General features: G+C 59.8%; 389 protein-coding genes, 9 tRNA genes, 7 pseudogenes, 1 riboswitch and 2 other annotated features (1 of these 408 cut by a window edge). Of the genes and pseudogenes, 176 read left to right on the top strand and 229 right to left on the bottom strand.

Annotated elements, in window-relative coordinates; genetic code table 11:
* Positions 1-161: 161 nt before the first annotated feature.
* From clpB to rluD, 3 genes are all read right to left on the bottom strand, one after another.
* Positions 162-2735: an ATP-dependent chaperone ClpB gene (gene clpB / locus ACUTQY_RS15655; RefSeq protein WP_025301647.1), complete on the bottom strand. Its 2574-nt coding sequence runs from the start codon at positions 2733-2735 to the stop codon at positions 162-164.
* A gap of 130 nt (positions 2736-2865) precedes the next feature.
* Positions 2866-3597, bottom strand: coding sequence for a purine nucleoside phosphorylase YfiH (gene yfiH / locus ACUTQY_RS15650; protein ID WP_033641938.1), 732 nt, complete (start codon positions 3595-3597; stop codon positions 2866-2868).
* The gene (gene rluD / locus ACUTQY_RS15645; RefSeq protein ID WP_004932452.1) at positions 3597-4574 is read right to left on the bottom strand and encodes a 23S rRNA pseudouridine(1911/1915/1917) synthase RluD; all 978 of its coding nucleotides are present in this window, start codon (positions 4572-4574) and stop codon (positions 3597-3599) included. Before rluD ends, yfiH begins: the two co-directional genes overlap by 1 nt.
* Positions 4575-4705: 131 nt before the next feature.
* Between rluD and bamD the strand changes: the two genes are divergently transcribed.
* The 4 genes from bamD (at position 4706) to pheA (ending at position 7540) form a co-directional block, all read left to right on the top strand.
* Positions 4706-5437 carry an outer membrane protein assembly factor BamD gene (gene bamD, locus ACUTQY_RS15640; RefSeq protein ID WP_004932456.1) on the top strand — a complete coding sequence of 244 codons (732 nt, stop codon included), beginning with the start codon at positions 4706-4708 and terminating at the stop codon, positions 5435-5437.
* 312 nt (positions 5438-5749) lie between these two features.
* Positions 5750-6091 carry a ribosome-associated translation inhibitor RaiA gene (gene raiA / locus ACUTQY_RS15635; RefSeq protein WP_004932457.1) on the top strand — a complete coding sequence of 114 codons (342 nt, stop codon included), beginning with the start codon at positions 5750-5752 and terminating at the stop codon, positions 6089-6091.
* A gap of 122 nt (positions 6092-6213) precedes the next feature.
* Positions 6214-6340, top strand: a sequence feature (Phe leader region).
* A complete protein-coding gene (locus ACUTQY_RS15630; RefSeq protein WP_101428074.1) occupies positions 6215-6262 on the top strand; it encodes a hypothetical protein in 48 nt (15 codons plus the stop codon). Its footprint overlaps the feature before it by 48 nt.
* A 42-nt stretch (positions 6341-6382) precedes the next feature.
* Positions 6383-7540 carry a bifunctional chorismate mutase/prephenate dehydratase gene (pheA, locus tag ACUTQY_RS15625; RefSeq protein WP_046688266.1) on the top strand — a complete coding sequence of 386 codons (1158 nt, stop codon included), beginning with the start codon at positions 6383-6385 and terminating at the stop codon, positions 7538-7540.
* Positions 7541-7595: 55 nt separating this feature from the next.
* On the opposite strand, the gene tyrA is transcribed toward pheA, so the two are convergent.
* Positions 7596-8717 carry a bifunctional chorismate mutase/prephenate dehydrogenase gene (gene tyrA, locus ACUTQY_RS15620; RefSeq protein WP_033641935.1) on the bottom strand — a complete coding sequence of 374 codons (1122 nt, stop codon included), beginning with the start codon at positions 8715-8717 and terminating at the stop codon, positions 7596-7598.
* A gap of 3 nt (positions 8718-8720) precedes the next feature.
* On the bottom strand, positions 8721-9797 hold the full coding sequence (locus ACUTQY_RS15615; RefSeq protein WP_046688265.1) for a 3-deoxy-7-phosphoheptulonate synthase: 1077 nt from the start codon (positions 9795-9797) through the stop codon (positions 8721-8723).
* Between the two features lie 494 nt (positions 9798-10291).
* Between ACUTQY_RS15615 and ACUTQY_RS15610 the strand changes: the two genes are divergently transcribed.
* Positions 10292-11056 (top strand): DUF481 domain-containing protein, encoded by a 765-nt coding sequence (locus ACUTQY_RS15610; RefSeq protein ID WP_033641933.1) that lies wholly within the window; start codon positions 10292-10294, stop codon positions 11054-11056.
* Between the two features lie 47 nt (positions 11057-11103).
* On the opposite strand, the gene ACUTQY_RS15605 is transcribed toward ACUTQY_RS15610, so the two are convergent.
* Complete coding sequence (locus tag ACUTQY_RS15605; protein WP_071991632.1) at positions 11104-11970, bottom strand: helix-turn-helix domain-containing protein; 867 nt, start codon at positions 11968-11970, stop codon at positions 11104-11106.
* Between the two features lie 272 nt (positions 11971-12242).
* Between ACUTQY_RS15605 and ACUTQY_RS15600 the strand changes: the two genes are divergently transcribed.
* The 22 genes and pseudogenes from ACUTQY_RS15600 to ACUTQY_RS15495 all read left to right on the top strand — a co-directional run bounded on the left by ACUTQY_RS15600 (position 12243) and on the right by ACUTQY_RS15495 (position 30843).
* Positions 12243-12548, top strand: coding sequence for a hypothetical protein (locus tag ACUTQY_RS15600; RefSeq protein ID WP_033641932.1), 306 nt, complete (start codon positions 12243-12245; stop codon positions 12546-12548).
* A gap of 78 nt (positions 12549-12626) precedes the next feature.
* Positions 12627-12848: a TraR/DksA C4-type zinc finger protein gene (locus ACUTQY_RS15595; protein WP_033641931.1), complete on the top strand. Its 222-nt coding sequence runs from the start codon at positions 12627-12629 to the stop codon at positions 12846-12848.
* Positions 12832-14928, top strand: a complete 2097-nt coding sequence (locus ACUTQY_RS15590; RefSeq protein WP_080273365.1) for a replication endonuclease — start codon at positions 12832-12834, stop codon at positions 14926-14928. Before ACUTQY_RS15595 ends, ACUTQY_RS15590 begins: the two co-directional genes overlap by 17 nt.
* A gap of 63 nt (positions 14929-14991) precedes the next feature.
* Entirely contained in the window at positions 14992-15186 is a 195-nt protein-coding gene (locus ACUTQY_RS15585; protein ID WP_033641930.1) for a hypothetical protein, read from the top strand.
* Positions 15187-15377: 191 nt separating this feature from the next.
* Positions 15378-15581: a tail protein X gene (locus ACUTQY_RS15580; protein ID WP_033641929.1), complete on the top strand. Its 204-nt coding sequence runs from the start codon at positions 15378-15380 to the stop codon at positions 15579-15581.
* A gap of 3 nt (positions 15582-15584) precedes the next feature.
* Positions 15585-15802: pseudogene (locus ACUTQY_RS15575) on the top strand (HP1 family phage holin).
* Positions 15786-16298 carry a lysozyme gene (locus tag ACUTQY_RS15570; RefSeq protein WP_046688264.1) on the top strand — a complete coding sequence of 171 codons (513 nt, stop codon included), beginning with the start codon at positions 15786-15788 and terminating at the stop codon, positions 16296-16298. Before ACUTQY_RS15575 ends, ACUTQY_RS15570 begins: the two are co-directional and overlap by 17 nt.
* 53 nt (positions 16299-16351) lie before the next feature.
* Positions 16352-16816, top strand: coding sequence for a phage tail protein (locus ACUTQY_RS15565; protein WP_046688263.1), 465 nt, complete (start codon positions 16352-16354; stop codon positions 16814-16816).
* Between the two features lie 85 nt (positions 16817-16901).
* Positions 16902-17537, top strand: a complete 636-nt coding sequence (locus ACUTQY_RS15560; protein ID WP_033641925.1) for a phage baseplate assembly protein V — start codon at positions 16902-16904, stop codon at positions 17535-17537.
* Entirely contained in the window at positions 17534-17884 is a 351-nt protein-coding gene (locus tag ACUTQY_RS15555) for a GPW/gp25 family protein (protein WP_033641924.1), read from the top strand. The genes ACUTQY_RS15560 and ACUTQY_RS15555 overlap by 4 nt, the downstream gene beginning before the upstream one ends.
* 4 nt (positions 17885-17888) lie before the next feature.
* Entirely contained in the window at positions 17889-18797 is a 909-nt protein-coding gene (locus tag ACUTQY_RS15550; RefSeq protein WP_033641923.1) for a baseplate assembly protein, read from the top strand.
* Positions 18790-19311, top strand: a pseudogene (locus ACUTQY_RS15545) (phage tail protein I); the annotation flags it as partial. The gene ACUTQY_RS15550 and the pseudogene ACUTQY_RS15545, both read left to right, overlap by 8 nt.
* A gap of 2768 nt (positions 19312-22079) precedes the next feature.
* A complete protein-coding gene (locus ACUTQY_RS15540) occupies positions 22080-23957 on the top strand; it encodes a phage tail protein (protein ID WP_033641921.1) in 1878 nt (625 codons plus the stop codon).
* On the top strand, positions 23957-24514 hold the full coding sequence (locus ACUTQY_RS15535; protein ID WP_050594401.1) for a tail fiber assembly protein: 558 nt from the start codon (positions 23957-23959) through the stop codon (positions 24512-24514). The genes ACUTQY_RS15540 and ACUTQY_RS15535 overlap by 1 nt, the downstream gene beginning before the upstream one ends.
* 140 nt (positions 24515-24654) lie before the next feature.
* The gene (locus tag ACUTQY_RS15530; RefSeq protein ID WP_033641920.1) at positions 24655-25824 is read left to right on the top strand and encodes a phage tail sheath protein; all 1170 of its coding nucleotides are present in this window, start codon (positions 24655-24657) and stop codon (positions 25822-25824) included.
* A 12-nt stretch (positions 25825-25836) separates the two neighbouring features.
* The gene (locus ACUTQY_RS15525) at positions 25837-26346 is read left to right on the top strand and encodes a phage major tail tube protein (protein ID WP_033641919.1); all 510 of its coding nucleotides are present in this window, start codon (positions 25837-25839) and stop codon (positions 26344-26346) included.
* 64 nt (positions 26347-26410) lie between these two features.
* Positions 26411-26698, top strand: coding sequence for a phage tail assembly protein (locus tag ACUTQY_RS15520; protein ID WP_033641917.1), 288 nt, complete (start codon positions 26411-26413; stop codon positions 26696-26698).
* A 32-nt stretch (positions 26699-26730) separates the two neighbouring features.
* Complete coding sequence (locus tag ACUTQY_RS15515; RefSeq protein ID WP_033641916.1) at positions 26731-26853, top strand: GpE family phage tail protein; 123 nt, start codon at positions 26731-26733, stop codon at positions 26851-26853.
* Positions 26846-28939 (top strand): phage tail tape measure protein, encoded by a 2094-nt coding sequence (locus ACUTQY_RS15510; RefSeq protein WP_046688261.1) that lies wholly within the window; start codon positions 26846-26848, stop codon positions 28937-28939. The genes ACUTQY_RS15515 and ACUTQY_RS15510 overlap by 8 nt, the downstream gene beginning before the upstream one ends.
* A 22-nt stretch (positions 28940-28961) precedes the next feature.
* Positions 28962-29435, top strand: a complete 474-nt coding sequence (locus ACUTQY_RS15505) for a phage tail protein (RefSeq protein WP_046688260.1) — start codon at positions 28962-28964, stop codon at positions 29433-29435.
* Positions 29432-30526 carry a phage late control D family protein gene (locus ACUTQY_RS15500; protein ID WP_046688259.1) on the top strand — a complete coding sequence of 365 codons (1095 nt, stop codon included), beginning with the start codon at positions 29432-29434 and terminating at the stop codon, positions 30524-30526. Before ACUTQY_RS15505 ends, ACUTQY_RS15500 begins: the two co-directional genes overlap by 4 nt.
* 89 nt (positions 30527-30615) lie before the next feature.
* Positions 30616-30843: an ogr/Delta-like zinc finger family protein gene (locus ACUTQY_RS15495; RefSeq protein ID WP_033641912.1), complete on the top strand. Its 228-nt coding sequence runs from the start codon at positions 30616-30618 to the stop codon at positions 30841-30843.
* Between the two features lie 143 nt (positions 30844-30986).
* Here ACUTQY_RS15495 and rplS read toward each other — a convergent pair whose 3' ends face one another.
* The 5 genes from rplS to ffh form a co-directional block, all read right to left on the bottom strand.
* A complete protein-coding gene (gene rplS / locus ACUTQY_RS15490; protein ID WP_015376707.1) occupies positions 30987-31343 on the bottom strand; it encodes a 50S ribosomal protein L19 in 357 nt (118 codons plus the stop codon).
* A 48-nt stretch (positions 31344-31391) separates the two neighbouring features.
* Positions 31392-32159: a tRNA (guanosine(37)-N1)-methyltransferase TrmD gene (gene trmD / locus ACUTQY_RS15485; RefSeq protein WP_046688258.1), complete on the bottom strand. Its 768-nt coding sequence runs from the start codon at positions 32157-32159 to the stop codon at positions 31392-31394.
* Positions 32160-32211: 52 nt separating this feature from the next.
* A complete protein-coding gene (gene rimM, locus ACUTQY_RS15480) occupies positions 32212-32760 on the bottom strand; it encodes a ribosome maturation factor RimM (RefSeq protein ID WP_019455135.1) in 549 nt (182 codons plus the stop codon).
* Positions 32761-32778: 18 nt separating this feature from the next.
* Positions 32779-33027, bottom strand: a complete 249-nt coding sequence (gene rpsP, locus ACUTQY_RS15475; protein WP_004932501.1) for a 30S ribosomal protein S16 — start codon at positions 33025-33027, stop codon at positions 32779-32781.
* Positions 33028-33241: 214 nt separating this feature from the next.
* Positions 33242-34603 (bottom strand): signal recognition particle protein, encoded by a 1362-nt coding sequence (ffh, locus tag ACUTQY_RS15470; protein ID WP_004932504.1) that lies wholly within the window; start codon positions 34601-34603, stop codon positions 33242-33244.
* Between the two features lie 169 nt (positions 34604-34772).
* On the opposite strand from ffh, the gene ACUTQY_RS15465 reads away from it, so the two are divergent.
* Together ACUTQY_RS15465 and ACUTQY_RS15460 are read left to right on the top strand one after the other, a co-directional pair.
* Complete coding sequence (locus tag ACUTQY_RS15465; RefSeq protein WP_004932506.1) at positions 34773-35564, top strand: cytochrome C assembly family protein; 792 nt, start codon at positions 34773-34775, stop codon at positions 35562-35564.
* Between the two features lie 42 nt (positions 35565-35606).
* On the top strand, positions 35607-36896 hold the full coding sequence (locus tag ACUTQY_RS15460; protein WP_016929024.1) for an HlyC/CorC family transporter: 1290 nt from the start codon (positions 35607-35609) through the stop codon (positions 36894-36896).
* A 65-nt stretch (positions 36897-36961) separates the two neighbouring features.
* Here ACUTQY_RS15460 and luxS read toward each other — a convergent pair whose 3' ends face one another.
* The 11 genes from luxS to alaS all read right to left on the bottom strand — a co-directional run bounded on the left by luxS (position 36962) and on the right by alaS (position 44701).
* Positions 36962-37477, bottom strand: coding sequence for an S-ribosylhomocysteine lyase (gene luxS, locus ACUTQY_RS15455; protein ID WP_033641910.1), 516 nt, complete (start codon positions 37475-37477; stop codon positions 36962-36964).
* Positions 37478-37643: 166 nt separating this feature from the next.
* The gene (gshA, locus tag ACUTQY_RS15450) at positions 37644-39206 is read right to left on the bottom strand and encodes a glutamate--cysteine ligase (protein ID WP_046688257.1); all 1563 of its coding nucleotides are present in this window, start codon (positions 39204-39206) and stop codon (positions 37644-37646) included.
* Between the two features lie 82 nt (positions 39207-39288).
* Complete coding sequence (locus tag ACUTQY_RS15445) at positions 39289-39717, bottom strand: YqaA family protein (RefSeq protein WP_004932520.1); 429 nt, start codon at positions 39715-39717, stop codon at positions 39289-39291.
* The gene (yqaB, locus tag ACUTQY_RS15440; protein ID WP_033641908.1) at positions 39714-40280 is read right to left on the bottom strand and encodes a fructose-1-phosphate/6-phosphogluconate phosphatase; all 567 of its coding nucleotides are present in this window, start codon (positions 40278-40280) and stop codon (positions 39714-39716) included. Before yqaB ends, ACUTQY_RS15445 begins: the two co-directional genes overlap by 4 nt.
* A gap of 315 nt (positions 40281-40595) precedes the next feature.
* Positions 40596-40672: transfer RNA gene (locus ACUTQY_RS15435), tRNA-Arg, on the bottom strand.
* A gap of 75 nt (positions 40673-40747) precedes the next feature.
* A tRNA-Arg gene (locus tag ACUTQY_RS15430) sits at positions 40748-40824 on the bottom strand.
* Positions 40825-41014: 190 nt separating this feature from the next.
* Positions 41015-41091, bottom strand: a tRNA-Arg gene (locus tag ACUTQY_RS15425).
* A 61-nt stretch (positions 41092-41152) separates the two neighbouring features.
* Positions 41153-41229 (bottom strand) — tRNA-Arg (locus ACUTQY_RS15420).
* A 3-nt stretch (positions 41230-41232) separates the two neighbouring features.
* Positions 41233-41325: transfer RNA gene (locus ACUTQY_RS15415), tRNA-Ser, on the bottom strand.
* A 310-nt stretch (positions 41326-41635) separates the two neighbouring features.
* Complete coding sequence (csrA, locus tag ACUTQY_RS15410) at positions 41636-41821, bottom strand: carbon storage regulator CsrA (protein WP_004091602.1); 186 nt, start codon at positions 41819-41821, stop codon at positions 41636-41638.
* Between the two features lie 252 nt (positions 41822-42073).
* Positions 42074-44701, bottom strand: coding sequence for an alanine--tRNA ligase (gene alaS / locus ACUTQY_RS15405; RefSeq protein ID WP_033641907.1), 2628 nt, complete (start codon positions 44699-44701; stop codon positions 42074-42076).
* On the opposite strand from alaS, the gene ACUTQY_RS15400 reads away from it, so the two are divergent.
* Positions 44651-44794, top strand: coding sequence for a hypothetical protein (locus ACUTQY_RS15400; RefSeq protein ID WP_162180460.1), 144 nt, complete (start codon positions 44651-44653; stop codon positions 44792-44794). The genes alaS and ACUTQY_RS15400 overlap by 51 nt on opposite strands.
* 40 nt (positions 44795-44834) lie before the next feature.
* Here the strand turns inward: ACUTQY_RS15400 and recX are convergent, their stop codons facing one another.
* The 3 genes from recX to pncC form a co-directional block, all read right to left on the bottom strand.
* On the bottom strand, positions 44835-45350 hold the full coding sequence (recX, locus tag ACUTQY_RS15395) for a recombination regulator RecX (RefSeq protein WP_033641906.1): 516 nt from the start codon (positions 45348-45350) through the stop codon (positions 44835-44837).
* 60 nt (positions 45351-45410) lie between these two features.
* Positions 45411-46475 (bottom strand): recombinase RecA, encoded by a 1065-nt coding sequence (gene recA, locus ACUTQY_RS15390; protein WP_004932541.1) that lies wholly within the window; start codon positions 46473-46475, stop codon positions 45411-45413.
* 111 nt (positions 46476-46586) lie between these two features.
* Entirely contained in the window at positions 46587-47075 is a 489-nt protein-coding gene (gene pncC, locus ACUTQY_RS15385; RefSeq protein WP_033641905.1) for a nicotinamide-nucleotide amidase, read from the bottom strand.
* Positions 47076-47318: 243 nt separating this feature from the next.
* On the opposite strand from pncC, the gene ACUTQY_RS15380 reads away from it, so the two are divergent.
* Positions 47319-48698 carry an MFS transporter gene (locus ACUTQY_RS15380; protein ID WP_033641904.1) on the top strand — a complete coding sequence of 460 codons (1380 nt, stop codon included), beginning with the start codon at positions 47319-47321 and terminating at the stop codon, positions 48696-48698.
* A gap of 9 nt (positions 48699-48707) precedes the next feature.
* Here ACUTQY_RS15380 and chbG read toward each other — a convergent pair whose 3' ends face one another.
* The 6 genes from chbG to ACUTQY_RS15350 all read right to left on the bottom strand — a co-directional run bounded on the left by chbG (position 48708) and on the right by ACUTQY_RS15350 (position 54913).
* Positions 48708-49469 (bottom strand): chitin disaccharide deacetylase, encoded by a 762-nt coding sequence (chbG, locus tag ACUTQY_RS15375; RefSeq protein ID WP_046688256.1) that lies wholly within the window; start codon positions 49467-49469, stop codon positions 48708-48710.
* Between the two features lie 148 nt (positions 49470-49617).
* Positions 49618-50466 carry a transcriptional regulator ChbR gene (gene chbR, locus ACUTQY_RS15370; RefSeq protein WP_004932550.1) on the bottom strand — a complete coding sequence of 283 codons (849 nt, stop codon included), beginning with the start codon at positions 50464-50466 and terminating at the stop codon, positions 49618-49620.
* Positions 50467-50481: 15 nt separating this feature from the next.
* Positions 50482-51867, bottom strand: coding sequence for a glycoside hydrolase family 1 protein (locus ACUTQY_RS15365; protein WP_033641901.1), 1386 nt, complete (start codon positions 51865-51867; stop codon positions 50482-50484).
* 43 nt (positions 51868-51910) lie between these two features.
* Positions 51911-53272: a PTS N,N'-diacetylchitobiose transporter subunit IIC gene (chbC, locus tag ACUTQY_RS15360; RefSeq protein WP_033641899.1), complete on the bottom strand. Its 1362-nt coding sequence runs from the start codon at positions 53270-53272 to the stop codon at positions 51911-51913.
* A gap of 12 nt (positions 53273-53284) precedes the next feature.
* On the bottom strand, positions 53285-53602 hold the full coding sequence (locus ACUTQY_RS15355) for a PTS sugar transporter subunit IIB (RefSeq protein WP_004932561.1): 318 nt from the start codon (positions 53600-53602) through the stop codon (positions 53285-53287).
* 417 nt (positions 53603-54019) lie between these two features.
* Positions 54020-54913 carry a LysR family transcriptional regulator gene (locus tag ACUTQY_RS15350; protein WP_042783708.1) on the bottom strand — a complete coding sequence of 298 codons (894 nt, stop codon included), beginning with the start codon at positions 54911-54913 and terminating at the stop codon, positions 54020-54022.
* A 106-nt stretch (positions 54914-55019) separates the two neighbouring features.
* On the opposite strand from ACUTQY_RS15350, the gene ACUTQY_RS15345 reads away from it, so the two are divergent.
* The 4 genes and pseudogenes from ACUTQY_RS15345 (at position 55020) to ACUTQY_RS15330 (ending at position 58638) form a co-directional block, all read left to right on the top strand.
* Positions 55020-55820 (top strand): SDR family NAD(P)-dependent oxidoreductase, encoded by an 801-nt coding sequence (locus ACUTQY_RS15345; RefSeq protein WP_046688255.1) that lies wholly within the window; start codon positions 55020-55022, stop codon positions 55818-55820.
* Between the two features lie 12 nt (positions 55821-55832).
* Positions 55833-56804 (top strand): aldo/keto reductase, encoded by a 972-nt coding sequence (locus ACUTQY_RS15340; RefSeq protein WP_046688254.1) that lies wholly within the window; start codon positions 55833-55835, stop codon positions 56802-56804.
* 29 nt (positions 56805-56833) lie between these two features.
* Positions 56834-57826, top strand: coding sequence for a Vgb family protein (locus ACUTQY_RS15335; protein WP_226886047.1), 993 nt, complete (start codon positions 56834-56836; stop codon positions 57824-57826).
* A 194-nt stretch (positions 57827-58020) separates the two neighbouring features.
* Positions 58021-58638: pseudogene (locus tag ACUTQY_RS15330) on the top strand (Fic/DOC family protein).
* Here ACUTQY_RS15330 and ACUTQY_RS15325 read toward each other — a convergent pair.
* Positions 58635-58802, bottom strand: a complete 168-nt coding sequence (locus tag ACUTQY_RS15325; RefSeq protein ID WP_162882342.1) for a hypothetical protein — start codon at positions 58800-58802, stop codon at positions 58635-58637. The pseudogene ACUTQY_RS15330 and the gene ACUTQY_RS15325 overlap by 4 nt on opposite strands.
* 394 nt (positions 58803-59196) lie before the next feature.
* On the opposite strand from ACUTQY_RS15325, the gene mutS reads away from it, so the two are divergent.
* Complete coding sequence (mutS, locus tag ACUTQY_RS15320; RefSeq protein ID WP_128868749.1) at positions 59197-61752, top strand: DNA mismatch repair protein MutS; 2556 nt, start codon at positions 59197-59199, stop codon at positions 61750-61752.
* A 79-nt stretch (positions 61753-61831) separates the two neighbouring features.
* Here the strand turns inward: mutS and rpoS are convergent, their stop codons facing one another.
* The 8 genes from rpoS to ftsB all read right to left on the bottom strand — a co-directional run bounded on the left by rpoS (position 61832) and on the right by ftsB (position 68137).
* A complete protein-coding gene (gene rpoS, locus ACUTQY_RS15315; protein ID WP_019455119.1) occupies positions 61832-62830 on the bottom strand; it encodes an RNA polymerase sigma factor RpoS in 999 nt (332 codons plus the stop codon).
* A 54-nt stretch (positions 62831-62884) separates the two neighbouring features.
* Entirely contained in the window at positions 62885-63883 is a 999-nt protein-coding gene (gene nlpD, locus ACUTQY_RS15310; protein WP_033641891.1) for a murein hydrolase activator NlpD, read from the bottom strand.
* A 325-nt stretch (positions 63884-64208) separates the two neighbouring features.
* Positions 64209-64835, bottom strand: coding sequence for a protein-L-isoaspartate(D-aspartate) O-methyltransferase (locus tag ACUTQY_RS15305; protein ID WP_004932585.1), 627 nt, complete (start codon positions 64833-64835; stop codon positions 64209-64211).
* Positions 64829-65590: a 5'/3'-nucleotidase SurE gene (gene surE / locus ACUTQY_RS15300; RefSeq protein WP_033641889.1), complete on the bottom strand. Its 762-nt coding sequence runs from the start codon at positions 65588-65590 to the stop codon at positions 64829-64831. Before surE ends, ACUTQY_RS15305 begins: the two co-directional genes overlap by 7 nt.
* On the bottom strand, positions 65571-66617 hold the full coding sequence (gene truD, locus ACUTQY_RS15295) for a tRNA pseudouridine(13) synthase TruD (protein WP_033641888.1): 1047 nt from the start codon (positions 66615-66617) through the stop codon (positions 65571-65573). The genes surE and truD overlap by 20 nt, the downstream gene beginning before the upstream one ends.
* 4 nt (positions 66618-66621) lie before the next feature.
* Positions 66622-67095, bottom strand: a complete 474-nt coding sequence (ispF, locus tag ACUTQY_RS15290) for a 2-C-methyl-D-erythritol 2,4-cyclodiphosphate synthase (protein WP_004932594.1) — start codon at positions 67093-67095, stop codon at positions 66622-66624.
* Positions 67096-67105: 10 nt separating this feature from the next.
* Entirely contained in the window at positions 67106-67813 is a 708-nt protein-coding gene (gene ispD / locus ACUTQY_RS15285; protein ID WP_004932598.1) for a 2-C-methyl-D-erythritol 4-phosphate cytidylyltransferase, read from the bottom strand.
* Between the two features lie 3 nt (positions 67814-67816).
* Entirely contained in the window at positions 67817-68137 is a 321-nt protein-coding gene (ftsB, locus tag ACUTQY_RS15280; protein WP_016929043.1) for a cell division protein FtsB, read from the bottom strand.
* Positions 68138-68540: 403 nt separating this feature from the next.
* Here ftsB and ACUTQY_RS15275 point away from each other — a divergent pair, with 403 nt between their 5' ends.
* From ACUTQY_RS15275 to ACUTQY_RS15265, 3 genes are all read left to right on the top strand, one after another.
* A complete protein-coding gene (locus ACUTQY_RS15275; RefSeq protein WP_033651644.1) occupies positions 68541-69311 on the top strand; it encodes a basic amino acid ABC transporter substrate-binding protein in 771 nt (256 codons plus the stop codon).
* A 114-nt stretch (positions 69312-69425) separates the two neighbouring features.
* Complete coding sequence (locus tag ACUTQY_RS15270; RefSeq protein ID WP_042706788.1) at positions 69426-70145, top strand: amino acid ABC transporter permease; 720 nt, start codon at positions 69426-69428, stop codon at positions 70143-70145.
* Positions 70129-70851: an amino acid ABC transporter ATP-binding protein gene (locus ACUTQY_RS15265; protein WP_046688247.1), complete on the top strand. Its 723-nt coding sequence runs from the start codon at positions 70129-70131 to the stop codon at positions 70849-70851. Before ACUTQY_RS15270 ends, ACUTQY_RS15265 begins: the two co-directional genes overlap by 17 nt.
* A gap of 52 nt (positions 70852-70903) precedes the next feature.
* On the opposite strand, the gene ACUTQY_RS15260 is transcribed toward ACUTQY_RS15265, so the two are convergent.
* The 5 genes from ACUTQY_RS15260 to cysG form a co-directional block, all read right to left on the bottom strand.
* Entirely contained in the window at positions 70904-71230 is a 327-nt protein-coding gene (locus ACUTQY_RS15260) for a DUF3561 family protein (protein ID WP_033641885.1), read from the bottom strand.
* A gap of 84 nt (positions 71231-71314) precedes the next feature.
* Positions 71315-72004 carry an adenylyl-sulfate kinase gene (gene cysC / locus ACUTQY_RS15255; RefSeq protein WP_084710317.1) on the bottom strand — a complete coding sequence of 230 codons (690 nt, stop codon included), beginning with the start codon at positions 72002-72004 and terminating at the stop codon, positions 71315-71317.
* Positions 71943-73370: a sulfate adenylyltransferase subunit CysN gene (cysN, locus tag ACUTQY_RS15250; RefSeq protein WP_046688245.1), complete on the bottom strand. Its 1428-nt coding sequence runs from the start codon at positions 73368-73370 to the stop codon at positions 71943-71945. The genes cysC and cysN overlap by 62 nt, the downstream gene beginning before the upstream one ends.
* A gap of 11 nt (positions 73371-73381) precedes the next feature.
* Positions 73382-74290: a sulfate adenylyltransferase subunit CysD gene (cysD, locus tag ACUTQY_RS15245; RefSeq protein WP_033641883.1), complete on the bottom strand. Its 909-nt coding sequence runs from the start codon at positions 74288-74290 to the stop codon at positions 73382-73384.
* A 22-nt stretch (positions 74291-74312) separates the two neighbouring features.
* Entirely contained in the window at positions 74313-75743 is a 1431-nt protein-coding gene (gene cysG / locus ACUTQY_RS15240) for a siroheme synthase CysG (RefSeq protein ID WP_046688244.1), read from the bottom strand.
* A 261-nt stretch (positions 75744-76004) separates the two neighbouring features.
* Between cysG and ACUTQY_RS15235 the strand changes: the two genes are divergently transcribed.
* Positions 76005-77075 (top strand): aminopeptidase, encoded by a 1071-nt coding sequence (locus ACUTQY_RS15235; protein ID WP_046688580.1) that lies wholly within the window; start codon positions 76005-76007, stop codon positions 77073-77075.
* Positions 77076-77130: 55 nt separating this feature from the next.
* Here the strand turns inward: ACUTQY_RS15235 and ACUTQY_RS15230 are convergent, their stop codons facing one another.
* From ACUTQY_RS15230 to cysJ, 3 genes are all read right to left on the bottom strand, one after another.
* Complete coding sequence (locus ACUTQY_RS15230) at positions 77131-77865, bottom strand: phosphoadenylyl-sulfate reductase (protein WP_033641881.1); 735 nt, start codon at positions 77863-77865, stop codon at positions 77131-77133.
* A 61-nt stretch (positions 77866-77926) separates the two neighbouring features.
* Positions 77927-79642 (bottom strand): assimilatory sulfite reductase (NADPH) hemoprotein subunit, encoded by a 1716-nt coding sequence (gene cysI, locus ACUTQY_RS15225; protein ID WP_033641880.1) that lies wholly within the window; start codon positions 79640-79642, stop codon positions 77927-77929.
* A complete protein-coding gene (cysJ, locus tag ACUTQY_RS15220) occupies positions 79642-81441 on the bottom strand; it encodes an NADPH-dependent assimilatory sulfite reductase flavoprotein subunit (protein ID WP_033651649.1) in 1800 nt (599 codons plus the stop codon). The genes cysI and cysJ overlap by 1 nt, the downstream gene beginning before the upstream one ends.
* Positions 81442-81877: 436 nt before the next feature.
* On the opposite strand from cysJ, the gene queD reads away from it, so the two are divergent.
* A complete protein-coding gene (queD, locus tag ACUTQY_RS15215) occupies positions 81878-82237 on the top strand; it encodes a 6-carboxytetrahydropterin synthase QueD (protein ID WP_004932638.1) in 360 nt (119 codons plus the stop codon).
* A gap of 26 nt (positions 82238-82263) precedes the next feature.
* On the opposite strand, the gene ACUTQY_RS15210 is transcribed toward queD, so the two are convergent.
* Both ACUTQY_RS15210 and queE read right to left on the bottom strand, forming a co-directional pair.
* The gene (locus tag ACUTQY_RS15210; RefSeq protein ID WP_049866645.1) at positions 82264-82773 is read right to left on the bottom strand and encodes a GNAT family N-acetyltransferase; all 510 of its coding nucleotides are present in this window, start codon (positions 82771-82773) and stop codon (positions 82264-82266) included.
* A gap of 43 nt (positions 82774-82816) precedes the next feature.
* On the bottom strand, positions 82817-83488 hold the full coding sequence (gene queE / locus ACUTQY_RS15205; protein WP_033641878.1) for a 7-carboxy-7-deazaguanine synthase QueE: 672 nt from the start codon (positions 83486-83488) through the stop codon (positions 82817-82819).
* A 327-nt stretch (positions 83489-83815) separates the two neighbouring features.
* Here queE and ACUTQY_RS15200 point away from each other — a divergent pair, with 327 nt between their 5' ends.
* The 4 genes from ACUTQY_RS15200 (at position 83816) to ACUTQY_RS15185 (ending at position 90252) form a co-directional block, all read left to right on the top strand.
* Entirely contained in the window at positions 83816-85156 is a 1341-nt protein-coding gene (locus tag ACUTQY_RS15200) for an MFS transporter (RefSeq protein ID WP_033641877.1), read from the top strand.
* 375 nt (positions 85157-85531) lie between these two features.
* The gene (hutU, locus tag ACUTQY_RS15195; protein ID WP_025159649.1) at positions 85532-87223 is read left to right on the top strand and encodes a urocanate hydratase; all 1692 of its coding nucleotides are present in this window, start codon (positions 85532-85534) and stop codon (positions 87221-87223) included.
* Positions 87220-88755, top strand: coding sequence for a histidine ammonia-lyase (gene hutH, locus ACUTQY_RS15190; protein ID WP_025301604.1), 1536 nt, complete (start codon positions 87220-87222; stop codon positions 88753-88755). Before hutU ends, hutH begins: the two co-directional genes overlap by 4 nt.
* Positions 88756-88857: 102 nt before the next feature.
* Complete coding sequence (locus ACUTQY_RS15185; protein ID WP_046688240.1) at positions 88858-90252, top strand: amino acid permease; 1395 nt, start codon at positions 88858-88860, stop codon at positions 90250-90252.
* Positions 90253-90288: 36 nt separating this feature from the next.
* Here ACUTQY_RS15185 and ACUTQY_RS15180 read toward each other — a convergent pair whose 3' ends face one another.
* The 9 genes from ACUTQY_RS15180 to rlmD form a co-directional block, all read right to left on the bottom strand.
* Positions 90289-91485, bottom strand: a complete 1197-nt coding sequence (locus ACUTQY_RS15180) for a methionine gamma-lyase (protein WP_046688239.1) — start codon at positions 91483-91485, stop codon at positions 90289-90291.
* A gap of 30 nt (positions 91486-91515) precedes the next feature.
* Entirely contained in the window at positions 91516-91920 is a 405-nt protein-coding gene (locus ACUTQY_RS15175; protein WP_080376448.1) for a hypothetical protein, read from the bottom strand.
* On the bottom strand, positions 91917-93107 hold the full coding sequence (locus ACUTQY_RS15170; protein ID WP_042783697.1) for an NAD(P)/FAD-dependent oxidoreductase: 1191 nt from the start codon (positions 93105-93107) through the stop codon (positions 91917-91919). The genes ACUTQY_RS15175 and ACUTQY_RS15170 overlap by 4 nt, the downstream gene beginning before the upstream one ends.
* 284 nt (positions 93108-93391) lie before the next feature.
* Entirely contained in the window at positions 93392-94687 is a 1296-nt protein-coding gene (eno, locus tag ACUTQY_RS15165; RefSeq protein WP_004932670.1) for a phosphopyruvate hydratase, read from the bottom strand.
* An 81-nt stretch (positions 94688-94768) separates the two neighbouring features.
* Positions 94769-96406: a glutamine hydrolyzing CTP synthase gene (gene pyrG / locus ACUTQY_RS15160; protein WP_004932674.1), complete on the bottom strand. Its 1638-nt coding sequence runs from the start codon at positions 96404-96406 to the stop codon at positions 94769-94771.
* A 393-nt stretch (positions 96407-96799) separates the two neighbouring features.
* On the bottom strand, positions 96800-97663 hold the full coding sequence (locus ACUTQY_RS15155) for a hypothetical protein (RefSeq protein WP_046688237.1): 864 nt from the start codon (positions 97661-97663) through the stop codon (positions 96800-96802).
* Positions 97664-97734: 71 nt separating this feature from the next.
* On the bottom strand, positions 97735-98529 hold the full coding sequence (gene mazG, locus ACUTQY_RS15150; protein WP_033651657.1) for a nucleoside triphosphate pyrophosphohydrolase: 795 nt from the start codon (positions 98527-98529) through the stop codon (positions 97735-97737).
* Between the two features lie 99 nt (positions 98530-98628).
* Complete coding sequence (relA, locus tag ACUTQY_RS15145) at positions 98629-100860, bottom strand: GTP diphosphokinase (protein WP_033641872.1); 2232 nt, start codon at positions 100858-100860, stop codon at positions 98629-98631.
* 9 nt (positions 100861-100869) lie between these two features.
* Entirely contained in the window at positions 100870-102219 is a 1350-nt protein-coding gene (gene rlmD / locus ACUTQY_RS15140; protein WP_046688236.1) for a 23S rRNA (uracil(1939)-C(5))-methyltransferase RlmD, read from the bottom strand.
* A 66-nt stretch (positions 102220-102285) separates the two neighbouring features.
* On the opposite strand from rlmD, the gene barA reads away from it, so the two are divergent.
* The gene (gene barA / locus ACUTQY_RS15135) at positions 102286-105012 is read left to right on the top strand and encodes a two-component sensor histidine kinase BarA (RefSeq protein WP_033641870.1); all 2727 of its coding nucleotides are present in this window, start codon (positions 102286-102288) and stop codon (positions 105010-105012) included.
* Positions 105013-105080: 68 nt separating this feature from the next.
* Here the strand turns inward: barA and degP are convergent, their stop codons facing one another.
* Together degP and dgt are read right to left on the bottom strand one after the other, a co-directional pair.
* A complete protein-coding gene (degP, locus tag ACUTQY_RS15130) occupies positions 105081-106523 on the bottom strand; it encodes a serine endoprotease DegP (protein ID WP_033641869.1) in 1443 nt (480 codons plus the stop codon).
* 181 nt (positions 106524-106704) lie between these two features.
* Positions 106705-108222, bottom strand: coding sequence for a dGTPase (gene dgt, locus ACUTQY_RS15125; protein WP_033641868.1), 1518 nt, complete (start codon positions 108220-108222; stop codon positions 106705-106707).
* A gap of 129 nt (positions 108223-108351) precedes the next feature.
* Here dgt and mtnN point away from each other — a divergent pair, with 129 nt between their 5' ends.
* Genes mtnN through ACUTQY_RS15110 form a run of 3 tightly spaced genes read left to right on the top strand, consistent with a single transcriptional unit; the run spans position 108352 to position 110475 of the window.
* Positions 108352-109053, top strand: coding sequence for a 5'-methylthioadenosine/S-adenosylhomocysteine nucleosidase (mtnN, locus tag ACUTQY_RS15120; RefSeq protein WP_019455094.1), 702 nt, complete (start codon positions 108352-108354; stop codon positions 109051-109053).
* Between the two features lies 1 nt (position 109054).
* The gene (btuF, locus tag ACUTQY_RS15115) at positions 109055-109861 is read left to right on the top strand and encodes a vitamin B12 ABC transporter substrate-binding protein BtuF (RefSeq protein ID WP_046688235.1); all 807 of its coding nucleotides are present in this window, start codon (positions 109055-109057) and stop codon (positions 109859-109861) included.
* On the top strand, positions 109861-110475 hold the full coding sequence (locus ACUTQY_RS15110) for a TRIC cation channel family protein (RefSeq protein ID WP_033641866.1): 615 nt from the start codon (positions 109861-109863) through the stop codon (positions 110473-110475). Before btuF ends, ACUTQY_RS15110 begins: the two co-directional genes overlap by 1 nt.
* Before the next feature lie 164 nt (positions 110476-110639).
* On the opposite strand, the gene erpA is transcribed toward ACUTQY_RS15110, so the two are convergent.
* On the bottom strand, positions 110640-110984 hold the full coding sequence (erpA, locus tag ACUTQY_RS15105; protein ID WP_033641865.1) for an iron-sulfur cluster insertion protein ErpA: 345 nt from the start codon (positions 110982-110984) through the stop codon (positions 110640-110642).
* A gap of 89 nt (positions 110985-111073) precedes the next feature.
* Positions 111074-112513 (bottom strand): H(+)/Cl(-) exchange transporter ClcA, encoded by a 1440-nt coding sequence (gene clcA / locus ACUTQY_RS15100; RefSeq protein WP_033641864.1) that lies wholly within the window; start codon positions 112511-112513, stop codon positions 111074-111076.
* A gap of 174 nt (positions 112514-112687) precedes the next feature.
* On the opposite strand from clcA, the gene hemL reads away from it, so the two are divergent.
* Positions 112688-113977, top strand: coding sequence for a glutamate-1-semialdehyde 2,1-aminomutase (hemL, locus tag ACUTQY_RS15095; RefSeq protein WP_015376661.1), 1290 nt, complete (start codon positions 112688-112690; stop codon positions 113975-113977).
* A gap of 62 nt (positions 113978-114039) precedes the next feature.
* Here the strand turns inward: hemL and ampE are convergent, their stop codons facing one another.
* Positions 114040-114894, bottom strand: coding sequence for a beta-lactamase regulator AmpE (gene ampE / locus ACUTQY_RS15090; protein ID WP_033631795.1), 855 nt, complete (start codon positions 114892-114894; stop codon positions 114040-114042).
* Positions 114894-115490 (bottom strand): 1,6-anhydro-N-acetylmuramyl-L-alanine amidase AmpD, encoded by a 597-nt coding sequence (gene ampD, locus ACUTQY_RS15085; protein ID WP_025301585.1) that lies wholly within the window; start codon positions 115488-115490, stop codon positions 114894-114896. Before ampD ends, ampE begins: the two co-directional genes overlap by 1 nt.
* Before the next feature lie 84 nt (positions 115491-115574).
* On the opposite strand from ampD, the gene nadC reads away from it, so the two are divergent.
* From nadC to hofC, 4 genes are all read left to right on the top strand, one after another.
* Positions 115575-116465, top strand: a complete 891-nt coding sequence (gene nadC, locus ACUTQY_RS15080; RefSeq protein WP_025301584.1) for a carboxylating nicotinate-nucleotide diphosphorylase — start codon at positions 115575-115577, stop codon at positions 116463-116465.
* Positions 116466-116654: 189 nt separating this feature from the next.
* Positions 116655-117092, top strand: coding sequence for a prepilin peptidase-dependent pilin (gene ppdD, locus ACUTQY_RS15075; protein WP_046688234.1), 438 nt, complete (start codon positions 116655-116657; stop codon positions 117090-117092).
* A 5-nt stretch (positions 117093-117097) separates the two neighbouring features.
* Positions 117098-118540 carry a type II secretion system protein GspE gene (gene gspE, locus ACUTQY_RS15070; RefSeq protein WP_089196586.1) on the top strand — a complete coding sequence of 481 codons (1443 nt, stop codon included), beginning with the start codon at positions 117098-117100 and terminating at the stop codon, positions 118538-118540.
* Complete coding sequence (gene hofC, locus ACUTQY_RS15065; RefSeq protein WP_033641860.1) at positions 118537-119736, top strand: protein transport protein HofC; 1200 nt, start codon at positions 118537-118539, stop codon at positions 119734-119736. The genes gspE and hofC overlap by 4 nt, the downstream gene beginning before the upstream one ends.
* 54 nt (positions 119737-119790) lie before the next feature.
* On the opposite strand, the gene ACUTQY_RS15060 is transcribed toward hofC, so the two are convergent.
* Positions 119791-120834 carry a GMP reductase gene (locus ACUTQY_RS15060; RefSeq protein ID WP_015376656.1) on the bottom strand — a complete coding sequence of 348 codons (1044 nt, stop codon included), beginning with the start codon at positions 120832-120834 and terminating at the stop codon, positions 119791-119793.
* Positions 120835-121196: 362 nt separating this feature from the next.
* Here ACUTQY_RS15060 and coaE point away from each other — a divergent pair, with 362 nt between their 5' ends.
* Genes coaE through yacG form a run of 3 tightly spaced genes read left to right on the top strand, consistent with a single transcriptional unit; the run spans position 121197 to position 122812 of the window.
* A complete protein-coding gene (gene coaE, locus ACUTQY_RS15055) occupies positions 121197-121811 on the top strand; it encodes a dephospho-CoA kinase (protein WP_025301580.1) in 615 nt (204 codons plus the stop codon).
* 5 nt (positions 121812-121816) lie between these two features.
* Complete coding sequence (gene zapD, locus ACUTQY_RS15050; RefSeq protein ID WP_342188230.1) at positions 121817-122569, top strand: cell division protein ZapD; 753 nt, start codon at positions 121817-121819, stop codon at positions 122567-122569.
* A gap of 51 nt (positions 122570-122620) precedes the next feature.
* Positions 122621-122812, top strand: a complete 192-nt coding sequence (gene yacG, locus ACUTQY_RS15045; protein ID WP_025301578.1) for a DNA gyrase inhibitor YacG — start codon at positions 122621-122623, stop codon at positions 122810-122812.
* Between the two features lie 39 nt (positions 122813-122851).
* Here the strand turns inward: yacG and mutT are convergent, their stop codons facing one another.
* The 3 genes from mutT to secM all read right to left on the bottom strand — a co-directional run bounded on the left by mutT (position 122852) and on the right by secM (position 126658).
* The gene (mutT, locus tag ACUTQY_RS15040; RefSeq protein WP_033651668.1) at positions 122852-123256 is read right to left on the bottom strand and encodes an 8-oxo-dGTP diphosphatase MutT; all 405 of its coding nucleotides are present in this window, start codon (positions 123254-123256) and stop codon (positions 122852-122854) included.
* An 80-nt stretch (positions 123257-123336) separates the two neighbouring features.
* A complete protein-coding gene (gene secA / locus ACUTQY_RS15035) occupies positions 123337-126045 on the bottom strand; it encodes a preprotein translocase subunit SecA (RefSeq protein WP_042783690.1) in 2709 nt (902 codons plus the stop codon).
* An 82-nt stretch (positions 126046-126127) separates the two neighbouring features.
* Positions 126128-126658, bottom strand: coding sequence for a secA translation cis-regulator SecM (secM, locus tag ACUTQY_RS15030; RefSeq protein ID WP_033641856.1), 531 nt, complete (start codon positions 126656-126658; stop codon positions 126128-126130).
* 26 nt (positions 126659-126684) lie between these two features.
* On the opposite strand from secM, the gene ACUTQY_RS15025 reads away from it, so the two are divergent.
* On the top strand, positions 126685-127200 hold the full coding sequence (locus ACUTQY_RS15025) for a DUF721 domain-containing protein (RefSeq protein ID WP_004932751.1): 516 nt from the start codon (positions 126685-126687) through the stop codon (positions 127198-127200).
* Positions 127201-127314: 114 nt separating this feature from the next.
* On the opposite strand, the gene lpxC is transcribed toward ACUTQY_RS15025, so the two are convergent.
* The 16 genes from lpxC to mraZ form a co-directional block, all read right to left on the bottom strand.
* On the bottom strand, positions 127315-128232 hold the full coding sequence (gene lpxC, locus ACUTQY_RS15020) for a UDP-3-O-acyl-N-acetylglucosamine deacetylase (RefSeq protein WP_004932754.1): 918 nt from the start codon (positions 128230-128232) through the stop codon (positions 127315-127317).
* Between the two features lie 103 nt (positions 128233-128335).
* Entirely contained in the window at positions 128336-129490 is a 1155-nt protein-coding gene (gene ftsZ / locus ACUTQY_RS15015) for a cell division protein FtsZ (protein ID WP_004932757.1), read from the bottom strand.
* Positions 129491-129564: 74 nt separating this feature from the next.
* Positions 129565-130821, bottom strand: a complete 1257-nt coding sequence (gene ftsA / locus ACUTQY_RS15010; protein ID WP_004932758.1) for a cell division protein FtsA — start codon at positions 130819-130821, stop codon at positions 129565-129567.
* Positions 130818-131669: a cell division protein FtsQ gene (gene ftsQ, locus ACUTQY_RS15005; RefSeq protein WP_004932761.1), complete on the bottom strand. Its 852-nt coding sequence runs from the start codon at positions 131667-131669 to the stop codon at positions 130818-130820. Before ftsQ ends, ftsA begins: the two co-directional genes overlap by 4 nt.
* Position 131670: 1 nt before the next feature.
* Entirely contained in the window at positions 131671-132591 is a 921-nt protein-coding gene (locus ACUTQY_RS15000) for a D-alanine--D-alanine ligase (protein ID WP_033651670.1), read from the bottom strand.
* The gene (gene murC / locus ACUTQY_RS14995; RefSeq protein ID WP_025301571.1) at positions 132584-134059 is read right to left on the bottom strand and encodes a UDP-N-acetylmuramate--L-alanine ligase; all 1476 of its coding nucleotides are present in this window, start codon (positions 134057-134059) and stop codon (positions 132584-132586) included. The genes ACUTQY_RS15000 and murC overlap by 8 nt, the downstream gene beginning before the upstream one ends.
* A gap of 83 nt (positions 134060-134142) precedes the next feature.
* Positions 134143-135207: an undecaprenyldiphospho-muramoylpentapeptide beta-N-acetylglucosaminyltransferase gene (murG, locus tag ACUTQY_RS14990; protein WP_004932773.1), complete on the bottom strand. Its 1065-nt coding sequence runs from the start codon at positions 135205-135207 to the stop codon at positions 134143-134145.
* Between the two features lie 3 nt (positions 135208-135210).
* Complete coding sequence (ftsW, locus tag ACUTQY_RS14985) at positions 135211-136413, bottom strand: cell division protein FtsW (RefSeq protein WP_015376649.1); 1203 nt, start codon at positions 136411-136413, stop codon at positions 135211-135213.
* Positions 136410-137729 (bottom strand): UDP-N-acetylmuramoyl-L-alanine--D-glutamate ligase, encoded by a 1320-nt coding sequence (gene murD / locus ACUTQY_RS14980; RefSeq protein ID WP_046688231.1) that lies wholly within the window; start codon positions 137727-137729, stop codon positions 136410-136412. Before murD ends, ftsW begins: the two co-directional genes overlap by 4 nt.
* A gap of 2 nt (positions 137730-137731) precedes the next feature.
* The gene (gene mraY, locus ACUTQY_RS14975; RefSeq protein ID WP_004932782.1) at positions 137732-138814 is read right to left on the bottom strand and encodes a phospho-N-acetylmuramoyl-pentapeptide-transferase; all 1083 of its coding nucleotides are present in this window, start codon (positions 138812-138814) and stop codon (positions 137732-137734) included.
* The gene (gene murF, locus ACUTQY_RS14970; protein ID WP_033641854.1) at positions 138808-140169 is read right to left on the bottom strand and encodes a UDP-N-acetylmuramoyl-tripeptide--D-alanyl-D-alanine ligase; all 1362 of its coding nucleotides are present in this window, start codon (positions 140167-140169) and stop codon (positions 138808-138810) included. The genes mraY and murF overlap by 7 nt, the downstream gene beginning before the upstream one ends.
* On the bottom strand, positions 140166-141653 hold the full coding sequence (gene murE, locus ACUTQY_RS14965; protein ID WP_033641853.1) for a UDP-N-acetylmuramoyl-L-alanyl-D-glutamate--2,6-diaminopimelate ligase: 1488 nt from the start codon (positions 141651-141653) through the stop codon (positions 140166-140168). Before murE ends, murF begins: the two co-directional genes overlap by 4 nt.
* Positions 141640-143403, bottom strand: coding sequence for a peptidoglycan glycosyltransferase FtsI (locus ACUTQY_RS14960; RefSeq protein WP_004932790.1), 1764 nt, complete (start codon positions 143401-143403; stop codon positions 141640-141642). Before ACUTQY_RS14960 ends, murE begins: the two co-directional genes overlap by 14 nt.
* Positions 143404-143445: 42 nt before the next feature.
* Entirely contained in the window at positions 143446-143766 is a 321-nt protein-coding gene (ftsL, locus tag ACUTQY_RS14955; RefSeq protein ID WP_033651674.1) for a cell division protein FtsL, read from the bottom strand.
* Positions 143763-144704 (bottom strand): 16S rRNA (cytosine(1402)-N(4))-methyltransferase RsmH, encoded by a 942-nt coding sequence (gene rsmH, locus ACUTQY_RS14950; RefSeq protein ID WP_004932794.1) that lies wholly within the window; start codon positions 144702-144704, stop codon positions 143763-143765. The genes ftsL and rsmH overlap by 4 nt, the downstream gene beginning before the upstream one ends.
* Before the next feature lie 2 nt (positions 144705-144706).
* A complete protein-coding gene (gene mraZ, locus ACUTQY_RS14945) occupies positions 144707-145165 on the bottom strand; it encodes a division/cell wall cluster transcriptional repressor MraZ (protein WP_004932796.1) in 459 nt (152 codons plus the stop codon).
* An 862-nt stretch (positions 145166-146027) separates the two neighbouring features.
* Between mraZ and ACUTQY_RS14940 the strand changes: the two genes are divergently transcribed.
* The gene (locus tag ACUTQY_RS14940; protein ID WP_046688230.1) at positions 146028-146468 is read left to right on the top strand and encodes an L-alanine exporter AlaE; all 441 of its coding nucleotides are present in this window, start codon (positions 146028-146030) and stop codon (positions 146466-146468) included.
* 34 nt (positions 146469-146502) lie between these two features.
* Here the strand turns inward: ACUTQY_RS14940 and cra are convergent, their stop codons facing one another.
* The 5 genes from cra to leuO form a co-directional block, all read right to left on the bottom strand.
* The gene (gene cra / locus ACUTQY_RS14935; RefSeq protein ID WP_033641851.1) at positions 146503-147507 is read right to left on the bottom strand and encodes a catabolite repressor/activator; all 1005 of its coding nucleotides are present in this window, start codon (positions 147505-147507) and stop codon (positions 146503-146505) included.
* A gap of 218 nt (positions 147508-147725) precedes the next feature.
* Positions 147726-148217, bottom strand: coding sequence for an acetolactate synthase small subunit (ilvN, locus tag ACUTQY_RS14930; protein WP_004932806.1), 492 nt, complete (start codon positions 148215-148217; stop codon positions 147726-147728).
* Positions 148218-148219: 2 nt separating this feature from the next.
* Positions 148220-149938: an acetolactate synthase 3 large subunit gene (ilvI, locus tag ACUTQY_RS14925; RefSeq protein WP_028127857.1), complete on the bottom strand. Its 1719-nt coding sequence runs from the start codon at positions 149936-149938 to the stop codon at positions 148220-148222.
* A gap of 315 nt (positions 149939-150253) precedes the next feature.
* A complete protein-coding gene (locus tag ACUTQY_RS14920; protein ID WP_046688229.1) occupies positions 150254-152062 on the bottom strand; it encodes an AMP-dependent synthetase/ligase in 1809 nt (602 codons plus the stop codon).
* A gap of 465 nt (positions 152063-152527) precedes the next feature.
* Entirely contained in the window at positions 152528-153475 is a 948-nt protein-coding gene (gene leuO, locus ACUTQY_RS14915; RefSeq protein ID WP_033641849.1) for a transcriptional regulator LeuO, read from the bottom strand.
* A gap of 872 nt (positions 153476-154347) precedes the next feature.
* On the opposite strand from leuO, the gene leuA reads away from it, so the two are divergent.
* The 4 genes from leuA to leuD are packed head-to-tail and all read left to right on the top strand — an operon-like array spanning position 154348 to position 159030.
* Positions 154348-155922 carry a 2-isopropylmalate synthase gene (leuA, locus tag ACUTQY_RS14910; protein ID WP_033641848.1) on the top strand — a complete coding sequence of 525 codons (1575 nt, stop codon included), beginning with the start codon at positions 154348-154350 and terminating at the stop codon, positions 155920-155922.
* Between the two features lie 2 nt (positions 155923-155924).
* A complete protein-coding gene (gene leuB / locus ACUTQY_RS14905; RefSeq protein ID WP_025159635.1) occupies positions 155925-157016 on the top strand; it encodes a 3-isopropylmalate dehydrogenase in 1092 nt (363 codons plus the stop codon).
* A gap of 1 nt (position 157017) precedes the next feature.
* Entirely contained in the window at positions 157018-158418 is a 1401-nt protein-coding gene (gene leuC, locus ACUTQY_RS14900) for a 3-isopropylmalate dehydratase large subunit (protein WP_033651676.1), read from the top strand.
* Between the two features lie 9 nt (positions 158419-158427).
* Complete coding sequence (gene leuD, locus ACUTQY_RS14895; protein WP_025159634.1) at positions 158428-159030, top strand: 3-isopropylmalate dehydratase small subunit; 603 nt, start codon at positions 158428-158430, stop codon at positions 159028-159030.
* A gap of 37 nt (positions 159031-159067) precedes the next feature.
* On the opposite strand, the gene ACUTQY_RS14890 is transcribed toward leuD, so the two are convergent.
* The 3 genes from ACUTQY_RS14890 to sgrT all read right to left on the bottom strand — a co-directional run bounded on the left by ACUTQY_RS14890 (position 159068) and on the right by sgrT (position 162211).
* Complete coding sequence (locus ACUTQY_RS14890) at positions 159068-160540, bottom strand: DASS family sodium-coupled anion symporter (RefSeq protein WP_047572680.1); 1473 nt, start codon at positions 160538-160540, stop codon at positions 159068-159070.
* A 144-nt stretch (positions 160541-160684) separates the two neighbouring features.
* The gene (locus ACUTQY_RS14885; RefSeq protein WP_033641845.1) at positions 160685-161881 is read right to left on the bottom strand and encodes a sugar efflux transporter; all 1197 of its coding nucleotides are present in this window, start codon (positions 161879-161881) and stop codon (positions 160685-160687) included.
* Between the two features lie 156 nt (positions 161882-162037).
* Complete coding sequence (sgrT, locus tag ACUTQY_RS14880) at positions 162038-162211, bottom strand: glucose uptake inhibitor SgrT (protein WP_071883530.1); 174 nt, start codon at positions 162209-162211, stop codon at positions 162038-162040.
* A gap of 90 nt (positions 162212-162301) precedes the next feature.
* On the opposite strand from sgrT, the gene sgrR reads away from it, so the two are divergent.
* The 7 genes from sgrR (at position 162302) to ilvN (ACUTQY_RS14845) (ending at position 169742) form a co-directional block, all read left to right on the top strand.
* Positions 162302-163963 carry an HTH-type transcriptional regulator SgrR gene (sgrR, locus tag ACUTQY_RS14875; RefSeq protein WP_033641844.1) on the top strand — a complete coding sequence of 554 codons (1662 nt, stop codon included), beginning with the start codon at positions 162302-162304 and terminating at the stop codon, positions 163961-163963.
* Between the two features lie 37 nt (positions 163964-164000).
* Positions 164001-164119, top strand: a riboswitch (TPP riboswitch).
* A 57-nt stretch (positions 164120-164176) separates the two neighbouring features.
* Positions 164177-165163, top strand: a complete 987-nt coding sequence (gene thiB / locus ACUTQY_RS14870; protein WP_042783680.1) for a thiamine ABC transporter substrate binding subunit — start codon at positions 164177-164179, stop codon at positions 165161-165163.
* Positions 165139-166746, top strand: coding sequence for a thiamine/thiamine pyrophosphate ABC transporter permease ThiP (gene thiP / locus ACUTQY_RS14865; RefSeq protein ID WP_089196583.1), 1608 nt, complete (start codon positions 165139-165141; stop codon positions 166744-166746). The genes thiB and thiP overlap by 25 nt, the downstream gene beginning before the upstream one ends.
* Positions 166733-167437 carry a thiamine ABC transporter ATP-binding protein ThiQ gene (gene thiQ, locus ACUTQY_RS14860; protein ID WP_046688226.1) on the top strand — a complete coding sequence of 235 codons (705 nt, stop codon included), beginning with the start codon at positions 166733-166735 and terminating at the stop codon, positions 167435-167437. The genes thiP and thiQ overlap by 14 nt, the downstream gene beginning before the upstream one ends.
* An 88-nt stretch (positions 167438-167525) precedes the next feature.
* Positions 167526-167639 carry an ilvB operon leader peptide IvbL gene (gene ivbL / locus ACUTQY_RS14855; protein ID WP_154747116.1) on the top strand — a complete coding sequence of 38 codons (114 nt, stop codon included), beginning with the start codon at positions 167526-167528 and terminating at the stop codon, positions 167637-167639.
* Between the two features lie 111 nt (positions 167640-167750).
* Positions 167751-169445, top strand: a complete 1695-nt coding sequence (ilvB, locus tag ACUTQY_RS14850; protein ID WP_046688225.1) for an acetolactate synthase large subunit — start codon at positions 167751-167753, stop codon at positions 169443-169445.
* Positions 169446-169448: 3 nt separating this feature from the next.
* Positions 169449-169742: an acetolactate synthase small subunit gene (gene ilvN, locus ACUTQY_RS14845; protein WP_033641839.1), complete on the top strand. Its 294-nt coding sequence runs from the start codon at positions 169449-169451 to the stop codon at positions 169740-169742.
* Positions 169743-169769: 27 nt separating this feature from the next.
* Here the strand turns inward: ilvN (ACUTQY_RS14845) and ACUTQY_RS14840 are convergent, their stop codons facing one another.
* Positions 169770-170540 (bottom strand): DedA family protein, encoded by a 771-nt coding sequence (locus ACUTQY_RS14840; RefSeq protein WP_046688224.1) that lies wholly within the window; start codon positions 170538-170540, stop codon positions 169770-169772.
* 215 nt (positions 170541-170755) lie between these two features.
* Between ACUTQY_RS14840 and ACUTQY_RS14835 the strand changes: the two genes are divergently transcribed.
* The 3 genes from ACUTQY_RS14835 (at position 170756) to rluA (ending at position 176984) form a co-directional block, all read left to right on the top strand.
* Positions 170756-173122 carry a DNA polymerase II gene (locus ACUTQY_RS14835; protein ID WP_046688223.1) on the top strand — a complete coding sequence of 789 codons (2367 nt, stop codon included), beginning with the start codon at positions 170756-170758 and terminating at the stop codon, positions 173120-173122.
* A gap of 247 nt (positions 173123-173369) precedes the next feature.
* Positions 173370-176276, top strand: coding sequence for an RNA polymerase-associated protein RapA (gene rapA, locus ACUTQY_RS14830; protein WP_128868741.1), 2907 nt, complete (start codon positions 173370-173372; stop codon positions 176274-176276).
* Between the two features lie 57 nt (positions 176277-176333).
* On the top strand, positions 176334-176984 hold the full coding sequence (gene rluA, locus ACUTQY_RS14825) for a bifunctional tRNA pseudouridine(32) synthase/23S rRNA pseudouridine(746) synthase RluA (protein WP_342188232.1): 651 nt from the start codon (positions 176334-176336) through the stop codon (positions 176982-176984).
* A gap of 143 nt (positions 176985-177127) precedes the next feature.
* On the opposite strand, the gene djlA is transcribed toward rluA, so the two are convergent.
* The gene (djlA, locus tag ACUTQY_RS14820; protein ID WP_025301546.1) at positions 177128-177949 is read right to left on the bottom strand and encodes a co-chaperone DjlA; all 822 of its coding nucleotides are present in this window, start codon (positions 177947-177949) and stop codon (positions 177128-177130) included.
* Positions 177950-178177: 228 nt separating this feature from the next.
* On the opposite strand from djlA, the gene lptD reads away from it, so the two are divergent.
* The 6 genes from lptD to apaH all read left to right on the top strand — a co-directional run bounded on the left by lptD (position 178178) and on the right by apaH (position 184939).
* Positions 178178-180538 (top strand): LPS assembly protein LptD, encoded by a 2361-nt coding sequence (lptD, locus tag ACUTQY_RS14815; RefSeq protein ID WP_021505352.1) that lies wholly within the window; start codon positions 178178-178180, stop codon positions 180536-180538.
* Positions 180539-180603: 65 nt separating this feature from the next.
* Entirely contained in the window at positions 180604-181905 is a 1302-nt protein-coding gene (surA, locus tag ACUTQY_RS14810) for a peptidylprolyl isomerase SurA (RefSeq protein WP_033641834.1), read from the top strand.
* Positions 181892-182884, top strand: a complete 993-nt coding sequence (gene pdxA / locus ACUTQY_RS14805) for a 4-hydroxythreonine-4-phosphate dehydrogenase PdxA (RefSeq protein WP_046688577.1) — start codon at positions 181892-181894, stop codon at positions 182882-182884. The genes surA and pdxA overlap by 14 nt, the downstream gene beginning before the upstream one ends.
* On the top strand, positions 182877-183695 hold the full coding sequence (gene rsmA, locus ACUTQY_RS14800) for a 16S rRNA (adenine(1518)-N(6)/adenine(1519)-N(6))-dimethyltransferase RsmA (protein ID WP_033641833.1): 819 nt from the start codon (positions 182877-182879) through the stop codon (positions 183693-183695). The genes pdxA and rsmA overlap by 8 nt, the downstream gene beginning before the upstream one ends.
* Positions 183696-183707: 12 nt before the next feature.
* Positions 183708-184085, top strand: a complete 378-nt coding sequence (apaG, locus tag ACUTQY_RS14795) for a Co2+/Mg2+ efflux protein ApaG (protein WP_015376624.1) — start codon at positions 183708-183710, stop codon at positions 184083-184085.
* 2 nt (positions 184086-184087) lie between these two features.
* A complete protein-coding gene (apaH, locus tag ACUTQY_RS14790; RefSeq protein ID WP_033641832.1) occupies positions 184088-184939 on the top strand; it encodes a bis(5'-nucleosyl)-tetraphosphatase (symmetrical) ApaH in 852 nt (283 codons plus the stop codon).
* A gap of 46 nt (positions 184940-184985) precedes the next feature.
* Here the strand turns inward: apaH and ACUTQY_RS14785 are convergent, their stop codons facing one another.
* The 4 genes from ACUTQY_RS14785 to ACUTQY_RS14770 form a co-directional block, all read right to left on the bottom strand.
* Positions 184986-186875: a PhoX family protein gene (locus tag ACUTQY_RS14785; RefSeq protein ID WP_046688220.1), complete on the bottom strand. Its 1890-nt coding sequence runs from the start codon at positions 186873-186875 to the stop codon at positions 184986-184988.
* 180 nt (positions 186876-187055) lie between these two features.
* Entirely contained in the window at positions 187056-187538 is a 483-nt protein-coding gene (folA, locus tag ACUTQY_RS14780) for a type 3 dihydrofolate reductase (protein WP_033637073.1), read from the bottom strand.
* 143 nt (positions 187539-187681) lie between these two features.
* On the bottom strand, positions 187682-188146 hold the full coding sequence (locus ACUTQY_RS14775; protein WP_033651687.1) for a threonine/serine exporter: 465 nt from the start codon (positions 188144-188146) through the stop codon (positions 187682-187684).
* The gene (locus tag ACUTQY_RS14770) at positions 188143-188943 is read right to left on the bottom strand and encodes a threonine/serine exporter family protein (RefSeq protein ID WP_033641829.1); all 801 of its coding nucleotides are present in this window, start codon (positions 188941-188943) and stop codon (positions 188143-188145) included. Before ACUTQY_RS14770 ends, ACUTQY_RS14775 begins: the two co-directional genes overlap by 4 nt.
* 128 nt (positions 188944-189071) lie before the next feature.
* On the opposite strand from ACUTQY_RS14770, the gene ACUTQY_RS14765 reads away from it, so the two are divergent.
* Entirely contained in the window at positions 189072-189686 is a 615-nt protein-coding gene (locus tag ACUTQY_RS14765; protein WP_033641828.1) for a LysE family translocator, read from the top strand.
* A 36-nt stretch (positions 189687-189722) separates the two neighbouring features.
* Here ACUTQY_RS14765 and kefC read toward each other — a convergent pair whose 3' ends face one another.
* The 8 genes and pseudogenes from kefC to pvcA form a co-directional block, all read right to left on the bottom strand.
* Positions 189723-191576, bottom strand: coding sequence for a glutathione-regulated potassium-efflux system protein KefC (gene kefC, locus ACUTQY_RS14760; RefSeq protein WP_033651689.1), 1854 nt, complete (start codon positions 191574-191576; stop codon positions 189723-189725).
* Entirely contained in the window at positions 191569-192126 is a 558-nt protein-coding gene (gene kefF / locus ACUTQY_RS14755; protein WP_033641826.1) for a glutathione-regulated potassium-efflux system oxidoreductase KefF, read from the bottom strand. The genes kefC and kefF overlap by 8 nt, the downstream gene beginning before the upstream one ends.
* A gap of 170 nt (positions 192127-192296) precedes the next feature.
* Complete coding sequence (gene carB, locus ACUTQY_RS14750) at positions 192297-195521, bottom strand: carbamoyl-phosphate synthase large subunit (protein ID WP_025301533.1); 3225 nt, start codon at positions 195519-195521, stop codon at positions 192297-192299.
* Positions 195522-195537: 16 nt separating this feature from the next.
* Positions 195538-196686 carry a glutamine-hydrolyzing carbamoyl-phosphate synthase small subunit gene (gene carA / locus ACUTQY_RS14745; protein ID WP_071883584.1) on the bottom strand — a complete coding sequence of 383 codons (1149 nt, stop codon included), beginning with the start codon at positions 196684-196686 and terminating at the stop codon, positions 195538-195540.
* 470 nt (positions 196687-197156) lie between these two features.
* Positions 197157-197978, bottom strand: a complete 822-nt coding sequence (gene dapB, locus ACUTQY_RS14740; RefSeq protein ID WP_046688219.1) for a 4-hydroxy-tetrahydrodipicolinate reductase — start codon at positions 197976-197978, stop codon at positions 197157-197159.
* A gap of 263 nt (positions 197979-198241) precedes the next feature.
* A complete protein-coding gene (locus ACUTQY_RS14735; RefSeq protein WP_342188256.1) occupies positions 198242-199501 on the bottom strand; it encodes a glycosyltransferase in 1260 nt (419 codons plus the stop codon).
* A 25-nt stretch (positions 199502-199526) separates the two neighbouring features.
* Positions 199527-200391, bottom strand: a pseudogene (locus ACUTQY_RS14730) (TauD/TfdA dioxygenase family protein).
* Positions 200392-200486: 95 nt separating this feature from the next.
* On the bottom strand, positions 200487-201455 hold the full coding sequence (gene pvcA / locus ACUTQY_RS14725) for an L-tyrosine isonitrile synthase (RefSeq protein WP_004932937.1): 969 nt from the start codon (positions 201453-201455) through the stop codon (positions 200487-200489).
* 191 nt (positions 201456-201646) lie between these two features.
* On the opposite strand from pvcA, the gene ACUTQY_RS14720 reads away from it, so the two are divergent.
* The gene (locus ACUTQY_RS14720; protein WP_033641820.1) at positions 201647-202573 is read left to right on the top strand and encodes a LysR family transcriptional regulator; all 927 of its coding nucleotides are present in this window, start codon (positions 201647-201649) and stop codon (positions 202571-202573) included.
* Between the two features lie 272 nt (positions 202574-202845).
* Here ACUTQY_RS14720 and ispH read toward each other — a convergent pair whose 3' ends face one another.
* The 5 genes from ispH to ribF all read right to left on the bottom strand — a co-directional run bounded on the left by ispH (position 202846) and on the right by ribF (position 208686).
* On the bottom strand, positions 202846-203799 hold the full coding sequence (gene ispH / locus ACUTQY_RS14715; protein WP_033641819.1) for a 4-hydroxy-3-methylbut-2-enyl diphosphate reductase: 954 nt from the start codon (positions 203797-203799) through the stop codon (positions 202846-202848).
* Positions 203780-204250: an FKBP-type peptidyl-prolyl cis-trans isomerase gene (gene fkpB / locus ACUTQY_RS14710; RefSeq protein WP_016929135.1), complete on the bottom strand. Its 471-nt coding sequence runs from the start codon at positions 204248-204250 to the stop codon at positions 203780-203782. Before fkpB ends, ispH begins: the two co-directional genes overlap by 20 nt.
* Position 204251: 1 nt before the next feature.
* A complete protein-coding gene (lspA, locus tag ACUTQY_RS14705; protein ID WP_025301524.1) occupies positions 204252-204761 on the bottom strand; it encodes a signal peptidase II in 510 nt (169 codons plus the stop codon).
* 13 nt (positions 204762-204774) lie between these two features.
* A complete protein-coding gene (ileS, locus tag ACUTQY_RS14700) occupies positions 204775-207591 on the bottom strand; it encodes an isoleucine--tRNA ligase (protein ID WP_033641818.1) in 2817 nt (938 codons plus the stop codon).
* Positions 207592-207747: 156 nt separating this feature from the next.
* Positions 207748-208686: a bifunctional riboflavin kinase/FAD synthetase gene (gene ribF / locus ACUTQY_RS14695; protein ID WP_033641228.1), complete on the bottom strand. Its 939-nt coding sequence runs from the start codon at positions 208684-208686 to the stop codon at positions 207748-207750.
* 390 nt (positions 208687-209076) lie between these two features.
* On the opposite strand from ribF, the gene rpsT reads away from it, so the two are divergent.
* A complete protein-coding gene (gene rpsT, locus ACUTQY_RS14690; RefSeq protein WP_004932960.1) occupies positions 209077-209340 on the top strand; it encodes a 30S ribosomal protein S20 in 264 nt (87 codons plus the stop codon).
* A 71-nt stretch (positions 209341-209411) separates the two neighbouring features.
* On the opposite strand, the gene nhaR is transcribed toward rpsT, so the two are convergent.
* From nhaR to dnaK, 4 genes are all read right to left on the bottom strand, one after another.
* Complete coding sequence (nhaR, locus tag ACUTQY_RS14685) at positions 209412-210311, bottom strand: transcriptional activator NhaR (protein ID WP_004932962.1); 900 nt, start codon at positions 210309-210311, stop codon at positions 209412-209414.
* Between the two features lie 192 nt (positions 210312-210503).
* Complete coding sequence (nhaA, locus tag ACUTQY_RS14680) at positions 210504-211670, bottom strand: Na+/H+ antiporter NhaA (protein WP_033641816.1); 1167 nt, start codon at positions 211668-211670, stop codon at positions 210504-210506.
* Between the two features lie 235 nt (positions 211671-211905).
* The gene (gene dnaJ / locus ACUTQY_RS14675) at positions 211906-213030 is read right to left on the bottom strand and encodes a molecular chaperone DnaJ (protein ID WP_004932969.1); all 1125 of its coding nucleotides are present in this window, start codon (positions 213028-213030) and stop codon (positions 211906-211908) included.
* A gap of 106 nt (positions 213031-213136) precedes the next feature.
* A complete protein-coding gene (gene dnaK / locus ACUTQY_RS14670) occupies positions 213137-215050 on the bottom strand; it encodes a molecular chaperone DnaK (RefSeq protein ID WP_033641815.1) in 1914 nt (637 codons plus the stop codon).
* Positions 215051-215375: 325 nt separating this feature from the next.
* On the opposite strand from dnaK, the gene satP reads away from it, so the two are divergent.
* Entirely contained in the window at positions 215376-215975 is a 600-nt protein-coding gene (gene satP / locus ACUTQY_RS14665; RefSeq protein ID WP_033644189.1) for an acetate uptake transporter, read from the top strand.
* A 44-nt stretch (positions 215976-216019) separates the two neighbouring features.
* Here satP and ACUTQY_RS14660 read toward each other — a convergent pair whose 3' ends face one another.
* The 3 genes from ACUTQY_RS14660 to tal all read right to left on the bottom strand — a co-directional run bounded on the left by ACUTQY_RS14660 (position 216020) and on the right by tal (position 219144).
* Positions 216020-217327 (bottom strand): MFS transporter, encoded by a 1308-nt coding sequence (locus tag ACUTQY_RS14660; RefSeq protein WP_033641814.1) that lies wholly within the window; start codon positions 217325-217327, stop codon positions 216020-216022.
* A gap of 124 nt (positions 217328-217451) precedes the next feature.
* Positions 217452-218039 (bottom strand): molybdopterin adenylyltransferase, encoded by a 588-nt coding sequence (gene mog / locus ACUTQY_RS14655; protein ID WP_015376607.1) that lies wholly within the window; start codon positions 218037-218039, stop codon positions 217452-217454.
* 151 nt (positions 218040-218190) lie between these two features.
* On the bottom strand, positions 218191-219144 hold the full coding sequence (gene tal / locus ACUTQY_RS14650) for a transaldolase (protein ID WP_004932982.1): 954 nt from the start codon (positions 219142-219144) through the stop codon (positions 218191-218193).
* Positions 219145-219528: 384 nt separating this feature from the next.
* Here tal and ACUTQY_RS14645 point away from each other — a divergent pair, with 384 nt between their 5' ends.
* Both ACUTQY_RS14645 and yaaA read left to right on the top strand, forming a co-directional pair.
* Entirely contained in the window at positions 219529-220965 is a 1437-nt protein-coding gene (locus tag ACUTQY_RS14645) for an alanine/glycine:cation symporter family protein (RefSeq protein ID WP_004932985.1), read from the top strand.
* 105 nt (positions 220966-221070) lie between these two features.
* Positions 221071-221847, top strand: coding sequence for a peroxide stress protein YaaA (yaaA, locus tag ACUTQY_RS14640; protein ID WP_033641813.1), 777 nt, complete (start codon positions 221071-221073; stop codon positions 221845-221847).
* A gap of 46 nt (positions 221848-221893) precedes the next feature.
* Here yaaA and thrC read toward each other — a convergent pair whose 3' ends face one another.
* From thrC to ACUTQY_RS14615, 5 genes are all read right to left on the bottom strand, one after another.
* Complete coding sequence (gene thrC / locus ACUTQY_RS14635; protein ID WP_046688216.1) at positions 221894-223183, bottom strand: threonine synthase; 1290 nt, start codon at positions 223181-223183, stop codon at positions 221894-221896.
* 3 nt (positions 223184-223186) lie between these two features.
* On the bottom strand, positions 223187-224116 hold the full coding sequence (gene thrB / locus ACUTQY_RS14630; RefSeq protein ID WP_004932993.1) for a homoserine kinase: 930 nt from the start codon (positions 224114-224116) through the stop codon (positions 223187-223189).
* 1 nt (position 224117) lies between these two features.
* Positions 224118-226577: a bifunctional aspartate kinase/homoserine dehydrogenase I gene (gene thrA / locus ACUTQY_RS14625; RefSeq protein ID WP_033641811.1), complete on the bottom strand. Its 2460-nt coding sequence runs from the start codon at positions 226575-226577 to the stop codon at positions 224118-224120.
* Between the two features lie 24 nt (positions 226578-226601).
* Positions 226602-226719 (bottom strand) — a sequence feature (Thr leader region).
* Positions 226658-226726 (bottom strand): thr operon leader peptide, encoded by a 69-nt coding sequence (gene thrL, locus ACUTQY_RS14620; RefSeq protein WP_099785730.1) that lies wholly within the window; start codon positions 226724-226726, stop codon positions 226658-226660. (Overlaps the previous feature by 62 nt.)
* 212 nt (positions 226727-226938) lie before the next feature.
* Positions 226939-227628, bottom strand: a complete 690-nt coding sequence (locus ACUTQY_RS14615; protein ID WP_046688215.1) for a tRNA/rRNA methyltransferase — start codon at positions 227626-227628, stop codon at positions 226939-226941.
* A 629-nt stretch (positions 227629-228257) separates the two neighbouring features.
* Here ACUTQY_RS14615 and arcA point away from each other — a divergent pair.
* Entirely contained in the window at positions 228258-228974 is a 717-nt protein-coding gene (gene arcA, locus ACUTQY_RS14610) for a two-component system response regulator ArcA (protein WP_004933003.1), read from the top strand.
* Between the two features lie 51 nt (positions 228975-229025).
* On the opposite strand, the gene creA is transcribed toward arcA, so the two are convergent.
* Complete coding sequence (gene creA / locus ACUTQY_RS14605) at positions 229026-229505, bottom strand: protein CreA (RefSeq protein ID WP_033641809.1); 480 nt, start codon at positions 229503-229505, stop codon at positions 229026-229028.
* 342 nt (positions 229506-229847) lie between these two features.
* On the opposite strand from creA, the gene robA reads away from it, so the two are divergent.
* Complete coding sequence (gene robA, locus ACUTQY_RS14600) at positions 229848-230717, top strand: MDR efflux pump AcrAB transcriptional activator RobA (protein WP_033641808.1); 870 nt, start codon at positions 229848-229850, stop codon at positions 230715-230717.
* Here robA and gpmB read toward each other — a convergent pair.
* Positions 230714-231361, bottom strand: a complete 648-nt coding sequence (gene gpmB, locus ACUTQY_RS14595) for a 2,3-diphosphoglycerate-dependent phosphoglycerate mutase GpmB (protein ID WP_025305227.1) — start codon at positions 231359-231361, stop codon at positions 230714-230716. The two genes, robA and gpmB, sit on opposite strands and share 4 nt — an antisense overlap.
* 101 nt (positions 231362-231462) lie before the next feature.
* On the opposite strand from gpmB, the gene yjjX reads away from it, so the two are divergent.
* On the top strand, positions 231463-231981 hold the full coding sequence (gene yjjX, locus ACUTQY_RS14590; protein WP_033641807.1) for an inosine/xanthosine triphosphatase: 519 nt from the start codon (positions 231463-231465) through the stop codon (positions 231979-231981).
* A gap of 11 nt (positions 231982-231992) precedes the next feature.
* On the opposite strand, the gene trpR is transcribed toward yjjX, so the two are convergent.
* Together trpR and sltY are read right to left on the bottom strand one after the other, a co-directional pair.
* The gene (trpR, locus tag ACUTQY_RS14585; protein ID WP_016929152.1) at positions 231993-232322 is read right to left on the bottom strand and encodes a trp operon repressor; all 330 of its coding nucleotides are present in this window, start codon (positions 232320-232322) and stop codon (positions 231993-231995) included.
* Between the two features lie 54 nt (positions 232323-232376).
* Entirely contained in the window at positions 232377-234305 is a 1929-nt protein-coding gene (gene sltY, locus ACUTQY_RS14580; RefSeq protein ID WP_046688214.1) for a murein transglycosylase, read from the bottom strand.
* Between the two features lie 632 nt (positions 234306-234937).
* Here sltY and ACUTQY_RS14575 point away from each other — a divergent pair.
* The 4 genes from ACUTQY_RS14575 to ettA all read left to right on the top strand — a co-directional run bounded on the left by ACUTQY_RS14575 (position 234938) and on the right by ettA (position 239139).
* Positions 234938-235549 (top strand): YfiR family protein, encoded by a 612-nt coding sequence (locus tag ACUTQY_RS14575; RefSeq protein WP_033651698.1) that lies wholly within the window; start codon positions 234938-234940, stop codon positions 235547-235549.
* The gene (locus ACUTQY_RS14570) at positions 235546-236793 is read left to right on the top strand and encodes a diguanylate cyclase domain-containing protein (protein WP_033641804.1); all 1248 of its coding nucleotides are present in this window, start codon (positions 235546-235548) and stop codon (positions 236791-236793) included. Before ACUTQY_RS14575 ends, ACUTQY_RS14570 begins: the two co-directional genes overlap by 4 nt.
* Positions 236794-236831: 38 nt before the next feature.
* Entirely contained in the window at positions 236832-237329 is a 498-nt protein-coding gene (locus ACUTQY_RS14565) for an OmpA family protein (protein ID WP_033641803.1), read from the top strand.
* Positions 237330-237471: 142 nt separating this feature from the next.
* On the top strand, positions 237472-239139 hold the full coding sequence (gene ettA / locus ACUTQY_RS14560; RefSeq protein WP_025159620.1) for an energy-dependent translational throttle protein EttA: 1668 nt from the start codon (positions 237472-237474) through the stop codon (positions 239137-239139).
* A 30-nt stretch (positions 239140-239169) separates the two neighbouring features.
* On the opposite strand, the gene ACUTQY_RS14555 is transcribed toward ettA, so the two are convergent.
* Both ACUTQY_RS14555 and ACUTQY_RS14550 read right to left on the bottom strand, forming a co-directional pair.
* The gene (locus ACUTQY_RS14555) at positions 239170-240075 is read right to left on the bottom strand and encodes an AraC family transcriptional regulator (RefSeq protein WP_033651700.1); all 906 of its coding nucleotides are present in this window, start codon (positions 240073-240075) and stop codon (positions 239170-239172) included.
* Between the two features lie 107 nt (positions 240076-240182).
* Positions 240183-241094, bottom strand: a complete 912-nt coding sequence (locus tag ACUTQY_RS14550; protein WP_046688212.1) for a LysR family transcriptional regulator — start codon at positions 241092-241094, stop codon at positions 240183-240185.
* 97 nt (positions 241095-241191) lie between these two features.
* Here ACUTQY_RS14550 and ACUTQY_RS14545 point away from each other — a divergent pair, with 97 nt between their 5' ends.
* A complete protein-coding gene (locus ACUTQY_RS14545) occupies positions 241192-242193 on the top strand; it encodes a zinc-binding alcohol dehydrogenase family protein (protein ID WP_033641800.1) in 1002 nt (333 codons plus the stop codon).
* Positions 242194-242224: 31 nt separating this feature from the next.
* On the opposite strand, the gene ACUTQY_RS14540 is transcribed toward ACUTQY_RS14545, so the two are convergent.
* The 4 genes from ACUTQY_RS14540 to serB all read right to left on the bottom strand — a co-directional run bounded on the left by ACUTQY_RS14540 (position 242225) and on the right by serB (position 247507).
* Positions 242225-243658, bottom strand: a complete 1434-nt coding sequence (locus tag ACUTQY_RS14540) for a glycosyltransferase family 39 protein (protein ID WP_033651702.1) — start codon at positions 243656-243658, stop codon at positions 242225-242227.
* Positions 243659-243791: 133 nt separating this feature from the next.
* A complete protein-coding gene (gene nadR, locus ACUTQY_RS14535) occupies positions 243792-245066 on the bottom strand; it encodes a multifunctional transcriptional regulator/nicotinamide-nucleotide adenylyltransferase/ribosylnicotinamide kinase NadR (RefSeq protein ID WP_033641798.1) in 1275 nt (424 codons plus the stop codon).
* A gap of 58 nt (positions 245067-245124) precedes the next feature.
* Positions 245125-246510, bottom strand: a complete 1386-nt coding sequence (gene radA / locus ACUTQY_RS14530) for a DNA repair protein RadA (RefSeq protein ID WP_004933048.1) — start codon at positions 246508-246510, stop codon at positions 245125-245127.
* Between the two features lie 19 nt (positions 246511-246529).
* On the bottom strand, positions 246530-247507 hold the full coding sequence (gene serB, locus ACUTQY_RS14525) for a phosphoserine phosphatase (RefSeq protein WP_042783658.1): 978 nt from the start codon (positions 247505-247507) through the stop codon (positions 246530-246532).
* 110 nt (positions 247508-247617) lie between these two features.
* Between serB and ACUTQY_RS14520 the strand changes: the two genes are divergently transcribed.
* A complete protein-coding gene (locus tag ACUTQY_RS14520) occupies positions 247618-248301 on the top strand; it encodes a YtjB family periplasmic protein (protein WP_033641796.1) in 684 nt (227 codons plus the stop codon).
* 169 nt (positions 248302-248470) lie between these two features.
* Here the strand turns inward: ACUTQY_RS14520 and deoD are convergent, their stop codons facing one another.
* From deoD to ACUTQY_RS14455, 13 genes are all read right to left on the bottom strand, one after another.
* Entirely contained in the window at positions 248471-249202 is a 732-nt protein-coding gene (gene deoD / locus ACUTQY_RS14515) for a purine-nucleoside phosphorylase (RefSeq protein WP_004933059.1), read from the bottom strand.
* A 166-nt stretch (positions 249203-249368) separates the two neighbouring features.
* Positions 249369-250592, bottom strand: a complete 1224-nt coding sequence (deoB, locus tag ACUTQY_RS14510) for a phosphopentomutase (RefSeq protein WP_046688211.1) — start codon at positions 250590-250592, stop codon at positions 249369-249371.
* Positions 250593-250785: 193 nt separating this feature from the next.
* Positions 250786-252111, bottom strand: a complete 1326-nt coding sequence (gene deoA / locus ACUTQY_RS14505; RefSeq protein WP_046688210.1) for a thymidine phosphorylase — start codon at positions 252109-252111, stop codon at positions 250786-250788.
* A 66-nt stretch (positions 252112-252177) separates the two neighbouring features.
* Positions 252178-252957, bottom strand: coding sequence for a deoxyribose-phosphate aldolase (deoC, locus tag ACUTQY_RS14500; protein WP_033641793.1), 780 nt, complete (start codon positions 252955-252957; stop codon positions 252178-252180).
* Between the two features lie 370 nt (positions 252958-253327).
* Positions 253328-254605 carry a NupC/NupG family nucleoside CNT transporter gene (locus ACUTQY_RS14495; RefSeq protein ID WP_004933076.1) on the bottom strand — a complete coding sequence of 426 codons (1278 nt, stop codon included), beginning with the start codon at positions 254603-254605 and terminating at the stop codon, positions 253328-253330.
* A 184-nt stretch (positions 254606-254789) separates the two neighbouring features.
* Positions 254790-255572: a TatD family hydrolase gene (locus tag ACUTQY_RS14490; protein WP_046688209.1), complete on the bottom strand. Its 783-nt coding sequence runs from the start codon at positions 255570-255572 to the stop codon at positions 254790-254792.
* A complete protein-coding gene (locus tag ACUTQY_RS14485) occupies positions 255569-256687 on the bottom strand; it encodes a patatin-like phospholipase family protein (protein WP_033651706.1) in 1119 nt (372 codons plus the stop codon). Before ACUTQY_RS14485 ends, ACUTQY_RS14490 begins: the two co-directional genes overlap by 4 nt.
* Before the next feature lie 10 nt (positions 256688-256697).
* A complete protein-coding gene (locus tag ACUTQY_RS14480) occupies positions 256698-256883 on the bottom strand; it encodes a CsbD family protein (RefSeq protein WP_004933086.1) in 186 nt (61 codons plus the stop codon).
* A 68-nt stretch (positions 256884-256951) separates the two neighbouring features.
* Positions 256952-257113, bottom strand: coding sequence for a DUF1328 domain-containing protein (locus ACUTQY_RS14475; RefSeq protein WP_004933089.1), 162 nt, complete (start codon positions 257111-257113; stop codon positions 256952-256954).
* A 161-nt stretch (positions 257114-257274) separates the two neighbouring features.
* Entirely contained in the window at positions 257275-257889 is a 615-nt protein-coding gene (gene osmY, locus ACUTQY_RS14470; protein ID WP_033641790.1) for a molecular chaperone OsmY, read from the bottom strand.
* A gap of 516 nt (positions 257890-258405) precedes the next feature.
* Positions 258406-259995: a peptide chain release factor 3 gene (gene prfC, locus ACUTQY_RS14465; protein ID WP_033641789.1), complete on the bottom strand. Its 1590-nt coding sequence runs from the start codon at positions 259993-259995 to the stop codon at positions 258406-258408.
* Between the two features lie 151 nt (positions 259996-260146).
* Positions 260147-260590, bottom strand: a complete 444-nt coding sequence (gene rimI, locus ACUTQY_RS14460) for a ribosomal protein S18-alanine N-acetyltransferase (protein ID WP_046688208.1) — start codon at positions 260588-260590, stop codon at positions 260147-260149.
* The gene (locus ACUTQY_RS14455) at positions 260535-260972 is read right to left on the bottom strand and encodes a DNA polymerase III subunit psi (protein ID WP_046688207.1); all 438 of its coding nucleotides are present in this window, start codon (positions 260970-260972) and stop codon (positions 260535-260537) included. Before ACUTQY_RS14455 ends, rimI begins: the two co-directional genes overlap by 56 nt.
* Positions 260973-261118: 146 nt before the next feature.
* On the opposite strand from ACUTQY_RS14455, the gene rsmC reads away from it, so the two are divergent.
* Positions 261119-262159, top strand: a complete 1041-nt coding sequence (gene rsmC, locus ACUTQY_RS14450; RefSeq protein WP_046688206.1) for a 16S rRNA (guanine(1207)-N(2))-methyltransferase RsmC — start codon at positions 261119-261121, stop codon at positions 262157-262159.
* 51 nt (positions 262160-262210) lie between these two features.
* On the opposite strand, the gene ACUTQY_RS14445 is transcribed toward rsmC, so the two are convergent.
* The gene (locus ACUTQY_RS14445; protein WP_046688205.1) at positions 262211-263203 is read right to left on the bottom strand and encodes an aldo/keto reductase; all 993 of its coding nucleotides are present in this window, start codon (positions 263201-263203) and stop codon (positions 262211-262213) included.
* Positions 263204-263321: 118 nt separating this feature from the next.
* Here ACUTQY_RS14445 and ACUTQY_RS14440 point away from each other — a divergent pair, with 118 nt between their 5' ends.
* The 4 genes from ACUTQY_RS14440 (at position 263322) to ACUTQY_RS14425 (ending at position 264677) form a co-directional block, all read left to right on the top strand.
* On the top strand, positions 263322-264266 hold the full coding sequence (locus tag ACUTQY_RS14440) for a LysR substrate-binding domain-containing protein (protein ID WP_445583304.1): 945 nt from the start codon (positions 263322-263324) through the stop codon (positions 264264-264266).
* 72 nt (positions 264267-264338) lie between these two features.
* Positions 264339-264425, top strand: a tRNA-Leu gene (locus ACUTQY_RS14435).
* A 36-nt stretch (positions 264426-264461) separates the two neighbouring features.
* A tRNA-Leu gene (locus ACUTQY_RS14430) sits at positions 264462-264548 on the top strand.
* A gap of 42 nt (positions 264549-264590) precedes the next feature.
* A tRNA-Leu gene (locus ACUTQY_RS14425) sits at positions 264591-264677 on the top strand.
* Between the two features lie 89 nt (positions 264678-264766).
* Here the strand turns inward: ACUTQY_RS14425 and ACUTQY_RS14420 are convergent.
* Positions 264767-265051: a DUF1435 domain-containing protein gene (locus tag ACUTQY_RS14420; protein ID WP_033641783.1), complete on the bottom strand. Its 285-nt coding sequence runs from the start codon at positions 265049-265051 to the stop codon at positions 264767-264769.
* A 260-nt stretch (positions 265052-265311) separates the two neighbouring features.
* On the opposite strand from ACUTQY_RS14420, the gene ACUTQY_RS14415 reads away from it, so the two are divergent.
* Positions 265312-266406: a GGDEF domain-containing protein gene (locus ACUTQY_RS14415; RefSeq protein WP_046688204.1), complete on the top strand. Its 1095-nt coding sequence runs from the start codon at positions 265312-265314 to the stop codon at positions 266404-266406.
* Here ACUTQY_RS14415 and ACUTQY_RS14410 read toward each other — a convergent pair.
* The gene (locus ACUTQY_RS14410; protein ID WP_101453549.1) at positions 266403-267314 is read right to left on the bottom strand and encodes a LysR family transcriptional regulator; all 912 of its coding nucleotides are present in this window, start codon (positions 267312-267314) and stop codon (positions 266403-266405) included. The two genes, ACUTQY_RS14415 and ACUTQY_RS14410, sit on opposite strands and share 4 nt — an antisense overlap.
* 108 nt (positions 267315-267422) lie before the next feature.
* On the opposite strand from ACUTQY_RS14410, the gene ACUTQY_RS14405 reads away from it, so the two are divergent.
* On the top strand, positions 267423-268625 hold the full coding sequence (locus ACUTQY_RS14405; protein WP_046688202.1) for an MFS transporter: 1203 nt from the start codon (positions 267423-267425) through the stop codon (positions 268623-268625).
* Position 268626: 1 nt separating this feature from the next.
* Here ACUTQY_RS14405 and fucP read toward each other — a convergent pair whose 3' ends face one another.
* From fucP to ACUTQY_RS14370, 7 genes are read right to left on the bottom strand one after another with little or no spacing between them, the layout of a single operon-like run.
* On the bottom strand, positions 268627-269856 hold the full coding sequence (gene fucP / locus ACUTQY_RS14400) for an L-fucose:H+ symporter permease (protein ID WP_046688201.1): 1230 nt from the start codon (positions 269854-269856) through the stop codon (positions 268627-268629).
* Between the two features lie 40 nt (positions 269857-269896).
* Positions 269897-270256 carry an L-rhamnose mutarotase gene (locus tag ACUTQY_RS14395; RefSeq protein WP_015376547.1) on the bottom strand — a complete coding sequence of 120 codons (360 nt, stop codon included), beginning with the start codon at positions 270254-270256 and terminating at the stop codon, positions 269897-269899.
* Positions 270253-271029 (bottom strand): SDR family oxidoreductase, encoded by a 777-nt coding sequence (locus tag ACUTQY_RS14390; RefSeq protein WP_046688200.1) that lies wholly within the window; start codon positions 271027-271029, stop codon positions 270253-270255. The genes ACUTQY_RS14395 and ACUTQY_RS14390 overlap by 4 nt, the downstream gene beginning before the upstream one ends.
* Positions 271007-271870, bottom strand: a complete 864-nt coding sequence (locus tag ACUTQY_RS14385) for an amidohydrolase family protein (RefSeq protein WP_046688199.1) — start codon at positions 271868-271870, stop codon at positions 271007-271009. Before ACUTQY_RS14385 ends, ACUTQY_RS14390 begins: the two co-directional genes overlap by 23 nt.
* 14 nt (positions 271871-271884) lie before the next feature.
* Positions 271885-273162: an L-fuconate dehydratase gene (locus tag ACUTQY_RS14380; protein WP_025305193.1), complete on the bottom strand. Its 1278-nt coding sequence runs from the start codon at positions 273160-273162 to the stop codon at positions 271885-271887.
* Positions 273163-273176: 14 nt separating this feature from the next.
* On the bottom strand, positions 273177-274022 hold the full coding sequence (locus ACUTQY_RS14375; RefSeq protein WP_046688198.1) for a fumarylacetoacetate hydrolase family protein: 846 nt from the start codon (positions 274020-274022) through the stop codon (positions 273177-273179).
* Positions 274023-274047: 25 nt separating this feature from the next.
* Positions 274048-274788: an SDR family oxidoreductase gene (locus tag ACUTQY_RS14370; RefSeq protein WP_128868734.1), complete on the bottom strand. Its 741-nt coding sequence runs from the start codon at positions 274786-274788 to the stop codon at positions 274048-274050.
* A 235-nt stretch (positions 274789-275023) separates the two neighbouring features.
* On the opposite strand from ACUTQY_RS14370, the gene ACUTQY_RS14365 reads away from it, so the two are divergent.
* Entirely contained in the window at positions 275024-275782 is a 759-nt protein-coding gene (locus ACUTQY_RS14365) for a FadR/GntR family transcriptional regulator (protein WP_046688196.1), read from the top strand.
* Between the two features lie 126 nt (positions 275783-275908).
* Complete coding sequence (gene ampH, locus ACUTQY_RS14360; protein ID WP_060659979.1) at positions 275909-277051, top strand: D-alanyl-D-alanine-carboxypeptidase/endopeptidase AmpH; 1143 nt, start codon at positions 275909-275911, stop codon at positions 277049-277051.
* Positions 277052-277085: 34 nt separating this feature from the next.
* On the opposite strand, the gene hpaC is transcribed toward ampH, so the two are convergent.
* The 11 genes from hpaC to ACUTQY_RS14305 form a co-directional block, all read right to left on the bottom strand.
* The gene (gene hpaC, locus ACUTQY_RS14355; protein ID WP_016929186.1) at positions 277086-277601 is read right to left on the bottom strand and encodes a 4-hydroxyphenylacetate 3-monooxygenase, reductase component; all 516 of its coding nucleotides are present in this window, start codon (positions 277599-277601) and stop codon (positions 277086-277088) included.
* 16 nt (positions 277602-277617) lie between these two features.
* A complete protein-coding gene (gene hpaB / locus ACUTQY_RS14350; protein WP_004933158.1) occupies positions 277618-279180 on the bottom strand; it encodes a 4-hydroxyphenylacetate 3-monooxygenase, oxygenase component in 1563 nt (520 codons plus the stop codon).
* 178 nt (positions 279181-279358) lie between these two features.
* Positions 279359-280255 (bottom strand): 4-hydroxyphenylacetate catabolism regulatory protein HpaA, encoded by an 897-nt coding sequence (gene hpaA / locus ACUTQY_RS14345; protein ID WP_004933161.1) that lies wholly within the window; start codon positions 280253-280255, stop codon positions 279359-279361.
* A gap of 34 nt (positions 280256-280289) precedes the next feature.
* Positions 280290-281660, bottom strand: a complete 1371-nt coding sequence (hpaX, locus tag ACUTQY_RS14340) for a 4-hydroxyphenylacetate permease (RefSeq protein ID WP_046688194.1) — start codon at positions 281658-281660, stop codon at positions 280290-280292.
* A 3-nt stretch (positions 281661-281663) separates the two neighbouring features.
* Positions 281664-282458 (bottom strand): 4-hydroxy-2-oxoheptanedioate aldolase, encoded by a 795-nt coding sequence (hpaI, locus tag ACUTQY_RS14335; RefSeq protein WP_033641769.1) that lies wholly within the window; start codon positions 282456-282458, stop codon positions 281664-281666.
* Positions 282459-282534: 76 nt separating this feature from the next.
* Positions 282535-283338 (bottom strand): 2-oxo-hept-4-ene-1,7-dioate hydratase, encoded by an 804-nt coding sequence (gene hpaH, locus ACUTQY_RS14330; protein WP_033641768.1) that lies wholly within the window; start codon positions 283336-283338, stop codon positions 282535-282537.
* Between the two features lie 14 nt (positions 283339-283352).
* Positions 283353-283739 carry a 5-carboxymethyl-2-hydroxymuconate Delta-isomerase gene (locus ACUTQY_RS14325; RefSeq protein ID WP_004933172.1) on the bottom strand — a complete coding sequence of 129 codons (387 nt, stop codon included), beginning with the start codon at positions 283737-283739 and terminating at the stop codon, positions 283353-283355.
* Between the two features lie 50 nt (positions 283740-283789).
* The gene (gene hpaD, locus ACUTQY_RS14320; protein WP_087762955.1) at positions 283790-284863 is read right to left on the bottom strand and encodes a 3,4-dihydroxyphenylacetate 2,3-dioxygenase; all 1074 of its coding nucleotides are present in this window, start codon (positions 284861-284863) and stop codon (positions 283790-283792) included.
* A gap of 37 nt (positions 284864-284900) precedes the next feature.
* Positions 284901-286355 (bottom strand): 5-carboxymethyl-2-hydroxymuconate semialdehyde dehydrogenase, encoded by a 1455-nt coding sequence (gene hpaE / locus ACUTQY_RS14315; RefSeq protein WP_046688192.1) that lies wholly within the window; start codon positions 286353-286355, stop codon positions 284901-284903.
* Entirely contained in the window at positions 286352-287116 is a 765-nt protein-coding gene (locus ACUTQY_RS14310; RefSeq protein WP_046688191.1) for a fumarylacetoacetate hydrolase family protein, read from the bottom strand. The genes hpaE and ACUTQY_RS14310 overlap by 4 nt, the downstream gene beginning before the upstream one ends.
* Positions 287113-287745, bottom strand: a complete 633-nt coding sequence (locus ACUTQY_RS14305) for a fumarylacetoacetate hydrolase family protein (protein ID WP_046688190.1) — start codon at positions 287743-287745, stop codon at positions 287113-287115. Before ACUTQY_RS14305 ends, ACUTQY_RS14310 begins: the two co-directional genes overlap by 4 nt.
* Before the next feature lie 326 nt (positions 287746-288071).
* On the opposite strand from ACUTQY_RS14305, the gene hpaR reads away from it, so the two are divergent.
* Positions 288072-288524 carry a homoprotocatechuate degradation operon regulator HpaR gene (hpaR, locus tag ACUTQY_RS14300; RefSeq protein WP_004933183.1) on the top strand — a complete coding sequence of 151 codons (453 nt, stop codon included), beginning with the start codon at positions 288072-288074 and terminating at the stop codon, positions 288522-288524.
* Between the two features lie 56 nt (positions 288525-288580).
* On the opposite strand, the gene ACUTQY_RS14295 is transcribed toward hpaR, so the two are convergent.
* Genes ACUTQY_RS14295 through ACUTQY_RS14275 form a run of 5 tightly spaced genes read right to left on the bottom strand, consistent with a single transcriptional unit; the run spans position 288581 to position 293018 of the window.
* Positions 288581-289372, bottom strand: a complete 792-nt coding sequence (locus ACUTQY_RS14295) for an SDR family oxidoreductase (RefSeq protein WP_046688189.1) — start codon at positions 289370-289372, stop codon at positions 288581-288583.
* 4 nt (positions 289373-289376) lie between these two features.
* Positions 289377-290174, bottom strand: a complete 798-nt coding sequence (locus ACUTQY_RS14290) for a molybdenum cofactor biosynthesis F family protein (RefSeq protein WP_004933186.1) — start codon at positions 290172-290174, stop codon at positions 289377-289379.
* Between the two features lie 10 nt (positions 290175-290184).
* On the bottom strand, positions 290185-290967 hold the full coding sequence (locus ACUTQY_RS14285; protein WP_046688188.1) for an SDR family NAD(P)-dependent oxidoreductase: 783 nt from the start codon (positions 290965-290967) through the stop codon (positions 290185-290187).
* Positions 290960-291550: a DUF3156 family protein gene (locus ACUTQY_RS14280; protein WP_046688187.1), complete on the bottom strand. Its 591-nt coding sequence runs from the start codon at positions 291548-291550 to the stop codon at positions 290960-290962. Before ACUTQY_RS14280 ends, ACUTQY_RS14285 begins: the two co-directional genes overlap by 8 nt.
* Positions 291525-293018 (bottom strand): APC family permease, encoded by a 1494-nt coding sequence (locus ACUTQY_RS14275; RefSeq protein WP_046688186.1) that lies wholly within the window; start codon positions 293016-293018, stop codon positions 291525-291527. Before ACUTQY_RS14275 ends, ACUTQY_RS14280 begins: the two co-directional genes overlap by 26 nt.
* Before the next feature lie 96 nt (positions 293019-293114).
* Between ACUTQY_RS14275 and ACUTQY_RS14270 the strand changes: the two genes are divergently transcribed.
* The 5 genes from ACUTQY_RS14270 (at position 293115) to ACUTQY_RS14250 (ending at position 297618) form a co-directional block, all read left to right on the top strand.
* Entirely contained in the window at positions 293115-293312 is a 198-nt protein-coding gene (locus ACUTQY_RS14270) for a hypothetical protein (protein ID WP_033651374.1), read from the top strand.
* 319 nt (positions 293313-293631) lie between these two features.
* The gene (locus ACUTQY_RS14265) at positions 293632-294279 is read left to right on the top strand and encodes a helix-turn-helix transcriptional regulator (RefSeq protein WP_046688185.1); all 648 of its coding nucleotides are present in this window, start codon (positions 293632-293634) and stop codon (positions 294277-294279) included.
* Positions 294280-294419: 140 nt separating this feature from the next.
* Positions 294420-295607 carry an MFS transporter gene (locus ACUTQY_RS14260; protein WP_046688184.1) on the top strand — a complete coding sequence of 396 codons (1188 nt, stop codon included), beginning with the start codon at positions 294420-294422 and terminating at the stop codon, positions 295605-295607.
* The gene (locus ACUTQY_RS14255) at positions 295604-296716 is read left to right on the top strand and encodes a class II histone deacetylase (protein ID WP_089195437.1); all 1113 of its coding nucleotides are present in this window, start codon (positions 295604-295606) and stop codon (positions 296714-296716) included. The genes ACUTQY_RS14260 and ACUTQY_RS14255 overlap by 4 nt, the downstream gene beginning before the upstream one ends.
* 95 nt (positions 296717-296811) lie before the next feature.
* A complete protein-coding gene (locus tag ACUTQY_RS14250; protein WP_046688182.1) occupies positions 296812-297618 on the top strand; it encodes an alpha/beta fold hydrolase in 807 nt (268 codons plus the stop codon).
* A gap of 38 nt (positions 297619-297656) precedes the next feature.
* On the opposite strand, the gene ACUTQY_RS14245 is transcribed toward ACUTQY_RS14250, so the two are convergent.
* From ACUTQY_RS14245 to ACUTQY_RS14235, 3 genes are all read right to left on the bottom strand, one after another.
* Positions 297657-298022 (bottom strand): cupin domain-containing protein, encoded by a 366-nt coding sequence (locus ACUTQY_RS14245; protein WP_015376517.1) that lies wholly within the window; start codon positions 298020-298022, stop codon positions 297657-297659.
* A gap of 18 nt (positions 298023-298040) precedes the next feature.
* Positions 298041-299342 carry an NAD(P)/FAD-dependent oxidoreductase gene (locus tag ACUTQY_RS14240; RefSeq protein ID WP_033641752.1) on the bottom strand — a complete coding sequence of 434 codons (1302 nt, stop codon included), beginning with the start codon at positions 299340-299342 and terminating at the stop codon, positions 298041-298043.
* 220 nt (positions 299343-299562) lie between these two features.
* On the bottom strand, positions 299563-300321 hold the full coding sequence (locus ACUTQY_RS14235) for a helix-turn-helix transcriptional regulator (protein WP_046688181.1): 759 nt from the start codon (positions 300319-300321) through the stop codon (positions 299563-299565).
* A 229-nt stretch (positions 300322-300550) separates the two neighbouring features.
* Here ACUTQY_RS14235 and ACUTQY_RS14230 point away from each other — a divergent pair, with 229 nt between their 5' ends.
* Positions 300551-301678 (top strand): iron-containing alcohol dehydrogenase, encoded by a 1128-nt coding sequence (locus ACUTQY_RS14230; protein WP_046688180.1) that lies wholly within the window; start codon positions 300551-300553, stop codon positions 301676-301678.
* 135 nt (positions 301679-301813) lie between these two features.
* Here ACUTQY_RS14230 and ACUTQY_RS14225 read toward each other — a convergent pair whose 3' ends face one another.
* On the bottom strand, positions 301814-302743 hold the full coding sequence (locus tag ACUTQY_RS14225; protein WP_033651382.1) for a LysR family transcriptional regulator: 930 nt from the start codon (positions 302741-302743) through the stop codon (positions 301814-301816).
* Positions 302744-302878: 135 nt separating this feature from the next.
* Here ACUTQY_RS14225 and ACUTQY_RS14220 point away from each other — a divergent pair, with 135 nt between their 5' ends.
* From ACUTQY_RS14220 to ACUTQY_RS14205, 4 genes are all read left to right on the top strand, one after another.
* Positions 302879-304219, top strand: coding sequence for an aspartate aminotransferase family protein (locus tag ACUTQY_RS14220; protein WP_046688179.1), 1341 nt, complete (start codon positions 302879-302881; stop codon positions 304217-304219).
* A 10-nt stretch (positions 304220-304229) separates the two neighbouring features.
* Entirely contained in the window at positions 304230-305738 is a 1509-nt protein-coding gene (locus tag ACUTQY_RS14215; RefSeq protein ID WP_046688178.1) for a CoA-acylating methylmalonate-semialdehyde dehydrogenase, read from the top strand.
* A 125-nt stretch (positions 305739-305863) separates the two neighbouring features.
* Complete coding sequence (locus tag ACUTQY_RS14210; RefSeq protein WP_033641746.1) at positions 305864-307240, top strand: APC family permease; 1377 nt, start codon at positions 305864-305866, stop codon at positions 307238-307240.
* A 2-nt stretch (positions 307241-307242) separates the two neighbouring features.
* On the top strand, positions 307243-308352 hold the full coding sequence (locus ACUTQY_RS14205; protein ID WP_033651384.1) for a DmpA family aminopeptidase: 1110 nt from the start codon (positions 307243-307245) through the stop codon (positions 308350-308352).
* Positions 308353-308386: 34 nt separating this feature from the next.
* Here ACUTQY_RS14205 and ACUTQY_RS14200 read toward each other — a convergent pair whose 3' ends face one another.
* The 5 genes from ACUTQY_RS14200 to ACUTQY_RS14180 are packed head-to-tail and all read right to left on the bottom strand — an operon-like array spanning position 308387 to position 313765.
* Positions 308387-309637 (bottom strand): phospholipase D-like domain-containing protein, encoded by a 1251-nt coding sequence (locus ACUTQY_RS14200; protein ID WP_046688176.1) that lies wholly within the window; start codon positions 309635-309637, stop codon positions 308387-308389.
* Positions 309630-310280, bottom strand: a complete 651-nt coding sequence (locus ACUTQY_RS14195) for a MotA/TolQ/ExbB proton channel family protein (protein WP_016929215.1) — start codon at positions 310278-310280, stop codon at positions 309630-309632. Before ACUTQY_RS14195 ends, ACUTQY_RS14200 begins: the two co-directional genes overlap by 8 nt.
* Before the next feature lie 46 nt (positions 310281-310326).
* Entirely contained in the window at positions 310327-312570 is a 2244-nt protein-coding gene (locus ACUTQY_RS14190) for a TonB-dependent receptor family protein (RefSeq protein WP_033641742.1), read from the bottom strand.
* 39 nt (positions 312571-312609) lie between these two features.
* A complete protein-coding gene (locus tag ACUTQY_RS14185) occupies positions 312610-313356 on the bottom strand; it encodes an energy transducer TonB (RefSeq protein ID WP_046688175.1) in 747 nt (248 codons plus the stop codon).
* A gap of 1 nt (position 313357) precedes the next feature.
* The gene (locus ACUTQY_RS14180) at positions 313358-313765 is read right to left on the bottom strand and encodes an ExbD/TolR family protein (protein ID WP_021504179.1); all 408 of its coding nucleotides are present in this window, start codon (positions 313763-313765) and stop codon (positions 313358-313360) included.
* 542 nt (positions 313766-314307) lie between these two features.
* Between ACUTQY_RS14180 and ACUTQY_RS14175 the strand changes: the two genes are divergently transcribed.
* The gene (locus ACUTQY_RS14175; protein WP_004933246.1) at positions 314308-314610 is read left to right on the top strand and encodes a DUF5862 family protein; all 303 of its coding nucleotides are present in this window, start codon (positions 314308-314310) and stop codon (positions 314608-314610) included.
* Positions 314611-314784: 174 nt separating this feature from the next.
* Here ACUTQY_RS14175 and ACUTQY_RS14170 read toward each other — a convergent pair.
* The 3 genes and pseudogenes from ACUTQY_RS14170 to ACUTQY_RS14160 all read right to left on the bottom strand — a co-directional run.
* Positions 314785-315702 (bottom strand): annotated as a pseudogene (locus ACUTQY_RS14170) (L,D-transpeptidase family protein); the annotation flags it as partial.
* Positions 315703-315935: 233 nt separating this feature from the next.
* Complete coding sequence (locus ACUTQY_RS14165) at positions 315936-316811, bottom strand: helix-turn-helix domain-containing protein (RefSeq protein WP_047025153.1); 876 nt, start codon at positions 316809-316811, stop codon at positions 315936-315938.
* A 10-nt stretch (positions 316812-316821) separates the two neighbouring features.
* On the bottom strand, positions 316822-317199 hold the full coding sequence (locus ACUTQY_RS14160; RefSeq protein ID WP_046688173.1) for a hypothetical protein: 378 nt from the start codon (positions 317197-317199) through the stop codon (positions 316822-316824).
* A gap of 120 nt (positions 317200-317319) precedes the next feature.
* Between ACUTQY_RS14160 and ACUTQY_RS14155 the strand changes: the two genes are divergently transcribed.
* On the top strand, positions 317320-318141 hold the full coding sequence (locus tag ACUTQY_RS14155) for an AraC family transcriptional regulator (RefSeq protein WP_046688172.1): 822 nt from the start codon (positions 317320-317322) through the stop codon (positions 318139-318141).
* A 36-nt stretch (positions 318142-318177) separates the two neighbouring features.
* Here the strand turns inward: ACUTQY_RS14155 and ACUTQY_RS14150 are convergent, their stop codons facing one another.
* From ACUTQY_RS14150 to ACUTQY_RS14120, 7 genes are all read right to left on the bottom strand, one after another.
* Positions 318178-319314, bottom strand: coding sequence for a porin (locus ACUTQY_RS14150; RefSeq protein WP_046688171.1), 1137 nt, complete (start codon positions 319312-319314; stop codon positions 318178-318180).
* A gap of 371 nt (positions 319315-319685) precedes the next feature.
* Entirely contained in the window at positions 319686-320456 is a 771-nt protein-coding gene (locus ACUTQY_RS14145) for a 3-hydroxybutyrate dehydrogenase (protein WP_128868733.1), read from the bottom strand.
* Positions 320457-320468: 12 nt separating this feature from the next.
* Entirely contained in the window at positions 320469-321863 is a 1395-nt protein-coding gene (locus tag ACUTQY_RS14140) for a GntP family permease (protein ID WP_197775783.1), read from the bottom strand.
* Between the two features lie 42 nt (positions 321864-321905).
* Complete coding sequence (locus ACUTQY_RS14135) at positions 321906-322829, bottom strand: 3-hydroxyacyl-CoA dehydrogenase family protein (protein WP_046688168.1); 924 nt, start codon at positions 322827-322829, stop codon at positions 321906-321908.
* A gap of 18 nt (positions 322830-322847) precedes the next feature.
* Complete coding sequence (locus tag ACUTQY_RS14130; RefSeq protein ID WP_046688167.1) at positions 322848-324032, bottom strand: acetyl-CoA C-acetyltransferase; 1185 nt, start codon at positions 324030-324032, stop codon at positions 322848-322850.
* Between the two features lie 14 nt (positions 324033-324046).
* Positions 324047-324700, bottom strand: coding sequence for a CoA transferase subunit B (locus tag ACUTQY_RS14125; RefSeq protein WP_046688166.1), 654 nt, complete (start codon positions 324698-324700; stop codon positions 324047-324049).
* An 11-nt stretch (positions 324701-324711) separates the two neighbouring features.
* A complete protein-coding gene (locus ACUTQY_RS14120; RefSeq protein ID WP_004933280.1) occupies positions 324712-325410 on the bottom strand; it encodes a CoA transferase subunit A in 699 nt (232 codons plus the stop codon).
* A 168-nt stretch (positions 325411-325578) separates the two neighbouring features.
* Here ACUTQY_RS14120 and ACUTQY_RS14115 point away from each other — a divergent pair, with 168 nt between their 5' ends.
* Entirely contained in the window at positions 325579-326496 is a 918-nt protein-coding gene (locus tag ACUTQY_RS14115; RefSeq protein ID WP_047572821.1) for a LysR family transcriptional regulator, read from the top strand.
* 151 nt (positions 326497-326647) lie between these two features.
* Positions 326648-327049, top strand: a complete 402-nt coding sequence (locus ACUTQY_RS14110; RefSeq protein WP_046688163.1) for a putative T6SS immunity periplasmic lipoprotein — start codon at positions 326648-326650, stop codon at positions 327047-327049.
* A gap of 15 nt (positions 327050-327064) precedes the next feature.
* Here the strand turns inward: ACUTQY_RS14110 and ACUTQY_RS14105 are convergent, their stop codons facing one another.
* A complete protein-coding gene (locus tag ACUTQY_RS14105) occupies positions 327065-327364 on the bottom strand; it encodes a hypothetical protein (RefSeq protein WP_046688162.1) in 300 nt (99 codons plus the stop codon).
* A gap of 236 nt (positions 327365-327600) precedes the next feature.
* On the opposite strand from ACUTQY_RS14105, the gene ACUTQY_RS14100 reads away from it, so the two are divergent.
* The 9 genes from ACUTQY_RS14100 (at position 327601) to ACUTQY_RS14060 (ending at position 337324) form a co-directional block, all read left to right on the top strand.
* A complete protein-coding gene (locus ACUTQY_RS14100) occupies positions 327601-328971 on the top strand; it encodes a glutamine synthetase family protein (protein ID WP_033641727.1) in 1371 nt (456 codons plus the stop codon).
* Between the two features lie 32 nt (positions 328972-329003).
* Positions 329004-329414 carry a GNAT family N-acetyltransferase gene (locus ACUTQY_RS14095; protein ID WP_042783609.1) on the top strand — a complete coding sequence of 137 codons (411 nt, stop codon included), beginning with the start codon at positions 329004-329006 and terminating at the stop codon, positions 329412-329414.
* Positions 329415-329427: 13 nt separating this feature from the next.
* Positions 329428-330117 (top strand): trehalose-6-phosphate synthase, encoded by a 690-nt coding sequence (locus tag ACUTQY_RS14090; protein ID WP_046688161.1) that lies wholly within the window; start codon positions 329428-329430, stop codon positions 330115-330117.
* Positions 330118-330794: 677 nt separating this feature from the next.
* Complete coding sequence (locus tag ACUTQY_RS14085; protein WP_089192526.1) at positions 330795-332321, top strand: ABC transporter permease subunit; 1527 nt, start codon at positions 330795-330797, stop codon at positions 332319-332321.
* Between the two features lie 16 nt (positions 332322-332337).
* A complete protein-coding gene (locus ACUTQY_RS14080) occupies positions 332338-333129 on the top strand; it encodes an ABC transporter ATP-binding protein (protein ID WP_046688160.1) in 792 nt (263 codons plus the stop codon).
* A 31-nt stretch (positions 333130-333160) separates the two neighbouring features.
* Positions 333161-334243: a porin gene (locus tag ACUTQY_RS14075; RefSeq protein WP_033641722.1), complete on the top strand. Its 1083-nt coding sequence runs from the start codon at positions 333161-333163 to the stop codon at positions 334241-334243.
* A gap of 585 nt (positions 334244-334828) precedes the next feature.
* Entirely contained in the window at positions 334829-335608 is a 780-nt protein-coding gene (locus ACUTQY_RS14070; protein ID WP_033641721.1) for an ABC transporter ATP-binding protein, read from the top strand.
* A gap of 111 nt (positions 335609-335719) precedes the next feature.
* A complete protein-coding gene (locus tag ACUTQY_RS14065; protein WP_019453282.1) occupies positions 335720-336412 on the top strand; it encodes an MgtC/SapB family protein in 693 nt (230 codons plus the stop codon).
* 27 nt (positions 336413-336439) lie between these two features.
* Positions 336440-337324: a LysR family transcriptional regulator gene (locus ACUTQY_RS14060; protein ID WP_033641720.1), complete on the top strand. Its 885-nt coding sequence runs from the start codon at positions 336440-336442 to the stop codon at positions 337322-337324.
* Between the two features lie 3 nt (positions 337325-337327).
* On the opposite strand, the gene sfnG is transcribed toward ACUTQY_RS14060, so the two are convergent.
* Positions 337328-338422 (bottom strand): dimethylsulfone monooxygenase SfnG, encoded by a 1095-nt coding sequence (gene sfnG / locus ACUTQY_RS14055; RefSeq protein ID WP_025305137.1) that lies wholly within the window; start codon positions 338420-338422, stop codon positions 337328-337330.
* 436 nt (positions 338423-338858) lie between these two features.
* Here sfnG and ACUTQY_RS14050 point away from each other — a divergent pair, with 436 nt between their 5' ends.
* From ACUTQY_RS14050 to ACUTQY_RS14030, 5 genes are all read left to right on the top strand, one after another.
* Positions 338859-341039 carry a carbon starvation CstA family protein gene (locus ACUTQY_RS14050; protein WP_046688159.1) on the top strand — a complete coding sequence of 727 codons (2181 nt, stop codon included), beginning with the start codon at positions 338859-338861 and terminating at the stop codon, positions 341037-341039.
* 218 nt (positions 341040-341257) lie between these two features.
* The gene (locus tag ACUTQY_RS14045) at positions 341258-341461 is read left to right on the top strand and encodes a YbdD/YjiX family protein (RefSeq protein WP_004953088.1); all 204 of its coding nucleotides are present in this window, start codon (positions 341258-341260) and stop codon (positions 341459-341461) included.
* A gap of 21 nt (positions 341462-341482) precedes the next feature.
* A complete protein-coding gene (gene yjiA, locus ACUTQY_RS14040) occupies positions 341483-342445 on the top strand; it encodes a GTPase (RefSeq protein WP_342188237.1) in 963 nt (320 codons plus the stop codon).
* Between the two features lie 109 nt (positions 342446-342554).
* Positions 342555-342818: a hypothetical protein gene (locus tag ACUTQY_RS14035; RefSeq protein WP_047025142.1), complete on the top strand. Its 264-nt coding sequence runs from the start codon at positions 342555-342557 to the stop codon at positions 342816-342818.
* The gene (locus ACUTQY_RS14030) at positions 342815-343546 is read left to right on the top strand and encodes a Fic/DOC family protein (protein ID WP_046688156.1); all 732 of its coding nucleotides are present in this window, start codon (positions 342815-342817) and stop codon (positions 343544-343546) included. Before ACUTQY_RS14035 ends, ACUTQY_RS14030 begins: the two co-directional genes overlap by 4 nt.
* A 15-nt stretch (positions 343547-343561) precedes the next feature.
* Here the strand turns inward: ACUTQY_RS14030 and ACUTQY_RS14025 are convergent, their stop codons facing one another.
* Positions 343562-344584, bottom strand: a complete 1023-nt coding sequence (locus tag ACUTQY_RS14025; protein ID WP_128868731.1) for a LacI family DNA-binding transcriptional regulator — start codon at positions 344582-344584, stop codon at positions 343562-343564.
* A 284-nt stretch (positions 344585-344868) separates the two neighbouring features.
* On the opposite strand from ACUTQY_RS14025, the gene ascF reads away from it, so the two are divergent.
* Both ascF and ACUTQY_RS14015 read left to right on the top strand, forming a co-directional pair.
* Positions 344869-346311: a PTS cellobiose/arbutin/salicin transporter subunit IIBC gene (gene ascF, locus ACUTQY_RS14020; protein ID WP_046688154.1), complete on the top strand. Its 1443-nt coding sequence runs from the start codon at positions 344869-344871 to the stop codon at positions 346309-346311.
* 16 nt (positions 346312-346327) lie between these two features.
* Entirely contained in the window at positions 346328-347758 is a 1431-nt protein-coding gene (locus tag ACUTQY_RS14015; protein WP_046688153.1) for a 6-phospho-beta-glucosidase, read from the top strand.
* A gap of 153 nt (positions 347759-347911) precedes the next feature.
* Here ACUTQY_RS14015 and ACUTQY_RS14010 read toward each other — a convergent pair whose 3' ends face one another.
* From ACUTQY_RS14010 to ACUTQY_RS14000, 3 genes are read right to left on the bottom strand one after another with little or no spacing between them, the layout of a single operon-like run.
* Positions 347912-348115 (bottom strand): contact-dependent growth inhibition system immunity protein, encoded by a 204-nt coding sequence (locus ACUTQY_RS14010; RefSeq protein ID WP_046688152.1) that lies wholly within the window; start codon positions 348113-348115, stop codon positions 347912-347914.
* On the bottom strand, positions 348112-348399 hold the full coding sequence (locus tag ACUTQY_RS14005; protein ID WP_072055874.1) for a contact-dependent growth inhibition system immunity protein: 288 nt from the start codon (positions 348397-348399) through the stop codon (positions 348112-348114). The genes ACUTQY_RS14010 and ACUTQY_RS14005 overlap by 4 nt, the downstream gene beginning before the upstream one ends.
* A gap of 4 nt (positions 348400-348403) precedes the next feature.
* On the bottom strand, positions 348404-349231 hold the full coding sequence (locus ACUTQY_RS14000; protein WP_046688150.1) for an RNase A-like domain-containing protein: 828 nt from the start codon (positions 349229-349231) through the stop codon (positions 348404-348406).
* Between the two features lie 515 nt (positions 349232-349746).
* On the opposite strand from ACUTQY_RS14000, the gene ACUTQY_RS13995 reads away from it, so the two are divergent.
* Both ACUTQY_RS13995 and ACUTQY_RS13990 read left to right on the top strand, forming a co-directional pair.
* The gene (locus ACUTQY_RS13995; RefSeq protein WP_046688149.1) at positions 349747-350058 is read left to right on the top strand and encodes a hypothetical protein; all 312 of its coding nucleotides are present in this window, start codon (positions 349747-349749) and stop codon (positions 350056-350058) included.
* A gap of 229 nt (positions 350059-350287) precedes the next feature.
* Positions 350288-350980 (top strand): HNH endonuclease, encoded by a 693-nt coding sequence (locus tag ACUTQY_RS13990; RefSeq protein WP_084710316.1) that lies wholly within the window; start codon positions 350288-350290, stop codon positions 350978-350980.
* A 1-nt stretch (position 350981) separates the two neighbouring features.
* On the opposite strand, the gene ACUTQY_RS13985 is transcribed toward ACUTQY_RS13990, so the two are convergent.
* Entirely contained in the window at positions 350982-351443 is a 462-nt protein-coding gene (locus ACUTQY_RS13985) for a very short patch repair endonuclease (RefSeq protein WP_084710315.1), read from the bottom strand.
* A gap of 53 nt (positions 351444-351496) precedes the next feature.
* The gene (locus ACUTQY_RS13980) at positions 351497-352405 is read right to left on the bottom strand and encodes a NaeI family type II restriction endonuclease (protein ID WP_167337857.1); all 909 of its coding nucleotides are present in this window, start codon (positions 352403-352405) and stop codon (positions 351497-351499) included.
* Positions 352406-352648: 243 nt separating this feature from the next.
* Here ACUTQY_RS13980 and ACUTQY_RS13975 point away from each other — a divergent pair, with 243 nt between their 5' ends.
* On the top strand, positions 352649-353731 hold the full coding sequence (locus ACUTQY_RS13975) for a DNA cytosine methyltransferase (RefSeq protein ID WP_072055896.1): 1083 nt from the start codon (positions 352649-352651) through the stop codon (positions 353729-353731).
* A 135-nt stretch (positions 353732-353866) separates the two neighbouring features.
* Here ACUTQY_RS13975 and ACUTQY_RS13970 read toward each other — a convergent pair whose 3' ends face one another.
* From ACUTQY_RS13970 to cspF, 4 genes and pseudogenes are all read right to left on the bottom strand, one after another.
* On the bottom strand, positions 353867-354247 hold the full coding sequence (locus ACUTQY_RS13970; protein WP_046688147.1) for a putative T6SS immunity periplasmic lipoprotein: 381 nt from the start codon (positions 354245-354247) through the stop codon (positions 353867-353869).
* A complete protein-coding gene (locus tag ACUTQY_RS13965; RefSeq protein WP_046688146.1) occupies positions 354244-354765 on the bottom strand; it encodes a hypothetical protein in 522 nt (173 codons plus the stop codon). The genes ACUTQY_RS13970 and ACUTQY_RS13965 overlap by 4 nt, the downstream gene beginning before the upstream one ends.
* An 828-nt stretch (positions 354766-355593) precedes the next feature.
* Positions 355594-356410: pseudogene (locus tag ACUTQY_RS13960) on the bottom strand (primase-like DNA-binding domain-containing protein); the annotation flags it as partial.
* Positions 356411-356967: 557 nt separating this feature from the next.
* The gene (cspF, locus tag ACUTQY_RS13955) at positions 356968-357180 is read right to left on the bottom strand and encodes a cold shock-like protein CspF (protein WP_072022372.1); all 213 of its coding nucleotides are present in this window, start codon (positions 357178-357180) and stop codon (positions 356968-356970) included.
* 396 nt (positions 357181-357576) lie between these two features.
* Here cspF and ACUTQY_RS13950 point away from each other — a divergent pair, with 396 nt between their 5' ends.
* The 3 genes from ACUTQY_RS13950 (at position 357577) to ACUTQY_RS13940 (ending at position 366909) form a co-directional block, all read left to right on the top strand.
* On the top strand, positions 357577-357804 hold the full coding sequence (locus ACUTQY_RS13950; protein WP_071525954.1) for a hypothetical protein: 228 nt from the start codon (positions 357577-357579) through the stop codon (positions 357802-357804).
* A gap of 202 nt (positions 357805-358006) precedes the next feature.
* Positions 358007-358171: a YnfU family zinc-binding protein gene (locus tag ACUTQY_RS13945; protein ID WP_216606217.1), complete on the top strand. Its 165-nt coding sequence runs from the start codon at positions 358007-358009 to the stop codon at positions 358169-358171.
* Positions 358172-358326: 155 nt separating this feature from the next.
* Positions 358327-366909: a glycoside hydrolase family 94 protein gene (locus ACUTQY_RS13940; protein WP_206359009.1), complete on the top strand. Its 8583-nt coding sequence runs from the start codon at positions 358327-358329 to the stop codon at positions 366907-366909.
* A 19-nt stretch (positions 366910-366928) separates the two neighbouring features.
* On the opposite strand, the gene ACUTQY_RS13935 is transcribed toward ACUTQY_RS13940, so the two are convergent.
* Positions 366929-367162, bottom strand: a complete 234-nt coding sequence (locus ACUTQY_RS13935; RefSeq protein ID WP_016929262.1) for a hypothetical protein — start codon at positions 367160-367162, stop codon at positions 366929-366931.
* A gap of 357 nt (positions 367163-367519) precedes the next feature.
* Here ACUTQY_RS13935 and lpxP point away from each other — a divergent pair, with 357 nt between their 5' ends.
* Positions 367520-368428, top strand: coding sequence for a kdo(2)-lipid IV(A) palmitoleoyltransferase (gene lpxP, locus ACUTQY_RS13930; protein ID WP_206359010.1), 909 nt, complete (start codon positions 367520-367522; stop codon positions 368426-368428).
* A gap of 481 nt (positions 368429-368909) precedes the next feature.
* Here lpxP and ACUTQY_RS13925 read toward each other — a convergent pair whose 3' ends face one another.
* From ACUTQY_RS13925 to ACUTQY_RS13900, 6 genes are read right to left on the bottom strand one after another with little or no spacing between them, the layout of a single operon-like run.
* A complete protein-coding gene (locus tag ACUTQY_RS13925; protein ID WP_206359011.1) occupies positions 368910-371243 on the bottom strand; it encodes a primase-helicase zinc-binding domain-containing protein in 2334 nt (777 codons plus the stop codon).
* A gap of 11 nt (positions 371244-371254) precedes the next feature.
* Complete coding sequence (locus ACUTQY_RS13920) at positions 371255-371590, bottom strand: DUF5375 family protein (protein WP_206359012.1); 336 nt, start codon at positions 371588-371590, stop codon at positions 371255-371257.
* Entirely contained in the window at positions 371587-371850 is a 264-nt protein-coding gene (locus ACUTQY_RS13915) for a hypothetical protein (RefSeq protein WP_206359013.1), read from the bottom strand. Before ACUTQY_RS13915 ends, ACUTQY_RS13920 begins: the two co-directional genes overlap by 4 nt.
* Positions 371847-372392, bottom strand: coding sequence for a host cell division inhibitor Icd-like protein (locus tag ACUTQY_RS13910; protein ID WP_405053365.1), 546 nt, complete (start codon positions 372390-372392; stop codon positions 371847-371849). The genes ACUTQY_RS13915 and ACUTQY_RS13910 overlap by 4 nt, the downstream gene beginning before the upstream one ends.
* A 2-nt stretch (positions 372393-372394) precedes the next feature.
* Positions 372395-372640: a hypothetical protein gene (locus ACUTQY_RS13905; protein ID WP_135638557.1), complete on the bottom strand. Its 246-nt coding sequence runs from the start codon at positions 372638-372640 to the stop codon at positions 372395-372397.
* The gene (locus ACUTQY_RS13900; RefSeq protein ID WP_147095602.1) at positions 372637-372900 is read right to left on the bottom strand and encodes a helix-turn-helix transcriptional regulator; all 264 of its coding nucleotides are present in this window, start codon (positions 372898-372900) and stop codon (positions 372637-372639) included. Before ACUTQY_RS13900 ends, ACUTQY_RS13905 begins: the two co-directional genes overlap by 4 nt.
* A gap of 530 nt (positions 372901-373430) precedes the next feature.
* Here ACUTQY_RS13900 and ACUTQY_RS13895 point away from each other — a divergent pair.
* The 3 genes from ACUTQY_RS13895 to ACUTQY_RS13885 all read left to right on the top strand — a co-directional run bounded on the left by ACUTQY_RS13895 (position 373431) and on the right by ACUTQY_RS13885 (position 377727).
* Positions 373431-374156 carry an NAD-dependent aldehyde dehydrogenase gene (locus ACUTQY_RS13895; protein WP_206359015.1) on the top strand — a complete coding sequence of 242 codons (726 nt, stop codon included), beginning with the start codon at positions 373431-373433 and terminating at the stop codon, positions 374154-374156.
* Positions 374153-374407, top strand: a complete 255-nt coding sequence (locus tag ACUTQY_RS13890; protein WP_206359016.1) for an ogr/Delta-like zinc finger family protein — start codon at positions 374153-374155, stop codon at positions 374405-374407. The genes ACUTQY_RS13895 and ACUTQY_RS13890 overlap by 4 nt, the downstream gene beginning before the upstream one ends.
* 560 nt (positions 374408-374967) lie before the next feature.
* Positions 374968-377727: a restriction endonuclease gene (locus ACUTQY_RS13885; RefSeq protein WP_135637740.1), complete on the top strand. Its 2760-nt coding sequence runs from the start codon at positions 374968-374970 to the stop codon at positions 377725-377727.
* Positions 377728-377790: 63 nt separating this feature from the next.
* Here the strand turns inward: ACUTQY_RS13885 and ACUTQY_RS13880 are convergent, their stop codons facing one another.
* The 5 genes from ACUTQY_RS13880 to lptF all read right to left on the bottom strand — a co-directional run bounded on the left by ACUTQY_RS13880 (position 377791) and on the right by lptF (position 383340).
* A complete protein-coding gene (locus ACUTQY_RS13880; RefSeq protein ID WP_135637739.1) occupies positions 377791-379053 on the bottom strand; it encodes a tyrosine-type recombinase/integrase in 1263 nt (420 codons plus the stop codon).
* 164 nt (positions 379054-379217) lie between these two features.
* A tRNA-Leu gene (locus tag ACUTQY_RS13875) sits at positions 379218-379302 on the bottom strand.
* A gap of 1002 nt (positions 379303-380304) precedes the next feature.
* The gene (locus ACUTQY_RS13870; RefSeq protein WP_046688133.1) at positions 380305-381024 is read right to left on the bottom strand and encodes a LuxR family transcriptional regulator; all 720 of its coding nucleotides are present in this window, start codon (positions 381022-381024) and stop codon (positions 380305-380307) included.
* A gap of 151 nt (positions 381025-381175) precedes the next feature.
* Positions 381176-382246, bottom strand: coding sequence for an LPS export ABC transporter permease LptG (lptG, locus tag ACUTQY_RS13865; RefSeq protein WP_046688132.1), 1071 nt, complete (start codon positions 382244-382246; stop codon positions 381176-381178).
* A complete protein-coding gene (lptF, locus tag ACUTQY_RS13860; protein WP_046688131.1) occupies positions 382246-383340 on the bottom strand; it encodes an LPS export ABC transporter permease LptF in 1095 nt (364 codons plus the stop codon). The genes lptG and lptF overlap by 1 nt, the downstream gene beginning before the upstream one ends.
* Positions 383341-383622: 282 nt before the next feature.
* Here lptF and pepA point away from each other — a divergent pair, with 282 nt between their 5' ends.
* The 5 genes from pepA (at position 383623) to ACUTQY_RS13835 (ending at position 391094) form a co-directional block, all read left to right on the top strand.
* Complete coding sequence (pepA, locus tag ACUTQY_RS13855; RefSeq protein ID WP_004933352.1) at positions 383623-385134, top strand: leucyl aminopeptidase; 1512 nt, start codon at positions 383623-383625, stop codon at positions 385132-385134.
* An 84-nt stretch (positions 385135-385218) separates the two neighbouring features.
* On the top strand, positions 385219-385668 hold the full coding sequence (locus ACUTQY_RS13850) for a DNA polymerase III subunit chi (RefSeq protein WP_042783579.1): 450 nt from the start codon (positions 385219-385221) through the stop codon (positions 385666-385668).
* A gap of 12 nt (positions 385669-385680) precedes the next feature.
* Positions 385681-388557: a valine--tRNA ligase gene (locus tag ACUTQY_RS13845; protein ID WP_046688130.1), complete on the top strand. Its 2877-nt coding sequence runs from the start codon at positions 385681-385683 to the stop codon at positions 388555-388557.
* 200 nt (positions 388558-388757) lie between these two features.
* On the top strand, positions 388758-389261 hold the full coding sequence (locus ACUTQY_RS13840) for a GNAT family N-acetyltransferase (protein WP_046688129.1): 504 nt from the start codon (positions 388758-388760) through the stop codon (positions 389259-389261).
* Between the two features lie 225 nt (positions 389262-389486).
* Positions 389487-391094, top strand: coding sequence for a GMC family oxidoreductase (locus ACUTQY_RS13835; protein ID WP_046688128.1), 1608 nt, complete (start codon positions 389487-389489; stop codon positions 391092-391094).
* Between the two features lie 15 nt (positions 391095-391109).
* Here ACUTQY_RS13835 and miaE read toward each other — a convergent pair whose 3' ends face one another.
* Positions 391110-391874 (bottom strand): tRNA isopentenyl-2-thiomethyl-A-37 hydroxylase MiaE, encoded by a 765-nt coding sequence (gene miaE / locus ACUTQY_RS13830; protein WP_046688127.1) that lies wholly within the window; start codon positions 391872-391874, stop codon positions 391110-391112.
* A gap of 177 nt (positions 391875-392051) precedes the next feature.
* On the bottom strand, positions 392052-392477 hold the full coding sequence (gene rraB, locus ACUTQY_RS13825) for a ribonuclease E inhibitor RraB (protein ID WP_025305115.1): 426 nt from the start codon (positions 392475-392477) through the stop codon (positions 392052-392054).
* 162 nt (positions 392478-392639) lie between these two features.
* Between rraB and argF the strand changes: the two genes are divergently transcribed.
* The 5 genes from argF to ridA all read left to right on the top strand — a co-directional run bounded on the left by argF (position 392640) and on the right by ridA (position 397672).
* Complete coding sequence (gene argF / locus ACUTQY_RS13820; protein ID WP_046688126.1) at positions 392640-393659, top strand: ornithine carbamoyltransferase; 1020 nt, start codon at positions 392640-392642, stop codon at positions 393657-393659.
* Between the two features lie 196 nt (positions 393660-393855).
* A complete protein-coding gene (locus ACUTQY_RS13815; protein ID WP_033641692.1) occupies positions 393856-395424 on the top strand; it encodes an ABC transporter substrate-binding protein in 1569 nt (522 codons plus the stop codon).
* Between the two features lie 289 nt (positions 395425-395713).
* The gene (pyrB, locus tag ACUTQY_RS13810) at positions 395714-396649 is read left to right on the top strand and encodes an aspartate carbamoyltransferase (protein ID WP_033641691.1); all 936 of its coding nucleotides are present in this window, start codon (positions 395714-395716) and stop codon (positions 396647-396649) included.
* 12 nt (positions 396650-396661) lie between these two features.
* Positions 396662-397126 carry an aspartate carbamoyltransferase regulatory subunit gene (pyrI, locus tag ACUTQY_RS13805; protein ID WP_033641690.1) on the top strand — a complete coding sequence of 155 codons (465 nt, stop codon included), beginning with the start codon at positions 396662-396664 and terminating at the stop codon, positions 397124-397126.
* Positions 397127-397285: 159 nt separating this feature from the next.
* A complete protein-coding gene (ridA, locus tag ACUTQY_RS13800) occupies positions 397286-397672 on the top strand; it encodes a 2-iminobutanoate/2-iminopropanoate deaminase (RefSeq protein WP_033651447.1) in 387 nt (128 codons plus the stop codon).
* Positions 397673-397719: 47 nt separating this feature from the next.
* Here the strand turns inward: ridA and ACUTQY_RS13795 are convergent, their stop codons facing one another.
* The 4 genes from ACUTQY_RS13795 to mgtA form a co-directional block, all read right to left on the bottom strand.
* Complete coding sequence (locus ACUTQY_RS13795) at positions 397720-397986, bottom strand: hypothetical protein (protein WP_046688125.1); 267 nt, start codon at positions 397984-397986, stop codon at positions 397720-397722.
* A gap of 62 nt (positions 397987-398048) precedes the next feature.
* Positions 398049-398627 (bottom strand): hypothetical protein, encoded by a 579-nt coding sequence (locus tag ACUTQY_RS13790; protein WP_033651448.1) that lies wholly within the window; start codon positions 398625-398627, stop codon positions 398049-398051.
* 141 nt (positions 398628-398768) lie between these two features.
* Complete coding sequence (locus ACUTQY_RS13785; protein ID WP_046688124.1) at positions 398769-401162, bottom strand: beta-N-acetylhexosaminidase; 2394 nt, start codon at positions 401160-401162, stop codon at positions 398769-398771.
* A 267-nt stretch (positions 401163-401429) separates the two neighbouring features.
* Positions 401430-404138, bottom strand: a complete 2709-nt coding sequence (mgtA, locus tag ACUTQY_RS13780; RefSeq protein WP_046688123.1) for a magnesium-translocating P-type ATPase — start codon at positions 404136-404138, stop codon at positions 401430-401432.
* Positions 404139-404562: 424 nt separating this feature from the next.
* Between mgtA and treR the strand changes: the two genes are divergently transcribed.
* From treR to treC, 3 genes are all read left to right on the top strand, one after another.
* A complete protein-coding gene (gene treR, locus ACUTQY_RS13775; protein WP_042783558.1) occupies positions 404563-405510 on the top strand; it encodes a trehalose operon repressor TreR in 948 nt (315 codons plus the stop codon).
* Between the two features lie 129 nt (positions 405511-405639).
* Complete coding sequence (gene treB, locus ACUTQY_RS13770) at positions 405640-407055, top strand: PTS trehalose transporter subunit IIBC (protein ID WP_033631654.1); 1416 nt, start codon at positions 405640-405642, stop codon at positions 407053-407055.
* Positions 407056-407252: 197 nt separating this feature from the next.
* Positions 407253-408917 carry an alpha,alpha-phosphotrehalase gene (treC, locus tag ACUTQY_RS13765; RefSeq protein WP_046688122.1) on the top strand — a complete coding sequence of 555 codons (1665 nt, stop codon included), beginning with the start codon at positions 407253-407255 and terminating at the stop codon, positions 408915-408917.
* 28 nt (positions 408918-408945) lie between these two features.
* Here the strand turns inward: treC and ACUTQY_RS13760 are convergent, their stop codons facing one another.
* Positions 408946-409470, bottom strand: a complete 525-nt coding sequence (locus ACUTQY_RS13760; RefSeq protein WP_042783555.1) for an NAD(P)H-dependent oxidoreductase — start codon at positions 409468-409470, stop codon at positions 408946-408948.
* Between the two features lie 105 nt (positions 409471-409575).
* On the opposite strand from ACUTQY_RS13760, the gene ACUTQY_RS13755 reads away from it, so the two are divergent.
* The 4 genes from ACUTQY_RS13755 to ACUTQY_RS13740 all read left to right on the top strand — a co-directional run bounded on the left by ACUTQY_RS13755 (position 409576) and on the right by ACUTQY_RS13740 (position 414343).
* On the top strand, positions 409576-410490 hold the full coding sequence (locus ACUTQY_RS13755) for a LysR family transcriptional regulator (RefSeq protein ID WP_046688121.1): 915 nt from the start codon (positions 409576-409578) through the stop codon (positions 410488-410490).
* A gap of 244 nt (positions 410491-410734) precedes the next feature.
* Complete coding sequence (gene nrdD, locus ACUTQY_RS13750) at positions 410735-412873, top strand: anaerobic ribonucleoside-triphosphate reductase (protein ID WP_046688120.1); 2139 nt, start codon at positions 410735-410737, stop codon at positions 412871-412873.
* Between the two features lie 168 nt (positions 412874-413041).
* A complete protein-coding gene (gene nrdG / locus ACUTQY_RS13745; protein ID WP_046688119.1) occupies positions 413042-413506 on the top strand; it encodes an anaerobic ribonucleoside-triphosphate reductase-activating protein in 465 nt (154 codons plus the stop codon).
* Between the two features lie 252 nt (positions 413507-413758).
* The gene (locus tag ACUTQY_RS13740; protein ID WP_025305101.1) at positions 413759-414343 is read left to right on the top strand and encodes a helix-turn-helix domain-containing protein; all 585 of its coding nucleotides are present in this window, start codon (positions 413759-413761) and stop codon (positions 414341-414343) included.
* A gap of 19 nt (positions 414344-414362) precedes the next feature.
* Here ACUTQY_RS13740 and ACUTQY_RS13735 read toward each other — a convergent pair.
* Both ACUTQY_RS13735 and ACUTQY_RS13730 read right to left on the bottom strand, forming a co-directional pair.
* A pseudogene (locus tag ACUTQY_RS13735) lies at positions 414363-414807 on the bottom strand (acetyltransferase).
* 213 nt (positions 414808-415020) lie between these two features.
* On the bottom strand, positions 415021-416076 hold the full coding sequence (locus ACUTQY_RS13730; RefSeq protein WP_046688118.1) for a permease: 1056 nt from the start codon (positions 416074-416076) through the stop codon (positions 415021-415023).
* Positions 416077-416303: 227 nt separating this feature from the next.
* On the opposite strand from ACUTQY_RS13730, the gene phnF reads away from it, so the two are divergent.
* The 11 genes from phnF to phnP are packed head-to-tail and all read left to right on the top strand — an operon-like array spanning position 416304 to position 424607.
* Positions 416304-417032, top strand: a complete 729-nt coding sequence (gene phnF / locus ACUTQY_RS13725; protein ID WP_015376439.1) for a phosphonate metabolism transcriptional regulator PhnF — start codon at positions 416304-416306, stop codon at positions 417030-417032.
* Complete coding sequence (phnG, locus tag ACUTQY_RS13720) at positions 417033-417476, top strand: phosphonate C-P lyase system protein PhnG (RefSeq protein WP_019453314.1); 444 nt, start codon at positions 417033-417035, stop codon at positions 417474-417476. It abuts the gene before it with no gap.
* 3 nt (positions 417477-417479) lie between these two features.
* On the top strand, positions 417480-418061 hold the full coding sequence (gene phnH, locus ACUTQY_RS13715) for a phosphonate C-P lyase system protein PhnH (RefSeq protein ID WP_033641676.1): 582 nt from the start codon (positions 417480-417482) through the stop codon (positions 418059-418061).
* Positions 418061-419146, top strand: a complete 1086-nt coding sequence (locus tag ACUTQY_RS13710; RefSeq protein WP_033641675.1) for a carbon-phosphorus lyase complex subunit PhnI — start codon at positions 418061-418063, stop codon at positions 419144-419146. Before phnH ends, ACUTQY_RS13710 begins: the two co-directional genes overlap by 1 nt.
* Positions 419139-419999, top strand: coding sequence for an alpha-D-ribose 1-methylphosphonate 5-phosphate C-P-lyase PhnJ (locus tag ACUTQY_RS13705; RefSeq protein WP_004933420.1), 861 nt, complete (start codon positions 419139-419141; stop codon positions 419997-419999). The genes ACUTQY_RS13710 and ACUTQY_RS13705 overlap by 8 nt, the downstream gene beginning before the upstream one ends.
* A complete protein-coding gene (gene phnK / locus ACUTQY_RS13700; RefSeq protein WP_016929302.1) occupies positions 419999-420787 on the top strand; it encodes a phosphonate C-P lyase system protein PhnK in 789 nt (262 codons plus the stop codon). The genes ACUTQY_RS13705 and phnK overlap by 1 nt, the downstream gene beginning before the upstream one ends.
* 16 nt (positions 420788-420803) lie before the next feature.
* A complete protein-coding gene (gene phnL / locus ACUTQY_RS13695) occupies positions 420804-421508 on the top strand; it encodes a phosphonate C-P lyase system protein PhnL (RefSeq protein ID WP_046688116.1) in 705 nt (234 codons plus the stop codon).
* Complete coding sequence (gene phnM / locus ACUTQY_RS13690) at positions 421508-422644, top strand: alpha-D-ribose 1-methylphosphonate 5-triphosphate diphosphatase (protein ID WP_046688115.1); 1137 nt, start codon at positions 421508-421510, stop codon at positions 422642-422644. The genes phnL and phnM overlap by 1 nt, the downstream gene beginning before the upstream one ends.
* Complete coding sequence (phnN, locus tag ACUTQY_RS13685; protein ID WP_033641672.1) at positions 422644-423213, top strand: ribose 1,5-bisphosphokinase; 570 nt, start codon at positions 422644-422646, stop codon at positions 423211-423213. Before phnM ends, phnN begins: the two co-directional genes overlap by 1 nt.
* Positions 423210-423812 carry a DapH/DapD/GlmU-related protein gene (locus tag ACUTQY_RS13680; protein WP_015376431.1) on the top strand — a complete coding sequence of 201 codons (603 nt, stop codon included), beginning with the start codon at positions 423210-423212 and terminating at the stop codon, positions 423810-423812. Before phnN ends, ACUTQY_RS13680 begins: the two co-directional genes overlap by 4 nt.
* A 12-nt stretch (positions 423813-423824) precedes the next feature.
* Entirely contained in the window at positions 423825-424607 is a 783-nt protein-coding gene (gene phnP / locus ACUTQY_RS13675; RefSeq protein ID WP_033641671.1) for a phosphonate metabolism protein PhnP, read from the top strand.
* On the opposite strand, the gene ACUTQY_RS13670 is transcribed toward phnP, so the two are convergent.
* Positions 424564-425196 carry an NAD(P)H-binding protein gene (locus tag ACUTQY_RS13670; RefSeq protein ID WP_033641670.1) on the bottom strand — a complete coding sequence of 211 codons (633 nt, stop codon included), beginning with the start codon at positions 425194-425196 and terminating at the stop codon, positions 424564-424566. The two genes, phnP and ACUTQY_RS13670, sit on opposite strands and share 44 nt — an antisense overlap.
* A 30-nt stretch (positions 425197-425226) precedes the next feature.
* Entirely contained in the window at positions 425227-425667 is a 441-nt protein-coding gene (locus tag ACUTQY_RS13665) for a YhbP family protein (protein ID WP_015376428.1), read from the bottom strand.
* A 433-nt stretch (positions 425668-426100) separates the two neighbouring features.
* Between ACUTQY_RS13665 and speFL the strand changes: the two genes are divergently transcribed.
* From speFL to ACUTQY_RS13645, 4 genes are all read left to right on the top strand, one after another.
* Complete coding sequence (speFL, locus tag ACUTQY_RS13660) at positions 426101-426205, top strand: leader peptide SpeFL (RefSeq protein ID WP_004933443.1); 105 nt, start codon at positions 426101-426103, stop codon at positions 426203-426205.
* A 275-nt stretch (positions 426206-426480) separates the two neighbouring features.
* The gene (gene speF, locus ACUTQY_RS13655; RefSeq protein WP_046688113.1) at positions 426481-428643 is read left to right on the top strand and encodes an ornithine decarboxylase SpeF; all 2163 of its coding nucleotides are present in this window, start codon (positions 426481-426483) and stop codon (positions 428641-428643) included.
* A gap of 62 nt (positions 428644-428705) precedes the next feature.
* Positions 428706-430022, top strand: a complete 1317-nt coding sequence (gene potE, locus ACUTQY_RS13650) for a putrescine-ornithine antiporter (protein WP_033648789.1) — start codon at positions 428706-428708, stop codon at positions 430020-430022.
* 86 nt (positions 430023-430108) lie between these two features.
* On the top strand, positions 430109-430414 hold the full coding sequence (locus ACUTQY_RS13645; RefSeq protein WP_144414677.1) for a GIY-YIG nuclease family protein: 306 nt from the start codon (positions 430109-430111) through the stop codon (positions 430412-430414).
* Here ACUTQY_RS13645 and ACUTQY_RS13640 read toward each other — a convergent pair.
* Both ACUTQY_RS13640 and ubiT read right to left on the bottom strand, forming a co-directional pair.
* Positions 430401-430904 (bottom strand): GNAT family N-acetyltransferase, encoded by a 504-nt coding sequence (locus ACUTQY_RS13640; protein WP_046688111.1) that lies wholly within the window; start codon positions 430902-430904, stop codon positions 430401-430403. The genes ACUTQY_RS13645 and ACUTQY_RS13640 overlap by 14 nt on opposite strands.
* Positions 430898-431369, bottom strand: partial view of a ubiquinone anaerobic biosynthesis accessory factor UbiT gene (gene ubiT, locus ACUTQY_RS13635; RefSeq protein WP_033644181.1) — the 3' portion only. It continues 50 nt past the right edge of the window; only the last 472 of its 522 coding nucleotides appear in the window; its start codon lies off the right edge, out of view; it ends in the stop codon at positions 430898-430900. The genes ACUTQY_RS13640 and ubiT overlap by 7 nt, the downstream gene beginning before the upstream one ends.

Raw genomic sequence — 431369 nt, 5'->3', positions numbered from 1 at the left:
TTCAAATAATCACCAAAAACGCCTTTTTAGGATGTTTATTAGTCAGAAAATACCGGTTTTAGCACAGTAATAGCGGCAAACCCTGTAAACAGGGACAAACGAAGGTAAAGAAAAGGGAGCGGTCACCCGCTCCCTTTCATCTTTATTATCCTTAATTGCCGTTATTGTCGGGCAACGATATGGTCGTTTTCCACATCCAGCGTTACCAGCTTGCCGGGGATCAGCTTGCCGGACAGGATTTGCTGCGCCAGCGGGTTCTCGATTTCCTGCTGAATAGCGCGTTTCAACGGGCGTGCGCCATATACAGGGTCGTAGCCGGTTTTGCTTAACAGCGCCAGGGCCGGTTCGGTCATGGTCACTTCGTAACCGCGCTCTTCCAAACGCTTGTACAGACGCGACAACTGAATCTTGGCGATCGCGGCGATGTGTTTCTCGCCCAGCGGGTGGAACACCACCACTTCGTCGATACGGTTGATGAACTCTGGACGGAAGTGGTGACTCACCATCTCCATCACCGACTCTTTCATCTGCGCGTAGTTCATCTGACCGAAATGCTCCTGGATCAGATCGGAACCCAGGTTGGACGTCATGATCACCACGGTATTGCGGAAATCGACGGTGCGGCCTTGACCATCGGTCAGGCGGCCGTCATCCAACACCTGCAACAGAATATTGAACACGTCCGGGTGCGCTTTCTCGACTTCATCCAGCAGAATCACCGAATAAGGCCGGCGACGTACGGCTTCCGTCAGGTAGCCGCCCTCTTCATAACCGACATAGCCCGGAGGCGCGCCGACCAGACGCGAAACGGAGTGTTTCTCCATAAACTCGGACATATCGATACGCACCATGGCGTCGTCGCTGTCGAACAGGAACGAAGCCAGCGCCTTGCAGAGCTCGGTTTTCCCCACCCCGGTCGGGCCGAGGAACAGGAACGAACCGATCGGTCGGTTAGGATCGGACAGCCCCGCACGGCTGCGGCGAATCGCATTGGAGACTGCGCTGACCGCTTCGTCCTGGCCAATCACTCGCGAATGCAGTTCTTGTTCCAGGCGCAGCAGCTTGTCGCGCTCGCCTTCCAGCATTCTTGCGACCGGGATCCCGGTGGCACGCGCCAGCACTTCGGCAATCTCCGCATCGGTCACCCGGTTGCGCAGCAGCTTCATGCTCTTGCCTTCGGCCTGCGTGGCGGCGGCGAGCTGTTTTTCCAGCTCAGGGATTTTGCCGTACTGCAGTTCCGACATCCGCCCCAGATCGCCGACGCGACGCGCCTGCTCCAGGGTGATTTTGGCCTGCTCGAGTTCAGCCTTGATATTCTGGGTGCCGGAGAGCGACGCTTTTTCCGCTTTCCACTCTTCTTCCAGCTCCGAGTATTCGCGCTCTTTCTGCCCCAGCTCATCGCTCAGCATGTCCAGGCGTTTCTTGCTGGCGTCATCAGACTCTTTATTCAGCGCCTGCTGTTCCAGTTTCAATTGGATGATGCGGCGCTCAAGCCTGTCGAGCGACTCCGGCTTGGAGTCCATCTGCATGCGAATGCTGGACGCCGCTTCGTCGATAAGGTCAATAGCCTTGTCCGGCAATTGACGATCGGCGATATAGCGGTGCGAAAGCGTTGCCGCCGCCACAATGGCCGGGTCGGTGATCTGCACGTGGTGGTGCAGTTCGTAACGCTCTTTCAGGCCGCGCAGAATAGCAATGGTGTCTTCCACGCTCGGCTCAGCCACATACACTTTCTGGAAACGACGTTCGAGCGCCGCATCCTTCTCTATATATTGACGGTATTCATCCAGCGTGGTGGCACCGACGCAGTGCAGCTCGCCGCGCGCCAGCGCCGGCTTCAGCATATTGCCTGCGTCCATCGCGCCATCCGCCTTACCGGCACCGACCATGGTATGCAGTTCGTCGATAAACAGGATAACGCTGCCTTCCTGCTTGGCCAGATCGTTGAGCACGCCTTTCAGACGCTCTTCAAACTCGCCGCGATATTTGGCGCCGGCGATCAAGGCGCCCATATCGAGGGACAATACGCGCTTGTGCTTCAGTCCTTCCGGCACTTCGCCGTTAATGATGCGCTGCGCCAGACCTTCGACGATGGCGGTTTTACCCACGCCAGGCTCGCCGATCAACACCGGGTTGTTTTTGGTACGGCGTTGCAGCACCTGAATGGTGCGACGGATCTCTTCGTCACGGCCGATCACCGGGTCAAGCTTGCCCTGCTCAGCACGTTCGGTCAGATCGATAGTGTATTTCTTCAATGCCTGCCGTTGGTCTTCGGCGCCTTGGTCTTCCACGCTGTCACCGCCTCTCATTTGTTCAATGGCTTTGCTGATTTTATCGGCCGTCGCGCCGGCCGCTTTCAACAAGTCGGTCAACGAGCCGCGGTCTTCCAGCACCGCAAGCACAAACAGCTCGGAAGAAATGAATTTGTCCGCACGCTTTTGCGCCAGCTTGTCGCACAGGTTCAAAACGCGCACCAACTCGTGGGACGGTTGAACGTCGCCACCGGTGCCTTCTACCTGCGGTAAACGGGACAGCGCCTGTTCGATCTCGGTGCGTACACGCCCGGCATCGATACCTGCGGAAGTTAATAGTGGACGAACCGTGCCCCCTTCCTGATTGAGCAGGGCGCTCATCAGATGTAGCGGTTCAATAAACTGGTTGTCGTGCCCAAGGGCTAGTGACTGGGCATCGGCGAGGGCAAGCTGGAATTTGTTGGTAAGACGATCCAGACGCATAACACCTCCAAGATGGGTCGAAATTGCTACTGGAGATTAAATGAGGTCATCCCTCAAATTTTCAAGGTTATCTCGACGCTAAATTTTCGGTACAACGCCATGCGTCGTTGGATCGTCCTAATTCAATAGGTTATATCAGCCAGATTAAACTTGCCAGACGTCCGGTTATTCCATCGCGTCGATAGGAGAAAAAATGGCTCATTTCGTTAACCGTACAGCGGTCGCCGCCATAAATGGCCTGAACGCCCGCACGCAACAAGCGTTGGCGAGCCAGCAAGTAGATATTAGCCAAAAACTTATCGCCATGCGGGGTAAATGCCGCTGCGGCCTCAGCGTCTTCCGCCATGAAAGCGGCGCGCACCTCCGGCCCGACCTCGAACTGCTGCGGGCCGATCGCCGGCCCCAGCCAGGCGCTGATTTGGCCCGGTGCGGCGCTGAACGCCGCCACGGTTTGCTCCAGCACGCCGTGGCATAGCCCACGCCAACCGGCGTGAGCGGCGGCCACTTCGTCGCCTTGCTGCGAGCAGAACAGCACCGGCAGACAATCCGCCGTCATCACTGCGCACACCTGACCCGGCACGTTGCTGTACACCGCATCCGCCCGCAGATCGGCGGGCGCTTGTCCCGTCAACGTCACCACGCGAGTGCCGTGCACCTGCTCGAGCCATACCGGCATCTGCGGCAAGCCGGCGGCGGTAACCAACCTTTCCCGATTGCGCTTCACCGCTTGCGCCTCGTCACCCACGTGAGCGCCGAGGTTCAGCGAGTCATAAGGTGGCAGGCTGACGCCACCATCGCGCGTGGTGCTGCAAGCTTTAACGCCGGGAGGCAACGGCCAGTCGGGCAGAATGAGCGAGCGCATTACCAGTCCATCTGATCTTTGAATTCTTCGGTGTCCGCCTTCAGCGCGTTGATCAGATCAACCATGTCCTGCGGCAGCGGCGCATGCCACTCCATCTGGATGCCGCTGATCGGGTGATACAAACGCAGCATGGTAGCGTGCAGCGCCTGGCGGTCAAAGCCGCGCAGCGTGTTGATGAAGGCCTCCGAAGCGCCTTTCGGCGGACGCGGACGGCCGCCGTACAGCGGATCGCCCACCAGCGGATGGCTAATGTAAGCCATGTGCACGCGGATCTGGTGAGTACGGCCGGTTTCCAGGCGCAGGCGCAGACGAGTGTGCGCGCGGAAGTGCTCCATAATGCGATAGTGCGTCACCGCCGGCTTACCCATCGGGTGCACCGCCATGTGAGTGCGCTTGGTGGAATGGCGCGCGATGGGTTCTTCTACCGTACCGCCTGCCGTCATGGTGCCGATCGCCACCGCTTCGTATTCACGGGTGATTTCGCGTGCCTGCAGCGCCTCCACCAGCCGGGTTTGCGCCGGCACGGTTTTCGCCACCACCATCAGGCCGGTGGTGTCTTTATCCAGACGGTGCACGATGCCGGCACGCGGCACGTCGGCGATTTCCGGGTAGTGATGCAGCAGCGCATTGAGCACCGTGCCGTCCGGGTTACCGGCGCCAGGGTGCACCACCAAATCGCGCGGCTTGTTGATCACCAGGATATCGCTGTCTTCATAGACGATATCCAGCGCGATATCCTGCGGCTCCCAACGCGCTTCTTCTTCTATCTGTGCATCGATGGCGACTGTCTCTCCGCCCAGCACCTTCTCTTTCGGTTTGTTTGACGTTTTGCCATTGACCTTCACCCGATCGCCCAGGATCCACTCTTTTATGCGAGATCGTGAATAATCAGGGAACAATTCGGCCAAAGCCTGATCTAAACGTTGTCCGAGTTGAGATTCGGCCACCGTTGCGGTGAGTTGTACTTGTTGTGCCATATGCAGCTTCTTCGTTAACGTTGGGTTTTCACGGCGATGCCGTTTAATATAATGTGCTATTGTACCTGGTCTTTGTCGGGAGCTTAACGGACAGTCTCCCGGAATAACACCCTGAGGATAATCAAAACGTCATGACGCGTATGAAATATCTGGTGGCGGCAGCCACGTTGAGCCTGGCGCTGGCAGGTTGCTCCACATCCAAGGATGCGGTTCCCGACAACCCGCCTTCGGAAATCTATGCTACCGCGCAGCAAAAACTGCAGGACGGTAACTTCAAGGGCGCGATTACGCAACTCGAAGCGTTAGATAACCGCTATCCTTTCGGGCCGTATTCCCAGCAGGTCCAGCTGGATTTGATTTACGCCTATTATAAGGCTGCCGACTTGCCAATGGCTCAGGCATCCATCGATCGCTTCATGCGCCTGAATCCGACGCACCCGAACATCGATTACGTGATGTACATGCGCGGCCTGACCGACATGGCGCTTGATGACAGCGCGCTGCAGGGCTTCTTCGGGGTTGACCGTTCGGACCGCGATCCTCAGCACGCTCGCGCTGCGTTCCGCGACTTCAGCCAGTTGATTCAGCAATACCCGAACAGCCAATACGCGACCGACGCCAACAAGCGTTTGGTGTATCTGAAAGATCGTTTGGCCAAGTATGAGCTTTCGGTGGCGGAATACTACACTAAACGCGGTGCTTACGTCGCGGTCGTTAATCGCGCCGAGCAGATGTTGCGTGAATTCCCGGATACCAAAGCGACGCATGACGTGTTGCCGCTGATGGAAAATGCCTACAAGCAGCTGCAGCTGAACGGCCAGGCTGACAAAGTGGCCAAAGTGATCGCCGCCAACCCACAATAAGCGCGCGTCGGCACCGGCAGAAAAACCAAACGGCAGCCAAGGCTGCCGTTTTCATTGGCGTCGACCGGGTTTTTACTGGAAAAATACACAAGTAAAAACACGGTGTTAGCTAGCGCTCCTCACCGGTCAACTCATCGATAATGCGCCATCCGGCGGCAACTCTCAAGCATTAGATAGCCAATTCAAATGCTGAATCACAGATTGAACTAACTTTGCAAAAAGTGACAAAAAATCGTGATTTACATCACGCATTTAAACAAAAAGCGGGGTATGCTGGATTCACCAAGACGGAAAGACAGAGAGGTAAGTTATATGACATTGAACATTACCAGCAAACAAATGGATATCACTCCCGCAATCCGCAATCACGTCGAAGACCGTCTCACCAAACTGGAAAAATGGCAGACCCAGCTGATTAACCCGCATATCGTCTTATCCAAAGAGCCGCAAGGGTTTGTCGCCGACGCTACCATTACTACGCCTAACGGCCCGCTGGTCGCCAGCGCCAAACATGATGACATGTATACCGCCGTTAACGAGCTGATCGCCAAACTGGAGCGCCAGTTGAACAAAGTGCAGCACAAAGGCGAAGCGCGCCGCTGCAATGCCAGCGTGAAAGACATTGTGCCGGAAGTCACGCAAGAGCAGGAATAACCGTCCGACAGCGATTGCCGCATCAAACGCGCCCGAGGGCGCGTTTTTTGTCGGGTATTTTTGTTGACGGGGTAAAGGCCAGCGGTTACTTTAAAACCTGATCACATTAACCTTAGGTAGACCATGCCACGCACACCGTTTTTCTTCGCATTCTTTTTTACCTTCCCCTGACTGGGAGGCGTTTCGTCGTGTGAGAAAGAATGCGAAGACGAACAACAAGGCCTCCTGGAAACAGGGGGCTTTTTTTATGGCTGTTTTACAACGAATAAGAACTGAAGGCGGAAGCTGATTATGACTGACAACCCGTTATTGGTGCTGCGCGAGCGCATCAGCGCACTGGACTTGAAACTGTTGGCCCTGCTGGCGGAACGCCGTGAGCTGGCGATCGAAGTCGGCAAGACCAAGCTGCACTCTCATCGCCCGATCCGCGATAAAGAGCGCGAGCGCGATCTGCTGGATGCGCTGATCGCCGCCGCCAAGCCTTACGACCTGGACGGCTTTTACGTCACCCGCCTGTTTCAACTGATCATCGAAGATTCCGTCCTGACCCAGCAGGCGTTGCTACAGCACCAGCTCAACCCCGTCAGCCAGCACTCCGCCCGCATCGCCTTCCTCGGTCCGAAAGGCTCTTACTCGCATCTGGCTGCGCGCCAATACGCTGCCCGCCACTTCGATCAGCTGATCGAATGTGGCTGCCAGAAGTTTCAGGATATCTTCGCCCAGGTGGAAACCGGCCAAGCGGACTACGCGATTCTGCCGATCGAGAATACCAGCTCAGGCTCGATTAACGAGGTGTACGATCTGCTGCAACACACCAGTCTGTCGATCGTCGGCGAGCTGACCAACCCGATCAACCACTGCGTTCTGATCGCCGGCGACAGCGATCTGAGCCAGATAGAAACCGTCTACAGCCATCCGCAGCCGTTCCAACAGTGCAGCCAGTTCCTTAACCGCTTCCCGCACTGGAAAATCGAATACACCGAAAGCACGGCGGCCGCGATGGAGAAAGTCGCCAAGCTGAATTCGCCGAAGGTGGCTGCACTGGGCAGCGAGGCCGGCGGCGCGCTGTACGGGCTGCAGGTGCTGGAACACAATCTCGCCAACCAGCAGCAAAACATCACCCGCTTTATCGTCCTGGCGCGCAAAGCGATTGATGTCTCCGAACAGGTGCCGGCAAAAACCACGCTGATCATGGCGACCGGCCAACAATCCGGCGCGCTGGTCGAAGCGCTGCTGGTATTGCGCGATAACGGCATCATCATGACCAAGCTGGAATCACGTCCGATCAACGGCAATCCGTGGGAGGAGATGTTCTATATCGATGTGCAGGCCAACCTGCGCGCCGAGGCGATGCAAAAAGCGCTGCGCGATCTGGCGCCGATCACCCGCTCGCTGAAGGTGCTGGGCTGTTACCCAAGCGACACCGTGGTGCCGGTCAACCCATCCTGAAACCGTAAAAAAGGGTTCGGCTTGGCCGAACCCTTTATGTTTACTGCCCGCTGTTTTACTGCCGGCTGTCGTTAGCCTGCCGCAACAGCGTGCGGCTCTCCACCAGGAAGCGCTGGGCGTAATCGCCGAACCAATGCTCTACCTTGCGGAAGCTCTCGATAAACGCCTGTTTGTCGCCATGCTCCAACAGCTTTATCGCCTCGCCGAAGCGCTGGTAGTAACGCTTAATCAGCGCCACGTTTTCTTCCGACGACATAATGATATCGGCGTACAGCTGCGGATCCTGCGCGAACAGGCGGCCAACCATCGCCAGCTCCAGCCGGTAGATTGGCGAAGAGAGCGCCAGCAGTTGCTCCAGTTGCACGTTCTCTTCCGCCAGGTGCAGCCCGTAGGCGAAGGTAGCGAAGTGCCGCAGCGCCTGAATAAACGCCATATTCTGATCGTGCTCGGCCGCGCTGATGCGATGCAGCCGCGCGCCCCACACCTGCAACTGTTCAAGCAGCCACTGATACGCCTCCGGCTGGCGGCCGTCGCAATAGACCACCACCTGCTTGGCCACGCTGCCCACGTCCGGGCCGAACATCGGATGCAGACCGACCACCGGGCCGCTGTGCGCCGCCAACATCGCGTGTAAAGGCCGGTTCTTCACCGACGCCAGATCCACCAGAATACAATCGGCAGGCAGCGTCGGCAGGCGGCTTATCACCTGCTCGGTCACGTGGATCGGCACGCTGACGATCACCATGCCGGCATCCGCCAACAGCTGCTCCGCCTGCGGCCAATCTTCCTGATCCAACACCCTGACCTGATAACCCGACAACGTCAGCAAGCGATTGAACAGCCTGCCCATTTGGCCGTTGCCGCCGATAATGACGATCGGCCGCAGCTGCGGGCACAGGGTTTTAAAGCCCTTATCGTTCTCGCTGACGTAAGACTCGCGCATCACGCGGCGCAACACATCTTCGATCAGATCCGGCGGCACGCCGAGATTTTCCGCCTCCCGGCGGCGCGAGGCCAGCATCGCGGCTTCGCGCTCCGGCACATAAACCGGCAAACCGTGGCGGCTTTTGACTTCGCCCACTTCCGCTACCAGATGCAGGCGTTTCGCCAGCAGATCCAGCAGCGCTTTATCCACCTCATCGATTTGATCGCGCAGCGCGGTCAGTTCTGCCACCATAACTTACTTTTCTCCCGTGCGGGCCGTCAGCGCAGCGCCGAGTTCCTGATGCATATGGCGCAACAGGGTTTCCGTACTCTCCCAGTTGATGCAGGCGTCGGTGACGGACACACCGTAACGCATGTCTGCACGCGGCTGTTCGGAAGACTGATTGCCCTCATGCAGATGGCTCTCCAGCATAATGCCGGTGATTGAGCGGTTACCCGCCTTGATCTGCTCCACCACGGACTCGGCAACCGCCGGCTGACGGCGATAGTCTTTATTCGAGTTGCCATGGCTGCAATCTATCATCAAGGACGGGTGGAGTCCCGCCTCAAGCATCTGTTTTTCACAGGCCGCAACGTGCTCAGCGCTGTAGTTCGGAGTTTTGCCGCCGCGCAGGATCACGTGCCCATCCGGGTTGCCCTGAGTCTGCAGCAGGCAAACCTGGCCTGCCTGGTTAATGCCGACGAAGCGATGCGGCATGGCAGCGGCGCACATGGCGTTGATGGCGGTACCCAGGCTGCCGTCGGTGCCGTTTTTGAACCCGACCGGCATCGACAGGCCGGATGCCATTTCTCGGTGGGTCTGAGATTCGGTGGTACGCGCGCCGATCGCCGACCAGCTGAACAAATCGCCCAGGTACTGCGGGCTGTTCGGATCCAACGCTTCGGTAGCCAACGGCAAGCCCATGCCCACCAGATCCAGCAACAGGCGACGCGCGATATGCAAGCCTGCTTCAACATCAAACGAACCGTCCATGTACGGATCGTTGATCAAACCTTTCCAGCCGACAGTGGTTCTGGGTTTTTCAAAGTAGACGCGCATAACGATATACAGCTGATCGCTCAAGTCAGCCGCCAGGGTTTTCAAACGACGGGCGTAGTCCAGCGCCGCATCCGGATCGTGGATCGAACAAGGCCCACACACCACCAACAGGCGATGATCGCGCCCCTGCAAAATGTTGGCGATGGTGTTACGCGCAGTGGCGATTTCATTTTCGTCGTCGGCGCTGAGCGGGAACTGGTTCTTCAGCTCCTCCGGCGTGATGAGAACCTGTTCTGCACTGATGTGTACGTTATTGAGCGCGTCTTTTTGCATGATGCTATTCCTGTCGTTTGGCGTTATGCGTTGAAATGGAACATTGAGCGTTTCAGGGGTCTACCCTATCACGATATGTAAAGTTTTCAATCCATTTTCCGTAAATAAAAGATTACCGTCATTATCTTGCTTAAACTACCTTTGAACCAGGGTTGATAAAATAGATTTAAAATAAACAAATACAATATATTAAACAATTAAACAGCCCATCATCACGCTGTAGCCCCTCCTGCCAATAAAGCCACTTACCGTAAACATATTTGTACATTAAATTTTACAGCGAGGATGCACGGCCCATCTCGGTACCGACGGTCGGGCGAAGCAGGATCAGCACGAAATGCCGTCGAAAGCGATGAATTTAAGTAGAAGAAAAGCGAATAAATGAGGGATAAAAATTAAAAACTTAAGCTAATGGCGGCTATTTTTGTCGCCGAAATGAACCGATATAATGTGACCGTCATCAACAATAATCACCCTTAACAACTGGATCCAAGATGCTCTCTTCCCGCGCTCGTCGCGCTTTTCCGCTGTATATTTGCTGCTTAACGACTTTCACCAGTGTTTCAGCCCTTGCCGACAATACGCTTTTCACCGCGATGGACGATCCGGCCACCGCCAAGAAACCGTTCGAAGGCAACGTGCAGGCGGGCTACAACGCCCAGTCCGGCAACTCGCAGAGTTCCACTCTGTTGGCCAACACCAACATGACCTGGTTCAACACCGACGCGGCGTACAGCCTGTGGGGGGCGGCCAACAACACCACCTCTTCCAACGTGCGCTCGTCCGAAAAGTATCAGGCCGGCGGCCGTACGCGCTATAACCTGACCGATCGCAACTACCTGTTCGGCCAGGCCAGCTGGCTGAGCGACCGTTTCAACGGTTACGACTCACGCTCCACGCTGACCAGCGGCTATGGCCGTCAAATCCTCAACGGGCCGCTCAGCGACCTGCGGGTGGAATTCGGTCCCGGCGTGCGCCATGACGAATACCATGGCGGCGGCCGCTCGACCAAAGGGCTGGCCTATGGCGCGGCCAACTATTCCTATCAGCTGACCGACAACACCAAGTTCATTCAGGGCGTCTCCGCACTGGCGAACGAAGAAACCACGCTGAACTCGGAAAGCGCGTTGAACGTGGCGATCAACGATCGCTTTTCACTGCGCGTAGCTTACACCGTGACCTACAACAGCAAGCCACCGGCCTCTGCGCCGAAGAACACCGACACGACAACCTCGGTCACGCTGGTCTACGGCCTGTAACCTGCCCGCCCATTATTTCTCGAAGCCCATCATCGATGGGCTTTTTTTTATGCCTGCGGCGTCAACGTTAACCAGACCATGCCAAGCGCTTTCAATGCATCCGGAGAACATTGAAAGTCGACGTTGCCGCCGCTGACCCGCACCTGGTTACCCGGTAAACGCGCTATATCGTATACGTCCAGGTTACCGTCGATGTCCACCAGCCAGCGGCCATTGGCGATATGCGTAACGGCCAGATCCACCAGCCAGGATACGCGCCCGCCATCAACATAAGCCGGCTGAGCCACGCCGTCAGGAATCAAAGAACAGTCTGCCGACCACTGCCCCCCCTCTTTCAACTGCCCGGCGAGCAGGCGATATTTCGGTATCGTGCGAACTCCGGATACCGGAACCGCCGATGCGGCATCACCCCACATCTCCCCCTGGCCCGTCGCCAGCCACAGCAGCGAGACGCCTGTATCCAGAGCACAGGTCACCACGATATCGCCGGGGAAGTAGTTGCGGCGGACCCAGGTGCTCATCGTGCCTGAAGAGATACCCAGCAGGTCGCCCAATTCTTTTTGCAGATTGAAACCGTAAGCATCCAAAATGCGGCGCAATACCCCTTTCCCGCCGGAAGCCAAAACGCGATCGTAAAGCGCTTTACCTTGCGCAGATGACGCAGGCTTGCGATTTACTTTTGAATTTGCAAGTTCACCAGTCATCAGCCAGGCCAGGTCTGCTCCCGTAGTTAACGCGCAGTTGATAATGACATATCCGGGAACACTACCCCGCTGTTGCCAACTACTGATGTTATTCGGCGCTATCCCAAGGATTTCACTCAATTCCTTCTGCGTGCCAACGCCATAAGATGAAAGAACTCTCTCAATTACCGCTCCCACGGAGGTGTTGTTGTTTGTTGCATCTTCACGCATATCATCACCGATTAAAAATTAAATTCGCATTTACAAGTCGCATTTTGCGATTTAAAGTACCATCAATTCGCCGTCACTCGGCATGTCGATCGCTTTAGTTAAGATGATGCGACATGGGTAATGAAAATGCAAATACCGCAAGGCGACAAAAATCTTGCGTAATCACTTTGTTTACAGCGTGTTTACTCAAGTTTTCGCCTTTAAACGACGGATAACCAAACCTTGCTTTTGCGAGTATTCATCCATCATCAAATTCAGATAAGGAGGCTGTCATGCTACTGGCCAGCGAGGAGCAACGGGCTATCGGCCTGCGGCGTATTGCTGAAATCCGCCGCACACTGTTTGCCCGGCAACCCAACCATGCCGAAGAGATTTACGACACGGCGCCGCTGCACCTGCGCCATACGTTTTGCTTCCACGCCGGGCTGACTGAACGCTATGTGTGGTTAAAGTTTCACGAAATGGGTTATGCCGAACGGCGGAAAATCGTCGCGGCACTCAATGAACTCATCTCGCTCAGTCAATCGTTGCCGCGCTATATCAGCGAAACAGACTGTCTGTTAACCCCAAAAAAATAACCTTTCGAATCAAGCTGGCGTGCAACCCGCCGGGCACCGCTCGGCCCAAATTCACCCTATTAAATACTGGAAAATATTATGGCTGATACTATTGATATGGCGCAGGAGCGCCAGGCATTGATGCTCGAGAAACAAATTGCGTATGCCAGGCCGGTTGCCACAGCGCCCTCGGCGTTCTGCTGTGCCGATTGTGACGCGGCGATTCCTGTGGCGAGACGCATCGCGATTCCCGGCGTCAGCCGCTGCGTGACCTGCCAGCAGCTATCAGAAGCCAAGCAACGTCATGTCGCTCGCCGTTAAAAATAGGCCGGCGGAGCATCTGCCGGTCAACGTCTCTGCCATACAACACGCAGCGTACGGTGATTACGCCTATCCATGGAATGCCCCACGACGTGCGATAGGACGCGAAGCGGCGCTGAATCGCGACCAACTGCGCCAATGGCAAGCGATACTGCAGTGCATTCATGACCTGCCTTATTATTTGCGCACGCCGTTCCTTGAGCGCCACCGCCAACTGCTCAGCCAGAAGGGAGCCTACGCCGCCTGGCATTATCTGGTGCGAGTTTTCCATCGGCGGATATGGCCACGCATTCAGCAGGTAAATAATAATTTCGGTTTGGATCAACGCAAATCACTGCACTTTGGCAGCGAAGCGGACAGCTATAGCGCACTGCCCGCGCTGGGCGATAAAGCGCTGGAGCAGTTGGCGCGGCGTATCGGGGGCCAACTTTCTGCGCTCTACCAGAGTGAATGTGACGCCTTGCTGGCGAAGCATGGCAATAATGCAGAGATCCTGCTACACGCGGATATACAGCGCCGCCTCTATCGCCAAATCGCCACGATGGCCCGCGCCTTCAATATCCAGCCCATGCACTGGCGCTGTTATCGTAAAGGTAAGTTGGACAGCGAGCGGGCGATTGCGGCGCTGTCGCGCCTGACCGACGATCGCTGGTGGCTGCGGCGTCTCAAAATGCAGCGCATGCAGTGGCGCGAGGCGCTGCAAATCGCGATAGGCAACGTCCGCAACAACACGTCACCTTATGCCAGCAGACAGGCCCTTCACGATGTCAAGGCTCGGCGTCAATCGAACCTCGATTATCTTCACCGTTGCGAGCTGGAAAACGTCGCCACGGGCGAGCGCGCCGATCTTATGGATAAAGTGCTCGGCAGCATCGCCAATCCCGCCATTCGTCGTATGGAGTTGATGAATACCCTCGCCGGTATAGAAACCTACGCCACTCGCAACGGCCACTGCGGGTTGTTTATCACGTTGACGACGCCGGCACGCTTTCACCCTATCCAGCATGTCGGCACACGAGGCAAAATGCGCTTCAATACACGCTGGCAAGGACAAGCCCTAACACCGAAGGATGGCCAACGTTATCTGGTTGCCCAGTGGGGGAAAATGCGAACCGCCTTCAAGGATCGCCGTCTGCAGGTCTACGGTATGCGAGTGGTTGAGCCTCATCATGACGGCACGCCGCACTGGCATCTGATGATGTTCACTCCACAAATGCAACGTCAGGCAGTGCTTGACATCATGCAGCGTTATGCGCTGCAACAGGATGCAGCAGAACCTGGCGCCCAACAACATCGTTTCCAGAGCAAACACCTCAACCGGGGTGGCGCAACCGCCTATCTGGCCAAATATGTCGCAAAAAACCTCGATGGATATGCATTGGAGGAAGAGCTCGATCGCGAAACCGGCGCCCCGCTGAGCGATACCGCCCGCGCGGTCAGCGCCTGGGCCGCCACCTGGCGCATCCCCCAGTTTCATCCCTTCGGCCTGCCCGGTCTCGGGGTCTACCGCGAATGTCGACGTATTCGCGGCCAAAACCTGACGCCGCAGTTTGACGCCGGCACCGAAGCCGTGCGCGCCGCTGCCGACGCCGGCGACTTTGCCGGTTACATACAGGCGCAAGGCGGCGCCAATGTGCCACGCAGCCACCAGTGGGTGCGTGTCGCGCGCGAAGCCTCAGAAACCCGGAACGCTTATGACGAGCCCGTCACAAAAGTTGTCGGCATTTATGCACCGCATTTGGGAATTGAGCGGGTATACCGAACGCGCACCGTGCAATGGCGGATCGTCGCTAAAACACTCGCCGCCGCGACGCCTTGGAGTTCTGGCAATAACTGTGGAACGCGCGCTCTTTACTTGCCGCCGGCACCCGCGCCGTCGGCTCGTTTGACGCCGCCACAGCGGCAGCATTGTCTGAATATTGCCCGCAAACTTCGAGGTATTGGCATAGAACCGCAACGCTGGCAGTTGGAGGTTCTCGCACGCGGCGGCAAAATTCATTTTGACGGCCTCCTTGTACAATTTCCGCTAATCAATGATTGGCCGTATTTTTACTGCACAAATGATAAGTCCAACCATTGACGCCTTTAGCGTTTTGCTTAATACTGTATAAATACACAGTATAATCAAGAGAGGGCAAAAACAGTGGAAATTATGGATAAACAACAAGTAACACTGTCCCGCATCCAATTCATCGCCGATGTTTCACAGGCTGCGCAATGCAGTGCCTCCGAGTTTCTGATCGCCATGTCGCTGATCTCCGATTTGGCCAGTCAGGTGCTGCCGAACAATGATTATCAAGAAATATTTTATCCCGCTGACGAACACCCCCCCTGCTAATCCCTCCAGCCAAACGTTTTTCATCCCCCCGCCGCCGGCGGGGTTTTTATTTCTGCCGGCGGCACTTTTGCGCCTCAGTTGTGCCATCTCATCCACAACCCCCTCGCGTTGCCCCTCCCTCCCACGCGCGCGAAACTGAAGATATCCGGGGCCACAGCCCTCTCTCCCAACGCTATCGCAGGATGGTAATGATGAAAATTTATGCACAACAAGGTGACACCATTGATGCGATTTGCTGGCGCTACTACGGCAGCACGCAACGCCAGGTGGAACAAGTCTATCTGGCTAACCGTGGCCTCGCCGATCTGGGGCCCCTGCTGCCGCACGGTCAACCGGTGGAATTGCCGGACCTGCCTGCGGCGGCCCAACGAGAAACCGTCAAATTGTGGGATTAAGCGATGGAGAAACTCACTTCAACCCTTGCCTATTTCGTCGCGGCTTGCCTGGCCTGGTTAGGGAGCCACTCTGCACAGGACATTGCCATCCTGGTCGGCGCCGCAGTCGGCGTCGGTACCTTTGCAGTGAATTGGTACTACCGGCGTAAAAGCTACCAGTTGCTGAAATCGCTAAAAAAAACGGCCTGAAACGCGGAGTCTACGATGAGCTCACTCGCTAAACGCTGCAGCGTGGCGGCTATTTTAACCCTCGCTGCCCTGCTGCCTCAGTTCAATACGCTGAAAACCTCTGAGGAAGGTTTGCGCCTGATCGCCGATTTCGAAGGCTGCCGGCTTTCACCCTACCAATGCAGTGCCGGCGTCTGGACCAACGGCATCGGCCACACCGCCGGCGTGAAGCCGGGCGCCGTCATCAACGAACGCCAGGCGGCCGCCCATTTGATCGACGATGTACGCGCCGTAGAGCGCGGTCTCGCGCGCTGTATGGATGTCAAGATGCCGCAGCCGGTTTACGACGCCGTCAGCGCTTTCGCTTTCAACGTCGGCGTCAACGCCGCCTGCAATTCAACGCTGGCCACCTTTGTCAAACGTCGTCAGTGGCAGGCGGCTTGCGATCAACTGCCTCGTTGGATTTATGTCAACGGCGTCAAAAACAAAGGACTGGAGCGCCGCCGCACGGCCGAACGTGCGCTATGTCTGAGCGGCATCTCACGCTGATCGTTTTTCAACAAACGCCCACTCAAACCGCTCCCTTTTTCAGGAGATACATCATGTTAAAACCCGAACAGCTCCGTGCAGCACTGTTCAATGCCATTCCCGTGTTGCAGCAAAACCCCGAACGATTGCGCCTTGGCATTGCTAACGGCCGCGTGATCTCAACGCTCGCCCCCTCGCTGTCCTTCGAATATCGCTATCAGCTCAATCTGGCGCTGGATGGGCCGTCAGCTGACGACGACCGGGTCATGGTCGCCGTGCTGGCCTGGCTGCGCAGCCACCAACCAGACCTTCTTGCCAATCCGGACAAGCGTAAAAATGATTTTTCGTTTCAGAGGGATATAGACACGCCGAACCAGTTGATATTGCAGCTGCAACTCACCGAACGCATCCGGGTGGAACTGCGCGATGGCGCATTGCATATCACCCCGCTGGCTGAACCTCCCGAACCGGAGAACGTCGTTCGCTTCACCCAGGTTTATTTGCACGGAGAGTTACTCAGCGAATTTGGTCAGCCGTAGCGCCCTACAGGCAGCTTCGGTTGTGCCGGCGGCAGCCAAACGCCGTCGCGTTGTCCCCCTTTTCATCCAGCGGCATTCTTGAGACATGAACACAGACAACTTCGATATTCAGCGCCTGGTGCGCAACCTGATACGGATCGGGACCGTCAGCGAGCTCGACCTGGAACGCGGGCGCTGCCGCGTCGCCACCGGCGGCAATCTTACCGACTGGCTCAACTGGCTGACCGGACGGGCCGGCGACGCACGCAGCTGGTGGGCGCCCAGCATTGGTGAACAGGTCTTGGTGCTGTCACTTGGCGGGGAACTTGAAACCGCTTTCGTGTTGCCCGGCGTATTTTCCGATGCTCACCCCGCACCGTCGGCCTCAGCACAGGCGGCGCATATCGCTTTTCCTGACGGTGCAGTGCTCGAATACGAGCCGGCTACCGGGGCGCTTAAGGCCGTCGGCATAAAAAGCGCCACCATTGAAGCCGCCGAGCGGATCACTCTGACGGCGCCAAACATCACCTGTATCGCCAGCGGAAAAATTACGCTGGACGCTCCCGAAGTGGAGTGTACCCAGCAACTCACTACCGGCACCATCGCCATCCATCAGGGCGGCTCGATGACCGGCGATCTCAATCACACCGGTGGCAGCATCAGCTCTAACGGCATTGTGGTGCATACCCACACCCACGGTGGAGTGCAAAACGGCGGAGGCCAAACGGACAAACCAGCATGAACAACGCGAAATTTCTTGGCATGAATCGCGGCAACGGCCGCGCAATCGCCGATCTCGAGCACATTCGCCAGTCGGTGAGCGACATCCTGATTACGCCTATCGGCTCACGCGTCATGCGCCGCAGCTACGGTTCGTTGCTGTCCGAGTTGCTGGATCAGCCGCAAAACGACGTTCTGCGATTGCAAATGATGGCGGCCTGCTACAGCGCACTGCTGCAGTGGGAACCACGCATTCGGTTGACGGGCATCAGTTGCAACACCACCTTTGACGGAAAAATGGTGGTCGACATTACCGGCAACCGCACAGATACGCCGGATGCCTTTTCTCTTTCTATTTCAGTGAGCTGACACCATGGCAACCATTGACCTGAGTTTATTACCCGCCCCGACGGTGGTGGATCCTCTCGATTACGAATCGCTGCTGGCCGATCGCAAGGCCACGCTGATTTCCCTTTACCCGGAAGAGCAGCGCGAAGCCATCGCCCGCACATTGGCGCTGGAATCGGAGCCGATCGTCAAACTGTTGCAAGAAAATGCTTACCGCGAACTGCTGTTACGCCAGCGCGTGAATGAAGCCGCAAAGGCCGTGATGCTGGGTTATGCCAGCGGCAGCGACCTCGACCAACTGGGCGCAAACTTCCAGGTGCGACGCCTGGTGGTGCAACAGCCGGATGACAGCGTCATCCCGCCCTTGCCGGCGGTCATGGAATCGGATAGCGATTTCCGCGTGCGCATCCAACAGGCATTCGAAGGCTTAAGCGTGGCTGGATCCAGTGGCTCTTACGAGTATCACGGTCGTTCCGCCGATGGCCGGGTCGCCGACGTTTCCGCAATAAGTCCGAGTCCGGCCAACGTGCTGATTTCCGTACTGTCACGCGAAGGAGACGGTACCGCCAGCGCCGAACTGGTGGCGATCGTCGATAAAGCGTTGAACGATGAAGATGTGCGCCCGGTGGCCGATCGCGTCACCGTCCGCTCTGCCAACATCATCAGCTACAACATCGATGCCGTACTGTACCTCTACCCTGGCCCTGAAGCAGAACCGGTACGTCGCGCTGCCGAAGCCAAACTGAAAAATTACATCAGCGCCCAGCACCGTTTAGGCCGTGACATTCGCTTGTCGGCAATCTACGCCGCACTGCATGCCGAAGGGGTGCAACGCGTTGAATTGAAGACCCCGCAGGCCGACATCGTATTGGACAAAACCCAGGCGTCACATTGCGCTTCTTATCGTCTGACGGTGGGAGGCTCCGATGAGTAACCGTCTGCTGCCGGTCGGCTCTTCCCCGCTGGAGGTCGCGGCTGCGGCCGCCTGTGCCGAACTGGCCGCCATGCCGGTGCCGCTGCGCGATCTGTGGGATCCAGCCACCTGTCCGGTCAATCTGCTGCCGTACCTGGCCTGGGCCTTCTCGGTCGATCATTGGGATGAAACCTGGACGGAAGATGCCAAACGCAGCGTCGTAGCCGCCGCTTTCTTCATCCACCGTCACAAGGGCACCATCGGCGCTATTCGCCGTGTGGTGGAACCGTTGGGTTACCTGATCAAACTGCGCGAGTGGTGGGAAACCAACGGTGAGCCCGGCACCTTCACGCTGGATATCGGCGTGTTGGAGAACGGTATCACCGAAGAGATGTATCTGGAAATGGAGCGGATGATCGCCGATGCCAAGCCGGTCAGCCGCCATCTGACAGGCCTGGCGCTGAACCTCGAAGCCGCTGGCGCAATCGACGTCGCCGGCGGTCAATATGATGGAGAGCTTACTACCGTGTACCCCGACTATGCCAGTCTCGCCCTGCAAATGCTGGAGGGACATTACCAATTCTTGCAACGCAATACCGGCACCACGCTGGACTCGACTCAGCAACACTTCGTGTTCAACGACGAACATGTTTTGGCCGATTCCCGTCATGAACGCGAGCTGTCGCGCATGGCGGGGCTGCCGAACGACGCCACCACCGAAGGACAGGCTCTGCAGATCCTTGGCTATGCCCATGCGTATCTGGCGACCGGAGAACAAAAATATTTGGATCAGGCCATCGCCTGTTTTGACGCCTATGTGACCTACTTTTACGACGGTGCGCCGATCCCTGACAGCCCTCAACGCTGGATCGCCAACTGGATCGTTAACGCCAAAGAGCCAGTGCCCGCCAATTGGCCGGTCGATACGAGGGATCCGACGCATAGCGGTTTCAAAGGTATTCCGCTAACGTTCAACAAGGGCCGTACGCAGATCCCTCACGGCGCGCCCTACTGGGGTGAATATCTCGACATCGCTACTTTCGCCTTCGACGGCGCGCTGGCCTGGGATGCCGTCAACGCCCAGGTGCGCGCGCTCAATGCCGCCGGTGAAATCGACTGGAATAACGACGGTACACGCTATGACGTGGACTGGATCATCAATTGGCAGGGTTACCAGATCGGCGCCGACGGCGAGATCCTGGCCAAAGGGCTGCCCGCTGAACAAATCGGTACGGTGCAATTAAAAGACGCCACGCTCGGCGGCAATCACAAGCTGAATTTCGCCAATCGCCAACCGGTCGAACACGGCGGCGTGTTAATCGAACGCAATCAGGTACAGCATAACCGTCCGCTGCATGTGCCGGTCCCGCACAACGCCATGGGCAACGCGGCCGATGCCGAGCTGTGGTTTGCCGACGCCTGCTATCTGCTACACAGCATCACCGGCGAGCAGCGCTATTTCAACGCCTGGAAAAGCGTTGAATTCACCGCGATGGAATATACCGATATTGATGCGCAGGATAAGTTCTTTCGCCAGAGCCGCAGCGCCAATACGCCGTTTACCGACGGCATCTCCTACGATTGGTCATACCCTTCCGGTGCGCCGGTAAGCTACGGCCGCAGCGCCGAAGGCATGATCACCATTCGCAAAGAGATAGCATCGCAACAATCGCTGGAACAACAGGCAATCTGGTTCCGCATTAATCGCCAGTCAAAAATCCGCACCTGCTTTGGCGGCGTCGACGATCAGAATCAGCCGATCTCCTGCAAAATACAGCTGTCTATAGCACCGGAAAAAAACGCGGCGAGCACCACGGAATGGGGCATCGGCCTGCCGCAGTCGCTCCAACCTCAGGTAAAAACTTACGACATCGCGCTCAGCAGCCTGGCGGCGCTGACGAAAGAAGACGGCAGCGACTATCTGCTGGCCGATCTGCGCGCAGTGACCGACTACGGCGGTTGCGCGATCGCCAGCCAATTTGAGGAACAGGTTTACGACAGCCGCAGCGCGACAGTGATCCAAGCCCGTTTCCCCAATGACGACGCAGGTATGGTGATCGGCGCCTGGTTGACCGCAGAGGAAAGTTTCCCCGTTACGCAGTTGGTCTATCGCGCGGACGCCGACTTCAACCTGCGGCTCGAAGATGATGACAAATGGCGCTGGTATTGGATGCTGCCCGCCACCGCCGGCAAATGGCAAATCGCAAATTTCGCCCCGCAAGCGGCTACGCTGAGCGGCTATCAGCCGGACCATCAGGATGTCGAGCCCAAACCGGCTGCACCTCGCTTCAGCCGCGTCAAGCAAGTAACCATTCTGCAAGACGGAAATGTACCGGACGCCACGTTCAGCTACTACGTACTGAACGACATTCCACCGACGCTCAACGCCGATGACGGCTACACGATCCGCTATCGCATCACGTTCCAGGCGGCACACCCCTACACCGCGCTGTTGGGAGACTGCACCCTCCTGAATCACCGCCGCGACGGCCTGTTCTGTACGCCGGGCGTCATGCCGTTCTCCAACATTTATCAGGCGGACAGCCAACAGTTCGATGGTTGGCACGGCATGCCTTATCCGGGCTACCAGTACCCGTTCATTTTCGTGCACGCCGCCGCCGATCCCGACGGGGTGATGCTCAACAACATGGTCGAGTTTCTGTGGCAGTCGCAGCAGTGGTATCAGCAGCAATTCGGCGTGCTGGGCCCCAGCGCATCGGCCTATATCTGGAACCGTTGGGACAATCTGAGTTACGGTCCGGCGGATACCTGGACCATGTATCACTGGGGTGACGGCACGGCCTGGTCCGGCTATCAGCCACGCGCCTTCTTCGGTGCCGCGCGCGCCTGGCTCGAGTTACAGCAGGCGAGCAAAACGCCACCGCTCAAGCTGGTGGAATATGTCGAAAACTGGCTGCGCTGGCTGATTGATTTTACCAATGACGCCGGCGGTGTCACGCCGACCGATTTCCCGATGGCCAGCCTGCCGCAGCCCGATGCACAGGATTTTACCGGCCACATGTGCGGCCTGTGGCTGGCTGGCGCGGTGCTGGCAAGAATGGCCGGCAGTGAAATTGAGGGCCTCGAACACTTTATCGAACAATGCGTTACGGAATTACAAAGACATTACCTCTCCACCGGTGACGTGATGGACGGCGGCTGGTCGCCCGCGCCGCGTCTCGGCACCGATAACGGCATGTTCTTCGGCTTTTGGTCAGGCGAGATCCTGCGCGGATTGAGTCTGTATGTGATGTATAAAAACGGCCTTACCTACCCGGCCGGCAAACAGAAGAGAACCACACCATGACAGCAAAATACCGCGCCCTGCTCACCGAACAGGGCAAAGCGCTGCTGGCTAACGCTGCAGCAACCGGCCAAAAGCTGGAAATTACGCATATGGCGGTCGGCGACGGCGGCGGTTCGCCAACGCAGCCCGATGAAAGCCAGACCAAGCTGGTGAACGAAAAACGGCGCGCCGAGCTGAATTCACTGCAGATAGATACCGGCAACAGCAACCAAGTGATCGCTGAACAAGTGATCCCGGAGGACGTTGGCGGTTGGTGGATCCGCGAGCTGGGGCTGTATGACAAAAACGGCGTGCTGGTGGCGATCGCCAATACGCCCGACACCTACAAGCCGCAGTTGACCGAAGGTGCCGGCCGCACCCAGGTCGTGCGCATGGTGCTTCTGGTAAAAGGCGACGCCAATGCGGCGATCGTCGCAGACAAGACCGCCTTACTGGTCTCGCGCGATACGCTGAGTGCAGCCATTGCCGAACATGCCCGCTCGCGCAATCATCCTGACGCCACCTTGCTGGCAAAGGGTTTCACTCAATTGAGCAACGACAGCAATAGCGGTAGCGAAACGCTGGCCGCTACCCCGAAAGCCGTCAAAGCGGTTAACGATGCCTCGCTGAAAATCGCGGCGAACCTGAAAGACCTGCCAAACAAGTCCGTCGCGCGCGGCAACCTGGAGCTGGGTACTGCCGCCACACGCAACGTCGGCGCGCAAAAAACCAACCTGATGGAGGTGGGCGCGTTCGGTTTGGGGGGGGGCCCGATACATCGCGAAGACGCTCTGAGCAACCGTGGCGAAATCTATCGGGTTACGGGTGCATCGAAAAATGCGCCGGGCGGCGGTGTTTATGGCGTCTTGAACCTGCCGTGTGACGGCGGCCCTTCCAGCGGCTATCTGGCGATCCAGCCTAATGGATCATCTTACATCGGCACGTCCACGACCCCTGACAAACCGCTGAACTGGTACCGAATTTACACTACCGGCTTTAAACCGACGGCCACAGACGTCGACGCCTACAGCAAGGCGGAAGCCGACGGGAAGTTCGTCAAACAGAGCGGCGATACCATTACCGGCGCTTTAACGGTCAATGGAGCGATTGAGAGTAAATCCGGCCTCACTACACCCTCTTTAGCCGTAAATGGCAGCGTAACCATCGCCGGAGCGTTGACCACAAAAGCCGGTGTCGAGCTGTTCGGTACCACCCCCTATCTGGATTTTCATTACGGCAATAGCAACGGTGACTTCGATGTCAGACTCATCAATGACAACAAAGGCACCTTAGCCTTTCACGGCAATGAATATTACGTCAATGGCAAGCTGAGCGCGACGGGTGATGCCTGGATAGGCGGAAAGGCCAATATCAACGGTATGGCCGCTTTTTATAGTTCTGATTTTATTACTAAACAAGGAAATCTTACTCATCCCGACGGCAATCGCCAAACAAACGGTATGCGTCTACAGGGGCAAGGTAATCTGCTCGTCGATCTTTACCACTATGAGAAGGTCGGGAGCCACCATGAGTTCGGTATCCATGTTGCCAACGGCGGGGCCGATGGCTGGTTCAGCTTCCGTAATAACGGTGAACTCCGCGCGAACGGCACCTTATTTGCTGCAGGTGCCGCTTATCAAACAGACGGCAATATTAACGGCGGCATTTGGGGAGGCTATTTAAGCAACTATCTCAATCACAACTTTGTGCGGGATGTTCGCCTGGGTAATGTGGAAAGTATCGCTACCTGGCGAGGCCCCGGCTATTCGGATAGCGCGGGTTATGTCCTGACCGGCGCAGCAAACAACAACGTGGATGAATACATCGACGTAATTTTCCGTCGTCCGCTGCAAAAACACATTGGTGGCAATTGGGTTACCGTCTGGAGCGTATAATGATGAATAACATGAAAAACTTTACCCTCGCCGCGCCGGAAACGGTAGAACAGAAACAGCTGGCCGCCTCGCACGGTGTTTTGTTTTTAAAATCCGATGCCGGGGAAGACTGGTATGAATGTCAAAAAAGCTTCCGTCCTGAGACGGTAAAACTGATGTATGACAAGGACGGGATCATTCGTTCAATCACCGCGAAACCGAATGCCGAAGGCCATTATGACGTTTCCGGATTTTTCCCAGAAAATATGAGTGTGGCGGAGGTCGAAAACTTGCCGGAAGGCGCTGATATCAACGGCCGCTGGATTTTTGATGGAGAAAACATCATACCAAGATCGTATTCAACTCAGGAGCTACGGCAACAGGCCGCCAATAAAAAACAAGAGTTGATTAAGCAAAGTTCGCTGCAGATAGAAACGCTTAACGACGCTACTGACCTGGGAATGGCGAGCGAAGAGGAACTGCGGCTGCTGACCCGCTGGAAAACCTACCGCGTATTGCTTAATCGGGTCGATCCCGAAGCGGCCCCGGATATCGACTGGCCGCAACCACCGCAATAACGTCGTTCAACGCCCCGCCCGGGGCGTTTTTTTTCTTTATTTTTCCTGCTGTTGTACCAGTTATCCCACACCCCGAATGAGATGCGGCACCACCTCCCAACAGGCATGCTGTCATCACCAACCACAAACGGAGTAATGCTATGGGTGACTATCACCACGGCGTGCGTGTCCTCGAAATCAACGAAGGCACCCGCGTAATTTCCACCGTCTCGACGGCCATTGTCGGCATGGTTTGTACCGCAGAAGATGCCGATGCAACCCTGTTTCCTCTCAACACCCCGGTGCTGATTACCGACGTCCTGGCCGCCAGCGGCAAAGCAGGTAAAAAAGGGACGCTGGCGCGTTCGCTGCTGGCGATCGCCGAGCAGACTAAGCCGGTAACCGTCGTGGTACGCGTGGCGGAAGGGAAAGACGAGGCCGAAACCACGTCCAATATCATCGGTGGCGCCGATGAAAACGGTAAGTACACCGGCATGAAAGCGCTGCTGGCCGCTCAGGCCGAGCTGGGCGTGAAACCGCGCATTCTGGGCGTACCGGGCCATGATAATCAGGAAGTGGCGACCGCGTTGGCCGGCATCTGCCAGCAGCTGCGCGCTTTCGGCTATATCAGCGCTTACGGCTGTAAAACCGTGTCCGACGCCATCAAATATCGCGCCAACTTCAGCCAGCGCGAACTGATGCTGATTTGGCCGGACTTCATCAACTGGAATACCACCACCAACAGCAGCGACATCGCCTTCGCCACCGCTCGTGCACTGGGGCTGCGTGCCAAGATCGACCAGGAGACCGGCTGGCATAAAACCTTATCCAACGTCGGCGTCAACGGTGTGAGCGGTATCTCGGCCAGCGTATTTTGGGATCTGCAAACCGCAGGCACCGACGCCGATCTGCTGAATGAAGGTTGCGTCACCACCCTGATCCGCAAAGATGGCTTCAAGTTCTGGGGATCTCGCACCTGCTCCGACGAGCCGCTGTTCCAGTTTGAAAACTATACCCGCACCGCGCAGGTATTGGCCGACACCTTGGCCGAAGCTCATCTGTGGGCGGTTGACCGTCCGCTTACCCCGACGCTGATCCGCGACATGATCGACGGCATCAAGGCCAAGTTCCGCGAACTGAAATCCGCCGGTCTGATCATCGACGGTGACTGCTGGTATGACGAAAGCGCCAACGACAAAGAGACCCTGAAGGCCGGCAAGCTGTTTATCGATTACGACTACACCCCGGTACCGCCGCTGGAGGATCTGACTCTGCGTCAGCGCATTACCGATCGCTACCTGGCGAACTTCGCCGCATCCGTGAACAGCTAAGGAGACTGAAGCATGGCACTGCCAAAAAAACTGAAATACCTGAACCTGTTTAACGACGGCTTCAACTACATGGGCGTGGTTTCCTCAATGACGCTGCCGAAACTGACACGCAAGCTGGAAAAATTCCGCGGCGGCGGCATGAGCGGCGCAGCCTCGGTGGACTTCGGCCTGGACGACGATGCGCTGGTGGTGGAATGGACCATGGGCGGCATTGACGAACTGGTGCTCAAGCAATGGGGCCGCGTCGATGCGGTACCGCTGCGCTTTACCGGCTCTTTCCAACGCGACGATACCGGCGACGTCTCTGCGCTCGAAGTGGTGATGCGCGGCCGTCATAAAGAGATCGACAGCGGCGACTTCAAGCAGGGTGAAGATACCGAAACCAAAGTTTCCACCGACTGCACTTACTTCAAGTTGAGCATCGACGGCAAAGAGCTGATCGAGATCGATACCGTCAACATGATCGAAAAAGTCGACGGCGTAGATCTGCTGGCAGCGCACCGCCGCGCCATCGGCCTGTAATTTTTCACCTCAAACGGCCAGCCCCGCGCTGGCCCCCTTTTTCCGACTGAAAACTGGATACCCCATGGAACTGAATGCATCCCAGGAAAACACCGTCGTCCTGAATACTCCGATTAAACGTGGCGATAGCGAAATCACTCGCGTGCAAGTGACCAAGCCGAATGCCGGCAGCCTGCGCGGCATCGGTCTGGCCGCGCTGGCCAACGCCGATGTCGATGCGTTGATCACTATTCTGCCTCGGGTCACCTACCCGAACCTGACCAAGGAAGAGTGTGCCCGTTTGGAACTGCCTGACCTGATTGCGCTGGCCGGCCAGGTGATCGGTTTTTTGTCGCCGACATCGGCCGAGTAACGGTCGATCCTACTCTGACAGTAGATGACCTGATGGCGGATATCGCGGTGATTTTCCACTGGCCGCCGTCAGAAATGAACGGCATGACGCTGGCGGAGCTGATCGGCTGGCGCCACAGAGCGCTGCAACGTAGTGGAGTAAAAACAGATGAGTAACAGCAGACAGGAGCTGGAGTCACAAAACGAGATTGTCATCGGGCTTCAAGCGATAGCCAAGCAGAGCAAAGAACTGATGAGGCAGTTGCGCAGGCCCACCGGGGATAAAAACCTGTACAACAGTCTGGGACAGGATATCCAACGAGCAGAGAAAAAAGTCAAACATCTGCGCCGGCAGGAAAATGACATCGACGCTTTCCAAAAGACGAACCAGTCGCTGGCTGAGACCAATAAGTTGCTGGCAGCGTCGCGCAAAAAATCCACCGCGCTGGCAATGCTGACGAAAGATCGCGAGCCAAGCCAGCGTTCCCGATTTATGAACAAAGAGATTGCGCAGGTCGCGGAGACGATAAATGCCCTGGAAAAGAAACGTGATCTCCTCGCCGCAATCGATAAAAGCCAGCGCCATCATCTTACCCAGCAAGGGATTAATCTACAATCGCTCGGCAATGAGCGCAAAAATCTGCGTGACGGCAGAATTAATGCCGGCGCCGCTATCGTTACCCTAAAAGAACAACGGCAATCGATAGCGCAGGAGCGCTATCGATCCGCACAGGCAGGCAATCAAGCGCGCCTCGACAAGCTGGAAAAATTACGCAACACCAGCAGCGCAGGCTTTTCTGTCGCCAAAAGTGCCGCCATAGGGGGAGCTAACCTGCTGGCGCCGGGAATCGAATTTGAAAAACAGCTTTCTCAACTGCGGGCACAGCTGAATCTGGGCAAGTCCGATCCGCAGCTCACGGCTCTCGAGCAGCAGGCTCGCGGTATGAGCCAATCCGGTTATACCCCGGATCAAGCCCTACAAGCGCAAACAGCGCTGGCAAAACAAGGGTTGAATGCCAAGGAAATTTTAACGGCTTCGCCCGCCGCACTGACACTCTCCGCCGCGACGGGCAGCAGCGTCAACGAAACCGCCGCAACGATGACGGAAATGCAGCGCAGCTTCAATCTGGGCCCCGAGCAATTCGATCGTATTGCCGATGTATTGGCGCTGGCCAGCAATCAATATGGCATGGATGTTCGGGCCGTTGGTGCAGCCATGAAAAGTAAAGCCACAACAGGTGCCGATATCTTCAGTGCGGCGCAACAGATTGCGCCTTTGGGCAGAGAAAAACTCCAGGCCAACCAGGTTGCCGGCTCAGCGCAGCACTTGGTCACCGTCAAAGGCGACAATATAGAGGGTGATATCCAAAAGCTTTTTGCCTCATGGGATAGCCTGAGAATCAACTTGTTTACCGGCCAAAACGCAGCCCTGCGGGAACTGACCCAAACGGCGACAGAGTGGCTGGTAAAACTGAATACCTGGATAACCAATAATCCGGCGTTAGCCGGCACCTTGCTGCAGGTCGCCGGTGGGCTCACGTTATTGCTCGGCGGCCTCAGCGGCGTCAGCCTGGTCGCCACCCAGGTACTCTCAGGGTTCTCTATTATCAGCGGCGCGATCCTAAAGGCCGGGCAAGCCATGATGTGGCTGGGGCGTATAGCGATGGCCAACCCGCTGCTGGCCATTGTCGGCCTGGTTGCGCTTGCCGCTTTCACCCTGATTGAAAACTGGGACAAGGTCGGCCCCTTCTTTAGCCACCTTTGGGAACAGATATCGGCAGGGTGTGAGGCGCTGAAGAATTACATTTCAGACACCATTGATGGCTGGATAAAACAACTGACTTCATTGACCGAATATCTTCCCGACTGGATGCAATTTGGCGATAAGAGCGGCACCTCTGGCAATGCCGAAAACGGCAGCGCCTGGTTTGCCGGCAAGTTCGATCGCGGGGGAGACATTCCTGCCGGACAATTCGGCATTGTAGGCGAAAACGGTCCTGAGTTGGTCAGCGGCCCCGTTCAAGTGACCGGCCGCCGCCATACGGCCGCCATGTCGGCGGCTTTACTGTCGCTCAGCGCGCCTGTAATGCCGGCCTCACCGGTAGCAGGTTCGCCGGTAACCCAAATCCAGGTTCCGTCGGTCACTATCAACATCACTGCCGGCGCCGGTCAGAATGAACAAGACATCGGCCGCGAAGTCGCGCGGCAATTTGAATTGCTTGCTCATCGCCAAGCGGCAAACGCCCGCAGTCGGATGAGTTAATCTCGCGAATAGGAGAAATATGATGATGCTGACCCTCGGCATGTTCGTTTTTATGTTGCAAACCGTGCCTTATCAAAGCATGCAACGCAGCGCCAATTACCGCTGGCCGACCCTGCCGCGCATCGGCCAGCGCCCTGCCGCGCAGTTTCTGGGAGTAGACAATGAGAAAATAACGCTGACGGGAGTCTTGGTACCGGAAGTAACCGGAGGGACATTATCATTGATGGCGCTTCAGCTCATGGCTGCCCAAGGCAGAGCCTGGCCGCTGATCGAGGGCAATGGAACTATTCATGGGATGTATGTCATTGAAAGCATAGTCGACACGAAAACCCAGCTTTTCTCGAACGGCAGCGCGCGACAGATAGAGTTTACGATCAATCTGATGCGCGTTGATGAATCGCTGATCGCCATGTTCGGCGATCTGCGCCAACAAGCCTCTGACCTTGCCGATAAAGCAGGTCAGGCTGCGGCGCGGCTCGGGGAGATGCTGCCGTGATCACGCAAACCCCCGTCCCTATTGGCGCGCTCATTGCGCCAGACTATGCCCTGTTTTTACAGCAAGCGGACATCACGGAGGCTTTCCGCCACCGTCTGCTCTCATTGACGTTAACCGATAATCGCGGTTTTACCGCGGATCGATTGGATCTTGAGCTCGACGATGCGGATGGGCAAATCGCCATGCCCAAACGCGGCCAAACGCTCACTGTGAAGCTCGGCTGGAAAGGACAAGCCTTGATCGACAAAGGCAAGTTTATCGTTGATGAAATCGAACATCGTGGCGCACCGGATAAACTCGTCATTCGGGCCCGCAGCGTCGACTTTCGAAACTCGATGAACGTGGCGCGAGATCATTCCTATCACGATCGCACCCTTGGTGACATCGTCAACGAAGTGGCCAACCGTAACCGGATGGGGCATACGCTGGCGGCAGGACTGGCAGAGATCAAAATCACGCACATCGATCAGTCTCAGGAAACGGATGTCGCCTTTCTTACCCGGCTGGCGACCATGAATGGTGCCGTCGCCGCCATTAAAAATGAACGCCTGCTGTTTCTGGTCCCAGGTTCCGGTCTAAGCATCTCGGGCAAACCTCTGCCGTCACTGACTTTGGAACGCAGCGATGGCGACCAGCACTACTTCAATGTGGCCGATCGAAACGCTTACACCGGCGTTATTGCCAAATGGCAAGATATTCAGCATGCCAGGCAACAACAGATGACAATACAACGTGAGGAAGGGAATACCACAGATGAAAATGCGGCTTCAAGCTATCTGGCAGGTGAAAGCAATAACGTTTTTACCCTGCCGACGCTCTACGCGAACAAAGAAAGCGCAATGCGTGCGGCAAAAGCGAGGTGGGCAAACATTCAACAAGGGAATGTGCAATTTTCCATAAACCTCGCCGTCGGCCGGCCTGATCTCAGTCCAGAAACGCCGATCCACCTAAGTGGATTCAAAGAGGTTATCGACAGACAACCTTGGATCATTAGTCAAGTCGTTCACACGCTTAATGATCGAGGTTTCTCCACCAGCCTCGCATTAGATGTACTGACTCAACGCATGGAGTTTGCAATCACGGAGGGGTGATAATTCATTTGCATCTTAATCTTGCTTTTGCGAGTTAATGAGCTATTATAAGTCATATAACCTGATGTAGCAGAACGAGGGATTCAACTATGATGCACTGTCCATTATGCGGTCACGTGGCCCACACTCGCTCCAGCCGCTATCTGAGCGAGTCGACCAAAGAGCGTTACCATCAATGCCGCAACATCAATTGCAGCTGCACGTTCGCCACGCACGAGTCCGTCGCGCGGGTGATCGTCAAACCTGGCGATGACATTATCCCGGCGCAGCCTCACCCGCCGGAGAGTCAGCAGAAACAAAGCGCCGCGGCGCTGTAATGCAAAAAGCCTGCTTATGCAGGCTTTATTATGTTGGCGGTGCGCAGACGAAATCTCGCAAATGCAACCTGCCGAGGTTTTAAGATAAAAAAAGGGGTTGGCATAGGCCAACCCCTGATAACTATTAACTTTTGGATGCAGCGTTAGTTAACGCGGTTCAGACGCTCTTTGATACGAGCAGCCTTACCAGTACGTTCACGCAGGTAGTACAGTTTAGCTTTACGAACGGCACCACGACGTTTAACAGTAATGCTGTCGATTACTGGGGAGTGAGTCTGGAATACACGCTCAACACCTTCGCCGTTGGAAATCTTACGAACAGTGAATGCAGAGTGCAGACCGCGGTTACGGATAGCGATAACCACGCCCTCGAATGCCTGCAGACGTTTTTTGCTACCTTCAACGACCCATACCTTCACTTCCACGGAATCACCCGGACGGAATGCAGGTACGTCTTGTTTCATCTGCTCTTGTTCAAGTTGCTTAATAATGTTGCTCATAATATGTCTCTTACCCTAGGTAAACTGATATATCGGTCCCGTCTGATGTCAGACGTTTCCTTCATAGTCCTGTTGCCTGGTCTGATGTTCCCGTTGGAACTCAGCCAGCAACACCGCTTGCTCGTCAGTCAGAGCTAGGCTTTCTAGAAGTTCAGGTCTTCTAAGCCAGGTTCGGCCCAGCGACTGCTTTAAGCGCCAGCGACGTATCTCGGCATGGTTGCCCGACAGCAGAACCGACGGTACTTCCATTCCTTCCAACACCTCGGGGCGGGTATAGTGCGGGCAGTCCAGCAATCCGTCGGCGAAGGAGTCTTCCTCCGCTGAGGCCTGATGGCCCAGCACACCCGGTATGAAACGGGCGACTGAATCAATCAGGGTCATCGCCGGCAGTTCCCCGCCGCTGAGAACGTAATCGCCGATTGACCATTCTTCGTCAATTTCGGTTTGGATTACGCGCTCGTCTATCCCTTCGTAACGGCCGCACACCAGAATCATCTTCTGATTGGCCGCCAGTTCGCACACGCCGGTTTGATCCAGCTTGCGCCCCTGAGGTGACAGATAAATCACCTTTGCTCCCTCGCCTGCCGCTGCTTTCGCCGCATGAATGGCTTCCCGTAAAGGTTGCACCATCATCAGCATTCCCGGGCCGCCGCCGTAAGGGCGATCGTCCACGGTACGATGCCGGTCGTAGGTGAAGTCGCGAGGACTCCAACACTGCACGCTCAGCAGGCCATTTTTTACTGCCCGGCCAGTCACCCCGTAATCGGTGATAGCGCGGAACATCTCAGGAAACAGGCTTACAATACCGATGAACACAAGCCAATCCCCTTACCGTTATTCCACTTGCTTCGACCGTTTGATCCGGGGGTCAAAAACCAGGATCCCAATCTGCCTCAATCACGCGGGCAGTGAGATCGACTTTCTTGATAACCTGCCCATGAAGAAACGGAATCAACCGCTCCTTCATGCCGAACGCATCTTTCAGGTTCGCTTTCACAACCATCACATCGTTCGAGCCGGTTTCCATCATATCGATGACTTTACCCAGCTCGTAGCCGGCGGTGGTGACTACCTGGCAGCCCATCAGGTCTTTCCAGTAGTAATCGTCACCCTCCAGCGGAGGAAGTTGCTCAGAATCCACCATAATCTCGCGATTAGTCAGCAGATTCGCCGCGTCCCGATCGTCAATGCCTTTGACTTTGATGATCAGATCCTGACTGTGGCGCTTCCAGTCTTCCAACTCGATATGCTGCCACTGACCCGCCTGCTGGATAAACCACGGCTGATAGTCAAAAATGCTTTCGGCGTTCTCGGTGGATGAAAACACTCTGAGCCAACCACGAATGCCGTAAGCGGACCCCATTTTACCGAGTACAATCGGCTGCTTAGGCGCTACCGGTTTGAGTTGCTTGCTCATTGCCACCACCGCGACAGATTAAGCTGCTTTCTTAGCGTCTTTGATCAGCGCGTGAACGCGATCAGAAACGGTTGCACCCAGACCAACCCAGTGCTCGATGCGGTCCAGGTCCAGACGCAGTGCTTCAGCCTGACCGGAAGCGATCGGGTTGAAGAAGCCTACGCGCTCGATGAAACGACCATCACGAGCGTTGCGGCTGTCGGTCACTACTACTTGATAGAACGGACGCTTTTTAGCGCCGCCACGTGCCAAACGAATTGTTACCATAACATCCTCTTTAGTTAATAAAACAGCCGGGCCCCATTGAGGGACGGGGCCCGGTTGCAATATAAAAAGCCCGAAAATTTTACTCATTTTGGCGCAAAAAGCAATCTAAAGCGTCGATCGCAGGGGACAACTTTTGCAGCCTGTCAAATTTCGGGCGGTTTTCACCGCGAACGGCGAATGCTGAAAGCGCCCGCACTCGGCGTGCGGAGGCCCGTCAGCGGCCAGGGAAGCCCGGCGGCATCATACCTTTCATGCCGCGCATCATCTTCGCCATACCGCCTTTCTTCATCTTCTTCATCATACGCTGCATTTCGTCGAACTGCTTCAGCAAGCGGTTGACGTCCTGCACCTGCATGCCGGCCCCCATCGCGATGCGGCGCTTGCGCGAGCCCTTGATGATTTCCGGTTTGGCACGCTCTTTCAGCGTCATCGAGTTGATGATCGCCTCCATGCGCACCAACACTTTGTCGTCCATCTGCGACTTGACGTTATCCGGCAGCTGGCCCGCGCCCGGCAGCTTGCTCAGCATATTGGCCATGCCGCCCATGTTGCGCATCTGCTTGAGCTGCTCCAGGAAGTCGGTCAGATCGAAACCGTCGCCCTTCTTCAGCTTGTTGGCCAGTTTCTCCGCCTGCTCGCGGTCGACCTTGCTTTCGATATCTTCGATCAGCGACAGCACGTCGCCCATGCCCAGGATGCGTGACGCCACGCGATCCGGATAGAACGGCTCCAGCGCTTCGGTCTTCTCGCCGACGCCGAGGAACTTGATCGGCTTGCCGGTGATGTGGCGGATGGACAACGCCGCACCGCCGCGCGCATCGCCGTCGACCTTGGTCAGCACCACGCCGGTCAGCGGCAGCGCTTCGTTAAACGCCTTGGCGGTATTGGCGGCGTCCTGGCCGGTCATGGCGTCGACCACGAACAGGGTTTCCACCGGCTTGATGGCCGCGTGCACTTGTTTGATCTCGTCCATCATCGCTTCGTCAACGTGCAGACGGCCGGCGGTATCGACGATCAGTACGTCATAGAACTTCAGCTTGGCCTGCTGCAACGCGCGGTTGACGATGTCGATCGGTTTTTCTTTGACGTCGGACGGGAAGAAATCGATGCCGACACCTTCCGCCAGCGTTTCCAGCTGTTTGATCGCCGCCGGGCGATAAACGTCCGCGGAAACCACCAACACTTTCTTCTTCTGTTTTTCTTTCAGGAACTTGCCGAGCTTACCGACGCTGGTGGTTTTACCGGCGCCCTGCAGGCCCGCCATCAGCACCACGGCCGGCGGCTGAGCCGCCAGATTCAGCTCGGTGTTGACTTCGCCCATCGCGGCGATCAGCTCACCCTTGACGATCTTGACGAACTCCTGCCCCGGCGTCAGGCTCTTGTTGACTTCATGGCCAACCGCGCTCTCTTTTACGCGGTTGATGAAGTCGCGCACCACCGGCAGCGCAACGTCCGCTTCCAGCAATGCCATACGCACTTCACGCAGGGTTTCCTTGATATTTTCTTCGGTCAGCCGCCCGCGGCCGCTGATATTGCGCAACGTGCGCGACAATCGATCGGTTAAATTTTCAAACATCGTCTCATGCTCAACGTGTAATGACAGGCCGCTCCGGCGACACAATTGCGCCGATGATAACACGAAGCGAGCAGGATCTCTGCCTCAGCGTTGGAGATAGGTTGGAGTGAAACGCGCGCAACGTTATACTGACACTCCAATTAACCACGCCGAAGCAAAATTAAACGCTATGCCAGTTTTCTCCATTGTGGCTTTGATGGCCTACCTGCTCAGCCTTGGACTGATCATTCCCAGTTTGTTGCGGAAGAACAGCGCATACCGTCGGCTTGCCCTCGTCTCGGCGGTGGTGGCGCTGATTTGCCACGCCATCGCGCTGCAGCAGCGCATCTTTGACGTCAGCGCCGGGCAGAATCTCAGCCTGCTGAACATTGGTTCCATCGTCAGCCTGATCATCTGCTCGGTGATGACCTTCGTCGCTTCGCGCGATCGCGGCTGGTTCCTGCTGCCAATCGTCTACAGCTTTGCGATGATCAACCTGGCCTTCGCCAGCTTTATGCCCGGCGAGTTCATCACTCACCTGGAGGCCAGCCCGGAACTGATGGTGCATATCGGCCTGGCGCTGTTCTCTTACGCCACCCTGATCATCGCCGCGCTCTATGCCTTGCAGCTCGCCTGGCTCGACTACCTGTTGAAAAACAAGAAGCTGACCTTCAGCGCCGACATGCCGCCGCTGATGAGCATTGAGCGCAAGATGTTCCATATCACCCAGATCGGCGTGGTGCTGCTGACGCTCACCCTGTGCACCGGCCTGCTGTACATGGATAATCTGTTCAGCAAAGAGAACGTGCATAAAGCCGTGCTGTCGATCATGGCCTGGTTCGTGTATATCGTGCTGTTGTGGGGCCACTACCATGAGGGCTGGCGCGGCCGCCGCGTCGTCTGGTTCAGCTTCGCCGGCGCCTTCCTGCTGACGCTCGCCTACTTCGGCAGCCGTCTGATTCAGCAGGTGATGGTGCGCTAGGCCAGCCTGGCTCAATTCTCCCTCTCTATAAGGAATACTGCATTGGAGCATGTGTCGACGGGGACCCTCATCATTATCCTGGTGATCATGATCGTGGTCTCCGCTTACTTCTCCGCCTCCGAAACCGGCATGATGACGCTCAACCGTTATCGCCTGCGTCACCTGTCCAAACAGGGCAACCGCTCGGCGCGTCGGGTCGAGAAGCTGCTGCAAAAACCGGATCGGCTGATCGGCCTGGTGCTGATCGGCAACAACCTGGTCAACATCCTCGCTTCGGCGCTGGCGACCATCGTCGGCATGCGGCTGTATGGCGATCTCGGCGTGGCGATTGCGACCGGCATACTGACTTTCGCCGTGCTGCTGTTCGCCGAAGTGCTGCCGAAGACCTTCGCCGCACTCTATCCGGAACGCATCGCCTTCCCCAGCAGCGTCCTGCTGGCCCCGTTGCAAAAGGTGATGTTCCCGCTGGTCTGGCTGCTCAACGGCATCACCAGCCTGACCTTGCGCCTGTTCGGCATTCGCACCAACGTGCGCATCAGCGACGCCGTCAGCAAGGATGAGCTGCGTACCATCGTGCGCGAATCCCAGTCGCAGATCTCCCGCCGCAATCAGGACATGCTGATCTCGGTGCTGGATCTGGAAAAGGTGACGGTCAACGACATCATGGTGCCGCGCACCGAGATCGTCGGCATCGACGTCAACGACGACTGGAAGTCGATCATGCGCCAGCTGACCCACTCGCCGCACGGCCGCATCGTGCTGTATCGCAGCTCGCTGGACGATGCGATCGGCATGCTGCGCGTGCGCGAAGCCTACCGCCTGATGACCGAGAAAAAAGAGTTCAACAAAGAGAACCTGCTGCGCGCCGCCGATGAGATCTATTTCGTTCCGGAAGGCACGCCGCTCAACGTGCAGCTGGTGAAATTCCAGCGCAACAAAGAGAAGGTCGGCATCGTGGTCGACGAGTACGGCGACATTCAGGGCCTGGTCACGGTGGAAGACATCCTCGAGGAGATCGTGGGCGATTTCACCACCTCGATGTCACCCACGCTGGCGGAAGAAGTCACGCCGCAGAGCGACGGTTCGGTCTTGATCGACGGCACCGCCAACGTGCGCGAGCTGAACAAGGCCTTCAACTGGACCTTGCCGGCCAACGAGGCTCGCACCGTCAACGGCATGCTGCTGGAAGAGCTGGAAGAGATCCCCGAAATCGGCACCCGGGTGCGCATCGGTCATTACGATATCGACATCCTCGACGTGCAGGGCAACATGATTAAACAGGTGCGGGTCACGCCGATCACCTCGCTGCAGTCCAGCGTCGGCCATCATTAGTCCTCGGCCAGAACGTAAAAAAGACGCGAAATCGCGTCTTTTTTTATTTTGCGGGCCACGCACGACTAGATATGCAGTTCCTGCAGCTTCTCTTTCGGCAGCGCCAGCTCGTCGTTGTGGTTCACCACCACGCCGTGATCCAGAATGTGCTTGGCGATTTCCTGCGCTTCTTCCAGCGAGTGCATATGGTAGGTGCCGCACTGGTACTCGTTAAGCTCAGGGATCTTGCGCTGGTCGGTCACTTTCAGCACGTCGGCCATCGCCGCTTTCCAGGCATCGGCAACGCGCTGCTCTTCCGGCACGCCGATCAGGCTCATGTAGAAACCGGTGCGACAGCCCATCGGGGAGATGTCGATAATTTCCACGCCCTGGCCGTTCAGGTGGTCACGCATAAAGCCGGCGAACAGGTGCTCCAGCGTGTGAATGCCGCGCTCGGGCATCACTTCCAGGTTCGGGCGGCAAAAGCGCAGATCAAACACCGTGATGGTATCGCCATGAGGCGTTTTCATGGTTTTTGCAACGCGGACAGCCGGAGCTGCCATACGGGTATGATCGACGGTAAAGCTATCCAGCAATGGCATTTCGCTACCTCCTCGTAAAAGAGCATTTATTTCGAAACTTTTTTTCCTAACCGGGAAACCTTTTCCAACCCTGCGAGTCTGAGTATGTGAAAGACGCGCATTTGTTATCATCATCCCTGTCATCAGAGATGCATATTTGGCCACATTGATGTGGCCTTTTTCTTTTTCAGCTTCCGCCGTTTTGCTTCAGGAACGCTTCAAAGCTTAGCGTATCATTGGCTTCTATGTCGCGTTGACGCTGCCACGAGGCTTCTCGCTCTTTATCCAGCTCGGCTTCGTTCAGGATTTCCAACGGTTCTTCCAGCAATGTCTGGCGATACTGCTCCGCCAGCTGCAAACCGACGCGCCCGGTGCCTTCCGCCTTCATGGCCTTGAGAATGCGCGCGGAGAAGGTCAGCTCAGGATCGTCAAACGCGGCGACCAGCTCATCGCACACCTGCTGGTATTGACGATCGCCGGCTTCGCCGTCCAGCACTTCCGCCACCCGACGCAGATCGGCGAACAGCGCCTTGCCGACTTTCTCCAGCGGCTCATGGCTGGCGCCACAGCCGATACCGATGGTCTGGCCCGGCTTGCGCCCTTCGAGGATCACCCGGTTCCAGTTCTTGCGCGTGCACAGCAGCTCATCGCTGCTCATCTCCGGCGCATCCGCCAGCGCGCACCACACCAGGAACAGATCCAGGAAACGCGCCTGCACCGCATCCACGCCGATCGGCGAGAATGGGTTGATGTCCAGCGAACGCACTTCAATGTATTCGATACCGCCGCGCAGCAGCGCGTCCGACGGCGTCTCGCCGCTTTGGGTCACGCGCTTTGGCCGGATCGGCGCATACAGCTCGTTCTCGATTTGCAGAACGTTGCTGTTCAGCTGCAGGTAGCGATCGCCCTCTTTCACGCCCAGCTTGGCGAACTCTTCGGAAGGCGTGGCGATCGCCCGCTTCAAACCGGCCACATAGGTGTGCAGATCGTTGAAGGTGATGCCCAGATTACTCTGCGATTTATTGGTATAACCCAAGTCGCTCAGGCGCAGCGAAGTGGCGTACGGCAGGTAGCACATCCCCTGCTCGGTGCGCTCGAACGGCAGATTGGTCTCGCGCCCTTTGAGGAACGAAGAACAAATGGCCGGCGATGCGCCGAACAGATACGGGATCACCCAGCCGAAACGGTAATAGTTGCGGATCAGGCGGAAATAACCGGCCGAGATCTGCTCTTTACCGCTTTCTGCGTCCTGCACGCCGGCCCAGGCCTGCCAAAATTCCAGCGGCAGCGAGAAGTTGTAGTGCACGCCGGAAATGGTCTGCATCAGCGCGCCATAGCGATTCTTCAGCCCTTCACGGTACAGCGTCTTCATGCGGCCGATGTTCGACGAACCGAACTGCGCCAGCTCGATGTCCTGCTCGGCTTCGATAAAGCACGGCATGCTGAGCGGCCACATGCGCTCATCGCCAATGTTGCGCGCCACGTAGCGATGAATATCGCGCAGGAACGTCAGCAAGTGATCGATATTGTCATCAACCGGCGTAATGAACTCTAACAGCGCCTCGGCGAAATCCGTGGTGATCCAGTGGTGCGTCAATGCCGCCCCCAGCTTTTCCGGATGCCCGGTGGTCGCCAAGGTGCCGTTCGGCGTGACTCGCAGCGTTTCACGCTCGATGCCGCGACGAATGCCTTTTAATGCCTGGGGATGGGCTTCCAACCAAGAAAGCGCCTGTGATACGTCCGGGATCAAATTGACCTCCCGCTTCTAAAAACAATAACTCGTAAGCATACTGAATCCGCATCCGAGAGAATATTGAGTTATATTCACTTGGTTACTGCCACCAGGCGATGCCCTGTACCGTTATCATAGCCAAAACGATGTAACGCAGCGCCTTTCCGATACACAGAAACAGCGCGACAGAGCCCCAGGGCATGCGCAGCCAACCTGCCAACACGCACAACAAATCGCCCACCACCGGCACCCAGCTGAGCAACAGCGCAGCCGGGCCAAAGCGTTGCAGCCACCCGAGCGCCGTTGCCAGCCCCCGCTGTGGTTTCAACGCCGGTAACAGGCGCCCGATAATGACATTGGTCAACCCGCCAAGAGTGTTGCCCAGGGTCGCGGCCAGCACCAGCAACTCCGGCGAGACGCGACTCTGGGTCAGCAAGGCGACCAGAACGATTTCTGAATTTCCCGGCAGCAGCGTCGCACTGAGGAAGCTGCTGCCAAATAACGATATTACGGCTAGCGTACTACTCACAGCGTACGAACGTCTACCACAGCCATGCCGGCATTTTTCGCCGCCTGAATGCCAAACTCGGCGTCTTCAAACACCACGCATTTTTCCGGCGGCACGCCGATCAGTTCGGCACAGCGCAGGAAGGTATCCGGCTCCGGTTTATGGCGCTGTACATCGTCCGCACCGACGATCGCGTCGAAGCAGTTGAACAGGCCGAGATGACGCAGCAGCATTTCCGCCATGCGGTGCTCGCTGCCGGTGCCGACCGCCATCGGACGGCGGCCGTGATAGGACTTCACCACCTCGATCAATGGCAATGGACGCACGCTATCCAGCAGCATCGCTTCCACCGCGCGCGTTTTCTCCGCCGCCAAGTGATGGGGATCGAGATCGGCCTGATGGCTGGCGATAATCGCCTGAGCGATGCGCCAGGTCGGTGAACCGCTCAGCGCCACCATGGCCGCTTCATCAAACGTCATGCCATAACGGGACAGCACTTCGCGCCACGCTTTACGGTGCGTTGGCTCAGTGTCCAGAATCGTGCCGTCCATGTCGAAAATAAGACCCTGGTAGCGGTCGTACATCGTTACTCCATGATCGTTGAGGAAAGAAAACTACTTTAGCGTAAAGCCGTTGGGTTGTCGCTGACTGCGTCATAGCGGAATGTGCTGTGATCGATCGGATGCAAAGAAGGAAAGGGGTGAAGAGAGAATGGCTAAATGCTGAAAAGCGAAAAACCCGCCAAAGCGGGTTTCTCTTAGATGGTGCATCCGGGAGGATGATTCGGCGCCAACGCCTCACCCTGCGGGCCGTTGCTAAAGCAACGTTATCCTCCCCAAGGACACTTTCTTTTTACCACCCGCATGACGATTTCTCTTCGCGATACGGGAGGTTAAACATGGTGCATCCGGGAGGATTCGAACCTCCGACCGCTCGGTTCGTAGCCGAGTACTCTATCCAGCTGAGCTACGGATGCATGACTGTTTTTGCCGCTTGCCTGTTTCACGAATAACAGAAAAGCAAAAACCCGCTAAGGCGGGCTTCTCTTAGATGGTGCATCCGGGAGGATTCGAACCTCCGACCGCTCGGTTCGTAGCCGAGTACTCTATCCAGCTGAGCTACGGATGCATTACTATTTTTACCGCGTGCCGGCTTTGCTAATAAAGCCAGACTTGAAGAATGGTGCATCCGGGAGGATGATTCGGCGCTAGCGCCTTACCCTGCGGGCCGTTGCTTAAGCAACGTTATCCTCCCTGGTAACACTTTCTTTTCTTCCACCCGCTTGAAGATTGCTCTTCGCAACGAGTGAGATTAAGAATGGTGCATCCGGGAGGATTCGAACCTCCGACCGCTCGGTTCGTAGCCGAGTACTCTATCCAGCTGAGCTACGGATGCACAGGAATTCTTTTTTGATACCGTATGGTACGTTGTTACTACCCCACCATACTGCAAAATATGGTGCATCCGGGAGGATTCGAACCTCCGACCGCTCGGTTCGTAGCCGAGTACTCTATCCAGCTGAGCTACGGATGCAAATGGCGGTGAGGCGGGGATTCGAACCCCGGATGCAGCTTTTGACCGCATACTCCCTTAGCAGGGGAGCGCCTTCAGCCTCTCGGCCACCTCACCATACGCTTCTTTCGAATTGTGCCTAACTTGCTTTGGAGAAGCTCATCGGCACTGCGTGGCGCACATATTACTTTCTCCGACTTTTAAGTCAAACAATTTTTCCCAACTCATGCGCGTTTGCACAATTCGCACCCAACATGGGCGATTTCACGGCAAAAAGGGCGTTTTATCAACAGGCAACCGCAACGTCTGCAGCAATAAAGCAGGAAACTAACCGGGAAAATAATCACGAAAAAGAGAGGGGAGAACGAAAGAAGTGGGTAAAACGATGCAGTAGCGTCTCGTCTGGCAACGAGACGCTGCTTCGGAATCAGTAAGTCGTCTGCTGAGACTTCTCGGCCTGAATGCGCTGATAGATTTCTTCACGGTGAACTGAAACCTCTTTGGGGGCGTTCACACCAATACGCACCTGGTTGCCTTTTACCCCTAGCACAGTGACCGTAACCTCATCGCCAATCATGAGGGTTTCACCAACTCGACGAGTCAGAATTAACATTCTTTGCTCCTTGAAAGATTAAAAGAGTCGGGTCTCTCAGTTTCCCCGTCATTATCCATCATATGTGGTGAAAACGTAAGCCGCGCAATCCACAATAAGTGTAAGCAGACTTGGTCCCACCTCAGATAATGGTAAGTTTAGCCGACCAGAAAAACTTTGTTCCCGCAATTGTAACTAAATTGTGTTAGCACAGTATGAAAACGCCATAATCAACAAAGTATTATGGCGTTTGTCCGTGCTATTTATTTATGTTCACAGCTTTGAGGCCACCCAGGCTTCTACGCTGTTTAACGCCGCTGGCAGGGCGTTGATATCCGTCCCCCCCGCCATCGCCATATCAGGGCGACCACCGCCCTTGCCGCCGACCTGCTGCGCCACGTTGCCGATCAACTCGCCGGCTTTCACGCGGTCAGTCAGATCCTTGGTCACGCCTGCGACCAGGCTGACTTTGTCATCAGCCGTCGTCGCCAACACGATAATGGCCGAACCCAATTGATTTTTCAGGTCATCCACCATGGTGCGCAGCATTTTGGCTTCGACATTGTCCAACTGGCTGACCAACAGCTTCACGCCGTTAACCACTTTCGCCTGGCTGGACAGCGACGCGCTTTCCTGCGCCGCCTGCTGATCTTTCAGTTGCTGCAGTTCTTTTTCCAGCACGCGCGTGCGATCGAGCACCGAGCGCACTTTATCGGTCAGGTTGTTGCTGTCGCCCTTCACCAATTGAGCAACGTCTTGCAACAAATCGCTTTGCTGATGCAGCGTAGCGATAGCGCCAGCGCCGGTCACCGCTTCAATACGGCGGATGCCCGCCGCGGTGCCCGATTCGCTCAGAATGCGGAACAGGCCGATATCGCCGGTGCGGCTGGCGTGGGTGCCGCCGCACAGCTCGGTGGAGAAGTCGCCCATGGTCAGCACGCGCACGTTGTCGTCGTACTTCTCACCGAACAGCGCCATTGCGCCCTTCTCTTTCGCGTCTTCCAACGCCATCAGCTCGGTCTGCACCGGCAGGTTACGACGCACCTGCTGGTTAACCAGATCTTCCACCGCACGAATTTGTTCCGGCTTCATCGCTTCAAAATGCGAGAAGTCGAAGCGCAGGTATTTGTCGTTAACCAGAGAGCCTTTCTGCGCAACGTGCTCGCCCAACGTTTGGCGCAGCGCGGCGTGTAGCAGGTGGGTCGCGGAGTGGTTCAGACGGATGCTGTTGCGGCGCTCAGTGTCGATCTGCGCGTCCACGCGATCGTTCAGCTTCAGCGAACCTTGCGCCAGCTTGCCTTGATGGCCGATAGCCTGACCGTATTTCTGGGTGTCGTTGACCACAAACTCGGCGCCGGCGGCTTTCAGCACGCCTTTATCGCCGACCTGGCCGCCGGATTCACCGTAGAACGGCGTCTCGTCCAGCACCACCACCGCCTCTTCGCCGGCGTTGATCTGCTCGACCGGCTGGCCGTCACGGAACAGCGCGATCACCGTCGCCTGCTGCTCGTCATGATCATAGCCGCTGAACTGGCTGCTGCCGTCCACACGGATCAGGCTGTTGTAGTCGGCGCCGAAACCGCTGGATTCGCGCGCGCGGCGGCGCTGCGCTTCCATCGCTTCTTCAAAGCCCGCTTCGTCGACTTTCAGACCGCGCTCGCGGCAGACGTCTGCGGTCAGATCCACCGGGAAGCCGTAGGTGTCGTACAGACGAAAAGCGGTCTCGCCGTCCAGGGTATCGCCCTGCAGCTTGGCCAGCTCTTCGTCCAACAGCGCCAGGCCACGCTCCAGCGTGCGGGCAAACTGTTCTTCTTCGGTTTTCAGCACCTGCTCCACCAGCGATTGCTGGCGTTTCAGCTCGTCGGCCGCCGGGCCCATCACTTCGATCAGCGGCGCCACCAGCTTGTAGAAGAAGGTGTCTTTCGCGCCCAGCATGTTGCCATGACGGATCGCGCGACGAATGATGCGGCGCAGCACGTAGCCGCGGTTTTCGTTAGACGGGATCACACCGTCCGACACCAGGAAGGCGCAGGAACGAATGTGGTCGGCGATAACGCGCAGGGATTTGTTATCCAGATCGGTCGCGCCGGTCACTTTCGCCACGGCGGCGATCAGGGTGCGGAACAGATCGATCTCATAGTTGGAGTTCACATGCTGCAACACCGCCGCGATACGCTCCAGACCCATACCGGTATCCACCGAAGGCTTCGGCAGCGGCAGCATGGTGCCGTCGGACTGACGGTTGAACTGCATGAAAACGATGTTCCAGATCTCGATGTAGCGGTCGCCGTCTTCTTCCGGGCTGCCCGGAGGGCCGCCCCAGATGTGATCGCCGTGATCGTAGAAAATCTCGGTGCACGGGCCGCATGGGCCGGTATCACCCATCTGCCAGAAGTTATCTGAAGCGAAAGGCGCGCCCTTGTTATCGCCGATGCGGATAATGCGCTCGGCCGGTACGCCGATTTGCTTCTGCCAGATGTCGAATGCTTCGTCATCGGTTTCATACACGGTGACCCACAGTCTCTCTTTCGGCAGGTTGAACCAGTTTTCACCGGTCAGCAGTTCCCACGCGTAGCTGATAGCATCGTGCTTGAAGTAATCGCCGAAGCTGAAGTTGCCCAGCATTTCAAAGAAGGTGTGGTGACGAGCGGTATAACCGACGTTTTCCAGGTCGTTATGCTTGCCGCCTGCGCGCACGCAGCGCTGCGAGGTGGTGGCGCGGGAATAGGCGCGTTTGTCGAGCCCCAGGAAAACATCCTTAAATTGGTTCATGCCGGCATTGGTAAACAGCAATGTCGGATCATTGTTAGGCACCAGGGAGCTGCTTGCTACAACCTGATGACCCTTACTATGAAAGAAATCGAGAAACGCTTGACGGATCTCAGCGGTGCTCTTGCTCATAATTTTCCTGGAAAGGCTAGAATAACGACACGTGAGCCGGTGGCGCGTCATCCCGACGATGACAACCAGCTCACGAACAAAAAGTGGGGATAAGATAAATTTTCTTCAGAGGGAAGTAAAACCCCGTGTGCGCTCATTGCGCAAAATCACGGTAAATTGACTGAATTTCTTCTTGGAAGAAGCCGCGATAGAGCAGATAACGCTGCACTTTGGCTTTCTCTTTCCAGTCGGTTGGCAACGCATCGCCAAATTTTCGCTGCGCCACCTGTTTCGCCTGTTCGCACCAGTCGATATCGCATTCCGCCAACGCGTCCTGCACCAGCGCTTTATCCACGCCTTTTTGCATCAGTTCGCTGCGGATGCGCTGCGCGCCATAACCTTTGCGGCTGCGGCTGCCGATGTAGCTGTGGGCGAAACGCTTATCGTCCAGCCAGTTGTGCTGGTAACAGTAGACGATAACCTGATCGATCAGCGCGGGATCTACCGGCTCTTCGGCTACCGGCGGCGACGATGTCGGCGCATGCGGCCCCTTGCCGCCAAACCGGGCTTTCGCCACAAACGGCTGCGCCGCAAGTTTGCGGCGCAGTTCAGCTTCACTATGATCGCGTTGCGACAGCAGGCGCATGGCGCGGCTTAGCAAGTCATTCATCATTCAAGCCTGAATTCAGGGGATGTGCACCACATAAACGGCGGCGCACATCTTCAGCGATTAAAACTGCTCGCTGGTTTCCGCTTCGTCATCTTCGAAGTCGTCACCGGAGGCAGCCACCAGCTCACCGCCGCTGTGCAGCAGCAGGTCGCGCAGTTTCTTATCCAGCTCGGCGGCGATAGCCGGGTTTTCTTTCAGGAAGTTACAGGCGTTCGCCTTGCCCTGACCGATCTTCTCGCCGTTATAGCTGTACCAGGCGCCGGCTTTTTCGATCATCTTGTGCTTCACGCCCAGATCGACCAGCTCGCCACGGCTGTTGATGCCTTCGCCGTACATGATTTGGAACTCAGCCTGTTTGAACGGCGCAGCGATTTTGTTTTTCACCACTTTCACGCGGGTTTCGCTGCCCACCACTTCGTCGCCCTCTTTGATGGCGCCGATACGACGGATATCCAGACGCACCGAAGCATAGAACTTCAGAGCGTTACCACCGGTAGTGGTTTCCGGGTTGCCGAACATCACACCAATTTTCATACGGATCTGGTTGATGAAGATCAGCAGGGTATTGGCATTTTTCAGGTTGCCGGCCAGCTTACGCATCGCCTGGCTCATCATGCGCGCCGCCAACCCCATGTGCGAATCGCCGATTTCACCTTCGATTTCCGCCTTCGGCGTCAACGCCGCCACGGAATCGACGATGATGACGTCAACCGCGCCGGAACGGGTCAGCGCATCACAGATTTCCAGAGCCTGCTCGCCGGTGTCCGGCTGGGAGCACAGCAGGTTGTCGATATCGACGCCCAGCTTCTTCGCATAGATAGGATCCAGCGCGTGCTCGGCATCGATGAACGCACAGGTTTTGCCTTCGCGCTGCGCGGCGGCGATCACCTGCAGCGTCAGGGTGGTTTTACCGGACGATTCCGGGCCGTAGATTTCGACGATGCGGCCCATCGGCAGGCCGCCGGCGCCCAGAGCGATATCGAGTGACAGTGAGCCGGTGGAGATGGTTTCCACGTCCATGGAGCGGTCTTCACCCAGGCGCATGATGGAGCCTTTGCCGAACTGTTTCTCAATCTGGCCCAGTGCCGCAGCTAACGCCTTTTGCTTGTTCTCATCAATAGCCATTTTTGCTCCTTCGTTTCGCAATGCCGGTGTTACCCCACACTGCCACTGAATGTATGTTGTGCAGGAAATGTCACTAATTATACTGTATGGTCATACAGTATCAAGCCTAATTTACAAAAATTCGTCGATGGCGGTTTGCAGCGCGAAAATCGTCGCCTGCAGCCGTACCGCATCGCGGTCGCCCTCGAATTGCATCTTGCGCGACAGCCCCCGGCCATCGCTGCTGGCGAAGCCGAACCACACGGTGCCGACCGGCTTTTCCGCGCTGCCGCCGTCCGGGCCGGCGATGCCGCTCACCGACAGCGCCAGATCGGCCTGCGCCGCCCGCAGCGCCCCTATGGCCATCTCGCGCACCACCTCTTCGCTGACCGCGCCATGCGCCGCCAACGTCGCTTCACTCACTCCCAGCAGGTCATGCTTCGCCGCATTGCTGTAGGTCACGAATCCGCGATCGAAATAGGCGGAGCTGCCCGCGACATCGGTAATGGCCTTGGCGATGCCGCCGCCGGTGCAGGATTCCGCGCAGGTGATCCAGCGGCCCTGCGCCTTCAGTTTTTCCCCTGCCAGCACGCTGAGCCGGCGCAGTTGGTTTTGACTCATAACCCCTCCCTCGCGAATTCAGGTATATGCGCCCGATAGTAACATTTATCAAGGCGGCGCGGCGGCTGGCGCGCAGAAATGCGCAGCGCCTCGCAGGAGGTGCGGTTTTAAGCGCCCGGCCAAGCTGCTAGTATCAAAAGAAGCGCCCCATCGAGCGGCGGCGCACCAGCACAAGGAACATCACGGAGGCGGCATGCTGCGGCAGCGGCCTCAGGGCGCACCAGAAGAGATTAGGATGATAGAGTGAAAAAAACGTTGGGCGTATTTTTGCCGTTGTACACCACCACCCTGCTGCTGCTGTTGGGCTCAGGCCTGCTCACTACCTACGTCTCGCTGCGGCTGACCTCCATTCACGTCAGCAGCGCGCTGATCGGCGCCATCATCGCCGCCAACTACATCGGGCTGGTGATCGGCGGCAAGGTCGGCCACTTTCTCATCGCCCGCGTCGGGCATATCCGCGCCTACGTGGCCTGCGCCGGCATCATCACCGCCGCGGTGCTGGGCCACGGCCTGACGGAGTTCATTCCCGCCTGGGTCGCGCTGCGCCTGGTGATCGGCCTATGCATGATGTGTCAGTACATGGTGCTGGAGAGCTGGTTGAACGACCAGGCGGAATCCAACCAGCGCGGCATGGTGTTCGGCTTCTATATGGCGGCGACCTATCTCGGCATGTCGCTGGGCCAGATCGTGCTGATGCTGCAAAGCAATCTGGGCATCGCCACGCTGCTGGTGATCGCGCTGTGCTTCGCGCTCTGTCTGGTGCCGATCGCTCTGACTACCCGCACCAATGCGCGCCACATGTCGCCGGCGCCGATGGAACTGCGTTATTTTGTCGGCGCCATTCCCAAGGTGCTGGCCACCACGCTGGTGATCGGCATGGTCGTGGGCTCGTTTTACGGGCTGGCGCCGGTCTACGCCAGCCTGCAGTCCTTAACCACTCAGCAAACCGGCCTGTTCATGGCGCTCTCCATCTTCGCCGGGCTGGTGGCGCAATTCCCGCTCAGTTGGCTGTCGGATCGCTATAACCGCCCCTTGCTGATGCGCCTCAACGCCATTCTGCTGATCGTGGCGGCGCTGCCGCTGGCGCTGCTGCCGCACATCGATTTTCCGCTGCTGCTGGCGGTAGGATTCGTCGTCAGCATGCTGCAGTTTACGCTCTACCCGCTGGCGGTGGCGCTGGCCAACGATCTGATCGAGCCGGAGCGCCGCGTCTCGCTGGCCGCCTGTCTGCTGATGGCGTTCGGCGTCGGTGCCAGCATCGGGCCGTTGGCGGTCGGCGCGCTGATCGAGCCGCTTGGCGGCAATATTCTGTACGCCTTCTTCGCCCTGTGCGGCGTGCTGCTGGCAGCCCTGAGCCGGACGGCCAAAGCAGAGGAACCGCAGCTGGCGCAGGACGCGCCGGTGCCGCATATTGCGCTGCCGGACAGCCTCGCCAGCTCGCCGCTGTCACCGGCGCTCAATCCAACCTTCGATGAGCAGATCATTCACGACACCATGCCGCCGCCGGAAGCGGCGCCCGATGTCGAGGAGCCGCAGCCCGAAGAACAGGAAGCGGAACCCTCAGCTCAGGGGGCGGATCCGGAAGAAGACACCGGTCTGAAAAAGGCGCACGCCATGCTGTAAATGGCTGCGTTACAGATCCCGGAAAGAGCCCAGCAGAAAACCGCGTTCGGCGATCGCCGCTTTCAGCGTCGGCGCGGTCAACACATCCAGCTCGGCGAGGCGCGGATGGCAATATTGGCTCTGCAGGATCGTCGCGTCGAGGAAGGCCGGGTGGCACATCATTTCCAATGACTCGGCGCCCTGCTCGTCGGCGCGCGCCAACCGCTGCAAGAACAAGGCTTCGGAAATCATTTCACCGTAGAATCCCGCGTCAAACGCGTCGGTGCTGCAGGGAGTCTGCAACGCAATGTCGCGCCGTTTCGCCTCTTCGCGATCGATGCGCAGCGGCAGATCATGCGCCAGCGCGAACGCCTCCACCAGCGGATAAATCTGCGGCTGCATATGCACATGGTGGTGGCTGTCAATGTGCGTCGGCGGCCTGCCGAACAGCGTCACGAACCGCGCGAACTGGCGCTGCAGCTCTTCCTGAATCTCGTCCAACTGCAACTCGCCGGCCTCGGCGCGGCGCCACAGCCATTTGCCCAATTCGCCGCGCTCGTTGACCAGCGAAGGCATGGCGCCCAGCGGCCTGCCATGGGTCAAAACGAAGTGCAGCCCGATCGGCAATCCGGGATATTGTCGGCTGAGCGCTGCAGCATGCTCCGCGCCGCCGCCGTTCACCATTGCCGTGGTGGAGGAAACGACGCCATGCTGATACGCCTCGATAACGCCATAGTTCTGTCCTTTGCTCAGACCGAAATCGTCGGCATTCACGATCAGTAGTTTTTCCATAGTGGCTCCCGCGGGATGAATTTTTGGCAAGGGAGGGCCGACCGACCGGTGCGGCATTCCCCTTCGCTAAGATAAAAATCAAATGATTAACCGACCGGCGCCCTGAAGCTCATCGGCATATCGACGTTGATACTGATCGGGAGCGGCCCTAAAGAGGGCCGTAACACTTTTTTCGGTAGTTGCCCGGGGTCACGTCGGTGAGCCGCTTGAAGTTTTTAATGAACAGGCTGACATCGCCATAGCCGGAATCAAAGGCGATGTCGGAGACCGAATAGTTGGTGACCTCCAGCTGCGTCTTGGCGAAGTTGATGCGGATCTCATTGATCACCTGCATCGGCGTCTTCTGGTAGTAGCGCCGCATCGCCCGGGTCAGGTACTCCTGAGTTTTCCCCGACAGCGCCACCATGTTCGCCAACGCCCGCTCGCCGAACATCGCCTTGTCATGCATGCCGGCGAGGGTGTTCTTCAGCCACTGCGGGATATCATCGCCGCCGTCGGTGTCTTCTTTATAGTGACGAATACGGCTGATCACGTAGAAGGTCAGCGTTTCGAGAAATTCGGCGAAATCGTCCTCGCGAAACTGCGGCGAACTCACCACCGATTCGATATAGGCCAAAAACTCGCTTCTCAGGCTGTAGGCCTGCGAGGCGACAAAGCAGCGCGGCAGTTGCTGCAAATAGTGCTCTTCAAAGAACGCTTTGCTGACCGCCACGTTGAAGATTTTCGTCGCGCCGAACTCGTAAAAGCTCTGGTGGTAGGAGCCGATAGGGATAAAGACGAAATCCCCGCGTTCCAGCAGCACCCGCTTGCCGTTGATCTCCTGATAGCATTTGCCGCTCAGCACGATGGTGAATTCGTAATAGTCGTGCTGATGCAGCCCGGTGGCGCTTTCCACCTTGTTATAGATAAACAGGTGAAAGTCTTTGCAGTTAAAGAAATCCTGCTCGCGAATCAGCTTCACGTCGTTCGCACTCAGCGAAATTCGGTTATCGGACACGGCCCCGGCCTCCCGTTAGTCAAATCCGTTGCGTCTGGCCGCCTCGGCAAACCAGTAGCCGCTTTTTTTGATGGTGCGCCGCTGCTCCGCCCGATCCAGCCGCACCAGCCCATAACGATTCTTGTAGGCGTTCAGCCAGGACCAGCAGTCGATAAAGGTCCACAGATGATAGCCCTTGCACTGCGAGCCTTCCGCCAGCGCGCGGTGCAGCCACTTCAGGTGATCGCGAATAAACTCGATGCGGTAATCGTCCTCCACCCGCCCATCGGCGCCGATAAACGCCTCTTCGCCCTCAACGCCCATGCCGTTTTCGGAAATATAACAAGGCAGATTGCCGTAGTTCTCTTTTAGATCCATCAGAATGTCGTACAACCCCTTCTCATAGATCTCCCAGCCGCGATGCGGATTGATTTTGCGGCCCGGCATTGCATAGTAACTGAACAAGTCCTCCGGCAGCGCGATCGGCTCCCCGGCGCGGCGCCCCGCTTTCGCCTGCACCCTGCGCGGCTGGTAGTAGTTGACGCCGAGGATATCCACCACGCCGCCTTCGAGCAGTTGCGCGTCCTGCGGTTCGCAGTAAGGCATCAGCCCATGCTGCGCCAACAGATGCAGCAACGCCGCCGGATAACGCCCTTTGGCGACCGGGTCGAGAAAGCTGCGATTGAGCAGCAGATCGGCATCGTGTGCGGCCTGCAGATCCTCCGGCGCGTCGGAGCGCGGATAGGTTGGGCTCAGGTTCAAAATGATGCCGATGCTCCCCGGCTGCCCCCGCGCTCTGAAACGCTGCACCGCCATGGCGTGCGCCAGCACGCTGTGATACGCCACGGTGACCGCCCGTTTGAAGTCCACCACGCAAGGGTAGTGCAAGTCATTCAGGTAACCGGCCTCTACCGGCACGATCGGCTCGTTGAAGGTGAACCAGTGGGTAACCCGATCGCCAAACAGGCCGAAGCAGATGTCGGCGTAACGCGCATAGGCGTCGATCACCGCCCGGCTTTCCCAGCCGCCGCGCTGCTGCATGCACAGCGGCATATCGAAGTGGTAGAGATTGATAAACGGGGTGATGCCCTGCGCCAACAGCTCGTCGATCATCGCGTTGTAGAATGCCGCCGCCAGCGGGTTCACCTCGCCGTCCCCGTCCGGGATCAGCCGTGACCACGAGATCGAGGTTCTGAAGGTATTGTGGCCCAGCGTTTTGAGCAGCCCGATATCGGTGCGGAAATGGTCGTAAAAGGTCGAGGCCTCGGCCGGCCCCACCCGATCGTGAAAGCGCTCGGGCGCGATCTCGTACCAATAATCGAAGATATTGCGGCTCTTGCCGTCCCGCGCTGCCGCACCTTCAGACTGCGGCGCGGAGGTGGCGCTGCCCCACCAAAACCCGTCGGCAAATTGATATTCCATATTTGCGTCCCTCGCGGGGCGACCGCGCCGCCCCGTTCCACAGTTAGAATTTCAGCGCCTTGGCGATGTCTTCTTCGCTTTCCGTCGCCGCATCGATCTGGCTTTGCGCCTTGTTGGAAATCGCCACGAACGGCAGATAAATCACGGTGGCGACCGCCAGGTTGAACAAGCTCAGCAACAGGGCCATGATGCTGCCGTTGGTGTTGAAGAACGCTCCCAGGCCGACCGGCATGGTCCAGGGCGCGATGTTAGTGATCGGCGGGATCAGCCCGGAGTAGTAAGCCAGCGAGGTGATGAGGGTCAGCACCGGCTGCACCAGGATGAACGGAATAAACATCACCGGGTTCATGATCACCGGCAAACCGAACAGGATAGGTTCGTTGATCTGGAAAATGCCGGATGGCGTCGCCAGTTTGGCGACCTGGCGGTAATCTTCGCGGCGCGAGGCGATGAAGATGGCGATGATCAGGCCCAGCGTCGAACCGGTGCCGCCGAGGTAAATATAAGAGTCGACGAACGGTTTCGCCCACATGTGGAACTCTTTGCCGGCGGCCACCGCCGCCTCGACCGAACCGTATTTATTGTACAGCTCCACATTTTCCAGCGCGAAAGGCGTCATGATGCCGCTGTCCAGCGCCGCCAGCGCCATGGAACCGTGTACCCCAAAGAACCACAGCAGCGAAGAGAAAAGCACGTATACCCAGCCCACTACGCTGCCCATCTTGGCCAGCGGCGCCGAAATGCCGTCCATGATGATCTGGTGGAAGTTGGTGCCCCAGTGCGCCAGCGCGAACGCCACCAGCCCCATGATGGAGAGGATGATGAAGCCGGGGATCAGCGCCGAGAAGGAGCGCGACACCGAAGCCGGCACGCTGTCCGGCAGGCTGATCACCCAGTTGCGCCGCACGATGAAGGCAAACATCTCAGCCACCGCCAGCCCGATCACCATACCGGAAATGATGTTGGCGCCGCCCAGCCAATTGGCGCCCACCGCATAGGCCTCGCCGACGTTGAACGGCGTGACGGTCATGAAGGCCGCCACCGCCAGCAACGCCGAGGCCAGGGGATCGACCTTGCGCTCTTCGGCCAGCGCCATGCTGATAAAGAACGGCGTCATCAGGGACATGATCCCCAACGTACCGTTGTAAACGCTGCCGCCAATACTCTTCAGGCTATTGAGCGTCTCGATGGTGGAGGCGTCCAATCGCACGCCCAGCGAATAGAAGAACGATCCCTCGCCAAAGCTCAGGAACACGTTGTTGATCAACACGAACATCGCCCCGGTCAAGGTCAGCGGCATCAGGCGGATAAAGCCGTTTTTGATGGCGTTGACGTGGGGCTGCTTACCGATTTTTACGGCGAAAGGCAGGATAACCTTCTCGAGCGAGGCAATGAGGGTATTCACGGCGGCCTCCTGTTATTGGTTGGCTTTCTTGATGGCGGCCACCGCGGCCTTCAGCACGCCCAGCCCATCGACCTTGCCGTACAGCAGCGGATCGATGACTTCAACAGGTTTATTGGGCAACTGTTTCTGCACTTCCGGCAGGGTGTAGGCGATCTGCGGCCCCAGCAGGATCAGATCCGCTTCAACCCCCTTCTCCGCGGCCAGCGCTTCCGGATAGGCGGCGATGATCACCGGTACTTCATATTTTTCGGCCTGTGCCTTCATTTTTGATACCAACAGGGAAGTGGACATACCGGCAGAACAAAACAGATAGATTTTTTTCTTTTCCATACCAAGCACCTCAGATAATCAAAAAAACCCGGTGTTATTTGTATGCCAGATGCAATCACGATTGCTTCACGCACATTCCTTATGAAAATTTCCGTCACGTTGCCCTGGTTACAGACAGTATACGGAGCATGAAAAAAGGATCGGTAAGCCAGAAGGAGACAGAACCGTCTCTCATTGACCTGATGGATTGACCCTCTTCACATTTCGCACAAAAAAATAGTGTGACCGGGCTCTCAAATAACCGATAAAAACTCAGAATATTCGTAATAAATAATCAAATAACAATTATAAACAGCAAGTTATAAACTCGCTGAGAATTTAAGGGTTTATTTGCGTCTGAACAAACGGCGAGGGAATAAAAATAGTTCAAGCTTGATTCGCCTGCTGCCATCCGAACGCGATGGCAGGTGAAGAGGATTACGTGGGCAGACGCAGCAACTCAATCACCGTGGCCAGCGCCACGGAATGGTTTCTGCGGTTGGGGTAATAGAGGTAAAAACCGGGAAACGGCGCGCACCAATCGGCCAGCACCCGCCGCAGCCGCCCGCTCGCCAGATATTCTTCCACCTCCTGCTCGATGGCAAAAGCGATGCCGACGTTCGCCAGCGCCGCCTGCACCATCATCCTGCCGTCATCGAGTATCAACGGGCTGTTGACCGCCACGGAAAACCGCTGCTCCCCCTGCTGAAAGGCCCATTTGTAGCGCTCGCCTGAAGAAGCTTTGCGCCAACCGATGCAGCGATGCTGCAGTAAATCCTGCGGGTGCGTCGGTTCACCGTGCCGTTGAAAGTAATCCGGCGTGGCGACGATGGCAAAACGCAGATCCGGCGTCAGGCGCACCGCGCGCATATCGTTGTGCAGATCCTCGCCGAGCCGGATGCCAGCGTCAAAGCCTTGCTCGACGATGTTGGCGAACCCCTCGTCCGCCACCACTTCCAGCGTAATGCCGGGGTATTCGCTGGCCAGCCGTCCCAGATGCGGCACGATGGCGAGATCGATCGCCGAACGCGGCGCGTTGATACGTACCAGGCCGCGTGGACCTTCGCGAAACGCATTCAGGCTCTCCAGCGCGGCGTCGATGTCGGTAAAAGCCGGCACCAGCTGCGCCAGCAGATGCTCTCCGGCCTCTGTCGGCGAGACGTTGCGGGTGGTGCGGTTCAGCAGGCGAATGCCCACCTGCGCTTCAAGTTCGCGCAGGGTGTGGGTCAGCGTCGGCGGCGTCACGCCCAATCGGGCGGCGGCGCGGCGGAAGCTGCGTTCACTGGCGATAGCCACGAAGGCCGCCAGGCCGGACAGTTCGGGTTTCTTCATGCTATTGATATAAATTATCTAATAGTGAGATGAATTTTTAGCGGATAGTTATCCGTCATCTAACAACATAGCATTGCGATCGAACCCATTACCAGGTATCGATGCGATGATTAATGCTACAGCTCCAACCCATGAAACGCCGCGCCGTCTGGCGGGCAAAGTCGTACTGGTGAGCGGCGGCGGCACCGGCATCGGCCGCGCCGCCGCGCTGGCCTATGCCCGCGAAGGCGCCAACGTGGCGCTGGCCGGCCGGCGCGCGGCGGAAATCGAAGCCACGGCGCGCGATATCGCGCTGGCTGGCGGCGATGCCCTGCCCATCGTGACCGACGTCTCCCAGGAAGACGATATCCGCCGGCTGCTCGCCGCGGTGACCGCCCACTACGGCCGGCTCGACGTCGCTTTCAACAACGCCGGCATCATCGGCAACTTCGCCCCCATCACCGAACAGAGCAGCGAGGATTTTGACCGGGTGATCGCCATTAACCTCAGAGGCGTCTGGCTGGCGATGAAATACGAGATTGAAACCTTCCTGGCTCAGAGCTCGGGCGGCGTGATCATCAACACCTCCTCATGGCTGACCCACGGCGCGCTGGCCGGCTCATCCAGCTACTCCGCCAGCAAAGGGGCGCTCGATGCGATGATCCGCGCGGTGGCGCTCGAATACAGCGGCCAGGGCATCCGCGTCAACAACATCAACCCCGGCATCATCGACACGCCGATGGCGCGCGGCAGCGTGGCCGACAGCGCGGCGTTCGCGCCCTTTATCGCCCATACGCCCGCCGGCCGCCTGGGCGAATCGGAAGACATCGGCGATGTGGCGCTGTGGTTGGCGACGGACGAGGCCCGCTTCATCACCGGCCAAAGCCTGCTGGTGGACGGCGGTTACACCATCGCCGGCATGCGCTGAGGGGATGATGCCATGAACTACGTTCGGCTTGGCGACAGCGGCCTGAAAGTGTCTCGTCTCTGCCTGGGCTGCATGACCTATGGCGATCCGGCCTGGCGCCCCTGGGTGCTGAAGGAAGATGAAGCGCGCCCCTTTATCCGCGAAGCGCTGGAAGCGGGCATCAATTTTTTCGATACCGCCAACATTTACTCCGGCGGAGAAAGCGAGCGCATTCTCGGCCGCGCCCTGAAGGCGTTCGCCCGCCGCGAAGACGTGGTGATCGCCACCAAGGCCTACTTTCCGATGGACGCGCAGCCGAACAGCCGAGGGCTGTCGCGCAAGCACCTGCTGCACAGCGTCGACGCATCTTTGCAGCGGTTGGGGACGGATTACCTCGATCTGTTTGTGCTGCACCGCTTCGACACCGAAACGCCGATCGAAGAAACCGCCGACACCCTCGACGGCCTGGTACGGGCGGGCAAGATCCGCTATCTCGGCGCCTCCTCGCTGCACGCCTGGCGCCTGATGAAAATGCTGGCCTTTCAGCGTCAGCACCGCCTGGCGCCGTTTATTTCGCTGCAAAGCCAATACAACCTGGTGACGCGTGAAGATGAAGAGGAGCTGATCCCCCTGTGTCTGGAGGAGGGGCTCAGCCTGACGCCCTGGTCGCCGCTGGCCCGCGGCGTGCTGGCCGGTTCCGGCAACGCCGGCACGCTGCGCGCCGCCACCGACGAACAGGCGCCCCGTTGGTACGGCGGCAGAAACGAAGTAGAACGCACCGTCGCAGCGGTAGCGGAGGTGGCGGCCACGCGCGGCGTTCCACCGGCGCAGATCGCGCTGGCCTGGCTGCTGGCCAAACCCGGCGTGGCGTCACCGCTGGTGGGCATGTCCAAGCCGCACCATCTACAGGATGCGCTAGCGGCGCTTAATCTCAGCTTATCGCCGCAAGACGTGGCCGCGCTGGAGGCGCCGATGGCGCACGCTGCCCGCCCCGATCGCTGGTAGCCCCTTTTCCGTCATTCCCGGAGAGAAACATGTCATATGTGCTTACCGCGCGAGCAGCGTTGTTCACCCTCGCCGCCGCACTCCCCCTGACCACTCCGGCGCAGGCCGCCGCCAATACCCACTGCGCCGAAAGCAGCATGACGCTGCCGCCCGGCGCGCTTTATCCCAACGGCATCGCCCGCGCGGCGGACGGCACGCTGTATGTCGGGCTGATCACCAGCGGCAACGTGCTGCGCAAGCGGCCGGGTAAAGCGTGGGAAACCTTTTTCCCTGGCGCTGACACGGTGTTCGCCTCAAACGCGCTGCGGCTGGACGAACGGCGCGGGTTGCTATGGGGCAATTCGCCGGACTTCCTTTCCGGCGGCAAATCGCGCGCCAACCGCATCTATGCGCTGAACGTCGCCGATGGCACGCTCAACCGCAGCCTGGCGCTGCCGACGGGGGAAATGGGCAACGATATCGTGCTCGGCACAGACGGTACGGTGTACGTGACAGAAACCCGAGGCGGCGGCATCCTGCGCCTGCGGCCGGGCGAAGCGGCATTCAGTACGCTGTTTCAGGATGCGCGGTTGGCGGCTCCGAGCGGGCTGGGCGCGGCCGGGATCGTGCTGCTCGACGATCGGCTGATGGCTGTCGCCAATTTCGGCACCGGTAAGCTTTACACTCTCAGCTATCACGATCCAAAGCCGCAGCTGACGGAAATGCAGCTGCCGCGCCTGATTGAAAACCCGGACGGAATGGGATTGGCGCCGGACGGCGCATTGATCGTGCTGGAGAACGGGATCCAGAGCGGCCAAGGGCGGATCCTGCGGATCGCGTTGCCAAAAGCGACCGGCATGCATCGGATTGAGGTTTTGCGCGAAGGCATGGAGTCGCCGGTCAACCTGACTATCACCCCACAAGGCTGCGCCTTCGTCAGCGAGTCGCGCATCCGCCACCGCCTGCTGCCCGGCCATGAAACCGAAGTGCCCGACAGCTTCCGCATCTATCAACTGCCCTTGCCTCTCACCGCCGCGCAATAACCTCTACGCCGCCTCAGCGGGCGGCCACTCGCGTTGTATCGTTAACATCCAATAAATTGAAACTATTTACTTCGATGTCATTAATCATACTTATGATTAATCCTAACTTAACAACCTGATTTTAATTAAATTGTTCCGCCGCGTATCGCTGATTATACTTGCCTTATCTCCCGCCTCATTTACCGAGCGTAAGCATGAGCCGATACCATGTTTCCAGCAGCGAAGGCCAATATGAGAAAGAATCCGGCGAGCAAGTTCTAGCCAACAAGCTGGGTATTGCCGATAGCAATGAACTCGACGATGCCGAATTGGTATTGCTGGAACAGCTCTACCATTCCGTTTTCGAACAGCATTTTCCCTAACGGAAAATCACAGTCGAGATGATCAAGGGCTGGCATCGCCGCTGGTTAGGCAATATCTATGCATGGGCTGGACAAGCAAGAACTGTCAATATCAGCAAAGGGGGCTTTATGTTTGCCCCTTCGACGCGATTGCCCAAACTACTGGACGATTTCGAGGTGGAATACCTGGCTCGTTACACACCTTGCTCAGCCATGAGCGAAGAACAGCTGATAGAAGCGATTGCAATAATCCATGTTGAACTGATACTCATACATCCCTTCAGAGAAGGGAATGGCCGTTTGTCACGGCTGTTGGCCGATGTGATGGCGGTTCAGGGCGGGCATAAATCGTTGGATTATCAAAGCTGGGAACAAAACAGAGCCCAATATATCTCAGCGATTCACTCAGGTATGAACATGAACTACGAACCGATGAAACACTGGGTCAGTCAAGCACTAAGAAGGTATTAGGCAAGGCGTAAATGAGCAAATTTTTTACGCGCTTCTTCTAAAGAAGCTTCAACTCTGGCTGAGGGTTGACCTGTTTCAACCGCCGTTGATGTCGCCACGGAACGCGCAATGTCCGTACGGGACGGCTTAGCATAACCCACCTGCACTTTTTTGCTGTTACTCATGACAACCTCTGTTCGCAAATTTGCTGAAGACATTATATCAAGGAATGTACAGGACTTCATTCCCTTGCCTCTCACTCCCGAGCAATAGCTTCACCACCACTCCGGGCGGCCACTTGCGTTGTTGCCCGCAGGCGAACAACAATCTCACCGCGTTACAAACCCGCCTTGCGCAGCGCTTCCCATTTTTACCTGTGACAGCCGATTGCCCGCTGGGCTAGTATAAGCGTCTGTGCAAACCTCAGGTTTGAGTGCGCCGTTTGGCGTTTTGATGATTTGATTTGCGCCGCCCGCCAAGCGCTGAGTGGGGCGACGCCTGCTGAAACAATGTGATAGCGAATGACGACAATGAAAATCACAGTTCCCTTTACATTCAATGGATTGGAAAAATAATCGCATGAATAGCACCGATAAACTCGATTCGCACACGCCGATGATGCAGCAGTACCTGCGCCTCAAGGCCCAGCATCCTGAAATCCTGCTGTTCTACCGCATGGGTGACTTCTACGAGCTGTTTTACGACGACGCCAAGCGCGCTTCCCAACTGCTGGATATCTCGCTGACCAAACGCGGCGCCTCGGCGGGCGAGCCGATCCCGATGGCCGGCGTGCCGCACCACGCGGTGGAGAACTACCTGGCCAAGCTGGTTCAACTCGGCGAATCCGTCGCCATCTGTGAACAGATCGGCGATCCGGCCACCAGTAAAGGGCCGGTCGAGCGCAAAGTGGTACGCATCGTCACCCCCGGCACCATCACCGACGAAGCGCTGCTGCAAGAGCGCCAGGACAACCTGCTGGCGGCGATCTGGCAGGATGCGCGCGGCTTCGGTTACGCCACGCTGGACGTGAGCTCCGGCCGCTTCCGCGTCGCCGAGCCGCAGGATCTAGAGACCATGGCCGCCGAGCTGCAGCGCACCAATCCGGCCGAGCTGCTCTACCCGGAAACCTTCGAACAAATGGCGCTGATCGAACAACGCCACGGCCTGCGCCGCCGTCCGCTGTGGGAATTCGAACTGGAGACCGCACGCCAACAACTCAACCTGCAGTTCGGCACCCGCGATTTGACCGGCTTCGGCGTCGAGCAGGCGCATCAGGCGCTGCGCGCCGCCGGCTGTCTGTTGCAGTACGTGAAAGATACCCAGCGCACTTCGCTGCCGCACATTCGCGGCATCACCATGGAGCGTCAGCAGGACGGCATCATCATGGACGCCGCCACCCGCCGCAACCTGGAGCTGACGCAGAGCCTGTCCGGCGGCAGCGACAACACGCTGGCGGCGATCCTCGATCGCACAGTCACGCCGATGGGCAGCCGCATGCTGAAACGCTGGCTGCACATGCCGACCCGAGACATCAAGGTGCTGACCGCCCGCCAGCAGGCGATCGGCGCATTGCAGGAACGGTTCGCCGATCTGCAGCCTTCGCTGCGCCAGGTGGGCGATCAGGAGCGAATTTTGGCGCGCCTGGCGCTGCGCACTGCGCGTCCGCGCGATCTGGCCCGCATGCGTCATGCTTTCCAGCAACTGCCGGACATCCGCGCGCTGCTGCAAGATGTGGATACGCCGCATGTGCAGCAACTGCTATCTCAGGTAGGCCAGTTCGACGAGCTGCGCGAACTGCTGGAACGCGCGATCGTTGAATCGCCGCCGGTGCTGGTGCGCGACGGCGGCGTGATCGCCCCCGGTTACAACAGCGAGCTGGACGAGTGGCGCGCGTTGGCCGACGGCGCCAGCGACTACCTCGATCGGCTGGAGATCCGCGAGCGTGAAAAGCTGGGGCTGGATACGCTCAAAGTCGGCTTCAACGGCGTACACGGCTACTACATCCAGGTGAGCCGCGGCCAGAGCCACCTGGTGCCGATCCACTATGTACGTCGCCAGACGCTGAAAAACGCCGAGCGCTACATCATCCCGGAATTGAAAGAGTACGAAGACAAGGTACTCACCTCCAAGGGCAAAGCGCTGGCGATCGAGAAAAACCTGTACGACGAGCTGTTCGATCTGCTGCTGCCGCACCTGGCGGAACTGCAGCAAAGCGCCGCCGCGCTGGCCGAGCTGGACGTGCTGGCCAACCTGGCCGAGCGCGCCGACACCCTGAACTACGCCTGCCCGGTCATGAGCGACCAGCCGGGGATCCGCATTACCGAAGGCCGCCACCCGGTGGTGGAACAGGTGCTGAGCGAACCGTTTATCTCCAACCCGCTCTCCCTGTCGCCACAGCGCCGCATGCTGATCATCACCGGTCCGAACATGGGCGGTAAAAGTACCTATATGCGGCAAACGGCGCTGATTGTGCTGATGGCGCACATCGGCAGCTACGTTCCGGCTGCCAAAGCCACCATCGGCCCGGTGGATCGCATCTTCACCCGCGTCGGCGCGGCGGACGATCTGGCTTCCGGCCGTTCCACCTTCATGGTGGAGATGACCGAAACCGCCAATATTCTTCACAACGCCACCGAGCACAGCCTGGTGTTGATGGATGAAATCGGCCGTGGCACCTCCACCTACGACGGCTTGTCGCTGGCCTGGGCCTGCGCCGAGAACCTGGCCAACCGCATCAAAGCGATGACGCTGTTCGCCACCCACTACTTCGAGCTGACGACGCTGCCGGAAAAAATGGAAGGCGTGGTCAATGTGCATCTGGACGCGCTTGAGCACGGCGACACCATCGCTTTTATGCACAGCGTGCAGGACGGTGCCGCCAGCAAAAGCTATGGCCTGGCGGTCGCCGCGCTGGCCGGCGTGCCGCGCGACGTCATCAAGCGCGCCCGCCAAAAGCTGCGCGAGCTGGAATCCATCTCCAGCCACACCGCGTCGGGCAGCGTTGATGCCACCCAGATGACGCTGTTGCAGGAAGAGACTTCGCCGGCGGTAGAAGCCCTGGAGGCGCTGGATCCGGATTCCCTGTCGCCGCGCCAGGCGCTGGAATGGATCTACCGGCTGAAAAATATGGTGTAGTCAGACGCCAAACGCGGGCATAAAAAAACGGTGAGCATCATGCTCACCGTTTTTATTTGATGCGGTTCAACAACCGGCGTTATTCGCGGAACAGCGCCTCAATGCTCAGGCCCTGCATCTGCAGAATCTCACGCAGGCGACGCAGACCTTCAACCTGAATCTGACGGACGCGTTCACGCGTCAGGCCAATCTCCCGGCCCACGTCTTCCAGCGTCGCCGCTTCATAGCCCAGCAGGCCGAAACGACGCGCCAACACTTCACGCTGTTTGGCGTTCAGTTCGAACAGCCATTTGACGATGCTTTGCTTCATATCGTCGTCTTGCGTGGTGTCTTCAGGCCCGTTGTCCTTCTCGTCGGCCAGAATGTCCAGCAGCGCTTTCTCCGAATCCCCGCCCAACGGCGTATCCACCGAGGTGATGCGCTCATTCAGGCGCAGCATGCGGCTGACGTCATCCACCGGCTTGTCGAGTTGCTCGGCAATCTCTTCAGCGCTCGGTTCATGATCCAGTTTATGGGAAAGCTCGCGCGCGGTGCGCAGATAAACATTCAGTTCTTTGACGATATGGATAGGCAAACGAATGGTGCGGGTTTGGTTCATGATCGCCCGTTCAATCGTCTGACGGATCCACCAGGTTGCGTAAGTGGAAAAACGGAAACCGCGTTCCGGGTCGAATTTTTCCACCGCGCGGATCAGACCGAGGTTACCCTCTTCGATCAGATCCAGCAGCGCCAGACCGCGGTTGCTGTAGCGGCGGGCGATTTTCACCACCAGCCGCAGGTTGCTTTCAATCATGCGACGGCGGGACGGCACGTCACCGCGCAGAGCACGCCGCGCAAAATAGACCTCTTCCTCTGCGGTCAACAGAGGTGAATAACCGATCTCACCCAGATAGAGCTGCGTCGCATCCAATACGCGTTGCGTAACGCCTTGAGACAACAGCTCTTCTTCCGCTAAATCGTTCTCGCTGGCCTCTTCTTCTACCAGCGCTTTTTCATCAAACGACTCAGCCTCAGCTCCATTCTCGTCGAAATCCGCATCATCATGTAACTCGTTAACTTTCAGCGTATTTTGGCTCATATGCTGCTCCTACCCGTGATACCGCGAGCAGAATCTCAGCGTATTCTGCCCAATCTATCGCTGCGGAAGATAACGCAGCGGGTTTACGGATTTCCCCTTGTAACGAATTTCAAAATGCAAACGTACTGAACTGGTACCGGAGCTACCCATGGTGGCTATTTTTTGACCCGCCTTCACTTCTTGTTGTTCCCGGACCAGCATTGTGTCGTTATGAGCGTAGGCGCTCAGGTAATCATCATTATGTTTGATGATGATTAGATTACCGTAACCCCGTAAAGCGTTGCCTGCATACACTACGCGACCATCGGCGGTAGCGAAGATAGGCTGCCCACGGGAACCGGCGATATCGACGCCCTTATTCCCACCTTCTGATGAGGAAAAGTTATCAATAATCTTGCCGTCAGTCGGCCATCTCCAGGTACTGACCGGAGCGCTGTTGCTGACGGTGCTGCTCACTGGTGGAGCGGCTTCCGGTGCGGTAACAGGCGCAGTCGCGGTCCCAACCGCTGCGGCGCCCGCTGCAGGTAACATCTTACCTACATTCTGTTTACCCGAGTTTTCAGAATACGCGTTAGTTGATTGAGAATCAACCGTTGCCGTCTGGATCTGGGTGCTGGAAGGTGGCTTCGGAACACCGCCTTTGGTCGCGTCAGTCGTCGCCAGCATACCGCCGCCGCCATTGGCAGAACCATTACCAAGTTGAATGGTTTGGCCAACATTCAGGCTGTAAGGCTCGGGAATATTGTTGCGCTGCGCCAGGTCGCGGAAATCGTTGCCGGTGATCCAGGCGATGTAAAACAGCGTATCACCGCGCTTGACCGTATAGGTGTCGCCGCCGCTGTAGCTCCCTTTAGGGATAGCGTTATAACTGCGGTTATAGACAATGCGGCCCTCTGGGCTGGCCTGCTGCGCTCCGCCATTATTATTGCCGGATGGAACGGCGCCGCCGCCGCCCACGCTGCTGATAGGGGCTGACGTCGAGGCCGTGTTTGTACAACCCGCCAACCACAAACTTACCATCGTACACACCGCAACCCGGCGTAACGTAATCATTGGGCTTCCCGTGCTCATGCTTCCCCCATGACAGCAATATCAGTGATATATCCAAAATACCCTTTACATCGTAGCCGAGCTTTTGCCACTTCCCAGTTTCTGCGATGTAAAGGCGCCGCCGGCCGATCCCTGAACGCCAGGTCATCTCCCGCCGGAGCATCAAAACGCGCGCCAATGCTAACCACATTGGCGTCACCGCACCATAAGACAACTACGTAGAAAGGCCAATTCTAGTGAAAATTAGCCTGATTGGAACGAGAAAACCTTATCCGCACGTGATGAAAGTGCAACAGATTTTTCAGACGGTCGAAAAATCAGACAATCGCTAGGCCAATTCGCCTTTCACCAGCGGCACAAAGCGCACCGCCTCTACCGCGTCGACCACGAAATCGTTGCCATGGCGCTGAATGCGTTTGAGGGTTTGGGCCTGCTCGCCCACCGGCAACACCAAAATGCCGCCGTCGTCCAACTGCTCAACCAGCGCCTGCGGGATCTCCGGCGGCGCGGCAGTGACGATGATCGCATCGAACGGGCCGCGCGACGCCCAGCCCTGCCAGCCGTCGCCGTGGCGAGTGGAAACATTATGAAGGTCGAGCTGCTTCAGGCGGCGCTTGGCCTGCCACTGCAGCCCCTTGATGCGCTCGACGGAACAAACGTGTTGCACCAGATGCGCCAGAATGGCGGTTTGATAACCGGAACCGGTGCCGATCTCAAGCACCCGTGAAGTAGGCTTCAGATTCAGCAGCTCGGTCATCCGCGCCACCATATAGGGCTGAGAAATGGTCTGACCGGAACCGATCGGTAATGCAGTGTTTTCGTAGGCTTTGTGATCCAGCGCTTCGTCGACAAAACGCTCGCGCGGCACCGCTTCGATCGCTCGCAGCAGCTTTTCGTCCCGGATCCCTTGCTGACGCAGCTGCGTCAGCAATGTTTGCATACGCTTGTTCACCATTCCCCGCTAACCTCTGCCTTGGTTAACCATGTTTTCACGACTTCCTGCGCCGCGTAGGCGGTCAGATCCACCTGTAGCGGCGTGATCGCCACATAGCCTTGTTCCACCGCCGCAAAGTCGGTATCCGGCCCGACATCAAATTTATCACCAGGCGGCCCGATCCAGTAGAGATTTTGTCCACGCGGATCCTGCTGGCAGAAGACCTTATCGGCGGGATGGCGGCTGCCACAGCGAGTGACGCGCAGGCCTTTGATCTCCGCCAGCGGCAAATCCGGCACGTTAATATTCAGGATTTTTCCGGTGCGTAACGGTTCACGCTGCAGCGCACGCAAGATGCGGCAGGTAATGGCCGCAGCAGTCGCGTAGTGTTGGTGACCGTTCAGCGACACCGCCAGCGCGGGCAGCCCCAGGTGCCGGCCCTCCATCGCCGCCGCGACGGTGCCGGAATAGATGACGTCATCGCCTAAATTCGGTCCGGCGTTAATGCCGGAGACCACGATATCCGGCGCAGGGCGCATCAATGCGTTGACGCCAAGATAAACGCAGTCGGTCGGCGTCCCCTGCAGCACCGCGATATCGCCGTTGGCCAGCGTCTGCGTGCGCAGCGGCGACTCCAGCGTCAGGGCATTGGAAGAACCGCTGCGGTTACGATCAGGCGCCACGACCTGCACCTCGGCAAACTCCCGCAGCGCCGCTGCCAGCACCTGAATGCCTGGGGCGCTGACGCCGTCATCGTTACTCAGCAATATCCGCATCACTGTTATCCTGCTGCATGATTTCGCGAACCACGCTGGTAGCAAAGCTGCCTGCCGGCAACCAGAAGCGCAGTTCCACGGTAACGTCATCCCACCAGTTCCACTGCAAATTTTGCGGCTGCAACAGCAGGGCCCGGCGAGCGGGTTCGACACGCTCGCGCTTTAAAAGCGTAAGCAATTCCGGTTGTTCCGCCAAGCATTGTTGTTCAAAAGCCAAGGCTTGGCCGGCGGTGCCTGGCTCTCCGTCGCCCGGCAAGGAAGCCGTGATCGCCAGCTCGCCGGCATCCAGCCGCTGTTGCAACGTCTCCAGCTCATCGGCTTTGGCGACGAACCAGCTACCGCGGCCGCTCAACTGCAGGGCATCCCCCTCCAGCACGGTGCGCTGCAGGCCGTCGGCCAGGCGCCGGCCGGCTATCAGATTGAACAGCGCACTGCGGCTGGCGGAAAGGTAGAAGCTGCGCTTGCTGCGCTCTTTAACGCGGATTTCGTCGTTCGCCCAGCGGCGCGCCATCACCAGATTGTTGCCGCCGCGGCCGAAGCGTTGGCTGCCGAAATAGTTTGGCACGCCCTGCGCGGCGATAGCCTGCAGGCGGCGCTCAACGTCCTGACGATCGGAAATCTGGCGCAGCACCAGCGTAAAGTGGTTGCCCTTCAGATTGCCGATGCGCATTTTGCGCAGGTGGCGGGCGAACGAGAGCACCTCGCAGCCTTCCAGCGCAAACTGTGAGAAATCCGGCGTGTCTTTGCCCGGCATATGCAGGCAGAACCACTGTTCGGTCACCGCGTGGCGATCCTTCAAGCCCGCATAGCTGACGGAACGGGCGTGAATACCGGCGAAGCGCGCCAGATAGTCGGCCACGAACTGGGTATTGCAGCCGTTTTTACGGATGTTCACCAGCACATGCTCGCCTTCACCGTCCGGCGCAAAGCCCAGGTCTTCCACCACCACGAAGTCTTCCGGATTGGCTTTCAACACCCCGGTGCTCTGCGGCTGGCCATGCAGCCAGGTCAGATTCGCCATATCCATGCGGTTATTCCTTGATCAGCAAGGCGACCGCTTCGCAGGCGATGCCCTCGCCGCGCCCGGTGAAGCCGAGCTGCTCGGTGGTCGTGGCCTTCACGTTGACGTCATCCATATGGCACTGCAGATCTTCCGCCAGGAAGACGCGCATCTGCGGGATGTGCGGCGCCATTTTCGGCGCCTGGGCAATAATCGTGATGTCGAGGTTGCCGAGGCGGTACCCTTTGGCGCGGATGCGCTTCCAGGCTTCGCGCAGCAGCTCGCGGCTGTCCGCGCCCTTGAAGGCCGGATCGGTATCGGGGAACAGCTTGCCGATATCGCCCAGCGCCGCCGCGCCCAGCAAGGCGTCGGTCGCGGCGTGCAGCGCAACGTCGCCGTCGGAGTGGGCCAACAAGCCTTTGTCGTAAGGGATGCGAACACCGCCGATCACCAACGGGCCTTCGCCGCCGAATTTATGTACGTCAAAACCGTGACCGATACGCATGGTGCGCTCCTTAATTGTCCAACTGAGTCAAATAGAACGCCGCCAGCGCCAAATCCTCCGGCCGCGTTACTTTAATGTTATCCGCCCGGCCGGCGATCAGCAGCGGATGATAACCGCAATGCTCCAGCGCCGAGGCTTCGTCGGTGACGTTCGCGCCTTCATCCAGCGCGCGCTGCAGGCACTGCTTGAGCAGCGGCAGCGGAAACAGCTGCGGCGTCAGCGCATGCCACAGATCCTGCCGTTCAACGGTGTGGGCGATGGTGTCGCGGCCGGGTTCGGCGCGCTTCATGGTGTCGCGCACCGGCGCGGCGAGAATGCCGCCCACCTTGCTGTGTGCGGTGATCGCCAACAGGCGCTCGAGATCGTCGGCGTGCAGACAGGGGCGCGCAGCGTCGTGTACCAGCACCCAGTCCGCATCACCCGCGAGCTTCAGCCCGGCCATCACCGAATCGGCGCGCTGTTTGCCGCCCTCGGTGACGGTCACCCGCGGATCCTGAGCGATGGGCAGCCGTTCGAACTGACGATCTTCCGGGCCGATCGCCACGATCACCCGTTCAATGCGCGGGTGACGCAACAGGGCATGGATAGCGTGTTCGACGATGCTGTGCCGGCCGATGGTTAAATATTGCTTCGGGCATTCCGCCTGCATGCGGCTGCCGATACCGGCAGCGGGCAGGACGGCAATCACCGAGGGAAAGGTGCCTGCGGAGTGATTCATGCGTTATTTTTGTGCGTTATTTTGCGAGGAAGACGCCGCGTTGCGTCTGGATTGGTCAGGAACCAGACGATAGAAAGTCTCACCGGGCTTGATCATGCCCAGCTCATTACGCGCTCGCTCTTCGATCGCTTCCTGACCGCCGTTCAAATCATCGATTTCGGCAAACAGCTGATCGTTACGCGCTTTCAACTTCGCGTTGTTGCCCTGTTGGACCGCAACGTCTTCATTGACCCGCACGTAATCGTGAATACCATTTTTGCCCAGCCACAGTGAATACTGTAACCAACCGAGCAATGCCAGCAATAGCAGCGTAAGTTTTCCCATCTCCGCCCCCTGAAAAACCGACCAATCATCCCACAACTTCTCGTTGGACTCCACACTGAGAGCGGCATTTCAACGCCAAATTCAGAATACGGATGAAGGATTCCCATGTTCAGCGCCTAATTCCGCTGCGAAAGCGGCAAAAAAAGCCGCTTTAGTCCGGCGCGCGCGCCGCGTTTTCCGCTGATACACACACTGCCCTTCCCCCATTATGCAGCAAGAATCACTGCACCATCGCATCCTGACCCGTCGCTTACGCCAAGGCAAAGCAAGAAGTGAATATTTAACACCATAGAAAGAATAATCCTCATGCAGTGGTTGCACTTTCATTCATTGAAGCTTATTTTTATGCACTCATAGTGCATAAATAATTCCAATATATAACCATTCATTATCGGGGATCGCGATGTTAAAACGTTTAGTTCTGATCGGCGCCTGCCTGGCCGCCACCTTCTCCACCGCCGCGTTGGCGGCTGAACCTACCTACGTCGTTGGCTCCGGCGGCACCTATCGGCCGTTCGAATTTGAAAACAGCCAAAAGCAGCTGGAAGGTTTCGACATCGACATAATCAAAGCCGTAGCCAAGGCCGAAGGTTTTCAAATAAAACTGATCAATACGCCGTGGGAAGGGATCTTCGCCACGCTGAATTCCGGCGATCGCGATATCATCATCTCCGGCATCACCATCACCGATAAACGCAAACAAATGGTTGATTTTTCTGCGCCTTACTTCCCGGCAGAGCAGGCCATCGTGGTGCCGCAAGACTCGAAGGTAGACTCCATTGCCGCGTTGAAAGCGCTGAAGGTCGGCGTGGTGAACTCCAGCACCGGCGACATCGTGGTGTCCGACGCACTGGGCAAAAACAGCACCGCCATCAAACGCTTCGACAATACCCCGCTGATGCTGCAAGAGCTGTATGAAGACGGCATCGGCGCGGCGGTCGGCGACGTCGGCGTGGCCAAGTTCTACATCAAAACCCACCCTGAGAAAGCCTTCAAGCTGGTGCCCGACGCCAAGTTCGAACGTCAGTATTTCGGCATCGCCGTCGCCAAAGGCAACGATGAGCTGCGCAACAAAATCAACGCCGGCCTGAAGAAAATCATCGCCGACGGCACCTACGCCAAGATCTACCAAGCCTGGTTCGACAGCAACGTACCGACGCTGCCGGCGGAATAATGCCCTGCCGCCGGCGCCCGCAAGGCCGTCGGCGCGCCACCGTTTCAGCATACCAAGAAGGAATACCCTTTGAACTTCCGCTGGGAGATCATCCAGGAATACGCGCCGCTGTTTATGGAAGGCGCCTGGATGACCATCAAATGCACCATTATCTGCGTGCTGCTGGGCACCACCTGGGGATTGATCCTCGGTCTGGGGCGCTTGGCGCAGGCGCCGCACGGCATCTGGAAACCCATCCTGCATTACGGCGTTCAGTGGCCGGTACGCATCTACATCAGCGCCTTTCGCGGCACCCCGCTGTTCGTGCAGATCATGGTGGTCCACTTTGCGCTGGTGCCGCTGTTCATCAACCCGCGCGACGGCCTGCTGGTCACCAGCGGCCTGATGAGCGTCGACTTCGCCCGCGCGCTGCGCGCCGACTACGGCGCCTTTCTCTCCTGCGTGGTGGCGATCACGCTCAACGCCGGCGCCTATGTGTCGGAGATCTTCCGCGCCGGGATCCAATCGATCGACCGCGGCCAGATGGAAGCATCGCGCTCGTTGGGCATGAGCTACGGCAAGACCATGCGCCAGGTTATCTTGCCGCAAGCCTTCCGGCGCATGCTGCCGCCGCTGGGCAACAACGCCATCGCCATCGTCAAGGATTCGTCGCTGGCCTCCGCCATCGGCCTGGCGGATCTGGCCTATGCCGCCCGCACCGTCTCCGGCGCCTACGCCACCTATTGGGAGCCCTACCTGACCATTTCGCTGGTCTATTGGGTCATCACCTTCCTGCTTTCGCTGCTGGTGCAACACATGGAAAAGAGGTTCGGTAAAAGTGATTCGCGTACATAACCTGCAAAAACAGTTCGGCGAGAGCCACGTGCTGCGCGGTATTTCCTGCCAGATCGCCGCCAACGAAGTGGTGTGCGTCATCGGCCCTTCCGGCTCGGGCAAAAGCACCTTCCTGCGCTGCATCAACGCGCTGGAAACGCTCTCCGGCGGCGAGATCGAGGTGAATGGCTTCGCCGTCCACGATCAGAAAACCGATCTGAACAAAATGCGTGAAAGCGTGGGCATGGTATTTCAGCGCTTCAACCTGTTCCCGCACATGACGGTGTTGGAAAACATCATCATGGCGCCGGTAAGCGTGAAGAAACTGCCGCGCGCCGAAGCCATTACGCAAGCTGAACAGCTGCTGCGCAAGGTCGGCCTGCTCGACAAGATTGACGCCTATCCCAACAGCCTGTCCGGCGGCCAGCAGCAGCGGGTAGCGATCGCCCGCGCGCTGGCGATGGAGCCCAAAATCATGCTGTTCGACGAACCGACCTCCGCGCTCGATCCGGAGCTGGTGGGCGAAGTGTTGACGGTGATGAAATCGCTGGCCCATGAGGGCATGACCATGGTGGTCGTCACGCATGAGATGGGCTTTGCCCGCGAGGTAGCCGACCGGGTACTGTTTATCGATCAGGGGATCATTCAGGAAGAGGGGCAGCCGCAGCAGATCTTCAGTCACCCGTCCAATCCGCGCACTCAGGCATTTTTGAGCAAAGTTTTGTAACCTTCGGCACGGCTTTGCAATCCTGCGGGCGCCGGCCTCGGCGCCCACTCTCTCACCACCCGGTCAGGAAGCTGAACACCAGCCAGAACAGGCACAGCACAACGGCGCCGGTCAGCAGCAGCGTCAAGATCAGACGGCCGCGCAGCAGCATGCTGAGGGTGATGCCGATCAGCACCGACAGCGGCATTAGCGCCAGGAAGAATGGCCAGGTATAAAGCAGGAAAAACAGCGTGTTGGAACCGTAAACCAAAAACGGCAACGCGAACGCCAGCCAGTAGAAAACAAAGCCGCTGACGCCGCCCAGGAAAGAATAAGAAGGCTCCTCTTTCTCCTGTTTTGACTGCTTGGAGTCGATCAAGATAGGCGTGACATTTTGCATAGTGATCCCTGGTTATTCGGCTCGCTCTGCGGCGGCTTAGAGTAAAAAGCGCATGGCGAAAAACGCCACACGCTTTTTTTGAATTCAGGGTTTGATAATAGCCTGACCACGCAACACGTCTAACAATTGCGCAATCAAATTTGTTACCAATTGTTGGCCATCAAGGTGGATTTCCGGCTGCTGCGGCGCCTCGTAAACCGCGTCGATACCGGTGAAATTGCGCAGCTCGCCGGCGCGCGCTTTCTTATACAATCCCTTCGGATCGCGCGCCTCGCAGATCGCCAACGGCGTATCGACAAACACCTCGATAAAGCGATCGTCGCCGAGCATCTCACGCACCATCTGCCGTTCGGCGCGGTGCGGCGAAATGAATGCGGTCAGCACCACCAGCCCGGCGTCCACCATCAGCTTGGCCACTTCCCCCACCCGGCGAATGTTCTCGCGCCGATCCTCGTCGGAGAAGCCGAGATCGCGACACAGGCCGTGGCGCACATTATCGCCGTCCAGCAGGTAGGTGCTGACGCCGAGCCCATGCAGCGCCTGCTCCAGCGCGCCGGCGACGGTGGATTTGCCCGAGCCGGACAGCCCGGTAAACCACAGCACCGCGCCGCGATGGCCGTTGCGCGCTTCGCGATCCGCGCGCGTCACCGCGTGCGGATGCCAAACCACATTTTCGTCGTCCGGCCCGGTCGCCCTCGGTTCAACGGCCACCTTATCGGCCACCGAGCAGATCGCGCGCGCCCCAGTGCGGGAAGTGCTTGCGCACCAGCGCATTCATCTCCAGCTCGAAGGCGCTGAATTCGCCGCGCGCCGCCGATGCGGCCTGCAGCGTTTCACGCACCAGACCGGCGCCAACCGTCACGTTGCTCATGCGATCGATAAAGATCAGCCCGCCGGTGTCGTGATTGCTCTGGTAGCTGTCCAGCACCAGCGGTTCGTCGAAGGTCAGCTCCACCAATCCGATGCCGTTGAGCGGCAACGTGTCGGCCGGATGCTGCGCCAGCGTATTGATCTCCACCTGATGGCGGATGCTCTCCACGCGCGCGCGGGTCTTTTTACCAGCGATCTTGATGTCGTAGCTCTGGCCCGGCACCAGCGGCTGCTCGGCCATCCATACCACGTCTACCAGCGCGCTCTGCGCCGCCTGCAGACTTTCGCCGGCGTCGACCAGCAGATCCCCCCGGCTGATGTCCACTTCATCCTTCAGCACCAGCGTAATCGCTTCGCCCGGCACCGCCTCTGGCAGATCGCCGTCGAAGGTCACGATGCGCGCCACGCTGGACTCCACGCCGGAAGGCAGCACTTTGATGCGTTGCCCCACCCGCACCACGCCGGCGGACAGCGTGCCGGCATAGCCGCGAAAATCGAGGTTCGGGCGGTTGACATACTGCACCGGGAAGCGCAGCGGCTGGTTTTCTCGCTCGCTGACCACGTCAACGCTCTCCAGCACTTCCAGCAGGGTCGGGCCGCTGTACCACGGCATATGGGCGCTTTCGCTCGCCACGTTGTCGCCGTCCAGCGCCGACAGCGGCACAAACTTGATGTCCAGATCGCCTGGCAGCTGCTGGGCGAAGGTCAGGTAATCCTGTTTGAACTGCTCGAACACCGCTTCCTGATAGTCCACCAGATCCATTTTGTTTACCGCGACCACCAGATGGCGAATGCCCAGCAGGGTCGCGATAAAGCTGTGGCGGCGAGTCTGATCCAGCACCCCTTTACGCGCGTCGATCAACAGGATCGCCAGATCGCAGGTAGAGGCACCGGTGGCCATGTTGCGGGTGTACTGCTCATGCCCCGGGGTATCGGCGATGATAAACTTGCGTTTTTCGGTCGAGAAGTAGCGATAGGCCACATCGATGGTGATGCCCTGCTCGCGCTCGGCCTGCAGACCGTCCACCAACAGCGCCAGATCGAGCTTCTCGCCCTGGGTGCCGATGCGTTTGCTGTCGCTGTGCAGCGTCGACAGCTGATCCTCGTAGATCTGGCGGGTATCGTGCAGCAGGCGGCCGATCAGGGTGCTTTTGCCGTCGTCGACGCTGCCGCAGGTCAGAAAGCGCAGCAGGCTCTTGTGCTGCTGCGCGTGCAGATAAGACTCGACGCCGCCCTGGTCAGCGATTTGTTGTGCGATTGCGTTGTTCATCCGGCGGCTCCTTAGAAATACCCTTGACGCTTTTTCAGCTCCATCGAGCCGGACTGATCGCGATCGATCATCCGCCCCTGGCGTTCGCTGGTGGTGGAGACCAGCATCTCTTCGATGATCTCCGGCAGGGTCTGCGCCTGCGAATCCACCGCACCGGTCAGCGGCCAGCACCCGAGGGTGCGGAAACGCACCATGCGCTGGCTGATCACTTCACCCGGCTGCAGATCGATGCGATCGTCGTCCACCATCATCAGCATGCCGTCGCGCTCCACCACCGGGCGCGGTTTCGCCAGATACAGCGGCACGATGTCGATGTTTTCCAGGAAGATGTACTGCCAGATATCCAGCTCGGTCCAGTTCGACAGCGGGAAGACGCGGATGCTCTCCCCTTTGTTGATCTGGCCGTTGTAGTTGTGCCACAGCTCCGGCCGCTGGTTTTTCGGATCCCAGCGGTGGAAGCGATCGCGGAACGAATAGATGCGCTCTTTGGCGCGCGATTTCTCCTCGTCGCGCCGCGCACCGCCGAAGGCGGCGTCGAAACCGTACTTGTTCAACGCCTGCTTCAGGCCCTCGGTTTTCATGATGTCGGTATGCTTGGCGCTGCCGTGCACGAACGGGTTGATGCCCATCGCCACCCCTTCAGGGTTTTTATGCACCAGCAGCTCGAAGCCGTACTCCTTCGCGGTGCGATCGCGGAATTCGTACATTTCGCGGAATTTCCAGCCGGTATCGACGTGCAGCAGCGGGAATGGCAGCGTGCCGGGGAAGAACGCCTTACGCGCCAAATGCAGCATCACGGAAGAGTCTTTGCCGATGGAATACAGCATCACCGGGTTGGCGAATTCAGCGGCGACTTCACGGATGATATGGATACTCTCCGCCTCCAATTGCCGCAAATGAGTGAGTCGTTTTTCGTCCATAACAGGTCCTTAAAAGCCTTGCCTATGCCAAATTCACGACGGCCGGGCGCGCGGCCCCTTCCGTCTGCGATTGATGCCCGAACCAGGCGATTTGGTGGTGCAGTTCCACCACTTCGCCGATCACCAGCAGCGCCGGCAACGGCGCCCGTTGGGCCAGATATTCCAGTTGTTCCAGCGTGCCGATCTGCACCTGCTGATCGGCGCGCGTACCGCGGCTGATCACCGCCACCGGCGTCGCGGCGTCGCGACCGTGGGCGATCAGGCGCTGGCTGATGTCCGCCGCCTTCATGGTGCCCATGTAGATAGCCAGCGTCTGCCGCGCCCGGGCCAGATCGGCCCAGTCCAGGCCATCGCCGTCGGGGCGGCAGTGGCCGGTGATAAAGGTCACGCTCTGCGCGTGGTCGCGGTGCGTCAGCGGAATGCCTGCGTAGGCAGTCGCCCCCGCGGCGGCCGTGACGCCCGGCACCACCTGGAACGGAATGCCGGCGGCGGCGGCCACCTGCAGCTCTTCACCGCCGCGGCCGAAGATGAACGGATCGCCCCCCTTGAGGCGCACCACGCGCTTGCCCTGCTGCGCCAGTTCCACCAGCAGCCTATTGGTCTCTTCCTGGATCACCGAGTGCGCGCCGGCGCGCTTGCCCACGCAGATGCGCTCGGCGTCGCGGCGCACCAGATCGAGGATTTCGCCGCTGACCAGATGGTCATACAGCACCACGTCCGCCTGCTGCATCACCTGCAGCCCGCGCAGGGTCAACAGCCCCACGTCGCCCGGCCCGGCGCCCACCAGGGCTATCTCGCCCTGGGCGCCCTCATCGCCTGCGGCGAAGCGGTGTAAATCCTGCTCCAGCTGGCGTTCCGCCTGCGCCGTCTGGCCGTTGGCCACCAGCGTGGCGAAACGGCCACCGAAGGTTTTTTCCCAGAAACGGCGACGTTCGCCGATCGAAGCCAACCGCTGTTTGACCTGGCCACGCCAGCGGCCCGCCACCTGCGCCATCAGCCCCAAACTGGCGGGCAGCAACGCCTCCAGCTTTTCGCGCAGCAACCGCGCCAGCACCGGCGCCTGGCCGCTGGACGATACGGCCACCACCAGCGGCGAGCGATCGATGATCGACGGGAAGATGAACGAACAGCGCGGCTGATCGTCCACCACGTTGGCCAGCACCCGGCGTTTATCCGCCTCGGCGAACACCGCGGCGTTCAGCGCATTGTCGTCCGTGGCGGCGATCGCCAGAAACACGTCGTCCAGCTGCTGCGGATCAAAGGTTTTCCCCAGCCAGAGCACCCGCCCTTGCTGACGTTGTTGTTCCAGTTCCGGTGAGAGCGACTGCGCAACTATCCGTATTTCAGCCCCGGCGCGCTGAAGCAGGGAGACTTTGCGCGCCGCCACGTCCCCACCGCCAACGACCAGCACCGGACGTTGTTTCAGGTCGGCGAATATTGGTAGATAGTCCACAACAGCCTTTTCATATAACAGAAAGATAGTGTGACTATACGGGCTGAGATTTAGCCTCTGAAATGACGAAAAGGAATGATTAGTTCCTTTATGGAATATAGGCCGCAGCGCAGGAGGCAAACCATGCTCATCGCGACGGCGATTTGCGCGTTCGCGCGAAAATTAAGAGACAGGGAAATTGTGTAATGCCGCCCGTCGTCTCATACTGGGCGCCGAAGAAAAATGATCGGCAGCGCCGATAGCAAAGAAGGATTTTTCGGTATGTTTTCCCGTTTTTACCTGAAGACCAGCCTGCTGGCCCTCGCACTCGGCGGCGTCTTCAGCGTTTGTGCCGCACAGCCCGTAAAAGACGCGCCAATGGGCCGTTTCGCCGCCGAACAGACCCGCCACATCGCCACTTACTTCCCCGGCCGCATGGCGGGCAGCCCGGCAGAATTGCTCACCGCCGACTATCTCAAGCAGCAGTTCGGCAAGATGGGTTACCAAAGCGATATTCGCAGCGTCAATACGCGCTATCTCTACACCAGCAAAGACGGCAAGAAGAACTGGAATAACGTCACCGCCAGCTCGGTGATCGCCGCCCGCAACGGCAACAGCCCGAAACAGGTCGTGGTCGTCGCCCACTTCGACACCTATACGCCGCAGAGCGACGAGGATCTGGATAACAATCTCGGCGGCCTGACGCTGCAGGGCGTCGACGACAACGCCTCCGGCATCGGCGTAATGCTGGAGCTGGCGGAACGCCTGAAGGATATCCCCACCGCCTACGGCCTGCGCTTCGTCGCCACCAGCGCTGAAGAGATCGGTTCGCTGGGCGCGCAGAACTACCTGCAGCGCATGAGCGCGGAAGAGAAAAGCAACACCGTGCTGGTGATCAACCTCGACAGCCTGATCACCGGCGATCGTCTGTACTTCAACGCCGGGCGCAACACGCTGCCGCAGATAGCGAAGCGCTCCCGCGATCGCGCACTGGATATCGCCCACCGCTACGGCATCGCCGCCGCCACCAACCCAGGCAACGCGCAGCATCCGCAAGGCACCGGCTGCTGTTCCGATCAAGAGGTGTTCGACGCCGCAGGCATCCCGGTATTGTCAGTGGAGGCCACCAACTGGTCGCTGGGCGACAAAGATGGCTACCAGCAGCGCGCCGTCAGCCCGCACTTCCCGCAGGGCATCACCTGGCACCGCCCGCAGTACGACAACCTGCAATATCTGGATCGCTACCTGCCGGGGCGGATCGACAAACGCAGCCGCGACAGCGTGCAGATCCTGCTGCCCTTGATCAAAGAGCTGGCGCAGGCGCACCCGCCGAAAGCGCAAAAGAAAAAGTAGCCCGTAAAAAAGCAGGGCCCAGCATTGCTGAGCCCTGTGATGTCATTCGCGTCGTTTAGCCTTCGTGCAGACCGCACTCGCGCTTCAGGCCAAAGAAGCGCGTCTCTTCCTCGCTCATGCCCGGCTCCCACTTTTGGGTGGTGTGGGTATCGCCGACCGACAGGTAGCCCTGCTCCCACAACGGGTGGTAGCTCAGCCCGTGTTCGGTCAAATACTGGTAAATCTTGCGGTTGTCCCAGTCGATGATCGGCAGGATCTTGAACACCCCACGCTGCACCGCCAGCACCGGCAGATTGGCGCGGCTGCCGGACTGTTCGCGCCGCAGGCCGGCGAACCAGCTCTGCGCGCCCAGCGTCTCCAGCGCGCGGTTCATCGGCTCGACCTTATTGATCTGGTTATACTTTTCAATGCCTTCCACGCCCTGCTCCCACAGTTTGCCATAGCGCGCCTCTTGCCAGGCGGGAGACTGTTCGGCGCGGAACACCTGCAGATTCAGCTTCAGCTGGTCGGTCAGTTGATCGATAAAGCGGTAGGTTTCCGGGAACAGGTAACCGGTGTCGGTCAGGATCACCGGGATATCCGGCCGGATGCGCGTCACCAGGTGCAGACACACCGCCGCCTGAATGCCGAAACTGGACGAGAGTACAAACTCGCCGGGCAGATGCTCCAGCGCCCATTCGACGCGCTGTTCGGCGCTGAGGCTCTCCAGCTGGCCGTTGACCACCGCCAATGCCAGCGCCTGCCCGGATTTGGGCAACGCGTTCAGCGCCGCCAGATCGAATTCAGCCATGTTGTCTCTCCTGATACTTGAAATTACCTGTGCGGCCCCTCTGCCCAGGGGCCGTCCGGCCTCACTCCCAGAAATCTCGCGCCGGATCCAGCACCGGTTTGACGATGCCCGCGCGAACGGTGAAGTCGCCGAAGCCTTCGCCGGCGTTGCGCTCCTTCGCCCAGCGCCCCACCAACAGGTCGATCTCGCTCAGGATCTCGTCTTCGTTGATGTTTTCGCGGTACATGCGCGGAATGCGCGTGCCTTCGCGGTTGCCGCCCAAATGCAGGTTATAGCGGCCGACCGCCTTGCCCACCAGCCCCAGCTCCGCCAGCAGCGCGCGGCCGCAGCCGTTCGGGCAGCCGGTGATGCGCAGCACGATATGCTCGTCGCCCATCCCGTGCCGATGCATGATCTCCTCAACCTTGGTGACGAACTGCGGCAGGAAGCGCTCGGCCTCCGCCATCGCCAGCGGGCAGGTCGGGAACGACACACAGGCCATCGAGTTCTTGCGTTGCTCGCTGATCTGGTCGTCGATCAGGCCATGATCGCGCGCCAAGGCGTCGATCTTGGCCTTCTCGCTTTCCGGCACGCCGGCGATGATCACGTTTTGGTTCGCCGTCAGACGGAAGTCGCCTTTATGGATCTTGGCGATCTCCGCCATGCCGGTCTTCAGCGGGCGCCCCGGATAGTCCAGCAGGCGGCCGTTCTCGATAAACAGCGTCAGATGCCACTGATCGTCGATGCCCTTCACCCAACCGATGCGATCGCCGCGGCCGGTGAATTCATACGGACGGATCGGCGCGAAGGTGATGCCGGCGCGCTTTTCCACTTCGGCGCGGAAAACGTCCACGCCAACGCGCTCCAGCGTGTATTTGGTCTTGGCGTTCTTGCGGTCGGTGCGGTTGCCCCAGTCGCGCTGCGTGGTGACCACCGCTTCCGCCACCGCCAGCGTATGCTCGAGCGGAATGTAGCCGAACTCGCTGGCCTGCCGCGCGTAGGTTTTCTTGTTGCCGTGCTCAATGGACAGCCCGCCGCCCACCAGCAGGTTGAAGCCCACCAGCTTGCCGTTTTCGGCGATCGCCACGAAGTTCATGTCGTTGGCGTGCAGATCGACGTCATTCTGCGGCGGGATCACCACCGTGGTTTTGAATTTGCGCGGCAGGTAGGTCGGCCCCAGAATCGGCTCTTCGTCGGTGGTGGCCACCTTTTCCTGATCCAGCCACACCTCTGCGTAGGCGCGGGTGCGCGGCAGCAGGTGTTCAGAGATCTTCTTCGCCCACTCGTAGGCTTCCTGATGCAGCTCGGACTCCACCGGGTTGGAGGTGCACAGCACGTTGCGGTTCACGTCGTTGGCGGTCGCCAGCGCGTCCAGCCCCAGGCGATTCAGCAACTGGTGCACCGGTTTGACGTTGCCTTTCAGGATGCCGTGAAACTGGAACGTCTGGCGGTTGGTGATGCGAATGCTGCCGTACAGCGTGCTCTCCTGCGCGAACTTGTCGATGCCCAGCCACTGCTGCGGGCTGATGACGCCGCCCGGCAGGCGGCAACGCAGCATCATGGCGTGGCGCGGCTCCAGCTTCTGCTCGGCGCGTTCGGCGCGAATGTCACGATCATCCTGCTGGTACATGCCGTGAAAACGGATCAGCAGGAAGTTGTCGCCGTTGAAGCCGCCGGTCAGGCCGTCGTTCAAATCTTCGGCGATGGTGCCGCGCAGGAAGTTACTCTCCTTCTTCATGCGCTCCGCATCGGCCAGTTTGCCTTCGACTACCAAAGGCCCGGGGTGTTTATCACTCATCAGTAAACATCTCGCTGATAACGGCGCTCAAGGCGCAGCTCACTTAAAAATTCATCCGCCTGCTCGGTATCCATGCCACCGTGCTCGGCCACCAGTTCCAGTAATGTGTGTTCCACGTCTTTCGCCATGCGATTGGCATCGCCGCAGACGTAAATGTGCGCGCCTTCCTGAATCCAGCGCCACACTTCCGCGCCCTGTTCGCGCAGTTTGTCTTGTACGTATATTTTATGTTGCTGGTCGCGGGACCAGGCCAGATCGATGCGGGTGAGCAGGCCGTCTTTCACGTAGCGCTGCCATTCAACCTGGTACAGGAAATCTTCGGTAAAGTGCGGGTTGCCGAAGAACAGCCAGTTTTTGCCACCGGCGCCGTCAGCGTCGCGCTGCTGCATAAAGGCGCGGAACGGCGCGATGCCGGTGCCCGGGCCGATCATGATCACCGGCGTTTCCGGGTTGGCCGGCAGACGGAAGTTGTCGTTGTGCTCGATAAACACCCGCACGTCGCCGTCCTCCTCCAGGCGGTCCGCCAGGAAACCGGAGGCGCCGCCGCTGCGAGCGCGCCCGTCGATGTCGTAACGCACGACGCCCACGGTGATGTGCACTTCGTTCTCATTTTCCGCCTGTGAAGAGGCGATGGAGTACAGGCGCGGCGTCAGCGGACGCAGCAGCCCGACCAGCTGTTCGGCGCTCAGATCCGCCGGCGCCTGGCGCACCATGTCGACGATCGGCGTGTTGTGCGCATACTGCTGCAGCGCGGCTTTATCCGCCAACAGACCGATCAGCTTTTCGTCGCGCGACAGCGCGGCGTATTTATCGACGATCGGCGTGGTGTTCTGCGTCAGTTCGAAATGGCTGCGCAGCGCCTGCGCCAGCGGCAGGGTTTGCCCTTCCACCTCGACCGGTTCGTCGCCTTTCAGCCACAATAGCTGCACCAATTCGTCCACCAGCGCCGGATCGTTGTCGAACCATACGCCGAGCGCATCGCCAGGCTGGTAGCGCAGGCCCGAATCGCCCAAATCGATCTCGATATGGCGCACGTCTTTATCGGACGCGCGGCCGGTAATTTTCTGCTTGACCGCCAGTTGGGCGGTGAGCGGTTGTTCCTTGCTGTACGGGCTGCTGTCGATCAGGTCGACCGCGCCGCTGGCCAACGCGCCCGGCGCGGCGCTTTCCGCCGGCGCGCGCGCCTTCAGCACCGACACCACCTGTTTGCGCCAGGCGGCGGCCAGTTCCTGATACTCCACGTCGGCATCCACGCGCTCCACCAGGCGCTCGGCGCCCAGTTCGGCCAACTTGGCGTCGAAATCTTTACCGGACTGACAGAAATTCTCATAAGAGGTGTCGCCCAGCCCGAACACCGCAAACGCGGTGTCACTCAGCTTCGGCGCCTTTTTCGAGAACAGGTATTTATGCAGCGCCACCGCTTCTTCCGCCGGCTCGCCTTCCCCTTGCGTGGAGGCGACGATCACCAGCAGGCGCTCTTGCGCTATCTGTTTGAATTTGTAGTCGCCGGCGCTGATCAGCGTGGCGTTCAGATTGGCGGCCAGCAAATCGTCGCGCAGCTGCTCCGCCAGGCGGCGCGCATTGCCGGTCTGCGAAGCGGAAATGATGGTGATGCCGGCGGCGGCAGGGGCGGCGGGCGCAATGGCCACGGCTCCTGGCTGTTGATTGACCATGCCCCAAAAATAACCGGACAGCCACGCCAGCTGCGTCGGCGAATAGTCGCCGATCGTCGCCTGCAGGCGTGCCAGCTGTTCGGGCGTCAGCGGGAGCAAAGATGTTGGAGGAGCCTGAGTCGTCATTGCTGTACTTATTTCCTATACTTAGCGCCTTTCCTGCCAGGCGCGCGCCAGTGTCAGTCGCTGTCTCTTCGCTGCGTCGGGTGTGCGGAAAAGATCAGGAGAGTTTGTAAGGTTACCGAGCAGAATAGCAACGATTAAATAAGGGATAGCAATAAATCATAACCAAAATGACTAAGCTGTTTTTCTGGTAAGGGATAACGCTTAAACCGTTAAACAAAGTTTTTTATCCAGATGAAAATAAAGCACTTTTTTTCATCATTTTTTCACCGTTCAACATTTCGGCTCATAACCCCAGCCGATAGGTGCCGCAGACACCAAACAAAAAAAGTGTTAACCGGATGCGTTTGCCGTGGCGGTAGACCATAACGGTATAAATGGCAAGCAGACGCGCTTTCCGGTACTATGCGGCGGTTTTTGAGTCAATGAGGCCGTAATAATGGCAACCACGCTGTTTAAAGATTTTCAGTTTGAAGCCGCACACCGTTTGCCGCATGTGCCGGAGGGCCACAAATGCGGCCGTCTGCATGGGCATTCGTTTATGGTGCGTCTGGAAGTGACCGGTGAAGTGGATCCCCACACCGGTTGGGTGATGGATTTCGCCGAGCTCAAGGCTGTGTTTTCCCCGATCTGGGAGCGGCTGGATCACCATTATCTGAACGATATTCCAGGATTGGAAAATCCCACCAGCGAAGTGCTCGCCGCCTGGATTTGGCAGCAGCTCAAGCCCCAGTTACCGGAACTGACTGCGGTGATGGTGAAAGAGACCTGTACAGCGGGATGCGTATATAAAGGTTGATGCCGTGAGGGTATGTGCAGATACCCTCACACTACCTCGCCTTGCAGATCCAAGCGCCGCGCCGTCCAGGGCCTTTCCGACAGGCTCAGCGCCATTCCCCCGCGATAGACAAACGTTTTGCTCTCGCCATCCTCAATGAACGCCGTCTCGTTTTCCATCGCCCGATAGCCGGCGCCGGTATAGTACTTTTCGCTTACCGCAAACAGTATGGAATACGCGATCCCTTTACTGCGCAAATAGTCATGCGCCTTCACCAGCATGTTTGCGGCCACGCCGCGGCGCCGATGCGTGTGTGCCACGGCCACCAGCCCGATGATGCCGATCACCTCGGCCTCACCGTCAATCAACACCGGCCGCTCATGCACCGCCAGTTGGCCGACGATCGCCTCGCCTTCCGTGGCGGTCACCAGGCAAGCCGGCACCTGCCGCCGATAAAATCCGTCGGTTATCTCGGGGAAAGCGTCGGACAACAGCGAGCGAATCGACCGCAATTCCGCTTCCGTCACCGCCTCGAATGCACGCGATACAATTTTCACCGTAACTCCCGTCCCGTTCGAAGGCCTGCGGCCAATAAAAAACTCAGGCGATATTCAGATATTTGTGGGTCTGCATCGACAGCCGCCAATTGCGCGCAATGCAGGTTTCGATGCACAGGCGGGTCGCCTCTTCTTTCTGGCTGATCGGCTGCAGCGCGATAATGCGCGCCTTATCGTCCTGCAGCGTCGCCAGCAGCGCATCCAGCGCCTCGATATCGCGCTCGCGCGCCACCGGATGCTTCACCTCGTCGGCGCGCCGCAGCGCCTGATCCAGCACCTTCATGCCGCCGCGCATATTCACCTTGGGCGAAACCGTCACCCAGGTGTTGGCGGAGCAGCGAATTTCGTGGGTGCCGCTGGTTTCAATCTGGCAACGGTAGCCGTGCTGTTCGAACAGCTCGGTCAACGGCGCCAGATCGTAGATGCAGGGTTCACCGCCGGTGATCACCACATGGCGCGCGGTGTAACCTTGTTGGCGCATCACCGCCAACAGCTGCTCGGCGCCGGCATTGCCCCAGGCGTCGCTCTCTTCTGTTTTGACCAGGATCCGTTGCAGGTCGACTTCCCGATGGGCTTCCTTTTCCCAGGTATGTTTGGTGTCGCACCAGCTGCACCCTACCGGGCAGCCCTGCAGGCGGATGAAAATGGCCGGAACGCCGGTGAAAAAGCCTTCGCCCTGCAAGGTTTGGAACATCTCGTTGATCGGGTACTGCATCGGTTTCTCAATCTGGAAAAGTAAAAAGCGATTATCGCAGATTCCGGCCCGGCGACCAAACGGCCAAAATTGTATTAAATTTTATCCTCCGCGCCGCCGTCAGCATATCTCACCGCCAAGGGCGTTCATTTAATTTGTGAACCGGTCTTTGGCCTTTCATCGGCGGTGCAACCTGCTCCACAGAAAACAACACACAGTTAACAAATAAGATAATTATATTTGACATAAAGCGCCGACGCGCAGATGTATATACAAGCAAACACAAGCCGAGCGCCAGTTTCGGCCACGTTCCATCCATCACGACTACATCTGCGTTTAGAGGGTGCCATGACTCATTCCACCAGCGAGTTAAACATTCAACAGGCCATCGACGACAGCAAGTTTTCGCTGTTTCACTGGACACTGATCATTCTCGGATTTCTGATCCTCGCCATCGACGGTTTCGATACCGCCGCCATGGGCTATATCGCCCCCTCGGTCGCCAAAGACTGGGGCATCGTGAAGCAGGATCTGGGGCCGGTGCTGAGCGCTGCGCTGCTGGGGCTGTCGCTCGGCGCGCTGATCGCCGGGCCGATCTCCGACCGCATCGGCCGCAAGCGCGTGCTGGTGTTTTCCTGCCTGTTCTTCGGCCTGTCGAGCCTGGCCACCGCCTACGCCGGTTCGCTCAACAGCCTTACGCTGTGGCGGTTCCTCACCGGTCTCGGGCTGGGGGCGGCGATGCCCAACGCCATTACCTTGATCTCCGAATACGCGCCGCAGCGCTGCCGTTCGCTGGCGATCAACACCATGTACTGCGGTTTTCCGCTGGGCGCGGCCGGCGGCGGCGCCATTTCATCGTGGCTGATCCCGAACTACGGCTGGCACAGCGTGCTGCTGCTCGGCGCCATCGCGCCGCTGGTATTGACTGTCCTGCTGATCCTGCTGCTGCCGGAGTCGGTTAAATATATGGTTAACCGCGGCCAGGATGCGGCGAAGATCAAGCGCATCGCGCAGCGCTTCGTCAGCCGGAGCCTCGACGGCGTGACGCGTTTTTATCTGTACGAAGAGAAGCTGGCGCAGACCAAGACCAGCGTCGGCCTGCTGTTCAGCCGCCCTTACCTGCTCGGCACGCTGATGCTGTGGCTGACCTACTTTATGGGGCTGGTGATCTACTACGTGTTGCTGAGCTGGATGCCAATCCTGATGCAGGGATTGGGCTATCAGTTGGAGCAATCGGCGATGCTCACCTCGCTGTTCACCTTCGGCGGCACGCTGGGCATCCTGGTGGCCGGCTGGTTGATGGACCGCTGGAATGCGCACAAAGTAGTCTCGAGCGGCTTTGTCGTCACCGCCCTGCTGATCGTGGCGATGGCCACCGAGGATAAACAGATCGTACTGCTGGGCGCCTTCATCTTCCTGATGGGCGTCACCATGAACGGCGCGCAGTCCGGGCTGCAAACGCTGGCGGCGACCTTCTACCCGACCCACAGCCGCGCCACCGGCATCGCCTGGATGCAGGGCATCGGCCGCTTCGGCGGCGTCGCCGGCACCATGATGGGTGCCCAACTGCTGGCTATGCAGTGGGAAGTGCAGAGCATCCTGATGTTCCTGTGCGTGCCGGCGCTGATCGCCGCCATCGCCACGGTGTGCAAGATGAGCCGCAAACCGACGCTGCAGCCGGCCGCCTGACCTTTGCAAGCCCGCCCACGGCGGGCTTTCTTCCTGCGGTGATAGGGCTTTTTTATCCTCCGCCGTCAACTGTAATCAGACTGTAAAAATATTGTGACTAGCCGCCCAAAAATGAGTCAACTTTAATTCATTTTTGCCGAACAGCTCACTTTTCTCCGGCTTTCCGTACCTGAGACCGGCGATAAAAAATCGCATATCAACCTGATATAAAAAGAAAATAACTTTTTCTTATGCCACTTTTCAGCGGCAACTGGTCAGTGTTGCATATGCTTGTACATACAAGTATATGTTAATAAGCCCTACGCATTGTTATGCCGTGGTACTCATCCCCACCGCGGCATGGAATCTGCACCGATACTGTTTGAGGAAACTGCTGTGACTACAAATAACAAAGTTCGCAATGTCGATGTACGCGCGCCACGCGGCACACAATTAAACGCAAAAAGCTGGCTGACCGAAGCGCCGTTACGCATGCTGATGAACAACCTCGATCCTGAAGTTGCGGAGAACCCACACGAGCTGGTGGTGTACGGCGGCATCGGCCGCGCCGCGCGCGACTGGGATTGCTACGACAAGATCGTCGAAACCCTGAAAACGCTGGAAGAAGACGAAACCCTGCTGGTGCAGTCCGGCAAACCGGTCGGCGTCTTCAAAACCCACAGCAACGCGCCGCGCGTGCTGATCGCCAACTCCAACCTGGTGCCGCACTGGGCAACCTGGGAACACTTCAACGAGCTGGACGCCAAAGGCCTGGCGATGTACGGCCAGATGACCGCCGGCAGCTGGATCTACATCGGCAGCCAGGGCATCGTTCAGGGCACCTATGAAACCTTCGTCGAAGCGGGCCGCCAGCACTACGACGGCAGCCTGCAGGGGCGCTGGGTGCTGACCGCCGGTCTGGGCGGCATGGGCGGCGCGCAGCCGCTGGCCGCGACGCTGGCGGGCGCCTGCTCGCTGAACATCGAATGTCAGCAGAGCCGCATCGATTTCCGTCTGAAAACCCGCTACGTCGATGAGCAGGCCAAAGATCTGGACGACGCGCTGGCCCGCATCAAGAAATACACCTCAGAAGGCAAAGCCATCTCCATCGCTCTGTGCGGCAACGCGGCGGAAATCCTGCCTGAGCTGGTGCGCCGCGGCGTGCGCCCGGACATGGTCACCGACCAGACCAGCGCCCACGATCCGCTGAACGGCTACCTGCCGAAGGGCTGGAGCTGGGAAGAGTATCGCCAGCGCGCGCAAACCGAGCCGGCCAAAGTGGTCGCCGCCGCCAAGCAATCGATGGCCGATCACGTCAAAGCCATGCTGGCGTTCCAGCAGATGGGCGTGCCGACCTTCGACTACGGCAACAACATTCGCCAGATGGCGAAAGAAACCGGCGTCGACAACGCCTTCGACTTCCCGGGCTTCGTGCCAGCCTACATCCGTCCGCTGTTCTGCCGCGGCATCGGGCCGTTCCGCTGGGCGGCGCTGTCCGGCGATCCGCAGGACATCTACAAAACTGACGCCATGGTGAAAGAGCTGATCCCGGATGACGAGCACCTGCACCGCTGGCTGGACATGGCGCGCGAGCGCATCAGCTTCCAGGGCCTGCCGGCGCGCATCTGCTGGGTTGGCCTCGGCCAGCGCGCCAAGCTGGGCCTGGCGTTCAACGAGATGGTGCGCCGCGGCGAACTGTCCGCTCCGATCGTCATCGGCCGCGACCACCTGGATTCCGGCTCCGTTTCCAGCCCGAACCGTGAAACCGAAGCGATGAAAGACGGCTCAGATGCCGTTTCCGACTGGCCGCTGCTGAACGCGCTGCTGAATACCGCCAGCGGCGCCACCTGGGTTTCCCTGCACCACGGCGGCGGCGTCGGCATGGGCTTCTCCCAACACTCCGGCATGGTTATCGTCTGCGACGGCACCGACGAAGCCGCCGAGCGCATCGCCCGCGTCCTGCACAATGACCCGGCTACCGGGGTCATGCGTCACGCCGACGCCGGTTACGATATCGCTATCGACTGCGCCCGCGAGCAAGGCCTGAACCTGCCGATGGTTGCCGCGACCCAAGGAGAAAAAGCATGAAAGCGCTGACTATTCGCCCTGGCAAACTGACGCTGGCCCAGCTACGCGACGTGTATCAACACCCGGTGACGCTGACGCTGGACGACAACGCCTACGGCCCTATCCAGCAGAGCGTGGCCTGCGTGGAACGCATCGTTGAAGAAAACCGCACCACTTACGGCATCAACACCGGGTTTGGCCTGCTGGCTTCGACCCGCATCGCCCGCGACGATTTGGAAAACCTGCAGCGTTCGATCGTGCTGTCACACGCCGCCGGCGTGGGCGAGCCCACCGACGACAATCTGGTGCGCCTGATCATGGTGCTGAAAATCAACAGCCTGTCGCGCGGCTTCTCCGGCATTCGTCTGGAAGTCATCCAGGCGCTGATCGCGCTGGTCAACGCCGAAGTTTATCCGCATATCCCGCTGAAGGGCTCGGTCGGCGCCTCCGGCGACCTGGCGCCGCTGGCGCACATGAGCCTGGTGCTGCTGGGCGAAGGCCAGGCGCGTCATCAGGGCCAATGGCTGCCGGCGACCGAAGCGCTGGCCAAGGCCGGTCTGAAACCGCTGACGCTGGCAGCGAAAGAGGGCCTGGCGCTGCTGAACGGCACCCAGGTCTCCGCCGCCTTCGCGCTGCGCGGCCTGTTCGACGCGGAAGACCTGTTCGCCGCCGCGACCGTGGCGGGCAGCCTGACGGTGGAAGCGGCGCTGGGCTCCCGCAGCCCGTTCGATGCGCGTATCCATGAGGTGCGCGGCCAGCGCGGCCAGATCGACGCCGCCCTCGCCTACCGCCACCTGCTCGGCGCGCGCAGCGAAGTCTCCGACTCGCACCGCAACTGCGAAAAAGTGCAGGATCCTTACTCCCTGCGCTGTCAGCCGCAGGTGATGGGCGCCTGCCTGACGCAGATCCGCCAGGCCGCCGAGGTGCTGGAGATCGAGGCCAACGCCGTCTCCGATAACCCGCTGGTGTTCGCCGAGCAGGGTGACGTGCTGTCCGGCGGCAACTTCCATGCCGAACCGGTAGCGATGGCCGCCGATAACCTGGCGCTGGCGTTTGCCGAAATCGGTTCGCTGTCCGAACGCCGCATCTCGCTGATGATGGACAAGCACATGTCGCAGCTGCCACCGTTCCTGGTGGAGAACGGCGGCGTGAACTCCGGCTTCATGATCGCTCAGGTCACCGCCGCGGCGCTGGCCAGCGAAAACAAAGCGCTGGCGCATCCGTCGAGCGTCGACAGCATCCCAACCTCCGCCAACCAGGAAGACCACGTCTCCATGGCGCCGGCCGCCGGTCGCCGCCTGTGGAGCATGGCGGACAACGTGCGCGGCATTCTGGCGGTCGAATGGCTGGCCGCCTGCCAGGGCCTGGATTTCCGCAACGGCCTGAAGACCTCGGAAGGTCTGGAGCAGGCGCGCCGTCTGCTGCGCGAGCATGTCAGTTTCTACGACAAGGATCGTTTCTTCGCCCCCGACATTGAAGCCGCCAGCCAACTCTTGGCGGCCGGTCACCTGACATCGCTGCTGCCTGCGGCGCTGCTGCCTAGCCAGGCATAATCATCACACACTGAATCACGCAGTTTGTTCTGCCCCGCCGGGTGCGTTCCACCCGGTGCGGGCAGCGCGTGCCTGTTCGGCAAACACTTAACGGGAAACAACATGCGTAACGAAACGACACAACTCAGACGCGGACTAAACGCGCGGCATATCCGTTTCATGGCTCTCGGCTCGGCGATCGGCACCGGCCTGTTCTACGGCTCCGCCGGCGCCATCCAACTGGCCGGCCCGGCGGTGCTGCTGGCCTATCTGGTGGGCGGCGCGGCGGTATTCATGGTGATGCGCGCGCTGGGTGAAATGGCGGTGCATCAGCCGGTTTCCGGCTCGTTCGGCCACTATGCCAGCCACTATCTCGGCCCGCTGGCCGGGTTCCTCACCGGCTGGACCTACACCTTCGAAATGGTGATCGTCGCCCTGGCGGACGTCACCGCCTTCGGCATCTATATGGGGCTATGGTTCCCAGCCGTCGCTCAGTGGGTTTGGGTGCTCAGCATCATCCTGTTTATCGGCGCGCTCAACCTGTGCAGCGTCAAGGTCTTCGGCGAGCTGGAGTTCTGGCTGTCGCTGGTCAAGGTCGCCGCCATCGTGGCGATGATCGTCGGCGGCGCGGCGGTAATGCTGTTCGGTTTCGGGCAAGCCCAGCACGCCACCGGTATCAGCAACCTGTGGCAACACGGCGGCTTTATGCCTAACGGCTTCGGCGGCGTGGTCGCGTCATTAGCGGTGGTGATGTTCGCCTTCGGCGGCATCGAGATCATCGGCATCACCGCCAGCGAGGCGAAAGACCCCGCCAAAGTGCTGCCGAAGGCGATCAACGCCGTGCCGGTGCGCATCCTGCTGTTTTACGTGCTGACGCTGACGGTGCTGATGGCTATCTATCCGTGGAACAGCATCGGCCAGAACGGCAGCCCGTTCGTTGAGATCTTCAGCAACCTCGGCATCAGCTCCGCCGCCAACGTGCTGAACGTGGTAGTGATCACCGCCGCCATTTCGGCCATCAACAGCGATATCTTCGGCGCCGGCCGCATGATGTACGGCATGGCGCAGGACGGCCAGGCGCCGCGCAGCTTCACCAAACTGACCGCCAGCGGCGTGCCATGGATGACGGTGCTGGTGATGTCGGTCGCCCTGCTGTTGGCGGTGGTGCTCAACTACCTGATCCCGGAGAAGGTCTTCATGATCATCGCTTCGATCGCCACCTTCGCCACCGTCTGGGTGTGGCTGATGATCCTGCTGTCGCAGATCGTCATGCGCCGCACGCTGTCGCCGGAAGAAACGCGCCAGTTGAGCTTCCCGGTGCCGTGGTGGCCGGTGGCGCCGGCATTGGCGACCGCCTTTATGGCGTTCGTCATCGGCCTGCTCGGCTATTTCGAAGAGAGCCGCATCGCGCTGTACGTCGGGCTGGTGTGGATCGCTTTACTCACCGTGGCTTACTGGCTGTGGGTGCGCAAGAAAGGCGGCGGTTCGCCGGTGACCGCGGCGACGCAACAGATGTAACGCTCGCTTCTGCTAAAACCCGCTGCGGCGGGTTTTTTATTGCGCCTGCGCCAACGCCTGCAGGATATCCGCCTGCAGATCGTCAAACGCCTCCAGCCCGGCGGACAACCGCACCAGCCCCTCGCTGATGTGGTGCCGTTTCCGCTCTTCCGGCGTGTAGGCCGAGTGCGTCATGCTGGCCGGGTGCTGCGCCAGGCTTTCGCAATCGCCCAGGCTGACCGCGCGCAAGATGAGCTGCAGCGCGTTGAGGAAACGAATGCCCGCACGCAAGCCGCCCCGCAGCTCAAACGCCAGCATGCCGCCGGGGCGCGCCATTTGCCGCTGCGCCAACGCATGCTGCGGGAAGTTCGCCAGGCCGGGGTAATATACCCGCTCGACCGCCGGGTGCTCCGCCAACATCTCTGCCAGGCGCTGCGCGTTATCGCAATGACGATCCATGCGCAGCGGCAGGGTTTTCATCCCGCGCAGCACCAGCGCGGCATCCTGCGCCGACAGTACCGCCCCGGTCATGTCCTTTAGCCCCTCCAGACGGATCACTTCGGCCAACGCCTGACACGTCACCGCTATTCCGGCCAGGAGATCGCCGTGTCCGCCGAGGTACTTGGTCGCCGAGTGCACCACGATATCGGCGCCTAGCGCCAAAGGCCGCTGCAGATAGGGCGTGCAATAGGTGTTGTCCACCAGCAACAGCGCCTGATGCCGATGGGCAATCTCCGCCACGGCGGCGATATCGATCAAACGCATATTGGGATTGGCCGGCGTTTCGCAATACACCAGGCGGGTACGCGGTCCAATGGCCGCCGCCAGCCGCTCCGGCCGGGTCAGATCAACGTGGGTTATCTTGACGCCAAAGTGCGCCAGGCCATGATGAAAGTAGCTGAAGGTGCAACCATACACGGTTTCGTCGACAATCAGCTCATCGCCCGGTCTGAGCAGCGTCCAGCAACAGGCGGTGATCGCCCCCATGCCGGAAGCGAACGCCACTGCCGCCTCCCCCTCCTCCAGGTTGGCGATGCGTTGCTCGAGCAGGTTTAACGTCGGATTGGCGATGCGCGAGTAAAAGTACCCCGGCTCGGTGCCGGCAAAGCAGGCGCCGCCGTATTCCGCAGTGGGAAAAGCAAACGTAGAGCTCATAAACACCGGCGGAGACAGTGCCCCCTGATACCGCTGCGGATCGTAGCCGTAATGAATAGCCCGGGTGGCAAAGTCGTGGCCAACTGCTGTAGCGGACATAACACAACTCCTTACCTGAGTGGGTGAAGCTTAATTTTTTGATTCATCCGAAAGGGCCGGCGGCAATGCGCTGTCTCGCGTGCGCTGGCCGATGATTTGTAAAGTACGCAGCAGCAGCGTCAACCCCAGCAGGGTATCCGGCTGCTTCAGCAAGGCGTACAGCGCGCGAAAACTGGCCGGCGGAGGATTCAATTGCAGCTCGCTGTGCGCCATCTGCAGCGCCGTTCCGCCTTCCCAACCGATGGTCACCAAACCTTCAAAGACGCCGGCCAGTTTCTCCACCAGCGCGTTGTCGGCGATGTCCACCGCGTCCGACAGCAGCGACAACAGATCGATCACGTTATCCAAACGGCCGCCCGCCAGCAGCGGCTGCAGTTTCTCGAGCAACGCCGCCAATGATTGCAGGTCCGCCGCGTGCACCGTGCTTTCCGTCATATCAGCCCCCTTACCGTGGCCCAGTAAAGGCCGCGGTTGAACCCGTTGCGCAGCATGCCGCCCGCCTTGGTGGCGGGCGTCGGCAGCACGTCGTGACGGTAGTCGTACACCAGCGGCATGCCGGCATTCAGTCCCATTTGCGCGACCGCCTGCACCTTGCCGTCATAATGGCTCACGGTTTGGCCCAGCCGCATTTCCGCCACGATGTTGTCGGCAATGACCGGCGCCTGATTATGGCAAGAGCCGCCGGCCTTGCTGACCGGCAAATCCACGGTATCGCCTATGACATACACCCCCTGCTGGCCGTAGACCTGCAGCGTTTGATGATCGGTCGGCAGCCAGCCTTCGCCGTTTTGGCTCTCGCTCAACCCGGTATTGCGCACCGCCTCCACTGCACGGATGGGCGGCGTCGCCATCAGAATGTCGAACGGCTGTTCTTCCCCCTCGGCGGAATAGGCGATGTTGCGCTGAGCGTCCACCCGGCTGAGGGTAAAACCACGCTGGTGGCGAATGTCGCGCGCGGCAAAAATGGCGGGTAGCGCTTCACCGGTCGGGCGCTGTAAAAACAGACAGTTGCGCAGCAGTTGAGAAATGGTTGGGTAGGTATAAACGATCTCCACCGCCTTGCGCACGCCGCGCCGCCGCAGGTAGTCGTCCAGCATCAGGGTGGTTTCAATCGGCGCGATGCCGCACTGATGGGGCACATTAGGCGTTTCAGGGAAGGACACGGTGATGAAAATGCGGCCTTTCTCGATCGTCGCCAGCTTATGCGCCAACCGTCGCGCGGCCTGATACTGGTAGAAATGATCGCCCGCCTGCGCCAACCCTTCGATGCGCTCCGGCCAGGGCACGCAGCCGGTGGCGAAAACCAGGAAGTCATACGGATAATGCTTGCCGCTTTGCGTAATGATATACCGCTGTTTTAAATCAAAAGATTCCGCTTTATCGACGACAAACTGTATTTCCGGCCGCAATAAACTCCGCTGTGAACGCGTGAGCTCCTGCTTGAAAAAATTATTGAATGCAACATACATAAACGCCGGCTTGTAATAATGCAGCGGCGAATCCGAAATCATTAATAACTCAACTTTATTATTGAGAATTTCCCAGTGCAATTTCACGGCCAGCAGATTGGCTAGCATGGTGCCGCCGGTTCCACCGCCGACAATGACGACTCGCTGTCGCATCTGGCCCTCCCCCAGCCGAAACCCGGCAGTATGAAAGAACGCATTACGATGATGGCGATATTTAACGGCAAGAAAAAAATAACGCCGCCTTATTGGCAGTCTAGTAACGAATAATTATAAAGCAAATAAAAACGGAATATAAAAACCGGCAAGAAAACTGCACAATAAATTTATTAGGGTAAACGCAGCGATTATTAATAAATAAAACAGGGTTAACATCGGGACGTCAGCCATAAAAAAACCCGCCGCAGCGGGTTTTTATTTAACAACCGAATCGGTCGAACTTACTGGCCTTTAACTTCTTTCAGGCCGTTGAATGGCGCACGGTCACCCAGCGCTTCTTCGATACGGATCAGTTGGTTGTATTTGGCAACGCGGTCTGAACGGCTCATGGAACCGGTTTTGATCTGGCCAGCCGCAGTCCCTACCGCCAGGTCGGCGATGGTCGCGTCTTCGGTTTCACCGGAACGGTGAGAGATCACCGCAGTGTAGCCGGCGTCTTTCGCCATCTTGATAGCCGCCAGGGTTTCGGTCAGAGAACCGATCTGGTTGAACTTGATCAGGATGGAGTTAGCGATGCCTTTCTCGATGCCTTCTTTCAGGATCTTGGTGTTGGTCACGAACAGGTCGTCGCCCACCAGCTGAATTTTGTCGCCCAGCACTTTGGTCTGGTAAGCGAAGCCCGCCCAGTCAGATTCATCCAGGCCGTCTTCGATAGACACGATTGGGTACTGTTTGGTCAGCTCTTCCAGGAAGTGAGTGAACTCTTCGGAAGTGAAGGCTTTGTTGCCTTCGCCGGCCAGCACGTATTTACCGTCTTTGTAGAATTCGGAAGCCGCGCAGTCCATCGCCAGAGTGACGTCTTTGCCCAGCTCGTAGCCCGCCGCTTTTACCGCTTCAGCGATAACCGCCAGCGCTTCGGCGTTGGAGCCCAGGTTTGGCGCATAGCCGCCTTCGTCGCCCACGGCGGTGTTCATGCCTTTGGCTTTCAGAACTTTCGCCAGGTGGTGGAACACTTCGGAACCGATGCGCACCGCTTCTTTCAGGGTCTTCGCGCCAACCGGCTGAATCATGAATTCCTGAATGTCGACGTTGTTGTCAGCGTGCTCGCCGCCGTTGATGATGTTCATCATCGGCAGTGGCATGGAGAATTTGCCTGGGGTGCCGTTCAGTTCAGCGATGTGCTCGTACAGCGGCATGCCTTTAGAGGCTGCGGCCGCTTTCGCTGCTGCCAGGGAAACCGCCAGAATGGCGTTGGCGCCGAAGTTGGATTTGTTTTCGGTGCCGTCCAGCTCGATCATGATCTTGTCGATGTTCGCCTGGTCTTTGGCATCTTTACCCAGTACTGCCTGAGCAATCGGACCGTTTACTGCAGCAACGGCTTTCAGTACGCCTTTACCCAGGAAACGAGACTTGTCACCGTCACGCAGTTCCAGCGCTTCGCGGGAACCGGTAGAAGCACCTGACGGCGCAGCAGCCAGGCCGACGAAACCGCCTTCCAGATGAACTTCGGCTTCAACAGTCGGGTTACCGCGGGAGTCGATGATTTCACGACCGATGACTTTAACGATTTTGGACATTAGGTTTTCCTCAGTACAAGTTAAACTAAAACTCCAGACAAACAGCGCGCGGTTTTCACCGCGCGCCGCCTACCAAATATTTTATTTCACCTGGCGCTTCTGATGCTCGCCTGCGGCTTTCACGAAGCCGGCGAACAGCGGATGCCCATCACGCGGCGTCGATGTAAATTCCGGGTGGAATTGACAGGCCACAAACCACGGGTGATTCGGCAGTTCAATGATCTCGACCAGCTTGTTGTCGGCGGAACGACCGGCGACACGCAGCCCTGCGGCTTCGATCTGCTTCAACAGCATGTTGTTAACTTCGTAACGGTGACGATGACGCTCGACAATGGTCGGTTCGCCATACAGCTGACGCACCAGGCTGTTGTCGCTCAGGTTGCACTGTTGGCCACCTACGCGCATCGTGCCGCCCAAATCGCTTTCTTCGCTGCGCACTTCGACGTTGCCGTCTTCATCGCGCCATTCGGTGATCAACGCCACCACCGGGTACTTACAGTCTGGCATAAACTCGGTGGAGTTGGCGTTCTCCATCCCCGCCACGTTGCGAGCGAACTCCATCAACGCCACCTGCATGCCCAGGCAAATGCCCAGGTAAGGAATGTTGTTCTCGCGCGCATAGCGTGCGGTCATCACTTTGCCTTCCACGCCGCGGTAGCCGAAGCCGCCCGGGATCAGGATCGCGTCCAGCCCTTTCAGCACTTCCACGCCGCGGGTTTCCACGTCCTGCGAGTCGATCAGCTTGATGTTCACGGTCAGACGGTTTTTCAGCCCGCCGTGCTTCAGCGCTTCGATCACCGACTTGTAGGCGTCCGGCAACTCAACGTATTTGCCGACCATACCGATGGTCACTTCGCCGCCCGGATTGGCTTCTTCGTAGATCACCTGTTCCCATTCGGCCAGGTTGGCTTCCGGCGCGTTCAGGCTGAATCGTTTACAAATATAATCGTCCAGCCCCTGAGATTTCAATAGGCCTGGGATTTTATAAATAGAATCAACGTCTTTCAGAGAGATAACCGCTTTTTCCGGCACGTTGCAGAAAAGCGCGATTTTCGCGCGTTCGTTAGCAGGAACCGCGCGGTCGGAACGGCAAATCAGCACATCAGGCTGAATACCGATGGAAAGCAGCTCTTTTACGGAATGCTGGGTCGGCTTGGTTTTCACTTCGCCCGCCGCCGCCATGTACGGCACCAGCGTCAGGTGCATGTACAGGGTGTGCTCGCGGCCCACTTCCACCGCCATCTGACGGATGGCTTCGAGGAACGGCAGCGATTCGATATCGCCGACGGTGCCGCCGATTTCCACCAGCACCACATCATGGCCTTCGCCGCCTTCGATGATGCGTTCTTTGATCGCGTTGGTGATGTGCGGAATGACCTGCACGGTCGCGCCCAGATAGTCGCCGCGGCGTTCTTTACGCAGCACGTCGGAGTAGATGCGGCCGGTGGTGAAGTTGTTGCGACGCGACATTTTGGTGCGGATGAAGCGCTCGTAGTGACCCAAATCCAGATCGGTTTCTGCGCCGTCTTCGGTGACGAAAACTTCCCCATGCTGAATCGGGCTCATGGTGCCCGGATCCACGTTGATGTACGGGTCCAGTTTCATGATGGTAACGTTGAGGCCACGGGCTTCAAGAATAGCCGCCAGAGAGGCTGCGGCAATGCCTTTACCCAGAGAGGATACGACCCCGCCGGTCACAAAAATATAATTAGTTGTCATGCTGAACCTGAGAGTTTAGGTTTAAAGACGATGGAAGAACCAGGACGGGAAAGTAGTATACCCGAACCTCTCCTGACCTACAAACGATCGTTTTGCTGTCCATCATCTCGGCCGCCCTCCCGTGTTCATCAGGGTTTACTCCGCCGGCGCGCCCAAAACCCTCCTGGAAATACAAAGAGTTAGCGGAGAAAATTTCTTTTTACCGCCCCTCTCGAGCGATAAAACACCTTAGATTTCAGTTTGTTGGCCTTTTGCTGCCGACGGCAGTCCTGCGCCTGTGACCTGACCGTAAGCTTAACCGTTTCAGCTTGAGTGAACCTTGTCGTCGATCAACATTGTAGCGGCAGTTCAGCTTCCCTAAACCCGATTAGCCTGGGATCGAAGCGCATCGGGTTAACGACTGATGTAGAGCCTGCGTTCAGGCATATCAACAATCACACGATGACCCCGCATAAAGCCCATTCCCAGCAGACCATCAAAACCCAGCGCCTCAGACGTTGGGCCTTCGGTAACGATGGCCAAATCGTTGTGATGCCGGCCCCGGCGATCGGTCAAGGTGAATCTGGTCACTCGGCAATCCAGGTTCTCGGCCTCAGGCTCAATGGAACGACAGCCGGAAAACAAGAGGCCAGCCGGCAAGCCTGCGGCAAACAAAAGAGAATGGCTGGCGCCGGTATCAACAATCAGGCGCAACGGTTTATTGCCAACGAAGGCCGTCACGCTCAGCCCCTCATCGGTCTGTTCGAATGGATATGAAGCCCATATTGCAATGTCTGAAGGCAGATGAGTCAACATTTGCAAGCGGTCGTTTTCGAAATCCATCAGCACCTTTCGATCGCGGAACAACCCAAGCCCCATCACTTCACTTACCGGCAGCTCGTTTCCCAGGCTGAGTCCCCAGGGCTTAAAACTCACCGCTTCGACGTCGTTAAACGGGATATTGCCAATGAACAGCCGACTAATCCGCCAGGCAGACACCTGATTTTCACCGCCAGAGAGATCTCTCAACCGCCGAGGCGCCAGCCGCACCGCCTTCAGACTCGGTTGCTCGACCAGACGCTCCAGATCGTGTTGATAAAGGTGTATCCCTTCTGAGCTGCCGGTATCCAGCATGAGCGTGTGTAACCGGTTATCGATCTGCACATCGACTAATGGCAGCCTGCGTTCATCATACCGCAACCGCCCAACATCAGCAGGAGGAGACGCCATGCTGAAACCGGGGAAAAAACAGGCTAAAAGCATTAGCCTCTTGATCATGACGCCACCTTCCTTTGTCTGCGCGGAACGTCCTTCATGTTCACCCCGGCGCCATGAACGCCGGAAGCGCATCAGATTTCAGATTTCTTCACCTGCTGCCAGGCGTCTTCCATCTGCTCCAGCGTGGCGTCTTCAAGCCGCAGCCCGCGTTGCTTGACGATCGCCTCCACCTCGCGGAAGCGGCGTTCGAACTTGCGGTTGGCCGCCTGCAATGCGTTCTCGGCCTTGTGGCCCAAATGGCGCGAGAGGTTCACCGTGGCGAACAGCAGATCGCCGATCTCCTCTTCCAGCTTGCTCTCATCGACCACCGCCTGGCGGGCTTCGTGCATCACTTCGTCGATCTCTTCATACACTTTGTCCAGCACCGGGCCCAGCGTGTTCCAGTCGAAGCCGACCGAGGCGCAGCGTTTTTGGATCTTGTGCGCCTTCATCAACGCCGGCAACGCCTGCGGAATGTCGTCCAGCACTGAGTGCAGCGCTTTTTCGGCGCGCTCGCCGGCCTTGAGCTGCTCCCAGCGCGCCGCCACGGCTTCGCTGTCTCCGCCCTCGGCGTCGCCGAAGATGTGCGGATGACGGCGCTCCAGCTTGTCGCTGATGGCAGTACACACCTCATCAAAATCGAACAGCCCCTGTTCCTGCCCCATCTGAGCGTAGAACACTACCTGAAACAGCAAGTCGCCCAGTTCGTCGCGCAGATCGGCGTAGTCCTGCCGTTCGATGGCGTCCAGCACTTCGTAAGTCTCTTCCAGCGTGTAGGGCGCGATGGTGGCGAAGGTTTGCTTACGGTCCCATGAGCAACCGTTCTGCGGGTCGCGCAGCGTTTTCATGATGTTCAGCAGGCGCTGCAACGAAGTGGATTGGGTCATAAAAAATCTCTGAGAAAATGGGGGCGCACGGACATGTCCGCCGGAACTGATGGAGTTCGGGCCGCATCAACCTCGGATGCGGCCCGAAAGGCGCAGGAGTTAGTTGCCGTGCAGACGCTTGGCGTCTATCACGTCCGGGAGCTGGTTCAGCTTCGCCAGCACCCGGCCCAGCACCTGCTGGTTATAAATTTCAATGTCCATATCGATGGTGGCCAACTGCTTCTTGGTATCGCTGCGGCTGGCGACGCCCAGCACGTTGACCTTTTCGTTGGCCAGAATGGTGGTGATATCGCGCAGCAGCCCGCTGCGATCGTTGGCCATCACGCGCACCACCAGCGAATAACCGCTGGAGTAGCTTTCTCCCCACACCGCATCGACGATGCGCTCCGGCGCATGCGATTGCAAATCGGCCAGCTGATCGCAGTCCGCACGGTGGATCGAGATGCCGCGCCCCTGGGTGATAAAGCCGACGATGTCGTCGCCCGGGATCGGCTGGCAGCAGCGGGCGATGTGGTGCATCAGGTTGCCCACGCCCTCCACCACCACGCGGCCGTTATCCTTGTTGCGGGCCGGCGGCGGCGCTTTCTGCTGCACCAGCTGGCGCAGCGCCTCGCGATCCTGCTCTTCGGCGCTCGGCTTGTTGAACTTGCCCTGCAGGTAATTCACCATCTGGTTCAGGCGAATGTCCCCGCCGCCGATCGCCGCCAGCACCTCGTCCAGCGAGTTCATGTTGTAGCGCGGGATCAGCAGCTTCTCGGCCTCTTTCAGGCTGATGCCGAGGTGTTCCAGCTCGTTGTCCAGCATCTGGCGGCCGGCAAGAATGTTCTTGTCGCGATCCTGCTTGCGGAACCAGTTGTGGATCTTCGAGCGCCCGCGGCTGGTGGTCACGTAGCCCAGGTTCGGGTTCAGCCAGTCGCGGCTCGGGTTCGGCTGTTTCTGGGTGATGATCTCAATCTGATCGCCCATCTTCAGCTGATAGGTAAACGGCACGATGCGGCCGCCGATCTTGGCGCCGATGCAGCGGTGACCAACGTCGCTGTGAATGTGGTAGGCGAAATCGAGCGGCGTGGAGCCGGCCGGCAGATCGACCACGTCGCCTTTCGGGGTAAATACATAGACCCGATCGTCGAACACCTGGCTGCGCACTTCGTCGAGCATCTCGCCGGAGTCCGCCATCTCTTCCTGCCAGGCGATCAGCTTACGCAGCCAGGCGATGCGCTCTTCATAGCCGGAGCGCACGGTAACCCCCGCGCCCTCTTTGTACTTCCAGTGTGCGGCCACGCCCAGCTCGGCGTCTTCATGCATTTGCCGGGTGCGGATCTGAATCTCGACGGTTTTGCCGCGCGGCCCCAGCACCACGGTGTGGATCGACTGGTAGCCGTTGGGTTTCGGGTTGGCGACGTAGTCGTCGAACTCGTCCGGCAGGTGGCGGAAGTGGGTATGCACGATGCCCAACGCCGCGTAGCAATCCTGTAGACGCTCCGCCACGATGCGCACCGCGCGCACGTCGAACAGTTCGTCGAACGCCAGGTGCTTTTTCTGCATCTTGCGCCAGATGCTGTAGATGTGTTTCGGCCGGCCGTAAATCTCCACCCGAATGCCTTCTTTGGCCATCTCGGCGCGCAGCCCGGCGACGAAATCGTCGATGAACTGTTCGCGATCGATGCGGCGCTCATGCAGCAGCTTGGCGATGCGCTTGTATTCTTCCGGGTGCAGGTAGCGGAAGCAGAAATCCTCCAGCTCCCACTTCAGCTGGCCGATGCCGAGCCGGTTAGCCAACGGCGCATAGATGTTGGAACACTCTTTCGCCGCCAGCACGCGTTCGTCTTCCGGCGCGTCTTTCACCTCGCGCAGGTGGGCGATGCGCTCCGCCAGCTTGATGACGACGCAGCGGAAATCCTCCACCATCGCCAGCAGCATGCGGCGCACGTTGTCGACCTGTTCGGAGGCCATCGAGTCGTTTTGGGTGGCTTTCAGTTGGCGAATAGCGTCCATGTCCCGCACGCCATGCACCAGGGCGACGATGCCCTTGCCGAACGTTTCCGTCAGGATCTCTTCCTGCACGATGCCGGCATCCACCAGCGGGAACAGCAGCGCGGCGCGCATGCTGTCGTTGTCCATGCTCAGCGTCGAGAGGATTTCCACCATCTCCAGGCCGCGCCACAACAGCAGCGAGGCGTCGGGATGGTTTTGGGTCTGCTGCTCACAATAACGCCAGGTTGCGGCCAATCGCTCACATGACTGCGGGTTGGGTAGCCCCAAGCCGGCGATCCACTCATCGAGAGCGAACTCACCCGCCGTATTCAGATGTGCACTTCTTACCGCAACCATAACTTCTCCCTACTTTGCAGCGACCTCTGGCGCGCGCTCGTTGATAAACAGCGCCATTGATTCAAGATGCCCCGTGTGCGGAAACATATCCAACATCCGCACGCGCGCAAGACGATAACCGGCGTTCAACAGCACTTTGCTGTCGCGAGCCAGCGTGGTGGGGTTACAGGAAACATACACCACCCGCGCCGGCGCCAGTTTTACAATGTGTGACATCACCCCGGCCGCACCGGCGCGGGCGGGATCCAGCATCACCTTATCAAACCCTTGTGCTGCCCAAGGTTGCCGCTCAACGTCGTCCTCCAGATTCTCATGGAAGAACGACGCATTATTCAGCTTATTCTTATGTGCATTATATTGCCCATTCGCTACCAGCGTGGCAACACCTTCGATGCCCACCACCGCAGCGGCGCGGCGCGCCAGCGGCAGGGTGAAATTCCCCATGCCGCAGAACAGGTCCAGCACCCGATCATTGGGTTGAATGTCGAGCCATTCAAGGGCCTGCGCCACCATTTGTTGGTTTACGGCGTCATTGACCTGAATAAAGTCGCGCGGACTGAAGTCTAAGCGTAGCCCGTCAACCTGATAATACGGCGTTTCACCGCACAGTTTTTCCACCCGATCGCTGTCCGGCGCCAGATAAACGGCGACCTTTTCCCGCTCGCCAAACGCCAACAGCGCCTGGCGATCCGCCTCTTTCAGGGCATCGAGATGGCGCAGCACCAGCAGCGGACCATTATCCGCCAACACCAGCTCCACATGCCCCAGCCGCCGCACCGCCTGCAGCCCGCTCAGGCAGGCGCGCACCGGCGCCAGCAGCTGTTCCAGCTCCGGGCGCAGCACCGGGCAGTGCTCCACCGCCACCAGCTCGCTGGAGGCCGCCTGTCGAAACCCCATCATCAGGCGCTGCAGCTTCGGCTGCCACGCCAGGCTCAGGCGGGCGCGGCGGCGATAGCCGTATTCCGGGCCGGCGATCACCGGTTCCTGTTGCGGGGTTACTCCGGTTTCGCGGGCGATCATGCGCACCAGCGCCGCCGCCTTGCTCTGCTGTTGCAGCGCCTCATCCGCATGTTGCTGCTGGCAGCCGCCGCACACGCCGAAATGCGGGCAGCGCGGCTCCACCCGCTGCGGGCTGCGGCTCAGCAGGCGCTTGAGCTTGCCTTTGGCGAACTGGCGCTTGTCTTCGGTCAGCTGGATTTCCGCCTGCTCGCCCGGCAATACGCCCGGCACGAACACCGCTTTGCCGTCGTGGCGCGCCACGCCCTGGCCGAAAGTATCGAGATCGCTCACCGTCACGGTGAAGATTTGTGAGCTCTGCCGGGTCGTCACGCGGCGTTTGGGAGAGTAGAATTGCGCCATATTTGTCGATTGTGTGCTGGTTCATTAAGCTAGTGTCAGCTGTCAATTCTCCCACATTGGAATCCCATGACCAAATACAGCCTGCGTGCGCGCATGATGATCCTGATTCTGGCCCCGACCTTGCTGATTGGTTTGCTGCTCAGCACCTTCTTCGTGGTGCACCGCTATAACGAGCTGCAGGAGCAATTGGTCGATGCCGGCGCCAGCATCATCGAGCCGCTGGCGGTAGCCAGCGAGTACGGCATGACGTTCCGCAGCCGCGAATCGGTCAGGCAACTGGTCAGCCTGCTGCACCGCCGCCATTCGGACATCGTGCGTTCGATCACCGTGTTCGATGCGCAGAACAACCTGTTCGTCACCTCCAATTATCACCACAACTTCGCTCAGCTGCAGTTGCCGAAAGGCGTGCCGTTGCCCACCGAACTGATGCTCACCCGGCGCGGCGATTCGCTGATCCTGCGCACGCCGATCCTGTCGGAAAATCAGTATCCGGATGAAACCGCCGACGGCGGCAGCCACCCCGACAACAACCTGGGCTATGTGGCGATCGAGCTGGATCTGCAGTCGGTGCGGCTGCAGCAGTATAAAGAGGTGTTCGTCTCCACCCTGCTGCTGCTGCTGTGCATGTGCATCGCCATCCTGTTCGCTTACCGCCTGATGCGCGACGTGACCGGCCCGATCCGCAACATGGTGAACACCGTCGATCGCATCCGCCGCGGCCAGCTCGACAGCCGCGTGGAGGGCTACATGCTCGGCGAGCTGCACATGCTGAAGAACGGCATCAACTCGATGGCGATGTCGCTCACCGCCTATCACGAAGAGATGCAGCAGAACATCGATCAAGCCACGTCTGACCTGCGTGAAACGCTGGAGCAGATGGAGATCCAGAACGTCGAACTGGATCTGGCGAAAAAACGCGCGCAGGAGGCGGCGCGCATCAAGTCCGAATTCCTGGCCAACATGTCGCACGAGCTGCGTACCCCGCTCAACGGCGTGATCGGTTTTACCCGCCAGATGCTGAAAACCGATCTGAGCGCGACCCAAACCGACTATTTGCAGACCATCGAGCGCTCGGCCAACAACCTGCTGACCATCATCAATGACGTGCTGGACTTCTCCAAGCTGGAGGCCGGCAAACTGGTGCTGGAGCATATTCCGTTCGCCCTGCGCGAAACGCTGGACGAAGTGGTGGTGCTGCTGGCCCCCAGCGCCCATGACAAAGGGTTGGAGCTGACGCTGGATGTGCACAACGACGTGCCGGAGCAGGTGATCGGCGACTCGCTGCGCCTGCAGCAAATCATCACCAACCTGCTGGGCAACGCCATCAAGTTCACCGAAACCGGCAATATCGATATTCGCGTCGAGCTGCGCAAACAGCTGGAGCGCCGGGTGGAAGTGGAAGTGCAGATCCACGACACCGGCATCGGCATCTCCGAACGCCAGCAGTCGCAGCTGTTCCAGGCGTTCCGCCAGGCGGACGCCAGCATCTCCCGCCGCCACGGCGGCACCGGGCTGGGGTTGGTGATCACGCAAAAGCTGGTGAAGGAAATGGGCGGCGACATCTGCTTCCACAGCCAGCTGAATCGCGGCTCGACCTTCTGGTTCCACATCACGCTGGATCTGAACGAGGGCATGCTGTCGCTGGCGCCGAACCTGCCGGACCTGAACGGCAAAACGCTCGCCTACATCGAGTCCAACCCGACGGCGGCACAGGCGACGCTCAACATGCTCAGCGTTACGCAGCTGGTGATCACCCACTCGCCGACGCTGGGCCAGCTGCCGTCAGGCCATTACGATTTCCTGCTGGCCGGCGTGCCGATCCCGTTCCGCGACAACATGGCGCAGCATCAGGACAAATTGTTGGCCTCGCTGAAGCTGGCCGATCGGGTCATTCTGGCGCTGCCGTGCCAGGCGCAGATCGACGCCGAGCTGCTTAAGCAACAAGGCGCGCTCGGCTGCCTGATCAAGCCTATCACCAGCACGCGTCTGTTCCCGCTGCTGAGAATGGAAACGCCCGATCGGCTCGCCGCCCCGCCTGAGCGTAAACGTCTGCCGCTGACGGTGATGGCGGTCGACGACAACCCGGCCAACCTGAAGCTGATCGGCACGCTGCTGGGCGAACAGGTGGAAAAAACGCTGCTGTGCGAGAGCGGTGAGGAAGCGCTGGCGCTGGCGCGCAACAACGTGCTGGATCTGATCCTGATGGACATTCAAATGCCGAAGATGGACGGCATTCACGCCAGCGAACTGATCCGCCAACTGCCGCACCACAACTCCACGCCGATCGTCGCCGTCACTGCCCATGCAGCCAGCGGCGAACGCGAGCATCTGCTGCAGGCGGGGATGGACGACTACCTGGCCAAGCCGATCGACGAGAAAATGCTGACCCGCGTGCTGTCGCGCTACCACAGCGGCGACGTGGAAAGCGCCGTCGCCGACGATGCCCCGCTGTCGCTCGACTGGCCGCTGGCGCTGCGCCAGGCGGCCAATAAACCGGATCTGGCGCGCGATCTGCTGCAAATGCTGCTCGATTTCCTGCCGCAGGTACGCGAACGGGTGCAGGCGCTGCTCGAGGGGCAACACGACGACGAGATCCTCGACCTGGTCCATAAGCTACACGGCAGCTGCAGCTACAGCGGCGTGCCGCGCCTCAAGCAGCTGTGTTTCTACCTCGAGCGGCAGCTGCGCCAGGGCATCACCAACGACGAGCTGGAGCCGGAGTGGCTGGAGCTGTTGGATGAGATTGAACTGGTGATCCACGCGGCGCGCGCGCATCTGGCGCAACCGGCCTGAATCCTCAGGCCATAATGCAAAAAGGCACGCCGTAGCGTGCCTTTGTTGCTTTTAGCGCCTGACGTTTATCACTGCGCCAGCAGGTACAGCTGGCTATCGCCGCGCTGAATATTCAACGCCAGCACCGACGGTTTGCTGTCGAGGATTTTACGCAGCTCGCCCAGGTTCTGGATCGGCTGTTGGTTCACGCCCAGGATCACGTCGCCCTTTTTCAGGCCGATGCGTGCGGCGGCGCTGCCGGCTTTCACGCTGTCGACCTTGACGCCTTTCACGTTGCCGACCTGGGTATTGCTCAGCTCGGCGCCTTCAATGCCGGTGTAGATATTGCCCGAGGCCACCTGGGTCTGCGCGCTTTGCTCCAACGTGACGTCAATCGTTATCGGCTTGCCGTCGCGAATAATGCCCAGCGACATCTTGCTGCCGACCGGCAACGTGCCAATCTCTGCCCGGAACGAGGCGAAGCTGGAGATGGCCTTGCCGTTCATGGTGACGATCACGTCACCGGCCTTGATGCCCGCCTTCGCGGCGGAAGATTTCGGCATTACCTGGCTGACGAAGGCGCCGCGCTGCGCGTCGACCTTCATCGCCTTGGCCAGCTCAGAGTTCAGCTCGGTGCCCATGATGCCCAGCTCGCCGCGTTTCACCTGGCCATACTCGACCATTTGCGCCGTCAGGTTTTTCACCATATTGCTCGGAATGGCGAAGCCGATGCCGATGTTGCCGCCGTCCGGCGCCAGGATCGCGGTGTTGATGCCGATCAGCTCGCCGTTCAGGTTAACCAGCGCGCCGCCGGAGTTGCCGCGGTTGATTGCCGCATCGGTCTGGATAAAGTTTTCGTAGTTTTCGATGTTCAGGCCGCTGCGCCCCAGGGCGGACACGATGCCCGAGGTGGCGGTTTCACCCAGCCCGTACGGGTTGCCGATCGCCACGGTGTAATCGCCGACGCGCAGCTGATCGGAGTCCGCCATCTTGATCGCCGTCAGGTTCTTGAAGTCTTTCAGCTGGATCAGGGCGATGTCGGAACGCGGATCCTTGCCGATCACTTTGGCGTCGAAACGGCGGCCGTCGCTCAGCTGCACCTGGATCTTGTTGGCGTTGTCCACCACGTGATTGTTGGTCACCACATAGCCCTTGGCGGCATCGATAACCACCCCGGCGCCCAGCGCCTGGAATTTCTGCTGCGTGCCCTGCGGCTGCTGGCCATCCGGTCCGGGCTGTTCAGCGCCCTGACACATCGGCGAGCCCTGGAACGGTGAACCGTCCTGGCAGAACGGCGAATCTTCACCGAAGAACTGTTGGAACTGTTGCGGCATGCGCGGCGTATTGACCGTGGTGCTGCCCTCAACGTTAATGCTCACGACGGAAGGCATCACCTTCTCCAGCATCGGCGCCAGGCTCGGCAACTGCTGGGTGCTGGAAGACGCGGTTTCAGCGGCGCTGGCCGTAACCGGGCCCATCGCCATACCGATGCTGAATGCCAGTGCGCTCAGAACTAATGCGGTTTTTTTCATCTGTGTGTCTCTTATAAAGTCGTTCAAAAAAGAATGGCTGTCTTGCGTGCTTATTCAGAGTTAATTAATAGCCCGAAGTTCCGGCACAGATGATTGGCAATAGTAAACAAATATTGTTCGTCTTTACAAAACTCGAGACAGCCAACCGGTTGGAATTGCTGATAATTATTCCTCCGCTTAATTATTCCGCCGCCATTAATCGACGATATTCATCATAGGCATAAAGGTCGGTCATTCCGCTGATATAGTCCTGCAATAAACGCGCGCGGAAATAATATTCCCGAATGGTTTGCTGCTCCGGCGATAAATGCTGCAGCCCTTCTACCGCCTCCACATAAGCCAGCCGATGCTTGGTGGACAGCTTGTGGAACAGGCGCGTTTCGATCGGGTAAGCGCGATGGCTGTCCTCGCGCACCAACCGGCTGAAGTCCGCCAGCGACATCGCCAGCAGCGGGCTGTAAATGTCCAGCAGGCCGCTGATCACCCGGTAGCCTTGCAGCTCGAGCTGCTCGACCTCCGGGTGGTTGAACACGTGCTTGAACGCCACATTTTTAAATATTTTCAGCAGCTGATAGGCCGGGCTGGAATCTTCCAGCAGCGCCTGATTGAAACTGCCCTGATAAACCGCGTCAAGATTGTCGATAAAGCGCTGCGCCGCGTGCGGCACCAGCCGCGCCACGGTAAACACCCGCAGATACATGAAGAACTGATCTTCCGCGCTGCGCCGCGCGCCGCCGCGGTCGATCTTGCGAAACGCGCTGGCGACGGTCTTGTCGAACAGATCGCCCGGCGCCACCTCGCCCCACTCCTGAATCAGATGCTGATACAGCTGCTCGACGGTGAAAATGCTCTTCTCCACCGCGTCTTCCAGATCGGCCACGCAGTACGAGATATCGTCGGCGGCCTCCATGATGTAGGTCAGCGGAAAACGATCGAACTCGCCCATGTGCAGCTCGCGCCGCAGCCTATCGACAAAGGCTTCTTCCGCCAGATAATAGCCGGGCTTTTTCATCAAATAGCTGTGGCTGGCGGGGATGTCGCCCGCCCAATAAGCCGGGCGGGTGTATTTCAAAATGCAGCCGACCTGCGCGTAGGTCAGATTGAGTTTCAGCAGGCTGTACACCATGCGGATCGCCTGGGCGTTGCCCTCGAAATGGCTGAGATCCTGACGGATCCGGCTGCGCAGCCGGTTCAGATCGCTCTCCCCTTCATGCAGCCGCAGCGACGCGACCTGGCAGCGATCGTGACTGCCCGGCTCGCTGCCGCAGCTGGCAGGATCGAGCCGCTGGGTGAACCAGTCGTTGATCGCCGACTCGCCGAAGTGACCGAACGGCGGATTGCCGATATCGTGCATCAGACAGGCCATTTCCACGATGCTCTCAAACGGATCGAGCAGCCGGGTCAGGCCGAATTCATCGATCTTACCCGCCTGTTTGAATCGGTTGAGGATCTCTTTGGCGATATGGCGCCCGACCTGCTGCACCTCCATCGAGTGCGTCAGGCGGCTGCGCACCGCCGCGTTGCGCTCCAGCGGAAACACCTGGGTTTTTTGCTGCAAACGGCGAATGGCGGCCGAGTTGACGATGCGCCCGCGATCGCTCTCGAACTGCCGCACGATGTCGTACTCTTCCTCGGCCTCGATCGGTTTGCTGAAAGGCCGTTGGAAGCTGATTTTTTGCTTGAAGTCGATCCCGGACATCTGTTTCTCCGCCGTTGCGCCCTGCCCCCGTGATAACAATTCCCGGCGGCGGATGCAACGCATTATCTCTGATACACAGCCATGATAGACTATGCCGCAATTCTCACGGCCAATCAGCGAGTGTTATTTATGAAAGTAGGCATCATCGGCGCAATGGAGCAGGAAGTCACCCTGCTGCGCGATCAAATCGAAAACCGTCAAACCATCCAGCGCGCGGGCTGCGAAATCTACACCGGCCAGATCGGCGGCGTTGAAGTGGCCCTGCTGAAATCCGGCATCGGCAAAGTCTCCGCAGCCATGGGCACCACCCTGCTGCTGGAGCACTGCAGCCCGGACGTGGTGATCAATACCGGCTCCGCCGGCGGCCTGGCCAGCACGCTGCGCGTGGGCGATATCGTAGTGTCGGAAGAAGTGCGCTACCACGACGCCGACGTCACCGCCTTCGGCTACGAGCCGGGCCAGATGGCCGGCTGCCCGGCGGCGTTCGTCGCCGACGACGCACTGATCGCGCTGGCGGAAAGCTGCATCAAACAGCTGGATCTGCACGCGGTGCGCGGCCTGATCTGCAGCGGTGACGCCTTCATCAACGGCGCCGAGCCGCTGGCGCGCATCCGCGCCACCTTCCCGCGCGTCGCCGCCGTGGAAATGGAAGCCGCGGCGATCGCCCACGTCTGCCATCTGTTCGGCACGCCGTTCGTGGTGGTGCGCGCCATTTCCGACGTCGCCGACAGCGAGTCGCACATGAGCTTTGACGAGTTCCTGGTGGTAGCGGCCAAGCAGTCTACGCTGATGGTCAACGCCATGCTGCAAACCCTGGCCAAGCGCGGTTGATGTGAGGCTGCGCTTCACCTCGGCGCTCTGGCTGCTGGCGTTCTGGCTAGCCCTGCCGGCCGGGGCCGCCCAGCGAGTGATCAGCCTGGCGCCCAATGCGACCGAACTCGCCTATGCCGCCGGCATGGGCGAGGTGCTGGTGGCGGCGAGCGCCTATTCCGATTATCCGCCGCAGGCCGCCAGGCTGGAGCAGGTGGCCTCCTGGCAGGGCATCAATCTGGAGCGGGTGCTGGCGCTCAAGCCGGATCTGATCCTCGCCTGGCGCGGCGGCAATCCGCAGCGCGTGCTGGATCAGCTCGCCGCATTCGGCATCCCGATCTTCTATGCGGACGCCGATAATCTCGAAGGGATCGCCGGCTTGCTGGATAAGCTGGCGCAATACAGCCCGCACCCGGACCAGGCGCATCAGGCCGCCGCCGGCCTTCGCCGTCAGTTCGCTGCTCTCAGACAACAGTACGCCGATAATCCTCCGCGACGCGTGTTGCTGCAGTTCGGCACCCAGCCGCTGTTCACCAGCTCCGGCGCCACGCTGCAGAGCCAGGTGTTGGCGCTGTGCGGCGCGCAGAACGTCTTCGCCGACAGCCGCACGCCTTGGCCGCAGATCAGCCGCGAGCAGGTGCTGGCGCGCCAACCCCAGGCCATCGTCATCACCGGCGGCGCGAAAGAGGCCGCCAATGTGAAAGCCTTCTGGGCGCCGCAGCTGCAGGTGCCGGTGATCGCGCTGAATGAAGACTGGTTCAATCGCGGCGGCCCGCGGCTGCTGTTGGCGGCGCAGCAACTGTGCCGCCAGCTGGCGGAGATCCGCTGATGCTGGTGTTCTGGTTGGATATTCTCGGTACGGCGGTGTTCGCCGTCTCCGGCGTACTGCTGGCCGGCAAACTGCGCATGGATCCGTTCGGCGTGTTGGTGTTGGGCGTGGTTACCGCGGTCGGCGGCGGCACCATCCGCGATATGGCGCTGGCCAACGGCCCGGTGTTCTGGGTCAAGGATCCCACCGATCTGGTGGTGGCGATGATCACCTGCGTATTGACGCTGCTGCTGGTGCGCCAGCCGCGCCGCCTGCCGAAATGGGTGCTGCCGGTGCTCGATGCCGTCGGGCTGGCGGTGTTCGTCGGCATCGGCGTCAACAAGGCTTTCGCGGCCGGTACCGGCCCGCTGGTGGCGATCTGCATGGGGGTGATCACCGGCGTCGGCGGCGGCATTATCCGCGACGTGCTGGCGCGCGAGATCCCGATGATCCTGCGCACCGAAATTTACGCCACCGCCTGTATCATCGGCGGCATCGCGCACGCCACGGCGTTTTACACCTTCAACATGCCGCTGCAACAAGCCATGATGCTGGGCATGGTCATCACGCTGGCCATTCGGCTGGCGGCCATCCGCTGGCACCTCAAGCTGCCCGCCTTTATTCTCGAACGCTGAGCCGCCGCCCTGCGGGGCGAATGCAGCCACGCGACGGCACAGCCGAATATCATCCACAGCCCACCGGCCCAGGAGAACGGCGTGGCAGTGATCCTCGTGGAGTGGTAGGCATAAAAAAACCCGCCGGCCGGAAAGCGAGCGGGTTGATATTCTGACAGGCAAACTCAGATGCTGAACGACGAACCGCAACCGCAGGTGGTTTTGGCATTCGGGTTGGTCACCACGAAGCGCGATCCTTCCAGCCCTTCGGTGTAGTCCACCGAACCGCCAACCAGATACTGCAGGCTCATCGGATCGACCACCAGCGCCACGCCCTGCTTCTCGATGGTCATGTCGCCATCGTTGACCTTGTCGTCAAAAGTGAAACCGTACTGGAATCCGCTGCAGCCGCCGCCGGTAATGTAAACCCGCAACTTCAGGTTCGGATTTTCTTCGTCAGCAATCAGGTACTTGACCTTGTTTGCTGCTGCCTCGGTAAATTGCAGGGGCAGTGCCGTTTCATCACTCATACTCTTTACTCCCAACATTGTTCAGCATCAGATCGCGACCAGGGCTGCCTGATTAATATTAACGATTATCCGATACCTGAGTGTTGCGTTCAAGTATTCACCGCATTTGTTGTATTTTCTTTACTTGTTTTCTCCGCCGCTTCCCGCGCCAACTGCGCCTCCTGCCGTTGCAGGGTGCGCGCCAGGATCGACGAATACAGCGGCTTGCCGCCGAGCAGTTGCGCCACCACCGTAGCGCCGAGGCAGGTGATGATCATCGGTAAAATCAGCTGGTAGTTGTCGGTCATTTCCAGCACCAACACGATACCGGTCAGCGGGGCGCGCACCGTGGCGGCGAACAACGCCCCCATGCCGGCGATGGCGAAAGTGCCCGCCTCGATGCCGTACTGCGGGAACAAATGCGCCCCCGCCAGCCCGAAGGCGGTGCCGAACAGCGTGCCCAGCGCCAGCATCGGCGCAAAGATGCCGCCCGGCGCGCCGGAACCGAAGCACAGCAGCGTGGTGAAGATGCGGGTAATGAAAATGAACATCAACATGCCGACGCTGTAATTGCCCGCCGCGGCGATCGGGATCAGCCCAAAGCCGCCGCCCGCCGCCTCCGGCTGGATCAGCCCCAGAATGCCGCACACGCCGCCGAGCAGCCCGCCCATCAGCAGCACATTGCGCATTCTGCCGCCGTGCAGGCGCGCGAACATGTCCTGAGTGCGAAAGATCAGCGCGTTGAATCCCACACCCACCGCGCCGAATATCGCGCCCAGCACCAGATAGAGCCACAAGGTGTTGATGGGCGCCGAGGCGAGTTTGCCGACCGCGATCACCGAGCCTTGGCCGTTGAACAGCTGGAACACCACGCTCGACATGATAACGCCGATAAACACCGCTTTAATCGAGATCAGGTTGTAGCGAAACTGCGGCCGCATCTCTTCGATGATAAACAGAATGCCGGCCAGCGGCGCGTTGAACGCGGCGGACAGCCCGGCGGCGGCCCCGGTCGCCAGCAGCGAATGGCGCGCCTCGGCGCCGCGAATGCGCAGCACGTCCAATACCATGCGCCCGACGTTGCCGCCCATCTGTACCGTAGGCCCTTCGCGCCCCAGCACCATGCCCGCCCCCAGCGTTCCCATGCCGCCGATGAATTTCACCGGTATCACGCGCCACCAGCGCACCGGCCGCAGCTCCTCCAGCGCGCCTTCGATCTCCGGAATGCCCGAACCGCCAGCCTCAGGCGCAAAGCGCCGCACCAGGTAATAACCCAGCGCCGCCAGCGCGGCGGACAAGATAAACGCCAGCGGCCACACCAGGATCCAGAAGTCGGCGACCTGCGCCAGCGAAGCCAGCCGCTGCTGCTGCACCCACTCCACCGCTTTATCGAAGGCCACGCCGAGCAAACCGGCCAGCGTCCCCACCAGCGCGGCCATCAACAGGATCGCCACCGGCGTTTTATCGCGGCGGATAAACTGGCGCACCGCATCGCTGCGGCTAAGACGCGGGCTCAACGTCCCGACTGGCTGTGATTGTGATTCTGTCATCGCGAGTGATTCGTCAGGTAATTTGTAATACAAATAGGCAGGGCGATAATTCTACCCCAACCCGGCGGCGGGCGCTGCCGTTAATGGTATCTGACTGTGATCGTTTCATAACGCGGCGCTCTCCTCTAGAATAGCGCGGTCAAATCATTCAAAAGAGAATCCAGGAGCCGATTTATGAGCCTACACAGCAAGTCCGAAAGTCTGTACGCCCAGGCGCAACAGTTGATCCCCGGCGGGGTAAACTCTCCGGTGCGTGCATTCACCGGCGTGGGCGGTGTGCCGCTGTTTATCGAGCGCGCAGACGGGGCTTACCTGTTCGATGCCGACGGCAAGGCCTATATCGACTATGTCGGTTCCTGGGGGCCGATGGTGCTGGGGCATAACCACCCGGCGATCCGCGACGCGGTGATTGAAGCGGCGCAGCGCGGCCTGAGCTTCGGCGCGCCGACCGAGATGGAAGTCAAAATGGCGCAGCTGGTCACCGAACTGGTGCCGACGATGGATATGGTGCGCATGGTGAACTCGGGCACCGAAGCCACCATGAGCGCTATCCGCCTGGCGCGCGGCTACACCAACCGCGATAAAATCATCAAGTTCGAAGGCTGCTACCACGGCCACGCCGACTGCCTGCTGGTGAAAGCCGGCTCCGGCGCGCTGACCCTCGGCCAGCCGAACTCACCGGGCGTGCCGGCCGACTTCGCCAAACACACCCTGACCTGCACCTATAACGATCTGGATTCGGTGCGCGCCGCCTTCGAACAGTACCCGTCCGAGATCGCCTGTATCATCGTCGAGCCGGTCGCCGGCAACATGAACTGCGTGCCGCCGCTGCCGGAATTCCTGCCGGGCCTGCGCGCCCTGTGCGACAAGTACGGCGCGCTCTTGATCATCGACGAAGTGATGACCGGCTTCCGCGTCGCGCTGGCCGGCGCGCAATCCTATTACGGCGTCGAGCCGGATCTGACCTGCCTCGGAAAAATCATCGGCGGCGGCATGCCGGTGGGCGCCTTCGGCGGCCGTCGCGAGGTGATGGACGCGCTGGCGCCGACCGGCCCGGTCTACCAGGCGGGCACCCTGTCCGGCAACCCGATCGCCATGGCGGCGGGCTACGCTTGCCTGACCGAAGTGTCGCAGGTTGGCGTGCACCAGACGCTGACCGAACTGACCGAGATGCTGGCCGCTGGCCTGCTGCACGCGGCGCAGGAAGAGAATATTCCATTGGTGGTCAACAACGTCGGCGGCATGTTCGGCCTGTTCTTCACCGACGCGCCGGCGGTCACCTGCTACCAGGACGTGATGCAGTGCGACGTGGAACGCTTCAAGCGCTTCTTCCACCTGATGCTGGAAGAGGGGGTGTATCTCGCGCCGTCCGCCTTCGAAGCGGGTTTCATGTCCGTGGCGCACAGCAAGGAAGACATCCAGCGCACCATCGACGCCGCGCGTCGCTGCTTCGCCAAGCTGTAATCCCGGCCGGATGGCCAAAAAGAAACGGGCGCCGAGGCGCCCGTTTTGTTTTTCACGGCGGTTTACAGCAGCGTGCCGTAAATGGTCAACAGCGCCACCACCACCACGATGATCATCGTCACCTTGCGCGCCAGCGTCACCGCCGCCCGCGGCGTTTGCACCGGGTCCATATGCGGATCGCGCGCCAGCGAGAACTGCGCCAGCCGCGTCAACACCTGATACGACGACGAATGCCGATCGCCGAGTGAGGCGAACCAGGCCGGCAACGCGCGCTCGCCGTGGCCGAACAACGCATAGGCCACCCCGGCCAAACGCACCGGGATCCAGTCCAGCCAGTTCAGCAGATGATCAATGCCCGACTGCGAACGCTCCAGCGGCGTATTGTGGCGCGCCAGCCAGGTTTGATAGGCGCGCAGGAAGGCATATCCCGCCAGCGCGATCGGCCCGTACGGCCCAAAGACCACGAACCAGAACAGCGGCGCCAGGTAATAACGGAAGTTGATCCACAGCAGCGCGTTTTGCAGCTCGCGCAGGCGCAGCTCTTCACTGCAGTCCACCGGCAAACCGTGGATCAACGCCAGCTCTTCCGCCATCTGATCGCTGGCATGGGTATCCCCCTGCCGCGCCGCTTTCAGGTAGGCGCGATAGTGTTTGCGCTTGATGCCGGCGCCGACGCACAGCAGATCGATGACGATCCACAGCAGCAGCGTCACCACGCCGAAGAATAACCCGTGCGACAACCACAGAACGCCCCAGACGATCACCATCCAGGCGGCGGTCATCGCCAGCGTCTGCGCCAGCGAAACCCGATGCAGCCGCTGAAATACCACTTCGAGGCGATGATCCAGCTGCCAGTGTTCCCCCAGCTTGAACAGGCGCTCCCAGGCCAAAACCAGCAACAGCGTAAACAGCGTCATTAGCGATTCCTCTCCCTTTTTCTTGTCTCAAGCATAGCGTCGGCGGGCGCGCCGCGTTGTTCCAGAGATGCCAGATAGCGATCCCAATCGAACGCCGGCCCGGGATCGGTTTTGCGGCCGGGGGCGATATCGCAATGCCCGGCGATATGCGCCGCCAACGGCGGATAGTGTTCGGCCAGCAGCGCGGTGACCGCCTGCAGCGTGCGATATTGCGCCTCGGTGTAGGCTAACTGGTCGGTGCCTTCCAGCTCGATGCCGATGGAGAAATCGTTGCACCGTTCGCGCCCCTGATACAGAGAAACGCCCGCGTGCCACGCGCGCTGGTCGAAGGGCACATACTGCACGATCTCCCCGTCGCGGCGGATCAGACAGTGCGCAGACACTCGCAGCTGATGGATCTCGGCGAAATAAGGGTGCTGCGCGGGATCGAGCGTGCCGGTGAACAGCTGGTCGATATAGGGGCCACCGAATTCGCCGGGCGGCAGGCTGATGTTATGGATGACCAGCAGCGAGGGCGGTTCGTCATCCGGGCGCCGATCGCAGTGCGGCGAAACCACTCGCGTCACCCCGACAATCCAGCCATTTTCCAACTGCATCAGACACCTCTCTGCGGTGGTACTTATTCCTGCAACAGAGTAGCATGTTCCCCTACGAACTAACCGTCCATTTCGGAGTTTTCCATGCCGACACGCCGCTACAGTGCCGACCGTCGCCGCACCGAGCTTCTTGAACGTATTGAAAGTGATATTCCCTATTCCGTCGCCCAGGCGCTGCGCGAAGACCTGGGAGGTGAAGTTGACGCCGGGCGCGATATTACCGCGCAATTGTTACCGGCGGACAAGCAGGCCGAAGCCACCGTCATTACCCGCGAAGCCGGCGTGTTCTGCGGCCGCCGCTGGCTGAACGAAGTCTTTATTCAGTTGGGCAACCAGGTGCAGGTGGAGTGGCTGGTGGCAGACGGCGACCGTCTGATACCGAACCAACCGCTTTGCCGGCTGCGCGGCCCTGCGCGGGTGCTGTTGACCGGCGAGCGCACCGCGCTGAACTTCGTGCAGATGCTCTCCGGCGTGGCGACCGAGGTCAGCCGCTACGTGGCTCTGCTGGAAGGCACCCAGACTCGCCTGCTCGATACCCGCAAGACCTTGCCCGGCCTGCGCACCGCGCTGAAATACGCCGTGCTGTGCGGGGGCGGCAGCAACCACCGGCTGGGGCTGTCCGATGCCTTCCTGATCAAGGAAAACCACATCATCGCCTCCGGCTCGATCAAAAACGCGGTGGAAAAAGCCTTCTGGCTGCACGCCGACGTGCCGGTGGAAGTGGAAGTCGAGTCGCTCGATGAGCTGCAGCAGGCGCTGGACGCCGGCGCCGACATCATCATGCTGGACAACTTCAGCGTCGAGATGATGCGTCAGGCGGTCGCCCAAACCCAGGGCCGCGCCCAGCTGGAGGTGTCCGGCAACGTCACCAGCGAGACGCTGCGCACCTTCGCCGAGACCGGCGTGGATTACATTTCGGTCGGCGCGCTGACCAAACATGTGACCGCGCTCGATCTGTCGATGCGCTTCAAATGATCCCCTCGCCCCCGGCCGCCGCCGGGGGCGTTAACGCAGATTTGCGAAGCCCCTCGCACCGTTTTTTCCTCCGCTGCAAACGACATCAATACTGATGGAAGTACGCCGAGAAACGCGTAAAACCCGCTCGCCGTTCCCCCGCGCAAACCGCTACCGTTGTCTTCCACACCCTTATGGAGGAAACAACGCATGGAAACGCAACGCGGCTTTAGCCTGATCGAACTGATGGTGGTGATCGCCATCATCGCCATCCTCAGCGCCATCGGCATTCCCGCCTACCAGCGCTACATCCAGAAAGCGGCGATGACCGACATGCTGCAAACCATGGCGCCGTATAAGCTGGCGGTCGAGCTGTGCGTACTGGATGAAGGCGCGCCCGCCGGCTGTGAAGCAGGCAGCAAAGGCATTCCCACCGGCGGCGCGGCGCGTTACGTCAGCGGGGTGAAAGTCGTTAAAGGCGTAATCACGCTGACCGGCACCCAAACGCTGCAGGGGCTGGCGGTGGCGTTAACCCCCAAGTCGAACGCCGATGGGCTGACCCGCTGGACCCGGCTGTGCAGCAGCGAAAACGCGACGCTGGTTGAGGTGTGCCGGGAAGTCTTCCGCTTCGACGACGCGGCGGAGTAACGGCGATGAACGCGCAAATCAGCGAAGAGGTTCACACCCTGTGTCGGCGCTATCAGGCGCTGGCGTTGAGCGAGGACCCGACCACCCTGACGGTCGCGCTCAGCGAAGAAGCGCCGCAGGGGCTGCTGGCGGCGCTGCGTTTCGCCACCGGCAAACGCATCCATCTGGAACAATGGCCGGCGGCCAGGTTGGAGCTGGCGCTTAACCAGCGCCACGAACCGCTCTCGGCGCCGCTGGCGGCCGAAGAGGACACAACCGACATCGCCTACCCCGACGACGGCGATGCGCCGGTGGTGCAATTCATCAACCAGACGCTGCGCCTGGCCATCCAGCGCCGCGCCTCGGACATCCACTTCGAGCCTTTTCGGCAGCATTTTCGCATTCGTCTGCGCATCGACGGCGTGCTGCAAACCCTCGCCTCACCGCCGCCGCAGCTGGCCGCGCGCCTCGTCGCCCGGCTGAAGATCCTCGGCCAGTTGGATATCGCCGAGCGCCGTCAGCCTCAGGACGGGCAGCTCAGCCTGACGCTGGACAGCGCGCGCTATGCCATGCGTATCGCCACTCTGCCGACGCTGCACGGCGAAAAGGTGGTGCTGCGCGTTCAGCAGGGCGAGCAACAAGAACTGCCGCTGGATCAGTTAGGCATGAGCCGGGCGGATCTGGCGCGCTACGCGACGGCGCTGGCCTGCCCGCAAGGGTTGATCCTGGTGACCGGCCCGACCGGCAGCGGCAAAACGGTGACGCTGTACAGCGGTCTGCGCCAGTTGAACGATGCGCAGAGCAACCTGTGCAGCGTCGAGGATCCGGTCGAGATCCCGCTGTTCGGCGTTAATCAGACCCAGATCAACGCCAAAACCGAGCTGAGCTTCGCCCGGGTGCTGCGCGCCCTGCTGCGCCAGGATCCAGACGTCATCATGATCGGCGAGATCCGCGATGCGGAAACCGCCGAGATCGCGGTCAAGGCCGCGCAAACCGGCCACCTGGTGCTGTCGACGCTGCATACCAACTCTACCGGCGAAACCCTGACGCGGCTGATGCACATGGGGATCCCCGGCTACCTGCTCGCCGGCTGTCTGAAGCTGATCGTCGCGCAGCGGTTGGTGCGCAGACTGTGCCGCCACTGCCGCTATCCGCACAGCCAGCCGACGCATTTTCCCAGCGCGATCTGGCCGGAACCGCTCACTGTCTGGCGCGCCGATGGCTGCGAGCATTGCTTCGGCGGTTACTATGGGCGCATCGGCGTGTATGAACTGTTGGCCATTACGCCGGAAATACAGGCGGCATTGCTGGCGAACGCCGCTCCCAGTCTGCTGGCGGATATCGCCCGCGAACAGGGGCAGCTTTCGCTGCTGCACGCGGGCCTGGCGCTGGCCGCCGAAGGCACGACCTCGCTGGAAGAACTGTACCGCGTGATCGACGTCGTCCAGCCTGGCATAGCCGCGCCATGAAAGCGCGCCGGCTGTTTCTTTGGCAGGCTTTCGACGCACAGGGCGCCTTACGCCGCGGCGAACTGATGAGCGAGGAAAAACGGCAGGTGAGCCGGTTGCTGATCGAACAAGGCCTGCAACCGTACCGAATCGGGCACGGCAAACGCGTTACGCCCGGCCAATGGCGTGGAGAACCGTTAATCCACTTCACCCGCCAGCTCGCCACTCTGCTGCAGGCGGGGTTGCCGCTGGTCAATGCGCTGCAGTTGCTGGCAGCAGAGCATCCTTCGGCAGCCTGGCGCTGCCTGTTGCGCCAGCTGGCCGACCAGGTGCGCGAAGGGCAACCGCTTTCCGAAACCCTCGCCGAACAACCGGGGATTTTTCCCCTGATCTATCGCCAGCTGATCGCCATCGGTGAACTGACCGGCAACCTCGATCGCTGCTGCCTGCAGCTGGCGCAACAACAGGAGGCCCAGTTGCTGCTGCGCCGCAAGGTGACCAAAGCGCTGCGTTATCCCCTCTTCATCTGCGCGGTGGCGCTGATGGTCAGCGTGTTGATGCTGGTGATGGTGCTGCCGGAATTCGCCAAGGTTTATCAATCGTTCGATGCGCCGCTGCCCTGGTTTACCCAAGGGTTGCTGGCATTGTCTGCGCAGTTGATCGCCACCGGCCCCTATCTGGCGCTGCTGCTGGGCGCGTCGCTGTTCGGCTATGGCCGCTGGCTGCACCCGCGCCCGCCGTGGCGCAGACGTGAACAGGCTCTCTTGCTGCGCCTGCCGCTGATCGCCCGGCTGGTGAGCGGCGGCGCGCTGAGCCAAACATTTCGCATCCTGACCATGACCCAACGCGCCGGGCTGACGCTGGTGGAAGGGTTGAACGCGGCGGCGTTGGCGGCTGACCATCTGCTGTACAAACAGGCGCTGGAGCAGGTGCAACGGCAGATCGCCGAAGGCGAAGCCTTTCATCATGCCCTGGGCCTGCAACCGCTGTTTCCGCCGCTGTGCCGGCAGCTGGTGCGGGTGGGCGAAGAGTCCGGTTCGCTGGACGCCTTGCTGGATAAATTGGCGCAGTGGTATGAACGGCAGACGCACGAGCTGGCCGATACGCTGGCGCAAACGCTGGAGCCGCTGCTGATGCTGGTGGTAGGTGGGATTGTCGGCGCTTTGGTGATCGCCATGTATCTGCCTATCTTTCAACTGGGCAGCGTGTTGGGATAAGGGTAAAAGGATAGCGGGCGCCGCGGTGCGCTGCGCCCGAATGCAAGGTGCGGCTTATTTGCTGCCGAAGACGCGGTTTTCCTGCTCCGCCACGCGGATAAAGGTGGTGCGCTTGGTCAGCTCTTTCAAACGCTCGGCGCCGACGTAGGTGCAGGCGGAACGCAGGCCGCCGAGGATATCACGCACGGTGAACTCCACCTCGCCTCGCAGCGGCAGCTTGACGGTTTTGCCTTCGGCCGCGCGATACTCCGCCACGCCGCCGACGTGGCGCTTCATCGCTGACTCGGAGCTCATGCCGTAGAACAGCATGAATTTCTCGCCGTTCTCTTCCACCACGGTGCCTTCGCACTCGTCGTGGCCGGCCAGCATACCGCCCAGCATCACGAAGTCCGCGCCGCCGCCGAAGGCTTTGGCGACATCGCCCGGCACCGAGCAGCCGCCGTCGCTGACGATTTGGCCGCCCAGCCCGTGGGCCGCATCGGCGCATTCGATCACTGCCGACAGCTGCGGATAGCCCACGCCGGTCTTCACGCGGGTGGTGCATACCGATCCCGGCCCGATGCCGACTTTAACAATGTCGGCGCCGGAGAGGATCAACTCTTCCACCATCTCGCCGGTCACGACGTTGCCGGCGCAGATGACGTGATTCGGGCAGGCTTCGCGCGCTTTCTGCAGGAAGGCGACGAAGTGTTCAGAGTAGCCGTTGGCCACGTCGATACAGATGAATTTCAGCGCCGGAGACAGGGCCAGGATCTGCTGCATTTTGGCGAAGTCGGCTTCTGAGGTGCCGGTGGACACCATCACGTGGCGCAGCACCGATTCCGGCATGCGCTGCACGAAGTCAGCCCATTGCTCGACGCTGTAATGTTTGTGTACGGCGGTGAGAACGTCGAAAGAAGCCAGGGCCTCGGCCATGCGGAAGGTGCCCACCGTGTCCATGTTGGCGGCGATAATCGGCACGCCGGACCAGCTGCAACCTGAATGCTTGAAGGTAAACTGACGTTCCAGTTCAACCTCGGAACGGCTTTTCAACGTGGAACGCTTAGGGCGGATCAACACGTCTTTAAAGCCTAACTTCAAATCTTCTTCAATACGCATGACTTATGATTTCCTGGTTAATGGCGACGGATCGCAAGGAGGATATTCGAACCTCTGCCCGACGGCTTTCCCGTGGCGCGGAAAGATGACGGCGAGATTAATGCCAGTTCCAGTGACGTTATAATACGCGCTAATAATCGCCGAACAAGACTGCGAATTCGCCTTTATTTACGCTACAATCCGACAAATTTACCTGCATAATCGCAGTGTGATTGCCCGCTCATTTCTGCCGTGCCGCTGCGCTTTTTCTCGCCGTCCAAACGGGGCCGAGGCGCAAGCGCCGCCTGCCGACTTGCACTTCTGCGCGATCGCTTTATGATTCGTCTATTATTTTTTTATGAACATCGGATGCACCTAACACCATGGCCTACATTGTTGCGTTGACCGGGGGCATAGGCAGCGGCAAAACGACCGTTGCGAACGCCTTTGCGCGCCACGGCGCAGCCATTGTCGATGCCGACGTGATCGCCCGTCAGGTCGTTGAGCCGGGCACCCCTGCTCTGGCCGCGATCGCCGAGCGATTTGGTAATGAAATGTTGCTGCCGGACGGCGCGCTCAACCGCGCTGCGCTGCGTCAGCGCATCTTCAGCCACCCCGATGATAAAACCTGGCTGAACCAACTGCTGCATCCGCTGATACACCGCGAGACCCAACGCCAACTGGCGCAGGCAGCCAGCCCGTACGCGCTGTGGGTCGTGCCGCTGCTGGTGGAAAACGGCCTGCAGGATCGCGCCGATCGGGTGCTGGTGATCGACGTCGACACCGAAACCCAGTTGGCTCGCACCATCGCGCGCGACGGCATCAGCCGCGAGCAAGCGCAGAGCATTCTCGCCGCCCAGGCCACGCGCCAGCAGCGCCTCGCCGTGGCGGATGACATTATTGACAACAGCGGCGCCGCTCAGGGGATAGAGCCACGGGTCGCCGCACTGCATCGTCGCTACCTTGAACTGGCGGCAACAGCGCCCCAACAGGATTAAACTGCATGAGTGATGTTTCCCCAACCGTTCTCTTTGAACACCCGCTGAACGAAAAAATGCGTACCTGGCTGCGCATCGAGTTTTTACTGCAACATCTGCACGGCCAGCGCGCCCTGAGCGAAACCGCCATCGCCCTTACCTTTTTCCGCACCGTCTCCGATTTGCTGGACGTACTGGAGCGCGGCGAGGTACGCACCGAACTGCTCAAAGAGCTGGAGCGTCAGCAGCAAAAACTGTTGGCCTGGGCCGATGTGCCGGGCGTGGATATGGCGCTGATCGAGCAGTTGCGCGGCCAGTTGAAGTCGCGTTCATCGGCGCTGATGGCGGCACCGCGCCTCGGTCAGGCACTGCGTGAAGACCGGCTGATCGGCCTGGTGCGCCAGCGTCTGAACATTCCCGGCGGCTGCTGCAGCTTCGATTTGCCGACCCTGCACATGTGGATGCATGCGCCGCAGCAGGATCGCGATGCCGACGTCGCCGCCTGGCTGCAGTCGCTGGATCCGCTGAACCAGGCGCTGATCATGGTGCTGGATCTGATCCGTCAGTCGGGGCCGTTCCGCAATCAAATCAGTCTGAACGGCTTTTTCCAGGACAACGCCGAAGGGGCGGACCTGCTGCGCCTGCGCCTTCATCTGGCGCCGCAGCTTTATCCGCAAATTTCCGGCCACAAGACGCGTTATGCCATTCGTTTCCTGCCGTTGGACAGCGAACATGGCATGGTGCCTGAACGCCTGACGTTCGAACTGGCCTGTTGTTGAACTCATGAAAGCAAGCCTTCTCAGCACCGCCAGAAGGCGTAAGGAACCGTTATGACGACCGTAGTGAAATGCCCAACCTGTGGCACCGGCGTGGTTTGGGGCGAAGTCAGCCCGTTCCGGCCGTTTTGCAGCAAGCGCTGCCAACTGATCGATCTTGGCGAGTGGGCCGATGAAGAGAAGCGCATTCCGAGCAACAGCGATCTGTCGGAAAGTGAGGACTGGAGCGAACTCGACGACCGCTAATCGCCGATTGAAGGCCTGGCGCACGCCAGGCCGATAGTGTTATTGGGCGGCGCCAGCCTGCGCCACCAGCAGTTGGATAATGCCGGCGTTGGCTTCCGGGAACTCGTCTTCACGCAGCTCCGCCTGTTTTACCCAGCGCATCGGCTGCCCCTCACGGCCAAACGGCTCGCCCGCCCAATGCTCCACCAGATAAAAATTCAGCGTCACGATGCGATCGCTGAAGCGATGTTCCACCACCTCCAGCAGTTCGGCCCGCTCGGCTTCGATACCGGTCTCTTCACGCAGCTCGCGGTTCAGCGCCTGTTCCGGCGTCTCACCCGGTTCGATCTTGCCGCCGGGAAACTCCCAAAATCCGGCCATGTGCGCGTCAGCGGCGCGGCGGGTAATAAAGATCTCCCGTTGAGCATTGCGGATGATGCCCACGGCGATATTCAGATGTTTCATCTCACCCTCCTGATGGGTGCCAAAAAACAGGGGCTCAGCAAGCTGAACCCCTGGGTATTATCGGTCAACCGCGGCCGGCATTACTGCAGGCGGCCGTGGCACTGCTTGTATTTCTTGCCGGAACCGCATGGGCAAGGATCGTTGCGGCCCACTTTGCGCTCGGCGGTCGCCGGCGCGTTCGGATCTTCGGTCACCAGCGCGTTCTCGTCGTGGTGGCTCAGCTGTTGCTGCTGCGCCAGACGCTCGGCCTCTTCACGGCGCTGCTGTTCCAGCGCTTCCACCTCTTCCGGCATCCGCACCTGTACCTTGCTCAGCACACTGATCACTTCATATTTCAGCGATTCCAGCATGGTGGCGAACATGTTGAAGGATTCGCGCTTGTACTCCTGCTTCGGATCCTTCTGCGCATAGCCGCGCAGGTGGATGCCCTGACGCAGGTAGTCCATCGCCGCCAGGTGCTCTTTCCACAGGGAATCCAGCGTCTGCAGCATCACGCCCTTCTCGAAGTTGCGCATCATTTCGCTGCCGACCACTTCTTCCTTACGCAGGTACTGCTCTTTGGCGTTCTCCAGAATACGTTCGCGCAGCGTCTCTTCGTGCAGCTCCGGCTCTTTGTCCAGCCACTGGGCGATCGGCATCTCCAGATCGAAGTCGTTCTTCAGGCGCTCTTCCAGCCCCTGAATATCCCACTCTTCTTCCAGCGACTGCGGCGTGATGTAGTTGTCGATGGTGCTCTTGAACACGTCCTCGCGGATGCTGGCGATGGTTTCGCTCACGTCGGACACGTCCAGCAACTCGTTGCGCTGGCTGTAGATGGCGCGGCGCTGATCGTTGGCGACGTCGTCGTATTCCAGCAGTTGCTTACGGATATCGAAGTTGCGGCTTTCCACTTTGCGCTGCGCGTTGGCGATCGCCTTGGTCACCCACGGGTGCTCAATGGCTTCGCCTTCTTTCATGCCCAGTTTACGCATCATGCCGGACACGCGATCCGAGGCGAAGATACGCATCAGGGCATCTTCCATCGACAGGTAGAAGCGGGATGAACCGGCGTCGCCCTGACGACCGGAACGGCCGCGCAGCTGGTTATCGATACGGCGCGATTCATGGCGCTCGGTGCCGATGATATGCAGGCCGCCCGCCGCCAGCACCGCGTCGTGGCGCTCTTTCCAGGCGGCTTTGATGGCTTCGATCTGCTCTTCGGTCGGTTCTTCCAGCAGCGCCACTTCGGCCTGCCAGCTGCCGCCCAGCACGATATCGGTACCACGACCCGCCATGTTGGTGGCGATGGTCACCGCACCGCTCTGGCCGGCCTGGGCGACGATGTCCGCTTCCATGGCGTGGAATTTGGCGTTCAACACCTTGTGGTCGATGCCCGCTTTGGTCAGCTCTCGGGACACCACTTCGGATTTCTCAATCGAGATGGTCCCCACCAGCACCGGCTGGCCTTTGGCGGTACGCTCGCGGATGTCTTCAATGATGGCGCCGATCTTCTCTTTCTCGGTCATGTACACCAGATCCGGCATATCCTTACGGATCATCGGACGGTTGGTTGGCACCACGATCGTGTCCAGCTTGTAGATCGAGCTGAATTCGAAGGCTTCGGTATCGGCGGTACCGGTCATCCCGGCCAGCTTCTCATACAGACGGAAGTAGTTCTGGAAGGTGATAGAAGCCAGCGTCTGGTTCTCGTTCTGGATCTCCACGCCTTCTTTGGCTTCCACCGCCTGGTGCAGACCGTCGGACCAGCGGCGGCCCTGCATGGTACGGCCGGTGTGCTCATCGACGATGATCACTTCGCCGTCTTTCACGATGTAGTCCACGTCGCGGGTGAACAGCACGTGAGCGCGCAGCGCGGCGGTAACGTGGTGCATCAGCATGATGTTGGTCGGCGAGTACAGCGATTCGCCTTCATCCATGATGCCGGCTTCCACCAGCATCTCTTCGATCAGGATCAGGCCGCGTTCGGTCAGGTGTACCTGACGCGCCTTCTCGTCCACCGAGAAGTGCCCTTCACCTTTGAAGGTGTCGGAGTCTTCTTTTTCCTGGCGGATCAGTTTAGGGATCAGCTTGTTGACCTTGATGTACATCTCGGAGCTGTCTTCTGCCGGGCCGGAGATGATCAGCGGCGTACGCGCTTCATCGATCAGGATGGAGTCCACCTCATCCACCAGCGCATAGTGAAGTTTGCGCTGCACGCGCTCTTCCGGGCTGAACGCCATGTTGTCGCGCAGGTAGTCGAAGCCGTACTCGTTGTTGGTGCCGTAGGTGATGTCGGCAGCGTAAGCTTCGCGCTTGGCCGGCGCCGGCATGCCCGGCAGGTTGATGCCGATGCTCAGACCGAGGAACTCGAACAGCGGACGGTTGTTTTCGGCGTCGCGCTGCGCCAGATAGTCGTTGACGGTCACGACGTGCACGCCGCGGCCGCTCAGGGCGTTCAGATAAGCCGGCAGCGTCGCGGTCAGGGTTTTACCTTCACCGGTGCGCATCTCGGCGATGCAGCGGTCGTTCAGTACCATGCCGCCCAGCAGCTGCACGTCGAAGTGACGCATGCCGAACACGCGCTTGCTCGCCTCACGCACCACGGCGAAGGCCTCCGGGATCAGGCTTTCCAGCGATTCGCCTTTCTCCAGGCGCGCGCGGAATTCGTTGGTTTTCGCTTTCAACTCGTCATCGGACAGCTTTTCCATGTCCGGTTCCATGCGGTTGATCTGCTCAACCACTTTGCGCATGCGGCGCAGGGTACGATCGTTACGGCTGCCAAAAACTTTGGTTAATAATTTCACTAACATGATGTTTGATATCTCTGTCATGACCGCCGAGCGCGGCAGTCAACTTGCTATTATTTATGGTTTTTGTGCCCAAAGGGCGAGATCAGACGAGGGCGACGGGCCCGGCGCGAATGCCCTGCACCTGCGCCACCCACAGGCCGGTCTGGTGCCGCGCCAGCGTTGGCAGCACCTCAAGGTGGGTGTGGCGAATGATGGTCGGCGGCTTCGGCTCGTGCGTCAGCAGCGCGTTGAGAGTAGAAAGCAGCGCCAGTTGCGCTACCTGCAAAGGGGGTTCCGCTTCGGCTTCGCTCTCCTGCACACGCGCATAAACCGCCTGCGGCGCCAGCGCGAAAGAGAGGTGACGAATGACGGTGCGCAGCGCATGTTGCTGCCAATAATCTACGCTGAAGGTAGGACGGCGATGCGCGTCCTGCAGCAGGGCCAGGCTGTTGAAGGTGCCGTTGGCCGAATTTTGCCGGTTAAGACTGGACGATGTGCTCGGCAATGCGGCCTGATCGGGTGCGCCGGACAAATTGGAAGGCGCGCCAAGCGTGGCCGCAACCATCCCTAACAGGAGATGGGGCCAGAAATAACGTCTGCCAAATTGTCGCCAACGATTTAGAATACCGATCACGAGTTTATAATCCGCCGGAGCCCATTATGCGCGATAGCCGTCCACAATTATTAGATGTCCTGTTCGACGACGCGTCTGCCGGCAGCAAAGGGCCGCTGCATAACGTCCAGCAACGCGCGGTGGCGCTGCTCAAGCTTAACCGTGCAGTGAAGGGCCTGTTGCCCGCTCCCCTGCATCCCTGGTGCCGCGTCGCGAATTTCCGACAGGGTATTTTAGTGCTCGAAACGGCAAATGCCAGTTGGATGATGCGCTTGCGCTACGAACAACCCGCTTTGCTGTCTGCACTACGAGCGCAAATTCTACCATCATTGTCGTCGATCGACATCAGGATTAATCCGGCCTTGATGGCGAAAGGCAGCAACCAGGTGCAAAACGCCGAAAAAGCGCCGGAAAAACCCGTGCCGATGCGGCATTTGAGTCTGGAGAGTGCGGAAGAGCTGAGGGGATTAGCGAGCCGTAGCCCAGAGAAACTGCGCAAGATATTGGAACGGCTGGCTGCATTGGCCGGAGAGGGTACCAACACAACCAGTCGTGATAAGTAATCAGCGACACGGACTGCAAAATACCGGACAGCCGACATCACACCATCGTGAGCCTGAATTCTCAGGCTCTCAGGGGATGCGCCTGCCGTTATTCGCAGGTGAGGAATGCAGACCTTACGCCAATACGGTAGACGGTGCCTTGAATGCCAATGGCATTTCGGCTTCGTCCTGGAAGGTCACGTATTCCCACGCTTCCTGCTTGGCCAGCACGGCCTGCAGCAGTTTGTTGTTCAGCGCGTGGCCAGACTTGAACGCGGTGAACGCGCCAATGATGTTGTGGCCGCACATGAACAGGTCGCCGATGGCGTCCAGCATTTTGTGACGTACGAATTCGTCTTCGAAACGCAGACCGTCTTCGTTCAGCACGCGGTAGTCGTCTACCACGATGGCGCAGTCGAAGCTGCCGCCCAAGGCCAGGCCGCGGGACTGCAGGTATTCGATATCACGCATGAACCCGAAGGTGCGCGCGCGGCTGATTTGACGCACGAACGACTCAGCCGAGAAATCAAGACGATAGCGCTGAGAGCTGGCGTCGATGGCCGGGTGGTTGAAGTCGATGGTGAAGTCCAGGCGGAACCCGTTATGCGGGGACAGCTCGGCCCACTTATCGCCATCTTCAACGCGTACGGTCTCTTTCAGACGCAGGAATTTCTTCGCCGAGTTCAGTTCTTCGATGCCGGCATCCAGCAGCAAGAACACGAACGGACTGGCGCTGCCGTCCATGATTGGGATTTCAGCGGCGTCGACTTCGATGACGATGTTGTCGATGCCCAGCCCAGCCAGCGCGGCGTTAAGATGCTCAACGGTCGAAATACGCACGTCATGCTCATTCACCAGGCAAGTACAGAGCATGGTATCACGCACGGATTTTGCATCAGCCGGAAAATCAACCGGTGGATTCAAGTCAGTGCGACGATAGATGACCCCGGTATTAGCCGGCGCTGGGCGCATTGTCAGCGTGACTTTCTTGCCGGTATGCAAACCGACGCCAGTCGCCTGAACAATACGTTTTAATGTCCTTTGTTTGATCATCGTTTTATCTCGCAATGTTATCCATCCTACCAGCCAAGCATACAGCATGGCTGGCGGGACAGTTTAGCACAAAGAGCGGAGATTCCAAATTCTCAGGATATTCTTAGTCTGCCTGTTTACGCAGGAAGGCTGGAATATCAAGATAGTCGGGCTCTTTATTCGGCTGCGCAGCTTGGTCGTTGACCACCTTCGCGGCAGGTTTCACTTCCTGCGGCAGAGGCGACATGCCGTGCTGCTGATAACGGTGATCCATCACCGGCTGGCTGGCCTGCTTATTGGTCACCAGGGTGATTTCAGGACGCTTGTCCATACCGATACCGGTTGCAACCACGGTTACGCGCAGTTCGTCGTTCATTTCCGGATCCAGCGAGGTACCGATAACCACGGTGGCGTTGTCGGAAGCGAACGCACGGATGGTGTTACCCACGGTTTCGAACTCATCCAGACGCAGGTCGAAGCCGGCGGTGATGTTGACCAGTACGCCGCGCGCGCCGGACAGGTCGATGTCTTCCAGCAGTGGGCTGGAGATCGCCATTTCGGCCGCTTCTTCGGCGCGGTCTTCACCGCAAGCCACGCCGGAACCCATCATCGCGTAGCCCATTTCGGACATCACGGTGCGCACGTCGGCGAAGTCGACGTTCATCAGGCCCGGACGGGTGATCAGCTCGGCGATACCCTGCACCGCGCCTTTCAGCACGTCGTTGGCCGCGCCGAACGCGTCCAGCAGGGAGATGCCGCGCCCCAGAACTTTCAACAGCTTGTCGTTCGGGATGGTGATCAGTGAGTCCACGTGTTTGGACAGTTCAGCGATACCCTGCTCCGCGAATGCCATGCGCTTTTTGCCTTCGAAGTTGAAAGGCTTGGTCACCACGGCCACGGTCAGAATACCCAAATCTTTAGCCACTTCAGCCACCACTGGCGCCGCACCGGTACCGGTGCCGCCGCCCATGCCGGCTGCGATGAAGACCATGTCTGCGCCGTCCAGCGCTGCGCGCAGGGCTTCGCGGTCTTCTTCCGCTGAATTGCGACCCACTTCCGGGTTCGCGCCCGCACCCAGACCTTTGGTAATACCGCTACCAATCTGGATGGTTTGGCCAACCGCCGTTTTGCGGAGCGCCTGGGCGTCCGTGTTCACAGCGAAGAATTCAACACCTTCGATGCGCTCGCGCACCATGTGTTCAACGGCGTTGCCACCGCCGCCGCCGACGCCGATGACTTTAATCACCGCGTCATTGGTTAGTTCCATTGGTTCAAACATAGTTTCTCTCCGTTTTGTGCCTGTCGCTGCGAGATCATAAAAAGATTACTCAGCATGATCTCTTTGTTGAAACATTAAAACTCTTTTCTCAGCCAGCTATTGATGCGTTTAAACCAATTGCCCACCGAGGCGCGTTTTTCTACTTCTGTCTCACCGCTCAGGTGAGACTCTTTTCCATAGTGCAGCAGACCTACCGCCGTCGAGTAGTAAGGCTCCTGCGCATAATCCGTCAGACCCGTGATGTTCAAGGGTTGGCCGATGCGTACCTGGGTGTGGAACACCCGTTGCGCACAGGCTGCCAGGCCATCAATCTGGGCGGCGCCACCGGTCAGCACGATACCGGCCGCCAGATGATGCTTCACCCCTTGCTGACGCAGTTGCTCCTGCAATTGCAAAATTTCATCGTTAACCAGATTCAACAGTTCGGTGTAGCGTGGCTCAATGACTTCAGCCAGCGTCTGTCTTTGCAGACTGCGCGGAGGACGTCCCCCGACGCTAGGCACCTCTACATTCTCATCCTTGCTAACAATCGACCCAAGCGCACAACCGTGTCGAACTTTAATCGCTTCCGCGTCGGTCGGCGGCGTGCCGAAGGCGTAAGCGATATCGCTGGTGACCACGTTCCCGGCGTAAGGGATCACTTTGGTATGGCGCAGCGCACCGCCGGTGTACACCGCCATATCCATGGTGCCGCCGCCGATATCCACCACGCAAACGCCGAGTTCGCGTTCATCTTCGGTCAGCACCGCGTAGCTCGCGGCCAGACCGGCGAAAATAAGTTGGTCAACTTTCAGGCCGCAACGTTCCACGGCCTTGACGATGTTCTTCGCCATATCGTTATGGCAGGTAATCAGATGCACCTTGGCCTGCATGCGCACGCCGGACAGCCCAACCGGGTTTTTGATGCCTTCCTGATAATCGATGGCGTATTCCTGAGGAATCACGTGCAGGATGCGGTGTTCGTCACGCACGCGCACCGATTTGGCGGTGTGCACCACGTTCTCCACGTCGTCCTGCGTCACTTCCTCTTCTGAGATAGGCACCATGCCGATTTCGTTCTGGCAGCTGATGTGTTTGCCCGACAGCGCCAGGTACACCGACGAGATCTGGCAGTCCGCCATCAGCTCGGCCTGATCGATGGCGCGCTGTACGCACTTCACCACCGACTCCAGGTCGTTTACGCCGCCCTTATCCATGCCGCGAGACGGGCAACTGCCCACCCCGATAATGTTGACCATGCCATCGGGCAGAACTTCCCCTACCAACGCGGAGACTTTTGCAGTACCGATCTCCAGTCCAACTACCAGTTTTCTGTCCGTCGACTTGATCATTGTTGTTTTGCCTGTGCCTGATTCTGTTGCTGATTACTGTTTTGCTGACCGCCAAGCGCCTGCGGATCGACCAACACCGGAGCCCACCCTACCGAAGCGCCGGACTCGTAGCGCAGATCGACATAGCTGACACGCTTGCTCTCCGCCTGGCCCTGCTGCTGCAATACCGGGTAAAGCTCGATAAACCGCTGCAAACGCCCGTTGCGGTCATCGCGCCCCAGCTCAAGCCGGACATCGTTGTCCAGCGCCAGCTGCCAGGAATGGCGCGCGGTCATCGCCGCCATTTTCAGCGTATATTTGCTGGCCGCCAACGTGGCGCTCATCGCCCGATAGCCTTCCAGCACATCCTGCTCGCTCCCTTCCGGCCCGTAGAGCAGCGGCAACTTCTGCTTGCCCGCCCGCTCCGCCGGCACGCTGAACGCTTTGCCCTCGGCGTCCACCATGTGCAAATCGTTCCAGCGCGCCACCGGGACATACTCCACCAGATGGATCTTCAGCTCATCCGGCCATTGTTTGCGCACGCTGGCCTGCTTGATCCACGGCAGACGTTCGATCTGCTGCTGGATAACGTCCACATCCTGCGTCATAAAGGTGCCGGGCGCGCCCAGCGCCAGGATCGCCTGACGAATATCATCGTTGGTGGTGTAATGGCGTTCGCCGGTCACCACCAGCCTTGAGAGCGGCAGGCGACTGGCGTCTTTCATCCAGCCAAGCACCGCCCAACCGCTCCACACGACCGTTCCCAACACCATCAGCAGGAAAATCATTCCCGCCAACTGGGTTCCATTGCTGCGGCGCGGGCCGTTATCCACCTCGCGATCGCGCGCATTCAGGGCAGCTTGCGACATATCAGTCGGCCAACTCCAAAATTCTCGCCACTAGCTGCGAGAAGCTTAATCCAAACTGGCGCGCCGCCATCGGCACCAGGCTATGACTGGTCATGCCCGGAGAGGTATTCACCTCAAGCAGATAGAAGCTGCCATCGCTGTCTTGCATCACATCGACGCGGCCCCAGCCGCTGCAGTCCAGACCGCGGTAGGCGCGCAGCGCCAACGCCGCCATCTCGGCTTCCTGCTCGGCGCTCAAACCGCTCGGGCAGAAGTACTGCGTGTCGTCCGAAATGTACTTGGCCTGATAGTCGTAAAACACGCCGGCCGGCTGGATACGAATAGACGGCAGCACCTGGTCGCCCAGCATCGCCACGGTGTATTCCGGGCCGCTCAACCACTTCTCCACCAGCACATCGTCGTCATGGCGGAAGGCTTCTTCCAACGCCGCTGCCAACGCCGCGCTTTCGGTGACCTTGCTCATGCCAACGCTGGAGCCTTCACGGCTCGGCTTGACGATCACCGGCAGACCGAGATCCGCCACGCGCGCCAGCAGCGCCGCTTTTTCGGCGCCGAGATACAGCTGGCGATTCAGCGCCACGTAAGGCGCCACCGGCAAGCCCATCGATTGCCACACCATCTTGGTGCGCCATTTGTCCATGGTCAGCGCCGAGGCCATCACGCCGCTGCCGGTATAAGGCAACTCGAGAAACTCCAGCAGCCCCTGCAGGGTGCCGTCCTCGCCGCCGCGGCCGTGCAGCGCGATAAACACTTTGGTGAACCCCTGCTCTTTCAGCTGGGTCACCGGGAAATCGCGGGTATCGACGCCGTGCGCATCGATACCGGCTTCGCGCAACCCGGCCAGCACCGCGGCGCCGGACTGCAGAGAAACGTCACGTTCAGCGGAGGTGCCGCCCAGCAGAACTGCAACTTTATCAGCCATGGTGCTCCTCCTCTTTCTTCGGCGGCTGCAGTTTCAGCTCGGCCAGTTTACGGGCGATTTTGCCCACGTTGCCGGCGCCTTGCACCAGCACCAGGTCTTCATCCTGCAGCAGCTGCGCCAGGGTTTCCGGCACGGTATCGGCATCGGAAACCAGGATCGGATCCAGCTTGCCGCGGCTGCGGATGGTGCGGCACAGCGAGCGGCTGTCCGCGCCCGGGATCGGCGCTTCGCCGGCGGCGTACACGTCGAGCATCAGCAGCACATCCACCTGCGACAGCACGTTGGCGAAATCGTCGTACAGATCGCGGGTACGCGTGTAGCGGTGCGGCTGGAAGATCATCACCAGACGCTTGTCCGGCCAACCGGCGCGCGCCGCCTTCAGCGTGGCGTCCACTTCGGTCGGATGGTGGCCGTAATCGTCCACCAGCATCGCGCTGCCCGCTTTGCCGTTGACCGGCTCCAGCGGAAACTCGCCGAGGAAATCGAAGCGGCGCCCGGTGCCCTGGAAGCCCGCCAGCGCGCGCAGGATATCTTCGTCGTCGATGCCTTCTTCGGTCGCTACCGCCACCGCCGCCGCTGCGTTCAACGCATTGTGGCGGCCCGGCGCGTTCAGCGTTACCGTCAGCAACGGTTTGTCCTGACGGCTCAGAGTAAAGTGCCCCTGCGGCCCAATCTGCCGGTAGTCTTCGATGCGCACATCGGCATCTTCACTGAAGCCGTAGGTGGTGATATGACGACCCACGCGCGGCAGCAGCTCACGCACCACCGGATCGTCGATGCACATCACCGCGCGACCGTAGAACGGCAAGTTGTGCAAGAAATTGATAAACGTCTGCTTCAGGTTCTCGAAGTCGCCCTGGTAGGTGTCCATGTGGTCGGCTTCGATGTTGGTGACCACGGCCACCATCGGCTGCAGATGCAGGAACGACGCATCGCTCTCATCCGCTTCCGCGATCAGATAACGGCTGGACCCCAATCGTGCGTGGGTGCCCGCCGCCTTCACCAGCCCGCCGTTAACGAAGGTCGGGTCCAGGCGGGCTTCGGCGTAAATGCTCGAGACCATCGCCGTGGTGGTGGTTTTGCCGTGCGTGCCGGCGATAGCGATGCCGTGGCGAAAACGCATCAGCTCCGCCAGCATTTCAGCGCGGCGGATCACCGGGATGCGCGCTTCACGGGCGGCGACGATCTCCGGGTTGTCGGCGGAGATGGCGGTAGACACCACCACCACGCTCGCATCCAGCACGTTTTCCGGACGGTGATTGAAATAAATCGTCGCCCCGAGCGCGCTCAACTGCTGGGTCACCGGATTTGGCGCCAGGTCGGAGCCGCTGATCTGATACCCTTCGTTTGCCAACACTTCGGCGATACCACCCATGCCGGCGCCACCGATGCCGACAAAGTGAATGTGCCGGACGCGACGCATCTCGGGCACGATAGTACGTAGTTTCGCCAGTTGTTGTGTATTCATCACTCTCTCTAATCCGGATCCGGTATCCCGGCCTACATCACATTGCTTTTATTCAGGTTCGGCGCGCCGAACCCCTGCACTCGTTACTTGGCGAGCCGCACCAGCTCCGCCGCCACGCGCTCGGTGGCGTCCGGAATGGCGACCGCGCGCGCTTTCTCGGCCATGGCCAGCAGCGTCTTGCGATCCCAGCTCGCCAGCAGTTCGGCCACCACATCGGCGTTGAACTGCGGCTGTTCGATAATCTTCGCCGCGCCGGCTTCTTCCAGCGGGCGTGCGTTCCAGTACTGTTGACGATCCTTGTGCATGAACGGCACGAAAATCGCCGGCAGCCCCGCCGCCGCGATTTCGCTGACGGTCAACGCGCCGGAGCGGCAGACCACTACGTCGGCCCAGGCATAGGCGGCGGCCATGTCGTCGATGAACTCGGTCACCTTGTGCTGTGTCTGCCCTACCCTCTCGTAGTCGCGCAGCACCGTTTCCAGCGCGCCCTTGCCAACCTGATGCCAGAGCGTAATTCTATCGCCCAAACGCGCCGCGACTTCAGGAACTGTCTGATTCAGCACGCGGGCGCCCTGACTTCCGCCAATCACCAGCACGCGGATCGGGCCTTCGCGCCCTTGCAACCGCTCCGCCGGCAACGGCAGCGCCAACACGTCGGTGCGCACCGGGTTGCCCACCACCTCGGCGTTCGGGAATGCGCCGGGGAAGGCCTGCATCACTTTGGCGGCGATGCGCGCCAGCCAGCGGTTGGTCAAGCCGGCAATGCCGTTCTGCTCGTGCAGCACCACCGGGATGCCGCACTGCCAGGCCGCCAGGCCGCCGGGGCCGGAAACGTAACCGCCCATCCCCAGCACCACATCCGGCTGATAGCTGCGCATGATGGCTTTCGCCTGCCGCACCGCCTGCCAGATCCGCAGCGGCGCCGTCAACTGGGCCTTCAGGCCCTTGCCGCGCAGGCCAGAGATGCGGATAAAATCAATCTCGATCCCGTGCTTCGGCACCAGATCGGCTTCCATTCGGTCTGCGGTTCCGAGCCAGCGCACCTGCCAGCCCTGCGCCATCAGATGATGCGCGACCGCCAGCCCCGGGAACACGTGCCCGCCAGTACCGCCTGCCATCACCATTAAACGCTTAGGTTTCCCGCTCATCCCTTACCTCTTCACAAACGCCTGAGCCTTGGTCAGGCGCGTTTCATAATCAATTCGCAGCAACAGCACGATCGCCGTCGACATAATCAGCAAGCTCGAGCCGCCGTAACTGATCAGCGGCAGCGTCAGACCTTTGGTCGGCAACATGCCCGCGGCGGCGCCGACGTTAACCAGCGCCTGGAAGCTGAACCACACGCCGATCGCGCAGGCCAGGAAGCCGGAGAAGCGTTGGTCGATCTCCAGCGCGCGGCGCCCGATGGACATCGCGCGAAAAGCGACGAAGAATACCATTAACAGGGCTAAAACCACACCGATATAGCCCAGTTCTTCACCCAAAATGGAGAAGATGAAGTCGGTGTGCGCTTCCGGCAAATACTCCAGTTTCTGCACCGAGTTGCCGAGCCCCTGCCCCCAGAACTCGCCGCGGCCGAATGCCATCAGCGACTGGGTCAACTGGTAGCCGCTGCCGAACGGGTCGGCCCACGGGTTCCAGAACGAGGTCACGCGGCGCATACGGTACGGTTCCGCGATAATCAGCAGCACCACGGCGAACACGCCGGAGCCGATGATCGCCAGGAACTGCCACATTTTCGCGCCGGCCAGGAACAGCATCGCCAGCGTGGTGATGAACAGCACCACCACGGTGCCGAGATCCGGCTGCGCCAGCAGCAGCACCGCCAGCACCACCATGACACCCATCGGCTTACAGAAGCCCCAGAAGTTGCTGCGCACCTCTTCCACCTTGCGCACCAGATAGCTCGCCAGGTAGCAGAACAGCGACAGCTTGGACAGCTCCGCCGGCTGAATACGCAGCGGGCCGAGCGCGATCCAGCGCGAGGCCCCGTTCACCGAGCTCCCCACCACCAGGACGATCAGCAGCATCACGATCGACATCAGCAGCATCACGTTGCTGTAGCGCTGCCAAACTTCCATCGGGATGCGCAGCGTCACCAGCGACAGGCCGAACGCCAGGCCGAGGTACAGCGCATCGCGTTTGGCGAACAGGAACGGATCGTCCGCCAGGCGTTGGCCGATCGGCATCGACGCCGAGGTCACCATCACGAAGCCGATGATCGCCAACCCGAAGGTCAGCCACAGCAGGGTGCGATCGTACAGCACCATGTTGACCGCGTCGTTGTCGCGCGCGCCGGTCACCCAGTCTTTCAGCCGTTCTGTCAGCCCGAAGTTCGGCAAGCGTAGTTTCATCCGCCAAGCTCCTGCGCCAGGCGGGCGAACTCATCGCCGCGCACTTCAAAATTACGGAACTGATCGAGACTGGCGCAGGCCGGCGACAACAGCACCATATCGCCGGGCTGTACGCGGCCGGCGATGGTGCGCATCGCCTGCTCCATGGTCTCGGTCAGCGTCGCCACTTCCGGCCGCAGCTGCGCCAGCTGGGCGCCGTCGCGGCCAAAGCAATACAGCCGCACGTTGTCGCCCTGCAGATAGCGCGCCAGCGGCGAGAAATCGGCGGACTTGCCGTCGCCGCCCAGCAGCAGATGCAGCGTGCCGTCCACCTGCAGGCCGTTCAGTGCCGCTTCGGTGCTGCCGACGTTGGTGGCTTTGGAATCGTTGATCCAACGCACGCCGTTGTGCTCCCAGGCCAGCTGGAAGCGGTGCGCCAGGCCGGTGAAGGTGGTCAACGCCTTCAGGCTGGAGGCACGCGGGATATTGACCGCATCCGCCAACGCCAGCGCCGCCAGGGCGTTGGTGTAGTTGTGGCGGCCGGTCAGCTTCATCTCGCGCGTGTTCAGCACCTTCTCACCGCGCACCCGCAGCCAGGTTTCGCCCTGCTGACGGTTCAGGTGATAGTCGCCCACGTCCGCCCCGAAGCTAACGCAGCGTTCGTCGGCGCCGCGCACCGGCATGGTCAGCGCATCGTCCGCGTTCACCACGCACACCGCGGCGTTTTCATACACGCGCAGCTTGGCGCCGCGATACTGCTGCAGGCCGAACGGATAGCGATCCATATGATCTTCGGTCACGTTCAGGATGGTCGCCGCCGCCGCCCGCAGGCTATACGTCGTTTCCAGCTGGAAGCTGGACAGCTCCAGCACGTAAAGCTGACATTCCTGGCGCAACAGGCTCAGCGCCGGCAGGCCGATATTGCCGCCCACGCCCACCGCCCAACCGGCGGCTTTCGCCATCTCGCCCACCAGGGTGGTGACGGTGCTCTTGCCGTTGGAGCCGGTAATCGCCACGATCGGCGCCTGCGCCTCGCGGCAGAACAGTTCGACGTCGCCGACGATTTCCACGCCGGCGTCAGCCGCGGCGCTCAACGCCGGGGTCGCCAGCGCGACGCCCGGGCTGGCGACGATGAGATCCGCCGCCAGCAGCCAGTCCTGGTTCAAATCGCCCAGATGGCGCTCCACGCTTTCAGGCAGTTTGTCCAACCCTGGCGGCGCGATACGGGTATCCATCACGCGCGGCGTCACGCCGCGTGACATGAAGAAATCGACACAGGACAGGCCGGTGAGGCCCAACCCGATGATGACGACTTTTCTACCCTGATAGTCTGCCATGATTAACGCACCTTCAGCGTTGCCAGGCCAATCAGCACCAGCATCAGCGAAATGATCCAGAAGCGCACGATCACGCGCGGCTCCGGCCAGCCTTTCAATTCATAGTGGTGGTGAATCGGCGCCATGCGGAAAATGCGTTGTCCGCGCAGCTTGAACGATCCCACCTGCAGGATCACCGACAGCGTCTCTACCACGAATACGCCGCCCATGATCACCAACAAAAACTCCTGGCGCAGCAGCACCGCGATGGTGCCCAGCGCGCCGCCCAGCGCCAGCGAACCGACGTCGCCCATAAACACCTGCGCCGGGTAGGTGTTGAACCACAGGAAGCCGAGGCCGGCGCCGACGATGGCGGTGCAGACGATCACCAACTCACCGGCATGACGCAGATACGGAATATGCAGGTAGTTGGCGAAGTTCATGTTACCGGTCGCCCAGGCCACCAGCGCGAAACCGGCCGCCACGAATACCGTCGGCATAATCGCCAGGCCGTCCAGACCGTCGGTCAGGTTGACCGCGTTGCTGGTGCCGACGATGACGAAATAGGCCAGCAGGATGTACAGCAAGCCCAACTGCGGCATCACGTCCTTAAAGAACGGCACAACCAGCTCGGTGGCTGGCGTGTCTTTTCCTACGGCGTACATGGCGAATGCGACAATCAGCGCAATCACCGACTGCCAGAAATACTTCCAGCGGGCGATCAGCCCTTTGGTGTCCTTACGCACCACCTTGCGGTAGTCATCGACGAAACCGACGATGCCGTAACCCACCAGCACAAACAGCACACACCAGACATACGGGTTGGACGGGTAGGCCCACATCAGCACCGAAATGGTGATGGAGGTCAGGATCATGATGCCGCCCATGGTCGGCGTGCCGCGCTTGCTGAAGTGCGACTCGGGGCCGTCGTTACGCACCACCTGGCCGAAGGACATTTCTTGCAGACGCTTGATCACCCGCGGGCCCATCCACAGCGACAGGAACAGCGCGGTCAGCAGGCTGACAATGGCTCGGAACGTCAGATAAGAAAAGACGTTGAAGCCTGAGTAATACTTGACCAAATGCTCGGCCAGCCAAACTAACATGGTGCTTTCTCCTGTAACGCGCGTACTACCTGCTCCATTGCGGCACTACGTGAACCTTTGATTAACACGGTGATGACCGCATGTTCCGACAGTAATTCCGCCACGCGCGCGATCACTGCTGTCTTGTCCTGATAATGTTCGCCGTTGCCGGAAGCCTCGCTCAGCACGCGGCTCAACCCGCCGACGCTGATCACTTTATCGACCCCGGCCTGGCGGGCGGCTTCACCCACCTGACGGTGGCACTCTTCCGCTTCTGCGCCCAGCTCGGCCATATCGCCGACCACCATCACGCGGTAGCCCGGCATCTCCGCCAGCACCTGCGCCGCCGCAGTCATCGACCCGACGTTGGCGTTGTAGCTGTCGTCCAGCAGCAGCTTGCCTTCGGCCAGCGCCACCGGGAACAAACGCCCCGGCACCGCCTGCAATTGTTTCAACCCCTGACGCACCGCTTCGAGGGTGGCGCCCACCGACATCGCCAGCGCCGTGGCCGCCAGCGCGTTGGCCACGTTGTGGCGCCCCGGCAGCGGCAGCGCGATCTCGGCGGTGCCGAACGGGCTGTGCAGCGTAAACTGCGTACCTGCGCCGTTCACCCGCACGTCGTGCGCGAAGAAGTCCACGCCTTCGGCCGCCTGCGGCGAGAAGCGCCAGACGGTTTTGCCGCCCAGCATGCTCTGCCAGTGCGGCCAGTCGTTGTTATCGGCGTTGATGATCGCCACGCCGTCGGCCGGCAGGCCGGTAAAGATTTCACCTTTCGCCTGGGCGACGCCGGCCAGCGAGCCGAAGCCTTCCAGGTGCGCCGCCGCCAGGTTGTTCACCAAAGCGGTCTGCGGACGCGTCAATGCGGTGGTGTAAGCAATTTCGCCAATGTGGTTAGCGCCCAGCTCTATCACGGCAAAATCATGCTGCGGCTCCAGACGCAACAGCGTCAACGGCACGCCGATGTCGTTATTGAAGTTGCCGGCGGTATACAGCACTTCGCCGCATTCACGCAGAATGGCGGCGGTCATTTCTTTCACCGATGTCTTGCCCGAGGAGCCGGTCAGCGCCACCACGCGCGCCGGCACCTGCTGACGCACCCAGGCGCCAAGCTGCCCCAGCGCCAGACGGGTGTCTTTCACCACCAGCTGCGGCACGTCCACCAATAAGCGCTTACTGACCAGCAACGCCCCGGCGCCTGCGGCTATGGCATCCGCCGCGAAGTCGTGAGCGTCGAAACGCTCGCCTTTCAGCGCCACAAACAGGCAACCGGCGGTCACCTTGCGGGTGTCTGTCGTCACCTCGACAATTTGGCAATCGGCGCCGATCGGTTCAGCGCTCAATACCTCAGCCAGTGTCTGAAGAGAGACAGGGATCATGCCAGCACCCCCAGCAGTCGGGCGACCGTCGTGCGGTCGGAGTAATCCAGGCGGCGGTTGCCCACCAGCTGATAATCTTCGTGGCCTTTGCCCGCCACCAACACCACATCCTGCTCCTGCGCCTGCATGATGGCGCTGGTCACCGCTTCGGCGCGGCCGTGGATCACCAGCGCCTGCCCGGCATCCAGCAATCCGGTCAGGATATCGTTGATAATCGCGCGCGGCTCTTCGGTACGCGGGTTGTCATCGGTGATCACCACGCGATCGGCGAACTGCTCGGCGATGCCGCCCATCAGCGGACGCTTGCCCTTGTCGCGATCGCCGCCGCAGCCGAAGACGCACCACAGCTGCCCCTGGCAGTGCAGGCGCGCCGCTTCCAGCGCTTTCTCCAGCGCATCCGGCGTGTGGGCGTAATCCACCACGACCGTCGGTTTGCCCGGCGCGTTAAACACTTCCATGCGGCCGCAGACCGGCTGCAGACGGTTGCCGGTTTCCACCAGCGCCTCCAGCGGGTAGCCCAGCGACAGCAGCGTCGCCAATGCCAACAGCAGATTGCTGACGTTGAAAGCGCCCATCAGGCGGCTTTCGATCTCGCCGTCGCCCCAGCTGGAGCTGAACCGAACCGTGGCACCGTTGTCGTGATAATCGACCGCCGTGGTTTTCAGCCAGCGGCCGTGACAGCCCGGCTGCAGGTTGCCCTGCATCGTCACCGCCACCGCATCCGGCAGCTTGCTCAGCCAGCGCTGGCCGACTTCATCGTCGGCGTTGATGATCGCCTGCCCCACATTGTGGGCGGCGAACAGCGACCATTTGGCCGCTTCGTAATTGGCCATGTCACCGTGGTAATCCAGGTGATCGCGGCTCAGGTTGGTGAAGACCGCGGCAGCGAACGGCAGCGCCGCCACCCGGTGTTGCACCAAACCGTGGGATGAGACTTCCATCGCGGCAAAGGTCGCGCCCTGTTCCGCCAAGTCGTTTAATACGTGTTGAACATCCACCGCAGAACCGGTGGTATTCTCGGTCGGGCAGACCTGGCCCAGCAGACCGTTGCCGACGGTGCCCATCACCGCGCTGGTTTCGCCCAGCAGTTGGCTCCACTGCGCCAACAACTGCGTGGTGGTGGTTTTGCCGTTGGTGCCGGTCACGCCGACCAGGCGCAGACGCTCGCCCGGCTGATGGTAAAAACGCCCGGCCAGCGCGGAAAGGCGCTGGTTCAGTTGGCTCAGGTAGATCACCGGCACGCCGTGCATCTCAACGATGGCGCCGTCTTCGGCCTGACCCTCAGCTTCGGCGATCACGGCGGCGACGCCCTGCGCAATGGCCTGCGGAATATAGCGGCGTCCATCCGTTTGATGGCCGACCACGGCGACAAACAGATCCCCGGCAGCCGCCACACGGCTGTCTAATGTCATTTCCCGCAGCGCGCGCCCGGGCGCCGTCGGCACCCACGGGGCGAGTAAGTCGCGCAAATTACGATCTGCCACCTGAACCCTCTTTCTTGTTAATCACTAATTCGCTTTTGTCACCGGTGGGCAACGCGTCAGGCTCGACGTTCATGGTGCGCAATACGCCGCCCATGATGGCGCCGAACACCGGCGCGGAGATTGCGCCACCATAGTATTTCCCACCCTGCGGGTCGTTGATGACGACCACCAGGGCAAAACGGGGGTTACTTGCCGGCGCGACGCCGGCGGTATAAGCGATGTATCGGTTGACGTATTTGCCGTCCGGGCCCACTTTTTTCGCGGTACCGGTTTTGATGGCGATACGGTATCCCTTGATGGCGGCTTTCACGCCGCCGCCGCCCGGCAAGGCCACGCTTTCCATCATGTGCACCACGGTGCGCACCAGAGGTTCAGGGAAAACGCGTTCGCCGGCGACCGGAGGGTCAACCTTGGTGATCGACAATGGGCGATACACGCCCAGACTGCCGATCGTTGCATAGACTCGCGCCAACTGTAACGGAGTTACCATCAGCCCGTAGCCGAAAGAGAAGGTGGCCCTCTCTATGTCAGACCACCGTTGTTTTTTTGGGTATATGCCACTGCTTTCTCCGACCAGCCCCAAATTGGTCGCTTTTCCCAGCCCAAAACGAGAGTAAGTATCTACTAACGCTGAGGACGGCATCGCTAACGCCAGCTTTGAAACACCGACGTTACTCGACTTCTGCAAGATCCCGGTCAATGACAGCTCCGAGTACCGCGCCACGTCTTTGATCTCGTGGCCCTGAATGCGGTACGGGATGGTGTTCAGCACGCTGTTTTCTCTCACCACGCCGTTTTGCAGCGCGGTCATCACCACCATTGGCTTCACGGTTGAACCGGGTTCAAAAATATCGGTGATAGCGCGGTTACGCATGGTTTCTTTCGGCGTACCGGCCATGTTGTTCGGGTTATAAGACGGGCTGTTGGCCATCGCCAGCACTTCGCCAGTGTTCACGTCGATCAGCACCGCAGTGCCCGATTCGGCCTTGTTGAACGCCACGGCGTTGTTCAGCTCGCGATACACCAGCGCCTGCAGGCGCTCATCGACGCTCAGCACCAGGTTATGCGCCGCCTGGCTATCGACGGAGGAGATATCTTCAATCACTCGGCCAAAGCGGTCCTTGCGCACCGTTCTCTCGCCCGGTTGCCCGGTCAGCCAGCGATCGAAGCTCTTCTCGACGCCTTCGATGCCTTGCCCGTCGATGTTGGTCACGCCGATGATGTGCGACGTCACCTGCCCCGCCGGGTAGTAACGGCGCGACTCCTGCCGCAGGTAGATCCCCGGCAGCTTGAGTTTGTGGATGTAGTCGCCGATCGCCGGGTTAACCTGGCGCGCCAGATAAACGAAGCGCCCTTTCGGGTTGGCGTTGATGCGGTTGGAAAGCTGGTCCAGCGGGATGTTGAGCGCATCGGAAAGCGCTTTCCAACGGCTGTCCAGCGTGATGCCGCCGCGTTCGTTCAGCTCTTTCGGATCGGCCCACACCGCATTCACCGGCACGCTGACCGCCAACGGGCGGCCGGCGCGATCGCTGATCATGCCGCGCGCGGTCGGCACTTCCTGCACGCGCAGCGAACGCATGTCGCCTTCTTTCACCAGACGATCGGGGTTGATGACCTGCAGGTACGCGACGCGCAGCATCAGGCCAACCATCGCCAGCAAAATGCAGCCGCACAGCAACGCAAAACGCCAGCTGACAAAGCTGGCCTGATCTTCCTGGCGTCTCAACTTACCGGGGCGCGCTGCTTTCATGCGTTTCCTTTCTACTCCGTGTCATTATTCCGGTTAAACCATTCATTGTTTAACGATGATATTTTCCTGCGATGGATCAACGTGTTGCATCTGCAGTTTTTCTGTCGCGATACGTTCAACCCGGCTGTGATCGCCGAGGGCGTTCTCTTCTAAAATCAGGTTGCGCCACTCGATATCCAGCGCATCGCGCTCCAGAACCAGCTGCTCGCGTTCGGCGGTCAGCAGGCGGGTGCGGTGCGCGGTGGTCACCACGAAAATCGCGGAGACCAGTGACGCAATCAGTAAAATCATGGGGATCTTGGCGTTGCGCAGCAGATCGCCGCCAATCACCCCGACCAGGCCGTGACGTTCGTTGCCAATCACGCGGGCATCCTCTCAGCAATGCGCAGCACCGAGCTGCGCGCACGCGGGTTGTCCGCCACTTCCGCTTCCGACGGCATCATTTTGCCCAGCGCTTTCAGCGTTCGCCCGCCCATGCCGCGCAGTTGCTCCTCGGTCAACGGAATGCCCGCCGGCACCTGGGCGCCGCGGCTGTGGTGTCGCATAAAGCGTTTGACGATGCGGTCTTCCAGCGAATGGAAGCTGATGATCGACAAACGGCCCTGCGGGGCCAGCACTTCCAGCGCGCCGTCGAGCGCACGCTCGATCTCTTCCAGCTCGCTGTTGATATAAATGCGGATCGCCTGGAAGCTGCGCGTCGCCGGATGCTTGTGCTTTTCACGGAACGGGCTGGCATCGGCGATCAGATCCGCCAGCTCTTTGGTGCGCGTCATCGGCTCCACGCGGTTTCTTTCGACGATGGCGCGCGCGATGCGCTTGGCGAAACGCTCTTCGCCGAAGGTTTTCAGCACCCAGGCGATGTCGTCCGCTTCGGCCTTCATCAGCCACTCTGCGGCAGACAGGCCGGTGGACGGATCCATGCGCATGTCCAGCGGACCGTCGCGCATAAAGGAGAACCCGCGCTCCGCGTCGTCAAGCTGCGGCGAGGAAACGCCCAGATCGAGCAGAACGCCGTCGATCTTGCCCACCAGCTCGCGCTCCCGCACATAGTGCGACAACTCGGAAAATGGGCCGTGTACGATGGTAAAACGAGGATCTTCAATAGATTTGGCGGCTGCAATCGCCTGAGGGTCACGGTCAATTGCCAGCAAGCGCCCTTCCGGCCCCAGTTGGGACAGAATCAGACGAGAATGGCCACCGCGACCAAAAGTACCGTCGATATATATGCCGTTGCTGCGGATATTGAGGCCGTTGACGGCTTCGTCCAGCAGGACGGTGGTGTGTTTATAGTTTTCCAACATGCTTATAGCGACAAGTCCTGTAGCCGCTCAGACAACGGTTCCTGAGTCGACTGTTCAGCGTCAATATCATCCTTGACTTGTTGATACCAGGTCTGTTCATCCCACAGTTCAAACTTGTTGAACTGACCGACCAGCATCACTTCTTTCGTGAGCCCGGCGTGTTGCCGCAGCGTACTGGCTAACAGCAAACGACCGGCACTATCCATCTGACACTCACTGGCATGTCCCAACAGCAGGCGCTGAACGCGGCGCTCGGCGGGATTCATGCTCGACAGACGTGATAATTTTTGTTCAATAATTTCCCATTCGGGCAAAGGATAAAGCAGCAGGCAGGGCTGATGAAGGTCAATGGTACAGACCATTTGGCCTTGCGATTCCTCGTTGAGCAATTCCCGATATCGGGTAGGTACGGCGAGCCGCCCTTTGCTGTCGAGGTTGACCATCGTCGCTCCACGGAACATTCCTGAGCTACCCCTTAGTGACCGTTTTCACCACTTTACCCCACAAATTCCCACACAATGGAGTTTACGGAGGGTATGAAAACCTTGTCAAGCCAGAGCGCCAGCGCTTTGGCAATATTTCTCTGGTCATTTTGGGAGCTGACTCGCGAAAGAAACTCTGATTATTCGACGATTAAAAATTAACACCATGATAAACGGAGAGAATTTTCTAGGCGGAAAGAATCTGATTAAAAACCTGACGAACTGGCGATTAATTAACTCATTACTTCCTTCTGCAAGCCATGTCTCATTTTTCAGCTCGGCAATCTCAGGGCTGTAACCGCTGCCGCCCCGCGCGCGCCAAGGCTCGGCGCCTGACGAGTCGACCGCAGAATAAGGCTATAACTCCTTGAGTTAATAACGCTCAATCGTTATTCACCGTGAAACTGCGCGCTATTTTACTTCAATTTGCACCGCCATGATGAGAGCACGGCGAAAATAAATGGCTCGGATATTACGAGCAGAAGTAATTTCGATTTAAATCAATTTGGTAAGATTATTCCCAAAACACCTGTTTACAATTATGGTTTCATTTTCTTACACCTTTATTTCCACAATTTTTGCCGGAAAAATCCCCCCGCGGACACAAAAAATCGCAACAGCATGTTTTTAATAGGTTTATTTAAAAACACCGATTTTAATCTCTCCATCCCTTCCTGCGCCCCGGCCCTGCGGGACAAAAACCGAACAAATGTTAAAAATAAAAATATAAACCTAGTTAAAAAACACAAACCAGATCAGTAAACTATATAAAAAGCAAAAAACCAGAATTAACAACCACAAATTATAAAATTAACAGCACATTAACACAAGGGAGAGATACATGCTTTCGCCCGCCGCACACTGGCGCAGCGCCGCTGCCGATACGTTTGCACTGGTGGTGTACTGCTTTATCGCCGGTATGGCGATTGAAGTGTTGATCTCCGGCATGAGCTTCCAGCAATCCCTCTCTTCACGCCTGTTGTCGATCCCGGTCAACATTCTGATCGCCTGGCCTTATGGCCGCTATCGCGATCTGTTTATCCGCACGGCGCGCCGCTGCCCGCACGGCCAGTTCCTACTGCGCAATCTCGCCGATCTGCTGGCCTATGTCAGCTTCCAGTCGCCGGTTTATGCTGCAATTTTATGGAGCGTGGGCGCCGACAGCCAACAAATGCTGGCGGCGGTAACCAGCAATGCGCTGGTCTCCATGGCGATGGGCGTGGTGTATGGTTACTTCCTGGAGTACTGCCGGCGGCTGTTTCGGGTAGCGGATTACGTCTAAAGGAGCCCGCCAACGCGGGCCCCTGTCAGCCAAACTACTTGCGGCTCAGACTGCCGCGGCGGAACAGATTGCGGCGAATGCGCGTCAGCCCCGGCTTGGGTTTACGCGGCTCGTCCAGGCTGGCCAGCACCAGTTCCAGCACGCGTTCGGCCACGTCGCGATGGCGCTGCGCTACCGCCAATACCGGGCACTCAAGGAAATCCAACAGTTCATGATCGCCGAAGGTGGCGATCGCCAGATCGGTCGGCAAGCGGCCGCGTTGCTTCAGCGTCACGTCCATCACGCCCTGCAATAAAGAGAACGACGTGGTAAACAGCGCCTGCGGCATCGGGTGCGCTTTCAACCATTCGGCAAACAACGCGCCGGCGGCTTCGCGTTCGTAGCTGTTGGCGTACAGGTAATCGACGTGGCGGGGATCCTCTTGCCAGGCCTGGCGGAAGCCCTGCTCACGCAGGAAGCTGACCGAAAGCTCCGGCAAGGCGCCTAGGTACAGCACCGACTCCGCCGGGAAGGTGCGCAGCTCCTGCGCCAACGCAAAAGCGTCTTCCTGATCGGCGCCCACAACGCTGATGAAATGCTCGCGATCCAGCGCGCGGTCCAGCGCGATGATCGGCAGCGGATCGTTGGCCCAGCGTTGATAGAAAGGATGCTCCGGCGGCAAGGCGGTGGAGACGATGATGGCGTCCACCTGACGCTGCAGCAGGTGCTCAATGCAGCGCATTTCGTTGTCCGGCTGATCTTCGGAACAGGCGATCAGCAATTGGTAACCCCGCTGGCGCGCCTGGCGCTCCAGGTAGTTGGCGATGCGGGTATAGCTGGTATTTTCCAGATCCGGGATCACCAGGCCGATAGAACGGGTGCGCCCGGCGCGCAGCCCCGCCGCGACGGCATTCGGGTGATAGTTATGCTCCCTGACCACGGCCATCACTTTCTCGACGGTTTTATCGCTGACACGATACTGCTTCGCCTTGCCGTTGATGACATAACTGGCCGTCGTGCGCGAAACGCCCGCGAGACGCGCGATTTCATCCAGTTTCACATTAACCCCTTAATGACGCTGAAAATAGAAGTGAAGGCTGTGCTCGGATTAACCATGGCATCCCGTGCGGTTATTCAATCCAGCCTCTGCGATCTAACAGCAGAAAACACTACCTAGCAACCGCTTTTGCCGAAAGGTGCCGGCAATCGGGCAAAAAAGGCCGAAAAACAAAGGGCGCAGCCACGCCGCGCCCCCGATTATTCGCCGCCAGACCGCGCTCAGCGCATGATTTTGTCGCCGCGCGACACGCCGACCACGCCGGAACGCGCCACTTCCACAATCTCCGCCACTTCACGCACCGCGCTCAGGAAGGCGTCCAGCTTGTCGCTGGTGCCGGCCAGCTGCACCGTATACAGCGTCGCCGTCACATCGACGATCTGGCCACGGAAAATATCGGCGCAGCGTTTCACCTCTTCACGGCCGTAGCCGCTGGCCTGCAGCTTCACCAGCATGATCTCGCGTTCAACGTGAGCGCCCTGCACCAGCTCGCTGACGCGCAACACGTCCACCAGCTTGTGCAACTGCTTCTCAATCTGCTCCAGCACTTTCTCGTCGCCGACGGTCTGGATAGTCATGCGCGACAGCGTCGGATCGTCGGTCGGCGCCACCGTCAGGCTCTCGATGTTGTAACCGCGCTGGGAGAACAACCCCACCACGCGCGACAGGGCGCCGGATTCGTTTTCCAGCAAGACAGATAAAATACGGCGCATGATCAGGTCCTCTCCGTTTTGCTAAGCCACATTTCGTCCATGCTTCCGCCGCGGATCTGCATCGGGTAGACATGTTCGGTTTCATCGACGGTCACGTCGACGAACACCAGCCGCTCTTTTTCCGCCAGCGCCTGCGCCAGCTTGCTTTCCAGCTCATCCGGCGTGCGGATGGCGATACCGACATGGCCGTAAGCCTCGGCCAGCTTGACGAAGTCCGGCAGTGAATCCATGTAAGACTGCGAATGACGGCCGGAATAAATCATGTCCTGCCATTGCTTGACCATGCCCAGATAGCGGTTGTTGAGGTTCACCACCACCACCGGCAGGTTATATTGCAGCGCGGTGGACAGCTCCTGAATATTCATCTGAATGCTGCCGTCGCCGGTCACGCACACCACGGTTTCCTCCGGCAGTGCCAGCTTGACGCCCAATGCCGCCGGCAGGCCGAAGCCCATGGTGCCGAGGCCGCCGGAGTTGATCCAACGGCGCGGTTTGTCGAACGGATAATAGAGCGCGGCGAACATTTGGTGCTGGCCGACGTCCGAGGTCACATAGGCGTCGCCTTTGGTCAGGCGATGCAGGGTTTCAATCACCGCCTGCGGCTTGATGGTGCCGCTGTTTTTGTCGTAGCCCAGGCAGTCGCGGGCGCGCCACTGCTCGATAGACTGCCACCAATCGCGCAGCGCATCGTGATCCTGCGCTTTCTCGTCCTGCGCCAGCAGCTCCAGCATCTGCACCAGCACCTGCTTGGCATCGCCGACGATCGGGATATCGGCGTCCACCGTTTTGGAGATCGAGGTCGGATCGATATCGATGTGCAGCACGGTGGCATCCGGACAGTATTTGGCCAGATTGTTGGTCGTACGATCGTCGAAACGCACGCCGACGGCGAAGATCACGTCGGCATGGTGCATGGTTTTATTGGCTTCATAGGTGCCGTGCATGCCGAGCATGCCAACGCTCTGGCGGTGGGTACCGGGGAAGGCCCCCAACCCCATCAGGCTGCTGGTCACCGGCAGGTTCAACTGCTCCGCCAACGCCAACAGTTCGGCTTCGCAGCCAGCGTTGATCGCGCCGCCGCCGACGTACATCACCGGCTTTTTGGCCGCCAGAATGGTTTGCAGCGCGCGTTTGATTTGCCCGCGGTGGCCCTGCACCGTCGGGTTGTAAGAACGCATGCTCACGTCCTGCGGATAGGCATAAGGCATCCGCACCGCCGGGCCGACGATGTCTTTCGGCAGATCGATCACCACCGGGCCGGGGCGGCCGCTGGAGGCCAGGTAAAAGGCCTTCTTCAACACCGCCGGGATGTCTTCGGTGCGTTTCACCAGGAAGCTGTGTTTCACCACCGGCCGAGAAATCCCCACCATATCGCACTCCTGGAAGGCGTCGTAGCCGATCAGCGAGCTGGGCACCTGCCCCGACAGGACGACCATCGGGATCGAGTCCATATAAGCGGTAGCGATACCGGTAATGGCGTTGGTGGCGCCGGGGCCGGAGGTCACCAGCACCACGCCCACTTCGCCGGTGGCGCGCGCGTAACCGTCGGCCATGTGCACCGCACCTTGCTCGTGGCGCACCAGAATATGATCGATCCCTCCGACCGTATGCAGGGCGTCGTAGATATCGAGCACCGCCCCGCCGGGGTAGCCGAATACATGTTTAACGCCCTGATCGATCAACGATCGGACGACCATCTCGGCTCCTGACAACATCTCCATGGGTTTGCCTCCAGGCTTGCTTATTCTTCTCTGGCGCCGGAACGTAGCGCCTGCTGCGGGGCAATGCCCCTAAATTTTTATGGGTTGTCGCTATCGAATTAACATAACGTCAGAATATGGGGCAGGCAAACGGCAAAATGGCTTAACGACGGCGGGTTATTGCCAAGCGGCTGGAGATCGCGACTTTATAAAAACAATGCGCTAGCCCCAGGGGCGTCAGGCTAGGCATTGTTTCGAACAGAGGGAAAATTACAGAACTAAATCAGGTGAAGAATATGCCGTTTTTTTCGCCGAACGCGCGGTCCGGCGGCGGCCTCAGCCCTGTTCCTGATACATGGAGTCGATTTCACGCTGATAGCGCTGCAGGATCACTTTGCGGCGCAGCTTCAGCGTTGGCGTCAGCTCCCCCAGCTCCATGGAAAAGGCCGCCGGCAGCAGCGTGAACTTCTTCACCTGCTCGAAGCGCGCCAGCTCCTTTTGCATCTCGCGCAGACGCTTTTCGAACATCTCGAGGATTTCACCGTTGCGCAGCAGCTCCAGGCGATCCTGATACTTCAGGTTGACTGACTTCGCGTACTCTTCCAGCGACTCAAAGCACGGCACGATCAGCGCGGAAACGAACTTGCGCGCATCGGCGATGATCGCCACCTGCTCGATAAAGCGGTCCTGCGCCAGCGTGCCTTCCAGCATCTGCGGCGCGATGTATTTGCCGCCGGAGGTTTTCATCAAATCCTTAAGGCGCTCGGTGATGAACAGATTGCCCTCTTCATCGATCGCCCCGGCATCGCCGGTTTTCAGCCAGCCGTCTGCGGTAAAGGTCGCGGCGGTTTCCAACGGTTTGTTGAAATAGCCGCGCATCACGATCGGCCCGCGCACCTGGATTTCATTTTCTTCACCGATGCGCACCTCGACCTCCGGCAGCGGTTTGCCGATAGAGCCGAAGCGGAAATGCCCTTCTTCCCAGCAGGACACGGTCGCACAGGTTTCGGTCATGCCATAGCCGTACTTGATATTGACGCCCATCGCCTGGAAAAACAGGATCACATTGTCATCCAGCTTGGCGCCCGCCGCCGGCAGGAAGCGCACCCGGCCGCCGAGGATGCCGCGCAGCTTGCTCAATACCAGCTTGTCGGCCCAGCGATGAGAGAGTTCGAACAGTTTACCCAACGGTTTGCCGGCCCGCTCCTGAAGGAACTTGCGCTCCCCGCAGACGATCGCCCAGTGGAACAGCGCGCGGCGCAGCCAAGGCGCGCGCGCCACTTTTTCATGCACCGCGCTGAAAATCTTCTCGTAGAAACGCGGTACCGCACACATCAGCGTCGGGCGAACCTGCCCCATCGCTTCCCGCACCCAGTCGGTGTTCGGCAGGAAGACGTTCTGCGCGCCGGAATGCATGACAAAGAAGCTCCAGGCACGCTCGAACACATGCGACAGCGGCAGGAAACTGAGCGACACATCCTCTTCGCCGACCGTCAGTCTCTCATCATGCAGGTAGAGCTGCGCCGCCAGGTTGCGGTAATCCAGCATCACCCCTTTGGGCTCGCCGGTGGTGCCCGAGGTATAGATCAGGGTGAAGAGGTCCTGCAGGTCGCACTCTTCAATGCGCTGCCGACGTTGAGCGATAAAAGCCGTCGGATCGGCGGCATGCTCGAAGGCGCTCAGGTGTCGCGCTATCTCGCAGCCGCGCAGGTCGGCATCTTGGTCAAACACGATAATATGGCGCAGCTGTGGGCAAACGCCGCGCAGCGCGATGGCCGCGTCCAACTGTGCCTGTTCGCCGACGAACAGTATGCGAATGTCGGCGTCGTTGATGACGAAGGCCGCCTGCGCCGGCGTATTGGTGGAATAGAGCGGCACGCTGACGCCGCGCAGGTGGAGAATCGCGAGATCGGCCAGCGACCAGGCCATGCCGTTATTGGCGAAAATGCCGATGCGCTCTTGCACTTCGGCCCCCAGGGCCAACAGCCCGGCGGCAATGCGATCGATGCGAACGGCGGCCTCTTCCCAGGTCAGTTGAAACTCGCCGTTGGGCGACCATTGGCGAAAAGCTGTGCGATCGGCTCGGTGGATGATTTGATGCTGTATACGATGGATCAAATGGTATTGCAGCAGATTAGTGATCATAGTGCTCTAAGCCTGAAATGAATCATACAGTTAAGCCTGAACGACGCCTTACGGCCCTCATCTCAGCTTACACGTGTTTACTTTTTTCCGCGCAGTCTACCTACTCTCAGGCAGGGGGAAAAGCGATTTCAGCGTAGAAGTGTGAGCCAAAACTCAGGCCGGCTTTCGCGCTTTCATGGGTTGGACAGAACGGGAAGGAAAAGGTTTGCTGGCGGCAATAAAACGCGGCCCATCCGGGCCGCCGCATCGAGTTAGTTAAAAATACCAGTCGTAAAGTAAAAATCAGAATATTAATTTATATTAATTATTTTTGGTAAACGAACCAACTCACCCTGAAAACAAGTTATTTAATCGCCGCAAAACCAAGAAACATCTTAATAAAAACCCAGATAGTTCTTAGTTTTTATCATGAGAAAAAAACGCTCAGTTGAATATTATCTTTATATATCCCCATTTTTTATCGCTTTACTTTGGGTTACCCGCCTCAATCAGGACGGACTTCATCCACTGGTGCCCTTTATCCCGTTCGGAGGATTCATGCCAGGAAAGATAGCAGGTCGCTTTATTGTGATTGGCGCACAAAGGAACCGCCTTTATTTTCAACGCCTCCGTCTGTTGCCGCACCAACCAGGCGGGCGCAATCGCCACCATTTCCGTTTGCGACACCATATTCAACACGCTGTAGAGGTCCGTGCACTGTTGTGTCACGGCGCGCAGCATCGGCTCCTCTAAATAGAAAGGTTTACTGAACGATCCAAAACTTTCCAGGGAAACCGCCGCATGCTGTTCGGCCAACATGTGTTCCGGCGTCACCTCCTCCCCTATTCGCGGGTGCGCCTGCGCAACCGCCAGCACTAATTCGTCGTCGAACATCGCCAGGCTGCGAAACTCCGCCGACTCGAAACGGCTGTAGCCGATGACAAATTCGACGTCCTGATAACGCAATTGATGTTCAATATTATTGTTAATGTATGACTTTATTTGCAGGTTAAGCTGCGGCGCTATCTGTTTGACGTGATTGATTATCCCGGCGCCCAGACGCAAATCGAGCGGGCTGCACAGGGACAGGGAGAACGCTCGCGTGCTGGTCAGCGGCTCAAACTCAGATCCCGGCAACTCATTTTGCACCAGCTGCAGCGCTTGCCGCACCGGCCCGAACAGCTGCCTGGCCCGCATGGTGGGCTGGATCCCGCGCCCGCAGCGCACGAACAGCTCGTCGTTGAACATCACCTTCAGACGCGCTACCGCGTTGCTCACCGCCGGCTGCGACATCCCTAACGAATTAGCAGCTCGCGTAATATTTTGCATTTGCATCACGGCGTCAAACACCGTCAGCAAATTAAGATCGACGCTGCGCAAATGGATGTCCGCCGGCTCTTTGACCATGGCGATTTCTGAATCATATTCAGCCATATTTCACTCCACTAAATCCTGTGTAGATAATCTAATCCTTATGCTCGACAAACAATGAAACGCCGCATTGTCTTATCTTTGCACGACAAATCCTGCCATTACCGTCATCAGCCGATAAAAAACCTCGTGTTATCGACACGATTTAAGTCGTATATGGAATGCATATCAGTCACTTCTACCGTCAGCAGGAAGAATGCCACCTGGGTGGTACTAATAATTAGGTATTAACAATGATTAATACAATTAAACAACGTAACCCCACTGTATGAGACAAACTATAAAAACACATCATAAGCAATCAAACCATCTAAAAACATCAATCGCTTTGTGTAAAATCGCATTATTTTGTTATATTATGACTAAAACAATCAATTAATCATATGAATTCAATTTAAATCATTCGCATTAAAAATGTTATTTTGTTTCCTCCCGTGATTAATCCTCCTTATTTTTTCATCACAAATCTTAACCCAACAAAATCCAGAAGCAATTAGCGCAGTATATATTCGATTCGTTTATGCTAAGCAGCGCGCAAACTGCTCCCATTTTTTCTCTATAGCGCTGCATTTTTACCGAATGATCCTCTGTTTGGACGCATAGCCGGTGCATTGTCCCCGCATTCAATCAGGTGTTGACATCGCCAGGCCAATCACGTATCAAATTAGGCAGACACCCAATTTAAGAGAAGCTGAACCATTATGATCCGTACTCACCGTCTACTAGGCCTACTACTCAACGCATCTTGTTTGCGCGGTATGCCTGTGGACGAAGTTCGGAGCTGACTCAGCCGATCATCCATAAGAAACCCGCGCTACTGCGCGGGTTTTTTTTTGCCCGCTTAGCGTGAAATCAACACGATAAGGAATGCACCGATGAGCCAACAAGTCATTATTTTCGATACCACGCTGCGTGATGGCGAACAGGCATTGCAGGCCAGCCTGAGCGTAAAAGAGAAGATTCAGATTGCGCTGGCGCTGGAAAGAATGGGCGTTGACGTGATGGAAGTCGGCTTCCCGGTCTCTTCGCCGGGCGATTTCGAATCGGTGCAAACCATCGCTCGCCAGATCAAGAACAGTCGTGTCTGCGGCCTGGCCCGCTGCGTGGACAAAGACATCGACGTGGCCGCCGAAGCGTTGCGCGTCGCTGAAGCGTTCCGTATCCACGTGTTCCTGGCCACCTCCACCCTGCACATCGAATCGAAGCTGAAGCGCTCGTTCGACGAAGTGTTGGAGATGGCAGTACGCTCGGTCAAACGCGCCCGCAACTATACCGACGACGTGGAATTCTCCTGCGAAGACGCCGGCCGCACGCCGATCGACAATCTGTGCCGCGTGGTCGAAGCCGCCATCAACGCCGGCGCCACCACCATCAATATTCCGGACACCGTCGGCTACACCACGCCAAACCAGTTCGGCGGCATCATCACCACCTTGTATGACCGCGTGCCGAACATCGACAAAGCCATCATCTCCGTACACTGCCACGACGATTTGGGCATGGCAGTCGGCAACTCCATTGCCGCGGTCCAGGCCGGCGCCCGTCAGGTGGAAGGCACCCTGAACGGCATCGGTGAGCGCGCCGGCAACTGTTCGCTGGAAGAGGTGATCATGGCGATTAAGGTGCGCCAGGACATCATGAACGTGCACACCAACATCAATCATCAGGAAATCTTCCGCACCAGCCAGATCGTCAGCCAGCTGTGCAACATGCCGATCCCGGCCAACAAGGCGATCGTCGGCGCCAACGCCTTCGCCCACTCCTCCGGCATTCACCAGGACGGCGTGCTGAAGAACCGCGAAAACTACGAAATCATGACCCCGCAGTCGATCGGCCTGAAAGACGTGCAGTTGAACCTGACTTCCCGCTCCGGCCGCGCGGCGGTGAAACACCGCATGGAAGAGATGGGCTACCAGGAGCAGGACTACAACCTGGATACCCTGTACGCCGCCTTCCTGAAGCTGGCCGACAAAAAAGGCCAGGTGTTCGACTATGACCTGGAGGCGCTGGCCTTCATCAACAAACAACAGGAAGAACCGGAACACTTCAGCCTGGGTTACTTCAGCGTGCAGTCCGGCAGCAGCATCATGGCCACCGCCTCGGTGAAACTGATCTGCGGCGGCGAAGAGAAAGCCGAAGCCGCCACCGGCAACGGCCCGGTCGATGCGGTCTATCAGGCGATCAATCGCATCACCGATTACCCGATCGAACTGGTGAAGTACCAGTTGACCGCCAAAGGCCATGGGCGCGATGCGCTGGGCCAGGTGGATATCGTCGTCTCTTATAACGGCCGCCGTTTCCATGGCGTGGGTCTGGCGACCGACATCGTCGAATCCTCCGCCAAGGCGATGGTGCACGTGTTGAACAATATTTGGCGCTCACAGCAGGTAGAAAAAGAAAAACAGCGTCTGCAGCAAAACAAACATCAAAATAATCAGGAAACGGTGTGAACATGACGAAGACTTATCACATTGCCGTCTTGCCCGGAGATGGCATCGGCCCGGAAGTAATGGCTCAGGCGCGCAAAGTGTTGGACGCGGTGCGTCAACGCTTTGACATTCGCATCACCACCGCCGAGTACGACGTCGGCGGCATCGCCATCGATCGCCACGGCAGCCCGTTGCCGGCGGCGACCGTCGCCGGCTGCGAGCAGGCCGACGCCATCCTGTTCGGTTCGGTGGGCGGCCCGAAATGGGAACACCTGCCGCCGGCCGAGCAGCCGGAACGCGGCGCGCTGTTGCCACTGCGCAAGCACTTCAAACTGTTCAGCAACCTGCGCCCGGCCCGCCTGTATCAAGGGTTGGAGGCGTTCTGCCCGCTGCGCGCCGATATCGCCGCCCGCGGCTTCGACATTCTGTGCGTGCGCGAACTGACCGGCGGCATCTATTTCGGCCAGCCGAAGGGCCGCGAAGGCCAGGGCATGCAGGAGCGCGCCTTCGACACCGAGGTGTATCACCGTTTCGAGATTGAACGCATCGCGCGCATCGCCTTCGAATCCGCCCGCAAGCGCCGCCACAAGGTGACGTCGATCGACAAGGCCAACGTGCTGCAAAGCTCCATCTTGTGGCGTGAAGTGGTCAATCAGGTCGCCAAGGATTACCCGGACGTGTCGCTGTCGCACATGTATATCGACAATGCCACCATGCAGCTGATCAAGGATCCGTCCCAGTTCGACGTGCTGCTGTGTTCCAACCTGTTCGGCGACATCCTGTCCGACGAGTGCGCGATGATTACCGGCTCGATGGGCATGCTGCCGTCCGCCAGCCTGAACGAGCAAGGCTTCGGCCTGTACGAACCGGCGGGCGGTTCCGCGCCGGATATCGCCGGCAAAGGCATCGCCAACCCGATTGCGCAGATCCTGTCCGCCACCCTGCTGCTGCGTTACAGCCTGGGCGCCGATGAAGCGGCCGACGCCGTGGAGCGCGCCATCAACCAGGCGTTGGAACAGGGCTACCGCACCGCCGATCTGGCCGGTGACGGCAAAGCCGTCAGCACCGATGAAATGGGCGACATCATCGCTCGCTTTGTAGCTCAGGGGGCATAACATGGCCAAGACCTTATACCAGAAATTGTACGACGCCCACGTGGTGCACGAAGCGCCGAACGAGACGCCGTTGCTGTATATCGACCGTCACCTGGTGCACGAAGTCACGTCGCCGCAGGCGTTCGACGGCCTGCGCGCCATGGGCCGCAAGGTGCGCCAGCCCGGCAAAACCTTCGCCACCATGGATCACAACGTGTCGACCCAGACCAAAGACATCAACGCCAGCGGCGAGATGGCGCGCATCCAGATGCAGGAGCTGATCAAGAACTGCGCGGAATTCGGCGTTTCGCTGTATGACCTGAACCACCCGTTCCAGGGCATCGTGCACGTGATCGGGCCGGAGCAAGGCATGACGCTGCCGGGCATGACCATCGTCTGCGGCGATTCACACACCGCGACCCACGGCGCCTTCGGCTCGCTGGCGTTCGGCATCGGCACCTCCGAAGTGGAGCACGTGCTGGCGACCCAGACCCTGAAGCAGGGCCGGGCCAAAACCATGAAGATTGAGGTCACCGGCGATGCCGCCGAGGGCATTACCGCCAAAGACATCGTGCTGGCGGTGATCGGCAAAACCGGCAGCGCCGGCGGCACCGGCCACGTGGTGGAGTTCTGCGGCAAGGCGATCGAGGCATTGAGCATGGAAGGCCGCATGACCCTGTGCAACATGGCGATCGAAATGGGCGCCAAAGCCGGGTTGGTCGCGCCGGACGACACTACCTTCGCCTACCTGAAGGGGCGTCAGTTCGCGCCGACCGGTGAAAACTGGGAGCAGGCGGTCGCTTACTGGCGCACGCTGAAGTCCGACGCTGACGCCCAGTTCGATACCGTGGTGACGCTGCGCGCCGAAGAGATCGCGCCGCAGGTCACCTGGGGCACCAACCCTGGCCAGGTGATCGCCGTCAATCAGGCGATCCCGGCGCCGGAATCGTTTAACGATCCGGTTGAGCGCGCCTCCGCCGAGAAAGCGCTGGCCTACATGGATTTGAAGCCGGGCATCAAATTGACCGAAGTGCCGATCGACAAAGTGTTCATCGGTTCCTGCACCAACTCGCGCATCGAAGATCTGCGCGCGGCGGCGGCGATCGCCAAGGGGCGCAAGGTCGCCAACGGCGTGCAGGCCATCGTGGTGCCGGGCTCCGGCCCGGTGAAGGCCCAGGCGGAAGCCGAAGGGTTGGACAAAATCTTTATTGAAGCCGGTTTCGAATGGCGCTTGCCGGGTTGCTCGATGTGCCTGGCGATGAACAACGACCGTCTGAATCCGGGCGAGCGCTGCGCGTCCACCAGCAACCGTAACTTCGAAGGGCGCCAGGGCCGCGGTGGGCGCACCCACCTGGTCAGCCCGGCAATGGCCGCCGCGGCCGCCGTCGCCGGTCACTTCGCTGACATCCGTGATATTCACTAAGGGGCTAACGTGGCTAAATTTACTCAACATACCGGCTTAGTGGTGCCTTTGGATGCGGCCAACGTCGACACCGACGCCATTATTCCCAAGCAGTTTTTACAGAAGGTGACCCGTACCGGTTTCGGCCAGCACCTGTTCAACGACTGGCGCTTCCTCGACGATGCCGGCCAGCAACCCAACCCGGAGTTCGTGCTGAACAAACCGCGCTATAAAGGCGCCAGCATCCTGTTGGCGCGGGAGAACTTCGGCTGCGGCTCCTCGCGCGAACACGCCCCTTGGGCGCTGACCGACTACGGTTTCAAAGTGGTGATCGCGCCGAGCTTCGCCGATATCTTCTACGGCAACTCGTTTAACAACCAGCTGTTGCCGGTCACGCTGAGCGAGCAGCAGGTGGATGAGCTGTTCAAACTGGTTGACGCCAACGAGGGTACGGAGTTCGTGGTGGATCTGGAGAACCAGACGGTCAACGCCGGTGGCAAAAGCTATCCGTTCGAAATAGACAGCTTCCGCCGCCACTGCATGATCAACGGGCTGGACAGCATCGGCCTGACGCTGCAGCATGAAGCGGACATCTCCCGCTACGAAGCGCAGCAACCGGCGTTTCTGAATTAATCCCCTTCACCCGCCGCCCGGCGGGTGAATTTTTTCCTCACCAGTAGCCCAGCAGCTTCCACCATGCGCCGCCGATCACTATCCAGATCAGTAGGTTAACCACGCTCATCACCCATCCCGCTTTCCACCACTCCCCCAACGTCACATAGCCGGAGCCAAAGATGATCGGCGCGGTGCCGGTCCCGTAATGCGTCAGCGACATCATCAGCGAAGAAGAGAACGCCAGGATCAGGCCCAGCAGCGCCGGCGGCGCGCCGAGCGCGATGCCGGCAGCGAAGAAGGCGGCGAACATCGCCGTTACGTGCGCGGTGGTGCTGGCGAAGAAATAGTGAGAATACAGATAAATGATGGTCAGCAAGATCGTGCCGCCCACCCAACTCATGCCCATATGGTCGATGCCGTTGCCGACGGTCTGCGACAGCCAGCCGATCAGCCCCAGCTTGCCGAGGAAACTGGCCATCATCACCAGCGCCGAGAACCACACGACGGTATCCCAGGCCCCTTTATGCTTCAGCACATCCTCCCAGCTCAGCACCCCGGTAGCCAGCAGCACCGCCAGGCCGATCAGCGCCGCGGTGGTAGGATTGACCGCCAGCGCCGGGCCGAAAATCATCGCCGGAATGCCGGCCCACAGCACCAACAGCAGCGCGAACACCGCGAGAGTAATTTTCTCCGGCAGCGTCACCGGCCCCAGCGCCTGCAGCTTTTCGCAGGCAAAACGCGGCGCGTCCGGGGTGCTTTTCACCTCCGGCGGGTACAGCAGATAAATGACCAGCGGCATCACGATCAGCGAACACAGCCCCGGCACCAGGGCGGCAATCGCCCACATCGACCAGGACAGTTCGAAGCTGCCGTGGGTGCCTTTGGCGATCAGGCTGACAATCAGCGGGTTAGGCGCCGTGGCGGTGATAAACATCGCCGAGGTGACCGGGTTAATGTTGTAGTTCACCAGCGACAGATAGCGGCCGATCTTGCCGGAGGTATTGAGCTCGGGTTTGGAACCAAAGCTGTCGGCGATCGATTTCATGATCGGGTGAATGATGCCGCCGCCGCGCGCGGTGTTGCTCGGCGTCACCGGCGCCAGGGTGGTTTCCGCCAACGTCAATGCATAGGCGATGCCGAGCGTTTTTTTACCGAACAGCGAGATAAAGTAGTAGCCGATGCGCGCGCCCAGCCCGGTTTTGTTCAGGCTGAGGGAGATCATGATAGAAAAGCCGATCAGCCAGATCAGCTGGTTGGAAAAACCGCTGAGCGCGTCGTCCAGCGCGGCGCCCGGCTTGCCGGGGTTGGTGACGCCGGTCACCGCCACCAGGGCGATGGCAATCACCGAGACCGCGCCGATCGGCATCGCCTTGCCGATGATGGCGATGATGGTGCCGATAAACAGCGCCAGCAGCTGCCAGGCGTTGGGCGCAACGCCCTCCGGCACGGGAATGAGGAACCAGATGATCAGCGTGGCGGCAAGGGCGCACAGGGAAGGAAGCGGTTTGAGCGGTGTGAGTTTATCCATAACGTTCCCACTGTTCTAAACAACAAGGCGGCATCTCAATAGCGAGACGGGCGTGGACGCAACGATCGCGCTCCATATGCCTTCAGCTTGGGCGTCCGCTTCAGCCTTCTCAATGACTTGCATCAAGAATGCCGTCGTTTGACCTCACACTTCACGCACTTTGGCGCTCATCCAGAGCGCCGCCAGCGCCAGCAGCGCCGCCATCCAATACACCGAACCATGACCGAGGTTCTCCACCAGCGCGCCCTGCAGCACCCCGGCCAGGATCACCCCGGTCGAGATGCTGTTGGTGAACAGCGTGGTGGCGGCGCCCGGTCGGCCCGGCATCAAATCTTGAAAATAGAGCATGCCGATACCGGCGACGATGCCGATAAACACCGCGTTGAGCAGCTGCAACGCGATCAGGGTCGGCTTGGTCGCCAGCACCGTCAGCCCGAGGTAAAACAGCACGCCCGCCGCCACCGCCAGCAGCATCATGTTGCGCTTGCCGAAACGTTTGACGTAGTAACCGGCCAGCAGCATCGCCGGGATCTCCAGCCCGGCGGCGGTGCCCATCAGCACCCCGGCCAGCCCCTCAGGCAGGCCGAGATCGGCGGTAATATACAGCGGCATGTCGATGATATACATGGTGTTGCAGGTCCACATCAGCATCGAGGCGATAAACAGCAGACGCACGTCGCGATTGCGCCAGGCGCTGGCGGGCGCAATCGGCGCGGAAGCACCGTCCCGCAGCCCGTCGCCGTCCGCCGCGCGCGGCACCGAAGGCAGCATGAACCCGACCAGCAGCACGCAGATAGCGAAGGTGGCGGCGGCGATCAGGAACATCACGGTAAAGCCGTAATTCAGCGCCAGCGCAAACGACAGCGGCGGGCCGATCACCCACGCCAGCGAAAGCTGGGCGCGCATCACCGAACTGAACATCACCACTTCACGCGCCTCGCTGTCGGCGTATTCCCGCGCCAGCGCGAAGATCTGCGGCATGGCGGTGTTGGCAACGGCGGACATCAACACCCCGGCGGTGATCAGCGTCAGGTAGTCGCGGTTGAAAGCGAACAGCAGGCAGTTGCCGACCGCCATCAGGCAGCACAGCAGGATCAGCCTGCGCCGATCGCCGCGGGTGTCGGAACGTTTAGCCAGCAGGAAGCTGACGACGATGCCGGCCACCGCGTTGGCGGTGTAAAACAACCCGACCCACAGCGGCCGCACCTTAACTTCGGTGGTCAGAAACAGGCTGAGCGTCGGCGTCAGCAGCGCGCCGGCGATGCCGGAGAGAAAAGCGATCAGCAGGAAGGCGGCAAAGATGGGGTTGATGCGCAGTGATAACCGTCTCAGGCGTTCCATATCCTCTTCCCTGATCCCAAAGCAGAAGCAAAAACCTTAGGCCACGGCGAGGAAAATGCAAGTCCATCGCCCTAACCGCAAATAAAAAAACCAGTGGGGCGACCCACTGGCTGGTGAAACAGCACCATTACTCAGAAACTTTTATGCCGCAGCGCCTTACAGGTGCTCGCGATACTGCTTGTCGCTCATCTCTTTGATATCCCATTGCGTCAGGTGCGCCAATATTGCCAGCCGCGCCTGCTCGGGCACCACGCTCAGCCAGTCGGCGTGCTGCCGACGCACCGCGCTGAAATAGCGCTGATAGAACGATTTGGATAAGAAAGCTTTCATGATTACGCCCTCCCCTTTCATTGATGAAAATTATCGGCGTAATATAGGGAAAGAAAAATTGACGAGTTGAGACAGGAGTGTTCCTCTTTTATGTCCACGTCCAGATTGCAGCAGCAGTTCATCCGTCTGTGGCAGCGCTGCCACGGTGAAACCACCGACACCACGCTGCAGGCGCTGGCGGAGGCGCTGAGCTGCTCGCGGCGCCACGTACGCTCCCTGTTGAGCGCCATGCAGCGGGAGGGCTGGCTCACCTGGCAGGCGGAGTCGGGACGCGGCAAGCGTTCGCGGCTAACCTTTCATTACACCGGCCTGGCGCTGCAGCAACAGCGGGCCGAGGAGCTGCTGGAGCAGGATCGCATCGATCAGTTGGTGCAGCTGGTGGGCGACAAAAACGTGGTGCGCCAAATGCTGCTGTCGCAGCTGGGGCGCAGCTTCCGTCAGGGGAAACATATCCTGCGGGTGCTCTACTATCGGCAGTTGTACAACCTGCTGCCCGGCTCGGCGCTGCGGCGTTCCGAGACCCATTTGGCGCGTCAGATCTTCAACGGCCTGACGCGCATAAATGAGGAAAACGGGGAACTCGAATCCGATCTGTCCCACCATTGGCAGGCGCTGACGCCGCTGCACTGGCGGTTTTACCTGCGCCCGGCGATCCATTTTCATCATGGCCGCGAGCTGGAGATGGCGGACGTCATCAGCTCGCTTTCGCGTCTGACCTCGCAACCGCTGTTCTCGCATATCGAAAGCGTCACCTCGCCGACGCCGTTCGTTGTCGACGTGCATCTGCGCAGCCCCGACCACTGGTTACCCTGGCTGCTGGGCAGCGTGCACGCCATGATCCTGCCGCGCGAATGGCGCGATCTGCCGGACTTCACCCGCCATCCGATCGGCACCGGCCCCTACCGCGTGGTGCGCAACCTTCCCAGCCAGATGAAGATCCACGCCTTCGATGACTATTTCGGCTACCGGGCGCTGATCGATGAGGTCAACATCTGGGTGCTGCCGGAATTCTCCGAAGAACTGGTGCACTCCGGCGTACAGCTGCAGGGCGATGAAACCGGCAACAGCGAGCTGGAAAGCCGGCTGGAAGAAGGCTGCTACTTCCTGCTGTTCGATCAGCGCTCTCCCTTGGCGGCCGATCCCGCCATGCGCAGCTGGCTGTGCGAATTGATCAACCCCATTTCGCTGCTGAGCCACGCCGGGCCGCTCTACCAGCGCTATTGGTCGCCGGCGTACGGCCTGCTGCCGCGCTGGCACCACAACCGCGCGCTGGCGCAGCAGCCCAAACCGGCGGGGCTGACCGAACTGACGCTGACTCACTTCAATGAGCATTCGGAGTTCCACGCCATCCGCCAGGCGATCGAGCCGCTGCTGGCGCAGCACGGCATCCGCCTGATCGTGCAAAGCGTGGATTACGCGACCTGGCACCAGGGCGACGCGCGCAGCGATCTGTGGCTCGGCAGCGCCAACTTCTATCTGCCGCTGGAGTTTTCGCTGTTCGCCACGCTGTACGAGCTGCCGCTGATGCAGCATTGCATGAGCGAGGACCTGGCGCAGGATGCGGCGCTATGGCGCGCCAACCGTCTGCCGCTGGCGGAGTTCTGCCAGCGCCTGGTCAGCAATCACCAACTGCATCCGCTGTTCCACCACTGGCTGCAGCTGCACGGCCAGCGCAGCATGCGCGGCGTGCGAATGAACACCCTCGGCTGGTTCGACTTCAAGTCAGCCTGGTTTGCCCCGCCGGAGGCATAAGCGCCTTTCGCCCGGGTCGGTTAATCTTTACAATAGCGCCGTCTCAACGGGGTGCGGAGAGTCGGGCCGCGTGATAAGCCCGATTTTCCGCTGAGAGCACACCCGTCGAACCTGATCCGGTCAATACCGGCGGAGGGATTTGAGCCCAGCGAACCGGCGACGCCGCCTCGCCCCCTCAGATGCCCTTGCCCCCTTATTTTTCAGGAGTGCAACGTGGTCAAAAAATATCTGCCCTGCTTATTGCTGCTGTGCGCCGCGCCGGTGTTCGCCAAGCCGACGCTGACGGTTTACACCTACGATTCCTTCGCCGCCGACTGGGGCCCAGGCCCGGCGGTGAAAAAAGCCTTCGAAGCCGAGTGCGACTGTGAGCTGAAGTTCGTGGCGCTGGAAGACGGCGTCTCACTGCTGAACCGCCTGCGCATGGAAGGCAAGAACAGCGCCGCCGACGTGGTGCTGGGGCTGGACAACAACCTGCTGCAGGCGGCGCAGCAAACCGGCCTGTTCGCGCCGAGCGGCGTGGACACCGCCAAACTGACGGTGCCGGGCGGCTGGCAGGACGCGACCTTCGTGCCTTACGACTACGGGTACTTCGCCTTCGTCTACGACAAGGAAAAACTGAAGAACCCGCCGAAAAGCCTGCAGGAGCTGGTCAGCAGCGATCGTGACTGGAAGGTGATCTACGAAGATCCGCGCACCAGCACGCCGGGCCTCGGCCTGCTGCTGTGGATGCAAAAAGTGTATGGCGACAAGGCGCCGGCCGCCTGGCAGCAGTTGGCGAAAAAGACCGTGACCGTCACCAAAGGCTGGAGCGAAGCCTACGGCCTGTTCCTGAAAGGCGAAGGCGATCTGGTGCTCAGCTACACCACCTCCCCCGCCTATCATCTGATCGCCGAGAAAAAAGACCGCTACGCCGCCGCCACGTTCAGCGAAGGCCACTACCTGCAGGTGGAAGTGGCCGGCAAACTGAAGGCCGCCAAACAGCCTGAGCTGGCGGAGCGTTTCATGCAGTTCATGGTGACGCCGGCATTCCAGAACACCATCCCGACCGGCAACTGGATGTACCCGGTGATCAACACCCCGCTGCCCGTCGGCTTTGAACAGATGAACGTGCCGCATACCGCGCTGCAATACAGCGCCGAAGAGGTGGCCACACAACGCGGCGGCTGGATCCGGGCATGGCAAACCGCCGTCAGCCGCTGATCCCCCGCTGGCTCTGGCCGGGGCTGCTGGCCGCCGGCATGATCCTGCTGGTCGCCGCGCTGGCGATGGGCTCGCTGTGGCGTCACTCGCCGGACAGCGGCTGGCGCGGCCTGTGGCAGGACAGCTACCTGTGGCACGTGGTGCGCTTCACTTTCCTGCAGGCGCTGCTGTCGGCGCTGATTTCGGTGCTGCCCGCCATTCTGCTGGCGCGCGCGCTCTACCGGCGTCGTTTCCCCGGCCGGCAGTTGCTGCTGCGACTGTGCGCCATGACGCTGGTGCTGCCGGTGCTGGTGGCGGTGTTCGGCCTGCTCAGCGTCTATGGGCGCCAGGGCTGGCTGGCGACGCTGTGCGGCTGGCTGGGCGTCGAGTATGATTTCTCGCCCTACGGGCTGCAGGGCATTCTGCTGGCGCACCTGTTCTTTAACCTGCCGCTGGCTACCCGCCTGTTGCTGCAGGCGCTGGAGAATATTCCGGTGGAACAGCGCCAGCTGGCCGCCCAGCTGGGCATGAACGGCTGGCAGCAGTTCCGCTTCGTCGAATGGCCGGCGCTGCGCCGCCAAATCCTGCCGAGCGGCGCGCTGATCTTCATGCTGTGCTTCGCCAGCTTCGCCACCGTGCTGTCACTGGGCGGCGGGCCGCAGGCCACCACCATCGAGCTGGCGATCTACCAGGCGTTGAGTTACGACTACGATCTGGGCCGCGCCGCCCTGCTGGCGCTGATCCAACTGGGCTGTTGTCTGGGGCTGGTGCTGATCAGCCAACGCCTGAGCCAGGCATTGCCGGTAGGGCATACCCACGCCCAGCGCTGGCGCAACCCGGAAGACAGCCTGTGGCGGCGCATCAGCGATTTTCTGCTGATCGCCGCCGCGCTGTTGCTGCTGCTGCCGCCTCTGCTGGCGGTGATCGCCGACGGCGCCAATCAGGCTATCATCAGCGTGCTGCGCCAGCCGGTGCTGTGGCAGGCGCTGTTCACGTCGCTGCGCATCGCCCTTGGCGCCGGAGCGCTGTGCGTGGCGCTCACGATGATGCTGCTGTGGAGCAGCCGCGAGCTGAAACTGCGGCAGCAGCTGCGCGGCGGCCAAGCGCTGGAGCTGAGCGGCATGGTGATCCTGGCGATGCCGGGCATCGTGCTGGCCACCGGGTTCTTCCTGCTGCTGAACGATACGATCGGGTTGCCGCAGTCGCCCTATGCGCTGGTGATCCTCACCAATGCGCTGATGGCGGTGCCCTATGCGCTGAAGGTGTTGGAGAACCCGATGCGCGACCTCGCCGAACGTTACAACCCGCTGTGCCTGTCGCTGGATATCCGCGGCTGGCGACGGCTGCGGCTGATTGAACTGCGCGCCCTGCGCCGCCCGCTGGCGCAGGCGCTGGCCTTCGCCTGCGTGCTGTCGATCGGCGATTTCGGCGTGGTCGCCTTGTTTGGCAACGAGCATTTCCGTACCCTGCCTTTTTACCTGTATCAGCAGATTGGCGCCTACCGCAGCCAGGACGGGGCGGTGACCGCGCTGCTGTTGCTGCTGCTGTGCTTCCTGCTGTTTACCCTGATTGAACGCTTACCGGGCCGCCATGCTGACGCTTGAAAAACTGACCTATCTGTATGAACACCTGCCGATGCGCTTTGATCTGCGCATCCAGCCGGGCGAGCGCGTCGCGGTGCTCGGCCCCAGCGGCGCCGGTAAAAGCACCCTGCTGAGCCTGATCGCCGGTTTTCTACCGGCGGCCAGCGGCCGGCTGCTGCTGAACGGCGAAGACCACACCGCCACGCCGCCGGCCAAACGGCCGGTGTCGATGCTGTTTCAGGAAAACAACCTGTTCGCGCACCTGACGGTGGCGCAGAACATCGGGTTGGGGTTGGATCCCGGTCTGCGCTTGACTGCGCAGCAACGTCAACAGCGAGAACACATCGCCCGTCAGGTCGGCCTGGAAGAACACCTGGATCGCCTGCCGGCGCAGCTTTCCGGCGGTCAGCGTCAGCGCGCCGCGCTGGCGCGCTGTTTGATTCGCCGGCGGCCGATCCTGCTGCTCGACGAACCCTTCTCGGCGCTCGATCCGGCGCTGCGCAACGAGATGCTGCAGCTGCTGCAGACGGTGTGCGAACAGCGCGACCTGACGCTGCTGATGGTGTCGCACAACCTCGACGACGCCGCGCGCATCGCGCCGCGCACGCTGCTGGTGGTCGACGGGCGCATCTACTACGACGGCCCGACGCAGGCCCTGCTGGACGGCAGCGCGCCCGAAGCGCGCGTGCTGGGCATTTCGGGTAAAGCGTGATCTGACGCGCGTTTTTTATGCTGCGCCAATAAACCTGTTGTGCGAATTTTGCGCCTGTGTTTTTATAAAAACCTGACTTTTTTTACTGATGATAAGGTTCCCTGTGATCGCATCCTCGCTGACTTCGACCCTACTAGTTACCGCGCTACCAGCCGCGGTGGTCGTCGTGCGTGTGGTGGTGGTCGTCGGCAATGCGCCGTAGGGTCCGAATCAACGCATCGATTCCCAAACCCCGCCGGCGCAAACCGGGCGGGGTTTCTTGTTTTAGCACCCTGCCCAGAAAAGCTCACCGGCCTTGAGAAAGGACAGGAACATGGCAACTTCGGGCACGCCTCAACCGAGTACCCGCTTCACCGGCGCACAATTGATCGTTCATCTGCTGGAGCGTCAGGGCATCACCACCGTCGCCGGCATCCCTGGCGGCGCCGCGCTGCCGCTGTATGACGCGCTGAGCCAAAGCACCCGCATTCACCACGTGCTGGCGCGCCACGAACAGGGCGCGGGCTTTATGGCGCAAGGCATGGCGCGCGCCAACGGCAAAGCGGCGGTGTGCATCGCCTCCAGCGGGCCGGGCGCCACCAACCTGGTCACCGCCATCGCCGACGCCAAGCTCGACTCCATTCCGCTGGTGTGCATCACCGGGCAGGTGCCTTCCTCGATGATCGGCACCGACGCCTTCCAGGAAGTGGACACCTACGGCATTTCCATCCCGATCACCAAGCACAACCATCTGGTGCGCGATATCCTCGAGCTGCCGCAGGTGATTGGCGACGCGTTCCGCATCGCCGAGTCCGGCCGCCCCGGCCCGGTCTGGATCGATGTGCCGAAAGACGTGCAGACCGCCACCATCACCCTGGAAGAGTTGCCGCCAATCGCCGTGCCGGACGCCGCCCCGAGCTTCGATCCGGCGCTGGTTTCGCAGGCCGCCGCGATGATCAATCAGGCGAAACGCCCCATCCTCTACCTGGGCGGCGGCATCATCTGCGCCGACGCTCACCGGCAGGCGCTGGAACTGGCCGAGCGCGCCGGTCTGCCCACCACCATGACGCTGATGGCGCTGGGCGCGATGCCGGTGGAACACCCGCTGTCGCTGGGCATGCTGGGCATGCACGCCGCGCGCAGCACCAACTTCATTCTGCAGGAGGCCGATCTGCTGATCGTGCTGGGCGCGCGCTTCGACGATCGGGCGATCGGCAAAACCGAGCAGTTCTGCCCTAACGCCGCCATCATTCATGTGGATATCGACCGCGCCGAGCTGGGCAAGGTCAAACAGGCCAACGTGGCGATCCATGCCGACGTCGGCCAGGTGCTGCAACAGCTGCTGCCGCAGATCGACACGCAGCCGCGCAGCGCGTGGCTGAACACCGTCAACGATCTGAAGCGCGAATTCCCGTTCAACATGCCGAACGCCGACGATCCGCTGAGCCATTACGGCCTGGTGCTGGCCGCCGCGCGCTGCGTGGACGACAGCGCCATCATCACCACCGACGTGGGTCAGCATCAGATGTGGGTAGCGCAGGCCTATCCGCTGAGCCGGCCGCGCCAGTGGCTGACGTCGGGCGGCCTGGGCACCATGGGCTTCGGTCTGCCGGCGGCGATCGGCGCGGCGTTGGCGGAGCCCGAACGTAAAGTGCTGTGCTTCTCCGGCGACGGCAGCCTGATGATGAACATTCAGGAAATGGCCACCGCGGTCGAGCACGATCTGGACGTGAAAATCATTTTGATGAACAACCAGGCGCTGGGGCTGGTGCACCAACAGCAAACCCTGTTCTACCAACAGCGCATCTTCGCCGCCGCCTATCCGAAGCGTACCGACTTCCTGAAAATCGCCGCCGGATTCGGGCTGGATACCTGCGATCTGAACGCCGCGGAAGATCCTCAGGCGGCACTGGCTGAGGCGATCCAGCGCCCGGGTCCCTGCCTGATCCACGCGCTGATCGATATCAACGAAAAAGTGTTCCCGATGGTGCCGCCGGGCGCCGCCAACATCGACATGATTGGAGAATAAGCCATGCTGCAACCACAAGATAAACCCCAGGTGATCCTGGAGCTGGCGGTGCGCAACCATCCCGGCGTGATGTCGCACGTTTGCGGGCTGTTCGCCCGCCGCGCGTTCAACGTCGAAGGCATTCTGTGTCTGCCGTTGAAAGACGGCCAACAGAGCCGCATTTGGCTATTGGTCGCCGACGATCAGCGGCTGGAACAAATGATAAGCCAGGTGGAAAAGCTGGAAGACGTGCTGCGGGTGAAGCGCCACAGCGAAGACGTGCGGGTATTTGAACAGCTGGAAGCGTTCTTCCAGTAAGGCGAACGGGGGCTAATGCCCCCGCAATCATTGCCCGGACAGCACCTGCCACAACAGATGCCGGTACACCGGCATCAGCGGCTGTTGGCTCAGCAAATAGCCGACCGCCAACGCCGCCAGCCAACTCAATCCGCACACCACGCGCAGCCGCAGCGGCGTCAGCCAACGGCTCAGCCGATCGGCGTTGCGCTTGCCCTCGCGCCACCAGCGCCAGCTCAGCCACACCGCCAGCCAGACCAGCAGCGCCGCCGCGAGCAACAGCCACTTGAACGTCGCGCTGTTGGCGTCGGCGGGGATATCGATCGCCACCCCCGCCAGAATGCCGGGGAAGAAATAGACCGGCGGCCAGGTCAGGCAACCGATGATGTTCGGCAACGCAAACTTGTACGGCGGCAAATCGAGCATGCCGGCCACCATCGGCACCAGCGGGCGCGTCGGGCCAACGAAGCGGCCGATCAAAATGGTCGCCATGCTGTGCTGGTGCAAGGCATGTTCGGTTTTGTCGAGCAGCGCTTTGTTCTTCTTCAGAAACGACCAGCGATGCAAAGGCCCCTTAAAGGCGCGACCGACGAAATAGGAGATCCAATCGCCGAGCAGGCAGCCGACGATGCCCGCCGCCCAGGCGTAGTAAAAATCCACCTTGCCGCTGCCGATCAGCGCGCCGATGCTGGCCATCATCACCGTGCCAGGCAACAGCAGCCCCACCAGCGCCAACGACTCCAGAAAAGCGACCAGCAGAACGACCATCAGAGTGAAAGCCAGTGACTGGGTGATCAAATCTTGTAAATAGGCTTCCATTACACCTCTGTGGATTATTCGGGCCAAACGGGGCCGAGGATTTTCCAGCGCCGCCGCTGGCGAGTCAATCGATGAATTGTATGCGTATTTGGCAACGCCGCGCGGCAATGGACAATCACTGTATAAAAACCCATACTATAATTTATCTATATTAGCGCCAAAACCGACATCACGCTGAACGTCGCACACGCCGCCCGGCGAAAAACGAAGGGGTTATGACAGCACTGCAACAGGGGTTCCTGCTCACTCGCCACTGGCGCGACACGCCCGCCGGCACCGAGGTCGAATTTTGGCTGGCGACCGACGCGGGCCCGCGCCAGCTGCGTCTGCCGCCGCAAACCTCGGTGGCGTTTATCCCCGCCGAACAAAGGCAGCGCGCGGAACTGCTGCTGCGAGAAGAGCGGCAAGTCGAACTGAAACCGCTGGCGCTAACGGATTTTCATCACCGGCCGATGCTGGGGCTGTACTGCCGCCAGCACCGTCAGCTCATCAAGCTGGAAAAACTGCTGCGGGAAGGCGGCGTTGCGGTCTACGAGGCCGACATTCGCCCGCCCGAGCGCTACCTGATGGAACGCTTCATTACCGCGCCGGTATGGTTCAACGGCCTGGGCGACGGCAATGGGCCGTTGCTCAGCGGCCAAATGAAGCCGGCGCCGGAGTACCGCCCAACGCTAAAACTGGTGTCGCTGGATATCGAAACCACCGCCCACGGCGAGCTTTACTCCATCGCGCTGGAAGGCTGCGGCCAGCGGCAGGTCTACATGCTGGGGCCGGCCAACGGCGGCGATGAGCCGCTGGATTTCGATCTGGAATATTGCGCCAGCCGCCCTCAACTGCTGGAACGACTGAACGCGTGGCTGGAGCGTCACGATCCCGACGCCATCATCGGCTGGAACCTGGTGCAGTTCGATCTGCGGGTGCTGCAAAAGCACGCCGAGCGCTACCAAATCCCGCTGCGGCTGGGGCGCGGCGGCAACCTGCTGGAATGGCGCGAGCATGGTTTCAAGCAGAATCACTTTTTCGCCGCCGCCGCCGGCCGCCTGATCATCGACGGCATCGAGGCGCTGAAATCCGCCACCTGGAATTTTCCCTCCTTCAGCCTGGAATACGTTTCGCAGGAACTGCTGGGCGAAGGCAAGGCGATCGACAACCCTTATCAGCGCATGGCGGAGATCGACCGGCGCTTCGCCGAAGACAAGCCGGCGCTGGCCCGCTACAACCTGAAAGACTGCGAGCTGGTGACGCGGATTTTCGCCAAGGCCGACCTGCTCAACTTCCTGCTGGAGCGCGCCACCGTCACCGGGCTGGCGGCCGATCGCAGCGGCGGATCGGTGGCGGCCTTCAGCCACCTCTATATGCCGCGCATGCATCGCCTGGGCTTTGTCGCCCCCAACCTCGGCGAACAGCCGGAGGAACACAGCCCCGGCGGCTTTGTGATGGATTCCCGGCCCGGCCTGTACGACTCGGTGCTGGTGCTGGACTATAAAAGTCTGTACCCGTCGATCATCCGCACCTTCTTGATCGATCCGGTCGGGTTGGTGGAAGGCATGCGCCACCCAAACGACGCCAACTCGGTGCCCGGCTTTCGCAACGCCCGCTTCTCGCGCAGCAAACACTGCCTGCCGGCGATCGTCGAGCAGATCTGGCAAGGGCGCGAGGCCGCCAAACGCCAGCACAACAAGCCCCTGTCACAGGCGCTGAAGATCATCATGAACGCGCTGTATGGCGTGCTGGGATCGAGCGGCTGCCGCTTCTTCGATCCGCGGCTGGCGTCGTCGATCACCCTGCGCGGCCACGAGATCATGCGCCAAACCCGCGAGCTGATCGAAGCCGAAGGCTATCAGGTGATTTACGGCGACACCGACTCCACCTTCGTCTGGCTGAAACAGCCGCATGACGAGCAACAGGCGGCGCAGATCGGCCGGGCGCTGGTGCAACGGGTCAACGCCTGGTGGCAACAGCATCTGCAGCAGCAGTTCGGGCTGGAGAACGCGTTGGAGCTGGAGTTCGAAACCCACTATTCCCGCTTCCTGATGCCGACCATTCGCGGCGCCGAGCAGGGCAGCAAGAAACGCTACGCTGGTCTGATCGCGCGCGCCGACGGCCAGGAAGAGATGGTGTACAAAGGCCTGGAAACGGTGCGCACCGACTGGACGCCGCTGGCGCAGCAGTTCCAGCAGCAGCTCTATCAGCGCATCTTCAAACAACAGCCCTACCAGGACTATGTGCGTGACTACGTCGGCAAGACCCTGAACGGCGACTTCGACGATCAATTGGTGTACCGCAAACGGCTGCGCAGAAAGCTCGACGACTATCAGCGCAACGTGCCGCCGCACGCCCGCGCCGCGCGCATCGCCGACGACTACAACCGCAGCCAGGGGCGGCCGCTGCAGTATCAGAACGGCGGCTGGATCAGCTACGTGATGACCGTCGCCGGGCCGGAACCGCTGGAAACCCGCCATTCGCCCATCGATTATCAGCACTACCTCGAACGTCAGCTGCAACCGGTGGCAGACGCTATACTCCCTTTCTTGCACGACGACTTCACCACGCTGGTCACCGGGCAGATGGGGCTGTTTTGAGATTGCGCCAGGTTTAGAAAAATCATCCGGTTTTGCAGGTGACGAACGCGCCGCCTTCCATTACCATAGCGCCCTTCCCAAAACTGAACCACGCTTAGCCCTGCCGTCTCGCGACGTCTGCATGGCGTGAACGGCTATTGCCCGTCAAATTTAAAACAAACCGGGATTAACCGATGTTCAGTACAGGTGCCGCGGCCCTTCCCGCCCGGTAACAAGACTTACTTACAAAGAATCGAGCCGACAATATATGCCTTTTACTCTTGGTCAACGCTGGATCAGCGACACGGAAAGCGAATTAGGACTGGGCACCGTCGTGGCGCTGGATGCGCGCATGATTACCCTGCTTTTCCCCGCCACCGGTGAAAACCGCCTCTATGCCAGAAACGATTCGCCGATCACCCGCGTGATGTTCAACCCGGGCGATACCGTCAGCAGCCACGAGGGATGGCAGCTGCAGGTGGAAGAGGTGAAAGAGGAAAACGGTCTGTTGACCTATATCGGCACCCGCCTGGACACCCAGGAAAGCGGCGTGGCGATGCGCGAAGTGCTGCTGGACAGCAAACTGACCTTCAGCAAGCCGCAGGATCGCCTGTTCGCCGGCCAAATCGACCGCATGGACCGTTTCGCGCTGCGTTTTCGCGCCCGCAAATACCAGAGCGAGCAGTATCGCCTGCCGTTCGCCGGCCTGCGCGGCATGCGCGCCAGCCTGATCCCGCACCAGCTGCACATCGCTCATGAAGTCGGCCAGCGCCATGCGCCGCGCGTTCTGTTGGCGGACGAAGTCGGCCTCGGCAAAACCATCGAAGCCGGCATGATCATCCACCAGCAACTGCTGGCGGGCCGCGCCGAGCGCGTGCTGATCGTGGTGCCGGAAACGCTGCAGCACCAGTGGCTGGTGGAGATGATGCGCCGCTTCAACCTCTACTTCTCGCTGTTCGACGACAGCCGCTACGCCGAAGCCAAGCTCGACAGCAGCAACCCGTTCGAGACCGAACAGCTGGTGATCTGCTCGCTGGACTTCGTGCGCCGCAACAAGCAGCGCCTGGAAGAGCTGGCGGACGCCCAGTGGGATCTGCTGGTGGTCGATGAAGCGCACCACCTGGCCTGGAGCGAAGAAGCGCCGAGCCGCGAATATCAGGTGATCGAACAGCTGGCCGAGCATATCCCCGGCGTGCTGCTGCTGACCGCCACCCCGGAACAGCTGGGCCAACAGAGCCACTTTGCGCGCCTGCGCCTGCTCGATCCGAACCGTTTCCACGACTACGGCGAGTTCGTCGCCGAACAGCAGAAATACCGTCCGGTGGCCGACGCCGTCACCCTGCTGCTGAGCGGTGAACGCCTGGCCGACGACAAGCTGAACCTGCTGGGCGAGCTGATCGACGAGCAGGACATCGAACCGCTGCTCAAAGCGGCCAACAGCGAAGGCGACAACGCCGAGCAGGCGCGCCAGGAGCTGGTGGCCATGCTGATGGATCGCCACGGCACCAGCCGCGTGCTGTTCCGCAACACCCGCAACGGCGTGAAGGGCTTCCCGCACCGCAACCTGCACCAGATCAAGCTGCCGTTGCCGACCCAGTATCAGACCGCGATCAAAGTGTCCGGCATCATGGGCGCCAAGAAATCCGTCGAAGCGCGCGCGCGCGACATGCTGTATCCGGAGCAGATCTACCAGGAATTCGAAGGCGAGAACGCCACCTGGTGGAACTTCGACCCGCGCGTCGAATGGTTGCTGGATTACCTGCTGGCCAACCGCAACGAAAAAGTGCTGGTGATCTGCGCTAAAGCCGATACCGCGCTGCAGCTGGAGCAGGTGCTGCGCGAGCGTGAAGCGATCCGCGCCGCGGTGTTCCACGAAGGGCTGTCGATCATAGAGCGCGACCGCGCCGCCGCCTACTTCGCCTCCGAAGAGGAAGGCGCGCAGGTGCTGCTGTGTTCCGAGATCGGCTCCGAAGGCCGCAACTTCCAGTTCGCCAGCCAACTGGTGATGTTCGATCTGCCGTTCAATCCGGATCTGCTGGAACAGCGCATCGGCCGTCTGGACCGTATCGGCCAGATGCACGATATCCAAATCATGGTGCCTTACCTGGAGCACACCGCACAGGCGGTGCTGGGCCGCTGGTTCCACGAAGGGCTCGACGCCTTCGAACACACCTGCCCGACCGGCCGCACCATCTACGACAGCTGCTACGAGCAGTTGATCGGCTATCTGGCCGCGCCGACCGAGCAGGAGGGCCTGGACGAATTCATCCACGCCTGCCGCCAACAGCATGACCAGTTGAAAGCGCAGCTGGAACAAGGCCGCGACCGCCTGCTGGAGATGCACTCCAACGGCGGCGACAAAGCCCAGGCGCTGGCCGCCGCCATCGCCGAGCAAGATAACGACGTTAACCTGGTGGGCTTCGCGCTCAACCTGTTCGACATCGTCGGCATCAATCAGGAAGATCGCAGCGACAACCTGATCGTGCTCACGCCGTCCGACCATATGCTGGTGCCGGACTTCCCGGGCCTGCAGCAGGACGGCTGCACCGTCACCTTCGATCGCGATCAGGCGCTGTCGCGCGAAGACGCGCAGTTCGTCAGCTGGGAACACCCGATCATCCGCAACGGTCTGGATCTTATCCTGTCCGGCGATACCGGCAGTTGTGCGGTGTCCCTGTTGAAAAACAAAGCGTTGCCGGTCGGCACCTTGCTGGTTGAGCTGGTGTACGTGGTGGAAGCCCAGGCGCCGAAGCACCTGCAGCTGACCCGCTTCCTGCCGCCGACGCCGATCCGCATGCTGATGGACCGCAAGGGCACCAACCTGGCGGCGCAGGTCGAGTTCGAAAGCTTCAACCGCCAGTTGAACGCGGTCAACCGCCACACCTCCAGCAAGCTGGTCAACGCCGTGCAGCAAGACGTGCACGCCATGCTGCAGCAGGCGGAAAGCCTGGTGGAAGCGCAGGCACGCACGCTTATCGAACAGGCGAAGCAAGAGGCGGACGACAAGCTGAGCGCCGAGCTGGCGCGTCTGGAAGCGCTGAAGGCGGTCAACCCGAACATCCGCGACGACGAAGTCGAGACGCTGGAGTTCAATCGCCGTCAGGTGCTGGCCAACCTCAATGAAGCCGGCTGGCGTCTCGACGCCATTCGTCTGGTGGTGGTCACCCACCAGTAACCGGCGCGACGCGGGGAGGTGGTTGCCTCCCCGTTCGGCCCTTTTCGCGGAGCCAAGATGGAACCCTACAATCCCCCGCAGGACCCGCTGCACATCCTGTATCAGGATGAACACATCATGGTGGTCAACAAGCCCAGCGGCTTGCTGTCGGTGCCCGGCCGCGCGCCGGAAAACAAAGACAGCCTGATGACCCGCATTCAGGCCGATCATCCGGCCGCCGAATCGGTGCACCGGCTGGATATGGCCACCAGCGGGGTGATCGTGGTGGCGCTCAACAAGGCCGCCGAGCGTGAGCTGAAGCGTCAGTTTCGCGAACGCGAACCGAAGAAATCCTATATCGCCCGCGTTTGGGGGCATATGGCGCATGACGAAGGATTGGTGGACTTGCCGCTGATCTGCGACTGGCCGAACCGGCCGCTGCAAAAGTTGTGTTTTGACACCGGCAAAGCGGCGCAGACGGAATATCTGGTGCTGTCGCGCGACGCCGACGGCAGCACCCGCGTGAAGCTGACGCCGATCACCGGCCGCTCGCACCAGCTGCGGGTGCACATGCTGGCGCTGGGACACCCGATCCTCGGTGACGGTTTCTACGCCCCGCCGGAGGCCAAAGCGATGGCGCCGCGGCTGCAGCTGCATGCGCAAGAGCTGCGCATCACCCACCCCGCCTTCCAGACGCCGATGCACTTTCGCGCCGAGCCGGATTTCTGAGCTCATCACCCTGGGATGCCCTAAATAATTCGAGTTGCAGGAAGGCGGCAACTAAGCGCAGCCCCGGGAGCGTACAAAAAGTACGTGACCGGGGTAAGCGCGGGCAGCCAACACACCTGCAGCTCGAAGTATGACGGGTATCGTTATTTAAAACCTTTCTCGCGTTTGATCAGGTCGTACGCCGCCTGGATCTCCTGCGCTTTCTGCTTGGCCATTTCCATCATCTCCGGCGGCAAGCCTTTCGCCACCAGCTTATCCGGATGATGTTCGCTCATCAGCTTGCGGTAGGCGCGTTTGATGGTGGCGGCATCGTCGCTGCTGCGCACGCCGAGCACCTTGCACGCATCGTCGAGCGTCGGGCCGCGCTGAGCCTGCTGATAGCCGCCCTGCGAATACCCGCCCTGCTGACCGCCGCCGAACTGACGCCCGCCCTCCATCATGCTGAGGAACTGATCGAACTGCGCGCGCGAAATGCCCAGCTCTTCGGCGATGACATACAGCACCTGACGTTCGTTCGGGTGCAGCGAGCCGTCGGCGAACGCCGCCTGAATCTGAATTTCCAGAAACATCCGAATCAGATCGAAGCGGCCGAAACAGATGCTGCGGAACTGCTGCAGCGTCTCACGCAGCGGGAACTGGCTCTGTTTGCCCTCGCGGAACGCCTGCTGCGCCGCAGTGCGGGCTTCGCCATGCAGCTGCAGGCGATCCATGAACAGGCTGGCGATCTGGATATCCGCCTCGGTGACACGCCCTTTGGATTTGGTCAGGTGGCCCATAACCTGAAAAGTGGTGCGGAAAAACAGCGTTTGCCGCGTTTGCTGGTCGGTGAAAAACCCCCGGCTGCGCTTGTTGCTGCGCGCCGTATCGATCATATGACCGATAATCAGCCCCAGAACTACACCCCAGAATCCCGCGCCAGACCAGATGGCGACGATGACGCCGAGCAGTTTTCCCCAATACTGCATATACTCCTCAATTATCATGCCGAAAGCCGCCCGCTCTCCTCCGTTTCAGGAAAGGGCGCAGGCGATTTTTCCTAGAATTTGGATTATCATACCTGTCATTTATCTTTGCGCCTAACGACGACGCAAGTAAACGGCTGGATTTAGCACTAGCGCAACGCAGATGAGTAATATAGTCTCTGACCGTTTGCCGGACACGACGCCTCTGATGACGGAACACCAAAACCGCGTATGAAAAAAAGTTTCCCAACACTGCTGGCCACGATGATTTGGACGGCACTCTACAGTCAGCATGCGCTGGCTGATCTGGCCGAGCAATGCATGCTTGGCGTTCCTGTTTACGACAAGCCTTTGGTCAGCGGCGATCCGAACAGCCAGCCGGTGACCATCAATGCCGATGACTCGCGCGCCGACTACCCGAAAAGCGCCCTGTTCAGCGGCAACGTGCATATCGAGCAGGGCAACAGCACCCTGACCGCCAAAGAAGTTGAGCTGAATCAGACGCAAAACCCCGGCCAGACGGAACCGGTGCGTACCGTCACCGCCACCGGCGACGTGCACTACAGCGACAATCAGATCAAACTGAAAGGCCCGAAGGCCTGGTCTAACCTGAATACCAAAGATACCGACGTCTATGAAGGCGACTACCAGATGGTAGGCCGTCAGGGACGCGGCGACGCCGACAAGATGAAAATGCGCGGCGCCAACCGTTACACCATCCTGGAAAACGGCACCTTTACCTCCTGTCTGCCGGGCGACGACAGCTGGAGCGTGGTCGGTTCCGAAGTGATCCACGATCGCGAAGAGCAGGTGGCGGAAATATGGAACGCCCGCTTCCGCATCGGCGGCGTGCCGGTGTTCTACAGCCCGTACTTGCAGCTGCCGGTCGGCGACAAGCGCCGTTCCGGCTTCCTGATCCCGAACGCCAAGTACGGCAGCAACAACGGCTTCGAGTTCATGTTGCCGTATTACTGGAACATCGCGCCGAACTACGACGCCACCATCACCCCGCACTATATGTCCAAGCGCGGCCTGCAGTGGCAGACCGAGTTCCGTTATCTGGTGCAGCCGGGCCTCGGCCTGATGGAGTTCGACTGGTTGCCGGACGACAAGGAATACGGCAAAGATCATGACGACAACAAACGCTGGCTGTTCTACTGGAACCACAACGGCGTTATGGATCAGGTGTGGCGCTTCAACGTCGATTATACCAAGGTCAGCGATTCCAAGTACTTCACCGATCTGGACTCCAAATACGGCTCCACCACCGACGGCTACGCCACGCAGAAATTCAGCCTCGGCTACGCCAACGAGAACTGGAACGCCACGCTGAGCTCCAAGCAGTTCCAGATTTACGACGATACCGATCGCTCACAGTCGGACTCGTATAAAGTCCAGCCGCAGCTGGATCTGAACTACTACAAGAACGACCTCGGTCCGTTCGACTTCCATATTTACGGCCAGGCGGCCAAGTTCACCAGCGTCAACCCATACAGCCCGGACGCCACCCGTCTGCATATGGAACCGACGCTGAGTCTGCCGCTCACCAACGGCTGGGCCAGCCTGAACACCGAAGCCAAGGTGATGGCGACCCATTACCAGCAGGATATTCCTGACGGTTTCGCCGCCAACTACCAGAGCCGCAAAAACGCTGCCGCGCCGGAGCTCGATGATTCGGTCAACCGCGTACTGCCGCAGTTCAAAGTCGACGGCAAGCTGGTGTTCGAGCGGCCGATGATCTGGGCCGAAGGCGCCACCCAGACGCTGGAGCCGCGCGTGCAGTACCTGTACGTGCCGTACCGCGACCAGAGCAACATCTACACCTACGACACCACGCTGCTGCAGACCGACTACTCCGGCCTGTTCCGCGATCGCACCTACAGCGGCCTGGATCGCATCGCTTCGCAGAACCGCGTGTCTACCGGTTTGACCACCCGAATTTATGATGACGCGCTGGTTGAACGTTTTAACGCTTCCGTGGGTCAAATCTACTACTTCAGCCGTTCGCGCACCGGCGATCGGGTAACCGGGTACGACAACAACGACGATACCGGCAGCGTGGCCTGGGCCGGCGATACCTATTGGAAAATCGACGATCGTTGGGGCCTGCGCGGCGGCCTGCAGTACGACACCCGCCTGAACAGCGTCTCGCTGGGCAACGGCGTGGTGGAATACCGCCAGGATGCCGAGCGCGTAGTGCAGCTGAACTACCGTTACGCCACGCCGGAATATATCCAGACGGCGTTGAACACCAAAACGGTTCCGGCCTTCCAGGACGGCATCTCGCAGGTGGGCATCACCGGCAGCTGGCCGATCGCCGATCGTTGGGCGGTGGTCGGGGCGTACTACTACGACACCCGCGCCAAACAATCCGCCGATCAGCTGGTGGGGCTGAAGTACAACACCTGCTGCTGGGCGGTGACGCTGGGCTATGAGCGCAAGATCACCGACTGGAACAACAGCAACAATACCAGCGTTTACGACAACAGAGTTTCGTTCAACGTCGAACTGCGCGGCCTGAGCAGCGATCATAGTCTCGGCTCCGCAGAAATGCTGCGCTCCGGCATTCTGCCGTATCAGCGCGCATTCTGACGCTTTGCAACACTTTGAAAACGAGAACTTTCACCCGCATTTGCGGATTACATAATGGGAAATGTATGAAGAACTGGAGAACGCTTATTCTCGGATTGGTGGTTTGCGCCAATGCCGCGTTCGCAGCACCCCAAGAAGTGGATAAAGTCGCCGCCGTCGTGGATAACGGCGTGGTACTCGAAAGCGACGTCAACGGACTGTTGCAGTCGGTGAAGCTCAACGCCCAGCAGGCTGGTCAGCAACTGCCGGACGACAAGACGCTGCGCCATCAGATCATCGAACGCCTGATCATGGATAACATCCAGCTGCAGATGGCCAAGAAAATGGGCATCACCGTCTCCGACGCCGATCTGGACAAAGCGATCGCCAACATCGCCGCGCAGAACCGCATGAGCGTCGATCAGCTGCGCAGCCGCCTGTCGTACGAAGGGCTGAACTACAACACCTACCGCGCGCAGATCCGCAAAGAGATGCTGATCTCCGAAGTGCGCAACAACGAAGTGCGCCGCCGCGTCACCATCCTGCCGCAGGAAGTGGATGCGCTGGCCAAACAGGTGGGCGCGCAGAACGGCAGCGACACCGAAATGAACATCAGCCACATCCTGATCCCGCTGCCGGAGAACCCGTCGCAGCAGCAGGTCGACAAAGCCGAAGAGCTGGCCAAACGCCTGGTGGGCGAGATCAACAGCGGCGCCGACTTCGGCAAGCTGGCGATCACCTACTCCGCCGACTCTCAGGCGCTGAAAGGCGGCAACATGGGCTGGGGCAAGCTGCAAGAGATCCCGACCCTGTTCGCTGAACGCCTGGTCAGCGCCAAGAAAGGCGACGTCGTCGGCCCAATCCGTTCCGGCGTCGGCTTCCACATCCTGAAAGTCAACGACATCCGCGGTGCCAGCCAGTCGGTGTCGGTCACCGAAGTGCACGCTCGTCACATCCTGCTGAAACCTTCGGTGGTGCTGACCGACGACCAGGCGCGCGCCAAACTGCAATCCGTCGCGGAAGCGATCAAGAGCGGCCGCGCCAAATTCGCCGACGAAGCCAAACAGCTGTCGCAGGATCCGGGTTCCGCCATGCAGGGCGGCGATCTGGGCTGGGCTTCCCCGGACATCTACGATCCCGCCTTCCGCGATGCGTTGCTCAAGCTGAGCAAAGGTGAGATCAGCGCGCCGGTGCACTCTTCCTTCGGTTGGCACCTGATTCAGCTGCTGGATACCCGTCAGGTGGATAAGACCGACGCCGCGCAGAAAGATCGCGCTTACCGCATGCTGTTCAACCGTAAGTTCGCCGAAGAGGCGCAGACCTGGATGCAGGAACAGCGCGCCCAGGCTTACGTGAAGATCCTCGATGGCAGCGATGCGCAGCAATAAACGCGTCGTCATTACCCCCGGCGAACCCGCCGGGGTGGGGCCGGATTTGGTAGCCGCCCTGGCGCAACAGGATTGGCCTGTTGAGCTGGTGGTGTGCGCCGATCCGGCCCTGTTGCTTGAACGCGCCAAGCGTTTGGACCTGCCGCTGACGCTGCGCGACTACCAGCCGCAGCAGCCGGCCGAGGCGCAACGCGCCGGCACGCTGACCGTGCTGCCGGTGCCGCTCGCTCAGCCGGTTACCGCCGGTGAACTGAACGTCGGCAACAGCGCCTACGTGGTGGAAACCCTGGCACGCGCCTGCGACGGTTGCCTGAACGGCGAGTTTGCCGCCTTGATCACCGGCCCGGTGAACAAGGGCGTGATCAACGACGCCGGCGTGCCGTTTATCGGCCATACCGAATTCTTTGCCGATCGCAGCCGCTGCGATCGCGTGGTGATGATGCTCGCGACCGAAGAGCTGCGCGTGGCGCTGGCGACCACCCACCTGCCGCTGCTGGCGGTACCGGGCGCCATCACGCAGCAGAGCCTGTTCGAAGTCATTCGCATCCTCGACCACGATCTGAAAACCAAATTTGGCATCGCCCAGCCGCACATTTACGTCTGCGGTCTGAATCCCCACGCCGGGGAAGGCGGCCATATGGGGCGCGAAGAGATAGACACCATCATCCCGGCGCTCGACGCGCTGCGCGCTGACGGTATCCATCTTGTCGGCCCGCTGCCGGCGGACACCCTGTTCCAGCCCAAATATCTGCAAGATGCCGATGCGGTGCTGGCGATGTATCACGATCAGGGGCTGCCGGTGCTAAAATACCAAGGGTTCGGCCGCGCGGTGAATATCACCCTCGGTTTGCCTTTCATACGCACCTCGGTCGACCACGGTACCGCTCTGGAACTGGCCGGCACCGGCACCGCCGATGTCGGCAGTTTCCAAACGGCCCTGAATCTCGCCATTAAAATGATAATTAATTGTAATGAATAACAGAGTCCACCAAGGGCACTTTGCCCGCAAACGCTTTGGACAAAACTTTTTAACCGATCAGTTTGTCATCGATAGCATTGTCTCCGCCATTCACCCGCAGCCGGGCGAAGCGGTGGTCGAGATCGGCCCCGGCCTCGGCGCCTTGACCGAACCGGTCGGCGCGCGCATGGACCGCATGACGGTGATCGAACTGGACCGCGATCTGGCCACTCGGCTGGAGAATCACCCGCAGCTGAAAGACAAGCTGACCATCCGCCAGCAGGACGCCATGACGGTGAATTTCGCCGAACTGGCCGAGGAGGCTGGCCAACCGCTGCGCGTATTTGGTAACCTGCCGTACAATATTTCGACGCCGCTGATGTTCCACCTTTTCAGCTATACTCAGGCAATCCGCGACATGCACTTTATGTTGCAGAAAGAGGTGGTCAACCGTCTGGTGGCCGGCCCTAACAGCAAGGCCTACGGGCGTTTGACCGTGATGGCGCAGTACTACTGCAACGTCATCCCGGTGCTGGAAGTGCCGCCGACCGCGTTCGCGCCGCCGCCGAAGGTCGATTCCGCCGTGGTGCGCCTGGTCCCGCACACCGAGCTGCCGAACCCGGTGGGCGACGTGCGCATGCTGAGCCGCATCACCACGCAGGCGTTCAACCAGCGGCGGAAAACCATCCGCAATAGCCTGGGCGATCTGTTCACGCCGGAGCAGCTGACGGAGCTGGGCGTCGATCCTTCGCTCAGAGCAGAGAATATTTCTGTGGCGCAGTACTGCAAGCTGGCGAACTGGCTGTCAGCCAATCCGGCGCCGCAGCAATAAGGAGTTGTTGTCATGATTGATTCGCCCCGCGTGTGTATTCAGGTTCAGAGCATCTATGTGGAATCACAGTCGATCCCTGAAGAAGAGCGTTACGTCTTCGCCTATACCATTACCATCCGCAATCTGGGGCGGACCAACGTGCAACTGCTGGGCCGTTACTGGCTGATCACCAACAGCAACGGCCGCCAAACCGAAGTCCAGGGCGAAGGCGTGATCGGCGAACAGCCCGTCATTCCGCCCGGTGGAGAGTTTCAGTACACCAGCGGCGCCATTCTGGAAACGCCGCTGGGCACCATGGAAGGCCATTACGAAATGGTTGACCATCAGGGTCAGCCGTTCCGCACCGCTATTCCCGTGTTCCGCTTAGCCATTCCAACGCTGATCCATTAATTATGTCGACATACCTTATCGGCGACGTTCACGGCTGTTTCGATGAACTGAAGTCGCTGCTGGCTCAGGTTGCGTTCGATCCCGAGCGCGATCAACTGTGGCTGACCGGCGATCTGGTGGCGCGCGGCCCCGCCTCGCTGGACGTGCTGCGCTATGTGCGCTCGCTCGGCCCGGCGGTGCGCATGGTGCTGGGCAACCACGATCTGCACCTGCTGGCGGTTTACGCCGGCATCAGCCGCAACAAACCCAAAGATCGCATCACGCCGCTGCTGGAAGCGCCGGACGCCGACGAGCTGATCAACTGGCTGCGCCGCCAACCGGTGCTGCAGGTGGATGATGAGCAAAAACTGGTGATGGCCCACGCCGGCATCACCCCGCAGTGGGACATCGACACCGCGAAAATGTGCGCGCGCGAAGTGGAGGCGGTATTGAGCAGCGACAGCTATCCGCTGTTCCTCGACGCCATGTACGGCGACATGCCGAACAACTGGGCGCCGGAGCTGAGCGGCCTGGCGCGTCTGCGTTTCAGCACCAATGCGCTGACGCGCATGCGCTACTGCTTCCCCAACGGCCAGCTCGACATGATCTGCAAAGATGCGCCGGGCAGCGCGCCGGCGCCGCTGAAACCGTGGTTCGAGCTGCCGCGCCTGGTGGACCCGGAATACACCATCATCTTCGGCCACTGGGCCTCGCTGGAAGGCAAGGGCACGCCGGAGGGCGTGATCGGGCTGGATACCGGCTGCTGCTGGGGCGGCGATCTGACGATGCTGCGCTGGGAAGACCGCCGTTACTTCACGCAGCCCGCCAATCGCGGCGAAGCGCCTGACCACGCCGGCAGATTAGCCGCATCCTGAAACGATAAAGGCGGCCCGGTGGCCGCCTTTGTTCTGTATTGCCGCCTTACGCCCCAATCACTCCGCCATCTTCACGCGTGATCATCAACACCGATGAACGCGGGCGCGGGCTGTTGTTCGGGAAGTGCGAATCGCCTTCTTCTCCGGGATGCTGTACGTTGACGAACATCGTCTTGTAGTCCGGGGTGAAGGTGATGCCGGTCAGTTCGCAGGACTTCGGCCCCACCATGAAACGGCGGATCTCGCCGCTGACCGGATCGCCCACCAGCATCTGGTTGTTTCCCTGCCCGACGTAATCGCCCTTGTTGCTGTACTTGCCGTCGGTGAGGATCCACAGACGGCCGGCGCGATCGAAACCCAGCCCGTCCGGGCTGTTGAAGGTGTTTTCCGCCGTGATGTTCGGCGTGCCGCGGTTGACGCCTTCGGGGTGGGCAATCGGGTTGCCGCACAGCGCATAGATGTCCCAGGCGAAGACGTCGGCGGTGGCGTCGCCGCCCTCGTCCCAGCGAATGATTTGGCCGTAGATATTGTTCGGTCGCGGGTTGGCGGCGTTCAACGGCATCCCTTCCTCGCCGCGCTTGCTGTTGTTAGTCAGCGTGCAGTACGCGCGCCCGTCATGCGGGTTCACCGCGATCCACTCCGGGCGATCCATTTTGGTGGCGCCGACCTGCTGCGCCGCCTTGCGGGCGAAGATCAGCACTTCGGCCTCATCGCGGAAACCGTTCTCCGGCGTCAGGCCGTTCTTGCCGAACTCAAGCGCAATCCAGCGCCCTTTGCCCTTCAGCGGCGTGCCGGCTTCATCGCCGTCGAACTGCGCCACGTACAGCGTCCCCTCGTCCAGCAGCGTGCGATTGTTGGCCGGATTGGCGGCGTCGACCACGCCTTTGGAGACGTACTTATAGATATGTTCGCCGCGCTCGTCGTCGCCCATATACACCACCAGACGGCCGTCTTTGGCCACGGTCACCGCCGCGTTTTCATGTTTGAAACGGCCGAGCGCGGTGTGCTTGATGGGCGTCGAGGTCGGATTCAACGGATCGATCTCGACAATCCAGCCGTGGCGGTTGAATTCGTTGGGATTCTTCGCCACATCAAAACGCTCGTCATAGTCCGGCCAGTTGCGTTCCGGTTCGCTGACCTTCAGCGTGTAGCGCTTCTGTTCCGGCGTGGTGCGATAATCGGCCTGACGGGTGCCGAAATAGGTGTCGAAGTTTTCCTCGCAGGTCAGGTAGGTGCCCCACGGCGTCTTGCCGTTGGCGCAGTTGCCGAAGGTGCCCAGCACCTTGCGGCCGCTCGGATCGACGGCGGTCTGCAACAGCGGATGTCCGGCGGCCGGGCCGCTGAATTGCATCTCGCTGTTGGCGGTGATGCGGCGGTTATAGCGCGACGGGCGCTCCACCTCCCAGCGCTGGCCGTCGCCGACCCGCTTGACCGCGACAATGGAGACGCCGTGCGCCGCCTGCGATTTGCGCACCTCTTCCAGGCTGGTGGCCTTGGCGCCGCCGTGGGCGAACAGGTACTGCTCGTTAACGTATTCGTTATTGATGGCCATCACGCCGTGATTGTCATCGATAGGGAAAAAGCTCATGCCATCGTTGTTGTCGCCAAACTGTTTTTCCTGATCGGCGGCGCTGTTGTTGCCCTGCGGATCGAAGGCCGGCGCGCCGTCCACCAGCGGCTCGCCCCAGGAGATCAGCACCTCGGCGCGGTAGCCTGGCGCTATCGTCACTTCATCGGCGGTAGACGCGGCGATGCCCCGGAAGCCCAGCAGCGTGTTCGGCGTCAGATCCTCGGCTAACGCCTCGGCGGAGACCGACCAGATGCCGCCGCCGAGAAAACCGGCCAGGCCAACGGCGCCGGCGCTGCCGAGCAGCAGCTTGCGGCGAGTGGGATCGATCAGGCGGTCGGCGTCTAATTGCTCAATTTGCTTGGTCATAACGTGGTTACCTTTTTAGTTATGGCGCCGCGGTCAAGATTCACCAGAGTTGCCGTGGCGCTCGGAGTTGGGCTTCATACTAATCAGGTAATGTGACGGAAAGGTTACGAATGACCGGCGCAAAAAGACCGGGGGCGCAATTGCTTGCGCCCCCGGGGATGACTGGCTAACGCGCTGAGATCAGCGGCGCTGCAGGATTTCGAAGCAGTAGCTGTGCGAGTTCAGATCGTCGGCGTCGTGGAATTCGCTGAACGTGGTTTCCCACTCGTCCGGCTCGTAATCCGGGAAGTGAGTATCGCCGCCGACTTCGGCGTCGATGTGTGTCAGGTACAGGCGATCGGCGCGCGGCAGCAACTGGGTATAGATGCGCCCACCGCCGATCACCATTACTTCTTCCACCTCACCCGCGGCGGCCAGCGCCTCATCCAGCGAGGTCACCCAGGTCACCCCGGCGGCATTGCCCGGGCGGCTGCTCAAAACGATATTGTGACGGCCCGGCAGCGGGCGGCCGATGGACTCGAAGGTCTTGCGGCCCATAATAACCGGCTTATTCAACGTGTTGCGTTTAAACCACGCAAGGTCCGCCGGCAGGTGCCACGGCATGGCGTTTTCCATGCCAATAACGCGATCCGCCGCCAAGGCAGCGATCAGGCTGATAATCATTGTTTAACCCTGTGTAGGCAGCAAAATTGGTGACACTATACGTAAAGGCCTGAGTGCCGTCGATAGGCTAATCAAGCAAGATGAATATATAAGATAGCTCTTATCAGCATATCTAATAACCAACGTTCTTTTGCCGGGGAATTTCACACGCCGGGGCGTTTGCGGTACAACCACAGACCCGGTAACGACAGGCCGATCGACAACGCGCCGACGATGAAACTGGCCTTGAGGAAGTTGGTGATCATGGTCTCCATCAAAGCCTCGCTGTAGCCCAGATGCGAGATCTCCACCACAGTTATCATCGCGGTATAGGCGGAAATGCCGGGGAACATCGGGATCACCGCCGCCACGGTGAACACCTTCGGATGCGCCAACAGCCAGCGCGACCAATAGATACCGATGATGCCGATCAGGATCGCCGCCAGCAGCGACGCCCACTCGATGTTCATGCCCACGTGCATCATCAGCATGCGCGAGCCGCGCCCGATTGCCCCGAGCAACGCGCAATAGCGCAGCGCGCGCAGCGGCACGTTGAACACCATGGCGAAGCCCAGCGCCGGCACCGCCGCCAACAGCATCTCCTGCAACAATGCCCACAGCAGACTCATGACCACCCCCGCAGATCCCACAGCGACATCGCCATCACCACGCCGATACAGGTCGCCAGCGTCAACAGGCTGGCCATCGCCCAGCGCGCCAGCCCGGTGTTGACGTGCCCCTTGAACATGTCGGCCACCGCGTTGATCAGCGGGAAGCCCGGCACCAGCAGCAGCACGCTGGCGGCCATCGCCACGCTCGAGGTCTCTTTAAACACCGGCAGGCGCAGCAGCAGCCCGGATATCGACGTCGCGACAAACGCCGTCAGGCAAAAATTGATCAGCGGATTCATATGGCGGGCGGTGAGGATCTGGCGCACCAGCATCGCCGCGCCGCTGGCGATAAAGGTCACCAGGAAGGCGTCGCCGCCGCCGCCGTTGAGCATGCTGAAACACCCGCAGGACAACCCCACCATCAGCACCACCAGCCAGCGCGGATAGCGCAGCGGCCGGATCTTTTCGAAGCGCCGCGCCACGTCGTGCGTATCCGCCAGGTGATGCTCGGCGAGGATCACGATATGCTGCACTTCCGTCACCACCTGCATATTGATGCCGCGATCGACATTCTTGCGGGTCGTGGTCAGGCAGGCGCCGTGGCTGAGGGTGGTCAACACCACCGCATTGGCGGAGATTGAACTTTCCACGCTGTCCATCCCCAGCGCCAACCCCAGGCGGGTGGACAACTGCTCCACCACCGTGCTCTCGGCGCCGTGCTGCAACAGCAGCAGCGCGCATTGAATGCACAAGCGGGTGATTTCACGCTGTTGCCGGTGCGGTTCCGGCCTGTCTGTGGCGGTAGTCTGCTGCATGTTGCTCCGTCGCTGGCGATAGATGAATTATTATCATAGAGCCTAACAATACCTCATTGGGTTGATGCGCATCAGAGGAAGCGGCGTTATTATCGCCAACATGCTGCCTTTTGCGCGAGACGCCTCCCATGCTTGAAACTTCCCTGTTCGTCGCCGGCATTGCCGCCCTCGGCATGCTTTCCCCCGGCCCGGATTTTTTCCTGGTGATCAAAAACGCCGCCCGCTACCCGCGTCTGGCCGCCATGATGACCGCCTTCGGCGTGATCTGCGGCGTCGCCACCCACATGTCCTACTGCGTCGCCGGGCTGGCGGTGGTGATCACCACCACGCCGTGGCTGTTCAACCTGCTGAAATACGCCGGGGCGGTCTATCTGGTGTGGATCGGCATCCAGGCGCTGCTGTCGCGCGGCGGCGGCAAAATGAACGTCAGCAATCTGCCGCAGCTACAGGTCAGCCTGAAGAGCGCCTTTGCGCAAGGCTACCTGTGCAACCTGCTGAACCCGAAAGCCACCCTGTTCTTCCTGGCGGTCTTCACCCAGGTGTTGCAGATCGATTCCGGTCTGGGTGACAAGCTGTGGTACGCGGGGATTATTCTCGGCCTGTCGGTCATCTGGTGGCCGCTGCTGGTGTTTTTGATCCAGAGCGGGCCGGTGCGCCGCGGGCTGGAAAAGACGCAGAAGATCGTCGACAAGCTGCTGGGCGGTATGCTGATCGCCTTAGGCATCAAGGTCGCGCTGAGCTAAGCAAAAAAACGGGGCGCCAATCTGGCGCCCCTACTCTTATCCTTTGGCTTCCACCACTTCGTCTTCCGGCGCCTTGCCGTCGATACTGCCGCGCCAGCCGGTCTGCTGCACCCGCGCCAGCCGATTCTGATCCTGCTCGATGGCCGCGCTGAGCATCTCCTTGGCCCGCTGCAGGCTGGCGATACGGAATTCAGTATCCTGGTAATTATCCAGCGTATCTTCCAGCATCTTCAGGTTATAGCGGCGGAAAGTGTCCGCTTTCTCGCGCGCCTCATAGGCGTCCAGCCCCAGCAGCTCCAGCGTTTCACGGCCGACGCGCAGCGAGCTTTCGAAGGTTTCGCGCTCCGGTTTTTCCACCCCCAGCTGCCGCAACTGATACCAATGATCGACGTCGCGCGCCCGCGCCACCACTTTCAGATGCGGGAAGTGCTGCCTGGCCAGCTCGGTTAACGCCAGGCTGTCCTCCACATCGTCGATGGCGTTGATCAGCACCTTGGCGTGAGCGGCGCCGGCCGCCTCCAGCAGATCGGCGCGCGTGGCGTCGCCGTAGAACACCTTGGTGTCAAATTTACGCAGCGTTTCGATATGGTCCGGATCGTGATCCAATACCACGGTGTGCACGCCGTTGGCCAACAGTAAACGACCGGCGATCTGGCCGAAACGGCCGAAGCCGGCGATGATCACGCTGGCGTTCTCGTCATCAATGACGTCAGCCGGGCGATCCTCTTTCGGCGCATTTTTTTCCAGCTGCGCGGCGATCACCAACAGCAGCGGGGTGGCCGCCATCGACAGCGCCACCGCCAGCGTCAGCGACTTGGCCCATTCAACCGGCAAGACGCCGGCCAGCTGCGCGGCGCTGAAGATCACGAAGGCGAACTCACTGCCCTGCCCCAGCAGAATGGCGAACAGGCCGCGCTGGCGCTTCGGCACCCCGAGCAGCGGGCCGATCAGCCACAGCAACGCCGCCTTGATCAGCATAAAGCCCAGCAGCAACGAGGCGATCAGCAACGGATGATGGAACAGCGTGCCGAAGTCGATCGACATGCCGACGCCGATGAAAAACAGCCCCAGCAGCAACCCTTTGAACGGCTGAATATCGCTCTCCAGCGCGTGGCGATATTCCGAGCTCGCCAACAGCACCCCGGCGAGGAACGCCCCCATCGCCATCGACAACCCGGCCATCTCCAGCAGGATGCCAAAGCCGAACACCAGGAACAGCGCCACGGCGCTGAACACCTCGCGCATGCCCGAACGGGCGACGAAGTGCAGCAGCGGGCGGGTGACGTAGCGGCCAAGCAGCACCACCATCGTCAACGCGCCCACCACTTTGGCCGCCGACAGTACGAAAGCGCCCAGCGTCGTGGTGGCGCCGCTGCTGGCCAGCAGCGGGATCATCGCCACCAGCGGGATCGCCGCGATATCCTGGAACAGCAACACCGCAAACGCGCTGCGGCCGATCGGCGACGGCGTCAAATTGCGTTCGCTCATCGCCTGCATGGCGATGGCAGTCGATGAGAGCGCCAGCGTCAAACCGATCAGCAGCGCCACCTTCCAGTTGAGGCCGAGGAAGTAGCAGAAGGCGCTCAGCGCCAGGCCGCAGCCCACCATCTGAATGCTGCCGCCGCCGAACACCGAGGCGCGCAGCGTCCACAGCCGTTTGGGATCCAGCTCCAGGCCGATGATAAACAGCATCAGCACCACGCCGATCTCGGCGAAGGTCAGGATAGACTCGGCATCCGACACCAGCTTCAGCCCCCAGGGGCCGATAATGCAGCCGGCGATCAGGTAACCGAGCACCGAACCCAGCCCCAGGCGCACCGCAATCGGCACGAACAGCGCGGCGGAACCGAGATAGATCAGCCCCTCGATCATCATGTGGTGGTTATCCATGGCTGGCCTCCCGGGTTTCCGCTTCGGCATGTTCCATCAGATAGTCGACCAACCGCTGCCGGTAGGCTTCGCCGGCGGCGATCAGCGCCGGTTCGTTGCAGGTAAAGGTGTTGTGCAGGGCGAAGTACGGCTGCCAGTTCATGCCGCAATAAATCGCCGTGGCCTGCAGCGGCTGCGCCAGCGCGGCGAAGTTGGGAAAATCGCCCAGTTCGAAATGGTGCTCGTCACCGCCGCTGGTCACCGCCCACAGGCAGTCTTTGCCCACCAGCGCGTTGCCGTCGTGGCCATAGGCCCAGCCGTGCTCCAGCACTTTGTCGATCCACAGCTTCAACAGCGGCGGGAAGCTGTACCACTGCATCGGATGCTGCAGCACCACCATGTCGGCGCGCTCCAGCGCCTGTTGCTCGGCGTTGATATCGATATTGAAATCGGGGTACAGCTCATACAGCGAGCGCACCTCCACCTCGGGAAGATCCCTCACCGCCTGCAGCAGGCGGTGATTGGCATGCGAATGCCGGGGATACGGGTGAGCATAAATTATCAGAATCATTGTTATCGTCGTTCCTTCGTTCCTTGCCAATACACCAAGCATATACCAATCACACAGAGTGACAGTTTGCCCACTGATTGATAGCGGAAATTTTTAACGCCAGCCTACAAATTCACTGAATAAAAAAGGGCGCTGCATCTGCAGCGCCCTGGCGTAGCGTTCGCGCGCGGTTACTTACCAATACGCGCGTGCATTTCCTGCACCGATGTCACCTGCTCGGTCGGATCCGCTTTCAGCGCCATCGCGGTGGCGAAGCCGCCGTTCAGCGTGGTGTCGTAGTGCACCTTGTACTGCAGGGCGCTGCGGCGAATCAGCTTGGAGTCCTCAATCGCCTGACGGCCTGCCGTGGTGTTGACGATGTAGGTGTACTCGCCGTTCTTGATACGGTCCTGAATGTGCGGACGCCCTTCGTGCACCTTGTTGACCAGGCGCGGGTTGATGCCCGCTTCGCCCAGCACCACCGCGGTGCCGTGGGTCGCGTCCAGCTCAAAGCCCTGCTTCAGCAGGCTGGCGGCCAAATCGACCACGCGAGCCTTGTCGCCTTCGCGCACCGACAGCAGCGCGCGGCCCTGTTTCTTCATGCCCGAGTTGCTGCCCAGCATCGCTTTGGAGAAAGCTTCCGCGAAGGTGCGGCCCACACCCATCACTTCCCCGGTAGAGCGCATTTCCGGCCCCAAAATCGGGTCGACGCCCGGGAATTTGTTGAACGGCAGCACCACTTCTTTCACCGAGTAGTACGGCGGGATGATCTCTTCGGTCACGCCCTGTTCAACCAGCGTTTTGCCCGCCATCACGCGCGCGGCCACTTTGGCCAGCGGCACGCCGGTCGCTTTGGAGACGAACGGCACGGTACGCGCGGCGCGCGGGTTAACTTCAATCAGGTAAACTTCGTTGTCCTTCACCGCGAACTGCACGTTCATCAGGCCGCGCACCTGCAGCTCGAACGCCAGTTTTTCCACCTGGCGACGCATCACGTCCTGAATTTCCTGGCTCAGGGTGTACGCCGGCAGCGAACACGCGGAGTCGCCGGAGTGCACGCCCGCCTGCTCGATGTGCTCCATGATGCCGCCAATCAGCACGCGCTCGCCGTCGCAGATAGCATCGACGTCCACTTCCACCGCATCGTCCAGGAAGCGGTCCAGCAACACCGGCGCATCGTTGGACACGCTGACCGCGGTCTGGAAGTAGCGGCGCAGGTCGGTTTCGTCATAGACGATTTCCATCGCCCGGCCGCCCAGCACGTAGGAAGGACGCACCACCAGCGGATAACCGATGCCCGCCGCCTTCTCGACCGCCTGCTCGATGGCGGTGACAGTGGCGTTGGCCGGCTGCTTCAGGCCCAGGCGGTTGACCGCCTGCTGGAAGCGTTCGCGGTCTTCGGCACGGTCGATGGCGTCCGGGCTGGTGCCGATGATCGGCACGCCTGCGGCTTCCAGCTCGCGCGCCAGCTTCAGCGGGGTCTGGCCGCCGTACTGCACGATAACGCCTTTCGGTTTCTCGATGCGCACGATTTCCAGCACGTCTTCCAGGGTCACCGGCTCAAAGTACAGGCGGTCCGAGGTATCGTAGTCGGTGGAGACGGTTTCCGGGTTGCAGTTGACCATGATGGTCTCGTAGCCGTCTTCACGCAGCGCCAGCGAAGCGTGCACGCAGCAGTAGTCGAACTCGATGCCCTGGCCGATACGGTTCGGCCCGCCGCCCAGCACCATCACTTTCGGCCGGTCGTTGGTCGGGTTGGACTCGCACTCTTCTTCATAGGTGGAGTACATGTAGGCGGTGTCGGTAGCGAATTCCGCCGCGCAGGTATCCACGCGCTTGTACACCGGATGCAGGCCGTGGCTGTGGCGCAGCTTGCGAATTTCGCTCTCGGCGACGCCGGCCAGCTTGGCCAGACGCGCATCGGCGAAGCCCTTGCGCTTCAACGTGCGCAGGAAGTCTTTGTCCAGGCCGTTGATGCCCGCTTCTGCCACCTGCTCTTCCAGGCGCACCAGCTCTTCAATCTGCACCAGGAACCAGCGATCGACGTTGGTCAGGTTGAAGACGCCGTCGACCGACAGACCGGCGCGGAAGGCGTCGGCGATGTACCAGATGCGGTCGGAACCGGCGTCTTTCAGCTCGCGGCGGATTTTGGTCAGCGCTTCCGGATCGTCCAGGCTCACTTTCGGATCGAAGCCGGTGGCGCCCACTTCCAGACCGCGCAGCGCTTTCTGCAGCGACTCCTGCTGAGTGCGGCCGATGGCCATCACTTCGCCGACCGACTTCATCTGGGTAGTCAGGCGATCGTTGGCGCCGGCGAACTTCTCGAAGTTGAAGCGCGGGATCTTGGTCACGACGTAGTCGATGGACGGCTCGAACGACGCCGGGGTGCGGCCGCCGGTGATGTCGTTCATCAGCTCATCGAGGGTATAACCCACCGCCAGTTTGGCGGCGATCTTGGCGATCGGGAAGCCGGTGGCTTTCGACGCCAGCGCCGAAGAGCGCGACACGCGCGGGTTCATCTCGATGACGATCAGGCGGCCGGTTTTCGGGTTAACCGAGAACTGCACGTTGGAGCCGCCGGTTTCAACGCCGATCTCACGCAGCACCGCCATCGAGGCGTTGCGCATGATTTGGTATTCCTTATCGGTCAGGGTCTGGGCCGGCGCAACGGTGATCGAGTCGCCGGTGTGGATGCCCATGGCGTCGAAGTTTTCGATGGAGCAAACGATGATGCAGTTGTCGTTCTTATCACGCACCACTTCCATCTCGTACTCTTTCCAACCGATCAGCGATTCGTCGATCAGCAGCTCGTTGGTCGGCGACAGGTCCAGACCGCGTTCGCAGATCTCTTCGAACTCTTCGCGGTTGTAGGCGATGCCGCCGCCGGTGCCGCCCATGGTAAAGGAAGGACGGATGATGCACGGGAAGCCGACGTCAGCGGCTACCGCCAGCGCTTCTTCCATGGTGTGCGCGATGCCGGAACGCGCGGTATCCAAACCGATTTTCTTCATCGCCACGTCGAAACGGCGGCGGTCTTCGGCCTTGTCGATGGCATCGGCAGTTGCGCCGATCATGGTGACACCGAACTCGGCCAGCACGCCCTGACGCTCCAGCTCCAGCGCGCAGTTCAGCGCCGTCTGGCCGCCCATGGTCGGCAGAACCGCATCCGGACGCTCTTTTTCGATGATCTTGCGCACCACTTCCCAGTGGATCGGCTCAATGTAGGTCGCATCGGCCATTTCCGGGTCGGTCATGATGGTCGCCGGGTTGGAGTTGACCAGAATGACGCGGTAGCCCTCTTCGCGCAGCGCTTTACACGCCTGGGCGCCCGAGTAGTCGAACTCACACGCCTGGCCGATAACAATCGGGCCAGCGCCGAGGATCAGGATGCTTTTTATGTCTGTACGTTTTGGCATTTTTTACTGCTCCTGATTATTTGGCGTTAGAACGGTAAGTCTCAATCAGTTCGATAAAGTGATCGAACAGCGGCGCGGCGTCGTGCGGGCCTGGGCTGGCTTCCGGGTGCCCCTGGAAGCTGAACGCCGCCTTGTCGGTGCGGTGAATGCCCTGCACCGTGTGGTCGAACAGCGATTTGTGCGTCACGCGCAGATTCGCCGGCAGGTCGTTTTCATCGACGGCGAAGCCGTGGTTCTGCGCGGTGATCATCACCGTGTTGTTGTCCAGATCCTTCACCGGGTGGTTGCCGCCGTGGTGGCCGAGCTTCATCTTCATGGTTTTCGCCCCGCTGGCCAGCGCCAGCAGCTGGTGACCCAGACAGATGCCGAACACCGGAATGTCGGTTTCCAGGAACTGCTTGATGGCGGCGATGGCGTAGTCGCACGGCTCCGGGTCGCCCGGGCCGTTGGACAGGAAGATGCCGTCCGGATTCATTTTCAGCACCTCGTCGGCCGGGGTCTGCGCCGGCACCACGGTCAGGCGGCAACCGCGATCCACCAGCATGCGCAGGATGTTGCGCTTGGCGCCGTAGTCGTAAGCCACCACGTGGAACGGCAGTTCCGCGGCGGTTTTGGCTTCCGGCAGGTCGCCTTCAAGCGTCCAGCTGCCTTGCTGCCAGCTGTAGGCCTCTTGAGTGGTGACCTCTTTCGCCAAATCCATGCCCTTCAACCCCGGGAAGCCTTGCGCCTTGGCCAGAGCCAGCGCGGCATCCGGCGAATCGGCGGCGACGATGCAGCCGTTCTGGGCGCCTTTTTCGCGCAGCAGGCGAGTCAACTTACGGGTATCGATATCGGCGATCGCCACGATGTTGTGACGCTTGAGGTAGTCGGACAGGCTTTCTTCACTGCGGTAGTTGCTGGCGATCAGCGGGAGGTCACGAATGACGAGGCCTTGGGCGTGTACTGCGGAGGATTCTTCGTCGGAAGCATTGGTGCCGACATTGCCGATATGAGGATAAGTAAGAGTAACGATCTGGCGGGAATAGGAAGGATCAGTGAGGATTTCTTGATAACCGGTCATCGACGTATTGAAGACCACTTCCCCCACTGCCGTTCCCTCTGCCCCGATGGCCCGACCGTGGAATTGGGTTCCGTCTTCCAGAACCAATAGCGCTGACTTTATCAAAACATCCTCCGAGGAATAATCAATCACAATATTTGCATATTAATTCAGATATCGCGATCTAAATCAATGCAAAAACCGTCCGCGAGGCCAATTTTTGGCAAATTGGGCGCATTTTAATGATGAGTGTTCCGCTTGTCTACCCAAACCGCCATTTTTTGTTTTATTTTTGCAGTTCTCGATGCCCAAGCGGCTTGAGCTGCCATAAAAACACAGAAAACCGGGGCTGGAAAACGGTTGCGGGGAGGAATGACGGAAAACGGCGTCGGAATGGACCAAAAAAGACGCTAAAAAAGCCGACGGTGGAAAAAAAGCAGATAATTAGCAAGGTAAACATAAACAAATACCAGCCTTGACAATGAAACAACATCAAAACGATATTTATCATGTTAAAAAAAAGGACAATAAAATTATTGCCCTATTATCATAGCATTATGATCAACACAACCACATCACGATGGTATTCAGTTTAGTTATATCCGGTCCAAACTCAGCACGTCACGCATATCAAACAGACCTTTATCCCGACTCCGAAGCCAGGAAGCCGCGCGCACCGCGCCGCTGGCGAAAGTCATGCGGCTGGAGGCCTTGTGGGTGATTTCCACCCGTTCACCGATGTCGGCGAACATCGCGGTGTGCTCGCCGACGATGTCGCCGGCGCGAATGGTGGCAAAGCCGATGCTTTTCGGATCGCGTTCGCCGGTATGGCCTTCGCGCGCATAGACCGCGCAGCTTTTCAGATCGCGCCCCAGCGCGCCGGCGATCGCTTCGCCCATGGCCAACGCCGTGCCCGACGGCGCATCCACTTTGTGCCGGTGGTGCGCCTCAACGATTTCGATGTCGGTGTAGTCGCCCATCACCTGCGCGGCCTTCTCCAGCAGTTTCAGCACCAGGTTGACGCCGACGCTGAAGTTGGCGGCGAACACGATGCCGATGTGCTGCGCCGCAGCGCGGATCGCCTGCTTGCCGGCGTCATCGAAGCCGGTGGTGCCAATCACCATCGCCTTGTGGTGCGCCACGCAAAATTCCAGGTAGCCCAGGGTGCTTTCAGGGCGGGTGAAGTCGATCAAAATATCGAACTCGCTCGCCACTTTATCCAGACTGTCACTCACCTTGACGCCCAGCGCGCCGATGCCCGCCAGCTCGCCGGCATCAACGCCGACCAGGCTCGATCCCGGTCGTGACAGCGCCGCCCCCAACACCACGCCTTCCGCCTGCTGCACCGCCTGGATCAATTGACGGCCCATCCGGCCGCCGGCGCCCGCAATCGCAATGCGGATTTGTGAATCTTTCATGCTTGCTCTCTTCTTGATGTAACGCGTATCCCATTAACCTATCGATTCAGGGTAACTGCCCCGCTGCGGCGCCGCCAGAGGATTCATTTCATAATTAGAAAATTATGATATTGCGCTTCTTTCATCAGCGGCGCTGTCGTGAGATTAACATTCAACCGATTTGGCGGCCTGCGACGATTGTACATAATCATGCAGTTTTCATTGCAAAAAAATGCAGAAAAAAGGCGCCGAAAACGGCGCCTGAGGAACGGAGTGCGGCGGGGTCAAGCGGTAATGGCGGCCACTTCGTTGGCTATCGCCGTCAGCGCATCGTGGCGAGCATAGTCCTCCTGCACCAGCGCCGCGCGCCGGCGATAGATCGGCTGTTGCAGAATGCGCGTCGCTGCCGCCAGTATTTGTTCCGCGCTTGGCGTGCTGGTATGCAGGCTGATGCCGCAACCGGCGGCCACCACGCGCGCGGCCGCCTCCAGCTTGTCCTCACCGGTGCCGGCGACAATCAGCGGCACACCGCTATCCAGCGCATAGTTGATCGAGCCGTAACCGCCGTTGGTGATCAGCAGCGCCGCCTGCGGCAACCAGTGTTCGAAGGAGATGAACGCCCGCACTCGGGCGTTGTCCGGCAACGCGTCCATCAGCCCTTCGGTCGCCCGCCCGCCGGTGGTGGCCAACACCCGCACCGGCAGATGCGCCAGCGCCTGCAGCGTCGGCACGATCAGCTGATGCAGATCGACATTGGCCAGCGTGCCCTGAGACACGATCACCAGCGGCCGACGATCGTCCTCCTCCCACAGCGCCTCTTCCGCGGCCGGTTGACCACCGCTGCGCAGCGGCCCGACGAAGCGCACGCCGCTCGGCAGGTCGTCGCGCTCATATTCCAGCGCCGTGGTGGCCAACTGCAGGAAACGCTCGCAGCCGCCGATCAACGCATCGGTAAACGGGCGATTCAGCGACCGCCCGCCCGCTTGCACCAGCGCGGTATCAAAGCTTTGCTGCACCTCATCAAGCAACACCCGCGTCGCTTCATCCACCAATTGCTCGCGGGTCAGCGCCCGCGGCAGCAGCGCCGGCGGGATGCGCGGGCCATAGAAAATGGCGTCGCGCGAAGAATACGACAGCGGCGTGACGCCGATCCCGAAGACCGGCGGCCGTTCGGCGGACTGCAGCAGCGGCAGCACGCCGTAGAAGCAGTTCTCCACCATCAGCAGATCGGTCTTTTCGGCGGCGATGGCCGCACGCAGCTGACGATCCAACAGTGGGATCGGCGCGGCGAAGAAATCTTTCAGCGCCAGCGCCATCTGCGCATTGCCCGGCGGCAGCGCGGCGCGCTCGGGGAAATGCGCCTCCAGGTGGCGATAGTCGAAGTCCACCTGCGCGTCGAACGGCACGAAGCTCGCCCCAGCCGCTTCGGCGCGTTCGCGGAACAGCGCGCCGGTCATCACCCGCACCTGATGCCCTTGGGCGATCAGGTGGCGAGCGATGGCTAACATCGGGTAGACGTGCCCCGGAGTGGCGACCGCCGCCATCAGTATCCTTGCCATAATGCTCCTTTTAAGCTTCTGCGTTGGCCGGCTTCAGCGCCAGATTGGCGCACACCGGATTGCTTTGAATATGCACGCGCTGCAAATGACGCGCGGAACGGGCGGTAAAGCCCTCGCGGCCGTGCAGCAGCGAGAAGTTGTCCGCGACCACCACGTCACCCTGTTGCCACTGGTGGGCATAATAGTGACGCGGATCGTACAGGTGCTGCTGCAGAGTACGGTGGAACTGTTCCTGCTGCTGCGCCGGCACGCCGTGATATTCCAGCGCATGCTGGTTGAGGAATTTTTTTCCCTCCGTCGGCGGTTCATTGTAGCGCATGATCAATCCTCTGCCGTTCGGGTGCTGCACCACCAGCGGCGAACAGACTTCGCCGCTGGTGGTGCAGCACCTGCTTGATGCGGTAGGTGATAGACACCGACAGCCACTGCTCCAGCAACGCTTCGTCCGCATTGGCCAGCAAGCGCGTGGTGTCGACGAAGGTGGTACATCCGCCTTCGTCCGGCGACGGCGCCGCCACGCAGTGGAATAACTGGAACTCGGGGATGGTCGGCTTATACATGCCATCCCAATGCAGCGGGACGTAGCTGCTGTCGAAGATATGATCCTTGGCGTCCGGATGTTCCTTCACGTCCAGCACCGCACCGAACGGCCACATCATGATCTCGCCCCACTGTTCGGCATAGCGAGTCAGGACTTCCGGCTCGCTGAAACCGGAGTCGAATCCGCGCAGCACCAGCAAGTGGTGCTCCTGCGCCAGCGCTCGCAGCGCCGCCACCGGCAGCTCGCTGACCTTTTGCCCCGGATGCTGCGGCGTCAGGATCGCGCCGAACGGGGTGTTCGGTTGAATGTGGCAATTAAGTGGTTGGTTGTTCATGGTGATTCTCCTTGCATCGAATGTGCTGCTCACACGGCAACGTGCCGTCAAAAAGGCGCCCGTCAGGATTTCGGGCGCAAAAGCATGCAGCGGCCTCAGGCCATCTGCGGTTGTTCGATCAGGTAATGGCTCGGCGTGCCGCGGATCTCAACCAACTCGCCGTCCAGGCTCTGCGCGTCTTTACGCTTCATCAGCACGAACTGGCCGTTCACGTTGGCCGCCACGCCATGCCACGGTGTCAGCCAGTCGTCTTTGGTCGGCATCATGTGGATGCCTATCTTCAGGCTGTCGGCCGGCTGTGGGTGAATCGACAGGCGGATCGCCGCCGGGAAATGCTGGGCCAGCAGGTTGCCCCAGGCCCAGCTGCGCTGGATAACGCCGCAGGCGCGCCGTTTGGCGTCTTTTTGCAGCGCGGCGTTGGAACCGCTGTAGCCCGGCAGGAGGCTGTCTTCATATAAGAAGCGCGTGATGGCGCGATACAGCATTAATCCCTGCTCGTCCTGCATCAGCTGGCGCTTGATCGCCTCTTCCGATTCGGCATAACCGTCCACCAACAGCCGGCGCAGCAGATCGTAGTCATCGGTATGCTCCGCCAGGCCTTTGACATCACCGAGGTTGAACACGCTCAGGTGGGTTGCGCCCACTTCATGCAGCAGGCTTTCAATCTCACGTTGATAATGGTTGATCGCTTCGTCGCTGACGCGGATCAGATCGCCGAACACGTGGCCGTCGGAACAGATAACGATATGCGCGCCCGGCGGGTAATAGAGTTGAATGCGCTGGCACAGCGAGTTGAGGAAGATCAGCGACAGCCGCTCCGCCATGTCCGGCACCGCGCCTATCACTTTATTGGCGTTGGGTGACTTGGTCGGAAAAGCCGGCAGCACGAATTCGATGCGCTGGTCGTTTTCAATGAATGCCCGAATGCGCGGCAATTGCACCTGAGTGACCTGCCGCTCCTCTTCAGCCAGAGAAGCATCGTCGGCGATGAGACGACGTCGATATTGCAATAATTCACGTAGGATTTTTAATGCTATCTCTTCTTTTTTCTGTGCGCTATCCACAATGAGCTCCTGTTGCGATGTGGCGCGGGTGTATTATTGGCAAGCGCAATAAGATTTATCAAAAAGAGATAAAGCGCATGCAAAATAATAATCAGCCCGGCGTTTATATGCTTCAGGCAATATAGGAAAGATGGTGCTATATTATTAGCCCGTATAATTCACAATCTAGGTTAAGTTGTGCTTAACAAACTATGAGCAATATTTTAAAACGCATGGCCATTTTCTCAAAAGTGGTCGATTGTGGCGCATTCAGCATGGCGGCAAAAGAATTGGGCATGACGACATCGGCCGTCAGCCAGCATATTCGCCAGCTGGAGGAACATCTGGGTATTCAATTACTGTTGCGATCGACGCGTTCATTGAGCCTGACCGAAGCCGGATTGTGCTTTTATGAAGATTGTCTGTTGATGATCCACGCCGCCGAGCGCGGGCAACAGCGGATCGCCGCGCTGCGCGGCGAGCTGGTCGGTGAACTGCGCGTCGCCACCTCGACCGAATTCGCCACCCATTATCTGGTGCCGGCGCTGCAGAGCTTCCTCGACGAACACCCGCGCATCACGCTGCGGTTGGAAATCCACGATGAGAGAATAGACCTCATCGCGCAACGCATCGATCTGGCGATACGCGGCGGCGCGCTGGCTGACTCCAGCTACGTCTCCACGCGGCTGGCGCGCTGCCGCGAAGTCCTGTGCGCCTCCCCGGCCTACCTGGCGAACTACGGGGTGCCGGATTCGCCGCAGGCGCTGACGCAACATCACTGGGTCACCTTTACGCCGCTCGGCAATCCGCAGTTTGTTCGCCTGATCCATCGCGACGGCGGCGAGCACCGCATGCGCATGACCGGGCGACTGTTCACCAACAGCGGCATGGCGATGAAGGAGCTGGCGCTGACCGGCAAAGGCATCATTCGCAATTTCTTCGCCAACGTCGAGCGAGAGTTGCGCAGCGGCGAGCTGATTGAAATATTGCCCGACTGGCGATTACCGGAAATTAATTGCTATGCCATTATGCCGCGACGGGAGATCCAGCCATTAAAAGTCCGGCGATTGCTGGAGCATATGAAGCTCTATTTAAAGGAGAAAGGATTAAACGACCTAGAACAGATTCGACAAGAATAAAATAAGAAACATCTGCAAGACTACTATTGTAATTATTGTAATCACGTTGACGACACCAGGCCCTATTTAGATTGCAGCCTAATGATATTCTATTTAATGACTTCATTCAGCCTATATAATTAATGACGCCACCGCTATTTCAAATACTCAGAATAAATTTGGCTTTAGTTAGCAGAAAATTTGAATATGCTCAGCATTTTATTTTTAATGCCGTTGGCATTCCCAAAAAAAACGGGAAGCCTAAGCTCCCCGTTGTCATTCACTCACGCACCTCAGTCAATCTGCCGGACGTCCACGCGCAGCTCTTTCGGCACTTCGAACACGATGTTCTCTTCACGCCCGCTGATTTCATGCACGTCGACGCCGCCCAGCGCTTTCAGGCGAGAGATCACCTCCTGCACCAGCACGTCCGGCGCCGAAGCGCCGGCGGTGACGCCGATGTTGCGCGCTTCGCTCAGCCAACTTTCCTGAATATCCGCCGCCGAATCGATCAAATAAGCCGGTTTGCCCACGCGCTGCGCCAGTTCGGCCAGACGGTTAGAGTTGGAAGAGTTCTTCGACCCCACCACCAGCACCACGTCCGCATCGCCGGCCAGGTTACGCACCGCTTCCTGACGGTTGGTGGTGGCGTAGCAAATGTCATCCTTGCGCGGACCGATAATGCTCGGGAAGCGCTGACGCAGCGCGTCGATCACGTCCGAGGTATCATCAACCGACAGCGTGGTCTGCGTCATGAAGCACAGGTTGTTTTCGTCTTTCACCTGCAGCTTCCACACGTCTTCCGGCGATTCGACCAGGTACATGCCGCCCTGCGGGTTGCTGTACTGGCCCATGGTGCCTTCCACCTCCGGGTGCCCGGCATGGCCGATCAGAATCGCTTCGGTACCGCGGCGGCTGGCGCGCGCCACTTCCATATGCACCTTGGTCACCAGCGGACAGGTGGCGTCGAACAGCATGGTCAGATCGCGCGCCTTGGCTTCGGCGCGCACGGCTTGAGACACGCCGTGCGCCGAGAAGATCAGGATAGAGCCGTCCGGCACTTCGGCGATCTCTTCGATAAACACGGCGCCACGCTCACGCAGGCTGTCGACCACGTAGCGGTTGTGCACCACTTCATGCCGTACGTAGATCGGCGCGCCATACAGCTCCAGCGCGCGTTCCACGATGCTGATCGCACGATCAACCCCGGCGCAGAAGCCGCGCGGGTTAGCCAGCAATATTTGCATGCGTCTCCTCCTGCTGCGGATCGATCTCCAGCACTTCGATGTCGAAGGTCACCGGATGGCCCGCCAGCGGATGGTTGAAATCGACGGTGATCGAATCTTCCGCCACCGCGCGCACCACGCCCGGCATTTCGCTGCCGTCAATCGCGGTAAACAGCATGATGGTGCCCACGTCCGGCACGCCGGTTTCCGCGAAGTCGCGGCGCGAGAAGAACTGGACCAGATCCGGGTTCTCCGCGCCGAACGCCGCTTCCGGCTGCAGGGTAAAGGCGCGCTTGTCGCCCGCGCGCAGGCCAAGCAACTGCTCTTCCAGCGGCGCCGACAGGCTGCCGTCACCCAGGCGGAACAGCGCCGGTTTGCCGCTGCTGCGGGTGGATTCGGCGGTCGAACCGTCTTCCAGTTTCAGCGTAAAGTGAACCAGCACCGCGCTGTCACTGATAACCTGAGCCGTCATATTACTCACCTTTGCTCTTTGCGCCTTTGTTCGCCGGCGACAGGAAACCTTCCAGCACGATCATCGCCGCGCCCACGCAGATAAAGCTGTCCGCCAGATTGAAGGTCGGGTAGTGCCAGTCACCGACGTAAAAGTCGATGAAATCGACCACGAAACCGTGCCACAGGCGATCGAACAGGTTGCCCAACGCCCCGCCGATGATAAAGGCGTAGGCGATGTTGTTCAGCTTCTGCTGCGCCGCGCTGCGGTACATCATCACCAGCAGCACCGCGACGATGGCGATGGCGATGCCGGCGAAGAACCAGCGTTGCCAACCGCCATGATCGGCCAGGAAGCTGAACGCGGCGCCGTAGTTGCGCGCGTAAAACAGGTTGAACGACGGGATCAACGGCTGGGACTGGCCCAGCGTAAAGTTAGCGAGGATCCACTGTTTGCTGCCGAAATCCAGCGCCAGCACCGCCACTACAACCCACAGCCAACGCAGGCCGGTCGAACAAATTGGTTTACTCATCAGGCGCAAGTTCTCAGGCAAAGTTACGCTTCTCGCCGTCACCGGCGACGTTGCTCACACAGCGGCCGCAGATGTCTGCATGCTCCGCCACCAGGCCGATATCGGTGGTGTAATGCCAGCAGCGCGGGCACTTCTCACCTGGCGCCGTGCTGAAGGCGATCTTCAGCCCTTTCAGCAGCTCGGAGGCCTGCGCGTCGGCCGGCGCCTCCGCCAATGGCGCAACGCTTGCCGCAGAGGTCAGCAGCACAAAGCGCAGCTCATCCTGCAGGCTGTTCAGACGCGCCGCCAACTCGCTGTCGGCATACAGCGTCACCGCCGCTTCCAGCGAACCGCCGAGGCGTTTGTCCGCACGCGCCTGCTCCAGCACCTTGTTCACTTCGCCGCGCACTTTCAGCAGCTCAGCCCAGAAAGCGTCGTTCATCGGCTCGCCTTCCGCCAGCCCGAACAGGCCGTCGTACCACTCTTCGGTGAACACGTACTGCGCGCGTTTGCCCGGCATGAAGCCCCAGATCTCGTCTGCGGTGAACGACATGATCGGCGCCATCCAGCGCACCAGCGCTTCGACGATGTGATACAGCGCGGTCTGGCAGCTGCGGCGGGCGACGCTGTCGCTCTTGGCGGTATACTGACGATCCTTGATGATATCCAGGTAGAAGGAGCCCATCTCGACCGAACAGAACTGCATCAGGCGCTGCACCACTTCGTGGAAATCGTAGTTGGCGTAAGCCTGCTCGATATCCTGCTGCGCCGCCAGCGCACGGCCGACCGCCCAGCGATCCAGCACCACCATGTCTTCCGGCGCCACGCAATCGGTGCTTGGCTCGAACCCGTTAAGGTTGGCTAGCAGGAAGCGCGCGGTGTTGCGGATGCGGCGGTAAGAGTCGGCGGAACGCTTGAGGATCTCGTCGGACACCGCGATCTCGCCGGTGTAATCGGTCGACGCCACCCACAGACGCAGAATGTCGCCGCCCAGCTTGTTCATCACGTCCTGCGGGCTGACGGTGTTGCCGATCGACTTGGACATCTTGCGGCCCTGGCCGTCGACGGTGAAGCCGTGGGTCAGCACTTCCTTGTATGGCGCCTTGCCCTTCATCGCGGTGGAAATCATCAGCGATGACATGAACCAGCCGCGGTGTTGGTCGGAGCCTTCCAGATACATGTCGGCGCCGTGGCCGTTGAATTCAGGACGCACGTCGACAACGGAGGCGTGGGTAGAACCGGAATCGAACCACACGTCCAGCGTATCCGGCACTTTCACGTAGTCGGCGGCTTCCGCGCCGAGTATGTCGGCCGCGTCCAGATCCCACCAGGCCTGAATGCCGTCTTGCTCGACGCGCTTGGCCACTTCTTCCATCAGCTCAACGGTGCGCGGGTGCAGCTGCTCGGTCTCTTTGTGCACGAACAGCGACATCGGCACGCCCCAGGTGCGCTGACGCGAGATGCACCAGTCCGGGCGGTTGGCCACCATCATTTCGATGCGCGCCTGGCCCCAATCCGGGATCCACTGCACGCCCTTGATCTCTTCCAGCGACTGCTGACGCAGGCCTTTCTGATCCATGCTGATGAACCATTGCGGCGTGGCGCGGAAGATGATTGGCGTCTTGTGGCGCCAGCAGCACGGATAGCTGTGCAGGAACTTCTCGACGTGCAGCAGCGCGCCTTTCTCGCGCAGCAGATCGACGATCAGATCGTTGGCCTTGAAGACGAACTTGCCGTCCAGCAGCGGGTAGGTGCCGGTCAGGTAGCAGCCGTTCGGCCCTACCGGGTTGGCCACTTCCAGGCCGTATTTCTGGCCGATCACGAAGTCGTCCGGGCCGTGACCCGGCGCTGTGTGCACCGCACCGGTACCGGCGTCCAGGGTCACATGCTCGCCGAGGATTGCCGGCACGTCGAAGTCCATGAACGGGTGTTTGAAGCGCAGCAGCTCCAGATCGGCGCCTTTGCAGCTGCCCAGCACCGTCCACTCGGTGATGCCGGCGCGTTTCATCACGCTTTCCACCAGTTCGGCCGCCAGGATCAGGCATTGGCCGTCAACCTGCACCAGTTGATAGGTGAAGTCCGGGTGCAGAGAGATCGCGCGGTTAGCCGGCAAGGTCCACGGCGTGGTGGTCCAGATAACCAGCGAAATGGCGCCGTTGAAGTGGCTCACGCCGAACTTGGCCGCCACGGCAGCCGCGTCGGCCGCATGGAAGGATACGTCGATCGACGGCGAAGTCTTGTCGTAATACTCCACTTCCGCTTCCGCCAGCGACGAGCCGCAGTCGGTGCACCAGTGAACCGGCTTGGCGCCTTTCAGCAGGTGGCCGTTGCTGATGATCTTGCCCAGCGCGCGGATGATGTTGGCTTCGGTTTTGAAGTCCATGGTCAGGTATGGACGATCCCAGTCGCCCAGCACGCCCAGGCGGATGAAGTCCTTCTTCTGGCCTTCAACCTGCTCGGCCGCGTATTCGCGGCACTTCTGGCGGAACTCGGCCGCCGTCAGCTTCTCGCCCGGTTTGCCGTACAGCTGCTCAACCTTCAGTTCGATAGGCAGGCCGTGGCAATCCCAACCCGGCACATAAGGCGAGTCGAAGCCGGCCATCCCTTTCGACTTGATGATAATGTCTTTGAGAATCTTGTTAACCGAGTGACCAATGTGAATGCTGCCGTTCGCATACGGAGGGCCGTCATGCAAAATGAAGGTTTTTTTGCCCTTTTTGGCAGTACGAATAATCCCGTACAGATCCTGTTCATACCAACGTTGCAGCATGCCAGGCTCGCGCTTGGCGAGATCGCCGCGCATCGGGAACCCTGTTTCCGGCAAGTTCAGGGTATTCTTGTAGTCACTCATGAGATTCTCGTTTCCGTTTTCGGCTATTTACCCGTCACACTTCAAGCTGCATCTTTGTCGGCCGCCCTTTCTCACCCGAATCACTTGCCTGTGCAAGCTCATCGGGGTTCGCGCGGTTGCCGCCGCGATGCGGCTCGAATTGTTTAGGGTAAACGATTAAACCAGTGTTTTTAACCCGAAGAACTTCCGGGCCGTCACCACATCATTGGCGATTTGCTGCTTCAGGGCATCGAGCGAAGCAAACCGTTGTTCGTTGCGCAATTTTGCGCGGAGCACCACCTCAATATGGCGCCCGTAAAGATCCATTGTGACATCCAGCAGATGCACTTCCAGCTGCTGGCGCACGCCGGCGACGGTCGGGCGCGTGCCGATGTTGGCCACGCCCGGCAGCGGCTTCGGCCCCAGGCCGTACACCTCCACCGCATACACCCCTTTCACCGGCGCCACCAGGCGCTTGAGCGGCAGGTTGGCGGTCGGGAAGCCGATGGTGCGGCCCAGCTCATCGCCGTGCACCACGCGCCCGGAGATGCTGTACGGGTGGCCCAACAGGGTCTCCGCCAGCGGCAGATCGTCCTCGCTCAGCGCAGTGCGGATCGCCGTGCTGCTGATGCGCCGGTCGCCTTCGCGGAAGGTCGGGGTGCTGACCACATCGAAGCCGTACTCTTTTCCGGCCTGCTGCAATAGCGGAAAATCGCCCTGACGCCCGGCGCCAAAGCGAAAATCATCCCCCACCATCAGGAATTTGACGCCGAGCTTCTCCACCAGCAGCTCGGCGACGAACGCCTGCGCGGTGTTGGCGGCAAAACGCGGATCGAACTTGACGCACAGCAGGTAATCAACGCCCGCCTGCGCCAGATAGTTGGCCTTGTCGCGCAGGCGCGTCAAACGGGCCGGCGCCTTGTCTGCGGCGAACATCTCCAGCGGCTGCGGCTCAAAGATCATGACCATCACCGGCAGCCCGAGGCGTTGCCCTTGTTGCTTCAACTGCTCCAGCAGCGCCTGATGACCGCGGTGTACGCCGTCAAAGTTGCCGATGGTGAGCACGCAACCATGGTGGCGCGCCCGGATATTGTGAATGCCGCGAATTAGCTCCATAGCTGGCTCAAAACAGTGGAAATCGGCGGATTATACCTTGTACAGCCGGTAAGGTTAACCCGCGATTGGTGCCTTTATGTAATAGACATACCATACCGGAGATAATCTGCGCGTGAAACGGCTTCACCGCAGTTTATCCCGCGCCGCCGGGCCGATTCTCGACCGCGGCCAACGGCTTGCGCCCGCCGCGGCAAATCATTGGCGAATTTTCTCGCGAAACACTGTATTCCCAAGAGCGAAGCTGGTAAAATCCTGCGCCATCACAACGTAGCGAGTGCCGCCTGTACAAACGGCGCTTATTTGCACAAATCCATTGACAAACGAAGGCTAAAAGGGCATATTCCTCGGCCTTTGAATTGTCCTCAATAGAATATATTTGGGAGTTGGACCTTGGCTAATATCAAATCAGCTAAGAAACGCGCCGTACAGTCTGAGAAACGCCGCAAGCATAACGCAAGCCGTCGCTCAATGGTGCGTACCTTCATCAAGAAGGTAGACGCAGCTATCGCAGCTGGCGACAAAGAAGCAGCACAAAATGCATTCCTGGTAATGCAGCCACTGGTGGACCGTCAGGCAGCTAAAGGCCTGATCCACAAAAACAAAGCAGCGCGTCATAAGTCAAACCTGACTGCACGCATCAACGCAATGCAATAAGCATTTCGTTATCTGCTTGATAAAAAAACCGGCTCAGGCCGGTTTTTTTACGCCCTGCGTTCAGTGAACCGCTAGCAGGAAAACAGCGCCGAGAAGTCTTTGTTGCACACCCGCTGCACCGCCGGATGCTGGATCATGCGCTCGGCGAAGATAATGTAATACTCCTCCTGCACGCTGTCGATGCGCCCAATCTCCACCACGTTGTCATCGTTGTAGGTATCCTGCGCATACAGCGTCGGCGCCACGAAAATCGCGTTGTGGTACATGCCGAAGGCCTTCATCAGCGCCGCATCGTCGAACTCGCCCAGGATCTCCACCTGAATGCCCTGCGTATTGAACCAGTTAAGCAGCTTGCGCCCCAGCATCGAGCGGCGGCCGGGGATCAGCAACTTGCGCTGCTCCAGACAGGCCGGGAACGGCAACTCCGGCGCCGGCTGGCGGCAGAAGAAACTGATGCCGCACTCGCCCAGCTTCAGCGAGAACAGCCCTTCCTGCTGGCTGGAGTCCACCGGGCAATCCGACAGGATCATATCCAGCTTGTGCTGGCTGAGCTGCTCCAGCAGCATCTCGTGTGTCGATTCAAAACAACGCAGGTGGATCTGCTCGTTGTCCACCACCACCGCCGTTTCCAATACCTGGCTGACCAGCCGCTTCGACAGCGCATCCGCCACGCCGACGTCGAACAACAGGTTGGACTCTTTGCGGTAGTTGACGATATCCAGCATTTCCTGGCTGAGCATGAACATCTTGTCGGCATAGCGGAACACCAGCTGCCCCAGCTCCGAAGGCACCAACCCGCGCCCCTGGCGCTTGAACAGCTTGCCGTCCAACCGCTCTTCCAGCGCTTTGATCTGGCCGGTGATGGTCTGCGGCGTCAGGAACAACGCTTCAGCGGCGCCGACCACGGAACCGGCCTTGCAGACCTGCCAGAAATAGTAAAGGTGATTAAAGTTGATATGCGACATCCTCACGAGCGGCTCTCCTTAACAACGTTTCGCAGCGGCAAACGGTGTGCCGTGACGAGCGACAAACTTCCTTTCCCTGCTTCAGACAACGTATAGCCCCATTAGTCCCAACGAAGAACGGCCGAAGCTGCACATATTTTATACCGCACAGCTCCGACCAGCCATTTTATTGTGCGCCCCTGCCGGGCACCGGCAGGATTAACGCACGCGCGGCAACGCCAGACGCAGTAATCCGTACCCCGCCACCGCCGCGGCGGTGGAGCCCAACAGGATCCCCAGACGGGAATAGGTGCTGAGCGCCGCATCGGCCTCGCCGAACGCCAGCGAGGCGATGAAAATCGACATGGTGAAACCAATACCACAGAGCACCGAAACGGCAAACACCTGTTTGAAGCCGATCCCCTCAGGCAAGCGGGCAATGCCCATTTTCACCGCCAGCAGGCTGAAGAGGAAAATCCCCAGCGGCTTGCCGATAAACAGACCGGCCGCAATCCCAACCGGCAGCAGCGAGGTCAATCCCTCCAGCGATACGCCCTGCAGAGAGACCCCGGCGTTGGCGAAAGCGAACAGCGGCAGGATCATGAACGCCACCCACGGGTGCAGCTCATGCTCCAGCGTTTCCGACGGCGATAGCCCCTTCTTCACGTTCAGCGGGATCATAAAGCCGACGATCACCCCGGCCAGCGTCGCGTGCACCCCGGACTTGAGGATCGCCACCCACAACACCAGGCCGACCATCATATACAACGAGGTTTTGCCCACGCCGCGCCAGTTCATCACCGCCAGCAGCACCGTCGCCGCGGCCGCCACGCCCAGCGCGATCATCGACACTTCGTGGGTGTAGAACAGCGCGATGATGATGATCACGCCCAGGTCATCGATGATCGCCAGCGCCAACAGGAACACTTTCAGGCTGGTCGGCACGCGGTTGCCCAGCAACGCCATCACGCCCAACGCGAAGGCGATATCGGTCGCGGCCGGGATCGCCCAACCCTGGCGGGTAACTTCATCCGCGCCGTTGAACAACAGGTAAATCAGCGCCGGCGCCAGCATGCCGCCCAGTGCGGCGATCGCCGGAAACACCGCCTTGTCACGCCCGGACAGTGAGCCTTGCATCAGCTCGCGCTTGACCTCGAGCCCCACCACCAGGAAGAAGATGGCCATCAGCCCGTCGTTGATCCACAGCAGCAGCGGCTTGGCGATCTCCAGCGAAGCTACCTTCACCATCACCGGCAGGTTAAGGAATGCCTGGTAGATCCCCTGCGCCGGGCTGTTGGCCATGATCAAAGCGACGATCGCCGCCGCGATCAGGATGATGCCGCCCGCGGCTTCCTGACGTAAAAATTGACGAATGATGTTGGTCACAATACGTCTCTCCAAATCTGAGCAAGGCGTAGCGCCCTGCGAAGCACAGTCATGAAGTGAGTATAGAGGGCGTTTTAGTTCGAAAAAATAAGTTTATAAATGCTAAACAGCTCGAAAAAACCGATAAAAAGCACGAATAAGTCACATTTATATAAGGGATTAGCGGTTTGGCGCGCAAATAAAAACCCCGGGACAGAAGCCCGGGGTTCGCGCATAAGCTAACAGAAACAGAAGGTTAGCGAGTCAGATCGTCAAAGAACTTTTTCACCCCGTCGAAGAAGCTCTTCGAACGCGGGCTGTTCTTGTCGCCGGACGGGCCGCCAAGGCTCTCTTCCAGCTCACGCAACAGCTGCTTCTGCTTGTCGTTCAGATTGACCGGGGTTTCCACCACCACGCGACACAGCAGGTCGCCCTGGCTGCCGCCGCGCACCGATTTCACGCCCTTGCCGCGCATGCGGAACAGCTTGCCGGTTTGGGTCTCCGAAGGCACCTTCAGTTTCACCCGGCCATCCAGCGTCGGCACTTCAATCTCGCCGCCCAGCGCCGCCATGGCAAAGTTGATCGGCACTTCGCAGTACAGGTTGTTGCCTTCACGCTCGAAGATCGGGTGCGCCTTCACCTGCACCTGAACGTACAGATCGCCCGCCGGTGCGCCGTGCTCGCCGGCTTCGCCTTCACCCGCCAGGCGGATGCGATCGCCGGTATCCACGCCGGCCGGAATTTTCACCGACAGCGTTTTGGATTTTTCTACCCGGCCGTGGCCATGGCATTTGTTGCACGGATCTTTGATGATCTGACCGCGGCCATGGCAGTGCGGACACGCCTGCTGCACGGTGAAGAAGCCCTGACGCATCTGCACCTGGCCCTGACCATGACAGGTTGGGCAGGTGACCGGCGAACTGCCCGGCTTGGCGCCGCTGCCGTGGCAGACGTCGCACTCTTCCAGCGTCGGGATGCGGATCTCTTTGGTGACGCCACGTACCGCTTCCTCGAGGGTCAGCTCCATGTTATAGCGCAGATCGGAACCGCGGCTGGCGCGCTGACGGCGGCCTCCGCCGAAGATGTCGCCAAACACGTCGCCAAAGATATCGCTGAAGTCGGCGCCGCCGCCAAAGCCGCCACCGCCCATGCCGCCCTGTTCAAAGGCCGCGTGCCCGTACTGATCGTAAGCCGCGCGTTTCTGGTCGTCGGTCAGGACTTCGTAAGCTTCTTTAACTTCTTTAAACTTGGTTTCGGCGTCTTGTTCCTGGTTGCGGTCAGGATGGTATTTCATCGCCAGGCGTTTGTACGCCTTTTTGATCTCACGTTCATCCGCCGTCTTGCTGACGCCGAGAATCTCGTAATAGTCTTTCTTCGCCATTCTTTCGCTTACCCTTAACATGCGTGCACGGGCGCAGAGTTGCCTCGACGCCCGTGCTGGTTTCCGGGAGCGGCATCTCCGCCGCCCCGTGCCCGCTTAAGGGCGATTATTTTTTGTCTTTAACTTCTTCGAACTCGGCGTCAACCACGTCGTCTTCTTTCTGCGCCGCGTTGTCCGCGCCGGCGTCAGCACCCTGCTGAGCCTGCTGCGCCTGAGCCATTTCCAGCAGCTTGCCGGAAACCTGCACCAACGCCTGGGTCTTCGCTTCGATCTCGGCTTTGTCTTCGCCTTTCACCGCCGCTTCCAGATCTTTCAGCGCCGCTTCGATCGCCGTTTTGTCTTCCGCCGGCAGTTTGTCGCCCGCTTCTTCCAGCTGTTTGCGCGTGCCGTGGATCAGGTGATCCGCCTGGTTGCGAGTCTGTACCAGCTCTTCGAACTTGCGGTCAGCTTCAGCGTTCAGCTCGGCGTCGCGCACCATTTTCTGGATTTCGTCCTCGTTCAGGCCAGAAGACGCCTTGATGGTGATCTTCTGCTCACGACCGGTGTTCTTGTCTTTGGCAGACACGTGCAGAATGCCGTCGGCATCGATGTCGAAGGTGACTTCGATCTGCGCCATGCCGCGCGGTGCCGCCTGGATGCCGTCCAGGTTGAACTGGCCCAGAGATTTGTTATCGCTGGCGCGCTTACGCTCACCCTGCAGCACGTGGATGGTGACCGCAGACTGGTTGTCTTCCGCAGTAGAGAACACCTGGCTGTGCTTGGTCGGGATCGTGGTGTTTTTGGTGATCAGCGGCGTCATCACGCTGCCCATGGTTTCGATACCCAGCGACAGCGGGGTAACGTCCAGCAGCAGAACGTCTTTCACATCACCGGCCAACACGCCGCCCTGTACCGCAGCGCCCACGGCAACCGCTTCGTCCGGGTTCACGTCTTTACGCGGTTCTTTGCCGAAGAAGTCTGCGACTTTCTTCTGCACCATTGGCATACGGGTCTGGCCGCCCACCAGGATCACGTCCTGGATGTCGGAAACCGACAGGCCTGCGTCTTTCAGCGCCACTTTCAGCGGCTCGATGGAGCGCGCCACCAAATCTTCAACCAGCGACTCGAGTTTGGCGCGAGTCACTTTGATGTTCATGTGTTTTGGACCGGTCGCATCTGCAGTGATGTACGGCAGGTTAACGTCGGTCTGCTGAGCGGAAGACAGTTCGATCTTCGCTTTCTCGGCGGCTTCTTTCAGACGCTGCATCGCCAGCGGATCGTTGCGCAGATCGATGCCCTGATCTTTCTTGAACTCTTCCACCAGGTAGTTGATCAGACGGCTGTCGAAGTCTTCGCCGCCCAGGTGGGTGTCACCGTTGGTCGCCAGCACTTCGAAGGTTTTTTCGCCGTCAACGTCGTCGATTTCGATGATGGAGATATCGAAAGTACCGCCGCCCAGGTCATAAACCGCGATGGTGCGGTTGCCGACTTCTTTGTCCAGGCCGTAGGCCAGAGCCGCCGCAGTCGGTTCGTTGATGATGCGCTTGACTTCCAGACCCGCGATGCGGCCGGCGTCTTTAGTCGCCTGACGCTGGGCGTCGTTGAAGTAAGCCGGTACGGTGATAACCGCTTCAGTTACCGGTTCGCCCAGGTAATCTTCCGCCGTTTTCTTCATTTTCTTCAGCACTTCCGCAGAGATCTGCGGCGGAGCCATTTTCTGGCCTTTCACTTCCAGCCAGGCGTCGCCGTTGTCGGCTTCGATGATTTTGTAAGGCATGATCGCTTTGTCGCGCTGCGCTTCTTCATCCTGGAAGCGGCGGCCGATCAGGCGCTTGATGGCGAACAGGGTGTTTTCAGGGTTGGTCACTGCCTGACGCTTAGCCGGCTGGCCAACCAGAGTTTCACCGTCCTGGGTATATGCGATAATAGAAGGAGTGGTGCGGTCGCCCTCGGCGTTTTCCAGCACGCGTGCCTTGGCACCATCCATAATTGCTACGCAAGAGTTGGTAGTACCCAGGTCGATACCAATAATTTTGCCCATCTAAACGTCTCCACTAAAAAATTCATAAGTCAGTCAGGTTGCTAACCTATATGCGGGCGATTTTTTGCTTTTCAACTGCCCGATATCTCAGTGCGACCCGCGGTTAGCAGCTGCGGTTGCAAATAAGATGGGGCCATCCAGCTCGGCATCAAGGGGCAAGGCAAAAAAAATTTCTTTTTTTATCGTCATTCAGATCATTGTTTCCGGCTGCGGGGATCATTATGATGCGCGCGCTCTGATGGAAAACTTCGATTTTTTGGCCATTCAGACCATTTATGATTTTACTTCGCTGTTTCCGTTAATTTTCTGTTATCGCAGAGGACTTATGCACACCAACAAGTTGGCGAATCCCGGCCCTCTCGGCCTGATGGGCTTCGGGATGACCACCGTCTTGCTGAACCTGCACAACGCGGGCTTTTTCCCACTGAACTCCGCCATCATCAGCATGGGGATTTTCTTCGGTGGCCTGGCCCAGATCCTGGCCGGCCTGCTGGAGTACAAGAAGGGCAACACCTTCGGCATGACCGCATTCACCGCCTACGGCAGCTTCTGGCTGAGCCTGGTCGGCCTGCTGCTGCTGCCGCGTTTGGGCCTGGCGGAAGCCACCGAGGCGCACGTGCTGGGCATCTATCTGGCGCTGTGGGGCGTCTTCACCCTGTTCATGTTCTTCGGCACCCTGGGCGCCAACCGCGTGCTGCAGTTCGTGTTCGCCAGCCTGACGCTGCTGTTCGCCCTGCTGGCCGTCGGCAACATCACCGGCAACCACGCGCTGCTGACCTTCGCCGGTTATGAGGGCATCATCTGCGGCGCCAGCGCCATCTACCTGGCGATGGCCGAAGTGCTCAACGAGCAATACGGCCGCACCGTGCTGCCGATTGGCGAACCGGCCTCGGCCCGCGTCGCGGCATCGCCGGTCACGGCGTAATCGCCCGCCCCTGACGAAAAAGCCCTGCAATGCAGGGCTTTTTTTTAGCTGTAGGAACCGGCTCGCCGCTCGCCGGCTTCGCTGTTCAGGTCGCGATGCAGGTAGACACCGAGCAGCAGCCCGATAAGCGACAGCGCCAGCACATAGTAAGCGGGCGCTAACGGGGTTAATTTCATGATCAGCGTCACAAAAATAGGGGTTAAACCGCCAAAAATAGCGTACGAGACGTTATATGAGAACGAGATGCCGGTAAACCGCACTTCCGCCGGGAAAGCCCGCACCATCACGTACGGCACGGCCCCCACCACACCTACGCTGAAACCCACCAGCGCATAGCAGGCGAACAGCATTTCCGGGCGGACGCCCACCGTCTGATAGAACAGCCAGCTGCAGCCGGCCAGCAGCAAACTGCCGACCACCAGCGTTTTGCTGGCGCCGAAGCGATCGGCCGACAAACCGGCGACGATGCAGCCGGCGATCAGCATGATGGTGGCGATGCTGTTGGCCTGCAGCGTCAGGGCCGGCGCAATGCCGAACTGTTTTTGCAGATAGGTCGGGGTCATCAGGATCACCACCACGATACCGGCGGAGAGCAGCCAGGTCAGCAGCATCGACACCGCCACTTCCCGTTTGTGGTTGAGCACCACCGATTTCAGCGGCAGCTCCTCGGCCAGCGCTTTGCGCGCCTGCATCTCGATGAAGATCGGCGTTTCCTGCAGCCAGCGGCGCAGGTACATCGCCACCAGGCCGAACATGCCGCCCAGCAGGAATGGAATGCGCCAGCCGCCGCCGGCAATGCTCTGCGGGCTAAGCGTGGTGTTGATCACCGTCGCCACCACCGATCCCAGCAGGATGCCCACCGTCAGCCCGGCGGTCAGCGTGCCGCAGGCGAAACCGATGCGCCGGCGCGGCACGTGTTCGGCGACGAAGACCCAGGCGCCCGGCACCTCACCGCCGATCGCCGCCCCCTGCAGCACGCGCATCAGCAGCAGCAACAGCGGCGCGGCGATGCCGATGCTGGCGTAGGTCGGCAGCAGGCCCATCGCCAGCGTCGGCAACGCCATCAGCAGAATGCTCAGGGTAAACATCTTTTTGCGGCCGACCAGATCGCCGAAGTGCGCCATCACGATGCCGCCCAGCGGGCGGGCCAGATAGCCGGCGGCGAAAATGCCGAAGGTTTGCACCAGCCGCAGCCATTCCGGCATGTCCGCCGGGAAGAACAGGTCGCCGACCACGGCGGCGAAGAATACGAAGATAATGAAGTCGTAAAACTCCAACGCGCCGCCCAACGCGGCCAACGTCAGCGTTTTGTAGTCTTGCCGGTTCAGCCGGCGATTAGTGTCGTGAGGCATAGGGCACCGTCGGTAAAGGCTGTAAAAATAAAAGCCGCAGGCTTTCTGTAAAAGAATCCTTACTATAGCGGCAAATTATTTTCACACCAAACGGGCTGAAGCCGATCTCGCAGATTGCTGAAATTTAGAGGTTTATCTCGCGACGCGCGCTCTTTGGCCGAAATGCTGCTACCACTGCGGCATGCGTTTCGACATAAGGCCCGTCGAGCAGCTGAATGCAATAAGGCACGCTGGCGAAGATGCCGTGCACCACCGCATTGCCCTGCTCGTCCTTCACCCCTTCCAGCGTTTCCTTGATCGACTTTGGCTGGCCGGGCAGATTGATGATCAGCGCCTGCTTGCGGATCGCCCCCACCTGGCGAGAAAGAATTGCCGTTGGCACATAGTGTAGGCTGATCTGACGCATTTGCTCGCCGAAACCGGGCATCACGCGATCGGCGATCGCCAGCGTGGCGTCGGGGGTGACGTCGCGACGCGCCGGCCCGGTGCCGCCGGTGGTCAGCACCAGATGGCAGCCCATTTCGTCCACCAGCTCACACAGCGTTTGTTCAATTTGCGTCTGCTCATCGGGGATCAGCCGGGTTTCCAGCTTGAACGGCGTCGCCAGCGCGCCGGCCAGCCATTCCTCCAGCGCCGGAATGCCTTTATCCTGGTAAACGCCGCCGGAAGCGCGGTCAGAAACGGAAACCAAACCAATACGTAAAATATCCATGCGTAACCTCTACAGCCTGATGGGGTCCGAACGGGTTCGTCTCCCGTTCTGTTGTCATTGCCGAGAGTATAAGGGCTTCCCCCGCCGGCGGGAGCGTCGGGCATAAAAAAAGGTGGCCTGAGCCACCTTTTTACTGCGCGATCTGCAGGAATTACAGCAGGTCGGCGATCATTTTTTCCAGTTTGCCCTGGTCTACGGCGAACTTGCGGATGCCGTCGGTCAGTTTCTCGACCGCCATCGGATCCTGGTTGTGCTGCCAGTAGAACTCAGGTTCGGTCAGTGCGGCAGGACGCGCCTTCACTTCACCGGTGTAAGACAGTTTGCGCTCCAGCGCGCCTTCGCTCTCCGCCAGCTCTTTCAGCAGCGCAGGGGCGATGGTCAGGCGGTCGCAGCCGGCCAGCTCGATGATTTCGCCAACGTTGCGGAAGCTGGCGCCCATCACCACGGTGTTGTAACCGTGTTGTTTGTAGTACTGGTAAATCTCGGTCACGGAGATCACGCCCGGATCTTCGTGCGGCGCGAACTCTTTCTTGTCGCCGTTGGCTTTGTACCAATCGAGGATACGGCCGACGAACGGCGAGATCAGGTAAACGCCGGCTTCGGCGCAGGCGCGAGCCTGAGCGAAGGAGAACAGCAGCGTCAGGTTACAGTTGATGCCTTCTTTCTCCAGCTGCTCCGCCGCGCGGATGCCCTGCCAGGTCGAGGCCAGTTTGATCAGAATGCGATCGTTGCTGATGCCGGCTTCGTTGTACAGCTTGATCAGGCGCTTGGCCTTGGCCACGCTGGCGACGGTGTCGTAAGACAGACGCGCGTCAACCTCGGTGGAGATGCGGCCCGGAACCAGTTTGAGGATCTCCAGACCGATGTTGACCGCCAGCTTGTCGGCGGCGTCGGCGATCTGCTGCTCGCGATCGCTGCTCTGGCCGCGCGCCCAGGCGATGGCTTCGTCAATCAGTTTGCGGTATTCAGGAATTTGGGCTGCATTGAGGATCAGCGAAGGGTTGGTTGTGGCGTCCTGCGGTTGATACAGCTTCATTGCCGCGATATCACCCGTATCTGCAACCACTGTAGTCAGCTGGCGCAGGGAAGTTAATTTGTCGGTCATGTTGGCATTATCTCATCGTTTGTGCATGAACTTTTGGCATTGTTCAACCATGCCCTGCCCTGATAATAACATGCGCCAAGCCCGGTGCAAGGCTGGAAAACCGCGGCGCGCAAGCATCTGTTTTATCCTTGGGCGAGCAACCGTTTACGCCGATATCTTTCGCCATTACCGAGCGGATGGAAAGGCAATAACGTGCTATCGCCCGAATAAATTATGTTAAATTCGAAAAAATTGATGCAATTCGTCCGCCAATCTGCGAAAAATCTCAATCGCCTGACGCCGGACCGATTCCAGCTAAGCTCTTGTAAAAAATAGGCCAATATTTCTCACCTGCGGTGGATGCTGCCAGGTGCGCATGACATTTCGATAAGGAGGAGGGATCCCTTGACGGACCTGATGAATTTTATAAACAACATTTTGTGGGGGTCGGTGCTGATTTATCTGCTGCTCGGCACCGGCATTTACTTCACGCTGCGCACCCGTTTTATCCAGCTCCGCCACTTTAGCCACATGTTCTCGGTGTTGAAAAACAGCAATAAAAGCGACAGCGCCGGCATCTCCTCTTTCCAGGCGCTGTGTACCACGCTGGCGGCGCGCGTCGGCACCGGCAACCTGACCGGCGTCGCCATTGCCCTCACCGCCGGCGGCCCCGGCGCCATCTTCTGGATGTGGGTGGTGGCGTTTATCGGCATGGCCACGTCATTTGTGGAAAGCTCGCTGGCTCAGCTCTACAAAACCAAAGACGACAACGGCAACTACCGCGGCGGCCCGGCCTATTACATGGAAAAGGGACTCGGCATGCGCTGGATGGGCGTGCTGTTCTCCATTTTCCTGATCATCGCTTTCGGCCTGGTGTTCAACGCCGTACAGGCCAACTCCATCGCGCAGGCCTCCGCCGTCGCCTTCCATTTACAGCCGCTGCACGTCGGTATTGGCCTGGTGCTGCTGAGCGGCGTGGTGATCTTCGGCGGCATCCGCTCCATCGCCAAAGTGGCCGAGCTGGTGGTGCCGCTGATGGCCGGCGCCTACCTGCTGCTGGCTCTCTGGGTGATTGGCCATAACATCGAGCACATGCCGGCGATCCTGACGCTGATCTTCAAAAGCGCCTTCGGCCTGCAGGAAGCCGCGGCCGGCGCCGTCGGTTACGGTATCTCCCAGGCGATGACCCAGGGCGTGCAGCGCGGCCTGTTCTCCAATGAAGCCGGCATGGGATCGGCGCCCAACGCGGCGGCGTCCGCCTCGCCTTATCCGCCGCATCCCGCTTCACAGGGCTACGTGCAGATGCTCGGGGTATTTATCGACACCATCGTCATCTGCAGCGCCACCGCGGCGATCATCCTCTCTTCCGGCATTCTCGATCAGCCGACCGACAGCATCAGCGGCATCGATCTGACCCAGCGCGCGCTGTCGACCGCCGTCGGCAGCTGGGGGACTCCGTTCGTCGCCATCGCCATCTTCTTCTTCGCCTTTACGTCGATCATCGCCAACTACGCCTATGCCGAGAGCAACCTGGTGTTCCTCGAGCACAACCACCCAGGCGGCCTGTTGATTTTCCGCTGCGTGGCGCTGGGCATGGTGATGTTCGGCGCGCTGGCGGAGCTGCCGCTGGTGTGGAAAATGGCGGATACCTCCATGGCGCTGATGGCGATCACCAACCTGACGGCTATCTTGCTGCTGTCGCGGGTCGCGCTGAAGCTGGCCGACGACTACCATCGCCAGCGGCGCCTGGGCAAGCTGCCGACCTTCGACGCCAACCGTTATCCGGAGCTGAAATCGCAGCTGGAGCCGGGCGTGTGGGACGACAAGCAGCCGCCGCGCTGAGTATTCCGGGGCGCGTGCGATGCGCGCCCCACCTATTGGACCGATAGCCCCTTTTTCCCGCGCTTTTTGCTACAGTATGCGCACTTGGATAAACAGGATCTGGCCATGCTCGTTATTATTTCACCTGCAAAAACGCTCGATTACGACAGCCCGCTGGCGACAAAACGCTTCACGCAGCCCGAACTGCTGAACAAGTCTAAGCAGCTTATCAACATTTGCCGCGAGCTGACGCCGGCGCAAATCGCCAGCCTGATGAGCATCAGCGACAAGCTGGCCGGGCTGAACGCCGCGCGCTTTAGCGAATGGCAACCGACATTTACCCCGGACAACGCCCGTCAGGCGCTGCTGGCGTTCAAGGGCGACGTATATACCGGCCTGCAGGCGCAGGACTTCAACGAAGCCGATTTCGACTTCGCCCAGCAGCATCTGCGCATGCTGTCCGGCCTGTATGGCGTACTGCGCCCGCTCGATCTGATGATGCCGTACCGGCTGGAGATGGGCATCAAGCTGGAAAACCCGAAGGGCAAAGATCTGTACAGCTTCTGGGGCGATCAGATCACCAAAAAGCTCAACGAAGCGCTGGAGCAACAGGGCGACGACGTGGTGGTCAACCTGGCGTCAGACGAGTATTTCAAAGCGGTGAAGCCGGCCAAGCTGCACGGCTCGCTGATCAAACCGGTGTTCCTCGACGAGAAGAACGGCAAGTTCAAGGTCATCAGCTTCTACGCCAAGAAAGCGCGCGGGTTGATGAGCCGCTTTATCATCAAAAACCGCCTGACGCGCAGCGAGCAGCTGGCGGACTTCAACCTGGAAGGCTACGCCTTCGACGAAGCCGCCTCGCAAGGCAATGAACTGGTGTTCAAACGCCCGGAGCAGGCATAAAAAAAGCCGTCGCAAGACGGCTTTTCGCATTTTACCCTGCCGAACTTCAGGCCGGCAGCCCCATCAGGAACTTGCGCAGCTCGCCGAAGCTGGCCGGCAGCGTGTGCGACAGCAGCGGCAGCTCAGCCCGCAGCGCCAGCGCTTTCGGCAACGGCAGTTCCTGGCCGAGTATCGCTTCCACACTCTCTTTAAACTTGGCCGGATGCGCGGTGCCGAGGAACAGGCCGAACTCCCCTTCCTGCAATTGGTCACGCAGCGCACGGTAGGCGATGGCCGCGTGCGGTTCGGAGATATAGCCCAGCTCGGCCAGCTCACGCATCGTGTCTTTGGTGGTCTCGTCGCTGACCGCCGCGTGACCCAGCTCCTTCAACTGCCAGACCTTGCGACGGAACAGCTCTTCCACGCGCGGCCAGTTGTTCGGCTGGCTGACGTCCATGGCGTTGGACAGCGTCGCGACCGTAGCGTGCGGCTGCCACTGGCCGCTGGTCAGGAAGCGCGGCACGGTGTCGTTGGCGTTGGTGGCGGCGATGAAGCGCTTCACCGGCAGGCCCAGCGATTTGGCCAGCAGCCCGGCGGTCAGATCGCCGAAGTTGCCGCTCGGCACCGAAATCACCAGTTGATTGCGCGCTTCCTGCGGCAGCTGCGCCACCGCTTCGAAGTAGTAGCAAATCTGCGCCAGCAAACGGCTGATGTTAATCGAGTTGGCCGAGTTCAGGTGCAGCGCGTCTTTCAATTCCTGATCGTCGAACGCCTGCTTCACCAGCGCCTGACAAGCATCGAAGTCACCGTCGATCGCCACGGTGTGAATGTTGCCGCCCAGGGTGCAGAACAGCTTTTCCTGCAGCGGGCTGATTTTGCCCTGCGGATACAGGATCACCACCCGCACGTTTTTCAGGCCGTAGAAGGCGTGCGCCACGGCGGCGCCGGTGTCGCCGGAGGTGGCGGTCAGAATGGTCACCGGCTGCTCGCCGGCCACTTCCGCCAGCATCTGCGCCATAAAGCGGCCGCCGAAGTCTTTGAACGCCAGCGTCGGGCCGTGGAACAGCTCCAGGCAGGAGACGTCATCGGTCACTTTCGCCACCGGCGCCGGGAACTCAAAGGCGGCCTGCACGCGTTTCTTCAGCGCCGCTTCCGGCACCTCTTCGCCGATAAAGGCCGACAGAATGCGGCTGCTGCGGGTGACAAAATCCTGTTCCAGCAGGTGGTCGATTTCGGTCAGTTCGAACTCCGGCAGCTCCAGCGGGAAGAACAGCCCCTGTTGCTTGCCCAGGCCTTGTTTGATCGCCTGCGCGAAGCTGACCTGCTCGTTGTGATCCTTAAGGTTGTACAGTTTCATGCGTTATCCCAGTAGTCGAGCGCCTGCGGTATCCAGACGGCAAATATGAACAAAACCTTCGTCGTTTTGCAGATAGTGTTGTTGCAGCCAGGCGGCCATGCGTTGCGCGGTGGCGCCGTCGTTGCAGACGGCGAACAGCGTCGGGCCAGAGCCGGAGATGCCGCAGGCCAACGCGCCGATCTCCTGCGCCGCCTTGCGCGCTTCGGCGAAGCCCGGCAGCAGCCGGGTGCGGTACGGTTCGGCGATCACGTCCTGCATCAATTTGGCGGCCAGCTGCGGCTGCCGGGTATGGCAGGCGTGAATAAAGCCGGCCAGATAGCGGCCATGGCTGATGCAATCCTGACGACGGTATTGCGCGGGTAAAATGGCGCGCGCTTCGGCGGTGGACACTTTGATGCCCGGATAGGCCATAACCCACAGCCAATCGTCAAAGCACGGCACCTCCTGGCTGATAATGCCTTCTTCTTCCAGCATCAGCTGCAGGCCGCCCAAATAGCAAGGCGCCACGTTGTCATAATGCACGCTGCCGGAAATGCGCCCTTCCAGCTCGCCCATCAGGCCGAGCAGCGTCGTCTTATCCAACGGACGATCGCAGAATTCGTTCATCGCCATCAGCCCGGCGACCACCGAACAGGCGCTGGAACCCAGCCCCGATCCGATCGGCATGTTCTTTTCCAAACGCATCGCCACCGGCACTTCGCGGCCGATCTCCTGGCAGAAGCGCTCCCAGCATTGATAAACGATGTTCTCTTTCGGCTCGGCCGGCAGCTTGCTGACGAAGCGCCCGGCATTCTGCAAACTGAACGTCTCGGCGGCTTCGACGCTGACGCAGTCGCCCAGCAGCGTGCCGTCGATCGGCGAAACCGCCGCGCCCAGCACGTCGAAACCGACGCTGACGTTGCCGATCGAGGCCGGTGCATACACCTTAACCATATTAAACTCCCAACTTCCATGACAGTGTGCGCAGCAGATCGGCGAATACGCCCGCTGCAGTCACATCGTTACCGGCGCCGTAGCCGCGCAGCACCAGCGGCAACGGCTGATAGTAGCGGCTGTAGAAGGCCAGCGCGTTCTCGCCGTTCTTCACTTTATACAACGGATCGTTGCCGTCCACCGCCTCAATGCGCACCTTGCAGCGCCCTTCGTCGATCAGGCCGACATAGCGCAGCACCTTGCCTTGCTCGGCGGCGTTGGCCACGTTGCGCGCGAACTCTTTATCCAGCTCCGGCAACCGCGCCAGGAAGGTGTCCACGTCGCCCGACGCGTCAAAGGACGGCGGCAGCACCGGCTCGACCTCGATATCGCTCAGTTCCAGTTTATAACCGGCCTCGCGCGCCAGGATCAGCAGCTTACGCGCCACATCCATCCCGGACAGATCGTCGCGCGGATCCGGCTCGGTGTAGCCGTTGGCCCGGGCCTGCAGGGTCGCCGCCGACAGCGACAGCCCTTCGTCCAGCTTGCCGAAGATAAAGGACAGCGAGCCGGACAGGATGCCGGAGAAACGCACCAGTTCATCACCGGCGTTCAGCAGATTTTGCAGGTTCTCAATCACCGGCAGACCGGCACCGACGTTGGTGTCGTACAGGAACTTGCGATGCGAACCGGCGGCGGCCGCACGCAGCTGCTGATAATAGTTCATCGACGAGGTGTTGGCCTTTTTGTTCGGCGTCACCACATGGAAGCCGTCCGCCAGGAAGTCCACGTACTGATCGGCCACCGCCTGACTGGAGGTACAGTCGACGATCACCGGGTTCAGCAGGTGATATTCCTTCACCAGCCGGATCAGACGACCGAGATTGAACGGCTCCTGCGCGCCGGCCAGCGCGTCGCGCCAGCTGTCCAGCGCGATGCCGTGCACATTGGTCAGCATCACGCGCGAGTTGGCGATGCCGCACACCCGCAGATCGATATGTTTTTGCTTCAGCCACGGCTGCTGGCGATAGATCTGCTCGATCAACGCCCCGCCGACGCCGCCGACGCCGATGACGAACACTTCGATCACCTGATCGGTGTTGAACAGCATCTGGTGGCTGACGCGCACGCCGGTGGTGGCGGAATCATTGCTGACCACCACCGAAATGGAACGTTCGGAAGACCCTTGGGCGATGGCGACGATATTGATGTTGGCGCGCGCCAGCGCGGAGAAGAAGCGTGCGGAAATGCCGCGCAGGGTGCGCATGCCGTCGCCGACCACCGAGATGATCGCCAGGCGTTCCATCACGTCCAGCGGATCCAGCACGCCGTCTTTCAGCTCCAGATAGAACTCCTCTTCCAGCGCGCGACGAGCGCGCTGCAGTTCACCCTGCGGCACGCAGAAGCTGATGCTGTATTCGGAAGAGGATTGGGTGATCAGCACCACCGAAATGCCGGCGCGCGACATCACGGCGAAGACCCGTGCGGCCATGCCGACCATGCCTTTCATGCCCGGGCCGGAGACGTTGATCATCGCCATGTTGTTCAGGTTGGTGATGCCCTTCACCGGCATATCGGCATCGGTGCTGTCTTTGCCGATCAGCGTGCCGGGGGCCTGCGGGTTGGAGGTGTTTTTAATCAGGCAAGGGATTTGGAACTGGGCAATCGGAGTGATGGTGCGGGGGTGTAACACTTTGGCGCCGAAATAGGAAAGCTCCATCGCTTCCTGGTACGACATCGATTTCAGTAACCTGGCGTCCGGCACGGTGCGCGGATCGCAGGTATAAACGCCGTCGACGTCGGTCCAGATCTCGCAACAGTCGGCGCGCAGGCAGGCGGCCAGCACCGCGGCGGAATAGTCGGAGCCGTTGCGGCCCAGCACCACCAGCTCGCCCTTATCATTACCGGCGGTGAAACCGGCCATCAGCACGATGTGATCGGCCGGGATCGCCGCGGCGGCGATGCGCAGCGTAGACTCGGCGATGTCCACGGTGGACTCCAGGTAGTGGCCCTGCGCCAGCAGTTTCTCCACCGGGTTAATCACCGTGACCGGATAGCCTTTGGCGCGGAACACCCCTTCCATGATGGCGATGGAGAGCTTTTCGCCACGGCAGATGATCGCCGCGTTCACGCTGTCCGGGCACTGCCCCAGCAGCGAGACGCCATGCAGCACCTGTTTGAGCTGCGCGAATTCCTGATCGACCACGCCTTTCAAACGATCGTATTCAAAGCCCGGCAGCGCCTGCGCCAGCCCGCTCAGCAGGTCGGCAAAGATCCGCTCGGCGTCGCTCATATTCGGCAGAATGTCCTGGCCCGCCACCGTTTTGTCGATCATCGCCACCAGATGGTTGGTGATCTTTGCGGGGGCGGACAAGACCGTGGCTACCTGTCCCTGACGCGCGTTACTCTCCATGATGTCGGCGACGCGCAGAAAACGTTCCGCATTCGCTACCGAGGTTCCGCCAAATTTCAGCACTCGCATTTGTGATCTCTCCGAATTTAAGCCGAAAAAAAAGCCCGCACTGATTAGGTGCGGGCTTTTTTCTGTGTATCCTGTGCGCGTCAGCCCGCCCCGTTACCTGTGGTATCGGTGGTGGTAATAATTGTGGTAGTCAGGCTGATATTGCGCATGTTGTCTGTCTGTCTCATGAAATACTCTGTCCCCTCTATTGGTTAAAGCAATCGCTATCCCAAGTCAAACGATTTCTTATTTTTGCTTATTTTCCGTTCAGCGGCGCTAATGCGCGATGCAACAGGTGAAAAGCAAAATGACAGAACAAAAAAACAACCTAAAGCCGGTTTAATAGTGGATCACACTGAGTAACCGCCTGCTGGAGCCGCTATCACTTGGCGAGTTTTTTTTCGATGTCGTGCAGCAGCGTATGCAGCATCGCCGTATCTCGCTGCGGCAACGCACCGAGGCGCTGGTGCAGCCAGTCGCGCAATTTTTGGTCATCGCCGACCTCCAGGGCATCCAACAAAGCATCGGCGCGGTGGCGCAACGCCCTGAGTTGCCCTTCAGGCGCCGCAGCCTCCTGCGGCGCGGCGTTGACGCCCATCAGGCTCGCCAACTGGTAGCAGTACACCATCACCGCCTGGCCCAGATTGAGCGACGGATAATCCGCCTGCATCGGCACGCCGGTCAGCAAATCCGCCAGCGCCAGCTCTTCGTTGGTCAGGCCGGAATCCTCGCGGCCGAATACCAGCGCGGCCTGGCCGACCCACTGCTTACGCTCACTCAGCTGTTCCAGCAGCTCAGGCGGCGTGCAGTAGTAGTGAAAACGCGCGCGACTGCGGGCGGTGGTGGCGACGGTAAAATCCACATCCGCCAGCGCCTGTTCCAGCGTGGCGAACGTTTGCACGCCGTCGAGGATCTCGCCGGCCCCATGTGCCACCCAGCGCGCCGCCGGCTGCAGATGCGCCTCGCTGTCGACGATGCGCAACGAAGCGAAACCCATGGTTTTCATCGCGCGCGCCGCCGCGCCGACGTTTTCCGGCCGCGCCGGAGCCACTAGAACAATATGAAGCTGCATCACTCTTCCACCGAAGGCGGGCCTGCGTTTTTGACGATAGCGCAGCGCCCGCATGTATTTACAATTGCGTAACAATAAACGCGTTAATAGCAACAAACAAGATTAAACGGCTCGTTGAGCTAATAAACCTGTCGTAATAGTCATTATTCATGCTTATGTTTTACTGCATTTATTTATCAATGAGTTAAAACAACGCAATGATCAATAAGCGAATAATTGTATCCTATCGGGCCGGATAATGCTGAATCGTTCACAGAATTTGAGGTTCTGTGACTTAAACTGGCATTTCTGTAAGTGTTTTTCACAAATCTGTTAACGTGCTACAATTGAATTTGATATATGTCAACAAAGCGTAGTTTTGTTGGGTGATGAATTCGGCACGCGCTGTTATATTGCTGTTAATGGGGTTAGGATATGCGCCGTTTTGGCACCCAAGGGGTTGTAGGGAACGGCATCCCCACCAGGCTAGCGATCTTGTTGACATGAGATGGAAAGTGCATCAAGAACGAGTTTACGTACTTTAGTCATTTGCTGAGAGGGAACGTGGCGCTATCTCTGCCCTCCTCTAAGAAAACAGAGACTTCTGTACTTCCTATTTTCTATTTTGTTGGCAATTTTAGGTAGCAAATATGCAGACCCCGCACATTCTGATTGTCGAAGACGAGTTAGTCACTCGTAACACCCTGAAGAGCATTTTCGAGGCGGAAGGCTACATTGTTCATGAAGCCAATGATGGTGCAGAGATGCACAATATCCTGTCTGAAAATGATATCAATCTGGTCATCATGGACATCAATCTGCCAGGCAAAAACGGCCTGCTGTTGGCGCGCGAACTGCGTGAACAGGCCAGCGTCGCCTTGATGTTCCTGACCGGCCGCGATAACGAGGTGGATAAAATCCTCGGCCTGGAAATCGGCGCCGACGATTACATCACCAAACCGTTCAACCCGCGTGAGCTGACCATCCGCGCGCGCAACCTGCTGTCGCGCACCATGAATCTGGGCAGCCTCGGCGAAGAGCGCCGCCTGGTCGAGAGCTACAAGTTCAACGGGTGGGAGCTGGACATCAACAGCCGCTCTTTGATCAGCCCGGCCGGCGAACAGTACAAGCTGCCGCGCAGCGAATTCCGCGCCATGCTGCACTTCTGCGAAAACCCGGGCAAGATCCAGTCCCGCGGCGAACTGCTGAAGAAGATGACCGGCCGCGAGCTGAAACCGCATGACCGCACCGTGGACGTCACCATCCGTCGCATTCGCAAGCACTTCGAATCGACGCCGGACACGCCGGAAATCATCGCCACCATCCACGGCGAAGGCTACCGCTTCTGCGGCGATCTGGAAGAGTAATTCCAGCCTGCCGTCATGAAAACGGGGTTCAGCATGCTGAACCCCGTTTTTTTATTTTGCCTCAGCCCACGGCATGATCGGCACCGCGCTCAGCGCATTCTTCGGCGAGCCGTCGATCACCTTGTCGGAGTAGCTCAGGTAGATCAGCGAATTGCGTTTGGCGTCGTAGAAGCGCACCACCTGCAGCTTCTTGAACACCAGCGACGTGCGTTTCTGGAACACCACATCGCCTTCCGCCTTGCCGTTTTTGATCTTGTCACTCAGCTCGATAGGCCCGACCTGCTGGCAGGAAATGGCCGCGTCGGCGGTATCTTCCGCCAGGCCCAGCCCGCCTTTGATGCCGCCGGTTTTGGCGCGGCTGATATAACAAGTTACATTTTTAACATCCGGATCGTCGAACGCTTCGACCACGATTTTGTGGTCCGGCCCCAACAATTTAAACACCGTATCAACGGAACCCACTTGCTCCGCCTGTGCGCTTCCCACGGTTGCGCAAACCAAACCGAATAAAAATATCCAGCTTTTTTTCATTTACTTAACTCCGATATAACCTTGCCGCGAAAATGGGCTCGGCGATCACCATTATTTATGTCTAAGCTCACGGAATTGGGTTTTTACGGGTCCGCACCGTCCGTTTTAGCACAGAGCGTGACAAAAATCTTTGAGAGTCGCGGAGGAAAAAAATTGCTATGATGCGGCGTCGTTATTTCTTTGCGCCCACTACGGTGTACCCCAATCCAACTCTGGCGCGGCATGCGCAGCAGAGGCAAAGAGTGCAACCCATAATGGCTCATGGATCGGTCTGATAGCGCAGCACCAGCGTGACGAATCAACAGTTCGGGTTCCTACCCCCAAGCTTTACGAGGAAGTTCTATGGATCAAGCCGGTATCATTCGTGATCTGCTTAGCTGGCTGGAAAGCCATTTGGACCAACCCTTGTCGCTGGATAACGTGGCGGCCAAGGCTGGCTACTCCAAATGGCACCTGCAACGGATGTTCAAAGATATTACCGGTAATGCCATCGGTGCTTACATCCGGGCAAGAAGGCTGTCCAAGGCCGCCGTCGCGCTGCGCCTGACCAGCCGGCCGATTTTGGATATCGCTCTGCAATATCGCTTCGACTCGCAGCAGACCTTCACGCGCGCCTTCAAGAAACAGTTTGCGCAAACGCCGGCGCTGTACCGCCGCGCCGAAGACTGGAACGCGTTCGGCATCTGCCCGCCGATCCGTCTGGGGGCCTTCACTCTGCCGCAGCCCGAGTTCCTCTCGTTGCCGGATAAGCATCTGGTCGGCCTGACCCAAAGCTACTCCTGCACGCTGGAACAGATCACCACCGTGCGCACCGAGCTGCGCTCGCAGTTCTGGCGCCAGTTCCTCGGCGAAGTCGAAACCTTGCCGCCGGTGCTGTACGGGTTGCACCACTCGCGTCCGAGCCAGGAGAAGGACGACGAACAGGAAGTGCTGTACACCACGGCGCTGGAGCCGGATCAGGTGCCTGATAAAGTGCAGGAAGTTCAACCGCTGGTGCTGCCGGGCGGCGAATTTGCAATGTTCAGCTATGAAGGGCCCATCGGAGGCCTGCAGGACTTTATCCTGACGGTCTACGGCACTTGCCTGCCGGAGCTCAAACTGACGCGCCGCAAAGGACACGACATCGAGCGCTTCTACCCGAAAGGCGAGCGCCGTCCGCATCAGGCGCCTACCGAGATCAAGTGCGATTACCTGATCCCGATTCGACGTTAACGCTGCAGTTCGTCCAACGCGGGCATGTCCAGATGCGTGACATCGCCCGCCGTTTCGACGATCCAGCCGGAAGCCAGCCACGGGCTCTGCTGGTGATCGACGCGCGACAGTGAGCAGTTGCGCAAGCGCAGGCGACGTTCCGCATAGGCCGGCAGCCCGAGCACCGTACTGATCAAACACCCCAACGCGATGCCATGGCTGACGAGCAGCGGCTTGCTGCCCTCCGGCAGCATCAGGCAGCTCTCCAGCGCAGCGCGCATGCGCTCGCCCAGCTCCTCCATGGATTCGCCTTGAGGGATACGGCCGTCAGGAGTACCATCGACCATCTGTTTGCGCCACTGTTCTTCCTGCGGCGTCAAACTGTCGATCAGGCGTTCTTCCAGAACCCCCATGTGCAGCTCACGCAAACGCGGATCGCCAATCACTTCGCAGCCACAGGCTTCGGCGATGATCTGCGCGGTGCGGCGCGTGCGCCCCAGGTCGCTGGTAATGATATGCGTAATGCCTTCTTTGCTGACGCGCCTGGCGACCAGACGGGCCTGGTGTTCCCCCATGGCGGTTAACGGGCTGTCGGACTGACCCTGGATGCGGCGAGCCGCATTCCATTCCGTTTCGCCGTGGCGAACGAGGTATACCTGTAACATTTTTGTTTTCCGTTATACTGCGTGAAATTTGCGTTTATCCCCGGCCCGGCGGCGCTTTTGCCGCTGCCCGGCGTATCGGCCAGAAGGATATCAAACCCGTTATGTACCATGTTGTCGCTGCAACTACCAACCCGGCAAAGATCAAGGCTATTCAATTGGCCTTCGATGACGTCTTCGGCGCAGGCCAATACCGCATTGAACCCGTCGACGTCGCCAGCGGCGTTTCGCTGCAGCCGATAGGCAATCACGAAACGCGCACCGGTGCGCGTCAACGCGTGATGGAAGCGCGCCAGGTCAGGCCCGAGGCCGATTTTTGGGTCGGCGTGGAAGCCGGGATTGAAGAGAATATGACCTTCGCCTGGATGACCATCGAGAACCCGTCCATCCGCGGTGAATCCCGCTCGGCGAGCCTGATGCTGCCGGAAGTCATCTTACAAGGTATTCGCGAAGGCCGCGAATTGGGCAGCGAAATGGCGACGATCACCGGCAACGCCGAGGTGAAGCGCCAGGGCGGCGCCATCGGCGTCTTCACCGACGGCCGGCTGAGCCGCACCAGCGTTTATCATCAGGCGCTGCTGCTGGCGCTGGTGCCGTTCCACAACGCCATCTATCAGCAATAACGCAGAGTCTGCTAGGGCGCGTCGTGCAGCAACTGCTGCTCAAGCCACTGTTTCAGCGCGGGTGAAGCCGCTTTCAGGCTGTTAGAACCGCGGGTGATGGTGGCGATCCCCGCGCCCAGTTCATTTTTCAGCTCGCGCTGGCTCATCTCGCCGCGCATCAGTTCCTGAATGATCCGCACCCGGGTGCCCAGCGCGGTGCGCTCGTCCGGCGTCAGCATCAATTGCAACAGCGGTTGATGCAGTTCTTGCGCAAACGAATTCTGCAGCAGCGCGACGAAGCGCAGCCAATCCTCATTGCCTTGTTCTGAAAGAGCGGGGTCGTTTAACGATAATTGCGTCATGGCAGCCACCATACTATTTAACTAGTACAGCAGCATACCATAGGGCCGTCAAAATCAATAACGTCTCTGCCACTCGGCGTCGGTCAGCACCTTGGCTGGCCGGTGCGTCAGATAGCGGTAAAACGCATCGTAAGCCAGCACGTTCTTGACGTAGCCGCGGGTTTCCGAGAACGGAATGCTTTCGATGAACGCTACCGGATCGATCCGCCCCGCGCTGTTGCCCAGCCAGGTGTTCACTCGCGACGGGCCGGCGTTATAAGCGGCGCTCGACAGAATGCGGTTGCGGCCGAACTGCTGATAGACCGACTCCAGATAGCTGGTGCCGATGGTGATGTTGGTCTGCGGATCGAACAATTGGCTCGGCCCGACATAGCCGGGAATGTTGTACATCTGCACCGTATGCTGCGCGGTGCGCGGCATGACCTGCATCAGGCCGGAGGCGCCGACCGGCGACTGCGCCTTCGGATTCCAGGCGCTCTCCTGACGCGCGATCGCCATCGCATAGCTGCTGGTGATCCCCTTGTCATCGGTGGCGCGGCGGAACTCCTGCGGCCAGGCGACCGGGAAACGCTCTTCCAGATGATCCCACAGCTTGCCGACGATGGTCGCCTGCACGCTCAGATCGGCCCATTTTTGCTCAAAGGCGTAACGCGCCAGCGCCTCTTGTTCAGGCCGGCTGCGGCTGGCGACATAGGAACCCCACTCGCTGCGGGCCAGGTTGTCCATATTCCAGTACATCAGCTCGCGCACTCGGGCCACTTCCGGCCCGTCGGTCAGCGACGCGCGCGGCTTGGCCGCCACCGCCACCATCACCGGATAGGTTGCGTTCAGCTTCTGCGCCGCCACCATCGGATAGAAGCCGCGTTCGGTCATCAGGTTGCGCAACATCTCCTCGCCTTCGGCGCGTTTGCCTTCGTCCATCAGCTGACTGGCGCGCCAGTAGCGCCACTCATCCTTGTTGCGCGACTCTTCCGGCAAGCGAGCCAGCCAGGTCGCGACGCCCTGCCGATCGCCGTTGCCCAGCGCCATGCGCACCCGGCGCTCCAGCAGCGAAGGCGAACGGCTGCGCAGAATCACCTGATCGCGCCACTGCGCCTGTTCATAGGTAGCGTCGCTGCCCATCAGGCGCCAGGCCACCGCCTCTTCCAGCCCCAGCCGCTCCTCGTCGCTCATTTTCTGCAGCCGCGCGAGCGTCGGGATCATCGCCCGCGCGTTTTCCACATCCTGCCGCGCCAGGCGCTCAAAGGCGATGCCGGTGGCGGCACGGGTAAAGTCGGTCGGCCCTACGCTGCGGGCGAAGGCTTCCACGGTGGTCGGATCGTTTTGCAAGCGCACCAGAGCGTTGCCCATGGTTTGATAGTCGGCCGGCAACTGGCTGTAGAGGTTGCTGACCAGCGAGCTGTTGCCCTCTTTCAGCGCCAGCTTCATGCGCGCCAGAATATCGAGCGGCGTTTGCTTGCCTGCGCCGCGCCAGACGCTGAACAGCCGATCGCAGGCGCCCGGCAGCGTTTTGCCGTTCAGCCACAGCTCGTCGGCGCCGCTCCAGGCCGCCTGCTGATCGCCGGTGGCCCACTTGGCGTAGTAATAGTTGCAGCGCGCCGCCACCGGTTTGGGCGGCTGCGGGCTGAAGGCCAACAGGGTACGCCAATCTTCGCGCCGCGCCAGTTCATTGACGAAGCGCGGCGCCAGCGATTTCGCCGGCGGTAGCGTCGGGTTGCGTTTGATAAAGTCGTTCACTTCGGAGAACCCCGCCTGACTCAGATCCTGAGTCAGCTCGCGGTATTCCAGATAAGGATAAAGCGGGTAATCGCGCAGCGTCGGCATCAGCTGCGCCACCACGTCCATCTGATTGCCGTCCCACGCCTGCTTGATCTGCTGGTAGCGCTGACGTTGCGCATCCAGAGAATCCGCCAGCGCCGCGCCCGAAAACGCCGTCAGGCACAGCCCCATCGCCAACAGCCGTCGCTTGTCCACCTTGACCATCCTCGCTCTTTCCTCACTGATTGTGCCGCGGGAGCCGCCCAGCTCCCCGGTAACCGCCGCGCCACGGCGCCGCAGAACAAAATAAAACCGGGCGCACGGCCCGGACGCAGATATCTACCATAGACAGCGCAATCGCTCATCCATTCAATACTGTAGAAGAAGAAGTGTATCGCCATGATCGGAGCCAGGTAAAAAACGTTTACTTTGGCTGACAAATCAGGGCGGCGGGATATTATCGCCGGCCGGATTTTTATTAGCCGCAACGGCGTTTATTGGAAAAGTAAAATACTTTCTAATTATTAGTTATCACATTATTGCATTTAAGAGATAGCGCCGACGTTGCGCAAATCGCCTGACAGCTGGCCAAACGCGCCAACTTTGCAGAAAAGCGGTGGCAAACCCGAGAGGGCATTTTTATACTATCAAAAATAAGTAGGATAATTCCGAGAAAACAGCACATAAAGCGCCCAACGAAGACATCTTATAATACAATCCGCGCCAATTATGGGTAGATAGTGTTCATTAGGCAGTGCGACTGACAGCTTTCAGCAAAACGATTGTCCCTTCAAGCGGGCCGGATTTTTACTTGTCGGGCCACGGCCTGCGGGCGGTGGATCAGGCCGGAATGGCGGGTGAAGATGGCGAGTAATACCGCGATAACGATGCGTTGCGCAAAAAGCCCCGTGCCGGGCTTCCTTGCCGCACGCCTGAATATCGGCCGCCTGTTGCTGATCGTTTTGTTGGCGCTGCTGACGTTGCCCGGGCCTGCGCGCGCCGCCGATGATCCCTATCAACAGCGCACGCACGCCGTGACGACCGTGGTGGTAGGCATCATCAGCTACGCCCGCTGGTCACGTGAACCCAATCCGATCCGGTTGTGCGTGACCGCACCCACCCAGTATGCCGAGGGGCTGTTCGATCCGATCCTGCTCAGCGCGCCGCGTCCGATTAAAACCGAACGCGTGCCGTTCGACAGCCCGACGCTGAGTACCGGCTGCGATGTCATCTATTTAGGGAACATCAACGCCGCGCAGAGACAAAATTTCATGCAGCGCATTTCCGGCAACTCCATTCTCAGCATCAGCGAGAACGATAGCGAATGCTCCGCCGGCAGCGCATTTTGCCTGCAGATCAACGGCGACCAGGCCGGCTTCAAGGTCAACCTGGACGCCCTGGCGCGCAGCGGCGTGCGCGTTCACCCCAACGTGCTGCAGCTGGCGCGCAAACAGGCGCCGCCGCTATGAGGCTGTTGCGTAGAAACCGTTCCGGCAATGCGCGCCCGACGTTGGGCCGGGTGCTGCAGCGGGTGCATCTTGGGCTGGCGTTGATCGCCGTCGGCACCGCCGGCATCTTTCTGACGCTGGTGGCGCTGTTCGCGCTGCGCGCCTATGCCAACCACAACCTGCACCTGATCGCGCGCTCCATCAGCTATACGGTTGAAGCGGCAGTGGTGTTTGGCGATCGCCCCTACATTCGCGAGGCGATGGTGCTGATCGCCGCCAAAGAAGAGGTGTCGGAGGCCAAAATTCTGAACAACGCCGGTGACGTGCTGGTCAGTTGGCATCGGCCCAAAGATGGCCCGCTGCACGGCATGGAGCAGGTTATCGCCCACTGGGCGCTGCCCGAGCCGGTCATCCTGCCTATCTCCCACGAGGGCAAACAGGTCGGCCAGGTCTGGCTGAGCGGCAACGGCGGCAGCCTGTTGCGTTTCCTGTTGCGCGGGCTGGTAGGCATGATCGCCTGCATGGTGCTCAGTACCCTGTGCGCCCTGGTGTTGTCGCGCCGCATGCTGGTCGGCATCGTCAGTTCGTTGGACGACATCGCCAACGTGGCGCATGCGGTGCGGCGAGATCGCACCTTCGGCCTGCGGGTGCCCTCGGCGCCGATCGCCGAGCTGCATGAGCTCAGCAATGATTTCAATGGCTTGCTCGATGAACTGGAGGCCTGGCAGGCCCATCTGAAGCAGGAAAACGACTCGCTGGCCCACCGGGCGACGCACGACAGCCTGACCGGCTTGCCGAACCGCGCCTTCTTCGAAGGCCGGCTGAGCCGCGCCCTGGGCGATATTGCGCCGCCGGCGAAATTGGCGGTGCTGTTTATCGACGGCGATCGCTTCAAGGAAGTGAACGACAGTTACGGTCACGCCGCGGGCGATGCGGTGCTGACCACCATTGCCGGACGCATTCGCGCGCAGCTGCGCGAAACCGATCTGGTCGCACGCCTGGGAGGAGATGAATTCGCCGTGCTGCTGGCGCCTGTGCACAGCACGGAAGATGTCTTGCAGATTGCCGACAACATCATCGATTGCATGACGCAACCGGTTATTTTACCGAACGACGAGACGATCATTACCTCTCTGAGTATCGGCATTGCGCTGTACCCTGATCACGCGTCGACGCCTCAGGGTCTTTTGCACGAAGCTGACGATGCGATGTATCAGGCAAAGCATCGTTATAACGGAGGCTGGCGGCTGGCTATACATAAATAAGAGCCCCGGCTATAACACTTGAACTAGGGATTTTGACTATGATACAGCAACTGTTTAAAGGTCGTTTTTCACTGCTGACGATGGCGTTCGTCGCCCTGCTGGCGCTCGCCGGTTGCCAGAGCAAGCCGCAAGGCCTGACGCCCGAGCAGGTTGCGCTGCTGCAATCGCAGGGCTTCAAACTGACCGACAACGGTTGGGAATTCGGCCTGTCGGATAAAGTGCTGTTCGGCAACAACATCGGCAAGCTGAACCCGGAAAGCACCGAGACGGTGCAGAAGATGGGCCGCGCGCTGCTGAGCGTCGGCATCACCAAGTTCCGTCTGGACGGCCATACCGACAACTACGGCGAAGACAGCTATAACGATCAGCTCTCCCTGCGCCGCGCCGATGCGGTCGCCGATCTGCTGGCCAGCGTCGGTATTCCGCGCGCCAATATCGAAACCCGCGGCATGGGCAAGCGCGATCCCGTCGCCGACAACCGCACCTCCAGCGGCCGCGCGGAAAACCGCCGCGTCGCGATCGTCGTCACGCCATAAGCCACCAATATGCGCCTTTATCGGCGCATAAACGGTTATACTTAGCGATCGCTGAGCGATGTCTGGGATCCAAGATCGAAACGGGCTACACTCATGCCGCCAGACATCCTATAAATACTGATATAGAGAGGCTTAGAGCAACGTGGCTCAATACGTCTATACCATGCACCGCGTCGGCAAAGTGGTACCGCCGAAGCGTCATATTTTGAAAAACATCTCCCTGAGCTTCTTCCCTGGGGCAAAAATCGGCGTACTGGGCCTGAACGGCGCCGGTAAGTCCACCCTGCTGCGCATCATGGCCGGCATCGATACCGATATCGAAGGGGAAGCGCGCCCGCAGCCGGGCATCAAGATCGGTTATCTGCCGCAGGAGCCGCAGCTTAACCTCGAACACACCGTGCGTGAGTCGGTGGAAGAAGCGCTGGCGGAAGTGGTCGGCGCGCTGAAACGCCTGGACGAAGTGTACGCGCTGTACGCGGAAGAAGGCGCAGACTTCGACAAGCTGGCCGCCGAACAGGGCCGCCTGGAAGAGATCATTCAGGCGCACGACGGTCACAACCTCAACGCGCAGCTGGAACGCGCTGCCGATGCGCTGCGCCTGCCGGACTGGGACGCCAAAATCGCCCATCTGTCCGGGGGTGAACGCCGCCGCGTCGCGCTGTGCCGCCTGCTGCTCGAAAAGCCGGACATGCTGCTGCTGGACGAACCGACCAACCACCTGGACGCCGAGTCCGTGGCCTGGCTGGAACGCTTCCTGCACGACTTCGAAGGCACCGTCGTGGCGATCACCCACGACCGCTACTTCCTGGATAACGTGGCCGGCTGGATCCTTGAACTGGACCGCGGCGAAGGCATTCCGTGGGAAGGCAACTACTCGTCCTGGCTGGAGCAGAAAGACGCGCGTCTGGCGCAGGAAGCGTCCGCCGAAGCCGCTCGTCGCAAGTCGATCGAGAAAGAGCTGGAGTGGGTGCGCCAGGGCGCCAAAGGCCGCCAGTCCAAAGGCAAGGCCCGTCTGGCCCGCTTTGAAGAGCTGAACAACACCGAATACCAAAAACGTAACGAAACCAACGAACTGTTCATTCCACCTGGCGCGCGCCTGGGCGATAAAGTGGTCGAAGTCAGCAACCTGCGCAAGTCTTACGGCGACCGCCTGCTGATCGACGACCTGTCGTTCTCGGTGCCGAAAGGGGCGATCGTCGGCATCATCGGCCCGAACGGCGCGGGTAAATCCACGCTGTTCCGCATGATGTCCGGTCAGGAGCAACCTGATTCCGGCAGCATCGTGCTGGGCGATACCGTCAAGCTGGCGTCCGTCGATCAGTTCCGCGACAGCATGGACGGTTCGAAAACCGTGTGGGAAGAGGTCTCCGGCGGGCAGGACATCATGCGCATCGGCAACACCGAGATGCCGAGCCGCGCCTATGTCGGCCGCTTCAACTTCAAGGGCGTCGATCAGGGTAAACGCGTGGGCGAGCTGTCCGGCGGTGAGCGTGGTCGTCTGCACCTGGCCAAGCTGCTGCAGGTTGGCGGCAACGTGCTGCTGCTCGATGAACCGACCAACGACCTGGATATCGAAACCCTGCGCGCGCTGGAAAACGCCCTGCTGGAATTCCCTGGCTGCGCCATGGTGATCTCGCACGACCGTTGGTTCCTCGACCGTATCGCCACCCACATCCTGGACTACCAGGACGAGGGCAAGGTGGAATTCTTCGAAGGCAACTTCACCGAGTACGAAGAGTACAAGAAGCGTACGCTGGGCGCCGATGCGCTCGAGCCGCACCGCATCAAGTACAAAAAGATCGCCAAGTAATCCCCAAGGCGCCGCATGCGGCGCCTTTTTTTATGCCCGCGTCCGGCGATAATCGCGCGGTGAGCACGCCATCACGCGCTTGAAAGCATGGCTGAACGCGCTGTCGGAATCGTACCCCAAACGTTGCGCGATGATGGATACCGGTTCAACGCCGGTACGCAGCGCCCGCGCAGCCAGCAACATGCGCCAACGCGACACATACTCAAGCGGCGCCATTCCCGCCTTCTGCTTGAAGCGCAGCGCCAACGTCGAACGGGAAACGCTCGCCGCATCGGCCAATGACGCCACCGTCCAGCGACGGGCAGGATCGGCGTGTACTGCCTGCATCGCGGCGCCGATGCGCGGATCAAACAAGGCGGGCAGCCAGCCGGAGGCCGCGCCCTCCTCCCCCGTCAGGTAAATCCGCAGCGCCTGGGTCAGCATGATCTGCCCCAGATGATGCGTCATCAGCGCGCTACCCGGCGAAGGCTTTAACAGCTCGTCCGCCAGCCGCTGCAACGCCCATTGCAACACGGCGGCCTCTTCGGTGCCGCCTCGGATCACCATCAACGCCGGCAAACTCCCCAACAACCGCTCCACTTCCTCACCGAAGGTAAAACTCCCGCCGATAAACAGGCAATCCTCCGCCTCGCCGCAGCTCGCCACGCCATTTTTCGCCTGCAGATAAAGTACGTCAGCATCGAGCGCCGGCAGCGACAGATCGCTGCCGACAGTGACCGGCAGGCTGCGGGTCAGCAGCAAGCAGTCGCCGGCCGCCAGCCGCAGCGGTTCGGCCAACCCTTCCGCCGCCAGCCAACAGCCGCCGCGCACCACCGCGTTGAATTTCCCGCTCTGCGGCGCAGGAAAATGAACGGCCCAGTCGCCGCCGGCCTTCAGGCCGCCGAAAAACGCATTCTGGCTGTTCAATGGCGCAAGCACTTCCGATAACGGATCCATACCCTCTCCCCCTAAGCCCCTTTCATGAGCATAGCCCGCGCCATGCTCCAGCCAAAGGTTTTAGGACGATGGCGACAGAAATTAGGCGTCTGCGTCATCTGCCAGGCCTACTCCCGCGTCAGCTCGCGCGCGTAGTCGTCAAACGCCGGGTGCTGCAATACCACATCGATGAAACAGGCCAGCGCCGGGGAATTCAGCTTGCGGCTCGGGTAAACCAGATACAGTTCATTCCCTTCTGCGCGCCAGGCCGGCAACACCTCCACCAACAGCTTCTGCGCCACCACCTCGCGGCTGAGAAACGCCGGCAGCAGCGTGATCCCCGCGCCAGCGATAGCGCATTCGCGCGCATACAGCAGATTGTCGGTGGTGTGCGCCAGCGGCAGCTGCCAGCGGTAATAATCGTCGCCGCAGCGCAGGTTCCAGGCCGTCCAGGCGCGGTGGGCAATGCAGCGATGCTGCTGCAGCTGCTGCGGGTGCTCGATCGGCGAGTGCCGCGCCAGATAGGACGGCGCAGCCAGCAGATAGCGCGGCGCATACCCGAGGTGGCGGCCGATCAGCGAAGAATCCTGCGGCTTGCCGGTGCGCAGCGCGGCGTCGAAGCCTTCCTGCACCAGATCCACCATGGCGTCGGATACCGACACCTCCAGCGATACGTCCGGGTACTGGCGCTGAAAATCCGCCGCCAGCCGCGCCACCAGGGTTGCCCCCAACCCGGCCGGCGTCGAGATGCGCAGGCGGCCGCTCGGGTTGTCGCGCAGCCGCTGCAGCGCCAGATCGGCCCGCTCGGCGGCGGACATCATCGCCTGGCAGTGTTCCAGATAGCGCTCGCCGGCGAAGGTCAGGTTCAGCTGGCGCGTGGTGCGGTTGAGCAAACGCAGCCCCAGCGTCTGTTCGAGCTGGCTGATGCGCTGACTGACGCTGGACTTCGGCAACCCGACACGCTGCGCGGCGGCGGTGAAGCTGCCGCACTCCGCCACCAGCGCGAACAGCGCCATGTCCTGCAGCTGTTTGAACTCCATTGTTCACCTCTGACGAACACTCAGTTAGATATTGTCCATCTTATCACCCCACTGCCGCGGGTCTACACTGGGGACATCATTTGAAAGGAGCACAATCATGTCGATAAAAGCCATTGCCGTAGACCCGCAGAACCCCGCCGGTTTCATCGAAATCTCACCGGAGATGCCGGTGCCCGGCCAGTACGATCTGCTGGTGGAAGTGAAAGCGGCCTCGGTCAACCCGGTGGATACCAAAGTGCACGCCGGTCTGCAGAAAAGCGGCCTGCAGCAGCCGCGCGTCCTCGGCTGGGACGCCAGCGGCGTCGTGCTGGACGTGGGCAGCGGTGTCAGCGGCTTCAAGCCCGGCGATGAAGTGTGGTACGCCGGCGATATCACCCGGCCCGGCAGCAACAGCAGCCACCAACTGATCGACTCTCGCATCGCCGCGCACAAACCGCGCAGCCTGAACTGGGCGGAGTCCGCCGCCATGCCGCTCACCGCCCTCACCGCCTGGGAGGCGCTGTTCGAGCACCTGAACATTCAGGATGCGCCGGAGCACAAGACGCTGCTGATCATCGGCGGCGCCGGCGGGGTCGGCTCGCTGGCCATTCCGCTGGCCGCGCTGCGCAGCAAGGTGAAAGTGATCGCCACCGCGTCCAGGCCGGAATCCGCCGCCTGGTGCCGCGAGCGGGGCGCCGACCTGGTGGTGGACTACCGCGATTTGAAGGGCAACCTGGCGCAACACGGCATCGAGCAGGTGGATTACATCCTCTGTCTGAACGATACCGACGGCCACTGGCCGGCGATGGCCGAACTGATCGCGCCGCTCGGCCATATCTGCACCATCGTCGAGAACGCGCAGCCGTTGGATCAAAACGCGCTGAAGCTGAAAAGCGCCGCGCTGCACTGGGAATTCATGTTCACCCGCAGCATGTTCACCACCCCGGACATCGCGCAGCAAGGCCGGATCCTGCAGCAGGTGGCGCAACTGCTGGACGACGGCAAACTGAGCACCACGCTGAGCGAAACCCTGCACGGGCTGTCGGTAGACACGCTGACCGCCGCGCACCAACAGCTGCTCGGCGGCCATATGCAAGGCAAGCTGGTTATCGCTTACTGAGTTCGCATCGCGGCGGTGCTCTGCGCCGCCGTTACTGCGGGCGAACGAAGCCGACGCACAGCACCTGCTCGTCGCTCTGCGGATCGGCGCGGAAGGTCAGCGTCTGCTGCCAGTCGAGGCGCATCTTCGGCCAGTGGGCCAGTTCGCCGCCGAAGTCGCTGTGTGCGCAGTCTTCACCCAACCGACCGAACAAGGCGACGCCATGCCGCGCAATCTGCGGATAGCTGATGTTGACGTTGTAGATGTTCGGCCGCGTATGATTGGACCAGCGCGTAATGGTTTGCGGCCGGGAACCGGCATACACCGTCATCCACTGCGACAGGTATTCGCCGCCGACATAACGCAGACTGACGCCATACCGCTCCTGCCACAGCTGCTCCACTCCAGCGCTGAACGCCTTGATGCCCACCATTTTCTGACCGGCATTGCGCACGTTGCCCAGCATCACCGCGGCATACCCCAGATAGACCGCCAGCGCCGCGCACATCAGCCCAATAGTCGCCGCCCGCAGCGAACGCACCGGCGGCTGACGCACGCAGCCGACCAGCAGCGCGGGGGCCAGCATGAAGAACGGCTGCAGCCACTCGGTCAAGCGGCCGCCGACGTTGAAGGAGAACCAGAAGGTGATGATGCCGAGCGGCAGCAGGTAGATCCACAGCAGCACCCGCATCGGCAAGGCTTTCGGCCAGGCCAGCACCGCCCCGCTGCGGCGCAGGATCCACCACAGCACCAGCGACGGATAGAACACCAGTAGCAGCGACTGCAGCATGTCGAGATTGAGCTGCATCTTGATCTGCGAATCCACCCACTTAAAGGCGGCGAAGTCGTGGTTCCACAGCCAGAATACGTTCGGCAACACCAGCGCCAGCCAGATCGCCACCGCCAGATAGAACTGCGGTTGGCGATAGCAGCGACGGATCTGCGGCACGAACAGCGTCGACAGCGCCGCGAAATAGACGAAGGCGAAGGTCGAATACTTCGCCATCATCGCCAGACCGGCGGCCAACGCGAAGGCCGGCCACCAGTTGGCCGAACGGGAAATCGCCATGTGGAAGAACAGCGCCATCCACGGCCACAGCATCACCAACAGGTAGTTGTCGTTGTAGGGAATGATGTCGAAATTGATGATGCCGGACAGGTTGAGCGTCAGCAGCGCCATCCAGGCCAGCGAAGTGCTGCCGCTCAGGCGTCGCGCCAACAGCCAGACGCCCAACATGCCGATGGCGATGGCGATGAAGTGCCCGCCGTACCAGTAAACGTTCAGCGGCAGCCACGACAGCCAGATCGCCGGCTGCATCGCCGCACCGACCAACCAAGGATTTTTCGGTGAGCCCCACTCGCCGTTGAGGCCCCAATTGAGCGCCTCGACGGCGTCGTAAGGCAGGGTAGGATCGAGATGAACGGTCAGCAGCGTCCAGGCTGCGGCATAGCAGATCAACCAGAGAGCGAGTAAGCGATAAGACATGTCTTCTTCTGAGCGTTATTGTAAAGAAAACCTTAACGTAGTCGCTACCGAATGAACCATGTTTAAACAGGCCTTTAAATGTGCGTCCGTGCGGCCGTTTCTGCCGCGCGATCGCACATTACGCTAATTTTTCTCAGCCTGCGGCGTGGCGCTGGGCGGGCGCATTCGCCAGCCGGCCGGCGTCCGCCGCCAGCAGCTGTTGCACCAGCTCGACACAGCGCAGGAAGCGCTCTTCGTAATCGCTAGACTCAACGTGCACGTACTCGATGTTGTTGGCGCGCAGCATCTCCTCCAGCAGGCGCTGGAACGCCAGGCGATCGGCGGTGCTGCCGAGACTGCGCAGGCCGTCCGCCACCCACGGCGTGTTGTTTTCCAGCAGGATCACCAGATCGAAGCGGTATTCGTCGATCAGCGCCTGCACGAAGGGATGCTCACGCCCTTCGTACTTTTTGCAAAACGCCTGGGTGGTGACGAAATCGGTATCGATAAACGCCACCTTGTTGGCGTACTTGACCGCGAAATCCACGTATTGCGCCTGCCCGAGGGCAATTTTGTCGTAGTCGGAGTACTGCAGCGCCATCTCGTCGCCGCCCAGGTGCGAGAACACGTAATCGCGGCCATATTCCCAGGCGCTGGTGGTGTTGAAGATGTTGGCCAGCTTGTTGACCAGCGTCGATTTGCCGCTCGACTCGCCGCCGAGGATCGCCACGGTGCGCACGAAGAACGGTTTCACCTCGGTCGGGATGTAATCCCAATAACGGAACGGATCCTGACGGATCTGATTGCCGCTGATGTTCATGAACGACCGTTCGGGATCGACCAAAATGGTTTCGATGCCCAGATGCTCGCGGTAGCGCGGCGCATCCTGCGCTTCGCTGGAATAGATGAAGCTCGGCACGATGCCTTTCTGTTCCATAAAGGCCTTCATGCCGTCGCTCCACACGTTCCAGCCGTGCGGGTACGGTTCGATGCCCTGCTCGTCGAACGAGTGGATATGGATGTTTTTCTGGTACTTGAAGGTCTGCAGCAGCCAGCGCAGGCGATCGCTGACCGTCGGCTGTTGCGACATCGAACTGTTCTCGAACAGCTCACGGTCGCGCGGCTCGTCGTGGCACAAGATAACGTGCAGCTCATCCACCTGGCTGCAGGCGCGCTGGATCAGATAGATGTGGCCGGTATGCAGCGGGTAAAATTTACCAAACACCACGCCGACTTTGACCTCTTTGCGCGGGAACTCAAGCCCGAGAAAACGGTGCAGCGCCTCGAGCTTTTGCGCGCTCGGGCTTTTGATCTTGTCGTTCAACAGCTGGCTGAGATAGCCTTTGGTCATGCCGCTGGCATCCGCCACCTGCTGCAACGTGCAGCCCTTTTGCTTGATGGACGTCTTCAGGTAATCAAATTGCGGCATGGCCACCTCCGTTTAATATGCTAAACAAAATAGCATATCTTTCTCGCCGTCGGCGACATTAATAAAACCCTTCCAGCACGTCCAGCGCGTCCGCCAGCTTCTTGACCCCGAACACCTGCATATTGGCCGGCGGCTTTTTCGGCATATTGCCGTGCGGCACGATGGCGCGTTTGAAACCGTGCTTGGCCGCTTCGGCGATCCGCTCCTGACCGCTCGGCACCGGACGGATCTCACCCGCCAACCCCACTTCGCCGAACACCACCAAATCGTTCGGCAGCGGCCGATCGCGCAGGCTTGAGACCAGCGACATCAGCAGCGCCAGATCGGCGCTGGTCTCGCTGACCTTCACCCCGCCGACCACGTTGACGAACACGTCCTGATCCGACATCTGCAGCCCGCCGTGCCGGTGCAGCACCGCCAGCAGGATCGCCAACCGGTTCTGCTCCAGCCCCACCGCCACGCGGCGCGGGTTGGACATCATCGAATGATCCACCAGCGCCTGGATCTCCACCAGCAGCGGCCGGGTGCCTTCCCACACCACCATCACCGAACTGCCGGAGGTAACTTCGTCGCCGCGGCTGAGGAAGATAGCCGAAGGGTTGCTCACTTCGCGCAGCCCCTGTTCGGTCATGGCGAACACCCCCAGCTCGTTGACCGCGCCGAAGCGGTTCTTGTGGCTGCGCAGGGTGCGGAAGCGGGAATCGGCGTCGCCGTCCAGCAGCACCGAACAGTCGATGCAGTGTTCCAGCACTTTCGGCCCGGCCAGCGAGCCGTCTTTGGTGACGTGGCCGACCATCACGATCGCCACGCCGCGCGTCTTGGCGAAGCGCGTCAGATAGGCGGCGGTTTCCCGCACCTGCGCCACGCTGCCCGGCGAAGACTGAATGTCCGCCATGTGCATCACCTGAATCGAGTCGATCACCATCAGCTTCGGCTGTTCCTGCTCGGCGATCAGGCAGATCTGCTCGATGCTGGTTTCCGACAGCATGTTCAGGCCGCCGGTCGGCAGCCCCAGACGGTGGGCGCGCATCGCCACCTGCTGCAGCGATTCCTCGCCGGTGACGTACAGGGTTTTCATCTGTTCGGACAGTTTGCACAGCACCTGCAGCAACAGGGTGCTCTTGCCGGCGCCGGGGTTGCCGCCGATCAGAATCGCGCTGCCGGGCACCACGCCGCCGCCCAGCACGCGATCGAACTCGAGAAAGCCGGTGGTGAAGCGCGGCAGCGCCTCAAGGCTGATTTCCGACAGCTTCTGCACTTTGCTGACGCCGGCGTCGCCGGCATAGCCGCTGAGGCGATCGTTGCGCGCCGCAGCGGGCGACGCGGCCAAACGCACTTCCGTGATGGTGTTCCAGGCATGGCAGGCGCTGCACTGCCCCTGCCAACGCGGATAGTCCGCCCCGCACTCATTGCACACAAATGCCCGTTTTGCCGCTTTTGCCACGTCTTACCTCAATCTTTCGTTATCGCACTTCGTGTTTCAGGCTGCCGGTGAGAATACACAGCACGCCCATCAAATCCGCATGCCGGATCGCCACCTGCGCTTTTTCATACACTTTCGGTTTGGCGTGGTAGGCGATGCCCAGCCCCGCCGCCTGCATCATTTTCAAATCGTTGGCGCCGTCGCCGATGGCCACGGTCTGCGCCAGCGGGATCTCCAGCTTCTCCGCCAGCCGCAGCAGCGTATCGGCTTTGAACTGCGCGTCCACCACCGGCCCCAGCACTTCGCCGGTCAGCTTGCCGTCGCGGATCTCCAGCTCGTTGGCCGCCGCCGCCACCAGCCGCAGCCGGTTGCGCAGGTATTCGGCGTAGTAGGTGAAGCCGCCGGAGGCGATCGCCACATGCCAGCCCATCGCCTGCAGCTTGCCCACCAGGCTGGTCAGCCCCGGCATCAGCGGCAGCTCGTCGCGCACCTGCTTAAGGATGTTGGCGTCGGCCCCTTTCAGCGTACCGACGCGCTGGCGCAGGCTGGCGGTAAAGTCCAGCTCGCCGCGCATCGCGCGTTCGGTCACTTCCGCCACCTGCTCGCCGACGCCCGCCAGCTTGGCGATCTCATCGATGCACTCGATCTCGATCGCCGTTGAATCCATGTCCATCACCAGCAGCCCCGGCGTGCGCAGGTGCGGGATTTTGCCGAGCGGCGCCACATCCAGCCCGCTCTCCGCCGCCAGCAGCTTGGCGCGCGGCGTCAAGGTGCCCGCCAGCCGCACCACCTGATAGTCGTCCACGCCCCAGGCGGTGACGATCACCATCGCCGCGCCCAGCTTGCGTTGGAATTGGGTAATGCGCGCCTTGTCCAGCGCCCTGCCATATAACAGCCACCCGGTATTGCCCGCCCGGTAGTCCAGCGGCATCACTTCGTCGCCGCTGAGCGAAAGGGGAAGACCCGGCCATTGAGAGATCTCCGCCGGAAGATCGCAATAGGTCAGACTGTTTGACATCATTGACTCCTGAATGGACAAAAACGCTGCATGATAAAACGACGCATCAAGCTATCCTATCGCCAGCGGTTCTGGCAACATAAAGTGTCCCCGATGCCCAAGGAACCTGCATGGCTCGCGCTAAACTGAAATTTCGCCTGCACCGCACCGCTATTATCCTGATTTGCCTGGCTTTGCTGGTGCTGCTGATGCAGGGCGCCTCTTATTTTAGCCTGAGTCACCAAATGGCGCGATCCGAGCAGGTGGAAGAGCTGGCGCAGACGCTGACCAAACAGGTCGCCTACAGCCTGGCGCCGCTGCTGGACGACGACGGCAACAATCCGCGCATCGACGCCATCCTCAAGCAGCTCACCGATCACAGCCGCATTCTCGACGTCAGCGTGTATCAGCTGGACGGCACGCTGGTCTCCCACGCCGGGGAACAGATAAGTATACGCGATCGCCTGTCGCTCGACGGCAAACGCGCCGGCAGCTACTTCAACCACCAGTTGGTCGAATCCATTCAGGGCAAAGACGGCCCGATCGGCTTTATCCGCATCACCCTCGACACCCACGTACTGGCGACCGAATCCAAGCAGGTGGACAACACCACCAACCTGCTGCGCCTGATGATCCTGCTGGCGCTGGCGATCGGCATCATTCTGGCGCGTACCCTGCTGCAACACCGCCGCAGCCGCTGGCAGCAGTCGCCCTACCTGTTGACCGCCAACACACCACTGGAAGAAGGCAATACGGTGGAAGACGATGAAGACGATGCGCCGGAGAAAAAACAGGAAGCGCCTAAGCAGGGGTAATTCAGGCCAAGCGTTGAATGCGTTCGTGCCGTTTTCTTGTCCTTTCGGTGAATAGATTGTCCGTAACAACGGGATCCACATCCAATTGAAAGGTAAAGCGTTAGCCAAAAACGGCCATGCGGAATGAATAGATTGACGGGCGGGCGCCATGACGACGCCCGCCGCGGTATTACGCTTTGTCGCCCAGCAGCACGGATTCCAGCGCGATAACGATCATTTCGTTAAAGGTGGTCTGGCGTTCCGCCGCCGTGGTCGCTTCGTGACGCAGGATGTGGTCGGACACGGTGCAGATGGTCAGCGCCTTACAGCCGAACTCTTCGTACAGCTCCGCCGCCACGCCGTAGATGCCGGCCGCTTCCATTTCCACGCCCAGGATGCCGTACTTCTTCATCACCTGGAACATATCCGGATCCGGGGTGTAGAACAGATCGGCGGAGAAGATGTTGCCCACGCGCGCCGGGATGCCCTGCGCCGCCGCCGCGTCGACCGCGTTGCGCACCATGTCGAAGTCGGCGATCGCCGCGTAGTCGTTGTCCTTGAAGCGCAGACGGTTCACCTTGGAGTCGGTGCACGCGCCCATGCCGATCACCACGTCGCGCAGTTTGATATCGTCACGCACCGCGCCGCAGGAACCCACGCGAATGATCTTCTTCACGCCGAATTCGGCGATCAGCTCGCGCGCGTAGATGGAGCAGGACGGAATGCCCATGCCGTGGCCCATTACGGAGATGCGGCGGCCTTTGTAGGTGCCGGTGAAACCCAACATGCCGCGCACGTTGTTCACTTCCACCGCGCCTTCCAGGAAGGTTTCGGCGATGTATTTTGCGCGCAGCGGGTCGCCCGGCATCAGTACTACGTCAGCGAAATCACCCATCTCAGCATTAATGTGCGGCGTAGCCATAATTTTCTTCCTTTAGAAATCTTATTTAATAGAAACGTCAAACATCTAAGCCTTGAATGTCGAGTTGCAGCCAGGCAGCTAGCGGGTGGATCCCCAGGCGCTTACTTGAGTAAGTGACTGGGGTTCACGCGTGAAGCTAACAACGCTGCGACTTGAAAGACAGGGCTTAGAACAGGGTCTTACCGTAATCCATCGGCGACAGGCCAAAGTAATTGGCGACGGTCTGGCCGATGTCGGCGAAAGTCTCGCGGTGGCCCAGCGAACCCGGTTTCACTTTCGGGCCGTAAACCAACACCGGGATATGCTCGCGGGTGTGATCGGTGCCCGGCCAGGTCGGGTCGCAGCCGTGGTCGGCGGTGAAGATGATGATGTCTTCGTCTTTCACCAGCTTCAGCAGTTCCGGCAGGCGGCGGTCGAACAGCTCCAGCGCGGCGGCGTAGCCCGCCACGTCGCGACGGTGACCGTAGGAGGAGTCGAAGTCCACGAAGTTGGTGAACACGATGGTGTTGTCGCCGGCCTTTTCCATTTCGATCAGGGTCGCGTCGAACAGCGCGTCGATGCCGGTCGCCTTCACCTTCTTGGTGATGCCGACGTTGGCATAGATGTCGGCGATTTTACCGATCGACACCACTTCGCCGCCCTTCTCGTCCACCAGCTTTTTCAGCACGGTCGGCGCCGGCGGCTCTACCGCCAGATCGTGGCGATTGCCGGTGCGCTGGAAGTGGCCCGGCTTGTCGCCGACGAACGGACGCGCGATCACGCGGCCGATGTTGTAACCGCCTTCGGTCAGCTCTTCACGCGCGATTTCGCACAGCTCATACAGGCGCTCCAGGCCGAAGGTCTCTTCGTGACAGGCGATCTGGAATACCGAGTCGGCGGAGGTGTAGAAAATCGGCTTGCCGGTTTTCATGTGCTCTTCACCCAACTGATCGAGGATCACGGTGCCGGATGAGTGGCAGTTGCCCAGGTAGCCCGGCAGATTGGCGCGCTCCACCAGCTTATCCAGCAGCGCCTGCGGGAAGCTGTTGTGCTCGTCCTTGAAGTAGCCCCAGTCGAACAGCACCGGCACGCCGGCGATTTCCCAGTGGCCAGACGGCGTGTCTTTACCGGAAGAGAGCTCGCTGGCGTAGCCGTAGGCGCCGATGATGTCGGCGTTGCGATCCAGCCCCTGCGGGAAGTTGCCGGTGGACTCTTCCGCCGCTTTGCCGAGGCCCAGACGGCTCAGGTTAGGCAGCGTCAGCGGGCCCTGACGGCCCACGTTGGCCTCACCGCGCGCGCAAACCTCGGCGATGTGGCCCAGGGTGTCGGAACCCTGATCGCCAAAACGTTCGGCGTCTTCGCTGGCGCCGATGCCGAAGGAGTCCAATACCATAATAAATGTGCGTTTCATCTGTGCTCTCCTGCGTGTTCTCACGCTATTGCGACCGCAAAACTGCAATCGCCCTTATTCTCTAAATTTATACCCAATGGATTTCAAGTTGTAGCTAGGCGGCTAGCGCGTGTATCCCCAGGAGCTTACTCAAGTAAGTGACTGGGGTGCACGCGTGCAGCCAACAACGCTACGGCTTGAAAGACGAGGGTCATCACGCTTGAGTGATGCGCTTATACACCACTGGCGTCGCCTCCGGCGCCTTGTCGCTCAGCGTCATTGCGCTGCGCACCGCATCGGCCGCCTGCTGCCAGCTCTCTTCATCGTTGGCATGGATCATCGCCAGCGGCTGCTGGGAATCCGCCGTATCGCCCAGGCGCGCCATCTCGGTCAGGCCGACGCTGTAATCGATGGCGTCGCTCGCCCGACGGCGGCCGCCGCCCAACGACACCACCGCCATGCCCAGCGCACGGGTATCCATGGCGCTGATGATGCCCGGCTTTTCAGCATACACCGGCTTGCTCAGCGTTGCCGCCGGCAGATAGCTATCGTAGCGTTCGACGAAGTCTATCGGACCCTGCTGCGCCGCCACCATGCGGCCAAACACCTCCGCCGCCTTGCCGTTGTCCAGCACCGCCTGCAGTTTGGCGCGCGCGTCGGCCTCGTCTTGCGCCAGGCCGCCGGACAGCAGCATTTCCACGCACAGCGCCAGCGTCACTTCCAGCAGGCGCGGGTTGCGGTATTCGCCGGTCAGGAAGCGCACCGCTTCGCGCACTTCCACCGCGTTGCCGGCGCTGGAGGCCAGCACCTGGTTCATGTCGGTCAGCAGCGCGGTGGTCTTGCAGCCCGCGCCGTTGGCCACGCCGACGATCGCCTGCGCCAAATCTTGCGACAGGGCATAGGTCGGCATAAAGGCGCCGGAGCCGACCTTCACGTCCATCACCAGCGCATCCAGCCCTTCCGCCAGCTTCTTGGCCAGAATGGAGGCGGTGATCAGCGGGATCGAATCCACGGTGGCGGTAATGTCGCGGGTGGCGTAGAAACGTTTGTCCGCCGGCGCCAGCGAGCTGGTCTGGCCGATGATCGCCACGCCGACGTCCTGAATGATTTTGCGGAAGGCGTTATCGTCCGGGAAAATATTGAAGCCCGGAATGGCTTCCAGTTTGTCCAGCGTGCCGCCGGTATGCCCCAGGCCGCGGCCGGAGATCATCGGCACATAGCCGCCGCAGGCCGCCACCATCGGACCGAGCATCAGCGAAGTCACGTCGCCCACGCCGCCGGTCGAGTGCTTGTCGACGATCGGGCCGTTCAGCGCCAAACTCTTCCAGTCCAGCACGGTGCCGGAATCGCGCATCGCCATGGTGAGCGCCACGCGCTCCGGCATGCTCATGTCATGGAAATAAATGGTCATCGCCAGCGCGGCGATCTGCCCTTCCGACACCACATTGTCGCGAATGCCGTTGATGAAAAAGCGGATTTCCGCTTCGCTTAACGGCTGGCCGTCGCGTTTTTTACGAATAATTTCTTGAGCCAGGAACAAGGCATCCCCCTGTGTCGCCGAGAGTCGGTGCAGACGGGCGCGCCTGGCGCCCGCCAACGAAATCGATCAGTAGCCGCCGCCGGCGGTCTGGGTTTGGTGGCCCAGCGCGGCCAGCAAGCTGGCCAGCAGGCTGGAAGCGCCAAAGCGGAAATGCCGCGCGTCGGCCCACCCTTCGCCCAGAATACGATCGGCAAGTTGCAGATAATGCAGCGCGTCTTCCGCGGTGCGCACGCCGCCGGCCGGCTTGAAGCCCACCGTCTTCGCCACGCCCATATCGCGGATCACTGACATCATCAGCTCGGCGCTCTCCAGGGTGGCGTTGACCGGCACCTTGCCGGTGGAGGTCTTGATAAAGTCGGCGCCGGCCTTGATGGCGATCTCGGACGCCTTGCGGATCAGATCGGCCTGCTTCAGCTCACCGGTTTCGATGATCACTTTCAGCAGCACGTTGGCCGCCTGGCAAGCCTGTTTGCACTGTTTCACCAGCTCGAAACCGACCTGTTCGTTGCCGGCGATCAGCGCGCGGTAAGGGAACACCACGTCCACTTCATCCGCCCCATAGGCGATGGCCGCGCGGGTTTCCGCCAGCGCGATGTCGATATCGTCGTTGCCATGCGGGAAGTTGGTCACGGTGGCGATACGGATGTCCGGCGTGCCTTGCTCGCGCAGCGCCTTACGCGCCACCGGGATAAAACGCGGGTAGATGCAGATGGCCGCCGTGTGGCCGGCCGGGCTGTTGGCCTGACGACAGAGGGCGATCACTTTCTCGTCGGTGTCATCATCGTTCAGCGTGGTTAAATCCATCAAGTTCAGCGCACGTTGCGCTGCTGCGGTTAATTCGGTCATAAAACTCTCCAACTGAGTACCTGGGTGTTGGCGAGCGGACTTGGTTCCATGAAGATAGCGCAGGGGAACGGCGTTCCCGCGGCGGCAACTGAGATCCTTCTCACCGCACATGGCCACCCGCCTTGCGGCCGGCCAGTAATAGCTATTTGAACACGAATGCCGGGGGCGATTCGCGTTCATCGTCACACTATATGAAATAGCACTGTAACAGACCGGAATTATATGTGAAGAACATCACAAAATAACGCGATATCGTTCACAAATTCGCTAAAGAAGCGGCTGAAGATCGCGGATGCGGCAAGCACCCGCGTTGCTTAGAGTATAGGCGGAGTCCCGCGATCGGTCGCGCCGACGCGGGCTCAGCGAGGGCTTACAGCGCCAGGAAGAAGCCGGCGATGGTGGCACTCATCAGGTTGGACAGCGTGCCCGCCGCCACGGCCTTCAGACCGAAACGCGCGATGTCATGGCGACGGTTGGGTGCCATGCTGCCCAAACCGCCCAGCAGGATCGCCACCGAGGAGAGGTTGGCAAAACCGCACAGCGCAAAGGAGATGATCGCCTTGGTGTGCGTTGACAGCACCTGCAGGCCTTCCGCCGCCACCACATCGTCCGGACGCAGATAGGCGCCGAAGTTCATATAGGCGACAAACTCATTGACGATGATCTTCTGGCCGATAAACGAACCGGCGGTCATCGCTTCACTCCACGGCACGCCAATCAGGAAGGCGATCGGCGAGAACACCCAGCCGAGGATCAGCTCGAGCGACAGCTGCGGGTAATCGAACCAGCCGCCGATGCCGCCGAGAATGCCGTTGAGCAAGGCGATCAGCGCGATAAACGCCAGCAGCATCGCGCCGACGTTCAGCGCCAGCTGCATGCCGGAAGCCGCGCCGGAAGCCGCCGCGTCGATCACGTTGGCAGGACGATCCTCTTCGGCGATCAGTTTCATCGCATCGTCTTTATCGTGGGTCTGCTCGGTTTCCGGCACCATCAGCTTGGCGAACAGCAGCCCGCCCGGCGCGGCCATGAAGGACGCGGCGATCAGGTATTCCAGCGGCACGCCCATCTGCGCGTATCCCGCCAGCACCGAACCGGCCACCGAAGCCAGGCCGCCGCACATCACGGCGAACAGTTCTGACTGGCTCATGGTGGCGATATACGGACGCACCACCAGCGGCGCTTCGGTCTGGCCGACGAAAATGTTGGCGGTCGCCGACAGCGATTCGGTGCGCGAGGTGCCCAGCAGCTTGTGCAGGCCGCCGCCCAGCACGCGGATCACCAACTGCATGATGCCGAGGTAGTACAGCACCGCAATCAGCGAGGAGAAGAACACGATCACCGGCAGGACGCGCAGCGCGAACACGAAGCCGCCGCCGCCGAACACCTCGAACATCTTGTCGGACACCAGCCCGCCGAAGATGAACGAAATGCCCTGATTGCCGTAAGCGATAACGTTTGCCACGCCGTTAGACATACTGCCGAGGATGCTGCGGCCCAGCGGCACGTACAGCACCAGCGCGCCGATACCGACCTGAATGATGAACGCCCACACCACGGTGCGCAGTTTGATGGCCCGACGGTTGCTGGAGAGCAGCACCGCAATGGCGATCAGCACCGCCATCCCGACCAGACTCATGATGAGTTGCATGCAAAGTTTCCCTGTTGCAAAAAATAAAATACATCCCTGCTCATGAAGAGAGGTCTGCTATTGGAGAGTTTCGGGGGGGATTATACTGAGCGAGGTCACCCTCGCACCGATTTATGTCACAAATGTATACAACGAGACGCAAATGAAAATCTTATAACGTGACGCAAGTCACGTTATGCAGACCTCAATTCGGCATGGCGAACAGCGCTTGGGTATTGCGTTGCAGGTGGGCGGCTATCACGTCGGCCGGTTCCGGCCGCAGTTCACACAGCGCGTGAAACACCTCGGCGGCGCGCTCGGGGCGGTTCGGCTGCCCCTGATAGCCGGCCAGCGGCATGTCCGGCGCATCGGTCTCCAGCAGCAGCGCCTCAAGCGGCAGCTGCGCCATCACGGCGCGCGTTTTCTGCGCCCGCTCATAGGTGATGGTGCCGCCCACGCCGATGTAATAGCCGAGGCGGATAAACGCCTGCGCCTGCGACAGGCTGCCGGCAAAGCCGTGCACCACGCCGCGGCGCGGCAGCTGCATGCGCCGCAGCGCGGCGGCCAGTTGGTCGTGGGTGCGGCGCGAATGCAGGATCACCGGCAGGTCATGCTGTTTCGCCAGCTTCAGTTGGGCCAGCAGCACGCTGTGCTGCCGCTCGAACTGTGGGTTATCCATATACAGATCGAGCCCGATCTCCCCCACCGCCACCAGCTTGTGCGGCCGTTCGGCCAGCAGCGCCGCCAACTGTTCCAACTGCGGCTCATGATGCTGCGCGATATACAGCGGGTGCAGCCCCAGTGCGGCGAACAGCGGCGCATGCTCCTGCGCCAGCCGCAACACCCGCGCGAAGCGATCGGCGGTGACCGTCGGGACGATGATGCGCTTTACGTCGGCGCTTGCCGCCCGCGCCAAGCTCTCGGCCTCATGCCCGGTAAAGGGCGGGAAATCGAAATGGCAGTGGGTGTCGGTAAAGGCGTAACTCACAGCGCGCCCCCTTCACCCGGCGGCAGATCGCCCGGCAGGATGATTTTCGGCGCCGCTACCGCCGCCTCCGGCTGCGCCGCCCGCTCGGTGGGCATGGCGATGTCGGTCACGATCGGCGAAGGCATTCTGACGTTCTCCGGCTGGATCAGGCGGCGCGACAACGCTTTTCGCACCTTCATGCCGTCGGGCTCCTGCTGCGCCATCCACTGGCCGACGGTGGCCAGGAAGTAGCGGCCGCAGCGGCGCCCCAGGTGATAATCCTGATTGAGCGCCCCCAATCGGCTGCCCAGCGCATTGCTGGCCAGCGGCTTCGGCGGGAAGATCTCGAAGATGCGCAGCTTGCCCGGCGGCTTTTCGATAAAGCGCTGGATGCGGTGATAGCTTTGCTCGTGATGCTGCAGGATGCGCACCATCTGCTGCAGGCTGCTGTCGCTCAGCCAATGCTCCATGCGCTTCATCCACTGCGGGGTGTAGTACATTTGCGAAGGCACGGTGCGGATCACCACGATGGTGTCGGCGCCGCGGCGATAGGCCTCTTCCACCGGGATCGCATCGCTGATGCCGCCGTCCTGATAGCTGACGCCGTCCAACTCCACGCCCTGACGGTAGAAGCCGGGAATGGCGCTGGACGCCTTGATGGCCGGCAGCCAGCGTTCGCGCTGCGCCGGCAGATAGGTCGGTTCGAAATCGTCGCTGCGGCAGGCGCACAGCAGGAATTCGCGCCCGTCGGTAAAGTGCTGTTCCGCCACGTCCATCGCCAGTGGCATCTGCGCCGCCGCCGTATCAACCAGCCAATCGAGATCGATCAGATGCCCGCCGCGCACGAAGCGCAGCGGATTGAAGAACTGTGCCGAAGTGGTGTAACGGGTGATCACCCGGCGCGCGTAGCCCATCTGCCCGCAGATATAGGCAGACAGATTCTGAGCGCCGGCCGATGTGCCGATCAGCAGATCGAAAGGGTTAAAGCCCGCGCGCTGAAACTCGTCCAGCACGCCGGCGGTGAAAATGCCGCGCTGGCCGCCGCCTTCGCAGACCAACGCCATTTTTCCTGGTCGAAAAGGTTTAGACGCCAGCGGTTCTATATTGCCGAGCGTGATGGGTATTCTGTATCCCAACTTGGCATCCTCAGTGAGACGTTTTCTCCGAGGATACCGCGTCTCGCTCTCTTCCGTAATCCTCTTGCAGCACGCCGACGAGGAAATCATTGCTGCCGGCCAACCAGGCACCATCGCTGCCGGACCATTCGGCCCAAGCCTGCCATACCTGACCTTTCAGCTGTTTCCAGCGCCCGACGATGATGTCGCTGTTCATGGCCGGCCCTCCCCGACGTGAGAAAAGGAATTAAGCTTTGTTACAGTTTGCAGGAAAATGCCGGCCGGCTAAGGGCGCCGACGGCCGGTGAACAGACTGACCAGGAACAGGATGATGCCGACAACGAACACGACTTTGGCGGCCCAGGCGGCGGTGCCCGCCAGCGAACCGAACCCCAGTGCCGCAGCGATAAGCGCGATGACTAAAAAGATAATGCCCCAACGAAACATAAGCTTCTCCTTACCATTGTGAAAAAATTCGCTGCCGTCTACCGCCCCGACAACGGGACATCGACGGCAAATCAGTTTCTTTTTTTGGTGGTACACGTCGGGCCGCCTTGACGGCCCGACAGATGCGGCTTGTTGTTACTTGTTACGGGCGCCTGGCGGGATTACTGCTTGACCACCAGGTCGTTTTTCACGCTTTTCACGCCGTCGATAGCCTTGGCGATGCTTTCGGCACGCTCAGACTGCGCCTGCGTTTTCACTTCACCGGAAAGCTGCACCACGCCATCGGTGGTTTCCACTTTCACATTGCGCGACGGCACGATGTCATCGGCCAGCAGCTTGGCTTTCAGCTCGCTGGTGGTGGCGGTGTCGCCGGCATACGATTTGATCGACTGGTTGGCTTCATCTTTCACGTGCAGCTTGTCGCTGACGGTTTTGACGCCTTCCACCTTGCCGGCAACCGCAACCGCATGCTCCGCCTGCGCCTGGCTGCCGACAAACCCGCTCAGGATCACGGTGCCTTTTTCGGTTTTCACCGAAATGTCAGTGCTTTTGATGCTCTTATCGTCCACCAATGCACTTTTAACTTTAGCCGTTATCGCGCTGTCATCCATGTAACCGTCAACTTTTTTCATGGAGCTATCGATTTTGGCACCGGCACTGTCCGCGGCGTTAGACGCCTTGTTGAGCAGACTGTCTTCGGCCAGCGCAGTGCCGCTCACCAAAGCAGAACCCAAAACAACAGCCATCAGCGAGTGTGCAAATTTGGTCTTTTTCATCGATCTCTTCCTTTTGTTGGGGGCCCCAGCGCCAGAGCGCCGGAACCCTTCAGCCGCCTTCACGCGGCCTCTCGGTAAATACTTCATCATCGCTATACGATTAAGCGTTCACGACAGGAATATTGCAACCGCCGTGCCAACTCCATAAACACCTTAAAAATCAAACAAAAAAAGCGTTGAGTCGGATTTTTAATCAAAAAACTGTCGCCTATTGACGACAGACCAAGTGACACGAAACGGCAAAACAGTCATCTCATTGATATTTAAGGAAACAGACTGTCTCCTATCGGCAACACATCAGAATAACTCACCAAACAATCAGCGTATTACAGTGATTTACTCTCAAGCAATGTGCGGACATCTCGTTAAAGATAGACCATGCGGCGGAAAACGCAGGCCAATCGCGTCTCGCCTGGGCGACATCGATTCGCAGGATAAAATATGAGGAAGATTTATTAATTAGCGGAGTGAGAATACGGGGAACTGGCAGGGCGCACCAGGCGCCCTGCCGATGTATCAGTGTTCGCGGGTCTTGCGGAAGGTCACGTCAGGATAGCGTTCCTGCGTCAGGTTGAGGTTCACCATGGTCGGCGCGATGTAGGACAGGTTGTCCCCACCGTCCAGCGCCAGGTTGATCTCGTTCTTGCGCTTGAACTCTTCGAACTTCTTCACGTCGTCGCATTCGACCCAGCGCGCCGTCGACACGTTGACCGACTCATACAGCGCTTCCACGTTGTACTCGCTCTTCAAACGCGCCACCACCACGTCGAACTGCAGCACGCCGACCGCGCCGACGATCAAATCGTTGTTGGCGATCGGGCGGAACACCTGCACCGCGCCCTCTTCGGACAGCTGCACCAGCCCCTTCAGCAACTGTTTCTGCTTCAGCGGATCGCGCAGGCGAATGCGGCGGAACAGTTCCGGCGCGAAGTTCGGGATGCCGGTGAACTTCATGTCTTCACCTTGGGTGAAGGTATCGCCGATCTGAATGGTGCCATGGTTGTGCAGACCGATGATGTCGCCCGGATAGGCTTCTTCCACGTGCGAACGGTCGCCGGCCATAAAGGTCAGCGCGTCGGAGATCACCACGTCTTTGCCGGTGCGCACCTGACGCAGCTTCATGCCCTTCTCGTAACGGCCGGACACCACGCGCATAAAGGCCACGCGGTCGCGGTGCTTCGGATCCATGTTGGCCTGGATCTTGAACACAAAGCCGGTGAATTTCTCTTCCGCCGCCGTCACTTCACGGGTGTCGGTTTTGCGCGGCATCGGCGCCGGCGCCCAGGCCACCAGACCGTCCAGCATATGATCCACGCCGAAGTTACCGAGTGCGGTACCGAAGAACACCGGGGTCAGCTCGCCGCTCAGGAACGCCGCCTGATCGAACTCGTGGGAAGCGCCCTGCACCAGCTCCAGCTCATCGCGCAGCTGCGCCGCCAGATCTTCGCCTACGGCGACATCCAGCTCCGGGTTGTTCAGGCCCTTGACGATGCGCACTTCCTGAATGGTGTGGCCTTTACCGGTCTGGTACAGGTAGGTTTCATCCTTGTACAGGTGATAAACGCCTTTAAACAGCTTGCCGCAGCCGATCGGCCAGGTGATAGGCGAACAGGCGATTTTCAGTTCGCGCTCGACTTCGTCCATCACTTCCATCGGATCGCGGATGTCGCGGTCCAGCTTGTTCATGAAGGTCAGGATCGGCGTGTCGCGCAGACGGGTGACTTCCATCAGCTTGCGGGTGCGATCCTCAACGCCCTTGGCGGCGTCGATCACCATCAGACAGCAGTCCACGGCGGTCAGGGTGCGATACGTATCTTCGGAGAAGTCCTCGTGCCCCGGGGTATCCAGCAGGTTGACCAGGCTGTCGCGATACGGGAACTGCATCACCGAGGTGGTGATCGAGATCCCACGCTGCTTTTCCATTTCCATCCAGTCGGATTTGGCGTGCTGGCTGGAGCCGCGGCCTTTTACCGTACCGGCGGTCTGGATCGCCTGTCCGAATAGCAGCACTTTTTCGGTAATGGTGGTTTTACCGGCATCGGGGTGCGAGATGATGGCGAAAGTTCTTCTTTTGGAGACTTCGCGGGCAAATTCACTAGGAGACATGGTTTTCAGGTTCTACGGTTAGTCCGCCCTGCGACATCATCAGAACGCGCCGATCGCGGCGCCGGGCAAAGCGGTGAATAAAAGATAACAGCCGGGCATTTTCGCCGATTTGCCAACCGGTGACAATCAATGCTTTTTCCGGCCGGGCTGATTACCCCAGCGGCAACGCCATCACGATCGCGTCTTCGCGGCCGTGGGCGCTCGGGTAATAATTGCGGCGCACGGTGACTTCGTTGAAACCGAGATCTTCATACAGCGCGATCGCCGCCTGGTTGGAGGCACGGGCTTCCAGCCACAGCGTAACCACGCCGCGGCTCTCCAGCTGTTCAATCAACGCGTTGAGCAGCAGGCGGCCAAAGCCCCGGCGCTGGTGCTGCGGATGAATGGCGATGTTGAACAGCGTGGCTTCGTCCAGCACGATCTGCGTGATGGCGAACCCCGCCATCTCCCCATCGGCGCTCAGCTTCAGGTTAAGGTAGCGATCGCCCTGATTGCTGGCAAAGGTGGTTTCCGTCCAGGGGAAAGCGTGGCTGGCTTGCTCAATGTTGAAGGCCGTGGCCAGGTCGGCCGCCGTCAGGGTAGAAATCGTGTTCATGATGACAAATCTGCTGCCAGAGGGCGCGTTTGGCCCCCGCGTCTTGGGAAAGCTCGGCCAGCGCCGGGCTGTGTAGCTGCGCGCCGGCGACCGCGAGCGGTTCCGTCACGCCCAGCCGCCAACTGTTGCATGCGGTCTCTTCAGGCAGCATCGCCACCTGTTCCGGCGTCAGGCTGTAGGTTTGCGCCGGCGTCAGCCCCAGGCTGCGCAGCACGTCGCAAAACAGCGGATCGTCGGGCGCCGGCAGCGTCTGCGCCACCACCAGCAGGCGCGTCTCGGGCGGCAGACTGACCGCCACTTCGCCCTGCAACACGCCCGGGCGGCGCAATGTCCACTGCGTAATACCCAGTTGTTGTAACAGCCAGTCGCGTTTTGATGCCATGCCGATTCCTACCCGTTGTGGTGCGCCATGCCTGCCATGCGCCGCGCTATGCTAACAAACCCGCGCAGCCCGCGCCAACAAACCCGTCGAACATATCGCCACAAAGCTCTATAATCCCCGGTCTCATTTCCAGGAGCCAATATCTGATGTCTGCATTAACCCCCGCCAGTGAAGTCATGCTGCGCCACAGTGATGAATTTATCGAACGCCGCGTGCTGTTTGCCGGCGACCTGCAGGACAGCCTGCCGGCCCAATTCGAGGCCGCGGACGTGCGCGTCCACACTCAGCAATACCATCACTGGCAGTTACTGAACCGGACGATGGGCGATAACGTGCAGTTCGGTTTGACCGTCGATCCCGCTTTCGTCGCCGACTGCGACACGCTGGTTTACTACTGGCCGAAGAGCAAGCAGGAAGCGCAATTCCAGCTGTGCAACATCCTGGCGCTGCTGCCGGTGGGCGCGGACGTGTTCGTGGTCGGTGAAAACCGCAGCGGCGTGCGCAGCGCCGAGCCAACGCTGGAAGGCCACGTCACGCTGGTGAAAATCGACAGCGCGCGCCGCTGCGGCCTGTATCACGGTCGCCTGGACGCGCAGACCAAGTTCGACCTGAACGACTGGTGGGACAGCTATCAGCTGCACGATCTGGAAGTGAAAACGCTGCCGGGCGTGTTCAGCCGCGACGGTCTGGACGTCGGCAGCTCGCTGCTGCTGTCGACGCTGGAAAAACACATGAAAGGCAAGGTGCTGGACATCGGCTGCGGCGCCGGCGTCATGGCCTCGGTAATGTCCAAGCTGTCGCCGAAAGTCAAATTGACCCTCAGCGACGTCAACGCCGCCGCGGTGGAATCCAGCCGCGCGACGCTGGCCGCCAACGGCATCGAAGGGGAAGTGATCGTCAGCAACGTTTACTCCGACATCACCGGCCGTTTCGACATGATCATCTCCAACCCGCCGTTCCACGACGGGCTGCAGACCAGCCTGACCGCCGCCGAAACTCTGATCCGCGGCGCGGTGAAGCACCTGCCGATCGGTGGCCAACTGCGCATTGTCGCCAACGCCTTCCTGCCATACCCGGACATTCTGGACGCCACCTTCGGCAGCCACGAAGTGCTGGCGCAGAACGGCCGCTTCAAGGTGTACCAGGCGACCGTCGGCCGTCCGCCGCGCGCGCCGAAGAAGAAATAATTCGCCGTTGGCGGAAAACGACAGAGCGCGGCCTGCAGGCCGCGCTTTTTTTTAACCGTTGATGTAGGTCATCGACTCCGCGCCGTAGCGATCGCCGGCCGCCGCGCTCAGCGGGAACACCGCTTCAATCGCCGCCAGCTCAGCCGCGCTCAGCGTTATCTCCGCCGCCGCGACGTTCTCTTCAAGGTAACGACGGCGTTTGGTGCCGGGGATCGGCACGACGTGTTCCCCCTGCGCCAACACCCAGGCCAGCGCCAGCTGCGAAGGTTTAACGCCCTTCTGCGCCGCCAGCTCGCTCACCTTCTCCACCAGCGCCAGATTGCGGCTGAAGTTTTCCCCCTGGAAGCGCGGGTTGCTGCGGCGGAAGTCGTCCTCGGCCAGATCCTCCGGCCGCTGGATAGCGCCGGTGAGGAAACCGCGCCCTAACGGGCTGTAGGGCACAAAGCCGATGCCCAGGCGCTCGCAGGCCGCCAGCACGCCCTGCTCGGCGTCGCGCGTCCACAGCGAATATTCGGTCTGCAGCGCGGTGATCGGATGCACCTTGTGCGCCCGCTCCAGCGTGGCGACCGACGCCTCGCTCAGGCCGATGTGGCGGATCTTGCCTTCGCGGATCAGATCCGCCATCGTGCCCACGACGTCCTCGATCGGCACCTGCGGATCGACCCGGTGCTGATAATAAAGATCGATCTCCTCCACGCCCAAGCGCCGCAGGCTGCCCTCGACGGAGCGCCGGATATACTCGGGCCGGCTGCTGACGCCGCGCGCCGAAGGATCCGCCGGATCGCGCAGAATGCCGAACTTGGTGGCCAGGAACACCTGTTGCCGCTTGCCTTTGATCGCTTCCCCCACCAGCTCTTCGTTGGTGTGCGGGCCATACATGTCGGCGGTGTCGAGCAGCGTGACGCCCAGCTCCAGCGCCCGGTGCAGCGTGGCGATGGCTTCCTGCCGATCGGCGCCGGTGGAGTAGAAGTCGCTCATGCCCATGCATCCCAACCCCAGGGCGGAGACGACGGGACCGTGGGAACCGAGTTTACGTTGTTGCATTGTGCTGCCCTCATGCGGTGAATGGATAACGCAGCAAAGTCTGGTTGTTTACTCGACAAAGATAAATAATGCAGATTGCACATCACTGTTCAAAAATCACCAACAATCCGGAGTGGTAATGGATCAGGTTCAAGCCATGCGCATTTTTACCCGCATCGTCGAACTGGGCAGCTTCAGCCGGGCGGCCGAACGCCTGCAGCTGCCGCGCGCCACGGTCAGCAACGCGCTGAAACGGCTGGAACAGCGGCTGGGCGTGCGCCTGCTGATCCGCACCACCCGCCAGGTGCAGGTGACCAGCGAAGGCAGTCTCTACTATCAACGCTGCGTGCAGTTGCTGGGCGCGCTGGAGGAGGCGGACACGCTGTTCAGCCACCATAAGCTGCAGCCGTCCGGCAAAGTGCGCATCGATATGCCCCATTCGCTGGCGCGCGAGGTCGTCATTCCGGCGCTGGACGACTTCTACCGGCGCTATCCCGACATCACGCTGGCGCTGGGCGCCAACGACACCCACGTCGATCTGCTGCGCGAAGGCGTGGACTGCGTGCTGCGCGCCTGGGAAACCGAAGACGACAGCCTGGTGGCGCGGCGCATCGCCCAGTTGCCGCAGGTCACCTGCGCTTCTCCCGCTTACCTGCAGGCCCACGGTACGCCGCTCGACATCGATAGCCTGACGCCGCACCGCGCGGTGGGGTATTTTTCGCTGGCCAGCAACCGCGATTACCCGCTGGAGTTTTGCCGCGGCGGCAATCTGGAACTGCGCGAACTGCCCGCCCGGCTGAGCGTCAGCGGCGCCGACGCCTATATCGCCGGCGCGCGCGCCGGCATGGGATTGATACAGGCGGCGCGCTATTCGCTTGCCCCTTGGCTGGAACAGGGCGAACTGGTGGAAGTGCTGGCGGAAACGCCGCCTCCGCCGATGCCGATTTACATCATGTATCCGCCCGGCCGTTTCCTGGCGCCGCGGGTCAGAGTGTTGATTGATTGGCTGATTTGGCTGTTTGACCAGCAGAAAAGCGGCGATATGGCTGTTTTTCCAGCAAACGCCCGCAAAGCGGGGAAATAACTGTTGACGTGTCCGCCAAAATCTCTAGAATTCGCCTCCGTGGTAACGTTACTCCGGTAATGTTTCTGGTACGCGAAGGTGGCGGAATTGGTAGACGCGCTAGCTTCAGGTGTTAGTGTCCTTACGGACGTGAGGGTTCAAGTCCCTCTCTTCGCACCAAATAACCACATGATTTATATTGCACTCAGCATCGATGCGAAGGTGGCGGAATTGGTAGACGCGCTAGCTTCAGGTGTTAGTGTTCTTACGGACGTGAGGGTTCAAGTCCCTCTCTTCGCACCACGCTGGCGACGTAATATAAATCAAAGCAACAACATCGACTGTGCGAAGGTGGCGGAATTGGTAGACGCGCTAGCTTCAGGTGTTAGTGTCCTTACGGACGTGAGGGTTCAAGTCCCTCTCTTCGCACCAATTGATGATCTCCCCGGCAGTATCCTCGAAAAAATCCCAACGCATTGATGAATCACACGCTTAAGCGTGGTTTTGCCGTTTCCGGCGTTTCACCCGAAGCTGAAGTTCAGACTGACAGCCGCCAGGCCGCCCGCCAGCGCCATACAGGAAGGCAGCAGCAGATAGTGGCGCAGCCGGCTGTTGAACAGCATCACCAGCGTGGCCAACATCGCTATCACGATCAGGGTGCGCAACTGCACCATATCCAGGTCGATCAAGGCCAGCAGCGGCATCAGCGCACAAGGCAGCAAAACGCCCCAGGCGCTGGCCAGGCGATCCCCGAGGCACCAACTGACGCCCCACAGCCCGCACGCGGCAATCATGGCGGTGAGCATGACAACCCCCCTTCAAGTGATAATGATAACCAATATCATATAACACTTTTTTGGCCGCCGCATCATTTTCACTGCGCTGACCAAACCCAGATGACACCAGCATGAAAAAATGATAATTTGACATAAGAAAATTCCTAGTCCTGTTTGCATGATAATAATCACAATCCTCAACCATGCAATTCAAGTGGATATTCGCGCCAAAGGAATGCTTCTCAACCTTAATTATTCGACAGAACGACTTTGCAAAGAGTGACCTCCGTATGAACGCCCGTTCTTATCAGGAATTACTGAACAGCAAGCAGCGCCTGGCATTATTTCTTTTTCTGATAATGAATGCCGCCTCTTCCGTATTTACATTATTGTTCCCTTTTAGGGATACGCCCGCATTTACCCTACCTTTATTATGTATACCGCTATTTTGTCTGGTAGCCGCGCTATTGTCCCTGCAAACGCCACGCAAATACTTGTGCAAACTCAACCTGTTCGCCGGCGTGCTCGGCCTGCTCTGGGCCGCACATATTTACGTTAAAAGTCAATATTGCCTACCGAATAACCAAGATTTTTTATTAATTAGTTTGTTTAGCATCTTTTTTATCAGCGCTATTTCCCTGACGGACAACTTTACCGCCTTTTGTTTACACGCCGTGCCTTCCGCAATGGTGATCCTGGCTTTAGACGGCATGCATAATACCCTGCGGATATTATTCACCACGCTATTACCTATTATCGCTTTCTCCATCCACCACCTGATGTTGAAACGCAGTGAAATCTTTACTCACGCGCTGGTGGCCAACCTGTATAACGAGCGAGATAAATTCAATAATTTGAGCATGATCGATCCTCTGACCGGCCTTTATAACCGGCGCGGGCTGGAGAATAAGATCACGATGCTGCTGGAACCGCAAACCGGCCATCATTACGTGCTGTTGCTGGATATCGACCACTTCAAGGTCTATAACGACAGCTACGGCCACGCCATGGGCGATCGGGCGTTGGTGCAGGTGGCGGTCGCCATCCGCGATGCGGTGCGTTCGCGCGACATCGTGGTGCGTTACGGCGGGGAAGAATTTTTGGTGCTGCTGACCAACGTGCACGAAGGCTACGCGGCGCAACTGGCCGAACGGGTGCGCCAGCGGGTGGCGGAGCTGAACATCCCGCACGGCGCCAGTCCGCAGCACAGCGGCACGCTGACGCTCAGCGCCGGCATCTCCGCGTTGGAAAAACTGGACATCGAATCGGCGATAGGCGCGGCCGACGCCGCGCTCTATCTGGCGAAGCACAGCGGCCGCAACAATATTCAGCTGGCGCAAAACGTCGAGCCCGCCCTGCTGCAACCGCAGGAATTGACACGCTAAACGGTTTCCCAAATCGCCTTGCCCTGCCAGCGCCGTTCGATCGCCGCCAGAAACAGTTTCACTTTGGGGGAGAGATGGCGTCGGCTGGGATAGACGGCGCAGATCGGCGGCCCCGGGCGACAATAGCGTTCCAGCACCGGCACCAGCGTGCCGGCCGCCATCTGTTCACCGACCAGAAACGCCCCTACCTGACACAGACCGGCCCCGGCGACGGCTGCATCCCGCAATGCCTCGACATTGTTGAAACGCATCCGGCCGCGCACCGGCTGTTCGTGCAGTTGGCCGTTAACCCGATAGCGCCAGGGCGCCGGCAATCCCTGGTGGCTGAAGACCAGCGTCTCGTGATCGCCCAGCGCCTCCGGTGTCGCAGGCGTGCCGTAGCGCGCCAGATAGTCCGGCGCCGCGCAGGTGATCAGGCGGTGCGGCGCGAGCACCCGCCGCACCAGCCGACTGTCGTCGCTGCCGCCGACGCGGATCGCCATGTCGATGCCGTCGCGCACCAAATCGCTGTAATCGTCGGAGAAGCTGACGTCGGCGTCCACCTCCGGCCACTGCGCCAAAAATTCCCGCAGAATCGGCAAAATATGCAACCGCCCCAACGAGACCGGCACATCCAGCCGCAGCCGCCCGCGCGGGGTTTGCCGCCGCGTATTGAGCGCCGTTTCCGCCTCTTCGGCCTGCGACAGGATGCGCTGCGCATATTCGTAAAACACCGCGCCGTCTTCGGTCAGGCTGACGCTGCGCGTGGTGCGTTGCAGCAGCCGGGTCGCCAATCGCGCCTCCAATCGGTTCACGCATTTGCCCGCCGCCGATCGGGAGATGCCCAGTCTCTCGGCCGCCAGCGTGAAGCTGCAGGCGTCGGCGACGCGAATGAATACCAGCAGGTCGGTCAGGTTATCCAACGGCATAGACGGTAAATTAGCCACGCTTTGTCCCCAATGTTGCGCATTCAGGCCAGTTTATCAGCCATTTTGGCGCGGATACACTGAGGTTCGTCATCTGTTGGGAGAGTCATTATGAGTGCCTTACACGCCGACGGCGGCGCAAAAGCGTGGCTGGCGACCTTCGCGGTCGGCCTGTCCACCTTTACCGTCGTCACCGCAGAAATGCTGCCCGTCGGGCTGCTGACCCCGATCGTCAGCACCCTGAACGCATCGATCGGCCGCGCCGGGCTGCTGATTTCCCTGCCGGCCCTGTTCGCCGCGCTGTTCGCCCCGCTGGTGGTGCTGGGCGCCCGGCGCACGGACCGCCGCAACCTGCTGGCGGGCTTTCTGCTGCTGCTGATCGCCGCTAACCTGCTGGCCGCCGCCGCCACCTCCCTGGCGCTGCTGTTCGCTGCGCGCATTCTGCTGGGCTTTTGCATCGGCGGTATCTGGGCCATCGCCGGCGGGCTGGCGGAACGCCTGGTGCCGCCGGCCTCCGTCGGATTGGCGCTGTCCATCATCTTCGGCGGCGTAGCGGCGGCCTCGGTGTTCGGCGTGCCGCTCGGGGTATTCCTCGGCGAAGCGCTGGGCTGGCGCATGGCGTTTCTGGCGGTCGCCGTTCTGGCGGCGCTGACCCTGCTCCTGCTGGTGTGCGTGCTGCCGCCGCTGCCGGTCACGCAGGCGATCGGCTGGCGGTCGTTCACCGCGCAACGCGCGAATCGCCGGCTGCTGACCGGGCTGCTGCTGACGTTTCTGCTGGTCGCCGGTCACTTTATGGCTTACACCTTTGTCCGTCCGCTGCTGCAGACGGTCTCCGGCACCGAGAGCCGCTGGGTGGGGCCGCTGCTGTTCGCCTACGGCATCGCCGGCCTCGTCGGGAATTTTATCGCCGGCCAGGCCGCCGCCAAACGACTGTGCCGCACCCTGGCGCTGATCGCCCTCGGGCTGGCGCTCGCCGTCCTGCTGCTGCCGCTGCTGGGCCACACGCCGCTGAGCGGCGGCGCCTTCCTGCTGCTGTGGGGCATCGCCTACGGCGGCGTTTCCGTTGCGCTGATGGCGTGGATGCTCAAGGCGGCGCCCGATGCGGCCGAGGTCGCCTCTTCACTGTATATCGCGCTGTTTAACCTGGCGATTTCCTGCGGTTCGCTGGTGGGCGGGCTGGTGGTGGATGCCGGCGGCCTGACGATAAACGGCGCGCTGTCCGGCCTGGTGCTGCTGCTGGCGTTGGCCATCCTGATGGGGACCCGGCGGCAGATGCCGAAAACGGCGGCGAAAGCCGATTCGCCGCCGGGGTGAATCAGGCGCGGCGCTGCCGCAGGCCGTAAACCAACACCACCGCGAAGCACAGCAGCGGCAGCAGATAAGAGAGCGCGGTGCTGTAACGGTCGGCCAGCGCCCCCATAAAGTAAGGCATGATGGCACCGCCGACGATCGCCATGATCATGAACGAGCTGGCGCGCTTGGTGTGCTTGCCCAGATTTTTCACCCCCAGGGCGAAAATGGTCGGGAACATGATCGACATAAAGAAGAACACCGCGATCAGCGCCACCACTGATACGCCGTCGACGCTCAGCATCACCACGCCGCATAGCGCGATGTTGATCAGCGCATAGACCGCCAGCAGCGTCGCCGGTTTGACCCGTCCCATCAGCCAGGTACTGAAGAAACGTCCGACCATAAAGCAGATCATGGCGATCGACAGCAGGTAAGAGGCGCTCTGGTTAGACACCTCGCGCCAGTGCTCGGTGGCGTAGTTGATGAAGAACGCCCCCACGCCCACCTGCGCCGCCACGTAGAAAAACTGCGTGATGACCCCGCCGACGAAATGCGGATGCTGCCACAACCCCTGCGCTATCACGCCGTGCACCGGTTTTTCCTCTTCGCGGATCGCCGGCAGTCGGGTGCGGCTGAACAACAGCGCGATCAGCAACACCAGCACGGCAATCGCCACATAGGTCATCTTCACCGCGCTCTGATCGCCGCCGCCGACGGACTGGCCGGCGGAGAAGAACAGCGTGCCGCCGATCAACGGGCCGATAAACTGCCCGAGGCCGTTGAACGACTGGGCCAGGTTGAGCCGCCGTTCGGCGCCCTGCGCGTCGCCCAACACCGTGGCGTACGGGTTGGCCGCCGTTTCCAGGCAGCCCAGGCCGCTGGCGATGACGAACAGCGCGAACAGGAAGACGCCGAAGCTGTTGGCCGACGCCGCCGGCACGAACAGCAACGCCCCCAGCGCGTACAGGCACAGCCCGACCAGAATGCCCGCCTTATAGCCCTTGCGATCCATAAAGTACCCGGCGGGCAGCGCCACCAGGAAATAGGCGCCGAAGTAGGCCGCCTGCAGCAGCCCCGACTGCGCCTTGGTGACGTGCAACGTCTCCTGAAAATGTTTGTTCAATACGTCCAGCAGGCCATAGGACAGCCCCCACATGAAGAACAGGCTGGTGACCAGGATAAAGGCCCAGCGCAGATTGGCGGTCACGGGGACGCCCGGCTGCGCGGAGGCCGCACTTTTTTCAGCAAGCATGGTGATACCCTCGTATCGTCTGGCGATGATGATGTTGGCGTTATTGCTGTTGCAGAGAGAAAATCCGCGCCATTTCCACCCATTTTTCGCCCTGCGGCGTCCAGGGGGTGGCGGCCTGGTAGTGCCACATCAGCGCTTCCCATCGCTGTACTTCGGGGTTGTTCAGGCTGGCGGCGTCAAAACGCGCGGCGTCGAAATCGGCGCTGACCTCCACGATCATGAACAGCCGGGTGCCCAACCGGTAAATCTCCATGTCCAGAATGCCGTGCTCGCGCAAATGCGCGGCGATGCCCGGCCAAATGCGCTGATGATGCTGCTGGTACTCCGCAATCAGCGCCGGCGAGTCAATCAGATCGAGCGCCTGGCAGAAACGGCGCCGCCCTGCCGCCGCGCCGCTCACGTCAGCGCCCGATCGAGATGCAGGTAGCCGCCGTCCACCGACAGCCACTGTCCGGTGGTGTGTGATGACCGCGACGACAGCAGAAACGCCACGGTATCGGCGATCTCCTGCGGCGTGGTCATGCGCTGTCCGAGCGGAATGCGCGCGGTGATCTTCTCCATCTGCCGCTGCGGGTCGGCGAAGGTGTTGAGCCAGCGCTGGTACTGCGGGGTAATCACCTCCGCCGGCACCACCGCGTTCACCCGCACCCCATCATGGCGCAGCGACACCGCCCATTCGCGCGTCAGCGCCAGCACCGCGCCCTTGGCGGCGGTGTAGCCGCTGGTGCCGCCCTGGCCGCTGAGCGCAGTCTTGGAGGCGATGTTGACGATGACGCCCCGGCTCTCCCGCAGCGCCGCCTGGCACAGGTGCGCCATCAGGTAGTAGTGCACCAGGTTCTTTTCCAGCGAGCCGACGAACGCTTCGCGCCCCGCCTCTAGCCCGACGCCGTCGTTGACCCCGGCGTTGTTCACCAGCCCGTCAATGCGGCCGAAGGTCGCCAGCGTCTGGCTGACCGCCCGGCGGCAGGCCGCCTCGTCGCACAATTCGGTGAGGATCACCCCGGTGCGCGGCTGCAGTCGCTGCAAATCGGCCAGCAGCGCCGCCTCCGGCGCGGCGTTGGTGACCAGCACCGGGATCGCCCCCTCTTCAGCCAGCACATGAGCAATCGCCGCGCCGATGCCGGCACCGCCGCCGGTGACCAGCACCACCTTATCTTGCAGATACAGATCCATAACCAGACTCCGTTAACCCGTAAATTCGCCGGGCGGTATCGCCCCAAATCGCCGCCTGCTCGGCAGCCCCCAGCGTCGACAGCGCCCGTTCGCACAGTTGCACCACCTGGCGGTAGTCGCCGGCCAGCAGGCACACCGGCCAGTCGGAGCCGAACATCAGCCGCTGCGGACCGAACGCCTCCAGCGCGGCGTCGAAGAACGGCAGCAGTTCCTCCGCCCGCCACCGGCCACCCGGCGCCTCGGTGCTCAGCCCCGAGAGCTTGCAGGCCACGTGCGGCAGCGCCGCCAACGGCCGGATTTGCTGCGCCCAGTGCCGCGCGCCGCGCGCGATGTCCGGCTTGCCGAAGTGATCCAGCACCAGCCAGTGTTGGTCGTGGCGGCCGGCAAACGCCGCCGCGGCCGCCAGATCCCGGTGCGTCACCAGGATCTCGTACACATACCCGGCACGCTGCAGCGTTTGCATGCCGCGTTCCACCTCGGGCCGCGCCAGCCAGGCCGCCGGATCCGCTTCGTCCTGCACCTGATGGCGCACCCCGCGCAGCGCGCTGTAAGGTCGCCAGGCCTCCAGACGCTGCGCCAGCTGTGGCGCGGTGATATCCAGCCAGCCCACCACGCCGCATATGCCCTCGCCCTGCTCAGCCAGCGCCAGCAGGGCCAGCGTCTCGTCTTCGCTGGGGCGCGCCTGCACCGCCAGCGCGCCGTCGAAACCGTGTTCCTGCAACAGCGGCCGCAGCCGGGGCGGATCGAAATCCTGTCGCAGCACGTGCATCCGCTCGTCGATCCACGGGTAGCGCTGCGGGTGATAGCGCCAGTAGTGCTGGTGAGCGTCGATGCGCGGCATGCGATCCTCCCGCCTCACCCGCGGAACCGATACTGCTCGATCGACGACGGATGCATCTCGATCGAGTAACCGGGACGGCTCGGCGGCATGTAGGCCGCACCGTTGATCACGCAGGGATCGACAAAGTGTTCATGCAAATGATCGACGTACTCGATCACCCGGCCTTCGTGGGTGCCGGCAATGCACAGGTAGTCGATCATCGACAGGTGTTGCACGTACTCGCACAGCCCGACGCCGCCGGCGTGCGGGCAGACCGGCAGCTGGTATTTGGCCGCCATCAGCATCACCGCCAGCACTTCGTTGACGCCGCCGAGGCGGCAGGCGTCGATCTGCACCACGTCTACCGCGCCGCGCATGATGAACTGCTTGAACATGATGCGGTTCTGGCACATCTCACCGGTGGCCACCTTGACCGGCGCCACCCCTTCGCGGATGCGACGATGCCCTTCCACGTCGTCCGGGCTGGTCGGCTCTTCGATAAACCAGGGTTTGGCGAACGCCAGATGCTTCACCCACGGAATGGCTTCGTCCACCTCCCACACCTGGTTGGCGTCGATCATCAGTCGCCGATCCGGGCCGATCACCTCGCGGGCGATGCGCACCCGGCGAATATCGTCTTCCAGATCGCGCCCGACCTTCAGCTTCAGGTAGGAGAAACCGGCATCGACCGCTTCCTGGCACAGGCGGCGCAGCTTGTCATCCGGGTAGCCCAGCCAACCTGCCGAAGTGGTGTAGCAGGGATACCCTTCCTGCAGCAGCCGTTCCAGGCGGCGTTCTTTGCCCTCGGCCCGCTGTTTCAACAGCGCCAGCGCTTCCTGCGGCGTGATGCAGTCGGTGATGTAACGGAAGTCGATGCAGCGTACCAGCTCCTCCGGCGTCATCTCCGCCACCAGCCGCCACACCGGCTTGCCGACCGATTTGGCCCACAGATCCCACACCGCGTTGACCACCGCGCCGGTCGCCAGGTGAATAGCGCCTTTGTCCGGCCCGATCCAGCGCAGCTGGCTGTCGCTGGTGAAGCGCCGCCAGAAGGCGCCCATGTCAGCGGCGATCGTCTCCAGCCGCTCACCGACGATCTGATGCTCCAACGCGCGGATCGCCGCGCAGCAGATCTCGTTGCCGCGGCCGATGGTGAACGTCAGCCCGTGGCCGCTGAGATCCGCACGATCGGTCTCCAGGATCACGTAGGCGGCGGAATAGTCGGGATCCGGATTCATGGCGTCGGATCCGTCCAGCCCCAGCGAGGTGGGGAAACGAATGTCTTCAACCCGCAGTGCGGTAATGGTGGTCATGGCGGCGCTCCCGGTTAAGCCTGTACGGTTTGCTGGCGCTGTTCGCCCAGCCCTTCAATGCCCAGACGCATCGTCTGGCCCGCCCGCAGGTAGATGGGCTGCGGTTTTTGCCCCATGCCGACGCCCGGCGGCGTGCCGGTGGAAATCACGTCACCCGGCTGCAGGCTCATGAAGCGGCTGAGGTAGCTGACGATTTGCGGAATGCGGAAGATCATGGTGCTGGTGTTGCCGTCCTGATAGCGCTTGCCGTCCACCTCCAGCCACAGGTTCAGGCTGTGCGGATCGGCGATCTCGTCGGCGGTCACCAGCCAGGGCCCGATCGGCCCAAAGGTGTCGCAGCCTTTGCCCTTGTCCCAGGTGCCGCCGCGCTCAATTTGATATTCGCGTTCTGAGACGTCGTTGATCACGCAATAACCGGCGACGTGGCGCATCGCGTCTGCTTCGCTGATGTAGCGCCCGCCCAGGCCGATCACCACGCCCAGCTCCACTTCCCAGTCGGTTTTCTGCGAGCCGCGCGGGATCTCCACCCGATCGTGGGGGCCGATCACCGCGCTGGTCCATTTGTTGAACACCACCGGTTCCTCAGGAATGGCGGCACCGGTCTCCGCCGCGTGATCGGCGTAGTTCAGGCCGATGCAGATAAACTTGCCGATGCCGCCGACGCAGGCGCCGAGGCGCGGCTGCCCTTCGACCAGCGGCAGCGTGGCACTGTCCAGCGCGCGCAGTTTGGCGAGCGACGCCGGCAATAACGCGGCGCCCCCCACGTCGGCGATATGCTGCGACAAATCGCGCAGGCGGCCTTGCGCATCCAACATGCCGGGGCGCTCTTGCCCGGGTTGCCCGTAACGTAAAAGTTTCATGCCTTCCTCTCTCAAAAATGGCGGCTCAGTTGCTCCAGCCGCCGTCGATGATCTGCACCGTGCCGGTGGTGTATGAACTGGCGTCAGAAGCCAGATACAGCGCCAATTGGGCGATTTCCTCGGTGGTGCCGATGCGCCCGATCGGCTGACGGGCGACGAACGCCTGATACACCTCTTGCTCGCTGCGCCCCTGCTCGCGCGCCTGCTCGGCAATACGCTGGCGCAGCGACGGCGACTCCACCGTGCCGGGGCAGATGGCGTTGCAGCGGATGCCCTGCGTGACGTAGTCCGCCGCCACCGAGCGCGTCAGGCCGATCACCGCCGCCTTGCTGGCGCTGTAAGCGAAGCGGTTCGGCACCCCTTTCACGCTCGAGGCCACCGAGGACATGTTGATGATCGAGCCTTTGCCGCGCGCCAACATGCCCGGCAGGAAAGCGCGGATCATGCGAAACATCGCGGTGACGTTGAGATCGAGCGCGAACGCCCACTGATCTTCGGTGCAATCGAGGATCGATCCGCTGTGCACCACGCCGGCGCAGTTGAACAGCACGTCGATCGGGCCGATCGCTTCCGCCGCCGCCGCGATGGCGGCCGGATCGGTGACGTTCAGCGCCAGCGCGCGGATCCCGGCAGAGCCCTGCAGGCGCTCGAGGTTGATGTCGCTGGCGATCACGTCGGCGCCGGCGGCGGCGAACAGCCTGGCGGTGGTAAAACCGATCCCTTGCCCAGCGGCGGTGATCAGTACGCGTTTCCCGGTTAAATCCATCTTGACTCCTCGGCCTAAAGGTCTAATGGTCAGGCCACTAAAGGCGGTTAAAGGTCAGGCCTCTAACATGACAAGAGACGCTTTACGCGTTATCGTTGGGGGAAGAAGTTAATAAAACAGCCTTGAAACCGCATTTCAATTAACCATTTTTTTACACTTGAATAACGATTACTCAAGCGCCTTGTCGCATAATTGTGCGCCAAATCACTGAACGCCGAATCGTCAAAGGTCAAAAATGCCGATTACCCGACTGGAAAACCCAAGAATTTACAGACAGATAGCTGACCAGCTCAAACGTCTTATCGAAAATAACGAATTTCCGCCGGGCAGCCGCCTGCCCTCGGAGCGGGATCTCGCCCAGCAGTTGCAGGTCAGCCGCGCGTCGGTGCGCGAGGCGCTTATCGCGCTGGAAGTGATCGGCCTGGTGGACGTCAAGGTGGGCAACGGGGTGATCGTGCGTTCGCAAACGCCGCCGCCGGCGTCGCAGGAATCGGTGATGGTCCAGGCCGGCCGCAACCAGTGGGCGGAGATCGACGACGAACTGAATATCGAGCTGGATTTCAACGCCGAGCTGCCGCCGTTTTCACTGCTGCAAACCCGCCTGCTGATCGAACCGGAGACCGCCGCGCTGGCCGCGCGCCACGCCACCGACGAGGAGCTGGCGGGCATCCGCGCCGCCTATGAGCAGAACTGCCGCGATAACCGCGCCGGCTCCGCCACCCACCCCGGCGATCGGCTGTTCCACATCCGCATCGCCCAGGCCAGCGGCAACCCGGCCTATGCGTTCATCATCGGGCACCTGCTCGGCCACCGCTACGGCAGCATGTTCCGCGTGCTGCAGCGCCACTATACGCCGGACGACATGCCGCACCGCTCCGAGCTGGAACACCGGGCGATCCTGGCGGCGATCGAAGCGCGCGATGTGCGCGGCGCCCGCAAGGCGATGAAGGCGCACCTGGACGAAGTGATCGCCATTTTCGCCCGCGCGCAGTAAGCCGCCGGCGGTTAAAAAATTTTATAGCCACCGCTCTTTTTTCTACATGCAGCAGGGGCCTGGGGGCATTACACTGGGCGACGAATAACGCCCTTTCCCGCTGCATTGTTAAATGGATAACGACCGTTGAAGAACTCTGTCTCCGCTTTATTGCTGGCGCTGGGCCTGTGCGCCGCGCCGCTGGCCGTGCAGGCCGCGCCCCCGCAGCTGGCTTCGCAAATCGTCGACCAGTATGCCGAACATATTTTCTACAACAGCGGCGCCACCGGCATGGCGCTGGTGGTGATCGACGGCAATCAAGTGGTTAACCGCAGCTTTGGCGACACCAAGCCCGGCAACAACCTGCGCCCGCGCCCGGATTCGCTGATCCGCATCGCCTCGATCACCAAGCTGATGACCAGCGAAGTGATGGTGAAGATGGCGGCGGCAGGCCAGGTCAAACTGACCGACCCGCTGCGCAAGTACGCCCCCAAAGGCGCCTATGTGCCGGCTTACAACGCCGGGCAGCCGATCACCCTGCTGAACCTGGCGACGCACACCAGCTCGCTGCCGCGCGAGCAGCCGGGCAAGAAGCCGCCGAAAACGCCGGTGTTCACCTGGCCGACCAAGGCCCAGCGCTGGCAGTGGCTGGCGCATGCCAACGTCACGGTGCCGCCGGGCGTACACGCCGCCTACTCCAACCTGGCATATGACCTGCTGGCCGACGCGCTGTCGCGCGCCGCGGGCAAGCCTTACAACGCGCTGCTGAAAGAGAAAATCACCGCGCCGCTCGGCATGGTCGACACCACGCTGACGCCGAGCCCCGAGCAGTGCTCGCGCCTGATGGTGGCGGCGGCCGGCCCGAGCGCCTGCCGCGACACCACCGCCGCAGCCGGCAGCGGCGGCGTCTACTCCACCCCGCGCGACATGCAGCGCTGGATGCAACAATTCCTCTCCTCCAGCGCCAGCGGTCCGCGCAAAGCCACCGCCGCCAGCGAGCAAACCATGTACTTCCAGCGTCACGATCTGGTGTCGCTGAAGGGTATGGACGTGCCGGGGCAAGCGGATGCGCTGGGGTTGGGTTGGGTGTATATGGCGCCGAAGGACGGGCTGCCGGGCATCATTCAGAAGACCGGCGGCGGCGGCGGGTTCATTACCTACATGGCGATGATCCCGGCGAAAAACGTCGGGGTGTTCGTGGTGGTGACCCGCTCGGAGCTGAGCAAGTTCACCAACATGAGCGATCCGGTCAACCGCCTGGTGAGCGATCTGGCGGCCAACAAGAGTTGAGATGGGGGGGCGCAGCTGGCTGCGCCCCCAGGCGTCAGGCCGGCACCGCCATCTGATGAATCACCGGATGGAAGTTACGCTTGAAGTAGATCAGGCCGTTGCCCGCTTCGCTCAGCGCGATCTGCTTGATCTGCACCAGGTACATCTGGTGGGTGCCGATGCTCTGGATCTGCTCGATCTCCCCTTCCAGGCTGGCCAGGGTATTGCGCAGCACCGGCTGCCCCAGCGCACCGAGCTGCCACTCTTCCAGCCGGAAGCGATCTTCCATGCTGACGCCGGTCATGCCGGCGAAGTGGCGCGCCATCAGCTCCTGCTCGTGGTTGAGCACGTTGACGCACAGCCTGCGGTTTTCCTGAAACACCGGGTTCATCGCGCTGTTGCGGTTGATGCACACCAGCAGCGTCGGCGGCGTATCGGTTACCGAGCACACCGCCGTGGCGGTGATGCCGCAGCGCCCCGCCGGGCCGTCGGTGGTGACGATATTCACCGCCGCCGACAGGCTGGCCATGGCGTCGCGAAAGCGCAGCCGCTGTTCATTTTCCTGAGACATACAACCTCCTCCTGAATTACTTCAGCAGATTATCCAACTGATTAATATCGTCATTGTTCCGCAGGTGCGGCACCTTCCAGCCGTGCTGATCGTAATCGGCCAGGCACTTGTCGACCATCTGCATCATGCGATCCATGTTGCCGGATCCCTGCGCGTGGCGCAGGCACTGCAGGCGGATCTCATCCTGGCTGCCGGCGTAGTTGATCTCATACAGCTCGTGGCGCCCGCCGAACTCGCTGCCGATCGCATCCCACATCAGTTTGAGGATCTTGATGCGCTCAACGTGATCCATGCCGTCCGATCCGCGCACGTAGCGCGCCAGGTACTTGTCGATCTCCGGGTTGTTCATGTCGCGCACGCTGGACGGCAGGTAGATCAGGCCGCTGGTGACGTTCTTCTCGATGATGTGTTTCACCTTGGTGTAGGCCATCGGCGCCATCACGCGGTAGGTTTGCAGCGCAGCGGAATCCGGCAGGTAGGCGCCGTTTTCCCATTGCGTGGCTTCGGCGCACATCGCGTCGCTCAGCGACCAGAACAGGTTGCGCCAGGCCACCACTTCACCCAGATCGGCCTGCACGCCGCGGAACTCCAGCACGCCGGTGCACGAGAGGCTCTTTTGCAGCAGCGCGGTGATGAAATCCATCTTCACCGCCAGACGCACGCAGGCCTGCAGCGGGAACAGCCGGGCGAAACCGCCCTGAGTGCTCCAGCGGCGACAGCGGTCGAAATCGCGGTAGATCAGCACGTTTTCCCACGGGATCAGCACATGATCCATGATCAGGATCGCGTCGTTCTCGTCGAAGCGGCTGGTCAGCGGGTAGTCGAACGGCGAACCGGTCGCGCCGGCCACCAGCTCGTAGGAGGCGCGCGAAATCAGCTTCACCCCTTCGGCGTCCATCGGCGCCACGAACATCAGCGCAAAGTCCGGATTATCGCCCATCACCTGCGCCGAACCGAAGCCGATGAAGTTGTAGTGGGTCAACGCCGAGTTGGTAGCCACCACTTTGGCGCCGCTGACGATGATGCCGGCGTCGGTTTCTTTCTCCACCTGAATGTAGACGTCCTTCACCTCGTTGACCGGCTTATGACGATCGATCGGCGGGTTGACGATAGCGTGGTTGAAATAGAGCCCGGTTTCCTGAATGCGTTTGTACCAGTGGCGCGCGTTGTCGGCGAACTGGCCGTAGAACTCCGGATAAGCGCCCAGCGCGCAGCCGAAGGCCGCCTTATAATCCGGCGTGCGCCCCATCCAACCGTAGCTTTGGCGCGACCAGTCGGCGATGGCGTCACGCTGCTGGCGCATCTCTTCCGGGCTGCGGGCATAGCGGAAGAACTTGTGGGTGTAACCGCCGTTGCCGGTGTCGGTATTCCAGCACAGGCGATCCTGGCTGGCCGGATCGTGCAGCGCGTCGTACAGCTGGCCGACCGAGGCCGCCGCATTGCGGAACGCCGGGTGGGTGGTGACGTCTTTTACGCGTTCGCCGTAAATGTAGATTTCGCGGCTGTCCTGCAAACTTTTCAGGTACTCGGCGCCGGTGAACGGACGCTTGCTGTCGGCACGAAAGTCTTCTGGTTTCATCGGGTCTTCCTCGTAATCGGCATTTTTCAGGCCGTGGAGTCGGCCATTTGTTAAAATAATGTTTTCTTTTGGTTGCTTAATTGAAGCTGCCAAAGCCGGTTTCGAGAAGAGACTTTTGCGGCAATCGCCGGTACTTTTCAGGTCAGTTTGCCGCTTTCGCGGCAAACTGTGATCGCGGTTACGAAAGGGCGTGTTGCGCCGCGCGGTAGGTTGAAGGGGAACAGCCTTCCAGCCGATTGAAAAAACGGGCGAAATAGGCCGGATCCTTGAAGCCGAGGCTGTAGGCGGTTTCATGCACCGTGCAGGCGCTGAACAGCAGCATGCGCTTAGCCTCGCGCAGCAATCGATCGAAGATCAGCCGCTTGGGCGGCCGGTTGGCGAAGCGCCGACACAGGTCGTTGAGCCGCGATTCGGTCACGCCCAACGCCTGCGCATACTCCGGCACCGGCAGATGCTCGCGGAAACGCTCGTCCACCATCTTGTTGAAGCGTTGAAACAGCTGCAGTTCGCCGCGCACGCCGCTGTTGGCGCTGTCTTCCAGCGCGGTGTTGCGCAGCAGCAGCGTGAACACCGCCTGCGCCAACAGCGCCAGCGTCTGTTCGCGCCCGGCCAGGTTCTGCGCGAACTCGCGGCGGATCAGCGCCCAATAGTGGCTGAGCGCCGTCAGCTCCTGCGGCGCGTCGGCCAGCGACAGGCAGATGCCCGGCATGTCCAGCGCCAGGTTGCTGCCGGGATACAGGCGCTCCAACAGCGGCCAAATCAGCTCCTGGCGCACCGTCAGCACATGGCCGTCGCTGTCCGGTTCGGTGAAGAACGCATGCGGTACCGACGGCGGCGTGAGGATGAACAGCGGCGCCTGCACCGAATAGTGCTGATCGTCGAGCTGCAGCTCTATCTTGCCGGTCTCCAGGAAATGCACCTGGAAGAAGCAGTCGTGCCAGTGCACCTGCATGTCGCGGCCGAAGAATGCCGCCAGCCCGGCGAAGGTTTCGTAGTGCACTTCGTCGGCGGCGTAGCGCGCGTCATACTCTTTGCAAATATCGATGTTGGCGATAAAGCCGGTACTTTTCCGCACCTCATGACCTCCTGCAATCATGCCCACTTGCACATCAAGGCGTCGCTCTCGGGCGCGAATCCTTCATCGGGATGCGCCACACCAGCACGGCGCCGACGATCAACAGCGCCGAGACGAAATACAGCCCGGAGTTAAAGCTGCCGGTCAGATCCTTGAACCAGCCGATCAACAGCGGGCTGAGCGCCGATCCGATGTTGCCGGTGGCGTTGATCACGGCGATCCCCACCGCCCGCGCTTCCAGGCTGATCGACTGATCCGGCGTGGTCCAGAAGATCGCCATGGCGGTAAAGGAGCCGACCGAGGCCATCACGATCCCGAGCAACTGGATCAGGCTGTGATCGGTGGCAGACGCCAGCAGCCAGCCGGCGGCGGCGAACAGGTACGGCAGCGCGGTGTGGTGCTTGCGCTCCTGCAGCCTGTCGGATCGTTTACTCCACCACACCATGCCGGCGATGGTGCAGATCTGCGGGATCGCCGCCAAAATGCCGATCGTCACGTTGCTGCTGCCCTGATTGAAGCTTTGCAGGATCTGCGGCGTCCAGATGTTGATCGCGCTCAGGGTGTTGGTCAGGCAGAAATAGGCCAGCGTGTACATCAGCACGATCGGCGTGAAGATCTCGCGCCACAGGCTGCGCTGCTGCAGCGCGCGGTGGCTGCTCGGCCCGTTGGGTTGCACCAGCTGTAGCTTGTCGGCCTCCATCATCGCCTTCAGGCTGGCTTTTTCCTCGTCGGTCAGCCACTTGGCCTTGGCCGGGGTGTCGTCGAGATAGAACCACACCACCACGCCCAGCAGCACCGACGGGATCCCTTCCAGCAGGAACAGCCACTGCCAGCCCTTCAGGTTCATCACCCCGTCCAGCGCCAGAATATAGCCGGAGACCAGCGAACCGATCGCCATGGTCACCGGCATGGCGATCATGAACAAGGCGTTGGCCCGGGCGCGGTAAAACGCCGGGAACCAGTAGGTGAGGTACACCAGAATGCCCGGCAGGAAGCCGGCCTCGGTGATGCCGACGATCATGCGCAGCACATACAGGCTGGTCGGCCCGGTGGCGAACATCGTGCAGGTGGAAGCGATGCCCCACAGCACCATGATGGTGGCGATCCAGCGCCGCGCGCCGACCCGGCTCAGCATCATGTTGCTCGGAATGCCGAAGATCACGTAGGTGGCGTAGAACAGCGTCGCCGCCAGCCCGAACATGGTCGAGCTGAGGCCGAGATCCTTGCCCATCGTCAGCCCGGCGAAGCCGATGTTGATGCGGTCGAGGAAAGAGAAAACAAACAACACGAACAGGAAAATAATCAGGCGCCGAAACAACTTTTTAATCACCGATTGCTCGGCGGCGGTTAACGCTTTATGTTGCTGCGCCGGGTTGGCCGGCGGCAGCGAATCGACGTGGTTCATGGTTCAGTAGACTCCCGATGAAGGCGCTTGCGCCCCGCCCTGTTTGAACTCGTTCGCCAGGGCTTCCGCCGCCCGCGCCAGCAGGGTGGTATCCACCCCTACCGCGACGAACAGCGCGCCGGCTTCCAGATAGCGCTGCGCCAGCGCCTTGTTGGCCATCAAAATGCCCGGCGCCTTGCCGGCAGCGCGGATGCGCGCAATGGCGTCATCGATGGTGCGCTGCACCTCCGGATGCTGCGGATTACCGGCGAAGCCCATGTCGGCGCTGAGATCCGCCGGGCCGATAAACACGCCGTCCACCCCTTCCACCTGCAGGATCGCCTCCAGGTTTTTCACCGCCTCGCGGGTTTCAATCTGCACCAGCACGCACATCTGCTCGTCGGCCTGCTGCAGGTAATCGGGCACTCGGTTCCAGCGCGAGGCGCGCGCCAGGGCGCTGCCGACGCCGCGCACGCCATGCGGCGGATAGCGCGTGGCGCGCACCGCGTCGCGCGCCTGTTCGGCGTTCTGAATCATCGGGATCAATAAGGTTTGCGCGCCGACATCCAGCAACTGCTTGATGATCACCGCGTCGTTCCACGGCGGCCGCACCACCGGCTGGCTCGGGTAAGGGGCGACCGCCTGCAGCTGCCCCAGCACCGTCTGCACGTTGTTGGGCGCATGTTCGCCGTCGATCAGCAGCCAGTCGAAACCGGCGCCGGCCAACAGTTCGGCGCTGTAGCTGCTGCACAGCCCGAGCCACAGCCCGATCTGCGGGCGTTTTTCCTGCAGCGCTCGCTTGAAGTGGTTGGTTAACATCGCATTCTCCCTGACAAGCGGGCGCGGCGCGTGGCCCCCGCCCGATTATTGCGGCTCGGTTCGCCGAGCCTGCTTATTAGACGAAGCGGCAGCTGATGCAGCCCATCGGGCCGTAATCGACGTGGAAAGTATCGCCGCGCCGCGCCGGCACCGGCCGGGTGAAAGAACCGCCGAGGATCACCTGCCCCGCTTCCAGCTCCACCTCATACGGCGCCAGCTTGTTGGCCAGCCAGGCCACGCCGTTGGCCGGATGATTGAGCACCGCCGCCGCCACGCCGGACTCTTCAATCACGCCGTTGCGGTACAGCAGCGCAGAGATCCAACGCAGATCCAGCGCATCCGGCTTGATCGGCCGCCCACCCATCACCACCCCGGCGTTAGCGGCGTTGTCGGAGATGGTGTCGAACACCTTGCGCGGCCGCTGCGTCTCGGGATCGACGTTGTGGCTGCGCGCGTCGATGATCTCCAGCGCCGGAATGACGTAGTCGGTGGCGTTGTAGACGTCGAACAGCGTGCAGTTCGGCCCGCGCAGCGGCTTGGCCAGCACGAACGCCAGCTCCACCTCCACCCGCGGCACGATGAAACGATCGATCGGAATATCGCTGCCGTCGTTGAAGAACATGTCGTCCAGCAGCGCGCCGTAGTCCGGTTCGGTGATCTGTGAGCTGACCTGCATGGCGCGCGAGGTCAGGCCGATCTTGTGGCCTTTGAGCGCGCGCCCCTCGGCGATCTTCAGCGCCACCCACTGCCGCTGAATGGCGTAGGCGTCTTCGATGGTGATCTCGGGATGATCGAGCGACAGCGCGCGGATCTGCTCACGACTCTTTTCCGCCTGATGCAGGCGCTGCACGGCGCGGTTAACCTGCTCTTTATCCAGCATTTACGACCCCTTATTCACGCTTTATTGAACAGCGCGTGGACATTGTTCTGTTTGTAATTCAGCACCGGATCCAGCTCTTCCATGGTGAAAGAGAGCGCCAGGTAACGCTGCGCCATCAGCGCGGCGAAGTGTTCCTTGATCAGCGCAAACAGCATCTCGCCCACCTGCTGACGGCTTTCCAGACTGCGGCCGTGGCCGATTTTCAACGTCATGTGCACGAAGGCGTAATCCTGCTTGCCGTCGGCCATCTGCCAGGTATCGAGCCAGATGGCCCGGCTGCGCACGCCGGCCAGCGGGAAGATGCCGGTCGCCGCCAGCGCCTCGTTGACCTTGGCGAACAGGGTGGGCAAATCCGCCTCGCGGCGGATGTTGTCGGTACATTCAGCGTAAAAATGGGGCATAACGTTCTCCAGACGGCGCATAGGCGCGGGCGCGGCCCGCGCAGCGGCATTTACAGCGTATTGCCAAGTTTGAAACCTTTTTCCGTATCGCCCTCACGGGTATAGGAAAAACCGTCTGCGCCAATGGTGACGGCCATTTCGCTGGGCGCACTGCGCTCAATGACCGGCTGCGGCTGCCCATCGAGATCCAGCACCAGCGATCCTTCGGTATACCAGCTCGGCACCACCGGATTGCCCCACCAGTCGCGGCGCTGGTTGTCATGCACGTCCCAGGTCACGGTCGGGTTGTCCGGATCGCCGGTGTAGTAATCCTGCGTGTAGATTTCCACGCGGTGGCCATCGGGATCGCGCAGGTAGAGGTAGAACGCGTTAGAGACGCCGTGACGGCCGGGGCCGCGTTCGATCAAATCGGATTTGCGCAGCGCGCCGAGCTTGTCGCAGATGGCCAAAATATTGTGCTTTTCATGGGTGGCGAAGGCGATGTGGTGCATGCGCGGCCCGGCGCCGCCGGTCATTGCGGTATCGTGCACCGTCGCCTTGCGGCGCATCCAGGCGGCGTAAACCACGCCGTCTTCATCGCGGATGTCTTCCGTTACGCGGAAGCCCAGCCCCTGGATGTATTCCACAGCGCGCGGCACGTCAGGGGTGATTTGGTTAAAGTGGTCGAGGCGCACCAGCGCGCCCGGCGTATACAGATCGTAGCGCCAGGCCAGGCGCTCGACGTGCTGCACGTCGTAGAAAAACTCATACGGGAAACCGAGCGGATCCTCTACCCGCACCGCATCGCCGATGCCTTTGGCGAACCCGTTCACCCGCCGCTCGGTACGGCAGCCAAGCGCCTTGAAATACGCTTCGGCGCGATCGACGTCTTCCGGCGTGCGCACGCGGAAAGCAAACGCCGCCACGGCGGCGACCGGGCCTTCGCGCAGCACCAGGTTATGGTGAATGAACTCTTCCATCGAACGCAGGTAGAGGGTTTTGTCATCTTCGGCGGTCACGACCAGGCCGAGGATATCGACGTAAAATTCGCGTGCGGCTTTAAGGTTCGTGACCTGAATTTCCATGTAGGCACAGCGCACGACGTCGGGAGCAGGGACAGCATCAGTGGTAAGTTTTGTCGTCATTGTTCTCATCTCTTTCGTTATTATTGTGGCCTGAGGCTCAAACGCCCCATTTCGGGATCGGGTGGTTGCCCATGGAAATGCACACGTTCTTCATTTCGGCGAATACTTCGAAGCTGTATTCGCCGCCTTCGCGGCCGGTGCCGGAGGCTTTCACGCCGCCGAACGGCTGGCGCAGATCGCGTACGTTTTGGGTGTTGACGAAAACCATGCCGGCTTCGATACCGCGGGCCAGGCGCAGAACCTTGCTCACATCCTGCGTCCAGATGTACGACGCCAGGCCGTACTCCACGTCGTTGGCCATGCGCAGGCCGTCTTCTTCCGACTTGAACGGCAGCAAGCAGGCCACCGGCCCGAAAATCTCCTCCTGCGCCACGCGCATCCGGTTATCGACATCCGCCAGCACCGTCGGGCGCAGGAAGTTGCCGTGGCTCAAACCGGCCGGTTTGTCCGGGCCGCCGGCCAGCAAGGTTGCCCCTTCTTCCACCCCGAGGCGGATATAGCCGGAGACTTTTTCCCAGTGCTGCGGGCTGATCAGCGCCCCCACCTGGGTGTTGGGATCTTGCGGATCGCCCACGCGCAGACGGTTGGCGCGCTCGGCGAAGCGTTTGACGAATTCCGGGTAGATGCTCTCCTGAATGAAGATGCGCGAACCGGCGGTGCAGCGTTCACCGTTGATCGAGAAGATGGTGAACAGCGCGGCGTCGAGCGCCCGCTCGATGTCGGCGTCTTCAAAGATCAGCACCGGCGACTTGCCGCCCAGTTCCATGGAGAATTTCTTCAGCCCGGCGCTTTCGATGATGCGGCGACCGGTGGCGGTGCCGCCGGTGAAGGAGACCGCGCGCACGTCTTTATGGCGCACCAATGCGTCGCCGGCGGTGGCACCGTAGCCCTGCACCACGTTCAGCACCCCGGCCGGAATGCCGGCCTCCAGCGCCAGCTCGCCGAGGCGATCGGCGGTCAGCGGCGACAGTTCGGACATCTTCAGCACCGCGGTGTTGCCCAGCGCCAGGCAAGGCGCGGTTTTCCAGGTGGCGGTCATGAACGGCACGTTCCACGGCGACACCAGCGCACACACCCCCACCGGCTGCACCAGCGTGTAGTTGAGCATCTTGTCGTCCACCGGGTAGGTCTTGCCGTTCATCTGCTGGCACACCTCGGCGAAGAACTCGAAGTTGTGCGAAGCGCGCGGGATCAGCACGTTTTTGGTCTGGTGGATCGGCAGGCCGGTGTCGGCGGTTTCCAGTTCGGCGATCTGCGGCACGTTCTGGTCAATCAGCTCCCCCAGACGACGCATCAGGCGCGCGCGCTCTTTCATCGGCGTGTTGGCCCATTTGGGGAACGCCTCTTTCGCTGCCGCCACCGCCTGGTCGATCTCCAACTGACCGCCGGAAGCCACCTCCGCCAGCACCTCGCCGTTCGCCGGGTTGGTGGTGGTGAAGTACTCTTTGCTGGCGACGTTCTTGCCGTTGATCCAGTGGTTGATGGTTTTCATCGCAGGCTCTCCTCGTAATCTTTTTCACTGATAATGTGGTTAACCAGACGGCCGATGCCCTCGATCTCCACCACCACTTCATCGCCCGGCTGCACGTCGGCCAGCCCTTTCGGCGTGCCGGTGGCGATCATGTCGCCCGGCTGCAGCGTCATGAATTCGCTCAGGTAGGCGATCAGGAACGGAATGTCGAAAATCATGTCGGCGGTGCTGCCGCGCTGGCGCAGCTCGCCGTTGACATAGGTGCCGAGCGCCAGCCGGTGCGGATCGGCGACGTCGTCGCGATCGACGATATACGGCCCGATCGGCGTCAGGGTGTCGCGGCTCTTCACCCGCAGATTTGGCCGGTAGTAGTTCTCCAGGTAATCGCGGATGGCGTAGTCGTTACACAGGGTGTAACCCGCCACGTACTCCATGGCGTGCTCACGGCTGACGTTGCGCGCGGTCTTGCCGATCACCGCCACCAGCTCGGCTTCGTAATGCATGTACTCCACGCCGGCCGGGCGTACCGACACCTGACGGTGCCCGGTCAGGGTGTTCGGCGCCTTGAGGAACACCAGCGGCTCTTCCGGCGCCTTGAATTCCAGCTCGCTGGCGTGGTCGGCATAGTTCAGCCCCAAGGCGAACACCGTGCCCTGCGCCGGCGGCAGCCATTCCAATTCGCGCTCCTGCAGCACCTCGCCGTTCGGCAGCGTGACGCGCAACTGGTCATCCACCTGCACGTTGAAGACCTGGCCATGATGGCGAATACGAGCATGTTTCATGATGCGGCTCCTGCCTGGGTGACGCGGTTGGTCAGAGTGGGCAGGCCGGCGGCGCGCACCGTCACCTCATCCCCCGGTTTGATCTCCACCCGCTGGTGCGGGGTGCCGATCAGCACCGCATCGCCCGGCTGCAGGGTGATGAAGTCGCTGATGGCGGCGATCAGCTCCGGCACCGAGCGCACCAGATCGGCGGTGGACCAGCGGTCCTGCTCTACGCCGTTGATCTCGGTGACGATCTCCAGCCGATCGGCAGTCGCCAGCTGGCCGATCTCCCCCAGCGGGCAGAACCCGTCGCGGCATTTGGCCTTGATCGCCGGGCGGTAAAAGCTGCTTTCCGGCAGGCTGACGTCGTTGGCCAGCGCGTAACCGGCCAGATAACGGCTCACCTGCGCCGCCGGCACCTTGCGCGCGGTGTCGCCGATGATCACCGCCAGCGTGCCGCCGCTTTGCACGGTTTCACCGGCCGGAAACGGGATCGCCCCGCCGTTGGCGAGGTGGGTGTTGCGCGGTTTGATAAACCACACCGGGGTTTTGGGCGGGGTTTGATACGGTGGCTGGTGAAACGCCTGATCCCAGGCGTCCAGTTGGCTGCGGTGGTTCAGCGCAACGGAAAATACGGTGCCTTTCATGCGAACTCCTCCAATGGCAAAACATGACAACCGGCATTCATTAACATATTAATGATTACTTTTATACGCTGTGCAGCTTTTACGCAACGCGCTTGAGGTGATTTGTGATCGTGATAACAAAATATTCACAAACAACGAACATTAGCGTGATTATTCAGCGTATTAATCATTTTTCTCGCCATTTTTCGCTGCGCCGCGCATTTTTGCTTTATCCCTACGGGTAACTTTGGCTACTATTAAGTTATTAACAAAATCGGGCCTGGCGGGGAAACAGCCCTGCGGTAAGCGCCGTGACAACGAACACCTTGATAGCTAAGGCCAAACTTATGCATGAATCGTTAACCATCGCCCTGCTGCAGGCGCGCGAAACCGCCATGGGGTTCTTCCGCCCAATCCTGAAAAGCCACAACCTGACCGAGCAGCAGTGGCGCATCATCCGCGTGCTGGCCAACAGCCGTTCGATCGAATTCCACGAACTGGCGGCGGAAACCTGCATCCTGCGCCCCAGCCTGACCGGCATTCTGTCGCGCATGGAGCGTGATAAGCTGATCTTCCGCCTCAAGCCGGTTAACGATCAGCGCAAGCTGTACGTGTCGCTGACCCAGCAGGGTCAGGATCTGTATGAAGTGGCGCGCCACCAGGTGGAACAGGGCTACGCCGAGATTGAAGCCGCTTTCTCGCGGCAAAAAATGGATCAGCTGATGACGTTGTTGGACGAGCTGATCACCCTGGGCGACAGCCTGCCTGCCAACGTCACCGCGCATCCCGCCAAGCAGTGATTTAACCCACCGGAATTCTCAAATTAATTGGCGTTGCAGCCAACAACGCTGCAGCGTCAAGTAAGCAGAGAATTCGTTTCCGGCAACAGCGCGCCGCCGTCCACCACCAGCGTCTGGCCGGTGATGTAGGCCGCCGCCGGCGAGGCGAGAAACACCATCGCCGCGGCGATGTCTTCCGGTTCCCCCAGCCGTCCGAGCGGCACCGCGGCGGCGATCGCCTGATTCACCTGCGCGTCGCCCAGGTTGGCCATCGCCGGCGTGCGGATCATCCCCGGCTCCACGCCGTTGACGCGAATGTTCTCCGCCGCCAACTCCAGCGCCGCCGCGCGAATAAAGCCGTTTACCCCGGCCTTGGAGGCGGCGTAATGCGCCAGTCCCGGATACGCCACCCGCGGGCCGGTCACCGACGAGGTCACCAGCAGGCTGCCGCCGCCGGCACGGCGCATCCACGGCAGCGCCGCCTGCGCCAGAAAGAACGGCGCCATCAGATTGACGCTCAGCGTGCGTTGCAACAGGGCCGCGTCGATGGCGGCGAACGGCGTCAGCGGAAAATAGGCGGCGTTGTGGATCACCACGTCCAGCCGTTGGTGCCGCTCGCCCACCGCCGCCACCAACTCGGCAATCTGCCCCGGCTCGGCCAGATCGCAGGCCAGCGCCTGCACTTCCCACCCTTCGCCCCGCAGCGTTTGCGCCGCCGCCTGCGCCTGCGGCAGCTGCACGTCCGCGATCGTCACCTCGGCGCCCAGCCGGGCAAAGGCGCTGACGATCGCCAGCCCAATGCCCTGCGCGCCGCCGGTCACCAGCACCGCCTGCCCGGCGAAGGCGTCGGCCGCATAGGTTGCGCTCATCGGCCTATCCTCGCGGGTGGCGCGTGGTGTTGAGCACCTGCGCATGGGCGCCGACCGCAAAGTTGCTCAGCGCGCTGAAATCGCTGCCCTGATAACCGAGGATCTTGCCGTCGGTGCGCATGCCCTGCAGATCGATCATCACCACGCCCAGCGTCGGGATGATCTTCTCGCGCCAGACGAACAGATAAAGCTGCTCCGCCACCTTCACGTAGTGGCAGCGATCGACGTCCGCCAGCCCTTTTTCCACCCCGTCCAGACACTGCCAGGCGTAGAAGTTATCGTTCAGGTAGATGTGCTCGTACCGTTCGGTCGGGCTGTAGGTGTACATGTTGCGCATGCCGATCAGCTCATCGGTAAAGCCCGGTGGCGCCACGTCGGCGTCATCCAGCGTGCCGAAGCGGAATTCGGCCTCGACCGCGGTCAGCGGCAGCCCCTGCTCCACCCGGCTGAAGGCGTCGAGCCGCGCCTGCGCTTCGTCCGGCAGCTGGCCGTATACCGCAGTGAAGTTGCCCTGATTGCGGTCGCATACCAGCGTAATGCTGGCGTTGGCGCGGGCAGGATCGAGAAAATCGATGAACAGCACGCCGGGGCGAATGCTGGTGGCGCGATAGGCGACGCCGCGCCGTTCGCCCCACTCCAGCGTCTGCTCGTCGGTAAACCGGCAGCGCTGCGTCGCGCCGTCGCTGAAACGCAGCGTCAGCGTGGTGCCCGCCAGGCCGTGCTGGCGTTCCAGCGTATTGCTGTGCGGCGCAAAGCCTTCCGCCAGCGCGCCAACCTGAATGAATACCGCTTCTGAACTCATGGAATGCTCCTTATAGGGAAGTGAAAGCCAGGGTCGGCACATCGACAATGGTGGAGCCGCCGTCGGCCACCAGCGTCGCGCCGGTAATGATTGAAGCTTCGCTGGAGCAGAGGAAACGGCAGACGCGGGCGATCTCCTCGGCGCTGGCCGGCCGGCGCAGCGGCACGTCGCGGCAGACCATCTGGTAAGCCTGCTCCAGCGAAATCTGATGGGCGTCCATCAACAGCTGCATCTCTTCGTCCGCCATCGGCGTGGTCACCCAGCCCGGGCACACCGCGTTGGCGCGCACGCCCAGCGGGCCATAGTCGCGGGCGATGGAGCGCATCAGGCCGATCAGCGCGTGCTTGGCGGTGACGTAGCCGCAGACCTCCGGCCCGGCGGCCAGCGAGGCGATAGAGGCCACGAACAGCAGGTTGCCGCCGCTCTTGATCAGCTCCGGCAGGCAGGCGCGCGCGCTGGCGAAAGCGCTGTTGAGGTTGCTGTCCATCGCCCCTTGCCACTGCGCGTCGCTCATCTCGGTAATGCGCTTGAAGCCCATGCCGCCGGCGCTGCCGATCAGGCAGTCGATGCGCCCGGCGTCGCGCAGAATGGCCGGCAGCAGCGTGTGGGCCCAGCTCTCGCCGCTGGCGGCGTCGCCCACCAGCGCCTGCGCGCCGATCTCTTGCGCCAGCGCCGCCAGCGGTTCCGGGCGGCGGCCGATGATGAACACCCGATCGCCCTGCGCCGCCAGCAAACGGGCGCAGGCGGCGCCAACACCGGTGCCGCCGCCGGTAATCACAACCACTCTATTCATGATTCAGCTTCTCCATCAGTTGGCCGATCATCAGCAGGCTGCTCAACAGCAACCGCCGCTGTTCGGCATCCAGCCGCAGATAGCGGCGGCCGGCCGGCACGCGGCTGACCACCTCCGAGGCGGCGAAATGCTCGATATCCGCCTGCCAGCGCCCGTCGTTCACCGTCAGCCGCACGCGGCGAAAATCCAGCTGCGCCAGCGTCTCGCCGATCTGCGGGTAGCGCAGCAGGCCGTCCAACAGCCGCTGCGCGGCCGCATGGCGCTGGCGCAGCAGATAGCGCACTCCGCGCCGCCGCAGCCAGCCGCCGGTCACCACGTCCAGCGTCAGCGGAGGCTGCGCTGTGCACGTGCCCTGCAACCGAAAGCGGTGGCTGACGATATGCGCCAGAAACAGCCCCTGCACCTGTTCGCTGACCTCGATCTGCGACCCCTGCGGCAGCGTCAGCCGCAGCAGGCCCGGCGCCAGGCGTTCGCATGTATAGGGCTCCAGGTTGCGCGCCAGACGATCCAGCGCGGCGCCCGGCCGATAGCCCGACGGCGCGCGCCGCCAGGCGCGATTAAGTGAGGGAAGTAAGCCGATCAAACTGCGCCTCCTCGTTTTCACCCTTGGCGAACGCGTTCTCCAGCACCTGCTCGACCGGCACCGGCTTGAACGGATTCACTTTTTGCACGCACAGCGTCCAGAACAGCGCATAGGCGGCGGTCAGGCCGATCATCCAGCCGAAGGGAATGTAGATATCGCTCGGATTCATTCCCGGCGGCGTGATGTAAACGATGGCCAGCACGATGCCAACGCTGGAAACGATCTGCGGCAGCGGGAACCACGGCGATTTATAGGCGCGCGGCAGATCGGGGCGGCGTACGCGCAGGATCACCACCGAGCAGGTCACCAGCAGGTAGGCGACGCCCCAGGCGCACACCGCCGCCAGCACCAGCGGAATGATCCTGTCGAGGTTGCCCTGAATAGCGAAGGCGTGTACGCAGGGGATCAATACCGCTACCAGAATGCCGACCACCGGCGTTTTAAAGCGCGGGTGCAGATAAGCGAACATGCGCGGCAGCGCGCCGTCCAGCGCCATGCCGTACAGAATGCGCGGCACCGCCGCCATCAGCGTGTTGATGGTCGCGGCACCCGCCAGCAGCAGGCCGACGCCCAGCCAATATTTGCCGAACTGGCCCATCACCTGGCTGGCGAACGCCGGGATGGCCATCGGCGTTTCCAGCAGACGTGTGCCGCTGGCGGCGTCGATCACCACGTTTTCCACCTGGTGGCTGAGCGCCGCGCCATACAGCGCCATGCACACCGCCACGCCGCACAGCCCCAGCGCCATCGCGCGCGGGATCACCCGATCGCAGCGTTTGATCTCCGGCGCCATCGGCGTCACCAGCTCACAGCCGACGAACATGAACATCGCCATGCCGATCAGGCTGAACACCGCGAAGGGATCGTTCAGGCTCAGCGTGCTGCCGAACCAGCCCTCGAGCGGCACCGCATGCGGCGACAGCAGCCCGACGATGCCAAAAATCACCAGCGTGCTCCACATGGCGAAGGTCAGCACGATCTCCGCCTTGCCGAAGGCCTCGATGCCGAACGCGTTGAGCAGGCCGAACACGACGACCAGCCCGACGCCGACCATCCAGGAGGCGTTGTGGCTTTCCATCAGGGTGTTGAGGTGTTCGAAGTTCACCAGCGCCATAATGCCTGAGAGAATGGTCTCGGCGGTGCCGGCGAAGATATGCACGATCAGGTAGGCCGACAGCGCGCCGGTGATGGCGAAAAAGCGCCCCATGCCGCAGGAAATGTAGTCGTAAACGGAACCGGAGGTCGGCAGCAGCGCCGCCGCTTCGGAGAAGGTGGTGAGCTGCGCCTGCATCATGACGAAAGCGATCAGCATCGCCAGCGCGAAGGTGTCGCCGCCGATGCCAAAGCCGCTGGTGACGGTCAGGATCACCGGGCTGGCCATGATCACCCCGACCGAACTGGCCAGGGTGGTGGGAAAGCCGACCTTGCCTCGAGCCAGGTGGGCGTGCAACCGCGACGACAGGTTCATGGTTATTTCCTCTTATAGTTTTGGCCTGATGCATGCAGGTGCTTGCAGGTTTTTCACCGCCAGCGGCGGTCATCTCACTATAGAGAGGAAAGGAAAATGCTGACTATCGTCCTTAAGGACGAGACGGTTTCAACCTGCGGCCGCGCTCACGGCGGCGCGCTCGCTCAGCATGAAGCGGATCGGCTCAGCCCAAGCAAGGTCATCATTTTTTCGTCTTATACGTTTGGCGCCGACTGGCGCTATCTTCAATGCGCAATACAGGAAGCGGCGGAAAAGCCTGGCTATCGTTCTTAAGAACGAGGGGCAGCGGCGGCTGTAGCACGCGCGCAGCGGCGAGGCCCTCCCCCGGGCAGGCGTTGAAAAGCGCTGTAAATTCAGCGGGAAAAACGTCGAATTATTTCATTAACCTATTAATGAAAATCGCGATAAATCCGAACAAAAAAGCCCTGATTAACGCAGTGTCATCTTGTTATTTCTGTGTTTTATTGCAATCGGCCTCACGTTGTTAATATGTTTTTATTGTGTTGCCAAATTGCTACAACTATGCTTGTATCGTTCATATATTGACCGCCAACATTCTCCAGATTGAACGATAAAGGGAGGAACACGAATCATGCACAGCACAGCATCCGATGCCTTTATCAACAGTTGTTTGGCGACCATCACGCACCTGATCCCGGTGTCCGCCGGGGTGTTTTATCTGGTCGATCGCGACCTGCGGCCGGATCACTACATCCTGCACGGCATGCCCGATAAAACGCATCAGCAATACCTGAACCACTTTCAGCAAATAGACCCGCTGCAGCCAGCCAACTTCCATCGGCAAGACATCACCATGGTCGGCATGAGCCCGGCGGCGATCGCCGACAACCGCCGCTATTACCACGACTTTATGCTGCCGAACGACATGCGCGACATGACGGAAATTTTCATTCGCCAACGCAAACGCATCGTCGCCGGGGTGTCGTTGATCCGCGATACGCCGTTTACCGACGTGGAGCGCGGCCGCCTGCGCGCGGTGCTGCCGCTGATCGAGCTGGCGACGCGCGATCTGCTGCCCGACAGCGAGGCGCAGCTGCTGACCGCCAAGGAACAAGAGATCGTCAACCTGGTGCGCGAAGGCGCCAGCAATAAGCGCATCGCCCTGAAGCTGGGCATTTCGCTGTCCACGGTGAAAACCCATATGCGCAACATTTTCGCCAAAACCGACGTGGTGAACCGCACCGAACTGGTCGCCAGCGGCTTTCTCGCCCACGGTTAACGCCCGATAACGGCCGCCGCTGCCGGCGGCCGGAAAATAACGCCAAAACGTATTCGCCATTTATGGCGCGGCTCCCCCCTGCCCGCAATCGGGCCGGGCGGGATATTTCATCGTCACTCAACGCTTGGGGAATAAGGTTTATGTCCAGTGATTCGGTTTCCGCGCCCGCCGCCGGCGCGGCGCTCCCCTGCCCGCCGCGGCTGTTGACCGCCATTATCGTCTTCGCCGCCATCGCACCAGGCATTCTGATGACCGCACCCGCCGTGGCCGCCCAGCTCGCCGCGCAGTGGCAGCTCGGCCCGGCGCAGATCGGCCGCCTGTTCTCCACCGAACTCGGCGCCATGAGCCTGGCCACGCTGCCGGCGTGGTGGTGGATCGGGCGCATCAACTGGCGGCGGGTCGCTGCGCTGTCGGCGCTGGTGTTTATCGCCGGCAACCTGGCTTCGGCGCTGGTGCAGGATTTCACCTTGCTGCTGCCGCTGCGCTTTATCGCCTCGTTGGCGGGCGGCACCCTGATGATCCTGTGCATCACCTGCGCCGCCGGCACCGCCAATCCCAGCCGCGTCTATGCCTTCTGGGTGCTCGGCCAGCTGGTGCTGGGCGCGGTGGGGCTGCTGGCGCTGCCGCCGCTGTTCGCGCACTTCGGCCTGATGGCGGTCTACCTGATTTTGGCCGCCATCATGCTGTGCTGCCTGCCGCTCATCCCGGCGTTTCCCAACGGTTTCACCGCCGCGCGCAGCGCCCGCAGCGGAGCCGCCGCCTCGCCGACGCGCAAGCTGTGCGCCGTACTGGCGGTGCTGACCTTTTACATCAGCCTGAGCGCGGTCTGGACCTTTATCGGCGGCATCGCCGCCGGCGCCGGGCTATCGCCGGCCCACAGCGGCCAGGTGCTGGCCGTCGCCACCTTGCTCGGCATCGTCGGCGCCGGCGCCGCAGCGTTGATCGGCGCGCGCTTCGGCGGCGGGCGCCCGATCGCGCTCGGTTACGCCCTGCTGCTGGCCAGCGTGGCGCTGCTGGCGGGTCAACCCTTGCTGCTGCGCTTCGCCCTGGCGGCCCTGCTGTTCAAATTCACCTGGACCTTCGTGCTGCCGTTCATTCTGGCGCGGGTCGCCGGGTTGGATAACGACGGCAAGCTGATGAACGGCATCAACATGGTGATCGGCGGCGGCATGGCCATCGGCCCGACGCTGGCCGGCTATCTGATCGAATCTTCCGGCGGTTTCAACGCCTTGCTGTTCGGCGCGCTGGGCTGCGCGCTGCTGTCGCTGCTGTTGATTTCGCTGGCTGCACCGCGCGCACCGCGCCGTATAACAGGAGGAGAAAGGTGAAAAGAACAACCGGTTTCTTGTTTGATGAACGCTGTTTCTGGCACAGCACCGGCCTGCACGCCACCACCCTGCCGGTCGGCGGCTGGGTGCAACCGCCCTCGGGCGCCGGCCATGCCGAATCGCCGGAAACCAAACGGCGCATGAAGAACCTGATGGACGTGTCCGGCCTGTCGCGCCAGCTCACCCTGCTGAGCGCCGAACCAGCGACGGAAGAAGACCTGCTGCGCATCCACCCCGCCCACTATCTGCAGCGCTTCAAACAGGTGAGCGACAGCGGCGGCGGCCTGCTGGGGGAAGAGGCGCCGCTGGGGCCGGGCAGCTATGAAATCGCCAAACTCTCCGCCGGGTTGGCCTGCGCGGCGGTGGAGGCGGTGCTGCAGGGCGAGCTGGATAATGCCTATGCGCTGTCGCGCCCGCCGGGCCACCACTGCCTGCCGGATCAATCGATGGGCTTCTGCTTCCTGGCCAATATCCCGATCGCCATCGAGCGCGCCAAGGCCCGTTACGGCCTCGGAAAAGTGGCGGTGCTCGACTGGGACGTGCACCACGGCAACGGCACCCAGCACATCTATTGGCGGCGCGGCGACGTGCTGACGCTGTCGCTGCATCAGGACGGCTGCTTCCCGGCGGGCTATTCCGGCGAACGGGATCGCGGTGAAGGCGACGGGGCGGGCTGCAACGTTAACGTGCCGATGCTGGCCGGCGCCGGCGACGACGGCTACCTGCACGCCATGCGGCGCATCATCATCCCGGCGCTGGAAAAATTCGAGCCGGAGATGATCATCGTCGCCTGCGGTTACGACGCCAACGCGCTCGATCCGCTGGCGCGCATGCAGTTGCACAGCGACAGCTTCCGCGCCATGACCGCGCTGGTGCAGGAGGCCGCCGACCGGCTGTGCGGCGGCAAACTGGTGATGGTGCATGAAGGCGGCTACGCCGAATCCTACGTGCCGTTCTGCGGGCTGGCGGTGATGGAACAGCTGAGCGGCGTGCGCACGGAAGTCCAGGATCCGCTGCTGGCGTTCATCCAGCAACAGCAGCCGCGCGACGCGTTCAACCGCTTCCAGCGTGAAGCGCTCGACGAGTTGGCACGCCAGTTCGGCCTGTAACCCCCCTCTCTGCGGGCGCCGCACCCGGCGCCCCTGACAACCTCGCCGCCAGCCGCTACGCTGAAGGGCAACCCTACCACCATGAGAACAATAACATGTCCGAACAAACCGTCAGCTTTATCAAAGGCCGTCACGGCGACATCGCCGTGCACGACTGGGGAAACGACAAGCCGCGCTATCTGGCGTTGCTGGTGCACGGCTACGGCGAGCACCTCGGCCGCTATCAATACGTGGCGCGCACGCTGCAGGCGCAGGGCGCGCGGGTGTTCGGCCCCGACCATCTCGGCCACGGCCTGTCACAGGGCGAACGCGTGCTGATCGATGATTATGACGCCGTGGTCGACGACGTGCAGCGCGTGGTCAGCCATTTCCGGCAGCAATATCCCACCTTGCCGCTGGTGGTGATCGGCCACTCGATGGGCGGCATGATCGCCACCCGCTACGTGCAGCGCCATGGCGAGGAAGTGCGCGCGCTGGTGCTGTCCGGCCCGCTGCTCGGCGACAGAACGGCGATTTCCGATCTGGCCGAACTGCCGACGATCCCCGACTCGCCGCTGGATACCGCCACCCTGGCGCGCGATCCGGCGGTCGGCGCGGCCTATCAGGAGGATCCGCTGGTGTGGCACGGGCCGTTCAAGCGCCCCACCCTGCGCGCCATGCAGCGGATGCTCGCCGCCATCAACGCCGGGCCGGGCTTCGGCGCGCTGCCCACGCTGTGGATCCACGGCGACGACGATCGGCTGGTGCTGATGAGCGAAACGCAAACCGCGCTCGATCGTCTGCAGGGCGACGATTTCGAACAGCTGATCAATGCAGGCGGGCGGCACGAGAGCTTTAACGAAACCAATAAGGATCAGATCCTCAAGCGGGTGACCGATTTTATTGCGCGGGCGCTGGGCTAAGGTGCTCCCCCTCAGCAGGCTGAGGGGGCATAAAAGCGTCAGCCCTCGACGATGGCGAGGTAGTGTTTGACGAAGCGGTCCGAGGTGATGTCCCAACGCACCGGGGTGCCCTTCTCGACGAACCAGGAGTCGCCGGCCTGATACTGCACCGACTCGCCGGTGCGTTCGTTGGTCAGGGTGGCGCTGCCTTCCCACACCGTGGCGTGCTCGGCGAACGGGTACTCCATCACGAAGCTGCCGCGGGTGCAGCTGAACACGCCGCAGTTCAGGTTGTCGGTCGGTTCGCCGAAGATGCTGGCCACGCCGACGTTCGGCGTGCCGGCGATCACCGTGGCGCCCAGGTTGCTGACGCTGCCGATCTCCAGCAGTTCCGGCAGCGGTTGTTTAAGCAGTAACGGTTTCATGTCATTCTCCTCTGAGGATTAACGGCGGCCTTTCCAGTAGCCGGATGTCTGGTGCCAAACCTTACCGGCGGTGGTCATCACCCGCCGCAGCTTGTCTTTGCCGAAGATGTTGACGTGCGGGATCGAGCTCATCAGATCGTAACGATCGGATCCTTCGCTCATGCCCTCCGCCAGCACCTTGCACACGATGTGGCTCGGCGTCACGCCGAAGCCGGAGTAGCCCTGCACGTAAAACACGTTGTCGCGATCCGGCAGCGTGCCGATCTGCGGGAACAGGTTGGCGCTGCAGCACAGCGGGCCGCCCCAGGCCAGATCGATCTTCACGTCTTTCAGGTACGGGAACACCTTCAGCATCAGGTTGCGGTTCCAGGCCTTGAGATCCGACGGGAAATATTCGATCAGGCGGGTGGCGCTGCCGAACAGCAGCCGGTTCTCGTTGGTCACCCGGTAATAGTCGATCACCGGGCGGATGTCGCTGTAGGCGCCGCGGATCGGGCTGATCTGACGGATCAGATCGTCAGACAGCGGCTCGGTGGCCAGCTGGAAGGCGTAGGTATTGATGGTCTTGCGGTAGATCTGCGGCTCCATGCCGTTGAGAAAGCCGTTGCAGGCCCACAGCATCTTGTTGGCGCGCACCGAGCCCATGGCGGTGCGCACCGTGATGCGCGGGCCATACTCCACGTCGAGCACGCTGCTGTTCTCGAAGATTTTCACCCCGTAGCCGCTCAGCGCCTTGGCCTCGCCCAGCAACAGGTTAAGCGAATGCACGTGGCCGCCGCCCATGTGTTTCAGCGCGCAGGTGTAGGCGTCGGAGCCCACCACCTGCTTCACTTCCGCGCCAGTGTAGAGTTCGATCTCTTCCTGCGGCGCCACCGCCCTGAACTCCTTCAGCCAGCCGCGCAGGGTCTTCTCCTGGCGCGCATTGCTGCCGAGGTAGCCGTAACCGAAGCAGAAGTCGGCGTCGATGTCATATTTCTTGATGCGCTCGCGGATAATGCCGGCGCCGAGGTTGCTGATCTTGAAGATGGTTTCCAGCCCGGACGGGCCGACGTGGCGTTTGATCTTCTCCAGATCGTGGCCGATGCCGGCCATCACCTGGCCGCCGTTGCGCCCGGTGCCGCCGTAGCCCAGATAGCGGCCCTCGAGAATGGCGATGTTGGTGATGCCCTTCTCCGCCAGCTCCAGCGCGGTGTTGATGCCGGAGAAGCCGCCGCCGATGATCACCACGTCAACGTCCAGATCCTCTTCCAGCGTCGGGAAGCGCAGATCGTATTTTTTGGTCGCCGCGTAGTAGGTTAAGGACTCGATTTCGTTGTTCACTGCCGCACTCCCGATTGCCTATGCCATGACATCGGATTATCGGGAGGCAGCAGCCGTGCCGCTATGTCCCCTTAGGGACATTCGTCCCCTTCATCTTTCAAACTACAGCGTTGTTGGCTGCTGACGTTCACCCCAGTCACTTACCTAAGTAAGCTCCTGGGGACGCTCGTCCTGGCCGCCTAGCTGTAGCTTGAAAGCTATAGGGGATAGATCGATACATTCACGCGCTGCGTCGCTGCGGGGCGGTCAGCAGCAGGCTGAACAGTTCGGCCTGCGAACCGATGTTCAGCTTACCGTAGATGTTCTTGCGGTGGTTTTTTACCGTGCCGAGGCTGATGAACAGCCGGTCGGCAATCTGCTGCGAACCGCAGCCGGCGAGGATCAGATCGACAATCTCGCGCTCACGCGGCGTCAGCAGATAGCGCGCCTGGGCGCCGTCATCGTTCACCGTCGCAGCCTCGGCCGGCGCCGCCACCACTTCGCCGTGCAACCGCGCCACGCTTTTCACCAGCGTCAACGCGCTGCGCAAATCCGCCCGCTGCGGGTAGCGCACCGCCACCGTGCGGCGCGCCGAACCGAAAAAGACGCCCAGCCCGCGCTCCGGCGTCAGCTGCAGCAGCACGCCGGCCTCGTCGTGCCAGCCGGTCTTGCGATAAAAATTACGGTAATAGTCGCTGTGATAAAACCCGCAGGGCGCCAGCTGGCGCAGCGTGAGCACCTCGCCTTCGCCGCCGTCGTTCAGCGCGCGGTAAAACGGATCCTGCAGGTAGGCGCCCTGCTGGTAGAGCTGATTGACCGCGTCGCTGTTTTCGCGCTCGGTTTTAATCAGGCAGCGTGGCGGCCGGCCGCGTTCGAAGGCATAGACGATGGCGTTGTCGAAGGCGAAAAACCCTTCCAGCCAGTTCAACAGGCTGGGATAAAAGCGTGGGCTGGCCACCGCATCGATCACCGCAGACAAGCGTTCAACCTGAATTTCCATACCCGCCTCGCCATTATTAACACATTAACAATCTACCGATTTCGGATGGGGTTGGCCGCACGACGGCCGGTACTGTTAAAAAAAGCATCCGCAGCGCCGAAATGCAAGAGCGCGATCGTTTACATGTTAAACAACTCACAGGTTGCCGCGGCGGGGAAAGCGGTGGCCGCTCCGCGCCCGCTGGCTTATGCTGTGGCATCGCGACCTGCAACGCCGTCAAGGAGACCTCATGTCCGTCAGCCACATCATCGCCAACCGCCAGACCTGGTTCGGCCACGGCAGCATCCAGCAGCTGCCGCCGCTGCTGCTTGCCGACCCGCAGCCGACGCTGCTGTTCAGCTGCCGCTCTTTTCTCAACGGCCCGGTGTACGCCGGCCTGCGCGAAGCGCTGACGCCGCTGCTCATCGGCACAGAAATCGTCAGCCACGAGGCGTCGCCGCAGGAAATCGACGCCTGGGTGGCACGCTGGCGCGGCCAGGCGCGGCGCGTGGTGGCCATCGGCGGCGGCAGCGTGCTGGACGCCGCCAAAGCGTTCTCCGCGCTGGTTGAGCACCCGCTGCCAACGCTGCGCTATATGGAAAAGGTGGGCGACAGCAAAATCAGCGGCGCCACCCTGCCGCTGATAGCCATTCCCACCACCGCCGGCACCGGCAGCGAGGTGACCCAGAACGCGGTGATCACCGATACCCAGGTCAGCAAGGTGAAAGCCTCGCTGCGCCATAACAACTTCGTGCCGCACACCGCCATTCTCGACCCGCAGCTGCTGACGGGCGCCCCGGACAAGGTGCTGGCCTACTGCGCCATCGACGCCTTCACCCACCTGTTCGAGGCCTATCTGTCGAAAACCGCCGGCGCCATGACGCGCGATATGTCGCTGAGCGGCATCCGCCACTTCCTCGCCGCCTGGCCGGCGCTTAACCGCAGCGACGCGGCGCGCGAAGCCATTATGCAGGCTTCCTACCTCGGCGGGCTGACGCTGAGCGCCGCCGGGCTGGGGGTCATTCACGGCATCGCCGGCGAGATCGGCGCGCTGCGCGACTACCACCACGGGCAGGTCTGCGGTCGCCTACTGCTGCCGTTCCTCGCCCTGTTGGAAAGCAGCGAACAGCCGCAGCAGCGCGCGCTGATGGCCGAGCTGGCCGCCAGACTGTACCCGCACTGGCAGGGCAGCCCGGAGAGCTACCTGACCGATTTCATCACCCGCCACGCCATCGCGCCGTTCTGGCAGGACGATTTGCCGATTTCCGGCCAGGAGCTGGCGGTAGCGCTGGAGAAATCCAACAGCAAGAATTCCTGGATCGACTATGCGCCGGCGCAGCGGCAACGGATGATCGAAGAGGCGTTTCGCGTCGAATGATTATATAATCAGATCAACGCACTAGCAGGAGTTAAGGAAATGGGCATCATCGGCTGGATCTTCGCCGGCATCGCGGTCGGCATCCTGGTCGGCGCGCTGATCAGAATCTTCGGCAAGAAGAAAGAACAGTAAGCGTCACGCTGTTCCGTGGGCCGCCAGCAGGCACTCATGGAACAGCTTCACCACCCGTTGCGGCACCGGCGAGCGGCGCAGCACGCTGGAGTACTCGCAGTGATAGCGGAACAGCGCCGGTTTGATCGCCCGCATCAGGTTCTGCGCCACAAAAAACGCCGCGTAGTGATCCGGCAAAAAGCCGACGTATTTGCCGGACAGGATCAGCGTGGCGATCGACTCTTGCGCGAACCCCGTCGCCTTGCGATGCAAATGTTGCTGCAGGCTCAGTTCCATATTCGGCGAATGGTAGCCCAATCCGGCGAAAGCATAATTGTGCAGCAGATCCCAATTTAATGTTTCATGGCGGGCGGAAAATAATTCATGCTGCGCACCGCAATATAAGAACATCCTCTCACTGAATAACGAATGATAAGATAAACTTTCCGCACTGCGGTGCATGGGAATAACACCAACCTGAAATTGCCCGTCAATAACGCCACGTTCAATGGTATTAATCGGCTCCACGTACATTTGCAAAGAAACCTCCGGCGCGCGCTCGCTGAATAACGCGATGGCCCGGCCGATCTGCGCCTGCGGATTGCTGACCGTATGGTCGAATATCGCCACGTGCAACTGCCCGCCCATGCGCTGGTGCACCTCATCCACCCCGCGCCGGAACGCCTCGGTGGCCGCCAGCAGGTTGACGGTTTCCTGGTAGATAATCAGCCCCTCGTCGGTGACCGCAAAGCCCTCGCGCCCGCGCTGGCACAGCGTCAGGCCCAGCCGCTGCTCCAGATCCTTGATGTGCTTGCTGATGGTCGACAGGCTGATATTCAGCTCCAGTTCGGCGGCGCTCATGCCGCCGCAGTCGACCACGGCCTTGAATACCCGCAGCAAACGCAGATCCATATCCGACAATTGTCCCAGCAACGCGCGCTTTTTTACTTGCATAAAACCTTAAGTAAGTTTCGACATATGATTATTCACAGTAGAGAACAAGCGGTACATAGTCAATTTCGTACAACAATTCGTTAACAACTCATTTTATTTAATTAATCGCACTTATTTTCCTGCCCGGAGGAAAACATGGCCGCTGAAAATTATTCGCTTAATCGTCTCGATGCCGAAGGGTTAGAAGCCCATTGGATGCCTTTTACCGGCAACCGCAATTTTAAAGCGCAGCCGCGCATCATTACTCAGGCCGCAGGGGCGTATTACACCAGCCACGACGGCAGAAAGATTTTCGACGGCCTGTCCGGATTGTGGTGCTGCGGATTGGGGCACGGCCGGCAGGAAATCACCGACGCCGCCCAGCGCCAGTTGGCGACGCTGGATTACTCGCCGGCGTTTCAGTTCGGCCACCCGCTGTCGTTCGAGCTGGCCAACAAAATCAAGGCGCTGACGCCGGCGGGGCTGGATTACGTGTTCTTCACCGGCTCCGGCTCGGAAGCGGCGGACACCTCGCTGAAAATGGCGCGCGCTTACTGGCGCGCCAAAGGCCAGGCGGGCAAAACCTGCTTTATCGGCCGGGAAAAGGGCTACCACGGCGTTAACTTCGGCGGCATCTCGGTCGGCGGCATCGCCGGCAACCGCAAGGCGTTCGGCGCCGGCGCCGAGGCGGACCATCTGCCGCACACCCTGCTGGCCGGCAACGCCTTTTCGCGCGGCATGCCGCAACAGGGGGCGGAGCTGGCGGAAGAGCTCAACCGCATCATCGCGCTGCGCGACGCTTCGACGATCGCCGCGGTGATCGTCGAACCGTTCTCCGGCTCCGCCGGGGTGATCGTGCCGCCGGTCGGCTATCTGCAGCGCCTGCGCGAGATCTGTACCCAGCATGACATTCTGCTGATCTTCGACGAAGTGATCACCGCCTTCGGCCGCTGCGGCGCGATGACCGGCGCCGAGGCGTTCGGCGTCACGCCGGACATCATGAACATCGCCAAACAGGTGACCAACGGCGCGCAGCCGATGGGCGCAGTGGTGGTGCGGCCGGAGATCTACCACACCTTCATGAACGGCGGCGAGCCGGACTACCAGCTCGAATTCCCGCACGGTTACACCTACTCCGCCCATCCGGTCAGCTGCGCGGTGGCGCTGGCGACGCTGGACATCCTGCAGCGCGAACAAATGGTGGAGCGCGTACAGGCGCTGGCGCCCTACTTCGAGCGCGCGGTGCACAGCCTGCAGGGGGCCAAACACGTCGCCGACATTCGCAATATCGGCCTGGCGGCCGGCATCACGCTGGCGGCGCGGCCCGGCGAACCGGCGCGGCGGCCCTTCGAAGCGGCGATGCGCTGCTGGGAAAGCGGGTTTTACGTGCGCTACGGCGGCGACACCCTGCAACTGGCGCCGCCGTTCATCAGCAGCGAAGCGCAGATCGATGCGCTGATCAACGCCGTCGGCGATGCCCTCAACGCCACCGAATAAGGAGCGAACCATGACCATTACCCATTGGATCAACGGCGAACCCGCCGCCGGCGGCGAACGCAGCCAGCCGGTTTACGACCCGGCCACCGGCCAATCGGCGCAGGAGGTGCTGCTGGCCGATCGCGCCACGGTGGAGCGCGCCATCGCCGCCGCCGAGCAGGCTTATCCCGCCTGGCGCGACACGCCGCCGCTGAAGCGCGCGCGCATCATGATGAAGCTCAAGGATCTGCTGGAGCAGCACGCCGACGCCATCTGCCAATTGATCACCGCCGAGCACGGCAAAGTGCTCAGCGACGCCCTGGGCGAACTGCAACGCGGCATCGAGAATATCGAATACGCCGGCTATGTGCCGGAACTGCTGAAAGGCGAACACAGCAAAGAGGCGGGCCCGGGCATCGACAGCTGGAGCGAGTTTCAACCGCTCGGGGTGGTAGCGGGCATCACCCCGTTCAACTTCCCGGCGATGGTGCCGCTGTGGATGTGGCCGATGGCGGTCGCCTGCGGCAATACCTTCGTGCTGAAGCCTTCCGAGCGCGTCCCTTCCGCCGCGCTGTATATCGCGCGGCTGGCGGCGGAGGCCGGGCTGCCGCCGGGGGTGCTCAACGTGGTCAACGGCGATCGCGAAGCGGTGGAGACGCTGCTGCATGACGGACGCGTGAAGGCGATAAGCTTCGTCGGTTCGACGCCGGTCGCGGAACACATCTATCACACCGGTTGCGGCCAGAACAAACGGGTGCAGGCGCTGGGCGGCGCCAAAAACCACGCGGTGGTGCTGCCGGACGCCGATATCCCCGGCGCGGTCGGCGCGCTGATGGGCGCGGCGTTCGGCTCCTGCGGCCAGCGCTGCATGGCCATCCCGCTGGTGGTCGCGGTGGGCGACGGCACCGCCGACGCGCTGATCGCCGGGCTGCGGCAACAGATGGCCGCCATGCGCGTCGGCCCCGGCAGCGACAACCGCAACGAAATGGGGCCGCTGGTGACTCAACAGCATTATCAGAAGGTGAAAGGCTATATCGATCAGGGCGTGGCCGAAGGCGCCGAGCTGCTGGTGGACGGCCGCGAACTGCGCGTGACGGACGCCGACGGCCGCCCCAGCCAGGGGTATTTCCTCGGCCCGACGCTGTTCGACCGCGTGACGCCCGGCATGCGCATCTATCAGGAGGAGATCTTCGGCCCGGTGCTCGGCGTGGTGCGCGCGGCGTCGCTGCAGGAGGCGATGGCCTTGATCGACGCCCATGAATACGGCAACGGCACCTGTCTGTTTACCCGTGACGGTGAAGCGGCGCGCTACTTCTCCAGCCGCATTCAAGTCGGCATGGTGGGGATCAACGTGGCGCTGCCGGTGCCGGTGGCCTACCACTCGTTCGGCGGCTGGAAGCGCTCGCTGTTCGGCGATCTGCACGCCTACGGCCCGGACGCGGTCAGGTTCTACACCAAACGCAAGACCGTGACCCAGCGCTGGCCGGCCTCCGGCGATGCCCGCCGCGCCAGCTTCAGCTTCCCGTCGGGGCAGGGGTAACACATAAGAACAATAAACTTCCGGGGAGCAACGCTCCCCGGCATTTAGCGCGCTCCATTTGATTTCTGCGTACAGCCTGTGCAGCAAAACAATTACTCACTCACACGTTAATGGAGTCGTTAACCATGAAAGAGTCCGCCCCTGAACACACTTTCAAAGGCAATCTCAGCGTCCTCGACGTGGTGATGATTACCGCTTCCGGCGTGACGCCGGCCAGCTCGATCTTCGTCATCGCGCCGCTGGCGATCGCCAGCGCCGGCAGCGGCGCCTTTCTGTCGTTTCTGATCGCCGCCTGCGTCGCCGCCACCATCGCGCTGTGCTATGCCGAGCTCGGCGCCGCGCACCCCAGCGCCGGCGGCGAATACAGCATCATCAAACGCCTGTTCGGCACCCTGTGCGGGTTGCAGACCTATCTGTTTATTCTCAGCGCCGCGCTGTTCGTGCCGGCGGTGCTGGCCACCGGCGCCGTGCCCTATCTGAATACCGCGCTGGGCACCTCATTCGACGCCTCGACCGCCGGCATGATCACCGTGCTGATCGGCGGCGCCTGCGCCATTTTCAACATCAAGGCCAACGCCCTGCTGACCGGCGCCTTTCTGGTGGTGGAAGTGGCGGTGCTGGCGCTGATCGCCTGGCTCGGTTTCAGCCATCCGCATCAAAGCGCGGAGATCCTCACCGCGCCGGTGATGCTGGACGCGCAGGGCAGCCTGGCGCCGGTTTCGCTGCCGCTGATCGTCGCCATGGTCGGGGTCGCGCTGTTCTCCTACAACGGCTACGGCGCGGCGGTGTACATGGCGGAAGATATGCGCGAGCAGGGCAAACCGATGGCGGTCGCGATCATGCTGACGCTGGTCATCGTGGTGCTGGTGGAACTGGTGCCGTTCACCGCCCTGCTGATCGGCTCGCCGTCGCTGGCGGAGATGGCCAAACAGGCCGATCCGGTCGGTTATGTGGTCACCCAGCTCGGCGGCCCGACGCTGGCGCGGGTGGTGAGCGGCGCGATCTACCTGTCGGTATTCAACGCCATCATCGCCATCGTGGCGCAGTTCAGCCGCATGATGTTCGCCAGCGGGCGCGACGGCTTCTGGCTGCCGACGTTCAACCGCGCGCTGAAAATCATCCACCCGCGCTTCGGCACCCCCTGGATCGCCACCCTGCTGTTCGGCGTTCCCTCGGCGCTGCTGGCGTTTTGCTCCGACCTCGAATCGCTGACCTCATTCACCGTGATCCTGCTGCTGCTGGTGTACATCATCATGGCGGTGGCGGCGCTGATCAGCCGCCGTCGACGCCACTTCCATCACCCGTACCTGATGCCGCTGTGGCCGCTGCCGGTGGCGGCGGCGCTGCTGTGCTGCCTGTACGTGCTGTGGACGATTTTGATCGCCAGCAGCCTGAAAGACTTTATTATCATTGCCGGCATCATCGGCTTCGGGCTGGCGCTGAACCACTTGCGCGGCCGCCAGACGGCGCCCCTCGCCACCCCCTCAATAGAAGGAGAATAACCATGACGCAGCGCGCTCAGGATCTGGGCATCACCATCGGCCAGGGCACGCCCGGCCCGCTGAACGCCATCACCGACGTGCCCGGCGTGCGCGTCGGCCATGCCAGCCTTCATGCCGATTTGGCGGACGGGCGCAGCGTGCGCACCGGCGTGACGGTGATCGAACCGCGCCCCGGCTCCGCTCGCCACGCGCCCTGCTTCGCCGGCGTGCACGTGCTGAACGGCAACGGCGACGCCACCGGCCTGGAATGGGTGCGAGAAGCGGGCCTGTTGACCAGCCCGATCGCCTTCACCAACACCCACAGCGTGGGGGTAGTGCGCGATGCGCTGATCGCGCTGGAGCGTGAAACGCTGCCCGCGAGCGACAACGCGGTGTACTGGAATATGCCGGTGGTGATGGAAACCTTCGATGGCCTGCTCAACGACATCAACGGCTTTCACGTCAAGGCCGAGCACGTACGACAGGCGCAGCAGGCGGCCCGAGGCGGCTTGCCGCATGAAGGCGCGGTCGGCGGCGGCAGCGGCATGATCTGTCATGAGTTCAAGGGCGGCAGCGGCACCGCATCGCGCCGCTTGCCCGCCGATCAAGGCGGCTGGACGGTGGGCGCCATCGTGCAGGCCAACCACGGCAAGCGCGAGTCGCTGCTGGTCGGCGGTTACCCGGTGGGCCGCCACCTGGGGCATATCCCCTCGCCGTTCACGCCTCAGTTGCCGCATCCCGGCATGGGCTCCATTGTGGTGGCGCTGGCGACCGACGCGCCGCTGCTGCCGCACCAGTGCGCGCGGCTGGCGCAGCGCGCCAGCATCGGCATCGCCCGCACCGGCGGCGGCACCGAGGATTCGAGCGGCGATATCTTTATCGCCTTCGCCACCGGCAACGACGGCCTGCCGCCCGCTGACTACGCCAATAAAGGCGATTTCACCACGCCGCTGCGCATGGTGAACAACGACTACATTTCGGCGCTGTTCGCCGCGGCGGCGGAAGCGGTGGAAGAGGCGATCGTCAATGCGCTGCTGGCGGCCAATACCGTCAGCGGCAACGGCCATCGGGCGGAAGGATTGAGCGCCGAACAGCTGGTGACGGCGCTGGAGAAGGCCGGCTGGCGGCGGTAAACAACGCGGGGCGCGGGTTAACGCGCCCTGATTATCAGGATTCGCCGCCCGGTTTGGGCGTCGGGTAATCGTAATCCAGCTTCAACGGCTCGGCGTAGACGCTGTCCCACAGCTGTTGGTACAGCCTGTCCAACCGCCCGCTCATCGCCGCGCTGTGCAGCACCAACTCCAGATTGCGCGAGTTGTCCAGATAGCCGCCGGTCCAGTTGCTGGTGCCCACCCAGGCAATCTCATCGTCGATGGTCATCAGCTTGCTGTGGATCACCCGGGCAAACGGAATGAAGCCGCTGCTGGCCGGCGGAATGGTCACCACCTTGATCTGCACGTTCGGCACCAGCGCCAGGCTCTTCAGCCAGGCGATATCCGGCTTTTTGGTGTTCCAGTTGGCTACCATCAACTCGATCTGCACGCCGCGCGCCGCCGCGCCGCGCAGCGCGTTGTCGATCACCGCGTAGAAGGGGCGGCTGCGCTCCGGGCCAAACGACAGCGGCGCGTAATCCATTACCTGCACCCGCACCCGCCGTTTGGCGTCGGCCAGCAGACGCGGCAGCTCGGCCTGCGAATCGAGCACGCCCGCCGGGTTGTAGGCGCGCGGGCTGGCCACCAGATAGTTGCCCTGCGGGGGCGCCGTCGGCGGCGAATCGGGCAGCGCCGGCACCGGCTTATCCTGCGCCAGCAGCGCCTGCGCCCGCCAGTCCTGTTCGAAGATCGCCTGGATCTGCCCTACTACCCTGGCGTCGCTGATGCGCAGCCCGGTTTCGTGAATGTGTTCCAGCGCGCGCCAGTCGAAGTTCTGGCTGCCGACGAACGCCTGCTCGCCGTCCACCAGCAGATACTTGGCATGCAGAATGCCGCCGCTCAGCTTCTGGTATGGGATGATGCGCAGCTCCAGATTGGGGATCGCCTTCAGCCGTTCCAGCGTCTCGGCGGTGGAGAGGCGAATGCCCTTCTCTTCCAGCAAAAAGCGGATTTTCACCCCGCGTTCGCCGGCCGACTTCAGGTGCTGCAGCACGCCGTCCAGCAGCGAACCGTCCTGATTCGCCACGTAGAACTGCCCCAGATCGATGCGGGTTTTCGCCGCGTCGAACATCTCGCGCCATACTTCGGCGGTGTTGCGCAGGTCGTCGGCCTGCAGCGCGGTTTCCACCGGCGCGGTGTACACCAGCTCGTAACCGGGAATAGCAAAACGCGCCGCAGCGCTCTGGCTCAACATCAACAAACAACCGCTCCACAATGCCGTATAAAGGCGGCCTCTCGGCCGCCGTACTGGATGGCCATTAGGCATAGCGCGGCGCTCCGCTGTCAACCCATTGTTCGCCGCTGCCGCTCTCCGGACGGCTGGCCGGTTGACCGGCGCGGATCAGCAGCACCTTCAGCAGTTCGTTGATGCGCTCCATGCGGCTCTGCAGGAAATTGTTGGCCACCAGGCACAGCAGCGCGATGGCGATGCCCAGCCCGGTGGCGTACAGCGCGGTGCCCATGCCGGCCGACACCAGACTCGGCTCGGACACCCCCGAGGCGGCCAGCGCCTTGAAGGTTTCGATGATCCCCATCACCGTGCCCAGCAGCCCCAGCAGCGGCGCGGCGGTGACCACGGTTTCCAGCAGCCACAGGCCGCGCGCCATCGGCGGCTTGCTCAGCAGGTACTGGGCGTCGATCAGATCGCCGATCGCCTCACGGTCGCCGGCGCGGTGCTTCTGCGCCAATACCGGCGCGATCACCGCCATCGGCAGGCTGTTGCGCTGCGTCAGCGCGTCGGGCAGATCGGCGGCGCGGCGCACCTCCGGCGTCAGCGCCTGCTCCAGCCTGCGCGCCTGGCGCTGGGTATAGGCGAAGTACAGCGTACGTTCGATGATGATCACCAGCGCGATCGCCAGCGCGGCGTACATCACGTAGAAAATAATGTCGTGCAACAGATTGGCGTCCATACAGGGTTCCTCTTCCCCGCCGCCGGGCAGACGGCGGGGCATTCAGTTAAAAGGTGGCTTCCAGCGAGACGCTGAAGGTGCGTTCTTCGCCGACGTTGTAATACGGGGTGCTGGCCTTCACGCCGCCGTAGGGCGCCGCGTTGAAGGTGGTGGTGCGCACCGAGGTCAGGTATTCCTTGTCAAACAGGTTGCTGATGCCAAAACGCAGCGCGGCGCTTTTGACGATTTTCTTGTCCACCGGCAGATGCACCCCCGCCGCCAGATCGAACACCGTGCGCCCGCCGATCTTCTCGTCGTTGGTCAGATCGCCATAGAACGCGCTGACGTACTTGCCGCTGACGCTGCCGTAGTACAGGCCGTCGTCATAACCCAGCGTCATGTTCAGCAGGTTTTTCGGCACGTTCGGCACCTCTTTGCCGGAGGTCGGCAGCGGCAACCCGCCGTTGCTGACGATGTCGCTCTTCTGCTTCGATTGGGTATAGGTATAGGAGGTGTAGTAGTTGAAGTTATGCGGCAGTTGGCCGCTCCACTCCAGCTCCAGCCCTTTGTTCTCCACGTTGCCGATGTTCATCATCTCGTAGTCGCCGGCCGCGTTGGTGGTGGAGATCTGGCGATCGCTGTAGCGCATGTAGAACAGCGTGGCGCTCAGCAGCATGTCTTCCTGTTGGAAGCGCCAGCCCAGCTCGTGGTTCCAGCTCAGCTCCGGCTTGGTGCTGAGCGAATCGCCGACGTTGTACAGCACATAGTTCGGCGGCGTGCGCATGTTGCGCGTCAGGTTGTAGAACACCTGGTTTTCCTGGTTCACCTTATAGCTGGCGCTGAAGTTCGGCAGGAATTCATGATAGGTGGCTTTGCGTTTCTCCGGCGCGTTGTACAGGCTGCCGCGATTGTCCCCTTTACGTTCCACGTACTGATAGGCCAGGCCGCCGACGAAAGTCCAGTCCGGCGTGGCGAACCAGGTATCCTGCAGCCACACCTTCTGCGCCGGGGTGATGGTGTACTGGTTGCGCCCCTGAACGGTGTTGCCGTTGGCGTCCTTCACCTGATCGGAACCGCCCGGCGGCCCCCAAATCTGCGACGGGTTGCCGTCGCCCTTGATGCTGATGAACGGCTGGGTCTGCAGCTGGCGCGCGCGCTCATACCAGTAACCGATATCCAGACTGTGCTGATCGTTGATGTCCCACTTTAGCTTGGTGGTGATGCCCGGCCGCCAGGTCTGCGTCCACGACGGGCGGTAGTAGGTGTTGGATTTCAGGTTGCTGAGATTGTACTGCCCTGCCCTGTCCGATGTGCTGGACAATACCGACGCGGTTTGACCGTTGAAGCTGCCGCCGTTGCCCCAGTAGTAATACGGTTGCAGGGTCAGCGACAGGTTGTCGCGCAGCTGCAGCTTCTGGGTGAACGACAGCGTGAAGTTCTCGAACGGGTTGCGCTCGAGCTTGTAATACTTGTTCAACTGTCCGCGGCTGTTGTACTCCGGCGTGGTGGCATAGTCGGTGTCGCGGCCGTCGTTTTGGAACTGCGCCTTGCTCAGGGTGTTGTAGTTGGTGTTGTTCTGGCGGTTGTACTTCATCACCAGATTGCTGCTGTTGCCGTTGCCGTCTTCGTACAGCGAGTTCATCTCGAACTTGTCGGAGTACAGCCGCCCCTCGCCGCGCCACTTCTTCGCCTCGGTGTGCGAATAGGAGAGCCAGTTGCTGAAGCCGTTGTACTCGCCGGTGTCCAGGCGGGCGAAGGTTTTGCTCAGGCTGTTGCTGCCCAGCGTTTGCTTGACGAAACCGCCGAAGTCTTTCGCCGGGCGGCGCGTTACCAGGCCGATGTTGCCGCCGCTGGAGCCGATATGCGGGCCGTCCGCTTCGGAAGAGCCCTGGGTGACGAACACCTCTTCCAGGTTCTCCGCATCGCCCAGCAGGTTCGGGTATACCGCGTAGTTGCCGGAGTCGTTGATCGGGATGCCGTCCATCGACAGGCCGATCTGATCCGAGTTCATGCCGCGCATGGTGTAGTCCACGCCGCTCAGGCCGCTGGCGTCATTGCTGTTGACGTTGAGGCCCGGCGTGAACTTCAGCTTGTCGATGGCGTTGGCCGCCGACGGCATTTTGTCCATTGCTTCTTTGGTGACGGTGGAGCGCGCCTTGGCGCTGTCGTCCTGCACCATCATGCCGCCGCCGAGCGACTGCCCCTTGACGCTGATGGTGCCAACGTCGGTGCCGTCGGCCGCCAGCGCGGCGCCCGGCAGCATCGCCGACATCACCGCCAGATAGATCCCAGAACGATTGAACGATTTCATGGTGTGCATCCCTTAAAAATCAAACGATTAACCCTTGCGCTAAGGCGCCTGATAATTGAACGTCGCGGTAAATCTTTTGGTTGTTTGCCCGGCGAACGCGTCGCTCGGGAATGGCTTTACTGAACTGATGCTTTGCAGGCTGCTCATCGCCGCGCGATTCAGCAGCATGCTGGCGGCTTTGTTGGCGATGCCGGAAGAGACCACCCGCCCGCTGCGATCGACCTCCAGCCATACCTCGACGTTGCCCTGCGGGCGCTCGAGGGAGGCCTGACGGCCGGTCGGGTAGCGCTTGCGCTGTTCCAGTTCGCGGCGCAAGGCCAGCAGATAGCCGTTTTCAATCGCCTGCGCATTCACCTTCGGCGCCGCCGGGGCGGCCGGTGCGGGTTGCGCCGCCGGTTTACTGACCGGCGCGCGCGGCGCGGCGGGCGCCGGCGTCGGTTTAGGCTTTTCCACCGGTTTGGCTTTCTCTTTCACCGGCTTGGGTTTGGGCTTCGGTTGCGGTTTCGGCACCGGCTTGGCTTCCACGATCGGTTCCGGCGCCGGCACCACCGGTTCGGGGATCGGCTCCGGCTCGGGCGGCGGCGGTTCGGGCTGGGGGTCCGGCGGCGTTTGCGGTTGAGGTTCAGGCGCCGGTTCAGGCTCCACCAGCGCCAGTTCGATGGCGGTTTCGTCGTAGCGCGGCTGGATCTTCAGCGCCGCCTGCTGGCTGGCGAACAACAGGCAGCCGGCGACAATCAGCGCCGGCAACCAGCTGAAAAGATGACGTGAGCGATAGAGCAGATACATGTCACAGCTTCCGTGTCGCGATGGAGACGGAGAAGAAACCGCCCTGGCGCAGGTTATCCATGACCGCCACCAGCCGCTCGACCGCCACGCCTTTGTCGCTGTTGACGATGATGGTGGTGGTCTGGTTGGCCTGCTGCTGTTGCTTGAGCGTCGTGACCAACGCGTCGAGCGCGATCGGCTGGCCATCCAGCTGCAGCTGTTCGTCGGCCCCCAGCGTGATAATCGCTTTCTTCTGCGGTTTCAGCTGTTGCGCGCTGCCGGCGGACGGCAGCTGCGTTTTCAACCCGAGCGCCGGAATGACGTTCAGGCTGATCAAGACGAAAAACACCAATAAAAACATCATCACGTCGATCATCGGGATCAGTTCGATGTGCGCTTTGTTCTTTTTCGGTTCGTTCCAGTTACGCATGACACTCCCTCACAAAAGCGAAGCAGCCAATATAGGAGGGGTTTGTTTACCTTTTGTTACGCTTGTGTGATCTTATTTTCACAGTGCGGATTTTTTGCGAGAATTTTTTCAATGGCAGGCGATAACGAAGAAGATATAACTTATTAATTAGCTATAGTTTTTAATGGAATAATCACAGGACGGACGCACTCGCCTAACGGGTAGCAGAGCCTGAAATGTGAAAATAGTGACAGCCGCACCGGGCCCAGGGCAACGACGAGAAGAAATCGCCTCAGCCCGTCCGCAATAAGGGCATTATGATGCTTTCCACCGCTGCCTCCAGTGATATCACCTTTTTTAGCCAAGAAGATTCTCAATTCCCGTCATAAAAATATCGACAGAAAATAAATACTCGCATATATAACCAAACAATATTCCACGTTGGATATATTATTGCCAACGGCTTATCAGCTGTTATATTTTTAAATTGAAATAGCGCGTCAGCGTTATTTTCGGTATTAATTAAACTCACTAAGTCACCCTTTTATTTATAAGGATTGTATATGAAAGTACTTAGTCAATATGAAGAGCAGTACGTTAGCGGTGGCGATCTGAACGCGGCCTGGGATGGGTTGCTGGACGGCGCTATGACCGGCGCGCTGATTGCAGGCAAATCCGCAGGGGCCGGCGGCTTTATTGCCGGCGCCGTCGGCCAACTGGTCGGTACCATTATCGGCGGCGTCGCAGGCGGCGTGGGGCTGGGGCTGTATGGCCTGACGCATACGCAGCAGGAAGTGGCGGACTACGCAAAACATTTCCGCGAAACTATCGGCTCCACCTCGACCTCGGTCGGCGGCAGCCTGTAATAGAAATAAAATGGCCGCCGGCACGGCGGCTATTTTATTTCTGACGCGCGGGGAATAAAAAAACCGTTAATCCCGGAGACGCGCCGGCGCAAATATCCTGACAGCACTTCGGTTCATAAAAAAAGACGCCCGCAGGCGTCTTCTTGGTATTGTCACTGAAGCCCGAGGCGATCAGTTCACTTTCACCGGCATACCGGAACGGGCCTTGATCGCCGCATCCACTTCGCTCTGGTTGACGCCGGCGTCCATCAGCACTTTGCCGACCGGCGCGGAAATGGTCAGCGGCACCGGATCCTTGGATTGCAGCTGCTCTTCGTTGGCCGACAGCGGGTTGTGCACTTCCACGTAGCGCGAGCCGTCCGGTTCGACGGTGGCCTTCATCGGTTCGTTGATGAACTGCACGCGGGTGCCGACCGGCACGTTCTGGAACAGGTACTTGATGTCGTCGGCGCGCAGACGCACGCAGCCGTGGCTCACGCGCAGGCCGATGCCGAAGTTGGCGTTGGTGCCGTGAATGGCATACAGGCGGCCAACATACAGCGCATACAGCCCCATCGGGTTATCCGGGCCGGCCGGGAACACCGCAGGCAGGATCTCGCCGTCAGCCGCGTATTCGGCGCGCATTTTGGCGGTCGGCGTCCAGGTTGGGCCGTCTTTCTTGCGCTGCACGGTGGTGGTCCAGTTCAGCGGGGTGTCTTTACCCAGCTGGCCGATACCGATCGGCAACACCACGACGGTGTTGGAACCTTTCGGGTAGTAGTACAGACGCATTTCGGCGCTGTTGATGATGATGCCTTCACGCGGCGCGTCCGGCAGGATCAGCTGTTGCGGGATGGTCAGGGTGCTGCCGGCCTTCGGCAGGAACGGATCCACGCCCGGGTTGGCCTCCAGCATGTTGCTCAGCCCCATCTGATACTGGGCGGCGAAGCTCTCCAGCGGCAGTTTGCTGTCTTCCGGTACGGTGATTTGGATATTTTCGCCCACCAAACGGCTGTCTTTTGGCGGCAGCGGGTAGACGACGGCGAAGGCAGCCTGGCTGAATACAACCAGTGCCGTAAACAGGGTTAATAACGCGCGAATGCTCATTTTCATCTTCGTGTTGGTCAAGGCCACTGGCGATTATGGGTATTGGTTTCTACGGCCACTTTGCCCCGTTGAATTTCAGCCGGCAGCCAACGGCGCTGCGGCCTGAAAAACCAGGGGGGATTTGACCGGATGCGCATTATATGTGCACATCAATCAAAGTGTGAACCATTACCGATGTAATATCGCAATTTTTTGTAACCTGACGCGCCACGAAGGCGATTTTCTGCGAGAACCGCCGCCTAACTGGCGGCGGCCAGCGCCTCCGCCCGCCGAATGGGGATCAGATATTCACAGCGGATCGCCGCGCCGCCAAGCGGGCAACTGCCCTCCTGCGCCGGGTAGAACCGCTCGATATCCTGCCCTGGCCGGCGGATGGCGTTCATCTGCGGCATGGCGGTGTCATACAGCCGGACAATAAAGTTTTGTAACCCTTCCGCCTGCCCCTGATAGGTGAAACGGGCGTATTCCCCCTGTTCGATGGTCACCCGTTCCCCCACCGCCCCTTCGTCCGGCAAAGCGGCGGTATACGCCATGCGCGGGCAGCCCCGACGCTGCCGGTCGATCTCCAGGCTGGTAAGGCCATACATCACCTCGGGCAGCGTCTGCGGCCGCAGCAGTTGCCGCCAGGCATGGCGACGCAGCTCGCATTTGGAAGCCGCCAACTGCCCCAGCGTAAAGCTGCGGCGTTGCGTGTTGCCCACCAGCTGCATGGCGGGCAGCGTCACGATGTCGGCCTGCGGCAGCGGCGCTTCGGTCAGCCGCAGCGGCGGCTGCAGACCGTAGCTCGACCAATCCTGGCTGCGACGATAGCTGGCCGGCGGCAGACCAAACTGCTTGCGGAAGCAGCGGGTGAAGGTCTGCTGCGAATCGAACTGGTACGTATCGGCGATACAGGCCACGCTGGTGCCGGTCAGGCGCAGTTCGCGCGCGGCGGCGGTCAACCTTCTGCGGCGGGCGTACGTGCCGAGGATATGGCCGGTGTGCTGCTTGAACATCCGCTGCAAATGCCACTTGGAATAGCCGGATTTGGCGGCGATGTCGTCCAGCGTCAGCGGCTGATCCAGGCTCTGCTCGATCCAGGCCAGCAGCTGCTCAATCACCTGTTGCTGGTGCATGGTGTTCCCCTTATTTGCTCAGTAATGTCAGCGCCAACATCCGGCCTGCGGCTTCATCGGCGGCCACCAGTATCGGATAGCCCCAGAATTTGGCGCCGTATTCGGCGAATGCTTCCGCCGCCACGCGTTTGGCGTCGTCCGGTTCCAGCATGATCATGCCTTTCGCCCACCGCTTCAGCGCCGCGCGGTTATCGCGCTTCCACAGCGCCACCTGAGTGCGGGCGTCGCGATCGTGCTCTTCACCTTCATCGCCGACGCTGCGATCGGTCATCAGGACGAAAGGCTCGGCGCGCGCCAGCAGCGCGCTGAATTCAGCCAGCTCGGCCTGGGTATCGCGCCCGTTTCGGCGCATCCACACCAGCGGAAAATCGGCGGTATCGAGTGACATAATCAGTTTCCTCGCGAAAGGGTTTAGGACTGGCGCTTACTTTATCGGCACCGGCGCTAGACCACATTGCGCAATCAGGACATAATACTTTTCAATTCCGCCAAATTGAGAATTGTTCTCATGAAAGTCCAGATCCCACGCCGCAATATCGATATCGATCAGGTGCCGCGCCCGCTGTTCGCCGTGCAGAGTTCCACCATCGAGCAGGACTGGGAAGTCGAGCCGCATCGTCATCAAAAGGCGCAGCTGATCTATACCGTGCGCGGCATGATCCGCTGCGAAGTGGAAAACGGCCTGTGGCTGGTGCCGCCGCAGTGCGCGCTGTGGATGCCGGGCAACGTGTTGCACAACGCCCAGGGCGCCGGCTCGACCGAGGCTTACTGCCTGTTCGTCGATCAACACGTCGTCGCCGGCTTGCCGCAGAGTTGCTGCACGCTGTCGGTCTCGCCGCTGCTGCGCGAACTGCTGCTGCAGGCCACCACCTTCGAACCGCTCTACGACGAACAGGGCGCCGAAGGGCGCCTGACGGCGGTGTTGCTGGATCAGCTGGTGGCCGCGCCGATCGAGAATCTGCATCTGCCGGTATCCGACGATGCGCGCATACGACAGTTGACCGAAGGCATGCTGAGCTGCCCGGCGGACAAATCCACCCTCGGCCAGTGGGCGCAGCGCATCGGCATGAGCGAGCGCTCCCTCAGCCGCACGCTGCAACAGCAGATGGGCATGAGCTTCGGCCACTGGCGGCGTCAGCTGCACGTGATGCTGGCGCTGCAGCGCTTGACGCAGGGCGAGAGCGTACAGACGGTGGCGCTGGATCTGGGTTACGAGAGCGCCAGCGGCTTCGTCACCATGTTCAGAAAGGCGGTGGGCAAACCGCCGGCGCGCTACCTGGCGGAACGCAACGCCGCCGGGCAATCTCCGGGCGGTGCGATCAGCATGTGAACGGCCGGCACCCGCGCCGGCCTGGCAAGAGGCGGATCAGAAGTCGTAGAACACCGTTATCCAGGTGGAATCCGGCTCGTTGTCGCTGCTGTTGGCCAGCGTGCGCTCCACATACACCGACAGACCGTAACCGATGGTGGTGCCCGCGCCGAGGTAGACGTGGTTGGCGTGATACGCCTCGTCTCCTTTCAGCCGCAGCGAGTCCGCCGCGACGTAAGGCTGAACGGATTTGAGGAACGGCTTGTCGATATTGAAGGTGTAACCGACGAAGCCTTCCAGCCCGTAGCCGTCGCCGGCGAAGAAGTGCGACAGCGTGCGCTGGCGGGTGCTCGGCACATAGTCTTTGTAATAGCTGGCGGTGCCGACGATGTACCAGTTGTTCGGCTGCCAGGTCAACGCGGTGCCGGACAGCTGCTGGTGATAATCCTTTTCGTTGTACAGATTATCTTTGATCTTCGCGTCGGTATAACTGTAGGCGGCGCTGAAGGTGAAATCCTTCGTCACCTTATAATCGAAGCCCAGCCCGCCACCGCCCTTGCGGCGGTAAATCAGGTTATCCGCGGTGTGCAGATCGTCTTCCGGCAATAAATAGTTGGCGTACAGCGTTACCGGCCCGAAATCATTGGTGTATTTGATGCTGTTTTTCGGTTTATTGCCGCCGTCATAATCGCCGGAAATACCGATGCCGGTGCCGCCCGCGTGGCCGTCGTTATCCCAGACGTCGCTTTTGATGCCGACCACGGAATAATAGATGCCGTACTGGTGGCCATAGGTCAGGGTGCCGTAACGATCGTCCTTGAAACCGGCGTACAGCTGGCGCTGATAGTCGCGTTTGCCGTCCTCATTGTAGTGCCCGTCCCAGCTGAGCGCGTGCGCCAGATCGACGCCCCACTCGTAATAGCCGATGATCGAGGTGTCCTGCGTCAGCGCATAGTCGCCGCTGAAGCGAAAACGCGTGCCGCCGTCGTGACCGTTTTTGTCATAGCCCGGCTCCGGGCCGTTATTGAAGATCCACTCGGGGCGAATGCTGCCGCCCACCTTTAAACTGAGCGGCGCCAGCAACACATTGCTCTGCGGGTTTTTATCCAGAATGGTGATCTCGGCCTGTGCGCCGGCGGATAACGCCGACAGCAAGACGCCGCCAATGAATATTGGCGTTGTATTCTTTCTCATTATTACCCCTGCCCGAAAAAATTATTGTTATAAACACGGTGGTCTTAAGCCACGCGGAAATAATTACCCGATGTCAACAGCGCACGCAAGATATAAAAATTCACGTCATAATCTGCCATTATTTCAGGTTGGGCTTATTTTCAGCAGAAACGTGTTCACCTGTAACACGGAGAAAAATAATGTAATAACCGCAGCACGAAATAAACCAATCCGCATCTTTTACCCAAAATAACCCGGCGTGATTATCTGGGAATAAAAATAGCAAATAACAAATAAATATTATTGCCGCAGGTAAACCGTCACGCGAGGGAATTAATTAATGGCGGGAAATAACGACGGAGCGCATTGCGCGCTCCGGGAAAATGCCCTCACTACTGCGCCAGCCAGCCGCCGTCCATGTTCCAGGCGGCGCCGCGCACCTGCGCCGCCGCATCGCTGCACAGGAACAGCGCCAGTTCGCCGAGCTGCTCCGGCGTGACGAACGCTTGCGACGGCTGCTTCTCCGCCAGCAGCTCATCGCGCGCCCGCTGCGGATCGGTGCCGGCGGCGATGCGCTTGTCGATCTGCTGCTGCACCAGCGGCGTCAGCACCCAGCCGGGGCAGATGGCGTTGCAGGTCACGGGGGTGCGGGCGGTTTCCAGCGCCAGCGTCTTGGTCAGCCCCACCACGCCGTGCTTGGCCGCCACATAAGCCGATTTGTCTTTCGACGCCACCAGCCCGTGCACCGACGCCACGTTGATGATGCGCCCCCAGTTGCGCTCGCGCATACCCGGCAGCGCCAATCGGCAGGTGTGGAACACCGCCGACAGGTTGATGGCGAGAATGGCGTTCCATTTCTCCACCGGGAACTGATCCAGCGGCGCCACGTGCTGAATGCCGGCGTTGTTCACCAGAATGTCCACGCCGCCGAACTCACGCTCGGCATAGTGCATCATGTCCGCTATCTGGGCCGCATCGCCGAGATCGGCGCCGTGATACCCCGGCGCGCTGCCCAGCCGGGCAACCTGCGCTTTCGCCGCTTCCACATCGCCAAAGCCGTTGAGGATCACGCGCACGCCGGCGGCGGCCAGCACGGACGCTATCCCGAGGCCGATGCCGCTGGTCGAGCCGGTCACCAGCGCGGTTTTGCCTTGTACACTCATGGTATCGCTCCTTTAAACAATGCCGGTCAGGTAGAACACGCCAATCACAAACAGCACCGCGGCGCTTTTGATCAGGGTGATGGCGAAAATGCCGCCATAGGCCTGCCGGTGGCTAAGGCCGGTGATCGCCAGCAGGGTGATCACCGCGCCGTTGTGCGGCAAGGTGTCCATGCCGCCGCTGGCCATCGAGGCCACCCGGTGCAGCACTTCCAGCGGAATGTGTGCCGCATGGGCGGCGGCCACGAAGTTATCGGCCATCGCCGCCAGCGCGATGCTCATGCCGCCGGAGGCCGAACCGGTGATGCCGGCCAGCAGGGTGACGCTGATCGCTTCGTTCAGCAGCGGATTGGGGATCGTCGACAGCGCCTGCGACAGCACCAAAAAGCCCGGCAGCGCGGCGATCACCGCGCCGAAGCCGTATTCGGAGGCGGTGTTCATCGCCGCCAGAATTGCGCCGCCGACCGCCGTCTTGCTGCCTTCCGCCAGCCGCCCGCGAATATTGCGAAAGCCGAACGCCACCACCAGCAGAATACCCGACACCAGCGCCGCTTCCACCGCCCAGATGGCGGTGATCTTCGCCACATCGGTGGTGATGGGCTTGGCCAGCCCCGGCAGCGTCAGCTCGTGGCTGGCGCCGTACCACTGCGGGATCCAATGGGTGAAGCCAAGGTTGAATACCCCGACCAAAATCAGCGGCAGGATGGCGATCAGCGGGTTCGGCAGGTTGATGTCGTCCGGGGTTTCCGGCTCGTTCAGCAGATCGCTGCCGTAACCCTCCCCCTTCAGCTGCGCCTTGCGCCGCTGGCGTTCAAGATACAGCAAACCGACCGCGATGATGAACAGCGAGCCGATCAGCCCCAGCCAGGGCGCGGCCCAGGCGTTGGTGCCGAAGAAGCTGGTCGGGATGATGTTTTGGATCTGCGGCGTGCCGGGCAAGGCGTCCATGGTGAAGGAAAAGGCGCCGAGCGCCACGGTGGCCGGGATCAGCCGCTTGGGGATGCCGCTCTGGCGGAACAGCTCGGCGGCGAACGGATAAACCGCGAACGCCACCACGAACAGCGACACCCCGCCGTAGGTCAACAGCGCGCACACCAGCACGATCACCGGAATGGCGTGGCGTCGGCCGAGAATGCGGATCGCCGCCGCGACGATCGAACGGGAGAAGCCGGACAGCTCGATCAGCTTGCCGAACACCGCCCCCAGCAGGAACACCGGGAAGTAGAGCTTCACGAAGCCGACCATCTTCTCCATAAACAGCCCGGTGAAGGTCGGCGCCACCGCGCCGGGGTCGGTCAACAGCACCGCGCCCAGCGCGGCTATCGGGGCGAACAAAATCACGCTGTAGCCGCGGTAGGCGGCCAGCATCAGTAATCCCAGTGCTGCCAGGGCAATCAAAACGCTCATCAGGCACCTCGCTATCGTTGTTATTGTCAGGTACGGCGTGCGAAATTACGGTTTCAGCGCAAAGCGCAGCTGATGCGCCCGTCGCCGTTGAATGCGTTCCCTGCGCGCTTCATCCCAAAGATAAAATCCCCGGCCGCTGCGCTGGCCGATATCGCCGCGCTGCAGCCGCTGTTCCACCAGCACCATCATCTCGTCGCCGGTCGCCAGTTCCGGGAACAGGTGGCGGGCGATGTCCGCCACCGTCGGGAGCCCGGTCATGTCGGCGGCCTCCAGCGGGCCGACCATGGCGTAGCGCCGCCCCAGCGAGGCGCGCATCACCTGATCCACCACCTCAGCGCTGGCGATGCCGCTGTGGACGATGTGCAGCGCCTCACGCAGCACCGCAAACTGCAGCCGATTGCCGACAAACCCCGGCGCGGCGCGTTCCAGCAGCACCGCCTCCAGCGCCATCTCGCCCAGCAGCGCCTGCACCGCCGCCAGATGGCGCGGCTCGGTGGCGCTGCCGGGCACGATCTCCACCAGCGGGATCAGGTGCGGCGGGTGCCAAAAGTGGGCGATCAGCAGCCGCTGCGGATGGGTCATGCGCGCCGCCAGCTCGTCCGGCGGCAAGCCGCTGGTGTTGCTGGCAATCACCGCGTCGTCGGCGATCAGCCCTTCCAACTGCTCATACAGCGCGTGCTTCAGCTCGAGCCGTTCCGGGATCGCCTCGATAAGCAGCCGGGCGTGCGCTACCGCGTTCAGATCGCCGGTCACGCGCAGCCGCGCCAGCGCCGCTTCGCGTTCGCCGCGATCAAACTGCCCGACGTCGCTCAGCTCGGCCAGAATGCCGCTCGCTACCGCCGGCGCTTCCGCCCGGCGCTGCGGATCCGGTTCATACAGCAGCACCTCATGGCCGTGGCGAATAAAGTGGGTGGCGATGCCCACCCCCATCAGCCCGGCGCCCAGTACCGCATAGTCAGATGACTGCATCGTGCCTTCCTCGGTTGTTTACGGGCGCTCTACCGCCAGCGCCACGCCCTGCCCGCCGCCGATGCACAGCATCGCCAGCCCCTTGTTCACCTCGCGGCGCTGCATTTCGTACAGCAGCGACACCAAAATGCGGCAGCCGGACGCGCCGATCGGATGCCCCAGCGCGATCGCTCCGCCGTTGACGTTCACCCGCTCCGCCTCCCAGCCCAGTTCTTTGCCCACCGCCAGCGCCTGCGCGGCGAAGGCTTCGTTGGCTTCGATCAGATCGACCTCCTCCAGCCGCCAACCGGCTTTTTCCAGGCAGCGGCGCGCGGCCGGCGCCGGGCCGATGCCCATGATCGCCGGATCGACGCCCGACGAAGCGTAACCGGCGATGCGCGCCAGCACCGGCAAGCGCAGCGCGGCGGCTTTTTCCGCGCTCATCAGCAGCACCACGGCGGCGCCGTCGTTGAGCGACGAAGCGTTGCCGGCGGTCACCGTGCCTTCCTTGCGAAACGCCGGGCGCAGCCGCGCCAGCGCCTCCAGGCTAGTGTCGCGCGGCTGTTCGTCGTGCTTAACAAGCAAAGCTTCGCCCTTCGGCTTCGGCACCGTCACCGGCGTGATCTCCTGCGCGAAACGCCCGGCCTGCTGCGCCGCCTGCGCCTTCTGCTGCGAGCGCAGCGCGAACCTGTCTTGTTCTTCTCTGCTGATGGCGTATTTCTCCGCCAGGTTCTCGGCGGTGATACCCATGTGGTAGTCGTTGAAGGCGTCCCACAGGCCATCGTGGATCACGCTGTCCACCATCTGCGCGTGACCGAGGCGCAGGCCGGCGCGCGCACCGGCCATCAGATAAGGCGACTGACTCATGCTCTCCTGGCCGCCGGCGATCACCGCGTCGGCGTCGCCGCTGCGGATCGCCTGCACCGCCAGATGCACCGCCTTCAAACCGGAGCCGCACACCTTGTTGATGGTCAGCGCCGGCGTCGTCACGGGCAGCCCGGCATTCAGCGCGGTCTGGCGCGCCGGATTCTGCCCGCAGCCGGCGGTCAGCACCTGGCCGAGGATCACTTCATCGATCTGCTGCGGCGCTACGCCGCTTTGCGCCAGCAGCCCCTGCACCGCCGCCGTGCCCAGCTCCACCGCCGTCAGCGGCGCCAGCGCGCCGTGAAAACTGCCGACCGGCGTGCGCGTCGCCGCCACAATCACCACTTCACGTTGTTGCACATTCACCTCCCGTTTCAGAAACGCATTTCCGGCACATGCTCCGGCACGATCAGCCGGCCGGCGGTTTTGGCGACAATCTCCGCCACGCTGACGCCCGGCGCGCGTTCGCGCAGCACGAAGGCGCCGTCTTCAATTTCCAGATAGGCCAGATCGGTCAATACCTTGCGGATGCAGTTGGCGCCGGTCAGCGGCAGCGTGCAGCGCGGCAGCAGCTTGGACTCGCCGCCCTTCGCTGCGTGGGTCATCACCACGATGATGTTCTCCGCCCCCGCCACCAGATCCATCGCGCCGCCCATGCCCTTGACCATCTTGCCGGGGATCATCCACGAGGCGATGTTGCCCTCGACGTCCACTTCAAACGCCCCCAGCACGGTCAGATCGACATGGCCGCCGCGGATCATGGCGAACGACTGCGCCGAATCGAAGATCGACGCGCCGAGGCGCGCGGTGACCGTCTGCTTGCCGGCGTTGATCATGTCGGCGTCCAGCTGTTGCTCGGTCGGGAACTCGCCCATCCCCAGCAGGCCGTTTTCCGACTGCAGCATCACGTCCATGCCCGCCGGCACGTAGTTGGCCACCAACGTCGGGATGCCGATGCCCAGATTGACGTAGTAACCGTCCCTCAGCTCTTGCGCCACGCGCTGCGCCATTTGTTCACGGGTAAGCATGCGAATTCTCCTTATGCCCGCAGGGTGCGTTGTTCGATACGCTTTTCGAATGTGCCCTGGATCAGCCGATCGACATAGATGCCGGGGGTGTGGATCGCCGCCGGATCCAGCTCGCCCGGCGCGACGATCTCTTCCACTTCCACCACCGTGATGCGCCCGGCGGTCGCCATCAGCGGATTGAAGTTCTGCGCGGTGTGGCGGTAGATGACGTTGCCGAAGTGATCGGCCTTCCAGCCTTTCACGATGGCGAAATCGCCGGTGATGGCGGTTTCCATGATGTAGGGGCGGCCGTTGAACTCACGCACCTCTTTGCCTTCGGCGATCGGCGTGCCGTAACCGGTGGCAGTGAAGAATGCCGGGATGCCGGCGCCGCCGGCGCGGATCTTCTCCGCCAGCGTGCCCTGCGGCGTGAGATCCACCTCCAGCTCGCCGCTGAGCGCCTGCTGTTCGAACAGCGCGTTTTCGCCGACGTAAGATCCCACCACCTTGCGGATCTGATGGGTTTCCAGCAGCCGCCCGAGGCCGAACCCGTCGACGCCGCAGTTGTTGGAAACCACCGTCAACCCGCGCACGCCACGCCGGCGGATCTCTTCGATCAGATTCTCCGGGATGCCGCACAGGCCAAAGCCGCCCGCCAGCACCGTCATGTTGTCCGTCAGGCCTGCCAGCGCTTCCTGGTAGCTGCCGACGCGTTTGTCGAGCCCTGCCATATCGTTGCCCCTGCATGTTGCGGCGCAGGGCGAAATGCCCTGGCTTGCGTGAGGGCATCTTCAGGTCACAAAAATGATTTGTTAATTTTGTTTTTATGCCGCATTCATTTAGAATTTTTATTAATCAACCGTTAACCGAAAATTAACAAAGAGTTAACGCCAACCAAAATGAAAATGAGCATCAAACAGTTACGCGCGTTTTTAGCGGTAGCTCACACTCTGAATTTCGCCCAGGCCAGCGAGCGGCTGAATATTTCTCAGCCGGCGCTCAGCCTGGCGATCCGTGGGCTGGAAGACGCGCTGGGCGGGCCGCTGTTGCTGCGCACCACCCGCCGGGTGACGCTGACGCCGGAAGGAGAAACCTTCTTCCCGATGGCGCGCCAGCTGCTGGCGGATTGGGATAACGCGGAAGAGGCGATGCGTCAGCGCTTCACCCTGCAGATGGGCAAGGTGGCGATCGCCGCCATGCCGTCGTTCGCCGGCAACCCGCTGCCGCCGATCCTCAAGGCGTTTCGCGATCGCTATGCCGGCATCAACGTGGCGGTGCACGACGTCATCAACGAACAGGTGTTTGAAATGATCCGCGAAGGCCGGGTGGAGATGGGCATCGCCTTCGAGCCGGAGCCGAGCGACACCCTGCACTTCACCCCGCTGTGCCGCGATCGCTTTCTGGCTGTGGTGCCGAAGGATTCGGCGCTGGCGCGCAAGGCGCAGGTGAGCTGGAAGGAGCTGCTGACGCTGGATTTCATCACCCTCCAGCGGCCATCGGCGGTGCGGCTGCTGCTGGAGCAGGAACTGGCCCGCAGCGGGCGAACGCTGGAGGTGGCGTTTGAGAGCCACCAGTTGGTGACGGTCGGGCGCATGGTGGCCAACGGCCTCGGCGCCAGCGCGGTGCCGGCGCTGTGCGAGCAACAGATGGATGAGCTGGGGGCGGTCTGCGTGCCGCTGATCGGCCCGATTATCGAACGGCGCGTGGGCCTGATCCGCCTGGCGCAGCACCAACTCTCTTCCGCCGCGCAGGCGCTGGCGACGGTGATCGAACGGGAGATGGCGGGGAGTGGCGGGCAGCCTGCGCTTAAACCGTAAACCCGACGTGCTTGCCGTCCGGCAGTTCAATGTCCAGGCGCAGCGTGCCGCCCATCGCTTCCACGTAGCCACCAACTACAGCGGCATTAAAACGTTATGAATGGGTATTGCGAGCTTTCCTGAACAATCCAAAGAACCGGAACACCTTGCTATGACAAAACTTTATCTCTCTTTACTGTGCGCACTGCTACTGAACGGCTGCCAATCCACTCAGCCCTGGTACCATCCGTTGGATGTCTCGCTCAAAGACAACCAACCTTGCTTTGCCGTGCCTATCAACAGCGTTCGCAGCGGTGACAGCCTGCAAAACCGGGGGGTGATCGTCTCACGACAGGAACAACAGCAATGGCATATCGTCTGGGCCTCACCAGAAGTCACTCCGTTGCCCGACCTGAAACCGGGACAATGCGCCACTTATCCGCAGGTAAACTGGGCTGCGGGAGAATACTCGGTCTTGCTCGGCGTCTCGATGAATAACGACACGAAAAGGCGTAAATACATGAAAGAATTCAACTTAATAATTAATCCCAAGGGAGAAATACAGCTACAGTAAGGAGACTGGGATTATTTATTCCCCCGCCACCGCCTGCACCGCCACCTTCTGCGTGGCGCGCTGATATAAGCACAGCTCCCTGCCCGGCTGGTTTTTCATAAACGGCTGTGGGTAGCGCCCACCGATAAACAGCGCCGAATAGCCGACGTCATCACCGTAGTGAATAATCTCCCCTTCCACCCTGGCGTTTTTTAGCCCGCTGGCTTTCAGGCAGGCGGCGCGCATCGCCCGTTCGCTCTCGGCCCACGCCTGTGGGGAAGACGCGGTGGCGTGGAACGCGGCCAGCGCGGCGATAAGCAACCCTATTCTCTTCATCGTTATCTCTCCTTCTACGGCCCGTCTCGCCAGTATAGACCGTGCCGCCCCGGCCAACCCGCCGCGCTCTTTACGGCATTTTTATTCCGCGCCCCGTTAACGTTACGGCGTTTTTACAGACAGTTTTTGCCGCCGCAGATACCCTTTCCACATCGCCGCTATGGCCTCACAAGAGAGTTGTCTCATGCGTTTATCCCTGCCTCTGGCCGTGACCGGTCTTCGTTCTGGAGCGCGCCATGCATTCTAATATTATCGGGTTCAATCCTCTGCTGGCAGAGCTGCCCGCATCGCCGACGCGCACCTTCCGCAAAGAGCTGGAACACTACCTGCAGCGCTATCCGGATACCGAACAGCTGGATATTTATCTGCACGATCTGAACGGCCAGCTGCGCGGCAAGCGCCTGCCGATCGCCGAAGCCTTTGGCCTGGAAAAAGGCTGCTACTTCCCGCTGTCGATCTACGCCCTGGATCTGCACGGCCGGGTGATTGAAGAAAGCGGGCTGGGGCAACGGGCGGGCGAGCCGGATCGGCTGTGCCTGCCGGTGCCCGGCACGCTGCGCCCCTGCGCGCGCGATCCCGAACGCCACGCCCAGCTGCTGCTGACGATGCAAAACGCCGACGGCGACGCCTGCGAGCTGGAGCCGCGTGTGGTGCTGCAACGGGTGCTGAAGCGCCTGCACGAGCGCAACTGCTTCCCGGTGGTGGCGGCCGAACTGGAGTTCTACCTGCAGGATCCGCAGCGCCCCGCCGAGGCGGAAGCCTGCCCGACGCAGAGCTTCGCGGTGGATGCGCCCGAGCGCCACCATGCGCTGCTGAGCGACATCGAACGGCACGCGCGGCTGCAAAGCCTGCCGCTGACCGGCGTGGTGGCCGAAGCCGCTTCCGGCCAGTACGAGCTGAACCTGCATCACAGCCGGCGCGTGCTGGAAGCCTGCGACCAGATCATGGCGCTGAAGCGCCTGACGCGGCAGATTGCCGAGCAACATCACCAGCACGCCTGCTTTATGGCCAAGCCCTGCGCCCATGCCGCCGGCAGCGGGCTGCATTTTCACATCAGCCTGCAGAACGAGCACGGCGAGAACCTGCTGACCGGCGCGCCGGGCGAACTGAGCGACAACATGCAGCAGGCGATGGCGGGCATGCTGGCGCTGATGCCGGCGTCGATGGCGATCCTGGCGCCCAACATCAACGCGTTTCGCCGCTTCCGCCCCGGCATGCACGTGCCGCTGCGCGCCTCCTGGGGCCACAACAATCGCACGGTGGCGCTGCGCCTGCCCTGCGCCGACAGCGCCAACCAGCGCATCGAATACCGCCTGGCCGGCGCCGACGCCAACCCCTATCTGGCGCTGGCGGTGATGCTCGGCGGCCTGCTGCACGGGCTGGAACACCCGCTGCCGCTGCCGCCCGCCGCCAACGGCTGCGAGAGCGACAACGCCGCGCCCTTGCCGCTCGGCCAGCAGGAGGCGCTGGCGCTGTTCCGCCACAGCGATCCGCTGCGCGAACTGCTCGGCCCGGCGTTCTGCACCCTGTGGCACACCTGCAAAAGCGCCGAACTGCGCCGCTTCGAGGAACAGGTCACCGCCGCCGAACTCGGCTGGATGCTGTAACCGCCCACTGATTCGTTAACCTAAGGATAATCATGAATATGCAACCGCAACGGGCGCCCGCACAGCCGCTGCTCTGCTGGCGCAAAGGCGTTTTTCATATCAGCACCGATCGGCAGTTGTTGGATATCGACGCGATCCAGCGTTTTCTCAGCCTGCCGGATCGGGCGGCGGCGGAGCGCCTGGCGCGCCACGGCCTGTGCTTTGGCCTGTATCGCAAACGCCACCAGCTCGGCTTCGCCCGCATGGTGACCGATTACGCCACCTTCGCCTCGGTGAGCGAACTGTTCGTCAGCGCCGAATACCGCGGCGTCGGGCTGGGAAGCTGGCTGACGCGCTGCTGCCTGGCGCATCCGGCGTTGCGCGGCCTGCGCGTCACGCTGCCCGCGCTGCAAGCGCCCTGGCGCGCCGACTGCGCGGCGCACGCCCCGCGCGCCCTTCACTGATAAGGAGACCCCCATGTCTCGTTTGGTGCTGATTTCCAACAAGCAGTGCGATGGTAAGGATCTGGCCTGCGCCGGCCGGACGCTGGCGGCCGACGCCGAACCGGGGCTGTGGCTCGGCTGGAACGGCGACGTGCAGAATTTCGCGCAGCGCCCGATCCACTGCCGTCAAGACGCCGGTTACGATCAGGTGACCTTCCCGCTGTCGATCGAAGAGTTCCGCCGCCACTATCAGGGCTACTACCACGACGGCCTGTGGCCGGTGTTCCACAACCAGCCGGAGAAGGCGCACTTCACGCCGGAAAACTACCGCGCCTACCGGCAGCTGAATCGCCGTTTTGCCGATATCGCCTGCGAACACCTGTGCCCGGGCGACATCGTCTGCATCGACGATTACCAGCTGCTGCCCTGCGCCCAGGCGCTGAAGGAACAGGGGCTGCTGAACGACTGCGCGTTCTTTTTCCATCTGCCGTTCCCGTCGGCGGCGCTGCTGCGGCGCATCCCGGAACATCGCCAGCTGATCGCTTCGCTGCTGTTCTACGATCTGATCGGCTTTACCACCACCGACGATCGCAACGCCTTTCTCAACTGCCTGGCGGCCGAGTTTCCGCTGGAGATGCTGGCCGACGACCAGATCCAGGCCAACGGGCATCTCTTCGCCACCGGCATTTTCCCCGCCGGCATCAATGGCAGGCAGGTTTATTAATGTTACGGCGCGCGGTATTCAGGCGCGCCGTTTTATTTCGCCGCGATTTATTTTCACCGCATTTACCGCCATCAAAATAGGTTATTTTATTTTCTGAATATAGCGATTAAAAAATGAATATTCATCCTGTTACATATCAACCGTAAAAACCGCGCGCCGCCAATTGCTTTTTATTAGCAAAACACATTACCCTCTCCGTGCCATATTTAAACCGAGGAGGGCCCTATGGGCGATGAAAGTTTTAGTTTTACGCTAATGCTATTGGGCACCTTTCAGTAATGCCATCCACGTTGCATTCTGAAAGATACGGAATGCGGCAACCGCTCCCCTTCTGACGGCCTTTCCCGCTCTGCCTGCCCACCCATCGCCTCGCTGCGAAAATAACGTTTGTCTCAACCGCTGTGGCGGTATTTATCTGATGTCGCCGGGCCTATTACCCGAGCGCCGACGGATTTCTTATGGGAAAAATAAGGTATTGCGTTATGCAAAATAACCGGGGTACATCTGTTTTCAGAAAGTCTTATTTAAATGACTTTATCGTTATCGCCATCGGCGTTTTCTTCATTGCCTTTTTTATTCGCGCGTGGGGCGACATGCACGGCGACTTCAATGAACAAAATGTCTCTGCCATTAGTCTCGATGCCTGGAACCTGCTTTATTATTCGCTCAGAACCAGCATGCGTTTTCTCCTCGGCATGGCCTGGTCGCTGCTGTTTTCTGTGGTGTTCGCCGTGCTGGCCGCGCGCTATGCGCCGCTGCGCCGGGTGATCTTGCCCTTCGTCAACTTTATGGAGTCGGTGCCACTGGTGGGGTTCCTGACCTTCACGACCGTGTACTTTCTCAACCTCTACCCACACAGCGTGATGGGGCTGGAGTGCACCGCCATCTTCGCGGTGTTTACCGGCCAGGCCTGGAACATGATGCTGACGCTGTATCAGACGCTGCGCATCGTGCCCAAGGAGCTGGACGAAGCCGCCCGCAGCTTCAATTACAACCCGTGGCAACGCTTCTGGCGGCTGGAGTTCATCTATTCGGTGCCGGGCCTGCTGTGGAACGCCATGGTGTCGCAATCCGCCGCCTGGTTCGCCCTGGTGGCCTCCGAAGCCATTCCGGTCGGCGATCGCTCGGTCGAACTGCCCGGCGTCGGCTCCTATATCGCCGAAGCACTGGCGCAGCAGAACGTGCCGGCGATCCTGTATGCGATCGTCGCGCTGGCCGCCAACATCGTGCTGCTCGATCAGCTGGTTTTCCGCCCGCTGGTGCGTTACACCGCCCGCTTCAAATACGAAGACGTCACCGCCAATCGGGCGCTCGGCAATCCGTGGTTCTACAACAGTCTGGCCTTTTCGCACGTCGGCGCGGCGCTCGGCCGCACGCTGCGCGCGCTCGCTGATCTGTGGCTGTTCAAGCTGCCGCGGCTGTGGTACGCCCTCGGCCTGCACCGCCTGTTTCGCCTCGCCGCCAAAGGCAATTGGCTGTGGCGCAGCCTGTGGTATCTCGGCGTGGTGCTGGCCTGCGTCTGGTTCGGTTACCGGCTGTGGGAATACTTCCCCAAACAGTACTTCGCCATGCTGCCGGAGTGGATGCTGCTCACCACCGCGCGCGTGGCCGCGGCCATGCTGCTCAGCGTGGCGATCTTCACGCCGCTGGGGGTGTGGATCGGCCTGAATCCGCGCCTGGTGAAGATCTTCCAGCCGATCATCCAGATCCTGGCGGCCATTCCGCCCAACATTTTCTACCCGCTGATCGCCGCCTTCATCGCCATTTATCATCAGGATCTCGGCTGGTGGGCCATTCCGATGATCATGCTGGGCACCCAGTGGTACGTATTGTTCAACGTGATCGCCGGCGTTTCCGCCATTCCGACGCAGATCACCGAGGTCAGCGAAACCTTCGGGCTGCGCCGCTTCCGCTGGTGGCGCTACTACATGCTGCCGGCGATCTTCCCCTACATCGTGACGGGCATCATCTCCGCCGCCGGCGGCGCTTGGAACAGCGCCATCGCCGCCGAGGTGATCCAGTGGGGCAGCACCACCCTCAGCGCCACCGGGCTGGGCGCGTTCATTTCCGTCGTCACCGACGCCGGCAAGAACCCGGAGTCCGCGCTGGGCTGCGCAGCCATGTGCGCGCTGGTAGCGCTGTGCATCATCTTCGTCTGGCAACCGCTGTATCGCATTGCGGAAACCAAATTCAAATATGACTGATCAAAGGGGGAAGCACATGGTGACTCAAGAGGTAATTATCAGCGCCCGCCGGCTGAACAAGACGTTTATCGGCGAAAACAAGCGCCCCAAACCCGTGCTGCGCGACGTATCGCTGACCGTACACGCCGGCGAGTTCGTCACCATTCTGGGGCAATCCGGCTCGGGCAAGTCCACGCTGCTGCGCATGCTGGCCGGGCTGATCCCACCGGACAACGGCACGCTCACGCTGGCGGGCAAACCGGTCGACGGCCCGAGCGCCAACGTCGGCATGGTGTTTCAGTCCTACGCGCTCTATCCCTGGCTGACGGTGTACGACAACATCGCCTTCGGGCTGCTGGCGCAAAAGCTGCCGCCGCAGACGATCGCCGAGCGGCTGGGGGCGCTGCTGCGCCTGGTGGGCCTGACCGGCTATGAGCACGCCTGGCCGCGCGAGCTTTCGGGCGGCATGCGTCAACGGGTGGGCTTCGCCCGGGCGTTGGCGGTAGAGCCCGACCTCTTGCTGCTGGACGAACCCTTCTCCGCCCTCGATATCTTTACCGCGCAAAAACTGCGGGGCGACCTGCTGGCGCTGTGGGGAGACAACCGGCTGCGCACGCGCGCCATGGTGATGGTGACGCACGACGTCGAAGAGGCGGTGCTGATGTCCGATCGGGTGCTGATCCTGGACGCAACCAGCAAACGGATCGATGACGAATTCAGCATCAATATTCCCCGCGCGGCGCGCAACCGGGACAGCCTGCGGCACCTCACCGATCGGATCCGCAGCTGCCTGTACAAAAAAATCGCGCAGGCGCAACCGGCCGGATAAGGCCGCATTTTCGTTAACTCAGGGTCGTGAAATGAAACATAAAAGCTTACTGATGGCGCTGGTCATCCTGATACCGGCAGCCGCCGCCGGGGCAGAAATCGTCAATAAAGACGGCAATAAACTGGATCTCTACGGCCAACTGAACGGAGTGCATTACTTCAGCAGCGATGCCGACAATAACGGCGATCGCTCCTACACCCGTTTCGGTTTCAAAGGCGAGACGCAGATCGCCGACGGGCTGACAGGGTATGGTCAATGGGAATATCAGGCGGGGCTCGATCAGCCGGAAAGCGCCGGGCCGGGCAATAGCTATACCCGGCTGGGCTTCGCCGGGCTGACGTTCGGCCGCTGGGGCAGCCTGGACTACGGCCGCAACTACGGTCTGCTGTATGACGTGGCCGGCTGGACGGACGTGCTGCCCGAATTCGGCAACGACAGCTACGAAGCGGCCGACAACTTTATGACCGGCCGCGCCAACGGCCTGCTGACCTACCACAACCGCAGCCTGGGCGGGCTGTTGGACGGTCTGGATCTCGGCCTGCAATATCAGGGGAAGAATCGGGGGGGCGACGCTCTGCGGGCGAAGGATATTCAGACGCAAAACGGCGATGGCTACGCCTTTTCCGCCACCTACGACACCGGCGCGGGGCTAAACTTTGGCGCCGCCTACGCCAACTCTGCGCGCACCCTGGCGCAGCAGCGCTTCGGCCTGGCTGACGGCGATCGCGCCCGGGCCTGGACGCTGGGGCTGAAATACGATCTGGACAACCTCTACCTGGCGGCCAGCTATGCGCGCACCGAAAACATGACCTATGTCGACGGCGATCGCTACGCCGGCTTCGCCCCCCGCGCGGACGCCGTCGAGGCGGTCGCGCAGTATCACTTCGATTCCGGCGTCACGCCCTCGGTGGCCTACCTGCAAACGCGCGGCCGTAACCTGCCCGGCATCGGCGACGCCGATCTGGTCAAATACCTGGATCTGGCGCTGAACTACAGCTTCAACGCCAATATGTCGACCTACGTGGAGTACAAGCTCAACCTGCTGCAACGGCAGAACGCCGTCGGCGCCGGCGCCGACGACATTGTCGAAACCGGCATCATGTATCAGTTCTGACCCGATACCGGCCGCAGCGCGCGCTGCGGCCGGTTCATTATTTGTCTTGCGCCCGCCCTGTTATTCTCTCGTTTAATTCAGGTTTATATTTCCATAAAATAGCGCCTATATTCACTCTCATGATTTTCGTTGACGCCCCGTTTAATAAATAAAGAAAAACTTTCCCGCATTCATATTAAATTACATTTTGCCGCGATAATTCCGCCTAACCACATTGAATCACAGGCAATATCACGCGTATTATGGCCACACGAAAAATAACGGGGAAATGATATGGACGGCGACAGTTGGTTGTTTATTTTATTGTTGGAATCGCTGAGGTCACAGGAGCAATAGTCATCCCATTGCATCCTGAAAGTGTCAGGATATGCGTCAATTACCACATCCCTTCGCTTTACCCCTTCAGCGCATGGCCTCCGCGCACGCCGCTCCGGCGCGCCTGACAGGCTAATCCTTCCAGCATACGCTTATTAACAGTCCGATAACGCTCAGGCTTATTTGCGCTCGCATTTATTTTACCCCTGCGCGGCGATAACTATCGGCCATTTTTCCATGCTCATATTTTTAATTGAGTGGAGAAACATCATGATGGTAAAAAAAACCACGCTGCTGACGGTTAATAACGTCAGCAAAAGCGTTCAGCCTACCGGTAAAGAAAAACGCCTGGTGCTGAATGAAATCAACCTGCGCCTCTACGATAACGAGGTCGTCAGCATTTTGGGGCAGTCCGGCTCGGGCAAATCCACCCTGCTGCGCATACTTTCCGGCCTGATCGCGCCGGATCTGGGCACCGTGATGCTGGGGGATAAAAAAGTCTCGGGGCCGAATCCGCAGATCAACATGGTGTTCCAGACCTTCGCCATTTTCCCGTGGCTGAACGTCTACCAAAATATCGCCTTCGGGCTGCAGGCGCAGGATCTGCCGCCGCAGGTGGTCGAAACCCAGACGCTGAAAATGCTCGATCTGGTCGGGCTCGCGCCCTACCGCGACGCCTACCCGCGCGAGCTTTCCGGCGGCATGCGCCAACGGGTCGGCTTTGCGCGCGCGCTGGCGGTAGAACCGATGCTGCTGTTGCTGGATGAGCCGTTTTCCGCGCTGGACGTCTATACCGGCGAACACCTGCGCAGCGATCTGCTGCGCATCTGGAGCACGCGCCAGATCAAAACCCGCTCCATCGTGCTGGTGACCCACAGCGTAGAGGAAGCGGTGATGATGTCTGATCGCATCCTCCTGCTGGGCGCCGGCACCCTCGACGGCTGCTATCACATCGCGCAGCGCCGCGAGACGCGCACCCGCGAGGGGATGCAGCCGCTGACGGACAAAATCAGCGAGACGCTCAGCCGGCAGATCGCCGCCGCGCACTGAGCGCCGCCCTGGCCTGGCGGGACGGATCCCGCCAACTTAACTACCTGTTTATCAAGAGTCACCCCGCCACGGGTGGCTCATGATAAGCGGATAATACATCGAGTTATTATCATGCATTTCATTCATACACTGCTGACGCTGCTGACCGCGTCCGTCCTGGGCGCCGCCATCGGCTACGAAAGACAATTCCGCCAGCGCACCGCCGGGCTGCGCACCAATACGCTGGTGGCCACCAGCGCGGCGATCTTCGTCCACCTGGCCATGACCATCGACGGCAGCGGCGGCGCGGTGCGCGTCATCTCCTACGTGGTCTCCGGCGTCGGCTTTCTCGGCGCCGGGGCCATCATGAAAGAAGGGATGAACATCCGCGGCCTGAACACCGCCGCCACGCTCTGGGGCTCCGCGGCGGTCGGCGCCTGCGCCGGCTGCGGCCTGTACGGCGATGCGCTGGCCGCCACGCTGTTCGTGCTCGCCGCCAACACCCTGCTGCGCCCGCTGGTCAATATGGTCAACAAACAGCCCTTCAATGACGTTAACGGCGAATCCACCTACCAGATTTGCGTCATTGCCTTCGAGCATGAACAGCGTGAAGCGCTGGCCAAATTCAAACAGGTGCTGCAAGGAGAAAACTGCTTTATCTCGCATCTGGATATCGAACCCTTTGGCGACGACGACGTGGAGATCACCGCCACGCTGATGCCGGCCTCCGTCACCACGCCGGTGCTCGACCAGACCATCAATAAACTGCTGAACGACAGCATGATGAAACAGGCCTATTACAGCCGCATCGCCGGCTCCGGCTAATGCCGTTCACTTCCAGGGAGATCCACCATGAAAACCATGCCGAAACTGGCTCATCTGACGATGTTCAAAGACATCGTTCACTGCGGAAGTTTGCACGATGCCGCGAAAAAACTGGCCGTCTCGCAACCGACGCTCAGCCGGGTGCTCAAAGAGCTGGAAATGTCCATCGGCGCGCGGTTGCTGGAGCGCAGCAACCGCGGCGTGCGCCTGACGGCGGTCGGCGAGCTGTTTTACCGGCGGATAGACGCCGCCACCAATCAGTTGCTCAGCGCGTTTGACGAGCTGCGCGGCATGAGCGCCGGCGGCGAGAAGCGCCTGCGGGTGGGGATGAGCGTCGATCCGCTGCTGTGCTACCTGCCCCAGGTGCTCGAAGGCTTCAACCGCCGCTACCCGCATACCCGGGTGACGGTGGTGGAAGACGGCCCGGAAGGCCTGCTCGCCCGGCTGAGAAACTGCGAGCTGGATTTGGCGGTCAGCAGCCTGAACGGCGCGGCGGGCGGCGCCGATCTGGCCATGCAGGCGCTGAAGAGCGAGCGCTTCTCGCTCTATCAAGGGGGCGACCTGACCGCCGCCGGGCAGCCGCCGGCCGAAGCCAAATGGGTGGTGCCGCGCTCCTGCTCGGTGGGGCACGCCGCCATCCGCGAGATCGCCGAGCGTTACACGCCGCACGGCCAGATCGTCGAGACCGACTCCTTTCTGGCGACCTGGTGCCTGGTCAGGCAGCAGGGCTATATCGCGCTGCTGAGCGATCGGGTCGTCGCGCACTACGCCCCGCAGCTGCACCTGCAGAAAATCCCGACGCAGGGGATCGACATCAGCGCGCGCTTTTATGTCTTTACCCGCCATGAGCCGGCCACGCCGCCGCTCAGCGCCGCCTTTATCCACCTGCTGCAAACCCTGCAAACGGGTTAACGCTCAGGCCGCCGCCCGCTGGCGCTCCAGTTCGCGCACCAGCGGGATCACTTCGCGGCCGAAGTACTCCACCTCTTCCTGGAAGTGCAGAAACGCCAGCAACAGCAGATCCACCCCGGCGTCTTTCAACGCGATGATGCGCTCGGCGATCTGCTGCGGCGTGCCGATCAGGTTGGTTTTAAAGCCGTCGTTATACTGCACCAAATCTTCGAAGGTGGACTTGGCCCAGTTGCCCTCGCCCTCGGGCGAGGCCGCCCCGGCGTTTTTCACCTCGTGCCCGAAGCCCTGCACCGCCTCCGGGTTGGCGTGATCGATGATCTCCTGCAGCACCGCCTGCGCCGCCTGTTCGCTCTCGCGGGCGATGACAAAACCGTTCACCCCCACCTTCACCCGATGGTGATTGGCCTGCGCCTTGCTCTGGATGTCCTCCACCTGCCGGCGAATGCCCTCCACGCTGTTGCCGTTGGTGAAATACCAGTCCGAGACCCGCGCCGCCATGTCGCGCGCCGCGCGTGAGCTGCCGCCCTGGAAAATTTCCGGCAACGGCGCCAGCGGCTTCGGCTTCAGCGAGTAGTCGCGGAAACGGTAGAAATCGCCGGCGAAGGTGAAGCTGGGCTCAGTCCAGATGCCGCGCAGGCAGCGGATAAACTCTTCCGAGCGCAGGTAGCGCTCCTCATGATCCAGCCACGGCTCGCCGATGGCCTTGAACTCGCCTCGGAACCAGCCGCTGACAATGTTCACCGCGATGCGCGCGTTGGAAAGATGGCTGATGGTGGCGATCTGTTTGGCCGCCAACGTGGGGTTCCACGGCCCCGGCAGCAGCGCGGCGATCACTTTCAGCTTTTCGGTGGCGTCCAGCAGGGCCTGTGAGAACGACACCGACTCGTGCTGGTTCTCCGCGCCGTAACCGGCGGTGAAGCGGATCTGGGTAAGCGCGTAGTCGAAACCGGCGCGCTCGGCGATCTGCGCCAGCTTGCGGTTATAACCGATGTCCCAACCGGTGCGCTGCGGGATATTGCTGATCACCAGGCCGCCGGAAACGTTCGGCACCCAGTAGGCGAACTGAATCGGCTGCTGCGAGTGGTTTGCTGCTGACATGCTTCTCTCCCTCTGACCGTCGGCGCCGTTATGCGGCGCGCATATAACCATTATTGATTTCCAAATATTGAAAACCTTGTTTTGGTTATAAAACCGATAGCAGGATGCGTGCCAATCGCCACGTTAAGGCATCTGGCTGAAAAACCGGGCGTTTAAAGCCGACGGGTGCGGGCGGGTGCTGCATTGGCAACAGCGGCTGACGGGCGGCTGTTGGTTATGCAACAAACCGCTCACCCCGCCAATCCAACCGTTCACCCGGCGGATCTGACCGCTGACCGAAATACGCCTGTCTTCCCCCCTAACCCCCGGCGATGATGAGCTGTTCCTAAACCCGCCTTACCTCGGGAAAGACGCTACGGCTCACCGCGCCACTCTGACATCTCTTACAAGCGGATGAGTTCATTCATATTTTGCAGACTGGAATTAAGGATACCTCATGAAACGAGAGGGGATTTTAAAGCACATTCCGTGGATGCTGCTGGGGATACTCGGCGCAGCCTGCCTCGGCGTGGTGGCGCTGCGCCGCGGCGAACACATCAGCGCGCTGTGGATCGTCGTCGCTTCGGTGGCGGTGTATCTGGTGGCCTACCGCTACTACAGCCTGTACATCGCCACCAGGGTGATGAAGCTGGACGCCGGCCGTGCCACCCCGGCGGTGGTCAACAACGACGGCCTCAACTACGTGCCGACCAACAAGAACGTGCTGTTCGGCCACCACTTCGCCGCCATCGCCGGCGCCGGGCCGCTGGTGGGGCCGGTGCTGGCCGCGCAGGTCGGCTACCTGCCCGGCACGCTGTGGCTGCTGGGCGGCGTAGTGCTGGCGGGGGCGGTGCAGGACTTTATGGTGCTGTTCATCTCCTCGCGCCGCAACGGCGCCTCGCTCGGTGAGATCATCAAAAAAGAGATGGGGCCGATACCGGGCACCATCGCGCTGTTCGGCTGCTTCCTGATCATGATCATCATCCTGGCGGTGCTGGCGCTGATCGTGGTGAAAGCGCTGGCGGAAAGCCCGTGGGGCGTGTTCACCGTCTGCTCCACGGTGCCGATCGCGCTGTTTATGGGCATCTACATGCGCTACCTGCGCCCCGGCCGCGTGGGTGAAGTGTCAATCATCGGCATCGTGCTGCTGGTGGCCGCCATCTGGTTCGGCGGCGTGGTGGCGCACGACCCGTACTGGGGCCCGGCGCTGACCTTTAAAGACACCACCATCACCTTCACGCTGATCGGCTACGCGTTCGTCTCCGCCCTGCTGCCGGTGTGGCTGATCCTGGCGCCGCGCGACTACCTGGCCACCTTCCTGAAAATCGGCGTGATCGTCGGGCTGGCGATCGGCATCGTGATCCTCAATCCCGAGCTGAAAATGCCGGCGGTGACCCAGTTCGTCGACGGCACCGGCCCGGTGTGGAAAGGCACGCTGTTCCCGTTCCTGTTCATCACCATCGCCTGCGGCGCGGTCTCCGGCTTCCACGCGCTGATCGCCTCCGGCACCACGCCGAAGCTGCTGGCCAATGAGACCGACGCGCGCTTTATCGGCTACGGCGCGATGCTGATGGAGTCCTTCGTCGCCATCATGGCGCTGGTGGCGGCTTCCATCATCGAGCCGGGCCTGTACTTCGCCATGAACACCCCGCCGGCGGCGCTGGGCATCACCATGCCGGACCTGCACCGCCTGGGCACTGAAGACGCGCCGATGATCATGGCTTCGCTGAAGGACGTGACCGTGCACGCGGCGGCGGCGGTCAGCTCCTGGGGCTTCGTCATCAGCCCGGAACAGATCCTGCAGACCGCCACCGACATCGGCGAACCTTCGGTGCTGAACCGCGCCGGCGGCGCGCCAACGCTGGCGGTGGGCATCGCCCACGTGTTCCACCAGATCATTCCGGGCGCCAACATGGGCTTCTGGTATCACTTCGGCATTCTGTTCGAGGCGCTGTTCATCCTGACCGCGCTGGACGCCGGCACCCGCTCCGGCCGCTTTATGCTGCAGGATCTGCTGGGCAACTTCGTGCCATTCCTGAAGAAAACCGACTCGCTGGTGGCCGGCATCATCGGCACCGCCGGCTGCGTCGGGCTGTGGGGCTACCTGCTGTATCAGGGCGTGGTGGATCCGCTCGGCGGCGTGAAGAGCCTGTGGCCGCTGTTTGGCATCTCCAACCAGATGCTGGCCGCCGTGGCGCTGGTGCTGGGCACCGTGGTGCTGATTAAGATGAAGCGCGCGCAATACATCTGGGTGACCGTGCTGCCGGCGGTGTGGCTGCTGATCTGCACCACCTACGCGCTGGGCCTGAAGCTGTTCAGCGACAACCCGCAGCTGGAAGGCTTCTTCTTCCTGGCCGGCGAATACAAACGCAAAATCGCCGAGGGCGGCGCCGAGCTGAGCGCCCAGCAGATCGCCAACATGAACCACATCGTGGTGAACAACTACACCAACGCCGGGCTGAGCATTCTGTTCCTGCTGGTGGTGTACAGCATCATCTTCTACGGGGTGAAAACCGCGATGGCGGCGCACAAGAACCCGAAACGCACCGATCAGGAAACGCCTTACGTGCCGGTGCCGCAGGCCGCGCCCGCCGACGGCGTAACTGAGGGGGAGGTCAAAGTTTCGACCCAGCATTGATGTGATTTAACGGATACCCTGCATAATAAACGTTAAGTAGTACCCAAAGCCGCACGGCCTGCGTATCGCAAGATGCCAGGCGTGCGGCGCGATGCAATCGAGATACCCGGGGCGACCCGGAGGTGGGGCATCCCTGCGGGAACCCCATCCCCCGGCTTCCCCTAATATCAGGCTTAAGCAAGCGCTGTAGTGATGCAGGGTAAAGTTGGAGAAGGTTTATGTTCGGAAATCTCGGCCAGGCGGGGAAGTATCTCGGGCAGGCGGCGCGCATGTTGGTGGGCGTGCCTGACTACGATACCTACGTCCAGCACATGAAAGACAACCACCCGGACAAGCCGGTGATGACCTATAAAGAATTTTTCCGCGAGCGCCAGCAAGCGCGCTACGGCGGCGACGGCAAAGGCGGCATGCGCTGCTGTTAACCCGCAGTCACAAGGATCCGTATGAAACCCATCGCAGTCACCATCCTGACCGGCTTTTTGGGCGCCGGCAAAACCACCCTGCTGCGCCACATCCTGAACGCCGAACACGGCTATAAGATCGCGGTCATCGAGAACGAGTTCGGCGAAGTGCCGATCGACGACGCGCTGATTGGCGATCGCGCCAGTCGCATCACCACGTTGAGCAACGGCTGCATCTGCTGCAGCAAGTCCAACGAACTGGCGGACGCGCTGCTGGATTTGCTTGACGGCGTCGACAGCGGCCAGCTGGCGTTCGATCGGCTGATCATCGAATGCACCGGCATGGCCGATCCCGGCCCGATTACCCAGACCTTTTTCTCGCACGAGATCCTGTGCGAGCGCTTCCTGCTGGACGGCATCATCACCCTGGTGGACGCGGCGCACGCCGAGCAGCAGCTGAGCCAGTTCAGCATCGCCCAGGCGCAGGTGGGCTACGCCGACCGCATCCTGTTGACCAAAACCGACGTGGCGCCGGACTGCGAGGCGCTGATCCAGCGGCTGCAGCGGATGAACGCCCGCGCGCCGGTCTACAAGGTGACGCACGGCGATATTGATCTGAACGTGCTGTTCGACATCGAAGGCTTCACGCTGAACGACAAGCTGAACCTGACGCCAGCCACCCCGCTGTTCCGCCGCATCCCGCAGCCGCAGAGCGACATCCGCTCAATTGTCGTGACGCTGGAACGCCCGCTGCCGCTGATGCAAATCTCCGACGTGATGGAAGGCCTGCTGCTGGAATACGCCGACAACCTGCTGCGCTACAAAGGCATTCTGTCTATCGAAGACGAGCCGCGCCGCCTGCTGTTCCAGGGGGTGCAGCGGCTGTATAACGCCGACTGGGATCGGGAATGGCTGCCTGAGGAAGAGCGCAAGAGCACCTTGGTATTTATTGGCGTGGATCTGCCGGAGGAGGAGATTCGGCAGCGGATTGGGGGGTTGGGGTAAGGGCGAAAAAACGCGCCTATGGGGCACGCTGACGCATCGCAACGCGCTGCGCTTTAGCGACATCGCCGTATTGGCATGCTAAAATATGACCAATAATGGAGGATGCCCCATGACCCAAAGAGCCATCGTTAGCGTTGCCAACTATGTTCATCAACTGGCTAAAGACCATGAAATTACACATTCCCGCGACGGCATGAGCCGTATGGCGGTGGCCATTACCGGCCTGGCTGACGACGCTGTCGAATTGGATGAGGTGGAACAATTACTGGTTAACCTTAAACGAAAAGGTATCCTGACCAAATCTGAAATTCTCAGCCTTCAGGGGCGTTATTTCCGCGAACAGAGGGCCGTTCGTAAGAAATTCAAAGCATGATGTTTGATCCTTTCGGCGATTTTGATGCCAACGGCTATTTGCAAAATAGCCTGAAGCTTAAAGATCCCGATGAAATAAAAAAGGCAGAACATCTTTCATTCGAATTAAGCATCGAAGACGCCCTCAGCTACCTCGCCCAAACGCAGCGCATAGACTACCCGTCTATTCTGAAAGTTCACGAAATCCTGTTCTCTGGTTTCTATCCTTGGGCGGGAAAGGACAGAAACACGCTGGTCCCCCATCTTGCCGTCTTCAAAAGCTCAAACAACGAACCGCGCCATACGGTCTTCGAACGTCCTGATTCTATCCGCAGAGCCGTTGATTATGCGCTGCGGCTTGCAGCAGACGAACAACGCTTCAGGGAACGGCCAGGGGAAGTCATGGGATTATTGGCTTTCGCACATCCCTTTCTGGACGGCAACGGCCGCACAATTTTGTTAGTCTTCATGGAGCTCAGCTTCCGTGCCGGGTTCAGCATTAACTGGGCGGAAACGAATAAGCATGACTACCTCCAGGCTATGACTGACGAGATAAACGCCCCCGCTCAGAGACATCTCGACCAATATCTGCAACCTTTTGTCATCGACATAGCCAGCCGCGATGATTGGCCAAACATCATCGGTGGAATAAAAGGACTGGATGGTTTAGATAAAGAAAATATCTCCTACGGCAGCATGGACGATCCTGAAGTGCAGAAAATTTATATGACTTACCGTGGCGAACAATAAGCCAACCCTACCGTTTTACCCTTTTTGAAAATACGGCCCCGCCGCCACCGACTCGCGCTCGATCAGGCTGGCCGGGAAGCTGGGGCGCTTGCTGAGCTCGCCGCCGTCCAGCATCGACAGCAATCGGTTGATGGTCTCCTGGATCATCTCGGTGACCGGCATCTTCATGCTCGACAGCGACGGCACGGTATAGGGCGCCAGCGGGATGTCGTCGAAGCCGATGACCGATACCGCCTCCGGCACCGCCACGTCGCGCTCCGCCAGCCGCTTCATCGCGCCGATGGCCATTTCGTCGTTGCCGGCGACGATGGCGCTGAACGGCTGCCCGCCGGCCAGCAGCGCATCGACCGCCGCCACGCCGCTTTGCGCGTTCCATTTTCCTTCGACGATCAACGCCTCGTTAACCGCGATGCCCTGCTGCGCCAGCGCGGACTTGTAGCCGGAAAGCCGCTCCAGCCCGGTGGGGGAATCGAGCGAACCGGTGATAAAGGCGATGTCGCGATGGCCGCGCGCGATCAGGTGCGCCACCGCCACCGCGCCGGCAGCGTGCTGATCGCTGAAGATGCAGTAGCTGTCGTTCAGCCGCAGCCGCCGGTTGATCACCAGAATCGGCTGGCGGTGTTGGGAGACGATCTCGTCCATTTCCGCGATCGACAGAAAACGCGGATAGATGATCACCCCGTCGCAGCGCAGATCCAGCAAAAACTGAATGGCGGCCCGCTCCTCTTCGGCGGTGTGCTTGCCGTCCGCCAGGATCAGTTGACGGCCGTTCGCCTCCATGATGCGCGCCGACTGCGCCATCAGTTCGCTGAAATAGTTGCCGCTGTAGAGGGTGTTGGTGACCACCAGGCCGAGGGTTTGGGTGGTGTTGGTCGCCAGGCTGCGCGCCAGCAGGTTGGGCCGATAGCCGGTTTCCGCGATGGCTTTATCCACCAACGCGCGTTTCTCCTCGCTGACATAGCCGCTGCCGGACAAAACGCGCGACACCGTCGCCTTTGAAACGCCGGCCTTTTTCGCCACCTCGAGTATCGTTGCCATCTGTGCGCCGCCAAAATCCATGGGTTCAGCGCAGTCTACCCAAGACGCCCGGCGTTTGGAACGCTTTCGCGCCCCTGCGCGCCGGTGCGCACTTACCTCTAACGATCCAGATCACGAAAACGAAACGCCAAAAATCCTAGTTCTTGCCAACCACAAAAAGCCAATACATGATTTTGTGAAACCGGTTTCTTATGGGCGTTTCATACGGATGGAACGACGGATCGCCCAGGCAGTAAATATTCGCCTTTGGGCTATCCGAATTGCTATCTGAGAGACGACACGCCATGCCGAAGAACTACGCAGAGATCTCGCACACCATCGTGGCCGCCCTGGGCGGCGCGGGCAATATCGAGGCCGTGACCCACTGCATGACCCGCCTGAGATTCGTGGTGAAAGACAAAGCGCGGATCGACACGCCGGCGCTGAAGGCCATCGACGGCGTGCTGGGCGTGGTGCACAGCGGCGAGCAGTGCCAGGTGATCATCGGCAACGAGGTGGCCAAGGCCTATCAGGCGGTGCTGGCGCTCGGCATGCCGGGCGCGGCGGCCCCCGCCGCCCCGGTGAAACGCAAGCTCACCCTGAAGGGCATCGGCGCTGGCATTCTCGACGCGCTGGTGGGCACCATGTCGCCCCTGATCCCCGCCATCATCGGCGGCTCGATGGTGAAGCTGCTGGCGATGATCCTGGATATGGCCGGGGTATTCGAGAAAGGCTCCTCGACCCTCGTCATCCTCAACGTGATCGGCGACGGCGCGTTCTTCTTCCTGCCGGTGATGGTCGCCGCCTCGGCGGCGCTGAAGTTCAAAACCAACATGTCATTGGCGATCGCCATTGCCGGGGTGCTGGTGCATCCCAACTTTATCGATCTGATGGCCAAGGCGGCGCAGGGCCAGGCGGTGGAATTCGCCTTCATCCCGGTGACGGCGGTGAAATACACCTACACGGTGATCCCGGCGCTGGTGATGACCTGGATCCTGTCGCACATCGAACGCGGGGTGGATCGCATCACCCCGGCGGTGACCAAGAACTTCCTCAAGCCGATGCTGATCGTGCTGATCGCCGCGCCGATCGCCATTCTGCTTATCGGCCCGCTCGGCATCTGGATCGGCAGCGGCATTTCGGCGCTGGTCTACACCGTGCACGGCTACCTGGGCTGGCTTTCCGTGGCCATCATGGGAGCGATTTGGCCGCTGCTGGTGATCACCGGCATGCATCGGGTGTTCACCCCGACCATCATCCAGACCATCGCCGAGACCGGCAAAGAGGGCATGGTGATGCCTTCGGAGATCGGCGCCAACCTGTCGCTGGGCGGCGCTTCGCTGGCGGTGGCGCTGAAAACCAAGAACCGCGAGCTGCGCCAGACCGCGCTGGCCGCCGCCGCCTCCGCCATCGTGGCAGGGATTTCCGAACCGGCGCTGTACGGCGTGGCGGTGCGCCTGAAACGGCCGCTGGTCGCCAGCCTGATCAGCGGCTTTGTCTGCGGCGCGGTCGCTGGCATCGGCGGGTTGGCCAGCCATTCGATGGCCTCGCCCGGGCTGTTCACCAGCGTGCAGTTCTTCGATCCGGCCAACCCGATGAGCATCGTGTGGGTGGTGGCGGTGATGGCGCTCTCGGTGGTGCTGTCGTTCGCGCTCACGCTGATGCTGGGCTTCGAGGATCTGCCGGAAAACGCCGCCGCGCCCGGCCAAACCGCACCGGCGGCGAACGCCGCCGGCGCAACGCATTGAGACACCAGAGGATTGCATGTCCGATTCAACATTCCCTAAAGGATTTTTATGGGGCGGCGCTTTAGCCGCCAACCAGGCGGAAGGCGGCTATCGCGAGGGCGGCAAAGGGCTGACCACCGTCGATATGATCCCGCACGGCGCCAACCGCATGGCGGTCAAACTCGGGCTGGAGAAGCGCTTTAGCCTGCGCGACGACGAGTTTTACCCCAGCCACGACGCCATCGATTTCTACCACCGCTACCGCGACGACATCGCGCTGATGGCGGAGATGGGCTTTACCGTGTTCCGCACCTCCATCGCCTGGAGCCGGATTTACCCCAACGGCGACGAGCTGACGCCCAACCCCGAAGGCATCGCCTTCTACCGCAGCCTGTTCGAAGAGTGCCGCCAATACGGCATCGAGCCTCTGGTGACCCTGTGCCATTTCGACGTGCCGATGCACCTGGTGACCGAATACGGCTCCTGGCGCAGCCGCAGGATGGTGGAGTTCTTCACCCGCTACGCCCGCACCTGCTTCGAAGCCTTCGACGGGCTGGTGAAATACTGGCTCACCTTCAACGAGATCAACATCCTGCTGCACAGCCCATTCTCCGGCGCGGGGCTGGTGTTTGAAGCGGACGAAAACCCCGAACAGGTGAAATACCAGGCCGCGCACCACGAACTGGTGGCCAGCGCGCTGGCGACGCGCATCGCCCACGAAGTGAACCCCGCCAACCAGGTAGGCTGCATGCTGGCCGGCGGCAACTTCTACCCGTGGTCCAGCAAGCCGGAAGACGTGTGGGCCGCGCTGGAGAAAGACCGCGAGAACCTGTTCTTTATCGACGTGCAGGCGCGCGGCGCTTACCCCACCTACGCCGCCCGCGTCTTCCGCGAGAAAGGCGTGAGCATCGTCATGGAACCGGAAGACGCCGACATCCTGAAGCACACCGTCGACTTCGTCTCCTTTAGCTACTACGCCTCGCGCTGCGCCTCCGCCGACATGAACGACAACAACAGCAGCGCCGCCAACGTGGTGAAATCGCTGGCGAACCCGCACCTGCCGCGCAGCGACTGGGGCTGGGGCATCGATCCGCTGGGGCTGCGCATCACCATGAACATGATGTACGACCGCTACCAAAAGCCGCTGTTCCTGGTGGAAAACGGCCTGGGCGCACACGACGAGTTCAATGCAGCAGGCGAGATTGAGGACGACTACCGCATCAGCTACCTGCGCGAACACATCCGCGCCATGGCCGACGCCATCGCCGACGGCGTGCCGGTGCTGGGTTACACCACCTGGGGCTGCATCGACCTGGTGGCCGCCTCAACCGGAGAAATGAGCAAGCGCTACGGCTTTGTCTACGTCGACCGCGACGACCAGGGCAACGGCACCCTCGCCCGCACCCGCAAGAAATCGTTCTGGTGGTATAAGAAAGTGATCGCCAGCAATGGGGGGGATTTGGGGTAGGTTGGGGGGGGGGGGGGTTGGGGGGCTTAAATTCGTTTAAGCTGCCCCAGCTTTTGCTTTGTTTTTCGTTGCAACATGGCAAAGAACGCTACCGCGGTAGTGCCCAGCTCTCCGGCATAAACTCATCTGAAAAATGCTCCGCCATGCCCTCGTTTATACGCCCCGCATAAGTGGCCTGAAATTCTTGGCTTCCTCTAGGATATCGCGGATGACCTGACTACCGTTTTGCTTAAGGAAGCCGTCAATCACACCCTCGGCCGTTTCGGCATCAGTAAACAGATCATAATCCTGACCGAAGTAAATACTGAATAAGCTACTGAGCTCGCTGAAGTGATTGCGAATCACGATAGTGCTCAAAGCGCTTTAACCACAGCGTTTCTTGCCTGTTGCAGGAATGCGGGAACGGTGGTTCCCCATAGCTCCGGGCTGAAAGTAAAACCGAAACGTTGGCTGAATAAGGACTCCACATTATCCTGCGCCAATAACGCATCTATCTCATTGACCAAAGCCTCGCGCTGCTGATGAGTCGCCAGACGAATGTACTCTGCGATCAGCGCAGTAATATCGCCCTCTGCATTTATCAGGTCATAATCTTGACCAAAATAAACGACGATCAGGTTATCAAGTTCGCTGGTTTTCATCGGCTTATCTCGCAGGGAAAGCGCTAAGGATAAAGTAAGGTTTGCCATTATAGCGGGTAAATTCAATCACAACGCCAACCCGGTGACATTGATGGACGTCAGTACTGCCGCGTAATACCCCATAACCCACTGATTCTGTGAAATTGTGATACACACTCAAACGGCTGCCGGGAGACGCGTACTTTACCCAATTCATAATATCTGCGCGGTTCGCCTTTACCGTAACAGAAACATACTTTTCGGCCTCTTTTACCGACCTGAAGGTGCTTGCTGCGATCAGTTTCGGGCGCCTGGCTAGCCTGGCAATAAGCGCTTCCGGAGCTATATTTATATGCCGAGCCAATGTGTGCCCGCCCGGATATTTACCGCTAACGGACTCATGCTCAACCAGCTTAACCCGCCCCATACGCACGGATGCGACTCTGGCAGCGCCAACCGCTCCGGCAAAGACAAAAGGCACGGCAATATCGACCGTTAAACCAACGTTATAGGCCGTTTCCCGATCGGCACCCAATGTTTGCGCCAATAAAACGGCAGACTGATAAGTATCGGTGGTTGTTGGATGCCCGGTAATCATCTGATTGGAAGCGGCCTTGATGCTGTCCAGGCTATGCGTTCCCACCACCACACACCCAACTTTGGTGATAAACGTCGGATCCGGCGCATAGCACAACACCCCTGCCCCCATCAGCTCAACGACACCACCGGCAAGCCCCAAACCGCCAAGCAGACGGTTACTGAACGTTTCACCTTCAGTGACGCTTTCATCAGACAGCACCGCCGCAAGCTGCACCGGCGACAAGGCAATACGCAACTCATCTTCATTCGCCATGTTCGTTCATCCGTGAATTAGCAAGGCCGTATGATTAACATAAGCTCTAGAAAGGATAAATACTGGAATGGTTAACACTTCGTAGCGCGAATAGAGGATTACTGAGGATAACATTCATTTAGAGAATGTAATGACATAGATTATATTCGCTATATATAGGAAACATTACAAATATAAAAGAGCACCATAAATAACTGCGATCTGTATTCCAATGCTGAAAGCAAAAAAACTGTAATTCCATACAGCTTATTTTATCCTTTTACTGATAACGCTATAGTTTTTTCGCTGCGGCAAAATCCGCAGCCGGAGTTAGCGTTCCGAATCCCCCAACCCTGTTCGAATATGGTATAAATTCGAGCATGCCGATGCGCACCCAAACAATGGTGGCTCGGGCGGTGCTTCCTCCGGGAAGGCCGGTATCCGTTGGGGCCGGTACGCTAACGCCGTTCGAGCTACCACCCGAGTTTAGCGTCTCTTCTGGTAGCGGTATTTCTCTCCCAATGGAAATAGCCGATATGGAAAACACTTACTTACCCAACGCTTCTGAAACCATCGCCAACACCCTCACCCTCTATCGCCAACTGTTTAACCACCTCGACCTCAGCGCTTTCAATCCCTCAGAACTCTTAGACCTGGCCGCACTCTCTGCCGAGCAAGCGGAAGGTCTGTGCCACGGCCTAATGCTGTTCGGCCACTTACTGCAAAAGACCCCACAGCTGGACACTGAAGGCTGGGAACAGCTGAATCGCTATCTCAATGCTACAGCGCATCTGGTTCCTGCGCTGTGTAACCTTTATGGGCGGGCGTTGCGGGAGATGGAAGGCTAACAGCAACGGAAGAACAAGAAACTCTCTGATACCAAAGGGTGATGTAAATCAATCACCCTTGATATGTCTTTAAAAAACAATACGATAATAAAAAATGTGTGAAAATTTCGGCTCAGTAACTTTCAGCGCGAAGTTAAAAACTATAAGAGATATCAATTAGCATGATATAAAAATTGCAATTCATAATAATATTCATAAAATGAATATTATTTGATGACATGATGAATGCATGATGGCTAGCGAGAGATACACCTGGGGTGAAGAAGATTTAGAAGCATCAGTACTAGCATATATAGAAATGAAGCGAAAATCCGAATCTAATGAAAACTTTTCCAAGTTATCATATTATAAAAAACTCGGTGAGAAATTTGGCCGCTCGCCAAAATCTTTCGAGTACAGAATGCAGAATATTTCCTATGCATATCACACTCTTGGTAGGGAGTGGTTAAAGGGATTAAAGCCCGCATCTCATGTTGGCACCAAAAAATTACAACAAATTATTGAATTAATTTTTATCCACGATAAAGAAACTTTTGAAGAAGAAAATAAAGAATTTGAAATTCAAGTAGAAAATATTCTAGAAAAAGGTATATCCACTCAACCCGATGGAACAAAAAAACCAATTAAAACCATAAGACAAATTATTACCATTGCTCGAGACCCAAAAATAAAAGCCTATATACTTCAAGAAGCTAAAGGTATTTGCGAAGTTTGCGAAAAATCCGGACCTTTTCCAGATAGCAAAAATAGACCATATTTGGAAGTTCACCACCTAAAACCTTTAGCTAATGGAGGATCAGATACAGTAGGTAATACAGTTGCAGTATGTCCTAACTGTCATCGAGAGCTACATTATTCCAGGGATAAAATGACCGTACTTGAAGAGATATACAAAAAAATAAATAGACTGATAAAAGAATAAATTACACTGTCCCTTTGCCTGATATCTCGAGTAAAGGGCCTCCATTTTTTATCCAAGAACTAACCAATTCAAGTATGACATCTTCTTCAAGCCTTACTCTCCCCTGAATTGCGCATTTCCATATAATCATAACACGCCATCCCATTTCTCTTAGTTTATCCTGAATCTCAAGATCTCTTTTCCTATTATTGCAAAGTTTTACCTCCCACCACTCTCGGTTTTCTTTCGGCCACTGAAAAAAATGACAATTATGCAAATGCCAAAAACAGCCATTGACGAAAATTACACATTTATATTTTTGAAGAACGATATCAGGTTTTCCAGGTAATTTATGGACATTTACACGGTAACGAAATCCACGAGCATGAAGACGTAACCTCAGCCACATTTCAATTTCAGTGCCTTTTGTTTTAACCAAGGCCATTCTATTCCCGAGAACAGCATTATTTTCCTTCTTACCCATATTCCCATACTCTTAAAATTATTAATGGAGTGGGATGCCAATATTTTACCTATTCAGTAAGATTTAGGCCCTTGACAAACATCATCATTTTCATTTGCTACACGCCAAAAATCATTATCTATTTTACATATCCCATTAGAATCTTTAACTATTCTCACTGATATTACCTGGCCCTTTTTAATTTTTGGTAATCCTAACTCTCTACAAATTCTTGGATGTTCATTTTGATGTCCTAAAATAATAATCCCTTCTTCAGCAAGATAAGATCTAGCACCTCCATTTGCACGCACTCTTTTCATTGGATCATCTTTCGCAGAAGCAACTGTAGCTATAGTTTCCCGCTCTATAACTTTACCGGTGTAGATCCTAAATAACTCGTTAAGTCTTTGCTGGCCGGATGACGCCCCCATGATTCTTTCTCGAGTTACGGGATCCATCAAAAACAATTGATTAATAGGTATTTTGACATTATCAAATACCCATACTATTTTTCCTCGTGAAGAAGCACTAATGGTTTTCTTTCCATCCTGATTTGCACCTTGATTCAAAATGTCACTACTTGCACGTACAACCCCCAAACTAGCAGTGCCTTTCTCGTCATCTGCCTTAATCAAAATACAAATATGATTAATAGCCTCTTTAGGTATGTTCCACCCCCATCCATTCCCTGTGTATTTACAATCAACCTCAATGCCATCGATTTTATAATCCATTATATTTCCATGCTCAAGAGAAAATGCAGAGCGTAACAATATCTCAACTTTAGTACCCAGATAGGTTTTCTCAGTCTTTTCTAATTGATTATAAGCATAGCGCGCAGTTCTTGGTCCATCAATAACTTCATCAAAAGACTTTCTTATTACTTCTATAAACTTCTCACAACCGCCAGTTACATTTTTAAAATAAGATATAACTTTATTTATATCTAGATCAGAAATATATTCTAGAGATGAATTATTCATATAGCCCCACATCTTTATGAATCAAATATATGAATTATCTCTCTAACTTACATAAAAATAAAGTATTATTAATCAGTTAAAAAAATCCTGCCACTTGCATGTAGGATGAATGCCTAAGTTAAGCACCCTCCCCCAATGAGCATGATATGTATATTTAAACAGTATAAAGTGCTTTAGATCTCCCTCTTGAAACGTTAGAATACACGCATGTTCATCAACAAAGTTGGCAGGTTGCGTCTAAACATGGCTTATAAAGTTATCGATCTATTCTGTGGGGCTGGAGGCCTAAGTGCAGGCTTCATGTTCGGCGAAAATCATCCTGATTTTGAAGGAGTTTTGGCTATTGATAACAACCAACATGCATGTGATACCTACAACGCGAATTTTCCAGGCAACCATTGCATTGCGGTAAACATTGAGGAATGGCTGTCTCAGCAAGACTCGATACCTCAGGCTGATATCGTTATCGGCGGGCCTCCTTGCCAAGGATTCAGCCTGTTGAATAAAAAACGAGAAGGTGACCATCGCCGTGCATTATGGGAACCCTATATGGACATCGTTGCATCCTCCGGCGCCAAGATGTTTATCATGGAAAATGTGCCCGGATTGCTGAAGAGTGATGAATTTTTGGACATTCAGGCCCGTGCCAAAGAAATGGATTTTCACTTAGTTTACGACGTCTTGAACACAGCAGACTATGGCGTCCCTCAGACAAGACGTAGAGCTATAGTCATTGGGTACAACTTGCAGCATTTTTCCATAGATTCGCTTCCTGAATTTCCACCGGCCAAAACGCATGTAAGCCCTCAGCAAGCAGCCCAAAATGCAGACTTACCTACTTGGCAAGATGTCAAATCTGTTATCGCCGATCTTGATGATCCTGAAGGCGTTGAAATTAGAAATATTTCAGCTCCTTATGATCTACACTTTGGCCGAACTCCAACAGAAGTTAGTTTACGTAGATACAAGTCAGTACCACCAGGTGGTAACCGATTTGATCTCATGAAAAATGCACCAGAAATTACACCACAATGTTGGATAAACAAGCCAAGCGGTGGTACAGATTTATTTGGGCGTTTATGGTGGGATCGCCCATCAGTAACAATACGAACTGAGTTTTTTAAACCGGAAAAAGGACGTTATCTGCATCCAGAAAAACATCGTCCTATTACCCACCGGGAAGCAGCAAGGATTATGACATTCCCAGATAACTTCAAGTTTTGTGGCACAAAAATTGAGGTTGCAAAACAAATCGGCAACGCGGTTCCTGTAAAATTCGCGCGGAAAATTGCCGAATATGTATATACAACCTTAAAAACTATTTAACACTCTCTTGCTATGATGAAAATCATAGCAAGAAGTATTCAGTTCAATAATATAAAACACAGATAATTTAGTTGGCTATTATATCCATACTGTTTTCCCAACAGCATTTTTTCCAACAAACTATCCCCTAAAAAACTAATTCGATTTCAACATAACCTCTTCACCCCGTTTCCACACGATAAACCCGGCTTCATACGGATGCAAAGGCGTACTGACAATAACACTGTATCCTTCACCAGGGATAAAATCATACTCATCGATGCCAGGAACACACTTCCCAGGCTCCAATGCAACAGGCGTGTTTGCATATGATTTTTCATAGACATAATTATCATTGCCATACTTCCATATGGCTACCGTGAGAATGGACTCTTCTCTTTCCATGTCATTCTTATCGACAAAAACGCAGATCTTGCTACCGACGGTCGTTGCTTTTGCCGGGCGTAAATTGACTTTATCCCCCATAGGGCAACCAGAGATAAAAAGAGGAATAAAGAGTAAGAGGAGTTTTTTCATAGTGGCAGCCCTGCGCTTCTGATTATGGGTTGAAATTTTGACAATGTACTTCTGTCTACTATCCCTGAGTAATTCCTACCGTATAAACCGATAAAATCGCTAACGCCAAACTTCTTGAGGTAGAAATAGTCTGCAATTATCGATGCTTGCTGTTCCATACTATACTCACGCAACAGCAGCCGATCGAGCCGATATTGATAGCTCACCGCCCAACTGAGAAGCCCACGGGTACGCACCCACATGCCTTTTTGATGCTGCCAAACATGTGCCATCTCGTGGATAAACAGGTGCTGTGCCAAATGATGCACCGTAAAATCAGGTCGGTATAAAACCCTACGAAAGTACAACTCCCCATTCGGGCTCATCGCCGTGTACTGATTCTGCAACCCAAATGGCAGGTAGCTGTCGCAATGGACCAACACACTCTGATAGAAAATGGTGCTGCCAAACACCGAGCGTGCCAGATTGACTTCGCCCGGTGTTAACGCCCGCGTGATCCCTTCCTGTTGTGGCTCCATCCTGGAACTCCTTGATCCGAAAGAGTTCAATGAAACGTCATTTTAACCTTTAAGGTCAATCAGATAGGCCTTAGGAAAGCATCAGGAAGATCCGGTTTTTACTGAAATGAGAAATACGTCAATACAGAGTAAAGTAGGCAAATAGTTGAGGCGGGCAAATTACAGGCACAAAAAAACCACCTTTCGGTGGCTTCTTGTTCACGCGGTACTTAATGGTGCGAAGGCCGGACTCAAATCAATAATCAATGCATTGAAAAATATAGAATTATTAAAAGATAATTAAGATTATGCCCCCTTTTGTGCCCCCAGTATAAATTTCGTGAAACGCTGGAAGATTAGACTATCGCTCTGACAACAGCATAAAATTCAACCATACAAAGAACTCGGTTAGGTTCCGTGTCACGAACCCAAACCAAAAATATTGTTACGCATAAATTTACCGTCGCCCTTTTCTGATCGCAGCATTCATTTCTTGGACTTACAGCCAAAAAAAAAGATTTATAGAAAAACTGTTCACCCTATACACCCTTTCATTTTATCCTTTTATTTCAATGCATTGATGGGTGTATGGCTGCCTTCTCAGTGTACACCCCTGTTCACCTATAGGGTGAACAGTCTAAATCGCAGGCACAAAAAAACCGGCCTGAGCCGGTTTGGGGAGCGCTTGTCGTTGTGATATTGGCCGTTCAGCGGCCGATAGGATGCCCTGGTGTTGCTGCGTGTGTTTGGATCACTGCCACTATAGGCGTCGCGGCGATTGAGCGTCCAATGGGTTCGGCAGATCAATAATGGCCTATTGATCGGCCCGGCCGATCGACCCACTCATCGTCACACCGCCCCGCACTTCGGCAGCCAGTCCGCTTCACACTCCTCACTCAATATCAGGTTGGTTTGTATTCTCTACTTGGTGCGGCGTTTCAGCAGCGTATGCTCATACTTTTTCAACGTCTGCGGCACCGCCTGGCCGAACGCCGTCAGGTTCATCACGTGCTGATAGCCTCTTGCGGCCATAAACGACAGGTAGGCGTGGTACAGGTAGCGGCGCGGATTCGGCGGGGTGATGTTGGCATTACCGATCATCCCCCTTCCGGGGTGCCCAACACCGTCAGGTAACCACAAAATCAATAAGCGGATCGGCATGCCGTTTGATTTCCAGGTTTTCTGCCGAAATCTGCTGCGCCTGGAGCAGTGCGCGGGCCTCGTTCGGGTTGGCAAAGCGTTGCATCAGGTGACGCACGATGACCGCCAGCTTTTCGGTGATCTTCGCTAGCAGCAGCGGGTCACGCTCTTCAGAGGCGATAGCCTCTGGGAACGTCAGGATCACCCGGCGGAGCGAGATGCCGCCGCTGCGGTCGCTGAACTGCATCGGGTTGTTATTCACCGCCAGTATAACTGCAGGGATGTAGGCCGCGTAGGCGTCGCGGTATTTCGGATCGATGACGACCGCATCGCCGCCGGTGATGGCCTTGATACCCGCCTCGTCACCACTCCACTTTTCCTGGTCGGGCAGGATAATCAGCGAGTTACCGACGACCTAGGCACATTTGCGCGCCGACTCCAGTTTGTCGATAGTGGCGGCGGGGTTATTAACGGCACTGGCCAGCCACCGGGCGATAGTCGCCATCACGCTCATGCTGTTGATACCTACGACGTTAAGATTCTATCAACTCCTGTCACAGCGCGGCAGCCTCACAGGCCCAATAGTTGTGGTAGTAGGGATATATCAGGCACCATATGTTTAGTGCATAGCCCTTTTCCTACCAATGCACCGATTAATGCCAAAGTCTTATAGACAGGGCCTGACTGGTATCGTTTTTGTCGTAGTTGTTAATGTTCAGAACTACGCTGACTATTTCAACAGTGGCGCGTTTGGTTGCTTTGCCTTCTATCAATCAGATATGGCGCGGTTCAATGTCTCCGACTGCTTGCAGTCGCATCGATCGTCAATCCGCATTTTCCCCATACAGCCAACTGTGGCACGTCTACCAGGAGGTCCAATAGCACTCTAAATCACTCTTGAGACAAATATTTCGAGGGAGGGTGGACGGATGATGAGCAAATTATTTTTATTAACCACCTTAACTCATGTTAGCCTGAAAATTAATAAGGTGGAGTGAATCTCTCTATAGCCTTAATTATTAATCAAGCATTGGATGTGGATTTTTAATCATGTTACTGTTAATGAAGATAATTCTAATGATGTTAGGAAAGATAGACATTTGCTGCCGTAGGCCCATTAAGCCCATTCACTCTTCTAAATTCCACTCGAATTCCAGGGGTGATTGTTTGAGTTTCACGTGATGATAATGCTGAAATGTGTACTCGTACGTCTTTTCTTCCATCAGAGGGGATAATTAATCCTTTACCTGTTTTATTATCAAATATTTTGATGATGCCTGTCATTTTTTGGAACAAAGAACAACCTTATAAGATGAAAACAGCCTTGAGTATACATTAAATGAATAAAAAATCCATCTCAATCTTACACATTCACCCTGGCCTTTTAGACGGCTAAAAATAAACATTGCTATCTCTTTAATAAGGGTGTAAGACTAAGTTATTAAAAGTAAACCGCAGAAAATGTCGGTTTAAATGAGTCATATATTCAGCCCCTATAGCTAATGTTTTCAATCTACCTTTCTTTGATTAGTGTACTATTCTGACTTCTCACACCCAAGTAGGAATTTAATAATATATATCACATTGAAATAGCTTTTATGTTGATAGGGAGGCTATAAATTTTGTTTTTGGACGATTAATTCCCCACTAAATATTTTGTAACAAACACGAATCCATCAATAAGGTAACACCATGATAAAAGTCATTATTTTTTTTAATTCTGCGCCATCTTGTATCACTGAGCTTCAGGACGGCGTAAAAACAATTTCACGCTCTTATCCGAATGGAGAGAGAGTTCAATTACCTATAATGACGGCGGGATTAGCCTCTCGGACAGGTGACCACACAATTGTTCATGTCGCCTCTGATCGTGATTTAACATCCGACGAGATTTTTGCTGCTGCTGAAAAGTTGCTGTAAAACGTTCTAGGAAGTAAAAATCAGTAAAATACAATTTTTTCTCGCAACCTGACTTGATTGACATCGTATATTTTATAATTTCGGGCTAATGCTTAGCATAAGCATATGATAATTATGCACTATAATAAAAGCAAAATATTAACAGTACAAAAAACGACCATCAATGATATGATAAATCTCATTCATTGAAAGGTTAATCCATATGTCTTTTATCGATTACGCAATGAAGTACATCGGCGGCATATCTAGATCTGCTGTAATTTGCCCTGTTTGTGGATTCAAGTCATCTCAGGCGGTTAGCAAGCTTCGACTGAAACAAGCAATGCTTTGCCCTGAATGTAAAGCGCTATTTGTCAAGTCACGCTAAACTCTGATACATGGTGATGCTAAATTTTGTGAGTACACCTAAGACATATTCAAGCAGCTGTTAAATCCCGGATGGCTTACATCCATCCTGAGAGAACGCTTCTGAACTGATTTCGCAACTGCTCCTGCGCATTAACGTCGCAACTGAGCAACTCTATGAAAATGAACCCCAGGGCATGGTTTAGCCACTCCCGAATTCTGGCAAAAAAAACCGAACGATCGCCGCTTGCCGCTAACGATCCTGCAGGTGAGGGGGCGGTACGATCAGAGTTGTTTTCAACATCTCAGATGGAACGTTACGGCCAAAAGTTGGCACGTGCCCATAAATTATCTCCAGATAAGCTTCCCTACTACCTTCTCAAAAGGCTCGGCAACAATGAGGCCGCTATCACGCAGAACTGCTACGAGCTTAACTCAGGTATAAAAGCGAGCATTATGCCTGCCGGGGAGTGGTTGTTGGATAATTACTACCTTATTGAGGAGCAAATTCGCATCGTTCGCCAACACTTGCCGAAAAGCTTCGGCAAAGGTCTCCCATCCCTGATATCGCCTCAGAATTGTCCGCGAATTTATGATATTGCATCAGAAGCCATTGCGCACGGCGATGGCCGCTGGGACACTGCCAGCCTGACCAGCTATATCACTGCCTATCAACAGGTCACCCCACTGACGTTGGGCGAAATTTGGGCCCTACCGGGCATGCTGCGCCTGGCTCTGATTGAAAATCTTCGCCGCATCAGCATGGAAGTCGTAAAGGCTCAGCGGGAACGAAACCTGGCAGATGCGTGGATAACAAGAATTTTCGAATGTGCAGAGAATGCTCCCGCTGACTTAATCATGGTAGTCGCCGATATGGCGCGCTCACGTCCTCCGTTGAGCAGTGCATTTGTCGCGGAGTTAGTACGGCGTCTGCAGGGGCATGGCAATGCTGTGTCGTTGCCTCTGACCTGGGTTGACCAGTGCCTGGCGGAACAGGGGGTCACAACCGAGGCACTGATTCATCGCTTCAATCAACAGCTCGCTGCCAGTCAGCTTTCAGTCAGTAACAGCATCGCTGGGTTGCGTTTACTGAGCGAAACGAACTGGGCTGATTTCGCTGAGGCGATAAGCACCGTTGAACAGGTATTACGCCGTGATCCTGCCGGTATCTATACCCAAATGCACTTTGATACTCGGGATCATTACCGCCACGTCATTGAGATTCTGGCCAGAGATAGCGGCCTCAGTGAGCCTGAGGTAGCCAGCCGGTTACTGGCTCTTACCAGGGAGAACGCTCCCGACACATCGAAGTCCCACATTGGCTATTATCTGGTAGGCGAAGGTCGAGAGGAGTTGGAAATTCATCTGCTGGCTGACACCTCAACGTTTATACGCCTGCGGCACAGTTTCAACAGAATATCCCTGCTGTCATGGCTTGGCAGTCTGAGTTTGTTGACCACAGCAACGGTGGCCGGGGTATTGCATGAAACTGCGCAGCAAGGAACTTATTGGCTGCCGATCGTTGTGGCATTGCCTCTTGTCATTGCTGTTAGCCAATTAGCAAGTGATCTGCTCAGCGATGCCACCACTCGTTTTCGAATCCCCCGCCCATTACCGAGGATGGATTTTTCAGCCGGTATTCCCGTAGATAGTGCAGCCATGATCGTCATCCCTTGCATGCTGACAAGTCACGAAAGCTTCAGCAAACTCCTCACCAGTCTTGAAGTATGTTGGCTGGGGAATCAAAACGAAAACATCTGTTTCGCTCTGCTCACCGATTTTGCCGATGCAGAAAATAAACAAGCGTCTGCAGACAGAGCCCTCCTCAGACAGGCGATCGCCGATATGCAGGCGCTTAACCGCCGCTATCCATCCCGACACCCTCGTTTTTATCTGCTGCACCGGCAGCCTGAATGGAACCCTTCTCAGCGGACCTGGATGGGTTATGAACGCAAGCGGGGCAAACTGGCGTTGTTGAACGACTGGCTGCGCCATCCTGCGGCGCAATTTGTCAGCGTTGCAGACATGCCTGCTCATCTTTTACCGGGCTATATAAAATATGTCATTACGCTGGACAGCGACACGGTGCTGCCACGCGATACGGTACACAAGCTGGTCGCGACGATGGCGCATCCGCTGAATAAGCCAGAGTATGATCCGGTACGCCAGAGGGTGGTCAAAGGATTCGGCATTCTACAGCCCGGACTGGCGGAGGCGATGCCGCATAATGGCCAGGGGCGATACGCGGCCATGCGCAGCAGCGCACCTGGCAATAACCCCTATTCCATGATGTCTTCCGATATCTACCAGGATCTCTTTGGGGAAGGATCGTTCGTGGGCAAGGGGATTTATGATGTCGATACCTTTGTTCAAGCCACGGCCAACGTTTGTCCTGAAAATCTGGTTCTCAGCCATGATTTACTGGAAGGATGCTACGCGCGTTCGGGGCTGCTGAGTGAAGTTTTACTCTATGAACAGTACCCCAATAATTACCTTTCGGATGTTGCACGCCGCTCACGCTGGATCCGGGGTGACTGGCAACTGCTGAACTGGTTGAAATTACGCGTCAGAAAAGCGGATGGAAGCCGGGATAAGAATCCTCTATCCGCACTATCTTACTGGAAACTGTTTGATAATTTGCGCCGCAGTCTCGTCGCCCCCTCTTTACTGATATTGCTGTTCTTGACACTGCTTTGGGTGCCTAATCCGGTTTATTGGCTTGGCATGCTGGCGCTGATATGGCTGTTACCTGCAATGCTGAGCATCCTCTATGACCTGCTGCATAAGCCCCTTCGCCGCCACCTGAAACCGCATTTGTTGCTGGTAGCTTCAGGGGCGCTGAAGCGTCTGTCAGGCATCGGGCTTAATTTTGCAATACTGCCGCACGAAGCCGGATATTCATTGTATGCGATTATCGTGACGCTATGGCGTCTGGGCGTTAGCCAGCGCAATCTCAGCCAGTGGGTCAGCCATAGCCCTGACGACAATCAGGCCAGAACTTCGGTTGGCCGTTTCTACCAGGCTATGTGGCTGAACGTCGTTGGCGGAGTGGCACTCACCATTCTGACCGTACATATTGCGCCGCAGCTACTGGCGATCGCTTTGCCGGTCAGTGTGTTATGGTGCCTGGCCCCCCTGCTGATGAAAGGGTTGAGCCGCCAACCCGTTCGTAAGGCCTTTTCGCCGAACCAAGAGCAAAAACAGCTGCTACGCCAGACAAGCCGTGAAATCTGGGCATTTTTTGAAACCTTTGCCACAGCGCAAGAGAACTGGCTTCCGCCTGACAACTATCAGGAAATACCGCAACCGACAGTGGCTCACCGTACTTCTCCTACCAATATTGGCCTTTCCTTGCTGGCCAATCTGACGGCCTGGGACTTTGGTTATCTTTCCGGCGGGGAGGTATTGCAGCGCGTGTCGCTAACGCTTGATACGCTGGACAAAATGGAACACTACCGGGGACATCTCTATAACTGGTATGACACCCGTACGCTGGCACCACTCAGCCCACGCTACGTTTCAAGTGTCGACAGTGGCAATATGGCGGGTCATTTACTGACATTGCGTGAAGGGCTATCTGCCATGCGCCATCAGCCTGTTTTAAACATCGAACAGATGCTGGCCGGGCTGAACGATACGCTGGATATTCTGGAGAAACATTGGGGCTCAAGCGCGCCTACCGCTTTGCGGCTACTGCGCAAACACTGCCAAAGTGCGGTGTCACTGTCTCCGCCAGCGCTTTTCAGCGAACTGAAAAAAATGCGCACTCAGTGCAACCATCTGACAACGCAATGTCATCAAGACTCCCTCCTTCAGGTACGCTGGACAAAACATCTGGAAAATCAGCTGGTGCAACTTGGCCATGAATGGTCGCTACTACTCGACTGGTTGCCAGCGTCCTGGAACAAACAGACGCTGCCGACGCTGAACTGGTTGGCCCGTGCGACATTTACCGGTGAAGGAACGCCTCCGGCGTCCGTGACGGCGCAAGCTCAAATGCGGCTGAAAATTATCGCCGAGCTTGAACAACGGCTGAATGACCATGCTCGGATGGATTTCGCCTTTCTGTACAGTGAGGCAACCAGTCTGCTCAGTGTCGGTTACAACTGTGACACGAATACGTCAGACAAAAGCCATTACGATCTTTTCCCATCTGAAATCCGACTGACCAGTTTCCTCGCCATTGCGGCGAATCAGTTGCCACTCAAAAGCTGGTACGCGCTGGGAAGGTTGTTCACCACCATAGACAATGAAACTGCCCTGATGTCATGGAGCGGTTCGATGTTTGAATACCTGATGCCTAATCTGGTGATGCCCATGTGGCCAGGCAGTCTGCTTGATGAAATGAGCCAGTCGGCGGTGATGCGCCAGATACACTGGGGTAAAGAGCGTGGGGTGCCTTGGGGGGTATCAGAGTCTGGCTATCATGCTTTTGATGTTCAGCAAAATTATCAGTATCAGGCATTTGGCGTGCCAGGGCTCGGTCTGCGTCGGGGACTTGCCGATGATATGGTGGTTGCCCCTTACGCCACCCTGCTGGCGCTGATGGTCTCACCGCAAAAAGCGTGTGAAAACCTGTTCCGACTGCAAAAAAATGGCGCACAGGGTGAGTATGGCTTCTATGAAGCGCTGGATTATACCCCTTCACGCCTCGCAACCGGTCAACTGTATGCGGTAGTGCAATCCTGGATGGCACATCATCAAGGCATGGCATTTCAGGCGCTCGCCCACGTGCTGCTTGACGCCCCCATGACTGAGCGATTTATGTCCAGCACGCTCTTCCAGTCAGCGAGTTTATTGTTACAGGAGCGCGTGCCGGATGCGGTCGATCTCTACAGCCCGCGCCGTCATTTTGAATCTCATGAAGGGAGGGTCAAACCCGTACGCTATGAACCTCGTATTTTCAACGGGGTGGACACACCGGTTCCGGAAATTCAGCTGTTGTCCAACAGCCATTATCATCTGATGTTGACGGCTGTCGGGGGAGGCTACAGTCGCTGGAATAATATTGCCCTAACCCGCTGGCGAAGTGATACCACCCGGGATAACTGGGGAACGTTCTGCTATATCCGCGATATGCAGACGGGTGAGATATGGAGCAATACCTGGCAACCGGCAGGCAACGCTATCGGGCTCGACGAAGAAGTGATATTTACCGATGCGGGGGCGGAATTCAGGCGCACCTTCGGGACGCTCAGCGTCAAAACCCAGGTTGTTGTTTCACCCGAGGATGATATTGAACTGCGACGTATCACCCTGGTGCACCGTGGCCGCCAGCCGCGCTCTCTGGAACTGACAACCTACGCCGAAGTGGTACTGGCGTCTGATGCCAGCGATCTGGCACATCCAGCGTTCAGCAATTTGTTTATCCAGACCGAGCTTGATCCTGAACGTGACGCTATCCTCTGCCACCGGCGCCCGCGCTCGCCGGATGAGTCGAGCCCTTGCCTGTTTCACATGATGGTGGTGCATGGCGCTCATCATAAGAGCGTCTCGTTTGAAACAGACAGGGCAGAGTTCATTGGACGTGGCAGAAGCCCAGCTGATGCTCGGGCAATCGAGGAAGGCGGATCGCTCAGCAATACATCGGGCTCAGTGTTGGATCCTATACTGGCGATACGTCATGCCATCATCCTGCAGCCTGGGCAACCGGTCACGATTGATATCGTTTATGGCATTAGTGAAAGCCGCCAGCAAAGCCTGGCGTTGCTCGAAAAATATCGCGACTATCCTATCGCTGACCGCGTGTTTGAACTGGCGTGGTCGCATAGTCTGGTGGCATTACGTCAGATAAACGCCAGTGAAGATGATGCCACCTTGTTTAATCGTCTTGCCAGCGCAGTACTTTATCCCAGTCAGGAGTTGCGTGCCGAGGGCCAGACCATCAGCCATAATCGGCGTGGTCAGTCCGGCCTGTGGGGCTGGGCAATCTCAGGTGATCTGCCGATAGTGCTGCTCAGCATTTCCAGCGAGGAAGGTGTCGCCTCCGTCACCACCCTGATTCAGGCACACCGCTACTGGCGGCTGAAAGGGCTGGAGGTGGACTTGGTGATCCTGAATAACAGCCCAGGGGGATACCAGCAGGGATTGCAAAATCAAATTATGGATTTAATTTATGCCGGGTCAGAAGCCAGTCTGCTGGATAAAACGGGCGGCCTTTTTGTTCGTAATGGCGAGCACCTCACCACTGAGGATAAGCTGCTGCTGATGAGCGTGGCTTGTCTTTATCTCGATGACCGTGCGGGTGGAATTAATGAACAGCTTAATCAGCGTATTCACACCCCAAAACCTCCGGCCAGACTGTTGATTCCGCATATTGTTTCGGAGAGTAACCAACATACAGATTGGGCCCCCGATACCAGCCAGTTGCGCCATTTCAATGGGTACGGCGGATTTTCTCATGACGGCCGGGAATATCAGATTGTGCTCCGGGAAAATGAGTCAACGCCCGCCCCTTGGGCAAATGTACTGGCGAATGCCCGTTTTGGCAGTGTGATTTCGGATGCGGGGCAGGCCTATAGCTGGTATGAAAATGCCCATGAATTCAGGTTAACGCCGTGGGAGAACGATCCTGTGAGCGATCGTAGCGGTGAGGCGTATTACCTGCGTGATGAAGAGAGTGGTGAGTGCTGGTCACCTACGATTTTACCTACGCGCGGACAAGGGGATTACCTGACACGCCATGGTTTTGGCTACAGCGTATTTACCCATCGGGAGAGTGGTATAGACAGTGAGCTGACGGTATTTGTTGCCGAAGAGGCCCCGGTTAAACTTGCAATCCTGACGCTCAGTAACAATTCGGGACGCACTCGTAAACTGTCCGTCACGGGCTACGTGGAGTGGACGCTCGGAGAGTCACGAATCCGCTCCGCTCCTCATATCGTGACACATGCTGCCAGTATCCCTGGCGGTTGCGGTGTGATGGCAAATAACTTTTATGGTGACAACGGTGGCGAGCGCACTGCATTTTTTGCCGTCAGCGGTAATTATTGTTCGTTGATGGGAGATCGCCGGGAGTTTATTGGCCGTAATGGTTCGTTGCGCAGCCCATCCACCATGAAACTGCGCAGACTCTCGGGTAAAACCGGCGCCGGCCTCGATCCCTGTGGAGCCCTCCAGTCAGCGGCTACATTTATTGACGGAGACCAGAGAACGTTTATTTTTGTCCTTGGCGCGGCAGATAATCATGCCCAGGCTCAGGAGATACTTACTCGCTATCTCAATGAGGATGCGGCCCGCCTGGAGCTGAACCGCGTTCACCACTATTGGCGCCATGTGCTCGATAAAATCGTGGTTAATACGCCTGATACATCTGTGAATTTACTGGTCAACGGCTGGCTGTTATACCAGACCGTAGCCTGTCGCCTCATGGCTCGCAGTGGTTACTACCAGTCCGGCGGCGCATTTGGTTTTCGCGATCAGTTGCAGGATACGCTGGCACTGAGTCATGCAGCCCCGAACCGAATGCGCGAACAGATAATACTGTGCGCATCACGGCAATTTATCGAAGGAGATGTGCAACACTGGTGGCACCCTCCACACGGCAGCGGGGTTCGTACCCACTGTTCTGATGACTACCTGTGGCTTCCGCTTGCCGTTTGCCACTATGTGGAAACGACGGGGGATATGAATGTGCTGGAGATGCGCATACCGTATCTGGAAGGTCGCCTGCTCCAGCCCGGTGAAGAGTCTATCTATGACACGCCGCTAGTCAGCGGCACCGAAGAGACACTGTGGTTGCACTGCGTCAAAGCGATTCAACATGGACTGAGCTTCGGGGAGCATGGTCTGCCGCTGATGGGGGCAGGTGACTGGAATGACGGGATGAACCGGGTTGGTATCGAAGGCAGTGGTGAAAGCGTCTGGCTGGGTTTCTTCCTGTATGACATTTTGCAGCGGTTTACCGCACTGGCAGAGCGCAAGCAGGATGACAGTGTCGCCTCGATGTGTCGTTCGCAGGCCTTGCACCTGCAAAACAATCTCGAAACTCACGCCTGGGATGGCGAATGGTACCGGCGCGGTTATTTTGACGATGGTACTCCCCTGGGTTCGAAAGCCTCGCAGGACTGCCGGATAGATGCGATTGCGCAGAGCTGGTCTGTATTGTCCGGGGCCGCCAGCGCGGGACGATGTGCACAGGCCATGCAGGCGCTGGATAAGCACCTGGTAGATAATGATGGCGGGTTGATAAGGCTGTTAACACCACCATTCGATGGTCATGGGCCTAACCCGGGTTACATCCAGGGTTATCTGCCCGGCGTGCGGGAAAATGGGGGGCAGTATACACATGGCGCCATCTGGGCCGTTATGGCATTTGCACGGATGGGAAATGCAGAACGCGCCTGGCAACTCTGGTCAATGATCAACCCGATAAATCATACCCTTAATACAGACTCGGTTGGGATTTATAAAGCTGAGCCTTATGTCATGAGTGCTGATGTCTATAGTGTCGCTCCCCATACCGGACGAGCGGGATGGAGCTGGTATACAGGTTCCGCAGGCTGGGCCTACCGTTTACTTACCGAGGAATTACTGGGTATAAAACGCTCCGGTGCTACCTTTACTGTCCATGCCAGATTGCCGGATGAGTGGTCCTCTTTTTCGATGTCATATCAATATGGTGAAAGCCAGTATCAGATTATAGTTTCACGCGGAGAGGGAGAGTATCGTGTCACACTGGATAGCATCGTACTGCCTGGCGACAACATTCCTTTGCGGGATGATGGGAAAAATCATACGGTTGAAATTATTCAAAACTGATACTGCCTTAAAAGGCGCATTAAAGCCTGCCGTTAATGCGCTGATTGTCCCTGAGAACTTCGATTGCGGTTTGCATTACGACTTTATCATCTCGTCTTTTCTGTTTGAGTTGCATCACCTGGAGGTATTCAAGCAACGTTCGGGTGTTAATCGGCCTGCCTTGTTTTCCCACGGCCAGCACCGCCTCACCAAGGATAATTTTCACTGGGGGTAACTGTGCAGGGTACCAGTCAAGGGTGTCTTCTGATTTCATTATAAATTTCTCATGGAAGGGTATTATATCACAAAATATTACTTTGTTGCTTGGTTCTGCTCTCATAGCTCAAGAATAAAGAGAAACGGTATACTATATAGATAGTTAAAGCCAATGCCTCCCTGCTGAGTTTATGAATATGATTAATGCATTTCGAGTTGTAAAAAACGAAATCAGGCTAATGAAACATCCAGAGGAATAATGACAAGGATGATTGCAACCACTATGCGCCGACTAATTTATATTTTGAATCTAAACACAACACCATTGTCTAAGCAGTATGTAATGCTAAAGACATAGTTTTACTTATACATTACAAACTATATATTTAATTTTCGGGTCGAGTTAAGGAAAAACATGTCACAACATTTTACAAAGGCTTTACTCCATCCCCGTTACTGGATTACCTGGTTTGGGCTAGGTTTGCTCTGGATTATCGTCCAACTTCCCTATCCGGTACTGCATTTATTAGGTTCTACTCTGGGGAGGTCATCTAGACCTTTTCTTAAAAGGCGCGGGCGCATTGCCGACAAAAATATAGAGCTCTGTTTCCCGGAAATGACAACACAAGCACGGGATCAGATGGTCAGAAAAAATTTTGTTTCCTTGGGGTTAGGGTTGATGGAAACTGGCATGGCTTGGTTTTGGAGTGATGCCAGGGTGAGGAAATGGTTTGAGGTTGAAGGTATTGAAAATCTAACGAAAGCTACCCGAGGCGTGATGGTTTTAGGCGTTCACTTCATGTCCCTTGAATTATGCGGAAGAGTTATGGGGGTATGCCATCCAATGATGGCTACTTACCGTCCACACAATAATCTGCTTATGGAATGGATACAAACTAAAGGTCGAATGCGCTCAAACAAAGCAATGATTAATCGACGCAATCTACTTGGGTTTGTCCGGGCACTGAAAGCCGGCGAGGCTGTTTGGTTTGCACCTGATCAGGATTATGGGCCTGAGGGTAGTGTTTTTGCGCCTTTCTTCTGCGTTAAAAATGCAGCCACTACGAACGGAACTTTTGTTCTATCGAAACTCGCAAGAGCGGACTTGATTACTTTGAGCATGATCCGACTTAGTAATAAAAAGGGCTATCGTATGTTTATCAGCTCTCCGCTTTTAGATTATCCCAAAGGTGATGAGATTATAGCAGCAAACTACATAAATAAAATTATCGAAAAGGAAATCTGCCGAGCCCCAGAACAATATCTATGGATGCATCGTAGATTTAAGACTCGGCCTGAAGGAGAGCTTTCTGTTTATAAATGAATCATCCACTAAATCACACAGTATAGCATCAGATCGCCTTATATTTTCGAGGTTTACAAAACACTCTACTTATGTGGCCTCTAATAGATATAAAAATCACTACCACGATTAATTTCACACGCAATTAATGCCTTGCAAGCGTATTGATTTAACTAAAATCGGCAATGAGCACTAATTATTTTAGGAAGAAACATCCTAACCATAAATTAAAATTCAGTTTATTATTTAAATATACTTATAGGTAGTAATTTTTATACCAATTGTAGTCTGCTGAGATTCAGGCACAAAAAAACCGGCCTGAGCCGGTTTGGTGAGCGCATGTCGTTATGATATTGGCCATTCAGCGGCCGATAGGATGCCCTGGTGTTGCTGCATGTATTCGGGTCACTGCACTATAGGCGGCACGGCGATTGAGCGTCCAATGGATTCGGCAGATCAATAATGGCCGATTGATCGGCCCGGCCGATCGACACGCTCATCGTCACACGGCGCCGCACTTCGGTAGCCAGTCCGCCTCACATTCCTCACTCAATATCAGGTTGGTTTGTATTCCCTGCTTGGTGCGGCGTTTCAGCAACGTATGCTCATACTCTTTCAGCGTTTGCGGCACCGCCTGGCCAAACGCCGTCAGGTTCATCACGTGCTGATAGCCCCGTGCGGCCATAAACGACTGGTAGGCGTGGTACAGATAGCGGCGTGGGTTCGGCGGGGTGATGTTGGCGTTGCCTATCATCATGCCTTCCGGGGTGCCGAGCACCGTCAGGTAGCCACAAAAATCGACCAGCGGATCGGCATGCCGTTTGATTTCCAGGGCTTCCGCCGAACTCTGTTGCGCCTGGAGCAGTGCGCGGGCGTCATTCGGGTTGGCGAAGCGTTGCATCAGATGACGCACAATGACCGCCAGCTCTTCGGTGATCTTCGCCAGCAGCAGCGGATCGCGTTCTTCGGGGGCGATAGCCTCCGGAAACGGTAAAATAACCCGGCGGCGCGAGATACCGCCGCTGCGGTCGCTGAACTGCATCGGGTTGTTATTGACCGCCAAAATCACCGCCGGGATGTGCGCCGCGTAGGCGTCGCGGTATTTGGGGTCGATGGCGACCGCATCGCCGCCGGTGATGGCCTTGATACCCGCCCCGTCACCGCTCCACTTTTCCTGGTCGGGCAGGAGTATCAGCGAGTAGCCGACCACGCTGGCACGCTCGCGCGCCGACTCCAGATTATCGATGGTGGCGGCGGTGGTGTTATCACTACCTGCCAATAGCCGGGCAATGGCCGCCATCACGCTCTTGCCGCTGCCGCCAGGACCGGTCACTTCGAGGAACAGCTGCCAGTCGTAGCGGTTGGCCAGCACCATAAAGAGCGCCGCGAGAATGCGCTCTTGTTTATCGTAGTTGCTCCCGGCAGCCCGCGTCAGCCACTGCCAGAAGTGCGGTGCATGGTCGGCCAGGTTCTCCCCGGCGCGCGGCGGCGTGTAGTCCACGCTGTTGACGGTGCGCAGCCAGTGCGCTTGCCGGTGGGCGCTGAACTGGCCGCTGACGGTATCAAAGACGCCGTTACGAAAGCCTATCAACCGGCGGGCCGGGTCACCCATCTGCGGTACCATCAGCTTGAGGGTGTCCAAAATGCTGTTGATACCGGCGGCGGAGAACGGTGCACGCACCTTCTGGAACAGCGCAGCAATCTCCCGGCTCAGTTGCCGGTGTGGCAGCACCTGCCAGGCGCCGCGCGTGTAGCGGCACAGCTCTTCCCCCACCGGCGGCACCGCCAGGGTGTTGCCGTAGTGCTCGGCCAGCAGCTCGGCTTTCTCGCTGGCACTCATGGCTTTGAGGTCAGCATCGCTCAGCGTGTCGAACGGGCTCGGCTGCGGCGGTTGGCTGAGCGCCTGGAGCTGCGCGCGCGTGGACTCAGCGCCCTGCTGACAGTAGACATCGTTCCAGTCGCCGATGTCTGTCGGCAACGCCGGGATACCGCCGGTGAGTGTGGCCGCCTCGGCGGCGCGGGTCTGCCCGGTGCCGCTGCGGTCATTATCGGCCGCCAGCAGCAGCCACGCGTCCGGGTAGTGGCTGCGCAGTTGCTCCGCCACCGCCGCCAGGTTATTGGCGCTGAGCGTCACGCACACCGTCTCACCGGTCAGGCGATGCACGGTAAGGCCGGTGGCGTAGCCTTCGGTGAGCCAGATAACCGCGTTGTCCGGGCCGCTCAGGGTATGACAGGCGGCTTTCACCTGCCCGCCTGCCAGCATGCGCTTGTCACCGGCGGCGTTAATCAGCTGCACGTTGACCAGCTCGCCCCCGGTATTGTGCAACGGCAACAAGAGGTCGCCGGGCTGGAAGGTGATACCGCCAACGCGCAGCGACTGGCCCTGCAAGGTCAGGGTGTCCACCTCCGGCCAGCCTTTGGCGCTCAGGTAGGTATTGCCGGTCTGGGACTGCGCGGCAGCCACCAGAGCCTGTGCCTGTCGCGCGGCTTTGCGCTGGGCCTTGGCTTTGTCTTGTGGTGAATGACCGCTCTCAGCGGCCGGTGGCAAGGCGCTGGCGCTATTCCCCATCACGACAGCCACCTGTTCGGCAGCAGCTCGGGCAGACAGTGACAGGGCTTTTTCCACCAGGTTGAGGCCGTCACCGGCCCCGCACTGATTGCAGAACCAGGTGCCGCGCCCCTCCAGGTTGTCGAAGCGGAAACGGTCTTTGCCGCCGCAGGTTGGACACGGCTGCGGCTTGCCGTTCGGCTGCAAGGCGATGCCGAGGGCCGGGAGTATCACCGGCCAGTGGCCGGTGGCGGTGCGTACGGTCTGGGAAACGAACTGGGCGCTCATCCTTTCTCTCCTCAGTGTACGGTGGCGTTCTGCGATGCCGACAGGCGCTCACAGCACAGCTCGTCCATCATCTTTTGCCCCAGCGCGGTCAGGCGCGGTGCGGCCACCAGAACGTCCGGCTGCACCATGTCGCTCAACATCGTGCACGCCATGTCCATGCCATCCTCTGCGCCGTACTGCCGCACAAAATGTCCCTCCAGGCGCAGGGCAATCGTCATCTGCAGCTCGTCCAGCGTGTACCCGAGGCTCACCCGGTAAAAGGCGCAGGTGTTCAGATAGGCCTGCGCCACGGCGCGACGGAAAACGGCGGTACGGACTTCAACCGGTAAACAGGATGAGGTATTCATGCGGCGGTGGCCTCCATGCGGGCAAGGATTTGGGATTCACAGGTGTGGACAACGTGGCCGAGCTGGTCGGTCAGTAAGGCAATAACCGAGGCAAACGACGCCTGTTGCTCAGCGTCGGGGTGCTGCCCGCCGAGGTCGAGGGTGTCCAGCAGGTCAAGGAACAGCACGCCGGTGGCGTGCGCATGCTGGAGACGCAGAAAATCGGCATGCGGGATAGGATAATGGGTGTCGCGGTAGTAGCGGTCGGCCAGGGTGTTCATGCTGCCGCCTTAACCGGCAGACGACCGGCAAAGGACAACACATAATCACGAGCCAAAAGACGGCGGGCGTTGCGTTCGGTATCCGCCACGGTGCGCACGATACGCGGGGCGGCAGTCAGCGCAGAACGGCGCACGGCCGCAAACAGGAAACAGAATGTAGGGTGAGTTGGGGTGAGGGTCGTAGCCATGGTGGCAGCCTCCTTAGAGTAAAGGTTATTGCTACCACCAAAGTTCTCACGCAAGGGTGGTAGCCCAGACGGGGGTGAGAAACCGGCCTCTAAGAATACCGGCCAGCCCGAAGGCTGCCCCGCCTGAGCCACCATTGATTGACTGCTGCGATAGCATAACATCCATCGCGCAAAAAATGAGCAAGCAAAGGCTGCGACGAAAAAAAACACGCGTGGCGCGTGTTGTGTCGCCTTAGAGATACACGGGTTCTCACGCCCGGCGGCCGATTGTGCGGCAGCGGGAGGACTATAGCGCAGGGCCGGACGTGGGGGCAAGCCGTAAGACGCCCCCGGACGTTCAATCGATCGCATTATGATCAACAGTCGGTCAATTGGTCGTTGCGGGTATCGGCAGCCGCGCAGGTCAGCGGCACCGGCCCGGCACGGAACAGGCGCGGTTCAGCCTGGCGACTCGCCAGACGAATAACGCCGTGTTTTTCACTGCGGTGATCCGGCAAGACGACGCCAGGCTCTTTACGCTGCAACAGGATAGCTTCCGCCACAAACAGCGCGTCGCGCTCATCGAGGGTGAAATGCTGGCGACCAAAGGTTAACTGCATCATACGGCGGCCCCCTGGTGACGGTTGGCGATGCGTTCATCCATCCACTGCTCGACCTCGGAGGCCAGCCAGGCGACGTTTTTACCGCCGAGGGAGACCTGAGCCGGGAACTGCCGGCGACTCATCATCTCGTACACGGTGGAGCGGGACAAACCGGTGGTGTAGAGCACTTCCGGCAATCGAATAAAGCGCTCGCGCGGGGTGTAACCGCCAGGAATAACCGGCGACGAAGTGGATGGGGTGGGGGTGGAAACGGTCAACATAAAACGCTACCTCTTTGTGTCCGGTCAACGCTGGCCGGGACTGTATGAACTTTGGTAGCGCCCTATTATGTGAAGTTTTACCGGGGTGGCAACAAGGTGTTGTTGTGTGGCCCGTTAAGGAATGGTCATAAAAACAACAAATTATAATAGCTCAGCAATCCTCACCACTCCTCACCCTTCCTCAACATTACCCCATAGTTTTCAACAATGAATTCATCGCCAATAAATAGATATAAACAGATTAACCACTGCTAGCCAGGGAAAAGGTCGTTGTGGGCCGGGTGAACAGTGGTGAACACCGGGTGAAGAGTTTAGTGATAACTGTTCACCCCATTATCTACTGATTTATCTATATTTTTTCTTTAAGTGAACAGTAGTGAATAGTTTTAGGTAAAACTAAAAACGGCTTGATGGTTTTGTCATCAGTGCTCAGGGCTGTTGTCCTGGGGACAGTCCAACCGGGATGAATGGCGATGTTGTACGGCGGTCAGCAGAACAGCTTCACATTGACTGACACCGGAGACATGACCATGAGCACCACCGCCTTACCGAAATCCATCACCGATAAACTGCAAGCCCTGCGTGATGCTCGCGCCGCCCACGACAAAAACTATCAGGCATTGACCGACGTCGTAACCGGCATTGCCCGCTGCCACCAACAGAAGAAAGACACCGAAGTGCAAGGCCAGGAGGCAGAAAGCCAGTGGCGCACTCTGTTTCGCAAACTGCGCGGAGAAATGACGCAGGAACTGCAAGCACAGCACCACAGCCGGATTTCCAAACGGGAGCTGGCGAAGGAATTCGACGGCCTGATTGAAGAGATGGAGCTGGACAAAATAGAGTTTCATCTTGATTGCGGAGGATCGGCCCCGAAGGTGGTGGCCGCGCATAAAGACGCCCTCACAACCTTTGCTGACCATGCAATGGGCCAAGCCGTGGAAGCACTGAGCAAGGCGCTTATCAGCCCTGAGATTGTCAAGGCCTGCGCGCTAGCGAAAAAGGCGTATAGCGTTTATGGGGATGATCCGGTGAAAGCGATTGAGCAACATCTGCTGGGGACACTGCGGGGCCATATTAACGTTGCTACGGCAATGCAAAATATCGACCACCCGGTGCTGAATGAGATTGGCCTGACAATACCGGAACAAACCGGCGTGTTGCAGGAGCTGCAAAGAAGTCCAATGCGCCAGATGCGAGGGGCAAGAGAACTGGCGGAAAAACGCCGTCTACTGCAAGAAAAAGGAGGCCAATCATGATGCGCTGCCCGTTGTGCACCCATGCGTCCTATACTCGCACCAGCCGCTATATCACGGAGCAGACGAAAGAGGCGTATTACCAATGTCAGAGCCTGACTTGTTCTTGCACATTCAAGACGGTGGAAAGCGTCGATAAAATCCTTTGCCAGCCGATACAAGCGCAACCGGTCGATGAGAACGCCTTGCCACCGACGGAGAAACGGACGTTGAACCGCTATCGCCGTTACAACAGCAATCCTACCTTACACTAAGCATTCTCCGCCCCGCCGCTCTCGACAGCACCGCGGGGCATTCCCCTTCCGCCTCGCCCAAAACAGCCTTTTTCCTGGCTAGCCAGCCTCAAATTGCGCGTGCATGCATAGGGTGCATGATTTTGCATGCAAGAAAATGCACTTTTCATCCCCGCCAGCACCAGTACTGGCGCGGCCTGCGGCCGTTCATGCAACTGCATGAAAAGCGACACATGAAGTGCGCAGGCGAGGCGGGGGAAGTATTGCGCGCGGGAAGATTTGAGCAACTTATAGTTTTGAACATACACATCCTAGTTGTGAACACGGTTGAATCGCGTAGTTATAGACCACGAAGTGAGGTTAGGCTTGCCGTATGAATGAATTTTGCATTTTGAACGAAGGGCAGCTTTATCTCCCTCATGATCTTGTTGAACAAACGAAATCTTGAGCCCTGCTGGTGAAGTAGAGATAGTACTTAGCGCGATATCAAAAAATATTCTTGGAGTGCAAAAACAAAAGACGTATATTAAACATACAACTGTGACAAACCCTTTACCAAAAAACCATTCCAGGACAAGTTTATGCAAATTGAGGTTGCAACAGAAAGCACGGACACTACAAAGCAAAAAGGTGATCTTTTCGAGGAACTGGTTAAAGATCTACTTTCCGCTCAAAATTATGAAGTAGCACAAGAATTAAGAGTAACAGGTGCTGAACTTGATTTATTATGTAAACACAAAGTAAACTCAAAAGAAATTTACGTAGAATGCAAAGCCCAAAAAGAAAAAATCAGCGCCCCTATTCTTAATAAATTGATAGGAGTGGTTAATCTCCATGACTATTCCGAGGGTTGGATTATTTCAACATCTGAATTCGGTAAAGATGCACTTGGCATCGTCGATTTAATAGCTAAAAAGCCGAGAGAAAAATCATCACAATTCAGTTTCTACACTCCAGAAAGAGTTATTAGCTCCCTAACAGCTGCTGGTATAATAAAGACACCTCCCATAGATAAAGCAAGTGAGTTTCTTGGAGATGAAGTTAATTTAGGTAGCTGGACTCTTTTAATAAGTAAGTTCGGGCGTTTTTGGGCGGTATATACTCTAAACGGAGGGGCCCCAGAAGGGGTTTTATTGTTCAGCGCTTCATCAGGAAAATTAATTAGCGATAGTTCAACACTAGAAAACATATCAAAGCTTGAAGCTACTATAACTGATTATGATTTATCCGTGGGCAAAAAGGACAATGAAGTCACAATACTTCCTGATAGGGTTGAAGGTATAACAAATGTAGTAGAGGTACAAATCGGAGACTCTTGGGATGATTACCGGCCGGCTAGACCAAAGGACTTTGTTGGCCGAGATGACATGCAAAAAGAAATCCTCGGTTTTCTTTCAAATGTGAAAGATGGAAAAACTAGCACTCGGATATTTGCAATAACAGGAAACTCAGGCTTAGGAAAAAGCTCACTAATTGCAAAAATTAGGGATAGATCTAAAAACAAACACTATCATAAAAAATACTTTGTCTATGCTGTTGATATTCGAGGTGCGAAATCCCCCTCATACATTACATCTGCACTACTGCAAGCATTAAAGCAAGCACAAGAAAATGGTTTTGGTAAGAAGGTAAATTTATCTCTCACCGATCCAATAAACCACTTCTCATCAGAATCAATCTCAGAATACCTCGAAAGCATAAAAGAACAAGACAAGGTAATATGTATTATATTTGATCAGTTTGAAGAGCTATATTCCAAACCAGAGTTATTTAATGTTTTTAAGGCTGCCAACAGTTTAATGCTCGAAGTGGCTGGTTATAAAGGAAACCTCACTCTTGGGTTTGCTTGGAAAACGGACAGTACAACCCAACAAGACCATCCCGCATATCATATGTGGCACACTCTATCTGATTTAAGAAAAGAGTTTAAGCTAAGTCTATTCGATAGTGGTGAGATATCTAAGTCCATAACTACTTTTGAAAAAGAATTTAGCCATAAATTAACCCCAGCGATTAGAAGCCAAATAACGTATAGTTGCCAGGGTTTTCCATGGCTTTTGAAGAAGCTGTGCATAAACCTCAGAGAAAATATAAAGCGAACTGGCTACAACGAAGTAACATCCGTAGAATTGGACGTTGAAAAGCTATTCACAAATGATTTAGATTTACTTACTCCATCAGAAAAGACCTGTCTAGACCTAATCGCCAGCAAGGCACCGGCTGATTGGAGTGAAATAATAGAGCTATCAAGTGCAAGTGATGTAAGTCAGTTAGTTAACAAGAGAATGGTAATTAAAAGTGGTGATAGATTGAATATATACTGGGATATATTCAAGGATTATTTGGTGACAAAGAAACTGCCTGTTATCCCATATAACTATGTTCCAACATCAGATTACAAAACCATAATAAACATTGCAAATGAGTTAGATCCCTACCATTATGAAAACTCACATAACATATCAGTAAGAGCCGGTATAAAAGAAACAACAATGCTGAATATCGGGGCAGATCTCGTAATGTTCAGCATAGCAGAAAGAAACGGTTCCAGTTTCAAATTAAACAGTAGTATCTCAGAAAAAAATGACGATGAGTTCCTCAAAAAAATTCGCGAGAGACTTGGGAAACACTCCTTTAAAATAGCACTTTATAAACGATACTTCGGTAAAACCGTGGACGTGAACCTTTTAATAGAAGTATTAAAGGAAAGCCTGCCAAAAGCTCATCATAGCCAACAGACATGGGGTGTTTATGCAAGAAGACTTTCTCGTTATTTACATATGACAGGATATATATCTCAGCATAAAGACAGCTATGTTATTCAGGATAAAGGAGCAATACAACAGGCTGTTGCCTCCTGGCAAAAAAGGTATAAAGGCCATCAGAATGATGTATTTGCGCCCAATGCTTCACCATTACTAGTTCACGAATGCTTAGATTTAATTCAAAAAGGAGCAAGTCACGATCAAATCCAATCGCAGGGGTGCAAAAATGCTCTTACTGTTCTCACCCGTTTTAAGCTCATATCCATATCTAAAAAACAGTTTGACGTCAATAAAGATTTAATTTCAAAATACAGCTCACCACTCGAAGCTATATGGAGTCATGCTAGTAAAGAGAAGTGTTTAATTAGCTGCATTGGAAAAATAAAAAAAGAGCCGGAAATAAGCAATATAATGTTAGCAAAGTATATTTCCAATGAATATGATGTCAACTGGAACGATGCAAGCTTAAAACGTTGTGGAAATAGCCTCAAACAATGGTCTAATTGGATCATAGCCCGGGGTGATAAAAGTGATATTCCTTATCCACTAGGTAAGAGAGCTAAACAAAAACAATAACAGCATTAGACGCCGAAGAAATGACTGAAAAATCACTTCTTCGGCGCTTCTGCAGAAATGAAATTATCTATTAACAATTTTTGCAAAATCAAAAGGGGTGATTGGTGTTCTTTTGTTTTCGTCCAAATAGTCGGCCCACCACTGAACCATCAAACGTCGCTCATCCAAATGCTCAGATGTATGGATGTAAGCAGCACGCACATTGTTACGCTCAGAATGGCTTAACTGCCGCTCAATCGCATCATCGCTCCACAATCCGGACTCACCTAAAGCACCGCGTGCCATTGTCCTAAAACCATGCCCACACACTTCTGTTTTAGTGTCGTATCCCATTGCACGTAGCGCATTATTCACCGTATTTTCGCTCATAACTTTATCGGGATCATGATCGCCGGGAAACAACCGCTTGTTATCGCCGCTCAAAGACTTCAAACGCTCCAGCAAGACCAACGCTTGGCGGCTTAGCGGGACGATATGCTCTTCTTTCATCTTCATGCCACGGTGTGAGTAGCGTACACCTTTGATTTCTTCACGCTGCGCCGGAATGCGCCAGCAACCTTTATCAAAATCGAACTCATCCCAGCGAGCGAAACGCAGCTCACTAGAACGCACAAAGGTGAGTAAAGAAAGCTCTACGGCGATACGTGTCATGAGACGTCCCCGATAAGCGGCAAGCCGTGCGAGAAACTCAGGGAAACGATGAGGCGGCAATGCCGGATAATGCCGAGCTTTGGTTGTTGCCAATGCTCCGGCCATATCGCTGGCAGGATTTGAATCAATGTAATCGTTCTGAACTGCATAACGCATAATGGCCGTAACACGTTGCTGTAAGCGCTGCGCTACGTCATGCTTACCACTTGCATCAACAGCTTTAATCGGTGCTAAGAGATGGCTGGTTTTAAGGCCACGAATATCAGCTGCACCAATGTGCGGGAAAATATACAGTTCCAAATAACGAAGCACTCTCGCTCGGTGATCTTCACTCCAGCGTTTGTTGTTAGCATGCCATTCTCGGGCAATGGTCTCGAACGTGTATGCGCCCGCAGTTTCAGCCTGAGCTTCCCTTTCTTCTGCTTTTGGATCCAATCCTTGTACCAACAGCTTTTTGGCTTCTTCTCTTTTGCTACGTGCCTCGGCAAGACTGACCGTCGGCCAAACACCGAAAGCAAGTCGATCCTCTTTTTTATCGTTAGGGCGGCGGTACTTCATTCGCCAATACTTGGAACCTTTCGTCGTAACCTCGAGATACAAACCACCGCCATCGGCCATTTTGTAGGTTTTCTCTTTAGGCTTTGCGGTCTCGACCTGGCGGGCGTTTAGCTTCATTTTGGGGGCACATTTTCTATCGAAGTGGAGATGCCCCCAATTATGCCCCCAGTGCCCCCTGGATTTCAACGGACGGCCTCGGACAATGGCGGACGCCAAAAAGGCTACTCTTATTGATTTTAAAGGATTTTTTGGACTTCGTCGGACGACTACGGAAGGGGGAATGGTGCCGAAGGCCGGACTCGAACCGGCACGTATCTCTACGGTTGATTTTGAATCAACTGCGTCTACCGATTTCGCCACTTCGGCACTGAAGTAGTATGCGGAAAACGGGTGAATTATACCTTCCCGCGACCAGCACGCAACACTTATCCGTTGTTCAATGAGTTAAGTGTCGAAAAAACCGCCGCCACGCGCGTTTGTCCGCCTCGCCTTACCGCTGCACGCCCTCCATAACTGCGTTGATGATGGGCATGCTACATCCACAGGCTATTGCAACGAGCATCCAGGATAAGGCGCCACACTCACGCAATACCATCCGATTCCAGGTTCTAGCATCGTTGCACAGCACAATGATAGCTCCTGTGCCGTACGTCACTCACTCCCACTAGCCAGAGCCGCTCGCCCAACTAGCGAAACAGGTTCAGGAACCCACCACGCGGCAGGTAGCGCCTGCCCCCCATCGCCACTGTCTCACCCTGCGCCTGGCAAAAACAAAATAATCCCCAGCCGTAATGGCAATGCTGCAAATAATTGCACGCCAATGTGTCAGCGAATAAAGAATGAGGTTGCGCAACATTCCGAGAACAGTATTTTTTCATTAATGAATGACAGATGGGGAAATAAAGAAGCGGAATGCTGCCTTCAGGGGAGAGGCGCTATTTCGGTTAGATGGGGGGTTATCTAAAATCACCAGAAAATAGCGTACATACGTAACAAAATAGCAACTCAAGGCGTAAAAACCAGCAGAGAACACTTGCCTCTGCGGAGTTAATAGCTTTAAGATGATGTAAGAAAATTTTCCCTGGTGTTGGCCAATATTGGCAGCCTGACCTACGCGGTCAGGTTTTTTTTTATATTTTTTATCAAAACATTACCGGGAAAGTGTATCGCCTTAAGGGGTGAGAAACTAGTTAGACTAAAGTACAGTCCCTTACTAGACCTTTATCAGTTCATGCAGGTTATTATTTCACATCGTAGAAATCGGGGCCGGTGCTGTATTGCTTCCCTCTCGTAAGCCGCCACGCTGCCCACTCAATACCGATTAACGCCCGTCATTTCCCGGTTCGAAAGCTGCCGTGAGCGAGCAGCCTATCCATCCACCGGTTTAATCAGCCGCAGCTCCATCCCCAGGCGCACGGCATGTCGGGCATTCGTTACCCCCAACTTTTTGACGACGTTGGACATATGGTACTTGATGGTGCCGGTCTTTATGCCCAGGATCATCGCCGTTTCCTGGTAGGTTTTACCCACGCTGGCCCAATAGAGGATTTCGTTTTCCCTGTCGGTAAAGCGGGCGTTGCCTTCCAGCGCTGCGGCGTTTTTATCTGACGGCGGGGCCAGCGCCAGATACGACTCATGGATTGAGGCCAGCAATACCGAGATTTCACCTTTACGTTCGATGAGCGCCGGGATGATTTCCGCTTTCTGTTCTGCGCTGAAGGCAAAGGAAAGCGTGACGAGATTGTTGTTGTAATCGTGCAATACGAAGGTATAGCCGTGCGTCACGCCAAACTGGCGGGCCTGCTCGAACAGTTCGGGAAAATGCAGCCCTGCGTCGGCCATGATTTGCTCGTCCCAGGCGAAGGGGGTCAGGCGGTTGCGGGCGGTAATCACCACCGGATCAATGTACTGCAACCCCTGCTCTTGATACTTGTTAACCCATTCAGTCGGGTAGTTGGTGACGCCAAAAATACAGGAAATGTCTTTTTTGGATAACACCACATACGCCCACAGGAGCTCGCCCAACTCCCCCAACGCCGCTTCCAGGCGCTTGCCGATGATATTGCTGAGATTGTATTCGTCTTCCATTGACTGCCCGCTCCCTCTATCCGCATGCCGCAGGGTTGACTATAGCACGACGAAAAGCGACAGGTCGGGGGAGTGGTTCACCGGGGGCATACAGCACCCACAAAAAAGGCGCGGCCCTGCGGCCACGCCTTTTCCCATACCGCTCGCTCCGCTACTTGCGTTTGAGCAGCATATACACGCTGATCAACAGGAACAGCATGCTCGGCAGCAGCGCCCCCAGCACCGGCGGCATGCTGTAAACCATGCTCAGCGGGCCGAAGATCTGATCCAGTACATAGAACAGGAAGCCGAAGCTGATGCCGGTCACCACGCGGATGCCCATCGGCACGCTGCGCAGCGGGCCGAAGATGAACGACAGCGCCATCAGCATCATCACCGCCACCGACAGCGGCGAGAAGATTTTTCGCCACATGTTGAGCTGGTATTTGTTGGATTCCTGGCCGCTCTGCTTCAGGTACTTCACGTAGTTGTGCAGCCCGCTGATGGAGAGCGAATCCGAATCCAGCACCACCACGCCCAGCTTGTCCGGGGTCAGGTTGGTTTTCCATTCGCCGGTCAGCGTCTGGGTGCCGGTCACCTGTTTCGGGTTGGTCAGATCCGAGGTGTCCACCTGCGAAAGCTGCCACAGGCCGTTCTCGAAGCTGGCGGTGGCGGCATAGCGCACCGTCTCCAGGCGACGCTGATCGTTGAAGTGGTAGATGTTGACGCCGGAGAGTTCTTTATCGCCGGAGACGCGCTCGATGTAGATGAAGTCGTTGCCGTCCTTCGCCCACAGCCCGCTCTTGGTGGAGAGCAGCGAGCCGCCGTACATCTGCTGGGCGCGGTAGTTGCGCGCCATCTGCTCGCCCTGCGGCGCCACCCACTCGCCGATCGCCATAGTCAGCAGCACCAGCGGAATGGCGGTTTTCATCACCGAGCCGGCGATCTGCAGGCGGGTGAAGCCGGAAGCCTGCATCACCACCAGTTCGCTGCGCGTCGCCAGCTGGCCCAGGCCGAGCAGCGCGCCGAGCAGCGCCGCCATCGGGAAGAAAGTCTCGATGTCTTTCGGCACGCTCAGCAGGGTGTACATGCCGGCGCTCAGCGCGGTGTATTCGCCCTGGCCGACCTTGCGCAGCTGATCGACGAACTTGATGATGCCGGACAGCGACACCAGCATGAACAGCGTCATGATGATGGTGTTGAAAATCGTTTTACCGATATAACGGTCTAATACGCCAAACATCAGGCCGCTCCTCTCAGGCGTGCGCGCAGCTTGCGCATCGGCACGGTATCCCACAGGTTCAGCGCCAGCGCGATCGCGAAGTAAACGCCGTTAACCAGCCACAGCCACAGCATCGGATCCAGCTTGCCCTTGCCGGCGTTGGAGCGCAGCGAGGTCTGCAGCAGGAAGAAGATCAGGTACAGCAAGATGGCCGGCAGCATGCTCAGCACGCGGCCCTGGCGCGGATTCACCACGCTGAGCGGCACCACCAGCAGCGCCATCAGCGCCACCGACACCACCAGCGTCAGGCGCCAGTGGAATTCGGCGCGCGCGTCCGGATCGTCGGATTCCCACAGCGTCTGCATCGACATCTGTTCGGATTCGGTGTTGTCCGCCGCCACAGTGCGGTGGCCAATCACCGCCTTGTAGTCGGTGAAGTCGGTAATGCGGAAGTCGCGCAGCAGCGCGGTGCCTTCAAAGCGGGTGCCCTTGTCGAGCGTCACCACCTGCGAGCCGTCTTTCTGCTGCACGATGTTGCCGTGCTCGGCCACCACCACCGACGGACGTTGGTTGCCGTTCGGCCGCAGCTGCGCCAGGAACACGTCGTTGAAGGTGCTGCCCTTCACGTTGCCGATAAACAGCACCGCGTTGCCGTCCTGCGAGGGTTTGAACTGCCCTTCCGCCAGCCCGGCGATGCTCGGGTTGGCCTTGGCTTCGTTCACCACCACGTCCTGATAGCGCGAGGCCCAGGGGCCGGCCCAAAATACGTTCACCGCCGCGATCGCAGAGGTGAGCAGCGCCAGGATCATGGCAGCGATAATGAGGGTACGTTTGCCCAGCCCGCAGGCGTGCATGACGGTGATTTCGCTCTCGGTATACAACCGCCCAAGCGTCATCAGCAAGCCGAGAAACAGGCTCAAAGGCAGGATGAGCTGCGCCATTTTCGGCACGCCCAACGCGAGCAGAGAGAGTACTAAGTTTGTCGGGATATTGCCGTCCACCGCGTCGCCCAACACCCTGACCAAATTCTGACAAAAGAAGATCAGAAGCAGGATGAACAGGATGGCGATTTGGCTCTTGAGCGTTTCCCGTACCAGATATCTTATGATGATCACGCTTATTACGCCTGTGAAAACTTGTCTTTTTGCAGGAAAATCGATAATTTCATCGTTAATCCGCCATTTATTCTCATCATATGGCAACCTTCACAGCTAAAATAGTATTACAACATCAAGCCGTTTGGGTGTCCTATAGGAACTTGCTTATAGTCGCCAAAACAGAGCAATTTATGCCGTTCAGGTTAACATAATCCGTTAACTCAAATGGCAGGAGATCGTTACGGAGTCGGTTATTCTAGCCGTAGCGTCCGCCTTTGTCTTTAAGATTCAGGAGAGTGCATGGAGTTCAGTGTAAAAAGCGGTAGCCCGGAAAAACAGCGCAGTGCCTGTATTGTAGTCGGCGTTTTCGAACCGCGCCGCCTGTCCCCTATCGCAGAACAACTCGACAAAATCAGTGATGGTTATATCAGCGCATTGCTGCGCCGTGGCGAACTGGAAGGCAAGGTCGGGCAGACGCTGCTACTGCACCATGTGCCCAACATTCTCTCCGAGCGCATCCTGCTGATCGGCTGCGGCAAAGAGCGCGAGCTCGATGAGCGCCAATACAAGCAGGTGATCCAGAAAACCATCAATACCCTCAACGACACCGGCTCGATGGAAGCGGTCTGCTTCCTGACCGAACTGCATGTGAAAGGCCGCAACACCTACTGGAAAGTGCGTCAGGCGGTGGAAACCGCCAAAGAGACGCTCTACACCTTCGATCAGCTGAAAAGCAACAAGGTGGAGCCGCGTCGTCCGCTGCGCAAAATGGTGTTCAACGTGCCGACCCGCCGTGAACTCACCAGCGGCGAGCGCGCCATCCAGCACGGCCTGGCGGTGGCTTCCGGCATCAAGGCGGCCAAAGATCTCGGCAACATGCCGCCGAACATCTGTAACGCCGGCTACCTGGCCTCGCAGGCCCGCCAACTGGCGGACGCCTTCAGCACTAACATCACCACCCGCGTCATCGGCGAACAGCAGATGAAAGAGCTGGGCATGAACGCCTATCTGGCGGTCGGCGCCGGTTCGCAGAACGAATCATTGATGTCGGTGATGGAATATAAGGGCAACCCAAATCCGGACGCTAAGCCGATCGTGCTGGTAGGCAAAGGGCTGACCTTCGACTCCGGCGGCATCTCGATCAAACCGGCCGACGGCATGGACGAGATGAAATACGACATGTGCGGCGCGGCGACCGTGTACGGCGTGATGCGCGTGGTGGCGGAGCTGAACCTGCCGCTGAACGTGATCGGCGTGCTGGCCGGCTGTGAAAACATGCCGGGCGGCCGGGCGTATCGTCCGGGCGACGTGCTGACCACCATGTCCGGCCAGACCGTCGAGGTGCTGAACACCGACGCCGAAGGCCGTCTGGTGCTGTGCGACACCCTGACCTACGTCGAGCGCTTCGAGCCGGAGCTGGTGATCGACATCGCCACCCTGACCGGCGCCTGCGTGATCGCCTTGGGCCACCACATCACCGGCCTGATGTCGAACCACAACCCGCTGGCGCACGAGCTGCTGGGCGCTTCCGAGCAGGCAGGCGACCGCGCCTGGCGCCTGCCGATGGCCGACGAGTACTACGAGCAGCTGGACTCCAACTTCGCCGACATGGCGAACATCGGTGGCCGCCCTGGCGGCGCCATCACCGCCGCCTGCTTCCTGTCGCGCTTCACCCGCAAGTACACCTGGGCGCACCTGGATATCGCCGGCACCGCCTGGCGCTCCGGTAAAGCCAAGGGCGCGACCGGCCGCCCGGTGGCGCTGCTGTCGCAGTTCCTATTGAATCGGGCCGGACTCAACGGCGACGATTAAATCTGAGCGGTAATTCAGGTATAATCCCAAGGGGCACAGCATGCTGTGCCCCTACATTTTTTTATCGGCAGCGGTGGATCCTTAATGAAACAGGCGACGTTTTATTTGCTCGACAACGCGGAACCGTCAGGCGCGCTCAGCGCCCATGAGGCCGTGGCCTGCGCCGTTGCCGCCAGCGGCTTCCGCGCCGGCAAGCGGGTGCTGATCGCCTGCGAGAGCCAGGAGCAGGCCCAACGGCTGGACGAAGCGCTGTGGCAGCGCGAGCCGCATGAATTCGTGCCGCACAACCTGGCCGGCGAAGGGCCGCACTACGGCGCGCCGGTGGAACTGTGCTGGCCCGGCAAGCGCGGCAATGCCCCGCGCGATCTGCTGATCGCCCTGCTGCCGCAGTTTGCCGATTTTGCTACCGCTTTCCATGAAGTGGTAGACTTCGTTCCTTACGAAGACACTCTGAAACAGTTGGCGCGCGACCGTTACAAGGCCTATCGCAGCGTCGGCTTCCATTTGACCACGGCTACGCCGCCAACTCACTGAATACGATAAAGAATGGAAAAGACAAACAGTCAGCTCGACACCGCATACGACCCAAAACAGATCGAACAGAAGCTGTACGATCACTGGGAGAGTCAGGGTTACTTCAAGCCGAACGGCGACACCAGCCAGGAAAGCTTCTGCATCATGATCCCGCCGCCGAACGTCACCGGCAGCCTGCACATGGGCCACGCGTTCCAGCAGACCATCATGGACACCATGATTCGCTATCAGCGCATGCAGGGTAAAAACACCCTGTGGCAGGCGGGCACCGACCACGCCGGCATCGCCACCCAGATGGTGGTGGAGCGCAAGATCGCCGCGGAAGAAGGCAAAACCCGCCACGACTACGGCCGTGACGCGTTCATCGACAAAATCTGGCAGTGGAAGGCGGAATCCGGCGGCACCATCACCCGCCAGATGCGCCGTCTGGGCAACTCCGTGGACTGGGAGCGCGAGCGCTTCACCATGGACGAAGGCCTGTCGAACGCGGTGCGCGAAGTGTTTGTCCGTCTGCACAAAGAAGACCTGATCTACCGCGGCAAGCGCCTGGTGAACTGGGATCCGAAGCTGCGCACCGCCATCTCCGATCTGGAAGTGGAAAACCGCGAATCCAAAGGCTCCATGTGGCACCTGCGCTACCCGCTGGCCGACGGCGCGAAAACCGCCGAGGGCAAAGACTACCTGGTGGTCGCCACCACCCGTCCGGAAACCGTGCTGGGCGATACCGGCGTGGCGGTCAACCCGGAAGATCCGCGCTATAAAGACCTGATCGGCAAAGAGATCATTCTGCCGCTGGTCGGCCGCCGCATCCGCATCGTCGGCGACGAACACGCCGATATGGAAAAAGGCACCGGCTGCGTGAAGATCACCCCGGCGCACGATTTCAACGACTACGAAGTCGGCAAACGCCACGGCCTGCCGATGATCAACATTCTGACCTTCGACGGCGACATCCGTCAGGAAGCGGAAGTGTTCAACACCCTGGGCGAAGTCTGCACCGATTACTGCAACGAGATCCCGGCCGAGTTCCGCGGCCTGGAGCGCTTCGCGGCGCGTAAAGCGGTGGTCGCCGCCTTCGATCAGTTGGGCCTGCTGGACGAGATCAAACCGCACGACCTGACGGTGCCTTACGGCGACCGCGGCGGCGTGGTGATCGAGCCGATGCTGACCGACCAATGGTACGTGCGCACCGCGCCGCTGGCCAAAGTGGCGGTGGAAGCGGTCGAACAGGGCGACATCCAGTTCGTGCCGAAGCAGTATGAAAACATGTACTTCAGCTGGATGCGCGACATCCAGGACTGGTGCATCTCGCGTCAGCTGTGGTGGGGCCACCGCATCCCGGCCTGGTACGACGTGAACGGCAAAGTCTACGTGGGCCGCAGCGAAGAAGAAGTGCGCAGCGAGAACAACCTGGGCGCCGACGTGGTGCTGACCCAGGACGAAGACGTACTGGACACCTGGTTCTCGTCCGGCCTGTGGACCTTCTCTACCCTGGGCTGGCCGGAGCAGACCGAGGCGCTGAAAACCTTCCACCCGACCAGCGTGATGGTCAGCGGCTTCGACATCATCTTCTTCTGGATCGCGCGCATGATCATGCTGACCATGCACTTCATCAAGGATGAAAACGGCAAGCCGCAGGTGCCGTTCAAGACCGTCTACATGACTGGCCTTATCCGCGACGACGAAGGCCAGAAGATGTCCAAGTCGAAAGGCAACGTGATCGATCCGCTGGACATGGTCGACGGCATCTCGCTGGAAGATCTGCTGGAAAAACGCACCGGCAACATGATGCAGCCGCAGCTGGCGGAGAAAATCCGCAAGCGCACCGAGAAACAGTTCCCGAACGGCATCGAGCCGCACGGCACCGACGCCCTGCGCTTCACCCTGGCGGCGCTGGCTTCGACCGGCCGCGACATCAACTGGGACATGAAGCGCCTGGAAGGCTACCGCAACTTCTGTAACAAGCTGTGGAACGCCAGCCGCTTCGTGCTGATGAACACCGAAACGCACGACTGCGGCTTCAACGGCGGCGAGAAAGTGCTGTCGCTGGCGGATCGCTGGATCCTGGCCGAATTCAACCGCACGGTGAAAGCCTACCGCGAAGCGCTGGACACCTACCGCTTCGATCTGGCGGCCAACATCCTGTACGAGTTCACCTGGAACCAGTTCTGCGACTGGTATCTGGAGCTGACCAAGCCGGTGGTGAGCAACGGCAGCGAAGCGGAACAGCGCGGCACCCGCCACACGCTGATCACCGTGCTGGAAGCGCTGCTGCGCCTGGCGCACCCGATCATTCCGTTCATCACCGAAACCATCTGGCAGCGCGTGAAGCCGCTGACCGGCACGACCGCAGACACCATCATGCTGCAGCCGTTCCCGGCCTACGACGCCGCGCTGGAAGACGAACAGGCGCTGAACGATCTGGAGTGGATCAAACAAACCATCATCGCAGTGCGCAACATCCGCGCCGAGATGAACATCGCGCCAAGCAAAGCGCTCGACGTGCTGCTGCGCAACTGCAGCGCCGACGCCCAGCGCCGCGTGCAGGAGAACCAAAGCTTTATCGCCCGCCTGGCGCGCCTGGAATCCATCGCGCTGCTGCCGGCCGGTGAGAAAGGCCCGGTCTCCGTCACCAAGCTGGTGGACGGCGCTGAGCTGCTGATCCCGATGGCCGGTTTCATCGACAAGGACGCCGAGATCGCGCGTCTGGCCAAAGAGATGGGCAAACTGGATGCGGAAATCGCCGCGATCGAGGGCAAGCTGGCGAACGAAGGCTTCGTGGCGCGCGCGCCGGAAGCGGTGGTCGCCAAAGAACGCGATCGTCTGGCGGCCTGCAAAGAAGGCAAAGTGAAGCTGCAGGAACAGCAGGCGACCATCGCCGCGCTGTAATCCGCCGGCTCACGCCAACGCCTGAAAAACAGCGGGGTCTTCCCCGCTGTTTTTTTATCGCCGTTGCATCCGGGCCGGGTTAGATGTTATTACAAGATATTACTGCTGCAGGGACGCCGCCGGGAAATAATCCCCGGCGCGTTTCGTGCTGCGATAAAAACGAAAAACGAACGTGGTCTCTTTCAATGGCGAGTGTAAACATGACAACAGCAACCCCGGCGCGCCTGCTGGTGCGCCCCATCACGGCGGAAGACAATGCCGCCATTGCTCACGTCATTCGCGAAGTCTCCGCCGAGCACGGCCTGACGGCGGATAAAGGCTATACCGTCTCCGATCCCAATCTGGACGCCCTGTATCAGCTCTACAGCCTGCCGCGCAGCGCTTACTGGGTGATCGAGGTGGACGGCAAGGTCGCCGGCGGCGGCGGCATCGCGCCGCTGCAGGGCGGCGCAGACGATATTTGCGAATTGCAGAAGATGTATTTCCTGCCGGTATTGCGCGGCAAGGGTTTGGCGAAGCGCCTGGCGCTGCAGGCGCTGGATTTCGCCCGCCGGCACGGCTTCCGCTGTTGTTACCTCGAGACCACCGCCAGCCTGACGCAGGCCGTCGCACTGTACGAACACCTGGGCTTTGAACACATCGACCACGCGATGGGCGCCACCGGCCACGTCGATTGCGAAGTCACCATGCTGAAAACGCTGTAATCGTCCCGCCTCTTCATCAGGGCGCAGCTTGCTGCGCCTTTTTTATTAACATCACAATCAATCAGTAAAACTCGCTATAACGCCGTTTTTCAAGCAGATAAACTGACGTTAAAAACCGCGATGTAAATTTAATGTGAAGTTCGTTAATAAATTAACGATCGTAAATTGACCGCTTGCTCCCCCGCGCTACTCTGCCAGTATCCCAATCGCGCACGGAGAGCTGTCATGTCGGAAAACACCTTTGATTACATTATCGTCGGCGCCGGTTCCGCCGGCTGCGTGCTGGCGGCGCAGCTGATCCGCCGCACCCAGGCGCGGGTGCTGCTGCTGGAAGCCGGCGGCGACGACAATAACCTGTTTATCAAAATGCCGGCCGGCGTGGCCAAGATCATCGCCAAAAAGAGCTGGCCCTACGAAACGGAACCGGAACCGCACGCCAACAACCGCCGCATGCAAATCGCGCAGGGCAAGGTGCTGGGCGGCAGCAGTTCGGTCAACGGCATGATCTACCTGCGCGGCCAGCCGCAAGATTACGACGACTGGGCCGAGCGCTATGGCTGCGCCGGCTGGAGCTACCGGGAGGTGCTGCCCTACTTCAAACGCGCCGAGGCCAACGAAAGCCTGTCCGACGACTACCACGGCGCCGACGGGCTGCTGCCGGTCAGCGAAAACCGCTATCGCCATCCGCTGAGCATGGCGTTTATCCGCGCTGGCCAGGAACTGAACCTGCCCTATCGCAACGACTTCAACGGCGACAGCCAGCACGGCGTCGGTTTCTACCAAACCACCACCCGCAACGGCGAGCGCGCCAGCACCGCCCGCACCTACCTGAAGGCGGTGCGCGACGAACGGCGGCTGGTGGTGAAACTGAACGCCCTGGCGCACCGGCTGACCTTCGAGGGCAACGTCGCCACCGGCGTGGTCTACAGCCAGAACGGCGGCGCCGAAGTGACCGCGCGGGCCACCAAAGAAGTGATCGTCAGCGCCGGCGCGGTCGGTTCGCCGAAGCTGCTGATGCTGTCCGGCATCGGCCCGCGCGACCACCTGCAGCAGCTGGGCATCGAGGTGCGGGCGGATCTGCCGGTGGGCAAAAACTTCCACGACCATCTGCACATGTCGATCAACGTCAGCACCCGCGAGCCGATCAGCCTGTTCGGCGCCGATCGCGGCCTGCAGGCGCTGAGCCACGGCGCGCAGTGGCTGGCGTTTCGCAGCGGGGTGCTCTCATCCAACGTGCTGGAAGGCGCCGCCTTCACCGACAGCCAGGGCGACGGCCGGCCGGACGTGCAGATCCACTTTCTGCCGCTGCTGGACAGCTGGGACGACGTGCCCGGCGAGCCGCTGCCGAACATTCACGGCTTCACGCTCAAGGTCGGCTATCTGCAACCGAAGGCGCGCGGCGAAGTGCTGCTGCGCAGCAGCAACCCGCGCGATCCGGTCAAGCTGCACGCTAACTACCTCGGCCACCCGGACGATCTGGCCGGTAGCGTGCGCGCGGTGAAGTTCGGCCTGGGCTTCCTGCAAACCGCGGCGCTGAAACCGCTGATCAAAGATCTGCTGATGCCGCAGCCGGAGTGGACGCGCGACGACGCACAGCTGGAAGCCTTTGTACGCAACTTCTGCAAGACGGTGTATCACCCGGTGGGCAGTTGCCGCATGGGGCCGTCGCCGCAGGACGCGGTGACCGATCCGCAGCTGCGGGTGCACGGTTTTGAACAGTTGCGGGTGATCGACTGCTCGGTGATGCCGCAGCTCACCAGCGGCAACACCAATGCGCCGACCATCATGCTGGCGGAAAAGGCGGTGGATTTGTTGCTGGGCGCGCCGCAGTAAGGACGCGCCTCAACGTCAGGCGGCGGCGGGCACGCCGCTGTGGAAACGCAGCTCGCTGTCCGGCGACAGGATCAGTTCAGCTTCGAGGCGGCCGAAATGCGCCACCCGTTCGCTGATGTCGTCGCCGGCGATCTGCTCGGCCAATGTCAGGTAGTCCTGATAGTGACGCGCTTCGGATCGCAGCAGCGAGACGTAAAAGCGGTTCAGCTCATCGTCCAGGTGCGGCGCCAGTTTGGCGAAGCGTTCGCAGGATCGCGCTTCGATGTAGGCGCCGCAGATCAGTTTGTCGATCAGCGTCGCCGGATCGTGGGTGCGGATCTCGCGGATCATGCCCTTGGCGTAGCGGCTGGCGGTGATCTTGCGATACGGGATCCCGCGCGCCTGCATGATCTCCAGCACCTGCGAGAAGTGATGCAGCTCTTCCTTGATCAACAGCACCATGCGATCCGCCAGATCCTGGCCGTAGGCCGAGCCGTTTTTCGGCAGGATCTTGCGGGTGAACTGGCCCTGGCGGAACAATGTGTCGGGCGCGCCCTGCGCTTCGTGCAGAAACGCCTCGTAGGGCCGCAGCAGCGCCAACAGCGCGTCGCCGCTCTCTTTGTCCGCCACGTAGCGGCGGATCAACCACATGCCGGTCTGTGCGGCTTTCAGCTCACACACCAGGTGGTCGGTCAGCAACAGCTGCAGGTTTTCCGGACGGCGCGCGGCGTCGATCCAGGCGTCGGGAGTTTCACAGTGCAGGAAGCTTAAAATCGGGGCTAGCAGGGATTGGTATGTCATGGCGTCATTGCCCTATGTATTTCAAGTTGCAGCTAGGCGGCCAGCTCACTCATCCCCAGGAGCTTACTCAGGTAAGTGACTGGGGTGAGAGAGTGCAGCCAACAACGCTGCAGCTTGAAAGACGACGGGGATATCAGGGGCCGGCGAGAGCCGGCCCATGTGAATAAGCGGGGTTAATTAGTGGCGTTTGCCGTCGTCGTCTTCGTCGATGTAGTCGCCGTCTTCGTCATCCTCACCGTCTTCACCGTTCGGATCTTCAAAGTAGGTGCCCCAGCCGTCGTAGTTGACGCCGCAGCGCTCCGCCAGCGCCACCAGCTGTTCTACCTGAGCGTCGATCAGCTCGGCGTTCAGGCCGACTTCGCTGATCACGTCGCAGCACATCACCATCGAACCGTCTTCCACTTCCAGCTCTTCGGCGTCGGTCACTTCGTAGCCCAGCTTGAAGGCTTCAACGGCGGCCTGCTCCAGAACCTCAAATTTCTCGGCGGACAGATGGTGCTCGATGGTGTAGAGCGCGTCCGGATCGCTGCCGTCTTCCAGCAGTTCTTCGATGATCAGGCGAGTCTCTTCACGTTGTTCTTCCAGCAATTCGCGGTTTGCCATGCCTATATCCTCAAGTCAAATGGCCTTCATTCCTTCTATTTTCACACACCGCCGACATTGCTTCCACGATAAACGTGAAAGATTTCCTCGCCGGGGTTGAAATTGAATATTCATACATATAAAGTGAATTTTAATTCAATTAAGCAATCAGGGAATCGGACTATGAGCACCGGCAATGCGTTCTACCAACGTCACTTTCTGAGGTTAATGGATTTCACCCCCGCCGAGCTGCAGGCGCTGCTGCGGCTTTCGGCCGATCTGAAGCAGGCCAAGAAGCAGGGGCAGGAACAGCGCCGGCTGCAGGGCAAAAACATTGCGCTCATCTTCGAAAAAGACTCGACCCGCACGCGATGCTCTTTCGAAGTTGCCGCATTCGATCAGGGCGCCCAGGTGACCTATCTCGGCCCGAGCGGCAGCCAGATCGGCCATAAAGAGTCGATGAAAGACACCGCCCGGGTGCTGGGCCGCCTGTACGACGGTATTCAGTATCGCGGCTACGGCCAGGCGCTGGTGGAAACCCTGGCGGAATACGCCGGCGTGCCGGTATGGAACGGCCTGACCGACGAGTTCCACCCCACCCAATTGCTGGCGGATCTGCTCACCGTGCAGGAACACCTGCCGGGCAAGGCGCTGAGTGAAGTGAAACTGGCGTACGTCGGCGACGCGCGCAACAACATGGGCAACACGCTGCTGGAAGCCGCCGCGCTGGCGGGCATGGATCTGCGGCTGGTGGCGCCGAAGGCCTGTTGGCCACAGCCGGAGCTGGTGGCCGAATGCCAGGCGCTGGCGCAGCAAACCGGCGCGAAACTCACCCTGACCGAAGACATCGCCGAAGGGGTGCAAGACGCCGATTTCCTCTACACCGACGTGTGGGTGTCGATGGGCGAACCCAAAGAGACCTGGCAGGAGCGTATCGCGCTGCTGCGGCCGTATCAGGTCAACATGGCGATGCTGAAACTGACCGGCAACCCGAACGTGAAGTTCCTGCACTGCCTGCCGGCGTTCCACGACGATCAAACCACGCTCGGCAAGCAGATGGCGCAGCAGTACGATCTGCACGGCGGTATGGAAGTGACCGACGAGGTGTTCGAGTCGGCGCACAGCGTGGTGTTCGATCAGGCGGAAAACCGGTTGCATACCATCAAGGCGGTGCTGGTCGCCACGCTGAGCGCAACGCTCTGACACGCCTCTCCCTCCGCCCTGGCGCCCCCGGCCAGGGCGGCTAATATATTCCTGGAATATCAAATAGCGCATTGGCCTTTGCCCGCCGCGGACAAAGGTTCTACCGTGACAGGCCGACGGCGCCCGCGCCGTAAAAACCAACGATAACAAACCGTTCTCAGCGCCGCCTTGCGGCGCCTTCAGGGGATACACACCGATGAAAACCAAACTCTTGCCGCTGTTCCTGCTCGCCGCCCTGCCCGCCGCCGCGTTGGCCGCCACGCCGCCGAATACGCTGGTGGTGGTGCAATCGCTGGATGACATCGTCAGCCTCGATCCGGCGGAAGCCAACGAACTCTCCAGCATCCAGACGGTGCCCAGCCTGTACCAGCGCTTGGTACAGGCGGATCGCGACGATCCGGCCAAGGTGGCACCGGTGCTGGCAGAAAGCTGGCAGAGCGATGCGGCGGCCAAAACGCTGACGGTAAAACTGCGGCCGCAGGCGGCGTTCGCCTCCGGCAACCCGCTGACCGCCGACGACGTGATCTTCTCCTACAGCCGCGCGGTGAAAATGAACAAGTCGCCGGCGTTCATCCTCAACGTGCTCGGCTGGCAGCCGGACAACATCGACGCGCAGCTGAAGAAGATCAACGACCATACCGTGCAGCTGCGCTGGACGGCGGACGTCAGCCCGGCGGTGGCGCTGAATATCCTCTCGACGCCGATCGCCTCGATCGTCGACAGCAAAGCGGCGCTGGCCAACGTTAAAGACGGCGACTTCGGCAACGCCTGGCTGAAAATGCACTCCGCCGGCAGCGGCCCGTTCAAGATGCGCGTCTATCAGCCGCATCAGGCGATCGTGCTGGATGCCAACCTCACGACGCCGGGCGACAAGCCGCAGCTGAAAAACATCATCATCAAGAACGTGCCGGATCCGGCCACCCGCCGCCTGCTGGTCCAGCAGGGCGACGCCGATATCGCCCGCGAACTGGGCGCCGACCAGACCGACACGCTGAAGAACCAGCCGGGGGTTAAGGTGCTGGAGATCCCGTCCGCCGAGCAAAACTACCTGGTATTCAACACCGGCAACGGCGCCAATCCGCTGCTGAACAACCCGGCCTTCTGGGAAGCGGCGCGCTACCTGGTGGATTATCAGGGCATCACCCAGGATCTGCTGAAGGGCCAATACTTCGTGCATCAGAGCTTCCTGCCGGTCGGGCTGCCGGGCGCGCTGGAGACCAACCCGTTCCGCTACGATCCGGCCAAGGCGAAAGCCATTCTGGCCAAGGCGGGCATCACCCACGCCGCCTTTACGCTGGACGTAGAGAACAAGCCGCCGTTCATCACCATCGCGCAGGCGCTGCAGGGTAGCTTCGCCGCTGCCGGCGTGAAGGTCGAGCTGCTGCCGGCCGCGGGCAGCCAGGTTTACTCCCGCGTGCGCGCCAGGCAGCATCAGGCGGCAATCCGCCTGTGGATCCCGGATTATTTCGACGCCCACTCCAACGCCAGCGCCTTTGCCTACAACGACGGCAAGAGCAGCACGGTGGCCGGGCTGAACGGCTGGCAGATCCCGCAGTTGAATAAGCAGACGCTGGCGGCACTGGCCGAAGCCGATCCGGCCAAGCGCCGCGCGCTGTACACCGCCATGCAGCAGGAGCTGCAGCGCAGTTCGCCGTACGTGTTTATCGATCAGGCCAAAACCGAAGTGGTGCTGCGCGACAACGTCAAAGGCTACCAGCAGGGGCTGAACGCCGACATGGTCTACTACGATCGCGTCAGCAAATAGCCGGCGGGCAGCCATCGCCGGCCAATCGATTGCGGGGCGGCAAAAAACGGCGTTTTAACGCTTGCAGTGGCGAAAAGCGCGAGTATAATGCGCCACAATTTGCCAGGAGAAAGCATGAAAAACGACGTTTGTTTTGTTAGCCGCAATCGACAAAACCGACTGCCTATCGGCGGCCAGCTGCCGTTGTTTCTCCTGTTGCTAAACCGATCGTTTCAAGCCCCTCATTGAGGGGCTTTTTTTTGCCTTAAAAAGTCCCGCGCCACGGGCACGCGTCGAGGAGGAGTGAAAAATGGCCAACCCGCTGTATCACAAACACATCATCTCTATTAACGATCTCAGCCGCGAGGATCTGGAGCTGGTGCTGCGCACCGCCGCCGGTCTGAAAGCCAACCCGCAGCCGGAGCTGTTGAAACACAAGGTGATCGCCAGCTGCTTCTTTGAAGCCTCGACCCGTACCCGCCTGTCGTTCGAAACCTCGATGCACCGCCTCGGCGCCTCGGTGGTCGGTTTTGCCGACGGCAGCAACACCTCGCTCGGCAAAAAAGGCGAAACCCTGGCTGACACCATCTCGGTGATCAGCACCTACGTGGACGCCATCGTGATGCGCCACCCGCAGGAAGGTGCGGCGCGCATGGCCTCGGAGTTCTCCGGCAACGTGCCGGTGCTCAACGCCGGCGACGGCGCCAACCAGCACCCGACCCAGACCCTGCTGGATCTGTTCACCATCCAGGAAACCCAGGGCCGCCTGAACAACCTCAGCATCGCCATGGTCGGCGACCTGAAATACGGCCGCACCGTGCACTCGCTCACCCAGGCGCTGGCCAAATTCGAAGGCAACCGTTTCTACTTCATCGCCCCGGACGCGCTGGCGATGCCGGCCTACATCCTGAAAATGCTGGAAGAGAAAGGCATCGAGTACAGCCTGCACGGCAGCATTGAAGAAGTGGTGCCGGAGCTGGATATTCTCTACATGACCCGGGTACAGAAAGAGCGCCTCGATCCGTCCGAGTACGCCAACGTGAAGGCGCAGTTCGTGCTGCGCGCCGCAGATCTGGCCGGCGCGCGCGCCAACCTCAAGGTGCTGCACCCGCTGCCGCGCATCGACGAGATCGCCACCGACGTGGATAAAACGCCGCACGCTTACTACTTCCAGCAAGCGGGCAACGGCATCTTCGCCCGTCAGGCGCTGCTGGCGCTGGTGCTCAACGCAGATTTGGCTCTTTAAGGGGGAACCGCCATGACTCACGACAACAAACTGCAGGTCGAAGCGATCAAATGCGGCACGGTGATCGACCACATTCCGGCGCAGATCGGTTTCAAACTGCTGACGCTGTTCAAGCTGACCGCCACCGACCAGCGCATCACCATCGGCCTGAACCTGCCCTCCAACGAGCTGGGCCGCAAGGATCTGATCAAGATCGAGAACACCTTCCTGACCGAGCAGCAGGCCAACCAGTTGGCGATGTACGCGCCGAAGGCCACGGTAAACCGCATCGACAACTATGAAGTGGTGCGCAAGCTGACCCTCAGCCTGCCGGACCACATCGACGGCGTGCTGACCTGCCCGAACGGCAACTGCATCAGCCGCAGCGAGCCGGTGGCGTCGAGCTTCAGCGTCAAATCGCGCGACGGTGAAGTACACCTGAAGTGCCGTTACTGCGAAAAAGAGTTCGAGCATCAGGTGGTGCTGCAGGCGGACTAATCCCGGCATGGGCGCCGGGAGATGGCGCTGTTATTCTCCCGGTGACGCCCTATAATGGGTCCTCTGAAAATCACTCTACCCACGTTGCTACCCACCGAATTTTACGCTGCGGCCGACCGCGCGGCGGCGTGAAAGACAACGGGTTTATCAGGAGAAAACATGTCACGTAACATCAGCACTGAACTCGCCCCGGCAGCCATTGGTCCTTACGTGCAGGGCGTTGATCTGGGCAGCATGATCATCACTTCCGGCCAGATCCCGGTCGATCCGAAAACCGGCGCCGTCGCCGACGACGTCGCCGCTCAAGCGCGCCAGTCGCTGGAAAACGTCAAAGCGATCGTCGAAGCCGCCGGCCTGACCGTTGCCGACATCGTGAAAACCACCGTGTTCGTGAAAGACCTGAACGACTTCGCCACCGTCAACGCCGCGTACGAAGCCTTCTTCACCGAGCACAGCGCGCCGTTCCCGGCCCGTTCTTGCGTAGAAGTGGCGCGTCTGCCGAAAGACGTGAAGATCGAAATCGAAGCCATCGCCGTGCGTCGTTAATCGACGCTCACGCGAATCACGGCCAGTGCAGACTGGCCGTTTTTACATTACTTGAATGCTGGGCGCCGACGGACACAGCCCAGAGTTTCAGCAGCCGGAGAGGATGAAGCGTTAACCTGTTTTACCGCCTGTTTTAAAACGGCGATAACCTCTTCTCGCGAAGCCGTAATCGGTTTGCCGCGAGGCGTTATGCGGTCAATCTGTTCAGATGTATAGGTGTTCACTGCATCTACACCTTCCATGCCGAATTTATACACCTTCAGCTCATAAGAGGCAGGTTGTGTTACCTGACGTTTTGTTGACTTTATCACCATGCGAACCTCCTGTGACCCCACCGGCATTTCGTCATTATTGCGCAAATTTCATCCACCTTCAATTATGAGGCCGGCGGCAAAAAACCTTCCTGGAACCACAGGAAAAGCGCCTCAGCATCTCGATAAAGTATCTGTTTGAGCCCCCCGGTGAGGTCAACAAATTGATGATAATTTATATAATAATCAGCCAACTCCGTATTAATCGGCGATATTAAACGCAAACCTGCGCATGCCGTATCCACCATAAAGAGCACGGCGACATAGAGCGCAAAACGCAGCGTATTGCCATCAAGGCTCGAGTCTCTAATCCGAAAGTTTTGCAGCATCTCAATATTTAACATCGCCAGTTGCTCGCCAGCCGCCGGACAAAATCGGCAGATACAGGCGCCTGCCGGCCGGTCATCGATGCCCTGTATCTTAAAACTAAACGTAAAACCGTCAGGATCGTCCAACGCGGCGCCATTCAACGCCCAGGGAATACGGCGCTCTTCAGGTTGTTGGCGAGCCAACGCAACGCACCACTCAAAATCTTCAGCCTTCATCATTTGCACCCGGACGCCATACCCGGCCTCAGCAAAGAGGTCATTGGTTGCAGCCAGTGCGCGTTCTCCAATCAATCGGACATTAAAAACCTGCGGCATTATCAATCCTTTGAATGCGTAAACCGTATTGAATGAACAAATCGGGCTGGATTTTACAACCAGCCCGTCGTTTCTGCTCTTTCAACCACATCGCAATGTCGAGATATGGAATACGCCCCGCAGTTTATTCGCCACCTCTCCTTACGGAGCCGTTTGTAACCCCCGCAGCAACGCCTCCAGCGGGTACACCGCCGCAATCACCACTTCGTCGCGCGTCTGCGCCGCCGCATCCAGCCGGCGCTGCGCTTGTTCTGCCTCTGCTCGGCTCAGCGGTTTATCCTGCTGATAGCGCTCCAGCAGCGTTAACCCCAATGCGGCCAGGGCATCGACGTCCTGCGCCACCGGCGCCAGCTCCCGCAGCGTGCGGTTGCCCGCGATCGCCGTCTGCAGCGCCGCGCCGTTCGCCTGCCAGCGCTGCAACCGTTCGCGCAGCGCCTGCGCCGCCGCCTTATCGCGCTTATCCTTCAGCAAAGCCGCGACCTGCGCATGCATGTCGCGCACCGCCTCGCTCTCCGGCGGCAGCGCATCGGCAAAGCGGTTCAGCGGTTCGAACTGATGATAGTTGCCGGCCTGGAACTTCAGGTGCTGGCGGGTGTAATACTGCGCCGGTTCCACCGCCTCGGCCAGGATCTGCAGCGGCATGATCTGCACGCTGTTGCTCAGCCGGGTGAATTCGCGCGCCGTTTCCGCGTGCTGCTGCAGGCCGACCGACACCACCGACCAGGCGTCGATCGCCGCCAGCCGCCGGTACATGTTGCTTTCGTCGATGACGTCCTGCGCCGACCACAGCCGCTCCGCCACCGCAAAGGCGCGCGGCCACAGCTTGAGATCGATCAGCGGCGCGCGCACGTTTTCCGCCCACAGCGCCGCTTCCCCGCCGAGGATCTTGGCCTGCCCCTTCTCATCCGGCACCACCGGCATCTTGCCCGCCGGCGCCGCCGCCAGTTTCTCGCCCTGGGTGGGGTAACGCACGTTGCCGACCAACGTATAGCCGCTGAGCTTGTCCTGTTGCAGCGTAAACACCGGCCGCGTGTCGCCCATCCAGGTATCGACGCGGAACGTCACCTGCTGCGGCGTGCGCCAGACGATATCGTGCACCGCGCGGCGCGATTTGCCGTTGAAATCGATAAAGCCGCGCCAGCCCTGCTTGCCCTCGATTAACGTGAAACTGCCCTCCACCGCGCTGCCCTTCAGGCGCGGCATGCTGAAACGCCAGCTTTGCGCCTGCTCGCCGGGTTGCACCGCCGTTTCGACCCCCAGCGGCTGCGGCAGAATTTCATTGCGGTAGTGATAGGCGATGCTTTGCGGCTGATCGAGATAGAAACCGGTGGAGAGAATGCCCTGATAGCCATCCTGCGCGCTGGCGCCCAGCGAGTCTTGCCCCTGCCAGGACTGAATGACGATCGAACGCGGCAGCGACGGATGATAGATCTCGTCCCAGCCGACCATCTGCCGCTGGTGCTTCTCGAGAACCTTTTCCAGCTTCTGGTTGAAGTAGGCCTGCAGCGCATGGGTATCCGCCAGCCCGTTCTGCTGCATAAACGCCTGAATCGACGGCGACGCCCGCCACTGGCTGGCGTCCACTTCGTCGCCGCCGATGTGCAGATAAGGATCGGGGAAGATCGCCGCCAGCTCGCCAACGATCGTATCGACAAACTGATAAACCTCGTCGCGGGTCGGATCGAGCGTCGGCTTATGCACGCCCCACTCGCGCTCCATGCGATACGGCCCCGGCGCGCTCATCAGGTCGGGATAGGCCACCGCGATGCTGGAGGCGTGCCCCGGCATGTCGATCTCCGGCACCACGCGAATGCCGCGCGCCGTGGCGTAAGCCACCACCTGCTGCATCTGCTCGCGGGTGTAGAACTGGCCGTCGCTGGCCTGCTGCTGCAATTTGGGGTAATGCTCGGAGGCGAAGCGCCAGCCCTGATCGTCGCTCAGGTGCCAGTGCAACACGTTGAGCTTGGCCGCCGCCATGCCGTCAAGCTGGCGCAAAATGTCCGGCAGCGGCAGGAAATGGCGCGCCGAATCCAGCAGCACGCCGCGCCACGGAAAACGCGGCACGTCGCGAATATCCACCAATGGCAGGAAAGTGTTTTGCCCATCGGTCTGCAGCAGCTGCAGCAGGGTCTCCATGCCGCGCAGCGCGCCAAAGCGGGTGTTGGCGGTCAGCGTGGCGCCCTGCGGCGTGACCGCCAGCCGGTAACTCTCATCGCTGCCCGGCAGCGGCTGCGCCGCCACCCGATCCTTGATCACCACCTTGATCGCCGCGCCGTTTGCTTCTTCCCTCGGCGCCAGCGTCCAGCCGGTCTGCAACTCGATGCGCTGGCGCCAGCGCGGCAGCGCGTCGCCCAAATCATCGCCCTGGAGGCTTAACGACAGCCGGTGATCCAAAATCAGTTTGCCCGCCGGTTGCGTCACTTCCACCTGCTGCGGCCAGGGCATCAGCGGCAAATCACCCGCCGGCTGCGCCAGCGCGCCGCAAGAAAACCATAACGATGAAGCCAGTAGCGTATAACGGAAAGGTCTGTGCATCGGAAATTCCTCAGAGGAAAAAAACAAAATATCCCCAATGAATTTCAAACCACCGCTAGGCGGCAAGCGCCCGCATCCCCAGGCGCTTAGGTCTGCTAAGTAACTGGGGGGCGGGCGTACAGCCAACAACGCGGTGGCTTGAAAGGCGCAGGGGAAAACAGCCAACGCTGTAGATAAAGACTCAGCACAGAACAGATGTCCAACCGTTGCGGTGAAAAAGCGGACGGGATCACAGTTGCCCCCTCCCGGCCGGAGGGGGCGAACGGGTTATTGCCAGCCGTAGCGGCGCACGAACCAGCCTTTCACGCACTGGGTCAGCACCATGTAACCGGCGAGGATCAGCACCAGCCACGGGAAGTAACCGAGCGGCAGCGCCTGCAGCTGCAGGAAGCCGGCCAGAGGCGAGAACACCAGGCCGATGCCGGTGGCGATCACCGCCAGCGTCATGATGCACAGCGGCCAGGACGGGCGGCTCTGGATAAACGGAATTTTGCGCGTGCGGATCATGTGCACGATCAGCGTTTGCGACAGCAGCCCTTCCACGAACCAGCCGGACTGGAACAGCGTCTGCATTTCCGGCGTGTTGGCCTTGAATACCCACCACATCAGGCTGAAGGTCAGCACGTCGAAGATCGAACTGATCGGCCCAAAGAACACCATAAACCGCCCCAGATCGGCGGAGTTCCAGCGCTGCGGCTGGGTTATCTGATCGTCGTCGACGTTATCGAACGGGATGGCGATCTGCGAGATGTCGTACATCAGGTTCTGAATCAACAGGTGCAGCGGCAACATCGGCAGAAACGGCAGGAAGGCGCTGGCGATAAGCACGCTGAACACGTTGCCGAAGTTGGAGCTGGCGGTCATCTTGATGTATTTCAGCATGTTGGCGAAGGTGCGACGCCCTTCGATCACCCCCTGCTCCAGCACCATCAGGCTTTTTTCCAGCAGGATAATGTCCGCCGCTTCCTTGGCGATGTCCACCGCCGAATCGACGGAGATGCCGATATCGGCCGCGCGCAGCGCCGGCGCGTCATTGATGCCGTCGCCCATAAAGCCCACCACGTGCCCCTGGCGGCGCAGCAGTTTGACGATGCGCTCCTTGTGCAGCGGCGTCAGCTTGGCGAACACCGTGGTGCGCGCCGCCGCCTGCGCCAGCTGCTCGTCGTCCATCTGCTCGATCTCGCTGCCGCGCAGCAGGTGCTCGGCCTCGAGCCCGACGTCACGGCACACTTTGGCGGCCACCAGCTCGTTGTCGCCGGTGAGGATCTTCACCGTGACGCCGTTCTGTTTCAGCGCCGCCAGCGCCGGTGCGGTGCTTTCCTTCGGCGGATCGAGGAAGGCGACGTAGCCTTCGAGGATCAGATCCGACTCGTCCGCCACGCCGTATTCATGGGTTTGCGCCGGCAGGATCTTGTTGGCCACCGCCACCACCCGCAGCCCCTGCTGGTTGAGATCGTCGGTGATGCGACGGATCCTCGCCAGCAGCGCCTCGCTCAGCGGGATCACCTCGTCTTCGTGGCGCACGTGGCTGCAAATCGCCAGCATCTCTTCCAGCGCGCCCTTGCACACCAGCTCGTGATACTCGTTGTCTTTGGCCACCACCACCGACATGCGGCGGCGCACGAAGTCGAACGGGATCTCATCCACCTTGCGGTAGTTTTGCAGCGCCTGCGGCTGCTGATTTTGCTCCGCGCAGCTCAGCACCGCCACGTCGAGCAGGTTTTTCAGCCCGGTCTGGTAGAAGCTGTTCAGCCAGGCGTAGCGCAGCACCCGCTCGCTGCTGGCGCCGAACACGTCGGTATGGCGCTCCAGCACGATCTTGTCCTGGGTCAGAGTGCCGGTCTTGTCGGTGCACAGAATGTCCATCGCGCCGAAGTTCTGGATGGCGTCCAGCCGTTTGACGATCACCTTCTGGCGCGACAGCTTCACCGCCCCTTTGGCCAGCGTCGAGGTGACGATCATCGGCAGCATCTCCGGCGTCAGCCCGACCGCCACCGACAGCGCGAACAGCGCCGCCTCCCACCAGTCGCCCTTGGTGTAGCCGTTGATCAGCAGCACGATCGGCGTCATCACCAGCATAAAACGGATCAGCAGCCAGCTGACCTTGCTGATGCCGCTCTGGAAGGCGTTCGGCTGCTCATCCTGGCTGGTGACGCGCTGCGCCAGCTGGCCGAAATAGGTGCCGCCGCCGGTGCCGATCACCATCGCCAGCGCGGTGCCGCTGACCACGTTGGTGCCCATGAAGCACAGGTTTTGGCAGTCGAGCGGATCGGCCGCCAACGCCTGCGGCGCCGCGGATTTTTCCACCGGCAGCGATTCGCCGGTCAGCGCCGCCTGGCTGATGAACAGATCCTTGGCCGACAGCACGCGCAGATCCGCCGGGATCATGTCGCCGGCCGCCAGTTTGATGATATCGCCCGGCACCAGCTGCGCGATCGGCAGCTCCACGTGCTCGCTCCTGCCGGTGAGCGCATCGCTGCGGATCACCGTGGCGGTGTTGCTCACCATGGCCTTCAGCGCGTCGGCCGCCCGGTTGGATCGCGCCTCCTGGATGAAATTCAGCAGCGTGGAGATCAGCACCATCAGCGCGATCACCAAGGCGCCGGTCAGATCCTCGGTGGCGTAAGAGATCATGCCGAGCGCGGTCAGCAGCAGGTTGAACGGGTTGCGGTAGCAGTGCCAGAGGTGTTGCCACCAGGCCTCTTTCTGCTGATCGTCGATGACGTTCTCGCCGCAGCGCTGGCGCACCTGTTCCGCCTCATGGGCGGTGATGCCTTCCGGATGGCTGTGAAAACGCTCAAAGAGTTGCATCGTTTCTGCGGCGGCGCATTCCAGCCGCTGCTGCGCCAGGCCGGCCGGCATGTCGCGCGCAGCGCCGCCGACGCTGTCCAGCAGGCTGTCGCGGCGCACCAAACGGCGCGGGAGGCCGCGGGCGAACAGGCCCAGCAGCTGACGGGGGAGTTTTTTCAGTTTCATGGTTCGCACCTCGTCGCCCGGTGCCTCACGGCAGCGGGTAAACGGGGATCGTCATCGGCCGGGCGAATGGCGGGTGCGCCAAAAAGCCTCTGCCAACGCAGATCCTTATTCTTTTTTTCAGCAGCAGGAGCGAACGACGAAGCGCGCGCTACCGGTTACCGTGATGTACTTCACCGGTAAAACAGCAGCGCCAGGCGGAGAGGTTTTACCGGAGAACCGAGTGAGTGTCTAAAGCAGTCGGGTCGGGGTCCATATGGGGAATAACCTCCGGTAAAGGGAAAAACAGAGCGGCAGGAGCGGCCGTTCATCGCAATGTCACAATCCCGTTTTGCATCAAGATCCGCGTCGGAAAATGAGCTATGCTGACGGGCATTGTTTTACAGGCCTTTATGTTACGCCTGTCCACCTCAACGAAAAGTAAACCATGCAAAACCGGCTGACCATCAAGGACATCGCGCGCCTGAGCGGCGTAGGCAAATCCACCGTCTCACGCGTGCTGAATAATGAAGGCAGCGTGAGCCCGCAAACCCGTGAACGGGTGGAAGCGGTGATCCGTCAGCAAGGGTTTACGCCCTCCAAGTCGGCGCGCGCCATGCGCGGCCAAAGCGACAAAGTGGTGGGCATCATCGTTTCCCGTCTCGACTCGCCGTCGGAAAACCAGGCGGTGCGCACCATGCTGCCGCTGCTGTATCAGCAAGGCTTCGATCCGATCGTGATGGAGAGCCAGTTCGAAACCCGCCTGGTGCAGGAGCACCTGCACGTACTGCATCAGCGCAACGTCGACGGCGTGATCCTGTTCGGCTTCACCGGCCTGACCGCGGCGATGCTCAAGCCGTGGCAGGAAAAAATGGTGGTGATGGTGCGCGAATACGACGGCTTCTCGTCCGTCTGCTACGACGACGCCGGCGCGGTGAACCTGTTGATGGATCGCCTGTATCAGCAAGGGCATCGGCATATCGGCTATCTGGGGGTGCAGCTCAGCGACGCCACCACCGGCCAGCGCCGCTATCAGGCCTATCTCGACGCCTGTGAACGCCTCACGCTCACGCCGCGCGCCACGCTGGGCGAACTGAGCTACCAGAGCGGTTTCCAGCACGCCGCCGAAGTGATTGACGCGCACACCAGCGCGCTGATTTGCGCCTCCGACAGCATCGCCCTGGGGGCGATCAAATACCTGCAACAACAGCCGACGCGCGCCATCCAGGTATGCGCCATCGGCAACACCCCGCTGCTCAGCTTCCTGTTCCCCGACACCCTGTCGGTGGAGTTCGGCTACGGCAGCGCCGGCCTGCTGGCCGCGCAGCAGCTGCTAGCGCAGCTCAGCGGCGAACAGGGGATCCGCCGCCTGGTGGTGCCCAGCAAACTTTCCTGATCGGAAGTTGACCATTTTTCGTCATTTTGTGATCCTCGCCCCAAACCGGGAACGTTCCCATTTCATTCAAAATGCCGAGTGGCTAAGCTTTGATCATTACTCAGTCAACACCTCTGCAGGTATCCCATAATGAGCAAAGTAAAACAGCAGGATATTGATCGCCTGATTGTTTTGGTCGGCGGCCGCGAGAACATCGCCACCGTCAGCCATTGCATTACCCGGCTGCGTTTCGTCCTCAACGATCCCAATAAGGCGAAACCGAAAGAGATCGAAGAGCTGCCGATGGTCAAGGGTTGCTTCACCAACGCCGGGCAGTTCCAGGTGGTGATCGGCACCGACGTCGGCGACTACTATCAGGCGCTGATCGCCAGCACCGGCGTCAACGAGGCCGACAAGGAGCAGGCCAAGGTGGCCGCGCGCCAGAACATGACCTGGACCGAGCGCACCATCTCCCACTTCGCCGAGATCTTCTTCCCGCTGCTGCCGGCGCTGATCAGCGGCGGTCTGATCCTCGGCTTCCGCAACGTGATCGGCGACATCCCGATGTCCGGCGGCCAAACGCTGGCGCAGATGCACCCGGCGTGGAAAACCGTTTACGATTTCCTGTGGCTGCTCGGTGAAGCGATCTTCATGTTCCTGCCGGTGGCCATCTGCTGGTCGACGGTGAAAAAGATGGGCGGTACCCCGGTGCTCGGCATCGTGCTGGGCGTCACCCTGGTGTCGCCGCAGCTGATGAACTCCTACCTGCTCGGCCAGCAAACGCCGGAAGTGTGGAACTTCGGCTGGTTCGTGATCCAGAAAGTGGGCTATCAGGCGCAGGTGATCCCGTCGATCCTGGCGGGCATGGCGCTGGGCTGGATCGAAACCCGGCTGAAAAAGATCGTCCCCGACTATCTCTATCTGGTGGTGGTGCCGGTGGTTTCGCTGCTGCTGGCAGTGTTCCTGGCTCACGCGCTGATCGGGCCGTTCGGCCGCATGATCGGCGATGGGGTTGCCTGGGCGGTGAAAGCGGTGATGACCGGCAGCTTCGCGCCGGTGGGCGCCGCGCTGTTCGGCTTCCTGTATGCGCCGCTGGTGATCACCGGCGTGCACCAGACCACGCTGGCCATCGACATGCAGATGATCCAGAGCATGGGCGGCACCCCGGTATGGCCGCTGATTGCGCTGTCCAACATCGCGCAGGCCTCGGCGGTGCTCGGCATCATCATCATCAGCCGCAAGGCCAACGAGCGTGAAATTTCGGTGCCGGCGGCGATCTCCGCCTACCTCGGCGTGACCGAACCGGCGATGTACGGCATCAACCTCAAATACCGCTTCCCGATGCTGTGCGCGATGATCGGCTCCGCGATCGCGGGCCTTATCTGCGGCCTGGACGGCGTGATGGCCAACGGCATCGGCGTCGGTGGCCTGCCGGGCATCCTGTCTATCAAGCCGCAGTTCTGGCTGATTTACTCGCTGGCGATTCTGGTGGCGATCGTCATCCCGCTGGTGCTGACCATCATGGTCTACAAACGCAAGGCCGCCCGCGGCGAGCTGCCGGTTTGATTGACGCAAAATACGCAACATGAATGTAGGGGCCGGAAATACCCTATAGCTTTCGAGCTGTAGCTAGGCGGCAAGGGTGCAAATCCCCAGGAGCTTACTCAAGTAAGTGACTGGGGTGCAGCACCAGCAGCCAACAACGCTGCAGTTTGAAAGATGAAGGGTACGGGCCTGTTGTCACGATTCAAAGGTATCCAGTTATGAGCAACCCAACCCCCTGGTGGCAGAACGGCGTCATCTACCAAATTTATCCGAAGAGTTTTCAGGACAGCACCGGCAACGGCTACGGCGATTTGGCCGGGGTGACCCGGCGGCTGGACTATCTGCAGGAACTGGGCGTGGACGCGATCTGGCTGACGCCGGTCTACGTATCGCCGCAGGTGGACAACGGCTATGACGTGGCGGACTACTGCGCCATCGATCCGGCTTACGGCACGATGGCGGACTTCGAGCAGTTGGTCGCCGCCGCCCACCAGCGCGGCATCCGCATCGTAATGGACATGGTGTTCAACCACACCTCGACCGAGCACCCGTGGTTCAAGGCCGCGCAGGATCGCCACAGCCCGTATCGTCAGTTCTACGTCTGGCGCAACGGCGAAGGTGAAACGCCGCCGAACAACTGGCGCTCCAAGTTCGGCGGCAACGCCTGGCAGTGGCACGCCGACAGCGGCCAGTACTACCTGCACCTGTTCGCCGCCGAGCAGGCGGATCTCAACTGGGAGCACCCGCCGGTGCGCGAAGAGCTGAAGAAAGTGTGTCAGTTCTGGGCGGACAAAGGCGTCGACGGCCTGCGCCTCGACGTGATCAACCTGGTGTCCAAACAGCAGGACTTCCCGTCCGACAGCCAGGGCGACGGCCGCCGCTTCTACACCGACGGCCCGCGCATCCACGAGTTCCTGCAGGAGATGAGCCGCGACGTGTTTCAGCCGCGCGGCCTGATGACGGTGGGCGAGATGTCCTCCACCACGCTTGAGCATTGCCAGCGCTACGCGGCGCAAAGCGGCGAAGAGCTGTCGATGACCTTCAACTTCCATCACCTGAAGGTGGACTACGCCGGCGGTGAAAAATGGACGCGGGCGGAGCCGGATTACGTGGAACTGAAGCAGATCTTCCGCCACTGGCAGCAAGGGATGCATAACCGCGCCTGGAACGCGCTGTTCTGGTGCAACCACGATCAGCCGCGCATCGTGTCGCGCTTCGGCGATGAAGGCGCACTGCGGGTGCCGGCCGCCAAAATGCTGGCGATGGTGCTGCACGGCATGCAGGGCACGCCTTATATCTATCAGGGCGAAGAACTCGGCATGACCAACCCCGGCTTCTGCGCCATCGAGCAGTATCGCGACGTGGAAAGCCTGAACATGTACGCCGAACTGCGCGCCCAGGGCCGCAGCGACGCCGAGCTGCTGGCGATCCTGGCCGACAAATCGCGCGACAACGGCCGCACGCCGATGCAGTGGAGCGCCGCGCCCCACGCCGGTTTCACCACCGGCACGCCGTGGATCGGCTGCGCCGAGAACTACCCGCAGATCAACGCCGACGCGGCGCTGGCCGATCTCGACTCGGTGTTTTACGCCTATCGCCAGCTGATCACCCTGCGCAAGCAGTATCCGCTGCTGACCCACGGCGACTATCAGGATCTGGCGCCGGAACACCCGGCGCTGTGGTGCTATCAGCGCAGCTGGAACGGCCAGCGCCTGCTGGTGGCGGCCAACCTGAGCCGCGAACCGCTGGCCTGGGCGGCGGAAGGCGTGGAAGCTTCCGCGCAATGGCGCCCGCTGATGAGCAACTACGCCGATTCGGCGGACCAGCCGCAGGCGCTAACGCTGCGGCCGTTCGAAGCGGTGTGGTGGCTGCTCGAAGACTGACCCCGCAGGGCGCGGCGAACGCTGCGCCCTACCATTTCCCCAGCAGCGCCGCCACGCCGGCGGCCTCTTGCGCCAACTGCTCATCGCTCATGTCGCTCACGCCCTGCACCAGATGCGGCGGCAGATAATCCATGCCGGTCAGGTTGGCCATGGCGTGGAACGGCAGCAGCAGATCCTGCACCGGATAACGGTTATACCCTTGCGCCGTATAAGCCTGCGCGTCGCCGCCGGTGCTCACCACCAGCTGCAGCGGCTTGCCGTGCAGCTGGGTGCCTTCGCTGCCGTAGGCAAAACCGTAGGTTAATACCGCATCCTGCCATTCGCTGAGGATCGCCGGCGAGCTGTACCAGTAAAACGGGAACAGCATCACTACCGCATCATGGCTCTGCAGCAGCGCCTGTTCGCGCGCCACGTCGATGCGGTAATCCGGATACGCGCGGATCAGTTCGTGAACGGTCACGTTGGGCAGCGGGCGTACGGCCTCGATCAGCGCCTTATTAATGCGCGACTCGTCGGGGGTGCGGTGGGCGGTTAACACTAAAATGCGCGACATACATGGTTCCTCGGTCATAAGAAGATGAGGCATTTTTCCATTTCCGCCGCTGCGGGTGTAGGCTGTTAGAGGTCACTTCAATTTCAACTGAAAGTATCAACCACTATGTCGCTGCCCTTTGACGTACACCGCCTGTTGCCGGCCTTCCTCGCCGCCGCGCAGGCGCAAAATTTCTCCGCCGCCGCTCGCCAGCTGGGCGTGACGCCGGCGGCGGTCAGCAAAAACATCCGCGCGCTGGAAGAGAAGCTGGCGCTGCGGCTGTTTCAGCGCAACACCCACAACGTGCTGCTGACCGACGAGGGCAAAGCGCTGCTGGCGCAGGTAGCGCCGCTGTGGCAGGCATTGGCGGCGACGCTGGAAAGCGCCGGCGGCGAACGGCAGGCGCCGGCCGGGGTGGTGCGCGTCACGATGATCCCCGGCTTCGGCCGCCAGATGCTGATGCCGTTGATCCCGCAATTTTTGGCGCGCTATCCGCAGATCGATCTCGATCTGTCGCTGGACGCCCGGGTGGTGAATCTGGTGGGCGAAGGTTTCGACGTCGGCATCGGCAGCCGGGTCGATCCCGACAGCCGGCTGGTGGCCCGCCCGCTCTACCCGATGCACATGGTGCTGGCGGCGTCGCCCGACTATCTGGCGCGGCGCGGTGAACCGCAAACGCCGCACGATCTGCTGCGGCACGACTGCCTGCTGCACCGCAACCCGGCCAACGGCCGCCACGTCAAATGGCAGCTGCGCCATCAGGGCGAAACGCTGGCGCTGGATCTGAACGGCCGGCTGGTAGCCAGCCGCCCGGAAATGCTGCTGGATGCGGCGCTGGCCGGGCTGGGCATCGTCAACCTGGCGCGCTGGTACGTCGAGAAACACTTCGAGCAGGGCACGCTGCGGCCGGTGCTGGCGGAATGCTGGCCGCGCCCGGTGCAGCTGTGGCTCTATTACGCTTCGGCGGATCTACCGCCGCGGGTGCGCGTCTGGGTCGATTTTCTGCTGGAACATTTTCGCGATCGGCCGGCGGGCGATTGACGACTGTTCAGCTTGCGCACGCTCTTTCGTTTTCCTTGTTCTACATCAAAAGAATCGCGCCGATATCTATATATAGTGCATTAAGAATTGCGAACACCTATATATAGTAGTTATCCACAAAATCATCCACACGCCGCCACAGCCCTTGCGCGCTGCGGCTTTGCCCTGTGGATAAGCGAAATTTGACGGTTGCTCGCCACGCCAGGCGGGTATGAACGCTCCCTCGGGGAACAAGGAGTACAACGTGAAACCAGTAGTGATTAAGCGGGACGGTTGCCAGGTACCTTTTGACGAAGCGCGCATTGCGCAGGCCATTGAGCGCGCCGCGCTGGCGGTGGGCGTGGTCGATGCCGACTACTGCGCCACCGTCGCCCGCGTGGTCGCTCAGCGCATGGAGCAGCAGCCGCGCGTCGATATCCACGAGATCCAGCAGGCGGTGGAAAACCAGCTGATGGCCGGCGAATACAAACAGCTGGCGCGCGCCTATATCGAATACCGCCACGATCGCGACGTGGCGCGCGAACTGCGCGGCCGCCTGAATCAGGAAATTCGCGGCCTGGTCGAGCAAAGCAACCGCGCGCTGCTGAACGAAAACGCCAACAAGGACAGCAAGGTGATCCCCACCCAGCGCGACCTGCTGGCGGGCATCGTCGCCAAACACTACGCCAAGCAGCACATCCTGCCGCGCGACGTGGTGCTGGCCCATGAACGCGGCGAAATTCACTACCACGATCTCGACTACTCGCCGTTCTTCCCGATGTTCAACTGCATGCTGATCGATCTGAAAGGCATGCTGACCAACGGTTTCAAGATGGGCAACGCCGAGATTGAGCCGCCGAAGTCGATCTCCACCGCCACCGCCGTGACCGCGCAGATCATCGCCCAAGTCGCCAGCCATATTTATGGCGGCACCACCATCAACCGCATCGATGAAATTCTGGCGCCGTTCGTCGACGAGAGCTTCCGCAAACACCTGCAGGTGGCGGAAGAATGGCAGATCCCGGACGCCAAAGGCTATGCCATGGCGCGCACCGAGAAAGAGTGTTACGACGCCTTCCAGTCGCTGGAGTACGAGGTCAACACCCTGCACACCGCCAACGGCCAGACGCCGTTCGTCACCTTCGGCTTCGGCCTCGGCACCAGTTGGGAGTCGCGCCTGATCCAGCGCTCTATCCTGAAAAACCGCATCGCCGGGCTGGGCAAAAACCGCAAGACCGCCGTGTTCCCCAAGCTGGTGTTCGCCATCCGCGACGGCCTCAACCACCAGTACGGCGATCCGAACTACGACATCAAGCAGCTGGCGCTGGAGTGCGCCAGCAAGCGCATGTACCCGGACATCCTCAACTACGATCAGGTGGTGAAGGTCACCGGCTCGTTCAAAACGCCGATGGGCTGCCGCAGCTTCCTCGGCACCTACGAGCAGGACGGCGAGCTGGTGCATGACGGCCGCAACAACATCGGCGTCATCAGCCTCAACCTGCCGCGCATCGCGCTGGAGGCGATGCGCGATGAATCACGCTTCTGGGCGCTGCTGGAACAGCGCCTGCAGCTGGCGAAAAAGGCCCTGATGACGCGCATCGCCCGGCTGGAAGGCATCAAGGCGCGGGTGGCGCCAATCTTGTACATGGAAGGCGCCTGCGGCGTGCGGCTCAAGGCCGACGACAACATCGCGGATATCTTCAAGAATGGCCGCGCCTCGATTTCGCTGGGCTACATCGGCCTGCACGAGACCATCAACGCGCTGTTCGGCGGCAAAAACCACGTGTATGACGACGAGGCGCTGCGCACCAAAGCGGTGGCGATCGTCGCGCGGCTGCGCGCCGCCGTCGACGCCTGGAAAGACGAGACCGGCTACGGCTTCAGCCTCTACAGCACGCCGAGCGAAAACCTGTGCGATCGCTTCTGCCGGCTGGACACCGCCGATTTCGGCGTGGTGCCGGGCGTCACCGACAAGGGCTATTACACCAACAGCTTCCACCTCGACGTGGAGAAGAAGGTCAATCCGTACGACAAGCTGGACTTCGAAGCGCCCTACCCGCCGTTGGCCAGCGGCGGCTTCATCTGCTACGGCGAGTACCCGAACCTGCAGCACAACCTGAAGGCGCTGGAAGACGTGTGGGACTACAGCTACAGCCGGGTGCCTTACTACGGCACCAACACGCCGATCGACGAGTGCTACGAGTGCGGCTTCACCGGTGAATTCTCCTGCACCAGCAAAGGCTTCACCTGCCCGAAATGCGGCAACCACGACTCGGCCAAGGTCTCGGTCACCCGCCGGGTGTGCGGCTATCTCGGCAGCCCCGATGCCCGGCCGTTCAACGCCGGCAAGCAGGAAGAGGTGAAACGCCGGGTGAAACACCTCGGCAACGGGCAGCTCGGCTGAGAAACGCCGTGCAACCTATGCAGAAGCCTGTTCATCAGGCGTGATTGTCGCAGCCAGTTTGCCTTCGGCCAGCGCGCACCAACCGCAGCGTACACGCAGTACGTGAGGAGTGGCAGCACTGCCCGGAGGCAAAATGGCCAGTAAAATAGCCTGATGGGCAGGCCTCACATGAATTATCACCAGTACTACCCGATCGACGTCGTCAACGGCCCCGGCACCCGCTGCACGCTGTTTGTCGCCGGCTGCGTGCACCAGTGCCCCGGCTGCTACAACAAAAGCACCTGGCGGCTCAACTCCGGCCAGCCGTTTACCCCGGCGTTGGAAGACCGCATCATCACCGATCTGAACGATACGCGCGTGCCGCGCCAGGGGCTGTCGCTCTCCGGCGGCGATCCGCTGCATCCGGCCAACGTGCCGAGCATCTTAACGCTGGTGAAACGGGTGCACGCCGAGTGCCCCGGCAAGGATATCTGGCTGTGGACCGGCTACCGGCTGGCGGAGCTGGACGCACAGCAAATGCAGGTGGTGGACAGAATCAACGTACTGATCGACGGCAAGTTCGTTCAGGATTTAAAAGACCCGGCGCTGATCTGGCGCGGCAGCAGCAACCAGGTGGTGCATAGGTTGCGTTGAGCCCGCAACACACATATCGATAGGTATTCATCCAGACTCGACCTGACGCATCTGCAGCATGGCGCCAATCTGACAGGCGGCTCTGTGCCAAAAGCGGATGTTAGGGTTGCAAACCTTGTTCTAATGATGCCGTAGGGACTACAGAGGTAATGATTGACTGACAGAGCGACTGATTTTTCAAACTTGTAAAATCAGTGATTTCAGCCTCATTGCGGTAATGGCATAATCAGGCTGGCGAAAGTGAGGGTGAGAATGGATAAAACATCTAAAAATCAGATAGTAGACAGCGACATTGCGCGTTTATTGCTTAAACATAGAAAGGCACGCAACTGGACGGTAGCAGAGCTTGCCCAACGATCTGGCGTCAGTCAGGCCATGATCAGCAAGGTTGAACGGGGGGCTTCCAGTCCCAGCGCCACGATCCTCGGCCGTTTAGCCAATGCCATGAATATTACGCTATCAAAACTTTTCGCAGAACTTGAGCAACACCAGAACTCACTGGTGCTCTTTGCTCATCAGCAGCAGCATTGGACAGATGAAAAGTCGGGCATTACCCGCTGGTCTCTGTCCCCAGCGGGCGCATGCCCCGAACTTATCAAAGTTGAAATTCCTGCTCTGGGTCAACTTACGATACCCGCTTCCGCCAGTGAGCATCTTTCCGGCCAAACGCTGTGGGTGTTGAGTGGCAGCCTTGATTTTCGGGTCAATAATCAAACCCATCATTTACGCGCCGGTGACTGCTTTGCCCTGACCTTTGCCAGCGAGTACCAAATGAGCAATCCCGACAGTGAGCAGGGTTGTGCATATGTCGTTGCTTTTAGCCAAAAAAATCAATAATGCGCCACTGCCACGACGGCTACATTCCCGCCGAGCGGCTTAGGTGCAATAGGGGATAGGCCCTGCCTTGATTATCCAACTCGGAACGCCCTGAAACTTCAAAGCCCATATGTTGATAAAACCCGACGGCCTGTTGGTTTTGTTCATTCACATCGACGCTTAAATCAGGATGAAGCGCCAGTGCATGTGATATCAACTGCTTGCCGACGCCATGTCCGCGAGCTGCAGCATCGACAAAAAGCGCCTCCAGATGACCATCATGTAAAAACATAAATCCCAGCGGATGGTCTTCCCGATCGGCGGCAACCCACACGGGGGTTTCAGAAAAAAAAACCGACAACCTCTTTTTCGATCTCTTGTCGATCGTGCGCAGTGAGAAAGTCGTGCGTAGCATCTACAGAATTTTTCCAGATTCGTATAATTTCTGGCGCTTCAGATGGACGTGACATTCTGATTTTTAACATTCTTCTACCTTACCGTGGTCATTACTGGGTGTATTTACATACAAAATTAGTCCACGCAAATTTACTATAGTGAATTTAAATTCACAATAGTGTATTCAATGTGATGTCATGATATCCGACAGGAGAAGCGTTAACTCACTGACGCCATTGGTCCGCTTTACCGGTTGTTAAACGTGGCCATTGCCGTCTCCTTCTTGAGACAGCAACGGTAAATTACACCAACCCCATCCCCACCACGCCGGTCACCGCGCCGCACAGCGCCACCAGCGCCGCCGTCAGGCACAGCGCCCGGGCGGAGAAGGCTTTGTTGAGCATCAACAGCGAAGGCAGGCTGACCGCCGGCAGGGTCATCAGCAGCGCGAGCGCCGGGCCTGCGCCCATGCCCGCCAGCATCATGGTCTGTACGATCGGGATTTCCGCCGCGGTGGGGATAACGAACAGGCAGCCGACGATCGCCAGGCCGATGATCCACAGCAGGCTATTGTCGACGGCGCCGTCGGCGTGCGGGAACAGCCAGACCCGCGCCGCGCCTAGCGCCAGCACCGCCAGCACGTAGATCGGGATGGTCGACCAAAACAGCGCCCACAGCGCTTTGCCCCAGCGGGCGAGGAACGGCTGCTCGTCGCTCTGCGCCGTCATCACCGGCGGCTGCGGCGCGGCGGGCTGCGGGTCGTTGGCGGTCACGCGCTGCACCAGCCAGGCGATGCCCAGCACCATCACCACGCCCGCCACCAGGCGGATGGCGGCGAACGGCCAACCGAGCACAAACCCCATGAACACCAGCGTCGCCGGGTTCAATACCGGGTTGGCGAGCCAAAAGGCCAGCGCGGCACCGCTGGACACCGACTGGCGGCGCATGCCGGCGGCAACCGGCGCGGCGCAGCAGGTACACATCATGCCCGGCAGCGCGATCAGCGCCCCCAGCACGGTGCCGGAAAAACGCCGGTGGCCGAGCGTGCGCGCCAGCCAGTCGCGCGGGATCAGCACCTGCACCAGCGAACCTAACAGCACCCCGAGCAGCGCCGCCTTCCATACCGCGGTGAAGTAGACCAGCGCGTACTGCCAGGCCGCCAGCCAGGGGCTCGCGGCGCCGTCGGCCAGGATCGATTTGCCGATCGAGTGGCTGTCCGCCGCCACGAACGCCTTGCCGTAGTAAGGCTGCCATTTGACGTAGTAGAGGCCAACGGCCACCACCAGCAGAAACAGGATCGGTTTCCACAGCGGCCAGGCGCGTGGGGCGTGTTCAGGGGCGTTTAGAGGTTGCGGCATGGTAGCGGCCAGAGTCAGTCAACAGAGGCGCCAGCATAGCGCGCCGTCGCCGCCCGTGCACGCCCGGGCTGTCCTAAATAGTTCATCTGTTCGCCACCGACGCGTAACGCGATTGTCATCTGCGCCCGGCACCATGATGCCAACTTGAAAACCACAGGGTAGACGCCCGATGAAACGCACCGCTTTCGCCTTCATCGCACAGCCATCGGTATGACGAGGTTTTTATTATGATGGAGTTATCTAGACATCCGACCACTTACCCCACGCGCTATCAGCAGATCGCCGCGCAGCTGGAACAGGAGCTGCGCACGCAATACCGCTGCGGCGACTACCTGCCTTCGGAACAGCAGCTGGCCGAGCGTTATCAGGTCAATCGCCACACCCTGCGCCGCGCGGTGGATCAGCTGGTGGAGCGCGGCTGGCTGCAGCGCCGCCACGGCGTCGGCATTCTGGTGCTGATGCGCCCTTACGACTACCCGCTGCACGCCAATACCCGCTTCAGCCAGAACCTGTTCGAGCAGGGTAGCCATCCCACCAGTGAGCGCTTACTCGCTGTCTTGCGCCCGTGCAATGGGCATGTTGCCAGCGCGCTCTCGCGTGAAGAAGGCGAAATGGTAATCCACCTGCGCACTCTGCGCCGGGTCAACGGCGTGCCGATGAGCGTCATCGACCACTATCTGCCCGATCTGGACTGGTGGCCGGCGCTGCAGCAGTTCCACAGCGGTTCGCTGCACCAGTTTATCGAACAGCACCTGCAGCAGCCGCTGACCCGCCGCCAGACGCGCATCAGCGCGCGCCGTGCGCAGGCTAAAGAGAGCCGGCTGCTGGAGATCGCCACCCACGCGCCGCTGCTGTGCGTGCGCACCCTTAACGTCCGCAGCGGCGGCGAAGACGTGGCGGAATACTCCGTCAGCCTGGCCCGCGCCGACATGATTGAACTGACGATGGAGCACTGAATGCAAGCCTTAGAGTCGAGACAACGCTGGATGTCGGTGCTGGCGCACAGCCGGCCCGAGCAGCTGCGCAGCCACTGGCAGGCGCTGAACCTCAGCCCGGGTTACCGCAGCATCCGCGCGCCGGAGATCGGTCTGGCCCAGCTGCAGGGGCGCATGGGCGCCACCGGCCGCCGCTTCGTATTGGGGGACATGACGGTCACCCGCGCGGTGGTGCAGCTGGACAACGGCGGCTACGGCTACAGCTATATCGCCGGGCGCGACAAGGCGCACGCCGAGCTGTGCGCGCTGGCCGATGCGCTGCTGCAACAGCCGGAACACGGCGAACGCCTGCAACAACAGCTGATCGCGCCGCTGGCCGCGCTGCAGCACGAACAGCGTCAGCTGCGCGCCCGGGCGATCGCCGCCAGCCGGGTGGACTTCTTTACGCTGGTGCGAGGGGATTAAGCCATGAGTTTATTGACCGGTTTTGAACAACCGATAGACCAATCGCAGCACGCTTTTCGTTTGATTCTTAAAGCCTTGAGCGAACCGGGCCACCGGGTGACGCTGCCGGCCGGCCCGGCCTGGGCGCCGCTGAACGCCGCCAGCACCGCCGCGCTGCTGACGCTGGCCGATCAGGAAACGCCGCTGCAGCTGTGTGCGGTGCTTAAAAGTGAGCAAGTGCTAACAAACATTCGTTTTCACAGTGGCGCGCCGCTGGCCACCACGGCGCAGGAGGTCTGTTTTGCCCTGTTCGATGAACAACTGCAGGCCGCCGATCTGCAGGCCTTACCGCACGGCACGGAAATCTCGCCGGAATGCGGCGCCACGGTGGTGGTGCAGCTTGCTGAGCTGGAGAACGGCGCCGCGCTGCGCCTGACCGGCCCCGGCATCGAGAGCCAACGCCTGATAGCGCCGCGCCTGCCGCCGGCACTGCTGGATTACCTGGTCAACCGCCCGCAGCGCTTCCCGCTGGGGCTGGATATCTTGCTGACCTGCGGCGATCGCCTGCTGGCGATCCCGCGGACCACCCGCGTGGAGGTGTGCTGATGTACGTAGCGGTAAAAGGGGGCGAAAAAGCCATTGAGGCCGCCCATCAGCTGCAGGAACAGCTGCGGCGCGGCGACGAGGCGCTGCCGGCGATCGGCGCGGAACACATCGAACAGCAGCTGGGGCTGGCGGTGGATCGGGTGATGACCGAAGGCGGCATCTACGATCGCGAGCTGGCGGCGCTGGCCATCAAACAGGCCAGCGGCGATCTGGTGGAGGCGATCTTCCTGCTGCGCGCCTATCGCACCACCCTGCCGCGCCTGGCGGTCAGTGAGCCGCTGGCCAGCGAAAACATGCGGCTGGAGCGGCGCATCTCGGCGGTTTACAAGGACTTGCCCGGCGGGCAGGTGCTGGGGCCGACCTATGACTACACCCACCGGCTGCTGGATTTCGCGCTGTTGGCGGAAGGCGAAGCGCCGCGTGCGCCGCAGGCCGACGAACCGCTGCCGGACAACTGCAGCCACGTGTTCGATCTGTTGTGCCGCCAGCAGCTGGCGCGGGAGGAACAGGACGACGGCAGCGCGCCGGACGACATCACCCGCAATCCGCCGGTTTACCCCTGCTCGCGCTCGGCGCGCCTGCAGCAGCTGGTGCGCGGCGACGAAGGTTTTCTGCTGGCGCTCGGCTACGCCACCCAGCGCGGCTACGGCCGCAACCACCCGTTCGCCGGCGAGATCCGCACCGGCCACGTTTCGGTGGAGATCGTGCCTGAAGAGCTCGGTTTCGCCATCGATATCGGCGAAATCCTGCTGACCGAGTGCGAAATGGTCAACGGCTTCGTCGATCCCAAGGACCATCCGCCGCACTTCACCCGCGGTTACGGGCTGGTGTTCGGCCGCGCCGAACGCAAGGCGATGGCGATGGCGTTGGTGGACCGCGCATTGCAAAGCCCCGACTACGGCGAAGGCGTCGCCGGCCCGGCGCAGGACGAAGAGTTCGTGCTGGCCCACGCCGACAACGTCGAGGCCGCCGGCTTCGTCTCCCATCTCAAGCTGCCGCACTACGTCGACTTCCAGGCTGAACTGGAACTGCTCAAGCGGCTGCGGCAGGAATACAGCGAGCGTCAGGAGGCCCGCGATGAGTGAAGTATTGACCGGCTATAACCTCGGTTATCTGGACGAACAGACCAAGCGCATGATCCGCCGCGCCATCCTGAAGGCGGTGGCGATCCCCGGCTACCAGGTGCCGTTCGGCGGCCGCGAGATGCCGATGCCCTACGGTTGGGGCACCGGCGGCATTCAGCTCACCGCCAGCGTCATCGGCCGCGCCGACGTGCTGAAGGTGATAGACCAAGGGGCCGACGACACCACCAACGCGGTGTCGATCCGCCGCTTCTTCCAGCGCGTCGCCGGGGTGGAAACCACCGAACGCACGCCGGAGGCCACGCTGATCCAGACCCGTCACCGCATTCCGGAAACCGCGCTGCGCGAAGACCAGATCCTGATCTATCAGGTGCCGATCCCGGAGCCGCTGCGCTTTATCGAACCGCGCGAAACCGAGACCCGCAAGATGCACGCGCTGGAGGAGTACGGCGTGATGCAGGTGAAGCTGTATGAGGACATCGCGCGCTACGGCCATATCGCCACCACCTACGCCTACCCGGTGAAGGTCAACGATCGCTACGTGATGGATCCGTCGCCGATCCCGAAATTCGACAACCCGAAAATGCACATGATGCCGGCGCTGCAGCTGTTCGGCGCCGGGCGCGAGAAACGCATCTACGCCCTGCCGCCGTTCACCAAGGTGGAGAGCCTGGACTTCGACGACCACCCGTTCAGCGTGCAGCAGTGGGACGAACCCTGTGCGCTATGCGGCTCGCGCCATAGCTACCTGGACGAGGTGGTGCTCGACGATCGGGGCAACCGCATGTTCGTCTGTTCGGACACCGACTACTGCCGGCAGCAGCTGGCGCAATCTTCGCAAGAGGCGCAGCACTGATGACTTCCACCCCTTTGAGCACCACCCCGCTGCTGTCGGTGAACCGGCTCACCCACCTGTACGCCCCCGGCAAGGGCTTCAGCGACGTGTCGTTCGACATCTACCCCGGTGAAGTGCTGGGCATCGTCGGCGAATCCGGCTCCGGCAAAACCACGCTGCTGAAGTCGATCTCGGCGCGGCTAGCGCCGCAGCGCGGGCAAATCCTTTACCGCCCGCAGGCGGACCAGGAACACGACCTGTACGCCATGGCGGAGAGCGATCGCCGCCGCCTGCTGCGCACCGACTGGGGAGTGGTGCACCAGCACCCGCTCGACGGGCTGCGGCCGCAGGTCTCCGCCGGCGGCAACATCGGCGAGCGGCTGATGGCCATCGGCCAGCGCCACTATGGCGACATTCGCCGCCAGGCCGGCCAGTGGCTGGAAGACGTCGAAATCCCGCTGTCGCGCCTCGACGATCTGCCGACCACCTTCTCCGGCGGCATGCAGCAGCGGCTGCAAATCGCCCGCAATCTGGTCACCCACCCCAAGCTGGTGTTTATGGATGAGCCGACCGGCGGGCTGGACGTGTCGGTGCAGGCGCGCCTGCTCGATCTGCTGCGTAACCTGGTGGTGGAGATGCAGCTGGCGGCGGTGATCGTCACTCACGATCTCGGCGTGGCGCGGCTGCTGGCCCACCGCCTGCTGGTGATGAAACAGGGCGAAGTGGTGGAGAGCGGCCTGACCGATCGGGTGCTCGACGATCCGCACCATCCTTACACCCAGCTGCTGGTTTCTTCGGTGCTGTCGTAACCCAAGGCGATAACAGATGACTATGCAAATCCGAGTTGAACATCTCAGTAAAACCTTTGTGCTGCATCAGCAGTACGGCACCCGCCTGCCGGTGCTGCACGACGCCAACCTGACGGTCCACGGCGGCGAATGCGTGGTGCTGCACGGCCACTCCGGCAGCGGCAAATCCACCCTGCTGCGCTCGCTGTACGCCAACTACCTGCCGGACAGCGGCCATATCTGGATCAACCACCAGGGCGACTGGCTGGACATGGTCAGCGCCGACGCGCGCCAGATTCTGGCGGTGCGCCGCCATACGCTGGGCTGGGTCAGCCAGTTCCTGCGGGTGATCCCGCGCATCAGCGCGCTGGAGGTGGTGATGCAGCCGCTGCTGGAACAGGGCGTCGAGCGCGCCGAATGCCGCGACCGCGCCGAAGCGCTGCTCGCCGCGCTCAACGTGCCGCAGCGCCTGTGGCCGCTGGCGCCGTCCACCTTCTCCGGCGGCGAGCAGCAGCGGGTAAACATCGCGCGCGGCTTTATCGTCGATTATCCCATCCTGTTGCTGGATGAACCGACCGCCTCGCTCGACAGCCGCAACAGCGCGGCGGTGGTGCAGCTTATCGAACGCGCCAAGGCGCGCGGCGCGGCGATCGTCGGCATTTTCCACGATGAAGGCGTCCGCCGACAGGTCGCCGACCGGCTTTATGACATGCAGGCGCCGCAGGCGCTGGAGGCCCTCTGATGATCGTCAATAACGTTAAGCTGGTGCTGGATGACCAGGTGGTGCAAGGCTCGCTGGAGATGCAGGACGGCGTGATCCGCAGCTTCGCCGACGGCCCGAGCCGGCTGCCGCAGGCGCTGGACGGCGACGGCGGCTGGCTGCTGCCGGGGCTGATCGAGCTGCACACCGACAACCTGGACAAGTTTTTCACCCCGCGCCCGAACGTCGACTGGCCGGCCCATTCGGCGATGAGCAGCCACGATGCGCTGATGGTGGCCAACGGCATCACCACGGTGCTGGACGCGGTGGCGATAGGCGACGTGCGCGACGACGGCCACCGGCTGGAAAACCTGCAGAAGATGATCGATGCGGTGATCCACAGCCAGCGCGCCGGGGTGAACCGCGCCGAGCACCGGCTGCACCTGCGCTGCGAGCTGCCGCACGAGAGCACGCTGCCGCTGTTCGAACAGCTGATGGACAAGCCGGGCGTGTCGCTGGTGTCGCTGATGGACCATTCGCCGGGCCAGCGCCAGTTCGCCTCGCGCGAAAAGTACCGCGAATATTATCAGGGCAAATACCACCTCAACGATCAGCAGATGAGCGAGTACGAGGCGCAGCAGGTCGCCCTGTCCGCCCGCTGGGCCGCGCCGAACCGCGAGGCGATCGCCGCCCACTGCCGCGCACGCCGCATCTCGCTGGCCAGCCATGACGATGCCACCGCCGCGCACGTGGCCGAATCCTGCGCGCTGGGCAGCGCCATCGCCGAGTTCCCCACCACCGAGGCGGCCGCCCGCGCTTCGCACCAGCAGGGCCTGCAGGTGCTGATGGGCGCGCCGAACATCGTGCGTGGCGGCTCCCACTCCGGCAACGTGGCGGCGCACCACCTGGCGGCGCTGGGGGTGCTGGATATCCTCTCTTCCGATTATTACCCGGCCAGCCTGCTGGACGCGGCGTTTCGCCTCGCGGCGGACGAGCGCAACGCCTACGATCTGCCCCAGGCGGTGCGCATGATCACCCGCAACCCGGCACGGGCGCTGGATCTGCAGGATCGCGGCGCCATCGCCGAAGGATTGCGGGCGGATCTGGTGCTGGCACGGCCGCACGGCGAGCACGTTTACGTGCAGAACGTGTGGCGCCAGGGCAGGCAGGTGTTCTGATGGCGCGGCTCATCTATCTGATGGGGCCTTCCGGCGCAGGCAAGGACAGCCTGCTGGCCGCGCTGCGGGCCGACGCCGACCGCGCGCCGCTGGTGGCGCACCGTTACATCACCCGGCCGGCAGACGCCGGCTGCGAGAATCACATCGCGCTGAGCGAACCCGAATTTCTGCGCCGCCGCGCCAAGGGGCTGTTCGCGCTCGACTGGCAGGCCCATCAGCAGCGCTACGCGTTCGGGATCGAAGTGGATCTTTGGCTGCTGCAGGGGATCGACGTGGCGGTCAACGGTTCACGCGCCCACCTGCCGCAGGCGCAGCAGCGCTACGGTGCGCAGCTGCTGCCGGTATGCCTGCAGGTCAACGCCGCGATCCTGCGCCGGCGCCTGCAGGATCGCGGACGGGAAAGCGCTGAACAGATCGAGCAGCGGCTGGCGCGGGCGGCGGAATATCAGCAGAGTCTGCCCGCCGGCTGCCGGGTGCTGCACAACGACGGCCCACTCGACGATACCCTGGCGGCGCTGCTGGCGCTGCTGCCTACCGCCACCCGACAAGCTCAGGATGCGATGCCATGAACGACTTTGCCCAGCCGAAAATCGGCGACAACGTGACCCTTAACCGCACCCGGCTCGGCCAGTATGTGCATCTGGCCGACGATGCGATCCTGGAAGAGGTGGAGATGGGGGACTACTCCTACACCGCCGGGCACAACCAGATCTTTTACGCCACTATCGGCAAGTTCGTTTCCATCGCCTCCTATGCGCGCATCAATCCCGGCAACCACCCGACCTACCAGCGCATCGCGCAGCACCACTTCACCTATCGCGCTTCCGAATACGGGCTGGGGGAAGACGACGCGGCGTTCTTCGACTGGCGGCGCGAGCACCACGTCACCGTCGGCCACGACGTGTGGATCGGCCATAACGCCATCCTGATGCCGGGCGTCAGCGTCGGCAACGGCGCGGTGATCGGCAGCGCAGCGGTGGTCACCAAGGACGTGGAGCCTTACAGCATCGTCGCCGGCGTGGCGGCCAAGAAGATCGGCATGCGCTTCGACGATGCGCTGATAGAGCGTATCGAACGCAGCCAGTGGTGGCACTGGGATCACGCCACGCTGCAGGCGCGGCTGGCGGATTTTCGCGACATCAACCGCTTTGCCCAGAAGTACCTTTAACGGAGGGGAGCGATGCAACTGACCTTTCTCGGCACCGGCGGCGCGCAGCAGGTGCCGGTGTTCGGCTGCGACTGCCTGATCTGCCAACGGGCGCGGCGCGAGCCGGCATTTCGGCGGCGCGCGTGCAGCGCCATGCTTAACTATCAGGGGGAAACGACCTTATTGGATGCGGGATTGCCGGCTTTGGAGCGGCGATTTTCGGCGGGGCAAATTCAACGTTTTTTACTGACACATTACCACATGGATCACGTTCAGGGGTTATTTCCTTTGCGTTGGGGGTGCGGAAATTCCATTCCGGTGTATGGCCCACCGGATGAACAGGGCTGCGACGATCTGTTCAAACACCCGGGCATTCTGGCGTTTCAGCCGCCGCTGGCGCCCTTCGCCACCGTCGAGCTGGGCGGCATGCGCATCACCCCGCTGCCGCTGCAACACTCCAAACTGACCCACGGCTATCTGATCCAGGCGGCGGGCGCTGCGCTGGCCTACCTGACCGACACCGTCGGCCTGCCGCCGGCCACCGCCGATTATCTGCAGAACGTGGCGCTGGATCTGCTGGTGCTCGATTGCAGCCTGCCGCCTCAGCCGCAGGCGCCGCGCAACCACAACGATCTGACCCGCGCGCAGGAGACGCAGCGGTTGCTGCAGCCCAAACGCACGCTGCTGACGCACATCAGCCATCATCTCGATCTGTGGCTGCTGGACAATGAACTGCCCGCCGGGCTGGAGCTGGCGTTCGACCACCTCAGCGTCAGCCTCGGTAGCAGTGCAGCCGATCCGACTCCAGCACCCTGACCCCTTCGCCCGGCGTGAACGCCTGCTGCAGCAGCGTTTGCGCCACGTCTTTGGCGGAGACGGCGCGCCATTTGCCGGGCAGCAGCCTGAACAACGGCAGCGAGAGGCGCTCCATCAGGCGCGGCGCAGGGCGATCCCCCACCAGCATGGAAGGCCGCACCAGCGTCAGGCGCGGCCAGCGCTGTTCGCGCAGCGCCTGCTCCATCTCGCCTTTGGTGCGGTTATACAGGAAGGTGGAATGCGCGTTGGCGCCCAACGCACTCACCACCAGACAGTGCTGCGCCCCCAACCGGCGGCCGGTCAGCGCGCTCTCCACCACCAGTTGGTAATCGACGTAGCGGAAGGCATCGGCGCTGCCCGCCGCCTGGCGGGTGGTGCCCAGGCAGCAGAACACCAGATCGACCGGCTGCTGCAGGCCGCTCAGCAGTTCGAACAGCGCATCGCCGACCGGGTTGGTCAGCTTGCCGTGCGGCGGCAGCGGCGTGCGCGTCGGCGCCACGATGGCCGTTACCTGCGGATCGCTTTGCAACAGCTGCAGCAACTCGCGCCCCACCAGCCCGGTTGCGCCGACTAACAGTGCTCGCGCCATGCAATCTCCCGTTGTAATCAATACGTCGACTTAAAGTATAGACCGCGCCCAATGCAGCTTCTTGCCGAAGCCGAGGGTGTTGTCGGTCATCTTCACCTCGTGCAGATCCAGCCGCCATACCGAGGCCTTCATCGCCCTGGCGATCGGGAAGCGCTTGCAGTAACGCGCGCGCGCCGCCTCGGCCTCTTCGCCGCTCAGCAGCACCGCCTCGGCGCGGTACTGCACGCCGCGGATCAGCGCGATGCTTTTCGGTTTCGGCGCGATGGTGCCGACCACCCGGCCGTTGTTCAGCATCAGCCCACCGTGGCGGGTGTGCGGTTCGGTCATCAGCCACAGCGCCATCGTCGCGGCGTCGAACACGTAAAAACAGTTGGCGCACCACATGTCGAGGCCGTCGCCGGCGCACAGCGTTAAGACATGTTGCTTGCCGATGAAATCCGCAATCTGTTGCCGTTGTTCTGGGGTATTCAAGGTTACTCGCCTCCCGGTTCACTCACTTCATCTTACCCTGCGTTGTTGAAGCGAGTCACAAATAACGATAATCACCAAAAATCCCATGCGAATATAAAATCACAATATCTGTATTTTTACTCATTTCAGCGTCAGACGGGTTTATAACATAAAAAAAACAAACCGGATTTATTTGATCGTTAGGCAACCGATTAATTGCGCCATTCTTTTATTCCCATCCTGACGGCACGCAAATTTAGCGCGTCTGCCCGGCGCCGATTAGCAATTTATTTACATGCTCATTTGTCTGCCTGGCCGCAGTTTATGCAACTCACTGCATAATCAATGAATAGTTATTTATAAACACCGGCATTTATGTGATGAAAATCACGATTTCCTGCCCATCTTGCGTTAAAATAGCGCCATCTTTTCACTCAGCAAGGTGGATTAGAAAATGGAAAACAATAACCGAAAAATGGCGCACATCAGGCGCACAACCCATATTATGATGATGGCTCATCGCAGCTGCTTTAGTTTCGCATTCTTCAACTACAGATAACCCTCACCCCCTCGCTCTTACGCCGTTGTTAAGAGTGTCTTTGCGTTTCACTTTATTCTCCGCACTCCGGTGATAATGTCTTTCCCCCGCAAACCGGGAAGGGCGCGCAATACATTTTTAATACCGTCAAAGAGCCTCCAAGAAAAATAAAACAAAGAACACAGTTAATGTCTTAGGACATCGCTGGGTTCTCGTACACCTTTATTTTCGTGAAGGCGTTAGCGGCAAATGGAATTATTTGCCGACGGTGCGCCTTTGCCTGAAGAATGAGAAAAATGAAAAAATTAAAAATTGCCGCCAACACCCAAACCCTCGGCTGCTTTGAAACTGAACGCGACATCGTCGATGTGCATCACAGCGATTTCAATGACGTCGCCGCCATCGTGCTGTCGGTAGAAGACGTCGCGCAAGGCATGGTGGCGCGCATCGAAGAGCACGGCCTGAACATTCCGCTGTTCGTCGCCGTCTGCTGCGAAGAAGAGCTGGATAACGCCGTATTGCCGGCGCTGCATGGCGTGTTTGAGCTGTGCGGCAAGAATACCCAGTTCTACGGTAAACAGCTGGAGGCCGCCGCCGCAAAATATGAGAGCGAGCTGCTGCCGCCGTTCTTCAACACGCTGACGCAGTACATGGAAATGGGCAACGCCACCTTCGCCTGCCCCGGCCACCAGGGCGGCGAGTTCTTCCGCAAACATCCGGCGGGCCGCCAGTTCTTCGACTTCTACGGCGAAACGCTTTTCCGTTCGGACATGTGCAACGCCGACGTCAAACTGGGCGATCTGTTGATCCACGAAGGCGCGCCTTGCGCGGCGCAGCAGCACGCCGCCAAGGTGTTCAACGCCGACAAGACCTACTTCGTGCTCAACGGCACCTCGGCCTCGAACAAGGTGGCGACCAACGCTCTGCTGACGCGCGGCGATCTGGTGCTGTTTGACCGCAACAACCATAAATCCAACCACCACGGCGCATTGATCCAGGCCGGCGCCACGCCGGTTTATCTGGAAACCGCGCGCAACCCGTTCGGCTTTATCGGCGGCATCGACGCGCACTGCTTCGACGAGCGCTACCTGCGCCAACAGATCCGCGAAGTGGCGCCGGAACGCGCCAACGAAGCCCGCCCGTTCCGCCTCGCGATCATCCAGCTCGGCACCTACGACGGCACTATCTACAACGCCCGTCAGGTGGTCGACAAGATTGGCCACCTGTGCGATTACATCCTGTTCGACTCCGCCTGGGTGGGCTATGAGCAGTTCATTCCGATGATGAAAGACTGCTCGCCGCTGCTGCTGGAGCTGAACGAGAACGATCCCGGCATCATCGTCACCCAGTCGGTGCACAAGCAGCAGGCCGGCTTCTCGCAGACCTCGCAGATCCACAAAAAAGACAAGCATATCAAGGGGCAGAGCCGGTACTGCAACCACAAGCGCTTCAACAACGCCTTTATGCTGCACGCCTCCACCAGCCCGTTCTATCCGCTGTTCGCCGCGCTGGACGTCAACGCCAAGATGCACGAGGGCAAGAGCGGCCAGCGCCTGTGGCAAGAATGTGTGCGCGTGGGCATCGAAGCGCGCAAAATGCTGCTGGATACCTGCACGATGATCAAACCGTTCGTGCCGGATCAGATCGACGGCAAGCCGTGGCAAGCCTATGACACCGCGGCGATGGCCAACGATCTGCGCTTCTTCAACTTCGTGCCCGGCGAAAAATGGCACGCTTTTGAGGGCTATGCCGAATCGCAGTACTTCGTCGATCCGTGCAAACTGCTGCTCACCACGCCGGGCATCGATACCGCCACCGGCAGCTACAGCGAGTTCGGCATCCCAGCGACCATTCTGGCCAACTACCTGCGCGAAAACGGCATCGTGCCGGAAAAATGCGATCTCAACTCGATCCTGTTCCTGCTGACGCCGGCGGAAGACATCGCCAAGATGCAACACCTGGTGGCCCTGATCGCCCGCTTCGAGAAGCACATCGAGCAAAACTCCCTGCTCAGCGAGGTGCTGCCTGCGGTCTATAAAAACCACCAGCAGCGCTACAAAAACTACACCATCCGCCAGCTGTGCCAGGAAATGCACGACCTTTACGTCAGCTACGACGTTAAAGAACTGCAAAAAGAGATGTTCCGCAAAAGTTATTTCCCGCGCGTGGTGATGAATCCGCAGGACGCCAATACCGAGTTTGTACGCGGCAACGTGGAATTGGTCTCGCTGGCCAAGGCCGAGGGGCGCATCGCCGCCGAAGGCGCCCTGCCTTACCCGCCTGGCGTGCTGTGCGTCGTGCCCGGTGAAATTTGGGGCGGCGCCGCGCAGCGTTATTTCCTGGCATTGGAAGAAGGCATCAACTTATTGCCGGGATTCGCGCCGGAATTGCAGGGCGTTTATATCCAACAGGATGAGGACGGCTGGAACCGCGCTTACGGCTACGTCATGAAAAATTAATCACCTTACGGGGCGGCGATTATTCTCGCCGCCCGGATCGCATCCTAAAAGAGAAAATGATCATGAGTAAGTCCAACAATAAAATGGGGGTCGTGCAATTAACGATCCTGACCGCCGTGAATATGATGGGTTCCGGCATAATTATGCTGCCGACCAAGCTGGCCGAAGTGGGCACGATTTCGATAGTTTCCTGGCTGGTGACCGCCGTCGGCTCGATGGCGCTGGCCTACGCGTTCGCCAAATGCGGCATGTTCAGCCGTAAATCCGGCGGCATGGGCGGCTACGCCGAATACGCCTTCGGTAAGTCGGGCAACTTTATGGCGAACTACACCTACGGCGTTTCGCTGCTGATCGCCAATATCGCCATCGCCATTTCCGCCGTCGGCTACGGCACCGAGCTGTTCGACACCACGCTCAGCCCGCTCGGTATCTGTATCGCCACCATCGGCGTGCTGTGGCTGGCGACCGTCGCCAACTTCGGCGGCGCGCGCATCACCGGCAAAATCAGCGGCATCACCGTCTGGGGCGTGATCATTCCGGTGGTGGGCATCTCGGTCATCGGCTGGTACTGGTTCAGCGGCAGCGCCTACGTCGCCGCCTGGAACCCGCATCAGGTGCCGACCTTCGAAGCCATTGGCGCCTCGATCTCAATGACCCTGTGGGCGTTCCTGGGGCTGGAATCCGCCTGCGCCAACACCGACGTGGTGGAAAATCCGGAGCGCAACGTGCCGATCGCCGTACTGGGCGGCACACTCAGCGCGGCGGTGATCTATATCGTTTCGACCAACGTGATCGCCGGCATTGTGCCGAACATGGATCTGGCCAACTCCACCGCCCCGTTCGGGCTGGCGTTCTCCCACATGTTCAATCCGACGGTCGGCAAGATCATCATGGCGTTGATGGTGATGTCCTGCGTCGGCTCGCTGCTCGGCTGGCAGTTCACCATCGCCCAGGTGTTCAAATCCTCCGCCGACAGCGGCTTCTTCCCGAAAATCTTCTCCAAGCTGAGCAAGGCCGACGCGCCGGTTAAAGGCATGCTGACCATCGTCGTCATCCAGAGCGGCCTGTCGCTGATGACTATCAGCCCGTCGCTGAACAAGCAGTTCAACGTGCTGGTGAACCTAGCGGTGGTGACCAACATCATTCCTTACATCCTGTCGATGGCGGCGCTGGTCATTATTCAGAAAGTGGCGAAGGTGCCGGACAACAAGGCGCGCATCGCCAATATCATCGCAGGTATCGGCGCGCTGTACAGCTTCTATGCGCTCTACAGCTCCGGTGAGGAAGCGATGATGTGGGGCGCCATCGCCACCTTCCTCGGCTGGACGCTGTACGGCATCGTCTCGCCGCGCTTCGAGCTGGCGGGAAAAAAGGGGTAAAGCGGTAGGGCTCCGGCGGCCGGGGATGGGATTGTGATGGCGAACATGCCATCATACGCCGACCCTGGCCACCGAAACGGCATACGATGACCGACACTTCCCCTACTCTCTGGCACCTCTACATGCTGCGTTTACCGAGCGGCATGCTGTATACCGGCATCACCACCGACGTGGCGCGCCGCCTGGCGCAGCATCAGGCCGGCAAAGGCGCCAAGGCGCTGCGCGGCAAAGGGGAATTGGCGCTGGCGTTTCACTGCCAGGTGGGGGATCGCTCAACGGCGCTGAAGCTGGAATACCGCGTCAAACAGCTGAGCAAAATACAAAAAGAGCGGCTGGTGAATCACCCGCCGCTGTCGTTGGAGTCTCTATTGCCGGTCGTTAAAAGCGATTAAACGGCGCAGAAAAAGCCACTTCGCCGCTGACGCCATTCAGAGCGTCTTGCGCCAGCGGATACACCTGGAATGCGCTTTCCGTGTCCGGCCAGCGGCAGTGCAGGCCATAGGCGGCGGCCGGTTTAAAGCCGAAGCGGCCGTAGTAGGCCGGCTCGCCCAGCACCACCACCGCGGCGTAGCTGAATTCGTTCAGCGAATCCAAGCCTTCGTACACCAGCTTTTCAGCTAGCCCCTGGCGGCGCAGGCTTTCGTCTACCGCCAGCGGCGCCAGGGCCACCCATTGGCGGTCTTCGCCGGCCACGTCTACCGGGCTGAACGCGGCGTAACCCACTACCCCGCCTTCGTCGTCAGTGGCGACCACGCCCAGCGTCAGCAAGCCGTCTTCGCGCAGCTGCTGCACCAGATCGGCTTCGTCGTCGCGGCCAAAGGCGCGGCGCAGCAAGGCATCGATGCCCGCCGCGTCTACCGGGATCTCTACGCGGATCAGCATGATGCCGCCACACGGGAAGCCGACGCCGTGCCCTCCTGCAGCCCTGCTTCGACAAAATCAGCCAACTGCAACAGCCCCATGCGCAGCGGCGCAGGCATGCTTTCCAGCTCAATGGCGTCCATCAAATTTTTCACATACAGGCCCAATTCGGTATCCCCTTCAATCTGCAGCCGACGCTGAAAGAACAGCGTATCCGGATCTTGCTTACGCGCCGCGATCAGGATCAGATCGTTGGCGTCGCCGCTGAAGCTGACGTCCGCTTCGGCGTGCTGGCTGACCACCAGTTTGTCGTTTTCTACCGTCATAAACCATTGTAGCGCCAGATCGCGAACTTCGATCTTTAACCAGCGCGATTCGAGAAATTCCAGATCGCCATCCGCCAATGCCTGGCGGAACTGCCAGCTCAGCACCTGTTGCAGCAGTTGGCGCTGCAGAGCGAACGGCGTGAATTTCAGCGGGATGCGC

The organism is Serratia sp. TSA_130.1 (genome assembly GCF_052691795.1).
This window is presented reverse-complemented; position numbering and strand designations above follow the sequence as displayed.

Excerpts from the sequence above, each read along its gene's own strand:
- clpB (WP_025301647.1), bottom strand. The coding sequence starts at position 2,735 with ATGCGTCTGGATCGTCTTACCAACAAATTCCAGCTTGCCCTCGCCGAT.
- yfiH (WP_033641938.1), bottom strand. The coding sequence starts at position 3,597 with ATGCGCTCGCTCATTCTGCCCGACTGGCCGTTGCCTCCCGGCGTTAAA.
- rluD (WP_004932452.1), bottom strand. The coding sequence starts at position 4,574 with ATGGCACAACAAGTACAACTCACCGCAACGGTGGCCGAATCTCAACTC.
- bamD (WP_004932456.1), top strand. The coding sequence starts at position 4,706 with ATGACGCGTATGAAATATCTGGTGGCGGCAGCCACGTTGAGCCTGGCG.
- raiA (WP_004932457.1), top strand. The coding sequence starts at position 5,750 with ATGACATTGAACATTACCAGCAAACAAATGGATATCACTCCCGCAATC.
- pheA (WP_046688266.1), top strand. The coding sequence starts at position 6,383 with ATGACTGACAACCCGTTATTGGTGCTGCGCGAGCGCATCAGCGCACTG.
- tyrA (WP_033641935.1), bottom strand. The coding sequence starts at position 8,717 with ATGGTGGCAGAACTGACCGCGCTGCGCGATCAAATCGATGAGGTGGAT.
- ACUTQY_RS15615 (WP_046688265.1), bottom strand. The coding sequence starts at position 9,797 with ATGCAAAAAGACGCGCTCAATAACGTACACATCAGTGCAGAACAGGTT.
- ACUTQY_RS15610 (WP_033641933.1), top strand. The coding sequence starts at position 10,292 with ATGCTCTCTTCCCGCGCTCGTCGCGCTTTTCCGCTGTATATTTGCTGC.
- ACUTQY_RS15605 (WP_071991632.1), bottom strand. The coding sequence starts at position 11,970 with ATGCGTGAAGATGCAACAAACAACAACACCTCCGTGGGAGCGGTAATT.
- ACUTQY_RS15600 (WP_033641932.1), top strand. The coding sequence starts at position 12,243 with ATGCTACTGGCCAGCGAGGAGCAACGGGCTATCGGCCTGCGGCGTATT.
- ACUTQY_RS15595 (WP_033641931.1), top strand. The coding sequence starts at position 12,627 with ATGGCTGATACTATTGATATGGCGCAGGAGCGCCAGGCATTGATGCTC.
- ACUTQY_RS15590 (WP_080273365.1), top strand. The coding sequence starts at position 12,832 with ATGTCGCTCGCCGTTAAAAATAGGCCGGCGGAGCATCTGCCGGTCAAC.
- ACUTQY_RS15580 (WP_033641929.1), top strand. The coding sequence starts at position 15,378 with ATGAAAATTTATGCACAACAAGGTGACACCATTGATGCGATTTGCTGG.
- ACUTQY_RS15570 (WP_046688264.1), top strand. The coding sequence starts at position 15,786 with ATGAGCTCACTCGCTAAACGCTGCAGCGTGGCGGCTATTTTAACCCTC.
- ACUTQY_RS15565 (WP_046688263.1), top strand. The coding sequence starts at position 16,352 with ATGTTAAAACCCGAACAGCTCCGTGCAGCACTGTTCAATGCCATTCCC.
- ACUTQY_RS15560 (WP_033641925.1), top strand. The coding sequence starts at position 16,902 with ATGAACACAGACAACTTCGATATTCAGCGCCTGGTGCGCAACCTGATA.
- ACUTQY_RS15555 (WP_033641924.1), top strand. The coding sequence starts at position 17,534 with ATGAACAACGCGAAATTTCTTGGCATGAATCGCGGCAACGGCCGCGCA.
- ACUTQY_RS15550 (WP_033641923.1), top strand. The coding sequence starts at position 17,889 with ATGGCAACCATTGACCTGAGTTTATTACCCGCCCCGACGGTGGTGGAT.
- ACUTQY_RS15540 (WP_033641921.1), top strand. The coding sequence starts at position 22,080 with ATGACAGCAAAATACCGCGCCCTGCTCACCGAACAGGGCAAAGCGCTG.
- ACUTQY_RS15535 (WP_050594401.1), top strand. The coding sequence starts at position 23,957 with ATGATGAATAACATGAAAAACTTTACCCTCGCCGCGCCGGAAACGGTA.
- ACUTQY_RS15530 (WP_033641920.1), top strand. The coding sequence starts at position 24,655 with ATGGGTGACTATCACCACGGCGTGCGTGTCCTCGAAATCAACGAAGGC.
- ACUTQY_RS15525 (WP_033641919.1), top strand. The coding sequence starts at position 25,837 with ATGGCACTGCCAAAAAAACTGAAATACCTGAACCTGTTTAACGACGGC.
- ACUTQY_RS15520 (WP_033641917.1), top strand. The coding sequence starts at position 26,411 with ATGGAACTGAATGCATCCCAGGAAAACACCGTCGTCCTGAATACTCCG.
- ACUTQY_RS15515 (WP_033641916.1), top strand. The coding sequence starts at position 26,731 with ATGGCGGATATCGCGGTGATTTTCCACTGGCCGCCGTCAGAAATGAAC.
- ACUTQY_RS15510 (WP_046688261.1), top strand. The coding sequence starts at position 26,846 with ATGAGTAACAGCAGACAGGAGCTGGAGTCACAAAACGAGATTGTCATC.
- ACUTQY_RS15505 (WP_046688260.1), top strand. The coding sequence starts at position 28,962 with ATGATGCTGACCCTCGGCATGTTCGTTTTTATGTTGCAAACCGTGCCT.
- ACUTQY_RS15495 (WP_033641912.1), top strand. The coding sequence starts at position 30,616 with ATGATGCACTGTCCATTATGCGGTCACGTGGCCCACACTCGCTCCAGC.
- rplS (WP_015376707.1), bottom strand. The coding sequence starts at position 31,343 with ATGAGCAACATTATTAAGCAACTTGAACAAGAGCAGATGAAACAAGAC.
- rimM (WP_019455135.1), bottom strand. The coding sequence starts at position 32,760 with ATGAGCAAGCAACTCAAACCGGTAGCGCCTAAGCAGCCGATTGTACTC.
- rpsP (WP_004932501.1), bottom strand. The coding sequence starts at position 33,027 with ATGGTAACAATTCGTTTGGCACGTGGCGGCGCTAAAAAGCGTCCGTTC.
- ffh (WP_004932504.1), bottom strand. The coding sequence starts at position 34,603 with ATGTTTGAAAATTTAACCGATCGATTGTCGCGCACGTTGCGCAATATC.
- ACUTQY_RS15465 (WP_004932506.1), top strand. The coding sequence starts at position 34,773 with ATGCCAGTTTTCTCCATTGTGGCTTTGATGGCCTACCTGCTCAGCCTT.
- luxS (WP_033641910.1), bottom strand. The coding sequence starts at position 37,477 with ATGCCATTGCTGGATAGCTTTACCGTCGATCATACCCGTATGGCAGCT.
- yqaB (WP_033641908.1), bottom strand. The coding sequence starts at position 40,280 with ATGTACGACCGCTACCAGGGTCTTATTTTCGACATGGACGGCACGATT.
- csrA (WP_004091602.1), bottom strand. The coding sequence starts at position 41,821 with ATGTTAATTCTGACTCGTCGAGTTGGTGAAACCCTCATGATTGGCGAT.
- ACUTQY_RS15400 (WP_162180460.1), top strand. The coding sequence starts at position 44,651 with ATGAAAGAAATCGAGAAACGCTTGACGGATCTCAGCGGTGCTCTTGCT.
- alaS (WP_033641907.1), bottom strand. The coding sequence starts at position 44,701 with ATGAGCAAGAGCACCGCTGAGATCCGTCAAGCGTTTCTCGATTTCTTT.
- recX (WP_033641906.1), bottom strand. The coding sequence starts at position 45,350 with ATGAATGACTTGCTAAGCCGCGCCATGCGCCTGCTGTCGCAACGCGAT.
- recA (WP_004932541.1), bottom strand. The coding sequence starts at position 46,475 with ATGGCTATTGATGAGAACAAGCAAAAGGCGTTAGCTGCGGCACTGGGC.
- pncC (WP_033641905.1), bottom strand. The coding sequence starts at position 47,075 with ATGAGTCAAAACCAACTGCGCCGGCTCAGCGTGCTGGCAGGGGAAAAA.
- chbG (WP_046688256.1), bottom strand. The coding sequence starts at position 49,469 with ATGGAAAAACTACTGATCGTGAATGCCGACGATTTCGGTCTGAGCAAA.
- ACUTQY_RS15365 (WP_033641901.1), bottom strand. The coding sequence starts at position 51,867 with ATGGAATATCAATTTGCCGACGGGTTTTGGTGGGGCAGCGCCACCTCC.
- ACUTQY_RS15355 (WP_004932561.1), bottom strand. The coding sequence starts at position 53,602 with ATGGAAAAGAAAAAAATCTATCTGTTTTGTTCTGCCGGTATGTCCACT.
- ACUTQY_RS15350 (WP_042783708.1), bottom strand. The coding sequence starts at position 54,913 with ATGAAGAAACCCGAACTGTCCGGCCTGGCGGCCTTCGTGGCTATCGCC.
- ACUTQY_RS15345 (WP_046688255.1), top strand. The coding sequence starts at position 55,020 with ATGATTAATGCTACAGCTCCAACCCATGAAACGCCGCGCCGTCTGGCG.
- ACUTQY_RS15340 (WP_046688254.1), top strand. The coding sequence starts at position 55,833 with ATGAACTACGTTCGGCTTGGCGACAGCGGCCTGAAAGTGTCTCGTCTC.
- ACUTQY_RS15335 (WP_226886047.1), top strand. The coding sequence starts at position 56,834 with ATGTCATATGTGCTTACCGCGCGAGCAGCGTTGTTCACCCTCGCCGCC.
- ACUTQY_RS15325 (WP_162882342.1), bottom strand. The coding sequence starts at position 58,802 with ATGAGTAACAGCAAAAAAGTGCAGGTGGGTTATGCTAAGCCGTCCCGT.
- mutS (WP_128868749.1), top strand. The coding sequence starts at position 59,197 with ATGAATAGCACCGATAAACTCGATTCGCACACGCCGATGATGCAGCAG.
- rpoS (WP_019455119.1), bottom strand. The coding sequence starts at position 62,830 with ATGAGCCAAAATACGCTGAAAGTTAACGAGTTACATGATGATGCGGAT.
- nlpD (WP_033641891.1), bottom strand. The coding sequence starts at position 63,883 with ATGATTACGTTACGCCGGGTTGCGGTGTGTACGATGGTAAGTTTGTGG.
- ACUTQY_RS15305 (WP_004932585.1), bottom strand. The coding sequence starts at position 64,835 with ATGGTGAACAAGCGTATGCAAACATTGCTGACGCAGCTGCGTCAGCAA.
- surE (WP_033641889.1), bottom strand. The coding sequence starts at position 65,590 with ATGCGGATATTGCTGAGTAACGATGACGGCGTCAGCGCCCCAGGCATT.
- truD (WP_033641888.1), bottom strand. The coding sequence starts at position 66,617 with ATGGATATGGCGAATCTGACCTGGCTGCATGGCCAGCCGCAGAGCACC.
- ispF (WP_004932594.1), bottom strand. The coding sequence starts at position 67,095 with ATGCGTATCGGTCACGGTTTTGACGTACATAAATTCGGCGGCGAAGGC.
- ispD (WP_004932598.1), bottom strand. The coding sequence starts at position 67,813 with ATGAATCACTCCGCAGGCACCTTTCCCTCGGTGATTGCCGTCCTGCCC.
- ftsB (WP_016929043.1), bottom strand. The coding sequence starts at position 68,137 with ATGGGAAAACTTACGCTGCTATTGCTGGCATTGCTCGGTTGGTTACAG.
- ACUTQY_RS15275 (WP_033651644.1), top strand. The coding sequence starts at position 68,541 with ATGTTAAAACGTTTAGTTCTGATCGGCGCCTGCCTGGCCGCCACCTTC.
- ACUTQY_RS15270 (WP_042706788.1), top strand. The coding sequence starts at position 69,426 with ATGGAAGGCGCCTGGATGACCATCAAATGCACCATTATCTGCGTGCTG.
- ACUTQY_RS15260 (WP_033641885.1), bottom strand. The coding sequence starts at position 71,230 with ATGCAAAATGTCACGCCTATCTTGATCGACTCCAAGCAGTCAAAACAG.
- cysC (WP_084710317.1), bottom strand. The coding sequence starts at position 72,004 with ATGCGCTGGTGCGCAAGCACTTCCCGCACTGGGGCGCGCGCGATCTGC.
- cysN (WP_046688245.1), bottom strand. The coding sequence starts at position 73,370 with ATGAACAACGCAATCGCACAACAAATCGCTGACCAGGGCGGCGTCGAG.
- cysD (WP_033641883.1), bottom strand. The coding sequence starts at position 74,290 with ATGGACGAAAAACGACTCACTCATTTGCGGCAATTGGAGGCGGAGAGT.
- ACUTQY_RS15235 (WP_046688580.1), top strand. The coding sequence starts at position 76,005 with ATGTTTTCCCGTTTTTACCTGAAGACCAGCCTGCTGGCCCTCGCACTC.
- ACUTQY_RS15230 (WP_033641881.1), bottom strand. The coding sequence starts at position 77,865 with ATGGCTGAATTCGATCTGGCGGCGCTGAACGCGTTGCCCAAATCCGGG.
- cysI (WP_033641880.1), bottom strand. The coding sequence starts at position 79,642 with ATGAGTGATAAACACCCCGGGCCTTTGGTAGTCGAAGGCAAACTGGCC.
- cysJ (WP_033651649.1), bottom strand. The coding sequence starts at position 81,441 with ATGACGACTCAGGCTCCTCCAACATCTTTGCTCCCGCTGACGCCCGAA.
- queD (WP_004932638.1), top strand. The coding sequence starts at position 81,878 with ATGGCAACCACGCTGTTTAAAGATTTTCAGTTTGAAGCCGCACACCGT.
- queE (WP_033641878.1), bottom strand. The coding sequence starts at position 83,488 with ATGCAGTACCCGATCAACGAGATGTTCCAAACCTTGCAGGGCGAAGGC.
- ACUTQY_RS15200 (WP_033641877.1), top strand. The coding sequence starts at position 83,816 with ATGACTCATTCCACCAGCGAGTTAAACATTCAACAGGCCATCGACGAC.
- hutH (WP_025301604.1), top strand. The coding sequence starts at position 87,220 with ATGAAAGCGCTGACTATTCGCCCTGGCAAACTGACGCTGGCCCAGCTA.
- ACUTQY_RS15185 (WP_046688240.1), top strand. The coding sequence starts at position 88,858 with ATGCGTAACGAAACGACACAACTCAGACGCGGACTAAACGCGCGGCAT.
- ACUTQY_RS15180 (WP_046688239.1), bottom strand. The coding sequence starts at position 91,485 with ATGTCCGCTACAGCAGTTGGCCACGACTTTGCCACCCGGGCTATTCAT.
- ACUTQY_RS15175 (WP_080376448.1), bottom strand. The coding sequence starts at position 91,920 with ATGACGGAAAGCACGGTGCACGCGGCGGACCTGCAATCATTGGCGGCG.
- ACUTQY_RS15170 (WP_042783697.1), bottom strand. The coding sequence starts at position 93,107 with ATGCGACAGCGAGTCGTCATTGTCGGCGGTGGAACCGGCGGCACCATG.
- eno (WP_004932670.1), bottom strand. The coding sequence starts at position 94,687 with ATGTCCAAAATCGTTAAAGTCATCGGTCGTGAAATCATCGACTCCCGC.
- pyrG (WP_004932674.1), bottom strand. The coding sequence starts at position 96,406 with ATGACAACTAATTATATTTTTGTGACCGGCGGGGTCGTATCCTCTCTG.
- ACUTQY_RS15155 (WP_046688237.1), bottom strand. The coding sequence starts at position 97,663 with ATGATCAAGAGGCTAATGCTTTTAGCCTGTTTTTTCCCCGGTTTCAGC.
- mazG (WP_033651657.1), bottom strand. The coding sequence starts at position 98,529 with ATGACCCAATCCACTTCGTTGCAGCGCCTGCTGAACATCATGAAAACG.
- relA (WP_033641872.1), bottom strand. The coding sequence starts at position 100,860 with ATGGTTGCGGTAAGAAGTGCACATCTGAATACGGCGGGTGAGTTCGCT.
- rlmD (WP_046688236.1), bottom strand. The coding sequence starts at position 102,219 with ATGGCGCAATTCTACTCTCCCAAACGCCGCGTGACGACCCGGCAGAGC.
- barA (WP_033641870.1), top strand. The coding sequence starts at position 102,286 with ATGACCAAATACAGCCTGCGTGCGCGCATGATGATCCTGATTCTGGCC.
- degP (WP_033641869.1), bottom strand. The coding sequence starts at position 106,523 with ATGAAAAAAACCGCATTAGTTCTGAGCGCACTGGCATTCAGCATCGGT.
- dgt (WP_033641868.1), bottom strand. The coding sequence starts at position 108,222 with ATGTCCGGGATCGACTTCAAGCAAAAAATCAGCTTCCAACGGCCTTTC.
- mtnN (WP_019455094.1), top strand. The coding sequence starts at position 108,352 with ATGAAAGTAGGCATCATCGGCGCAATGGAGCAGGAAGTCACCCTGCTG.
- ACUTQY_RS15110 (WP_033641866.1), top strand. The coding sequence starts at position 109,861 with ATGCTGGTGTTCTGGTTGGATATTCTCGGTACGGCGGTGTTCGCCGTC.
- erpA (WP_033641865.1), bottom strand. The coding sequence starts at position 110,984 with ATGAGTGATGAAACGGCACTGCCCCTGCAATTTACCGAGGCAGCAGCA.
- clcA (WP_033641864.1), bottom strand. The coding sequence starts at position 112,513 with ATGACAGAATCACAATCACAGCCAGTCGGGACGTTGAGCCCGCGTCTT.
- hemL (WP_015376661.1), top strand. The coding sequence starts at position 112,688 with ATGAGCCTACACAGCAAGTCCGAAAGTCTGTACGCCCAGGCGCAACAG.
- ampE (WP_033631795.1), bottom strand. The coding sequence starts at position 114,894 with ATGACGCTGTTTACGCTGTTGCTGGTTTTGGCCTGGGAGCGCCTGTTC.
- ampD (WP_025301585.1), bottom strand. The coding sequence starts at position 115,490 with ATGCAGTTGGAAAATGGCTGGATTGTCGGGGTGACGCGAGTGGTTTCG.
- nadC (WP_025301584.1), top strand. The coding sequence starts at position 115,575 with ATGCCGACACGCCGCTACAGTGCCGACCGTCGCCGCACCGAGCTTCTT.
- ppdD (WP_046688234.1), top strand. The coding sequence starts at position 116,655 with ATGGAAACGCAACGCGGCTTTAGCCTGATCGAACTGATGGTGGTGATC.
- gspE (WP_089196586.1), top strand. The coding sequence starts at position 117,098 with ATGAACGCGCAAATCAGCGAAGAGGTTCACACCCTGTGTCGGCGCTAT.
- hofC (WP_033641860.1), top strand. The coding sequence starts at position 118,537 with ATGAAAGCGCGCCGGCTGTTTCTTTGGCAGGCTTTCGACGCACAGGGC.
- ACUTQY_RS15060 (WP_015376656.1), bottom strand. The coding sequence starts at position 120,834 with ATGCGTATTGAAGAAGATTTGAAGTTAGGCTTTAAAGACGTGTTGATC.
- coaE (WP_025301580.1), top strand. The coding sequence starts at position 121,197 with ATGGCCTACATTGTTGCGTTGACCGGGGGCATAGGCAGCGGCAAAACG.
- zapD (WP_342188230.1), top strand. The coding sequence starts at position 121,817 with ATGAGTGATGTTTCCCCAACCGTTCTCTTTGAACACCCGCTGAACGAA.
- yacG (WP_025301578.1), top strand. The coding sequence starts at position 122,621 with ATGACGACCGTAGTGAAATGCCCAACCTGTGGCACCGGCGTGGTTTGG.
- mutT (WP_033651668.1), bottom strand. The coding sequence starts at position 123,256 with ATGAAACATCTGAATATCGCCGTGGGCATCATCCGCAATGCTCAACGG.
- secA (WP_042783690.1), bottom strand. The coding sequence starts at position 126,045 with ATGTTAGTGAAATTATTAACCAAAGTTTTTGGCAGCCGTAACGATCGT.
- ACUTQY_RS15025 (WP_004932751.1), top strand. The coding sequence starts at position 126,685 with ATGCGCGATAGCCGTCCACAATTATTAGATGTCCTGTTCGACGACGCG.
- lpxC (WP_004932754.1), bottom strand. The coding sequence starts at position 128,232 with ATGATCAAACAAAGGACATTAAAACGTATTGTTCAGGCGACTGGCGTC.
- ftsZ (WP_004932757.1), bottom strand. The coding sequence starts at position 129,490 with ATGTTTGAACCAATGGAACTAACCAATGACGCGGTGATTAAAGTCATC.
- ftsA (WP_004932758.1), bottom strand. The coding sequence starts at position 130,821 with ATGATCAAGTCGACGGACAGAAAACTGGTAGTTGGACTGGAGATCGGT.
- ftsQ (WP_004932761.1), bottom strand. The coding sequence starts at position 131,669 with ATGTCGCAAGCTGCCCTGAATGCGCGCGATCGCGAGGTGGATAACGGC.
- ACUTQY_RS15000 (WP_033651670.1), bottom strand. The coding sequence starts at position 132,591 with ATGGCTGATAAAGTTGCAGTTCTGCTGGGCGGCACCTCCGCTGAACGT.
- murC (WP_025301571.1), bottom strand. The coding sequence starts at position 134,059 with ATGAATACACAACAACTGGCGAAACTACGTACTATCGTGCCCGAGATG.
- murG (WP_004932773.1), bottom strand. The coding sequence starts at position 135,207 with ATGAGCGGGAAACCTAAGCGTTTAATGGTGATGGCAGGCGGTACTGGC.
- ftsW (WP_015376649.1), bottom strand. The coding sequence starts at position 136,413 with ATGAAACTACGCTTGCCGAACTTCGGGCTGACAGAACGGCTGAAAGAC.
- murD (WP_046688231.1), bottom strand. The coding sequence starts at position 137,729 with ATGGCAGACTATCAGGGTAGAAAAGTCGTCATCATCGGGTTGGGCCTC.
- mraY (WP_004932782.1), bottom strand. The coding sequence starts at position 138,814 with ATGTTAGTTTGGCTGGCCGAGCATTTGGTCAAGTATTACTCAGGCTTC.
- murF (WP_033641854.1), bottom strand. The coding sequence starts at position 140,169 with ATGATCCCTGTCTCTCTTCAGACACTGGCTGAGGTATTGAGCGCTGAA.
- ACUTQY_RS14960 (WP_004932790.1), bottom strand. The coding sequence starts at position 143,403 with ATGAAAGCAGCGCGCCCCGGTAAGTTGAGACGCCAGGAAGATCAGGCC.
- rsmH (WP_004932794.1), bottom strand. The coding sequence starts at position 144,704 with ATGTTGGAAAACTATAAACACACCACCGTCCTGCTGGACGAAGCCGTC.
- mraZ (WP_004932796.1), bottom strand. The coding sequence starts at position 145,165 with ATGTTCCGTGGAGCGACGATGGTCAACCTCGACAGCAAAGGGCGGCTC.
- ACUTQY_RS14940 (WP_046688230.1), top strand. The coding sequence starts at position 146,028 with ATGCTTTCGCCCGCCGCACACTGGCGCAGCGCCGCTGCCGATACGTTT.
- ilvN (WP_004932806.1), bottom strand. The coding sequence starts at position 148,217 with ATGCGCCGTATTTTATCTGTCTTGCTGGAAAACGAATCCGGCGCCCTG.
- ilvI (WP_028127857.1), bottom strand. The coding sequence starts at position 149,938 with ATGGAGATGTTGTCAGGAGCCGAGATGGTCGTCCGATCGTTGATCGAT.
- ACUTQY_RS14920 (WP_046688229.1), bottom strand. The coding sequence starts at position 152,062 with ATGATCACTAATCTGCTGCAATACCATTTGATCCATCGTATACAGCAT.
- leuO (WP_033641849.1), bottom strand. The coding sequence starts at position 153,475 with ATGGCTGAATATGATTCAGAAATCGCCATGGTCAAAGAGCCGGCGGAC.
- leuA (WP_033641848.1), top strand. The coding sequence starts at position 154,348 with ATGAGCCAACAAGTCATTATTTTCGATACCACGCTGCGTGATGGCGAA.
- leuB (WP_025159635.1), top strand. The coding sequence starts at position 155,925 with ATGACGAAGACTTATCACATTGCCGTCTTGCCCGGAGATGGCATCGGC.
- leuC (WP_033651676.1), top strand. The coding sequence starts at position 157,018 with ATGGCCAAGACCTTATACCAGAAATTGTACGACGCCCACGTGGTGCAC.
- ACUTQY_RS14890 (WP_047572680.1), bottom strand. The coding sequence starts at position 160,540 with ATGGATAAACTCACACCGCTCAAACCGCTTCCTTCCCTGTGCGCCCTT.
- ACUTQY_RS14885 (WP_033641845.1), bottom strand. The coding sequence starts at position 161,881 with ATGGAACGCCTGAGACGGTTATCACTGCGCATCAACCCCATCTTTGCC.
- sgrT (WP_071883530.1), bottom strand. The coding sequence starts at position 162,211 with ATGAAAGCTTTCTTATCCAAATCGTTCTATCAGCGCTATTTCAGCGCG.
- sgrR (WP_033641844.1), top strand. The coding sequence starts at position 162,302 with ATGTCCACGTCCAGATTGCAGCAGCAGTTCATCCGTCTGTGGCAGCGC.
- thiP (WP_089196583.1), top strand. The coding sequence starts at position 165,139 with ATGGCAAACCGCCGTCAGCCGCTGATCCCCCGCTGGCTCTGGCCGGGG.
- thiQ (WP_046688226.1), top strand. The coding sequence starts at position 166,733 with ATGCTGACGCTTGAAAAACTGACCTATCTGTATGAACACCTGCCGATG.
- ivbL (WP_154747116.1), top strand. The coding sequence starts at position 167,526 with ATGATAAGGTTCCCTGTGATCGCATCCTCGCTGACTTCGACCCTACTA.
- ilvB (WP_046688225.1), top strand. The coding sequence starts at position 167,751 with ATGGCAACTTCGGGCACGCCTCAACCGAGTACCCGCTTCACCGGCGCA.
- ilvN (WP_033641839.1), top strand. The coding sequence starts at position 169,449 with ATGCTGCAACCACAAGATAAACCCCAGGTGATCCTGGAGCTGGCGGTG.
- ACUTQY_RS14840 (WP_046688224.1), bottom strand. The coding sequence starts at position 170,540 with ATGGAAGCCTATTTACAAGATTTGATCACCCAGTCACTGGCTTTCACT.
- ACUTQY_RS14835 (WP_046688223.1), top strand. The coding sequence starts at position 170,756 with ATGACAGCACTGCAACAGGGGTTCCTGCTCACTCGCCACTGGCGCGAC.
- rapA (WP_128868741.1), top strand. The coding sequence starts at position 173,370 with ATGCCTTTTACTCTTGGTCAACGCTGGATCAGCGACACGGAAAGCGAA.
- rluA (WP_342188232.1), top strand. The coding sequence starts at position 176,334 with ATGGAACCCTACAATCCCCCGCAGGACCCGCTGCACATCCTGTATCAG.
- djlA (WP_025301546.1), bottom strand. The coding sequence starts at position 177,949 with ATGCAGTATTGGGGAAAACTGCTCGGCGTCATCGTCGCCATCTGGTCT.
- lptD (WP_021505352.1), top strand. The coding sequence starts at position 178,178 with ATGAAAAAAAGTTTCCCAACACTGCTGGCCACGATGATTTGGACGGCA.
- surA (WP_033641834.1), top strand. The coding sequence starts at position 180,604 with ATGAAGAACTGGAGAACGCTTATTCTCGGATTGGTGGTTTGCGCCAAT.
- pdxA (WP_046688577.1), top strand. The coding sequence starts at position 181,892 with ATGCGCAGCAATAAACGCGTCGTCATTACCCCCGGCGAACCCGCCGGG.
- rsmA (WP_033641833.1), top strand. The coding sequence starts at position 182,877 with ATGAATAACAGAGTCCACCAAGGGCACTTTGCCCGCAAACGCTTTGGA.
- apaG (WP_015376624.1), top strand. The coding sequence starts at position 183,708 with ATGATTGATTCGCCCCGCGTGTGTATTCAGGTTCAGAGCATCTATGTG.
- apaH (WP_033641832.1), top strand. The coding sequence starts at position 184,088 with ATGTCGACATACCTTATCGGCGACGTTCACGGCTGTTTCGATGAACTG.
- ACUTQY_RS14785 (WP_046688220.1), bottom strand. The coding sequence starts at position 186,875 with ATGACCAAGCAAATTGAGCAATTAGACGCCGACCGCCTGATCGATCCC.
- folA (WP_033637073.1), bottom strand. The coding sequence starts at position 187,538 with ATGATTATCAGCCTGATCGCTGCCTTGGCGGCGGATCGCGTTATTGGC.
- ACUTQY_RS14775 (WP_033651687.1), bottom strand. The coding sequence starts at position 188,146 with ATGAGTCTGCTGTGGGCATTGTTGCAGGAGATGCTGTTGGCGGCGGTG.
- ACUTQY_RS14770 (WP_033641829.1), bottom strand. The coding sequence starts at position 188,943 with ATGCAGCAGACTACCGCCACAGACAGGCCGGAACCGCACCGGCAACAG.
- ACUTQY_RS14765 (WP_033641828.1), top strand. The coding sequence starts at position 189,072 with ATGCTTGAAACTTCCCTGTTCGTCGCCGGCATTGCCGCCCTCGGCATG.
- kefC (WP_033651689.1), bottom strand. The coding sequence starts at position 191,576 with ATGGATAACCACCACATGATGATCGAGGGGCTGATCTATCTCGGTTCC.
- kefF (WP_033641826.1), bottom strand. The coding sequence starts at position 192,126 with ATGATTCTGATAATTTATGCTCACCCGTATCCCCGGCATTCGCATGCC.
- carB (WP_025301533.1), bottom strand. The coding sequence starts at position 195,521 with ATGCCAAAACGTACAGACATAAAAAGCATCCTGATCCTCGGCGCTGGC.
- dapB (WP_046688219.1), bottom strand. The coding sequence starts at position 197,978 with ATGAAAGATTCACAAATCCGCATTGCGATTGCGGGCGCCGGCGGCCGG.
- ACUTQY_RS14735 (WP_342188256.1), bottom strand. The coding sequence starts at position 199,501 with ATGGCGGCGGTCGCCACTCCGGGGCACGTCTACCCGATGTTAGCCATC.
- ACUTQY_RS14720 (WP_033641820.1), top strand. The coding sequence starts at position 201,647 with ATGAGCAATATTTTAAAACGCATGGCCATTTTCTCAAAAGTGGTCGAT.
- ispH (WP_033641819.1), bottom strand. The coding sequence starts at position 203,799 with ATGCAAATATTGCTGGCTAACCCGCGCGGCTTCTGCGCCGGGGTTGAT.
- fkpB (WP_016929135.1), bottom strand. The coding sequence starts at position 204,250 with ATGACGGCTCAGGTTATCAGTGACAGCGCGGTGCTGGTTCACTTTACG.
- lspA (WP_025301524.1), bottom strand. The coding sequence starts at position 204,761 with ATGAGTAAACCAATTTGTTCGACCGGCCTGCGTTGGCTGTGGGTTGTA.
- ileS (WP_033641818.1), bottom strand. The coding sequence starts at position 207,591 with ATGAGTGACTACAAGAATACCCTGAACTTGCCGGAAACAGGGTTCCCG.
- ribF (WP_033641228.1), bottom strand. The coding sequence starts at position 208,686 with ATGGAGCTAATTCGCGGCATTCACAATATCCGGGCGCGCCACCATGGT.
- dnaJ (WP_004932969.1), bottom strand. The coding sequence starts at position 213,030 with ATGGCGAAGAAAGACTATTACGAGATTCTCGGCGTCAGCAAGACGGCG.
- dnaK (WP_033641815.1), bottom strand. The coding sequence starts at position 215,050 with ATGGGCAAAATTATTGGTATCGACCTGGGTACTACCAACTCTTGCGTA.
- satP (WP_033644189.1), top strand. The coding sequence starts at position 215,376 with ATGCACACCAACAAGTTGGCGAATCCCGGCCCTCTCGGCCTGATGGGC.
- ACUTQY_RS14660 (WP_033641814.1), bottom strand. The coding sequence starts at position 217,327 with ATGCCTCACGACACTAATCGCCGGCTGAACCGGCAAGACTACAAAACG.
- mog (WP_015376607.1), bottom strand. The coding sequence starts at position 218,039 with ATGGATATTTTACGTATTGGTTTGGTTTCCGTTTCTGACCGCGCTTCC.
- tal (WP_004932982.1), bottom strand. The coding sequence starts at position 219,144 with ATGACCGACAAATTAACTTCCCTGCGCCAGCTGACTACAGTGGTTGCA.
- yaaA (WP_033641813.1), top strand. The coding sequence starts at position 221,071 with ATGCTCGTTATTATTTCACCTGCAAAAACGCTCGATTACGACAGCCCG.
- thrC (WP_046688216.1), bottom strand. The coding sequence starts at position 223,183 with ATGAAACTGTACAACCTTAAGGATCACAACGAGCAGGTCAGCTTCGCG.
- thrB (WP_004932993.1), bottom strand. The coding sequence starts at position 224,116 with ATGGTTAAGGTGTATGCACCGGCCTCGATCGGCAACGTCAGCGTCGGT.
- thrA (WP_033641811.1), bottom strand. The coding sequence starts at position 226,577 with ATGCGAGTGCTGAAATTTGGCGGAACCTCGGTAGCGAATGCGGAACGT.
- ACUTQY_RS14615 (WP_046688215.1), bottom strand. The coding sequence starts at position 227,628 with ATGCAGCTTCATATTGTTCTAGTGGCTCCGGCGCGGCCGGAAAACGTC.
- arcA (WP_004933003.1), top strand. The coding sequence starts at position 228,258 with ATGCAGACCCCGCACATTCTGATTGTCGAAGACGAGTTAGTCACTCGT.
- creA (WP_033641809.1), bottom strand. The coding sequence starts at position 229,505 with ATGAAAAAAAGCTGGATATTTTTATTCGGTTTGGTTTGCGCAACCGTG.
- robA (WP_033641808.1), top strand. The coding sequence starts at position 229,848 with ATGGATCAAGCCGGTATCATTCGTGATCTGCTTAGCTGGCTGGAAAGC.
- gpmB (WP_025305227.1), bottom strand. The coding sequence starts at position 231,361 with ATGTTACAGGTATACCTCGTTCGCCACGGCGAAACGGAATGGAATGCG.
- yjjX (WP_033641807.1), top strand. The coding sequence starts at position 231,463 with ATGTACCATGTTGTCGCTGCAACTACCAACCCGGCAAAGATCAAGGCT.
- trpR (WP_016929152.1), bottom strand. The coding sequence starts at position 232,322 with ATGACGCAATTATCGTTAAACGACCCCGCTCTTTCAGAACAAGGCAAT.
- sltY (WP_046688214.1), bottom strand. The coding sequence starts at position 234,305 with ATGGTCAAGGTGGACAAGCGACGGCTGTTGGCGATGGGGCTGTGCCTG.
- ACUTQY_RS14570 (WP_033641804.1), top strand. The coding sequence starts at position 235,546 with ATGAGGCTGTTGCGTAGAAACCGTTCCGGCAATGCGCGCCCGACGTTG.
- ACUTQY_RS14565 (WP_033641803.1), top strand. The coding sequence starts at position 236,832 with ATGATACAGCAACTGTTTAAAGGTCGTTTTTCACTGCTGACGATGGCG.
- ACUTQY_RS14555 (WP_033651700.1), bottom strand. The coding sequence starts at position 240,075 with ATGGATCCGTTATCGGAAGTGCTTGCGCCATTGAACAGCCAGAATGCG.
- ACUTQY_RS14550 (WP_046688212.1), bottom strand. The coding sequence starts at position 241,094 with ATGGAGTTCAAACAGCTGCAGGACATGGCGCTGTTCGCGCTGGTGGCG.
- ACUTQY_RS14545 (WP_033641800.1), top strand. The coding sequence starts at position 241,192 with ATGTCGATAAAAGCCATTGCCGTAGACCCGCAGAACCCCGCCGGTTTC.
- ACUTQY_RS14540 (WP_033651702.1), bottom strand. The coding sequence starts at position 243,658 with ATGTCTTATCGCTTACTCGCTCTCTGGTTGATCTGCTATGCCGCAGCC.
- nadR (WP_033641798.1), bottom strand. The coding sequence starts at position 245,066 with ATGCCGCAATTTGATTACCTGAAGACGTCCATCAAGCAAAAGGGCTGC.
- serB (WP_042783658.1), bottom strand. The coding sequence starts at position 247,507 with ATGTCAAACAGTCTGACCTATTGCGATCTTCCGGCGGAGATCTCTCAA.
- ACUTQY_RS14520 (WP_033641796.1), top strand. The coding sequence starts at position 247,618 with ATGGCTCGCGCTAAACTGAAATTTCGCCTGCACCGCACCGCTATTATC.
- deoD (WP_004933059.1), bottom strand. The coding sequence starts at position 249,202 with ATGGCTACGCCGCACATTAATGCTGAGATGGGTGATTTCGCTGACGTA.
- deoB (WP_046688211.1), bottom strand. The coding sequence starts at position 250,592 with ATGAAACGCACATTTATTATGGTATTGGACTCCTTCGGCATCGGCGCC.
- deoC (WP_033641793.1), bottom strand. The coding sequence starts at position 252,957 with ATGACCGAATTAACCGCAGCAGCGCAACGTGCGCTGAACTTGATGGAT.
- ACUTQY_RS14495 (WP_004933076.1), bottom strand. The coding sequence starts at position 254,605 with ATGCAACTCATCATGAGTCTGGTCGGGATGGCGGTGCTGATCGCCATT.
- ACUTQY_RS14480 (WP_004933086.1), bottom strand. The coding sequence starts at position 256,883 with ATGAACAGCGACATCATCGTCGGGCGCTGGAAACAGCTGAAAGGTCAG.
- ACUTQY_RS14475 (WP_004933089.1), bottom strand. The coding sequence starts at position 257,113 with ATGTTTCGTTGGGGCATTATCTTTTTAGTCATCGCGCTTATCGCTGCG.
- osmY (WP_033641790.1), bottom strand. The coding sequence starts at position 257,889 with ATGAAAAAGACCAAATTTGCACACTCGCTGATGGCTGTTGTTTTGGGT.
- prfC (WP_033641789.1), bottom strand. The coding sequence starts at position 259,995 with ATGTCTCCTAGTGAATTTGCCCGCGAAGTCTCCAAAAGAAGAACTTTC.
- rimI (WP_046688208.1), bottom strand. The coding sequence starts at position 260,590 with ATGAACACGATTTCTACCCTGACGGCGGCCGACCTGGCCACGGCCTTC.
- ACUTQY_RS14455 (WP_046688207.1), bottom strand. The coding sequence starts at position 260,972 with ATGGCATCAAAACGCGACTGGCTGTTACAACAACTGGGTATTACGCAG.
- rsmC (WP_046688206.1), top strand. The coding sequence starts at position 261,119 with ATGTCTGCATTAACCCCCGCCAGTGAAGTCATGCTGCGCCACAGTGAT.
- ACUTQY_RS14445 (WP_046688205.1), bottom strand. The coding sequence starts at position 263,203 with ATGCAACAACGTAAACTCGGTTCCCACGGTCCCGTCGTCTCCGCCCTG.
- ACUTQY_RS14440 (WP_445583304.1), top strand. The coding sequence starts at position 263,322 with ATGGATCAGGTTCAAGCCATGCGCATTTTTACCCGCATCGTCGAACTG.
- ACUTQY_RS14420 (WP_033641783.1), bottom strand. The coding sequence starts at position 265,051 with ATGCTCACCGCCATGATTGCCGCGTGCGGGCTGTGGGGCGTCAGTTGG.
- ACUTQY_RS14415 (WP_046688204.1), top strand. The coding sequence starts at position 265,312 with ATGAACGCCCGTTCTTATCAGGAATTACTGAACAGCAAGCAGCGCCTG.
- ACUTQY_RS14410 (WP_101453549.1), bottom strand. The coding sequence starts at position 267,314 with ATGCCGTTGGATAACCTGACCGACCTGCTGGTATTCATTCGCGTCGCC.
- ACUTQY_RS14405 (WP_046688202.1), top strand. The coding sequence starts at position 267,423 with ATGAGTGCCTTACACGCCGACGGCGGCGCAAAAGCGTGGCTGGCGACC.
- fucP (WP_046688201.1), bottom strand. The coding sequence starts at position 269,856 with ATGCTTGCTGAAAAAAGTGCGGCCTCCGCGCAGCCGGGCGTCCCCGTG.
- ACUTQY_RS14390 (WP_046688200.1), bottom strand. The coding sequence starts at position 271,029 with ATGGATCTGTATCTGCAAGATAAGGTGGTGCTGGTCACCGGCGGCGGT.
- ACUTQY_RS14385 (WP_046688199.1), bottom strand. The coding sequence starts at position 271,870 with ATGCCGCGCATCGACGCTCACCAGCACTACTGGCGCTATCACCCGCAG.
- ACUTQY_RS14380 (WP_025305193.1), bottom strand. The coding sequence starts at position 273,162 with ATGACCACCATTACCGCACTGCGGGTTGAAGACATTCGTTTCCCCACC.
- ACUTQY_RS14375 (WP_046688198.1), bottom strand. The coding sequence starts at position 274,022 with ATGAAACTTTTACGTTACGGGCAACCCGGGCAAGAGCGCCCCGGCATG.
- ACUTQY_RS14370 (WP_128868734.1), bottom strand. The coding sequence starts at position 274,788 with ATGGATTTAACCGGGAAACGCGTACTGATCACCGCCGCTGGGCAAGGG.
- ACUTQY_RS14365 (WP_046688196.1), top strand. The coding sequence starts at position 275,024 with ATGCCGATTACCCGACTGGAAAACCCAAGAATTTACAGACAGATAGCT.
- hpaC (WP_016929186.1), bottom strand. The coding sequence starts at position 277,601 with ATGTCTCAGGAAAATGAACAGCGGCTGCGCTTTCGCGACGCCATGGCC.
- hpaB (WP_004933158.1), bottom strand. The coding sequence starts at position 279,180 with ATGAAACCAGAAGACTTTCGTGCCGACAGCAAGCGTCCGTTCACCGGC.
- hpaX (WP_046688194.1), bottom strand. The coding sequence starts at position 281,660 with ATGAACCACGTCGATTCGCTGCCGCCGGCCAACCCGGCGCAGCAACAT.
- hpaI (WP_033641769.1), bottom strand. The coding sequence starts at position 282,458 with ATGTTAACCAACCACTTCAAGCGAGCGCTGCAGGAAAAACGCCCGCAG.
- hpaH (WP_033641768.1), bottom strand. The coding sequence starts at position 283,338 with ATGCTGGATAAAGAGCAGGTTAACCGCGCCGTGCAGCGCCTGCATCAG.
- ACUTQY_RS14325 (WP_004933172.1), bottom strand. The coding sequence starts at position 283,739 with ATGCCCCATTTTTACGCTGAATGTACCGACAACATCCGCCGCGAGGCG.
- hpaD (WP_087762955.1), bottom strand. The coding sequence starts at position 284,863 with ATGACGACAAAACTTACCACTGATGCTGTCCCTGCTCCCGACGTCGTG.
- hpaE (WP_046688192.1), bottom strand. The coding sequence starts at position 286,355 with ATGAAAACCATCAACCACTGGATCAACGGCAAGAACGTCGCCAGCAAA.
- ACUTQY_RS14310 (WP_046688191.1), bottom strand. The coding sequence starts at position 287,116 with ATGAAACATGCTCGTATTCGCCATCATGGCCAGGTCTTCAACGTGCAG.
- ACUTQY_RS14305 (WP_046688190.1), bottom strand. The coding sequence starts at position 287,745 with ATGAAAGGCACCGTATTTTCCGTTGCGCTGAACCACCGCAGCCAACTG.
- hpaR (WP_004933183.1), top strand. The coding sequence starts at position 288,072 with ATGCATGAATCGTTAACCATCGCCCTGCTGCAGGCGCGCGAAACCGCC.
- ACUTQY_RS14295 (WP_046688189.1), bottom strand. The coding sequence starts at position 289,372 with ATGAGCGCAACCTATGCGGCCGACGCCTTCGCCGGGCAGGCGGTGCTG.
- ACUTQY_RS14290 (WP_004933186.1), bottom strand. The coding sequence starts at position 290,174 with ATGAGTTCAGAAGCGGTATTCATTCAGGTTGGCGCGCTGGCGGAAGGC.
- ACUTQY_RS14285 (WP_046688188.1), bottom strand. The coding sequence starts at position 290,967 with ATGAATAGAGTGGTTGTGATTACCGGCGGCGGCACCGGTGTTGGCGCC.
- ACUTQY_RS14275 (WP_046688186.1), bottom strand. The coding sequence starts at position 293,018 with ATGAACCTGTCGTCGCGGTTGCACGCCCACCTGGCTCGAGGCAAGGTC.
- ACUTQY_RS14270 (WP_033651374.1), top strand. The coding sequence starts at position 293,115 with ATGCTGACTATCGTCCTTAAGGACGAGACGGTTTCAACCTGCGGCCGC.
- ACUTQY_RS14265 (WP_046688185.1), top strand. The coding sequence starts at position 293,632 with ATGCACAGCACAGCATCCGATGCCTTTATCAACAGTTGTTTGGCGACC.
- ACUTQY_RS14260 (WP_046688184.1), top strand. The coding sequence starts at position 294,420 with ATGTCCAGTGATTCGGTTTCCGCGCCCGCCGCCGGCGCGGCGCTCCCC.
- ACUTQY_RS14250 (WP_046688182.1), top strand. The coding sequence starts at position 296,812 with ATGTCCGAACAAACCGTCAGCTTTATCAAAGGCCGTCACGGCGACATC.
- ACUTQY_RS14245 (WP_015376517.1), bottom strand. The coding sequence starts at position 298,022 with ATGAAACCGTTACTGCTTAAACAACCGCTGCCGGAACTGCTGGAGATC.
- ACUTQY_RS14235 (WP_046688181.1), bottom strand. The coding sequence starts at position 300,321 with ATGGAAATTCAGGTTGAACGCTTGTCTGCGGTGATCGATGCGGTGGCC.
- ACUTQY_RS14230 (WP_046688180.1), top strand. The coding sequence starts at position 300,551 with ATGTCCGTCAGCCACATCATCGCCAACCGCCAGACCTGGTTCGGCCAC.
- ACUTQY_RS14225 (WP_033651382.1), bottom strand. The coding sequence starts at position 302,743 with ATGCAAGTAAAAAAGCGCGCGTTGCTGGGACAATTGTCGGATATGGAT.
- ACUTQY_RS14220 (WP_046688179.1), top strand. The coding sequence starts at position 302,879 with ATGGCCGCTGAAAATTATTCGCTTAATCGTCTCGATGCCGAAGGGTTA.
- ACUTQY_RS14215 (WP_046688178.1), top strand. The coding sequence starts at position 304,230 with ATGACCATTACCCATTGGATCAACGGCGAACCCGCCGCCGGCGGCGAA.
- ACUTQY_RS14210 (WP_033641746.1), top strand. The coding sequence starts at position 305,864 with ATGAAAGAGTCCGCCCCTGAACACACTTTCAAAGGCAATCTCAGCGTC.
- ACUTQY_RS14205 (WP_033651384.1), top strand. The coding sequence starts at position 307,243 with ATGACGCAGCGCGCTCAGGATCTGGGCATCACCATCGGCCAGGGCACG.
- ACUTQY_RS14200 (WP_046688176.1), bottom strand. The coding sequence starts at position 309,637 with ATGCCTAATGGCCATCCAGTACGGCGGCCGAGAGGCCGCCTTTATACG.
- ACUTQY_RS14195 (WP_016929215.1), bottom strand. The coding sequence starts at position 310,280 with ATGGACGCCAATCTGTTGCACGACATTATTTTCTACGTGATGTACGCC.
- ACUTQY_RS14190 (WP_033641742.1), bottom strand. The coding sequence starts at position 312,570 with ATGAAATCGTTCAATCGTTCTGGGATCTATCTGGCGGTGATGTCGGCG.
- ACUTQY_RS14185 (WP_046688175.1), bottom strand. The coding sequence starts at position 313,356 with ATGTATCTGCTCTATCGCTCACGTCATCTTTTCAGCTGGTTGCCGGCG.
- ACUTQY_RS14180 (WP_021504179.1), bottom strand. The coding sequence starts at position 313,765 with ATGCGTAACTGGAACGAACCGAAAAAGAACAAAGCGCACATCGAACTG.
- ACUTQY_RS14175 (WP_004933246.1), top strand. The coding sequence starts at position 314,308 with ATGAAAGTACTTAGTCAATATGAAGAGCAGTACGTTAGCGGTGGCGAT.
- ACUTQY_RS14165 (WP_047025153.1), bottom strand. The coding sequence starts at position 316,811 with ATGCACCAGCAACAGGTGATTGAGCAGCTGCTGGCCTGGATCGAGCAG.
- ACUTQY_RS14160 (WP_046688173.1), bottom strand. The coding sequence starts at position 317,199 with ATGTCACTCGATACCGCCGATTTTCCGCTGGTGTGGATGCGCCGAAAC.
- ACUTQY_RS14155 (WP_046688172.1), top strand. The coding sequence starts at position 317,320 with ATGAAAGTCCAGATCCCACGCCGCAATATCGATATCGATCAGGTGCCG.
- ACUTQY_RS14150 (WP_046688171.1), bottom strand. The coding sequence starts at position 319,314 with ATGAGAAAGAATACAACGCCAATATTCATTGGCGGCGTCTTGCTGTCG.
- ACUTQY_RS14145 (WP_128868733.1), bottom strand. The coding sequence starts at position 320,456 with ATGAGTGTACAAGGCAAAACCGCGCTGGTGACCGGCTCGACCAGCGGC.
- ACUTQY_RS14135 (WP_046688168.1), bottom strand. The coding sequence starts at position 322,829 with ATGCAGTCATCTGACTATGCGGTACTGGGCGCCGGGCTGATGGGGGTG.
- ACUTQY_RS14125 (WP_046688166.1), bottom strand. The coding sequence starts at position 324,700 with ATGCTTACCCGTGAACAAATGGCGCAGCGCGTGGCGCAAGAGCTGAGG.
- ACUTQY_RS14120 (WP_004933280.1), bottom strand. The coding sequence starts at position 325,410 with ATGGCAGGGCTCGACAAACGCGTCGGCAGCTACCAGGAAGCGCTGGCA.
- ACUTQY_RS14115 (WP_047572821.1), top strand. The coding sequence starts at position 325,579 with ATGAAAATGAGCATCAAACAGTTACGCGCGTTTTTAGCGGTAGCTCAC.
- ACUTQY_RS14110 (WP_046688163.1), top strand. The coding sequence starts at position 326,648 with ATGACAAAACTTTATCTCTCTTTACTGTGCGCACTGCTACTGAACGGC.
- ACUTQY_RS14105 (WP_046688162.1), bottom strand. The coding sequence starts at position 327,364 with ATGAAGAGAATAGGGTTGCTTATCGCCGCGCTGGCCGCGTTCCACGCC.
- ACUTQY_RS14100 (WP_033641727.1), top strand. The coding sequence starts at position 327,601 with ATGCATTCTAATATTATCGGGTTCAATCCTCTGCTGGCAGAGCTGCCC.
- ACUTQY_RS14095 (WP_042783609.1), top strand. The coding sequence starts at position 329,004 with ATGAATATGCAACCGCAACGGGCGCCCGCACAGCCGCTGCTCTGCTGG.
- ACUTQY_RS14090 (WP_046688161.1), top strand. The coding sequence starts at position 329,428 with ATGTCTCGTTTGGTGCTGATTTCCAACAAGCAGTGCGATGGTAAGGAT.
- ACUTQY_RS14085 (WP_089192526.1), top strand. The coding sequence starts at position 330,795 with ATGCGTTTTCTCCTCGGCATGGCCTGGTCGCTGCTGTTTTCTGTGGTG.
- ACUTQY_RS14080 (WP_046688160.1), top strand. The coding sequence starts at position 332,338 with ATGGTGACTCAAGAGGTAATTATCAGCGCCCGCCGGCTGAACAAGACG.
- ACUTQY_RS14075 (WP_033641722.1), top strand. The coding sequence starts at position 333,161 with ATGAAACATAAAAGCTTACTGATGGCGCTGGTCATCCTGATACCGGCA.
- ACUTQY_RS14070 (WP_033641721.1), top strand. The coding sequence starts at position 334,829 with ATGATGGTAAAAAAAACCACGCTGCTGACGGTTAATAACGTCAGCAAA.
- ACUTQY_RS14065 (WP_019453282.1), top strand. The coding sequence starts at position 335,720 with ATGCATTTCATTCATACACTGCTGACGCTGCTGACCGCGTCCGTCCTG.
- ACUTQY_RS14060 (WP_033641720.1), top strand. The coding sequence starts at position 336,440 with ATGAAAACCATGCCGAAACTGGCTCATCTGACGATGTTCAAAGACATC.
- sfnG (WP_025305137.1), bottom strand. The coding sequence starts at position 338,422 with ATGTCAGCAGCAAACCACTCGCAGCAGCCGATTCAGTTCGCCTACTGG.
- ACUTQY_RS14050 (WP_046688159.1), top strand. The coding sequence starts at position 338,859 with ATGAAACGAGAGGGGATTTTAAAGCACATTCCGTGGATGCTGCTGGGG.
- ACUTQY_RS14045 (WP_004953088.1), top strand. The coding sequence starts at position 341,258 with ATGTTCGGAAATCTCGGCCAGGCGGGGAAGTATCTCGGGCAGGCGGCG.
- yjiA (WP_342188237.1), top strand. The coding sequence starts at position 341,483 with ATGAAACCCATCGCAGTCACCATCCTGACCGGCTTTTTGGGCGCCGGC.
- ACUTQY_RS14035 (WP_047025142.1), top strand. The coding sequence starts at position 342,555 with ATGACCCAAAGAGCCATCGTTAGCGTTGCCAACTATGTTCATCAACTG.
- ACUTQY_RS14030 (WP_046688156.1), top strand. The coding sequence starts at position 342,815 with ATGATGTTTGATCCTTTCGGCGATTTTGATGCCAACGGCTATTTGCAA.
- ACUTQY_RS14025 (WP_128868731.1), bottom strand. The coding sequence starts at position 344,584 with ATGGCAACGATACTCGAGGTGGCGAAAAAGGCCGGCGTTTCAAAGGCG.
- ascF (WP_046688154.1), top strand. The coding sequence starts at position 344,869 with ATGCCGAAGAACTACGCAGAGATCTCGCACACCATCGTGGCCGCCCTG.
- ACUTQY_RS14015 (WP_046688153.1), top strand. The coding sequence starts at position 346,328 with ATGTCCGATTCAACATTCCCTAAAGGATTTTTATGGGGCGGCGCTTTA.
- ACUTQY_RS14005 (WP_072055874.1), bottom strand. The coding sequence starts at position 348,399 with ATGAAAACCAGCGAACTTGATAACCTGATCGTCGTTTATTTTGGTCAA.
- ACUTQY_RS14000 (WP_046688150.1), bottom strand. The coding sequence starts at position 349,231 with ATGGCGAATGAAGATGAGTTGCGTATTGCCTTGTCGCCGGTGCAGCTT.
- ACUTQY_RS13995 (WP_046688149.1), top strand. The coding sequence starts at position 349,747 with ATGGAAAACACTTACTTACCCAACGCTTCTGAAACCATCGCCAACACC.
- ACUTQY_RS13990 (WP_084710316.1), top strand. The coding sequence starts at position 350,288 with ATGATGGCTAGCGAGAGATACACCTGGGGTGAAGAAGATTTAGAAGCA.
- ACUTQY_RS13985 (WP_084710315.1), bottom strand. The coding sequence starts at position 351,443 with ATGGGTAAGAAGGAAAATAATGCTGTTCTCGGGAATAGAATGGCCTTG.
- ACUTQY_RS13980 (WP_167337857.1), bottom strand. The coding sequence starts at position 352,405 with ATGAATAATTCATCTCTAGAATATATTTCTGATCTAGATATAAATAAA.
- ACUTQY_RS13975 (WP_072055896.1), top strand. The coding sequence starts at position 352,649 with ATGGCTTATAAAGTTATCGATCTATTCTGTGGGGCTGGAGGCCTAAGT.
- ACUTQY_RS13970 (WP_046688147.1), bottom strand. The coding sequence starts at position 354,247 with ATGAAAAAACTCCTCTTACTCTTTATTCCTCTTTTTATCTCTGGTTGC.
- ACUTQY_RS13965 (WP_046688146.1), bottom strand. The coding sequence starts at position 354,765 with ATGGAGCCACAACAGGAAGGGATCACGCGGGCGTTAACACCGGGCGAA.
- ACUTQY_RS13950 (WP_071525954.1), top strand. The coding sequence starts at position 357,577 with ATGATAAAAGTCATTATTTTTTTTAATTCTGCGCCATCTTGTATCACT.
- ACUTQY_RS13945 (WP_216606217.1), top strand. The coding sequence starts at position 358,007 with ATGTCTTTTATCGATTACGCAATGAAGTACATCGGCGGCATATCTAGA.
- ACUTQY_RS13940 (WP_206359009.1), top strand. The coding sequence starts at position 358,327 with ATGAAAATGAACCCCAGGGCATGGTTTAGCCACTCCCGAATTCTGGCA.
- ACUTQY_RS13935 (WP_016929262.1), bottom strand. The coding sequence starts at position 367,162 with ATGAAATCAGAAGACACCCTTGACTGGTACCCTGCACAGTTACCCCCA.
- lpxP (WP_206359010.1), top strand. The coding sequence starts at position 367,520 with ATGTCACAACATTTTACAAAGGCTTTACTCCATCCCCGTTACTGGATT.
- ACUTQY_RS13925 (WP_206359011.1), bottom strand. The coding sequence starts at position 371,243 with ATGAGCGCCCAGTTCGTTTCCCAGACCGTACGCACCGCCACCGGCCAC.
- ACUTQY_RS13920 (WP_206359012.1), bottom strand. The coding sequence starts at position 371,590 with ATGAATACCTCATCCTGTTTACCGGTTGAAGTCCGTACCGCCGTTTTC.
- ACUTQY_RS13915 (WP_206359013.1), bottom strand. The coding sequence starts at position 371,850 with ATGAACACCCTGGCCGACCGCTACTACCGCGACACCCATTATCCTATC.
- ACUTQY_RS13905 (WP_135638557.1), bottom strand. The coding sequence starts at position 372,640 with ATGATGCAGTTAACCTTTGGTCGCCAGCATTTCACCCTCGATGAGCGC.
- ACUTQY_RS13900 (WP_147095602.1), bottom strand. The coding sequence starts at position 372,900 with ATGTTGACCGTTTCCACCCCCACCCCATCCACTTCGTCGCCGGTTATT.
- ACUTQY_RS13895 (WP_206359015.1), top strand. The coding sequence starts at position 373,431 with ATGAGCACCACCGCCTTACCGAAATCCATCACCGATAAACTGCAAGCC.
- ACUTQY_RS13890 (WP_206359016.1), top strand. The coding sequence starts at position 374,153 with ATGATGCGCTGCCCGTTGTGCACCCATGCGTCCTATACTCGCACCAGC.
- ACUTQY_RS13885 (WP_135637740.1), top strand. The coding sequence starts at position 374,968 with ATGCAAATTGAGGTTGCAACAGAAAGCACGGACACTACAAAGCAAAAA.
- ACUTQY_RS13880 (WP_135637739.1), bottom strand. The coding sequence starts at position 379,053 with ATGAAGCTAAACGCCCGCCAGGTCGAGACCGCAAAGCCTAAAGAGAAA.
- ACUTQY_RS13870 (WP_046688133.1), bottom strand. The coding sequence starts at position 381,024 with ATGGAAGACGAATACAATCTCAGCAATATCATCGGCAAGCGCCTGGAA.
- lptG (WP_046688132.1), bottom strand. The coding sequence starts at position 382,246 with ATGTTTGGCGTATTAGACCGTTATATCGGTAAAACGATTTTCAACACC.
- pepA (WP_004933352.1), top strand. The coding sequence starts at position 383,623 with ATGGAGTTCAGTGTAAAAAGCGGTAGCCCGGAAAAACAGCGCAGTGCC.
- ACUTQY_RS13850 (WP_042783579.1), top strand. The coding sequence starts at position 385,219 with ATGAAACAGGCGACGTTTTATTTGCTCGACAACGCGGAACCGTCAGGC.
- ACUTQY_RS13845 (WP_046688130.1), top strand. The coding sequence starts at position 385,681 with ATGGAAAAGACAAACAGTCAGCTCGACACCGCATACGACCCAAAACAG.
- ACUTQY_RS13840 (WP_046688129.1), top strand. The coding sequence starts at position 388,758 with ATGACAACAGCAACCCCGGCGCGCCTGCTGGTGCGCCCCATCACGGCG.
- ACUTQY_RS13835 (WP_046688128.1), top strand. The coding sequence starts at position 389,487 with ATGTCGGAAAACACCTTTGATTACATTATCGTCGGCGCCGGTTCCGCC.
- miaE (WP_046688127.1), bottom strand. The coding sequence starts at position 391,874 with ATGACATACCAATCCCTGCTAGCCCCGATTTTAAGCTTCCTGCACTGT.
- rraB (WP_025305115.1), bottom strand. The coding sequence starts at position 392,477 with ATGGCAAACCGCGAATTGCTGGAAGAACAACGTGAAGAGACTCGCCTG.
- argF (WP_046688126.1), top strand. The coding sequence starts at position 392,640 with ATGAGCACCGGCAATGCGTTCTACCAACGTCACTTTCTGAGGTTAATG.
- ACUTQY_RS13815 (WP_033641692.1), top strand. The coding sequence starts at position 393,856 with ATGAAAACCAAACTCTTGCCGCTGTTCCTGCTCGCCGCCCTGCCCGCC.
- pyrB (WP_033641691.1), top strand. The coding sequence starts at position 395,714 with ATGGCCAACCCGCTGTATCACAAACACATCATCTCTATTAACGATCTC.
- pyrI (WP_033641690.1), top strand. The coding sequence starts at position 396,662 with ATGACTCACGACAACAAACTGCAGGTCGAAGCGATCAAATGCGGCACG.
- ridA (WP_033651447.1), top strand. The coding sequence starts at position 397,286 with ATGTCACGTAACATCAGCACTGAACTCGCCCCGGCAGCCATTGGTCCT.
- ACUTQY_RS13795 (WP_046688125.1), bottom strand. The coding sequence starts at position 397,986 with ATGGTGATAAAGTCAACAAAACGTCAGGTAACACAACCTGCCTCTTAT.
- ACUTQY_RS13790 (WP_033651448.1), bottom strand. The coding sequence starts at position 398,627 with ATGCCGCAGGTTTTTAATGTCCGATTGATTGGAGAACGCGCACTGGCT.
- ACUTQY_RS13785 (WP_046688124.1), bottom strand. The coding sequence starts at position 401,162 with ATGCACAGACCTTTCCGTTATACGCTACTGGCTTCATCGTTATGGTTT.
- mgtA (WP_046688123.1), bottom strand. The coding sequence starts at position 404,138 with ATGAAACTGAAAAAACTCCCCCGTCAGCTGCTGGGCCTGTTCGCCCGC.
- treR (WP_042783558.1), top strand. The coding sequence starts at position 404,563 with ATGCAAAACCGGCTGACCATCAAGGACATCGCGCGCCTGAGCGGCGTA.
- treB (WP_033631654.1), top strand. The coding sequence starts at position 405,640 with ATGAGCAAAGTAAAACAGCAGGATATTGATCGCCTGATTGTTTTGGTC.
- treC (WP_046688122.1), top strand. The coding sequence starts at position 407,253 with ATGAGCAACCCAACCCCCTGGTGGCAGAACGGCGTCATCTACCAAATT.
- ACUTQY_RS13760 (WP_042783555.1), bottom strand. The coding sequence starts at position 409,470 with ATGTCGCGCATTTTAGTGTTAACCGCCCACCGCACCCCCGACGAGTCG.
- ACUTQY_RS13755 (WP_046688121.1), top strand. The coding sequence starts at position 409,576 with ATGTCGCTGCCCTTTGACGTACACCGCCTGTTGCCGGCCTTCCTCGCC.
- nrdG (WP_046688119.1), top strand. The coding sequence starts at position 413,042 with ATGAATTATCACCAGTACTACCCGATCGACGTCGTCAACGGCCCCGGC.
- ACUTQY_RS13740 (WP_025305101.1), top strand. The coding sequence starts at position 413,759 with ATGGATAAAACATCTAAAAATCAGATAGTAGACAGCGACATTGCGCGT.
- ACUTQY_RS13730 (WP_046688118.1), bottom strand. The coding sequence starts at position 416,076 with ATGCCGCAACCTCTAAACGCCCCTGAACACGCCCCACGCGCCTGGCCG.
- phnF (WP_015376439.1), top strand. The coding sequence starts at position 416,304 with ATGATGGAGTTATCTAGACATCCGACCACTTACCCCACGCGCTATCAG.
- phnG (WP_019453314.1), top strand. The coding sequence starts at position 417,033 with ATGCAAGCCTTAGAGTCGAGACAACGCTGGATGTCGGTGCTGGCGCAC.
- phnH (WP_033641676.1), top strand. The coding sequence starts at position 417,480 with ATGAGTTTATTGACCGGTTTTGAACAACCGATAGACCAATCGCAGCAC.
- ACUTQY_RS13710 (WP_033641675.1), top strand. The coding sequence starts at position 418,061 with ATGTACGTAGCGGTAAAAGGGGGCGAAAAAGCCATTGAGGCCGCCCAT.
- ACUTQY_RS13705 (WP_004933420.1), top strand. The coding sequence starts at position 419,139 with ATGAGTGAAGTATTGACCGGCTATAACCTCGGTTATCTGGACGAACAG.
- phnK (WP_016929302.1), top strand. The coding sequence starts at position 419,999 with ATGACTTCCACCCCTTTGAGCACCACCCCGCTGCTGTCGGTGAACCGG.
- phnL (WP_046688116.1), top strand. The coding sequence starts at position 420,804 with ATGACTATGCAAATCCGAGTTGAACATCTCAGTAAAACCTTTGTGCTG.
- phnM (WP_046688115.1), top strand. The coding sequence starts at position 421,508 with ATGATCGTCAATAACGTTAAGCTGGTGCTGGATGACCAGGTGGTGCAA.
- phnN (WP_033641672.1), top strand. The coding sequence starts at position 422,644 with ATGGCGCGGCTCATCTATCTGATGGGGCCTTCCGGCGCAGGCAAGGAC.
- ACUTQY_RS13680 (WP_015376431.1), top strand. The coding sequence starts at position 423,210 with ATGAACGACTTTGCCCAGCCGAAAATCGGCGACAACGTGACCCTTAAC.
- phnP (WP_033641671.1), top strand. The coding sequence starts at position 423,825 with ATGCAACTGACCTTTCTCGGCACCGGCGGCGCGCAGCAGGTGCCGGTG.
- ACUTQY_RS13670 (WP_033641670.1), bottom strand. The coding sequence starts at position 425,196 with ATGGCGCGAGCACTGTTAGTCGGCGCAACCGGGCTGGTGGGGCGCGAG.
- speFL (WP_004933443.1), top strand. The coding sequence starts at position 426,101 with ATGGAAAACAATAACCGAAAAATGGCGCACATCAGGCGCACAACCCAT.
- speF (WP_046688113.1), top strand. The coding sequence starts at position 426,481 with ATGAAAAAATTAAAAATTGCCGCCAACACCCAAACCCTCGGCTGCTTT.
- potE (WP_033648789.1), top strand. The coding sequence starts at position 428,706 with ATGAGTAAGTCCAACAATAAAATGGGGGTCGTGCAATTAACGATCCTG.
- ACUTQY_RS13645 (WP_144414677.1), top strand. The coding sequence starts at position 430,109 with ATGACCGACACTTCCCCTACTCTCTGGCACCTCTACATGCTGCGTTTA.
- ACUTQY_RS13640 (WP_046688111.1), bottom strand. The coding sequence starts at position 430,904 with ATGCTGATCCGCGTAGAGATCCCGGTAGACGCGGCGGGCATCGATGCC.